The organism is Rhodococcus sp. LMD (assembly GCF_056108245.1).
The window spans coordinates 400,379-857,506 of the sequence record NZ_CM148557.1 but is presented as its reverse complement, the minus strand read 5'-3'; the positions used below and the strand labels follow the sequence as shown (position 1 = coordinate 857,506).

The 457,128-nt window shown below is 70.4% G+C and carries 430 protein-coding genes, 4 tRNA genes, 3 rRNA genes, 1 other RNA gene, 3 pseudogenes and 1 riboswitch (2 of these 442 only partly in view); of the genes and pseudogenes, 178 read left to right on the top strand and 263 right to left on the bottom strand.

Features of this window, described 5'->3' with window-relative positions; translation table 11 throughout:
* Positions 1–269 carry the start of an ABC transporter ATP-binding protein gene (locus ACWPQI_RS04000; RefSeq protein ID WP_040273961.1) on the bottom strand. Its footprint begins 1,567 nt before the window's first position, so 269 of the gene's 1,836 nt are visible here — the first part of the coding sequence; it begins with the start codon at positions 267–269; its stop codon lies off the left edge, out of view.
* A gap of 76 nt (positions 270–345) precedes the next feature.
* Here ACWPQI_RS04000 and ACWPQI_RS03995 point away from each other — a divergent pair, with 76 nt between their 5' ends.
* The 3 genes from ACWPQI_RS03995 (at position 346) to ACWPQI_RS03985 (ending at position 1,911) form a co-directional block, all read left to right on the top strand.
* Positions 346–783: a MarR family winged helix-turn-helix transcriptional regulator gene (locus ACWPQI_RS03995; protein ID WP_010593764.1), complete on the top strand. Its 438-nt coding sequence runs from the start codon at positions 346–348 to the stop codon at positions 781–783.
* A gap of 148 nt (positions 784–931) precedes the next feature.
* Positions 932–1,654: a 2OG-Fe(II) oxygenase gene (locus tag ACWPQI_RS03990; RefSeq protein WP_017680589.1), complete on the top strand. Its 723-nt coding sequence runs from the start codon at positions 932–934 to the stop codon at positions 1,652–1,654.
* Positions 1,651–1,911, top strand: coding sequence for an Ada metal-binding domain-containing protein (locus ACWPQI_RS03985; RefSeq protein ID WP_474738659.1), 261 nt, complete (start codon positions 1,651–1,653; stop codon positions 1,909–1,911). Before ACWPQI_RS03990 ends, ACWPQI_RS03985 begins: the two co-directional genes overlap by 4 nt.
* A gap of 58 nt (positions 1,912–1,969) precedes the next feature.
* On the opposite strand, the gene ACWPQI_RS03980 is transcribed toward ACWPQI_RS03985, so the two are convergent.
* Complete coding sequence (locus ACWPQI_RS03980; RefSeq protein WP_017680587.1) at positions 1,970–3,403, bottom strand: DUF1254 domain-containing protein; 1,434 nt, start codon at positions 3,401–3,403, stop codon at positions 1,970–1,972.
* 528 nt (positions 3,404–3,931) lie between these two features.
* Here ACWPQI_RS03980 and ACWPQI_RS03975 point away from each other — a divergent pair.
* A complete protein-coding gene (locus ACWPQI_RS03975; RefSeq protein ID WP_010593760.1) occupies positions 3,932–4,438 on the top strand; it encodes a MarR family winged helix-turn-helix transcriptional regulator in 507 nt (168 codons plus the stop codon).
* Between the two features lie 257 nt (positions 4,439–4,695).
* Positions 4,696–5,982, top strand: a complete 1,287-nt coding sequence (locus ACWPQI_RS03970; RefSeq protein WP_234575086.1) for an MFS transporter — start codon at positions 4,696–4,698, stop codon at positions 5,980–5,982.
* Between the two features lie 69 nt (positions 5,983–6,051).
* On the opposite strand, the gene ACWPQI_RS03965 is transcribed toward ACWPQI_RS03970, so the two are convergent.
* Positions 6,052–7,251: a serine hydrolase domain-containing protein gene (locus tag ACWPQI_RS03965; protein WP_342660503.1), complete on the bottom strand. Its 1,200-nt coding sequence runs from the start codon at positions 7,249–7,251 to the stop codon at positions 6,052–6,054.
* 324 nt (positions 7,252–7,575) lie between these two features.
* On the opposite strand from ACWPQI_RS03965, the gene ACWPQI_RS03960 reads away from it, so the two are divergent.
* A complete protein-coding gene (locus ACWPQI_RS03960) occupies positions 7,576–7,761 on the top strand; it encodes a hypothetical protein (RefSeq protein ID WP_010593757.1) in 186 nt (61 codons plus the stop codon).
* 17 nt (positions 7,762–7,778) lie between these two features.
* Here the strand turns inward: ACWPQI_RS03960 and ACWPQI_RS03955 are convergent, their stop codons facing one another.
* The 7 genes from ACWPQI_RS03955 to ACWPQI_RS03925 form a co-directional block, all read right to left on the bottom strand.
* Complete coding sequence (locus ACWPQI_RS03955; protein WP_124258911.1) at positions 7,779–8,216, bottom strand: HIT family protein; 438 nt, start codon at positions 8,214–8,216, stop codon at positions 7,779–7,781.
* Positions 8,213–8,791, bottom strand: coding sequence for a TetR/AcrR family transcriptional regulator (locus ACWPQI_RS03950; protein ID WP_010593755.1), 579 nt, complete (start codon positions 8,789–8,791; stop codon positions 8,213–8,215). The genes ACWPQI_RS03955 and ACWPQI_RS03950 overlap by 4 nt, the downstream gene beginning before the upstream one ends.
* Positions 8,792–8,903: 112 nt before the next feature.
* Positions 8,904–10,325, bottom strand: coding sequence for an adenylosuccinate lyase (gene purB / locus ACWPQI_RS03945; protein ID WP_040273944.1), 1,422 nt, complete (start codon positions 10,323–10,325; stop codon positions 8,904–8,906).
* A gap of 24 nt (positions 10,326–10,349) precedes the next feature.
* The gene (locus tag ACWPQI_RS03940; RefSeq protein WP_010593752.1) at positions 10,350–10,967 is read right to left on the bottom strand and encodes a TetR/AcrR family transcriptional regulator; all 618 of its coding nucleotides are present in this window, start codon (positions 10,965–10,967) and stop codon (positions 10,350–10,352) included.
* 84 nt (positions 10,968–11,051) lie between these two features.
* Entirely contained in the window at positions 11,052–12,230 is a 1,179-nt protein-coding gene (locus ACWPQI_RS03935; RefSeq protein ID WP_029539984.1) for a pyridoxal phosphate-dependent aminotransferase, read from the bottom strand.
* A 145-nt stretch (positions 12,231–12,375) separates the two neighbouring features.
* Positions 12,376–13,632, bottom strand: a complete 1,257-nt coding sequence (purD, locus tag ACWPQI_RS03930; protein WP_474738658.1) for a phosphoribosylamine--glycine ligase — start codon at positions 13,630–13,632, stop codon at positions 12,376–12,378.
* Between the two features lie 109 nt (positions 13,633–13,741).
* Positions 13,742–14,437 (bottom strand): nucleoside/nucleotide kinase family protein, encoded by a 696-nt coding sequence (locus ACWPQI_RS03925; RefSeq protein ID WP_474738657.1) that lies wholly within the window; start codon positions 14,435–14,437, stop codon positions 13,742–13,744.
* Between the two features lie 53 nt (positions 14,438–14,490).
* Between ACWPQI_RS03925 and ACWPQI_RS03920 the strand changes: the two genes are divergently transcribed.
* Positions 14,491–14,916 (top strand): HIT family protein, encoded by a 426-nt coding sequence (locus ACWPQI_RS03920; RefSeq protein WP_026137718.1) that lies wholly within the window; start codon positions 14,491–14,493, stop codon positions 14,914–14,916.
* On the opposite strand, the gene ACWPQI_RS03915 is transcribed toward ACWPQI_RS03920, so the two are convergent.
* Genes ACWPQI_RS03915 through ACWPQI_RS03905 form a run of 3 tightly spaced genes read right to left on the bottom strand, consistent with a single transcriptional unit; the run spans position 14,878 to position 18,175 of the window.
* Entirely contained in the window at positions 14,878–15,978 is a 1,101-nt protein-coding gene (locus tag ACWPQI_RS03915) for an alpha/beta fold hydrolase (protein ID WP_017680579.1), read from the bottom strand. The two genes, ACWPQI_RS03920 and ACWPQI_RS03915, sit on opposite strands and share 39 nt — an antisense overlap.
* Positions 15,979–16,031: 53 nt before the next feature.
* Positions 16,032–17,441, bottom strand: coding sequence for a sensor histidine kinase (locus tag ACWPQI_RS03910; protein WP_395705251.1), 1,410 nt, complete (start codon positions 17,439–17,441; stop codon positions 16,032–16,034).
* Positions 17,438–18,175 carry a response regulator transcription factor gene (locus tag ACWPQI_RS03905; RefSeq protein WP_172603572.1) on the bottom strand — a complete coding sequence of 246 codons (738 nt, stop codon included), beginning with the start codon at positions 18,173–18,175 and terminating at the stop codon, positions 17,438–17,440. The genes ACWPQI_RS03910 and ACWPQI_RS03905 overlap by 4 nt, the downstream gene beginning before the upstream one ends.
* A 128-nt stretch (positions 18,176–18,303) precedes the next feature.
* Here ACWPQI_RS03905 and ACWPQI_RS03900 point away from each other — a divergent pair, with 128 nt between their 5' ends.
* The 3 genes from ACWPQI_RS03900 (at position 18,304) to ACWPQI_RS03890 (ending at position 20,755) form a co-directional block, all read left to right on the top strand.
* Positions 18,304–19,488, top strand: a complete 1,185-nt coding sequence (locus ACWPQI_RS03900) for an Ig-like domain-containing protein (RefSeq protein WP_064066166.1) — start codon at positions 18,304–18,306, stop codon at positions 19,486–19,488.
* A gap of 138 nt (positions 19,489–19,626) precedes the next feature.
* Positions 19,627–19,836 (top strand): hypothetical protein, encoded by a 210-nt coding sequence (locus tag ACWPQI_RS03895; protein WP_017680576.1) that lies wholly within the window; start codon positions 19,627–19,629, stop codon positions 19,834–19,836.
* 64 nt (positions 19,837–19,900) lie between these two features.
* Entirely contained in the window at positions 19,901–20,755 is an 855-nt protein-coding gene (locus ACWPQI_RS03890) for a hypothetical protein (protein ID WP_010593742.1), read from the top strand.
* A 5-nt stretch (positions 20,756–20,760) separates the two neighbouring features.
* On the opposite strand, the gene ACWPQI_RS03885 is transcribed toward ACWPQI_RS03890, so the two are convergent.
* Entirely contained in the window at positions 20,761–21,543 is a 783-nt protein-coding gene (locus ACWPQI_RS03885) for a nuclear transport factor 2 family protein (RefSeq protein ID WP_017680575.1), read from the bottom strand.
* Positions 21,544–21,687: 144 nt separating this feature from the next.
* Between ACWPQI_RS03885 and ACWPQI_RS03880 the strand changes: the two genes are divergently transcribed.
* The 4 genes from ACWPQI_RS03880 (at position 21,688) to ACWPQI_RS03865 (ending at position 24,902) form a co-directional block, all read left to right on the top strand.
* Positions 21,688–22,152, top strand: a complete 465-nt coding sequence (locus tag ACWPQI_RS03880; RefSeq protein WP_010593740.1) for a hypothetical protein — start codon at positions 21,688–21,690, stop codon at positions 22,150–22,152.
* 130 nt (positions 22,153–22,282) lie between these two features.
* Entirely contained in the window at positions 22,283–23,629 is a 1,347-nt protein-coding gene (locus ACWPQI_RS03875) for a serine/threonine-protein kinase (protein WP_102031096.1), read from the top strand.
* A 444-nt stretch (positions 23,630–24,073) separates the two neighbouring features.
* The gene (locus tag ACWPQI_RS03870; RefSeq protein ID WP_010593738.1) at positions 24,074–24,595 is read left to right on the top strand and encodes a winged helix-turn-helix transcriptional regulator; all 522 of its coding nucleotides are present in this window, start codon (positions 24,074–24,076) and stop codon (positions 24,593–24,595) included.
* 73 nt (positions 24,596–24,668) lie between these two features.
* A complete protein-coding gene (locus ACWPQI_RS03865; protein WP_225222260.1) occupies positions 24,669–24,902 on the top strand; it encodes a hypothetical protein in 234 nt (77 codons plus the stop codon).
* 86 nt (positions 24,903–24,988) lie between these two features.
* On the opposite strand, the gene ACWPQI_RS03860 is transcribed toward ACWPQI_RS03865, so the two are convergent.
* Positions 24,989–25,063, bottom strand: a tRNA-Thr gene (locus tag ACWPQI_RS03860).
* A 129-nt stretch (positions 25,064–25,192) separates the two neighbouring features.
* Between ACWPQI_RS03860 and ACWPQI_RS03855 the strand changes: the two genes are divergently transcribed.
* On the top strand, positions 25,193–26,656 hold the full coding sequence (locus tag ACWPQI_RS03855; protein ID WP_010593736.1) for a threonine/serine exporter family protein: 1,464 nt from the start codon (positions 25,193–25,195) through the stop codon (positions 26,654–26,656).
* Between the two features lie 27 nt (positions 26,657–26,683).
* Here ACWPQI_RS03855 and ACWPQI_RS03850 read toward each other — a convergent pair whose 3' ends face one another.
* From ACWPQI_RS03850 to ACWPQI_RS03840, 3 genes are all read right to left on the bottom strand, one after another.
* Positions 26,684–26,923 (bottom strand): MbtH family protein, encoded by a 240-nt coding sequence (locus ACWPQI_RS03850; protein WP_003936798.1) that lies wholly within the window; start codon positions 26,921–26,923, stop codon positions 26,684–26,686.
* On the bottom strand, positions 26,920–28,311 hold the full coding sequence (locus tag ACWPQI_RS03845; protein WP_040273932.1) for a lysine N(6)-hydroxylase/L-ornithine N(5)-oxygenase family protein: 1,392 nt from the start codon (positions 28,309–28,311) through the stop codon (positions 26,920–26,922). The genes ACWPQI_RS03850 and ACWPQI_RS03845 overlap by 4 nt, the downstream gene beginning before the upstream one ends.
* A 143-nt stretch (positions 28,312–28,454) precedes the next feature.
* Positions 28,455–30,179 carry an AMP-binding protein gene (locus ACWPQI_RS03840; RefSeq protein ID WP_304433603.1) on the bottom strand — a complete coding sequence of 575 codons (1,725 nt, stop codon included), beginning with the start codon at positions 30,177–30,179 and terminating at the stop codon, positions 28,455–28,457.
* A gap of 115 nt (positions 30,180–30,294) precedes the next feature.
* On the opposite strand from ACWPQI_RS03840, the gene ACWPQI_RS03835 reads away from it, so the two are divergent.
* Positions 30,295–31,458: an RNA-guided endonuclease InsQ/TnpB family protein gene (locus tag ACWPQI_RS03835; protein ID WP_474738656.1), complete on the top strand. Its 1,164-nt coding sequence runs from the start codon at positions 30,295–30,297 to the stop codon at positions 31,456–31,458.
* Positions 31,459–31,657: 199 nt separating this feature from the next.
* Positions 31,658–32,674 carry an NADP-dependent oxidoreductase gene (locus tag ACWPQI_RS03830; protein ID WP_017682257.1) on the top strand — a complete coding sequence of 339 codons (1,017 nt, stop codon included), beginning with the start codon at positions 31,658–31,660 and terminating at the stop codon, positions 32,672–32,674.
* A 46-nt stretch (positions 32,675–32,720) separates the two neighbouring features.
* Here ACWPQI_RS03830 and ACWPQI_RS03825 read toward each other — a convergent pair whose 3' ends face one another.
* The 7 genes from ACWPQI_RS03825 to ACWPQI_RS03795 are packed head-to-tail and all read right to left on the bottom strand — an operon-like array spanning position 32,721 to position 38,666.
* Entirely contained in the window at positions 32,721–33,434 is a 714-nt protein-coding gene (locus tag ACWPQI_RS03825; protein WP_474738655.1) for a metallophosphoesterase family protein, read from the bottom strand.
* Positions 33,431–33,697 (bottom strand): BON domain-containing protein, encoded by a 267-nt coding sequence (locus ACWPQI_RS03820; RefSeq protein WP_474738654.1) that lies wholly within the window; start codon positions 33,695–33,697, stop codon positions 33,431–33,433. The genes ACWPQI_RS03825 and ACWPQI_RS03820 overlap by 4 nt, the downstream gene beginning before the upstream one ends.
* Positions 33,694–34,326, bottom strand: a complete 633-nt coding sequence (locus ACWPQI_RS03815) for a nucleotidyltransferase family protein (RefSeq protein ID WP_474738653.1) — start codon at positions 34,324–34,326, stop codon at positions 33,694–33,696. Before ACWPQI_RS03815 ends, ACWPQI_RS03820 begins: the two co-directional genes overlap by 4 nt.
* 28 nt (positions 34,327–34,354) lie before the next feature.
* Complete coding sequence (locus ACWPQI_RS03810) at positions 34,355–35,008, bottom strand: HAD family hydrolase (protein WP_289377497.1); 654 nt, start codon at positions 35,006–35,008, stop codon at positions 34,355–34,357.
* Entirely contained in the window at positions 35,005–35,856 is an 852-nt protein-coding gene (locus ACWPQI_RS03805) for an acyl-CoA thioesterase (RefSeq protein ID WP_474738652.1), read from the bottom strand. Before ACWPQI_RS03805 ends, ACWPQI_RS03810 begins: the two co-directional genes overlap by 4 nt.
* Positions 35,857–35,872: 16 nt before the next feature.
* Entirely contained in the window at positions 35,873–37,531 is a 1,659-nt protein-coding gene (locus tag ACWPQI_RS03800; RefSeq protein ID WP_474738651.1) for an AMP-binding protein, read from the bottom strand.
* Positions 37,532–37,568: 37 nt separating this feature from the next.
* Entirely contained in the window at positions 37,569–38,666 is a 1,098-nt protein-coding gene (locus tag ACWPQI_RS03795) for an acyl-CoA dehydrogenase family protein (protein WP_040273911.1), read from the bottom strand.
* 122 nt (positions 38,667–38,788) lie between these two features.
* On the opposite strand from ACWPQI_RS03795, the gene ACWPQI_RS03790 reads away from it, so the two are divergent.
* Positions 38,789–39,946 (top strand): RNA-guided endonuclease InsQ/TnpB family protein, encoded by a 1,158-nt coding sequence (locus tag ACWPQI_RS03790; RefSeq protein WP_474738650.1) that lies wholly within the window; start codon positions 38,789–38,791, stop codon positions 39,944–39,946.
* 34 nt (positions 39,947–39,980) lie between these two features.
* Here the strand turns inward: ACWPQI_RS03790 and ACWPQI_RS03785 are convergent, their stop codons facing one another.
* The 5 genes from ACWPQI_RS03785 to ACWPQI_RS03765 all read right to left on the bottom strand — a co-directional run bounded on the left by ACWPQI_RS03785 (position 39,981) and on the right by ACWPQI_RS03765 (position 45,271).
* A complete protein-coding gene (locus ACWPQI_RS03785; protein WP_474738649.1) occupies positions 39,981–41,174 on the bottom strand; it encodes an acyl-CoA dehydrogenase family protein in 1,194 nt (397 codons plus the stop codon).
* A gap of 32 nt (positions 41,175–41,206) precedes the next feature.
* Positions 41,207–42,241 carry a phosphotransferase family protein gene (locus ACWPQI_RS03780; RefSeq protein WP_102031101.1) on the bottom strand — a complete coding sequence of 345 codons (1,035 nt, stop codon included), beginning with the start codon at positions 42,239–42,241 and terminating at the stop codon, positions 41,207–41,209.
* Positions 42,228–43,067 (bottom strand): enoyl-CoA hydratase-related protein, encoded by an 840-nt coding sequence (locus ACWPQI_RS03775; RefSeq protein ID WP_474738648.1) that lies wholly within the window; start codon positions 43,065–43,067, stop codon positions 42,228–42,230. Before ACWPQI_RS03775 ends, ACWPQI_RS03780 begins: the two co-directional genes overlap by 14 nt.
* Before the next feature lie 132 nt (positions 43,068–43,199).
* Positions 43,200–44,462 carry a SpoIIE family protein phosphatase gene (locus ACWPQI_RS03770; RefSeq protein ID WP_010593717.1) on the bottom strand — a complete coding sequence of 421 codons (1,263 nt, stop codon included), beginning with the start codon at positions 44,460–44,462 and terminating at the stop codon, positions 43,200–43,202.
* A complete protein-coding gene (locus ACWPQI_RS03765; RefSeq protein ID WP_010593716.1) occupies positions 44,462–45,271 on the bottom strand; it encodes an alpha/beta fold hydrolase in 810 nt (269 codons plus the stop codon). The genes ACWPQI_RS03770 and ACWPQI_RS03765 overlap by 1 nt, the downstream gene beginning before the upstream one ends.
* A 153-nt stretch (positions 45,272–45,424) precedes the next feature.
* Here ACWPQI_RS03765 and ACWPQI_RS03760 point away from each other — a divergent pair, with 153 nt between their 5' ends.
* The gene (locus ACWPQI_RS03760) at positions 45,425–46,456 is read left to right on the top strand and encodes a phosphotransferase family protein (protein WP_010593715.1); all 1,032 of its coding nucleotides are present in this window, start codon (positions 45,425–45,427) and stop codon (positions 46,454–46,456) included.
* Here ACWPQI_RS03760 and ACWPQI_RS03755 read toward each other — a convergent pair.
* Positions 46,453–47,235: an IclR family transcriptional regulator gene (locus ACWPQI_RS03755; RefSeq protein ID WP_026138139.1), complete on the bottom strand. Its 783-nt coding sequence runs from the start codon at positions 47,233–47,235 to the stop codon at positions 46,453–46,455. The genes ACWPQI_RS03760 and ACWPQI_RS03755 overlap by 4 nt on opposite strands.
* A gap of 200 nt (positions 47,236–47,435) precedes the next feature.
* Here ACWPQI_RS03755 and ACWPQI_RS03750 point away from each other — a divergent pair, with 200 nt between their 5' ends.
* The 3 genes from ACWPQI_RS03750 to ACWPQI_RS03740 are packed head-to-tail and all read left to right on the top strand — an operon-like array spanning position 47,436 to position 50,101.
* Entirely contained in the window at positions 47,436–48,203 is a 768-nt protein-coding gene (locus ACWPQI_RS03750; protein WP_010593713.1) for a CoA transferase subunit A, read from the top strand.
* A complete protein-coding gene (locus ACWPQI_RS03745) occupies positions 48,200–48,862 on the top strand; it encodes a CoA transferase subunit B (RefSeq protein WP_003938908.1) in 663 nt (220 codons plus the stop codon). The genes ACWPQI_RS03750 and ACWPQI_RS03745 overlap by 4 nt, the downstream gene beginning before the upstream one ends.
* 48 nt (positions 48,863–48,910) lie before the next feature.
* On the top strand, positions 48,911–50,101 hold the full coding sequence (locus ACWPQI_RS03740; protein WP_308072392.1) for an acetyl-CoA C-acetyltransferase: 1,191 nt from the start codon (positions 48,911–48,913) through the stop codon (positions 50,099–50,101).
* A gap of 141 nt (positions 50,102–50,242) precedes the next feature.
* Here the strand turns inward: ACWPQI_RS03740 and ACWPQI_RS03735 are convergent, their stop codons facing one another.
* Complete coding sequence (locus ACWPQI_RS03735) at positions 50,243–51,124, bottom strand: LysR family transcriptional regulator (protein WP_474738647.1); 882 nt, start codon at positions 51,122–51,124, stop codon at positions 50,243–50,245.
* Positions 51,125–51,202: 78 nt separating this feature from the next.
* Here ACWPQI_RS03735 and ACWPQI_RS03730 point away from each other — a divergent pair, with 78 nt between their 5' ends.
* Positions 51,203–52,126 carry an EamA family transporter gene (locus ACWPQI_RS03730; RefSeq protein WP_029540034.1) on the top strand — a complete coding sequence of 308 codons (924 nt, stop codon included), beginning with the start codon at positions 51,203–51,205 and terminating at the stop codon, positions 52,124–52,126.
* Positions 52,123–52,773, top strand: a complete 651-nt coding sequence (locus ACWPQI_RS03725) for an NAD(P)-dependent oxidoreductase (protein WP_040273887.1) — start codon at positions 52,123–52,125, stop codon at positions 52,771–52,773. Before ACWPQI_RS03730 ends, ACWPQI_RS03725 begins: the two co-directional genes overlap by 4 nt.
* Positions 52,774–52,837: 64 nt before the next feature.
* On the opposite strand, the gene ACWPQI_RS03720 is transcribed toward ACWPQI_RS03725, so the two are convergent.
* From ACWPQI_RS03720 to ACWPQI_RS03710, 3 genes are all read right to left on the bottom strand, one after another.
* On the bottom strand, positions 52,838–53,638 hold the full coding sequence (locus ACWPQI_RS03720; RefSeq protein ID WP_010594430.1) for an alpha/beta fold hydrolase: 801 nt from the start codon (positions 53,636–53,638) through the stop codon (positions 52,838–52,840).
* 109 nt (positions 53,639–53,747) lie between these two features.
* A complete protein-coding gene (locus ACWPQI_RS03715) occupies positions 53,748–55,514 on the bottom strand; it encodes an ABC transporter ATP-binding protein (protein WP_474738646.1) in 1,767 nt (588 codons plus the stop codon).
* Positions 55,511–57,238: an ABC transporter transmembrane domain-containing protein gene (locus tag ACWPQI_RS03710; RefSeq protein ID WP_432374601.1), complete on the bottom strand. Its 1,728-nt coding sequence runs from the start codon at positions 57,236–57,238 to the stop codon at positions 55,511–55,513. The genes ACWPQI_RS03715 and ACWPQI_RS03710 overlap by 4 nt, the downstream gene beginning before the upstream one ends.
* A gap of 157 nt (positions 57,239–57,395) precedes the next feature.
* Between ACWPQI_RS03710 and ACWPQI_RS03705 the strand changes: the two genes are divergently transcribed.
* The 3 genes from ACWPQI_RS03705 to ACWPQI_RS03695 are packed head-to-tail and all read left to right on the top strand — an operon-like array spanning position 57,396 to position 59,629.
* Positions 57,396–57,569, top strand: a complete 174-nt coding sequence (locus ACWPQI_RS03705) for a hypothetical protein (protein WP_003939603.1) — start codon at positions 57,396–57,398, stop codon at positions 57,567–57,569.
* A 48-nt stretch (positions 57,570–57,617) separates the two neighbouring features.
* A complete protein-coding gene (locus tag ACWPQI_RS03700) occupies positions 57,618–59,108 on the top strand; it encodes an alpha,alpha-trehalose-phosphate synthase (UDP-forming) (RefSeq protein WP_017680996.1) in 1,491 nt (496 codons plus the stop codon).
* Complete coding sequence (locus ACWPQI_RS03695; protein ID WP_010594435.1) at positions 59,105–59,629, top strand: response regulator; 525 nt, start codon at positions 59,105–59,107, stop codon at positions 59,627–59,629. The genes ACWPQI_RS03700 and ACWPQI_RS03695 overlap by 4 nt, the downstream gene beginning before the upstream one ends.
* 4 nt (positions 59,630–59,633) lie before the next feature.
* Here the strand turns inward: ACWPQI_RS03695 and ACWPQI_RS03690 are convergent, their stop codons facing one another.
* The 12 genes from ACWPQI_RS03690 to ACWPQI_RS03635 all read right to left on the bottom strand — a co-directional run bounded on the left by ACWPQI_RS03690 (position 59,634) and on the right by ACWPQI_RS03635 (position 71,423).
* Positions 59,634–60,212 (bottom strand): twin-arginine translocation pathway signal, encoded by a 579-nt coding sequence (locus ACWPQI_RS03690; protein WP_474738645.1) that lies wholly within the window; start codon positions 60,210–60,212, stop codon positions 59,634–59,636.
* Complete coding sequence (locus ACWPQI_RS03685) at positions 60,209–60,742, bottom strand: hypothetical protein (protein ID WP_010594437.1); 534 nt, start codon at positions 60,740–60,742, stop codon at positions 60,209–60,211. Before ACWPQI_RS03685 ends, ACWPQI_RS03690 begins: the two co-directional genes overlap by 4 nt.
* On the bottom strand, positions 60,742–62,157 hold the full coding sequence (locus ACWPQI_RS03680) for an MCE family protein (protein ID WP_302069517.1): 1,416 nt from the start codon (positions 62,155–62,157) through the stop codon (positions 60,742–60,744). The genes ACWPQI_RS03685 and ACWPQI_RS03680 overlap by 1 nt, the downstream gene beginning before the upstream one ends.
* The gene (locus ACWPQI_RS03675) at positions 62,154–63,389 is read right to left on the bottom strand and encodes an MCE family protein (protein ID WP_017680995.1); all 1,236 of its coding nucleotides are present in this window, start codon (positions 63,387–63,389) and stop codon (positions 62,154–62,156) included. The genes ACWPQI_RS03680 and ACWPQI_RS03675 overlap by 4 nt, the downstream gene beginning before the upstream one ends.
* Positions 63,386–64,714, bottom strand: a complete 1,329-nt coding sequence (locus ACWPQI_RS03670) for an MCE family protein (protein WP_010594440.1) — start codon at positions 64,712–64,714, stop codon at positions 63,386–63,388. The genes ACWPQI_RS03675 and ACWPQI_RS03670 overlap by 4 nt, the downstream gene beginning before the upstream one ends.
* Entirely contained in the window at positions 64,711–65,769 is a 1,059-nt protein-coding gene (locus ACWPQI_RS03665) for an MCE family protein (RefSeq protein WP_010594441.1), read from the bottom strand. The genes ACWPQI_RS03670 and ACWPQI_RS03665 overlap by 4 nt, the downstream gene beginning before the upstream one ends.
* Positions 65,766–66,785, bottom strand: coding sequence for an MCE family protein (locus ACWPQI_RS03660; RefSeq protein WP_010594442.1), 1,020 nt, complete (start codon positions 66,783–66,785; stop codon positions 65,766–65,768). The genes ACWPQI_RS03665 and ACWPQI_RS03660 overlap by 4 nt, the downstream gene beginning before the upstream one ends.
* A 57-nt stretch (positions 66,786–66,842) precedes the next feature.
* Complete coding sequence (locus ACWPQI_RS03655) at positions 66,843–68,021, bottom strand: MCE family protein (RefSeq protein ID WP_010594443.1); 1,179 nt, start codon at positions 68,019–68,021, stop codon at positions 66,843–66,845.
* 4 nt (positions 68,022–68,025) lie between these two features.
* Positions 68,026–68,874: an MlaE family ABC transporter permease gene (locus tag ACWPQI_RS03650; protein ID WP_010594444.1), complete on the bottom strand. Its 849-nt coding sequence runs from the start codon at positions 68,872–68,874 to the stop codon at positions 68,026–68,028.
* 20 nt (positions 68,875–68,894) lie between these two features.
* Complete coding sequence (locus tag ACWPQI_RS03645) at positions 68,895–69,659, bottom strand: MlaE family ABC transporter permease (RefSeq protein WP_010594445.1); 765 nt, start codon at positions 69,657–69,659, stop codon at positions 68,895–68,897.
* A 460-nt stretch (positions 69,660–70,119) separates the two neighbouring features.
* Positions 70,120–71,118, bottom strand: a complete 999-nt coding sequence (locus tag ACWPQI_RS03640; RefSeq protein ID WP_474738644.1) for a 3-oxoacyl-ACP reductase — start codon at positions 71,116–71,118, stop codon at positions 70,120–70,122.
* Positions 71,119–71,237: 119 nt separating this feature from the next.
* Positions 71,238–71,423: a ferredoxin gene (locus ACWPQI_RS03635; RefSeq protein WP_010594447.1), complete on the bottom strand. Its 186-nt coding sequence runs from the start codon at positions 71,421–71,423 to the stop codon at positions 71,238–71,240.
* A gap of 179 nt (positions 71,424–71,602) precedes the next feature.
* On the opposite strand from ACWPQI_RS03635, the gene ACWPQI_RS03630 reads away from it, so the two are divergent.
* From ACWPQI_RS03630 to ACWPQI_RS03605, 6 genes are all read left to right on the top strand, one after another.
* Entirely contained in the window at positions 71,603–72,781 is a 1,179-nt protein-coding gene (locus tag ACWPQI_RS03630) for an acyl-CoA dehydrogenase family protein (protein ID WP_017680991.1), read from the top strand.
* A gap of 23 nt (positions 72,782–72,804) precedes the next feature.
* Positions 72,805–73,920 carry an acyl-CoA dehydrogenase family protein gene (locus ACWPQI_RS03625; protein ID WP_017680990.1) on the top strand — a complete coding sequence of 372 codons (1,116 nt, stop codon included), beginning with the start codon at positions 72,805–72,807 and terminating at the stop codon, positions 73,918–73,920.
* A gap of 59 nt (positions 73,921–73,979) precedes the next feature.
* Positions 73,980–75,602, top strand: coding sequence for a long-chain-fatty-acid--CoA ligase (locus ACWPQI_RS03620; RefSeq protein ID WP_029540037.1), 1,623 nt, complete (start codon positions 73,980–73,982; stop codon positions 75,600–75,602).
* A gap of 69 nt (positions 75,603–75,671) precedes the next feature.
* The gene (locus ACWPQI_RS03615; RefSeq protein ID WP_228287186.1) at positions 75,672–76,391 is read left to right on the top strand and encodes a helix-turn-helix transcriptional regulator; all 720 of its coding nucleotides are present in this window, start codon (positions 75,672–75,674) and stop codon (positions 76,389–76,391) included.
* Complete coding sequence (locus ACWPQI_RS03610; protein WP_010594452.1) at positions 76,331–77,479, top strand: hypothetical protein; 1,149 nt, start codon at positions 76,331–76,333, stop codon at positions 77,477–77,479. The genes ACWPQI_RS03615 and ACWPQI_RS03610 overlap by 61 nt, the downstream gene beginning before the upstream one ends.
* Positions 77,476–80,043, top strand: coding sequence for a multicopper oxidase domain-containing protein (locus ACWPQI_RS03605; protein ID WP_010594453.1), 2,568 nt, complete (start codon positions 77,476–77,478; stop codon positions 80,041–80,043). Before ACWPQI_RS03610 ends, ACWPQI_RS03605 begins: the two co-directional genes overlap by 4 nt.
* A 7-nt stretch (positions 80,044–80,050) precedes the next feature.
* On the opposite strand, the gene ACWPQI_RS03600 is transcribed toward ACWPQI_RS03605, so the two are convergent.
* From ACWPQI_RS03600 to ACWPQI_RS03590, 3 genes are read right to left on the bottom strand one after another with little or no spacing between them, the layout of a single operon-like run.
* The gene (locus ACWPQI_RS03600) at positions 80,051–81,244 is read right to left on the bottom strand and encodes a cytochrome P450 (protein WP_228287187.1); all 1,194 of its coding nucleotides are present in this window, start codon (positions 81,242–81,244) and stop codon (positions 80,051–80,053) included.
* Positions 81,245–81,254: 10 nt separating this feature from the next.
* On the bottom strand, positions 81,255–82,367 hold the full coding sequence (locus tag ACWPQI_RS03595; RefSeq protein ID WP_010594455.1) for an NAD(P)H-dependent flavin oxidoreductase: 1,113 nt from the start codon (positions 82,365–82,367) through the stop codon (positions 81,255–81,257).
* A gap of 11 nt (positions 82,368–82,378) precedes the next feature.
* Positions 82,379–84,034, bottom strand: coding sequence for an acyl-CoA synthetase (locus tag ACWPQI_RS03590; protein WP_010594456.1), 1,656 nt, complete (start codon positions 84,032–84,034; stop codon positions 82,379–82,381).
* 77 nt (positions 84,035–84,111) lie between these two features.
* Between ACWPQI_RS03590 and ACWPQI_RS03585 the strand changes: the two genes are divergently transcribed.
* Complete coding sequence (locus tag ACWPQI_RS03585) at positions 84,112–84,945, top strand: crotonase/enoyl-CoA hydratase family protein (RefSeq protein WP_040273874.1); 834 nt, start codon at positions 84,112–84,114, stop codon at positions 84,943–84,945.
* A gap of 161 nt (positions 84,946–85,106) precedes the next feature.
* Here the strand turns inward: ACWPQI_RS03585 and ACWPQI_RS03580 are convergent, their stop codons facing one another.
* A complete protein-coding gene (locus ACWPQI_RS03580; RefSeq protein WP_017680983.1) occupies positions 85,107–86,144 on the bottom strand; it encodes an LLM class F420-dependent oxidoreductase in 1,038 nt (345 codons plus the stop codon).
* A 90-nt stretch (positions 86,145–86,234) separates the two neighbouring features.
* On the opposite strand from ACWPQI_RS03580, the gene ACWPQI_RS03575 reads away from it, so the two are divergent.
* The 6 genes from ACWPQI_RS03575 to ACWPQI_RS03550 are packed head-to-tail and all read left to right on the top strand — an operon-like array spanning position 86,235 to position 91,390.
* Entirely contained in the window at positions 86,235–87,212 is a 978-nt protein-coding gene (locus ACWPQI_RS03575) for a Zn-ribbon domain-containing OB-fold protein (RefSeq protein WP_017680982.1), read from the top strand.
* Between the two features lie 16 nt (positions 87,213–87,228).
* Positions 87,229–88,290 carry a thiolase domain-containing protein gene (locus ACWPQI_RS03570; RefSeq protein ID WP_010594461.1) on the top strand — a complete coding sequence of 354 codons (1,062 nt, stop codon included), beginning with the start codon at positions 87,229–87,231 and terminating at the stop codon, positions 88,288–88,290.
* Positions 88,290–89,465, top strand: a complete 1,176-nt coding sequence (locus ACWPQI_RS03565; protein ID WP_048773347.1) for a thiolase domain-containing protein — start codon at positions 88,290–88,292, stop codon at positions 89,463–89,465. Before ACWPQI_RS03570 ends, ACWPQI_RS03565 begins: the two co-directional genes overlap by 1 nt.
* A 12-nt stretch (positions 89,466–89,477) precedes the next feature.
* A complete protein-coding gene (locus ACWPQI_RS03560) occupies positions 89,478–90,356 on the top strand; it encodes a TIGR03619 family F420-dependent LLM class oxidoreductase (protein ID WP_026137822.1) in 879 nt (292 codons plus the stop codon).
* Positions 90,353–90,781: a nuclear transport factor 2 family protein gene (locus ACWPQI_RS03555; protein WP_010594464.1), complete on the top strand. Its 429-nt coding sequence runs from the start codon at positions 90,353–90,355 to the stop codon at positions 90,779–90,781. Before ACWPQI_RS03560 ends, ACWPQI_RS03555 begins: the two co-directional genes overlap by 4 nt.
* A gap of 9 nt (positions 90,782–90,790) precedes the next feature.
* A complete protein-coding gene (locus ACWPQI_RS03550) occupies positions 90,791–91,390 on the top strand; it encodes a nucleotidyltransferase family protein (protein WP_010594465.1) in 600 nt (199 codons plus the stop codon).
* Here ACWPQI_RS03550 and ACWPQI_RS03545 read toward each other — a convergent pair.
* The 3 genes from ACWPQI_RS03545 to ACWPQI_RS03535 all read right to left on the bottom strand — a co-directional run bounded on the left by ACWPQI_RS03545 (position 91,371) and on the right by ACWPQI_RS03535 (position 96,120).
* Positions 91,371–92,807, bottom strand: a complete 1,437-nt coding sequence (locus ACWPQI_RS03545) for an MFS transporter (protein WP_234420161.1) — start codon at positions 92,805–92,807, stop codon at positions 91,371–91,373. The two genes, ACWPQI_RS03550 and ACWPQI_RS03545, sit on opposite strands and share 20 nt — an antisense overlap.
* 97 nt (positions 92,808–92,904) lie before the next feature.
* On the bottom strand, positions 92,905–94,440 hold the full coding sequence (locus tag ACWPQI_RS03540; protein WP_017680977.1) for an FAD-binding protein: 1,536 nt from the start codon (positions 94,438–94,440) through the stop codon (positions 92,905–92,907).
* Positions 94,441–94,866: 426 nt separating this feature from the next.
* Entirely contained in the window at positions 94,867–96,120 is a 1,254-nt protein-coding gene (locus tag ACWPQI_RS03535; protein WP_010594468.1) for a cytochrome P450, read from the bottom strand.
* A 182-nt stretch (positions 96,121–96,302) separates the two neighbouring features.
* On the opposite strand from ACWPQI_RS03535, the gene ACWPQI_RS03530 reads away from it, so the two are divergent.
* The 3 genes from ACWPQI_RS03530 (at position 96,303) to ACWPQI_RS03520 (ending at position 98,680) form a co-directional block, all read left to right on the top strand.
* The gene (locus ACWPQI_RS03530) at positions 96,303–97,466 is read left to right on the top strand and encodes a steroid 3-ketoacyl-CoA thiolase (protein ID WP_010594469.1); all 1,164 of its coding nucleotides are present in this window, start codon (positions 96,303–96,305) and stop codon (positions 97,464–97,466) included.
* A gap of 1 nt (position 97,467) precedes the next feature.
* Positions 97,468–97,941 (top strand): nitroreductase family deazaflavin-dependent oxidoreductase, encoded by a 474-nt coding sequence (locus ACWPQI_RS03525; protein ID WP_010594470.1) that lies wholly within the window; start codon positions 97,468–97,470, stop codon positions 97,939–97,941.
* Positions 97,942–98,020: 79 nt separating this feature from the next.
* Positions 98,021–98,680 (top strand): GNAT family N-acetyltransferase, encoded by a 660-nt coding sequence (locus ACWPQI_RS03520; RefSeq protein ID WP_010594471.1) that lies wholly within the window; start codon positions 98,021–98,023, stop codon positions 98,678–98,680.
* A 58-nt stretch (positions 98,681–98,738) separates the two neighbouring features.
* On the opposite strand, the gene ACWPQI_RS03515 is transcribed toward ACWPQI_RS03520, so the two are convergent.
* Positions 98,739–99,653 (bottom strand): SDR family oxidoreductase, encoded by a 915-nt coding sequence (locus ACWPQI_RS03515; protein WP_474738643.1) that lies wholly within the window; start codon positions 99,651–99,653, stop codon positions 98,739–98,741.
* 149 nt (positions 99,654–99,802) lie between these two features.
* On the opposite strand from ACWPQI_RS03515, the gene echA20 reads away from it, so the two are divergent.
* The 4 genes from echA20 to ACWPQI_RS03495 are packed head-to-tail and all read left to right on the top strand — an operon-like array spanning position 99,803 to position 103,335.
* A complete protein-coding gene (gene echA20, locus ACWPQI_RS03510; RefSeq protein ID WP_010594473.1) occupies positions 99,803–100,564 on the top strand; it encodes a (7aS)-7a-methyl-1,5-dioxo-2,3,5,6,7,7a-hexahydro-1H-indene-carboxyl-CoA hydrolase in 762 nt (253 codons plus the stop codon).
* A 19-nt stretch (positions 100,565–100,583) separates the two neighbouring features.
* Positions 100,584–101,465, top strand: coding sequence for a cholesterol ring-cleaving hydrolase subunit IpdA (gene ipdA, locus ACWPQI_RS03505; protein WP_199915384.1), 882 nt, complete (start codon positions 100,584–100,586; stop codon positions 101,463–101,465).
* Positions 101,462–102,238 (top strand): cholesterol ring-cleaving hydrolase subunit IpdB, encoded by a 777-nt coding sequence (ipdB, locus tag ACWPQI_RS03500; protein WP_010594476.1) that lies wholly within the window; start codon positions 101,462–101,464, stop codon positions 102,236–102,238. The genes ipdA and ipdB overlap by 4 nt, the downstream gene beginning before the upstream one ends.
* Positions 102,235–103,335, top strand: coding sequence for an NAD(P)H-dependent flavin oxidoreductase (locus ACWPQI_RS03495; protein WP_268965774.1), 1,101 nt, complete (start codon positions 102,235–102,237; stop codon positions 103,333–103,335). Before ipdB ends, ACWPQI_RS03495 begins: the two co-directional genes overlap by 4 nt.
* On the opposite strand, the gene ACWPQI_RS03490 is transcribed toward ACWPQI_RS03495, so the two are convergent.
* Positions 103,296–103,997, bottom strand: a complete 702-nt coding sequence (locus ACWPQI_RS03490) for a Rossmann-fold NAD(P)-binding domain-containing protein (protein WP_234420160.1) — start codon at positions 103,995–103,997, stop codon at positions 103,296–103,298. The two genes, ACWPQI_RS03495 and ACWPQI_RS03490, sit on opposite strands and share 40 nt — an antisense overlap.
* Here ACWPQI_RS03490 and ACWPQI_RS03485 point away from each other — a divergent pair.
* Positions 103,962–104,585 (top strand): annotated as a pseudogene (locus ACWPQI_RS03485) (helix-turn-helix transcriptional regulator); the annotation flags it as partial. The gene ACWPQI_RS03490 and the pseudogene ACWPQI_RS03485 overlap by 36 nt on opposite strands.
* 19 nt (positions 104,586–104,604) lie before the next feature.
* Here the strand turns inward: ACWPQI_RS03485 and ACWPQI_RS03480 are convergent.
* A complete protein-coding gene (locus ACWPQI_RS03480) occupies positions 104,605–104,874 on the bottom strand; it encodes a DUF2277 domain-containing protein (protein ID WP_003935852.1) in 270 nt (89 codons plus the stop codon).
* Between the two features lie 23 nt (positions 104,875–104,897).
* Positions 104,898–105,482, bottom strand: a complete 585-nt coding sequence (locus ACWPQI_RS03475; protein ID WP_017680971.1) for a TetR/AcrR family transcriptional regulator — start codon at positions 105,480–105,482, stop codon at positions 104,898–104,900.
* Positions 105,483–105,570: 88 nt separating this feature from the next.
* Here ACWPQI_RS03475 and ACWPQI_RS03470 point away from each other — a divergent pair, with 88 nt between their 5' ends.
* Both ACWPQI_RS03470 and ACWPQI_RS03465 read left to right on the top strand, forming a co-directional pair.
* A complete protein-coding gene (locus ACWPQI_RS03470) occupies positions 105,571–106,968 on the top strand; it encodes a cytochrome P450 (protein WP_026137821.1) in 1,398 nt (465 codons plus the stop codon).
* 125 nt (positions 106,969–107,093) lie between these two features.
* The gene (locus tag ACWPQI_RS03465; RefSeq protein ID WP_017680969.1) at positions 107,094–107,441 is read left to right on the top strand and encodes a hypothetical protein; all 348 of its coding nucleotides are present in this window, start codon (positions 107,094–107,096) and stop codon (positions 107,439–107,441) included.
* Positions 107,442–107,508: 67 nt separating this feature from the next.
* Here ACWPQI_RS03465 and ACWPQI_RS03460 read toward each other — a convergent pair whose 3' ends face one another.
* From ACWPQI_RS03460 to ACWPQI_RS03445, 4 genes are all read right to left on the bottom strand, one after another.
* Positions 107,509–108,657 (bottom strand): acetyl-CoA C-acetyltransferase, encoded by a 1,149-nt coding sequence (locus ACWPQI_RS03460; RefSeq protein WP_237211379.1) that lies wholly within the window; start codon positions 108,655–108,657, stop codon positions 107,509–107,511.
* Positions 108,658–108,691: 34 nt separating this feature from the next.
* The gene (locus tag ACWPQI_RS03455) at positions 108,692–109,294 is read right to left on the bottom strand and encodes a TetR/AcrR family transcriptional regulator (protein WP_010594484.1); all 603 of its coding nucleotides are present in this window, start codon (positions 109,292–109,294) and stop codon (positions 108,692–108,694) included.
* 66 nt (positions 109,295–109,360) lie between these two features.
* Positions 109,361–110,161, bottom strand: a complete 801-nt coding sequence (locus ACWPQI_RS03450; RefSeq protein ID WP_010594485.1) for an SDR family oxidoreductase — start codon at positions 110,159–110,161, stop codon at positions 109,361–109,363.
* A complete protein-coding gene (locus tag ACWPQI_RS03445) occupies positions 110,158–111,381 on the bottom strand; it encodes an acyl-CoA dehydrogenase family protein (RefSeq protein WP_474738642.1) in 1,224 nt (407 codons plus the stop codon). Before ACWPQI_RS03445 ends, ACWPQI_RS03450 begins: the two co-directional genes overlap by 4 nt.
* Positions 111,382–111,425: 44 nt before the next feature.
* Here ACWPQI_RS03445 and ACWPQI_RS03440 point away from each other — a divergent pair, with 44 nt between their 5' ends.
* The 10 genes from ACWPQI_RS03440 (at position 111,426) to ACWPQI_RS03395 (ending at position 121,989) form a co-directional block, all read left to right on the top strand.
* On the top strand, positions 111,426–112,973 hold the full coding sequence (locus ACWPQI_RS03440) for a FadD3 family acyl-CoA ligase (protein ID WP_026137818.1): 1,548 nt from the start codon (positions 111,426–111,428) through the stop codon (positions 112,971–112,973).
* On the top strand, positions 112,970–113,857 hold the full coding sequence (locus tag ACWPQI_RS03435) for an enoyl-CoA hydratase (protein WP_010594488.1): 888 nt from the start codon (positions 112,970–112,972) through the stop codon (positions 113,855–113,857). The genes ACWPQI_RS03440 and ACWPQI_RS03435 overlap by 4 nt, the downstream gene beginning before the upstream one ends.
* On the top strand, positions 113,857–115,017 hold the full coding sequence (locus ACWPQI_RS03430; protein WP_010594489.1) for an acyl-CoA dehydrogenase family protein: 1,161 nt from the start codon (positions 113,857–113,859) through the stop codon (positions 115,015–115,017). The genes ACWPQI_RS03435 and ACWPQI_RS03430 overlap by 1 nt, the downstream gene beginning before the upstream one ends.
* On the top strand, positions 115,014–115,982 hold the full coding sequence (locus ACWPQI_RS03425; RefSeq protein ID WP_048773357.1) for an acyl-CoA dehydrogenase family protein: 969 nt from the start codon (positions 115,014–115,016) through the stop codon (positions 115,980–115,982). The genes ACWPQI_RS03430 and ACWPQI_RS03425 overlap by 4 nt, the downstream gene beginning before the upstream one ends.
* Positions 115,979–117,028: an acyl-CoA dehydrogenase family protein gene (locus tag ACWPQI_RS03420; protein WP_040273849.1), complete on the top strand. Its 1,050-nt coding sequence runs from the start codon at positions 115,979–115,981 to the stop codon at positions 117,026–117,028. The genes ACWPQI_RS03425 and ACWPQI_RS03420 overlap by 4 nt, the downstream gene beginning before the upstream one ends.
* A gap of 293 nt (positions 117,029–117,321) precedes the next feature.
* Positions 117,322–118,752: a DUF1254 domain-containing protein gene (locus ACWPQI_RS03415; RefSeq protein WP_225222882.1), complete on the top strand. Its 1,431-nt coding sequence runs from the start codon at positions 117,322–117,324 to the stop codon at positions 118,750–118,752.
* A 210-nt stretch (positions 118,753–118,962) separates the two neighbouring features.
* Positions 118,963–119,838 (top strand): aldo/keto reductase, encoded by an 876-nt coding sequence (locus ACWPQI_RS03410; RefSeq protein ID WP_010594493.1) that lies wholly within the window; start codon positions 118,963–118,965, stop codon positions 119,836–119,838.
* A 201-nt stretch (positions 119,839–120,039) separates the two neighbouring features.
* Positions 120,040–120,756 carry an acetoacetate decarboxylase family protein gene (locus tag ACWPQI_RS03405; protein WP_010594494.1) on the top strand — a complete coding sequence of 239 codons (717 nt, stop codon included), beginning with the start codon at positions 120,040–120,042 and terminating at the stop codon, positions 120,754–120,756.
* Positions 120,757–120,832: 76 nt separating this feature from the next.
* Positions 120,833–121,492: a PRC-barrel domain-containing protein gene (locus tag ACWPQI_RS03400; RefSeq protein ID WP_010594495.1), complete on the top strand. Its 660-nt coding sequence runs from the start codon at positions 120,833–120,835 to the stop codon at positions 121,490–121,492.
* Positions 121,489–121,989, top strand: a complete 501-nt coding sequence (locus ACWPQI_RS03395) for a DUF4190 domain-containing protein (RefSeq protein WP_010594496.1) — start codon at positions 121,489–121,491, stop codon at positions 121,987–121,989. Before ACWPQI_RS03400 ends, ACWPQI_RS03395 begins: the two co-directional genes overlap by 4 nt.
* Before the next feature lie 27 nt (positions 121,990–122,016).
* Here ACWPQI_RS03395 and hsaB read toward each other — a convergent pair whose 3' ends face one another.
* From hsaB to hsaA, 4 genes are read right to left on the bottom strand one after another with little or no spacing between them, the layout of a single operon-like run.
* A complete protein-coding gene (gene hsaB, locus ACWPQI_RS03390) occupies positions 122,017–122,592 on the bottom strand; it encodes a 3-hydroxy-9,10-secoandrosta-1,3,5(10)-triene-9,17-dione monooxygenase reductase subunit (RefSeq protein WP_010594497.1) in 576 nt (191 codons plus the stop codon).
* Positions 122,589–123,491 carry an iron-dependent extradiol dioxygenase HsaC gene (gene hsaC, locus ACWPQI_RS03385; RefSeq protein WP_010594498.1) on the bottom strand — a complete coding sequence of 301 codons (903 nt, stop codon included), beginning with the start codon at positions 123,489–123,491 and terminating at the stop codon, positions 122,589–122,591. Before hsaC ends, hsaB begins: the two co-directional genes overlap by 4 nt.
* A 1-nt stretch (position 123,492) precedes the next feature.
* Positions 123,493–124,377, bottom strand: coding sequence for a 4,5:9,10-diseco-3-hydroxy-5,9,17-trioxoandrosta-1(10),2-diene-4-oate hydrolase (gene hsaD, locus ACWPQI_RS03380; RefSeq protein WP_010594499.1), 885 nt, complete (start codon positions 124,375–124,377; stop codon positions 123,493–123,495).
* 11 nt (positions 124,378–124,388) lie between these two features.
* Positions 124,389–125,564 carry a 3-hydroxy-9,10-secoandrosta-1,3,5(10)-triene-9,17-dione monooxygenase oxygenase subunit gene (hsaA, locus tag ACWPQI_RS03375; RefSeq protein ID WP_010594500.1) on the bottom strand — a complete coding sequence of 392 codons (1,176 nt, stop codon included), beginning with the start codon at positions 125,562–125,564 and terminating at the stop codon, positions 124,389–124,391.
* 190 nt (positions 125,565–125,754) lie between these two features.
* On the opposite strand from hsaA, the gene ACWPQI_RS03370 reads away from it, so the two are divergent.
* The 4 genes from ACWPQI_RS03370 to ACWPQI_RS03355 all read left to right on the top strand — a co-directional run bounded on the left by ACWPQI_RS03370 (position 125,755) and on the right by ACWPQI_RS03355 (position 128,800).
* The gene (locus tag ACWPQI_RS03370; protein WP_040273845.1) at positions 125,755–126,897 is read left to right on the top strand and encodes a 3-ketosteroid-9-alpha-monooxygenase, oxygenase component; all 1,143 of its coding nucleotides are present in this window, start codon (positions 125,755–125,757) and stop codon (positions 126,895–126,897) included.
* Between the two features lie 2 nt (positions 126,898–126,899).
* The gene (locus ACWPQI_RS03365; protein WP_010594502.1) at positions 126,900–127,238 is read left to right on the top strand and encodes a hypothetical protein; all 339 of its coding nucleotides are present in this window, start codon (positions 126,900–126,902) and stop codon (positions 127,236–127,238) included.
* A 28-nt stretch (positions 127,239–127,266) separates the two neighbouring features.
* Complete coding sequence (locus ACWPQI_RS03360) at positions 127,267–127,470, top strand: zinc-ribbon domain-containing protein (protein WP_010594503.1); 204 nt, start codon at positions 127,267–127,269, stop codon at positions 127,468–127,470.
* Between the two features lie 685 nt (positions 127,471–128,155).
* On the top strand, positions 128,156–128,800 hold the full coding sequence (locus ACWPQI_RS03355) for a dihydrofolate reductase family protein (RefSeq protein WP_010594504.1): 645 nt from the start codon (positions 128,156–128,158) through the stop codon (positions 128,798–128,800).
* 138 nt (positions 128,801–128,938) lie between these two features.
* Here ACWPQI_RS03355 and ACWPQI_RS03350 read toward each other — a convergent pair whose 3' ends face one another.
* Both ACWPQI_RS03350 and ACWPQI_RS03345 read right to left on the bottom strand, forming a co-directional pair.
* The gene (locus ACWPQI_RS03350) at positions 128,939–130,447 is read right to left on the bottom strand and encodes a protein adenylyltransferase SelO (protein WP_017680961.1); all 1,509 of its coding nucleotides are present in this window, start codon (positions 130,445–130,447) and stop codon (positions 128,939–128,941) included.
* 276 nt (positions 130,448–130,723) lie between these two features.
* A complete protein-coding gene (locus ACWPQI_RS03345) occupies positions 130,724–131,119 on the bottom strand; it encodes a DUF6223 family protein (RefSeq protein WP_017680960.1) in 396 nt (131 codons plus the stop codon).
* A 219-nt stretch (positions 131,120–131,338) separates the two neighbouring features.
* On the opposite strand from ACWPQI_RS03345, the gene ACWPQI_RS03340 reads away from it, so the two are divergent.
* The gene (locus tag ACWPQI_RS03340; RefSeq protein WP_010594507.1) at positions 131,339–132,580 is read left to right on the top strand and encodes a sensor histidine kinase; all 1,242 of its coding nucleotides are present in this window, start codon (positions 131,339–131,341) and stop codon (positions 132,578–132,580) included.
* Positions 132,577–133,263, top strand: a complete 687-nt coding sequence (locus ACWPQI_RS03335) for a response regulator transcription factor (RefSeq protein ID WP_010594508.1) — start codon at positions 132,577–132,579, stop codon at positions 133,261–133,263. Before ACWPQI_RS03340 ends, ACWPQI_RS03335 begins: the two co-directional genes overlap by 4 nt.
* 136 nt (positions 133,264–133,399) lie before the next feature.
* Here ACWPQI_RS03335 and dmpG read toward each other — a convergent pair whose 3' ends face one another.
* The 3 genes from dmpG to ACWPQI_RS03320 are packed head-to-tail and all read right to left on the bottom strand — an operon-like array spanning position 133,400 to position 136,208.
* A complete protein-coding gene (dmpG, locus tag ACWPQI_RS03330; RefSeq protein ID WP_043823572.1) occupies positions 133,400–134,458 on the bottom strand; it encodes a 4-hydroxy-2-oxovalerate aldolase in 1,059 nt (352 codons plus the stop codon).
* A 5-nt stretch (positions 134,459–134,463) separates the two neighbouring features.
* Positions 134,464–135,393, bottom strand: a complete 930-nt coding sequence (locus ACWPQI_RS03325) for an acetaldehyde dehydrogenase (acetylating) (protein WP_010594510.1) — start codon at positions 135,391–135,393, stop codon at positions 134,464–134,466.
* Between the two features lie 29 nt (positions 135,394–135,422).
* Positions 135,423–136,208 carry a 2-keto-4-pentenoate hydratase gene (locus tag ACWPQI_RS03320; protein ID WP_026138161.1) on the bottom strand — a complete coding sequence of 262 codons (786 nt, stop codon included), beginning with the start codon at positions 136,206–136,208 and terminating at the stop codon, positions 135,423–135,425.
* A gap of 130 nt (positions 136,209–136,338) precedes the next feature.
* On the opposite strand from ACWPQI_RS03320, the gene kstD reads away from it, so the two are divergent.
* From kstD to ACWPQI_RS03305, 3 genes are all read left to right on the top strand, one after another.
* Complete coding sequence (kstD, locus tag ACWPQI_RS03315; RefSeq protein ID WP_059174920.1) at positions 136,339–138,051, top strand: 3-oxosteroid 1-dehydrogenase; 1,713 nt, start codon at positions 136,339–136,341, stop codon at positions 138,049–138,051.
* Between the two features lie 50 nt (positions 138,052–138,101).
* Complete coding sequence (locus ACWPQI_RS03310) at positions 138,102–138,962, top strand: MaoC/PaaZ C-terminal domain-containing protein (RefSeq protein ID WP_010594513.1); 861 nt, start codon at positions 138,102–138,104, stop codon at positions 138,960–138,962.
* Positions 138,963–139,081: 119 nt separating this feature from the next.
* Positions 139,082–140,827, top strand: coding sequence for a cholesterol oxidase substrate-binding domain-containing protein (locus ACWPQI_RS03305; protein ID WP_040273814.1), 1,746 nt, complete (start codon positions 139,082–139,084; stop codon positions 140,825–140,827).
* Between the two features lie 33 nt (positions 140,828–140,860).
* Here ACWPQI_RS03305 and ACWPQI_RS03300 read toward each other — a convergent pair whose 3' ends face one another.
* Together ACWPQI_RS03300 and zapE are read right to left on the bottom strand one after the other, a co-directional pair.
* On the bottom strand, positions 140,861–143,434 hold the full coding sequence (locus tag ACWPQI_RS03300) for a non-ribosomal peptide synthetase (protein WP_040273811.1): 2,574 nt from the start codon (positions 143,432–143,434) through the stop codon (positions 140,861–140,863).
* Between the two features lie 9 nt (positions 143,435–143,443).
* A complete protein-coding gene (zapE, locus tag ACWPQI_RS03295) occupies positions 143,444–144,412 on the bottom strand; it encodes a cell division protein ZapE (protein WP_017680920.1) in 969 nt (322 codons plus the stop codon).
* Positions 144,413–144,458: 46 nt separating this feature from the next.
* On the opposite strand from zapE, the gene ACWPQI_RS03290 reads away from it, so the two are divergent.
* The gene (locus tag ACWPQI_RS03290) at positions 144,459–145,094 is read left to right on the top strand and encodes a TetR/AcrR family transcriptional regulator (protein WP_017680921.1); all 636 of its coding nucleotides are present in this window, start codon (positions 144,459–144,461) and stop codon (positions 145,092–145,094) included.
* 66 nt (positions 145,095–145,160) lie between these two features.
* On the opposite strand, the gene ACWPQI_RS03285 is transcribed toward ACWPQI_RS03290, so the two are convergent.
* Positions 145,161–146,063: a LysR family transcriptional regulator gene (locus tag ACWPQI_RS03285; protein WP_474738641.1), complete on the bottom strand. Its 903-nt coding sequence runs from the start codon at positions 146,061–146,063 to the stop codon at positions 145,161–145,163.
* Between the two features lie 73 nt (positions 146,064–146,136).
* Between ACWPQI_RS03285 and ACWPQI_RS03280 the strand changes: the two genes are divergently transcribed.
* Both ACWPQI_RS03280 and ligD read left to right on the top strand, forming a co-directional pair.
* Positions 146,137–147,189: a DMT family transporter gene (locus ACWPQI_RS03280; protein WP_225222883.1), complete on the top strand. Its 1,053-nt coding sequence runs from the start codon at positions 146,137–146,139 to the stop codon at positions 147,187–147,189.
* A 71-nt stretch (positions 147,190–147,260) separates the two neighbouring features.
* Positions 147,261–148,238: a non-homologous end-joining DNA ligase gene (gene ligD, locus ACWPQI_RS03275; protein ID WP_040273806.1), complete on the top strand. Its 978-nt coding sequence runs from the start codon at positions 147,261–147,263 to the stop codon at positions 148,236–148,238.
* A 59-nt stretch (positions 148,239–148,297) separates the two neighbouring features.
* Here ligD and ACWPQI_RS03270 read toward each other — a convergent pair whose 3' ends face one another.
* The gene (locus ACWPQI_RS03270) at positions 148,298–148,801 is read right to left on the bottom strand and encodes a COG4315 family predicted lipoprotein (protein WP_017680923.1); all 504 of its coding nucleotides are present in this window, start codon (positions 148,799–148,801) and stop codon (positions 148,298–148,300) included.
* The gene (locus ACWPQI_RS03265; protein ID WP_010594522.1) at positions 148,798–149,544 is read right to left on the bottom strand and encodes a flavodoxin family protein; all 747 of its coding nucleotides are present in this window, start codon (positions 149,542–149,544) and stop codon (positions 148,798–148,800) included. The genes ACWPQI_RS03270 and ACWPQI_RS03265 overlap by 4 nt, the downstream gene beginning before the upstream one ends.
* A 136-nt stretch (positions 149,545–149,680) precedes the next feature.
* Between ACWPQI_RS03265 and ACWPQI_RS03260 the strand changes: the two genes are divergently transcribed.
* The gene (locus tag ACWPQI_RS03260) at positions 149,681–150,622 is read left to right on the top strand and encodes an ADP-ribosylglycohydrolase family protein (protein WP_010594523.1); all 942 of its coding nucleotides are present in this window, start codon (positions 149,681–149,683) and stop codon (positions 150,620–150,622) included.
* Positions 150,623–150,825: 203 nt separating this feature from the next.
* Here the strand turns inward: ACWPQI_RS03260 and ACWPQI_RS03255 are convergent, their stop codons facing one another.
* Positions 150,826–151,101 (bottom strand): hypothetical protein, encoded by a 276-nt coding sequence (locus ACWPQI_RS03255; protein ID WP_010594524.1) that lies wholly within the window; start codon positions 151,099–151,101, stop codon positions 150,826–150,828.
* A 193-nt stretch (positions 151,102–151,294) separates the two neighbouring features.
* Here ACWPQI_RS03255 and ACWPQI_RS03250 point away from each other — a divergent pair, with 193 nt between their 5' ends.
* Positions 151,295–151,510: a hypothetical protein gene (locus ACWPQI_RS03250; RefSeq protein ID WP_040273804.1), complete on the top strand. Its 216-nt coding sequence runs from the start codon at positions 151,295–151,297 to the stop codon at positions 151,508–151,510.
* Between the two features lie 167 nt (positions 151,511–151,677).
* Here the strand turns inward: ACWPQI_RS03250 and ACWPQI_RS03245 are convergent, their stop codons facing one another.
* From ACWPQI_RS03245 to ACWPQI_RS03230, 4 genes are all read right to left on the bottom strand, one after another.
* Positions 151,678–152,274, bottom strand: a complete 597-nt coding sequence (locus ACWPQI_RS03245) for a DUF3618 domain-containing protein (RefSeq protein ID WP_040273802.1) — start codon at positions 152,272–152,274, stop codon at positions 151,678–151,680.
* A complete protein-coding gene (locus ACWPQI_RS03240; RefSeq protein WP_026137810.1) occupies positions 152,271–152,690 on the bottom strand; it encodes a phage holin family protein in 420 nt (139 codons plus the stop codon). The genes ACWPQI_RS03245 and ACWPQI_RS03240 overlap by 4 nt, the downstream gene beginning before the upstream one ends.
* The gene (locus tag ACWPQI_RS03235; RefSeq protein WP_040273799.1) at positions 152,687–153,589 is read right to left on the bottom strand and encodes an ATP synthase subunit B family protein; all 903 of its coding nucleotides are present in this window, start codon (positions 153,587–153,589) and stop codon (positions 152,687–152,689) included. The genes ACWPQI_RS03240 and ACWPQI_RS03235 overlap by 4 nt, the downstream gene beginning before the upstream one ends.
* Positions 153,590–153,831: 242 nt before the next feature.
* Positions 153,832–155,265, bottom strand: coding sequence for a glycoside hydrolase family 140 protein (locus ACWPQI_RS03230; RefSeq protein ID WP_017680929.1), 1,434 nt, complete (start codon positions 155,263–155,265; stop codon positions 153,832–153,834).
* 304 nt (positions 155,266–155,569) lie between these two features.
* On the opposite strand from ACWPQI_RS03230, the gene ACWPQI_RS03225 reads away from it, so the two are divergent.
* From ACWPQI_RS03225 to ACWPQI_RS03200, 6 genes are all read left to right on the top strand, one after another.
* Positions 155,570–155,806, top strand: coding sequence for a hypothetical protein (locus ACWPQI_RS03225; RefSeq protein ID WP_010594530.1), 237 nt, complete (start codon positions 155,570–155,572; stop codon positions 155,804–155,806).
* Between the two features lie 99 nt (positions 155,807–155,905).
* The gene (locus tag ACWPQI_RS03220; protein ID WP_474738640.1) at positions 155,906–157,471 is read left to right on the top strand and encodes an FAD-dependent oxidoreductase; all 1,566 of its coding nucleotides are present in this window, start codon (positions 155,906–155,908) and stop codon (positions 157,469–157,471) included.
* A complete protein-coding gene (locus ACWPQI_RS03215) occupies positions 157,468–158,505 on the top strand; it encodes a DUF5914 domain-containing protein (protein WP_048773376.1) in 1,038 nt (345 codons plus the stop codon). The genes ACWPQI_RS03220 and ACWPQI_RS03215 overlap by 4 nt, the downstream gene beginning before the upstream one ends.
* Positions 158,506–158,603: 98 nt before the next feature.
* Entirely contained in the window at positions 158,604–159,677 is a 1,074-nt protein-coding gene (locus tag ACWPQI_RS03210) for a patatin-like phospholipase family protein (RefSeq protein ID WP_450152050.1), read from the top strand.
* A 105-nt stretch (positions 159,678–159,782) separates the two neighbouring features.
* On the top strand, positions 159,783–160,130 hold the full coding sequence (locus ACWPQI_RS03205) for a hypothetical protein (RefSeq protein WP_172603504.1): 348 nt from the start codon (positions 159,783–159,785) through the stop codon (positions 160,128–160,130).
* Between the two features lie 213 nt (positions 160,131–160,343).
* Positions 160,344–160,736: a TIGR02611 family protein gene (locus ACWPQI_RS03200; protein ID WP_301916157.1), complete on the top strand. Its 393-nt coding sequence runs from the start codon at positions 160,344–160,346 to the stop codon at positions 160,734–160,736.
* A 15-nt stretch (positions 160,737–160,751) separates the two neighbouring features.
* On the opposite strand, the gene otsB (ACWPQI_RS03195) is transcribed toward ACWPQI_RS03200, so the two are convergent.
* From otsB (ACWPQI_RS03195) to ACWPQI_RS03145, 11 genes are all read right to left on the bottom strand, one after another.
* Complete coding sequence (gene otsB / locus ACWPQI_RS03195; RefSeq protein WP_010594537.1) at positions 160,752–164,711, bottom strand: trehalose-phosphatase; 3,960 nt, start codon at positions 164,709–164,711, stop codon at positions 160,752–160,754.
* A 145-nt stretch (positions 164,712–164,856) separates the two neighbouring features.
* Positions 164,857–165,660 (bottom strand): ABC transporter permease, encoded by an 804-nt coding sequence (locus ACWPQI_RS03190; RefSeq protein WP_010594538.1) that lies wholly within the window; start codon positions 165,658–165,660, stop codon positions 164,857–164,859.
* On the bottom strand, positions 165,657–166,640 hold the full coding sequence (locus ACWPQI_RS03185) for a daunorubicin resistance protein DrrA family ABC transporter ATP-binding protein (RefSeq protein ID WP_040273788.1): 984 nt from the start codon (positions 166,638–166,640) through the stop codon (positions 165,657–165,659). Before ACWPQI_RS03185 ends, ACWPQI_RS03190 begins: the two co-directional genes overlap by 4 nt.
* A 77-nt stretch (positions 166,641–166,717) precedes the next feature.
* Complete coding sequence (locus tag ACWPQI_RS03180; protein WP_040273785.1) at positions 166,718–167,536, bottom strand: SDR family oxidoreductase; 819 nt, start codon at positions 167,534–167,536, stop codon at positions 166,718–166,720.
* Between the two features lie 58 nt (positions 167,537–167,594).
* The gene (locus tag ACWPQI_RS03175; protein ID WP_003935934.1) at positions 167,595–168,311 is read right to left on the bottom strand and encodes a TetR/AcrR family transcriptional regulator; all 717 of its coding nucleotides are present in this window, start codon (positions 168,309–168,311) and stop codon (positions 167,595–167,597) included.
* An 81-nt stretch (positions 168,312–168,392) separates the two neighbouring features.
* Positions 168,393–169,565, bottom strand: a complete 1,173-nt coding sequence (locus ACWPQI_RS03170) for a lipid-transfer protein (protein WP_203011400.1) — start codon at positions 169,563–169,565, stop codon at positions 168,393–168,395.
* Positions 169,562–169,963 (bottom strand): MaoC family dehydratase, encoded by a 402-nt coding sequence (locus tag ACWPQI_RS03165; RefSeq protein ID WP_010594545.1) that lies wholly within the window; start codon positions 169,961–169,963, stop codon positions 169,562–169,564. The genes ACWPQI_RS03170 and ACWPQI_RS03165 overlap by 4 nt, the downstream gene beginning before the upstream one ends.
* Positions 169,960–170,997, bottom strand: a complete 1,038-nt coding sequence (locus ACWPQI_RS03160) for a bifunctional MaoC family dehydratase N-terminal/OB-fold nucleic acid binding domain-containing protein (protein ID WP_010594546.1) — start codon at positions 170,995–170,997, stop codon at positions 169,960–169,962. The genes ACWPQI_RS03165 and ACWPQI_RS03160 overlap by 4 nt, the downstream gene beginning before the upstream one ends.
* 14 nt (positions 170,998–171,011) lie before the next feature.
* Positions 171,012–172,163 carry an acyl-CoA dehydrogenase family protein gene (locus ACWPQI_RS03155; protein ID WP_474738639.1) on the bottom strand — a complete coding sequence of 384 codons (1,152 nt, stop codon included), beginning with the start codon at positions 172,161–172,163 and terminating at the stop codon, positions 171,012–171,014.
* Positions 172,148–173,206, bottom strand: a complete 1,059-nt coding sequence (locus ACWPQI_RS03150; protein WP_017680938.1) for an acyl-CoA dehydrogenase family protein — start codon at positions 173,204–173,206, stop codon at positions 172,148–172,150. Before ACWPQI_RS03150 ends, ACWPQI_RS03155 begins: the two co-directional genes overlap by 16 nt.
* Before the next feature lie 65 nt (positions 173,207–173,271).
* On the bottom strand, positions 173,272–175,416 hold the full coding sequence (locus tag ACWPQI_RS03145; protein WP_474738638.1) for an acyl-CoA dehydrogenase: 2,145 nt from the start codon (positions 175,414–175,416) through the stop codon (positions 173,272–173,274).
* Between the two features lie 92 nt (positions 175,417–175,508).
* On the opposite strand from ACWPQI_RS03145, the gene kstR reads away from it, so the two are divergent.
* Both kstR and otsB (ACWPQI_RS03135) read left to right on the top strand, forming a co-directional pair.
* On the top strand, positions 175,509–176,171 hold the full coding sequence (kstR, locus tag ACWPQI_RS03140) for a cholesterol catabolism transcriptional regulator KstR (protein ID WP_140188262.1): 663 nt from the start codon (positions 175,509–175,511) through the stop codon (positions 176,169–176,171).
* Positions 176,172–176,265: 94 nt separating this feature from the next.
* On the top strand, positions 176,266–178,860 hold the full coding sequence (gene otsB, locus ACWPQI_RS03135) for a trehalose-phosphatase (protein WP_010594550.1): 2,595 nt from the start codon (positions 176,266–176,268) through the stop codon (positions 178,858–178,860).
* Here the strand turns inward: otsB (ACWPQI_RS03135) and ACWPQI_RS03130 are convergent.
* Positions 178,848–179,957 (bottom strand): LacI family DNA-binding transcriptional regulator, encoded by a 1,110-nt coding sequence (locus ACWPQI_RS03130; RefSeq protein ID WP_010594551.1) that lies wholly within the window; start codon positions 179,955–179,957, stop codon positions 178,848–178,850. The genes otsB (ACWPQI_RS03135) and ACWPQI_RS03130 overlap by 13 nt on opposite strands.
* Before the next feature lie 155 nt (positions 179,958–180,112).
* Between ACWPQI_RS03130 and ACWPQI_RS03125 the strand changes: the two genes are divergently transcribed.
* The 4 genes from ACWPQI_RS03125 (at position 180,113) to ACWPQI_RS03110 (ending at position 186,745) form a co-directional block, all read left to right on the top strand.
* Positions 180,113–181,204 carry a metal ABC transporter solute-binding protein, Zn/Mn family gene (locus ACWPQI_RS03125; RefSeq protein ID WP_474738637.1) on the top strand — a complete coding sequence of 364 codons (1,092 nt, stop codon included), beginning with the start codon at positions 180,113–180,115 and terminating at the stop codon, positions 181,202–181,204.
* A 135-nt stretch (positions 181,205–181,339) separates the two neighbouring features.
* Positions 181,340–182,152, top strand: coding sequence for a metal ABC transporter ATP-binding protein (locus ACWPQI_RS03120; RefSeq protein ID WP_238424159.1), 813 nt, complete (start codon positions 181,340–181,342; stop codon positions 182,150–182,152).
* Positions 182,149–183,063 carry a metal ABC transporter permease gene (locus tag ACWPQI_RS03115; protein ID WP_010594554.1) on the top strand — a complete coding sequence of 305 codons (915 nt, stop codon included), beginning with the start codon at positions 182,149–182,151 and terminating at the stop codon, positions 183,061–183,063. The genes ACWPQI_RS03120 and ACWPQI_RS03115 overlap by 4 nt, the downstream gene beginning before the upstream one ends.
* Positions 183,064–183,109: 46 nt before the next feature.
* The gene (locus tag ACWPQI_RS03110; protein ID WP_096824251.1) at positions 183,110–186,745 is read left to right on the top strand and encodes a hydantoinase B/oxoprolinase family protein; all 3,636 of its coding nucleotides are present in this window, start codon (positions 183,110–183,112) and stop codon (positions 186,743–186,745) included.
* Here the strand turns inward: ACWPQI_RS03110 and ACWPQI_RS03105 are convergent.
* The 20 genes from ACWPQI_RS03105 to ACWPQI_RS03010 form a co-directional block, all read right to left on the bottom strand.
* Complete coding sequence (locus ACWPQI_RS03105) at positions 186,733–187,998, bottom strand: MFS transporter (RefSeq protein ID WP_017680943.1); 1,266 nt, start codon at positions 187,996–187,998, stop codon at positions 186,733–186,735. The two genes, ACWPQI_RS03110 and ACWPQI_RS03105, sit on opposite strands and share 13 nt — an antisense overlap.
* A 167-nt stretch (positions 187,999–188,165) precedes the next feature.
* Positions 188,166–189,578, bottom strand: a complete 1,413-nt coding sequence (locus ACWPQI_RS03100; protein ID WP_082061330.1) for a DHA2 family efflux MFS transporter permease subunit — start codon at positions 189,576–189,578, stop codon at positions 188,166–188,168.
* A gap of 49 nt (positions 189,579–189,627) precedes the next feature.
* The gene (locus ACWPQI_RS03095; RefSeq protein ID WP_010594558.1) at positions 189,628–191,154 is read right to left on the bottom strand and encodes a flavin-containing monooxygenase; all 1,527 of its coding nucleotides are present in this window, start codon (positions 191,152–191,154) and stop codon (positions 189,628–189,630) included.
* Positions 191,151–191,996 carry an SDR family NAD(P)-dependent oxidoreductase gene (locus ACWPQI_RS03090; protein ID WP_017680946.1) on the bottom strand — a complete coding sequence of 282 codons (846 nt, stop codon included), beginning with the start codon at positions 191,994–191,996 and terminating at the stop codon, positions 191,151–191,153. Before ACWPQI_RS03090 ends, ACWPQI_RS03095 begins: the two co-directional genes overlap by 4 nt.
* Positions 191,993–193,345: a cytochrome P450 gene (locus tag ACWPQI_RS03085; RefSeq protein WP_051059587.1), complete on the bottom strand. Its 1,353-nt coding sequence runs from the start codon at positions 193,343–193,345 to the stop codon at positions 191,993–191,995. The genes ACWPQI_RS03090 and ACWPQI_RS03085 overlap by 4 nt, the downstream gene beginning before the upstream one ends.
* On the bottom strand, positions 193,342–194,685 hold the full coding sequence (locus ACWPQI_RS03080; RefSeq protein WP_010594561.1) for a cation:proton antiporter: 1,344 nt from the start codon (positions 194,683–194,685) through the stop codon (positions 193,342–193,344). Before ACWPQI_RS03080 ends, ACWPQI_RS03085 begins: the two co-directional genes overlap by 4 nt.
* Positions 194,686–194,694: 9 nt before the next feature.
* A complete protein-coding gene (locus tag ACWPQI_RS03075) occupies positions 194,695–196,485 on the bottom strand; it encodes an NAD(P)/FAD-dependent oxidoreductase (protein ID WP_010594562.1) in 1,791 nt (596 codons plus the stop codon).
* Positions 196,486–196,489: 4 nt separating this feature from the next.
* Complete coding sequence (locus ACWPQI_RS03070; RefSeq protein WP_140188261.1) at positions 196,490–197,410, bottom strand: alpha/beta fold hydrolase; 921 nt, start codon at positions 197,408–197,410, stop codon at positions 196,490–196,492.
* Positions 197,400–198,305: an alpha/beta fold hydrolase gene (locus tag ACWPQI_RS03065; protein ID WP_474738636.1), complete on the bottom strand. Its 906-nt coding sequence runs from the start codon at positions 198,303–198,305 to the stop codon at positions 197,400–197,402. The genes ACWPQI_RS03070 and ACWPQI_RS03065 overlap by 11 nt, the downstream gene beginning before the upstream one ends.
* Position 198,306: 1 nt before the next feature.
* Positions 198,307–199,722, bottom strand: coding sequence for an NAD(P)/FAD-dependent oxidoreductase (locus ACWPQI_RS03060; protein ID WP_474738635.1), 1,416 nt, complete (start codon positions 199,720–199,722; stop codon positions 198,307–198,309).
* Positions 199,719–201,119 (bottom strand): NAD(P)/FAD-dependent oxidoreductase, encoded by a 1,401-nt coding sequence (locus ACWPQI_RS03055; RefSeq protein WP_010594566.1) that lies wholly within the window; start codon positions 201,117–201,119, stop codon positions 199,719–199,721. Before ACWPQI_RS03055 ends, ACWPQI_RS03060 begins: the two co-directional genes overlap by 4 nt.
* Before the next feature lie 11 nt (positions 201,120–201,130).
* Positions 201,131–202,156: a bifunctional lysylphosphatidylglycerol flippase/synthetase MprF gene (locus ACWPQI_RS03050; RefSeq protein ID WP_082061329.1), complete on the bottom strand. Its 1,026-nt coding sequence runs from the start codon at positions 202,154–202,156 to the stop codon at positions 201,131–201,133.
* Positions 202,153–202,611: a type II toxin-antitoxin system RatA family toxin gene (locus ACWPQI_RS03045; protein WP_010594568.1), complete on the bottom strand. Its 459-nt coding sequence runs from the start codon at positions 202,609–202,611 to the stop codon at positions 202,153–202,155. The genes ACWPQI_RS03050 and ACWPQI_RS03045 overlap by 4 nt, the downstream gene beginning before the upstream one ends.
* A gap of 23 nt (positions 202,612–202,634) precedes the next feature.
* A complete protein-coding gene (locus ACWPQI_RS03040) occupies positions 202,635–203,876 on the bottom strand; it encodes an aspartate aminotransferase family protein (protein WP_040273763.1) in 1,242 nt (413 codons plus the stop codon).
* Positions 203,873–204,913 carry an SDR family oxidoreductase gene (locus ACWPQI_RS03035; protein ID WP_230831691.1) on the bottom strand — a complete coding sequence of 347 codons (1,041 nt, stop codon included), beginning with the start codon at positions 204,911–204,913 and terminating at the stop codon, positions 203,873–203,875. Before ACWPQI_RS03035 ends, ACWPQI_RS03040 begins: the two co-directional genes overlap by 4 nt.
* A gap of 10 nt (positions 204,914–204,923) precedes the next feature.
* Positions 204,924–206,054, bottom strand: a complete 1,131-nt coding sequence (locus tag ACWPQI_RS03030) for an acyl-CoA dehydrogenase family protein (protein ID WP_040273761.1) — start codon at positions 206,052–206,054, stop codon at positions 204,924–204,926.
* The gene (locus ACWPQI_RS03025; protein WP_010594572.1) at positions 206,035–206,538 is read right to left on the bottom strand and encodes a hypothetical protein; all 504 of its coding nucleotides are present in this window, start codon (positions 206,536–206,538) and stop codon (positions 206,035–206,037) included. Before ACWPQI_RS03025 ends, ACWPQI_RS03030 begins: the two co-directional genes overlap by 20 nt.
* Positions 206,526–208,772 (bottom strand): MMPL family transporter, encoded by a 2,247-nt coding sequence (locus ACWPQI_RS03020; protein WP_210062557.1) that lies wholly within the window; start codon positions 208,770–208,772, stop codon positions 206,526–206,528. The genes ACWPQI_RS03025 and ACWPQI_RS03020 overlap by 13 nt, the downstream gene beginning before the upstream one ends.
* A 397-nt stretch (positions 208,773–209,169) precedes the next feature.
* Complete coding sequence (locus ACWPQI_RS03015) at positions 209,170–209,832, bottom strand: TetR/AcrR family transcriptional regulator (RefSeq protein ID WP_474738634.1); 663 nt, start codon at positions 209,830–209,832, stop codon at positions 209,170–209,172.
* A gap of 59 nt (positions 209,833–209,891) precedes the next feature.
* Positions 209,892–210,572: an SGNH/GDSL hydrolase family protein gene (locus ACWPQI_RS03010; protein WP_234420158.1), complete on the bottom strand. Its 681-nt coding sequence runs from the start codon at positions 210,570–210,572 to the stop codon at positions 209,892–209,894.
* 185 nt (positions 210,573–210,757) lie between these two features.
* Between ACWPQI_RS03010 and ACWPQI_RS03005 the strand changes: the two genes are divergently transcribed.
* Positions 210,758–211,627 (top strand): 5-oxoprolinase subunit C family protein, encoded by an 870-nt coding sequence (locus ACWPQI_RS03005; RefSeq protein ID WP_026137814.1) that lies wholly within the window; start codon positions 210,758–210,760, stop codon positions 211,625–211,627.
* A gap of 12 nt (positions 211,628–211,639) precedes the next feature.
* Here ACWPQI_RS03005 and ACWPQI_RS03000 read toward each other — a convergent pair whose 3' ends face one another.
* From ACWPQI_RS03000 to carD, 6 genes are all read right to left on the bottom strand, one after another.
* A complete protein-coding gene (locus ACWPQI_RS03000; protein WP_040273753.1) occupies positions 211,640–212,110 on the bottom strand; it encodes a hypothetical protein in 471 nt (156 codons plus the stop codon).
* Positions 212,111–212,227: 117 nt separating this feature from the next.
* The gene (gene rlmB, locus ACWPQI_RS02995; protein WP_010594578.1) at positions 212,228–213,190 is read right to left on the bottom strand and encodes a 23S rRNA (guanosine(2251)-2'-O)-methyltransferase RlmB; all 963 of its coding nucleotides are present in this window, start codon (positions 213,188–213,190) and stop codon (positions 212,228–212,230) included.
* Complete coding sequence (cysS, locus tag ACWPQI_RS02990) at positions 213,190–214,584, bottom strand: cysteine--tRNA ligase (protein WP_304433673.1); 1,395 nt, start codon at positions 214,582–214,584, stop codon at positions 213,190–213,192. The genes rlmB and cysS overlap by 1 nt, the downstream gene beginning before the upstream one ends.
* Before the next feature lie 11 nt (positions 214,585–214,595).
* Entirely contained in the window at positions 214,596–215,072 is a 477-nt protein-coding gene (gene ispF / locus ACWPQI_RS02985; RefSeq protein WP_010594581.1) for a 2-C-methyl-D-erythritol 2,4-cyclodiphosphate synthase, read from the bottom strand.
* On the bottom strand, positions 215,073–215,765 hold the full coding sequence (ispD, locus tag ACWPQI_RS02980) for a 2-C-methyl-D-erythritol 4-phosphate cytidylyltransferase (RefSeq protein WP_064066305.1): 693 nt from the start codon (positions 215,763–215,765) through the stop codon (positions 215,073–215,075).
* A gap of 27 nt (positions 215,766–215,792) precedes the next feature.
* Positions 215,793–216,281, bottom strand: a complete 489-nt coding sequence (gene carD / locus ACWPQI_RS02975) for an RNA polymerase-binding transcription factor CarD (RefSeq protein WP_003935974.1) — start codon at positions 216,279–216,281, stop codon at positions 215,793–215,795.
* A 287-nt stretch (positions 216,282–216,568) separates the two neighbouring features.
* Between carD and ACWPQI_RS02970 the strand changes: the two genes are divergently transcribed.
* The 3 genes from ACWPQI_RS02970 to dinB all read left to right on the top strand — a co-directional run bounded on the left by ACWPQI_RS02970 (position 216,569) and on the right by dinB (position 219,985).
* Entirely contained in the window at positions 216,569–217,207 is a 639-nt protein-coding gene (locus ACWPQI_RS02970) for a copper chaperone PCu(A)C domain-containing protein (protein ID WP_010594583.1), read from the top strand.
* Between the two features lie 92 nt (positions 217,208–217,299).
* On the top strand, positions 217,300–218,712 hold the full coding sequence (radA, locus tag ACWPQI_RS02965) for a DNA repair protein RadA (protein ID WP_010594584.1): 1,413 nt from the start codon (positions 217,300–217,302) through the stop codon (positions 218,710–218,712).
* Positions 218,713–218,737: 25 nt separating this feature from the next.
* Positions 218,738–219,985: a DNA polymerase IV gene (gene dinB, locus ACWPQI_RS02960; RefSeq protein WP_010594585.1), complete on the top strand. Its 1,248-nt coding sequence runs from the start codon at positions 218,738–218,740 to the stop codon at positions 219,983–219,985.
* Positions 219,986–220,039: 54 nt separating this feature from the next.
* Here dinB and ACWPQI_RS02955 read toward each other — a convergent pair whose 3' ends face one another.
* Positions 220,040–220,600: a PaaI family thioesterase gene (locus ACWPQI_RS02955; RefSeq protein WP_010594586.1), complete on the bottom strand. Its 561-nt coding sequence runs from the start codon at positions 220,598–220,600 to the stop codon at positions 220,040–220,042.
* A gap of 97 nt (positions 220,601–220,697) precedes the next feature.
* Here ACWPQI_RS02955 and disA point away from each other — a divergent pair, with 97 nt between their 5' ends.
* Entirely contained in the window at positions 220,698–221,783 is a 1,086-nt protein-coding gene (gene disA / locus ACWPQI_RS02950) for a DNA integrity scanning diadenylate cyclase DisA (RefSeq protein ID WP_010594587.1), read from the top strand.
* A 35-nt stretch (positions 221,784–221,818) separates the two neighbouring features.
* Here the strand turns inward: disA and ACWPQI_RS02945 are convergent, their stop codons facing one another.
* Positions 221,819–222,577, bottom strand: a complete 759-nt coding sequence (locus ACWPQI_RS02945; protein ID WP_474738633.1) for a hypothetical protein — start codon at positions 222,575–222,577, stop codon at positions 221,819–221,821.
* A gap of 58 nt (positions 222,578–222,635) precedes the next feature.
* Positions 222,636–223,262, bottom strand: a complete 627-nt coding sequence (locus ACWPQI_RS02940; RefSeq protein WP_010594589.1) for a carbonic anhydrase — start codon at positions 223,260–223,262, stop codon at positions 222,636–222,638.
* Positions 223,263–223,357: 95 nt separating this feature from the next.
* On the opposite strand from ACWPQI_RS02940, the gene ACWPQI_RS02935 reads away from it, so the two are divergent.
* A complete protein-coding gene (locus ACWPQI_RS02935; protein WP_474738632.1) occupies positions 223,358–224,233 on the top strand; it encodes an HhH-GPD family protein in 876 nt (291 codons plus the stop codon).
* 7 nt (positions 224,234–224,240) lie between these two features.
* On the opposite strand, the gene ACWPQI_RS02930 is transcribed toward ACWPQI_RS02935, so the two are convergent.
* A complete protein-coding gene (locus tag ACWPQI_RS02930; RefSeq protein ID WP_474738631.1) occupies positions 224,241–224,984 on the bottom strand; it encodes an alpha/beta fold hydrolase in 744 nt (247 codons plus the stop codon).
* Positions 224,985–225,016: 32 nt separating this feature from the next.
* Here ACWPQI_RS02930 and ACWPQI_RS02925 point away from each other — a divergent pair, with 32 nt between their 5' ends.
* A complete protein-coding gene (locus ACWPQI_RS02925; RefSeq protein WP_010594592.1) occupies positions 225,017–225,343 on the top strand; it encodes an antibiotic biosynthesis monooxygenase family protein in 327 nt (108 codons plus the stop codon).
* 10 nt (positions 225,344–225,353) lie between these two features.
* Complete coding sequence (locus ACWPQI_RS02920; protein ID WP_474738630.1) at positions 225,354–225,857, top strand: DUF1990 family protein; 504 nt, start codon at positions 225,354–225,356, stop codon at positions 225,855–225,857.
* Between the two features lie 63 nt (positions 225,858–225,920).
* Here the strand turns inward: ACWPQI_RS02920 and ACWPQI_RS02915 are convergent, their stop codons facing one another.
* Positions 225,921–226,361, bottom strand: a complete 441-nt coding sequence (locus tag ACWPQI_RS02915; protein WP_010594594.1) for an OsmC family protein — start codon at positions 226,359–226,361, stop codon at positions 225,921–225,923.
* 221 nt (positions 226,362–226,582) lie between these two features.
* Between ACWPQI_RS02915 and ACWPQI_RS02910 the strand changes: the two genes are divergently transcribed.
* Together ACWPQI_RS02910 and ACWPQI_RS02905 are read left to right on the top strand one after the other, a co-directional pair.
* Positions 226,583–227,200, top strand: a complete 618-nt coding sequence (locus ACWPQI_RS02910; RefSeq protein WP_010594595.1) for a hypothetical protein — start codon at positions 226,583–226,585, stop codon at positions 227,198–227,200.
* Positions 227,201–227,247: 47 nt separating this feature from the next.
* Positions 227,248–230,094 carry an ATP-binding protein gene (locus tag ACWPQI_RS02905; RefSeq protein ID WP_017681649.1) on the top strand — a complete coding sequence of 949 codons (2,847 nt, stop codon included), beginning with the start codon at positions 227,248–227,250 and terminating at the stop codon, positions 230,092–230,094.
* 19 nt (positions 230,095–230,113) lie between these two features.
* Here ACWPQI_RS02905 and ACWPQI_RS02900 read toward each other — a convergent pair whose 3' ends face one another.
* Entirely contained in the window at positions 230,114–231,310 is a 1,197-nt protein-coding gene (locus ACWPQI_RS02900; RefSeq protein WP_040273744.1) for an acyl-CoA dehydrogenase family protein, read from the bottom strand.
* Between the two features lie 106 nt (positions 231,311–231,416).
* Between ACWPQI_RS02900 and ACWPQI_RS02895 the strand changes: the two genes are divergently transcribed.
* Positions 231,417–232,205, top strand: a complete 789-nt coding sequence (locus ACWPQI_RS02895) for a PIG-L deacetylase family protein (protein WP_010594599.1) — start codon at positions 231,417–231,419, stop codon at positions 232,203–232,205.
* 9 nt (positions 232,206–232,214) lie between these two features.
* Here ACWPQI_RS02895 and ACWPQI_RS02890 read toward each other — a convergent pair whose 3' ends face one another.
* On the bottom strand, positions 232,215–233,162 hold the full coding sequence (locus ACWPQI_RS02890; RefSeq protein ID WP_010594600.1) for a helix-turn-helix transcriptional regulator: 948 nt from the start codon (positions 233,160–233,162) through the stop codon (positions 232,215–232,217).
* A 94-nt stretch (positions 233,163–233,256) separates the two neighbouring features.
* Between ACWPQI_RS02890 and ACWPQI_RS02885 the strand changes: the two genes are divergently transcribed.
* Complete coding sequence (locus tag ACWPQI_RS02885) at positions 233,257–233,850, top strand: TIGR03086 family metal-binding protein (protein WP_010594601.1); 594 nt, start codon at positions 233,257–233,259, stop codon at positions 233,848–233,850.
* 70 nt (positions 233,851–233,920) lie between these two features.
* Here the strand turns inward: ACWPQI_RS02885 and ACWPQI_RS02880 are convergent, their stop codons facing one another.
* The 16 genes from ACWPQI_RS02880 to ftsH form a co-directional block, all read right to left on the bottom strand.
* Positions 233,921–236,446: an ATP-dependent Clp protease ATP-binding subunit gene (locus tag ACWPQI_RS02880; protein WP_010594602.1), complete on the bottom strand. Its 2,526-nt coding sequence runs from the start codon at positions 236,444–236,446 to the stop codon at positions 233,921–233,923.
* A gap of 256 nt (positions 236,447–236,702) precedes the next feature.
* Positions 236,703–238,133, bottom strand: a complete 1,431-nt coding sequence (locus ACWPQI_RS02875; RefSeq protein ID WP_026137980.1) for a phospholipase D-like domain-containing protein — start codon at positions 238,131–238,133, stop codon at positions 236,703–236,705.
* Between the two features lie 394 nt (positions 238,134–238,527).
* Complete coding sequence (locus ACWPQI_RS02870; protein WP_010594605.1) at positions 238,528–238,878, bottom strand: histone-like nucleoid-structuring protein Lsr2; 351 nt, start codon at positions 238,876–238,878, stop codon at positions 238,528–238,530.
* 102 nt (positions 238,879–238,980) lie between these two features.
* Positions 238,981–240,489: a lysine--tRNA ligase gene (lysS, locus tag ACWPQI_RS02865; RefSeq protein ID WP_010594606.1), complete on the bottom strand. Its 1,509-nt coding sequence runs from the start codon at positions 240,487–240,489 to the stop codon at positions 238,981–238,983.
* 76 nt (positions 240,490–240,565) lie between these two features.
* A complete protein-coding gene (locus ACWPQI_RS02860) occupies positions 240,566–241,009 on the bottom strand; it encodes a rhodanese-like domain-containing protein (protein WP_010594607.1) in 444 nt (147 codons plus the stop codon).
* 87 nt (positions 241,010–241,096) lie between these two features.
* Positions 241,097–241,939, bottom strand: a complete 843-nt coding sequence (locus ACWPQI_RS02855) for a type III pantothenate kinase (RefSeq protein WP_010594608.1) — start codon at positions 241,937–241,939, stop codon at positions 241,097–241,099.
* Positions 241,940–241,941: 2 nt separating this feature from the next.
* Positions 241,942–242,379 (bottom strand): aspartate 1-decarboxylase, encoded by a 438-nt coding sequence (gene panD / locus ACWPQI_RS02850; RefSeq protein WP_003935999.1) that lies wholly within the window; start codon positions 242,377–242,379, stop codon positions 241,942–241,944.
* Between the two features lie 31 nt (positions 242,380–242,410).
* Positions 242,411–243,352 (bottom strand): pantoate--beta-alanine ligase, encoded by a 942-nt coding sequence (gene panC / locus ACWPQI_RS02845; protein ID WP_048773418.1) that lies wholly within the window; start codon positions 243,350–243,352, stop codon positions 242,411–242,413.
* Positions 243,345–244,280, bottom strand: coding sequence for a Rossmann-like and DUF2520 domain-containing protein (locus tag ACWPQI_RS02840; protein WP_017681653.1), 936 nt, complete (start codon positions 244,278–244,280; stop codon positions 243,345–243,347). Before ACWPQI_RS02840 ends, panC begins: the two co-directional genes overlap by 8 nt.
* Before the next feature lie 128 nt (positions 244,281–244,408).
* Complete coding sequence (locus ACWPQI_RS02835; protein WP_474738629.1) at positions 244,409–245,290, bottom strand: DUF6779 domain-containing protein; 882 nt, start codon at positions 245,288–245,290, stop codon at positions 244,409–244,411.
* A 130-nt stretch (positions 245,291–245,420) separates the two neighbouring features.
* Positions 245,421–245,885, bottom strand: a complete 465-nt coding sequence (locus tag ACWPQI_RS02830; RefSeq protein ID WP_017681654.1) for a DUF3180 domain-containing protein — start codon at positions 245,883–245,885, stop codon at positions 245,421–245,423.
* Positions 245,885–246,409, bottom strand: coding sequence for a 2-amino-4-hydroxy-6-hydroxymethyldihydropteridine diphosphokinase (folK, locus tag ACWPQI_RS02825; protein ID WP_010594614.1), 525 nt, complete (start codon positions 246,407–246,409; stop codon positions 245,885–245,887). The genes ACWPQI_RS02830 and folK overlap by 1 nt, the downstream gene beginning before the upstream one ends.
* A complete protein-coding gene (gene folB / locus ACWPQI_RS02820) occupies positions 246,406–246,774 on the bottom strand; it encodes a dihydroneopterin aldolase (protein ID WP_010594615.1) in 369 nt (122 codons plus the stop codon). Before folB ends, folK begins: the two co-directional genes overlap by 4 nt.
* On the bottom strand, positions 246,771–247,622 hold the full coding sequence (gene folP / locus ACWPQI_RS02815) for a dihydropteroate synthase (protein ID WP_085997952.1): 852 nt from the start codon (positions 247,620–247,622) through the stop codon (positions 246,771–246,773). Before folP ends, folB begins: the two co-directional genes overlap by 4 nt.
* A gap of 2 nt (positions 247,623–247,624) precedes the next feature.
* Entirely contained in the window at positions 247,625–248,242 is a 618-nt protein-coding gene (gene folE / locus ACWPQI_RS02810) for a GTP cyclohydrolase I FolE (protein ID WP_371851040.1), read from the bottom strand.
* Positions 248,243–248,310: 68 nt separating this feature from the next.
* A complete protein-coding gene (gene ftsH, locus ACWPQI_RS02805) occupies positions 248,311–250,644 on the bottom strand; it encodes an ATP-dependent zinc metalloprotease FtsH (RefSeq protein ID WP_048773420.1) in 2,334 nt (777 codons plus the stop codon).
* 227 nt (positions 250,645–250,871) lie between these two features.
* Here ftsH and ACWPQI_RS02800 point away from each other — a divergent pair, with 227 nt between their 5' ends.
* Positions 250,872–253,064 (top strand): protein kinase domain-containing protein, encoded by a 2,193-nt coding sequence (locus tag ACWPQI_RS02800; RefSeq protein WP_048773421.1) that lies wholly within the window; start codon positions 250,872–250,874, stop codon positions 253,062–253,064.
* Here the strand turns inward: ACWPQI_RS02800 and hpt are convergent.
* Genes hpt through dacB form a run of 4 tightly spaced genes read right to left on the bottom strand, consistent with a single transcriptional unit; the run spans position 253,052 to position 257,065 of the window.
* Positions 253,052–253,606, bottom strand: a complete 555-nt coding sequence (gene hpt / locus ACWPQI_RS02795; protein ID WP_003938265.1) for a hypoxanthine phosphoribosyltransferase — start codon at positions 253,604–253,606, stop codon at positions 253,052–253,054. The two genes, ACWPQI_RS02800 and hpt, sit on opposite strands and share 13 nt — an antisense overlap.
* Positions 253,607–253,626: 20 nt before the next feature.
* Positions 253,627–254,625, bottom strand: coding sequence for a tRNA lysidine(34) synthetase TilS (tilS, locus tag ACWPQI_RS02790; RefSeq protein ID WP_040273712.1), 999 nt, complete (start codon positions 254,623–254,625; stop codon positions 253,627–253,629).
* Between the two features lie 2 nt (positions 254,626–254,627).
* Positions 254,628–255,668 (bottom strand): zinc-dependent metalloprotease, encoded by a 1,041-nt coding sequence (locus ACWPQI_RS02785; protein ID WP_010594621.1) that lies wholly within the window; start codon positions 255,666–255,668, stop codon positions 254,628–254,630.
* Positions 255,659–257,065, bottom strand: coding sequence for a D-alanyl-D-alanine carboxypeptidase/D-alanyl-D-alanine endopeptidase (dacB, locus tag ACWPQI_RS02780; RefSeq protein ID WP_010594622.1), 1,407 nt, complete (start codon positions 257,063–257,065; stop codon positions 255,659–255,661). The genes ACWPQI_RS02785 and dacB overlap by 10 nt, the downstream gene beginning before the upstream one ends.
* Positions 257,066–257,235: 170 nt before the next feature.
* On the opposite strand from dacB, the gene ACWPQI_RS02775 reads away from it, so the two are divergent.
* Positions 257,236–257,727 carry an inorganic diphosphatase gene (locus tag ACWPQI_RS02775; RefSeq protein ID WP_003938269.1) on the top strand — a complete coding sequence of 164 codons (492 nt, stop codon included), beginning with the start codon at positions 257,236–257,238 and terminating at the stop codon, positions 257,725–257,727.
* Positions 257,728–257,781: 54 nt separating this feature from the next.
* Here ACWPQI_RS02775 and ACWPQI_RS02770 read toward each other — a convergent pair whose 3' ends face one another.
* Complete coding sequence (locus tag ACWPQI_RS02770; protein WP_010594623.1) at positions 257,782–258,885, bottom strand: SRPBCC family protein; 1,104 nt, start codon at positions 258,883–258,885, stop codon at positions 257,782–257,784.
* Between the two features lie 11 nt (positions 258,886–258,896).
* Positions 258,897–259,727: a crotonase/enoyl-CoA hydratase family protein gene (locus ACWPQI_RS02765; protein WP_010594624.1), complete on the bottom strand. Its 831-nt coding sequence runs from the start codon at positions 259,725–259,727 to the stop codon at positions 258,897–258,899.
* A gap of 147 nt (positions 259,728–259,874) precedes the next feature.
* On the opposite strand from ACWPQI_RS02765, the gene ACWPQI_RS02760 reads away from it, so the two are divergent.
* Both ACWPQI_RS02760 and ACWPQI_RS02755 read left to right on the top strand, forming a co-directional pair.
* A complete protein-coding gene (locus tag ACWPQI_RS02760; protein ID WP_017681663.1) occupies positions 259,875–260,396 on the top strand; it encodes a 2-oxo-4-hydroxy-4-carboxy-5-ureidoimidazoline decarboxylase in 522 nt (173 codons plus the stop codon).
* A gap of 64 nt (positions 260,397–260,460) precedes the next feature.
* A complete protein-coding gene (locus ACWPQI_RS02755; RefSeq protein WP_026137982.1) occupies positions 260,461–260,934 on the top strand; it encodes a YbaK/EbsC family protein in 474 nt (157 codons plus the stop codon).
* A 55-nt stretch (positions 260,935–260,989) separates the two neighbouring features.
* Here ACWPQI_RS02755 and ACWPQI_RS02750 read toward each other — a convergent pair whose 3' ends face one another.
* Complete coding sequence (locus ACWPQI_RS02750) at positions 260,990–262,309, bottom strand: aminotransferase class V-fold PLP-dependent enzyme (protein WP_017681665.1); 1,320 nt, start codon at positions 262,307–262,309, stop codon at positions 260,990–260,992.
* A 66-nt stretch (positions 262,310–262,375) separates the two neighbouring features.
* Positions 262,376–262,491: riboswitch (SAM riboswitch) on the bottom strand.
* A gap of 246 nt (positions 262,492–262,737) precedes the next feature.
* Here ACWPQI_RS02750 and ACWPQI_RS02745 point away from each other — a divergent pair.
* Both ACWPQI_RS02745 and ACWPQI_RS02740 read left to right on the top strand, forming a co-directional pair.
* The gene (locus ACWPQI_RS02745) at positions 262,738–266,652 is read left to right on the top strand and encodes a Pls/PosA family non-ribosomal peptide synthetase (protein WP_172603617.1); all 3,915 of its coding nucleotides are present in this window, start codon (positions 262,738–262,740) and stop codon (positions 266,650–266,652) included.
* On the top strand, positions 266,595–268,010 hold the full coding sequence (locus ACWPQI_RS02740) for a M1 family metallopeptidase (protein ID WP_010594629.1): 1,416 nt from the start codon (positions 266,595–266,597) through the stop codon (positions 268,008–268,010). Before ACWPQI_RS02745 ends, ACWPQI_RS02740 begins: the two co-directional genes overlap by 58 nt.
* Positions 268,011–268,014: 4 nt before the next feature.
* On the opposite strand, the gene ACWPQI_RS02735 is transcribed toward ACWPQI_RS02740, so the two are convergent.
* The gene (locus ACWPQI_RS02735; RefSeq protein ID WP_228287212.1) at positions 268,015–269,196 is read right to left on the bottom strand and encodes an MFS transporter; all 1,182 of its coding nucleotides are present in this window, start codon (positions 269,194–269,196) and stop codon (positions 268,015–268,017) included.
* An 83-nt stretch (positions 269,197–269,279) separates the two neighbouring features.
* Positions 269,280–269,921: a GntR family transcriptional regulator gene (locus tag ACWPQI_RS02730; RefSeq protein ID WP_474738628.1), complete on the bottom strand. Its 642-nt coding sequence runs from the start codon at positions 269,919–269,921 to the stop codon at positions 269,280–269,282.
* 146 nt (positions 269,922–270,067) lie between these two features.
* Between ACWPQI_RS02730 and ACWPQI_RS02725 the strand changes: the two genes are divergently transcribed.
* On the top strand, positions 270,068–270,496 hold the full coding sequence (locus tag ACWPQI_RS02725) for a hypothetical protein (RefSeq protein ID WP_225223343.1): 429 nt from the start codon (positions 270,068–270,070) through the stop codon (positions 270,494–270,496).
* A gap of 101 nt (positions 270,497–270,597) precedes the next feature.
* On the opposite strand, the gene rrf is transcribed toward ACWPQI_RS02725, so the two are convergent.
* From rrf to ACWPQI_RS02695, 6 genes are all read right to left on the bottom strand, one after another.
* A 5S ribosomal RNA gene (rrf, locus tag ACWPQI_RS02720) occupies positions 270,598–270,714 on the bottom strand.
* A 105-nt stretch (positions 270,715–270,819) separates the two neighbouring features.
* Positions 270,820–273,952: ribosomal RNA gene (locus ACWPQI_RS02715) — 23S ribosomal RNA — on the bottom strand.
* A gap of 304 nt (positions 273,953–274,256) precedes the next feature.
* A 16S ribosomal RNA gene (locus tag ACWPQI_RS02710) occupies positions 274,257–275,779 on the bottom strand.
* The 16S, 23S and 5S rRNA genes sit together here, the layout of an rRNA operon.
* A 495-nt stretch (positions 275,780–276,274) precedes the next feature.
* Positions 276,275–276,472 carry a hypothetical protein gene (locus tag ACWPQI_RS02705; RefSeq protein ID WP_017681228.1) on the bottom strand — a complete coding sequence of 66 codons (198 nt, stop codon included), beginning with the start codon at positions 276,470–276,472 and terminating at the stop codon, positions 276,275–276,277.
* A gap of 288 nt (positions 276,473–276,760) precedes the next feature.
* Positions 276,761–276,833, bottom strand: a tRNA-Thr gene (locus tag ACWPQI_RS02700).
* A 65-nt stretch (positions 276,834–276,898) separates the two neighbouring features.
* Positions 276,899–278,086, bottom strand: a complete 1,188-nt coding sequence (locus ACWPQI_RS02695; RefSeq protein ID WP_010595037.1) for a DNA polymerase III subunit delta' — start codon at positions 278,084–278,086, stop codon at positions 276,899–276,901.
* Positions 278,087–278,180: 94 nt separating this feature from the next.
* Here ACWPQI_RS02695 and ACWPQI_RS02690 point away from each other — a divergent pair, with 94 nt between their 5' ends.
* Positions 278,181–278,567 carry a VOC family protein gene (locus ACWPQI_RS02690; protein ID WP_010595036.1) on the top strand — a complete coding sequence of 129 codons (387 nt, stop codon included), beginning with the start codon at positions 278,181–278,183 and terminating at the stop codon, positions 278,565–278,567.
* Between the two features lie 4 nt (positions 278,568–278,571).
* Here ACWPQI_RS02690 and ACWPQI_RS02685 read toward each other — a convergent pair whose 3' ends face one another.
* From ACWPQI_RS02685 to ACWPQI_RS02670, 4 genes are all read right to left on the bottom strand, one after another.
* Entirely contained in the window at positions 278,572–279,246 is a 675-nt protein-coding gene (locus ACWPQI_RS02685; RefSeq protein WP_010595035.1) for a helix-turn-helix domain-containing protein, read from the bottom strand.
* Between the two features lie 31 nt (positions 279,247–279,277).
* Positions 279,278–282,208 (bottom strand): type I DNA topoisomerase, encoded by a 2,931-nt coding sequence (gene topA, locus ACWPQI_RS02680; protein ID WP_010595034.1) that lies wholly within the window; start codon positions 282,206–282,208, stop codon positions 279,278–279,280.
* Between the two features lie 134 nt (positions 282,209–282,342).
* Positions 282,343–282,930, bottom strand: a complete 588-nt coding sequence (locus ACWPQI_RS02675) for a hypothetical protein (RefSeq protein WP_040273695.1) — start codon at positions 282,928–282,930, stop codon at positions 282,343–282,345.
* 129 nt (positions 282,931–283,059) lie between these two features.
* Positions 283,060–283,263 carry a cold-shock protein gene (locus ACWPQI_RS02670; RefSeq protein WP_003935252.1) on the bottom strand — a complete coding sequence of 68 codons (204 nt, stop codon included), beginning with the start codon at positions 283,261–283,263 and terminating at the stop codon, positions 283,060–283,062.
* Positions 283,264–283,655: 392 nt separating this feature from the next.
* Here ACWPQI_RS02670 and ACWPQI_RS02665 point away from each other — a divergent pair, with 392 nt between their 5' ends.
* Positions 283,656–286,001, top strand: coding sequence for a DEAD/DEAH box helicase (locus tag ACWPQI_RS02665; protein ID WP_010595031.1), 2,346 nt, complete (start codon positions 283,656–283,658; stop codon positions 285,999–286,001).
* Between the two features lie 7 nt (positions 286,002–286,008).
* On the opposite strand, the gene ACWPQI_RS02660 is transcribed toward ACWPQI_RS02665, so the two are convergent.
* Genes ACWPQI_RS02660 through ssd form a run of 7 tightly spaced genes read right to left on the bottom strand, consistent with a single transcriptional unit; the run spans position 286,009 to position 290,563 of the window.
* A complete protein-coding gene (locus tag ACWPQI_RS02660; protein ID WP_010595030.1) occupies positions 286,009–286,353 on the bottom strand; it encodes an Rv3654c family TadE-like protein in 345 nt (114 codons plus the stop codon).
* Positions 286,350–286,664 (bottom strand): TadE family type IV pilus minor pilin, encoded by a 315-nt coding sequence (locus ACWPQI_RS02655; RefSeq protein WP_017681224.1) that lies wholly within the window; start codon positions 286,662–286,664, stop codon positions 286,350–286,352. Before ACWPQI_RS02655 ends, ACWPQI_RS02660 begins: the two co-directional genes overlap by 4 nt.
* A 17-nt stretch (positions 286,665–286,681) precedes the next feature.
* A complete protein-coding gene (locus ACWPQI_RS02650; RefSeq protein ID WP_026137874.1) occupies positions 286,682–286,885 on the bottom strand; it encodes a DUF4244 domain-containing protein in 204 nt (67 codons plus the stop codon).
* 42 nt (positions 286,886–286,927) lie between these two features.
* The gene (locus tag ACWPQI_RS02645) at positions 286,928–287,560 is read right to left on the bottom strand and encodes a type II secretion system F family protein (RefSeq protein ID WP_010595027.1); all 633 of its coding nucleotides are present in this window, start codon (positions 287,558–287,560) and stop codon (positions 286,928–286,930) included.
* Positions 287,524–288,324, bottom strand: a complete 801-nt coding sequence (locus tag ACWPQI_RS02640) for a secretion protein F (protein ID WP_474738627.1) — start codon at positions 288,322–288,324, stop codon at positions 287,524–287,526. Before ACWPQI_RS02640 ends, ACWPQI_RS02645 begins: the two co-directional genes overlap by 37 nt.
* Entirely contained in the window at positions 288,321–289,493 is a 1,173-nt protein-coding gene (locus tag ACWPQI_RS02635; RefSeq protein ID WP_010595025.1) for a TadA family conjugal transfer-associated ATPase, read from the bottom strand. Before ACWPQI_RS02635 ends, ACWPQI_RS02640 begins: the two co-directional genes overlap by 4 nt.
* The gene (ssd, locus tag ACWPQI_RS02630) at positions 289,490–290,563 is read right to left on the bottom strand and encodes a septum site-determining protein Ssd (protein ID WP_017681222.1); all 1,074 of its coding nucleotides are present in this window, start codon (positions 290,561–290,563) and stop codon (positions 289,490–289,492) included. The genes ACWPQI_RS02635 and ssd overlap by 4 nt, the downstream gene beginning before the upstream one ends.
* 345 nt (positions 290,564–290,908) lie before the next feature.
* Between ssd and ACWPQI_RS02625 the strand changes: the two genes are divergently transcribed.
* On the top strand, positions 290,909–291,751 hold the full coding sequence (locus ACWPQI_RS02625) for an HAD-IB family hydrolase (RefSeq protein WP_010595022.1): 843 nt from the start codon (positions 290,909–290,911) through the stop codon (positions 291,749–291,751).
* A gap of 427 nt (positions 291,752–292,178) precedes the next feature.
* Here ACWPQI_RS02625 and ACWPQI_RS02620 read toward each other — a convergent pair whose 3' ends face one another.
* The gene (locus ACWPQI_RS02620; protein ID WP_010595021.1) at positions 292,179–292,931 is read right to left on the bottom strand and encodes a Fic family protein; all 753 of its coding nucleotides are present in this window, start codon (positions 292,929–292,931) and stop codon (positions 292,179–292,181) included.
* Between the two features lie 203 nt (positions 292,932–293,134).
* Here ACWPQI_RS02620 and acs point away from each other — a divergent pair, with 203 nt between their 5' ends.
* Positions 293,135–295,072: an acetate--CoA ligase gene (acs, locus tag ACWPQI_RS02615; protein WP_461875198.1), complete on the top strand. Its 1,938-nt coding sequence runs from the start codon at positions 293,135–293,137 to the stop codon at positions 295,070–295,072.
* A gap of 70 nt (positions 295,073–295,142) precedes the next feature.
* Here acs and ACWPQI_RS02610 read toward each other — a convergent pair whose 3' ends face one another.
* Positions 295,143–296,516: an MFS transporter gene (locus ACWPQI_RS02610; protein ID WP_064066532.1), complete on the bottom strand. Its 1,374-nt coding sequence runs from the start codon at positions 296,514–296,516 to the stop codon at positions 295,143–295,145.
* 195 nt (positions 296,517–296,711) lie between these two features.
* On the opposite strand from ACWPQI_RS02610, the gene nhaA reads away from it, so the two are divergent.
* Genes nhaA through ACWPQI_RS02595 form a run of 3 tightly spaced genes read left to right on the top strand, consistent with a single transcriptional unit; the run spans position 296,712 to position 299,379 of the window.
* Positions 296,712–297,929 carry a Na+/H+ antiporter NhaA gene (gene nhaA / locus ACWPQI_RS02605; RefSeq protein WP_010595018.1) on the top strand — a complete coding sequence of 406 codons (1,218 nt, stop codon included), beginning with the start codon at positions 296,712–296,714 and terminating at the stop codon, positions 297,927–297,929.
* Positions 297,926–298,426 carry a phage holin family protein gene (locus tag ACWPQI_RS02600; protein ID WP_003935267.1) on the top strand — a complete coding sequence of 167 codons (501 nt, stop codon included), beginning with the start codon at positions 297,926–297,928 and terminating at the stop codon, positions 298,424–298,426. Before nhaA ends, ACWPQI_RS02600 begins: the two co-directional genes overlap by 4 nt.
* A 20-nt stretch (positions 298,427–298,446) precedes the next feature.
* Complete coding sequence (locus ACWPQI_RS02595) at positions 298,447–299,379, top strand: alpha/beta fold hydrolase (protein WP_026137873.1); 933 nt, start codon at positions 298,447–298,449, stop codon at positions 299,377–299,379.
* A gap of 12 nt (positions 299,380–299,391) precedes the next feature.
* Here ACWPQI_RS02595 and ACWPQI_RS02590 read toward each other — a convergent pair whose 3' ends face one another.
* The 4 genes from ACWPQI_RS02590 to nth are packed head-to-tail and all read right to left on the bottom strand — an operon-like array spanning position 299,392 to position 302,729.
* Positions 299,392–300,582 (bottom strand): MarP family serine protease, encoded by a 1,191-nt coding sequence (locus ACWPQI_RS02590; protein WP_124258494.1) that lies wholly within the window; start codon positions 300,580–300,582, stop codon positions 299,392–299,394.
* Positions 300,579–301,277 carry an NUDIX hydrolase gene (locus tag ACWPQI_RS02585; RefSeq protein WP_017681220.1) on the bottom strand — a complete coding sequence of 233 codons (699 nt, stop codon included), beginning with the start codon at positions 301,275–301,277 and terminating at the stop codon, positions 300,579–300,581. Before ACWPQI_RS02585 ends, ACWPQI_RS02590 begins: the two co-directional genes overlap by 4 nt.
* The gene (locus ACWPQI_RS02580; RefSeq protein ID WP_010595014.1) at positions 301,274–301,897 is read right to left on the bottom strand and encodes a TlpA family protein disulfide reductase; all 624 of its coding nucleotides are present in this window, start codon (positions 301,895–301,897) and stop codon (positions 301,274–301,276) included. The genes ACWPQI_RS02585 and ACWPQI_RS02580 overlap by 4 nt, the downstream gene beginning before the upstream one ends.
* A 37-nt stretch (positions 301,898–301,934) precedes the next feature.
* Positions 301,935–302,729 carry an endonuclease III gene (gene nth / locus ACWPQI_RS02575; RefSeq protein WP_026137872.1) on the bottom strand — a complete coding sequence of 265 codons (795 nt, stop codon included), beginning with the start codon at positions 302,727–302,729 and terminating at the stop codon, positions 301,935–301,937.
* A gap of 72 nt (positions 302,730–302,801) precedes the next feature.
* Here nth and ACWPQI_RS02570 point away from each other — a divergent pair, with 72 nt between their 5' ends.
* Together ACWPQI_RS02570 and ACWPQI_RS02565 are read left to right on the top strand one after the other, a co-directional pair.
* A complete protein-coding gene (locus ACWPQI_RS02570; protein ID WP_026137871.1) occupies positions 302,802–303,071 on the top strand; it encodes a hypothetical protein in 270 nt (89 codons plus the stop codon).
* A gap of 213 nt (positions 303,072–303,284) precedes the next feature.
* Positions 303,285–303,959: a Crp/Fnr family transcriptional regulator gene (locus tag ACWPQI_RS02565; RefSeq protein ID WP_003935274.1), complete on the top strand. Its 675-nt coding sequence runs from the start codon at positions 303,285–303,287 to the stop codon at positions 303,957–303,959.
* A gap of 65 nt (positions 303,960–304,024) precedes the next feature.
* Here the strand turns inward: ACWPQI_RS02565 and ACWPQI_RS02560 are convergent, their stop codons facing one another.
* From ACWPQI_RS02560 to ACWPQI_RS02550, 3 genes are read right to left on the bottom strand one after another with little or no spacing between them, the layout of a single operon-like run.
* A complete protein-coding gene (locus ACWPQI_RS02560) occupies positions 304,025–304,813 on the bottom strand; it encodes an MBL fold metallo-hydrolase (protein WP_010595011.1) in 789 nt (262 codons plus the stop codon).
* A gap of 59 nt (positions 304,814–304,872) precedes the next feature.
* On the bottom strand, positions 304,873–305,352 hold the full coding sequence (locus ACWPQI_RS02555) for a RidA family protein (protein WP_017681218.1): 480 nt from the start codon (positions 305,350–305,352) through the stop codon (positions 304,873–304,875).
* A 5-nt stretch (positions 305,353–305,357) separates the two neighbouring features.
* Positions 305,358–305,522 (bottom strand): DUF4177 domain-containing protein, encoded by a 165-nt coding sequence (locus ACWPQI_RS02550; RefSeq protein WP_006945567.1) that lies wholly within the window; start codon positions 305,520–305,522, stop codon positions 305,358–305,360.
* Positions 305,523–305,564: 42 nt separating this feature from the next.
* Between ACWPQI_RS02550 and bagA the strand changes: the two genes are divergently transcribed.
* On the top strand, positions 305,565–306,578 hold the full coding sequence (gene bagA, locus ACWPQI_RS02545; RefSeq protein ID WP_010595009.1) for an ATPase BagA: 1,014 nt from the start codon (positions 305,565–305,567) through the stop codon (positions 306,576–306,578).
* A complete protein-coding gene (bagB, locus tag ACWPQI_RS02540) occupies positions 306,575–307,714 on the top strand; it encodes an ATPase BagB (protein ID WP_010595008.1) in 1,140 nt (379 codons plus the stop codon). Before bagA ends, bagB begins: the two co-directional genes overlap by 4 nt.
* 55 nt (positions 307,715–307,769) lie before the next feature.
* Here the strand turns inward: bagB and ACWPQI_RS02535 are convergent, their stop codons facing one another.
* On the bottom strand, positions 307,770–308,093 hold the full coding sequence (locus ACWPQI_RS02535; RefSeq protein WP_026137870.1) for a WhiB family transcriptional regulator: 324 nt from the start codon (positions 308,091–308,093) through the stop codon (positions 307,770–307,772).
* A gap of 301 nt (positions 308,094–308,394) precedes the next feature.
* On the opposite strand from ACWPQI_RS02535, the gene ACWPQI_RS02530 reads away from it, so the two are divergent.
* Positions 308,395–310,746 (top strand): penicillin-binding protein, encoded by a 2,352-nt coding sequence (locus ACWPQI_RS02530; protein WP_010595006.1) that lies wholly within the window; start codon positions 308,395–308,397, stop codon positions 310,744–310,746.
* 55 nt (positions 310,747–310,801) lie between these two features.
* On the opposite strand, the gene ACWPQI_RS02525 is transcribed toward ACWPQI_RS02530, so the two are convergent.
* The gene (locus ACWPQI_RS02525; RefSeq protein WP_010595005.1) at positions 310,802–311,278 is read right to left on the bottom strand and encodes a GatB/YqeY domain-containing protein; all 477 of its coding nucleotides are present in this window, start codon (positions 311,276–311,278) and stop codon (positions 310,802–310,804) included.
* 65 nt (positions 311,279–311,343) lie between these two features.
* Here ACWPQI_RS02525 and ACWPQI_RS02520 point away from each other — a divergent pair, with 65 nt between their 5' ends.
* From ACWPQI_RS02520 to ACWPQI_RS02510, 3 genes are all read left to right on the top strand, one after another.
* The gene (locus ACWPQI_RS02520) at positions 311,344–312,297 is read left to right on the top strand and encodes a metallophosphoesterase (RefSeq protein ID WP_017681216.1); all 954 of its coding nucleotides are present in this window, start codon (positions 311,344–311,346) and stop codon (positions 312,295–312,297) included.
* Between the two features lie 54 nt (positions 312,298–312,351).
* Positions 312,352–312,425, top strand: a tRNA-Pro gene (locus ACWPQI_RS02515).
* Between the two features lie 195 nt (positions 312,426–312,620).
* Positions 312,621–313,109: a DUF5994 family protein gene (locus tag ACWPQI_RS02510; RefSeq protein WP_010595003.1), complete on the top strand. Its 489-nt coding sequence runs from the start codon at positions 312,621–312,623 to the stop codon at positions 313,107–313,109.
* Here ACWPQI_RS02510 and ACWPQI_RS02505 read toward each other — a convergent pair.
* The gene (locus ACWPQI_RS02505) at positions 313,084–313,839 is read right to left on the bottom strand and encodes a TetR/AcrR family transcriptional regulator C-terminal domain-containing protein (RefSeq protein ID WP_017681215.1); all 756 of its coding nucleotides are present in this window, start codon (positions 313,837–313,839) and stop codon (positions 313,084–313,086) included. The genes ACWPQI_RS02510 and ACWPQI_RS02505 overlap by 26 nt on opposite strands.
* Positions 313,840–314,192: 353 nt before the next feature.
* Between ACWPQI_RS02505 and ACWPQI_RS02500 the strand changes: the two genes are divergently transcribed.
* Together ACWPQI_RS02500 and ACWPQI_RS02495 are read left to right on the top strand one after the other, a co-directional pair.
* Entirely contained in the window at positions 314,193–315,413 is a 1,221-nt protein-coding gene (locus tag ACWPQI_RS02500) for a fatty acid desaturase family protein (RefSeq protein ID WP_017681214.1), read from the top strand.
* 80 nt (positions 315,414–315,493) lie between these two features.
* The gene (locus ACWPQI_RS02495; protein ID WP_017681213.1) at positions 315,494–316,513 is read left to right on the top strand and encodes an ABC transporter substrate-binding protein; all 1,020 of its coding nucleotides are present in this window, start codon (positions 315,494–315,496) and stop codon (positions 316,511–316,513) included.
* A gap of 12 nt (positions 316,514–316,525) precedes the next feature.
* Here the strand turns inward: ACWPQI_RS02495 and ACWPQI_RS02490 are convergent, their stop codons facing one another.
* The 7 genes from ACWPQI_RS02490 to ACWPQI_RS02460 form a co-directional block, all read right to left on the bottom strand.
* Positions 316,526–317,272 (bottom strand): maleylpyruvate isomerase family mycothiol-dependent enzyme, encoded by a 747-nt coding sequence (locus ACWPQI_RS02490; protein ID WP_017681212.1) that lies wholly within the window; start codon positions 317,270–317,272, stop codon positions 316,526–316,528.
* Positions 317,273–317,321: 49 nt separating this feature from the next.
* Positions 317,322–318,767, bottom strand: a complete 1,446-nt coding sequence (locus tag ACWPQI_RS02485) for a family 43 glycosylhydrolase (RefSeq protein ID WP_010594998.1) — start codon at positions 318,765–318,767, stop codon at positions 317,322–317,324.
* A gap of 126 nt (positions 318,768–318,893) precedes the next feature.
* Positions 318,894–320,669 carry a cholesterol oxidase substrate-binding domain-containing protein gene (locus ACWPQI_RS02480; RefSeq protein ID WP_461875196.1) on the bottom strand — a complete coding sequence of 592 codons (1,776 nt, stop codon included), beginning with the start codon at positions 320,667–320,669 and terminating at the stop codon, positions 318,894–318,896.
* Between the two features lie 87 nt (positions 320,670–320,756).
* Positions 320,757–321,566 (bottom strand): metal-dependent hydrolase, encoded by an 810-nt coding sequence (locus ACWPQI_RS02475; RefSeq protein WP_010594996.1) that lies wholly within the window; start codon positions 321,564–321,566, stop codon positions 320,757–320,759.
* 143 nt (positions 321,567–321,709) lie between these two features.
* On the bottom strand, positions 321,710–322,183 hold the full coding sequence (locus ACWPQI_RS02470; protein WP_010594995.1) for a Dps family protein: 474 nt from the start codon (positions 322,181–322,183) through the stop codon (positions 321,710–321,712).
* Between the two features lie 295 nt (positions 322,184–322,478).
* Complete coding sequence (locus tag ACWPQI_RS02465; protein WP_017681209.1) at positions 322,479–323,939, bottom strand: catalase; 1,461 nt, start codon at positions 323,937–323,939, stop codon at positions 322,479–322,481.
* 76 nt (positions 323,940–324,015) lie between these two features.
* A complete protein-coding gene (locus tag ACWPQI_RS02460) occupies positions 324,016–324,447 on the bottom strand; it encodes a Fur family transcriptional regulator (protein ID WP_010594993.1) in 432 nt (143 codons plus the stop codon).
* Positions 324,448–324,582: 135 nt separating this feature from the next.
* On the opposite strand from ACWPQI_RS02460, the gene ACWPQI_RS02455 reads away from it, so the two are divergent.
* Both ACWPQI_RS02455 and ACWPQI_RS02450 read left to right on the top strand, forming a co-directional pair.
* A complete protein-coding gene (locus ACWPQI_RS02455; protein ID WP_017681208.1) occupies positions 324,583–325,383 on the top strand; it encodes a DUF5602 domain-containing protein in 801 nt (266 codons plus the stop codon).
* Positions 325,384–325,385: 2 nt separating this feature from the next.
* Positions 325,386–326,183 carry a DUF5602 domain-containing protein gene (locus ACWPQI_RS02450; RefSeq protein ID WP_017681207.1) on the top strand — a complete coding sequence of 266 codons (798 nt, stop codon included), beginning with the start codon at positions 325,386–325,388 and terminating at the stop codon, positions 326,181–326,183.
* Positions 326,184–326,198: 15 nt separating this feature from the next.
* On the opposite strand, the gene ACWPQI_RS02445 is transcribed toward ACWPQI_RS02450, so the two are convergent.
* Genes ACWPQI_RS02445 through ACWPQI_RS02430 form a run of 4 tightly spaced genes read right to left on the bottom strand, consistent with a single transcriptional unit; the run spans position 326,199 to position 330,610 of the window.
* Positions 326,199–326,825: an acetoacetate decarboxylase family protein gene (locus ACWPQI_RS02445; protein WP_017681206.1), complete on the bottom strand. Its 627-nt coding sequence runs from the start codon at positions 326,823–326,825 to the stop codon at positions 326,199–326,201.
* The gene (locus tag ACWPQI_RS02440) at positions 326,818–328,533 is read right to left on the bottom strand and encodes an FAD-dependent oxidoreductase (protein WP_040273640.1); all 1,716 of its coding nucleotides are present in this window, start codon (positions 328,531–328,533) and stop codon (positions 326,818–326,820) included. Before ACWPQI_RS02440 ends, ACWPQI_RS02445 begins: the two co-directional genes overlap by 8 nt.
* Complete coding sequence (locus ACWPQI_RS02435) at positions 328,530–330,035, bottom strand: flavin-containing monooxygenase (RefSeq protein WP_474738626.1); 1,506 nt, start codon at positions 330,033–330,035, stop codon at positions 328,530–328,532. Before ACWPQI_RS02435 ends, ACWPQI_RS02440 begins: the two co-directional genes overlap by 4 nt.
* Positions 330,032–330,610: a TetR/AcrR family transcriptional regulator gene (locus ACWPQI_RS02430; protein ID WP_017681203.1), complete on the bottom strand. Its 579-nt coding sequence runs from the start codon at positions 330,608–330,610 to the stop codon at positions 330,032–330,034. Before ACWPQI_RS02430 ends, ACWPQI_RS02435 begins: the two co-directional genes overlap by 4 nt.
* Before the next feature lie 189 nt (positions 330,611–330,799).
* On the opposite strand from ACWPQI_RS02430, the gene ACWPQI_RS02425 reads away from it, so the two are divergent.
* The 4 genes from ACWPQI_RS02425 to ACWPQI_RS02410 all read left to right on the top strand — a co-directional run bounded on the left by ACWPQI_RS02425 (position 330,800) and on the right by ACWPQI_RS02410 (position 335,966).
* The gene (locus ACWPQI_RS02425) at positions 330,800–331,966 is read left to right on the top strand and encodes an acyl-CoA dehydrogenase family protein (RefSeq protein ID WP_040273637.1); all 1,167 of its coding nucleotides are present in this window, start codon (positions 330,800–330,802) and stop codon (positions 331,964–331,966) included.
* 49 nt (positions 331,967–332,015) lie between these two features.
* Positions 332,016–333,539 carry an acyl-CoA synthetase gene (locus tag ACWPQI_RS02420; RefSeq protein WP_040273635.1) on the top strand — a complete coding sequence of 508 codons (1,524 nt, stop codon included), beginning with the start codon at positions 332,016–332,018 and terminating at the stop codon, positions 333,537–333,539.
* 25 nt (positions 333,540–333,564) lie between these two features.
* A complete protein-coding gene (locus ACWPQI_RS02415) occupies positions 333,565–334,905 on the top strand; it encodes an MFS transporter (RefSeq protein WP_026137869.1) in 1,341 nt (446 codons plus the stop codon).
* 215 nt (positions 334,906–335,120) lie between these two features.
* Positions 335,121–335,966, top strand: a complete 846-nt coding sequence (locus ACWPQI_RS02410; RefSeq protein WP_010594982.1) for a PhzF family phenazine biosynthesis protein — start codon at positions 335,121–335,123, stop codon at positions 335,964–335,966.
* A gap of 42 nt (positions 335,967–336,008) precedes the next feature.
* On the opposite strand, the gene ACWPQI_RS02405 is transcribed toward ACWPQI_RS02410, so the two are convergent.
* From ACWPQI_RS02405 to ACWPQI_RS02395, 3 genes are read right to left on the bottom strand one after another with little or no spacing between them, the layout of a single operon-like run.
* Positions 336,009–336,350 carry a DUF3703 domain-containing protein gene (locus ACWPQI_RS02405; protein WP_010594981.1) on the bottom strand — a complete coding sequence of 114 codons (342 nt, stop codon included), beginning with the start codon at positions 336,348–336,350 and terminating at the stop codon, positions 336,009–336,011.
* Complete coding sequence (locus ACWPQI_RS02400; protein ID WP_010594980.1) at positions 336,350–337,069, bottom strand: cation diffusion facilitator family transporter; 720 nt, start codon at positions 337,067–337,069, stop codon at positions 336,350–336,352. Before ACWPQI_RS02400 ends, ACWPQI_RS02405 begins: the two co-directional genes overlap by 1 nt.
* Complete coding sequence (locus tag ACWPQI_RS02395; RefSeq protein ID WP_010594979.1) at positions 337,069–337,398, bottom strand: ArsR/SmtB family transcription factor; 330 nt, start codon at positions 337,396–337,398, stop codon at positions 337,069–337,071. Before ACWPQI_RS02395 ends, ACWPQI_RS02400 begins: the two co-directional genes overlap by 1 nt.
* A gap of 129 nt (positions 337,399–337,527) precedes the next feature.
* On the opposite strand from ACWPQI_RS02395, the gene ACWPQI_RS02390 reads away from it, so the two are divergent.
* From ACWPQI_RS02390 to ACWPQI_RS02380, 3 genes are all read left to right on the top strand, one after another.
* A complete protein-coding gene (locus tag ACWPQI_RS02390) occupies positions 337,528–337,962 on the top strand; it encodes a hypothetical protein (RefSeq protein WP_017681197.1) in 435 nt (144 codons plus the stop codon).
* 247 nt (positions 337,963–338,209) lie between these two features.
* Complete coding sequence (gene otsB / locus ACWPQI_RS02385; RefSeq protein ID WP_010594977.1) at positions 338,210–339,022, top strand: trehalose-phosphatase; 813 nt, start codon at positions 338,210–338,212, stop codon at positions 339,020–339,022.
* A 36-nt stretch (positions 339,023–339,058) separates the two neighbouring features.
* Entirely contained in the window at positions 339,059–341,491 is a 2,433-nt protein-coding gene (locus ACWPQI_RS02380) for a glycoside hydrolase family 65 protein (RefSeq protein WP_474738625.1), read from the top strand.
* Positions 341,492–341,575: 84 nt separating this feature from the next.
* On the opposite strand, the gene ACWPQI_RS02375 is transcribed toward ACWPQI_RS02380, so the two are convergent.
* Entirely contained in the window at positions 341,576–342,085 is a 510-nt protein-coding gene (locus ACWPQI_RS02375) for an O-acetyl-ADP-ribose deacetylase (protein ID WP_010594975.1), read from the bottom strand.
* Positions 342,082–343,080 carry an ADP-ribosylglycohydrolase family protein gene (locus ACWPQI_RS02370; RefSeq protein WP_029540077.1) on the bottom strand — a complete coding sequence of 333 codons (999 nt, stop codon included), beginning with the start codon at positions 343,078–343,080 and terminating at the stop codon, positions 342,082–342,084. Before ACWPQI_RS02370 ends, ACWPQI_RS02375 begins: the two co-directional genes overlap by 4 nt.
* A gap of 67 nt (positions 343,081–343,147) precedes the next feature.
* On the opposite strand from ACWPQI_RS02370, the gene ACWPQI_RS02365 reads away from it, so the two are divergent.
* Complete coding sequence (locus tag ACWPQI_RS02365) at positions 343,148–343,828, top strand: NUDIX hydrolase (RefSeq protein ID WP_010594973.1); 681 nt, start codon at positions 343,148–343,150, stop codon at positions 343,826–343,828.
* A gap of 13 nt (positions 343,829–343,841) precedes the next feature.
* On the opposite strand, the gene ACWPQI_RS02360 is transcribed toward ACWPQI_RS02365, so the two are convergent.
* The 3 genes and pseudogenes from ACWPQI_RS02360 to ACWPQI_RS02350 form a co-directional block, all read right to left on the bottom strand.
* Entirely contained in the window at positions 343,842–344,249 is a 408-nt protein-coding gene (locus ACWPQI_RS02360; RefSeq protein ID WP_010594972.1) for a hypothetical protein, read from the bottom strand.
* Between the two features lie 91 nt (positions 344,250–344,340).
* Positions 344,341–344,889 carry a GNAT family N-acetyltransferase gene (locus ACWPQI_RS02355; RefSeq protein ID WP_225223147.1) on the bottom strand — a complete coding sequence of 183 codons (549 nt, stop codon included), beginning with the start codon at positions 344,887–344,889 and terminating at the stop codon, positions 344,341–344,343.
* 126 nt (positions 344,890–345,015) lie between these two features.
* Positions 345,016–346,257 (bottom strand): annotated as a pseudogene (locus tag ACWPQI_RS02350) (oxygenase MpaB family protein).
* Positions 346,258–346,373: 116 nt separating this feature from the next.
* Here ACWPQI_RS02350 and ACWPQI_RS02345 point away from each other — a divergent pair.
* Entirely contained in the window at positions 346,374–346,937 is a 564-nt protein-coding gene (locus ACWPQI_RS02345) for a TetR/AcrR family transcriptional regulator (protein ID WP_203011787.1), read from the top strand.
* Positions 346,938–346,976: 39 nt separating this feature from the next.
* Here ACWPQI_RS02345 and ACWPQI_RS02340 read toward each other — a convergent pair whose 3' ends face one another.
* Positions 346,977–347,342 (bottom strand): HNH endonuclease, encoded by a 366-nt coding sequence (locus ACWPQI_RS02340; RefSeq protein ID WP_010594968.1) that lies wholly within the window; start codon positions 347,340–347,342, stop codon positions 346,977–346,979.
* Positions 347,343–347,656: 314 nt separating this feature from the next.
* On the opposite strand from ACWPQI_RS02340, the gene ACWPQI_RS02335 reads away from it, so the two are divergent.
* Positions 347,657–349,258, top strand: coding sequence for an AMP-binding protein (locus ACWPQI_RS02335; protein ID WP_140188246.1), 1,602 nt, complete (start codon positions 347,657–347,659; stop codon positions 349,256–349,258).
* Positions 349,259–349,563: 305 nt separating this feature from the next.
* Here ACWPQI_RS02335 and ACWPQI_RS02330 read toward each other — a convergent pair whose 3' ends face one another.
* Positions 349,564–350,013, bottom strand: a complete 450-nt coding sequence (locus tag ACWPQI_RS02330) for a MarR family winged helix-turn-helix transcriptional regulator (protein ID WP_010594966.1) — start codon at positions 350,011–350,013, stop codon at positions 349,564–349,566.
* 115 nt (positions 350,014–350,128) lie between these two features.
* Here ACWPQI_RS02330 and couN point away from each other — a divergent pair, with 115 nt between their 5' ends.
* Genes couN through ACWPQI_RS02315 form a run of 3 tightly spaced genes read left to right on the top strand, consistent with a single transcriptional unit; the run spans position 350,129 to position 352,421 of the window.
* Entirely contained in the window at positions 350,129–351,040 is a 912-nt protein-coding gene (gene couN, locus ACWPQI_RS02325) for a 4-hydroxyphenyl-beta-hydroxyacyl-CoA dehydrogenase (RefSeq protein ID WP_010594965.1), read from the top strand.
* Complete coding sequence (couO, locus tag ACWPQI_RS02320) at positions 351,037–351,927, top strand: 4-hydroxyphenyl-beta-ketoacyl-CoA hydrolase (RefSeq protein WP_010594964.1); 891 nt, start codon at positions 351,037–351,039, stop codon at positions 351,925–351,927. The genes couN and couO overlap by 4 nt, the downstream gene beginning before the upstream one ends.
* 14 nt (positions 351,928–351,941) lie before the next feature.
* On the top strand, positions 351,942–352,421 hold the full coding sequence (locus ACWPQI_RS02315) for a MaoC family dehydratase (protein WP_010594963.1): 480 nt from the start codon (positions 351,942–351,944) through the stop codon (positions 352,419–352,421).
* 82 nt (positions 352,422–352,503) lie between these two features.
* Here ACWPQI_RS02315 and ACWPQI_RS02310 read toward each other — a convergent pair whose 3' ends face one another.
* Positions 352,504–353,061 carry a TetR/AcrR family transcriptional regulator gene (locus tag ACWPQI_RS02310; RefSeq protein ID WP_010594962.1) on the bottom strand — a complete coding sequence of 186 codons (558 nt, stop codon included), beginning with the start codon at positions 353,059–353,061 and terminating at the stop codon, positions 352,504–352,506.
* Positions 353,062–353,161: 100 nt separating this feature from the next.
* Between ACWPQI_RS02310 and ACWPQI_RS02305 the strand changes: the two genes are divergently transcribed.
* Positions 353,162–353,548, top strand: coding sequence for an SPW repeat domain-containing protein (locus tag ACWPQI_RS02305; RefSeq protein ID WP_010594961.1), 387 nt, complete (start codon positions 353,162–353,164; stop codon positions 353,546–353,548).
* Positions 353,549–353,613: 65 nt separating this feature from the next.
* Here the strand turns inward: ACWPQI_RS02305 and ACWPQI_RS02300 are convergent, their stop codons facing one another.
* From ACWPQI_RS02300 to ACWPQI_RS02290, 3 genes are all read right to left on the bottom strand, one after another.
* The gene (locus ACWPQI_RS02300) at positions 353,614–354,645 is read right to left on the bottom strand and encodes an aspartate-semialdehyde dehydrogenase (protein ID WP_010594960.1); all 1,032 of its coding nucleotides are present in this window, start codon (positions 354,643–354,645) and stop codon (positions 353,614–353,616) included.
* Between the two features lie 3 nt (positions 354,646–354,648).
* The gene (locus ACWPQI_RS02295) at positions 354,649–355,914 is read right to left on the bottom strand and encodes an aspartate kinase (RefSeq protein WP_003935350.1); all 1,266 of its coding nucleotides are present in this window, start codon (positions 355,912–355,914) and stop codon (positions 354,649–354,651) included.
* A gap of 267 nt (positions 355,915–356,181) precedes the next feature.
* Positions 356,182–357,399: a DUF4185 domain-containing protein gene (locus ACWPQI_RS02290; protein ID WP_010594959.1), complete on the bottom strand. Its 1,218-nt coding sequence runs from the start codon at positions 357,397–357,399 to the stop codon at positions 356,182–356,184.
* 366 nt (positions 357,400–357,765) lie between these two features.
* Between ACWPQI_RS02290 and leuA the strand changes: the two genes are divergently transcribed.
* From leuA to ACWPQI_RS02275, 3 genes are all read left to right on the top strand, one after another.
* Positions 357,766–359,574 (top strand): 2-isopropylmalate synthase, encoded by a 1,809-nt coding sequence (leuA, locus tag ACWPQI_RS02285; protein ID WP_010594958.1) that lies wholly within the window; start codon positions 357,766–357,768, stop codon positions 359,572–359,574.
* Positions 359,575–359,706: 132 nt separating this feature from the next.
* Positions 359,707–360,081 carry an SHOCT domain-containing protein gene (locus ACWPQI_RS02280; protein ID WP_010594957.1) on the top strand — a complete coding sequence of 125 codons (375 nt, stop codon included), beginning with the start codon at positions 359,707–359,709 and terminating at the stop codon, positions 360,079–360,081.
* 151 nt (positions 360,082–360,232) lie between these two features.
* Positions 360,233–361,015, top strand: coding sequence for a crotonase/enoyl-CoA hydratase family protein (locus tag ACWPQI_RS02275; protein WP_010594956.1), 783 nt, complete (start codon positions 360,233–360,235; stop codon positions 361,013–361,015).
* Here the strand turns inward: ACWPQI_RS02275 and ACWPQI_RS02270 are convergent.
* Together ACWPQI_RS02270 and ACWPQI_RS02265 are read right to left on the bottom strand one after the other, a co-directional pair.
* The gene (locus tag ACWPQI_RS02270) at positions 361,012–361,548 is read right to left on the bottom strand and encodes a DUF488 domain-containing protein (RefSeq protein ID WP_026138029.1); all 537 of its coding nucleotides are present in this window, start codon (positions 361,546–361,548) and stop codon (positions 361,012–361,014) included. The genes ACWPQI_RS02275 and ACWPQI_RS02270 overlap by 4 nt on opposite strands.
* A gap of 68 nt (positions 361,549–361,616) precedes the next feature.
* Positions 361,617–362,984 (bottom strand): potassium channel family protein, encoded by a 1,368-nt coding sequence (locus ACWPQI_RS02265; protein ID WP_048773682.1) that lies wholly within the window; start codon positions 362,982–362,984, stop codon positions 361,617–361,619.
* A 156-nt stretch (positions 362,985–363,140) separates the two neighbouring features.
* On the opposite strand from ACWPQI_RS02265, the gene ACWPQI_RS02260 reads away from it, so the two are divergent.
* Positions 363,141–364,394, top strand: a complete 1,254-nt coding sequence (locus tag ACWPQI_RS02260) for a Mur ligase family protein (protein WP_010594952.1) — start codon at positions 363,141–363,143, stop codon at positions 364,392–364,394.
* Complete coding sequence (locus ACWPQI_RS02255) at positions 364,387–365,094, top strand: type 1 glutamine amidotransferase (protein WP_010594951.1); 708 nt, start codon at positions 364,387–364,389, stop codon at positions 365,092–365,094. The genes ACWPQI_RS02260 and ACWPQI_RS02255 overlap by 8 nt, the downstream gene beginning before the upstream one ends.
* A gap of 180 nt (positions 365,095–365,274) precedes the next feature.
* On the opposite strand, the gene ACWPQI_RS02250 is transcribed toward ACWPQI_RS02255, so the two are convergent.
* Positions 365,275–366,000 carry an ANTAR domain-containing protein gene (locus ACWPQI_RS02250; protein WP_010594950.1) on the bottom strand — a complete coding sequence of 242 codons (726 nt, stop codon included), beginning with the start codon at positions 365,998–366,000 and terminating at the stop codon, positions 365,275–365,277.
* A 255-nt stretch (positions 366,001–366,255) separates the two neighbouring features.
* On the opposite strand from ACWPQI_RS02250, the gene ACWPQI_RS02245 reads away from it, so the two are divergent.
* Entirely contained in the window at positions 366,256–366,489 is a 234-nt protein-coding gene (locus ACWPQI_RS02245) for a hypothetical protein (protein ID WP_099528127.1), read from the top strand.
* A 209-nt stretch (positions 366,490–366,698) separates the two neighbouring features.
* Positions 366,699–366,839 (top strand): hypothetical protein, encoded by a 141-nt coding sequence (locus ACWPQI_RS02240; RefSeq protein WP_017681531.1) that lies wholly within the window; start codon positions 366,699–366,701, stop codon positions 366,837–366,839.
* Positions 366,840–367,084: 245 nt separating this feature from the next.
* Here ACWPQI_RS02240 and ACWPQI_RS02235 read toward each other — a convergent pair whose 3' ends face one another.
* The 12 genes from ACWPQI_RS02235 to ACWPQI_RS02180 form a co-directional block, all read right to left on the bottom strand.
* Positions 367,085–367,636 (bottom strand): hypothetical protein, encoded by a 552-nt coding sequence (locus ACWPQI_RS02235; RefSeq protein WP_010594949.1) that lies wholly within the window; start codon positions 367,634–367,636, stop codon positions 367,085–367,087.
* Positions 367,636–368,847 (bottom strand): MlaD family protein, encoded by a 1,212-nt coding sequence (locus ACWPQI_RS02230; protein ID WP_474738624.1) that lies wholly within the window; start codon positions 368,845–368,847, stop codon positions 367,636–367,638. Before ACWPQI_RS02230 ends, ACWPQI_RS02235 begins: the two co-directional genes overlap by 1 nt.
* Complete coding sequence (locus tag ACWPQI_RS02225) at positions 368,844–369,893, bottom strand: MCE family protein (protein WP_010594947.1); 1,050 nt, start codon at positions 369,891–369,893, stop codon at positions 368,844–368,846. The genes ACWPQI_RS02230 and ACWPQI_RS02225 overlap by 4 nt, the downstream gene beginning before the upstream one ends.
* Entirely contained in the window at positions 369,890–371,026 is a 1,137-nt protein-coding gene (locus ACWPQI_RS02220; protein ID WP_010594946.1) for an MCE family protein, read from the bottom strand. Before ACWPQI_RS02220 ends, ACWPQI_RS02225 begins: the two co-directional genes overlap by 4 nt.
* A complete protein-coding gene (locus ACWPQI_RS02215; RefSeq protein ID WP_200903469.1) occupies positions 371,017–372,054 on the bottom strand; it encodes an MCE family protein in 1,038 nt (345 codons plus the stop codon). Before ACWPQI_RS02215 ends, ACWPQI_RS02220 begins: the two co-directional genes overlap by 10 nt.
* The gene (locus ACWPQI_RS02210) at positions 372,051–373,073 is read right to left on the bottom strand and encodes an MCE family protein (protein WP_395705083.1); all 1,023 of its coding nucleotides are present in this window, start codon (positions 373,071–373,073) and stop codon (positions 372,051–372,053) included. The genes ACWPQI_RS02215 and ACWPQI_RS02210 overlap by 4 nt, the downstream gene beginning before the upstream one ends.
* Entirely contained in the window at positions 373,070–374,374 is a 1,305-nt protein-coding gene (locus ACWPQI_RS02205) for an MCE family protein (RefSeq protein ID WP_228287150.1), read from the bottom strand. The genes ACWPQI_RS02210 and ACWPQI_RS02205 overlap by 4 nt, the downstream gene beginning before the upstream one ends.
* Positions 374,371–375,231 (bottom strand): MlaE family ABC transporter permease, encoded by an 861-nt coding sequence (locus ACWPQI_RS02200; RefSeq protein ID WP_474738623.1) that lies wholly within the window; start codon positions 375,229–375,231, stop codon positions 374,371–374,373. The genes ACWPQI_RS02205 and ACWPQI_RS02200 overlap by 4 nt, the downstream gene beginning before the upstream one ends.
* On the bottom strand, positions 375,231–376,040 hold the full coding sequence (locus ACWPQI_RS02195; protein WP_029540076.1) for an MlaE family ABC transporter permease: 810 nt from the start codon (positions 376,038–376,040) through the stop codon (positions 375,231–375,233). Before ACWPQI_RS02195 ends, ACWPQI_RS02200 begins: the two co-directional genes overlap by 1 nt.
* A 58-nt stretch (positions 376,041–376,098) precedes the next feature.
* Complete coding sequence (fadD5, locus tag ACWPQI_RS02190) at positions 376,099–377,682, bottom strand: fatty-acid--CoA ligase FadD5 (protein WP_010594940.1); 1,584 nt, start codon at positions 377,680–377,682, stop codon at positions 376,099–376,101.
* Between the two features lie 274 nt (positions 377,683–377,956).
* Positions 377,957–378,736, bottom strand: coding sequence for an enoyl-CoA hydratase (locus ACWPQI_RS02185; RefSeq protein WP_010594939.1), 780 nt, complete (start codon positions 378,734–378,736; stop codon positions 377,957–377,959).
* Positions 378,733–379,716 (bottom strand): NAD(P)H-dependent flavin oxidoreductase, encoded by a 984-nt coding sequence (locus tag ACWPQI_RS02180; RefSeq protein WP_010594938.1) that lies wholly within the window; start codon positions 379,714–379,716, stop codon positions 378,733–378,735. Before ACWPQI_RS02180 ends, ACWPQI_RS02185 begins: the two co-directional genes overlap by 4 nt.
* Positions 379,717–379,965: 249 nt before the next feature.
* Here ACWPQI_RS02180 and ACWPQI_RS02175 point away from each other — a divergent pair, with 249 nt between their 5' ends.
* Entirely contained in the window at positions 379,966–381,243 is a 1,278-nt protein-coding gene (locus ACWPQI_RS02175) for a TetR/AcrR family transcriptional regulator (RefSeq protein ID WP_048773635.1), read from the top strand.
* Between the two features lie 95 nt (positions 381,244–381,338).
* Positions 381,339–381,815: a DUF4334 domain-containing protein gene (locus tag ACWPQI_RS02170; protein ID WP_064065586.1), complete on the top strand. Its 477-nt coding sequence runs from the start codon at positions 381,339–381,341 to the stop codon at positions 381,813–381,815.
* Positions 381,816–381,910: 95 nt separating this feature from the next.
* Here ACWPQI_RS02170 and ACWPQI_RS02165 read toward each other — a convergent pair whose 3' ends face one another.
* Both ACWPQI_RS02165 and ACWPQI_RS02160 read right to left on the bottom strand, forming a co-directional pair.
* Positions 381,911–382,579: a GntR family transcriptional regulator gene (locus ACWPQI_RS02165; protein ID WP_017681520.1), complete on the bottom strand. Its 669-nt coding sequence runs from the start codon at positions 382,577–382,579 to the stop codon at positions 381,911–381,913.
* Positions 382,580–382,582: 3 nt separating this feature from the next.
* A complete protein-coding gene (locus tag ACWPQI_RS02160) occupies positions 382,583–383,734 on the bottom strand; it encodes an acyl-CoA dehydrogenase family protein (RefSeq protein WP_010594933.1) in 1,152 nt (383 codons plus the stop codon).
* Positions 383,735–383,863: 129 nt separating this feature from the next.
* Here ACWPQI_RS02160 and ACWPQI_RS02155 point away from each other — a divergent pair, with 129 nt between their 5' ends.
* Positions 383,864–385,378: an aldehyde dehydrogenase family protein gene (locus ACWPQI_RS02155; protein WP_010594932.1), complete on the top strand. Its 1,515-nt coding sequence runs from the start codon at positions 383,864–383,866 to the stop codon at positions 385,376–385,378.
* Between the two features lie 5 nt (positions 385,379–385,383).
* Positions 385,384–386,358 carry an oxygenase MpaB family protein gene (locus ACWPQI_RS02150; RefSeq protein ID WP_043822944.1) on the top strand — a complete coding sequence of 325 codons (975 nt, stop codon included), beginning with the start codon at positions 385,384–385,386 and terminating at the stop codon, positions 386,356–386,358.
* Between the two features lie 58 nt (positions 386,359–386,416).
* Here ACWPQI_RS02150 and ACWPQI_RS02145 read toward each other — a convergent pair whose 3' ends face one another.
* The 4 genes from ACWPQI_RS02145 to ACWPQI_RS02130 form a co-directional block, all read right to left on the bottom strand.
* A complete protein-coding gene (locus ACWPQI_RS02145) occupies positions 386,417–387,916 on the bottom strand; it encodes an MFS transporter (protein ID WP_010594930.1) in 1,500 nt (499 codons plus the stop codon).
* 100 nt (positions 387,917–388,016) lie between these two features.
* Positions 388,017–388,514: a TetR/AcrR family transcriptional regulator gene (locus ACWPQI_RS02140; protein ID WP_225223163.1), complete on the bottom strand. Its 498-nt coding sequence runs from the start codon at positions 388,512–388,514 to the stop codon at positions 388,017–388,019.
* A gap of 56 nt (positions 388,515–388,570) precedes the next feature.
* The gene (gene recR / locus ACWPQI_RS02135) at positions 388,571–389,179 is read right to left on the bottom strand and encodes a recombination mediator RecR (RefSeq protein ID WP_010594928.1); all 609 of its coding nucleotides are present in this window, start codon (positions 389,177–389,179) and stop codon (positions 388,571–388,573) included.
* 9 nt (positions 389,180–389,188) lie between these two features.
* The gene (locus ACWPQI_RS02130; protein WP_010594927.1) at positions 389,189–389,512 is read right to left on the bottom strand and encodes a YbaB/EbfC family nucleoid-associated protein; all 324 of its coding nucleotides are present in this window, start codon (positions 389,510–389,512) and stop codon (positions 389,189–389,191) included.
* A 76-nt stretch (positions 389,513–389,588) separates the two neighbouring features.
* Between ACWPQI_RS02130 and ACWPQI_RS02125 the strand changes: the two genes are divergently transcribed.
* Positions 389,589–390,347: an Rv3717 family N-acetylmuramoyl-L-alanine amidase gene (locus ACWPQI_RS02125; protein ID WP_072786557.1), complete on the top strand. Its 759-nt coding sequence runs from the start codon at positions 389,589–389,591 to the stop codon at positions 390,345–390,347.
* Here ACWPQI_RS02125 and ACWPQI_RS02120 read toward each other — a convergent pair.
* Positions 390,344–390,778, bottom strand: a complete 435-nt coding sequence (locus ACWPQI_RS02120) for an SRPBCC family protein (RefSeq protein ID WP_010594925.1) — start codon at positions 390,776–390,778, stop codon at positions 390,344–390,346. The genes ACWPQI_RS02125 and ACWPQI_RS02120 overlap by 4 nt on opposite strands.
* 136 nt (positions 390,779–390,914) lie before the next feature.
* On the opposite strand from ACWPQI_RS02120, the gene ACWPQI_RS02115 reads away from it, so the two are divergent.
* Complete coding sequence (locus tag ACWPQI_RS02115; RefSeq protein WP_010594924.1) at positions 390,915–392,348, top strand: FAD-binding oxidoreductase; 1,434 nt, start codon at positions 390,915–390,917, stop codon at positions 392,346–392,348.
* Positions 392,345–393,646 (top strand): class I SAM-dependent methyltransferase, encoded by a 1,302-nt coding sequence (locus tag ACWPQI_RS02110; RefSeq protein ID WP_010594923.1) that lies wholly within the window; start codon positions 392,345–392,347, stop codon positions 393,644–393,646. Before ACWPQI_RS02115 ends, ACWPQI_RS02110 begins: the two co-directional genes overlap by 4 nt.
* Positions 393,647–393,684: 38 nt before the next feature.
* Here ACWPQI_RS02110 and ACWPQI_RS02105 read toward each other — a convergent pair whose 3' ends face one another.
* The 16 genes from ACWPQI_RS02105 to ACWPQI_RS02030 all read right to left on the bottom strand — a co-directional run bounded on the left by ACWPQI_RS02105 (position 393,685) and on the right by ACWPQI_RS02030 (position 411,178).
* Positions 393,685–394,719 carry a type IV toxin-antitoxin system AbiEi family antitoxin domain-containing protein gene (locus tag ACWPQI_RS02105; RefSeq protein WP_048773631.1) on the bottom strand — a complete coding sequence of 345 codons (1,035 nt, stop codon included), beginning with the start codon at positions 394,717–394,719 and terminating at the stop codon, positions 393,685–393,687.
* 121 nt (positions 394,720–394,840) lie between these two features.
* Positions 394,841–396,991: a 3-hydroxyacyl-CoA dehydrogenase NAD-binding domain-containing protein gene (locus ACWPQI_RS02100; RefSeq protein WP_026137955.1), complete on the bottom strand. Its 2,151-nt coding sequence runs from the start codon at positions 396,989–396,991 to the stop codon at positions 394,841–394,843.
* Between the two features lie 28 nt (positions 396,992–397,019).
* Positions 397,020–398,234 (bottom strand): acetyl-CoA C-acetyltransferase, encoded by a 1,215-nt coding sequence (locus tag ACWPQI_RS02095; RefSeq protein ID WP_010594920.1) that lies wholly within the window; start codon positions 398,232–398,234, stop codon positions 397,020–397,022.
* Between the two features lie 149 nt (positions 398,235–398,383).
* On the bottom strand, positions 398,384–399,046 hold the full coding sequence (locus ACWPQI_RS02090; RefSeq protein ID WP_082900260.1) for a response regulator transcription factor: 663 nt from the start codon (positions 399,044–399,046) through the stop codon (positions 398,384–398,386).
* The gene (locus tag ACWPQI_RS02085; protein WP_474738622.1) at positions 399,031–400,965 is read right to left on the bottom strand and encodes a sensor histidine kinase; all 1,935 of its coding nucleotides are present in this window, start codon (positions 400,963–400,965) and stop codon (positions 399,031–399,033) included. The genes ACWPQI_RS02090 and ACWPQI_RS02085 overlap by 16 nt, the downstream gene beginning before the upstream one ends.
* A 44-nt stretch (positions 400,966–401,009) precedes the next feature.
* The gene (locus ACWPQI_RS02080; protein ID WP_474738621.1) at positions 401,010–401,696 is read right to left on the bottom strand and encodes a hypothetical protein; all 687 of its coding nucleotides are present in this window, start codon (positions 401,694–401,696) and stop codon (positions 401,010–401,012) included.
* A 265-nt stretch (positions 401,697–401,961) separates the two neighbouring features.
* Positions 401,962–402,099, bottom strand: coding sequence for a hypothetical protein (locus tag ACWPQI_RS02075; RefSeq protein WP_017681507.1), 138 nt, complete (start codon positions 402,097–402,099; stop codon positions 401,962–401,964).
* Between the two features lie 110 nt (positions 402,100–402,209).
* A complete protein-coding gene (locus ACWPQI_RS02070) occupies positions 402,210–402,437 on the bottom strand; it encodes a helix-turn-helix domain-containing protein (RefSeq protein ID WP_029540072.1) in 228 nt (75 codons plus the stop codon).
* Positions 402,437–403,069 carry a hypothetical protein gene (locus ACWPQI_RS02065; RefSeq protein WP_225223152.1) on the bottom strand — a complete coding sequence of 211 codons (633 nt, stop codon included), beginning with the start codon at positions 403,067–403,069 and terminating at the stop codon, positions 402,437–402,439. The genes ACWPQI_RS02070 and ACWPQI_RS02065 overlap by 1 nt, the downstream gene beginning before the upstream one ends.
* A 70-nt stretch (positions 403,070–403,139) precedes the next feature.
* Positions 403,140–404,354 carry a M50 family metallopeptidase gene (locus ACWPQI_RS02060; protein ID WP_010594914.1) on the bottom strand — a complete coding sequence of 405 codons (1,215 nt, stop codon included), beginning with the start codon at positions 404,352–404,354 and terminating at the stop codon, positions 403,140–403,142.
* Positions 404,354–405,040 (bottom strand): cutinase family protein, encoded by a 687-nt coding sequence (locus tag ACWPQI_RS02055; RefSeq protein ID WP_010594913.1) that lies wholly within the window; start codon positions 405,038–405,040, stop codon positions 404,354–404,356. Before ACWPQI_RS02055 ends, ACWPQI_RS02060 begins: the two co-directional genes overlap by 1 nt.
* Positions 405,041–405,158: 118 nt before the next feature.
* Positions 405,159–405,530 (bottom strand): polysaccharide deacetylase family protein, encoded by a 372-nt coding sequence (locus ACWPQI_RS02050; protein ID WP_474738832.1) that lies wholly within the window; start codon positions 405,528–405,530, stop codon positions 405,159–405,161.
* 55 nt (positions 405,531–405,585) lie between these two features.
* Positions 405,586–406,038, bottom strand: coding sequence for a hypothetical protein (locus tag ACWPQI_RS02045; RefSeq protein WP_474738620.1), 453 nt, complete (start codon positions 406,036–406,038; stop codon positions 405,586–405,588).
* Positions 406,039–406,043: 5 nt separating this feature from the next.
* A complete protein-coding gene (locus ACWPQI_RS02040; RefSeq protein WP_010594910.1) occupies positions 406,044–407,990 on the bottom strand; it encodes a primary-amine oxidase in 1,947 nt (648 codons plus the stop codon).
* Positions 407,987–409,468 (bottom strand): APC family permease, encoded by a 1,482-nt coding sequence (locus ACWPQI_RS02035; protein WP_124258364.1) that lies wholly within the window; start codon positions 409,466–409,468, stop codon positions 407,987–407,989. Before ACWPQI_RS02035 ends, ACWPQI_RS02040 begins: the two co-directional genes overlap by 4 nt.
* Before the next feature lie 204 nt (positions 409,469–409,672).
* Entirely contained in the window at positions 409,673–411,178 is a 1,506-nt protein-coding gene (locus ACWPQI_RS02030) for an aldehyde dehydrogenase family protein (RefSeq protein WP_010594907.1), read from the bottom strand.
* Between the two features lie 446 nt (positions 411,179–411,624).
* On the opposite strand from ACWPQI_RS02030, the gene ACWPQI_RS02025 reads away from it, so the two are divergent.
* Positions 411,625–413,046 carry an APC family permease gene (locus ACWPQI_RS02025; RefSeq protein ID WP_474738619.1) on the top strand — a complete coding sequence of 474 codons (1,422 nt, stop codon included), beginning with the start codon at positions 411,625–411,627 and terminating at the stop codon, positions 413,044–413,046.
* On the top strand, positions 413,043–413,798 hold the full coding sequence (locus ACWPQI_RS02020; protein ID WP_099528216.1) for an IclR family transcriptional regulator: 756 nt from the start codon (positions 413,043–413,045) through the stop codon (positions 413,796–413,798). The genes ACWPQI_RS02025 and ACWPQI_RS02020 overlap by 4 nt, the downstream gene beginning before the upstream one ends.
* Positions 413,799–413,836: 38 nt before the next feature.
* Here the strand turns inward: ACWPQI_RS02020 and ACWPQI_RS02015 are convergent, their stop codons facing one another.
* The 3 genes from ACWPQI_RS02015 to ACWPQI_RS02005 form a co-directional block, all read right to left on the bottom strand.
* Positions 413,837–414,550 (bottom strand): response regulator transcription factor, encoded by a 714-nt coding sequence (locus ACWPQI_RS02015; RefSeq protein WP_010594903.1) that lies wholly within the window; start codon positions 414,548–414,550, stop codon positions 413,837–413,839.
* 92 nt (positions 414,551–414,642) lie between these two features.
* Positions 414,643–416,058, bottom strand: a complete 1,416-nt coding sequence (locus tag ACWPQI_RS02010; protein ID WP_210063203.1) for an amidase — start codon at positions 416,056–416,058, stop codon at positions 414,643–414,645.
* A gap of 156 nt (positions 416,059–416,214) precedes the next feature.
* Complete coding sequence (locus tag ACWPQI_RS02005; RefSeq protein WP_304434424.1) at positions 416,215–418,437, bottom strand: DNA polymerase III subunit gamma and tau; 2,223 nt, start codon at positions 418,435–418,437, stop codon at positions 416,215–416,217.
* Positions 418,438–418,511: 74 nt separating this feature from the next.
* Between ACWPQI_RS02005 and ACWPQI_RS02000 the strand changes: the two genes are divergently transcribed.
* Positions 418,512–419,306, top strand: coding sequence for an SDR family NAD(P)-dependent oxidoreductase (locus ACWPQI_RS02000; RefSeq protein WP_040273580.1), 795 nt, complete (start codon positions 418,512–418,514; stop codon positions 419,304–419,306).
* Positions 419,307–419,408: 102 nt separating this feature from the next.
* Here ACWPQI_RS02000 and ACWPQI_RS01995 read toward each other — a convergent pair.
* Positions 419,409–419,744, bottom strand: a pseudogene (locus ACWPQI_RS01995) (YciI family protein); the annotation flags it as partial.
* 151 nt (positions 419,745–419,895) lie between these two features.
* Positions 419,896–420,225: a hypothetical protein gene (locus tag ACWPQI_RS01990; RefSeq protein ID WP_474738618.1), complete on the bottom strand. Its 330-nt coding sequence runs from the start codon at positions 420,223–420,225 to the stop codon at positions 419,896–419,898.
* A gap of 306 nt (positions 420,226–420,531) precedes the next feature.
* Between ACWPQI_RS01990 and ACWPQI_RS01985 the strand changes: the two genes are divergently transcribed.
* The 4 genes from ACWPQI_RS01985 (at position 420,532) to ACWPQI_RS01970 (ending at position 422,940) form a co-directional block, all read left to right on the top strand.
* On the top strand, positions 420,532–421,653 hold the full coding sequence (locus ACWPQI_RS01985) for a beta-mannosidase (RefSeq protein ID WP_203011782.1): 1,122 nt from the start codon (positions 420,532–420,534) through the stop codon (positions 421,651–421,653).
* Positions 421,654–421,837: 184 nt separating this feature from the next.
* Complete coding sequence (locus ACWPQI_RS01980) at positions 421,838–422,113, top strand: DUF4193 family protein (RefSeq protein ID WP_474738617.1); 276 nt, start codon at positions 421,838–421,840, stop codon at positions 422,111–422,113.
* Positions 422,114–422,264: 151 nt separating this feature from the next.
* Entirely contained in the window at positions 422,265–422,543 is a 279-nt protein-coding gene (locus ACWPQI_RS01975; RefSeq protein ID WP_203011368.1) for a GlsB/YeaQ/YmgE family stress response membrane protein, read from the top strand.
* A gap of 217 nt (positions 422,544–422,760) precedes the next feature.
* Positions 422,761–422,940: a hypothetical protein gene (locus ACWPQI_RS01970; RefSeq protein ID WP_017682363.1), complete on the top strand. Its 180-nt coding sequence runs from the start codon at positions 422,761–422,763 to the stop codon at positions 422,938–422,940.
* Positions 422,941–422,980: 40 nt separating this feature from the next.
* Here the strand turns inward: ACWPQI_RS01970 and ACWPQI_RS01965 are convergent, their stop codons facing one another.
* From ACWPQI_RS01965 to ACWPQI_RS01955, 3 genes are all read right to left on the bottom strand, one after another.
* A complete protein-coding gene (locus tag ACWPQI_RS01965; protein ID WP_010594894.1) occupies positions 422,981–423,556 on the bottom strand; it encodes an HhH-GPD-type base excision DNA repair protein in 576 nt (191 codons plus the stop codon).
* A gap of 50 nt (positions 423,557–423,606) precedes the next feature.
* Positions 423,607–424,302 carry a ZIP family metal transporter gene (locus ACWPQI_RS01960; RefSeq protein WP_474738616.1) on the bottom strand — a complete coding sequence of 232 codons (696 nt, stop codon included), beginning with the start codon at positions 424,300–424,302 and terminating at the stop codon, positions 423,607–423,609.
* A gap of 188 nt (positions 424,303–424,490) precedes the next feature.
* Entirely contained in the window at positions 424,491–424,943 is a 453-nt protein-coding gene (locus tag ACWPQI_RS01955; RefSeq protein ID WP_017682366.1) for a DUF6098 family protein, read from the bottom strand.
* A 264-nt stretch (positions 424,944–425,207) separates the two neighbouring features.
* On the opposite strand from ACWPQI_RS01955, the gene ACWPQI_RS01950 reads away from it, so the two are divergent.
* Positions 425,208–425,375: a hypothetical protein gene (locus ACWPQI_RS01950; protein WP_157180003.1), complete on the top strand. Its 168-nt coding sequence runs from the start codon at positions 425,208–425,210 to the stop codon at positions 425,373–425,375.
* Between the two features lie 87 nt (positions 425,376–425,462).
* Positions 425,463–426,926: an alpha/beta fold hydrolase gene (locus tag ACWPQI_RS01945; protein WP_237211598.1), complete on the top strand. Its 1,464-nt coding sequence runs from the start codon at positions 425,463–425,465 to the stop codon at positions 426,924–426,926.
* A gap of 124 nt (positions 426,927–427,050) precedes the next feature.
* On the opposite strand, the gene ACWPQI_RS01940 is transcribed toward ACWPQI_RS01945, so the two are convergent.
* Both ACWPQI_RS01940 and ffs read right to left on the bottom strand, forming a co-directional pair.
* On the bottom strand, positions 427,051–428,340 hold the full coding sequence (locus ACWPQI_RS01940) for an aspartate aminotransferase type Ic (RefSeq protein WP_474738615.1): 1,290 nt from the start codon (positions 428,338–428,340) through the stop codon (positions 427,051–427,053).
* 49 nt (positions 428,341–428,389) lie between these two features.
* Positions 428,390–428,484: signal recognition particle sRNA small type (ffs, locus tag ACWPQI_RS01935), an RNA gene on the bottom strand.
* Between the two features lie 117 nt (positions 428,485–428,601).
* On the opposite strand from ffs, the gene ACWPQI_RS01930 reads away from it, so the two are divergent.
* Positions 428,602–428,689, top strand: a tRNA-Ser gene (locus tag ACWPQI_RS01930).
* Between the two features lie 140 nt (positions 428,690–428,829).
* On the opposite strand, the gene ACWPQI_RS01925 is transcribed toward ACWPQI_RS01930, so the two are convergent.
* Entirely contained in the window at positions 428,830–429,849 is a 1,020-nt protein-coding gene (locus ACWPQI_RS01925) for a GmrSD restriction endonuclease domain-containing protein (RefSeq protein WP_040273573.1), read from the bottom strand.
* Positions 429,850–429,983: 134 nt separating this feature from the next.
* Here ACWPQI_RS01925 and ACWPQI_RS01920 point away from each other — a divergent pair, with 134 nt between their 5' ends.
* Both ACWPQI_RS01920 and ACWPQI_RS01915 read left to right on the top strand, forming a co-directional pair.
* Positions 429,984–430,634 (top strand): YoaK family protein, encoded by a 651-nt coding sequence (locus ACWPQI_RS01920; RefSeq protein WP_010594887.1) that lies wholly within the window; start codon positions 429,984–429,986, stop codon positions 430,632–430,634.
* Between the two features lie 60 nt (positions 430,635–430,694).
* Complete coding sequence (locus ACWPQI_RS01915; protein ID WP_172603542.1) at positions 430,695–431,507, top strand: helix-turn-helix domain-containing protein; 813 nt, start codon at positions 430,695–430,697, stop codon at positions 431,505–431,507.
* 34 nt (positions 431,508–431,541) lie between these two features.
* Here the strand turns inward: ACWPQI_RS01915 and ACWPQI_RS01910 are convergent, their stop codons facing one another.
* Positions 431,542–432,699, bottom strand: coding sequence for an RNA-guided endonuclease InsQ/TnpB family protein (locus tag ACWPQI_RS01910; RefSeq protein ID WP_474738614.1), 1,158 nt, complete (start codon positions 432,697–432,699; stop codon positions 431,542–431,544).
* A 117-nt stretch (positions 432,700–432,816) separates the two neighbouring features.
* Here ACWPQI_RS01910 and ACWPQI_RS01905 point away from each other — a divergent pair, with 117 nt between their 5' ends.
* The 5 genes from ACWPQI_RS01905 (at position 432,817) to ACWPQI_RS01885 (ending at position 437,019) form a co-directional block, all read left to right on the top strand.
* Entirely contained in the window at positions 432,817–433,374 is a 558-nt protein-coding gene (locus ACWPQI_RS01905; RefSeq protein ID WP_268966103.1) for a TIGR03086 family metal-binding protein, read from the top strand.
* Between the two features lie 41 nt (positions 433,375–433,415).
* Positions 433,416–434,936, top strand: a complete 1,521-nt coding sequence (locus tag ACWPQI_RS01900) for a metallophosphoesterase (protein WP_017681589.1) — start codon at positions 433,416–433,418, stop codon at positions 434,934–434,936.
* Between the two features lie 296 nt (positions 434,937–435,232).
* A complete protein-coding gene (locus tag ACWPQI_RS01895; protein WP_010594882.1) occupies positions 435,233–435,637 on the top strand; it encodes a membrane protein in 405 nt (134 codons plus the stop codon).
* Between the two features lie 48 nt (positions 435,638–435,685).
* Complete coding sequence (locus ACWPQI_RS01890) at positions 435,686–436,336, top strand: superoxide dismutase family protein (protein WP_026137969.1); 651 nt, start codon at positions 435,686–435,688, stop codon at positions 436,334–436,336.
* 98 nt (positions 436,337–436,434) lie between these two features.
* A complete protein-coding gene (locus ACWPQI_RS01885; RefSeq protein ID WP_017681591.1) occupies positions 436,435–437,019 on the top strand; it encodes a TetR/AcrR family transcriptional regulator in 585 nt (194 codons plus the stop codon).
* A gap of 103 nt (positions 437,020–437,122) precedes the next feature.
* On the opposite strand, the gene ACWPQI_RS01880 is transcribed toward ACWPQI_RS01885, so the two are convergent.
* Positions 437,123–437,860, bottom strand: a complete 738-nt coding sequence (locus tag ACWPQI_RS01880; RefSeq protein ID WP_040273565.1) for a 3-hydroxybutyrate dehydrogenase — start codon at positions 437,858–437,860, stop codon at positions 437,123–437,125.
* Positions 437,857–439,242 carry an MFS transporter gene (locus ACWPQI_RS01875; RefSeq protein WP_010594878.1) on the bottom strand — a complete coding sequence of 462 codons (1,386 nt, stop codon included), beginning with the start codon at positions 439,240–439,242 and terminating at the stop codon, positions 437,857–437,859. Before ACWPQI_RS01875 ends, ACWPQI_RS01880 begins: the two co-directional genes overlap by 4 nt.
* A 123-nt stretch (positions 439,243–439,365) precedes the next feature.
* Here ACWPQI_RS01875 and ACWPQI_RS01870 point away from each other — a divergent pair, with 123 nt between their 5' ends.
* The 5 genes from ACWPQI_RS01870 to ACWPQI_RS01850 all read left to right on the top strand — a co-directional run bounded on the left by ACWPQI_RS01870 (position 439,366) and on the right by ACWPQI_RS01850 (position 444,235).
* Complete coding sequence (locus ACWPQI_RS01870; protein WP_010594877.1) at positions 439,366–440,268, top strand: LysR family transcriptional regulator; 903 nt, start codon at positions 439,366–439,368, stop codon at positions 440,266–440,268.
* 61 nt (positions 440,269–440,329) lie between these two features.
* Positions 440,330–441,253 (top strand): tRNA glutamyl-Q(34) synthetase GluQRS, encoded by a 924-nt coding sequence (gene gluQRS, locus ACWPQI_RS01865; RefSeq protein ID WP_040273559.1) that lies wholly within the window; start codon positions 440,330–440,332, stop codon positions 441,251–441,253.
* A 146-nt stretch (positions 441,254–441,399) separates the two neighbouring features.
* Positions 441,400–442,335 (top strand): DUF2189 domain-containing protein, encoded by a 936-nt coding sequence (locus tag ACWPQI_RS01860; RefSeq protein ID WP_099528215.1) that lies wholly within the window; start codon positions 441,400–441,402, stop codon positions 442,333–442,335.
* 49 nt (positions 442,336–442,384) lie between these two features.
* The gene (locus tag ACWPQI_RS01855; RefSeq protein WP_102031878.1) at positions 442,385–443,416 is read left to right on the top strand and encodes a V-type ATP synthase subunit I domain-containing protein; all 1,032 of its coding nucleotides are present in this window, start codon (positions 442,385–442,387) and stop codon (positions 443,414–443,416) included.
* Between the two features lie 93 nt (positions 443,417–443,509).
* Positions 443,510–444,235, top strand: coding sequence for a queuosine precursor transporter (locus tag ACWPQI_RS01850; protein WP_017681596.1), 726 nt, complete (start codon positions 443,510–443,512; stop codon positions 444,233–444,235).
* Positions 444,236–444,266: 31 nt separating this feature from the next.
* Here the strand turns inward: ACWPQI_RS01850 and tgt are convergent, their stop codons facing one another.
* The 3 genes from tgt to ACWPQI_RS01835 all read right to left on the bottom strand — a co-directional run bounded on the left by tgt (position 444,267) and on the right by ACWPQI_RS01835 (position 448,347).
* Entirely contained in the window at positions 444,267–445,532 is a 1,266-nt protein-coding gene (tgt, locus tag ACWPQI_RS01845; protein WP_119699331.1) for a tRNA guanosine(34) transglycosylase Tgt, read from the bottom strand.
* Positions 445,533–445,557: 25 nt separating this feature from the next.
* Positions 445,558–446,790 (bottom strand): MFS transporter, encoded by a 1,233-nt coding sequence (locus ACWPQI_RS01840; protein WP_048773599.1) that lies wholly within the window; start codon positions 446,788–446,790, stop codon positions 445,558–445,560.
* Between the two features lie 654 nt (positions 446,791–447,444).
* Entirely contained in the window at positions 447,445–448,347 is a 903-nt protein-coding gene (locus ACWPQI_RS01835; RefSeq protein WP_072786591.1) for an amidohydrolase family protein, read from the bottom strand.
* Positions 448,348–448,649: 302 nt separating this feature from the next.
* Between ACWPQI_RS01835 and ACWPQI_RS01830 the strand changes: the two genes are divergently transcribed.
* Positions 448,650–449,174 carry a DUF6448 family protein gene (locus ACWPQI_RS01830; RefSeq protein WP_230831719.1) on the top strand — a complete coding sequence of 175 codons (525 nt, stop codon included), beginning with the start codon at positions 448,650–448,652 and terminating at the stop codon, positions 449,172–449,174.
* Between the two features lie 254 nt (positions 449,175–449,428).
* Here ACWPQI_RS01830 and ACWPQI_RS01825 read toward each other — a convergent pair whose 3' ends face one another.
* Positions 449,429–452,152 (bottom strand): cation-translocating P-type ATPase, encoded by a 2,724-nt coding sequence (locus ACWPQI_RS01825; protein WP_017681601.1) that lies wholly within the window; start codon positions 452,150–452,152, stop codon positions 449,429–449,431.
* Between the two features lie 153 nt (positions 452,153–452,305).
* Here ACWPQI_RS01825 and ACWPQI_RS01820 point away from each other — a divergent pair, with 153 nt between their 5' ends.
* Entirely contained in the window at positions 452,306–452,722 is a 417-nt protein-coding gene (locus ACWPQI_RS01820) for a pyridoxamine 5'-phosphate oxidase family protein (RefSeq protein ID WP_017681602.1), read from the top strand.
* Positions 452,723–452,735: 13 nt separating this feature from the next.
* Here the strand turns inward: ACWPQI_RS01820 and ACWPQI_RS01815 are convergent, their stop codons facing one another.
* Positions 452,736–453,335 (bottom strand): LysE/ArgO family amino acid transporter, encoded by a 600-nt coding sequence (locus ACWPQI_RS01815; RefSeq protein ID WP_017681603.1) that lies wholly within the window; start codon positions 453,333–453,335, stop codon positions 452,736–452,738.
* Positions 453,336–453,407: 72 nt separating this feature from the next.
* On the opposite strand from ACWPQI_RS01815, the gene ACWPQI_RS01810 reads away from it, so the two are divergent.
* Positions 453,408–454,286: a LysR family transcriptional regulator ArgP gene (locus ACWPQI_RS01810; RefSeq protein ID WP_017681604.1), complete on the top strand. Its 879-nt coding sequence runs from the start codon at positions 453,408–453,410 to the stop codon at positions 454,284–454,286.
* Between the two features lie 70 nt (positions 454,287–454,356).
* Here the strand turns inward: ACWPQI_RS01810 and ACWPQI_RS01805 are convergent, their stop codons facing one another.
* On the bottom strand, positions 454,357–455,544 hold the full coding sequence (locus tag ACWPQI_RS01805; protein ID WP_048773670.1) for a PucR family transcriptional regulator: 1,188 nt from the start codon (positions 455,542–455,544) through the stop codon (positions 454,357–454,359).
* A gap of 185 nt (positions 455,545–455,729) precedes the next feature.
* Here ACWPQI_RS01805 and ACWPQI_RS01800 point away from each other — a divergent pair, with 185 nt between their 5' ends.
* Positions 455,730–457,128 carry the 5' portion of a flavin-containing monooxygenase gene (locus tag ACWPQI_RS01800; protein WP_048773595.1) on the top strand. 119 nt of this gene lie beyond the right edge of the window, so only the first 1,399 of its 1,518 coding nucleotides appear in the window; its start codon is at positions 455,730–455,732; its stop codon lies off the right edge, out of view.

The window sequence follows — 457,128 nt, the reverse complement described above, 5'->3', positions numbered from 1 at the left end:
GCCCCGACGGCGCCGAGCAGCAGCGGCACGTCCTGGTCGGGAATCGCGTGGTCGATGAGGGTGCGGACGAGGAACGGGTTGGCGAGCGTGATCACCGACGAGACCACGATGAGCCCGACGACGAGCGCAACCTGCCAGCGGTAGGGCGCGAAGAGCGCGCCGATGCGGCGCACGCTCACGGGGGATTCCTCGAGCTGGGCGCGGTCGCGCGGGTCGGGCTTGGCGTGCCGCATCGGTCCCGGCCCGCCGCCGGGCGGAGGCTGCATCATGCCCGTCACCTCCTTCGTGAGGTACGAAACGTACTTGTTGAGGTTGCCTCACTAAGAGGCAACCGTCAAGTGAGGTATGATCCGCATCATGTCCGACGTCCCCACCGACCCGGCGCTGCGCGACCTGCTGATGACCGCCACCCGCACGCTGCGCCGCCGCTGGCACGCCACCCTCGGTCCGTGGGAGCTGTCCCCGCACGAGCACCGCGCGCTGCACGTCGTCGGGCACTCCCCCGAGCCGCTGCGCCTCGGTGACGTCGCCAAGGCGCTGCGCATCGCGCCGCGCTCGGCCACCGAGGTGATCGACCGGCTCGAGACCCGCGGCCTGACCCGCCGCGTCGCCGACCCCGCCGACCGTCGCGCCGTGTGCGTCCACCTCACCGACGAGGGCCGCCGCATCGCCGCCGAACTCGATGCCGCGCGCGACGCCGAGGCCACCGAGTTCTTCGCCCGTCTCGACGGCCCCGAACGCACCGAACTCGCCCGCCTGCTCACCAAGCTCGCCGACGGGTGACTGCCGCGACGAGCGGGAGGTTGTCGCGGCAACGCGCGAGTGGCGTCGCCGGTTTCCTCCCGTTCGCCGCGAGAACCTCCCGGCCGGATCTCACGTTTCCCGCCCGACGAGCGTCTACGGGGTGGACTGCCCGGCCGGAGGAGGAACGATGACCAACCGGACCGACTCGCTCACCGCGCGGGTCGAGGCTCAGGACTGGCCGGCGCTCGTCGCCGAGCTCGACGCGACGGGGTGCGCGCAGACCGGGCCGCTGCTCACCGCGGACGAGTGCGCACGCGTCACCGCGATGTGGGACGACGAACGCCGCTTCCGCAGCACGATCGACATGGCGCGGTATCGCTTCGGCAAAGGCACCTACCGCTATTTCGGCAGTCCCGTACCCGAGGGCATCACCCGGTTGCGCGCGGCGTTCTACCACCGGCTGCTGCCCGTCGCACGGGACTGGGCACAGCGCCTCGGCGACCCCGCGCCGTGGCCCGACGAGTTCGGCGACTGGCTCGACGCCTGCCGCGCCGCGGGACAGACCGAGCCGACGCCCCTGCTGCTGCGCTACACCGCCGGCGACTGGAACGCCCTGCACCGCGACCTCTACGGCGACCTGGTGTTCCCGCTGCAGGTGGTGATCGGCCTCGACCGGCCCGGCCACGACCACCTCGGCGGCGAGTTCCTCCTCGTCGAGCAACGCGCCCGCGCGCAGTCCCGGGGCACCGCCACGGTGCTGCAGCAAGGTCACGCCCTGATCTTCACGACCCGCGACCGGCCCACCCGATCCACGCGCGGCTGGACCCGCTCCCCCGTCCGGCACGGGGTCAGCACCGTCCGCGCCGGCGTCCGCCACACCCTCGGCCTCGTCCTGCACGACGCACGGTGACCCACTACACGCTCGTCGGGAGCGACGGACGTCCCTACCTCAGCGCAGCCCCCGGCACACTGGGCGGCCACCGTCGCGGCCGGATCTACGGACGACTCGACTGCCGCGCGGCGCGGCGGGCGATCGCGCGCGGCGGCTATGTCCGGGACCGGGTCTTCTTTGCCGGCGAATCCGACGCCGTCGCAGCCGGCTACCGCCCGTGCACGGTGTGCCTGCCGGATCGCCACCGGACATGGAAGGCGGACCGAGCCGGATGAGCGGCAGTTCGCGTTCTGCGCCGCGTACCCGCCGAAGCGGTGCCCGTCGGCCCGGTCGCTACCCGACCGGTTCGATGTCCGGGAGCCTCCAGGTCTTGTCGAACCATGGCTCCAGAGGCCCGTAGAGCCGGAACATGGCGAACCAGCCCCTGCCGGGCAGGCTCTGTATCCAGTTGCAGTCCTCGGTGGGTCGTTCGGGCCCGAAGTGGACGTCGACCGAGCCGTCCTCGTTTACGGCCAGGTCCGCATCCTGGCTGGTCACCGACGGCCACTGCTGATCGGTCTGCAGCATCGACCGGGCCTGGGTGTCGTAGACCAGCACCGACCAGAAGTTGTTCACGGGCACGTGCGGGGGCACGTGCAACCGGTAGCTCCGGTCACCGTCGAACGGTGCGCCGGTGGCGTCGACGAATGCGAGGGCGTACTGCGACCCGGTCCCGACCGCCTTCTGATCGAAGGCCGGGCTGGTACTGCCGTACAAGAAGTCGAGTTGAGCGGCGGCGTCGAGCAGCAACGCCCCGTCCTCCGTGCACGAGTAGCCGCCGAGGAAGCCCGAGCGCCAGGCGCGGCCGGGGTAGTAGTACGCCTCCTGGTGGCGGAACCGGTAGGTCAGCGCGCGGGCGGTCGCGTCCCCGACCGTCGCCGCCTCGGTCAGGATCGCGCGCATCCGCTCGTCCGGGGCGAACGGCCTGCCCCGACGGATCCCGACCGAGGCGAACATGCCCAGGGTGAGCGGGTCGGCCGACTCCGGCGGTTCGGACTGCACCACCTCGTCGAGCATCTCCCAGAACCGGAAGTCGGCCGGGGCGACGGCGCACATCGGCTCGGCGGAGACGTTCACGAACCGCGTCGACGGGGGATCGTCCGCTTGGGAGAGCGGATGAATCCGGGTGTGCGCCTCGACCATCTCCACCGCCGGGCGCGGATCACCGTGTTCGTCCCGGAAACCCCGCCAGCCCACCCACAACCCGACGGTGCGTGACCGCACCACCCGGTCACCGTCCGGCACCTGCCCGGCGTAGCCCGGCGGCACGAACAGGTAGCGGCCGCCGCGGCCCTGGTCCGGTCCGGTGAGGCCCACGTCGACCACCCACCGGCACCAGGGATCGATTGCGGCGCCGTATACCTTCGGGGGGACCTCGACGACGACTGGCCCGTCGCGCAGGTCGAGCCAGGCGTAGTGGTACGAGGTGCTCGTGTTGTAGACAAGGCCGAGGAATCGCGGATGGACCAGGTCCGCCCACATCACCAGGGTGGCGTTCACCGGCCCCCACTGCACCAGCGCCTTACGCATCGCCGCCACGGCGACCGGGGCCAGCCCCAGCAGGTACGCCTGGACCGCCCGCTGGAAGTCCAGGTTGTCGAACAGCGTCCGGGTCGCCGCGTCGTCGGGGACCCCGTCGAAGAATCGCAACGTGCCCAACCGGGTCCGGACCTCGTCCGGCATCGCGATCCCGGGTGGAATCGGTGTGGTGTTCGCATGCGAGGTCATCGATTTCCTCCTGCCTTCACGGCCGAGACCGCAACTCGTCGCCGTCGGCGCTCTTCGATTCCTCCGGCCGGTAGCACTTCTCGAACTCGGGTGGTATCCAGTCTGGCGTGTCGTCTGCCCGGATGGAGGGGAGTTCCTCGAATCCCGGGTGCGCGGCACGGCGCTCCTGGGTTCCGGCGCCCGCCGTGCTGCGCCACTCCGCCTGTCCGAGTGGTCCGCGAACCAGTCGTTCTTCGCGAACCGGGCGTCGAGGATCACAACCGGACCGTCTCACGCGTCTCTCCGCGGAGGTCGAATTGCTCTGTGATGCAGTGCGATTCACGCATCGAGGCGACCGGAGCCCCGTTCGTTCGGTAATCGACGGTCCGACAGTCCTTTTCGGAGGCATTACCCATGGGGCGATGCCACCTCGCGGGGACTCCACACCGGCCGGAATCTCTCGTCGGCCTGCGATACCGGCGCCGGAGTCGCTGCGCGGCCCGTCCGGCGACCGTCGCCGGCAGGTTCCGGTTGGGTAGCATCGAGGCCATGAGCACGGAGGCCCGCCCCCACTCGACCGGGGCCGAAGCCGGGTCGTCGAGGGCGACGGCCGACCCCCTCGCCCTCGACCGTCAGGTCTGCTTCGCCCTGTCCGTCACCAACCGCGCGGTCCTTTCGGTGTACCGGCCGGTGCTCGAACCGCTCGGCCTGACCCACCCGCAGTACCTCGTGATGCTGGCGTTGTGGGGGGACGCGCCGATGTCGGTCAAGGGAATCGGCCGGGCCCTCCAACTGGACTCGCCCACCCTGTCCCCGCTTCTCAAACGACTGGAGTCGCTCGGTCTGATCACCCGCACCCGGAGCCCCCAGGACGAGCGTCAGCTCGTCGTCGACCTCACCGACGCGGGACGTGCACTGCGGAAACGGGCGGAGACGGTGCCCGAAACGGTGGTGCGCCGGCTCGGGGTGAGCCTCGCCGAGCTCGAGGAACTGCACGACGTGCTGACCCGCATCAATGCCGCCGCGCTGCGCGCCGGCGCCCTCGATCAACACTAGGCACGCGAGATCCGGGCCTTCCCCGGGGGTCGATCGGCAGATCCACACTCCCACCATGCGGGAACCCGCAGGAAAAACATTACGGAAGGGTAACAAACTACTTCTCACTGCACATCGAATGGATCGGACGGCCGCCCGTCGGGTACGCCGGAACGGTTGTCCGAACGAAGGGATGTGTCTTGAGACCCACCGGCGATACCGACGTGCACTCCGAGGTCCGACCCGGTCATCTGCGGCGCGCGATCAGCGCCTCGGCCATGGGCAACTTCACGGAGTGGTTCGACTACGGCGTATACGCCTACACCGCCACCTACATCGCCGACTCGTTCTTCCCCGGCGATCTGGAATCGGCCACGCTGCTCACCCTGGGTGTCTTCGCCGTGTCCTTCCTCGTACGTCCGCTCGGTGGGCTGGTGTGGGGTCCCCTCGGCGACCGGCTCGGACGCCGCCAGGTGCTTGCGCTGACGATCATCCTGATGGGCACGGCGACCGTCCTGCTCGGTGCCATTCCCTCGTACGCCTCCATCGGCTTCTGGGCACCGCTGCTGCTGGTGCTGCTGCGCATGATCCAGGGCTTCTCCACCGGCGGCGAGTACGGTGGTGCGGCGACCTTCATGGCCGAGTACTCCCCCGACCGTAAGCGCGGGTTCTTCGGCAGCTTCCTCGAGTTCGGCACTCTCGCCGGCTTCTCGTTCGGCGCGCTCATCGTGTTGTCCATCGATCTGCTCTCCACCGACGCGTTCATGAGCACGTGGGGCTGGCGCCTGCCGTTCTTCGTCGCCGGACCCCTCGCCCTCGTCGGGCTGTACCTGCGGTCGAAGCTCGAGGACACCCCGGTGTTCCGCGAACTCGAGGCCGACGGGGAGGTCGAGCAGGACACCGGCACGCAGTTCAGGAGTCTGCTCTCGCAGTACTGGAAGCCGATCGTGACGCTGATGGGTCTGGTCGTCGCGCTCAACGTCTGCAACTACACCCTGCTGAGCTACATGCCGACCTACCTCGAGAACCGCATCGGTCTGTCGAGCACCGCCTCGCTGTCCCTCGTCGTCATCGGGCAGCTCGCCATGATGGCGGTCATTCCGTTCGCGGGCTCGCTGTCCGACCGGATCGGCCGCAAGCCGATGTGGCTGATCTCGATGGGCGGGCTGCTGCTGCTCGCGATTCCGATGTACATGCTCATGACCGTGAGCTTCGCCTGGGCCATCGTCGCGTTCACGGTCCTGGGCCTGCTGTACGTGCTGCAGCTGTCGACCATCTCGGCGACCTTCCCGGCGATGTTCCCCACCCACGTGCGCTTCGCCGGCTTCGCGATCGCCTACAACGTCTCGACGTCGCTGTTCGGCGGGACCGCCCCGGCGGTGAACGAGTGGCTGGTGGAGCGGACCGGCAACGACCTCGTCCCCGCCTTCTACATGATGGGCGCGTGCGTCGTCGGTCTCGTCGCGTTGTACTTCGTGGCCGAGACGGCCGGCGCGTCCCTGCGCGGGCGTGGGATCCCCGGCGTCGACACCGAACCCCGCCCGACGGCGCTGTCGAAGGCCTGACTCCGAACCCCCTCTCCGGAGGGGTCTTTCGGTTGATGCGCCCGGCGCCCGGTAGGCGACCGCCCCGGATCAGGCCGACGTGACGGCGCCGGTCATCGCGGCACGTAAGGCGACGTCGCGCGGATCGTTCCGAGACTTGCCCATGCGGTTGCAGACGTAGCCGTAGCCGATCCCGGCATCCGGATCGGCGTAGCCGAAGGAACCGCCGGCACCGGGCGCGCCGAACGACCGGGGGCCGCCGAAAGACCAGTCGGGACTCGGGCGCATGAAACCGAGGGCGAACCGGATGTCCCCGAGCATGCACGCGTCGTGGAAACCGTCCCGGGGCGGCACCGGCGGGGCCGTCAGTTCGTGCAGCGTTTCCGGGCGCATGCCGAGTTCCGCACCGCCGGTGGCCAGGACACCGTAGGCGTGCGCCAGGGCGCGTGCCGTGCCCACGCCTCCGCCGGACGGCGCCTCCAGATCGCGCGCGTAGATCGTGTCCGGGTCCAGTGCCACGAGCGTTCCCGGGTTGGCGACCAGCGAGCGGTAGAACACCGACCGCTTGTTCAGGAACGCCGGAAACAGCCGCGGCGACAGCTCGGCGAGATTCCGGAGGGGGTTCCGCATCACCAGCGGGGCAAGTCGGGCGTCGGGAACGGAGGCCGGGAGGCGGATGTAGAACTCCAGCCCCAGCGGGGTCGCGATCTCGTCCTGGAAGACCTGCCCGAGCGTGCGGTGCTGCGGGTCGACCCGGCGAACGAGTTCACCCTGATAGAAGCCGAGGCTGATCGCGTGGTAGGCCTGCCGCTCCCCCGGCGCCCACTCCGGTCTCTGGCGGGCCATGATCGCGGCCAGCCGGTCCGGGTCGGCGATGACCCCGGCATCCACCGGCTCGTCGAAGCCGAACAGCCCGGCCTGGTGGGCCAGCAGTTGGCGGACGGTGATCCGTTCCTTGCCGTTCTGCGCGAACTCGGGCCAGTAGGTGCAGACCCGCTCGTCGAAATCGAGCCAGCCGCGGGAATGGGCCAGCGCGACGGTCACGGCGGTCATCCCCTTCGTGGCGGAGAACACCAGCGTCATGGTGTCCCGTTCCCACGGCGCGCCGATCGTCTTGTCCCGTACCCCGCCCCACAGATCGACCACCTTCTCCCCGCGGTAGTAGACGCAGCATGCGGCACCCAACTCCCTACGGTGGGAGAAGTTCTCGGCGAACGCCTGCCGCACGGCCGCGAAGTCGTCGCGCGCGTATCCGTGGATCCCCGGGTGCCGGGATATTCGAGCGGACACGGTCGTCTCCTCTCGCGTGGTGCGGCACACGCGGTACCGGCGATGCGGCACAGGGCCGCGCGGGTAGCCGATCGGGCGCGGCAGTCCGACGAGCGCTTCGTGCAGATCCCCGACGGTCGCGACGAACCTGTCCGACGACGACGTTCATGTCGTCCGGCTCGTCGACCGCCACGATCCGAACTGCACGACCGCCTCCTCGGACGCCTGCGACTCGCCGGGCCATCGCCCCCGGACAGTCTCCCGCACCCGGGAGATGCGGGCAATACAGTCGCGGCCCGCGGCGGGCACCCGTCCGTCGCATCCGAGATGAGGCAGGATGGTGCGGTGCCCGATTCCTCACCTTCTCCGGCCATCCTGCTGCGCGGGCGTTCGTCCGGCCGCGCAGTCCTCCTCGTCGGCTCGCTCGTCCTGGCCCTGGCCGCCGGCATCCGGTGGCTGCGGTCGAGCCAGGGCGTCAGCGCGTCGGCGTGGCGCGACGACGAAGTGGGTCCGGACGACCTGGCCGGCTGAGCCCGGACGACTCGGTCTCAGCCGGGGCTGCCCCCGGCGTCGGCCAGCGCTGCCCGCACGGTCTCGGCGGTGCCGTCGAGCACGGCGCGGTTCGGGGTGCGCGGCACGGCCCGCAGTCCGAAACCGTCGCCGCGACGGCGCGGAACGACGTGCAGGTGCACGTGGAACACTTCCTGGCCGGCGGCGACGCCGTCGGCCAGGAAGAGGTTGACCCCCTCGATGGGAAGCGAACTCGCGCGCAGCGCGGTCGCGATGCGCCGGCCCGCGTCGAACACCCGCGCGCCGTCCTGTGGGGCGAGGTGCGCGAGGCCGGATGCGTGGCGCTTGGGGATCACCAGCAGGTGCCCGGGTGTGAACGGACGAATGTCCATGAACGCCAGCACATCCGGCTCGTCCAACACGATGCTCGCCGGCGCGGCGCCGGCGACGATCGCGCAGAACACGCAGTCGCTCACGCACTCTCCTGAACGGGTGCCGGCCGCCGGACGCCTTCGAGGAGCTGCAGCAGCTGCGCCTGCACCTCCGGCCGTTCGCGGATGGGGTCGTCGCTGTGGGCGAGGTAGAGCATGGCCTCCTCGACGGCCGCGACGATCATGTGCGCCAGCGCCGACGACTGCGGTGCCGGTTCGCCGCTGCGCCGCGCGATTGCCCGCAGCGCGCGCTCGGTGATCATGATGGTGTTCTTGCGGTGCCCCTCCCGGACCTCCGCCCAGCCCAGCACCGCGGGGGCCTCGATGAGCAGCAGACGCCGGATCGCCGGGTCGTACACGACATCGAGCGAGGCGAGCACCGCGGCGGTGAACGATTCCCACGGATCGCTGCCCTCGATCGCCGCGAGCGTCTCCTCGGTCTCCACCTGCATCCGCTCCACGACCCCGCGGAACAGATCCCGCTTGTTCGCGAAGTGATGGTAGAGCGCCCCGCGGGTCACGCCCGCGACGGCGACGATCTCCTCGGTCGCCGCCGCGGCGTACCCGTCGCGGAGAAACACCTCCGTCGCGGCGTCGAGCAGCGCGGCTCGCGTCCGCACCGCATCCCGGATCCGTACGGCATTACCCGGCTTCCCGGCCAACATCTTCTCCCCTGCATTTCGGCTACCCCCATCTGACAACTCCCCCCGGCAGCCTTGTCCCGGACGATCCCTACAGGATCGGCGCCGGCGTGTACTTCGCGGCGTCCGGGTACTGCTCGACGAGGTCCTGCACCGCCGCGACAACGGTGGCGACCTGCGCCTGTGCGGCACCGACGAACGCCGACCGGTCGGCCAGCGCGGCGTCGAGGGCCGCTCGATCCAGTGGCAGCCGCTCGTCGGCGGCCAGCCGGTCCAGCAGGTCCGGCTCGCGGCCCTGCTCACGCATCGCCAGTGCCACGGCGACCGCATGCTCCTTGATGACCTCGTGCGCCGTCTCGCGGCCGACGCCCGCGCGCACCGCCGCCATGAGCACCTTCGTGGTCGCCAGGAACGGCAGGTAGCGGTTGAGTTCCTTCTCGATCACCGCCGGGTAGGCACCGAACTCGGCGAGGACGGTCAGGAAGGTCTCCATCAGTCCGTCGAGGGCGAAGAACGCGTCGGGCAGTGCGACGCGCCGCACGACCGAGCAGAACACGTCGCCCTCGTTCCACTGCGCGCCGGCGAGCTCGGCGGCCATCGACGCGTACCCGCGCAGCACCACCTGCAGGCCGTTGACCCGCTCGCAGGAACGGGTGTTCATCTTGTGCGGCATCGCGGACGAGCCGACCTGGCCCGGCTGGAAGCCCTCGGTGACGAGCTCGTGCCCGGCCATCAGGCGGATGGTGTGCGCGAACGACGACGGCCCGGCCGCGACCTGCACGAGCGCGGAGAGCACGTCGTGGTCCAGGGAGCGCGGATAGACCTGGCCGACGCTGGTGAGCACGTTCGCGAAGCCGAGGTGCTCGGCGACCTTCGCCTCGAGACGCGCGAGCTTGTCGGCGTCACCGCCGAGCAGGTCGAGCATGTCCTGCGCGGTGCCCATGGGTCCCTTGATGCCGCGCAGCGGATACCGGGCGATCAGCTCGCGCAACCGGGTGAGCGCGATGAGCAACTCGTCGGCGGCGGACGCGAACCGCTTGCCGAGAGTGGTGGCCTGCGCCGCGACGTTGTGCGACCGGCCCGCCATCACCAGCGTCGAGTACTCGGCGGCGCGCTCGGCCAGCCGCGCGGCGATCGCGACACCGTGGGCGTGGGCGTGCTCGAGCGAACGCAGGATCTGCAGCTGCTCGACGTTCTCGGTGAGGTCGCGGCTGGTCATGCCCTTGTGCACGTGTTCGTGGCCGGCGAGGGCGTTGAACTCCTCGATGCGGGCCTTCACGTCGTGGCGGGTGACGCGCTCCCGCGCCGCGATCGACTCGAGGTCGACCTGCTCGAGCACCCGCTCGTAATCGGCGAGCGCCTCCCGGGGGACGTCGATCCCGAGCTCCGCCTGCGCCCGCAGAACCGCCAGCCACAGCTGGCGCTCGAGCACGATCTTGTGCTCCGGCGACCACAGCGCGGTCAGGTCCGGGCTGGCGTAACGGGTGGCAAGGACGTTCGGGATGCGACTCACAGGACATCAGTTTACGGCGCCCCGTCACGCCTCCTGCTCGGCAGGCGGTGCCACTCCCTCCAGGACGCCGGGCAGGATGCACCGCGCGAGGGCCCGCGGATCGGGGTCGAGGTCGCCGAGCGCGCCGAGCACGGCACCGTCGACGACCGCGACGAGCCGCCGCAGCTGTGGTTCGTGCACCGACCGCCCGCACCGCTGCAGCAGGTCCGTGAGCAGCTGCTCGATCTGCGCGCGCAGCTCCTTCTGGACGTCGCGCAGCTCGGGGTGACGGGCGGTGGCGACGCACCGCTCGTAGCGGGCGATGAGGCGCTCGCGTTCGATCTCGCCGACCCCGCCGGGCCCGACGAGCAGGTCGACGATCAGGTCCGCGGTGGACTCGGGTCCGCGGTCGCTCGGCGGGACGCACTGCACGCGCGAGCGCATGACGTCGAGTTCACGCCGGCCGTTGTGCTGGACCGCGCTCGCGACGAGGTCGTCGAGGGAGTGGAAGTAGTACGTGGTGGAGGCGAGTGGAAGTCCGGCCCGGTGCGCGACGGCACGGTGCCGGACGGCATCGATTCCACCTTCGAGTATCAGGTCGGCCGCCGCCGCGACGAGCGCCTGGCGGCGCCGTTCGCCCTTGGGGGTGGCTGCGATCGACACCCTTGTCATGGTGCCAGTCCCGGTGGTCGCGCCTGACGGAAACGGCCCGAATACTCGCAGGTAGGACCAATCTGTCGGGTTTCGTCACGATCCGGGCAGCCAGGCGCGCAGCCGTTCCAGCGCCGCCTGCACGTCCGCGGTGGACCCGGCGAAGGACAGCCGGACGGTCCGATCGCCGTGCACGGTGTCGAAGTCGACGCCGGGCGCGAGCGCCACCCCGGTCTCGTGCAGCAGCCGGGCGCACCAGCGGGTGGAGTTCTCGCCGTCCGGGAGCAGGTGGCCGATGTCGGCGTAGACGTAGAAGGCACCGTCGGCGGGGGCGAGCTCGGTGACACCCAGCTCCGGCAGGCCCCGCAGCAGCAGCTCCCGGTTGGCCGCGTACCGCGTGACGTGCCCGTCGAGCTCGGCCCGGGCCTCCGCGCCGAACGCGGCGACGGCCGCGTACTGGGAGATCGCCGGCGGGCACACCGTCATGTTGGAGGCCAGGCGCTGCAGCGGCGGGCGCAGTCCCTCCGGCACGAGCATCCAGCCCAGCCGCCACCCGGTCATCGAGAAGTACTTGGACACCGAGCCGATCACCACGGCGTCGCGGGAGGTCTCCCACGCGCAGCTCGTGGCGGGCGCACCGTGCGTTCCGAACTCGATGCCGTGGTAGATCTCGTCGGAGATGAGCAGCGCGTCGTGGTCGTCGCACCAGCGGGCGAGTGCGGCCAGCTCGGCCGGCTCGATCATGGTGCCGGTCGGGTTGGCGGGGCTGGCGACGACGAGTCCGGCGATCGGCCCGTCGAGGGCCTCGAGCATCTCGACGGTCGGCTGGTAACGGGTGTGCGGTCCGCAGTCCAGCTCGACCACCCTGCAGCCGAGGGCGGCGAGGGTGTTGCGGTAGGCGGGGTAGCCGGGCCGGGCGACGACGACCGTGTCGCCGGCGTCGAAGGCAGCCAGGAACAGCAGCGTGAACGCCCCCGACGATCCGGTCGTGACGACCACGTCGTCGGCCCCGACGTCGACGCCGTAACGGTCGCGGTGGTAGCCGGCGATCGCCTCGCGCAGCGGCAGGATCCCGAACGTCTCGGTGTAGCCGAGCAGCTCGTCGTCGAGGACACGGTGGGTGGCGCGCAGCACCGGGGCGGGTGCCGGCGTGGACGGCTGACCCGCCGCCAGGCTCAGCACGTCGCCGTGGGTGCGCTGCCGCTCGGTGGCCGCCTTCCACACGTCCATGACGTGGAAGGTCTGGATCCGGGATCGTCGGGATTCGAAGCGCACGACCTCGACGTTAGCCGCTCGCGCTCGGCCGGATGTTTCCCGGTGCGCATGCACCGGCGGACCGTCGCGACGTCAGCTCCCTCGACGGACACCCGCGCGCCGACCGGAGCGCGCCCGTGTCCGGGCACCGCGCGGGTGCGTCCCCCTAGGACGGGATCGTGATGCGCCCTTCGACGGCGGCCAGTCCGATGTCCTTGCGGAAGTGCCCACCCGGCAGCTTGATGCCGGCGAGCGTGGCGTACGCCTCGTCGCGGGCGGCGGTGAGATCGGCGCCCGTGCCGACGACGCTGAGGACGCGTCCGCCGGCCGAGACGACCGCGCCGTCGGCGATCCTGGTGCCCGCGTGCAGCACCCCCTCCGCGTCGGCGCCGACGACCACGTCGCCGGTGCGGGGGCTGGCCGGGTAGTACTCGGCCGCCAGCACCACGGTGACGGCGGCGCCGTCGCGCCAGCGCAGCGGCGGCAGCTCGGCCAGGGTGCCGGTCGCGACCGCGTTCAGCACCTTGCCGAGCGGCGACTCGAGCAGCGCGAGCACGGCCTGGGTCTCGGGATCGCCGAAGCGGCAGTTGAATTCGACGACGGCCGGACCGTCCTTGCCGATGGCCAGGCCCGCGTAGAGCAGGCCCGAGAAGCCGCATCCGCGGCGGACCATCTCGGCGGCGACGGGCTTCACGACGTCCGCGGCGATCGTGTCGACCATGCCCTGCGGCAGCCACGGCAGCGGCGTGTAGGCGCCCATGCCGCCGGTGTTGGGGCCGGTGTCGCCGTCGCCGACGCGCTTGTGGTCCTGCGCCGGCAGCAGCGGCACGACGGTCTCGCCGTCGACGAGGCAGAACAGCGAGACCTCGGGGCCGTCGAGGAACGATTCGAGCAGCACGGGGTGCCCGTTCTCGAGGATTTCCGCGGCGTGGTCGCGGGCGGCGGCCCGGTCGGCGGTGACGACGACGCCCTTGCCGGCGGCGAGCCCGTCGTCCTTGACCACCCAGGTGGGGCCGAAGCGGTCGAGCTTCTCGTCGAGATCGGCGGGATTGTCGACGACCTCGCTGTGCGCGGTGCGGACCCCGGCGGTCTTCATGACGTCCTTGGCGAACGCCTTCGAGCCCTCGATGCGGGCGGCCGCCGCGGACGGACCGAAGCAGGCGATGCCCGCGGCGCGCACGGCGTCGGCGACGCCGAGGACCAGGGGCACCTCCGGGCCGATCACCACGAGGTCGACATTCTGCGCCTTCGCGAGCGCGACGACGTCCTCGGCGGACGCGGCGTCGACCGGGAGCTGCTCGGCGATCCGGCCGATGCCGGCGTTGCCGGGCGCCGCCAGCACGGCCGTCACGCCGGGATCGCGGGTCAGGGCCAGGACGAGGGCATGTTCACGGGCACCGGAACCGATAACGAGTACGCGCACGCAGGACAGGTTACGGGACCGGTCCGGGGCTCCGGACCGACGCATCGGTGCCCCATGGTCCGTGCGCGGGCGACGGGGTACCGGGACGGACGACCGGGACCGCCCGGCGCTACCGCGCCGCTCCGGCGTCCCCTCCGGTTCCCACGACCGGGCACCACACCAGGTCGGCACGGTCCCGGGTCCGTGCGACGGTGTGCGCGTTGGGCAGGTCGACCGTGCGGACCCATTCGGCGGCCTGGGCGACGGTCGATCCGGTGGCCCGGTGGCGCCGGGCCAGGCGGGTCTCGAGCTCGTCGTCGGGTGCGTCGAGGTAGACGACGAGGTCGAGGAGCGGGCGGATCCGCTCCCATCCGCCGTCTGCGAGGAGCAGGTAGTTGCCCTCGGTGACGACGACGCGGGTCTCGGGGGTGATCTCGTGGAACGCGGCGATCGGTTCGTGGAGGCGGCGCGAGTACTCGGGTGCGTGCACGGTCTCCGTGCGGTCGCCGCGGATCCGGCGCAGCAGGGCCGCGAATCCGTCGACGTCGAACGTCTCGGGCGCGCCCTTGCGGGATCGGGTGCCGCGGGCGTCGAGACGGTGGTTGGACAGGTGGAAGCCGTCCATCGGAGCGGCGGCGGCGGCAATGCCGGCGTCGCGCAGGAGGTCGACGAGCAGGTCGGCGGCGGTGCTCTTGCCGGCGCCGGGTGGGCCGCAGAGCCCGACCACGCGGCGCTCCCCCGCCGCGACGGTGCGCAGGTGCCGGTCGATCAGGTCGGCGACGAGCGCGCGCAGCGGTCCCGTGCGGGGTGGCTGCGGCGACGGCATGCGACGAGGATACGAGAGGCGCCGGCTGCGGGGGTCCGCCTATTCTCCCCGGTATGGCTTCCGTGTTCAGCATGATCATCGCCGGCGACCTGCCGGGCCGGTTCGTGTGGCAGGACGACGACGTCGTCGTCTTCCTGACCATCAACCCCGTGAACCAGGGCCACGTGCTCGTGGTGCCGCGGCAGGAGGTGGATCACTGGCAGAACGTCGACGACGACCTGTGGGACAAGGTCCACCACGTCGCCCGCATCATGGGCCGGGCGGTGTGCTCGGCGTTCGGCGCGCCGCGTGCGGGACTGCTCGTCGCCGGCCTCGAGGTGCCGCATCTGCATCTGCACGTCTTCCCGGCGTACGACCTCGGTGACTTCGACATCAGCAAGGCGGAGAAGGACCCGTCGCCGGAGTCGCTCGACGAGGCCCAGGCGAAGCTGAAGGCCGCGCTACGGGAACTCGGGCACGCGGACCACGTCCCCGCCTGACCTTCCGGTCCGCGGCGGCACCGGTGCGGGGTCGTCGAGGAACCCGGTGAAGTGCGCCCACGACGTGCCGCGGGCGGCGGGGCCGGCGAGCAGTCCCAGGTGGCTGCCGGGCACGACCTCGAACCGCACGTGGGGCGATCCGGGCAGTACCCGTCCGATCGCCTCGACGGCCGGGACGGGTGCGAGCACGTCGTCGCTGCCGGCGAGTGCGAGCACGGGCACGGTGACGTCGGCGAGGTCGATCGTCCGGTCCTCGAACCGGACCCGGCCCGTCGCGAGTTCGTTCGCGACCGTGAGACGCATCGCCATCTGATGGAACAGCCGGCCCGGGTAGCCGGGCATGTCCGCCTGGAACCGGTCGATCGCCTCCATCCGGGCGAGGGTGCCGGCGTCGGCGAGGTTGCGGGCGACGAACCACGGCCGGGTCAGTTCGCGCTCGAGGGCGGTGGCCCGGTAGCCGAGCTGCACCAGCGGGGCGGGCACGCCCCCGAGCAGGTGGGTCACGGCCGTGAGGGCGGGTTCGCCCACGAGGCGGCCGAGGTGCCGGGCCGGCCCGAGGAAGGGGATGCGCTCGTAGTCGATCGGCGTGCCGAACGCGGTGATCGAGCGAATCGGCAACCCGGGATGGGCGGCCGCGGTGAGCAGGCACAGGGTTCCGCCGAGGCTCCAGGCGGCCAGGTCGACGTCGCGGCCGCCGCACAGTTCGGCGACCCGCGCGATCGCCTCGGGCACGATGTCGTCGACCCAGTGTTCGAACCCGAGATGACGATCGGAGCGGTCCATGGTGCCGAAATCGAGGACGTGGACGTTGCGACCGGTGGCGACGAGGTGCTGCACGAGACTCTGCCCGGGGCGCAGGTCGTAGCAGCGCGCGGGCGCGGCGAGCGGCGGCACGAGCAGGACCGGGGCGCCCGCGTCGGACTCACCGTAGCGGCGCAGGGTACGGTGCGGTCCGTCGGCGACGACGGCCGACGCGGTGGCGTGCGGTGGTTCGATTCCGTCGCCGACGAACAGCGCCCACGCGTTGCGCACGGCGCGCTGCGCCGTCCCCGACAGTCCCACGACGTCTCCTTACTCGAAAGTCAGTTACGTCACCGTAGCCCAGGGCCGGACCGTCACTCCACCGGCATCCGCGGGATCAGCACCCGGAACGTCGACCCGGCGCCCGGCGCGGACTCCACCTCCACCCGGCCGCCGTGGGCCGCCACCAGCGCGGCGACGATCGACAACCCGAGACCGCTGCCGCCCGACGAACGGGCGCGCGAGACGTCGGCGCGATAGAAACGCTCGAAGACCCGGGCGCGGTCCGCCTCACTCAGGCCGGGGCCGGTGTCGACGACCTCGAGCACGGCGTCGGGTCCGGCCGTGCCGACCCGGACGGTGACGCGCGCGTCGGCCGGAGTGTGGGTGAGAGCGTTGGTGACGAGGTTGCCGAGCACCTGCCGCAGTCGCGCGTCGTCGCCGAGCACCTCCGGTATCCCGGGGCCGTCGAACACCTCGAGCTCGACGGTGCGCTCCGGCGCGACGGCCCGCGCATCGTGCACGGCGTCGGCGGCCAGGGCGAGCAGGTCCACCGGATTCTGCTCGAGCGGCCGCTGGGCGTCGAGGCGGGCCAGCACGAGCAAATCCTCCACCAGCAGGCCCATCCGCCGGGACTCGCTCTCGATGCGGTCCATCAGCAGTGCGGTGTCGCTGCTCGCGCCCTGCCGGTAGAGCTCGGCGAACCCGCGGATCGTGGTGAGCGGGGTGCGCAACTCGTGGCCGGCGTCGGCGACGAACCGTCGCATCTTCTCCTCGGATCTGCGGGCGGACTCCTCCGACGCCGCCGTCGCCGCGAAGGCCTCCTGGATCTGGCCGAGCATGCCGTTCAGCGCCACCGACAGCCCACCGACCTCGGTGCGCGGGTCCCGCTCGGGAACCCGCCGGTGCAGATCCCCGCCCGCGATCGCTGCCGCGGTGCGTTCGACCTCCTTCAGCGGCCGCAGACTGCGCCGCACCACGAAGTACCCGGCGACCCCGAGCACGAGCAGCACCGCGGCGCCGATGCCGACCTGCAGCACGACGAGCCGATCGACGGTGTCCTCGATCGAGACCAGGGTGACACCGACGGTGGTCACGAGGCCCGCGGCGCTACGGGTCGACACCACCCGCCAGCGCACGTCGGACCCGTCGGCGGAGCCCACGGTCTGCGGCTCCCACACCGGCTCGCCGGGCAGCGCCGGCGCGGTGGACTCGTCGTTGACGACGAACCGCTCCTGCCCGTCCGGGTCGACCACCCGCACATAGAACGGGCTCGGCGGGCGGTTCGAACTCGGAGCGTCCGGCGGCGGCAGCTCGCGGCCGGCCCCGGGCGGCTTGGCCCACGTCTGCGCCGCGGTGCGCAGGTCCTGGTCGGTCCGGGCGAGCAGCGAACCCTGCAACGCGGACGTCACCGCCACCCCGGACGCCAGCAGTCCCAGGCCCGACAACGCCACCAGCGCCGCGACCAGCGTCAACCGCAGCGGCAGCGGCCGTACGCGGCTCACGCGCGGGGTTCCCGCATGACGTACCCGACCCCGCGCAGGGTGTGGATCAACGGGGTGTCCCCGGTGTCGACCTTGCGCCGCAGATAGGAGACGTACGACTCCACGACGCCGACCTCGCCGCCGAAGTCGTAGCTCCACACGTGGTCGAGGATGCGCGGCTTGCTGAGCACCGTGCCCGCGTTGACCATGAAGTACCGCAGCAGGGTGAACTCGGTGGGTGAGAGCGACACCGGCCGGCCGGCCTTCCACACCTCGTGGGTGTCGTCGTCGAGTTCGATGTCGGCGAAGGTGATGCGGGCCGAGCGTTCGTCCGCGGCGACCTTGCCGGCCCGTCGCAGGATCACCCGGAGCCGTGCGATGACCTCCTCGAGGCTGAACGGCTTGGTGACGTAGTCGTCCGCGCCCAAGGTCAGGCCGGACACCTTGTCCGCCACGGCGTCCTTCGCCGTCAGGAACAACACCGGCGCGTCCGAGCCGTCGGCCCGGAGCCGGCGCAGCATCCCGAACCCGTCCATCCCGGGCATCATGACGTCGAGGATCACCGCGTCCGGCCGGAACGCCCGGGCCCGGTCGAGCCCCTCGGCGCCGTTGCTCGCCGTCTCGACCTCGAAGCCCTGGAATTTCAGGCTCACCGAGAGCAGTTCGGCGATGTTCGGTTCGTCGTCGACGATCAGAATCCGGGCTTCGGGGGTCTTGTCGGTCACGGCGCCGATTCTCCCGGAGTGCTCTGGCATGCCGCTGCGAGAACCCTGGGAACTTCCTGTACGGCCGGCCCTGCCGAATCCGGGCCGTCGGGGTGCGGCGATCGGGGATCATGGACGTGTCCGCACTGTGAGACGTATCCGCATCGTGAGGAGCCGCCGTGTCGCCGAAGTGGCTGCGCCGCGGGGCGGCGTCGGCCGCGGCCGTCGCCGTGTCCCTGCTCGTGGCCTGCCCGCCCGGGGCCGCCGAGGAGGTCGAGGTCTCGTTCGGTCTCGCGTGCCGGGTGCGGTCGGTGATCGACGTCGACGAATTGCTCGGATCGTCCGCGACGGTGGACGCGCCCGCCCGGGTCCGTCCGGGTGAACGGTTCAGCTACCGCATCCAGACGGCCCCCGTCGCGTATCCGGACTCGAGCCGCGGCGCTACCACCCGCAGCGTCTCCCGCCTGAAGAACGACTTCGCGATTCCCGCCAACGCGACGTTCGTCGACGCCGCGGTCGTGCCCGGGACCGCCTTCAACCTGGACAACGTGCCGCCCGGCGTGCTGCGGGTGAACGAGGACGGCGTCCCCGACCCGGCGGGCACGATCCTGCGCCTGTCCGGAAACAACGAGGTCATCGGCAACAGCCCCACGTCCGGCACCGAGGGCGAGGCCGGGATCCGGGCGCCCAAGACACAGTTGCAGCTCGACGGCACCCCCAGTCCCGTCGGCGACAGCTGGTTCCGGCTCCCCGCGGTGGAGGTGACCATGATCGCGGGCGACGCGGGCGTGATCACGCCGATGCTCCGCACCGCCGGCGACGCGGGCCTGGTCGACGACGACGCCAACTACAACACCTCGCTCACCCAGGCCACGTTCCTCGGCTCCACCCAGTGGGGACCGACACGCTGCTCACCGCGGGACACGATGACCGGCCCCCTCAACGCCGGCGCCGGTCCGCTCGCGGTCATCACGATCTCCGACGTCGCCGAGGTGCCCGCGACGGTCACCGTCGACGCCCCGGACGTGGTGGACGACGGGACGGTCGTCACCCTCACGGCGACGGTGTCGCCGGACGTCGAAGGCGGCACGGTGCTGTTCCGGGACGGCGGCACCGACCTGGGTCAGCCGGTGGCGGTCGTCGACGGCCGGGCCGCCGTCGAGCATCGCCTCTCGGGCGCCGGAAGCCACACGATCACCGCGGTCTACTCGGGCGCGCCCGGCGCGGCGGGCGCGACCTCCGAACCCGTCGCGGTGACGGTGCCCGGATCCGGGAACGCCCGCGGCTGGTGGATCGCCGCCGGGGTCGGGGCGATCGCCGGTGTGCTGGCCGTTGCCGTCCTCGCCCGCCGCCGGAGGCGCTGATCCGGCCCCGCCGGAGGCGGTGATCCGGCCCCGCCGGAGGCGCTGATCCGGCCGGACGCGCCCCCGCACGTCCACCACGTTGTCGGCGCGTGATGCTATTACGGGACGAAGACAGCCACCGCGAAGGAGGTCCCGCCCATGACGACGTGCCGGGCGTGCCGATCCGATCTCGACCACTGTCACGGCACCCTCGTCGTGCACGCGACGACCACCGTGGAATGCACCGATCCCGACTGCTTCGACACCTCCCGGGTGCGGCACGTGCTGGTGATCGACTGCTCCGAACTCGCTCGGGGCTGCGGCTGCACCGAGGTGTATGCCCGGGTGGGAACGCTCCGCGTCTCCTGAGGACCCCCGGCGGCGGCGGCTCGTCCCGCCGAGCCGCACTGTTGCGCCGGTTACAGTGACAGTCATGAGTCTGGCGTCCGCGCTCGCGTTCCCCGTCCGTCTCGGCTTCGCTGCGGCGGATTCGGCCCTCGGCGTGGCCGAAGGCGTCATCGGGACCGTCCGCCTGGCGGTCTCCCCCCAGACGTATGCGGGGCTGAACGCGGTCGGCGTCGCGAGCCCGCGGGGACCGCTCGGTTTGCTGCAACAGGTCTCCGTGCTTGCCGCCGACGACCGTCCGCTCGGCCAGGCGCTGCGTCCCGGCGGACCGCTGGATCGCCTCCTCGCGCCCGGCGGACCGGTTGACCGGCTCACCGCCCCGGGCGGCCCCCTCGACCGGCTCCTCGAACCCGGTGGCGCCCTCGACCGGGTGACGGCGCCCGGCGGTCCGCTCGAGAAGGTCCTCGCCGAGGACGGAGCCCTGGACCGCCTGCTGTCGAGCGGCGGCCTCCTCGATCGGCTCACCGCCCCCAGCGGCCCGCTCGAGCGTCTGCTCGCCGAGAGCGGGCCCGTCGAACGGCTCACCGCTCCCGGCGGAATCGTCGACGTCGCCCTCCAGCCCGGCGGCCTGGTCGAACGGGCCCTCGAGCAGGGCGGGGTGCTCGACACCCTGCTCGCCGAACAGGGCGCCCTCGAACGCCTGCTCGCCAAGGGCGGACCGCTCGACCAGATCGTGTCGCTGTCCGAGACGCTGGTGCAGCTGACCCCCACGATCCATCGGATGAGCACCAGCATCGACGTGCTGCAGGAGACCGCCGAACTGCTCCGCGAGGCGGTGGGCCCGCTGGGTGATCTCGCGGGCAAGCTGCCCGGCCGGTGGTTGCGCAGCAACTCGGGTGGCTCGGGCAACAGCGGCAGGCACGAACTGCGGGCACCGGACTGATCCGCTCACTCCTGCAGGTCCGTGACGGCCCGGAAGGTGCCGTCCATGTGGAACGGGGTGGACTCGTGCTCGTGTGCGATCCGCCACGACCCCTCGACGCGGCGTAGACCGAACGTGACGCGGAACCACAGGTCGAAGCGCGGCCCGCCGTGTTGTGTCGCTCCCAGCCGCGACAGTGCGTGGCAGAACGCGACGTCGCCGGCCGTCTCGACGCGCAGGTCCCGCACCTCACAGTCGAGAGGGCCGTCGAACCCCGCGAACCACGACGCCCAGACCTGCGGAGCGGGGGCGGACTTGCGCAGCGGCGGCGCCAGATCGAACACCGTCGCACCGGGGACGTAGCACGCGGCGAGCCGATCGACGTCCTTGGCGTTGCGGGCCGCGGTGTGTTCCTCGATCAGCGCACGAATCCGCTCCTCGTCCGGAGCCTCGTCCGTCTCGAGGACGGCGAGGATGTTGCCGGCCGGGTCCCGGAACCACGCGATCGGCGGGCCGACCCGACGGAAGATGCCCTTGTCGTCGACGTCGTCGTAGCGCTCGAACCGGACACCGCGAGCGGCGAGTTCGTCCACCACCTTCTCGAGGTCGCGAACGGGAAAGTCGAGGACGGTGTAGGTGGCCGGAGTGTGGTCCTCCTTCGGATAGATCAACGTGTCGCGTCCGCCGTCGAGGTGCAGGTGCAACATCCCGTGCTCCTCGGACACGGAGAGACCGAGGACGTCTCCGTAGAACTTCGCGGCCGCCGCCACGTCGTCGACAGCGAAACTGGAAAAGGAACGGTCCAACATGGTGCTGACTCCTCACTGCGAACGATGCCGTACCTGTTCCGACCGCCGAGCGGCGGTAAACTCATCGGCCGGGCGGTGACCTTCTTCCCCGGCACGGACCCCCGGGTCTAGCGTGAAAGACGGTTCCGACCGAGGGAGGTCGCCATGACACCCACTTCGACCCGACCGCGCTCCCCGGTCGCCGCCCGACGATTCGGGTATCTCGTCGCGGCCCTCCTCAACGCGGTGGTGCTGTACGCCGCGAACGTGTGGCCGGGCTGGGAGGCGGTGCCGTTCCTCACCGACGACACGCGGTCCGTCATCGGCTGGGTCAACGCCTCGATCCTGGTCAGCCTGGTCGCCAATCTCCTGTACCTGATGCGGGATCCCGTGTGGTTCAAGGCGCTGGGAGACGCGGTCACCACGACGGTTGCGCTGCTGGCGCTGCTGACGATCTGGCAGGTGTTCCCGTTCGACTTCGGCGACGCCTCGTTCGACTGGCCGCTCGTGGCGCGCATCGTCCTGGGGCTGGGAATCGTGGGCAGTGTCATCGGGATCGTCGCCGCCCTCGTCACCTTCGTCCGCAGCGTGGTGGGTCGCTCGTCGGCTCGAGGGACCCGGTCTCGCTGAACTGTGCCCGAGCCGGCCCTGGACGCCGGCTCGAAGGACCGCCTCGCCCCACCGAGCGAACGGACCGTGCTGGCGCCCCGCGCGACGGACCAGCGCGACGGGACCGGCCGAGGCTACTAGCGTTGGAACCATGCCCGTCCCCGAACTGCTCGCCGGCCGCTACGAGTTGCGCGGCGTGCTGGGCTGCGGCGGGATGGGTGAGATCAGAGACGGCTGGGACACCCGTCTCGGGCGACCCGTCGCGGTGAAAGTGCTTCGGGGCGAATTCGGACGCCTGCCCGACGTGCGCCGACGCTTCGAGGCCGAGGCACGCGCTGCGGCGTCCCTCGACGATCCGCACATCGTCGCGGTGCACGACAGCGGCGAGGACGCCGGAGTGCCCTACATCGTGATGGAGCGCCTGCCCGGCGGCACCCTCGCCGACGAGATCGCGCTCGGCCCGATGCCACAGGACCGGGTGCGGGCCATCCTGATCGACGTGGCAGCCGCGGTCGCCGCGGCGCACGACGCCGGGATCCTCCACCGCGACATCAAACCGGGCAACATCCTCTTCACCGAGGCCGGAGCGGTGAAGGTGACCGACTTCGGCATCGCCAAGAGCGCCGGCGAGGACTACACCCGCACCGGCGAACTCGTCGGCACCGTCGCCTACCTGAGCCCCGATCGGCTTGCCGGCACGCCGGCGAGCGTGCACGACGATCTGTACGCCCTCGGGGCCGTGGGGTACGAGGCACTGACCGGGCGCAAGCCCTACGACTACGACAACCTGCTGGCGCTGGCACGGGCGATCACGCAGGGACCGCCGCCCCCGCTGGCCGCAGCGCGACCGGACGTCGACCCCGGACTCGTGGCCGTGATCGAGCGGGCGATGGCACGCGATCCCGGACAACGCTTCACCAGTGCCCGGGACATGCTCGCCGCCCTGCAGGGCCGGCCTTTCGCCGCTCCGGTGAGCCCGGTGCCTCACGGGCCGACACGGGAGTTCACCGCCGCCGTGCCACTCGCGCCCGCCACGACTGCTGTGCGGTTCGACGCGACCCCCGAGCCCGACCCCGGTCGTCGCCGGATCCTGCTGGCACTCGGCGTGACGACCGCAGTAACGGTTGCCCTGCTCCTGCTTGCCTGGGGGCGGGGCGGTGATGCGCCGTCGGTCGCGGGGACGAGCAGCGTTCCCGTCAGCATCCCGATTCCGGTCGGCAACCCCAGTTCACCCGGCACCCCAGAGGCGAGCCCGACGCCCGTGTTCACCACCGTTCCCGCGCCGGCCCCGATCGTGCCGCCGGTAGTGCCGGAGTCCGGGAACGGAAGCAGTGAGGACGGTAACGAGGGGAACGGTAGCGGTGACGACGGCCGCGGCAACGAGGGCCGCGGTGACGGCAACGAAGGTGGCAACGAGGGCGGCGGCAACAACAGCGGCGGCAACGGCAACCGCGGCAACGGCAACAACAGCGGCGGCAACGGCAACAGCGGCAGGTGATGCGGGAGTCGGAACACGGGCCGGTGCGGAACGGAAGGGCTGATCGCGTTCGACCGCTGGACTGCACGAAACCCCTCGGGCGCTCCCACTTCGAGGTGGGAGCGCCCGAGGGGTGATGGATCAGAGCAGGATGCCGAGACCGGCGAGCAGAGTGAACAGCGTTGCAGCGAGGGAACCGAGAACCATTCCTACCTCCAAGGTGTCGTGTGACGATCCTTCGTCTCCGCAGGGGACGGAGACGAACGACGCTCCACGTCGCTGAGCGCGCGACGGGGGCATCATCAAGATCATCGAGCGGTACACGATAGGTGTTACCCCCAGTTCGACAAGCGCACTCTGTGATGTGCCTCACCACGGTTCGTCGGGTAGCCAGCCGACGGCCTTCGTGCCGGGAACCGACCGTCGGCCTGACTATGCCGCGGGCAAGTCACTTAGGATGGGTGCATGGATGCGGCACGGTTGGAGGGCTTTCTCGCCGATCGCGATGCCTGGCAGACCACCCAGTGCTCGATCGCGAAGGCGATGGACACGGTGGGAACCCGCTCGGCGATGCTGATCCTGCGCGAGGCCTACTACGGCACCCGGCGGTTCGACGACTTCACCCGCCGCGTCGGGGTCACCGAGGCTGTCGCGGCAGCCCGACTGCGCGAGATGACCGCCGAGGGCCTGTTCGAGCGTCGGCCGTACAAGGAACCCGGGCAGCGGACGCGGTACGAGTACGTCCTCACCGAGAAGGGCCGCGACCTGCTCCCCGTGGTACTCGCGCTGCAGCAGTGGGGTGACAAGTACCTCCAGGGCGAGCGCGGCGCTCCTCTCGGCCTGTCCGACGACACGACCGGTGATCCCGTGCGCGTCGAGGTCCGCAGCGCCGAACGCGAAGTCCCCCTCGAGGAACTGCGCGTGACGCCGAACTTCACCGCGGAACAGGCCCGGCGCGCGATGCGCAACGCCTCCGCAAACCGGTGATCCACCGCCGGGCGCTCTGCGAGAATCGGTCGACACGTTGTCACGAGCTCCGGGGGTGATCACCGTGACGGAGATGCCGGAATCCGGTGCCGGACCCGACCTGACCCGGGTGCCGACCGACGCCCTGCTCGCGGAGATCCGCCGCCGGATCGAGTCGTCGCCCGCCGTCTCCGCGGCAGCAGCGCCCGATCGAACCGAGGACGCCCCTCCCCCGAACACGCCGTTGCAGGTGTTCGAGGTCGCCGCGAACGAGAGCGACGAGACCGGGTTGCGCGCCTCACCGATCCACCCGGACAGCGAGACCTGAGCGCATCCGCGATCCGGGCAGCCGGACGCGAATGCAATTGTTGTCGCGTCCGACCGAGAACCGCGCGGATGCCCCCGCGCCGCTGGTGGAGCCCCCTGTCAGGATTGAACTGACGACCGCTCGCTTACAAGGCGAGTGCTCTACCACTGAGCTAAGGAGGCAGTCGAGCGCGCCAATCATACCGAGACACCGGGCCCGGCATGCCACCCCCCGGTTCGTTACGGTGGATTGGTGGCCGCGACGGCCGCAATCGACGACGACAGAGTTGGGAGCGCACAGCGGTGGGAACGATGGCAGCCGCCTTCGGAAAGCTTGTCCTCGACCGCCGGGCGACCCTGGACACCATCACCGAGGCGCCGGCGCCGCTGCAGCCGATCGACCTGACGGACGACGCGACGGTCGCCGAGGCACTCGACGTCGCCGTCCGCGTCGGCGAGGTGCTGCTGGCCGCGGGCACCGGCGCGATCGACACCTCCGAGCAGGTGCGTTTCGTCGCCGCGACGTACGGCCTGGCGCAGTGCGACGTCGACGTGACCTACAACTCGATCGTGCTCTCGGCGTACCGCGGGCCGACGATGCCGCCGGCGAGCACGATGCGCGTCGTGCAGTACCGGTCGATGGACTTCACGCGGCTCGCCGCGGTGGACCGGCTGACCCGGCGCATCCGGCGGGAGGCGATCTCCCCGGCGCAGGCCCGTGAGGATCTGCTGGCGATCACGACGGCGCCGCACCCGTATCACCGCTGGGTGGCGACGTTCGCGTGGGCGGCGATGGCCGCGTCGATCTCGGTGCTGCTCGGGGGTGGCGCGCTCGTGGCGGCGATGGCGTTCGCATCGACGGCGGTCATCGACCGGACGAACCGCATCCTCAACGGCATGGGTCTGCCGTTCTTCTTCCAGCACGTCGTCGGCGGCATCATCGCCGCGACGCCCGCGATCCTGTTGTTCAACCTGCGCGAACCGTTGGGTGTCGACGCCCCGCCGGGGCTGATCATCGCGGCCGGCGTGACGGTACTGCTCTCGGGCTTGTCGCTGGTCGGCTCGGTGCAGGACGCGATCACCGGAGCGCCGATCACCGCGTCGGCGCGGTTCTTCGAACTGGTGATGATGACGGGCGGGATCATCGCCGGCGTGGCGACGGCGCTGAAGGTGATGGAGGCGCTGGGCGCGGAGCTGCCGGTGATCAGCAACGATGCGCTACCCACGGCGACCGCCCTGCCGGTGAAGGTACTCGCCGGTGCGGCGTCGGCACTGTTCTATGCGCTGGCGTGCTACGCCGAACGGCGGGCGCTGACGGCCGCCGCGCTCGGCGGTGCGGTGGGCAGCCTCGTGTTCCTGATGTCGATGGAGTTCGCGGTGGGTCCGATCATCTCGTCGGCGACGGCCGCGACGGTGGTCGGTTTCGCCGGCGGCCTGATGGCGCGACGGGCGCTGACCCCACCGTTGGTGGTGGCGGTCGCCGGTATCACCCCGTTGCTGCCGGGCCTGTCGTTGTACCGGGGCCTGTATGCGGTGATCGGCAACGAACTGCTGCTCGGACTGACCGCGCTGTTCTCGGCGTTCGGCATCGGGTGCGCGCTGGCGGCGGGGGTGACGCTCGGCGAGTGGCTGGCCCGCACGGTCCGGCATCCGCGCAGCGTGCTGCGGGCGGGGTCGCTGCGCCGGCCGCAGTTGCGGCGCGTCCGGCTGGTCCGTCCGTACCGGGGGGCGAAACGCCACGAGAGTCACCCCGCGGGTGGCGCACCCGCGGCGTGACTCTCGTCTACGCGTTACCTCGGACGGTCAGGCGCCGGCGTTGCGGGCCTTCTCGTCGGCTTCCATGGCGTCACGCAGGCTCTTCGGCCGCATGTCGGTCCAGTTCTTCTCCACGTACTCGACGCACGCTGCACGCGACTCCTCCCCGAACACCACGCGCCACCCCTGCGGCACCTCGGAGAAAGTCGGCCACAGCGAGTACTGCTCCTCGTCGTTCATGAGGACGTAGAAGCGGCCGTCTTCGTCGTCAAAAGGATTCGTGCTCATCTCGCCTCACTTGTCGCATAGGTGTGCTGCTCCCGTACCCTAGCAAGCTCCGGGGCCCGGTCATGACCCGCTGGTAGTTTTCCGTCGCGCTGCTCGAGGACGGATCCGAGGATCTCCCCGGACCGGATCGCCACGTTCGACAGCAACGAGGCCGTCAGCCCGTGGGTCTTCTCGGTGCCGCCCTGAAGATAGATCCCCGCCCGGACGTCGCCCTCGGTGGGCAGGCGGTAGTCCCGGTCGACCGTGCGCAGCGGCGACGACTCGGGAGCGAGAGCGCCGAGCAGCGGGGGCAGCGGGGCGGCGTCGAATCCGGTGGCGAGGACCACGGCGTCGCACGTCAGGGTGTCGGTGAGTCCGTCGAGCGTGCTGCGCACGTCCACCTCGATTCCGGTGGCAGTCTCGGTGACCGCGGCGACCTCGGAGGCGCGCCGCATGAACAGCCGCCGCCGGCCGCCGACGCGCTCGCGGTACTCGGCCGCGTACAGCGCGGCGATGAGGTCGGGGTCGACGACGGAGTAGTTGGTGCTGCGGTGCAGGGCCAGCAGTCGCTCCCGCTCCGCTTCGGGTGCGGCGTGCAGTTCGTCGACGGTGGCCGGATCGAAGATGCGGTTGGCGTACGGGCTGTCGTCGGCGGGGCTGTAGCCGAAGCGGGCGAACACGTTGTGCACCTCGGCCTGCGGGTAGTGGCTGTGCAGGTACTGCACCACCTCGGCAGCGCTCTGGCCGGCACCGACGACGACGAACCGCTGGTGCACCGGCGCCGGCATCTCGGCCAGATGGAACAGGAACCGGTGGTTGTGGAAGCACCGCACGCTCTCGGTGGCCCACGGGGGGATGCGGGGCCGCAACCCCACCCCGACGACGATGTTGCGGGCGTGTACGACGGTGCCGTCGGCGGCGTGGACGGCGAGGCGGTCGGCGATGCCCGCCGGGTCGCGTACGGCCTCGACGGCGACGACCTCGGTGCCGTACCGCACGTCGGCGTCGACGCGGGCGGCCGCCCACTGCAGGTAGTCCTGGAACTCGTGTCGGGTGGGGAAGAACGTCTGGTGGTTGACGAAGTCGACGAGCCGGCCCCGGTCGTGCAGGTAGGCGAAGAAGGTGTAGGGGCTCGTGGGGTTGCGGAAGGTGACCAGGTCCTTCGGGAAGGCGATCTGCATGGTGGAGCCCTCGAGGAGCATTCCGGGATGCCAGGCGAACGCGGGCTGCCGGTCGAAGAACCGGGCCCGCACGGGGTCGTGCGGGGCTTCGGCATTGTGCTCTTCGACGGCGATCGCCAATGCGAGATTGGCGGGTCCGAATCCGATCCCGACGAGGTCGAGGAGTTCCGGTGGTTCGCCGTCCGGCGACGGCGAGTCACCGCTGTCGTTGCAGGAGCGGTCGGTCATGGTCGCTCTTCCGTGCTCGGGGGCCGCAGCCGCGGATGGATCGATCGCACAAGAAGATAGCTCAGGCTACCCTTGGTTTGGTTAGCCTACCAATCATTGCAGCCGGTTGGGGTGCGTCACCCGCCGGCCCGGAACCCCGCTCCCTAGTGACTCCCCTCCGCCCGCGCAAACAGATCGCCTTTGCGGATCTTGCCGGTGGCCGTCATGGGCATCGCCTCGACGAGTTCGACGATCGGCACCTTGTAACCCGCCATGTTCTCGCGCGCCCACGCCGTGAGTTCGCCGGCCGTGACGGTCGCGCCGGGGACCGGCTGGACGAACGCAAACGCGACCTGCCCTCGGTCCGGATCGGACCTGGGGACCACCGCGACCGTCGCGACCCCCGGGTGCATGCGCAGCAGCGCCTCGACCTCGGCGGGGAAGACGCTCATACCGTTGGTCTTGATCATCTCCTTGTTGCGGGCGAGATAGTGCAGCGCACCGCGCTCGTCGAACCGGCCGACGTCGCCGGTGCGCAGCCAGTCGCCCTGGAACGCGTCCGCGGTAGCCTCGGCGTTGCGGTAGTACCCGGTGGTCACCGAGGGGCTGCGCACGACGATCTGCCCGGTCTCACCGAGCGGCACCGGGGCACCCGCCTCGTCGACGATCAGGATGTCGGTGCCCGGCACGGGCAGGCCACAGAACACCGGCTCGCTCGCGAGGTCGAAGTCGCCGTCCTGGAAGCCGAGGGTGAAGGTGTCCGCGGTGTTCGTCTCGGTCATGCCGTAGCTCGCCTCCCGCAGGGTGTGGCCGGTCGCGTCGCGCCACCGCCGGCGGATCGCCGGGTCGAGCTTCAGCACGAACGACACCGCCATGGCGTTGTCGAGCGTGGCGGCACGATTCCCGTCGAAGCCGGGCGCGTCCATGAGTTCGACGTAGTTGTCGACGGTGCCGACCGCGCTGGTGACGCCGTGCCGCTCGACGAGAGCCAGCGCGGCGTCCGCGTCCCACCGGGTCATCAGCACGACGGAGCCGCCGTTGACGAGAGGATTGAGGATGCCGAAGACTTCGCCGGCGATCCAGAACATGGGCAGGTAGTTGAGCACCACGGTGGTCTCCCCCACCCGCCGGCCGCCGCCGACGGTGGCCGCGGCCGCGGTGTAGACCATGTGCCACTGGGTGTGCTCGCAGCCCTTCGGCATGCCGGTGGTGCCGCCGGTGTAGTTCAGCGCGGCGAGCGCGTCCGGGTCCGTCGCGACGGCGGGTGCGCGGGGACTGTCGAGAATGCTCGCCCAGTCGCCCGCGGCGGGATCGGTGACCGGGAACGGTGGCGGCACCTCCCCCGGCCTCGTACCGGTGAGCATGTCGCCGAGGGCAGTGACGGCGACGTGCCGCACCGGCGTGCGCGGCCGGACCGCCTCCACCAGCGGGAGCAGTTCGGGCTGCGTGAGCAGGATCGTGACGCCGGCGTCGGCGAGCTCGTGGGCGAGCTCGTGTTCGCGCAGCATCGGATTCACGGGTACGTGGACGGCGCCGATCTTGAGGATGCCGAGCATCGCGACGTGGAACTGCGGACAGTTGCCGAGGTGGACACCGATCCGGTCGCCGGCCCGGGCGCCGCGGGCGAGCAGCCAGCCGGCGAACCGGTCGGAGAGGTCGTCGTACTCGGCGTAACCGACCGTGCGACCGTAGAACTCGATCGCGGGGGCATGCGGGCGCACGTGCGCCCAGTGCCGCAGGTAGTCCACGAGCGCGCGCTCGTCGATCGGGTACTCCACCGTCCGCGGCACCTCCGGCGGCCAGTGCGCTTCCTGCACCCGCCGGATCCCGCCGAGTGCAGCCTCGAGGGCGTCGGAGTCGGTGGGGACCGTGTTGAGCTCGCGTGTCATCTGATGTGCGGCGCGGATACTGCCTCGTTCACGAGGGAGAGGAAGCGCCGTCCTCCTTTCGGGGGGAGTGGTGGGGTCGGGCGAACCTGTCGGTGGGGTCGGTCAGCGTGCCGGCATGGGGGTCGAGGTGGTGCGCTACAACTACCGGTTGCGGCCGGGCACCACCGCCGAACATGCCCTGATGCAGGAGTGGCATCGCTGCCGGTTCCTGTGGAACGAGGCGGTGCACCAACACAAGGCCGGTCGCAGGCCGACGTTCGGGAAGCTGGCCAAGCAGTTGACCGACGCCCGGGCACGCTCGTCGTGGTTGCGGGACGGCTCCCAGGTCGCCCAGCAGCAGATGCTGCGTACCTACGCGCAGGCGTTGGACGCGTCGTTCACGGTCGAGGGCCGGGGCCGGCCGCGGTTCAAGGCGCGGAGGAAGACCCGGCCCTCGCTCGAGTACACCCGCCGCGGGTTCCGGATCCGCCACGGCCGGTTGGTGCTGCCCAAAGGCGTGCGTGTGCCGGTGGTGTGGTCGCGGGCACTGCCGGCGGCGCCGTCGAGTGTGCGCATCACCCGCGATTGCCTGGGGCACTGGTACGCCTCGTTCGTGGTGACCCGCGAGGCCGAGCCGATCCCGGCCGCCGACCCGAACAGCGCGGTCGGGATCGACTGGGGCGTGGCCCGCACCGCGACGGCCACCGAGGAGCGGTTCGATCTGCCGCAGCACGGGCACCGGAGACGGTGTGCGGCGCAGGTGGCGAGAGCGCAGCGGACGATGGCGCGGCGCCGCCGGGGCACGGGGCACCCGCCCTCGAGGGGCTATCGCCGGGCCCGCACCCGGGCCGCGAAGGTGCAGAAGAAAGCGGCCCGGCGCAGCCGGCACGACGGCCGGATCTGGGCCCGGGCCGTGGTCGAGGCGCATCATCTGGTCGCGGTGGAGGATTTCCGACCCCGGTTCCTGTCGAGGTCGACGATGGCGCGCACGGCCGCCGATGCCGCGATCGCGACGGTGAAACGGGAGTTGCTCGAGCGGGGCAGGCGGGCCGGCCGGAAGGTGGTGTCGGTGCGGCCCGCGTACACGACCATGACGTGTTCGAGGTGTTTCGCGAGAGCCAAGCAACGCCTCGGACTCGGGGAACGTATCTTCCGGTGCTGGGCGTGCGGGCATACCGCGTGCCGGGACCGGAACGCTGCCAGAGTGATTCTGGCTGTGGCGGAGCGTGGCCACACCGGTGTCGACGACGTGAGTCAAGCGGATCACCTCCCTCCGGGTGGTGGTGCGGTTGCGGTCTGAGCCGGGAATCTCCTGCCTTCGGGAAGGAGAGGCGTTAAGTCGACCTTCCGTTCTCGGGGCATCCGGCGGCGACGGGGTGATCCCGGTCACCCACCGTGTATAGTTGAATCCGGCGTCGAATTCAACTGACCGGGACGACCGCCGCACATCCGAATCACCGCACCGCAGCAGGGCTTTTCTGCAACCGAAAGGAAGACGTATGGCGTCCGTGAACAGACAGGTCCGACTGGCACGACGACCGGTCGGCCGCCCCGACGACTCCACATGGGAGGTCACCAGCGCCCCGGTCCCGCAGCCGGCCGACGGCGAGTTCACCGTCCGCGTCGAGTACGTCTCCCTCGACCCCGCCATGCGCGGATGGCTGAACGACGTCCGGTCGTACGTCCCGCCGGTCGGGATCGGTGAGGTCATGCGCGCCCACGCCGTCGGGCGGGTACACGAATCCCGCCACGACGGCTACAAGGAAGGACAGCTCGTCTCCGGGCACTTCGGCGTGTGCGACTACGCCGTCTCCGACGGCAGCGGCGTCGTCGCGGTCGACGAGTCCCTCGCGCCGCCGCCGGTGTGGCTGGGCGCACTCGGATTCCCCGGCATGACGGCATATTTCGGGCTCGTCGACGTGGGGCGGATGAAGCCCGGCGACACCGTGCTCGTGTCGGGCGCCGCCGGGGCCGTCGGCAGCATCGCCGGGCAGATCGCGAAACTGAGCGGATGCCGCGTCATCGGCATCGCCGGCGGACCCGAGAAGTGCGCGTGGCTCACCGACGAGCTGGGATTCGACGCCGCCATCGACTACAAGGCCGGATCCGTGGGCCGGGCGCTGCACGCCGCCGCACCGGACGGGATCGACATCTACTTCGACAACGTCGGCGGGGAGACGCTCGACTCGGCGCTGGCCGTGCTGCGCAAGCACGCGCGAGTCGTGTTGTGCGGGGCCATCTCCGGCTACAACGCGACCGACCCGCAGCCGGGCCCGTCCCGCTACCTGTCCCTGCTCGTGAACCGGGCATCCATGACCGGGTTCATCGTCTTCGACTACCTCGACCGCTTCCCCGAGGGCATGGCTGCCGTGTCGGAATGGATCCGCCGCGGCGAACTGGTGACCCGTGAACAGGTCGAGACCGGCGGCGTCGAGGCATTCGGACGCACACTCAACATGCTGTTCGACGGTGCCAACACCGGCAAACTCGTCCTGAAGACCACGGCCGACTCCTGAGAACCCCGCGCCCGGCCGGGTCGCCCCGCGGCGCGGCCGGGCGCGATCAGTTCTCGAACCGATACACCGCGTACGCGGTGCGGATGACCGGCTGTGCGACGTTGCGGACCCGCACGCCGCCCGGGGTCGTGCCGCGCTCGCATCCCGCGTGGGCGTGCCCGTGCACGGCGAGATCGAGCTGGAACTCGTCGATCGGCTCGCCCAGCAGATACGACCCGAGGAACGGATAGATCTCGGCGGGCTCGCCGCGCAGGGTGTCGCTGATCGGCGAATAGTGCAGCAGCGCCACGCGGACGTCGGCACCGTCGAGCTCGGCGACGGCGCCACGGAACCTGTCGGCCAGTTCCATGGTGTGCCCGGCGAACTGCTTCATCTCCGGCTCACCGAACGCGCTCGCGCACTTGCCCGCGAAACCCCCGCCGAACCCCTTGGTTCCCGCCACGCCGAGCCGGGCCCCGTCGACGTCGAGGACGACCGACTCCCCCTCGAGCACGACGATGCCCCGGTCGCGCAGCAGCTCGGTGATCTCGTCCTGGGCGTCGCTGTGGTAGTCGTGGTTGCCGAGCACACCGACGACAGGCACCGGCAGATCGCCGAACTCGTCGGCGACGACACGCGCCTCGTCGGCGGTGCCGTGCCGAGTGAGATCACCGGCGAGCAGCAGTACATCGGCGTGCTCGTGCAGGTGTTCGAGAGCGGGCCGCAGATGCCCGCGGGCGTCCTCGGCCAGGTGTACGTCTCCGACGGCAGCAATCCTCATCGCAATTCCTCCACCGAAGTTCCGGGGTCACGCGAGTCGACCACGTGCACGTCGTTGCGGACGGTGACGCCCGGCAACTGTTCCTGCACCACCACGGTCAGCGCGTCACGGCGCGCGGCACTGGCGACCTCGCCGGTCAGGTAGACGTCGGTGCCGCGGATCGTGACGCGCACGCCCTGTTCGGCGGTGCGGGGGTCCTCGGCCAGGGCGCGGTGCAGGTGCGCCACCACGTATTGCGGGTGATCCGGGTGTTCGTGACTCATCGTCGGGCCTCCGAGTCGGGTTCGATGATGCCCAGGTCGGCGAGCAGGCCGAGGAAGGCGCGGGCGTACGGCGACGCGGCCGTCGCGGTGGCCACCTGCCCCCAGTCCACCTGCTCGCGCAGGGCACGGGCGATACGCAGCAACGGCGCGAAGTCGCAGCGGTGGGCGTCGAGCACATTGAGCTTGTCGCTCATCAGGTCGGTGCCGCTGATCACCGGCGCCGCGGTCGGGCCGATGCGCATCCACTGTGCGCGGGCGAGCATCGAATCGTCGACGTCCCGGTCGTTGGGCCGGAAGATCAGGTCCACGAGGTGATCACCCTCGTAGACCTTGCTCAGCCAGTTCTCGGGCGGGTCGACGGGACGCATACCGGCGGCGACGAGCGCCTCCCGCGCGGCGTCCACATCGTGCGGGCGGACGAACAGGTCCACGTCGTGGTCGGACGCCGGGCCACCACGGGCGTACACCGCGCAGCCGCCGCCGACGGCGAACCGCACCCCGGCCTCACCGAGGGTGTTCACCGCCTTCGTCAGCACCTGCAGCAGCAGCCTCTCCTTGACCGACTCGTCCGACGAGCCCGCAGCGTCGGACGACGCGGCATCGAGACCGTGAGGATGTGCGTTGGTCATGGGTGGCGGGTACCCGCGCGCCCGGGGCTCACACCTGGCCGGGCACCTGCCCCGTCACGAAGCCGAATCGCTCGGCGAGCTCGGAGCGGGTGCGGTCGGCGTCGGTGTGCAGCACACCGGCGATGCCGATCCGCGCCGCTCCGTCGAGGTTCTGCTGCAGGTCGTCGATCATGACGGCCTGTTCGGGGGCGACCCCCAGTCGCTCGCACGCGAGGGCGTAGATCCGGCGGGACGGCTTACGGATGCCGACCTCGGCGGAGATCACCACCTCGTCCGCGAGCGCCGTCAGCTCGAAACCCGCGTAGCAGTCCCGTCCGAAGGCGTTGGACACCAGCGCCACCGGCACGCCGGCGGCCCGCAGATCGTCGAGGAGGGCCACCGTCCGGTCGTCGCGCCGCAGCCCGGCCTGCATCCGGGCGGCGAGTCCTTCCGCGGTCACGACAGCTCCGTGGGCGCGGAGCCGTCCGGCGAAGCCCTGCTCGAACTCCTCCGCGTCGATGCGCCCCGACTCGTGGTCGGCGAGCAGCCGTCGCGAGTCGGGGTCGCCGCCGAGCAGCCGCAGCGGCAGTCCCGGATCGCCGAGTGCCGCGCCGAACTGCTCGAACGCGGCGAACACGCTCGTGGTGAGCACGCCACCGAAGTCGACGAGGACGGCCGAGCGCTCGGGCGCGGCGCGGTTCATCGATCCCGCCCTTCGGCGCGTCCGGCACCGACGGCCGCGGCGCGCTCGGTGTGGAACCGCACCATGCCCTCCTGCGCGACGGCGGCGACCAGTCGTCCGGTCGTGTCGAAGATCTGTCCCTGGATCAGGGCACGTCCCGACTCGGACGACGGCGACACCTGATCGAACAGCAGCCATTCGTCCACCCGGAACGGCCGCAGGAACCACACCGCGTGGTCGAGCGACGCCCCCTGGATCGGCCGTTCGGGATGCGGCAGGACGGCGATGTCGAGCAGCGCCATGTCGCTGCAGTAGGTCAGGGCACAGGCGTGCAGGACCGGGTCGTCGGGCAGCGGGGTGCGGTGCCGGATCCACAGCCGCCGGCGCGCCGGCGCGTCGGGTGTGGCCTCGTCCGCCGGGAGCCAGCGACGTTCCCAGTCGTCCCACTCCGGGAAGTCGTACCACGCGGCCCACGGGCGCCCGTTCTCCGTGACCTCCTCCGGTCCGGTCGTGGGCGGCATGGCCGCCTGGTGGGCGTGCCCGTCGTCACCGCGGTGGAACGAGGCGGTCAGGGTGAACACGGTCTCGCCGTCCTGGACCGCGGTGACGTAGCGGGTGCGGAAGCTGCCGCCGTCCCGCACGGCGTCCACGTGGTAGTCGGCGGGCTCGAGCGGCCGGCCGGGGCGCAGGAAGTGGCCGTGCACCGAGTGCACGCCGAACTCGTGCGGCACAGTCCGTGCCGACGCGGCGAGCGCCTGCGCCGCGACCTGACCGCCGAAGGTGCGCTCCATCTCGGTCGGCACCGGGGCGGCGCGGAACGTCGCCGGGGCGATCTCGCGCAGGCGCAGGATCTCGTCGATGCTCGGCACGTGTCTCCTCCTCGGGTCAGGACGATGCGACCCTGCGCATCTCGCGGCGCAGGATCTTCCCGCTGGTGGTCTTGGGCAGCTCGTCGAGGATCTCGACCGATCGGGGCGCCTTGTAGGTGGCCAGCCGCTCGCGGCACCAGGTCACCAGTTCGTCCGGGTCGACCTGCTGGTCCGGGCGCAGGCTCACGAACGCCGCGACCGACTCGCCGCGGTAGGAGTCGGGCACGCCGACGACCGCGGCCTCCCGGACCGCCGGATGCCGGTAGAGCACGTCCTCGACCTCGCGGGGCCAGACCTTGAACCCGGAGGCGTTGATCATGTCCTTCTTGCGGTCGACGACGTACACCCAGCCCTGTGCGTCCATGAAGCCGACGTCACCGGTCAGCAACCGTCCGCCCGGAATGGACTGGGCAGTGGCCTCGGGCAGATTCCAGTAGGCGGGGACGACCATCGGCCCCTCGACGGCGATCTCCCCGACCTCCCCCGGTCCGAGGTCCTTGCCGTCCTCGTCGACGATGCGCACCGTCGCGGTGGGCAGCGGCAGACCGATGGACAGTGTGCCCGAGTCCGGATCCACCGGCGCCTCGCGACCGGAGGGCACGACGACGCAGGGCGCGCTGGTCTCCGTCAGGCCGTAACCGTTGCGGATGTAGAGGCCGGTCCGCTCACGGAAGCGTTCGACGATGGCCGGCGGCAGCGGTGCGCCACCGGAATTGAGGGTCAGCAGCGACTCGAACGCGTCCGACGAGAACGACGGATGTGCCAGCAGCGCCATGAACGCGGTCGACGGGCCGACCATGAAAGCGGGCCGCTCCCGCTTCAGGACGTCGAGCACCACCCCGGCGTCGAAGCGGTAGGCCAGGACCAGCGGACCGGCCAGATCCACCGCCGTGAGCAGCTGCACCACCATTCCGGTGATGTGGAACAGCGGTGCGAGCGCGAAGATCGGCGAACCCGCCGGGATCTCGTCGTACAGGCGCAGCAGTACGCAGTTGACGGTGAGGTTCGCGTGGGTGTTGGTGGCACCCTTGGGCAGTCCGCTCGTCCCGGACGTGTAGGAGACGAGCGCGATGTCGTCGGGGACCAGGCCGGGGTCGGGGACGGGGCGGCCAGCCCACTCGCGGGCGACCTCGAGCAGATCGGGGACACCCGAGGTCCGGCGGCGCTCGACGCCGGCGAAGAGCCGCTCGTCGTTCGAGGTCTGCAGGTCCAGCTCGCTCGCCGTCAACGCGATCGTCACGCCCGCCCCGGCGGACCGCTCCGCCACCCGGTCCGCCCACGCCTGTTCACCGCACACGACGGCGACGACGCCTGCGTCGGTGAGGATGTGGTCGAGCTCGTCCTTGTACATCGGGTTCAGCGGCACCACCGCGCCGCCGGCTTTCCACGCACCGAACAGCGCGAGGACGAACTGCGGCACGTTCTGCAGGTACACGGCGAGCCGGTCACCCGAGCGGAAGCCCTGCGCGAGCAGGTACGCCGCCACCCCGTCGGTGAGCTCGTCGACCTCCCGATACGTCAGCGTCGCACCGAGATACGTGATCGCCGGCCCGTCCGGCGCCGTCGCGACGGCGTCCGCGAACACCTCGAGGGTGGTCCGTCGCGGGACGGGTCCGACCTCGGCCACGCGGGGATCGTACTGCGCCATCCAGGGCCTGTCGTCGTACCAGCTCATCGTCGCGACACCCGTCCTTTCGTGTGGTTGCAGCGGTTCATGCGACCGGCAGGTCGACGAGCTCGGCCAGCCGGGCGCGGTGCCGGGACGGGACGCCGAGCGCGAGCTGATCGGCCTTGGCTCGCTTGAGGTAGAGATGTGCCGGGTACTCCCAGGTCATCCCGATGCCGCCGTGCAACTGGATGCACTCCTCGGCGGCGTGCACCGCGACGTCGCTGCAGTACGCCTGGGCGACGGCGGTCGCGATCGCGGTGTCGCCGTCGCCGCGCGCGTACGCGTCGGCCGCGTACCGGGCGGCGGACTGCGCCGCGCCCACCTCGAGCCACAGGTCGGCGAGCCGGTGCTTGATCGCCTGGTACGAGCCGACGGCGCGACCGAACTGGCGGCGCTCCTTGACGTAGGCGACGGTCGTCTCGAGGCACCACTGGGCCACCCCGAGCTGCTCGGAGGCGAGCAGCACCGCCCCGCACCGCAGCGCCTCGGTCACGGCCGCTGCCGCGTCGCCGCCGTCGATGCGGGTGGAGGCGGCCCCGGCGAACTCGACGTCGGCGATCGGCCGGGTCATGTCCAGCGATAGCACGGGGGTCACCGTGACGGCGGGCGCATCCGACCGGACGGTGTGCAGTTCGAGGCCGTCGGGCCCCGCGACGGGGACGACGAGCACGTCGGCCTCGTGTGCTCCGGCAACGCTGGTGACCCGGCCGGTCAGGCCGTCGCCGGTGCGACGCACCCCGGTGATCGCGGCGTCCGGCCCCACCGACAGCGGGACCGCGAGGGCGCCGGTGACGGCACCGGCCGCGAGGTCCGGCACCGTCCCGGTGTCGCCGGCGCGCAGTAATGCGACGGTGGCGAGCACCGCGCTCGACAGGTACGGCACCGGCGCGACGGCCCGGCCGATCTCCTCCATGACGACCGCGGCCTCGCGGGTGCCCGCGCCGGCGCCGCCCAGTGATTCGGGCACCAGCAGCCCCGCCAGCCCGAGTTCGACGGCCACGGTCTTCCACACGCCCGAGAAGTCGGCGGGCGCGGCGTCGTACGCGGTCACCACGACGGACGCAGGACAACGCTCGGCGAGCATGCGACGGACGCTGTCGCGCAGGGCGTCCTCGGTGTCGGAGTACAGCAGGTCGGTCATCTGGTGTTCGGCGCGGATACTGCCTCGTTGACGAGGGAGCGCAAGCGCCGTCCTCCTTTCTCGGTGGCGGGCTGGGGTGGTGTCGGGCACACGTGTCGGTGGGTGCGGCTACCGTGCCGGGCATGGGGGGCGAGGTGGTGCGCTACAACTACCGGCTGCGGCCGGGCCGCGCCGCCGAACGTGCCCTGCTCGACGAGTGGCATCGGTGCCGGTTCCTGTGGAACGAAGCGGTTCACCAACAGAAATCCGGTGCGAAACCCACCTTCGGGAAGCTGAGTGCACTGCTCACCGCGGCCCGCAGAGATTCGCCGTGGCTGCGGGCCGGATCCCAGGTGGCCCAACAGCAGACGCTGCGGACCTACGCCCGCGCCCTGGACGACTCGTTCCGGATCACCGGGCGGGGCCGGCCGCGGCGCAAGGCCCGCAAGAAGACGCTGCCGACGCTCGAGTACACCCGCCGCGGCTTCACCCTCCGCGAGGGCCGGTTGGTACTCGCCAAGGGGGTCAGTGTCCCGGTGGTGTGGTCGCGGGAGTTGCCGTCCGAGCCGTCGAGTGTGCGCATCACCCGGGATCCGCTGGGGCACTGGTACGCCTCGTTCGTCGTCACCCGCGATGCCGAACCGGTGCCCGCGGCCCCCGAGGGTTCGGCGATCGGTGTCGACTGGGGTGTGCGCCGGACCGCGACCACCACCGACGAACGGTTCGACCTGCCGCACCGGCAGCACCGCTCCCGCTGCGCGGCGGAGCTGGCCAAGGTGCAACGCACGATAACGCGCCGGCGACCGGGCAGGGGACGCCCGGCGTCGAACGGCTATCGGCGGGCCAAGAAAAGTGCGGCGAAGATCCAGCAGAAGGCCGCGGCGCGGACCCGGCACGAGGCGCGGGTGTGGGCGCGGCGGGTGGTCGCCCAGCATGCGGTGATCGCGGTGGAGGATTTCCGGCCGCGGTTCCTGGCCAAGTCCACGATGGCGCGCAAGGCCGCGGACGCGGCGATCGCCGCGACCAAGCGAGAACTCGTCGAGCGGGGCAGGCGGGCCGGCCGGAAGGTGGTGCTGGTGCGGCCCGCGTACACGAGCATGACGTGTTCGGGGTGTTTCGCGAGAGCCAAGCAGCCCCTCGGACTCGCGGAACGGATCTTCCGGTGCCCGGCGTGCGGCTACAGCGCATGCCGGGACCGGAACGCTGCCGGAGTGGTTCTGGCTGTGGCGGAGCGCGGCCACACCGGTGTCGACGACGTCAGACAAGCGGATCACCTCCTCGGTGGTGCGGTTGCGGTCTGAGCCGGGAATCTCCCGCCTTCAGGCAGGAGAGGCGTTAACGTGCCAGGTCCTTCCACGGAATGTCCTTGTCCACACGGTGTTCCGGCGGCAGTCCGAGCACCCGCTCGGCGACGACGTTGCGCAGGATCTCCGACGTGCCGCCCTCGATGGAGTTGCCTTTGGCGCGCAGGTACCGGTATCCGGGTTCGCGGCCGGTGAAGTCCACCGATTCGGGCCGGCGCAGGGTCCAGTCGTCGTAGCGCAGGCCCTGCTCGCCGTGCAGTTCCACCTCGAAGCCCGAGATCGTCTGGGCGAGGCGGGCGAATGCGAGTTTCATACCGGAGCCCTCCGGGCCGGGCTGGCCCGCGGCGAGCTGCTGGCGCAGGCGTTCGCCGGTCAGCCGGGTCACCTCGGCCTCGACCCACAGCCGCATCAGCTCGTCGTGCCGCGCCGGGTCGCGCACCTCGGGGCGCTCGCGCCAGGCCTCGGTGACCTTGCCGATCATGCCGCCCTCGCGGGGCGCGCCGGAGCCGATCGCGACGCGTTCGTTGTTGAGAGTGGTGGTGGCGACGCGCCAGCCCTGCCCTTCGTCGCCGAGCCGGTCGGCGTCGGGTACCCGCACTCCGGTGAGGAACACCTCGTTGAACTCGGCCTCACCGGTGATCTGCCGCAGCGGCCGCACGTCGACGCCGGGATCGCTCATGTCGAGCAGGAAGTACGTCAGCCCTGCGTGTTTGGGCACGGTCGGGTCGGTGCGGGCCACCAGGATCGCCATCTGCGCGTTCTGCGCGCCCGAGGTCCACACCTTCTGGCCGTCGACGATCCAGTCGTTGCCGTCGCGGACGGCGCGGGTCGCGACGGCGGCCAGGTCGGAGCCGGCGCCGGGCTCGCTGAACAGCTGGCAGTAGATGTGCTGTCCGGTGTAGAGGGGGCGCAGGAACCGGCTCTTCTGTTCCTCGGTGCCGAAGGCGGCGATGGTGGGGGCGGCCATGCCCAGGCCGATGCCGTTGCGGCCGGCGGCGGGCCGGGGCGCGCCGGCGGCGGCCAGTTCGGCCTCGACCTGCGCCTGGTGGGTCTGCGGCAGGCCGAGCCCGCCGTGGCCCGGCGGGAAGTGCACCCAGGCGAGGCCGGCGTCGAATCGTGCGCCGAGGAAGTCCTCGGGCCGGGTTGTGCTCGGATCATGTTCGGACAGAAGCGTCTTCACACGCGCGGAGAGGTCGCGTGCGGTCGTCTGCTCGTCGGGGGACATCGTCGTCTCCTGCGTGTCGAGGGGTCGGGGCGTCAGATGCCGGCGTCGTCGGCGATCTCGCGGGCCTTGTGAACCAGGGCGTCGATGCGTTCGATCGTGGGAGTGCCGGCCGCGGCCTTGTTCTGCGGTTCGTCGAGCGCGCGGCGCATCACGCCTTCCGCGATCACCGCCACCTTCCACAACCCGAGCGCGTGCCAGAACTGCAGTGCCGCCGGGTCGCGGCCCGTCTCGTCCAGGTAGACGGCGGCGAGTTCGGCGCGGCTGGGGAAACCCTCGAGGGTGGAGGCGGGAAAGTCGCCGCCGGTGTCCTCCCCGGGCTCGGGCCAGTAGGCGAACAGCGACCCGACGTCGGCGAGCGGGTCGCCGACGGTGGACAGCTCCCAGTCCAGCGCCGCGACGACGTCACCGCCGTCGTACGAGGTGATGACGTTGCGCAAATGGAAATCGCCGTGCACCAGGGTGGTTTCGTGCTGCGGAGGCACCGCGGCCAGGAGCCGGCGGGTCAGGTCGTCGAGTTCGGGCAGCTCGCGGGTCTTCGACTTCTCCCACTGGCCGGCCCAGCGGTGCAGCTGCCGCTGGGCATAGGGCTTGGGCCGGGCCAGGGCGGCGAGGCCCGTGCTGTCGAGGTCCACGGCGTGGATGCGGCCGAGCGTCCGCGCGAGCGACAGCCCGATGCGGCGGCGGCGCTCCGGCGTCAGGGACTCGGCGACGGACATCCGGTCCACCACCTGTCCGTCGACGTACTCCATGAGCACCATCGGCACGTCGCTGATCGCCGGATCGTCGGTGAGCCCGAACACCGTCGGTGTCGGCACGTCGGTGGACTCGAGCGCCGAGAGGATGCGGGCCTCGCGCGCGACGTCGTGCGCGGACGCCAGCAGGTGCCCGAGCGGTGGTCGCCGCAGCACCCACCGGCGCCCGTCGCCGTCCTGCACGAGGTAGGTCAGGTTCGACTGGCCGAGGCCGATGCGATCGAAGGTCAGCGGTGCGGTGTGCTCGATGCCGAGCTCGCCCAGCCAGCGCAGGATCGCGTCCGGGTCGATGCCGACGGTTTCACGCAGTGGCATGGGCGCTCCCGGGCAGGGCGGCGAACTCGGGGGCGCGCCGCTCGAGGTGGCTGGCGACGCCCTCGGCGACGTCGGGGCCGCGGAAGGCCTCGACCATCAGGCGGTCCGCGGCGGCCACGGCGTCGGGGTAGGACCGGTCGGCGTCGGCGCGCAGCTGCGTCTTGATCATCGCCATCGATCGCGGTGAGCAGTGGACGGCGAGGTCGGTCGCGTAGGCGACGGCGGCGTCGACGACGTCGCCGGTGGTGACGAGGTGATCGAGCAGGCCGATCCGGTGGGCCTCGCCGGCGTCGATCATGCGGCTCGACAGCAGCAGGTCCGCGGCGCGGCCGTGGCCGACGACGCGGGGCAGCAGCCAGGTGACGCCGTATTCGGCGATGAGTCCGCGGCGCGCGAACGCGGTGGTGAAGCGGGTGGTCGCGTCGCCGAAGCGGACGTCGCAGTAGAGGGCCTCGACCAGGCCGAGTCCCGCGACGGGGCCGCGGATCGCGGCGACGATCGGCTTGCGGACGCGCAGCGGGAAGTCGCGCGGGCGCGGGCGCACCAGGTCGTCGTCCGTGGCGTCGGCGACGTGGCGCAGGTCGTCGAGGTCGGCACCGGAGCAGAATCCGCGGCCGGCGCCGGTGACGACGACGGCCCGGACCTGCGGGTCGTCGTCCGCCTGCTCGAGCAGGTCGAAGTAGCGGTCCTCGAGGGCGTTGCTCCAGGCGTTGAGCTTGACCGGCCGGTTGAGGGTGAGCAGGACGACCGGTCCGCGCCGCTCGGCGAGGACCAGGTCGTCGGTGGTGGCCACGCCGCGGGTCGTCGCGGCGGGTGCGTCGGTCATCCGGTGCTCCTTCACAGCAGGGAGTCACATAACTTGACGTCAGATTCAAGTTGCTGAGCGCTTGCATAGTGTGCGCCGGGGGCGGTGTGATGTCAATCGCTTCCGGCAGCCCCGTGTGACCGGGAACCCGGGTCAGGACCCGACGCTGCGGCGCGGCGCGTGGACGGCGAGGACGGCCGTGTCGTCCTCCACCCCGGTGCCGAGGGTGTCGAGGAGGTCGCGGACGGCGGCGACGGCCTCCGCGGCGGTGACCGGACCCAGCCTCCGGGCGAAGTCGAGCAGAGCCTGCTCGCCGAAGCGCTCGTCGGCGCCCGGAGCGGTGCGGGCCTCGGTGAGACCGTCGGTGTAGAGCACCAGGGTGTCCCCGGGATCCAGCCGGACGACGGCGCTGGCGATGTGGGCCCGCGGCAGCAACCCGATGAGCTGACCACCCGGAATGGGCACGTAGTCGGCGCTGCCGTCGGCGCGCAGCAACAGAGCCGGCGGGTGCCCACCCGACGCCAGGGTGACGCGGAAGCTACCCGGCGACGCGTCGGGGGTGAGCATCCCGAACACGACGGTGCAGAACCGCGGATCGTGCATGCGGTACCGATCGACGAGGACGGTGTTCAGGTCGGCCAGGACCGCCGCCGGGCCGGAGGCGTAGACGGCCGCGGCACGCACGGTGTAGCGCGCGACGGAGGTCATCACCGCCGCGGCCGCCCCCTTGCCGCACACGTCGCCGAGGAACAGGCCCCAGGTGCCGGCACCGAGCGGGAACAGGTCGTAGAAGTCGCCGCCGACCTCGTCCGGAGAGGCGATGTGGTAGTGCGCGGCGACATCGAGACCGGGCACCTCGGGCAGGTCGGGTGGCAGCAACGTCGCCTGGAGGGTGCGGGTCAGCCGCTGCAGGCGTCGTCGTTCGTCCTCGGCCTCCCGGCGAGCGCGCAGCAGTTCGGTCTCGTACGCCCGGCGCTCCCGGGCGTCGAAGACGGTGGTGCGGATCAGCAGGGGCTGCCCGCCGCTGTCGTACCGGACCACCGACGTGACCAGGACGGGCAGGCGGGTGCCGTCGGCCGCCCTCAATTCCAGTGCGATGCCGCTGATTTCCCCCTGCATGCGCAGCAGCGGGGCGAAGTGGGTCTCGTGGTAGAGGCGGCCACCGACCGTGAGCAGGTCGGAGAAGTACCGCCGGCCCACCACGTCGTCGCGCCGGAGTCCCAGCCACTGCAGCAGAGTCGCGTTGATCTTCGCGATCCGCCCGTCCGGCAGGGTGGACAGGTAGCCGCAGGGCGCGTTCTCGTACAGGCTCTCGGCGCTGTCCTCGGCCAGCGCGGCGCGCATCTCGCGATCCTCGCCCGCCGTCGCCCCGGCGCCCGGGTTCCGGCCGTCGTCCGTCTCCCGGGCCGGGATCATCAGCCCACCGAACCAGCGAAGGCGGCGATCGTGGCCACGGTCTCGTCCGGGGCACTGAGCTGCGGGCAGTGCCCCGTGGCGTCCAACGTCACCAACTGGCTTCCCGGAATCTGCGCGTGGACGAACGCACCCACCTCCGGCGGGGCGATCGCGTCGCGGGAGCACTGGGCCACCACGGTCGGAACACTCACGTTCGCCAGGTCCGCCCGGTTGTCGGAGAGGAAGGTCACGCGGGCGAAGACCCGGGCGATGGCCGGATCGGTGCGGCAGAAGGCGGCGGTCAGTTCCTCGCCGAGTTCGGGACGTTCCGGATTGCCCATGATGGCGGGCGCCATCGCACCCGACCAGCCCAGGTAGTTCGCCTCCAGCGACTCGAGCAGCTCGTCGATGTCGGCGACGCTGAACCCGCCCCGATATCCGGTGGACGGATCGTCGACGAAGCACGGCGACGGGGCGAGCAGCACCAGCCCGGCGAACGCGCCGGGGTCGCGCGCGGCGGCGAGCACCCCCATCATCGCGCTCACCGAATGCCCGACGAAGACGACCGGTCCGAGATCCAGCGTCCGGCACACCGCCAGCACGTCGTCGGCGTAGCCGTCGAGATCCGAGTACCGCTCCGCGCTCCACGCCGACAGATCCGATCGGCCCGCCCCCACGTGGTCGAACAGCACCACGGTGAAGTCGCGTTCCAAGGCCGGCACCACCAGTCGCCACAGGTTCTGGTCGCAACCGAACCCGTGGGCCAGCACCACGACGGGCGCGCCGGCCCGGCCGGTGACGCGTACGTGGTTTCTGGTGAGGACATTCACGGGCCTCATACTCGCACGGTCGCCGAGATCCCATCCCCGTGGACGGCGTTCCGGAACTTTCGGCCCGCCCGGCACGGCACGCACCGATCGGTGCGCGGGGCGGGTAGGCATGAAGGATCCGCACACACGACTTCCCACCGAGAGCAGAGCGCGATGGCCCAGTCGAATGCCGCGAGCGAGCCGATCGGGATCGACGCCGCGCGCGTCACCGCGTGGTTCGTCGAGAACCTCCCGGCGGTCGCACCGCCGCTGCACTTCGAACTGATCACCGGAGGCCGGTCCAATCTGACCTACCGGGTCCGTGACGACGCGGGGACGCGGTGGGTCCTGCGCCGGCCGCCGACCGGGACGCTGCTCTCCTCCGCCCACGACGTCGTGCGGGAGTGGCGCATCCTCGACCTGCTCGCCGGCGGCCCGGTGCCGGTACCGCCGGTACTGGGCTACTGCACCGACCACGCGGTGACGGGCGCGGACTTCTACGTCATGACGCATGTCGACGGCATCGTCCTCGACGATGCCGAGACGGTCGCCGCGCTCCCCCGGCAGCACCGGCGGGCCGCCTCCTACAGCATCGTGGACACCCTCGCGAAGATCCACGCGGTGGACACCACGACCGGACCGCCGGCGCAGATGCGCAGACCCGGCAGCTACCTCGAGCGCCAGTTGCGGCGCTGGAGCCGTCAGCTCGCCGACGGCGGTGTCGGTCCCGGTCCCGTGTGGGACGTCCACGACCTCCTGGCCCGGAACCTGCCCGCCGAACGGTGGACCGGGTTGGTGCACGGCGACTTCCGGCCGGGCAACCTGCTGATCGGGCCCGACGGTGAGGTCCGGGCGGTTCTCGACTGGGAACTGTGGACCGTCGGCGACGTCATGGCCGACCTCGGGTGGCTCACCGCCACCTGGGCCTCGGCCGACGTGATCGGCTGGGCACCCGATCCCGCCGAGGGTTTCCTCGACGTCGACACGGTCGCCGCGCGGTATGCCGACACGACCGGGCGCGATCTCGACGACCTGCGCTACCACCAGGCCTTCGCGCTGTGGAAGCTCGCCGCCATTGCGGAGGGTGTGGCGGCGAGGTTCCGCGCCGGGACGATGGGCGGTCAGGACATAGACGTCGACGCCCTCGCCCGGCGGCCGGCGCAGCTGGCCGAGATGGCCCGCGAGGCCCTCGCCGGACGGTCCTAGCCCGTTCGCCGGGGGCGGTGGCGCAGCAACTGGGTGAGCCGGTGCGCCTGCCGAAGCAGCAGTTCCCCGAGTTCGGGGCGGCGATCCTCGCGGAAACGGCTCTCGACCCCGGTGATACTCAGCGCCCAGGCCGGTGCGTCCCGATGGTCGAAGACGGCAGCCCCCATCCCCCAGCTTCCCTCCACGAGCAGGGCGGGATTGGTGGAGTAGCCGGCCAGGCGCGTCGCGGCGATCCGTTCCTCCACCGCGTGCCGGGTGTGGTCCGGTCCCCACCCCGCGGTCAGGTCGGTGCGGGACAGGTACTCGTCGATGTCGCGGTCCGAGAGATGGGACAGGATGACCAGGCCCGCGGACGCGACCCCGAGCGGCAGCCGGATGCCGACGTGCAGGACGTGGGAGCGCAGCGGAAAGCTGCCCTCCTCACTGGCGAGGCACACGGTCTCGTCCCCGCGCCGGGCGGACAGGAAGGCGCTCTCACCGGTCTCCCGCGCGAGGTCGCGCAGGACGTCGCGGGCGAGGTCGGTGATGTCGTACCGGCCGGCCGCCAGCGAACCGAGGAGGTAGAGCTCGGGTCCCAGCGACCATCGGCCGGTCTTCGGGTCGCGGTCGACGAGTCCCTCGTCGGCGAGCGAGGTCAGCAGGCGGTGCACCGTCGGCCGTGCGAGGCTCGTCGCCCGCGCGAGGTCGGACGTCGACGATCCGACCGGTTCGTGCCCGGCGATCGCCCGCAGGAGTGCTCCGACCCGCGCGATCACCTGAGGTCTCTGCTCGTCCGTCATGCCCCCAGGATACGTCCACTCAGTGAACGCCAGCCGTAACGACGTTCCGATGGGCGAGCAATCTCGAAAGGGCCGCTGACAAGGTCTTGAAATCTGGGTACCTGGCGTTTGTAGTGGTAAGCGATCGATGTGAGCTCGTCCATTGAGTGAACACATCCTGCACCGGGTCCGGACGGACCGAATTCTCGAGAGGGGTCTTGATGGGAACGAAAGTGTTCGGTACGCCCGCGGCGGCCGTCGCGGACGTGTCCGACGGCGCGACGATCGCCGTCGGCGGGTTCGGGTTGTGCGGCATCCCCGACGCCCTGATCCGCGCGCTGGTCGAGTCCGGCGTCGGCGACCTGGAGGTGTTCTCCAACAACTGCGGCGTCGACGACCACGGCCTGGGCCTGCTGCTCAACGGGCGCCAGATCCGCCGGGTGACCGCCTCCTACGTCGGCGAGAACAAGGAGTTCGCCCGTCAGTACCTCGCCGGTGAGCTCGAGGTCGAGCTCACCCCGCAGGGCACCCTCGCCGAGCGGCTGCGGGCCGGCGGCGCCGGCATCCCCGCCTTCTTCACCCCCGCGGGCGTCGGCACCCCCGTCGCGGACGGCGGACTGCCGTGGCGGTACAACGTCGACGGCTCGGTGGCCGTGGCGTCCCCGCCGAAGGAGACCCGGGCCTTCGGCGACAAGCGGTACGTGATGGAGCAGGGCATCACCGCCGACTTCGCACTGGTGCACGCGGTCAAGGGCGACACCGCGGGCAACCTGATCTTCGACAAGACGGCGATGAACTTCAATCCGCTGGCCGCGATGGCCGGCAAGGTCACCGTCGCGCAGGTCGAGGAACTCGTCGAGCCCGGCGAACTCGATCCCGCCCAGGTGCACCTGCCGGGAATCTTCGTGCAGCGCATCGTCGAAACCGGCCCGCAGGTCAAGCGGATCGAGAAGCGGACAGTTCAGGCCACGGAAGGGGCGGCACGATGACCGGCACCAAGGGATGGACCCGAGATCAGATGGCGGCCCGCGCGGCCGAGGAGATGATCGACGGCGAGTACGTCAATCTCGGCATCGGACTGCCGACGCTCATCCCCGGCCATCTCCCGCCGGACGTGCACGTGACGCTGCACTCGGAGAACGGCATCCTCGGTACCGGCCCCTACCCCACCGAGGAGAACGTCGACCCGGACCTGATCAACGCGGGCAAGGAGACGGTGACCGTCAATCCCGGTGCGGCCTTCTTCGATTCGGCGCTGTCGTTCGGGATGATCCGCGGTGGGCACATCGACACCGCCGTGCTCGGCGGCATGCAGGTCTCCCGCACGGGCGACCTGGCCAACTGGATGGTCCCCGGCAAGATGGTCAAGGGCATGGGCGGCGCCATGGACCTGGTGCACGGTGCCAGCCGCGTCATCGTGGTCATGGAACACACCGACCGCGAGGGCAATTCGAAGATCGTCGACACCTGCTCGCTGCCCCTGACCGGTCAGGGTGTCGTCGACCGGATCATCACCGATCTCGCGGTGATCGACGTCGTGGGTGACGGGACCCTCGCGCTGCGCGAACTCGCTCCCGGCGTCACCGTCGACGAGGTCCTCGCGGCCACCGCGGCGCCGCTCGAGGTCCGCATCGACGAGCTCGTCTGAGAACGTAGTCGAATACCACTGCTCGCCAACAGGATCGGAGAAGCCATCGTGACCAGTTCTGTCATCGTTGCCGGAGCCCGGACCCCGATGGGGCGTCTGCAGGGCGCCCTGAAGGACTTCTCCGGCTCGGACCTCGGCGGGGTCGCCATCGCCGGGGCCCTGGCCAAGGCCGGGGTCGCCCCCGAGCAGGTCGAGTACGTGATCATGGGGCAGGTGCTCACCGCCGGGGCCGGGCAGATCCCGGCCCGCCAGGCCGCCGTCGCCGCCGGCATCCCGATGGACATCCCCGCCCTGACCGTGAACAAGGTGTGCCTGTCCGGCATCGACGCGATCGCGCTGGCCGACCAGCTCATCCGCGCCGGCGAGTTCGACGTCGTCGTCGCCGGCGGCCAGGAGTCGATGAGCCGGGCCCCGCACCTGCTCGCCGACTCCCGCGCCGGGTTCAAGTACGGCGATGTGACCCTGCGCGACCACCTGGCCTTCGACGGGCTGCACGACATCTTCACCGACCAGGCCATGGGTGCCCTGACCGAGGCCGCCAACACCGGCGCGGCGGCCGTCTCCCGCGCCGAGCAGGACGCGTTCGCCGCCGCCAGCCACCAGCGGGCGGCCCGCGCGCACAAGGACGGGCTGTTCGACGACGAGATCGTGCCGGTGTCGATCCCGCAGCGCAAGGGCGACCCGGTCGTGGTCACCGCCGACGAGGGCATCCGCCCGGACACCACCGCCGAGTCCCTGGCCAAGCTGCGGCCGGCGTTCGCCCCCGACGGCACCGTCACCGCCGGCTCGGCCTCGCAGATCTCCGACGGCGCGGCCGCGGTGGTGGTGATGTCCAAGGCCAAGGCCGAGCAGCTCGGCCTGTCCTGGCTCGCCGAGATCGGCGCGCACGGGGTGGTCGCCGGTCCGGACTCGACGCTGCAGTCCCAGCCGGCGCGGGCGATCGCGAAGGCCTGCGCGCGGGAGGGCCTCGAGCCGGCCGAGCTGGACCTGGTGGAGATCAACGAGGCGTTCGCCGCGGTGGGGATCGCCTCGGCCCGTGAGCTCGGGATCGACCCGGCCAGGGTGAACGTCAACGGCGGGGCGATCGCGCTGGGGCACCCGCTGGGGATGTCCGGGGCCCGGATCGTGCTGCACCTGGCCCTCGAGCTGGCCCGCCGCGGCGGCGGGGTCGGGGCCGCGGCCCTGTGCGGCGGCGGCGGCCAGGGCGACGCCCTCATCGTCCGCGTCCCCAAGGCGTAGGACCCGCGACCTCGAAGATCCGTCGAGGACCGTCACGTTCGGGCGGAGGCGACACGATCGCCTCCGCCCGAACGCGTGCGGGTGCCTGCGACCGTGCCGGTGACGGCAGCACCCCACGGCCGGCTCGACAGACCATCGACGTCACCGCGGCGATGCCCGGGGCTGCAGTATGTCCAGGAAGGCCACCGCGGCAGGCGCGGGATTGAAGTCGCTCCAGGCGAGATACTCCACTCGGGTCGGCCCGTCGCCGACGGGCACCGTGACCAGGTTCGGGGTCGACGGGACGAACGCGGGTGGCAGGAGCGCGACGGCGAGGTTCTGCTTCACGAGGTCGAGGATCAGGTCGGTCGACATCGATTCGAAGGTCACCTCCCGCCGCAGGTCGGCGGCGTCGAAGGCGAGGTCGCTCTGCGCACGCCCCTGGGTCCCGGCCGGGAAGTCCGCGAAGGTCTCCCCGGCAAGATCACGCAAGCGCAGCCGGCGCCGCCCCGCCAGCCCATGATCGGCCGCGAGCACAGCGACGAGGCGTTCGCGTGCCAGCTCGACGGACCGGACACGGTCGGGAGTGGTCGCGTCAGGCAGGCCCAGCACGGCGACGTCGACCCGACCCGCGCGGAGTGCGCTCACGAGTTCGTCGCTGCCGCCGTGCCGTAGTGCGATGCGCACCGCCGGGTGCGCGCGGTGGAACCGGCCCAAGGCAGCGGGAATGTCGACGGCGGTCACGGTGGGGATGACACCGACCGTCAGCGTGCCCCGCACCTGGCCGACCGTAGCGGTCGCGTCGGCAGCGGCACGCTCGGCAGCTTCCAGGCTCGCCCGCGCGGCGGGCAGGAACGCCGCCCCGGCGTCGGTGAGCTCGACGCGGCGGCTGGTCCGGGCGAACAGTGCCACGCCCAGCTCCTGTTCGAGCGCCTTGATCTGGTGACTGAGCACCGACTGGACGACGAAGCACTGCTCGGCCGCTCGGGTGAAGTTCCGCTTCTCGGCCACGGCGAGCACATACCGCAGTTGCTGCAGTTCCATTCACCTATCGTGCACATCGATTGCTGATATGAAAACCATGTCTTGGACTCATCGGTACAACGACGCGACAGTGATGTGGTGACTACCACGACAACTCCTCTGCCGGCGCCCCCGGGGCGGGTGACGAACCGCACGGCACTCACTGCGGTGACCGCCGTGGCCCCTGCGGTGTGGGGCACGACCTATGTCGTCACCACAGAACTGCTGGCCCCGGGCCACCCCCTGTTCGCGGCGCTCGTGCGGGCGCTGCCCGCAGGCGTGCTCGCCCTCCTGCTCTCCCGGACGCTGCCCCGCGGGGCCTGGTGGTGGAAAACCGCGGTGCTGGGCGCCTTGAACATCGGCCTGTTCTTCCCGCTGCTGTTCCTCGCCGCGGAACGGCTGCCCGGCGGGGTCGCCGCCACCCTCGGCGCGACCCAGCCGATCATCGTCGCTCTTCTCGCCGTCGTCCTTCTGCCCGAACGCCTTTCGCTCCGGCGTCTGGTCTGGGGTGTCGTCGGCGTGCTCGGCGTGGGCCTGGTCGTGCTCGGCCCCGCAGCGGCCTTCGATCCCGTCGGCATCGTCGCCGGGCTCGCCGGTGCCGCGGTGATGGGGACCGGCGTCGTTCTCACCGCACGCTGGGGCCGGCCCGAGGGAGTCGGCGCGATCAGCTTCGCAGGGTGGCAGCTCACCGTCGGCGGCCTGATCCTGTCGGTCCCGGCACTGCTGATCGAAGGGGTTCCCAGCCGAATCGACGCCCCCGCCGTCGCGGGCTACCTCTGGCTCGGCCTCCTCGGTGGGCTGCTGGCCTACACCCTCTGGTTCAACGGCCTGCGCACCCTGCCGGTCACCGCGACGGCGCTGCTCGGGTTGCTCTCCCCCCTCGTGGCCGCCGCCCTCGGTGTCCTCGTGGCGGGGGAAACCCTCAGCGCACCGCAGCTTGTCGGTTTCGTGCTCGCCCTCGCGGCGCTCGGCGCCGGGCAGACCGCGCCTCGCGCCCGTACGCGGAAAGGACTTTCGTCGTGAACGTCACCGTCATCGGGGCCACCGGCATGGTCGGCTCGCGCCTCGTAGCCGAAGCCGCCACGCGCGGACACCGCGTCGCCGCCGTCGCCCGGCATCCGGGCACCCACCCGGATCCGGCCGTCACCCCACTCGCCGTCGATGCCGGCGTGCCCGGACGACTCGATGCCGCACTCGCGGGCGCGCACGCGGCGATCCTCGCCGTCCGTGCCGCTCCCGGCCAGGAACAGACGATCGCACCGCTGACCACGGCGGTCCTGGACGCTACGGGTCGCTCCGGTATCCGCCTGCTCGTCATCGGCGGAGCCGGCCCCCTGCGCTCACCGCGGAGGGACGGCCTGGCGGTCCTCGACGATCCCGACTACGTGCCGGTCGAATGGCGAGCGGTCGCCGAGGCCAGCACCGCCCAGCTCCGCACCTGTCTCCGGCACACGAACCCGCGCTGGACATACCTGAGCCCGCCCGCGATCGTCGAATCCGGAACGCGCACGGGCACGTACCGGCGCGGAGCCACCACCCTGCTCACCGAACCCGACGGCACCTCACGCATCACCGCCGAGGATCTCGCCGTGGCCGCCCTCGACGAGATCGAGCGCCCCGGTACCGACCGGCACTTCACGGTGGCACGCACTCCCCCGTGTCGTGGATAGCGTGGAGCGGGTAGCGAAAGCCGGTGGAACCGAGCAGGAGCGGGCGGCTCGCCCCGGGCGGCGATCAGCTCGCCAGGAACTCCAGCAGCACCTTGTTCACGGCCTCCGGCTGCTCGAGGTAGCCGTAGTGCCCGGCGTCCGGGATCTCCTGGTAGCTCGCGCCGGGAATGGCGTCGGCCACCTCCCGCGACAGGTACGCCGGAATCATCCGGTCGTCGGCGAAACCGACGGCCAGGCACGGCACCCGCACCGCCCGGTAGGCGGCGCGACGGTCGAACTCACGGTCCATTCCCAGCTGCGCCCGCACGCCGGGCGACGTCTTGCCGCCGGTGAACTCGAACACGTCGAGCCAGTCCCGCGCGGTGTGCGGGTCGGCCAGCGACGCCGGCGACAGGTTCATCACGGCCGTGACCGCCGCCCGGTACTTCGCGGGCAGTTCGACGCCGCTGTCGTACAGCTGACGCTCGCCCTCGGTGAGGGTGACCTGGAACTGGTCCATGCGGGCGTGCCCGGCCAGGAACACCGCCTTGCGCACCAGGTCCGGGCGGGCCAGCGACAGCTCCTGCGCGACGCGCGCCCCCATGGAGGTGCCCACGACGTACGCGGGACCGCCGAGCAGCTCGATCAGGCCGGCGGTGTCGGCCACCAGGTCGTCGATGGTCATGCCGCCGAGGCTCTCCCCCGACGGCGCGATGCCGCGGTTGTCGAAGGTGGCGACGCGGTAGCCGGCCTGGACCAGCGCGGGAACCTGGTGCAGGTCCCAGACCCGGCCGGGGCTGCCCGTCCCCATGATCAGCACGACGAGGTCGCCGGTCCCCTTGACCTGGTAGTTCAGCGGGATGCCGTTGATTGTCGCGATGGGCATGAAAACCTTCCTGAGGTGGGTGGCGCGGGTGCGGCCGCACGGCAGCACGGGCACAACGGACCGATCCACACTACCCTGCACCGCAGGTCGCGACCCTGGCAGCACATCCTCAGGCGCCGCCCTGCCACGCGCGCCACAGCCGCGCGTAGCGGCCTCCGGCGGCGACGAGCGCCGCGTGCGGCCCCTCCTCGACGACCCGGCCCGCCTCGAGCACGACGACCCGGTCCGCGGCCGCGGCCTGCGTCAGCCGATGCGCCACGACCAGCGCGGTGCGTCCTCGCGTCACGACCGCCGCGGCGGCTTCGAGGGCCCGCGCGCCCGCGCTGCCGGCCTCCGCCGTCGCCTCGTCGAGCACCACCACCTGCGGATCGGCGATCAGCACCCGCGCCAGCGCGAGCTGCTGGGCTTGGGCCGCGGTCACGGGATGGCCGCCCTCACCGACGACCGTGTACACGCCGTCGTCGAGGGCGCGGACCCACTCGCCCGCGCCGACGGCGTCGAGCGCGGCCGCGACCTCGTCCACGGTGGCGTCGGGCCTGGCCAGGCGCACGTCGTCGAGCAGGGGGCCGCCGAACACGTGCACCTCCTGGCTGACGACGACGACGTAGCGGCGCAGCCGGGCACCGAGTTCGCCGAGCGCCCGGCCACCGAGACGGACCTCCCCCGAGGTGGGCGTGACGACCCCGGCGGCGGCAGCGGCGACCGTCGACTTCCCGGCGCCGGTCGAGCCGACCAACGCCACCGTCTCCCCCGGCGCGACCTTCAGGTCCACGCCGTGCAGGACCTCGGGGCCGTGCCCGTACCGGTGCCGCACCCCGGTCAGCTCCAGCGCCGGCGGACCGCAGCGCGGCTCGTCGGGCGGACCGTCGTCCGGGGTCGGCGCCGCCGGGAGGTCGGCGACGCCCACGAGCCGGGCCAGGCTCGCGCCCGCCGACTGGACGTCGTCGAAGGTGAACAGCAGCAGCCCGAGGGGCGAGAACAGGCGGTGGAACAGCAGTGCCGCCGCGGTGGCCTCGCCGACGGTCACCGCGTCCGCCCGGATCAGGACGAACCCGGCGACGAGAAGCGCCGCGAGACCGACGAATTCGGCCCGGTTGGCCCGGCCCGCGAATCGGGTGAACAGGCCGAACACGCCGACGGTGAGGTCGCGCGCGCGGGCCGAGGCGGCATCGATGCCGGACAGGTGGGTCGTGTCGAGGCCGTAGGCACGGACCGTGCGCACCCCGTGCATGCTGCTGACGAGTGCCTGCGACCGTGCGCCCATCGCGACCCGCTCCGCGGCGTACAGCGGAGCCGAGCGGGGCAGGTACCAGCGCAGGGCGAGCGCGTACATCGGCAGCGCGACGAGGCCGGCGAGACCGAGCCGCCAGTCGATTCCGACCATCGCCGCGACGCTGACCACCACCAGCATCAGTGCCGCCACCAGCTGCGGCACCACCGAGCCGAGTGCCTTCGCCAGCACCGCGACGTCGTCGCCGACGCGGGAGAGGACGTCGCCGTGCCCGGCGCGTTCGACGGTCTCGGTGGGCAGGGTCAGCACCCGCGCCAGCACCGTCTCGCGCAGCCGGGCCAGCACCGTCTCGCCGAGACGCGCAACCAGGTGCAGGCCGGCCCCCTCGAGCACGCCGCCGACGACCGCCGCCGCCGCGATCAGCGCGACGACCCATCCGAGGATGGACATCGGGGCCTGCTCGCGCACCCGGTCGACGAGGACACCGAGGACGCGCACCGGCACCACCGCGGCGATCGCCGCCCCGACGGACACCGTCACCGTCAGCGCGACCCGCCCCGGCGCGTCGCGCAGCTGCGCTCCCAGCCAGCGCCACGACCGTCCCGCAGAGGCGATCGGCAGCAGCTCGGACTCGTTGCTCGTCATCGCAGCACCGCCGCTCGGTAGGTGGGGTCGGTGGCGGACAGTTCGGCGTGGGTGCCGGACGCGACGATCTCGCCGTCGTCGACCACCACCACGCGGTCGGCGGCGGCGAGCAGCGCGGGGCTCGAGGTGATGACGACGGTCGTGTGCTCGTCGCCGTCGTGCCGCAGGCGCGCGATCCCCTCCGCGACGGCCTGCTCGGTAACCGCATCGACCGCGGTGGTCGGCTCGTGCAGCACGAGCACGGGAGCGCGCCGCGCCAGCGCCCGGGCCAGCGCCACGCGCTGCCGCTGTCCGCCGGACAGGCTGCTGCCGCGGTCGACGATCCGCTGGTCGAGGCCGTCGGGGTGGGTGTCGGCGAGCTGGCCGGCGGCGGACGCGCCGAGCACCTCCGAGGGGATGCCGTCGGAGGGTCGGCTCATGCCGGCGGCGATGTTGTCGGCGAGCGTTCCCGCGAACAGGTCGCTGTGGTGGGGTTCCGCGAGAACGGTCCGGCGTCCGGCGACGGGGTCGAGCGCATCGAGCGGCACTCCCCCGACGGTCAGCTCGCCGCGGACGTCCTCCGGCGGCACCTGGCCGGACAGCACGTCGGCGAGCGCCTCCGCGTCCTGCGACCGGTGGGCGAGGACACCGAGCAGTTCCCCCGGCGCGACGGTCAGGTCGATCCTGCGCAGCGACCGGTAGCCGAGCCCGCGCAGCTCGAGGCTGCCGTCCGCCGGGGTCCCGGTTCCGGCGGGCAGCAGCGACGGCGCGTGCAGCACGAGCGAGAGCCGGTCGGCGGAGGCGCGGGAGGCGGCCCACGACGACGGCAGGGCGGCGAGCGTCCCGAGCGGTTCGACGACGAACTGGGCCAGGCCCACGACGGTGATGAGTTCGCCGACCGAGATGCGGCCCGACAGCGCGGCCCAGCCCGCGACGCCCGCGACCGCGACGGACAGCAGCGCGCTCACCGCCGACGAGGTGCCGGTGTAGACGCCGAGGGCGCGGGTCGCGCGCAGTGTCGAGGCGAGCGCGTCCGCGCTGGCGTCCCGGTACCGGTGGGCGGCGGCCGGTTCGGCACCGATGCCGCGCAGCGGCCGCAGTCCCGTGACGAGGTCCGTCGCCAGACCCGATGCCCGCGCCACCGCCTCCTGCTGTGCGGTCATCCGCCGGGTCAGCAGCGGGGTGGCACGGTCGAGCGCGACGAGGATCGCGGGTGTGCCCAGCAGTACCAGCAGACCGAGCGGGACGTCGACGAGCAGCAGCGCGATCGCGGCCCCGACCACCGCGGTGACGGCCGCGGCGGTGGCGGGCACCACGTGCAGGATCTGCGCGGCCCGCCCGGCGTCGGTGGTCGCCACCGCCAGGAGTTCCCCGGTGCGCAGGGAGGTGCGCACCCCGCGCGGATCGAGGATCCGGCGGGCCACGGCGACCCGCAGCCGGTGCGACTCCGCCTCGATCGCCGCGACGAGCCGGCGCGCACCGAGACGCCACGAGTAGGTGAGCACGACGAACAACGCGGCGAGGCCCGCGAGGGCGACGACCAGCATCGACACGTCGCCGTCGGTGACCGGCCCGTCGATGATCACCCCGATCGCGACGGGCACGAGGGTCTCCATCACCTGGTGCAGCGAGACCAGCGGGGTGCCGACTGCCAGCGCGATCCGCTGGTTCACGATGGTGCGCCGCAACAGCCCCGGACCTGGCTTCTTCCCGTCGCCGGCCCCGCGGTCGTCGTCACCGCTCATGCGTTCCACCACACGAAACTCTCCGTTCCACGTCACCACCCCGAGAAGTGAGTCAACCCTAACTTGCAGCGCGGGTGGCGTCGGAAGCGCCGGTTCTCATAGAGTCGCACTACGAATGACCTGCTCGAACGGAGCAGCAAGCCCGGGAGGAACAACCATGGCCGCGGACGCCACCACCGAGAACGACATTCCGGACGAGGAACTCGAACCCGTCGCGGACGAGACCGCCCGCCAGGCGCAGCGTGTCGTCGCTGCCTACGCGGAGGATGCGGACGAGTGCCGCATGCTGCTGTCCATGCTCGGCATCGGGCCGAACCCGAAGATGGACTGACCGGACACCGCCGGACAGGGACAGTCGGACAAGGACAGGGAGCGCCACGTGGTTGCAGCTGAGGAGTCGACGCAGGCGGGTGGTTCGGACTTCGTCGTCGTCGCGAACCGCCTGCCCGTCGACCTCGAGCGTCTTGCGGACGGCTCGACCCGGTGGAAGCGCAGCCCGGGTGGCCTCGTCACCGCGCTCGAGCCGATCCTGCGCAGCAACCGCGGAGCGTGGGTCGGCTGGGCCGGTGTCGCCGACGCCGAACTCGACCCGATCGTCCAGGACGACCTCGAGCTGTATCCGGTCCCGCTGAGCGCGCAGGAGATCGCCGACTACTACGAGGGCTTCTCCAACGCGACACTGTGGCCGCTGTACCACGACGTGATCGTCCGGCCGGAGTACCGGCGCGAGTGGTGGAACACCTACGTCGAGGTCAACCGCCGGTTCGCGGAGGAGACCGCGAAGGCCGCGGCCGAGGGCGCGACGGTGTGGGTGCAGGACTACCAGCTGCAGCTGGTGCCGAAGATGCTGCGGATGCTGCGCCCGGACCTGACCATCGGCTTCTTCCTGCACATTCCGTTCCCGCCGGTGGAACTGTTCATGCAGATGCCGTGGCGGACCGAGATCGTCGAGGGTCTGCTCGGCGCCGACCTGATCGGCTTCCACCTGCCCGGCGGTGCCCAGAACTTCCTGTACCTGGCGCGCCGGCTGGCCGGCCATCAGACCTCCCGCGGCACCGTGGGCGTGCGCTCGAAGCTCGGGGTGGTGCAGGTCGGGTTCCGGGCGGTGCGCGTCGGGGCGTTCCCCATCTCGATCGACTCCGGGCAGCTCGACGAGCAGGCCCGCCGCAAGTCGATCCGCGACCGCGCCAAGCAGATCCGCAAGGAACTCGGCAATCCGAGGCACATCATGCTCGGCGTCGACCGGCTCGACTACACCAAGGGCATCGACGTCCGCCTCGACGCGCTGCTCGAGCTGATCGCCGAGGGGCGCGTGGATCCGGCCGACACGGTGATGGTGCAGCTCGCCACCCCGAGCCGGGAACGCGTCGAGTCGTACGTGCAGATGCGCGGCGCCATCGAGCAGACGGTCAGCCGGATCAACGGCGAGTACGCCGAGGTGGGCCGGCCCGTGGTGCACTACATCCACCGGCCCATTCCACGGGACGAGCTGATCGCGTTCTTCGTCGCGGCCGACGTCATGCTGGTGACGCCGCTGCGTGACGGCATGAACCTCGTCGCCAAGGAGTACGTGGCGTGTCGCAGCGACCTCGGCGGCGCCCTCGTGCTGAGCGAATTCACCGGGGCCGCAGCAGAACTGCGCCAGGCCTTCCTGTGCAATCCGCACGACCTCGAGGACGTCAAGGACAAGATGGAAGCGGCGCTGACCCAGCCGCGCGAGGACGGCCGGCGGCACATGCGGGCACTGCGCCGGCAGGTCCTCGCCCACGACGTGGACCGGTGGGCCCGGTCCTTCCTCGACGCCCTCGCCCATCAGGGCGCGGCAGGTCCGGCGCTGATCGCGCCGGCGGAGGTCGGCGAGCCCGAGTGACGAGCACACCCGACCGCGAGGACTACGGTTCCCGGCCCTCGCCCGAGCGCATCGGGGCTGCGGCGGCCGGCGTCCCCGCGCCGCGCACGACCACCGGTTCCCTCGACGTGCTCCTCGTCGAGGACGACGCCGGGGACGAACTGATCATTCGGGAGTCGTTCGAGGCCAACGAGATCGGCAGCACACTGCACGTGGTGCGGGACGGCGCGGAGGCCCTCGACTTCCTGTACCGGCGCGGGATGCACGCCGACGCCGCGCGGCCGGCGCTGGTGCTGCTCGATCTGAACCTGCCGAAGTACGACGGGTGGCAGGTGCTCGAGGCGGTCAAGGCCGATCCCGACCTGGCGTCCATCCCGGTCGTCGTGCTGACGACGTCCACCGCCGAGGAGGACGTCGTGCGCAGTTACCGGCTGCGGGCCAATGCCTACGTCTCCAAATCGGTGGACTTCGACCGGTTCGTCGCCACCGTGCGGCAGATCGACCGGTTCTTCGTGCACATGGTGCGCCTGCCCGGTCGCTGATCCCTCACACCGGCGTCAGGCGGCTCACCAGCCACCGGCCGTCGTGCTTCTCGAGTTCGACGCGCACACGGCTGCCGCTGCTGACCGCTTCGGGATTGACGGAACTGGTGGTGATCTGGTTGAGGAACAGCAGGGTCACCGCCCGGTCGGCCTCGGCCGACACGACCGACGACGCCTGCACGCTCACCTGAACGGTGATCGACTTCTCCTTCGCGCCGGGCGCGATGACGTTCGTCATCAGGCTGGTGTACTCGTCCCGGAAGTCGCCGGTGAGCCCGTCGGAGGCCGCGGCGACCTGCTCGTCGACCCTGGCGTGGTCGTACGCGAGCATCGCGACGGCCTGCTCCTCGGCCGCCTGCAGGGCCTCGGTCCGAGCCGCCTCGGCACCGTCGCGCTCGACCTTGTCGTACACGCCGAACCCGACGAGGCCGGCGAGCACGATCGCCGCGGCGGTGAGGGCCGCGAGCAGCACTCTCCGCCGACCGCCCGCGGAGCCGGGCGGTGCCGTCGCGTCCTCCGCGGCGCCCACGCGCGTGGTGTCGTCGGTCTGCGTCACGGCGTCGTCCTTCGAATTCTCGGTCACGGTACGAAGTCCACCTTCGACGCGAGCAGGCGGCCGTCCTCGTCGCAGATCGTCACCCGCAGCCGGAAGTCGCGCGGTTCGGGTTCGGTCTGTTCCGCGTTGGACACCATCGACCGGGCGGCCACGAGCGAGGTCATGCAGGCGCCGTCCTCGGCTTGGATGCCGGCCTCGATCACCTCGCCGGTGGTGTCGACGTTCGCCTTGGTCACCACGTCGACGAAAGGCCCCTCGCGGCCTTCGAATTCGGCCTTGAAGTCGCCGGTCGCCCCGTCGAGCAGGCGCTGCACGTCCGCGGCCGCGCTCTGCGGGTGGATGGTGGTCAGGTTCAGCACGGTCTGCCGCGCGGCCTGCAGGTACGCCGCCCGCCGGGCGTCGTGGTCGCGGTCGGCTCTCGCGTCGAGCCACAGCCATACCCCGGCGCCCGCCAGGGCGAGGACGATCACGGCCGCGAGCGCGGGCAGCAGCCGGCCCGTCCGGGCGGGTGCGGTCTCCGGGGTCGTCGTGGTGGCGGAGGTCTGTTCGTCCGCCATCAGCCTTGCTGCGCCTTCATGTACGTCTCCAAACTGGTCTCGGGGCCGGTGTCGACGTTGCGATACACCGTACCGTCGGGACCGATGTACGTCCCCGTCGCCGGGTCGATGCCCCGCGCCGTGACCCCGGCGGGTGCAGCCGGGTTCGTCCCGGTCGCGTGCGATGCGGGGACCGGCACGTCGCCTTCCGACTGCACGGGTGTCGGCGCGCCCCGCCACGGGTTGTCGAGGTACTCGGGCTGATACCCGTTGCGGCACGCCTCCGGCGTGGGCCCGCGCCGGCCCGGGAACTCCATGCACGGCAGGTTCCGCGCACCGCGCACGGCGTTCGGATCCGACTGCGGGAGCTTGCAGTACACCTCGCCGGGGGTGTCCACCATGGTGGTGTCCGCGGGGCTGCGCCACTGCTCGGGTGGCAGGAAGCCGGACAGGCACGGCGGCGGATCGTGCAGCTGCAGGTGGAAGTCGACGACCGCGCCGTCCTCGGCCGGTCCGCTGCCGGCGGCGGTGATCAGGGCGGTGGTCATCGGCGGGTACAGCACCAGGATCTGTTCGATGCCGGCGTTGTAGATCACGCCCACCTCCCCGACGCTGACCATGTTGGCCAGCAGGAGCGGCAGCGTCGGCCGCAGGTCCTGCAGCAGCTGTTCGGCCTCGGCCGCGGCGCCCGGCCCCTTCGCGAGCACCGCCCGCAGGTCGGTGTCGGCGGCCCGCAGCCCGTCGGTGAACGTCAGCATGTCCCGGGTCCAGGACCGGATCGCGTCGCTGGTGACGACCTGGGTGTCGAGCAGCGGACCGAGTTGATCGAGCAGTGCCTTGGTCTGCTCGCTGCCCGCGCTCGCCTCCTGCACGAACAGACGGGTCGAATCGATCAGCCGCTGCAGGTCCGGTCCCGAACCGTTGAACGCGTCGAACGACTCGTCGACGACAGTGCGCAGCCGCGTGTCGCTGATGCTGGCGAGCAGGACGTCGGCCTGGTCGAGCAGCGCGCCCACCTCCTGCGGCACCGACGTGCGGTCGGCGGGGATCACGTCGCCGTCCGCCAGGTACTTCCCACTCGAACCGTTCTGCGGCGGAACGAAGTCCACGTACTGCTCGCCGACGGCGGACACGCTGCGCACCGCCGCGTCGACGTCGGCGGGGATCGCGCGGTCGCTGTCGATCGACAGGACGGCCTCCACGCCGGTGGGCGAGAGCTGCACCTTGTCGACCACCCCGACCGTGTTGCCGCGGTAGGTGACGTTCGCGTGCGGGTAGAGCCCGCCGGTGGAGGACAGCTCCACGATCACCGTGTACCGGCCGACTCCGAACAGCTGCGGGAGCTTGACGTACTGCAGCGACATCACCAGCAGCCCGACCACCGTGAGCACCGCGAAGATCACGAGCTGGATCCGGACGAACTTCGACAGCATCATGGCGCCGGCACCCCCAGCGGGGGCAGCCCCGGAATGGTGATCTCCCCCAGGCCGGGCACCGACAGGGTCGCGGCCGGGCCCGGTGCGGGTTGTGCGGCCGGCTGCTCGAGCGGGGCCTGGAACGGGTCCGCGGACTGGGCCGCCAGCCCGGCGTCCTGCCCGAGGATGCCTTCCGGTCCGGCGAGACGCCCGGCGAGCGGGGTGCCGGTGAGGAAGTTCAGGTCCAGCCGTTCGAGGGTGAGGTCGATGGTCATGGCGAGGTTCGCGTAGTCGCCCCGGATGACCTGGTCGATGCCGGCCTGCGGGAACGGATAGGTCAGCAGCACGCCGAGCACCTCGGTCAGGGCGTTGCCGGAGTCGGCGAGCGCCCGCAGCGTCGGAGCGAGCGCCTGCAGGTTGGTGTGCAGGTCCTCGCCGCTGTTCTCGACGAGCCGGCTGGCCACGGTGCTCATCTCGCCGAGCGAGGTGAGCGCGATGGTCAGGTCCTGGCGCTGGTCGGCGAGCACGGTCAGCGCGGCCGGCATCTCGTCGAGCGCCCGGACGAGGGTGGCGTTCTGCGCGTCGACCGTCCACGCGAGCCGGTCGATGCCCTCCATCGCGGCGATGATGTCGCCCCGCTGCCGGTCGAGGGTGCCGACGAGTTCGTCGAGCCGCGGCAGCAGGTTCCGGATCGAGTCCTCCCGTCCGTACAGCGCCGCGTTCAGCTCGGTGGTGATGTCGTTGATCTGTGCGAGTCCACCGCCGTTGAGGACCACCGACAGCGACGACAGCGTCTGCTCGGTGGTCGGGTACACCCCGGCCCGCTCGAGCGGAATGAGGTCGCCGTCCTCGAGCCGGCCCTGCGGCGGCTCGTCCGTAGGCGACGCCAGTTCGAGATGCTGCGAGCCGAGCAGGCTGGTCTGCCCGATCCTCGCCGTCGCGTTCGCCGGGAGTGCCACCTCACCGTCGAGGGCGACGGTCACGAGGGCGTGCCAGTCCTCGACCTCGATCCTGGTGACGCTGCCGACCTGGACGTCGTCGACCCGCACCGGCGAATTCTGGGTCAGGGTGGTCACGTTCGGCATCTGGATCCGCACCTGGTAGGCGTCCTCGCCGTGCCCGGCGGTGCCGGGGAGGGGAAGGGAGTTCAGCCCCTCCCACTCGCATCCGGTCGAGGTCAGCGCCGCCGCGACCAGCATCGCGGCGACGGCACCGCGCCGCGTCGGGCGGGAGTGCCGGATTCGGGTGCTCATCGTCCTCCTCCCGGCTGCAGCAGCGCACCGAGGTCGGGGGGAACCGTCACGGTGGGCAGGCCGGGCAGCGGCCCGGCCGGCGGCACGGCGTCCGCGGGTGCGGTGCCCCGCCCCGCGGCCGCGGCTTCCGCCTCGAGACCCGGCTCGGTGTACTGGATCTGGTCGGGGAACGCCTCCACCGCGGCGATGGGGTTGGTCATGACCGGCAGGTAGTTCATCGCCAGCGACTGGAGCACCGGTCCGAGCTGCTGGCGGCACAGTTCCGCGCTGCGGTCGGAGGTGGCGTTCGCGGCCGCGGCCACGGACCCGCACATGAACTCGACGGGATTGGCGAGGTTGCTGATCGCCAGCGCACCGGTGAGCGAGCCCTGTGCGGGCTTGTAGATGTCGTAGAAGTTCGACAGCGCCGTCGGTCCGGAGTGCAGGACCCGTTCGATCTCGGGTCGCTTGCGGGCGAGGACTTCGGTGGCGTCGGCGAGGCGCTGCACCGACTCGGTCAGCGCGGCCCGGTGGTCCTGCACGAACCGCTGCACGTCACCGACCGCGAGGTCGAGGTCCGCGAGCGAGGTGCCGAGCTGATCCGAGCTCTCGGCGAGGACGTCCGAGACCGACGCGAGCCGGCCGCCGAGCTGCACGATCTGCTCGTTGCTGGTCGAGAGCACCGCCACGAACGCCTGCAGGTTCCGGACGGTGCCGAACAGGTCGGTGCGCCCCTCCGACAGGGTGTGCATCGTGTCGGACAGTTCGCGCAGGGTGGCGCGGATGGTCAGGCCGTTGCCGTCGAGGTTCTCGGCGGCCGTGTCGATGAAACGCCCGAGCGAGCCCTGCGGATCGAGACCCTGAGGGCCGAGGGCTTCCGACAGACGCATCAGTTCCGTCTTGATCTGGTCCCATTCCACCGGCGAGGCGGTGCGCTCGAGCGGGATCGTCGCGTCGTCGGCGAGCTGCGGGCCCCCCGAGTACACCGGGGTCAGCTGGACGAAGCGCGCGGACACGAGGCTCTGCGCGATGATCACCGCCTTGGCGTCGGCCGGGATGTCGACGGAGTCGTCGACCTGCATCTGCACGCGCACCAGGTCGTCGCCCGGCTCGATGCGGGTGATCCTGCCGACGCTCACGCCCAGCACCCGCACGTCGTCGCCCTCGTACAGGCCGCTCGTGGAGACGAATTCGGCGTTGATCGTGCGCTTGCCCCAGCCGGGCAGCACCACGGCGAACGCGACGAGGGCCAGGGCCACCACTGCGACACCGGCGATCACCGGCAGCAGCAGGCGGCGGCGCTTCCCGGGCCGGTCCTCCGGGGCTTGGAGGGTATCGGTGCTCATTCGCCATCCTTCGTGATCGACGGCGGGTCCTTCGGGATGATGTCCTGCAGGTCCTGCTCCAGCAGTTCGGGGGCGACCATGCTGTCGACCAGTGCCTTCCACCACGGCGCGGGCAGGACGTTCGACACGTACGCGTTGAAGAACGGGCCGCTCGCGACGGACTCGCCGAGCGCGCTGATGTACGGGCCGAGCCCGTCGAGGGCGCCGGCGATGTTCTCCTTGTTCGCCTGCAGGTTGGCGGTCACCGCGTTGAGCTTGTCCAGGGTGGGACCCATCTGCGCCTGGTTCTCCTGCACCAGGGCGGAGAGCTGCCTCGAGACCGCGGAGATGTTCGCGATCAGCTCGGTGATCGCGTCGCGCCGCAGGCTCAGCTCCCCGAAGAGGGCGTTGGCGTCCACCACGAGCGCGTTGATCCGGTCGCTGCGTTCGGCGAGGATGCCGGTCACCGATTCGGCGCGGGCCAGCAGATCCTCGAGCGACTCGTCGCGTGCGTTGACGGACTGGGACAGCCTGGTCATGCCCTCGAGCGCCCCCCGCAGCTCGGGCGGGGTGTCCTGCAGCGAATCCGACAGCGCATCGAGCGAGTCGTCGATCTGCTCGGTGTCGAGCTCGGACACCGTGGTCGTGAGGTCGCCGAGGGCGTCGGTGAGCGAGTACGGCGAGTCGGTGCGCGTCGACGGGATCGGCTCGCGCGGGTCGAGCGTCCCCGAACCGTACGGTTGCACGGCGAGCGACTTGCGGCCGAGCACGGTATTCGTCTTGATGTCGGCTCCGGTGTCCTCGCCGAGCGCGATGCCGTCGCGGACGGTGAAGGCGACGAGCACCTGCCGGTCGTCGAGGCGGACGTCGGTGACCTCGCCGACGTCGACGCCGGCGAGGGTGACGGTGTCGCCGGGTACGAGACCGCCGGCGTCGACGAAGTACGCCGAGTAGGTCAGGCCCCCGGAGAGGAACTGCAGCTGGTCGTACTGCAGGCCCGCGAGCACCGTCGCGGCGGCGACGGACAGGCCGACGATGCCGACCTGCACGGGATTGCGTTCACGGATCGGACTCATTCGATCTTCGCGCACCTTCCGGTCGTCTGCTCGGCCGACGTGAAACGGATGGTGGTCCCGTCCGGTCCCGAGAATTTGAACGTGTTGGCACACAGGAAGAATTGGAAGAAGTTGCCGTACACCCCCACCCGGATGAGCTTCTTGTAGTCGTTCGGCAGCCGCTCGAGCGTCCGGTTGATGTCGTCGCGCCCGAGGTCGAGCTGGGTCATGGTGCGGTTGGTCTCGGCGATCACCGACTGCAGGTCCGGCCGGTTGTTCTGCAGCAGCGACGCGAGATCGCCGGTGCCGGCCGCGATCCGCGGGATGGCGGTGCCGATCGGGTCGCGGTCCTGCGCGAGCCCGCTCACCAGGGTCTGCAACCGGTCGACGGTCTCGGTGAACTGCTGGTCGTTCTCGTCGATGGTGGCGAGGACCGCGTTGAGATTGTCGATGACGTCGCCGATCAGCCGGTCCCGGTCGGCGAGGGAGTTCGTGAAGGAGTTCGTGTTGCCCAGCAGCGACACCAGGGTGCCGCCCTGGCCCTGGAAGACCTGGAGCAGCGCGCCGGACAGGTCGTTGACCTGCTGCGGGTCGAGGCCCTGCAGCAGCGGCTTGAATCCGCCGAGCAGCAGGTCGAGGTCGAGCGCGGGTTCCGTCTGCGACACCGGGATCGTGCCGCCGGCCGGCAGCGTCTCCCCGGTCCCCGGTCCCTCGAGCAGTTCGAGATAGCGGTCGCCCACGAGGTTCTCGTACCGCACCGTGGCCTTGGTGCTCGCCAGCAGCGTGTGCTCGGCGTCGACGTCGAACGACACCTCGGCCTGGTTGTCGCGCCCGACGTCGACGCTGTCGACCGATCCGACGGGCACCCCGGCGATACGGACCTTGTCACCGGCCTGCAGTCCGGACACGTCGGTGAACGTCGCGTGATAGGTCTGCGTGCCGGTGAACCGCACCTGGCTGAACACGATCGCCAGCACCGCGAAGATCAGCACCATCACGACGGTGAACGCGAGGAACTTGACCGTGGTGGCCCTCACCGGATCACCCCGCCTTCCCGCGCCGCCCGGTCCGTCCGCATCTGCGCCTGCGGCATCTCACTCGCCTCCCGGGATCATGTCGCCGAACAGGAAACCGAAGATCGTCGGGTACCGCACCCACGTCTCGGTGTTCGGGTGGAACGGCACGGGATGGGTGTCGGCGACGACGAAGGGCGCGTGGCCGTCGCGCTTGGGATCGAAGTCGGGCAGCCCGTGGCAGTTCGGCCCGCCCGAAGCTCCCACCACCGGCAGGTCCTGCTCGTGGTCGTACATGGTGGCGCCGCCCAGGAAGTTCGTGCTCAGCATCAGCGCCGGGTACTTGCCGGTGCCGGCCATGGGTTCGAACGCGATGCGCGCGTCGTTGAGCCCGACGAGGAAGCACGGCAGCTCGGGCGAGTACTCCGCGAGCAGCGTCGTGGTCTCCGTCAGCAGATCCAGCGCCGAGGTCAGTTGGGCCTCGTTCTCGCCGAGGACGTCGCGCCCGGTGTTCGCCAGACCGGTGACGTTCATCAGCATCAGGTCCAGGTTGGCCTGCTCGTCGACCACGGTGTTGCCGATCGAGGTGGCGTTGTCGAGCAGGTTCATCACGTCGGGGGCGACGTCGGCGTACAGGTTGGTGACGTCGGCCGCCACGGCGAGGTCGTACTGCAGTTGCGGCAGCGAGGGATTCATCGTCGCGAGGTAGTCCTCGGCCTCGACGAGGGTGGCGCCGAGGGTGTCGCCCCGACCGTCCAGGGCCTCGGAGATCGCCCCGAGCGTGGCGTTGAGCTTCTCCGGCTGGATCTGCGCGAGCACGTCGGACAGGTGCTGGAAGACGGTGTTGAACTCGACGGTGACGTTCTCGGCCGCGATGATCGCGCCCTCCTGGAGCGGAACCGGCGACGGGTCGTCCGGCACGAGCAGGTTGACGAACTTCGCCCCGAACACGGTGGTGGACTCGATGGCCACCCGCACGTTGGACGGCACCAGGTGCAGCTGACCGGGATCCATCGCGAGCTGCAGCAGCGCACCGTCGGGAGTGTGCTCGACGGACCGGACCCGGCCCACCTCGACACCGCGCAGCTTGACCTTCGCGTCGGGTTCCATCACCAGGCCGGACCGTGCGGAGGTGACCGTGACCGGGGTGGTGGCGGTGAAGGCACCGGCGAACATCAGCAGCGCCAGCACGACGGCGACGGTGAGGCCGCCGACGAGCCCGAGGGCCGCGAGTTTCTTCTTCCAGGAGGGTGTGTCCATGCGCCTATCCCGACAGGTTGAAGTTGCCGGTCGCCCCGTACACCGCGAGCGAGATGAGCAGGGTCACGGTCACCACCGCGATCAGGGAGGCGCGCACCGCGTTGCCGACGGCGACGCCGACGCCGACCGGGCCGCCACCGGCATTGAATCCGTAGTAGGTGTGGATCAGCATGACGGCTATCGCCATGACGATGGCCTGCACGAACGACCACAGGATGTCGGTGGGGATCAGGAACGTGTCGAAGTAGTGGTCGTACACGCCCGCGGACTGGCCGTAGAGCACGACGGTGGCGAAGCGGCTGGCGACGAACGAGGCGATCACGGCCAGCGAGTACAGCGGGACGATCGCGATCATGCCCGCCATCACGCGGGTGCTCACGAGATACGGGATCGACGGGATCGCCATGACTTCGAGCGCGTCGATCTCCTCCGAAACCCGCATGGCGCCGAGCTGGGCGGTCGAGCCGGCGCCGATGGTGGCGGCCAGGCCGATGCCCGCGATGGTGGGCGCCGCGATGCGGACGTTGATGAAGGCGGCGAAGAAGCCCGTGAGGGCCTCGACGCCGATGTTGCCGAGGGAGCTGAAGCCCTGCACGGCAATGATCCCGCCGGTGAACAGGGTCAGGAAGCCGACGATGACGACCGTTCCGCCGATCACGGCGAGCGCCCCGGTGCCCATGCTGATCTCGGCGATCAGCCGGACCGTCTCCTTCGGGTAGTGCATCAGCGCACGCGGGGCGTAGCCGAGCGCCTTGCCGAAGAAGAGCGCCTGGTCACCGAGCCGGTCCACGGAGTCGGAGGCCCGGGCGATGCGGCGCCGCGCGCGGGGGAAGCGCCAGGAGATCACTGCCATCTACATCACCGCCGTGCCGGTCACCCGCCCGTCAGCTTGATGCCGACGGCGGTGACGAGAAGGTTGACCACGAACAATGCCATGAAGGCGAACACGACCGTCTGGTTGACGGCATCGCCCACGCTCTTGGCGCCGCCCTTGACGTTGAGGCCCAGGTAGGCGGCGACGAGGCCGGCGATCATGCCGAACAGTCCGGCCTTGATCTGGGAGATCATCAGTTCGCCGAAGCCGGTGAGCAGGGTGATGCCGTTGACGAAGGCGCCGGGGTTCACGTCCTGGAGGAAGACGGAGAACGCGAAGCCGCCGAGGATGCCGATGGAGCACACCAGCCCGTTGAGCAGCAGCGCGACGACGGTGGACGCGAGGACCCGGGGCACGACGAGACGGTGGATCGGGTTGATGCCGAGCACGCGCATCGCGTCGATCTCCTCTCGGATGGTGCGGGCGGCGAGATCCGCGCAGATGGCGGTGGCGCCGGCACCGGCGACGATGAGCACGGTGACCATGGGGCCGACCTGGGTGACGGCACCGAGCGCGGCGCCGGCGCCGCTGAGGTCCGCGGCTCCGATCTCGCGCAGCAGGATGTTGAGGGTGAAGCTGACCAGGACAGTGAACGGCACCGCGACGAGGACCGTCGGCACGAGGGACACCCGTGCGACGAACCAGGCCTGGTCGACGAACTCGCGTCGCTGGAAGGGCCGGGAGAACACGGCCCGGGCGGTCTCACCGGTCATCGCGAAGAATCCGCCCACCGCGCGGAGCGGGACCTCGAGGAGGTCTACCACCGTCTCCTCCTCCGTTGGTTCGCTCGCCGGCCACGGCCGACGAGAGGTCAGCTTGTGACCCGCGTCATACTAACTAGAACGTGTTCATGTGTCAAAGACCGTCGCGACACGCCGCCGCCCGCGCGGCGGGAACCGTGCCGCACCGGCCGCGGCGCGACAGCCACGACGAACCCGGAATCGGGCTTCGAACTGGGAAGATGCCCACCCGGACCGCGGGATCCCCCACCCGTCCACAGCGCCCGGTCGCACGGGGTCGCGGCACCGAACCGGCGCGTCCCGCCGGATGTCGAGGGAGAGAAATTAGAACAGGTATCACCAGAGTTCACACGCCCGCGGTCGCGGCCGCGCACCCGGCGCGGCACGCCGGGCAGAGCCCGACACTAACCGGATCGGCCCGGGACGGCGCGATATTACCGAAGGGCGACCTTGCATGTCACTTCGGGTATCACCTAGCGGTGTTTCAGAGAGCGAGGGCCTGCGCGGCCGAGAAGGTGCGCGCAGGATCCCGGTCGTCGAAGTAGCTTCCGACGCGGTCGGCGAGGGTTTCCGGGGTCCAGCGGACGTCCGCGTCGAACCGCTGCTCGACGACGGGCGCGGCCATCAGCGCGACCATCGGGCCGTAGACGACGAAGACCTGGCCGTTGATCCGGTCCGCCGCGGGAGATGCCAGGTAGGTGACCAGCGCCGAGACGTGCTCGGGTGCCAGCGGATCCACCTCCCCCTCGGGCGCGGCACCGAAGACACCCTCCGTCATCGCGGTGCGCGCCCGTGGGCAGATGGCATTGGCCCGCACCCCGTACCGGGACAGGCCCCGCGCGGCGGAGAGGGTGAGGGCGGTGATCCCGGCCTTGGCCGCGCCGTAGTTGGCCTGCCCCTCGGGACCGAGCAGGCCGGCCTCGGAGGACGTGTTGACGATCCGGCCGTAGACGGGCCCGCCGGCCTTCTTGGACTCGCCACGCCAGTACGCCGCCGCGTTGCGGCACAGCAGGAAATGGCCGCGCAGATGGACGGCGATCACCGCGTCCCAGTCCTCGTCGGACATGTTGAACAGCATGCGATCCCGCACGATGCCGGCATTGTTGACGACGATGTCGAGACGACCGAATCGGTCCCGGGCCGTCGCGAGCAGGGCGTCGGCCGTGGTGCGTTCGGCGACGCTGCCGGCCACGAAGGCCGCGTCGGCGCCGAGGTCGCGGATCTCGGCGAGGGTGTCCTCGACGGCGTCCGACGCCGCGAGATCGTTGACGACCACCGCGGCACCGGCCCGGGCCAGCGCGACGGCCTCGGCGCGTCCGAGTCCGGCGCCGGCTCCGGTGACGACGGCGACCCGCCCCTCGAGACTCACACCGCCCTCGAGACTCACACCGCCCTCGAGACTCACACCGCCCTCGAGGCTCACGCCCCCGTCGTCCGCCGCCCCGTTTCCCGCGGGGCCGAGACCGTTGCCGCTTGCACTCATCGACGCGTTCTCCCTAGCGATACCGGGCGGCCGCCCGGGCCGCCGCGCTCCTGGTCGCCGCGGATTCCGGCGACCACCAGAAATGTAGAACGTGTTCTCGTTTCTGACAAGTGAACTCGTCAGGCCTCGCTCAGTGCCGCGCGGGGGCACTGCGCGATCGCCGTGCGCACGTCCTCCTCCTGCTCCGGCGCGATGGGGTGCGTGACGATCAGCTCGTCGTCGTCGTTCAGATCGAAGACCTCGGGCGCAATCCCCACGCACACGCCGTTCGCCTCACAACGATCGAAGTCGACCTTGACCTCCATGAACAGACCTCGCTTCTCGCTCGCACAACCGATCCGGCGCCGGTCGCGCGGGCTGGCGCGACGGCTCGAAATCCAGGCTAGAACGCGTTTCAGTTCTGTGCAATGATTCGGGAACATCGCCGAGCCGGTCCCGGTCCTCGGCCGTCGAACAGCTGCCTACCCGACGAACGGAGCGGTTCGTGGACATCGCGTACACCCCGCAGCAAGAGGAACTCCGCGCGCAGTTGCGCGCCTATTTCGCCGACCTGATGACGCCCGAACGACGGGAGGCGCTCGCCGCGACGACGGGCGAGTACGGTGCCGGCAACGTGTACCGGGAGGTCGTCCAGCAGATGGGCAAGGACGGCTGGCTCACTCTCGGCTGGCCGGAGGAGTACGGCGGCCAGAACCGTTCGGCCATGGATCAGCTCATCTTCACCGACGAGGCGGCCATCGCCGGCGCTCCCGTTCCGTTCCTCACCATCAATTCGGTCGCGCCGACGATCATGCACTTCGGCACACCCGAGCAGAAGGAGTTCTTCCTCCCGAAGATCTCCGCCGGCGAGCTGCACTTCTCCATCGGCTACTCCGAACCCGAGGCCGGCACGGATCTCGCGTCGCTGCGCACCACCGCCGTCCGCGACGGCGACGAGTGGGTGATCAACGGCCAGAAGATGTGGACGAGCCTGATCGCCTACGCCGACTACGTGTGGCTCGCATGCCGCACCGACCCGGCCGCGCGCAAGCACAAGGGCATCAGCGTCCTCATCGTGCCCACCACGGCCGAGGGGTTCTCCTACACCCCCGTGCACACCATGGCCGGCCCCGACACCAGCGCCACCTACTACCAGGACGTGCGCGTCCCGGCCTCCGCGCTCGTCGGCGAGGAGAACGGCGGCTGGGCGCTGATCACCAACCAGCTCAACCACGAACGCGTCGCACTCACGTCCGCGGGCCCGATCCTCACCGCGCTGCAGGAAGTGCGCGAGTGGGCGCAGCACACCCGCCTGCCCGACGGCCGCCGCGTCCTCGATCAGGAATGGGTGCGGATCAACCTGGCCCGCGTCCACGCCCAGGCCGAGTACCTGAAACTGATGAACTGGGAGATCGCCTCCGGCGCCGCGCCGCTCGGGCCCGCCCCGGCGTCGGCGAACAAGGTGTTCGGCACCGAGTTCGCGACCGAGGCGTACCGGTTGCTGATGGAGATCCTCGGACCGTCGGCCACCCTGCGGCAGAACTCGCCGGGCGTGCTGCTGCGGGGCCGGCTCGAACGGATGCATCGCAGTTCCCTGATCCTCACCTTCGGCGGCGGCACCAACGAGGTCCAGCGAGACATCATCGCGATGACCGCCCTCGGCCAGCCGCCCGCCAAGCGCTGACACTCCACCGGAAGGACAAGGCCGTGGATTTCACCCTCACCGAGGCACAGCAGGACCTCGCCGGGCTCACCCGCCGCATCGTCACCGAGATCGCCACCAACGACCACCTGCGCCGGCTCGACGCCGCCGAGGACCGCATCGACCACACCCTGTGGGACGCGCTCGCCTCGTCGGGCATCCTCGGCGCGGCACTGCCCGAATCCGTCGGCGGCGACGGCTTCGGGCCGCTCGAACAGACGAGCATCCTCGCCGAACTCGGCCGCGGTGTCGCCGCCGTCCCCTACCTGTCCTCGATCGTCGTGTCCGCCGCCGCCGTCGCCGAGTTCGGCAACGACACGCAGCGTCGCGACTGGGGCGAACCCGCCGCCACCGGCGAGCAGATCCTCACCGCCGCCCTCGAGGAGGAACTGAACGACGACCCCACGTCGCCGACCACGACGGCACGTCGCACCGACGGCGGCTGGATCGTCGACGGCACCAAGATCCTCGTCGACGCGGCACCGGCCGCGGACCTGTTCCTCGTGCCGGCGGCGACCTCGGACGGCGTCACCGTGCTCCTCGTGCGCCCCGCCGATCCCGGCGTGAGCGTGACCCGTCAGTACGACACCGGACGAGGCTGCCTCGGGACGCTGACCCTGACCGCCGCCGCCGTCCCCGACGATCGTGTGCTGGGCACCGACGGCCGCGCGATCACGGCGTGGCTGCGCGACCGCGGACTCCTCGGCTCGGCCGCATACCAGTACGGGGTGCTCGACCGGGCGCTCGAGCTCACCGCGGAGTACGCGCGCGAACGTGTGCAGTTCGATCGGCCGATCGGCAGCTTCCAGGCGGTGGCCCAGCGACTCGCCGACGCCTACATCGACGTCAAGGGTGCCCGGCTCACCCTGTGGCAGGCAGCCTTCCGCGCCGACGCCGGGCTGCCCGATACCGGGGAACTGCGCACGGCCGCGTTCTGGGCGGCCGACGCCGGGCACCGCGTCGCGCACACGCTCGTCCACGTCCACGGCGGAGTGGGTCTGGACGAGGACCATCCCGTGCACCGCTACTTCCTGGCCGCCAAGCACCACGAATTCCACCTCGGCTCGGCCACCGCACAGCTCCGGGCCCTGGGCGTGTCCCTCGCGGAAACGCCCGCGTGACAGTCCCGATCAGCGGAACCGGCACCTCGGCCGGCACGCACAGACGCCAGGATGCCCCCATGACCGACGCACTCACGGTGACCGCGCTCCTCGAGCGGCTCGCCACCGTCGACGATCGTGGCCTGCAGTTCGAGAATACGTCGCTGACGTGGCGCGAGCACGTGCAGGCCGGCCGGGATCGGGCCGCCCTGCTGCACGAACTGCTCGACCCGCGCAGGCCCCGGCACTTCGGGATCCTCATGGACAACGTGCCGGAGTTCTCGCTGCTGCTCGGCGCCGCGGCACTGTCCGGGTCGGTGGTGGTCGGGCTGAACACCACTCGCCGCGGGCAGGCCCTGGCCCGCGACATCGCGCTCGCGGACTGCCAGGTGGTGTTCACCGAGACCGCGAACGCCCGACTGCTCGACGGGCTCGATCTCGGCGGGGTGCGGGTGATCGACGTCGACTCCGCCGAGTGGGCCGCGCTGCTCGCCCCGTATGCCGGTGCCACCGTCGAACCGGTCCCGGCCAGCCCGACCGACCTGTTCATGCTGATCTTCACCTCCGGCACCAGCGGCGACCCGAAGGCCGTGTGCTGCACCCACGAGAAGATCACCGGCCCCGGCGTGATGCTCGCGGAGCGGTTCGGTCTCGGTGCCGACGACGTCGTGTACGTGTCGATGCCGATGTTCCACTCCAACGCGATGATGGCCGGCTGGGCGGTGGCGCTCGCGGCGGGGTCCGGGATCGCCCTGCGACGCAGGTTCTCCGCCTCCGGGTTCCTGCCGGACGTGCGCCGCTTCGGGGTAACCTACGCCAACTACGTGGGAAAGCCGTTGTCCTACATCGTCGCCACCCCGGAGGAACCCGGCGAGGCGGACAACCCCCTGCGCATCATGTACGGCAACGAGGGCACGGCCCCCGCGATCGCCGCGTTCCGGCGACGGTTCGGCGCGACGGTCGTCGACGGGTTCGGCTCCACCGAGGGCGGCATCTCGATCTCCGCGGCGCCCGACGCCCCGCCCGGAGCGCTGGGCCGACTGCCCGACGGCGTGCAGATCTTCGACCCGGACACCGGATCTCCCTGCCCTGTCGCCGAGTTCGACGCCGACGGCCGTGTCCTCAACGCCGACGTCGCGACCGGCGAACTCGTCAACGTCACCGGGTCCGGTCTGTTCGCAGGCTATTACAAGAATCCGGGGGCCGATGCCGAACGGATGCGCGACGGCCGCTACCACAGCGGCGATCTCGGTTACGTCGACGCCGAGGGCTTCGTCTACTTCGCCGGTCGCAGTTCCGGGTGGATGCGCGTCGACGGCGAGAACATCGCGGCCGCACCGATCGAGCGCATCCTGCTCCGCTATCCGGGCTTCGCCCAGGTCGCGGTCTACGCGGTCCCGGATGCGGACGTGGGCGATCGGGTGATGGCCGCCGTCATCCCCACCGCGACCGACGAGTTCGATCCGGTCGCGTTCGCGGACTTCCTCGACGCGCAGCCCGACCTCGGCCCCAAACAGCTGCCGACGCTGATCCGGGTGTGCTCCGACTTCCCGCGCACGGCCACCTTCAAGGTGCTCACCCGCACGCTCAGCGCCGAACGGTGGAACTGCACCGACCCGGTGTGGATGCGGTCGCGCGGTGACCGCGAATTCACCCTCCTGACACCCGACCTCGCCAGCGGTGCGCCCTTTGGGCGGTCCTGACCGCCCAAAGGACACACCGATCCGCGGCCGGGCTGGCCGTTCCCGGCCCCATTTACTACAGTTAATTCCGTGGAAAATAGTGATCCGGTTCTCGGGCCGGCACCTCCGGCAACGGCGGAGCCGCCGCCGCTGTCGGCCCAGCGCGCGACCGTCCTCGGCGACGTGCGCACCCATGCTCCCGTGCGCGTCGGCGACGTCGCCGGACGTCTCACCCTGCACACCAACACGGTGCGCGAGCATCTCGAAGCCCTCGTGGAACTCGGCCTGCTCGTCCACGACAGCGTCGGCCCGCAACCGGCGCGGGGACGCGGCCGGCCCGCGCGGTGGTACCGGCCCGCACCCGCCGCCGACCCCTCCGTCTCCGCGCGCGACTACGCCGGACTCGCCACCGCCCTCGCCGGGCACCTCGCCCGCACCAGCGCCACTCCCGAGTCCGACGCCCGCGCGGCCGGTACCGACTGGGGCCGCGACCTCGTGCGCGAGTACCGCGCCTCCGGCGACCCCGACCGGACGGTGCTGACCCTGCTCGCCCACCTCGGCTTCGACCCGGTCGACGACGGGCCGCTCCGCGGCGTCGCGCTCCGCCGGTGCCCGCTGCTCGCCGCCGCCCGCCGTTTCCCCACGGTGGTGTGCCAGGTCCACCTCGGTATCGTCGAGGGCGTCCTCGCCGAACTCGGCGCTCCCACCGGGCCGGGCCTGGACCTGCTGCCCTTCGCCGAACCCGGCGCGTGCCGGCTCTTCCTGCCTACGCCCGCCGCACCGCCACGGCCCTCGGGGCGGCAGCCGTGAACGAGCGTCCCGTTCCGACACGCGCGCTGCTGCTCTTCCCGGGCGGGGTGGCCCTCCTCGCCGGTCTCGACGCCGCACTGCTGCTGCTCGGTGTGCCCGCTCCGGTCGACAGCGACCGGCTCCCCGAGGTCCACGGCGTCGTGCTGGTGCTCGGCTTCGTCGGCACGGTGGTCGCCCTCGAGCGCGCTGTCGCACTCGGACGCCGCTGGGGGTATTCCGCGCCGATCTGCCTGGGCGCAGGCGGTCTGCTGCTCGTCGCCCCCGCCCCCCGAGGTCTCGCCGACGGCCTCCTCGTGGCCGGCAGCGCCCTGCTCGTCGCGGTGTACGTGCCGTTGTGGCGGCGCACCGAGGACGTCGCGGTGGTCGTGCAGGCGGCCGGCGCGGTCCTCGCGACGGGCGGTGCACTGCTGTGGCTCGGCGGCGTGTCCGTCCCCGACCTGCTGCCGTGGTTCGTCGGCTTCCTCGTGCTCACGATCGCGGGGGAACGCCTCGAGCTCGCGCGGGTGGCGATGGTCGGCACCGGCGCGGAGCAGCTCCTGGTGGCGAGCGCGGGGGCCGTCGTGGCCGGCGTGCTCGCCACCCTGTTGTGGCCGTCCGCCGGGTATCCCCTCCTGGGCGCCGCGCTGCTGGCCCTCGTCGCCTGGCTGGCCCGGTTCGACGTGGCCCGCCGCACGGTCCGCGCGGCCGGACAGGCCCGGTTCACGGCCGTGTGCCTGCTCGCCGGGTACGGGTGGCTGGCCGCGGCGGGACTGACGTGGTTGCTCGTCGGCCCGGTCCGGACGGGCGGCGGGTACGACGCGGTCGTGCATGCGGTGATGCTCGGCTTCGTGCTGTCGATGATCCTCGCGCACGCCCCGATCGTTCTCCCGGCCGTGGTGCGACGGCCCCTGCCGTACCGCCCCGCCATGTACGGGCCCGCAGTGCTGCTGCATGGGTCCCTGCTGCTACGCCTGGCGGTCGGGGACGTCCGCGGCGTCGGATGGGCCGTCACCGTCGGCGGGGTCCTGAACATCGTCGCGGTGCTCGCCTTTCTCGCGGTGGCCGCGTACTCGGCGCTGCGACCGGCGCGGACGGAGGCGCCGGCATGAGCCGCGGCGGATGGCACCTGCGGGCGGGGACGATCGTGTTCGCGTGGTTCGTCGCGCTCGTCGTCGTCGCGCTCGCTCACCGGTTCGTGCCGATGTCCGGGTGGCTGCTGGTGCATCTGCTCGGACTCGGGGCGGCGAGCAACGCCGTCCTCGTCTGGAGCCGGCACTTCGCGGACGCCCTGCTGCGCCGCCCGCCGGCGACGAGTCGTCGACCCGAAGCGCTGCGGCTGGTGGTGTTCAACGCCGGCGCGGTCGCAGTCGTCGCGGGCATGCTCGGCCGCTGGTGGCCCCTGGTGCTCGCCGGCAGCGTCACGGTGGCGGTGATCGCCGCGATACACGCCGTGATCCTCGTCCGGCACCTGCGGGCCGCGCTGCCGTCACGCTTCGGCGAGACCGTCCGCTTCTACATCGTGGCCGCCGCCCTGCTGCCGCTGGGGGCAGGTCTCGGCGCCGCGATGGCGAACGACGCGCTGCCGGGGACGCTGCACGAGCGGTTCGTCGTCGCGCACGCCGGAGTCAACCTGTTCGGGTGGATGGGACTGACCGTGCTCGGCACGCTGGTCACCCTGTGGCCGACGATGCTGCGCACCCGGGTGGCGCAGCGGGTGGAGACGGCGGCGCGGCACGGTCTGCCCGTTCTCGCCGCCGGGCTCGGCGCCGGAGTGGCCGGGGCGATCATGGGGAGCACTGGGCTCGCAGCGGCGGGCGCGCTCACCTACCTCGCCGCAGCGGTGTACGTGCTCGAACCGCACCTCGCGGAGATCCGTCGCCGCACACCCGCCGATTTCGCGACGATGTCCGTCCTCGCGGGGGTGACCTGGTTCCTCGTGAGCGCCGCCTACGTGGCGGTCGCGCTGGCCACCGCACCCGGCTGGACGGCCGCCGCCGGCCGTATCGGCACGGCCACCGGGATCCTGCTCGCCGGCTTCCTCGTCCAGGTGCTGCTCGGGGCCCTGACGTACCTGCTCCCGGTGGTCATCGGCGGGCGGGCGGCCGTGCAGGCCGCGACGGCGGAACTCGAACGCGGCGCGGCGTGGCGTGTCGCGGTGGCCAACGGGGGCCTGGTGCTGTGCGTGCTCCCGGCGCCGAGCCTGGTGCGCGTCCTGGCGTCGATGCTGGTTCTCGTCGCCCTCGCCGCGTTTCTTCCGCTCGCGGTACGCGCGGTGGTGGCCGGCCGCCGGGCCAAGGGCACGCCGTCGCGGCTCGGCAGGCCCGAACCGATCCCCGCCCGGCGGCGTCTCGGTGTGGCCGCCGCGGGCCTGGGTGTCGTCGTGGTGGCCGCCGCCGCGGGCGTGGCGGCGGATCCCGCGGCGGCGGGCATCTCCACCGTGCGCGCGGAGGCGGTCGAGGTCACGGGCGTCACCACGGAAGCTCAGGTCCGCATCGAAGGGATGCGGTTCGTGCCCGACGTGATCGACGTTCCCGCCGGAAACCGCCTCGTCGTCACCCTCACCAATTCCGGTACGGATCGGCACGACCTCGTCCTTGCCGACGGAACCCGAACCGAGCGCCTCGCTCCCGGCGACTCCGCCACTCTCGACGCCGGCGTGATCGGCAGCGACGTCGACGGGTGGTGCTCGGTCGCCGGCCACCGGCAGATGGGCATGACGCTACGGATCCGCGCGACCGGCGCGCCGGCCCCGGACGCGCACGCCGATCATGCCGCGGCGACAGCCGGCACATCGCTCGCCGCCACCGACGTCGCTCGCAGCCTCGGTGCCGAACCGGGACCGGACTTCGTCCCGCACGACCCGGCGCTGCCCGCGCCGATGCCGGAGCACCGCATCACCCTGACCGTGACCGAATCCGAGCGTCCCGTCGCCCCCGGAATCACCCAGCGACTGTGGACGTTCGGCGGCACCGCACCCGGTCCCACCCTGCACGGCAAGGTCGGCGACGTCTTCGAGATCACGCTGGTCAACGACGGGACGATCGGGCATTCGATCGACTTCCACGCCGGGTCGCTCGCCCCCGACGGGCCGATGCGCACCATCGACCCCGGACAGTCCCTGGTCTACCGGTTCACCGCGACGCGTGCCGGCATCTGGATGTACCACTGCGCCACGATGCCGATGTCCGTGCACATCGCGAACGGGATGTTCGGCGCCGTCGTCATCGATCCGCCGGACCTCCCGCCGGTGGACCGCGAGTACGTGCTGGTGCAGTCGGAGTTGTATCTCGGTCCGGCGGCGGGTGAGGCGGACGCGGCCAAGATCGCAGCGGAGGCACCGGATCTGGTGGTGTTCAACGGCTACGCCGGACAATACGACCACGTGCCGCTGCCCGCCCGTGTCGGCGAGCGGGTGCGGATCTGGGTACTCGCGGCCGGACCCGACCGGGGCACCGCGTTCCATGTCGTCGGCGGGCAGTTCGACACGGTCTGGACCGAGGGCGACTATCGCCTGCGCCCGGGCGTCTCCGGTGCGCAGACGCTCGGCTTGTCGCCGTCCCAGGGCGGGTTCGTCGAGCTGACCTTCCCCGAGGAGGGCCGCTATCCCTTCGTCTCGCACGTGATGGTCGACGCCGAGCGGGGCGCGCACGGGGTTGTCGAGGTGCAGCCCTGAAACGCGGCTACCCGAGCGACGCGGGCAGGCTCACCCAGCCGCGGGTGAACGACGACTGCAGGCGTACCCCCGCACCCGGGTCGACCGACACGTGCGGATACCGGGACAGCAATTCCTCGAGGGCGACCCGGGACTGCAACTTCGCCAGGTGCGAGCCGATGCAGAAGTGGGGACCGCTGGAGAAACCCAGGTGCCGCGGAATGGAGCGGGTGATGTCGAACTGCTCGGCGGTGTCCCCGAATTCGCGTTCGTCCCGATTGGCCGCGCCGTAGAGCATCATCACCTTCTCCCCCGCGGGAATCGTCACCCCGTGCAGTTCGACGTCGCGCGTGGTGGTCCGCGCCAGTCCCTGCACCGATCCCTCCAGCCGCAGCGTCTCCATCAGCGCGCCCGGGATCCGGGCGGGGTCGTCGACGAGCAGGGCGCGCTGGCGGTGGTCGGTGTCGAGCAGCATCACCGCGTGCGAGATCAGGTTCCCGGTGGTGTCGTTGCCCCCGGCGACCATGACGAAGCAGAAGCCGAGGATCTCCCAGTCGGTGAGCAGTTCGCCGTCGGACTCGACTTCGGTCAACGCGCTGATCAGGTCGTCGCCGGGTGCGCGACGGCGCTCGGTGATCAACCCGGCGAAGTACTCGAACATCTCGGCGACGGCAGCGGGGGCGCTCATGGCGTTCAGGTCGAACCCGGAGTCCTGCAGCGCCGTGAGGGCAGCGACCCACGGATCGAAGCGCGGCCGGTCGGCTGCCGGCACCCCGAGCAGCTCGGCCAGCACGAATGTGGGTATCGGCGAGGAGAACTCGCGGTGCAGATCCACCTCACGCCAGCCCGCGAAGGAATCCAGCAGCACTCGGACGAATCCGCGCACCGCGTCCTCGAGAGCCGCGACGCGCCGGGGAGTGAAGCCCTTCGCGACGAGTCCACGCAGTTGTCCGTGCCGCGGCGGGTCGAGCATGACGATCGTCGGCGCGAGACCCAGTTTTCCGATCTCGTCGGGTACGAACGTCAATCCCTGTGCAGAGGAGTAGGTGCCGGTGTCGCGCACCGCGTTCCACACGTCCTCGAAGCGGGACAGCGCCCAGAACGGCGGGATGCCGTTCCGGGCGCTGACGTGGCGATGCACCGGATCCTCGTCCCGCAGCATCCGGTAGGCCGGGTAGGGGTCGGCCAGGAACTGCGGGTCGAAGGGATCGTAGACGGTCACCACCGGTCCGTCACCGGGCCGCGTTCAGCCGGTCGACGGCCTGCTCGTACCCCGCGACGAGCTCGGCCATGATCTCCGCGACCGGCCGGATCTCGTTCATCCGGCCGACGATCTGCCCTACGGGCATCGCGACGACCTCGGGATCGTCCGCGGCGGCGATCCGCTGGTGGGCTTCGCTCACGAGCAGGTTCTGTAACGGCATCGGCAGTGGTGACGGCGCCTCGGGCTTCGACCACGCCTCGGTCCACTTCGTCTTGAGCAGGCGGGCGGGCTTGCCCGAGTAGATCCGCGAGCGCACGGTGTCGGACGACGACGCGCCGAGCAGCGCTCGCTGGACCGACGACGGGCCGGCCGCGGCGGCGCCGAGCTTGTATTCGGAGGTGGTGAGCCAGTAGGAGCCCATCCACACTCCGGACGCGCCGAGCGCGAGCGCGGCGGCGATCTGCCGACCCGACCCCACTCCGCCGGCGGCAAGTACCGTCGCCGAATCGCCGAGGGCGTCGACGATTTCGGGCCAGAGCACCATCGAGGCCACCTCACCGGTGTGCCCGCCCGCCTCGTATCCCTGGGCGATGACGATGTCGACGCCGTTCTCGACGTGCCGCCGGGCATGCTCGACCGCCCCGGCGAGCGCCGCGACGGGCACCCCCTTCTCGTGGGCGAGGTCGATCACGTCCTTCGGCGGGGAGCCGAGTGCGTTGGCGATGAGGGCCGGACGGTGCCCGAGCGCGACGTCGACGTGGGAGCGGGCGACCGAATGCAGCCATCCGAGGACACCGGCTGCGTGTTCGGCGGACTCGTCGAGCGGCGGCACGCCGAGTTCGGCGAGGGTGCGCTCGACGAAGGCACGGTGCTCGGCGGGGATGAGCTTGTCGAGGTCGACGGCGGACCCCTCGGTGGGGACCTTCGCGGGCATCACGATGTCGACGCCGTAGGGCTTGCCGTCGGTGTTCTCGTCCATCCAGGTGAGGACGTCGTCGAGTTCGGCCGGGTCGTTGAACCGGACGCAGCCGAGGACGCCGAGACCACCGGCCCGGCTGATCGCGGCGGCGACGTGCTCGGACGGGGTGAACCCGAAGATCGGGTACTGGATTCCGAATTTCCTGCTGAGATCGGTGTGCATCCCGGTCCCTTCTAGCTCGCCGCAGCGGAGCCGTTGGTGTGGTGGTCGTCCGCTGGGCGCTGCTCGGTCTGCTCCTTGGCCCACCGGTAGTCGGGCTTGCCGGCCGGTGAGCGCTTGATGGCGTCGACGTACCAGACACTGCGCGGGATCTTGTAGCTGGCGATCTGCGTCCGGGCCACCTCGACGAGGTCGGCCAGCGCCGGCCGGGTGCCGGCCCGGGGGGCGATCACGGCGGACACGCGCTGTCCCCAGCGCTCGTCCGGCACGCCGACGACGAGGACGTCGAACACGTCCGGGTGGGCCTTCAGGGCGCCCTCCACCTCCTCGGGGAACACCTTCTCGCCGCCGGTGTTGATGCAGACCGAGCCGCGGCCGAGCATGGTGACGGTGCCGTCGGCCTCGACCCGCGCGTGGTCCCCCGGGATGGAGTAGCGGACACCGTGGTACTCGCGGAAGGTCGCCTTGGTCTTGACCTCGTCCTTGTAGTAGCCGATCGGGATGTGGCCCTTGCGGGCGAGCACGCCCACCTGACCGGATCCGGGCTCGATCGGGTTCCCCTCGTCGTCGATCACGGCGGTGGAGGCGTCGATCTTGACGGTCGGGCCGCCCGCGTGGGTCTGTCCCTTGGCGACGATGCCGAGTCCGCCGAAGCCGGTCTCGGACGAGCCGATCGAGTCGGTGACGACCGTGTTGGGCATCAGGTCCAGGAAGCGCTCCTTCAGCGCCGGGGAGAACAGGGCCGCGCTCGACGCCATCGCGAACAGCGACGACAGGTCGTACTTCTCCCCCGTCCCGGGACGGCCGCTCTCGAGGGCGTCGAGCATCGGGCGGCCCATCGCGTCGCCGGTGATGAAGATGACGTTGACCTTGTGTTCCTCGATGACCCGCCACACCTCGTGGCCGTCGAACTCGGGATGCATGATGACCTTGCCGCCGCTGAACAGCGACTGCAGCACCGCCCACTGGGCACCGCCGTGGATGAGCGGCGGGATCGGGAAGCGCACCAGCGGCGCACCCGAGGCACCGGTCTTGGCGAGTTCCCATTCGTCGGCGACGTATTCGCCCGTCATGAAGTTGATGCCGCCGCCGAGCACGCGCCACACGTCCTCCTGACGCCACATCACGCCCTTGGGGCTGCCGGTGGTGCCTCCGGTGTAGAGGATGTAGAGGTCGTCGGCGCTGCGTTCGCCGAAGTCGCGCTCGGGTGAGCCCTGGGCCAGGGCGGACTCGTAGTCGACGCCGTCGTAGCCCGAGTAGTCGAGATCGGTGCCGTCGTCGACCACGACGACGGTACGGATCTGCGGACAGTGCGGCAGGACGGCGGCGACCTTGTCCGAATAGCGACGCTCGTGGACGAGCGCGACCATGTCCGAGTTGTCGAAGATGTACTGCAACTCGTTCTCGACGTACCGGTAGTTGACGTTCACCATCACGGCACGGATCTTGAACACCGCGACCATCGCCTCGATGGCTTCGATGGTGTTGCGGGAGTAGATCCCCACCTTGTCACCGGGCTTCACACCCTGTTCCTGCAGATAGTGGGCGAGCCGATTGGCGCGCTCCTCCAGCTGCGCGTAGGTGACCTCACGTCCGTCCGACGCGAGCGCGACGCGGTCGGGAACAAGGTCGATTGCGTGCTCTACGAGGTCTGCGATGTTAAGGGCCACGACACAAAAGTAGAACGTGTTACCGTTTCTGACAAGACCCGAATGAGATCCAGTTCACAACACCGCAGGAGTCCTCAGTGTCCACCACCGCATCGGAAGTTTCCGGCATTTCGGCAGCCGCTCCGCACTGCCTCGTCGAGCAGCGCGGTCCGGTCCTGATCGTCACCATGAACCGGCCCGAGGCGCGCAACGCCCTCTCCGGCGAGATGATGGCGATCATGGCCGAGGCGTGGGACCGCGTCGACAACGATCCGGAGATCCGGGTGGCCGTCCTGACCGGCGCGGGCGGCGCCTTCTGCGCGGGCGCCGACCTCAAGGCGATGAACCGGTCCGCCCCGGGCGACAAGTTCGAGCAGGGCGACGGCGGAGGATGGGACCTGTCGAGGCTGCCCGCGCTGCTCAAGGGCCGCCGCCTCACCAAACCGCTCATCGCCGCGGTGGAGGGGCCGGCCATCGCCGGCGGCACCGAGATCCTCCAGGGCACCGACATCAGGGTGGCCGGCGATAGTGCGAAATTCGGTGTGTCCGAAGCAAAATGGGGCCTGTTCCCACTCGGTGGCTCGGCGGTGCGGCTCGTGCGTCAGATCCCCTACACGATCGCCGCCGACATCCTGCTCACCGGCCGGCACATCACGGCCCCCGAGGCGAAGGAGATCGGCCTGATCGGCCACGTCGTCCCCGACGGTCAGGCACTCGACAAGGCCCTCGAGATCGCCGGCACCATCGCCGCCAACGGCCCGCTCGCCGTCCGGGCCATCCTGAAGACCATCCGCGACACCGAGGGCCTGCACGAGGAGGAGGCCTTCGAGATCGACGCGAAGCTCGGCGCCGAGGTCTTCAAGAGCGCCGACGCCAAGGAGGGCCCCCGCGCCTTCGCCGAGAAGCGGGCCCCGAAGTTCACCGGCGCCTGAGGGGCCTCTGCCCGCCCCCGCCGACCGCCCCCGCCGACCGCCCCCGCTGACCGCCCCCGCCGGCCGCCCCCGCCGACCGAATGTCACATCGCGTCGATCACATCGAACCGGTGTGACATTCGGTCACGCGGCAGCAGTGGGTGCGCGCCGGGGCGGCGGGATCAGCCCAGGACGACGTCCGCCAGGGAACGCACGTGCTCGGCGTCGTGGCAGCTCACCAGCAGCATCGTCACGCCCGCGTCGGACCAGCGCTTCACTCCGGCGCGGACCTCGTCGCGGTCGCCGACGATCATCGTCTCGGTGACCATCTCGTCGGGGATCGCGGCGGCGGCCTCGTCCTTGCGACCGGCGCGGAACAACCTGGTCACCTCGTCGACGACGTCGCCGTAGCCCATCCGCCGGTACACCTGGGCGTGGAAGTTCAGTTCGGGAGTGCCCATGCCTCCGACGTACAGGGCCGTGACGGGCTTGAGGCCCGCGACGGTCCCCGCCCGGTCGTCGGTGACGACGACCTGGCAGGTCGCGGCGATCTCGAAGTCGGCGCGGGTGCGCCGGGCGCCCGGACGGGAGAAGCCCTCGTCGAGCCACTCGTCGTACATCGGGGCCAGGCGCGGCGAGTAGTAGATGGCCAGCCATCCGTCGGCGATCTCGGCGGTCAACGCGACGTTCTTCGGTCCCTCGGCGCCGATCCAGATGGGGATGTCCGCGCGCAGCGGGTGCGTGATGGGCTTGAGCGGCTTGCCGAGTCCGGTGGCGCCGGGACCGTCGTACGGCAGCGGGTAGTGCGGCCCCGGGTTGGTCACCGGCTCGCGGCGGTCGAGCACCCGGCGCACGACCGAGACGTATTCGCGGGTGCGAGCGAGCGGTTTGGCGAACGGCTCGCCGTACCATCCCTCGACGACCTGCGGGCCCGATACGCCGAGGCCCAGGATGTGCCGGCCGCCGCTGAGGTGGTCGAGGGTGAGGGCGTGCATGGCGCAGTTGGTGGGGGTGCGGGCGGAGATCTGCACGACGGACGTGCCGAGCCGCACCCGCTGCGTGCCCGAGCCCCACCAGGCGAGCGGTGTGAACGCATCCGAGCCCCACGACTCGGCGGCGAAGACCGCGTCGAAGCCCTCCGCTTCGGCGGCAGCGACGAGTTCTCCGGCGTTCGCGGGCGGCTGCGCCCCCCAGTAGCCGAGCTGCAGACCCAGTTTCATTGCACACCATTCCTTTCGGGGTGGGCCGAAGGCACCGCTGCTCGGACAGTACCCTTGCCACCGTCTCTAGAACCTGTTCTACTCGAAGTTGTGAGCCTGGGAAAGAGCGCGACCGCGGAGAAACCGCTGAGCGCACCACTGAACCTGAAGTTCGACTACACCCGATCCACGGGGCCGACCGTCGGCGCGTTCGTCACCGGTCTGCGCGACGGACGAATCCTCGGCGCCCGCGGTTCGGACGGACGAGTCCTCGTGCCGCCCCCGGAGTTCGACGCGGTCACCCACGAACCGCTCACCGACTTCGTCGAGGTCGGGCAGAGCGGCACGGTTCGCAGCTGGACCTGGAATCCGGATCCGTTGCCGGGCCAGCCGTTCGACCGTCCCTTCGCGTGGGCGCTGATCCAGTTGGACGGGGCCGACACGACGCTGCTGCACGCGGTCGACGTCCCCGACCCGGCGGACATGCGCACCGGGATGCGGGTGCGCGTGCGCTGGGCCGACGACCGCGTCGGCCACATCCGCGACATCGCCGGGTTCGAGCCCGGCGAGGCCGGCACCGTGACGGTGCGGCCGGAGGACTCCGGCGAACCGGTGACGATGATGATCACCCCGCTGGACCTGCACTACACGCACAGCGCGTCGTCCGAGGAGTCCTACTACCTGCGCGGGCTGGCCGAGGGCCGACTGATCGGCGGGCGCACCGGTCCCGGCGGCAAGGTCTACATCCCGCCGCGCGGCGCGAACCCCACCGACGGCATCCCCACCCGCGAGCAGGTCGAGGTGTCCGACAAGGGCATCGTGACCACGTTCTGCATCGTCAACGTGCCGTTTCTCGGGCAGCAGATCACGCCGCCCTACGTCGCGGCGTACGTGCTGCTCGACGGTGCCGACATCCCGTTCCTGCACCTGATCCTCGAGTGCGACGCCTCCGAGGTGCGCATGGGCATGCGGGTGGAGGCGAAGTGGCGCCCGCGCGAGGAGTGGGACTACACGCTGCGCAACATCGAGTACTTCCGGCCGACCGGCGAGCCGGACGCCGCCTACGAGACCTTCGAACACCACCTGTAAGGGAGCCGCGCCCACCATGACAGACATCGCAGTCGTCGGCTTCGCGCAGGCACCTCACGTGCGCGAGACCACCGGCACCACCAACGGCGTCGAGATGCTCGTCCCGTGCTTCCGGGAGCTCTACGACAAGCTGGGTATCACCAAGTCCGACATCGGTTTCTGGTGTTCGGGCTCGTCGGACTACCTGGCCGGCCGGGCGTTCTCGTTCATCTCCGCCGTGGACGCGCTCGGCGCGGTGCCACCGATCAACGAATCCCACGTCGAGATGGACGCCGCCTGGGCGCTGTACGAGGCGTGGGTCAAGCTGCTCACCGGGGAGGTCGACACCGCGCTCGTGTACGGCTTCGGCAAGTCCTCGGCGGGCACGCTGCGCCAGGTCCTCGGCGTGCAACTCGACCCGTACCTCGTCGCACCGCTCGGCCTCGACTCCGTCTCGCTCGCCGGGCTGCAGGCCCGGTTCGGACTCGACGCCGGCAAGTGGACGGAGGAGGACATGGCGCAGGTCGCCGTCCGCGCACGGGCCGCCGCCAAGGACAATCCGAATGCCCAGATCAGCGGCGACGTCACGGTCGAGGAACTGCTCGACCGGCCCTACGTCGCCGACCCGTTGCGGAGGCACGACTGCGCCCCGGTCACCGACGGCGCCGCCGCCGTCGTGCTCGCCACCGGCGACCGGGCCCGCGAGCTGTGCGAGAACCCCGCCTGGATCACCGGCATCGAGCACCGCATCGACACCCCGAACTTCGGCTCGCGGGACCTGACGCAGGCACCGTCCGCCGCCGCGGCCGCCGCGGCGGTGACCGGCGGGGACACCGCCTTCGACGTCGCCGAGCTGCACGCCCCGTTCACGCATCAGGAGCTGATCCTGCGCGAGGCGCTCGGCCTCTCGGGCGCGACGGCGGTCAACCCGACCGGGGGTCCGCTCACCGGCAACCCCATGTTCTCCGGTGGACTCGAACGCATCGGCTGCGCCGCGCAGGCGATCATGGACGGCCGCGCCGGACGTGCGCTCGCACACGCGACGAGTGGGGCTGTGCTGCAACAGAATCTGGTAGCAGTTCTGGAGGGACGCAACTGATGGGCAAGCAACTCGCCGCTGTCCTCGGCACGGGACAGACCCACTACGTCGCCAAACGGCACGACGTGTCGATGTCCGGTCTCGTCCGCGAGGCGATCGACCGGGCGCTCGCGGACGCGGACGTGGGCTGGGACGACATCGACGCCGTCGTCATCGGCAAGGCCCCGGACCTGTTCGAGGGCGTGATGATGCCCGAGCTGGGCATGGTCGACGCGATCGGCGCCACCGGCAAGCCCATGCTGCGGGTCCACACCGCCGGGTCGGTCGGCGGGTCCACCGCCAACGTCGCCGCCAGCCTCGTCCAGGCCGGCGTGCACCGACGGGTGCTGGCCGTGGCGTGGGAGAAGCAGTCCGAATCGAACGCCATGTGGGCGTTGTCCACCCCGGTGCCGTTCACCATGCCGGTCGGGGCGGGCGCCGGTGGCTACTTCGCCCCCCACGTGCGCTCCTACATCCGGCGCTCGGGCGCCCCCGAGCACATCGGCGCGATGGTGGCCGTCAAGGACCGCCTCAACGGCGCGAAGAACCCCTACGCGCACCTCAAGCAGCCGGACATCACGCTCGAGTCGGTGCAGGCGTCGCAGATGCTGTGGGACCCCATCCGCTACGACGAGACCTGCCCCTCCTCGGACGGCGCGTGCGCCGTGGTGATCGGCGACGAGGACTCGGCCGCGGCAGTCGAGGCGCAGGGCCGGGGCGTCGCGTGGATCCACGCCACCGCGATGCGAACCGAGCCGACCACGTACGCGGGACGCGACCAGGTCAACCCCGAGGCGGGCCGGATGGCCGCGGCGGCGCTGTGGGAGGCCGCGGGGATCACCGACCCGCTCACCGAGATCGACTGCGCCGAGATCTACGTCCCCTTCTCGTGGTTCGAACCGATGTGGCTCGAGAACCTCGGCTTCACCCCGGAACGTTCCGGCTGGAAGCTCACCGAGTCCGGGGAAACGGCCCTCGGTGGTCAGCTGCCGGTCAACATGTCCGGCGGGGTGCTCTCGTCCAACCCGATCGGCGCGTCCGGAATGATCCGATTCGCCGAGGCGGCGATGCAGGTGATGCACCGCGCCGGGGAACATCAGGTCGACGGTGCGCGCAAGGCGCTCGGGCATGCGTACGGTGGTGGCTCGCAGTACTTCTCGATGTGGGTGGTCGGCTCGGACCGACCGGAACGATAGGCACGGACCGTGGTGGACTTCACCGTCGGCGTCGCGATGACGCCGCTCGATCAACTCGCCGACCTGGCCCGCACTGCCGAAGAGTGCGGGTTCGCCTCGATCGCGCTGCCCGACTCCCTGTTCTACATGGAGAAGCAGAGCGTCGACTACCCGTACACTCCCGACGGGTCGCGGATGTGGACCGAGGACACCCCGTGGGTGGATCCGTTGATCGCCGCGGCCGCGATGGGGGCGGTCACGTCGACGCTCCGGTTCTACACCCAGGTCCTCAAGCTCGGCTCCCGCAACCCCGTGCTGCTGGCCCGCCAGGTCGGGTCGGTCGCCAACCTGACCGGGAACCGCTTCGGCTTCGGCGTGGGAATCGGCTGGGCCCCGGAGGAATTCGAGTGGTGCGGCGTCCCGTACGCGCGGCGCGGCAAGCGGGTCGACGAGATGATCGAGGTCATCAGGCTCATCCTCGGCGGCGGCATGGTCGAACACCACGGCGAGTTCTTCGACTTCGACCGCCTGCAGATGAGCCCTGCCCCCAGCGCACCGGTGCCGTTCTACATCGGCGGCCACACCGACGTCGCGCTGCGCCGCGCGGCCCGGATCGGCGACGGCTGGACCTCGGCGATGATCCGCTTCGACGACCTCGTCGACGTGGTCGCGCGACTGCGCGAACTGCGCGCCGAATACGGCCGCGCCGACGAGCCGTTCGAGATCCAGGCCGTGTGCGTCGACCGGTTCGGCAGCGCGGGGTACGCCGAACTCGAGGACGCCGGGGTCACCGACATCATCGTGGTGCCGTGGATCTTCGACGGGCACGGCTTCGACAGTCCCCTCGAGGCGAAGCAGGAGTCCCTGCACAGATTCGCCGACAGGTACATCCATCGACGGGAGCAGGCATGAGCGACGAACATCCGGCGCGGGTGGCCGCGCGGGCGTCCCAGGCCGCGGCCAGCGGGAAGCGCAAGGACGAGTGGCTGGCACTGTTCGCCGAGAACGGGGTCGTCGAGGACCCGGTCGGTCCGTCCGGGTTCGACCCGGAGGGCACGGGGCACCACGGGCGCGAGGCGATCTCGCGCTTCTACGACATGACCATCGCGAACACCGACCGGCTCGAGTTCCTCGTCGACGACGTGCTGGTGTGCGGCGACGAGTGCGTCAACATCGGCACCATCCGCACCACCCTCGGCGGCAACGTGATCGACGCCGAGGGCGTGTTCGTCTACCGCGTGGACGACGACGGCCGGATCGCGTCGCTGCGCGCCTTCTGGGAAGTCGAGCGGGCCATGAAGACGGTTCGCCCCGCAGCCGGGGCGGCGCGCGGCTAGAGTCCGGCCATGACCGTCGGCGGGATCGTCCTCGCGGCGGGGGGCGGCACGCGACTGGGCGGGCGCGCGAAAGCACTGCTCCCCCACCGCGGCCACCCGCTGCTGCACACCGTGGTGGCCGCGCTCACCGCCGGGGGCTGCGACGAGATCACGGTGGTCGCCGGCGCCTACGCCGACGACGTCGTCGCCGCGTGCCCGCCCGGCATCCGAACCGTCGTCAATCCGCGCTGGGCCGAGGGGATGTCGACGTCGCTGCGGGCCGGGATGGACGCCACGACGGGCCACGAGGTGATCGCCCTGACCGTCGTCGACTTTCCCGGCATCACCGCCGGACTCGTCCGAACCGTGCTGGCCGCGCACCGCCCCGGCACGATCACCGTGCCGATGTTCGGCGACCGCCCCGGCCATCCTGTGGTGTTCGACCGGCGTGATGCCGAGGCGGCGGCCCGGGAGGCCGTCGGCGACGAGGGTGCCCGGCGATTCCTCGCCGGCCACCGCGACCGGGTGCGGCGGCTGGACTGCACGGGTCTCGCCGATCCGGGAGACGTCGACGTGCCCGGCGATCTGGCGCTGCTGGACCGGCGGGACGTCACGCGCGGCGATACCTGATCGCCGAGCCCAGGACGATCGTCACGGCGCAGGACAGCACCAGCATCGTGCAGACGGCCCCGAGTGCGGCCACCGTCGGCGTGGCCGTCCCCGGCACCACCAGGGACGCGAGCAGGAGCGACGCCACCGAGGTGCCCACGGCCGACGCGGCGGTGCGCAGCACGGTCTGGCTGCCGGCCATCTCGCTCGTGTTGTGTTCCGGGACGGACTCGACGAGCAGGTTCGGCAGCGCGGTGTACGCGAACGCCGTCGCCACCGAGACGGCCACCACCAGCAGCGTCATCCCGAGCACCGAGGCCCGGAAGAAGAAGAATCCGGCGCACGCCACGAGGAACACCACGCTGCCGAGCAGCAGCGACGACCGTGCCCCCACCGCGGCGGCGATCCGGCCCGCGACGGGCGTGAACGCCATGCCGATCATCGCGCCGACGAACGACAGCGTTCCGGCGTAGGTGGGTGTGAGTCCGAGGCCGAACGGCGCGGAGGTGGGGCTCTGCATGATGATCGGGATGATCATCGTCCCGACCCCGATCGGTCCGACGCCGAGGGCCACCCCGGCGAGCATCGTCAGCGCGACGTTGCGTTCGGCGAGCAGGCGCAGGTTCACGATCGGGGACGGCCGGCCGAGCTCCCACCACACCCACCAGGCGAAGATCGCCGTACCGACGACGATCGGCGCGAGGACGCGGCCGTCGCTCCAGCCCCAGGCGCGGCTCTGGGTCAACCCGAACAGGACGGCGGCCACGGCCGTCGCCAGGCCGGCCGCGCCCACCACGTCGATCGGCTGCCGGTGGTGGTGGCGGCGTCGCCACGGCAGCACGGCCTCGACCAGGAAGATGCAGGCGACGGCGTACGCCGCGGCGACGACGAAGATGTACCGCCAGTCCCCGAGATCGATGAGAATGCCGGCGACGAGCAGGGAGGCGGCCCCGGCCGCGACGGCGGATCCGGAGATCAGTGCGACGGCCATCGGGACGCGTTCCGCGGGCAGGTGCTCACGGGCGAGCCCGATGCACAGCGGCAGGATCGCGCCCGCCACCCCCTGGATCGCCCGGCCGGCGATGATGGCCTCGAGGGTCCCGAACGCCATGCTGACGATCGAGCCGGTGGCGGCGCAGGCCAGCACGAACATCAGCACCCGTTCGCGACCGTACATGTCGCCGAGCCGGCCGCACACTGCCGCCGAGGCCGCCGCCACCAGCAGAAACGCCGTCACGGTCCATCCGACCGCGGAGGCGTCCGCCTCGAAGACCCGGGCGAACGTCGGCAGCGCCGCGTACATCATCGACGTCTCGAATGCGCTGATGACTTCGACGGCGATGAGAATGGCCACCACCGCCCACACGGGTCGGGTCCGCTCGTAGCGGCGTTCGGCACGGGTCGAGGGTGCCCGTTCGGGTGCCAACGATGTACTCATGAATACTCCTACGGTTCGTCGGTGTGAACCGTACGGACGGAGTACGCCGAGTGTGACGCAGGACCCACTGAGCGGGACCGGGCGGCCGGCGTCGTCCTTACGCGCCGGCCATGTGCCGGACCGCCAGGTGGGCGAACAACGCGCTGGTGCCGATCGGGTTGCCGCCGCCGGGGTAGACGGTGCCGCTCGGGGCGGCCATCGTGTTGCCCGCCGCGTACAGCCCGGGGATGGGCGTCCCGGCGCCGTCGAGCACGCGGCCGACGGTGTCGGTGCGCAGGCCGCCCTTGGTGCCGAGGTCCGAGATGCCGAACTGCGCGGCGTGGAACGGGCCCTTCTCGATCGGGACCAGCGCCGAACCGCCGCCGGTGAACGCCACGTCGTAGGGCTCGTCCCCGCGGCCGAAGTCCTCGTCGACGCCGCCGGCGGCGAGGCGGTTGAACCGTGCGACGGTCGCCTCGAGCGCCTCGGCCGACACCCCGATCTGCCCGGCGAGTTCGGCGAGCGTGTCGGCGGTCTTCCACAGTCCCGCCGCCTCGTACTTCTCGGTCTCCACGAGCGGAACGTTCGTCGCCGCGATCGGCGGCACCACCCCGCTCCGGTCGTCGTAGATCATCCAGAACGGCAGCGTCATCTCGCCCTTGTCCATGCGGGCGATGATGTCGCGGCCGAGCCGGTCGTAGGGCGCGTACTCGTTGGTGAAGCGATTGCCGTCCTGGTCGACGAAGATGCCGCCGGTGAAGCACAGCGCGAAGGCCGAGCGCCCGTCGGGGTGGGTCAGCCCCGGCGACCACCACGCCTCGCTCATCAGGTCGACGTCGGCACCGATCGCGATGGCCGCCTGGTGGGCCTTGCCGAGGTTGGACCACGGCCCCATCGAATCGCGGGCCGCGCCGGGGACGCCGTACCGTGCGCGCATCTCGTCGTTGTGGTCGAATCCGCCGGCGGCGAGCACGACGCCCTTGCGGGCCCGCACCGCGCGCCGCTGCTCGCCGTGGGAGACGATCGCGCCGACCACGGCGCCGTCCTCGACGACGAGTTCCTCGAGCGGCGTGTTCCGGTGCAGCTGCACGTTCGGGTACTTGCGCATGGCGACCAGGAACCGGCCGATGAGGGCACGCCCACCGATCAGCTTGTCCGGCAACGGATCCCCGTTGCGCTCGCGACCCAGCGGCCCGCGGACGGATTCGTTGAGTTCCGGGTCGTCGGCGACGGACCGCGGGGTCGGTGCGATGTGACGGCCCTTCGCGCTGGCCTTGGGAGCCTTGCCGAAGTAGTCCGGCCACGGGTAGGCCGTGAACTCGATGTCCTCGTCGGCCTCGAGGTAGTCGATCAGGGGTGCGCCGCCACGGACGTAGGCGTCCTGCAGGTCGCGGGGGGTGCGGTCGCCGACGACGGCATGGTAGTAGGTCAGGGCGTCGTCGATGGTGTCGTCGTCGCCGGCACGTCGCAGCACGGCGTTGGTGGGGAACCAGACCCCACCGCCGCCGGAGTAGGCGGTGGTGCCGCCGAAGTACTCGGAGGCCTCGACCAGGACGACCGACAGTCCCTCACGGGCGGCGGTGTACGCGCCGCAGCAGCCTCCCGCCCCCGATCCCACGACGAGGACGTCGCATTCCTCTGCCCAATCCACCATGCTCGAAGCCTTTCGCCGATTCCGTTCCGGGAGCACGTGACACTATTTCCGCAACCGCGGCGCACGGGAGAGGACGTCTCACTGGGCGGAACAACAGGCCCGGGCCCTGCCGCACGCGAGATCTCCCCCGTTCGGTCCGCACGGCCGGACCCGGCACGGCGACGTCGCACAGGCCGATCCCGGTCAGCAGGACCGGAGGCTACCGGCCCTCGGCGGCCGAAATACTGTGGCCGAGCACCCCGCCCTCACCCCCAATTTCGGCGGGGTGCACCCACGTCGCCGGCTTCTGCGGTACTCCCCACCTCTGTCCGACATCCCTCCGCGCGCCGATCCGGGAACGGCGACCGGATCCGCAGGACGCCGGGGCCAGCGGTCGGCACGGCGGCGCCGTAGGAGCCCCGATCGCCCCGGCGCCGTGGCATCGGGTCAGTGCTCGACGGGGCAGCCGCCCTCCGTCCTGTAGTCCACCCGGAACTCCTTGATGCCGTTGAGCCAGCCGGACCGCAACCGGCGCGGATCGGCGACCTTGGTGATGTCGGGCATGTAGTCGGCGATCGCGTTGAACACGAGGTCGATCTCCATCCGCGCCAGGTTGGCGCCGAGGCAGTAGTGCGCGCCGGTTCCGCCGAACGCGAGGTGCGGGTTGGGATCTCGCAGGATGTCGAATGTCCGGGGGTTCTCGAACACCTCCTCGTCGTTGTTCGCCGACGCGTACAGCATCACGACGCGGTCGCCCTTGCGAATCGTCTGCCCGCCGAGTTCGGTGTCCTCGAGCGCGGTGCGCTGGAACGACGTGACCGGCGTGGCCCAGCGGATGATCTCGTCGGCCGCGGTCTTCGGGCGGTCCCGCTTGAAGATCTCCCACTGCTCCGGGTTGTCGAGGAACGCCGCCATGCCGTGCGTGATCGCGTTGCGGGTGGTCTCGTTGCCGGCGACGGCGAGCACGATGAAGAAGAAGCCGAACTCCTCGGGTGAGAGCTCGTCCCCGTCGATGTCCGCCTCGATCAGCGTGGTGACGATGTCGTCCGCCGGGCACTCCTTGCGCGCGGCGGCCATCTGGTACGCGTAGCCGAGAACCTCCATCGACGCGGCCGCGGGGTCGGCGGTGTTGTCCGGATCGTCGTAGCCGGTCATCTGATTCGACCACTCGAAGATCTTGTCCCGGTCCTCCTGCGGGACGCCGATCAGTTCGGCGATGGCCTGCAGGGGCAGCTCGGCGGCGACCTGGGTGACGAAATCGCCCCGGCCGGCCTGGCAGGCTTCCTCGACGATCTTCTTCGCGCGGGCGTTCAGCTCGTCCCGGAGGCCGTTGATGGCGCGCGGGGTGAACCCGCGGGCGACGAGTTTGCGCAGCTTGGTGTGCTCGGGAGCGTCCTTGTTGAGCAGGACGTGCCGCTGCAGTTCGATGGCCTCGCGCGGGATGTCGTCGTTGAACCGCGGGATGGCGGTGTTCTCCCAGTTGGAGAACACGTCGCTGCGGCGGGAGACCTCACGGACCTCCTCGTGCCGGGACACGACCCAGAATCCCTCGTCGTGGAACCCGCCGACGTCCGGGGATTTCTTGTTCCACCAGACGGGGGCCGTCCTACGCAGCTCGGCGAACTCCTCGAACGGCATCCGCTCGGCGTAGAGATCCGGATCGGTGAAGTCGATGTCTTCGGGGATGTTGGGCTGCGCCACTGAATTCTCTCCTACCCTGACGAGTGCACCGGGTCGCGATGTGGAACACGTTCTAAAAGCATTCAAGCACAGGGCGGCCCGCAGGCCAAGGAATCGCCAAGTCCCGATCATTCGGACCACACCTTGTCCGCCACGACAACCTGTTCTACTTTGCGAGGACAAGGATCAGAAAGGAGCCCACCGTGGGCACACCAGTCATCGTCGAGGCGGCACGCACCCCGATCGGCAAGCGCGGCGGCTGGCTCGCCGGCCTGCACGCTGCCGAGATCCTCGGGGCCGCGCAGAGCGGACTGATCGAGCGTGCGGGCCTCGATCCCGCCCTCGTCGAGCAGGTGATCGGCGGGTGCGTCACACAGGCCGGCGCGCAGTCCAACAACATCACCCGCACCGCCTGGCTGCACGCCGGACTGCCGTGGCAGGTCGGCGCCACCACGATCGACTGCCAGTGCGGGTCGGCCCAGCAGGCCAACCACCTGATCGCCGGGCTCATCGCCACCGGCGCCATCGACGTCGGCATCGCCTGCGGTATCGAGGCGATGTCCCAGGTGCCGCTCGGCGCGAACGTCGGCGAACTCGCCGGCCCGCGCCGCCCCGAGTCGTGGAACATCGACATGCCCAACCAGTTCGAGGCGGCCGAGCGCATCGCTCGCCGGCGCGGCATCACCCGCGAGGACGTCGACGCCCTCGGCGTCCGGTCGCAGGCGCTGGCCGAGCAGGCCTGGGACGAGGGCCGATTCGACCGCGAGGTGCTGCCCGTCGTCGCACCCGTCGTCGACAAGGCGGGCGCGCTCACCGGCGAGAAGCAGACCGTCGCCCGCGACCAGGGCCTGCGCGAGACGACCGCGGAGTCGCTCGCGAAGCTGAAGCCGGTCCTCGACGGCGGCATCCACACGGCCGGCACCTCGTCGCAGATCTCCGACGGCGCGGCCGCGGTGCTGCTCATGGATTCCGACCGCGCCGCGGCGCTCGGCCTGAAGCCGCGGGCTCGGATCGTCTCGCAGGCCCTCGTCGGCGCCGAGCCCGAGTTCCATCTCGACGGACCGGTGCAGGCGACGAGCCGCGTCCTCGACAAGTCCGGGATGGCGATCGGCGACCTGGACCTGTTCGAGGTCAACGAGGCGTTCGCGTCGGTGCTGCTGTCGTGGGCGCGGGTGCACGAGCCCGACATGGACAAGGTCAACGTGAACGGTGGCGCGATCGCGCTCGGCCACCCCGTCGGCTCCACCGGCTCGCGGCTGATCACCACCGCCCTGCACGAGCTCGAGCGGCGCGACGGCTCGACCGCGCTGATCACCATGTGCGCCGGCGGCGCGCTGGCCACCGGCACGATCATCGAGCGGATCTGACATGAGCGCAGCCGCCGCGCCGAAGGGCCTCGACTCGAAGTGGACGGTGCCGGTCATCAAGTGGATGTCGCGCGCCAACGTGGCGGCCTACAAGGCCACCGGGGGCCGGATCGGTGGAAAGTGGCGGGTGGGCAGCGCCTTCCCGTGGGGCATCCCCGTCTGCCTGCTCACCACCACGGGCCGCAAGACCGGGCAGCCACGGACCGTCCCCCTGCTGTTCCTCGAGGACGGCGAGCGGGTGGTGCTCGTCGCATCCCAGGGCGGCCTGCCTCAGCACCCGCTGTGGTTCCGCAACATCCGCGCCGATCCGCGGGTGACCGTGCAGGTGCGCTCGCGGGTGCGGCAGATGACGGCGCGGGTGGCGACGCCCGAGGAGCGGTCGCACTACTGGCCGCGGCTGGTGGCGATGTACGCGGATTTCGACAATTATCAGTCCTGGACGGATCGGGTCATCCCGGTGGTGGTGTGCGAGTGATCTTCGCGGGAGCCGGCACGGCCGGGCACGAACCAGTGGGGTGCCCGGTCGAGCTGCTCTCGAGAAGGGATGTCACCCGATGACAACCGCCAACCACGACCGCGTACTCGACAAGCGGGAGATCGCCGCCGCACTGCTGCGCGCGCTCGAACGCCGGCACGAGGTCCTCGATGCCATCGTCGAGAGCGACGACCGGGCCGAGGCGGTCACGACCGTCGCGCGGCTGCTCGACACGAACGAGTCGTGCGCCGAAGCGGTGCTCAACCTTCCGTTCCGGCGGCTGACCAAGGCGGAGCGGAAGAAGATCCGGGAGGAACTCGACGACCTCGACGCGGTGCTGAAGTGGACGCCCGCCGAACGTCCGTACGCCACCGGTGCCCACTTCCGGCTGCGTCAGTTCAGCAACAGCGATCGGGACCGCGAGCTGTTCCGCGCGCGGTGCGAGGAGCAGCTCGGCGACGCCGGCGAGGAGCGGGTCGAGCAGGAACGCGCCGCCGGCCTGTCGCGCATCGACGACGAGTCCGCGGTGTGGCTGGTCGCCGAGGACCTGTCCGGCACCGACCCCAAGCCGGTCGGTTTCGCGTTCGGTGAGCTCCAGGGCCACGAGGTCGACGTCGCGATCTGGGTCCACCCGGAGCTGCGCAAGCAGGGCTACGGCACCGCGACCCTCAAGCACGCCCGCACCGAGCTGGCCGCGTACTTCCCCGGCACCACCATCATCGTCCGTTCGCCCGCATAGTCGCCCCCACCCGTGCGCGCTTTCGGTAGCGGGCGCTACCGAAAGCGCGCACGGCCGGTCAGGCCCCGTAGACCGGGGTCGGGGGCTCGCTGCGCGCGATCAGCTTCTCCACCACCGGGCCGAGTTCCTTCGGATCCCAGCGCTCGCCCTTGTCGATCGCCTCGCCGTGCCGCCAGCCGTCGGCGACGGAGACCTTGCCGCCCTCCACCTCGAACACCCGGCCCGTGACCTCCTTGGACTCGGCGCTGCCGAGCCACACCACCAGCGGTGAGACGTTCTCCGGGGCCATCGCGTCGAACCCCTCCTCGGGGGCGGCCATCGACTCGGCCATCGTCCCGCCCGCGCCCACGGTCATGCGGGTCCGCGCGGCCGGCGCGATCGCGTTGACGGTGACGCCGTAGCGCGCGAACTCCGCGGCCGCCTGGATCGTGAGGGTGGCGATCCCCGCCTTCGCGGCGGCGTAGTTGCCCTGGCCGATGCTGCCCATCAGGCCGGCACCCGAGCTGGTGTTGACGATGCGGGCGTCGACCGGGTTGCCGGCCTTCGCCTCCCCGCGCCAGTACGCCATCGCGTGCCGCATCGGAGCGAAGTGGCCCTTCAGATGCACCCGGATCACCGCATCCCATTCCTCCTCGCTCATGTTGGCGAGCATGCGATCCCGCAGGAATCCGGCGTTGTTGACCAGGACGTCGAGCCGCCCGAAGGTGTCCAGGGCCGTCTGCACCAGGTTCTGCGCGCCGGCCCAGTCGGCGACGTCGTCACCGTTGACGACGGCCTCGCCGCCGGCCGCCCGGATCTCCGCGACGACCTGCTCCGCGGGGCTCTCCCCCGTCGCGGAACCGTCCGCGCCGGCCCCGATGTCGTTGACCACGACCTTCGCCCCCTCGGCGGCGAACGCCAGCGCGTGGGCCCGTCCGATACCGCGCCCCGCGCCGGTGACGATCACGACGCGCCCGTTGACCAGTCCACTCACTTGTCTTCTCCTCGAATAGATGTCGTTGTCGCGGAATTCGGGCGACACGCTCGCCCCGCCTCCACGATTCCGCTCCCTGGGGTCTTCGCCCCGCATGTGCTAACTTACCAAGCAATCGCTTGGTTCGGTACAGACGTTAGGAACCTGCCATGGGCATCACCTCGACCACCGACGGCGCGGGCATCACCACGGTCACCGTCGACTACCCGCCTGTGAACGCCATCCCCTCCCAGGGGTGGTTCGAACTGGCCGACGCGGTCCTCGCCGCAGGCAAGGATCCGGCCACGCACGTGGTGATCCTGCGCGCGGAGGGCCGCGGCTTCAATGCCGGCGTCGACATCAAGGAGATGCAGGCCACCGACGGGCACGACGCCCTCATCGCCGCCAACCGCGGCTGCGCCGCCGCCTTCGCCGCCGTCTACGACTGCGCCGTGCCCGTCGTGGTCGCCGTGAACGGCTTCTGCGTCGGCGGCGGAATAGGTCTCGTCGGCAACGCCGACGTCATCGTCGCCTCCGACGACGCCGTCTTCGGCCTGCCCGAGGTGGACCGCGGCGCGCTCGGCGCCGCCACCCACCTCGCCCGGCTCGTGCCGCAGCACATGATGCGCACCCTCTACTACACGGCGCAGAACGTCACGGCCCAGCAGCTCGAGCACTTCGGTTCCGTCTACAAGGTGGTCCCGCGCGCCGAACTCGACGCCACGGCCCGCGAGATCGCCGGGAAGATCGCGGCGAAGGACACCCGCGTCATCCGCTGCGCCAAGGAAGCCATCAACGGCATCGACCCGGTGGACGTGAAGGACAGCTACCGCTTCGAGCAGGGCTTCACCTTCGAACTCAACCTCGCGGGCGTCGCGGACGAGCACCGGGACGAGTTCGTCGCCACCGGCAAACCGCGCGCCAACCACTGACCAGGAGACATGAAACACCATGCGTGACAAGAGGATGTCGCTCGACGACGTGGTCGGCGAGCTGCGCAGCGGCATGACGATCGGCATCGGCGGCTGGGGGTCGCGGCGCAAGCCGATGGCGCTCGTCCGCGCGATCCTGCGCTCGGATCTGACGGACCTGACGGTCGTGACCTACGGGGGCCCGGACCTGGGCCTGCTGTGCTCGGCCGGGAAGGTGAAGAAGGCGTACTACGGGTTCGTCTCCCTCGACTCGGCCCCGTTCTACGACCCGTGGTTCGCCAAGGCCCGCACGAACGGGGAGATCGTCGCGCGGGAGATGGACGAGGGCATGGTCAAGTGCGGCCTCGAGGCGGCCGCCGCGCGGCTGCCGTTCCTGCCGATCCGCGCCGGCCTGGGCTCGGCCGTCGTCGACTTCTGGGAAGGCGAGCTGCAGACCGTCACCTCGCCGTACCCCGGCGAGTCGGGCGAGGCCGAGACGCTGATCGCGATGCCGGCGCTGAATCTCGATGCGGCCCTGGTGCATCTGAACATCGGCGATGCGCACGGCAACGCCGCCTACACCGGCGTCGACCCCTACTTCGACGACCTGTACTGCCTGGCCGCCGAGAAGCGGTTCGTCTCGGTCGAACGCATCGTCGAGACCGAGGAGCTCGTCAAATCCGTTCCGCTGCAGTCCCTCGTCCTCAACCGCATGATGGTCGACGGGGTCGTCGAGGCACCGAACGGCGCCCACTTCACCCTTGCCGGCGACAGTTACGGCCGCGACGAGAAGTTCCAGCGCCACTACGCCGAATCGGCGAAGGACCCGCAGACGTGGCAGGGGTTCGTCGACCGGTTCCTCTCCGGCAGCGAGGACGACTACCAGGCCGCAGTGCAGGCCTTCAGCGAGGAGCAGGCATGACCGAGACGACCACCCCGGCGACCTCCGGCACGGTGACCCGCGCCGAGTACTGCGCCATCGCATGCGCCGAGATCTTCGCCGGCGCCGGCGAGATCATGGCCAGCCCGATGGCGACCCTGCCGCTCATCGGCGCCCGCCTCGCCCGGCTGACCACCGAACCGGACCTGCTCATCACCGACGGCGAGGCCCTGATCCTCGCCGACACCCCCGCCGTCGGCGCGAAGGGCCCGATCGAAGGCTGGATGCCGTTCCGCAAGGTGTTCGACGTCGTCGCCTCCGGCCGACGCCACGTCGTGATGGGCGCCAACCAGATCGACCGGCACGGCAACCAGAACCTGTCGGCGTTCGGGCCGCTGCAGCACCCCACCCGGCAGATGTTCGGCGTGCGCGGCGCCCCCGGCAACACCATCAACCACGCGACGAGCTACTGGGTCGGCAAGCACAACACACGCGTGTTCTGCGACAAGGTCGACATCGTCTCGGGTGTCGGCTACGACAAGGTCGATCCGGCCAACCCGGCGTTCCGGTTCCTGCACCTGCACCGGGTCGTCACCAACCTCGGCTCGTTCGACTTCGGCGGTCCCGGCCACACGTTCCGGGCGCTGACCCTGCACCCCGGGGTCACCGCCGAGCAGGTCGCCGAGAACACCTCCTTCGAGGTGGCGGGCCTCGACGAGGCCGGCCTCACCCGGGAGCCCACCGCCGAGGAACTGCGCCTGATCCGTGAGGTCCTCGATCCGCGCGGGCTGCGAGACCGGGAGGTCGCGGTATGAGTCCGCGCCTGACGACGGCCCTGACCGACCTGGTCGGCATCGAGCATCCGATCGTCCAGACCGGCATGGGCTGGGTGTCCGGCCCCCGGCTGACCGCCGCCACCGCCAACGCGGGTGGCCTCGGCATCCTGGCGTCGGCGACGATGACGTACGAGGAACTCGAGGTCGCCGTCGCGAAGACGAAGGCGGCGACGGACAAGCCCTTCGGCGTGAACATCCGGGCCGATGCGTCCGACGCCGCCCAGCGCATCGACCTGCTCATCCGCGAGAACGTCAAGGTCGCGTCCTTCGCGCTCGCGCCCAGGAAGGAACTGATCGCCGAGCTCAAGGATCACGGCGTCGTGGTGATCCCGTCCATCGGCGCCGCGAAGCACGCGGTGAAGGTGGCCTCGTGGGGCGCCGACGCGGTGATCGTGCAGGGCGGCGAAGGCGGCGGGCACACCGGACCGGTGGCCACCACGCTGCTGCTGCCGAGCGTGCTCGACGCCGTCGACATCCCGGTCGTCGCGGCCGGCGGGTTCTTCGACGGCCGGGGCCTGGCAGCGGCGCTCGCCTACGGGGCGGCCGGCGTCGCCATGGGCACCCGGTTCCTGCTCACCAGCGACAGCGCCGTGCCCGACTCGGTGAAGCAGGAGTACCTGGGCCGGGGCCTGCAGGACACGACGGTCTCGGTCAAGGTCGACGGCATGCCGCACCGCGTGCTCAACACCGAGCTCGTGGACAGCCTCGAACGCGGCAGCTACGCGAAGGGCCTCGCCGCCGCCGCCAGGAACGCGGCCAAGTTCAAGGCCATGACCGGGATGAAGTGGTCGACGCTCGTCAAGGACGGCATCGCGATGAAGCGGGCGAGCGACCGCACGTGGCAGCAGATCATCATGGCGGCCAACACCCCCATGCTGCTCAAGGCCGGGCTCGTCGAGGGCAACACCGAGGCCGGTGTGCTCGCCTCCGGGCAGGTCGTCGGCATGCTCGACGACCTGCCCAGCTGCCAGGAGCTGATCGACCGCATCGTCACCGAGGCCGTCGAGCGGATCGACGCGCTGGCCGCGCTGCGTGGTCAGGCCCAGGCGCCGCGCGCCGCCGCGCCGCGCGCGTAGGTCTCGAACGAGATCGGTGGCCGGCCCGTCACCTCGGCGACGACGTCGTTCGGGGTGACGTCGCCGGTCGCCCGCAGCGCCTCGAAGGCCTCGATCTCGGCAAGCACCTGCGCCCGGTCCAGACCGAAACCGGTCATGGTCTCGAGGTAGGCGTCGGGCTCGCCGCGGTAACGCACCGGCCGCCCCGACTCGCGGGCGACGATCGCCGTCGCCTCCCCGAACGACAACGCGTCGGGTCCGCTCAGCTCGTACGTGCGACCCGCATGACCGGGCTCGGTCGGAGCCACCACCGCGACGGCGGCGATGTCCTCGGCGTCGTTGAACGCCTGCCGGACGTCGCCGAGCGGCACCACGACGTCGCCGGCGAGCACAGCGTCGCGCAGGAAGCCCTCGTCGAAGTTCTGATCGAACCAGTCCGCCCGGACCACTGTCGACTCCACTCCCGCCGAGGTGACCGCGCGTTCGGCGGCCAGCAGCCGCGTGTCGTTCATCGTGTCGATCGCCTTGCTGGACAGCAACACGAGCCGTGAGACTCCTTCTGCCACCGCCAGTTCCACGAACTCGTCGGCGATCGGCACGCCGTCGGGCGCCATGACGAACACCGCGCCGGACCCCGCGACGACGGGTACGCCCCGTGGGTCTCGGGCCTGGCCTACTTCCATCTCGGCCGTGTCGACGACGCCGTCGGCGCGGCGGAACGGGCCCTGCGGATCCAGCGTGAGTTCAAGGACAAGATCTGCACGGCCCTGTCGATCGAACTCCTCGCGTGGTCCGCGGAAGCGGCCGGTCGCACCGAGCGGTCTGCCGCGCTCCTCGGTGCCGCCGAGGCGGTGTGGCAGCGACTCGGCACGTCCGTCGCCGCCTTCGGTCCCCACATCACGAACGACTCCGCGCACTGGAAGAAGCGGGTCCGGCAGACTCTCGGACCGAAGCGGTACGCCCGCCTGTCGACACCGCCGGCACGACTGACGATCGAGCAGACAGTCGACACGGCCCTCGGAACGCCTGCGGAGGAGTCGGTCACCACGGCGCCCGGCGCCTCGCCGTTGACGCGCAGGGAAGCGGAGGTGGCCGAACTCGTCGCCCGCGGCCTCAGCAACCGGGAAATCGCGGATCAGCTCGTGATCTCGCACCGGACGGTCGACGGGCACGTCGAGCACATCCTGGGCAAACTCGGGGTCGGATCCCGCACGCAGGTGGTTGCCTGGGTCCACGCCCGTGCCGCGGGAACGGCACCGGCGTCCGGCTGAGGCCCGTCGAGGACGTGGTTCAGCCGCGCGCTGCGATCCGCGCCTGCACCTCCGGCCGGCGCAGCGGCGGCACCGTCGGCGGCGGCTGGCGGCGCGGCGGGAGCCGGTCGAGCAGCCGCATGGTGACGGCCGTGACCTCGGCGACGGCCTCCTCGAACGGTTCGCGGGTGGCGTCGGACAGCTTGTGGACGCCGCTGACCTTGCGCACGTACTGACGGGCGGCGGCCTCGATCTCCTCGTCGGTCGCTGCCGGCTCGAGCCCGCGCAGTTCCGTGATGTTCCGGCACATGGACCGAGGGTAACGCCGGACCGTCAGCCGAGGCGACCGCCGAGCATGCCCCGCAGTGCGTTCAGGCACAGCTCCCGTAGCTGTTCGCCGGTGACGGCGGGGTGATCGTGCCAGTCGACGCAGACGCTGCGGACGAGGGCGATCCAGCCCTGCACGGCCACCGCGACGAGTTCGCGTTCGTCGTCGGGCGGGGCGAGGGCGTCGAGGATGCGCTCCTGCTGCACGCCGAGTTCGGCGTCGACGATCGCGCGGATGCCGGCGTCGGCGGAGTCCGCGGCCCGGTTGACCGCCGCGACGCCCTGCCGGTGCGAGGCGACGTAGTCGAGGTAGGCGTCGAGGCCCGCGGTGATCCGCTCGGCGACGGTGAGCCGCGGATCCGGTTCGGTGACGGCGAGCAGCCGGTCCGATTCGCGTTGGACGACCGCCGCCATGAAGTCTCGCTTGGTCGGAAAGTAGTGGTACATCAGGCCACGTGAAACCCCCGCGAGCTCGGCGACCTCCTCGATCCACACGTCGTCGTAGGCACGCTCGGCGAACAGACGCGCGCCGATGTCGAGCAGCTGCGCGCGGCGCTGCTCGGGATCGAGACGTCGGCGGGGTTGGGCCACGAATCCAATCTAGTTCTTGACAGACGTCCGTCCCGGCGTAGCGTGGCTACTGTACACGGATTCAATAGCTGGGGGTCGGAGCATGGTCATGGCCACGTCGCGGGTGTTCGACACCGAAATTCCACGCCCGCCGAAACGCCTGCCCCTCGCCGGCGACGTCCTGGGCATGTCGCTGAAGACCCCGGTGCAGAACTCGATGGCCACCCACAAGGCCCTCGGCCCGGTGTTCGAGCGGACGGCGTTCGGCCGTCGCTTCGTGTTCGTCTGCTCCGGCGAACTCACCGCCGAGCTGTCCGACGAGAAGCGCTTCGCCAAGCACCTCGCCCCGGGGGTCGAGGCCCTGCGGGCGATCGGCGGCGACGGGCTGTTCACCGCCTACAACGAGGAACCGAACTGGCGTCGCGCTCACGAACTGCTCATGCCGGCGTTCACGCAGCAGGCGATGCGCCGGTACCACGCCACGATGCTCGACGTCACCGCTCAGCTCGTCGCGCACTGGGACCGCCGGGCACGCAGCGGCGGCGACGTCGACGTCGCCGCGGACATGACGAAGCTGACCCTGGAGACCATCGGCCGCACCGGGTTCAGCTACTCGTTCGAGCCGTTCGACCGCGAAGAGCGGCACCCGTTCGTCGAGGCGATGGTCGGCGGCCTGTCGTTCTCGCAGCGCAGCATGCTGCGCACCGTTCCCGTCGTCGGGCGCTTCCTCTTCCCCGCCGCCAAGCGGCAGTACGACCTCGACCGGGCGCACATGCACGACGTCGTCGACGCAGTGATCCGCAGCAGGAGCGATGCGCCCGGCCCCGCCCCCGACGACCTGCTCGAGCTGATGCTGCGGGCGGCCCGCGAGGACGATCCCCACAGGCTCGACCCCGTCAACATCCGCAACCAGGTGCTCACCTTCCTCGTCGCCGGACACGAAACCACCTCGGGCGCGTTGTCGTTCGCCCTGTACTACCTGATGCGCGACCCACGGGCCTACGCGCGGGCACGGGCGGAGGTCGAGGAGGTCTGGGGCGACGGCGAGCCCGCCTTCGAACAGATCGCCAAGCTGCGCTACGTCCGCCGGGTGCTCGACGAGGCGCTGCGGCTGTGGCCGACCGCACCCGCGTACGCGCGGGAAGCGAAGGCGGACACCACCCTGGGTGGCCGGTACCGGATGCGCGCCGGCGACTGGGTGCTCGTGCTGCTGCCCGCGGTGCACCGGGACCGCGCGGTGTGGGGCGACGACGCCGACGAGTTCGACCCCGACCGATTCCTGCCCGAACGGGTCCGGGCCCGCCCCGCGCACGTGTACAAGCCGTTCGGCACCGGAGAACGCGCCTGCATCGGACGGCAGTTCGCGCTGCACGAGGCAACACTCGTGCTGGGAACCCTGTTGCGCCGGTACGACCTGACGATGGATCCCGGCTACCGGCTGAAGGTCGCCGAACGTCTCACGCTCATGCCGGAGGGCCTGCACGCCCGGGTGTCCTTCAAGTCCTGAGCGGCCGCCCGCCCGTGTCGTACGCTGTGCCCGACGGGTGGGAGAGGCCCGCACGGGAGGGAGAAGCCATGCGATTCGGGTATGCAGGTGCGACGGCGGCGGTGTTGTCCACGATCGTTACGGCAGTGGTTGTTCCGGCCACGGCCCAGGCGACCGCCACCGCCGACGTCGTCGCGGGTCGCGAGCGGGTGAAGGTGACGGTGCACGGCGTGCCCGTCCACCCGGAGAGCTGCCGCGTCGATCCGGACGCGGACGGGAACACCCGCAGTCTGCCTCTCGAGCCGTCCGGGTCGATGGTCGCCCATCAGGTGGCGCCCGGGCCCCGGCGGGTGGTCGTCTGGTGCCCGGACGGCGGCGTCGTCCACCAGCAGATCGTCCACGTCCTGCCCGCCGATCCGCTCGCCGATCTCGCGGACCATGCGTTCCGCACCGCCGGCAGCAGCGACCGCGTCACCGACCCGACCCTGCGCTGACGCGCCGGTGCGTCCTTTGGGTTGCCCTGACCGCCCAAAGGACACACCGGCGGCGCAGCCGCCCCGGCTACACGCGCTCGATGATCGTCACGTTCGCAGTGCCGCCGCCCTCGCAGATCGTCAGCAGCCCGTACCGGCCCTCGCGCCGCTCGAGCTCGTTGAGCAGCGTCGCCATCAGCTTGGTGCCGGTGGCGCCGAGCGGGTGACCCAGCGCGATGGCGCCGCCGTTGACGTTGACCTTGGCCGGGTCTGCGCCGATCTCCTTGATCCAGGCCAGCACGACGGGGGCGAAGGCCTCGTTGATCTCGACCAGATCGATGTCGTCGATGCTCAGACCGGTCTTCGCCAGCGCGTGCTGCGTGGCCGGGATGGGCGCGCTGAGCATGAAGATCGGGTCGTCGCCGCGGGCGCTGAGGTGATGGATCCGTGCACGAGGCTTCAGGCCGTACGTGCGCACGGCCTCGTCGGAGGCGAGCAGCACCGCCGACGCACCGTCGGAGATCTGGCTGGCGACGGCGGCGGTGAGCCTGCCGCCCTCGACGAGCGTCGCGAGGGACGCCATCTTCTCGAGGCTCGTCTCGCGGGGCCCCTCGTCGACGGCGGCGTCGCCGAGCGGGACGATCTCGCCCTCGAAGCGGCCCTCGGCGATGGCCGCCTTGGCCCGCTCGTGGCTCTGCAGCGCCCAGCGCTCGAGGTCCTCACGACTGAGACCCCACTTGTCGGCGATCATCTCGGCACCGCGGAACTGCGAGACCTCCTGATCGCCGTAACGCTCGGTCCAGCCGGTCGAACCCCCGAACGGGGTGTCGAAGCCGTACTGCTGCCCGACGATCATCGCCGCCGAGATCGGGATCTGCGACATGTTCTGCACGCCGCCGGCGACGATGAGGTCGGCGGTGCCGGACAGGATGGCCTGCGCACCGAAGTGCAGGGCCTGCTGGCTCGACCCGCACTGCCGGTCGACGGTGACGCCGGGGACGTGCTGCGGGTAGCCGGCGGCGAGCCACGAGGTGCGGGCGATGTTGCCGGCCTGACCGCCGATGGCGTCGACGCAGCCGAAGACGACGTCGTCGACGTCGCTCGGGTCGATGCCGGTGCGGTCCACGATCGCCTTGATCACGTGCGCGCCCAGGTCGGCGGGGTGGACGGCGGACAGGCCGCCGTTCTTCTTGCCGATCGGGGTGCGTACCGCGTCGACGATGTATGCCTCGGTCATGAGGGACTCCTAGTCGGTTCCGGGAAAAGTCGGTTCAGGGATTGGCAAGTCCGTCGAGCACGATGGACAGGTACTGCTGGGCCACCTTGTCGGCGGTGAGGGTGCCACCGGGCCGGTACCAGCGCACGGCCACCCACACGGTGTCGCGCAGGAACCGGAAGACGAGTTCGACGTCGACGTCCGGCCGGAACGTGCCGTCGGCGATGCCGCGCTCGATCACCCCCACCCACAGGTCGCGGAATTCGGTGTTGCGATCGGAGATGTAGGAGAACCGCTCGTTCTCCACGAGCCGCTTGGCCTCGTCCTGGTAGATCGCGACCGCGGCGTGCGACTTGTCGATCGACTCGTACGACGCGGTGATGAGCGCCTCGAGGGTGGCACGCGAGTCCGAACCCGAGGCGACGATCTCGCGGTAGCGACCGAACAGGTCGTCGAGAAATCCCCGCAGGATCTCGTCGACCATCGACTCCTTGGAGTCGAAGTGGTGGTAGAGACTGCCCGACAGGATGCCTGCGGCGTCGGCGATGTCGCGCACGGTGGTGGCACGCACCCCGCGCGAGGCGAACAGTTCCGCGGCGATGTCGAGCAGCTCGGCCCGACGCCCGGACTTGGTGGCATCGTCTCTGGGAGGAGTCATGAAGGCATCCTTTCAGGGCTGCCGTGCGCGGTTTCGGTAGCGGCCGCTACCGGAACCGCGCACGGGTCAGGCCCGCTGCGACGAGATCGAGACGACCTCACCGGTCAGGTACGTGGTGTAGTCGCTGGCGAGCATGGCGATGGTCGCGGCGATCTCCCAGACCTCCGCGGCCCGCCCGTACGCCTCGTCGGCGGCGAGCCGGTCGAGCAGTTCCTCGCTGGTGACCTTCGCGAGGAAGGCGTGCCGCGCGATCGACGGCGCGACGGCGTTGATCCGGACCCCGTACTCGGCGGCCTCGATCGCCGAGCAGCGGGTCAGCGCCATCACGCCGGCCTTGGCGGCCGCGTAGTGCGCCTGCGAGTGCTGCGCGCGCCACCCGAGCACGGAGGCGTTGTTGACGAGGACGCCGCCGTGGTCGGCCGACCGGAAGTAGCGCAGCGCCGCGCGCGTCGCACGGAAGGTGCTGGTGAGGGTGATGTCGAGGACGCGGTCCCACTGCTCGTCGGTCATGTCGACGACGGGGGTCTCGCCGCCGAGGCCGGCGTTGTTGACCAGCACGTCGATGCGCCCGAGTCGCTCGGCGGCCCCGGTGATCAGCGCATCGACCTGCTCGGTCGAGGAGACGTCGCACACGACGGACTCCACCTGCTGCGACGGGAACTCGGCGGCGAGCTTGTCGACCGTCTCCCCGAGCCGGCGCTCGTGGAAGTCGGAGACGAGCACGTCGCCGCCCTCGAGCAGGGCGCGACGGGCGGTCGCGAACCCGATGCCCGTGCCGGCGGCGGCGGTGACGACGACCTTCTTGCCGCTCAGCAGGCCGTGGCCCGGGGTCTCGACGGGCGGGGTGGCGAGGGGGGAAGTGGTCACGGACGAGCCTCTCGGGGAAGGCCGAGCACGCGCTCGGCGATGATGTTGCGCTGGATCTCGTTGGATCCGCCGTAGATGGTGTCGGCGCGGGTGAACAGGAACAGCCGCTGCCATTCGGCGAGCTCGAGGTGCTCGGGGTCCGAGAGCACCGACGGGTTGCCGGCGTGGTCGTGGTCCGGTCCGGTGAGCGAGGCGGGCCCCTGCACGTCCATTGCCAGGGCGCCGAGGTCGCGATGCCAGTTGGCCCACAGCAGCTTCGCCACCGACGCCTGGCCGGGGTCGGCGTCGCCGAGGGTGCGCACGGCGTGGGCCCGCATGACGCGCAGACCGATCCGGGCGCGGGCGATCCGTTCGCGGATGTGCGGGTCGTCGGCCGCACCGGTCGCGACCGCGAGATCGGCGATGCTCTGCAGCTCCCGGGCGAAGCCGATCTGCTGGCCGAGGGTCGACACTCCCCGCTCGAAGGTGAGCAGGCCCATCGCGACCTTCCAGCCGTCGCCGGGAGCACCGACGACGAGGTCGGCGTCGGTGACGGCGTCGTCGAAGAAGACCTCGTTGAACTCGGAGGTGCCGGTGAGCTGCTGGATGGGCCGGACCGTCACGCCCGGCTGATCGAGCGGCACGAGCAGGAAGCTCAGGCCGTGGTGCCGGGTCGAGCCGGGTTCGGTGCGGCACACCACGAACGCCCACTGCGCGACGTGCGCGAGCGACGTCCACACCTTCTGGCCGTTGATCACCCACTTGCCGTCCTCGAGCCGGGCGGTGGTGGAGACGTTGGCCAGGTCGGAGCCCGCACCGGGCTCGGAGTAGCCCTGCGCCCACAGTGCGGTGACGTTGCGGATCCCGGGCAGGAAGCGGCGCTTCTGTTCCTCGGTGCCGAAGGCGACGAGGGTGGGGCCGAGCAGTTCCTCGCCGAGGTGGTTCACCCGCGCCGGTGCGTTCGCCTTGGCGTACTCCTCGTGGAAGATCACCTGCTGCTCGAGGGTCGCACCGCGGCCACCGTGCTCGGTGGGCCAGCCGATGCAGGTCCATCCGGCGGCGGCGAGGTGCCGGTCCCAGGCCAGACGTTCCTCGAAGAACTCGTGCTCGCTGCCCGGTCCGCCCTTGCCTCTGAGCGCGGCGAACTCGCCGGTCAGGTTCTCCTCCAGCCACCGGCGGACGGTCGCGGCGAATTCGGTGTCGGCCAAACCCGTGTCGTCCAGTCTCTCGCTCTCATGCACGTCTGTACGATAACCTACCAAGCACTTGCTAGGTAGGGAGCTCCGTGACTGCACAACCGAGAACCACACCGGCCGCCGTCGAACGCGCCGCATCGGTGTACGCCGACCGGACCGCGATCGTCGACGGCGACGTGCGACCGACGTTCGCACAACTTCGCGATCACGTCCGCGAATTCGCCGCCGCGCTCGTCGCCCACGGCGTCGGGCCCGGCGCACGCGTCGCGATCTGGTCGCCCAACACCCACCACTGGATCGTCGCTGCGCTCGGGATCCAGTGGGCCGGCGGCGTCGTCGTCCCCGTCAACACCCGCTACACCGGGGCCGAGGCGCACGACATCCTCGACCGCATCCGTGCCGAGGCCCTCGTCGTCGCCGGCGACTTCCTCGGCACGGACAGGTACGCCGCCCTGCGCGCCGCCGCGCCCGGCCTGCACGTGCCCACCGTGGTGCGGGTCCCGCTGGGTGGGACCGACGCACCGGCCGACGGCGTCGTGGACTGGGACGACTTCCTCGCCGCGGCGACGGCGGACGCGCGCACCGAGGCCGACGCCCGGGCGCGGGCCGTCTCCCCCGACGACGTCAGCGACATCCTGTTCACCTCGGGCACGACCGGGCGCAGCAAGGGCGTGCTCAGCGCCCACCGGCAGCTGATCGGGGTCGCGCAGGCGTGGGCCGAGTGCGCCGAGCTCACGCCGGACGACAACTACCTGATCATCAATCCGTTCTTCCACAGCTTCGGCTACAAGGCCGGGTTCGTCGCCGCGCTGCTCGCGGGCGCGACCGCCGTGCCGATGGCGGTGTTCGACGTCGAGAAGGTCATGGCCACCGTCGCCGACCGGCGGATCAGCGTGCTGCCGGGCGCACCGACGATCTACCAGAGCATCCTCGACCACCCCCGCCGCGACGAGTTCGACATGTCGTCCCTGCGGATCGCGGTCACCGGGGCCGCACCCGTGCCCGTCGCGCTCGTCGAGCGCATGCAGAACGAACTGAGCTTCGACGCCGTGCTCACCGCGTACGGCCAGACCGAGGCCGTGGTCGCGACGATGTGCCGCACCGACGACGATCCCGTCACCGTCTCCACCTCCTCCGGCCGCGCCGCCGCCGGCTTCGAGGTCCGCATCGGCGACAAGGGCGAGATCCTGCTGCGCGGCCCGAACGTGATGCTCGGTTACCTCGACGACCCGGAGGCCACCGCCGAGACGATCGACGCCGACGGCTGGCTGCACACCGGCGACGTCGGCACCCTCGACGAACGCGGCTACCTCGACATCACCGACCGGCTCAAGGACATGTACATCAGCGGGGGGTTCAACGTCTATCCCGCCGAGATCGAGGCGGCGTTGATGCGCCTGCCCGGCGTCCACGAGGTCGCGGTCGTCGGCGTGCCCGACGAGCGCATGGGCGAGGTCGGCCGCGCGCACGTCGTCGCCCTCGAGGGCAGCGGCCTCACCGAGGAGTCGGTGATCGCGTTCTGCAAGGAGAAGCTGGCCAACTTCAAGGTGCCGCGCTCGGTTCGCTTCACCGGGCACCTGCCCCGTAACCCGTCCGGCAAGGTTCTGAAAAACATTCTGCGTGAGGAGAAGTCATGACCGTCCCCTACGAGCCCGATGTCGTCACCTACGAGGTGCGCGACGGCATCGCGATCGTCACCCTCAACCGGCCGGACTACCGCAACGCGCAGAACTCCGTGATGACCTACGCGCTCGACGCCGCCTTCGAACGCGCCGTCGAGGACGACGAGGTCAAGGTGATCGTGCTCGCCGGCAACGGCAAGCACTTCTCCGCCGGGCACGACCTGGGCACCCCCGGTCGTGACCACCACGTCCACTACGACAACAAGGCCGTCATGTGGTGGGACCACGTCGACAAGCCCGGCGGCGACCAGCGGTACGCCCGCGAGATGGAGGTGTACCTGGGCATGTGCCGCCGCTGGCGGGAGATCCCCAAGCCGACGGTGGCGATGGTGCAGGGCGCATGCATCGCCGGCGGCCTCATGCTCGCGTGGGTGTGCGACCTGATCGTCGCCTCGGAGGACGCGTTCTTCTCGGATCCGGTGGTGCGGATGGGCATTCCCGGCGTGGAGTACTTCGCCCACCCCTGGGTCCTGGGCACGCGCTTCGCCAAGGAGATCCTCTACACCGGTGACCGCTTCGGTGCCCAGCGCGCCTACGAGGTCGGCATGGTCAATCGTGTCGTGCCACGCGAGAAGCTCGAGGAGGAGACCCTCGCCCTGGCCGGACGGATCGCGGAGATGCCGCGGTTCGGGCTGGCCCTGACCAAGCGCGCCGTCAACCAGTGCGAGGACCAGATGGGCATGCGCAACGGCATGGACTCGGTGTTCGGCCTGCACCACTTCGCGCACGCCCACAACGCCGAGGTCGGCACCGACTCCCTCGGCGGCATGAACGCGAAATCGATGGCCGCGAGCGCACGCCCGGTGAGCGGCTCTGCCGCGCAGGAAGGAACGAAGTAGTGGATCTGCAACTCGACGACGCGACCCTCGCCTTCCGCGACGAGGTCCGCGCCTTCCTCACCGAGAACGTCCCGTCGAGCCCGCTGAAGTCCATGGACACGGCCGAGGGCTTCGAGGAACACCGCGAGTGGGAACGCACCCTCGCCGAGGCCCGTCTGTCGGTCGTCTCGTGGCCCGAAGAACTCGGCGGGCGCAACGCCACGCTGCAGCAGTGGGTGGTGTTCGAGGAGGAGTACTACCGCGCCGGAGCGCCGGGCCGGGTCAGCCAGAACGGTATCTTCCTGCTCGCTCCCACGCTGTTCGAGCACGCCCACCCCGACCAGCTCGCGCGCATCATGCCGCGCATGGCCCGCGCCGACGACATCTGGGCCCAGGCCTGGTCCGAGCCGGAGTCCGGCAGCGACCTCGCGTCGCTGCGCTCGACCGCCCGGCGGGTCGACGGCGGGTGGCTGCTCAACGGTCAGAAGACGTGGAGCTCGCGGGCGTCCTTCGCGGACATGGGCTTCGGCCTGTTCCGTTCCGACCCGGATGCGCAGCGGCACAAGGGCATCACCTACTTCATGTTCGATCTGCGTGCCGAGGGCGTCACCGTCCGGCCCATCGACCAGCTCGACGGCGAACCCGGCTTCGCGGAGATCTTCCTCGAAGACGTGTTCGTCCCGGACGATCCCGCCGACCCCGGCGAGTCCGGCGTGATCGGCGGCGTGAACGAGGGATGGCGCGTCGCGATGAGCACCGCCTCGAACGAACGCGGACTGTCGCTGCGCTCCCCCGGACGGTTCCTCGCCACCGCCGACCGCCTGCTGGCGCTGTACGCGGCGTCGGACCGGCACGGGGACGCGGCCCTGCGCAACCGCGTCGCCGACGCGTGGATCGGGGCGCGCGCATACGAGTTGTCCACCTGGGCCACCGTCACCCGGCTGCAGGACGGCGGCCAGCTCGGCGCCGAGTCGTCCATCAACAAGGTGTTCTGGTCGGACTGGGACATCGCCGCCCACGAGACCGCGCTGGACCTGCAGGGCCCGGCCGCGGAGATCGCCGACGGCTGGACCGACGGCTACCTGTTCTCGCTGTCGGGGCCGATCTACGCGGGCACCAACGAAATCCAGAAGAACGTCATCGCCGAGCGGCTGCTCGGCCTTCCGAAGGGCGACCGATGAGATTCGCGCTCGACTCCTCCCACGAGGACTTCGCGTCCAGCATCGACGCGCTGCTCGCCAAGTCCGATCTGCCTGCGGTCGTCCGGTCGTGGGCCGCCGGTGACACCGGCCCCGGCCTGAAGGTGTGGCAACGGCTCGCCGAGGTCGGCGTCGGCGCGCTGCTCGTCGACGAGGACCACGACGGTCTCGGGGCCGACGCCGTCGACCTCGTCGTCGCCATGGAACAGCTCGGTCGCCACGCGGTGCCCGGCCCGATCGTGGAGACCGTGGCCGTCGCGCCGATCCTGCTGGCCGCCGTCGCTCCGGACCGGCTGCCCGCACTCGCCTCCGGTGAGCTCGCGACGGTCGCCGCGGCACCGCACGTGCCGTACGCGGTCGACGCCGACGTCGCCGACCTCGTGCTGCACGTCGACGGCGGCACGGTCTCGACGGGCACCGCCGGCGACGTTCGGCAGTCCGTCGACCCGGCCCGTCGTCTGCATGCCGTCGCCGCGGCGGACGCATTGGGCGACACGGACTTCGGCGCGGCGTTCGACTACGGAGCCCTGGCCACCGCGGCGCAGCTGCAGGGGCTCGGACGCACCCTCCTCGACACCACGGTCGAGTACGCGCAGCAGCGCAAGCAGTTCGGTCGCGCCATCGGCTCGTTCCAGGCCGTCAAGCACCACCTCGCCGAGGTCGCCGTCGGCCTCGAGATGGCGCGCCCGCTGCTGCTCGGTGCGGCCCTCGCGGTGCGCGACGGCGCAGCGACCGCCTCCCGCGACGTCTCGGCCGCGAAAGTCGCCTGCGGCGACGCGGCCTACCGGGCGGCACGGACGGCACTGCAGGTGCACGGCGCCATCGGCTACACCCTCGAACACGATCTGTCGCTGGCGTTGACCCGGGTGCGGGCCCTCGTCACCGCGTGGGGCACCGCGGACGTGCACCGGGCGCGGGTAGTCGACGCACTGGAGGACGCATCGTGACCTTCGAGACCGAGGATCGCGCCGCGCTGCGCGAGTCGGTGCGCAGCCTGCTCGCCCGGCACTCCGATTCCGCGGCGGTGCGCAAGGCCATCACCCTCCCGGACGGCTACGACGCCGACCTGTGGCAGAAGCTGGTCGAACAGATCGGGGTCGCAGCCCTCGCCGTGCCCGAGGAATACGACGGTGTCGGCGCCTCCCTCGCCGAGACCCACGTCGTGCTCGAGGAACTCGGCCGCACGCTCACCCCGTCGCCGATGCTCGGCTCGGCGGTGCTCGCGGCCCAGGCTCTGCTGCTCTCCGGCGACACCGACGCATGCACCCGCCTGTTGCCGGGCATCGCCGCCGGGGAGATCGCCGCGGTGTGCTGGGCTTCCGAAGCCGGCTGGTCCACACCCGGTGTCGTCCTCGAGGGCGGCCGGCTCGACGGCACCGCCCACTACGTGCTCGGCGGGGACGTCGCGACGACCTTGCTGGTGCTCGCGGCCGACGGGGACGACGTCGCGCTCGTCGAGGTGGATCCGGACGCCGACGGTGTCGTGCGACGCCGGGTGCCGACGATGGATCCGACCCGCACCCTCGCCGAGGTGCGCTTCGAGGGGGTGACGGCCCGGCGGCTCGCGGCGTCCGCCGCTCTCGAGGAGCGCCTGCGGACCGTCGCGCTGATCGCGCTGTCGGCCGAGCAGGTCGGCGCGGCCCGGGCCGCGCTGGATCTGACGGTGGAGTACTCGAAGAACCGCAGGCAGTTCGGCCGGGTCATCGGGTCGTTCCAGGCGCTCAAGCACCGCATGGCCGACATGTACGCACTGGTGGAGACCGCACGCTCGATGTCGTACGCGGCCGCGCTGTCGCAGGACACGCAGGACGCGTACGCGGCGAAGGTTTACTGCTCGGAGGCCTTCGAACAGGTGGCCGCGGAAGCGATCCAGTTGCACGGGGGCATCGCGATCACCTGGGAACACGACGCGCAGCTGTACTTCAAACGCGCGCACGGGGCGGCCCAGCTGTTCGGGCAACCGCGGGAGTTCCTGACCGCGATCGCGCGTTGAGCGCGGGCGGCACCCGCATCCGGGTGCCGCCACCGTTGCCGGCGGCGGCACCGTCCGTACACCGTCTGCCCGGTCCGTAGCAGCGGGACATGCACATCGTCCGCTCGGTTCGGTACCCACGCCTCCCCGCCCCGGGCCCGGGCAAGCAACCTTGCCGGATCGAGTGCGGTGCCCTTATCTTCAGAGAGGACGCAGCAGCTGCCAACTGCCCGGCCTGTTCCTCGGGTGACCCTCGACAGACGTCGCGCACCATGGCGTCCCGCTCCCGAGCGCCGGCCGGGGAAGGAGGGGTCATGCCGGCTCGGTCTTCCGGCGGGAGCTCTGACGAGGCCCGCCGCGCGGTGGGGATCCCCGATGTCGTCGAGACGGACCTGGGGACATTCCGATTCGACGACGGTGTCCCGGACCTGGACACGATGGCGTTGTGCTGGGATCGCCTCGACCTGCTGCGCGGCGTCGACGTGTTCCTGAACGCGGTTCCCGGCGCGTCGCTCGCGGCCGCACGTGCCGCGTTCCCGTCGCTGGGAATCCACACGTCGCGGGACATGGCCGTGTGCGCGCGCATGGATTCGGTGCCCTACCTCCTGACAGCCAACACCGAGACGACCTATGGGTTCACCTTGCTCGACCTGCGGGCCGACGGGCCGACGGTGGTCGAGTGCCCGCCGATGTCACTCGACGTGGTCGACGACTTCTGGTTCCGGTACGTGGCCGACCTGGGCAATGCCGGGCCCGACAGGGGGCAGGGCGGGAAGTACCTGTTCCTGCCGCCGGGCTACGAGGGCGAGGTCCCCGAGGGCTACTTCACCTTCCGCTCGCGCACGTTCACCAACTTCCTGTTCGCCCGCAACCTCGGCGGGCTCGATGTCATCGAGCAGACCCGTATCTATCCGCTCGACCAGGCCGGTGACCCGCCGGAGATGCGGTTCGTGAAAGCAGACGGCGTGCCGTACAACACCGTCCACTCGAACGACTTCTCGTTCTACGAAGAGGTCGACCAGATCGTCCAGGAAGAACCGGTCGACGCACTCGATCCCGAGCTTGCCGGTCAGCTGGCGGCGATCGGCATCGTCAAGGGCCGGCCGTTCGCTCCCGATCAGCGGATGCGCGCAATCCTGTCTCAGGCGGCGCCGATCGGTGCGGCGATTGCGCGCACTCTCGCGTACCGGCCACGTGACCCGCAGTCCTACATCTACGGCCGGGACGTGTCGTCGTGGAAGACGGCCTTCGTGGGCGGAAGCTCCGAGTTCCTGCACGACGGTGTTCGTCTCCTGGATGCCCGTACGCTGTTCCACTACGTCGCCACCGTCGTCACGCCGGCGATGGCGACGCCGACGGTGGGAGTGGGCTCGCAGTACGCCTACACCGCCGAGGACTCCGAGGGACAGTGGCTGGACGGGGGCCGCACCTACCGGGTGCACCTGCCCGCAGGCATTCCCGCCAAGGACTTCTGGTCGCTGTGCGTCTACGACTGCCAGTCCCGCTCCCTGCTGCAGACCGACAACCCGTACCCGTCACTCAACAGCAACACCGGGACGGTCGCAGCCGACGAAGACTGCTCCGTGGACGTCTACTTCGGACCCGCATCACCGGCGGGCCGGGAGTCGAACTGGATCCAGACGGTCCCGGACAAGTCCTGGTTCCTGCTCCTGCGCCTCTACGGACCACTCCAGGCATGGTTCGATCGGACCTGGCGACCCAGTGAGATCGAACCCCTCGCCTGACCGAGACGCGGGGGGCGGTCTCGGCGCAGGAAGACTGCTCGCGTGATCGCACCTCCTGGCCCCGCTGGAGCGGCGATCGGACTTCGAGCGTGCTCGTCCGGTGGCGTTTCCCGACGGGGCACCGAACCACGATTCCGCAGTATCCCGCTGGGCGAGTGAGCGACGGACTCGAGCGCGGCAGGACACCTTCGGACTCGTTAGCCTGGGACGATGAGCACTCCCGTCATCACGCTGAATTCCGGTACCACCATCCCGCAGCTCGGCCTGGGAGTCTGGCAGGCCACCGACGAGCAGACCGAACACGCCGTGCGCTACGCCCTCGACGAGGCGGGCTACCGGCACATCGACACCGCCGCCGCGTACGGCAACGAGGAGGGTGTCGGACGCGGGATCGCGTCGGCGTCCGTCCCGCGGGAGGACGTCTTTCTCACCACGAAGTTGTGGAACTCCGACCAGGGCTACGATCGGGCGTCGAAGGCGTTCGACGAGAGTCTGCGCCGCCTCGGCACCGACTACGTCGACCTGTACCTGATCCACTGGCCGCTGCAGGACGACGACCGGCTGCTGCGCACGTGGGACGCGCTCGAGAAGATCGCCGAGTCCGGACGGGCCAAGGCGATCGGCGTGTGCAACTTCGAGCCGCACCACCTGCAGCTGCTCGTCCATCGCGGCGGCATGCTGCCCGCCGTCGACCAGGTGGAGCTGCACCCGCACCTTCCCCAGCAGGAGATCCGCGCCTTCGCGGCCGACCACGGGATCGCCGTCGAATCGTGGAGCCCGCTGGGCGGTACCAGCAACTCGGGCTGGGGCCGCGAGTCCAAGCCGAACACGCTCCTGGTGGATCCGATCATCACTCGCATCGCGGACCGGCACAGCAAGTCGGCTGCCCAGGTGCTGATTCGCTGGCACCTGCAGAACGGGTTGATCGTCATTCCGAAGTCCGTCCACGACGAGCGGATCACGCAGAACATCGACGTGTTCGACTTCGAGCTCGACGACCTCGATCTGAGCGAGATCGCGACCCTCGACGACGGCACGCGTGTCGGCATGCACCCGGACGAGATGAACCTCGGCGCACCGAGCTGACGGACCCACCCTGCACGGGCGGCCGCGCCCATCCGGCGCGGCTGCCCGCTCTGCTGCCCGCTCTTCGGACGCATTCGCCGACCACTCTTGCGCTCCCAGCACGGACCACGAATAGTAGAACACGTTCTCATCCGCAACCCGGCCGGCCACCGCCGGGTGCGCGATCGGTCCGCGCAGAAGGGGCAGGGCGTGACGACACACATGATCTCGGGCACCGCGATCGAGATGCCGGTGCGAGTCCGGACCGCGACGGCATTCACGGCGATGTACTCGGTGCCCGCCGCGCCGGCTCAGGCGCTGATCGACCACTCTGGACTCGAACTGCTGCACCCCCGCCCGGGTCGCGGAGTCTGCATCCTGGTGTTCGTGGACTACGTCGACGGTGATCTCGGACCCTACAACGAGTTCGGCGTGTGCTTCCTCGTTCGCGACCACCGCCGGCGCGGCGGCACCGCGCTGCGGGATCTGCGGGAACTCGTCCGCGGCGGCGCGGGTGCCCTCATCCACCGGCTCCCGGTGGACGGCGAGTTCACCCTGGCGGCGGGACGCGGGATCTGGGGATTCCCCAAGACTCTCGCCGACTTCGACGCCGACCACACCGGCGACGTCAAGCGCGCGTCGGTGCGCAGCGACGGGCAGCTGATCGCGGAACTGTCGGTCCGGCCGGGTTTCGCGGTTCCCGGCCGGGGCGCGGCCGCCTCCGTCACGGCCTACTCGCATCTGGGCGGCGTCACCCGGCGCACCGGATGGGCGATGCATCCCGCCGGCGTGCGCAGCCGCATCGGCGGCGCCGACCTGCGGCTGGGCACCCACCCCATCGCCGGTGAACTGCGCACCCTGGGTCTGCCCCGGCGCGCGCTGCTCACGTCGTCGATCTCCCGTCTGCAGATGACGTTCGGAGACGCCGAACCGATCTGACCCGACCGCCGGGTTTCGGCGCGCGCCGCAGTGGGCACCCACCGAGTCGAAGACACAATCGATCGGTGAGGTCACCATGATCAACAACAGCGACATCGATGCGCTCGTCGGCGCCACCGTCCACGGTCCCGGCGGCGACAAGCTCGGCAAGGTCGGCGAGGTCTATCTCGACAACCGGACCGGCAACCCTGCGTGGATCACCGTCGTCACCGGCCTGTTCGGCACCCGTCGGCACTTCGTGCCGATCGACGTCGCCGAGTTGGACGGTAAGGACGTCCGTCTGCCGTTCGACAAGGACACGGTGACCGGCGCCCCGAACATCGACGAGGACGGCCGTCTCACCCCCGAGGAGGAGACGCAGCTCTATCGGTACTACGACAGGGCGGATACCGATACCGACACCGGACGCGCGCCGGATAGCGACCGGACACCCGACACCGGTCGCGACACCGGCCGGACACCCGACACCGACCGACTGCGCGACGCCGATCGGACACCGTCCACCGGTGCGCCGGGTGTCGCGACCTCGGCGCCGCCGTCGGCACCGTCGCACGGCGGCGGCACCGGCGGGACACCGCAGCAGGGCACGCCACAGCACGGCACGCCACAGCAGCACGGCACGCCCTCGCCCGGTCCGCGGCTCCACAAGCGGGTCGTGACCACCGAGTACTACGTCGACGAGGGCGCCCCCGGCCAGCATCCCGGCCAGCATCCCGACCAGGAGGACCGACGATGATCGAACGCGAACCCGCCGGGGCCAGCGCCGCCGGCAGAGACCCGATTCCCAACCGCGACCGCGTTTCCGACCGCGACCGTGTAGTGGCGGACGACCGCGTCACCACCACCACCGCCGCCCCCTTCGAGGAGCGGGTGACGACGAAGCCCGCCAAGACGAGCGTCGCTGCCGCACTCGCACTCGCGGTCGGCACGGCCGCACTCGTGTGCGTGCTCTCGCTCGTCCTGTCGCCGGTGGGCCTCGTGCTGTCCATCATCGGCATCGTGCTCGGTATCGTCGGCCTACGCGCCGCCCGGCGCCTCGGCGTGACCGGACGGGGCGTTGCCATCGCGGGCATCGTCCTGAGCGTCGTCTCGCTCGTGCTGTCCATCGCGTACGTCGCGGGCGTCGTCACGGTGCTCAACAACGACCGCATGGTCGAGCAGCTCGAGCAGCAGCTCGATCGGGCCCGCGACCAGCTGCCCGACAGCATCGAGGTGCCGCAACCCGGCCAGTGACGGACCGATGCCTGCCGGAGCCGGCCCCTAGAGCCAGGTGTCCTCGGAGGTGCTCGTGAGAAACGCCTCGAGGTCGTCCCGCCAGGGGGCCGGCACCGTCTTGTCCGGCTCGATCCCGGTGTACTGGCCTCGATAGAACAGCAGCGGCCGTTCCTTCTCGTCCCGCACCTCGCTCAGCGACGACACCCGGCCGAACACCACCCAGTGGTCGCCCCCGTCGTGCACGGTCTCCACCGTGCAGTCGATGTGGGCGAGGGAGCCGGCGAGGATGGGCGAGCCGAGCGGCGACGGACGCCACTCGACACCGGCGAACTTGTCCGGCTCGCGGGATCCGAACCGCGCGCATGTGTCCCGCTGTTCCTCCGCGAGCACGTTGACGCAGAAGCGCCCGGAGCGTTCGATGGCGGTCCACGACCGCGACATTTTCGTCGGGCAGAACAGCACCAGGGGCGGGTCCAGCGACAGCGCCGCGAACGACTGGCAGGCGAATCCCACCGGCTCGCCGGCGTCGACTGTGGTGATGATCGTGACACCCGTACAGAACTGGCCGAGCACGGTGCGGAAGGTGCGAGGGTCGATCGTGACGTCGCCGGGTCCGGTCATGGCTGCAAGCCTACGCTGAAGTCGTGGCCCCACAGGCTGACGGCTGTGGACTCGCGGGCGATCCACTCCCGGTCCTCGACCTGCCTTCCCTCGCAGCCGAACTCGACGTCGAAACCGCCGGGGGTCTTCATGTAGAACGAGAGCATCAGATCGTTGACGTGCCGGCCCAGCGTCGCCGACATCTTGACCTTGCGGCGCAGGGCCCGGTCCAGGCACAGCCCGACGTCGTCGGAATTCTCCACCTCGATCATCAGGTGCACGATGCCACTCGGCGTGGGCATCGGAAGGAACGCCAGGCTGTGGTGCCGGGGATTGCATCCGAAGAAGCGGAGCCAGGCCGGTTTCCCGTCGGCCGGGCGGCCCACCATCTGCGGCGGCATGCGCATCGAGTCCCGCAACCGGAAGCCGAGGACGTCGCGGTAGAAGTGCAGCGCCTCCTCGTCGTCGCGGGTGGACAGGACGACGTGCCCGAGTCCCTGCTCTCCGGTGACGAACCGGTGCCCGTACGGACTCACGACGCGGCGGTGCTCGAGCGCGACCCCGTGGAACGCCTCGAGAGTATTGCCGGACGGGTCCTGGAACACGATGAGTTCGTCGACCCGGCGGTCGGCGAGTTGCTCGGCCGTGCCCTCCTTGAACGGCACTTCGGCGGCCGCGAGGTTGTCACGCACCTCCTGCAGCTCGGCGGCGTTCGCGGTCTCCCAGCCGGAGACGAGCAGCCGGTCGCTCTCGTGCGGCTCGATGACCAGCCGGGCCGGGAAATCGTCCATCCGGAGGTAGAGCGCCGCGGGATCGACGCCCTTGCCCTCGACCATGCCGAGCACCTTCAGACCGTATTCCCGCCAGGCGTCCATGTCGGTGGCGCCGATGCGCAGGTAGGCGAGGGATCGGATACCCATGTCAGTTGCTCCTGTCCGTCAGGAAGTCCGTTGTCAGGCGGTTGAACTCGTCGAACTTCTCGAGCTGAGCCCAGTGTCCGCAGCCACCGAAGACGTGCAGTTGCGCCCGCGGGATCATCTTGAGCGCGACGAGCGCGCCGTCGAGCGGGTTGACCCGGTCCTCGCGCCCCCAGATCAGCAGCACCCGCTGCCGGAGCTTGTAGGCGTCGCGCCAGAGCATGCCGAGCTCGAAGTCCGGACCGGAGAACGACTTCCCCATCGCGCGTGCGGCAGCGAGGGATTCCGAGGTGCTCGCGGCGGCGAACCGTTCGTCGACCAGCTCGTCGGTGATCAGCGACTGGTCGTAGACCATCACCCGGAGGAACGCCTCGAGCTTCTCCCGGGTGGGGCCCTCCGGCGGCGCCGCGAACCGGCCGAGGTTCTTCACGCCCTCGGTGGGGTCGGGGGCGAAGAGGTTGACGCTCAATCCGCCCGGCCCCATGAGCACGAGCCGTCCGGCGCGGTCCGGGAAGTCCAGCGCGAATCGCACTGCGGCGCCGCCGCCGAGCGAGTTGCCGAGCAGGTGCACGCGCCCCTCGAGCCCGAGGTGGTCGAGCAGGTCCTTCAGCGCGGTGGCGCTGTGCACGAAGTACTGCGGGTGTTCGGTGGGCTTGTCGGACCTGCCGTAGCCGGGCTGGTCGACACACAGGACGTGGAAATGCTCGGCCAGCACGGGGATGTTGCGGGCGAAGTTGGACCAGCCGGAGGCGCCCGGCCCGCCGCCGTGCAGCAGGACGATCGTGGTGTCGTTGCCGACCCCCGCCTCGTGGTAGTGCAACCGCAGGTCGTCCCGCACCTGCGCGAACCGGGACGTGGACTCGTAGGTGATCTCTTCCGTCGCAGTCAATTCGATATCCCCTACACCATCGTGTCGGTGATCGGCAGGCCGAACTCGCCGGCGCCGAACATCACGTAGGCGCGTTCGGCGTCGTTGGCGGCGTGGACCCGCCCGGCGTGGGCGTCGCGCCAGAACCGCTGGATCGGCGTGCCGTTGGCGAGGGCGGTGGCGCCGGAGTTCTCGAACAGCAGGTCGATGGAGGCGATGGCGCGGCCCGTCGCCCGGACCTGGTCGCGACGGGCACGCAACCGCAGGTCCATCGGGACCTCCTCGCCGGCGACGAGGTGCGCGTACTCCTCGGCGACGTTGCCCGACAGCTGACGCCACGCGGCGTCGATGTCGCTGGACGCCTCCGCGATCCGGACCTTGGAGAACGGATCGTCCTTGGCCTTCTCCCCCGCGTACGCGGCACGAACCCGCTTACCCTGATGGTCGACGTGGGCCCGGTACGCGCCGAAGGCCATGCCGACGATCGGCGTCGAGATCGTCGTGGGATGGATGGTGCCCCAAGGCATCTTGTAGACGGGTGCGGTGTTGCGCTCGAGCCCCGGCGCGGTGAGCTCGCTCATGGCGCGGAAGCTGAGGAAGCGGTGCCGCGGCACGAACACGTCCTGCACCACCACGGTGTTCGATCCGGTACCCCGGAGCCCGACGACGTTCCAGACGTCGTCGATCGCGTAGTCCGCGCGCGGGATCAGGAAGCTGCCGAAGTCGACGGGGCGGCCGTCCTTGATCACCGGGCCGCCCACGACGACCCAGGTGGCGTGGTCGCACCCGGAGGACCAGGCCCACGCACCGTTGACCTTGTATCCGCCGTCGACGACCTCGCCGGCGCCCATGGGGGCGTAGGACGAGGAGATGCGGACATCGGTGTCCTCGCCCCACACGTCTTCCTGGGCCTGCTGCGCGAACAGCGCCAGATGCCAGTTGTGGACACCGATGATGCCGGAGACCCAGCCGGTGGAGCCGCACGCGGCGGCGATGTTGCGGACCGCCGTGTAGAAGGTGACCGGATCGGCTTCGTACCCGCCCCACTGGCTCGGTTGGAGCAGTCGGAAGAAGCCGGTCTCCTGCAGCGCCTTGATCGAGTCGTCGGGGATGCGGCGAAGGTCTTCGGTCTCCTGTGCACGTTCCCGCAGGGCGGGCAGCAGCGCGTCGATCCGCTGCAGCACCTCGTGGCTCTCGTGGTCGCCCACTGGACGCTCCCGTCTGTTCCGGAATTGATCGCTTGATTCGAGACTAGAACACGTTCCCATTTGTGTCGAGACCGGAACCGCGTCCCAGGTCGACGGGCTTTCCGTGGGACGAAAGTCCTCGAACGCTTCCGGTACGCGCCAAAATTCTATAACGTGTTCTACCAAGCATCCGAAGGAAAGTGAGGGGACGATGGCACAGGTTCGCGAGATCGACGTCGGAGAGGTCCGCACGCGGTTCGCGCGGGGGTGGCACTGCCTCGGGCTGGCCCGGACGTTCAAGGACGGCAAGCCGCACGCAGTCGAGGCCTTCGGAACCAAACTCGTGGTCTGGGCCGACAGCGCGGGCGACCTGAAGATCCTCGACGCCTACTGCCGCCACATGGGCGGCGACCTGTCCCAGGGCGAGGTCAAGGGCGACTCCGTCGCCTGCCCCTTCCACGACTGGCGATGGGGAGGAAACGGCAAGTGCACCGACATCCCCTACGCCCGCCGTGTGCCACCGCTCGCCCGCACCCGCGCCTGGCTCGCGATGGAGAAGAACGGTCAGCTCTTCGTCTGGAACGACCCCGAAGGCAACAACCCGCCGCCGGAGGTCACGATCCCGGACATCGAGCAGTACGGGTCGGACGAATGGACCGACTGGACCTGGAACTCGATCCTCATCGAGGGCGCCAACTGCCGGGAGATCATCGACAACGTCGTGGACATGGCGCACTTCTACTACATCCACTACGCCTTCCCGACGTACTTCAAGAACGTCTTCGAGGGGCACGTCGCCGCGCAGTACCTCAACACCCGGGGCCGTCCCGACAAGGGCATGTCCACCCAGTACGGCATGGAGTCGCTGCTGAAGTCGTTCGCCGCGTACTACGGCCCGTCCTACATGATCAATCCGCTGACCAACAGCTACGGCGGCTACGAGGTCGAGTCGGTGCTGATCAACTGCCACTACCCCGTCACACACGACTCGTTCGTGCTGCAGTACGGCATCATCGTCAAGAAGCCGACGGGCATGCCCGAGGAGGCGTCGAACAAGCTGGCCGCGAAGCTGACCGAAGGCATCGGCGAGGGCTTCCTGCAGGACGTCGAGATCTGGAAGAACAAGACCAAGATCGAGAATCCGTTGCTGTGCGAGGAGGACGGCCCGGTCTACCAGCTGCGACGCTGGTACGAGCAGTTCTACGTCGACGTCGCCGACGTCACCGAGAAGATGACGCAGCGCTTCGAGTACGAGGTCGACACCACCAAGGCCAACGAGGCATGGCAGGCGGAGGTCGCCGAGAACCTCGCGCGGCAGAAGGCCGACCAGGGCAAGCAGGAAGCGGAGGTCTGACGATGGATCCCTCGACCCGGGCGCGCAGCTGGGCGAAGGCCCCGGACTTCGCCGGCCAGCCCGCCCGGGTCGAAGCGGTCCGCGCCCAGACCGCCATCGACAAGATCAACTATCTCGATTCGGGCCTGCACGAGGTGCAGTGCCGCGAGTGCGGCACCTGTGTCCTGGTGCGCAAGAACAGCTTCGACCACACGACCGTGCAATGGCGCGAGGACCCCGCGGCGGTGTGCCCGAATTTCCGGGGCTCCGAGGTCCCGGGCGCCCTGCGCGACGGCTGCCCGCAGCTGCGCGCCAGCATCGAGCAGGCCGTACTCGACGGCCGGATCACGATTCCGGACTGACAGCGCCACGCCGCACTATGCTGGCGTCGTGTTCCTCCTCTTCGGCTTCAGCACCAAGCGGCAACATCTCGGCTCCGGGCAGACCCGAACGTGCCCGAACTGCCACAACACCACACAGTGGGCACGGATCCGCGAATTCAACCAGTTCACGTTGTTCTTCGTCCCGGTCGCGCGATGGAAGCGCCGGCAGCTGGAGCAATGTGGCATCTGCGGCACCGCCGTCGAAGTCTGAGCGCCTTCATTCCGGGCGACCGTCACCGCCGGAGCGTCGGCGCACTCAGCCGATACCCGGATCGACGAGCGGAATCGAGCACCGGAGCTGTTCCGACAACTGCAACGCTGTGTGCTGCCAGACAAAAACAGTTGAGCAACATAGCTTTTCGTGTGCAGGTGAGACATTCCGTCACGGACGCCGCCTACCGGGCGTGCAACTGTTCCACAACTCCGCCCCCTCGACCGCCGGACCGGCCACCAGCGCGTCGGCGAGAATCCGGCCTCGGTCGCGCCGAGAGCGTGATCGTCGAATTTCCTCGTAGCGTCCTCGGCATCGCTCTTGCTTGTTGCGGCACCTCTTTCGACGAATCAGCCAGATCGTCCACCATTTCAGAACGCGACACCGTCATCGTCTTCCGCGAGTGCCGCAATACCGCTCGCATCGCACGAAACTCGGTACCGCACGAGCGGCCGTTCTCCGGTACGACCTGCGCGATCGATCGAGGCGAGGGAGAGATGTGCACCGCCCCTCGAGCCCGGACTGCCGGGCACCGCACGGACGCCACCGCAGGACCGGCCGGGACCGATGCACCGCGAGGTCGGTCGAAGAGCATGAAGTCAGATGCCGTCACAGCGATGAGTCCGCCGCCTCCCACGGGTCTACCTTTGCGACGGAGACACACCACTTCACCGGGAGCCGAGCCATGGGCCTGATCGACATCGAACTGTTCACCACCCTCGACCTCGTCGGACAGGCACCCGGCGGCCCCGACGAAGACCCGGAAGGATTCCCGTTCGGCGGGTGGCAGGCGCCCCTGCTCGACGAGGTCACCGGCGCGCAGATCGGGGCCGCCTACGACGGCACCGACGCCCTGCTGCTCGGCCGCCGGACCTACGACATCTTCGCCGCCTACTGGCCGCACCAGCACAGCGGCGAGGACCACGACATCGCCACACTGTTCAACAGCGTCCCGAAGTACGTGGCCTCCCGCGGCCGGCCCGACCTCTCCTGGTCCGGATCCACACAGCTCGGCCCCGATCTGGCCGGTGCGGTGCGCGAGATCCGGGACCGGCACGAGCACATCAAGGTCGTCGGGAGCCTGGACCTGGTCCAGACCCTGCTGCGCGAGAAACTCTTCGACCGGCTCGACCTGTGGGTGCACCCGATCGTGCTCGGCGTCGGGAAGAAGGTGTTCGACGCCGGCGCGGTGCCCACCAACCTCACTCTCCTCGCACCGCCGGTAGCCGGCCCGACGGGCACCGTGTACCTGCGCTACGCGCTCGCCGACGGCATACCCGGCACCGGGGACATGAGCGCCCCCGACCGCGGCGCCGGGAGGGACGGCTGAACCCGCCCCACCTGGGTCCGTGTGCTCGGCGGTGCCTCCGCCGGGTCTGCCGCCGTCGTTCCCCTCGGCGCATCACCGACGACGTAGCCCCCCCCCCGGGGACGAACACAGTCGTACCCGGCGGCGTGCACTCGGGCGTCAGGTGCCGCAGAAGGTTCGGAAGGTTGCGCTGAACGACGGCGGGGCAGGGGTGGTGTAGTCGGACCATTCGTCGCGACGATCGAACGGATGCGTGACGACGTCGAGCAGCTTCTCGAACGGGGCGAACTCTCCGTCGGTCGCGGCCCGCAACGCGGCATCGAGCTGATGATTGCGCGGGATGTACAGCGGGTTCACCCGGTCCATCGCGTCCGCGGTCGCCACCGCCTCGCGCCCCTGTGCGGTCAGTGCGCCGCGCCAGCGCTGCACCCAGGGCCCCATACGCTCGCGGGGAATCAGGGCATGCAACGGCGTCGAATGTCCCCGCAGTTCTTCCGCGAGCGCACGGAAGCTGCCCGTCCAGTCGGCGCCGTGCCCGGCCATCAGCCTCAGCAGGTCGTCGACGAGCGCACGGTCGAGGAGTGTGCCCGCCGCCCCGAGTTTGGCCGCCATCCCGGCCGCGTAGTGGCCCTCGTACCGCTCCTCGAAGGTGTCGAGGACTGCCGATACCGCGCCGATCGCGTTCTCCGGCGTCGTGTCGATCAGCGGCAGCAGTGTTTCCGCGAAGCGCGCCAGATTCCATTTCAGGACAGCCGGCTGGTTGCCGAACGCGTAGCGGCCGCTGTGATCGATCGAACTGAACACCGCCGCGGGGTCGAACGCATCGAGGAAGGCGCACGGACCGTAGTCGATGGTCTGTCCCGAAATGGTCGTGTTGTCGGTGTTCATCACCCCGTGCACGAAGCCGGTGAGCGTCCACTGCGCCACCAGTGCTGCCTGTGCCTCGACCACCGCCTCGAAGAATGCCAGGTAGCGACTGCCCTCCCCCGTGGCCGGCAGCTCGGCCACCTCCGGGTAGTGGCGGGCGATCGCGTAGTCGGCCAGCCGCTGCAGGACTCCCTCCTGTCGGGCCGCGAATTCGAAGGTCCCGACCCGCAGGTGACTGGCCGCGACCCGGGCGAGCACCGCACCGGGCTGTGCGCCGTCCCGGCGTACGCGGCGGCCCGTCGCGACCACCGACAGCGCGCGCGTCGTGGGAATACCGAGAGCGTGTATGGCCTCGCTGACCAGGTACTCGCGCAGCATCGGGCCGAGGACCGCGTAGCCGTCACCGCCCCGAGAGAACGGCGTGGGCCCCGAGCCCTTCAGGTGCAGATCCACCCGCCGACCGTCACTGCCCACCACTTCGCCGAGCAGCAACGCCCGGCCGTCCCCGAGCAGCGGCGCGTACCCACCGAACTGATGGCCCGCATACGCCATCGCCACCGGCGTGGCCCCGGCCGGCGCCGTCGATCCGGACAACACCCCGACCCCGGCCTCGCTCCGCAGCACCTCCACGTCCCATCCCAGCGACACCGCGAGCCGCTCGTTGAGCGCCAGCAACTTCGGGTCGGGAACATGAACACCCTGCCACGGCACGGCCAGAGCACCCAGCTCGTCGGCAAAAGTGCTTTCGAAGCCGGCCACCGCCGAGTTCGTGCTCACCGTGGACTCCGGGAATGCAGCCATCAGTCGAGGGTAACCACACCCAACCCTGTCCCGCCGCTCACGACCGGGAACACACCCGGCCGCCCGGTGCCCGACGTCGCCGGACCACGAGGCCCCACCGCACTCGCCTGCAAGGGCTCGTCACCCCGCGGGGGCGGCGCCGGTCGGCATGGCCCACCGCGTGAGCAGCGGGCCTGCGAGCCGAGGGGTGCGCCGCGAGCGCAGACGGGGGGCTGCCGGTCGGGGGCGGCGCCGGGTCACTGCGCAGCACCCCGCGCCGGCGGACCGGTCGGGCGCTCACGACGCGGGCGCGGGACCGGAGCCATGTCCGGAGCGGCGACGAGCGCGAGCCAGAGCGAGCCCGCCGAGGACCGTGCCGGTCAGTCCCAGCGCCACGGCGACGACGGCGCCGGCGAGCCCGTTGCCGGTGCCGAGGCCCCCGGCGGCGTTGACCCCGTGTACTCCACCGGCGATCACGCTGAGCGGCCCCAGCACCACGGCCACGATCGTCCGGGCTGGTCCGGTGCCGGGCCGGCGGGATCGGGCCAGGGCCAGCCCCCCGGCGACGGCGCTGATCAACCCCAGTACGGCTGCCGCTGTGGGCACGGCTCGTCCGACGCCGAGTTCGTAGCCGGCAGCGAGAACGACGACCTGTGTCGTCGCCGGTGCGGCAAGCAAGTCGAGGACAGGCATTGCGGATCCTTTCGGTCGAACGACGGCTACCGGAGGCCTCCGTCGCTGAGCGGACGCACTCGATCGTCGTGTCTCGGCAAACGCGGTGTCCTCGGGCGGCGGGCGGCAGCGGATACGGAGTTCGACGTAGGTCGCTCACCCGCAACCACGCTCCTCGACGTAGGCGGTTGCGCAGTTCGGGGGAGTTGTCATCCCGGCCCGGAGCCATATGATCGCGCCATGCAGGAGCGCGTCACGTTGTTCCGCCCGCCCGCCTGGGCGCAGGATGTGCTCCTGGCGGTGTTCATCACGGTGATGCAGGTCCAGGGCACGGTCGTCCGCAACGGCGGGGAACCGGAGGCCGTGCTGCGCCCGCTGTCCGACCTCGGGAATCTCGGCTACCTCCTCTTGGTCACCGGCGGCGCGGTCCTGGTCTGGCGCCGCCGCCGTCCCGTCGCAGTGTTCGTCGTGACCGCGCTCGCGAGCATGGTGTACTACGCGCTCGATTTCCCGGACGGTCCCACATGGCTGGGCCTGTTCGTGGCCCTCTACACCCTCACCGCCCGCGGCGACGGACGTCGCTCGCTGGTGGTGGCCGGGGTCGGCATTGCAGCACTGTCCGCGGTGTGGCTGCTCGCCGCGGCCGACATCGAGCCCCCCGCCGCGGTCGGCTGGGTGTACTTCCGGATCGGCGCCGCGGGCATGAGTGCCGCCCTCGGGGAGAGCGTCCGCTCGAGGAGAGTCATTGCGGAGGAAGCGCTCGAGCGCGCCGAACTGGCAGAACGCTCTCGTGAGGACGAAGCACGCGCCCGGGTCGACGAGGAACGGCTCAGGATCGCACGCGAGGTCCACGACACCGTCGCGCACGCCATCGCCGTCATCAACGTGCAATCCGGGGTCACCGCGCACGTGCTGGACAAGCGACCCGAACAAGCACGCCGGACGCTCGAGGCCATCGAGCAGACCAGTTCCCGGGCACTGCAGGAGATGCGGGCCATCCTCGGAGTCCTTCGCGACGACCGCGACGACCGCCTCCCGCCGCCGGGCCTCGCGCAGGTCGGCGAACTCACCGCCAGGGCGCGCGACGCCGGGCTCGACGTCGAGTTGGAGACGATCTCACCCCCGCCGCCCGTACCCGGCGCGGTCGGCAGCGCCGTGTACCGGATCCTGCAGGAGTCGATCACCAATGTGATTCGCCACGTCGGCCCGACCCGGGTCGCGGTCGTACTCGACTACGGCCCCGACGCCGTGGAAGTCCGCGTGACGAACGACGGCCCGCGCATCGGTGGGGACACCGAGGAAGCAGCCGACCGTGCCGACGGTGGGTTCGCCGGCACGGGCACACGCGGACACGGGATCGTGGGAATGCGCGAGCGTTGCCAGCTCCTGGGCGGAGACTTCGACGCCGGTCCGCTCCCGGGCGGTGGCTTCGCCGTCACCGCCCGGCTGCCCTTGGCCCCGACCGGAACGGTGAACGCATGAACCCGGGCGCCTCCGGCCCCGACGCCCCCATCAAGGTCCTGCTCGTAGACGACGAGCATCTCGTGCGGTCCGGTTTCAGGATCCTGCTCGAGGTCGAGGACGGCATCACGGTGGTCGGGGAAGCCGCAACCGGCGCCGAGGCCGTGGAGCAGGCCCGCGCCGTGCGCCCGGACGTCGTCCTCATGGATATCCGGATGCCGAAGATGGACGGCATCGAGGCCACCCGGCAGATCACCACCACCCCCGGGCTCCAGCACGTACGCATCCTCATCCTGACCACCTACGACACCGACGCCTACGTCTTCGAAGGCTTGCAGGCCGGCGCCAGCGGCTTCCTGCTCAAGGACGCCGGCCCCGCCGAGCTCCTGCACGGTATCCGCGTGATCGCCGCCGGAGAGGCTCTGCTCGCACCGCGCATCACGCGCCGACTCATCGCCCAGTTCACCGCACAGCGCACCGCCGACAAGGCCGCCGATCGTCGGCTCGAGGTTCTCACCGACCGGGAACGTGAGGTCCTGACGCTCGTAGGTATGGGCATGAGCAACAAGGAGATCGGCGCCGAACTCTGCCTCAGCCCGGCCACCGCCCGTACCCACGTCAGCCATGCCATGGTGAAACTCGGGGCTCGCGACCGCGCGCAACTGGTCGTCATCGCCTACCGAACAGGACTCGTGAAGCCGTGAGCGATCCCCCGCCTGTGAGCGCAGCGACGCGCCCCCGGGGGGCCGAATGTCACATCGCGTCGATCGGATCGACGCGATGTGACATTCGGTCGGGCAGGCGGGCGGGGGGTCGGTCGGGGGTCGGGCAGGCGGTCGGTCAGGCGGACTGCTGCTCGCGCTGGAGTTCGAGGGCGATGTCGATCAACTGGTCCTCCTGGCCACCGATGAGCTTGCGCTTGCCCGCCCGCACCAGCAGTTCCGCGGCGGAGACCCCGTACCGCTCGGCCTGGCGCTCGGCGTGGCGCAGGAAGCTCGAGTACACCCCGGCGTAGCCCATCATCAGGGCCTGACGGTCGAGGAGGCATTCGGCGGGCATCACCGGGCGCACGACGTCCTCCGCGGCGTCGGCGATCGCGAAGAAGTCGATGCCGGTCTTGATCCCCACCTTGTCGCACACCCCGACGAACGCCTCGACCGGGGTGTTGCCGGCACCCGCGCCGAACCGGCGGGCCGACCCGTCGATCTGCCTGGCACCCGCGCGGACCGCGGCGATCGAATTCGCCACGCCCAGGCCGAGATTCTCATGTCCGTGGAATCCGACCTGTGCGTCGGAGCCGAGTTCGGCGACGAGCGCCTCGACGCGCTCGGTGACCTGTTCGAGGACGAGCGCGCCGGCCGAGTCCACGACGTACACGCACTGGCAGCCGGCGTCGGCCATGATGCGGGCCTGCTCGGCGAGCTTCTCCGGGGTGACGGTGTGCGCCATCATCAGGAAGCCCACGGTCTCGAGTCCGCGCTCGCGGGCGAGCCCGAAGTGCTGGACGGACACGTCGGCCTCGGTGCAGTGCGTGGCGATGCGGCAGATCGAGGCGCCGTTGTCCTGCGCCTCGACGATGTCCTCCTTGATGCCGACGCCGGGGAGCATGAGGAACGCGATCTTCGCGTGCTGGGCGGTGTCGACGGCGATCTTGATCAGTTCCTGCTCGGGCACCTTCGAGAACCCGTAGTTGAACGACGAGCCCCCGAGACCGTCGCCGTGGGTGACCTCGATGACGGGGACGCCCGAGAGGTCGAGGGCGGCGACGACGGCACGCACCTCCTCCCGGTCGAACTGGTGACGCTTGTGGTGGGAGCCGTCGCGCAGCGACGTGTCGGTCACGCGGATGTCCCACGACGGTTCGAAGAAGATGTCGTCGCGGCGGTCGGTAGCGGTCATCGGATTCACGCCTTCACGGAGGTGTTCGAGGGGAGGGCGTCCGCCGAGAGGAGTGCGCGGGCGATCTCCTCGCCCACCTTGGTGGCGGCCGCGGTCATGATGTCGAGGTTGCCGGCGTACGGCGGCAGGAAGTCGCCGGCGCCCTCGACCTCGACGAAGGTGGTGACGGTGGCGTGCCCGCCGGACACGACGGTCGGATCGTCGAACTGCGGTTCGTTGAGCAGACGGTAGCCGGGCACGTACTGCTGCACGTCGGCGACGACGCGGTGGATGGATTCGGCGATCGCGTCCCGGTCGGCGTCCTCGGGGATGGCACAGAAGATGGTGTCGCGCATGATCATCGGCGGGTCCGCCGGATTGAGGACGATGATCGCCTTGCCTCTGCGGGCACCGCCGATGGTCTCGATGCCCCGGCTGGTGGTCTTGGTGAACTCGTCGATGTTGGCGCGGGTGCCCGGACCGGCGGATACCGACGCCACCGACGCCACGATCTCGGCGTAGGGCACGTCCACCACGCGGGAGACGGCGTGCACGATCGGGATGGTGGCCTGGCCGCCGCAGGTGATCATGTTGACGTTGGGCACGTCCAGGTGCGCACCGAGGTTCGCGGGCGGCACGACGGCCGGTCCGACGGCCGCGGGGGTGAGATCGATCGCCCGGATGCCGGCCGCCTCGTACCTCGGTGCGGCCTCCCGGTGCACGTATGCGGACGTCGCCTCGAACACCAGGTCCGGCTTCTCCGGCTGCGCGAGCAACCAGTCGATCCCCTCGGCCGACGTCTCCAGGCCGAGCGTGCGGGCGCGGGCGAGTCCCTCGCTCGCGGGGTCGATACCGATCATCCAGCGAGGCTCGAGCACATCCGAGCGTTGCAGCTTGTAGAGCAGGTCGGTGCTGATGTTGCCCGACCCGACGATTGCGACACGTGCCTTGGCCATGGTTTCTCCTTGCAGTCGGGACCGGGTGGTCACGAGAACGTGAGCGAGACGGAGCCCAGTCCCGCGAACTCGGCGTGGAACTCGTCGCCGGGGCGCGCATCGATCGCCCGCGTGCACGAACCGGGCAGGACGATGTCGCCCGCCTTCAGCCGCACCCCGAAACTGTCGACCTTGCGGGCGAGCCACGCGACCGCGGTGACGGGATTGCCGAGCACCGCGTCGCTGCGTCCCTCGGCGATCCGCTCGCCGTTGCGGGTGAGCACCGCGTCGATGCCCTTGATGTCGATATCGGACGGCGCGACCCGCTGCGTGCCGAGCACCCAGCCGGCAGACGAGGCATTGTCGGCGATGGTGTCCGCGAGGCCGATCTTCCAGTCCTTGATCCGGCTGTCGATCAGTTCGATGGACGGCGCGAACGCGACGGTGGCATCGAGGACGTCGTTCTCGGCGCAGTCCGCCCCGGGCAGGTCCTTGCCGAGCACGAAGGCCACCTCGACCTCCACCCGCGGAAAGCAGTATCGCGAGGTGTCGACGGGCCGGTCCTCGAAGACCTGCATGTCGTCGAGCAGATGACCGTAGTCGGGCTCGTCCACACCCATCATCTGCTGCATGGCCAGGGACGACAGCCCCACCTTGTGGCCGACCACGCGAGCACCGGCCGCGAGGCGACGCCGGATGTTGATCAGCTGGATCTCGTAGGCGTCGACGACGTCGATGTCGGGGTGCCGGGCCACGAGCGGGTCGACGGGGGTACGGTCGCGCTCGGCGGCCTCGAGCTCGTCCGCCAGCCGGGTGCGCAGTTGCGTCGGCAGCATTGCGGTTCCTTCCTGTTCACCGGCGACCGGCATGTTCTGCAACCTGTTTCCGTTCGACGCGTGGTGTGCGGGTGATCTTCCTGGCAGAAGGGATGGACTCACCGCGCCATCATTCTATAACGTGTTCTACATGATCAAGCAGGAATACGACATCGTCGTCGTCGGCAGCGGCGCCGGCGGAATGACCGCCGCGCTGACCGCCGCGCACCGGGGCGCGAGCGTCGTCCTGGTCGAGAAGGCACCGCACTACGGCGGTTCGAGTGCGCGCTCGGGCGGCGGGGTGTGGATTCCGAACAACGAGGTCCTCGGGGCGGCCGGCGTCACCGACACCCCGGAGGCGGCCCGCACCTACCTGCACAGCATCATCGGCGACGTGGTGCCCGCCGACAAGATCGACACCTACATCGACCGCGGGCCCGAGATGCTGTCCTTCGTCCTGGAGCACAGCGCCCTGGAACTGCAGTGGGTGCCGGGCTACTCCGACTACTACCCCGAGGCCCCCGGCGGCCGGCTCGGCGGGCGGTCCGTCGAACCGAAGCCGTTCGACGGCAAGCGACTCGGCGACGACCTCGCCCTGCTCGAACCCGACTATGTCAAGGGCCCACCCAACTTCGTCATCACCCAGGCCGACTACAAGTGGCTCAACCTGCTCATGCGCAATCCCCGCGGGCCGGTCCGCGCCGCGAAGGTCGGCGTGCGGTACCTGTGGGCGCGGGCCCGCAGAAGGCACCTGCTGGTCCGCGGCCAGGCACTCATGGCCGGACTCCGCATGGGTCTGCGTGACGCCGGAGTACCGCTGCTGCTGAACACCGCTTTGACGGACCTCGTCGTCGAGGACGGGGTGGTGCGCGGTGTGCGGGTCGAGTCGGACGGACAGCAGCGCACCGTCCGGGCCCGCCGCGGCGTCGTGATCGCCTCCGGCGGTTTCGAACACAACGAGCAGATGCGCACGCAGTACCAGCGCGCGCCGATCGGCACCGAGTGGACCGTCGGCGCGAAGGCCAACACCGGGGACGGCATCCGCGCGGGCCAGTCCCTCGGCGCCGCCGTCGATTTCATGGACGACGCCTGGTGGGGCCCGTCCTTCCCGCTCACCGGCGGCCCGTGGTTCGCCCTGTCCGAGCGCAGCCTGCCGGGCTCGATGATGGTCAACGCGGCGGGCCGGCGCTTCGTCAACGAATCCGCCCCGTACGTCGAAGCGGTGCACGCCATGTACGGCGGTCGGCACGGCCGGGGCGACGGGCCCGGCGAGAACATCCCGTGCTGGATGATCCTCGACCAGCGCTACCGCAACCGCTACACCTTCGCCGGCATCACGCCCCGCAGCCCCTTCCCCAAGCGCTGGCTGAAGGCGGGTGTCGTCGTCCGCGCCGGCTCGATCGCCGAGCTCGCCGGGAAGATCGGGGTTCCGGCCGCCGCCCTCACCGCGACGGTGGAACGCTTCAACGGTTTCGCCCGGGCGGGCCGGGACGAGGACTTCGGGCGCGGGGAATCGGGCTACGACCACTACTACGGCGACCCGCGCAACAAGCCCAACCCGAGTCTCGGCGTCATCGACAAAGCCCCCTTCTACGCGATCAAGGTGGTGCCCGGCGATCTAGGCACCAAGGGTGGCCTGCGCACCGACGCCGACGCCCGGGTCCTGCGCGAGGACGGGACCGTGATCGAGGGCCTCTACGCGGCCGGCAATGCCAGCGGTCCCGTCATGGGCCACACGTACGCCGGACCGGGCGCCACGATCGGCCCGGCCATGACCTTCGCCTATCTCGCGGTCCTCGATGCACTCGCCCGGCCGGAGCAGCCGGCGGTGCCGCCGGTCTCCGAGACCGTCGAACAGCACTGACCCGCACCCGGCCGCGCCGATCTCCGTCCGCCGAACAGAAAGGCTCATTCGTGCCCATCGATCCCGCCGTCGCGCTCGGCGCCGAACTGCCCGTCCAGGAATTCACCTGGAGCAGCAGCGACGTCCAGCTCTATCACCTCGGCCTCGGCGCCGGAGCCCGTCCCACCGACCTCGGTGAGCTCCGCTACCTGCGCGACGGCGACCCGCAGGTCCTGCCCACCTTCGCCACCGTCGCGGCGACGTTCCACGCGACCGAGCCGCCGAAGGTGTCGTTCCCGGGTGTCGAGATCGACCTGGCGAAGGTGGTGCACGGCAGCCAGGAGGTGACGGTGCACGCTCCCCTGCCGCCGGAAGGCAAGGGCCGCACCGTGACCCGGATCGCCGAGGTGTGGGACAAGGGCAAGGCCGCGGTCATCGTCCAGGAGTCGACGACCACGGATCCGGCCGGTAGTCCGCTGTGGACGGCCCGTTCGTCCATCTTCGCCCGCGGCGAGGGCGGCTTCGGCGGCGAACGCGGACCGTCCGAGTCCGTCGAACTTCCCGGCCGGGCACCCGATTTCGAGGTGGACGTCGCGACGCTGCCGCAGCAGGCCCTGCTGTACCGGCTGTGCGGCGACCGCAACCCGCTGCACTCGGATCCGGAGTTCGCGACAGCCGCCGGATTTCCCGCCCCGATCCTGCACGGGCTGTGCACCTACGGGATCGTCTGCAAGACGATCACGGATGCGGCCCTCGCCGGGGATGCCGTGGCCGTACGGGGATTCAAGGCTCGATTCGCCGGCGTCGTCTTTCCCGGCGAGACACTGAGGGTGCGCGCCTGGCGGACCGGCGACCGCGTGCTCGCGACAGCCGCGGTGGTCGAGCGTGACCTCGCCCCCGCCCTCACCGACGTCGTCCTCACCCTCGCCTGACCCCGTCCTCCCCCAGCACCGCCCTCCCCCAGCACCGCCCTCCCCCAGCACCGCCCTCTCCCAGCACCGCCCTCCCCCAGCACCGTCCCGGCACGGGGCGGTGAGAAAGCAGCGCATCCATGACGATTCGCACCGAACCCCTGCGCCTGTCCCGTCGCGGTTTCCTCGCGGCCGGCGCGGGTGCCCTCGCGGCCACCGCGCTCGGCGGCTGGACCCCCGTCCACGCCGTGCCGGCCGGCTCGTCCGGCGCCACGCTGCCCACCCCGGCCGCCTTCCCCGACGGCATCGCCCTGTACCAGCAGGCCTACCAGAACTGGTCCAAGGAGATCATGCTGGACGCCATCTGGACCTGCGCCCCGCGCAGTCCCGAGGACGTCGTCCGCCTCGCGAACTGGGCCCACGCCCACGGGTACACCATCCGGCCACGCGGCGCGATGCACGGGTGGACGCCGCTGACCATCGTCAACGGCGCACCGATCGACAAGGTGATCCTGGCGGACACGATGGTGCACCTGAACGCAGTGTCGGTGAACCCCGGATCGGCACCCGCCACCGTCACCGCCGGTGCGGGCGCGACGCTCGACGCGATCACCACGGCGCTGCAGGCGAACGGACTCGGCTGGGCCAACCTTCCCGCGCCCGGCGTACTGTCCGTCGCCGGTTCCCTGGCCGTCAACGCCCACGGCGCCGCGTTACCCGCCGACGGCGAAGCGCAGGTGCCGGGGAACACGTTCGGCTCGCTGAGCAACCTCGTCACGGAACTGACCGTGGTGGCGTGGAACGGGAGCGAGTACGCGCTGCGCACCGTCACGCGCGCGGACGCCGACAGCACCGCACTGCTCACGCACCTGGGTCGCACGTTCGTCACCTCGGTCACCCTGCAGGCCGGGCCGAACACGCGGATGCGGTGCCAGAGCTACACCGACATCGACTGGCGCGAACTCTTCGCCCCCGCCGGCGCCGCCGGACGCACCTTCGAGAGCTTCGTGCGCGCTTCCGGGCGTGCGGAGGCGATCTGGTACCCCTTCACCGACAAGCCGTGGATGAAGGTGTGGTCCCTCGCCCCCGAACGGCCGGCCACGTCCCGCGAGGTGTTCGGCCCCTACAACTACCCGTTCTCGGACAACGTCCCCGAGCCGGTCACCGATCTGCTCGGGCAGATGACCGCCGGGAATCCGGCCGTCGCCCCGGCCTTCGGCCAGGTCTACTACAACACCACCGTCGCGGGCCTCGCCGCCACGAACTCGAGCGACATCTGGGGCTGGTCGAAGGATCTGCAGTTCTACATCAAGGCCACCACCCTGCGGCTCACGGAGGGCGGCGGCGCGGTCCTCACCAACCGCGCCAACATCGCGAACGTGATCCACGACTTCACGCAGTGGTTCCATCAGCGCATCGAGCACTACCGGGCACTGGGGCAGTACCCGCTCAACGGCCCCGTCGAGATCCGATGCTGCGGACTCGACCAGCCCGACGACGTGCAGGTCCCGTCCGCCGGGCCGCCGACCATCTCCGCGACCCGCCCGCGACCCGATCACCCCGAATGGGACACCGCGATCTGGCTCAACGTGCTCGGGGTGCCCGGTACACCCGGGATGTTCGCGTTCTACCGCGAGATGGAGCAGTGGATGCGCGGACACTACGACAACGGCGGCGCCACGTTCCGTCCCGAATGGTCCAAGGGCTGGGCGTTCGGTCCCGAGCTGCCCTACACGGACCAGCGGATCGTCGAGCAGGTCCTGCCCGACACCTACCGCGAGGGCGTGCCCGCGGACGAGAACTGGGACTCGGCGCGAGCGGTGTACAACCGCCTCGACCCGCACCGGATCTTCAGCAACAGCTTCATCGACCGGCTGCTGCCCTGACGAGAGGTCGGCCCGTATCCGCACCCCCCGGTGCTACTTGCGCGCGTCCTCACGCGCGCGAGTAGCACCGGACCGCGCGAGCATCGCGCCGACGGGACCCCTGCCCAAGCGGCCCCACAGCTGTCCCAGCCGCACCCACAGCTGCCAGTACGCCACACCCACGACGAGTGACGCCGCGAACGCGAGCCACGGGTCGATGTCCCGCAGTTGCGGATAGACCGTGAAGTGGGTCAGGTAGATGTACAGCGACGACGCGGCGAGCACCTCGGCCGGCCGCACCAGCAGCACCGGCCACCACATCCGCGGCACCCAGATCAACAGGAGCAGCCCACCGATCACGAGCGCGGTGCGCTCGGGTTCGGCGTGGAAGAACCCCGGTACGGTCGCGATCGCCACGGCGGAGACCACCAGCCGTTGCCACCCCGCGTCGGCCCGGGCTGCCGCCCAGCCCAGCGGAAAGAGCCAGAACACCACGTACGAGGCGAGGATCTGACTGGTCGGCATGTCCGGCCCGAGCACCTCGTACCGGGTCAGCAGCCCCAGGCCCACCAGTCCGAGCGGGAACGCGAACGGGAATCGTCGCTCGTGCCGGTCGAACCACGGAACGGCGAGCAGCAGAGCCACCGCGACCAGCGCGTACACCAGTGCCTCGACGAACCAGTACCGCCACTCCCTCGTCCAGGCGGGCGGTCCGAACACCCCGTTGAGCAGCAGCACACTCGACCAGCGGTACTCGCCGGTGATCACGTGTACCGCGCCGATCCACACGGCGGCGGGTGCGGCGACCCGCGCGACACTGAGCAGGGTGGTGCGCAGCCGTTCGGCGCGAGGCTTGGGCAGCTGGAACCGCGCGTAGTTGTAGCCCGCGGCGGCGAGCAGCACATGCGCTCCCCCCACGAGGGCGAACAGGTGCAGGTGCGAGCCGACGATGAACACGATCGCCACGGCACGGATGAGCACGTTGGTCTCGACGGTCCGCCAGCCTCGCGGTGTCCGGCGCGACGACGGGCTCAGCTCGCGCAGCGGCGTCGTCGGCCAGTCCGCGGGCAGGTGCCCGAGCAGCCGCTCGAGCCGCACCGACATGCGCACGTACGACAGCGAGTCGCCCCCGAGGCCGACGAACGTGCTGTCGTCGGTGACGTCGTCGCGGCTGAGTACGTCCGCGTAGAGCTCCCGCAGTTGCCGGAGGTCGGCGGCCCGAGATTCGGGGGCCGGCCGCGGCGGCACCGGGGTAGCGCCCAGAGCGGCGACAGCGCGGTAGTCCGGTTTGCCGTTCGGTGTGCGGGGCAGCTCGGCCACGACGCACACCCGCACCGCGGACTCGGGCAGTCCGCTCGCGCGCGCCGCGACCGCCCGTACGTGCGCGGCGTCGGCGGACTCGACGGCGACGATCAGTTCGTCGTCGCCGCCGGCGCAGCACGCGGCGAGTTCGTGGCGCGTGAGGACGGATTCGATGCGTTGCAGATCGATGCGAAGACCGAACAGCTTCGCGAAGCGCGATCGACGGCCGACGATCCGGTACAGCCCGGCGTCGGTGCGGACGGCGAGATCACCGGTGCGCAGTTCGTCGACGGTGCGCCCCAGAGCCAGATCGGACGGGTCCGTGGCATAGCCGAGCATGACGTTGGGCCCGGTGTAGACGAGTTCGCCGGCACCGTCGCCGGCCTCGGGCACGGGGTCGATGCGGAAGGCGCCGCCGGGGACGGGGACGCCGATCGTGTCGGGGTGCTCCGCGGCGAGATGCGGGGGCAGGTAGGCCATGCGGGCGGTGGCCTCGGTCTGCCCGTACATCACGAAGAACCGCCACCCGCGGCGATGGCCGAGGCCGACGTAGCGGCGGACGCGGTCGGGGTCGAGGCGACCGCCGGCCTGGGTGACGTAGCGCAGGTGCGGCAGGGCCATGTCCGCGAAACCGACACGGTCGAGCAGGTCGAAGGTGTACGGCACGCCGGCGAGTGCACTGATCCGGTGCCGGTGCACGAGGTCCCAGAATCCGGGGTCGGTGACGGACCGGTCGGTGAGCACGACGCCGGCGCCCCGCAACAGGTGGCTGTGCAGCACCGACAGCCCGTAGCAGTAGTGCATCGGCAGCGTGGTGATCGCGCGGTCGGTGTCGCGGATGTCGAGGTAGTCGGCGATGGCCTCGGCGTTGGCCTGCACGTTGCGGTGCGACAGGCGGACGAGCTTGGGCGAGCCGGTCGAGCCGGAGGTGCTCAACAGCAGCGCCAGGTCGGGGTGCAGGTCGTGGCCGGTGCCCTCGGCGAGTTCCTCCAGGCGGCCGCCGTCGACGACGACGTCGGGCCGGTACGCCTCGATCGTCGCGGCGAGGGCGTCGGGCCGGTCGCCGGGCACGAGCAGGACGGGATGGCCGGCGGACAGCGCCGCCAGGTAGGCGACGATCGCGTCGACGGTGTTGGCTCCGACGACGAGCACGAGCCGGCGGGTGGTGCCGAGTCGGTCGGCGATGCCGGCGACCCGCTCGGCCAGGTCGCGATAGGTGATCTCGGCGCCGTCGCAGACGAGTGCGGTCCGTTCGCCGTGCTCGGCGAGGCGTCGGACGAACGGAACCGTCGGACAGTCGACGAGCTCGGTGGAACGTGGTGACACCGCGGCAGTCTATAAGGTTTGGCTGTCCTGAATCCAGGCTCGGGCGGGTTCGCGGAGCAGGGCGAGGCGGCTGAGCAGCCGGTCGACGTCGGGTTCGGCGGGGACGGACGTCGCGAAGTCGGCGCGCGCGACGGTGGCGCACACGGTGAGCCGGGCGCCGGCGTCGCACAGCACATCGACGACGTTGCCGAAGCGGCGCAGGGCGTCCGGGTCGACCTCGCGCAACGGCGGGACGCCGGTGACGATCCACTCGCGGTGGTCGCGAAGGACTGCGAGGTAGTCGGCGGGCGCGGTGGGCGCGCAGCACAGGTCGGCGAAGTCGAACCAGACGACGCCGCCGCGCACGGCGAGCGCAGGCAGAGCCCGGCCCGACGGCCGCAGCGTTCGCCGCTCTCCCGGTTCCGGCAGGTCGAGGACGCCGGGCGAGAGGAACTCGCCCGACCCGAACCCGCCGTCCGGTGCGGGCGCGGCCGTGCGGCGACGGTCGATCGGCCCCCCGACCTCGACCACCTCCATCCGGCGTTCGAGCAGGACGATGGTGGGTTCGAACAGGTGGTGGAACAGGGGGTTGGGCAGCAACCCCGACGGCGGATAGTTGGAGGTGGCGACGAGCGCGACGCCCCGTCCGAGGAGGGTGCGCACGGCACGCGCGACGAGCATGCCGTCGCCGATGTCGTGGACGTGGAACTCGTCGAAGCACAGCACGCGGGCGTCGCCGACCGCGGCATCGACGGCGTCGTCGATCGAGCCGAGTCGATGCGCATGCGCATGCAGGGCGGTGAAGAAGCCGTGGAAGTGGTGCCGTCGCGCGGGCACGGGCACCGTCTCGAGAAACCGGTCCATCAGCCACGTCTTGCCCCGGCCGACCGGCCCCCACAGGTAGACGCCCGACGGGGAGGCCCGCCGGGCAGCGAGATCGCCACCGAGCCGATGCAGCGCCTCCGCGCCGGCGCGCTGGTGCGGATCGTCCACCGTCATCCTCCTCTGCACGTGCCGGGGACTCTACATGTGTAGAGTTCCGGGCATGGCCCGCAGTCCCGATCGCCGCGCCCTGATCGCCGAGACCACCCTCGACCTGATCGCCCGTGACGGACTGCGCGCCCTGACCCACCGGGCGGTGGACCGCGCCCTCGACCTTCCCGACGGTTCGTGCTCGTACTACTTCCGCACCCGCAGCGGTCTGATCGATGCGGCCGTGCGCCGTCTCACCGAACGCTCCCGTGCCGAGTTCGCACACTCCGGCCTCACCCGGCCACCGGCCCCGATCGACGTCGACGCCGCCGCGCGAGCGGTCGCGACGGTGCTCGACCACAACCTGAGCCACCGCCGCCGGGATCTGCTCGTGCGGTATGCCCTGGCCACCGATCCGACCATCGCCGCCGAACAGCGCGCCGCCCTGGCGACCTCTCTGTTCTCCCGCGAGGCCGCGCGCGGCCTCGCGCTCGCCTGCGAAGCCGAGGACGCCGACGGCGCAGCCGCCGATCTCGTGAGCCTGGCCGAGGGACTGACCGCGGACCGGCTGCTCGGCGCCCGGTCGCTGGACGGTGTCACCGCCGGCACGGAGGAGAGCGTCGCGCTACTGGCCCGGCCGATCGCGGTGTTCCTCCGGGGCCTGCGCCCCGAGCGGGACGTCGGCACCTGCGGAGGCACGCGCACGTAATCGATTGCGGCAGGCGAGAACCGGAGGTGGACGCACCGGGATCGCGGAGGCGGTCCACTGGCACACTCAGGTACCGATCCCGGCAAACGACTCGCTGAGCGCCGCGATACCGGCGCGCACCGCGGGCCGGTCGTTGTCCCGGCGCCGGAGGGCGTAGATTTCCCGCTCCAACGTCGGCCGTACCGGCACGATCGCGATCGTCTCCGGCACCCACACCCGAGCCAGGCGCGGCACCAGTGCGGCGGCGAGGCCGTGCGCGACGAACTCGAGCTGGGCAGCGAACTCCGGCACCTCGTAACGGACCCGGGGCTCGACGCCCCGCTTGCGCAGCGTCTGGACCAGCCAGGTGTGGAAGACGGCACCCTTCGTCCAGGTCGTCCACGGCATCTGCGCGATCTCGTCGAGATCGACGTAGTCCCGGTGCGCCAGAGGATGATCGATCGGAAGCGCAACGTCGGCGGAATCACGGTGCACGAGCGTGCATACCGCCGCTTCGGGGAGCTGGAACGGCATCGTGACCCAGCTGTCGACGACGGCCAGATCCAACTCACGCCGAACAACCGCAGGGACGAGTTCCTCGGTCTCATCGACGACGAAACCGATCCGGAGTCCGGCGTGGCGGCGCTGCAGGGCGGCGATCGCCGCCGGAGCGACGACCCGGCTCGCCGACGCGAACGACCCGATCTGCAGGTCTCCGACCACGTCGCGCTCGAGGGACACGACCTCCGATTCTGCTTGCGCCAGAAGGGATATCACCTCTCGCCCACGGCGCGCCAGCAGGCGGCCCGCATCGGTGAGCTGCACTCCGCGACCGGACGGCACCAGCAGCGCCACACCGACCTCGCGCTCGAACTTGTGCAACTGCTGCGATACCCCCGACGGGGTCACATGCAGGGCCTGCGCCGCCGCACTGATCGAACCGTACTCGGCGACCGCACACAGGGCCCGGAGGCGCTCGACGCTCAACACGGTAGTAACTCTACCGATTCATCGGCACGAATATTTACTTGTGCTCACGGGTCGGCCCCTCGAGAATTCGAGCATGACCTCCGGACCGCGCCTGCCGCCTGTGCTCGTCGCCCGCCCCCGCTTCACCGTCACCCCCGTGGATCCGCGGGTGACGGTGCTGGCAGGTGCCGCGGCGACGTCGCTGACGGCCGGCCTGATCAAGCTCTCCGGGGTGTCGCCGGCGACATCGACCCTCTTCCGGTGCGCATTCGCTCTTCCCGTACTGGGCCTTCTTGCCCTGCACGAGATTCGGCGACACGGAGGCATTTCACGCCGCGTGCTCGCCACCCAGGCGCTCGGCGGCGCGATGCTGGGCATCGACTTCGCGCTGTGGGCACGATCGATCGAGATGATCGGTGCCGGAATCGCCACGGTCGTCGTCAACGTCCAGGTCGTCGTCGTCCCGCTGCTGGCGTGGCTGGTCTTCCGCGAACGGGTTCCGGTGCGCTTCGTCCTGGCGGTTCCCTTCCTGTTCGCCGGTGTCGCGCTCGCCGGTGGAGCCCTGTTCGGCGGCGGCGAGACCGATCGGTCGATGTGGGGAACACTGCTGGCACTGGCCGCAGGCCTCGCGTACGGCACCTACCTCTTCGTCGCCGGTCGGGCGGGTTCGGAACGAAGAGCCTCCTCGCAGGTGTTCGTGTCGACTCTCGTCGCCGGCGTCGTCGGCACTTCCGTCGGCTCGCTGTGGGGCCCGGTCGACCTCACCCCCGGTTGGCCCGCCCTCGGATGGCTGGCGATGCTGGCGCTGAGCGGCCAGGTGCTCGGCTGGGTCCTGATCGGAATCGGCCTCCCCCGGCTCCCGTCCGAGGTCGGCGCGACGCTGTTGCTCGCTCAGCCCGTGCTGGCGATGGGGGTGGCGATCGCCCTCGTGCACGAGCGCCCCACTCTCGTCCAGTCGATCGGATGCGCGGTCGTGGTCGCCGCCGTCTGGTTCGTCAGCCGCGCACCGGCGACCCCCGAGCGGCACGACCGGCAGGCGCCACCCCCACAGATCGATCCCATCTCGTTATCCACCCGCCCCCGCGCCGTGTGCCCACCCGCCGACCTGGGGGCACGCCGCGGCGCACAGCAGAGTACATCGGTGTAATTCTCTGTGGCCCAGCGCAATTCTGCACTCGAGGGCTGCACATCGCGCTGCCGCACCGGATAATCCCTACCATGCCCCCAGCCCGCGCCTCCGTCCCGGCGCCGATGCTCGCCACCGCCGGCCGCCCGCCGATCGGCACCGGATGGGCGGTGGAGATGAAGTGGGACGGCGCACGCACGGTGGCGATGTGCGACGGCGAGCGGTGCCGGCTCCACAGCCGCAACGGCAGGGACGTCTCCGGGATCTACCCGGAGCTGACGATCGCGCTGTCGGCGCTGGCTCGCGGCCGTCCGACGGTCGTCGACGGCGAAATCGTCGCGCCCGACCCGCGGACCGGGGCGCCGTCGTTCCCCCGGCTGCAGAGCCGCATCCACGTGGCGAAACCGACGGCCGCGCTGATCAGGACCACACCCGTGGAGTTCTACGCGTTCGACCTGCTCGCGCTCGACGGCGCACCGACGACCGGGCTGCCGTACCTCGAACGCCGTCGCCGGCTGGTCGACCTGTCGATGTCCGGTCCTCTGGTCCGCACCCCACCGCACTGGATCGGCACCGATACGAAGATCCTGCTCGACCTCGCCCGCGACCACGGTCTCGAAGGCATCGTCTGCAAGCGGACCGACTCGACCTATCAGCCGGGACGCCGGTCCCCGGCATGGATCAAGACGGCGCTGCGCAGGAACACCGAGGCCGTCGTCGCCGGGTGGTTGCCGGGCACCGGTCCGCACCGCGCCACCTTCGGGTCCCTGGTCCTCGGCGCCCACGACGACGACGGTCGTCTCGTCCACATCGGCAACCTCGGCACGGGCTTCACCACCGCGGGGCGACGGGCCCTGTGGGAGCGGCTCGACGAACTCGAGCGGCCCACCTATCCGTTCGACGTCACGCCGCCGGCCCCCGTCGTCCGGGCCGCCCGGTGGGCCGAACCCGTACTGGTCGGCGACGTCGAGTACCGGGAGTTCACGGGCGACAGTCTCCGGCACCCCAGCTGGAAGGGGTTGCGACCGGACAAGGAGCCGGACGAGATCCTCGTTCCGCCGCTGCCGTAGCGCCGCGGGATCTCCCGGACGCGTCGTCCACCGTCACGGCGGCCGGTGGTGACCTCGGGTCACGGGAGTGGGACGCCGACCTCGTCGACCGCCAGCCACAGCCCGCCGAACTCCTCCACCCGGTGGCACAGCACCTGCCCGGGTTCCTCGTCGGCATAGAAGTACAGCGGATGCCCGGCGTACGTGACCTGGGTGGTCCCGTCGGAGCGCGCCGTGGTCCCCAGCAGTGCCTGGTCGGCGTCGCCGGCCGCGACGGGGGCGCCGACGGTGAGGACCGGCGGCCACGCCACGGCGCAGTCCCCGTAGCAGTCGGGAACCGTGCCCACCTCCCGGTCGAAGATGTAGATCGCCTGGTCCGTCCGGTCGAAGAGCATCTCACCGAGGGGACCGTTCGCCGTGGTGACCACCGTCGACTCTCCGGCCGCGGTCACCGCGGGGCCCGACGCCGGGGCGGCATCGTCGGTGCTGTCGTCCGTCGCCGCACAGGCGGTGGCGACGAGCATCGCGAGCGGGAGGATCGCGCACCGCGCGGCAGGGGCACGCCCGCCGAGTCGCGCCGTCACCGGTGCTCGGGATTCTCGAACGAAGGATGACAACCGGCATCCCACAGGGAGCGTTGATTGCCCCCGACTGGAAAACCGCCGGCCCGCACGAGCAGCGCGGCGGTGTGCATGAGGTTGTAGGTCATGAAGGCGGTGTTGCGGTTGGTGAAGTCGTTCTCCGGACCGCCCGACCCCGGATCGAGGTATGACGGGCCCGGACCGGCCTCCCCGATCCAGCCGGCGTCGGCCTGCGGCGGGATCACGTATCCGAGGTGCTGCAGGCTGTAGAGGATGTTCATCGCGCAGTGCTTGACGCCGTCCTCGTTGCCGGTGATCAGGCAACCGCCGGCGCGACCGTAGTACGCGTACTGGCCGTGCTCGTTGAGCAGCGACGAACAGCCGTAGAGACGTTCGACGACCTTCTTGGTGACCGACGAGTTGTCACCCAGCCAGATGGGGCCGGCGACGACGAGGATGTGCGCGGCGAGGATGCGCTCGAACAACTGCGGCCATTCGTCGCTCGGCCACCCGTGCTCCGTCATGTCGGGGTACACGCCCGTCGCGATGTCGTGGTCGACGGCCCGGATCTGGTCCACCCTGACGCCTTCCCGTTCCATCAGCGCCACACTGCGATCGATCAGCCCCTGCGTATTGCTGGTCTCGGGCGACCGTTTGAGTGTGCAGTTGACGAACATGGCGCGCAGCCCCTCGAACCGGCGCGATCCGTCCGTGCCCTGCAACCCCTCGAAAGCCGGTTCGGTCATGGGTCCTCCCACACGAGATCCGCACGCCCACGATAGACCGCGACGACTGCCCACGGAAGCGGTTCCGCGTCCGTCCTGCTGCCGGCGACCTCCGGTAACGTGCGGAACATCTGGCCCAGGGAAGGGACCGGCACCGGTGACGGACGAACTCGACGCAGCCTCCTACCGCGACCGGATCGCGGCCGCACTGACCACGTACGCCTGCGGAGACGCGTTCGGCGTCCCCTGGGAGGGCGCGGACTCCGCGGACATCGATCTCGGGACGGCGGCAACCCTGCCCGTCCGGCCGGGCCGGCCCCGGGGCGCGACGTCCGACGACACGGCGCTCACCCTCCTCGTGGCCGAGGTGCTGACGACGACCTCGAACGAGGACCCGGGCTCGAGGTTCCTGCGTCTGCTCAGCGAGCGCGCCGAGACCGTCCCGGGCCTGGGGCCCTCCACACTGGCCGCGATCCGGGCCTTCCGCGAATCGGGCCGGCGTCCCGAGACCGGTGGCGACACGAACGGCGCTGCGATGCGGGCTCTTCCGGCCGGTTGGGCGGTTCCGGTCGACGAACCGGATCGCCGGCGCGCACTCAGCCTGGGTCTGTCCCGGGTGACGCATCCGTCACCGGACGCGCAGTGCGCGGCAGCGGTGATCTCGGCGTGCGCCTCGTGGTCGCTGGAAGGCGCGGACGCGCAGCGGTTGCTCGAGGTGGCCCGCGACGAGGCGCGCATCGCGACCGGGGAATTCGGTGGTGGCCGTCGTCTGGGGGACCTCCTCGCCGCGGTCGCGACGGACCGCTGGAGCGCCGCCCCGTCGGGCGTTTCGCTCGAACCGTACGACACCGTCGCCGCCGTGCTGCACTGCATCGTCACGGCGCGGTCGCCGATCGACGCCATGCGCGCCGCCGTCGCGCTCGGCGGGGACACCGACACGGTCGCCGCCCTCGCAGGCGGTCTGCTCGGTGCCGGATTCCCGTCCGCGGAGGCAGCGCTCACGCAGATCCCCTGGTCGTCCGCGGTGCTGCTGCCGGACGCGGCCGTCGTCACCGGATTCGCGACCGGTCTTGCCGCGGCGCGAGCCGCCGGCCGGTAGACCGCCGGTCACAGGACGCGGTCTCGGTGCGGCGCCGCCGGCCGGGAGGCGAAGGCGCCGCGGCGTTCGTGCCGGTGTCGTCCATGACGGTCGACGGGAACGGGTGTGGCGTCTTCACGGGAGAGCGTGGAACTCGAGCTGGGCTGCCGGTGCGGAACCGTCGGAGCAGTTGCCGGGGTGCGCGTCGAGACGGGTATCGAACGTCAGGCCGCCTGTGCGACCTCCGCGCTCGTCACCGGGATCGACTGCTGCGATTCCGCCTGCGCGACGGCCGCCGAGGGCGCACCGCAATGCCCGGTCGCCCGGCACACCAGGTGTGTGGCCGCGCAGAAGATCCCACCGAGTACTGCCCACAGCAGCGAACCGAACATCCACAGCCCCACCACCGCCACGGCCAGAATCAGTATGCCGTCCAGCACGAAAGCCATCGTGGGATGTGCAACCAGCGGTTCGTCGTTGCCCTGCCGTTCCGACTCCATACGCCCGTCTCCTTTCCTGCCGACTCCGTATCCGATACCCCGCTCGGGCGGAATCCACACCCCGGGTGCACGAACCCGGGAGGCGCCGCAACGAACGCGATACGCGTTCGACTGGCGACATCGTTTTGTGATGCGATACAAATCAGTGCATAATGTGAGAGCGATCACATTGTGGTACGGCAGGGGGTACATCGTGATCCATACCTTCGAGGGTCGGCACAGGTTACCGACCGATAACGACGAGGCCGACGAGTCCCGCTCGCGTCTGCGGCACACGTCCGGCACGGCGGGCGTCGCCTGCGCGGTAGCGGCAGCCATGACGGTCGCCGTCACCGGTTCGGTGCTGCTCGGACTCGCGATCGCGGTATCCGTTCTGGTGGCCGTGGCCGTCGCCGCCGTCATGATCTGACGTCGCGGGGCCGGCCTCGGGGAGCGCCGAGGACTCGGCACGGCGATCCGGATCGTGTTCTTCCGCGACGACTTCTTCCGCGACGACTTCTTCCGCGACGACGACGCGCCGGCCTGCATGGCGAACGTCCCGCCCTCCGGCCGAGGGCGGGACGTTTCGGGCTCAGCTCAGCGCCGGTCGCGGACGGTGTGTGCGGCGTCGCGTGCGTCGCCCTGCACCGTGCGCGCGGCGCCGGCACCTTCCTCGGCGACGGTCGTCGCGGCATCCCGAGCCGTGTCGGCGACCGCGTGCGCCGCCTCCTGCGCGGGCTGCGCGAGCCGCTGAGCGGTGTCCTTGGCAGCGTCGGTAGCTTCCTGCAATGCCGGCTCCGCGGTCTCCTTCAGCGCGACGGCGGCCTGCTGCTCGGACCGGCTGGCGGGCACCAGCGCGGCCGCCACGAGGCCGGCGCCGAACGCGATCAGCCCGACCGCCAAGGGATTGCCCTGCGCCTGCTGCTGCGCGGTGGCGGGCACGCCGCGTGCCGCGTCGGTCGCCGACGACACGGCCGAACGGCCGGTGTCCGACAACTGCGACGTCGCGTCCTGCGCCGTGCCCATGACCCTGTCCCGCATCCGGGACAGCGAGCCGCCGATCCCGCCGACCTTGCGCCGGGCGATCGTCGAGGGCCGCGCCCGATCGGCGAGCGTGTCGACGTCGGCGCTGAGACTGCGTCGCGTACGGTCTATTTCGGCGCGGATCCGATCCGGGTCGTCGGTGTTCGTCATCGCTTCTCCTGGGGATGAGGGGCAAGTGCTCCGGGCACCTGGGAAAGGGTTTCGGTGGTGCGGGGAAGTCCTTTGGCGCGAGCCAGCTCCGAGCGTCCCAGCACGGCCAGCAGCGTCGCGACGACCGCCCACACGACGGTCACGACGAGGGCCGACCAGCCGCGGCCGATCGCATTGCCCAGCGCCCACCATGCGGCGATGGACAGGAACAGCAGCACGAAGTGCGCCGCCACCGCGGCGCCGGCCAGCATGCCGGCGCCCTTGCGGGCACGGGTCGCGGTCTGGGTGGCCTCGGCCTTCGCCAGTGCCAGTTCCTGGCGCATCAGGGTGGACAGGTCACCGCTGACATCGGCGAGCAACTCGCCCAGCGAGCGCTGGTCGCCGGCTCGATTGTGGTCTGCGGGAGGAAGAGTCACGGCCGCACCTCCCCACCGGGATGCGGCGGTGCATATCCGCCGGGCGGCGGGGTGCCCGTCCCCGGCGCCGAGTAGCCGCCGGGCATCGGAGCCCCCGTCGCGGGTCCCGCAGGATACGTTCCGGGCGCCGACGTGCCGGGTCCCTGCGCCGGGTACGCGTATCCGGCGGGCCCGCCGGCGCCGGGATCGGCGGCGGTGAACCCGGGGTGCGCGACCCCTGGGGACTGCGCCGTCGGCGAATGAGGCGCGGGAGAAGCCGGGTCGGAGGAATGTGTTGTCGCGGAACCCGATCCGGAGTCCGCGTCCTTCAGTCCGCGACCGAGCCGGCCGAGGACGAATCCCGCTCCCGCAGCGAGGGCGATGAAGGCCCCCGGTCGACGCCGGGCGAAACCGCTGACCTCGTGCAGGACTCCACCCGGCTCCCGCTGTTCGAGCCAGGAGGCGACGGTGTCGGCTCGGTCGGCCGCCTGGCGGACGAGGTCACCGGCCATGCCGGGCTGCTCCGAGTCGCGCGCCATCGAACCGAACTGCGCTCCGAGCGTGCGCAACCCCTCGGCAACCTTCTTCTGCTGTCGAGCGGCCTGGTCGGTCAGTTCGTCCCGGGTGCGCCGCAGCACGTCCTGGGCCTGCGCAGTCGCTTCGTTCTTCACGCGGGCAGCCTGATCGCCGGCCGTTCCGGCCACCTCCCGGCCTGCGTCCGCGGCTCGCCCGGCGACCCGGCCGGCCTGTTCCTGCGCGACCTGCGCCGACGACGCATCGTCCGGTTCGCCGCGTGCCGTCCGATACTCGTCGAGACGGTGCCGGGGCTCCGGTATCGGACCGTCCGGGGAGGTGAAGGGTTGCTCGGTGAGCGGGTCGGTGCTCCGTCCGCCCGGGTCCGGGTATCCGCTGTACGTCATCAGTGTTGTCCTTCCGAGGGGATCGGGAATACGGCCGGCACTTCTGCACGGTCCTGCCTGTGCCGGGCCGTCCCGCCGTGTCACCGGCGGTCGCCGATGGTCGTCGATCTCCACCAGCCGTACGCCCCCCGCTTACCCGGGTCCGGGAGAGGCAAACGTGCCGCATATCCGGCATTACCGACGGTTCCGGCAGTTCCGGCAGTTCCGGCGGTCGGCCGGAACCCGCCACCCCGTAGCCCGCATCAGCCGGTGACCACCAGCAGCCAATCCTCCGCGCCACCGACGTTCGTTCCCGGCGTGGACACGTTTCCGTCCCGGTCCACCTGCGCCGGCAACGCGGGCGCTGCGGCATCGGCGGGATCGATCCAGGCGTAGCTCGCTCCCTGCGGGATCAGGGAGAGCGCGAGCCGGATCGTCCGCTCCGTCGGCACATAGACGACGGCGAGGGCGCCGTCCGGCGTGCGTGCGGCGGTGACGTAGTCGTTGTCCAGGACGTCCACCGTCTCGTCGTCCGTCGCGCGGGTCCCGCGCCCGTCGAGGACGAACGGGTCGTCGACGTCCGGCACCAACTGCCACCACGCCCACGACGCCCACAGGTCACGGAGAGCTCGGAGTTGCGTGACGGCGGGGGTATCGAGACGCGCTTCCCAGCCGTCCCGGAACTCCCAGTCGTCGGAGCCGCGGAACTCCCCCGGGGAGCCGGATGTCAACGCCCACAGCGCTTGGCGGCGAAGCGTCTCGTCGGTCGTCGGCGCAGTCTCGGGCTGGTTGTTCTCGCCCTCGTAGTTGCCCTCCGCGAACACGGCAGGACGCGGATCCCGGACGCCTGCCGGTCGCTCGTACCCGTCCAGCACGGCCTTGTAGGTCGGCAGGTAGGTGTAGACGAAGTTCCAGTCCACCAGTGGCTCCCAGAACGGGTTGTCCGTGGAGAGCGATTTCTGGGGGCCGAGCTGTATCGAGAACGGCCTGTCCGAGCCGGCCGCCCTGATCCCGTCGAGCACGGCGCGCAGTACCCGGTCCGATTCGGCCCCGGCGGCAGCGTCGTCCGTGTCGGGCGAATAGTCACCGCCGGTCAGCCAGACGATGTTCGGGAACCGGGCGTATCGCTGGGCGATCATCCGGCCGTAGACCGCAGCCTGTTCGGGAGTGGCCGATGCGAACACGCCCGAGAGGTTCCACCCGTCGATCGGATACAGGAACAACGTGTTTCCGTACCGGCACGCGATTCGGGCGTACTCGTCGACGCGCTCCCAGTACGGCTCGTTCCATGCGGTGATGTCGCCGCCGACGAACGGTTCGATGCCGTCGAAAGTGGCTCCGTTCTCGTTCGGCCCGCCGTTGTCGGGGTCGGCGATCACGGAGACGAGGGCCGCGTCGAACCCGTGCGCTGCTCGATTCGCGAAGTACAGCTCGGCCTGCTCGGGCGACCAGTCCGCCATGCCGGACCACGGCGAGTCCCCGCGGATCAGAATCGGGTCACCGTGCTGATCCTCGAAGTAGCGGCCGTTGCGACCGACGGAGGAGACGTAGCGATGGCCGGCGCTCTCGGCGACGTCGCACGCGGCGGCCGCCGGGACGGTCGCCGGCGGCGACGAAGGAACCCGCGGCCCGCCGCGGTCCGTGCAACCGGCGACGCAGAGCAGGACCAGAAGGGACAGGGCGGAGTGTCTGTTCACGGTTCTCCCACCCGGCTGCGCGCTCGACGGAGTGCGCGTCCGACGAGGCTTCAGCCGTTCCACCGGCCCCGGGGCCGTACGGGTTCGGCTCCGGATGCGCTCAGCCGAGTCTATGCCGTCGCGACCCGGCCGGCCTGAGCCTTCCGTGCCGGACACCGGCCCGATCGGTCCTGAGCGGTCCCCGTGCCGTGAGCCGAGCGCCCGTTCCGCCTCGAACGCCACCCGGTCCGGCTTACCGTGAGCGTGCGGCGGCATGTTCGCGCCCGGGCGATCACCGGCCGCACACACACGGAGAGGGAGCACGTTGAACGATCTCCTCCGGCAGGTCGCCGAACTGCGCACGGATCTGCGGGCCCTGGACCGGCGGGTGCGCTCCCTCGCCGATGCGTTCGACATGGTGGAGCCGGCGGCGGACGACGACACCGGCGAGGCCAACCTGCGGGAGGTCATCGACAGCCTCAGCGACGCCCATCTGGATCTGAGCACAGCGGACAAGCATCTCGAAGCTGTCGCGTCCCACGCGGCACGCCTGCGCGGCTGAGCTCGTCGGCCGTCGCGGCGGACATCACCGCGGTAGGCTCGGGCTCGCCACTGTTCGACCACGACGGCCGGTCCCACCGGCGCCGCAGGAGGCAGTTACATGAACGGTGCCGTCGGCAGCGACCCGCGGATCGCCCACCACCCCGCCTCCAGGGGTGCGCCCGACACCGGGCATCTGCCGCAGCGGCCCCGCGTGGTGGTCGTCGGCGCCGGCATCGCAGGACTGACCGCCGCCACCGCGCTCGCCGAGCGCGGCGTGGAAGTCGAGGTGCTCGAACGCGAGGCGTACCTGGGCGGACGGGTCGGCGGCTGGCGTGAACGTCTCGACGACGGCACCGGACTCGCCATGAACCGCGGGTTCCACGCCTTCTTCCGGCAGTACTACAACCTGCGCCGGTTGTTGCGACGGACCGACCCCGATCTGCAGCGGCTGACGGCGGTCGACGACTATCCGCTCGTCGACGGCGCGGGCCGGCGCGACACCTTTCGCGGAATTCCCAACACCCCACCGTGGAACGCACTGGTGTTCGCGCTGCGCAGTCCCACGTTCCGGCTGCAGGATCTGGTGCGCATCGACGTGCGGGCCGCGGCCCCGCTCGCGACCGTGTCCGTGCCGGAGATCTACGACCGGCTCGACGACGTCGACGCCCAGACCTTCCTGCAGCGCATCCGTTTTCCGGAGGCGGCCAATCACCTCGCGTTCGAGGTGTTCTCGCGCAGCTTCTTCGCGCCCCCGGCCGGGATGTCGGCCGCCGAGCTGGCCACGATGTTCCACATCTACTTCCTCGGCTCCGCGGAGGGCCTGCTGTTCGACGTCGCCACCGGCAACTTCGACACCGCCCTGTGGGGACCGCTCGGCCGGTATCTCGAGGGCCACGGCGCGCGCATCCGGACCGCCACCGCGGTGACCGGCATCGAACCCGGCGGCACCCGGACCTTCCGCATCCACGACGACACCGGCGGCAGCACCGACGCCGACGGCCTCGTCCTCGCACTCGACGTGGCCGGATTGCGCGCCCTCGTCGACGCCTCGCCCGATCTCGGTGATTCCGGGTGGCGCTCGCGGGTGCAGCACCTGCGGTCCGCTCCCCCGTTCCTGGTGCAGCGGCTCTGGCTGGATCGCCCAGTCGCCACGGACCGCCCGGCATTCCTCGGCACCGGCGGCCTGCGCCCGCTCGACAACATCAGCGTGCTCGACCGCTACGAGGAGGAGGCCCGCGGCTGGGCCGCTCGCACGGGCGGTTCGGTCGTGGAACTGCACGCGTACGCCGCCACCGGCGACGGAGTCGGCGAATCGCGTTCGCCCGGGGATGTGCAGGCGCAGGTGCTCGCGCGCCTGCACGCGATCTACCCCGAGACCGCCGCCGCCCGCGTCGTCGAGGAACGCACGCTGTGGCGCCAGGACTGCCCCCTGTTCGGGGTGGGCGATTTCGCGCACCGGCCCACCGTCCGCACCCCGCACGAGCGGCTGATGCTCGCCGGCGACGGCATCCGCATCGACCTGCCGGTGGCCCTCATGGAACGCGCGGCCACCACGGGGTGGGAGGCCGCCAATGCCCTTCTCGCCCAATGGGGCATTGCCGGCCACGACCTGTACACGGTTCCCACCCGGGGCCGCTCGACGGTCCTGCGCCGGCTCGCCGCCCTGGAAAGGCGCCCCGCATGAGCGTGCTCGATCCGCTGTACCGTCGCTGGCCCGCCACCTGGCCCGTCCAGCCCATGGATCCGGACCGCTGGGCCGCACAGGCGCCCACCTACCGGGGTGCCCGCCCCGAGCTGATCAACGCCGTCCTCGACCGCTCGCAGCGCCGCCCCTCCGGCAACTGGTACGTCGTGGCCGCCAGCCGGGACATCGGTGCGGAGCGTCCCTTCGGCGTCACCGTCGCCGATGTCGAACTCGTCGCCTGGCGCGACGGCGAGCAGGTGATCGTCGGCCCCGGCGCGTGCCCCCACCTCGGCGCGCCGATGTCGCTGGCAGCGGTGGACTGCGGTGCGCTGGTCTGCCGTTGGCACGGTCTACGCATCGACGCCGCAGGCGCGTACGGCTGGAAACCCTTCCCGAGTCACGACGACGGGGTGCTCGTATGGGTCCGGCTCGACCACGTCGGCGGGGAGACACCGACGGAACTGCCCGTCGTCCCCGAGCGTCCGACCGCCGACTCCCGCATCGCAGCCGTCGCCACCCTCGTCGGGGTGTGCGAACCCACCGACATCGTCGCCAACCGCCTCGACCCGTGGCACGGCGCCTGGTTCCATCCGTACTCGTTCGCCCGCCTCGAGGTGGTCGAGGCACCCTCCACCCACGGCAGCCCGGGCGACGAGGACCGGTTCGTCGTCGACGTCACCTTCCGGGTCGCCGGCCGGATGGGGGTTCCGGTCCGCGCGGAATTCACCAGCCCCGAACCGCGCACCGTCGTCATGCGCATCGTCTCGGGCGAAGGCGTCGGGAGCGTGGTCGAGACCCACGCGACCCCGCGTGGCACCGGCCCGGACGGCCGTCCCCGGACGGCGATCGTCGAGGCCGTCGTCGCCGACTCCCCCCGCCCGGGGTTCGGCATGGCCACCCGGCGCGCGGCCGCCGCCCTCCGCCCCCTCATGCAGCGCACGGCCACCCGGCTGTGGCGCGACGACCTGGACTACGCCGAGCGTCGCTATCAGCTCCGTGCCGCGACCTCACCGGGCCCCGTGCCCGGACGCTGACTGCGCCGCCTCCCCGTCCCGCCGCCGCACCGTAGGTCGCCTCGGATTCGGGTCCGAGGACCCTGGTCCGCGCCGCGGCTCGCGCGCACAGTCGAGACATGCTCGACACCGTCCTCGACATCTTCCGGGTGCGCCAGTACTTCGACGTTCTCGCCCGCGGTCGGGACGTGGTCGACGGCGTGCGCACCGACACCGGATTCCTCCTCGACGGCGCGCGGGCGGCCCTGCAGCGGCCGTCGGGCCTATGGGACCGGGAACTGCATCCGTTTCCCGCGTTCGAGCCCTTCCGGGTCCGTGTCCGGGAGGGCGATCGGATCGCGCTGGCCGCGACCGGGGGCAGCGGAGCGCTCGCATCGCTGGTCGGGGTGGCCCGCGCACTGGAGGAGGGCGGGATCCGGCCGTCGGTCGTCTCGCTGTGCTCCGGTTCCGCGCTGTTCGGCTTCCCGATCGCAGCGGGCGTCCCCGCCGACGAGGCCGCAGCATTCACCCTCGCACTCGACCCCGCGGACTACATCGACGTCGACTGGCGACGCCTGCTCACCGTCGCACCGACCGTGGGCCGCGGCTTCGCCGGCATCCTGCGTGGCGACGCGCTCGAGGCCACGTACCGGCGCCTGCTCGGCGACATGACGCTCGCCGCGCTGCCCGTACCCGCCTACGCGCCGATCTGGAACATCGAGCAGAACCGCCTCGAGTACCTCGGGCCGCGAACGTATCCCGACCTGTCGGTGGCCCGGGCCGTGCACATGGCGGTCGCGCTGCCGCTGTTCGTCGCCCCCGTCGCACTCGGTGGGTTCCACTGGTGCGACGGCGGGATCGTCGACATCTTCCCCGTCCACCCGCTGCTCGACCTCGAGCAGCCGTGCGAGGTCACTCTCGCCGTGAACGGCTTCTACCCGCCCGGCTTCGAAGGCGAGGACGCCACCGGCTGGGCCGAACGCCGCGCGAGCATCCTCTACATCGCCGCTCAGGTCCGCACGTCCCAGCAGGTCGAGCTGGCACGGGAGAACCTGGCGCGGCTGCGCGCGGCCTCGCGCGTCTCGATGATCGAGCCGGTGCCGTACGCGAAGGTGCGGGGCGTCGGTTTCTACCGGCAGTTCCTCGGCACCCGGGACTGGCCGGAGTTCATGCGCGCCGGACGCGCCGCCGCCCGCCGTGTCCTGACGGCATGACTCGTCGGCAGCCGAAGTTGTCGGACCCCTGCGGCACTGTGTACAGCGTGCCCGTACGGGTACCACTCGACCGAACGGCTCGGGAGATTCCACGGGAGGTTCGACATGGTGAACGTAACGATGTTCCGTCGGGTGATCGCGCCGACCGCGGTGGCGTTCCCCTCCTCCGCGCTCGCGGACGCCCTGGTCGCTGCGGCGGCCGACGTGCCGCTGCACGGATCGGTGGCCCGCACGGTGGCGAGCAGCGTGGACGACGCGGCGCGGGCGCTGACCGCCGACGAGGGCGGGTTGTTCCCGTCGCAGGCGGCCGCCCTCGTCTACGAGTGCTTCGTCGGGGCGATACACGGGCTCGACACGATCGACACCGCGGTGGCGCTCGGCGCCGTCTTCACCGCCTACCTGGACCGGCTCACCGCCGCCGGTCCCGTTCCGACGGACGTCGCGGCAGCCTGACCGGCCGGCGGACCGGCCCGCGACGTGCAGGTCCGCGTTCCCGGGCCCCGCCGTGACCGCCGGTCACCGGTAGACTGAAGGTCGACCCTGCCGTGCACGGCAACCTGGTATGACGAGAAGCAGGCTCGGTAGATCGTGAGTGAAGGACGGAGTGGGCACGCGGTTTCGCCCGGCCGGGCCGAGGCCCGGACCCCGGTATCCCCGTGGCGCCGGCTGAAGCAGCGATGGCTCCGCTGGCGGCGGCGCATCGAGCGGCGTCCCTCCCTGAACCTGACGTACCGCATCACCGTCGGGACTTTCGGAACACTGGTGTTCCTGGCCGGCATCGTGGCCATCCCCTATCCGGGCCCGGGCTGGCTCATCGTCTTCGCCGGCCTGGGGATCCTGGCCTCGGAGTTCGCCTGGGCGCACCGTCTGCTGCACTTCGCGCGGGGCCGCTACGACCGCTTCATGCACTGGTTCGGACAACAGTCGCTGGTGGTACGGGGTGCGGGAGCGCTCACGACCGGCGCGATCGTGGTCATGACCCTGTGGCTGCTCGGCACCCTCAGTCTGGCCGGCGGCTGGGTCGGGGTCGACTACTCGTGGCTCGAAAGCCCGCTCTGAGCTTCTCCCGGATCGTCACAGCATCCGCACCGTGTCGCCCGGATGCAGGCGTTCGACCCGGCCCCGGCACTCGATCTCGATCGGCCGCTGGATGCCCGCGCCCGCACTGACCTCGACCTGACGGCCGGAGATCCGCACCTGCAGGTGGTGTCCCCGGTAGAAGATCGGGAAGGCGAGCACACCGAGTTCCTCCGGCCACTGCGGGCCGAAGACCAGGCGGTCACCGCGGGCTTCGAGACCGGAGAAGCAACGCTGCAGCAGGTCGACGCTGCCGGCCATGGCCGCGAGATGGATCCCCTCCGACGTGGTGCCGCCCTGGATGTCGGCGATGTCGGACGCCAGCACGCGGTCGAAGAATTCCATCGCCTGACCGCGGTGTGCCCGGGCCAGTACCCACGAGTGGACGACCGCGCTCAGCGTCGACCCGTGCGACGTCCGTGCCATGTAGTAGTCGATCGTCCGCGGGATGGTCTCACCAGTCAGCTCGTAGCCGAGCCTCTCGAACAACTCCCGCAGTTCGTCCGCCGACAGCAGGTAGAACAGCATGAGCACGTCGGCCTGCTTCGACGCGCGGTAGCGGTTGACGTCGTCGCCCTCGGCCTCGAGAAGCCGGTCCAGGCGCTGGACGTCGCCGTGCCGGCGCCGGTATCCCTCCCAGTCGAGTTCGGCGAGGTCCCCGTAGCCTTCGAACTGGCTGATGACCTGATCGTGGAAGGGCACGAACATACGCCGGCTGACATCCTCCCAGCGCGCGGTCTCGCGCGCGGTCAGACCGAGGGTGTCGACCAGTTCGGTGCGCATCCGCAGCGGGATGATCTCCAGCGCGTCGAGGGCGCGCAGGATCACCCAGACCGCCATGACGTTGGTGTAGGCGTTGTTGTCGATACCGTCGAACGGCGCGTCCGGATAACCGGAATGGAACTCGTCGGGGCCGATGACGCCCCGGATGACGTACCGGTCGCGGGCGTGGTCGTAGGTGGCGATGTCGGCGAAGAACCGGGCGATCTCCACCAGCATCTCGGCACCGTAATCCGCGAGGAACCCGAGGTCCCCGGTCACCTGGTAGTACTGCCACACGTTGTGCGCGACCGCGACCCCGATGTGATGCTGGCGCCAGCTCGCGTCGGGATTCCACCGTCCCGACTTCGGATTGAGGTGAACCTGCTGGCTCTCCTCACGGCCGTCGCTGCCGGACTGCCACGGGAACATCGCGCCGGTGTGACCGGCCTCCCGCGCCGCGCGGCGCGCCTCGTCCAGCCGGCGGTACCGATAGCGCAGAAGGGAGCGGGTCAGTCCCGGCAACCGCAGGTTCAGCACCGGCAGCACGAACAGCTCGTCCCAGAAGATGTGCCCGCGGTACGCCTCCCCGTGCAGCCCCCGCGCCGGAACGCCGACGTCGAGCTCCGCGGTGTTCGGCGACAGCGTCTGCAGCATCTGCAGCAGGTGCAACCGCACGATGCGCAGACCTTCGCCGTCGCCCCCGAGGTAGATGTCCACCCGGTCCCACAGGTGCACCCAGGCGAGAACATGTCCTTCGAGCGTTTCCTCGAAGCGTCCCGTGCGGGCCAACCAGCGGGCCGCTTCCTCCGACGGCTCGGACACCGCCAGGTCACGCCCGGTGAACAGGGTCGCCATCTTCTCCAGGGTCACGGGCTGGTGGGCCGCCACGTCGAGCGCGATGATGTGTCCGACCCGTCCTCCCGAATCGAGCAGGGTGTACTCGGCGGGGACGCGTTCGCCGTCGCGCCACAGCGTGCTGCGGGCAGCCACGGCGACGGGAATCCGGGACTGGTTGGTCAGGACCGTCATACACACCGAGTCCTCGGACAGCCGGGCGGTGTGCAGCAGCCGCAGATGGTTGCCGTCGAGGTGCCGGTAGCGTTCGACGAGCGTGTTGCGGACCGAGCCGTCGACTTCCGACCGGATCTCGAGCCGCCCCGTCCAGTCCTCCGGGACGATCGTCGTCTCGAGGCCGCACACGTGCGGCTGGTGCATCGCGACGAACCGTCGCTGCACGACCGTCGTGCTGCGGCCCGCAGCGTCGCGGAAACGCAACCGCCGGGTGAGCACGGCCCGGCGCAGATCGAGGTACTGGCAGTACTCCCGCACGTCGACGGCGTCGATGTCGAACCACTCACCGCCGTCGATGCGGAAGGTGACCGGCAGCCAGTTCGGCAGGTTCACCATGCTCTCGTTGTCGATGGTGCGACCCGCCACCTCGTCCGTCAGGCGGTTGAAGATCCCGGCGGCGTACGTGCCGGGGTAGTGCACGGTGCCGGCGTGGGATTCGGGGGCGCAGCCACGGGTGGCGAAGTACCCGTTGCCGACGGTGCACACGGCCTCGCGCAGTTTCTCGGCCGGCGGATCGTAACCCTCGAAGTACAGCGTCCAGGCGTCGTGGCGCGGACCGACCTCCTGGTTCCCGCCCCACAGTTCGGCGAGCTGCTGCAGCAGTCGGCGGACCTGCTCGGGACCGTCCAACGAGAACTGCGCTGCCGACCGGCGGTCACCGTCCTCGTTGTGGCACACCACGATTCCGAGCCCGGTGCCGGCAAGCGCGTCGAACGCGTCCTCGTCGGAGATGTCGTCCCCGATGTAGACCGGCATCGGGTCGTCCTCGTCGCGCACGTGCTCGAGCACCCATTCGAGGGCGCGGCCCTTGTCCCAGTCGACATCGGGGCGGAGCTCGACGACCTTGCGACCGGTCGTGACCCGGAGGTGGTCCTCGGCAGCGGCGATCTCGCGCACATCGGCGACGAGTCCGTCGGCGCGGTCCGGGGGGACGTTGCGGTAGTGCACGGCCACGGTGAACCGCTTGTGCTCGATCACGACGCCCGGCACGTCGTCGAGCCGTTCCTGCAGGGCGGCGGCGGCCCGCTCGAGGCAGGGCACGGCGGCCAGGGCCGCGTCGTTCTGCCGGTGCTGCCCGTCGGGGCCGACCAGCTCGAAGCCGTGGCTTCCGACGTACCACAGTCCCGGGAGACCGACGCGGGTCTGCACATCGGCGAGGTCCCGCCCGGAGACGACGGCGACGGTGCACTCGCTCGCCAGCGTGGACAGCACCGCCGACGCGCCGTCGAGAAGCGTGGCGGCTGCGGGATCGTTCACGATCTCGGAGAGCGTGCCGTCGAAGTCGAGAAAGACCGCGGGCCGGCGTTTGCCGAGCAGTGCGGTCAGCTGCTGGAACGAGGCCAGGCCGTCCGGAATCTGGGACATCCGGCGGTCGCCGGTGCGCACCGCCAGCTCGGCGAGGTCCTCGACCACCACGTCGGCGCCGCGGCGCTGCAGTTCCTCGCGATGGTGGACGCGGTCCACGCCGACGACGAGCCCGAATCCACCGCGTCGGCCCGCGGCGACGCCCGCCTCCGCGTCCTCGACGACGACGGACCGGGCCGGGCGGACCCCGAGCCGGTGGGCGGCCTCGAGCATGGCTGCGGGGTCGGGCTTGCCGGGCAGCCCGAGTTCGTCGGAGACCACGCCGTCGACTCGGACGCCGAACAGATCCGCGAGCCCGGCGGATTCGAGCACGAGCGTGCAGTTGCGGCTCGAGGTGACGACCGCGGTGTCGAGTCCGGCCTTCTGCACCCGGCGCACGAGCTCGACGCTCGACTCGAACACCGGGACCCCGTCGCGATGGATGCGCTCCCGGAACATCTCGTCCTTGCGGGCACCGAGACCGCACACGGTCTCCATGTCCGGGCCGTCGTCGGGATTCCCCCACGGCAACGTGATCCCGCGCGAGGCCAGGAAGTCCGCGACGCCGTCGACACGCGGCTTGCCGTCGACGAACTTGCGGTAGTCCTCGTCGGTGAACTCGCGGTGGTTCTCACCGTCGTGGTCGGGGCGCTGCGAGAGATACCGGTCGAACAGTTCCGCCCATGCCGCGGCGTGGACCGCTGCGGTGTCGGTGACCACTCCGTCGAGGTCGAAGATCACCGCGTCGTGACGGCGAGGGTCGATCACCGGCCCGCTCATCGCTCTCTCCCGGTCGATTCGTCCATGTCGGCCTGCTTCCCTGTCCTGGCTCGGCAGGCCCACTATCCCACGCCGACCGGCCTCGCTCCGGCTCCTTGGGACATCCGGCGTCGACCGGGGACCTGCGCCTCCGGTCCAAGGTCCCTCAGCGGCTGACGGCCTTCTGGTAGCGACGGATCGCGAAGGGCACGAAGACGATCAGCATGGCGGCCGTCCACAGCAGCGACGCGAGGATCGGGTTCTGCAACGGCCACGCATCCGAGACGGGCATCGTCGGATTGGTGTTGCCGAACAGCTCCCGCACCGCCTGCGTCAGCGCCGAGACCGGGTTCCATTCCGCGATCGTCTGCAGCACCGGTGGCAGCGAGGAGATGTCGACGAAGGTGTTGGCGACGAACGACAGCGGAAAGATCACCATGAAACTCGCGTTGTTGAACACCTCCGGCGTGCGGATCCACATCCCCACCACCGCCATCACCCAGGACAGCGCGTAGGCGAACAACAGCAGCAGCGCGTATCCGGCGAGGGCCTCCCCGAACGACGAGTGGATCCGCCACCCGACGAGCAGACCCGTCAGCGACATGACCACCAGGCTGAGCACGTTGATGAGGACGTCGGTGGAGGTGCGGCCCACCAGCACCGCCGACGGCGCCATGGGCAACGAGCGGAACCGGTCGATGATGCCCTTCTGCAGGTCCTCGACCATGCCCAGACCGGTCCAGGTCGCCCCGAAGATCACCGTCTGGGTGAAGATGCCGGCGATGAGGAACTCGCGGTAGGACATCCCCGGAACCTGGATCGCGCTGCCGAACACGTACGCGAACAGCAGCACGAACATGATCGGCGAGAGCATCGTGAAGACGATGAGATCGGGCACCCGCTTGATCTTGATGACGTTGCGCTTGGCGATGGTGACGCCGTCCGACACCATCATCTGAGCCGTGTTCATCCCACCGCCTCCTCGATCTTCTCGTCCGCCTCGTGCCCCGTGAGGGCGAGGAACACGTCGTCCAGTGTCGGTTTGCGCAGCGCCACATCGGTGACGCGGATGCCGGCCGCGGACAGGCGGCCGAGCGCCGTGGCCAGCGCATCGGCGCCGCTGCCCGTCGAGCCGGGGTCGCTGAGCGGCACGGTGACGCGCCCGGAGCCCGCGTCGGCCTGGATCTCGCCGACCGCGAGGTCGTCGAGCTCGCGGCGCACGGCCGGGATCGTGGCGGCGTCCGCGACCCCCAGCTCGATGCGTTCCCCGCCGACGAGGCGCTTGAGTTCGTCGGCGGTACCGCGGGCGATCACGACCCCCCGGTCGATGACCGCGATCCGGTCCGCGAGCCGCTCCGCCTCCTCCATGTACTGGGTGGTGAGCAGCAGCGTCGTCCCTCGCGCGACGAGCTGGTCGATGACCTCCCACAGCTGCAGCCGGGCCCGCGGGTCCAGACCGGTGGTGGGTTCGTCCAGGAACAGCACGGGTGGTTGCGCCACGAGCGCACCGGCGAGGTCGAGCCGGCGCCGCATGCCGCCGGAGTAGCCCTTGACCGGCCGGTCCCCCGCCTCGACCAGGTCGAACTGTTCGAGCAACTCACGTGCCCGCTCGCGGCTGCGTTTGATGCCCAGATGATAGAGGCGGCCGACCATTTCGAGATTCTCGAAGCCGGTGAGGTATTCGTCGACCGCGGCGTACTGGCCCGAGGCGCCGATGCGCGCACGCAGAGCGCGTGCATCGGCGACGACGTCGAGTCCCGCTACGGTGGCCCGGCCCTCGTCCGGCACGAGCAGGGTGGTGAGCACCCGCACCGTGGTCGTCTTGCCGGCGCCGTTGGGCCCGAGCAGCGCCGTCACCGTCCCTTCCGGGACTCGCAGATCGATTCCGTCGAGGGCCGTGACCGGTCCGTACCTCTTGATCAACCCCTCGGCGACTATGGCGTCGGCCATGAGTCCTCCCCGTCGTCGGATGTGCGCCCCAGTGTGCTACAGACCTCCGACAGGTTTCGAGCGGTTTTCCCGGCTCGTCAGATACCGGCCAGCAACCGTTCCTGATAGCGCCGCATTCCGGCGAGCCAACGGTCGTAGTCGGCTCCCTTCATCCGGTACATGTCGAGGACCTCGGGGTGCGGGAGGATCAGGAACTGCTCGGCCTCGACGCCCGCGAGCACCACCTCCGCGACGTCGGCCGGTTCGAGGACCGCGCCCGCGGACGTGACGGCCCGTGTGGCCGCCGCGCCCAGGCCGCCGCCGGCGGTCTCGCCCTCGTGCAGCAACTGGGTGTTCACTCCCATGGGGCACACGCAACTGACGCGGATTCCCTTGCCGCCGTAAGTGACCGACAACCACTCGGCGAATCCGACCGCGGCGTGCTTGGTGGCCGAGTAGGTCGCCGATCCGATCTGGGTGAGCAACCCTGCGGCGGAAGCCGTGCTCACGAAGTAGCCCTCCCCTCGCTCGAGCCACCGCGGCACCATCAGTTGCGCGGCGCGCACGTGCGCGCGCAGGTTCACATCGAGTGCGCGGTCCCAGGCGGCTTCGTCGGCGTCGAGTCCCGCCCCGCCCCCGATCCCGGCATTGGCGAAGTACAGCGCCACGGGACCGAGGTCGGTCTCGGCGCGGTCGACGATCGCACGGATACGGTCGGGATCGGAAACGTCGGCACCGACGCCCACGGCCAGACCGGCGCCCTCCGGATCGAGTTCGCGAGCCACCCGGCACGCGGCGTCGCCGTCGAGGTCGGCGACGAGCACCCGTGCGCCCGCGGCTACGAGCCGGGCCGCGAGTGCCGCGCCGATTCCGTTCCCGGCTCCGGTGACAACGGCAACCTTGTCTTCGACGTGCACGGGGCTTTCCTCTCGTCGCGGGATGGTCCCCCCTGTTTAGTTGAATCAGACTTCAAGTTCAAGTGGTTGCGGCGGCTCGCTCCGGAATCCGCAGGGCGTTCGCCCACAGCCGCGTCAGAGTGGACACCAGCACATCGAAATCCACGCCGTCGCCGTCGCCCAGTGCGAGCGTCGAGTAGGCGAGGCGGCTGACCATGCCCGACAGGGCACGCGAGGCGAGCATCGGATCGATCTCCGGATCGGCGATGCCCCGCTTCTGCAGGTCCGCGATGCTGCGCGCATTACGGCGGATGAAGGTCTCACCGCGCCGGCGCCGCAGCTCGCGGAACCGCGGATCGATGCTGGCGACCTGCTCGAGCAGCACCATGAGACGGGCGTTACGACGGTACGCCTCGAGGTACGCCCGGTTGCTGGCCTCGAGCACCGCGTACGGATCGTCGGTCCCGGCGACCCGGCCCATCCCCGGGTGCAACATGTCCTCCTGGGCCTCCTGGAGGACGGCTGCGAACACCTCCTCCTTGTTGTTGAAGTAGGTGTAGAAGGATCCCGTCGAGCACTTGGCCTCACGCGTGATGTCGGTGAGCTTGCTGTCGAGGAACCCGGACCGTTCGAAGACGACCCGCGCCGCTGCGATCAGCTCGGCACGGCGGCGCGCCCCGCGCTGGGTGACCGGCGGGTCGTGCAGCAGGTCCGCCGGCGCCATGGACGGTGCCGGGCCGTCCCAGTCGGCGTCGCGGCCCGCGTCGCCGCGGCCTGAGTGTGAGGCGGAATTCATGTCCTACTTATACCGTCCCGCTCGATTCCCGGCCGTGATGTCCCGCCGGATCCCTCCGGGTCCGGGCCGGCGTCGCCGCCCTCAGCCCCGCGTCAGCACCAGTCCCGACGTCGGCACCCCGGTGCCTGCGGTGACCAGCACGTTCTCCACGTCGGGAACCTGATTGACGGAGGTGCCGCGAACCTGACGCACCCCCTCGGCGATGCCGTTCATCCCGTGGATGTAGGCCTCACCGAGCTGGCCGCCGTGGGTGTTGAGCGGCAGCCGCCCGCCGAGCTCGATCGCGCCGTCGGCGACGAAGTCCTTCGCCTCACCGGGTGCGCAGAAGCCGAGTTCCTCGAGCTGCATGAGCACGTACGGGGTGAAGTGGTCGTAGAGCACGGCCGTCTGCACGTCCTGCGGGCCGAGACCGGACTGCTCCCACAGCTGGCGGCCGACGATGCCCATCTCGGGCAGCCCCGTCAGCCCGTCCCGGTAGTAGCTGGCCATGATGTACTGGTCCGGTCCGCTGCCCTGCGCGGCGGCCGCCACCACGGCGGGCGGCTGCGGCAGGTCCCGGGCCCGGTCGGTGGTGGTGACGACGAGCGCGACACCCCCGTCGGATTCCTGGCAGCAGTCGAGCAGGTGCAGCGGTTCCGCGATCCACCGCGAATTCTGGTGGTCGTCGAGGGTGATCGGCTTGCCGTGGAAGAAGGCGTGCGGATTCGTCGCGGCGTGCCTGCGCGCGGCGACGGCGACCTTCCCGAAGTCCGCGCTGGTGGCGCCGGTGACGTGCATGTAGCGTCGGGCGGCCATCGCCACGAACGACGCCGGGGTACCCAGACCGTGCGGATAGGAGAAGGCGTAGTCGGTGCCCGAGGAATTGACCTGTGTGGACAGCGCGGTGTTGACCTGGCCGTACCGCGCACCGGAGCGTTCGTTGAATGCCCGGTACACCACCACGACCTCCGCGACCCCCGTGGCGACGGCCATTGCCGCCTGCTGCACGGTGGCACAGGCCGCGCCGCCGCCGTAGTGGACCCGCGAGAAGAACTTCAGGCTCGGGATACCCACCGCACGGGCGACGGCGATCTCGGTGTTGGTGTCCATCGTGAAGGAGGTCAGGCCGTCGACGTCCGCAGGGCGCAGTCCGGCGTCGGCCAGCGCCGCCCGCACCGCCTCCGCGGCCAGGCGCAGTTCACTGCGGCCGGAGTCCTTGGAGAAGTCGGTGGCGCCGATGCCGACGACGGCGGCGCGACGGGACAATTCGCTCATGCGGTGCCTCCGATCACGAGGACGGCCTTCGCGGTGATGTGATCGCCCAGACCGTTCCTCCCGACGACGTCGACGGTGATGCGACCGTCGTCCTCGACGGCGGCGACGGTTCCGGTCAGCGTGAGCGAGTCGTACGCGTACCAGGGCACCCCCAGCCGCAACGAGATCGACTTCAGCACCGCGCGCGGGCCCGCCCAGTCGGTGATGTACCGCTGCACCAGTCCGGTGTCGGTGAGGATGTTGACGAAGATGTCCTTCGAGCCGCGCTCCTGTGCCTTGTCGCGGTCGTGGTGCACATCCTGGAAGTCCCTGGTGGCCAGCGCAGTCGAGACGACGAATGTCGGGTCGGCCCGGATCGTCAACGGCGGCAGGGCTTGTCCGGCCGTTGCCACGTTCATGCGCGCTCCTCGCTCGGCTGCCAGGCGTACAGGGTCCAGGGGTCACCGCCGGTGTCGTCGTCGCCCGGGAAATCGAGAAAGATTGCCTCGACGGGCATCCCGACGCGCACGTCGCCGGGGTCCACCCCGCGCAGCTCCCCGAGCATCCGGACGCCCTCGGCGAGTTCGACGAGGGCGACGACGAACGGCACCGTCCGGCCCGGCACCTTCGGCGCGTGGTGCACCACGTAGCTGAAGACGGTGCCCCGGCCGGACGCGACGACGTAGTCCGTCGTCTCGTCCTTGTCGAGCCACAGGGCCGGCACCGGGGGATGCTGCAGCGTGCCGTCGGGGCGCCGCTGGATCCGCAGTTCGTGCGCGGCGACACCGTCCCAGAAGAACCGGGTGTCCTGCGACGCGGACGGCCGCAGCATGCGGGTGGGGTCGAGATCCTCCGGAACCGTGAGGGCCGAATGTGACATCGGTTCGATCGAATCGACGGGATGTGACATTCGGTCGGTAGCGCGGGAAGGTGGCGCGAACTTCAGGATGCGGAAGAGCATCTCGGCGACCACCTCGTCGCCGACCTTCCACACGCTGCGGGTGGTGAAGAACCAGCCCTCGCCGAGGCCGGTCTTCTTCGGTCCGGCGAGGTCCTCGAGGGTGGACTCGATGGTCACCTCCTCGCCGTGGCGCAGATAGCGGTGGTAGAGCTGATCGCAGTTCGTGGCGACGACCGACGTGTAGCCCGCCTCGTCGAGGATCTCCGTCATCCGGCGGAGCGGATCGTCCTCCTCGCGCTTGGCGCCGAGGCCTCGCATGGTCCACACCTGTGCCATCGCCGGCGGCGCGACGGGGCCGGCGTGGCCGGCCGCGATCGCGGCGGCGTCGTCGGTGTAGATCGGGTTCTCGTCGCCGATCGCCTCGAGCCAGTTGCGGATCAGCGGCAGGTTCACCGGGTCACGGCCCGCCCGCGGCTTGGACGGCCCGTCGGCGCGGACGCGCTCGGCGGCCGCGCGGATCTCGTCGTGGGGACCCGGCACGCCGGTGCTCATCGACACGTCCTCCTTCACCGCGGAACCCTGGGCATGGCCAGGCCCGCCGTCGCGATCAGCTCGCGCATCACCTCGTTGACACCGCCGCCGAAGGTGATCACCAGGTTCCGCTTGACCTGCATGTCGAGCCAGCGCAGCAGGTCCGCGGTCGCCGGGTCGCCCGGGTCCCCGAACCGGCCGACAATCTCCTCCGCGAGCCGGCCCGCGCGCTGGATGTGTTCGGTGGCGAACACCTTGGTGGCCGACGCGTCCGCGATGTCCACGGCCTCGGATTCGCTGGCGGCGACCTGCCAGTTGAGCAGTTCGTTGAGCCGGAACGTCGCATGGATCTCGCCGAGCGCGCGCCGCACGTCGGGCTCGCCGAGCAGGCCCCGGGAACGGGCCCAGGCGGACAACCGATCGTAGAGCCCGCCCACGCGACCGGCGGGGCCGAGCATGACGCGTTCGTGGTTGAGCTGGGTGGTGATCAGCCGCCAGCCCTTGTCCTCCTCGCCGACGAGCATCTCGACCGGGACGCGCACGTCGCTGTAGTAGGTGGCGTTGACGTGATGCGCGCCGTCGCAGGTGATGATGGGCGTCCAGCCGAAGCCGGGATCCTTGGTGTCCACGATGAGGATCGAGATGCCGCGATGCCGCGAGTCGGCGCTGCCGGTGCGTACCGCGAGCCAGATGTAGTCGGCGTCGTGGCCGCCGGTGGTGAAGATCTTCTGCCCGTTCACCACATAGTGGTCGCCGTCGCGCACGGCGGTGGTGCGCAGCGCCGCGAGGTCGGTTCCGGCGTCGGGCTCGGAATAGCCGATCGCGAAGTGCACCTCCCCCGCAAGGATGGCGGGCAGGAACTTCCGCTTCTGTTCCTCGGTCCCGTAGACCTGCAGGGTCGGCCCGACGGTCTGCAGGGTGACGCTGGGCAGCGGCACGTCGGCGCGCACGGCCTCGTTGACGAAGATCTGCTGCTCGACCTCACCGAAGCCGCGGCCGCCGAATTCGACGGGCCAGCCGACCCCGAGCCAGCCGTCCTTGCCCATCCGGCGCACGACCTCCCGATAGGTGGGTCCGTGGCGCTCGGTGCGCATGATCGCGGCTTCCTCGGGCGAGATCAGATCTGCGAAGTACCGTCGCAGTTCCGCCTGCAGCGCGCGCTGCTCGTCGGTCAGGTCGATGAACACCGGGCCCCCACGAGGTCTAGTCGGTACGAGGCGCCGCCGAGCAGGCGCGCCAGGTCCTTTGCGGTCGAGGAATAGCGGTGCAGCGGGTAGGTCTCGTCCACGCCGAGACCGCCGTGCAAGTGGTGCAGCACGCCCATCGCGGGCGGCAGCTCCGCGGCGATCCAGTACGCGGCGACGTCGAGGTCGTCGTCCGCGGCGGTGCTGCGGGCGTCCTGCGCGACGCGCCAGGCCGCGGCGAGTGCCGCGACGTGCAGGGTGCGGGAGGTGACGTAGACGTCGGCGATCTGCTGGGCCACCGCCTGGAACGTGGCGAGCGGCCTGCCGAACTGATGGCGGGTGCTCACGTGCTGTGCGGTGAGTTGCGTTGCCCCCGAGAGCAGTCCGTCCGCGTAGGCACCGACCGCGGCGAGCGCCAGACGGTACAGGGCGGCGACGTCGGCGGCCGGCTCGGCGCCGTCGCCGAGGCGCAGGCCCGGCGCGGAGTCGAGCCGCACGGAGAACTCGGGAGCACGGGCCGACGACGGGCTCTCGATGAGGGTGACGCCCGGCGCCGTGGGCTCGACGGCGATCACACCGGCGGCGGTGGGCACCAGGATCCGTCGCGCCGTCGCCGCGTAGGGGACGCCGACGAAGTGCCCGGTGACGGCGTGGCGTTCCCCGTCGGGTACCGCCGTGGCGGTAGGCGACGCCGGGAAGGCCCGGCCGGCCTCGGCGAGAGCGGCGGTGAGGACGGCGCCGTCACCGACGTCCGCGAGCAGCTCGTCCTGCTGCGCCGCGGTGGCGAGGGTCCGGACGGGCAGCACGCCGAAGCCCAGGGTGGCCAGGGCCGGCACGGGTGCGGCGCCGCGTCCGATCTCGGTGAGCAGAGCGGCGACCTCGGCGACACCGAGATCGTCACCGCCGAGCCGCGCGGGCAGGGCGAGAGAGAGCAGGTCGGCGTCGGCGAGGGCACGCCACAGTTCGTCCGGGCCCAGGCCGCGGGCCAGCAGGCCCACCGCGACCTCGGCCACGGCCTCCTGCGTGTCGTCACGAGCGAAGTCCACGGATCCACCTTCGATTAGAACGTGTTCTAGTTGTATCACCTCGGCGCGGCACGTGGAAGTACCGCTCAGCCGCGCGGCAGACCCAGCAGGCGCTCCGCTGCGAGGGTGAGCAGGATCTGCTCGGTGCCGCCGGCGATCGTCAGGCAACGCGTGTTGAGGAACTCGCGCGTCAGCGGCCCCTCGACCCAGCCGGCCTCGCCGGCGAGATCCATCGCGAGCTCCGCGGTGTCCTGACGCTGCCGCACGCCGATCAGCTTGCGCACGCTCGATGCCGGACCGGGATCCTGACCGTCGAGCTGCGCCAGGGTGGTCCGCAGCTCGAGCAGCGAGCCGGCCGTGGCCTCGGCGACGAGCCCGCCGATCCGGTCCTCGGCCACCGGGTCGCCGGGCGCCACCAGGTCCAGCAGTTGCTCGACCGCCTTCCCGAGCGAGGACCCGCCGCTCATCGCGACCCGTTCGTTGGCGAGCGTGGTGCGGGCGAGCCGCCACCCGCCGCCGAGCGGACCGACGACGCACTCGTCGGGGACGAACACGCCGTCGAGGAACACCTCGTTGAAGAGCGCGTCGCCGGTGATCTCCCGGAGCGGCGAGACGGTGATGCCCGCGGACTTCATGTCGACGAGGAAGTAGGTGATGCCCTTGTGCTTCGGGGCGTCACGATCGGTGCGGGCCAGGCAGATCGCCCAGTCCGCCTCCTGCGCGAGCGACGTCCACACCTTCTGCCCCTGCAGGCGCCAGCCGCCGTCGACCCGTTCCGCGGTGGTGCGCAGCGACGACAGATCGGATCCTGCGCCCGGTTCGGAGAACAGCTGGCACCAGACGATCTCCCCGCGCAGTGTCGGTGCGGCGAAACGTTCGATCTGCCCGGCGGTGCCGTGCTCGAGGATGGTCGGCACGGCCCACCACCCGATGACCAGATCGGGCCGCTCCACCCCGGCGGACGCGAGTTCCTCCTCGATGAGGATCTGCTGCGCGGCGTGTGCGCCCCGTCCGTACGGCGGCGGCCAGTGCGGGGCCAGGAACCCGGCCTCGGCGAGCGCGGCCCGCTGCTGCGGTCCGGGCCGGTCGAGGTGCTGTGCGATCTCGGCGCGGATACGCGCGCGTTCGTCGTCGAATGCGCTCAGATCGACGGTGAGGTGCCGACGCGCGCCGGAGCGGGCGAGGCCGGCGACCCGGGCCCGCCAGGCCGCGGAGCCGCCGAGCAGCTGGCGGGTGGCGACGGCGCGGCGCAGGTACAGGTGCGCGTCGTGCTCCCACGTGAAGCCGATGCCGCCGAGCACCTGGATGACATCCTTGGCGTTCTGCACGGCGGCGTCGAGAGCCACGGCAGCGGCGACGGCCGCGGCCAGTGGCAGTTCGTGCGGCGCCGCATCGGCCGCCACGGCGGCGTCCCAGGCCGTCGCCCGGATCTTCTCGGTGCGGCACAGCATCTCGGCACACAGGTGTTTGACCGCCTGGAAGGAGCCGATGGGCCTACCGAACTGTTCGCGGATCTTGGCGTACTCCACGGCCGTGGTCAGTGCCCAGCCGGCGACACCGGCCAGTTCGACCGCGGCGAGGGTGGCGGCGAGGTCGCGGACCAGACCTGCCGGAACGGAGACGACGCGGTCGGTCGGGACTGCGACGCGGGTGAGCCGCACTCGCGTGAGGGCCCGGGACTTGTCGAGGGTGTCGAGCGGTTCGAGGCTCAGCCCGGGGGTGTCCGCCTCGAGCAGCGCCCAGCATTCGGCTCCGTCGCCGGCGCCGATACGGGCGAGGACCGCGACCCCGGGCTCGCCGCCGATCGCCGTTCCCGCATCGCCGTCGAGGTCGTACCCGCCCTCCCGCGCGGTCGCGGTGAGTGCGCCGTCCAGCGCGACCGCGGTGGGCAGGGCGCCCTCGGCGAGCAGCTCCGCCCACTTGGCGCCGTCCGAACCGGCGGCACGCCCGAAGACGAGGGCGGCCAGCGCGGTGGGCAGCACCGGCCCGGTCGCGAGGTGGTACGCAGCCTGTTCGAGCATCGTCGCCAGGTCGACGACGGTGGCGTCGGCGCCGCCCGCGGCCTCGGGCACGGCGACGGCGAAGATCCCGAGTTCGGCGAGGGACGCCCACCCCGGCTGCCACATTCCGGCCGGGTGGTCACGTAGGTTCTGGATCGGCGGCGTGGCGCGCGCCCAGGCCTGCACAGAGGCCTGGGCGGCCACCTGTTCGTCGGTGGTGGCGATGCTCACAGCGGGTTTCCGCCTTTCGGGAATGACACAATGCCTAGAACGTGTTCTAATATGACAGCCGGTTCAGAGTCAAGGCAGAGGAAGACATCTCGATGACGACATCGTCCCGCTCGCGTTCCACCGGCAGCGGAACTCTCACCGCCCTCACCGAGGACGACCTCAGTTCCAACGCCCAGAAGGAACGCCGCAAGCGGATACTCGACGCCACCCTGGCGCTCGCGTCCAAGGGCGGGTACGAGGCCGTGCAGATGCGCTCCGTCGCCGAGAAGGCCGACGTGGCAGTCGGCACCCTGTACCGGTACTTCCCGTCGAAGGTGCATCTGCTCGTCTCCGCCCTCGGTCGCGAGTTCGCACGCATCGAAGGCAAGGGCAAGATCCCGCCCGGTCACACCCCGCTCGAGCGGATGCAGCTGATCCTGAACCTGATCACCAAGGCCATGCAGCGCGACCCGCTGCTCACCGAAGCCATGACCCGGGCGTTCATGTTCGCCGACGCCTCCGCCGCCGCCGAGGTCGATCAGGTCGGCCTGCTCATGGACCGGCTGTTCGCCCGCGCGATGAACGAGGGCGAGCCCACCGAAGAGGAGCTCGCGATCGCCCGGGTGATCAGCGACGTGTGGTTGTCGAACCTCGTGGCGTGGCTGACGCGGCGTTCGTCCGCGACGGACGTCGCGCGGCGGCTGGAGCTGACCGTCGAGCTGCTGCTCGGCGACGGCTCGCACCGGCCGGCCTCGATTCCGGTCCAGGAAGGCTGACCTGCGCCGCGAGTCGCGCAACTGTAACGGGAAACACGTCCCGAACCGGACATGGGAGACGACGCCGGCGGCCCGATCACCTACCTTTGAGTGAGTGAGCGCCCAAGACCTCCCGATCGACCTGCGCCGCGCCCTCGTCGCGCTGGCGCGGACCCCGCGACTCCTCGTGGCCTCCGACTACGACGGAACCGTCGCGCCGATCGTCTCGGATCCGGACAAGGCGTTCCCGAACGCCGAGTCGGTCCGCGCTCTGCGCGCGCTCGCCGGTCTGCCGTCCACGGCCGCCGCCGTGATCTCCGGCCGGGCCCTGAAGGATCTCGCCGCCCTGTCCCGCCTGCCCGCCGAGGTGCAGCTCGTCGGTAGCCACGGCTCCGAGTTCGACATCGGCTTCGTGCACGCCATCGACAGCGATGCCCGGCAGCTGCTGCGCGACATCGTCGCCGAGCTCGAAGTGATCGCCGCCCGCTACGAGGGTGTGCACGTCGAGTCGAAGCCGGCGAGTGCTGCGCTGCACGTGCGCAACGCCGACCCGGGGGATGCCGAGCAGGCACTGTCGCTGGTCCGCGGCGATCTCGCCCGGCACCCGGGGGTGCAGGTCACCGAGGGCAAGGCCGTGATCGAGCTGGCGGTCGTGCCCACCGACAAGGGCCACGCGCTGGACATCATCCGCCATCAGGAGTCGGCGAGCGCCGCGGTCTTCTTCGGCGACGACGTGACGGACGAGAAGGCCTTCGCGTCCCTCCACGGCCCGGACGTGGGGGTCAAGGTCGGCGACGGCGAGACCGCCGCGCAATACCGGATCGGCACGGTCGAGGATGTCGCGGCCGCGCTGGCGTTCCTGCTCGAGCAGCGCCGCACATGGCTCTCGGGGGCGGCGGCCTGCCCGATCGAGCGGCTGACGATGCTCGCGAGCCCGCGTGCGAAGGCCCTGCTGACCCCGGACGGCACGGTGACGTGGCTGTGCCATCCCGAGCCGGACTCCGCCGCCGTGTTCGCGCACCTGCTCGGCGGCGAACCCGCCGGGCACTTCACCATCGGGCCGAGCCGTGAGGCCCTGCCCCTGAGCCAGCGCTACATCGACGGCACCATGACCGTGGTGACCCGCTGGGCGAGCCTCGCGGTGATCGACTACCTTCCGCACGACGTCGAGCCGGGCCGCACCGACCTGACCCGCGTCATCACCGGCAAGGCCCGGGCGGTGGTGACGTTCGCCCCGCGCCCCGAGTTCGGCCAGGGCCAGGTCGGGCTCGAGCCCGTGGCGGACGGCCTGCGGGTACTGGGCTTCAACGAGCCGTACGTGCTGCGCTCCCCCGGCGTCGAGTGGAACATCACCACCGACGGCGCCCATCAGACCGCGCACGCCGTCGTCGACCCGTCGGACGGCGACATCATCCTCGAATTCCGTTGCGGCACAGACGACATCGGTCCACACCCCGTCGCGGAGGTGCAGCGGCGCGCATCCGCGGAGGAGTACTGGTGGAAGTGGGCGGCGGGCCTGGACCTGCCGCCGCTCAAGCGGGACCTGATGAAGCGGTCGGCACTGACCCTGCGCGGCCTCGTGCACGCGCCGACGGGCTCCATCATGGCGGCCGCGACCACGTCGCTGCCCGAGGAGATCGGCGGCGTCCGCAACTGGGACTACCGCTACTGCTGGCTGCGCGATGCCGCGCTGACCGCGCATGCCCTGGTGAGCGTGGGGTCGCTCGCCGAGGCGGACGCCTACCTGGACTGGGTGCACCGTGTGCTCGACACCGTTCCGGGCCCCGAGCGCCTGCACCCGCTGTACACGCTGGCGGGTGGTGCCCTGCCGCCCGAGGCAGTCATCGACACGCTGCCCGGCTACGCGGGCTCCCGGCCCGTGCGGGTCGGCAACGCCGCGAGCCAGCAGGTCCAGCTCGACGTGTTCGGTCCGATCGTGGACCTGATCTCGGCGCTGGCACACCGCCGGGAGGAACGCGGCGTCCCGCACGACCGGGCCCTCACCGACCGGGACTGGGAACTGGTGTGCGCCATGGTCACCGCCGTGGAGTGCCGCTGGTTCGAGCCCGACCACGGCATCTGGGAGATCCGCGACAACCCGCGCCACCACGTCTACTCGAAGGTCATGGGCTGGCTGACCGTGGACCGCGCGCTGACACTGGCCGAGAATTTCGGGCGCACCGCCGGCGACGGCTGGGCCGGCCTGCGCGCGGAGATCGCGGAGGAGGTGCTGGAGAAGGGCTGGAACGAGGACGTCTGCTCCTACACCGCGGCCTACGACGGCACCGACCTCGACGCGGCGACGCTGTTCATCGGCCTGTCCGGGCTCATCGACCCCGAGGACCCGCGATTCCACGCGACGGTCGTCGCCACGGAGGCGGAACTGCGCAGCGGGTCGACGGTGTACCGCTACCTGCACGACGACGGCCTTCCCGGCACCGAGGGCGGCTTCCACCTGTGCGCGGCGTGGCTGGTGGAGGCATACCTCCTCGTGGGTGCCCGTCCGCAGGCGGAGGCGCTGTTCGCGCAGCTCGTCGACGCGGCAGGCCCCACGGGCCTGCTCAGCGAGGAGTACGACCCCGTGGCCGAGCGGTCACTCGGCAACCACCCCCAGGCGTACAGCCACCTCGGGCTGCTGCGGTGCGCGCAGCTGCTGGCGGCACCGGCGGAGGCGGACCGGACGCTGTCGGCCGTCGATCACTCGGCGTAGATCGACGTCTCGTCGTGCACGCCGGTGGTCTGGCCGATGAGCAGTTCCGTCGGGAGCGTCTCCACCGTCGCGACCCCGGAGTGTGACGGTGCGGCCATGAGCAGGGCGCCGGTGCGCCTGCCCTTCTCCTCCTGAGGCTGGCGCACGGTGGTCACGCCCTCGCGCAGGGCTTCGCCGATCCCGTCGAAGCCGGTGATCGACAACTGTCCGGGCACCTCGAGACCGGCGCTGCGCGCCCACGCCAGCGCGCCGAGCGCGAGAACGTCGGTGGTGCACATCAGGGCGGTGATCGTCGGGTCCGCCGCCAGCGCCTGCGCGGCACCGGAGGCGCCGTCCTCCGCGGTGTGCGCATAGCGTTCGACGACGGTGAGGCTCGCGGGGTCGAGCCCGGCCGCCCGCAGGGCTTCCTGCACGCCGATGATCCGCTCGTGCTGGACGTGGAAGCGGTCGGACTCGAAGCGGGCGGGATCGACGACGCCGTCGCGGCGGTCACGGCCGAGACGCATGCACAGCACCCCGATCCGGTGGTGGCCGAGACCGATGAGGTGCTCGGCGAGCCCACGCATCGCGCCGCGGTCGTCGATGCCGACCAGCGGCGCGCTCGCGATGCCGCGGGGTTGGTCGCACACCACCAGGGGCAGGTTCCGCTCGAGGACGGCCGCGAGATACGGGTCGTCGGACGGCACCGAGTAGACGACGAAGCCGTCGACCGCGGCGCCGTGCACGACCTGGGCCGCCTCCTCCTCGTCGCGGCCCGGCCCGGCGGGGATGAGCAGCAGTCCCTCGCCGGCAGCCTCGCAGGACTCGGACAGGCCGGACAGGAAACTCATCGCGGCCGGATCCCGGAACGAGTAGCTCAGCGCTTCGGTGAGCAGCACGCCCACCGCCCCGGCCCGGCGGGTACGCAGCGAACGGGCCATCGGGTCCGGGCCGGCGTAGCCCCGGCGCTTGGCGACCTCGAGGATCTGCTCGCGAAGCTCGGCGGACAGCTGGTCCGGCCGGTTGTAGGCGTTGGAGACGGTGGTGCGGGAGATCTTCAGCTCGGCAGCGATCGACGCCAGGGTGGCCTGGGGACGCGGCTGACGAGACCTGGGCATGAACGGACGGTATCGGGTCGGCGCCGCGGCGACGAATCGGGCCGGATGGGCGCGGACCCGGACATCCGCTAAAGTGGAACGGTAACGGTTTCCAATAAGGTGGAACCGCGCCCCTCCCGGCCGTCCGGCCGAACGTGATCACAGGAGATGGAACAGTGCGACTGCCCCGCCGAATGCGCGCCGCCACCGCGACCGTGGGCTTGACCTGCGCCGCCGCGCTCACCCTCGCCGCGTGCGGCAGCGACTCGGGCGGCAGCGACTCGGGCGGCAGCGACTCCGGCGAGATCCGCATCGTCGCCTCCACCAACGTGTGGGGCTCGGTCGCGCAGGCCGTCGCCGGGGACCGCGCCCAGGTGCAGTCGCTGATCACCGAGCCGTCCGCCGACCCGCACTCGTACGAGGCCAGCCCCGCCGACGCGGCCGCGATCAGCGACGCGTCCCTCGTCGTCTACAACGGCGGCGGCTACGACCAGTTCGTCGACGACATCCTCGACTCGACCGGAGCCGGCGCCGCCACGGTCGACGCCATGGCCCTGTTCGAGTCCGGCACCGGCAGCGACCTCGACGACGGTCACGACCACTCGGCGGGCAGCCACTCGGCGGGCAGCGCACCGGAAGACGGGACCCACGAGGGCGAGACCCATGCGACCGAGGAACGCGAGGCCGAGTCCCATGCCGCCGAGGAAGGCGACGCCCACGCCGGTCACGACCACAGCGGCATCAACGAGCACGTCTGGTACGACCTGGCCGCCGCCGACGCCGTCGCCCATGCCGTCGCCGACCGCCTCGCCGAGCTCGATCCGGCCGGGGCCGACACCTACCGCGCCAACGCCGACGCGTTCCACTCGCAGCTGCACGAGGTCACCGACGTGACCGCCGCGATCGCCGCCGCACACGCGAACACCCCCGTCGCGCAGACCGAATCCATCGGCTACTACCTCGTCACGTCCGCGAAGCTCGAGGACCGCACCCCCGCCGACTTCACGAACGCGATCGAGAACGGCACCGACCCGTCGCCCGCCGCGATCGCCGCGACCCGCCAGCTGCTCCTCGACAAGCAGGTCGACGTCCTGGTCCACAACCCCCAGACCGAGGACAAGGTCAGCCGCGACATGCGGGCGACCGCGGAGTCCGCGGGCATCCCCGTCGTCGAAGTCACGGAGACCCTGCCCGAGGGTGTGGACTACATTCAGTGGCAGAAGCAGACGGCCGAGGCGCTCGCCGCCGCCCTCGACGCCGCCCGCTGACCCTTCGAGCAGGGCAAGGACATCACTTCCGTGACCACACCGGCCGACGTCACCCCGGGCGGCACCGCCGCGGCACCGGGCGCGCCTGCGACGACCCCCGGACACAGCGCCGCCGTCGAACTCCGCGGCGCGTGCATGGCCTTCGGCGACCGCGTCCTGTGGCGGGATCTCGACCTCACCGTCGAGCCCGGCGAGTTCGTCGCAGTGCTCGGCCCCAACGGCGCGGGCAAGTCCACGCTGCTGAAGGTCCTGCTCGGTCAGCTCCCCCTCAGCGGCGGCACCGCCACGATCGCCGGCGTGCCCGCGCGCACGGGCAACTCGCACGTCGGCTACGTGCCGCAACAGAAGTCGCTCGACGAAGGTGTGCCGCTGCGCGGACGCGACCTCGTCGGACTCGGCGTCGACGGCCACCGTTGGGGCACCGGCCTGCGCTACTGGAAGACCCGCCGGGGCGCCGTCGACGCCGCGATCCGGCAGGTCGGCGCCGAGGCCTACGCGAACGCCCCGATCGGCTCCCTCTCCGGTGGCGAACAGCAGCGGCTGCGCATCGCGCAGGCACTCGTCGGCGACCCCCGGGTCATGCTCTGCGACGAACCGCTGCTCAGCCTGGACCTGGCCAACCAGCACCTCGTGTCGTCCCTCATCGACCGTCGCCGCCGCGAACACGGCACCGCCGTACTGTTCGTCACCCACGAGATCAACCCGATTCTGCCGCTGGTCGACCGCGTGCTGTATCTCGTCGACGGGCAGTTCCGCATCGGCACCCCGGCCGAGATCATGACCTCCGAGGTGCTCTCCGCGCTGTACCGGACCGACGTCGAAGTCCTCGAGATCCGCGGCCGTCTCGTCGTCGTCGGCACCGGCGACGCCATCGACGCGCTCGGCAGCGCCGGCGGACTGCGCCCCGGGGAGGGCGTCCACCACGACCATCACGAGGATCAGCATTGAGCAGCAAGTTCACCGACGCGATGGGCCGGATGTTCGACGTGCAGGCCACCGTCGACCTGCTCCAGTACGACTTCGTGCAGCAGGCGCTGCTCGCCGGCGCGATCCTCGGCCTGCTCGCCGGCGTGATCGGCCCCCTGGTGATCAGCCGGCAGATGGCGTTCTCCGTGCACGGCACCTCCGAACTCTCCCTCACCGGTGCCGCCGCGGCCCTGATCGTCGGCGTCTCCGTCGGGCTCGGTGCCGTGGCGGGTGCTGTGGTGGCGGCCGTCCTCTTCGGCGTCCTCGGCACCCGAGCCCGCGAACGCGACTCTGTCATCGGTGTCGTCATGGCGTTCGGGCTCGGGCTGGCCGTGCTGCTGCTGTGGGCCTACGACGGCCGCACCGGCGCCGCGTTCTCCCTCCTCACCGGCCAGATCGTCGCGCCGGGCGGCACCGGCATCGCGTTGCTCGCCGCGTGCGCCGTCGGCGTCATCGGCACCATGCTGGTCATCTACCGGCCGCTGCTGTTCGCCAGCACCGACCCCGAGGTCGCCGCGGCACGTGGAGTGCCGGTGCGGGCGCTGTCCATCGTCTTCGCCGTCCTGGTCGGAATCACCGCCGCCCTGGGCGTGCAGATCGTCGGGGCGCTGCTGGTGATGGCGCTGCTCATCACCCCGGCCGCCGCAGCCGCCCGCGTGGCGAGCGGCCCGCTGGCCGCGACGGTGCTGTCCGTGCTCTTCGCGGAGGTCTCCGCGGTCGGTGGCATCCTGCTCGCCCTCGCCCCCGGGGTTCCGGTCTCGGCGTTCATCACCGCCATCGCATTCGTCATCTACCTGGCGTGCCGCGGGATCGGCGCGGCCCGCACCCGACGCGGCATCGGACGCGGGGAGGTCGCGCCGGCCCCGGAGACGGCCGGCGCCGTCACCGCCTGAGTCCCGCGGTCCCGTCCGTCCCGTCCGCGGTGACTAACCTGCTGGCATGGCGACAGCGGAGCAGACGAGCGGACGAGACCGGGCACCCGGGCGCTGGGAGTTCTGGGTGGACCGCGGCGGCACCTTCACCGATGTGGTCGCCCGCCGGCCCGACGGCACCCTGGTGACCCACAAGCTGCTGTCGGAGAACCCGTCCCGATACCGGGACGCGGCCGTGGCCGGGATCCGGGAACTGCTCGGGGTACCGGCCGGCGACCCCGTCACCCCCGGCCTCGTCGAGCAGGTGCGCATGGGCACCACCGTCGCGACGAACGCGCTGCTCGAGCGCACGGGCGACCGGACCGTGCTGGTGATCACCTCAGGTTTCCGAGACGCGCTGCGCATCGGCTACCAGAACCGGCCGCGGATCTTCGACCGCAACATCGTGCTGCCCGAGCTGCTCTACGAGCGGGTGATCGAGGTCGACGAACGCATCCGAGCCGACGGCACGGTGCTGCGGGCCCCGGACCTGGACCGGCTCGAGCGCGATCTGAGGCAGGTGCGCGACGACGGGATCGACTCCGTCGCCGTGGTGTGCATGCACAGCCACCTGTACCCGCAGCACGAGCACGCCGTCGGCGACCTCGCCGAGCGCCTCGGCTTCGGCCAGATCTCCCTGTCCGCGGACGCGAGCCCGCTGATGAAGCTCGTGCCACGCGGCGACACCACCGTCGTCGACGCGTACCTGTCCCCCGTGCTCCGCCACTACGTCGATCGCGTGGCCGACCAGCTGCCGGGTGTCCGGCTGATGTTCATGCAGTCCAACGGCGGGCTCACCGAGGCGATGCACTTCCGCGGCAAGGACGCGATCCTCTCCGGGCCGGCGGGAGGCATCGTCGGCATGAGCCGGATGTCGGCCCTGGCCGGGTTCGACAAGGTGATCGGGTTCGACATGGGTGGCACGTCGACGGACGTGTCGCACTTCGCCGGCGAATACGAGCGCGTCTTCCACACCGTCGTCGCCGGGGTGCGGTTGCGGGCCCCCATGATGGACATCCACACCGTGGCCGCCGGCGGAGGATCGATTCTGCACTTCGACGGCAGCCGGTACCGGGTGGGGCCCGACTCCGCCGGCGCCGACCCGGGTCCGGCCTGCTACCGGGGCGGCGGCCCCCTCACCGTCACCGACGCCAACGTCATGCTCGGGCGCGTGCAGCCCGCCCACTTCCCGCACGTGTTCGGTCCCGGCGGCGACGAACCGCTGGACGAGCAGACGGTGCGGGCCCGGTTCACCGCGCTCGCGGCCGAGATCCGGGAGACGACCGGCGACGACCGCAGCCCCGAGGAGGTCGCCGCGGGCTTCCTGCAGATCGCGGTCGCGAACATGGCCAACGCCGTCAAGCGCATCTCGGTGCAGAAGGGCCACGACGTCACCGAGTACGCCTTGACGACCTTCGGCGGGGCCGGCGGACAGCACGCCTGCGCGGTCGCCGACGCGCTCGGCATCCGGACCGTCCTCGTGCCGCCGCTGGCCGGTGTCCTGTCCGCGCTGGGCATGGGTCTCGCGGACACCACCGCGATGCGCGAGCAGTCCGTCGTCGTCGAACTGGACGACGAGGCGATGCCCCGGCTGCGCGACGTCGCCGCCGAACTCGAGGCCGCGGCGCGCACGGAACTGCTCGACGAGGACGTGCCCACCGAGCGCATCGACGTGACCGTCCGGGCACACCTGCGCTACGACGGCACCGACACCTCCGTGCCCGTCGCGCTCGCCGACCCGGCGACGATGACCGCGGAGTTCGAAGCCGTGCACCGGCGCACCTACTCGTTCCTCATGGACCGGCCGCTGATCGTCGATGCCGTCGCGGTCGAGGCCGTCGGGGCCACGCGCCGGCCCGATCTGTCCGGGCTCGGTCGCGCCGACAGCGACGCGACCGGGTCCACCCGCCCGTCCCCCGACACCGTCCGGATGTTCGTCGACGGGTCGTGGCGCGAGGCACCGCTGTACCGTCGCGAGCACCTCGCCCCCGGCGACTCCGTGGCCGGCCCGGCCATCGTCGCGGAGGACAACTCGACCACCGTCGTCGAGGCCGGCTGGGAGGCGGCGATGTCGGAACAGGGTCATCTCGTGCTGGCCCGGGTGCGCGCCCACGACGGCGCGGAGGTGGGCACCCACGCCGATCCGGTCATGCTCGAGATCTTCAACAACCTGTTCATGTCGATCGCCGAGCAGATGGGCACGACTCTCGAGTCCACCGCGCAGTCCGTGAACATCAAGGAGCGTCTGGACTTCTCGTGCGCGCTGTTCGATCCGGACGGAAACCTGATCGCGAACGCGCCGCACATCCCCGTCCATCTCGGCTCGATGGGCACGAGCGTGCAGGAAGTGGTGCGCCGCCGGCACGGGTCGATGAAACCCGGGGACGTGTACGCGGTCAACGACCCGTATCACGGCGGTACCCACCTGCCGGACGTCACGGTGATCACGCCCGTGTTCGACGGGTCCGGCGAGCACATCCTCTTCTTCGTCGCCTCCCGCGGTCACCACGCCGAAATAGGCGGAACCACACCGGGTTCCATGCCCGCCGCCAGCCGCGACATCCGCGAGGAGGGCATCCTGTTCGACAACTGGCTGCTCGTCGAGAACGGAGCCTTCCGGGAGGCCGAGACCCGTGCGCTGCTCAGCGGCGGCCCGTACCCGTCCCGGAACCCCGACACCAACCTCGCGGACCTGCGCGCCCAGGTCGCGGCCAACGCGCGCGGCGTGGTCGAGGTGGGCCGGATGATCGACCACTTCGGTCTCGACGTCGTCGAGGCCTACATGCGGCACGTGCAGGACAACGCCGAGGAGGAAGTGCGCCGTGTCGTCGACCGTCTCCACGACGGCGAGTACCGCTACGAGATGGACTCCGGTGCGGTGATCGCGGTCCGGATCACCGTCGACCGGCAGGCACGCTCGGCGACGATCGACTTCACCGGCACGTCACCGCAACTCGCGTCGAACTTCAACGCGCCGGCCTCGGTCGCGCGGGCCGCGACGCTGTACGTCTTCCGCACGCTCGTCGCCGACGACATCCCCCTCAACGACGGTTGTCTGCGTCCGCTGCACATCGTCGTCCCCGACGGGTCGATGCTCGCCCCCGAATTCCCCGCCGCGGTCGTCGCCGGCAACGTCGAGACGTCGCAGGCCGTCACCGGCGCGCTCTACGCGGCGCTGCGGGTGCAGGCCGAGGGTGCCGGGACCATGAACAACGTCACCTTCGGCAACGAGCGGTACCAGTACTACGAGACGCTCGGCTCCGGGTCGGGTGCGGGCGAGGGCTTCGACGGGACGTCGGTGGTGCAGACACACATGACCAACTCGCGTCTGACCGATCCCGAGGTACTGGAGTGGCGCCTGCCGGTGTTGCTGGAGGCGTTCACGATTCGTCACGGCAGCGGTGGCGGCGGCCGGTGGCGCGGCGGCGACGGCGCCGTGCGACGGCTCCGGTTCCTCGAGCCGATGACCGTCAGCACGCTGTCCGGACACCGGCGCGTGCCGCCGTACGGGATGGCCGGTGGCGAGCCGGGCGCCCTGGGCGGCAACCGCATCGAACGCGCCGAAGGCACCGTCACCCGCATGGCCGGCTGCGACTCCGTCGAGGTCGGGGCCGGTGACGTGCTCGTGGTCGAGACCCCGGGCGGTGGCGGCTACGGACGATAGGACGAACGGGACTCCGGGACGGGATCGAGTTCCCGCAGGACGGGCAGCGCGAAGCACACCGCCGCGACACCGACCATCGGCAGGGCCAGCGCGAAGAACGTCGTGCGCACACCCGTCGCGTCGATCAGGGGCCCGGCGATCAGGATCCCGGCCGGGCCCGCCGCGTACGCGGTCGAGGTCATCACACCGACGACGCGGCCCCGCATGTGCTCCGGGCTGCGGGTCTGCATGGCCCAGTTCGCGATCGGCCCCACCGGACCGTACGCCAGGCCGATGAGGATGCCCAGCAGCACGAGGACCCCCAGCGGCGGCAGGAACGCCATGCCGATCGTCGCCGCACCCAGCACCGTGACCGCGACGAGCATCAGGGTGCGGCGCCGCAGACGCGACGCGAAGGCGCCGTAAGCCAGGGCACCCACCAGACCACCGACACTCAGCGACATCATCACCCAGCCGAGCCGGGCCGGCGCGTCCATCCCGGTGAAGTAGGTCGGAAGCAGCACCGACTCGATCGGCAGGAACAACGCCACGACGATCATGTCGACCAGTGCGAGCGTGCGCAGCAACCGGTCTCGCCACACGAACCGCAGCCCCTCGAGGGTGCCGGCCCACAGCGAAGCCGGGCGGGTGGACCGGTCGGGCCGGCCGGCGTGCTCGAGCCGGAGGAAGGCGACGGTGACGAGGGAGAGCACGAAGCACGCCGACGTCACCCACAGGGTGTTCTCGGGGCCGACGGCGGCGATGAGGACGCCGCCGACACCCGGGCCGATCAGGTAGGCGAGGTTGTAGTTCGCCTCGTAGAGGCTGTTGGCGCGGTCCAGTGACCACCCTGCGGCGCGGGTCGCCGCCGGCAGCATCGATTCGCGCGCCGAGATGCCCGCCGGGTCGAAGACGGCGCCGAGGGCCGCGAGCGCGGCCAGCAGGGGCACCGAGAGTCCGACGGTCGCGGCGAGGACCGGGATGGCCGCGACCGACAGCGCCGAGAGCGCATCGGAGACCAGGGCGGTGCGCCGGCGCCCGAACCGGTCGACGACGGTCCCGGTGAGCAGGCTCGCCAGCAGCAGCGGCACGGTGGCTGCACCCGCGACGATCGCCGCGTCGGTGGCCCGGCCGGTCTGTTCGAGCACCAGCCACGGCAGTGCGACGACCACGATGCCGTTGCCGGTGGCGGACAGCAGGGTGGCGACGCCGAGCAGGGTCAGGGGCGCGAAGCGGCGGGTGGTCAGGTCGAGGGCGGTCACGTCGATCGGCATTCACTCGGAGGCGGGGGTGCCGCGACGCTAGCAGGAGCCCGGGGATCGGCACGAGCGATTTTCGGGCGGGGGCGCCGTCCCGAACCGAGCCGCGACGGGAGCCGCGGCATCGAGGATCCGATGTCGCGGCGCACGACGCGACCGGCGGGTCCGCCGCCGGGCTGCCGCTACCGGAGCGCCTCGGCGGACGCTCGGCGCGACCTCATCCCCATCGCGGTGGCGGCACTCGCGAGCGCGACCACTGCGATCGCCCACCATGCGTACGTGAACACCGCCAGCGTCTCGGCGTCGGCGGAACCGAACTCGCCGAGAATGGCGACCAGCATGGACACGCCCAGCACGTACCCCATCTGACGGCTGGTGTTGACCACCGCACTGCCCGTGGACACTCGTGCGGGCGGCAGATCGACCGTGGCCTTGGCCAGGAGGTTGGGCAGCGAGAAGCCGACGCCCACACCGACGAGGAGCCAGCCCGGCAGCACCTGCGTGGCGTAGTTCACCTCCTCGGTGGCGCTGACGGCCAGCATGATCACCCCCACGCCGACGAGCACGTTGCCGATCGCCACGAGGGTGGACGGTGCGAGACGATTCGACAGGCGCTGGCTCACCGCCGCGAAGATCGGCACCATCAGCGGGCTGGGTGCCACCGCCAGACCCGTGACCAGGGCGCTGTAGTGCGCACCCGTCTGCAGGCGGAGGATCACGCTCAGCAGTACCGCGCCGAAGGCCGTGCAGAACAGCAGGGCGGTGACGTTCGACCAGAAGAAGGACCGCACCCGCAGCAGCGCGGGATCCACGACCGGCGCCGGGTGCCGTCGCATCCGGACGGCCACTGCGGCGAGCCCGACGACGGCGACCGCGAAGGCAGTCAGGGTGCCGGTTCCCGACCAGCCCCACTCCTGCCCCTTCACCAGCGCGAGGGCGAGCGAGCCCAGGGCCACCGCGAGCACCGCCGCGCCGAGGACGTCGGGAATCCGCGTCACGGTGGCGTCCTTCGTCTCGGGCAGCAGCACGACGGCCCCCACCACCGCCGCGATGCCGACCGGCACGTTGATCAGGAACACCCACTGCCAGGACACCTTCACGAGCGCCCCGCCGATCACCGGCCCGACCGCCGCGGCCAGGGAGGTCGACGTGGCCCAGATCTTCACCGCAGTGGCGCGCCGCTCGGGCGGCAGTGCCGTCAGCAGCAGACCCAGGCTCGTGGGAGTCAGGGCCGCCGCCCCGACCGCCTGCAGGACCCGGAATCCGACGAGCCACCAGAGCGTCGGACCGAGCGCGCACGCCAGACTCGCGACCGTGAACACCACGAGCCCGACGACGAACCCCGCTCTGCGACCGTAGCGGTCGGCCAGCCGGCCGGCCGGAATGAGCAGGGCCGCATACACAATGGTGTACGCATTCAGGACCCAGCTCAGGTCCGCCAGGGACGATCCGGGATACCCCTCCCCGATCGCGGCGAAGGCGACGCTGACGACGAACACGTCGAGCATCGCCATGAACGCCGCCGAGCACAGTACGAGCAACATGAGATTGGACCGGTCCCGAACCGGGGCGTCACCCGTCTGCTCGCCGACCATCGTCCGACTTGATTCGACCATGGCCCGACTCTAAACGGCTGACTATGGTCTACACAAGTCTGGTCCGGCCGGACGACGAAACATTCTGTCCCGGACAGTCTTCGCGTCGACGAGATGCTCCCGTGGACCCGAACGGCACGAGTGACCCCCGCAGCGACGTGCGCCGAAGGGTGAGAGCGTCGCGCACATAGTTCCTGGCCCGCCAGGGATCTCGATCTCCGTGACGCGGAAACCGATCGACCGACCGGCAGATGTACCCCGACGACAGGTCCAGGAAGGGACGCGCCGCCAGCGTCTCCTCCCGGCGCGGCACCACCGGCACCTGCCCGTTGCGGTCGATATGGCTCAGCACCCTGCACATCACGCGTGCGTTGAGATCCGCGCGCAACGTCCACGACGCATTCGCATATCCGATCCCCGCCGCGAAATTCGGCACCCCGGTCACCATCGTGCCCTGCCAGAGGAACTCGTCGGACATCGTCACCGGCCGGCCGTCCACGACGAAGTCGATGCCGCCGAACACCTGCATCTGCAATCCGGTTGCGGTGACGACGATATCGGCTTCGAGGACACGCCCCGACCGCAGACGAATCCCCGCGGGGACGAACCGGTCGACGTGGTCGGTCACCATCGTGACCGTGCCGTGCCGGATCGCGGTGAACAAATCCTCGTCCACGACGGCACACAGCCGCTGATCCCACGGCGCATAGGTGGGGGTGAAGTGCTCGGCGACGGTGTCCCGATCCCGCAGGGAGCGGGTGACCAGACGGGTCAGCAGCGACCGTGCGGCCCGCGGATACCGTCGACAGAACCAGTACAGCGAGCCGGTGAAGGCGATGTTCTTCGCACGCACCAACCGATGGGCTGCGAGCGGCGGCAGCACCGCCCGCGCCCAGTCCGCAGCGATGTCCCGGCGCGGCAGCGGGAACACCCACGTCGGTGAGCGCTGCAGCATCGTCACGTGCTCGGCGCGCTCCGCCATCGACGGCGCCAAGGTGATGGCCGTGGCTCCGCTCCCGATGATCACGACGCGTCGGCCCGTGTAGTCCAGTTCCCCGGGCCAGAACTGCGGATGGACCACCGTTCCGGTGAACGACTCGATGCCCTCGAAATCGGGGGTGTACGCGCGTTCGTAGTCGTAGTACCCGGCACAGGCGTAGAGGAACGCACACGTCACGGTGCGGCGGGCCGTCTCGTCCGGGCCGACCCGCTGTTCGACGGTGAGACTCCACCGCGAGCGGGCCGAATCCCACGACGCCTCGACGACACGGCTGTTGTACCGGATCCTGCCGGCGATGCCGCCCTCCGCCGCGGCCTCCTCGAGATAGTCCAGAATCGCCTGCCGGCCGGCGATCGCGTCCGCGCCGCGCCACGGCTTGAACGGGTAACTCAGGGTGAACATGTCGGAGTCGGATCGGACCCCCGGATAGGTGAACAGACTCCAGGTGCCACCGAGGCACGCGCGTGCCTCGAAGATCGCGAACGTCTTGTCCGGAAGTTCCCGCCCGAGACGACAGGCGGCGCCGATACCGGACAGCCCGGCCCCCACGATGACGACATCGAAGTGCTCGGTCATTTCCGGTTCCGATCCGCTGCGACGGTGAACGGATTGGTCACGGCCAGTACCCGCTGATACCCCGCTCCGGTCACCCGCTGAAACATGTCGAGCCCCTTCGCCTCCCAGCCGATCACCACGCGCGCCCTGCGACGTCGCACCCCGGCGACGATGGCCCGGGCCGCCATCTCCGGTGAATGGAACGCCAGCCGCCGATCGAAGATCTCCGCGACCGACGCCGCGTCGATCCCCCGAGCCGTCGTCGCGTTGCGTGCCACCGCAGTCCTGATCCCACCCGGATGCACGCACGTGACCCGGACCGGAAGCCGTTCGGCGATCATCTCCTGGCGCAGCGCTTCGGTGAACCCTCGGACGGCGAACTTCGCCGAGTTGTACGCGCTCTGCCCGCCCAGCGAGAGCAAGCCGAAAAGGCTCGAGATGTTGACGACGTGACCGTCGCCCGACGCGACGAGGTGCGGCAGGAACGCCTTCGTCCCGTGTACGACGCCCCAGTAGTCCACCGCCAGGACGCGTTCCATGTCGGCGAAGTCCGACTCCAGGACACTGCCGAAGTAGGCGATGCCCGCGTTGTTGTACACCTGGTGCACGATGCCGAACTCCGCCACCACCTCCTCGGCGTACCGCGAGACGGCGTCTCGATCGGACACGTCGAGAAGTGCCGTCGACACGTAGGCACCGTGGGATTCGCATCGGCGCGCAGTCTCGGCCAGAGTGCTGCCGTCGATGTCGGAGAGAGCGAGTCGCGCACCCCGACCGGCCAGGTTCTCCGCGAGTGCGCGGCCGATTCCGGACCCGGCACCGGTGACCACACAGGTCTTTCCCGTGAACACGGTCGGGCTCACGGCGTCACCGCCTTCGTGGTGCGTCGCCGGGCCACTACGCGAGCTCCCCGCGACGGAACGGTCGTGATGTTGCGTGCCTTCTGCTTCTCCGGACGCCGGCCGGGCGGGCTGAGATCGTAGGCGCGCAACACCTCCCGCAGGACGACCGTCATCTCCATGGCCGCGAACGCGGCACCCGGACACCGGCGTGCACCGCCGCCGAACGGAATCCAGGTGTTCGCCGCGGGCTGGACGCCCAGGAACCGCTCCGGCCGGAACTCGCCCGGTGATTCGTGATGCTCGGGGTCGGCGTGAACGATGCCGATCGCGGGGAGCACGGTGATGCCCGCGGGCAACCGGTATCCGCCCAGTTCCACGGGTGCGGTGAGCTGGCGGGCCACATCCTGGATCACCGGCTTGAGGCGCAGCGCCTCCTTGGCCACCGCGCCGAGATACTCGTCGTCCCCCGCGTCCGCCGCCTTCTGCGCGTCTGCCAGTACGCCGGGGTTGCGGACCAGTTCGTGGAAGGCCCATGCCAGCCCCGTGGCCGTGGTGTCGTGACCGGCCAGGAGAATGGAGATGAGCTGATCCCGCAGTTCTGCATCGCCGAGCCCACCGTCTGCGTCGTCCACCGCGGCCTGCACCAGCCGGGAGAGCACGTCGGTTCGGTCGTGCAGGTCGCCCGCGACCCGACGTTCGGAGATCTCGGCGTAGACGATCTCGTCGAATCTGCGCTGATGCTTCCAGTGCGTGCTCCAGGGCCGGATCCGCGCAAGCTTCGGGCTGTGCAGTCCCATCAACGTGATCGGGTCGATCTCCGTGATGTGCCGGATCGCGGGTCGCAACTCGGCGAGGCGGTCGGGCGCGGTGACACCCAGCACGACGGTGAGGATGACCTCCAGCATGAGGTCCTGCAGCCGCTCCAATGTGGCGAAGGGGCGGCCCACGGGCCAGTGCGCGACCTCGTGCCGGACCAGCGTGGTCACGTCGTCGCGGTAGCCCTGCAGCGCCCGAGCACTGAACGCGGGCGTGAGCAGCCGCCGGACCCGCTTGTGCCGGTCCTCGTCGGTGACCAGCACGGCGTGCTCGCCCATGACCGGGCGCATGATGGCATTGCCCTCGCCGGCATGGTAGATCTCGGGGCTGCCGGCGAAGACCGTCCGGATGTCCTCCTGCCGTCCGAGCACCACCATGGGCCGGTACGGCGCGGTGGGCTCGATCAGGAAGGTGTCGCCGTAGCGCCGCGTGAGCACGGGATAGATGCGATGCCGCGCCAGCGTGAACAGCAGGGTCTGGACCACGGCGGGCAACCTCGGGCCGGGCGGCAGCGATGTCGGGGGATGCGAGGTTTCGGATCGGGACAGGGTCATCGTGGTTCCTCGAGTGAGACGGTGCCGGCCCCGGACCGGGACTCGGCGGGTCGCGCGCCGGGTTCCTCCGCGGCAGCGCGGTCGGAGCGGCCGACGGCGCGGCGCAGGATGGGCGGGGCCATGACGGACGTGACGACGGCGACCAGGACCAGGGCCGTGTACGCCTCGGTGCCGAGCACTCCCAGGCTCAGGCCGACGGTGGCGATGATCACCTCCACCACACCGCGTGCGTTCATCCCGGCCCCCAGGGCGATACATTCCGCGCGGTCGAGACCGCTGAGCCTGCCGCCGACGAACGCACCGGCAAACTTCCCGGCGACGGCCACGACGAGGAGCCCGGTCGTCGCCAGCAGGACACCGGGCCGGAGCAGACCGGACAGGTCCATCCGGAGCCCCGCGGTGGCGAAGAACAGCGGGGCGAGGACCGACATGACAACCGCATGCAGGGGTGCGAGGACCGGCGCGCGCACGCCGCCGGAGCCGATGAGGACGCCGGCGACGAACGCGCCCAGGATCGGCTCCAGTCCCATGGCGTGCGTGGCCGCCGCACCGCCGAGGACGAGGATCACCGTCGTACTCACCATCGCAGTCGAATCGCGTGACGCCTCGGCGTGGCGCACCGCGCGGCGCACGAGCATCCTGCCGATCGTCGCGGCGAAGAGCACGACACCGGCGAGACATCCGACCGGCTCCAGCACGTCCGATACCCCCAGTGCCCCGGCCGTCACCAACGCGGACACCAGCGAGAGCAGGAACCAGGCGATGACGTCGTCGATCACCGCTGCGGACAGGACGAGCTGCCCGATCCTGCGGTCGGTCAGCCCGAGTTCCATGAGCACCTTGGCGATGACCGGGACTGCGGTCACGCAGATCGCCACCCCGACGAACATCGCGAAGATGGCCGGGCTCGTGCCCTCCGGGCGCATGGGGGGCGGCGCGATCGCACCGATGCCGACACCGAGTGCGAGGGGGATCAGCAGGCCGGCAAGGCTGATCTTGGCTGCCGGGCCGGCCAGTCGTCGCAGACGCCCGACGTCCACGTGCATTCCCGCCAGACCGACGAGCAGCAGTACGCCGAACTGGCCGACGGCGTCGAGAAGGTGGACCTGCCCGCCCTCCGCAGGGAACAGCCACCCCCACACGCCGGGAGCAACGTGCGCCAGGACGGACGGACCGAGCAGCACTCCGGCCAGCAATTCCCCGGCAAGCGCGGGCAGGCCGAGCCTGACCGCCAGGCCGCCGAGGACCCGCGCACCCAGCAACAGCACGGTGACCTGCACCAGGAACACCAGCAACCAGTGCGCCGGCAGCGGCGCGGTGAGGTCGAGTGCCAATGTCATCGGAGTCGCCTAGTCGAGTCCGCCGACCCGACGCCAGTCCCGGTTGCGATACGACACCATGTCGCGGGCCACCTGCATGCTCAGCCCGCTGCCGTGGCGCAGCTCCGACAGATACAACTTGCCCGCTTCCTTCGCCACTCCGGCGAATCCGTTGGTGAAGTAGGTTCCGCGGATGTGGGGCGGACTGGCGTACTTGCCCCACAACAGAAGCCGGGTCATGTCCCACAGCGTGAACTCACCCGTGGGCAGACGATTGTCCGGGTCGAGCGCTCGCCAACCGGTCCAGCGCGCGGACGGAACCAGCTCGCTCTCCTTCAGCGCGACGTGGATGCGATGGCCGGCCTCGGTCGCGTCGATCTCCTTGTCGCGGTATGCCTGCATCGCCGCGCACGCCGCATCGAACATCGCAGCGAACCGCGGATTGTCGACGGCCTGCAGCCCGCGGTAGGGCGGTTGCTCCAACCGGTCGAACACCGCCTTGTCCCTGGTCTTCTCGTACTCCATGACGGTCTGCATCTGCGCGTTGGCGCCGTACATGGTGGCCAGGCACCACACCCGGTGCCATGCATTCCACAGGTCGAAGTGGTCCCAGGAGGTGTACGAGAAGCTGACGAGATCGTCGTAGTACCGGAACGACCGCTTCGTCCAGGTCTGGACGTACTCGAACCGCTCCACCGAGAAGTCGTCCTCCCGGACGGCGGAGATCAGACGGTGACCGAGTGCGTTGAGGATCATCATGGTGACCGCGAGACCGCTGGAGAACAGCGGATCGATGAAGTCGGAGGCATGCGGGAGCAGGACCCAGCGATCGCCGACGATCCGCTTCGATGCGAACTGGCTCCGGTTCGAGGACGTGTACGGCCGCACCGCCCTGGCCGCCCGCATCTGCCGCTGGATCGTGGGAAAGCGATCGACGTGCGCCCAGAACTCCTCCTCCGGCGTCTCGCCGTCTCGTTTCGGGTACACGTCGATATCGAGATTGATTCCGACACTGCACAGTTGACTGGTGGTGCCCACGTGGTTGTCGAAGGGGATCACCCACGCCCAGCCGCCCTCGAACAGGTGGTGCAGCGTTCCCTGGGAGAACGGGCTCGGCATCAGGTGCTGCTTGCGCGGCGGGGCCACGCGGTCGAACGGTTCGACACCCACGAAGTGGTTGAAGATCGTGCGGGACCGGGTCCGGTACGGCGGGTCGATGCGCAGATCGAGCTGCTCGCCCAGCAGACTGCGCATGCCTCCCGCGTCCACCACGAAGCCGGCCCGGAAGTCACCGCTCGACGCGGTCCGGATGGTCGCCCCGTCGGAGTCGAAGTCGACCGCGGTGACCGGTGTGTAGGTCAGACCCGTCGCACCGTACGACAGCGCGACCTGGAACATGTAGGCGTCGACGTCCTGCCGGAAGAAGTGCGAATCCGGGCCGATGGGCGGGCTCCACGTCGGATGCTGTGTGCATTCCTCGGCCGCGAACGGCTCTCCTTCGCGGTGGTACGCGAATCCGAAATTGCGTTTCACACCGGATGCGGCACTGACCTTCCGGCGAAGTGTGTTGTGCCCGGCCAGGTATCCCAGCTCCGGGACGTCGTAGCGACGCGCCAGCACCCGCAGCCCGACGATCGTCTCCGGCACGGTCGATTCCCCGATCGCGAAGCGTGGGTGTCCGCCGGCTTCGATCATCACGACCCGGACGCCGTTGCGGGCGAGGATCGCCGCGAGCGCGGTTCCGCCGATGCCGCCACCGATGATGGCGACGTCGAAGGTGCGGGTGTCGTCGGCCACCTCGGGTCTACTGATTTCCAGCATCGTCTCAGCTCTCCTGGTTCGTCGAGATTGCGGCAGCCGGCACCGAGCTGGTGCGCTGCACGAAGTCCGCGAGCAGCTGTGCCACTTCGAACGGTTTGTCCTCGGGAAGCAGCGAACACGAGTCGGCGATCCACTCGAGTCCGGCATCCGCGAAATCCCCGGCGAGACGCTCGGCGTGTTCGGGTGGGAACACGCGATCCTCCCGGGACCACACGACCAGCACCGGCCCCGGGAAGTCGCCGAACGACTCTGCGGCCGCGAGGACAGCGCTCGGTTCCAGGCTGCGGAGCATACGGCGGAGGTCTGCGTAGACGGCGTCGCTCTCGAGGCCCGGGAGGACCCACGAGTCGGAGGTGGCCGGTTCGACCGGTCGACGCGCGAGCCAGCCGTAGGACATCGGGAGCCGCCGCAGGGCCCGGATGCGCAACGGGCCGAGGATCAGTTCACGCGCCGCCGGCGCGTAGGCGATGGCCTTCATGATCGCCCGGTACCGCCGCGGTGGGCAGTTGTCGTACGCACCGCCGGCCGTCAGGACCAGCCGTCGGACGAGGTCCGGCCGCGTCGTGGCAACCAGTTGAGCGACGGGGGTGCCGCCGTCGTTGCCGACCAGCGTCACCTCACGCAGATCGAGTGCTTCGAGCGCCTCCGTCACGATCGCCGCCAATCCGGCGAAGGACAGATCCGCGTCGGGCATCGGGACGGAATGGGCGCCGAAGGGAAGGTCCAGCGCGATGCAGCGGAAGCGCCCGGACAGAGCGGCAACCACCTTGCGCCAGACGTTCGCATTCGTGAGTGGACCGTGGAGGAGAACGATCGGTTCACCGGCACCGGCCTCGAAGTAGGCGAGCCGGCCGGTGGACAGTGTGAGCTCGCGCCGTGTGCCGAGACTGCGATGGCGCCACCATGCGCGACGATCATCGGTCATGTGGGACTCTCGTTTCGGTCGTGGTGATGAAGTGGGAGACGAGTGCGGCCACCCGCTCGGGTCGGTCCTCGGGTGCGAGGGTGTAGGCGTCCTGGATCCACTCCAGCCGTGCATCCGGAAAGTCCCTCGTGAGCCGGTGCGCATTGACAGGCGGACAGAATCGGTCCTCCCGGGACCACGCGACGAGGACGGGACCGTCGAACCTGTCGAAGTGCCGCGCTGCTTCCAGTGTGTGCCGCGACTGCAGACCGGTCACCACTCGCGCCAGGTCCCGACGCACTCCGCGATCCCGGATCGCCGGCAGCACATACGAATCCGAGATGTGGGGCGGAAGTGCTCGTCGGGTGAGCCAGCCCTGGGCGATCGGCAGACGCCGCAAGGACCGCACCGTCATCGGCGCCAGAATCGGGAGCAGGCCTCCCGGCACCGACGCCGCGAGCTTGAAGAAGCCGAATGCCGCGGGCGGACAGTCTCCGTACGCATCACTGGAGGTGAGGACCAGGCGTCCGACGAGATCGGGACGTTGTGCGACGACGAGCTGCGCGACCGCGCCGCCCGTGTCGTTCGCCAGCACGGTTGCGCCACTGAGCCCGAGCGTCTCGATCGAGTCGACGACCAGTCGCGCCAGCCCGGGGAGTGACAGGTCGACGTGGGGCACGCCGGCGTCGTGCGATCCGAACGGCAGGTCGAGCGTCACGCACCGGAACTGCGTCGACAGCGGGGGCACGACCCGGCGCCACAGGTTCGCGTTGACCATCGCGCCGTGGACGAGGACGATCGGTTCGCCGTCTCCGCGTTCGAAGTAGCGTACCGCCCCCGACCCGATACGCACGTCGCCGCGTTCGCCGAGATCGGGATGCCGCCAGCCGGGCTGGAATCGATTGTGCACCGTCACGTCACCTCGCCTGCTTCCGGCCGAACTGCCGGTACAGCGATGCCCGCGCATCGTCGACGACGGAGACCACCGAGTTGTGCGGCCGACTCGCGGCACGGACCATGGACACCGCCGCGGGCAGACCCATCAGCCTGCGTGGGTTGTACTCGTGCCTCAGCATGAGCGTGAGATTGTCCCTGCGCCGCCGGGACGCACTGATGTATCGGAACAGTTCGATGTCCACCGAATTGGTCGGAAGACCCAGTCCGATCGACCGGGAGAAGTAGTACATCGGACGCGCTTCGGCGTCGCGTTCCTTCCACCACCGTCGGGTAGCGCGGTCGATGGTGCGCGGGCTCCCCCATTCCGGCAGCACCGTGCGGGTGAACATCCGCACCTGCCGCAGGGCATCGGAGATCCCCTGGCCGGTGATGACGTCCTTGAAGTGCCCGGAGTCGCCGATCAGCACCCAGCCCGGTCCCGCCGCCTCCCGGAAGTAGCCGTCCATCCGACGTACCTGGCGGACGTCACCGACCTGTTCCGCGGCGGCCATGAGACCGCGCAACGTGGGGATGATGCGCTGCGCGTTCTCCTCGAACACCTCCCTGTTCCGGTAGTCGCGGGGGTCGTCGCGGGGCGGCTGGGCGACCACCAGGGTCAGGCCGTCGTCGCACGGGACCATGAAGTAGATGTCGCGGCCGTCACGAACCAGCTGGAACTCGGGCGGCACCGGCAGATTCCGGTAGTACCGCCAGACGGCATCACGATCGTTGGTGGTGACCGCGTACTTGGCGGAACCCACGAGCTTGGCAACCGTCGAGTTCCTGCCGTCCGCACCCACGACCAGCGGTGCCAGGATCCGGATCTCGCTGCCGTCGGCTCTCGTCGCCAGCACCCCCCGCACCCGTCCGTTGTTCTCCTTCAGCAGCCGTCGCACCGTCACGCCGGTGCGCACCGGCACCCCGACGGCTTCGACCCTGCGGCGCAGGAGCTCGTCGAGGCCCGACCGTCGCACACACATCCGCGGCCACTGCGGGTGATGCACGGACATGTCCACTCCGTCCATGACCGTTCGAGTGGAATGCAGTGGTGGAGCACCGAACTCGTGCAACTCACGCAGCACACCCAGCTCGTCCCACAGCCGCAGGTCCTGCAGGTAGTGGGTGGAGAGCACATCCGTTTCCCGCTCACCACGATCGAGCAGCGCCACGCGCTTTCCCGCCTCCGCGAAGCGGACGGCGAGTGCACACCCCGCGATCCGGGCGCCGACGATCACGATGTCGGCGGTCTCGATGCACGGTTCACCGGTCGAGCTCGAGCTGCTCGCCCCCTCGCAGGTTCCCGCACCGCTCGGCGGCACGGGATCCTGCGTCCCGGCACCGGGCGGGATGTCGTCCGTCGGCGGCGCCAGGACGGCCGAATCGATCTTCGCGCTCATGAGAAGACTCCTTCCTCGGCCGGAGCGACGCGTCCGGGCACGTCCTCCCGGGACTTCGGCGATCCGGTCCGCAGGTCGTGCCGATCGGCGAGGTCGAGCATCCGCAGGTATGCCCTCGTGCCGGCCTCGAGCGCGGGCTTCGGCAGTGTCAGGCCCCGCAGGCGGGTCCACGGCAGGGTGCTGTCGGCCGCGCTGCCGCCCACCGTCCGCCCGAAGCGCCAGGCGGAATCCACGGCGAGCGACAGACCGTGACCACACCAGGCGCCCGCGTAGAGGACACCGGGCCGTCCGGGCACCGGAGCGACGACCGGCAGCCGGTCCTCGGTGCTCCCGGCCAGCGCAGTCCATCTCGCCACCACCGGCACATCCTTCAGAATCGGGAATCTCTCACCGATCTCGCGACGAAGTCTCTGCTGTACCGCATCCGCGGTGCGGGCGTCGGGGACGGGATCGCCGGTCGGTACGACGACCGGTCCCCCGCCGAACACCAGCCGGTGGTCGGCGGTCATTCGGTAGTAGTTGAAATAGTTTCGCTGGTCGATGATTCCGCCACGACCGTTCCAGCCGAGGGCGGCGCGCTGTTCGAAGCTCAGCGGGTCGGTGGCCAGTACGTGAGCTCGGATCGTCACCACCGAGTTCGGGAAGGGATTGAGCTTCTGCGCGTACCCGTCCACGGCCAACAGGACACGGTCCGCGGTGATGTCGGCCGACGCGGTGTAGAGCTTGGTCGCACCCCCTCGTGCCGGCTGCATGTCGACGACACGACTGTGCTCGTGGATCTCGACACCGCGGCGGCGTAGTGCGTCGGCCAGACCGAGCAGCAGGCGGTACGGATCCACGAGCAGCACGTTCTCGTACGAGAATCCGGCCACGTATCCCGGTCCCGCCCGTTCGACGAGGTCCTGCGGCCCGAGCCACTCGACGCCGTAGCCGAGTTGTTCGAGGTGCATCAGGTGGGCCGCCATCCGCTCGCGCTGACGAGGCGTGAGCGCCGCGAGCGTGTGCGGTTCCTCTCGCGCATCACAGTCGATCTGCTCGGTCCGGATGAGCTCGCGCAGCAGGTTCACCCCGTGCTGGGAGGCGCCGAAGGCGGCGCGCGCCGTGGTGTCGCCGTACTTCCTCCTCAGCGACGCGAGCGGAATCTTCAGACCGGGACCGACGATGCCGGTGCTGGCGCCCGTCGCCCCCGATCCGATCCGGCCGGCCTCCAGGACGGTGATGTTCAGTTCGGGCCGTTCCCTGGCCGCGTAGTAGGCCGCGGTGAGTCCGGCGAGTCCGGCGCCGACGACCACGAGGTCGGCCCCGGCCGACCCGCGAAGTCGTGGTGCATCGGGGACGTAATCCGCCAGTTGCTTCCAGATCGGTGCCGTGTCCAGGCACCGGGTCGCATCGACCATTGTTCCTCCTTTCAGAGCGAATTCGTCGCCCGGGCGAGACTCCAGAGGTCTCGCAGGCGAACACGACCGGGAAATGCGATGTACTCCGGCGTCACCAGGGTGGGACGCCATTTGAGCTTGAAGGCCAGCTGACTCGCGGCCGGATAGACGGCCGAACCGTGCTTCGCGATCAGTCCTGTTGCGGTGCTCAGCATGCGGGACGCACCCGGAAGAGCAGCGTCCGGGTCGATGCCGACGAACGGTGTGAGCCCCAGGTGCAGCCAGGGCGCATCGTCCTCGCGCAGCACCTGTGCCGCCTCGGCGAAGATGTGCTCGACAACGCCGGGTGGCGCGTCCGGGGATCGCCGCGTCAAGTCGTAGAGCCAGCCGGCCTTCTCGCCGAAGACGGGCGAGTAGGAGATGTACGCGACGATCCGGCCGGCGGCTTCGGCGACGAAGAGCCGGCGTTGCTCCTGGACCTCGCCGCCGCGCTCCCCGACCATCAGCCTGAGTCCCTTGACGTGACGCCCCTTGTTCCGCAACCACGCGGCATCGAGCCGGTCCAGTCGGGTGGCGAACGCGGGGTCGGTCAGCTGCTCCGGCGTCGCCTCGCGCACGGTCACCCCCTCACGACGCGAACGGGTGATCATGTTGCGGGTCTTGACGAACTTCCGGCCGCGCAGGCTGAATGCGGAGAGGTCGATGCTGTACGAGGATCCGAACTGATTGACCACCCATCCGTTCGCGGCTGCGCGCTCGGCATCGGACCGCTCCAGTTGCACGGCCACGACCCGTTTCCCGGCGCGCTTCGCCGCTTCGGCGAAGGCATGGTCGACGGCGGATCGATCGTGCTCGGGGGTGACGGCACCGGTGAACTGGATCCAGTAACGTCGGCCGACCGGCCGGTAGGCGACGAACCCGGTGCGACCCGGCACCGTGAAGTACCGGTTGCCCTCGTTGAGTGCGAGGAACGCGGACGAACTCCGGGCGTAGTCCCGCAGCACGGCGAGCGCATCTCGCCGCGCGAGGTGCTGCGCGGCGTCCTGGGTGGTGGTCACGCGTCGACCGCCAGCGCCGGCTGTCGTATCTCGCCGAACAACCCGGACAGGATGAGGGCGATGTTCTCGCGCAGCGCACCCTCGGCGACCGGGTCGAGAATGTCGGCCAGTGACGGAATGCCCAGGTCGAACCGGGCGTCGAAGACCACCGACGCGCCGTCTTCCGTCCGGCCGATGCGCCAGGTTCCGTCGAACACCTCGAAGTCCCCTTCGAGTTGCGTGAACGCGATCGTTCCGGCGTCGCGGTCGAGCACATCGTGCTCGGTCCAGCGCAGCAGCCCCTTGCGGAACTTGACGGTCCAGCTGGACCGGACTTCGCCGGCGTCCCCGGGGGCCACCTCGACCGCGACCACAGCCTCGGTCAATCGGGGGTAGCTCTCGAAGTCGCCGATCCGGTCGAAGGCGGCGCTCGGGTCGATTCCGGGGAGGACGAACGACATGGTGACACTGCGCATGGGGGTTCTCCTTGCTGTAGGGCTCAGGCGAAAAAGGCAGCGGACAGCGCGTCGGTGAACGCGGTCAGGAAGAAGTCCAGTTCACCGTCGGAAAGGACGGCCGGCGGGGTGAGACGTAGCACTGTCGGCGAATTCAGGGAGTGGTTGACCAGAACCCCGCGATCGACGAGGTTCAGGTACAGGTCTCCGACCGATCGAGGATCGTCGAACTCGATGCCGATCAGCAGTCCGCGGCCGCGGACCTCGATGCGGTGCGCCGAGGAGTGAGCCGCCACGGCGTTCCCGACGGCGTGGACGAGGCGCCGGCCCAGATCCGCCGCCTTGCCGACGATGTCGTCGTCGCGCATGACCCGGATCGTCGCCGCGGCTGCCGCACACGCGATCGGCGAGGCCGCGAAGGTCGAGGAATGCAGGTACGGGTCCTTGGCGAACGGTTGATACGTCTCTGCTGTGGCGACCATCGCGGAGATCGGGACGACACCGCCCGAGAGTCCCTTACCGACGAGCATGATGTCCGGAACGATCCGAGCGTCGTCGATACCCCACCACGTGCCCAAGCGCCCCAGACCGGTCTGGATCTCGTCGACGATCAACAGCGCGTCGTGCTGTCGGCACAGATCGGCCGCGGCGGCGAGATAGCCGGGAGGGGGCACGATCACCCCTCCCTCACCCTGTACCGGCTCGACGATGAGGACGCCCCGGCCCGCGACCCGGGCGAGCACGGCGTCGAGTTCGGCGGCGTCCCCGTACCGCACGGCGGTCACCCCCGGCAGCAGCGGCTCGAACGGCCTCTGGAAGACCGGGCGGGCGGTGACACTCAGTGCCCCCAGGGTCTTGCCGTGGAAGCCGTTGACGGTCGTGACGATCTCGGTCTTGCCATGTGCCCGCGCCAGCTTCAACGCCGCCTCGGTGGCCTCGGCGCCCGAGTTGACGAAGTGCACGAGGTCCAGGCCCGCAGGCGTGACGGCGGACAGTGCCGCCGCCGCGTGCACGCCCGCGGGTTCGAAGAAGACGCGCGTCGACATCGGGTGCGTGTCGATCTGCCGGTGCACCGCTGCCGTCACCTCCGGATGCCGGTGCCCGAGCAGATACACCCCGTGGCCGCCGAAGTTCAGGAAGCGCCGACCGTCCGCGACGACGACCCAGGCGCCCTCCGACGCGATCTCCTCCATGCCCCCGAGCAGACGGCCCAGAGCGGCCCGCCCGCTGCCCTGGTGAGCACGGCAGAGGTCCTCGATCCCGGTCCGGACGCCCGAGGCGGTCACGCCGCCCGCCCGTCGTCGTCGCCGGCCACGAGCCCCTTCACCTGCGCCCAGTAGCGCATCGACAGGTAGGCCGTCTTCCGGAGCTCCTCCGTGGTGACCTGCGCGGCGAAGCCCAGTTCCGGCAGCGAGTTCGGCAACGGGTCGGCGCTCTGGAAGAGCCAGGCGAACTCGAGCAGATCGCGGAACTTCGCCTGGAGTGGGGCCGGAAGCGAATCCTCCAGCAGCGGAAGGATCAGGCGGTCCACGGCTTCGGTCGGGATGAGACGCGGTTCCCGCGTCGACAGACCCAGGTCACCCGCCAGGCCCATGCACAGGTCCATGATCTGCCGTGCACACAATGCCTGGTCGCCGGCTGTGAGCCAGTACTCGCCGGAGGTGACCTCCTGACGTACGAGCCGGCCGATGACGGCCGCAACCAGGTCCTGCGGTACGAAGTCGATGAGAGCGTTCGCCGGCATCGGGATCATCGGTGCGGAGCCCCGCACGATCGCTCCCAGCACGGCGTGCAGACCCTGGAACGCCGCCATCCGCCCGTCCGCCGAATCACCGATGACGATCGACGGCCGCACGATCACACTCGGCACGGCATGCGACCGGACGAGCGCCTCGGCTTCGATCTTGGACTGCACATAGGCCGCGGCTCCCGGCGAATGTCCCTGTGCCGAAGGTGGATCCGCGACGAAGGCGGTACTGAAGAAGTACAGCGGCGCCGATGCCTGCGTCGCCAGCTCCAGCAATGCCGTCGGGCCACCGAGATTGACCTCACGAATCCGTCGCGGGTCCTCCCGCCAACTGGTTGCCGCCGCCGCGTGCACGATCACATCCACCCGGCGGGACAGCACGGCGTAGTCGCCGGCGGACAGGCCGAGCCGCGGTTCGGCGAAGGACCCGGCGAACTCGCTGACCCGGACGTCGTCGACCGGGTTGCGGTTGCGCATGCAGACCACGTCGAAGTCGTGCGACAGTTCGTCGATCAGTGCCCGTCCGACGACGCCGGAGCCGCCGGTCAACAACAGTGTCTTTCTACGCCACGTCATTCTTCGCTCCTCATGCGATCTCGAGGGGGCTGCCCGCGAAATAGCGCGTCAGCGGTCCCGCCATTCGCGTGCGCGACGGCGGGTGGAAGCCGAGGCCGTTGACGGCCGCGGCGAGGTATCCGACGTCGTCCGACGTCATGAAATTCATGCCACCGAGCAGTTCGACCGCTCGGGGTACCACCGACGCGATCGTGTCCTGTACCGCGTACCGCACCAACAGGGTGTCGGCCAGGAGCCCCGCGTCCGTCTGCGCGTGCGGGACCTGCCGGGCGATGTTCTCGATCGCCGCGTGCGCGCTCTCGGTGCGCGAGACGAGCTGCATCCGCTCGACGTCGGCGGATCGTTCCACCGACAGCACACGCTCGACCAGTGCGCTGGCCGCACCCAGGTACGAGGCGGCCATGAGCAGCTCGAACCACACGAAACCCGCGGTCTGGACGGCGTCGAGCCGCCCGTCCTCGGTCACCTCCGTGAGTACCACCAGATCCGCAGGCACCAGGACGTCGTCGATCGTCACCTGATCGCTCTCGGCGCCGGCGAGAGCGAAGCTGGACCAGAACGGAGCGACCGTCACACCCGGGTCGTCGGCGGGAATGAGGGCGACGGCCAGCCGGTCCCCGCGACCGTCCGGGGAGGGCAGCCGGAGACTGGCCGTGAGCAGGTCCATGGACCGCGCCAGACTGCACGGTCGTTTCGTCCCGCTGACCCGGACCCCGTCGGCCGTCACGGTGGCGTCCATGGTCGGGGTGAGGATGTGGCCGTCGGGGCGGCCCTCCGCGAATCCGGACGCGACGAGCATGTTCTTCGCGGAGATCGCTTCGAGGACGAGCCACTCCTTCCCCCCGGTCTCGGCGAGCAGCACGAGGCTGGACACGGAGAAGTGGTGCATGGTGCTCGCCACGGCCAGGGACGGCGACCGCGAGCCCAGTGCCCGCTGGATCCTGACGGCATCGAGAGCATTCGCGCCCTTGCCCTTGTATTCGACCGGAATCACGAGTCCGGCTCCGCCGGCATCACGCAGCAGCGGGATACCGAGGGCCGCACTGCCCTCGAGGTCCGCGAGCGGGACATCGGCCAGCGCGTCGTCGAGTCCCGGCAGGAACTGCTCGAGTACGGCACGTTCACGCGCGAGGAAGCGCACGTCGAAACCCCCTGTGGTTCGTGGAATCGTCGGAGCGGACACCGACGCGGTGGTAGGCACGGTCGAAGGCATCGAACTCCGGATGCTTCACCGGTTCGAACGAGATTCCGAACGGCTTCATGGTGTTTCCGAACAGAGCTCGGTCTCCGCACAGATGGATCGGCAGTGCGAGAAGCGCCCATTCCGGACCGAAGATCAGCGACCATGCCGCCGCAATCGCGGCTGCCGTGAGGAAGCTGTGCATCACGTTGTAGGCGACATAGTAGCCCTTCGCAACCGCGTGATCCGCGCTGCGCCGGTACGCGATCGCGCCCGGAATGTAGCCGATGATGTCGATGATCAGAAAGAGCGCGACGAACGCCACCCAGTCGATCTCGTCGAGATGGGCGACGGCCAGCACCACGACGACCACCAGTGCGAGAAACCACTCGGCCCGCGCGACCGCATGCGTGGCCTCGGTTTCGAATCTGTTCAGGTTGTCCACAGCGACTGCTCTTTTCGTAGTTCTGGGATCGGGACCGCTTCCCCTTCGCGGAATCCGCGTCTGGCGTGCCATCGGGCCAGCGGCGCGGGCGCCCACCAGTTGTACCGGCCCGTCAGTGCCATGACGGCCGGGACGAGGAACGTGCGCACCACGAACGCGTCCACCAGCACGCAGATGGTCAGTCCGAGGCCGAGTCCGCGCATGAACGAAACCTCCCCGGCGGTGATCGCCAGGAAGACCACCGTCATGACGACCGCGGCGGCCGTGACGATGCGACCTGTCCGCGCCAGGCCGGCACACACCGACCTCTGGTTGTTCCCGGTCGCCAGCCATTCCTCGCGGATGCGCGACAACACGAAGACCTCGTAGTCCATCGAGAGCGCATAGGCGATGGCAGCGAGCAGGGGTGGAACGAACGCCGTGACGTGTCCGGTCGCGGTGGTACCCAGACCCCCGAGGTTGCCGTCCTGGAAGATCCACACCATGGCGCCGAATCCGGCTGTGAGCGAGAGGGCGTTGGTGACCAGCGCTTTGACCGGAAGCACCACGCTGCCGGTCATCAGGAACATGAGCACGAACGTCGCGAGAGCGATCAGCGCGACTGCGACGGGCACGCGGTCGGTGATGCCGTGCACGTTGTCGAGGTCACGCTGCGCGAGGCCGCCGAAGAGTGTGGGTGCCGGCGACCGGACCTCGCGCAACCGTTCGAGCTGCTCTTTGCCCTCCTGTGAGTACGGGTCCTTCGTGGTCGAGACCGTGACGTATGCGCTGTCACCGGAGATTGCCGAATCGACTCGGAGTGGGCTGATCTGCATGCCCTTCGCATACACCCCGCCGGGGCTGCTGACCGACAGGACACCGTCGATTGTCGAGAGTTCCCTCGCGTAGTCCGCGACCTGCGGCACGGTCGTCACTGCACCGGTCAGAACGATCGGGGTCGAGCCGGCGAAGTCCTGGGCGAAATCGGCTCGCAGAATGTCGCCCGTCTGCCGCGAAGTCGTCGACTCCGGCAGCGCCCGGTCGTCGGGATACGCCAACTGCACACCCTGGAACGGCCACGCGAGGGTCAGCAGCGCGATCGTGAGCGTCACCAGGACGACGACCGGTCGTCGCATCACCGCCGCCGACGTGCGGTACCAGAACGAATCCTCGACGGCGCGGATCGGCACGGCTTCGCGACGGAACCAGCGTCGCAGCGGCTTTCGCACATCGAGTGCGTCGATGCGATCTCCTGCGAGAACGATCAGCGCCGGCGCGACGCACAGCGCACCCGCCATCGCGAATCCGACACTCGCAAGTCCGGCATATGCCAGGGAGCGAAGCAGATACGGTTCGAAGATCAGCAACGTCGCCAGGGTCACCGCCATGGTCAGCGCCGAATAGAACACGGTCCGGCCGGCCGTCAGCATGGTGCGTACCAGCGCCGCGTGTGCGTCGGTCCCCGCATCCCGTTCCTCACGGAATCGGTTGACGATGAACAGCGTGTAGTCGACCGCGAGAGCCAAGCACAGGCCCGTCGCCAGGTTCACCGCGAACACCGAGACGTCGGTGACGGCGTACAGCGCCCAGAGGCAGGCACCGGTGCCGACGACAGCGATAGCCGCGACGAGCAGCGGGAGCAGCGCCGCGACGAGACTGCCGAACACCCAGACCAGCGCGATGAAGGTCAGCGGTACCGCAATGATCTCGAGCCGGATCAGATCACTTCGGGACTGTTGTGTGCCTTCGTAGTACGTGATGGCCTGACCACCGGCGGTGACGGTCACACCGTCGCGGGTTCCGACGAGGGACGCCGCGATCTCGTGCGCCCTGATCGGTGCCTCCCGATCGTCGCCGGCGATTCGTGCGACGACCAGCCCGGTGTTCCGGTCCGCACTCAGCAGGGCCTGGTCGAGCGGGGAGGGTGCAGTCCAGTACGACGCAATCTGGCCCGCGTGTGGCGAATCTTGCAGTGCCGAAACAATCCTGGAGGATTCGCCGCGCGCTCGCACGCTGCCGGCTCCCGCAGGGTCGGTGACCGTGAACACCACCGGCAGTCCACCCGTTCGGAACGTTTGGTCCAGAATCTGTTCTGCCCGAGCTGATTCCGATGACGGAACATCGTATCCACCGGACGGCAGCCGGGTTGCGGCCGGCGCTGCATAGACACCTGCGACGACGAGGAACAGCATCGCCGCCCCGACCACGGTGCGAGGTAGACGCCATGCCACTTCGGCGAGTCTGCCAAGGATCATGCGCTGTGCCCATTCTGATCAATCACCGGCACGGCAACCTGGACGTCGGCGACCTCGTTGTACACCGACATCCAGATGTGTTGCCGTAACGGTGAATCCCCCCAATGACCTGCCACCGGGGTCCCCTACCCGGTGTGGCCGCTGTCTCGACAGCCATGCGCCGACGTCCCCATCGGCCGGTCGGACCGACGGCGGCGCCGTTGCCGATGATCATGCCCGAGGGCACCCCCGGCGTCAACCTGTCGGCGAACAACCTCGACGACGCTCGGACCGGTCACCCGGATTCCGACGAGTTGGACGTTCCTGTGCATATTGTTGCCCCACAACGAAGTCGGAGGTCCCCGACTCACGGGGCCCGTCATCGAATCGCGCCGGATCACACGCGTGAGACCGTGCCCTATCGGACGGTTCGCCCCGGCGGACGCAGCAGTCCTTCCACGATGCGTCGGACCTTGTCCCCCGCCGCTCCGTCTCCGAGGCGCATGGCGGTGTTCGCGGACCGCAGCACCGCGTCGATCTGGAATGCCGCGAGATCCGCATCGAGATCGGCGATTTCACCGTTCTCGACGGCGACGGCGAGCTCGCCGGAGAGCGCGTCGACCCACTCCTGCTGGTTGCGCGCGAGCGCGTCCCGAACCGGGCCGGGCCGGCTGTCGAACTCCGTCAGATTGGCGGCCTGGAAACAGCCGCCGGCGAACAGTGGCCGTTCCGCGTAGACGATCCAGCGTCCGATGAGCTCCCGGATCCGCGCCACCCCTCGGGGTTCGGACAGGGCAGGACGAACGACGAAATCGACGAACATCGACCGGGCATGATCGACGGTGGCGAGTTGCAGCGCCTCCTTGGTACGGAACAGACTCTGGATACCGGCCTTGCTGAGACCGGTGTCGGTGGCGAGGCGTCCGAAGCTCAGCCCCTCGAGACCGTCCAGCGACGCGAGGTCGACGGCCCGGTCCAGGACCGCGCGACGAGTGCGGGCACCCCGAAGAAGCCGCTTGTCGGTGGTGTCACCGACAAGCGGACTTGCCGTTCCCGACGACGGGGGTGTCGCGCTCGACATGCGGTGAATTTTACGTCACCCGATTCTCCAGCGATTTCGTGGCGGATCCAGTCCTGCCCCTAGGCCCGGTCGGCGCCCACCCGGGCCGCGAGCTGTTCGAGGACCAACGTCGCGAGGACGGCCTGCCCGGTGGTGGCGAAGTGAATCTTGTCCTCACTCAGCAGGTTCTCGCGGTCGTTGAGCGGGTGGTCCCACGAATCGGCGAGGACGGCGTCGAACTCGCGGGCGAGTTTCCGGGTGATGTCGTTGAGGCGGGCGACACGCTCGGTCCAGTCCGGGAAGGCCGGGATGACGAATGCGCGACCCAACGTCAGGACGCTGAGCTGGGCGCCGGTCCCCGCCGCCCAGGTGTACATCGTGCGCAGTCCGTCTTCGATCCGATCCCAGTCGGGATTGCGGCGCAGGAGATCGTTCGCACCGCTGTTGACGTGCAGCAGGTCGGGTTCGAAGGCGGCGATCCGCTCGGCCTGCTCCTCCAGCGCCTGCGCCGTGGTGGCACCGATGCGCGCCGTGTTGAGGTATCGGAGGTCGGGTTCGACCATTCGAAGAACCCGTTCGACCCGAGCGGGCCATCCGAGGTTGTCGTAGCCGGGCGTGGGATCGCCTGCGCCCACCGACAGGCTGTCGCCGAACACGGCGTACCGCTTCCACGGTGCACCCTCGAGCATCGCGGCGGCCGTGGCCGGTGGCAGGACGTGCGGATCGGTGTCCTCGGTGAGCGGCTTCGATACTGTCGTCATGCGGATGAGCATACGATCGACCGTATTACTTCGGCAAGATGTGGCGCGCCTCGCCGTCGCTCGGAGGGGCTGCGTGTCGCTCGCCGGCTGATCGCCGACCGCCGGTCCGGGACGGATATGTTCGGGGGCAGCGAGATCCCCCGGACGCGCCCTCCGCAGGCGGCGGGGCGAGGACAATTTCCCCCATGCAAGGGCTCGAAGTCGTCCACAGCGGAATGTTCACCACCGTCCAGGACCGCGGCCGGCCGGGACGCGAGGACCAGGGGCTGGGCGTATCGGGCGCCGCCGACCGAACGGCGCACGACGCTGCGAACCGCCTGGTCGGCAACGACCCGTCTGCGGCGACGCTCGAGATCACCGCCGGCGGTCTGACGGTGCGCAGCATCGGCGCGAACGTCGTTGCGGTGACGGGCGCCCGCGTGCCGGTCACCGTCGACGGCCACCCCGAGGCCGACTACTCGGTGCTCAGGCTGGACGACGGCGCCGTGCTGGCCCTCGGTAATCCGACGAGCGGAGTGCGCTCGTATCTGGCGGTACGCGGCGGAATCGACGTGCCCGAGACCCACGGCAGCCGATCCACCGACACCCTGACCGGGACCGGGCCCGACCGGCTCAGGGACGGCGACCGGATACCGGTCGGCACCCTGACGGGCGAGCTACCCGGCGAGGAACAGATCCCGCCACCGGCCCCGCCCGAGGACCCGGCACTGCTCCGCGTGCATCTGGGCCCGCACCCCGGAGAGTTCAGCGCCGGTTCGGTGCATGCGCTGCTGCACGAGACATGGGCCGTGACCCCGCAGCTGGACCGCATCGGCATCCGCTTGCAGGGACCCGGCAAGCTGCATCTCGCGCGTGGCGGAACCGATCGTCCGGAGCCGACCGCCCCGGGCTCGGTGCAGGTCCCCCCGGACGGCAACCCCATCCTGTTCCTGGCCGACCATCCCGTCGTCGGCGACCACCCGGTGATCGCCGTCGTCCTGCCCGCCGATCTTCCCGTCGCCGCGCAGCTCGGGCCGGGACATCGGGTGCGGTTCGTCGCCACCCTCACGCGATGACTGCGAAACAGCTCAGGACACCGCCACATCTCCCGGAGGCCGGACCACGGGACTCGGCCCAGCGACGACGCACTCCTGGACATGGTTGTCCCGCACGGTGATTCGTCGCAGCGTGCCGGCCGGTGTGCGGACGTCGACCGTGCCGGTGAGAACGTGATCGAACGTGAAGTTCCCGGACGGGACCGCCGCACGCGAGGCACGCCGCAGCCGCGCCCGGCGCGAGAGGAAGGTGTCGATCAGGTAGGCCAGCCACTCCGTGTAGAAGTAGAAGCACTCGCCGCCGTTCCACACCAGCGCGGCGCCGTCGGCGGTGGGTACCCACTGGCACCACGACAGCGGTCGCCCCCGGGTGGGCAGCCCGTCGGCCGGGGACCGGTGGGGGCCACTGGCCGGTCCGGCGAACGCGACGAGAAAGTCGATCTCGTGTCGGTTCAGCGGCGGATCGATTCCGATCCGTCCCGTGAATTCGGTTCGTTGTGCCATGTGTCCCCCGTCCGCTGTCGATCAGCTCTACCCGATTCGACGCGGCCGGAAGCGGAACGGTTCCCCGACCCCCGCCGCACGGCCGACGGAACGACACCGGCCGCACGGCCGACGGAACTACAGCATGCGGCGTTGACGCGCGATGTCCGCGAGCACGACACCGGCAGCGACGGACGCATTGAGCGACTCCACGTCACCGGCCATCGGGATCGACAGGATCGAGTCGCACGTCTCGCGGACCAGTCGGGACAGCCCCTTGCCTTCGGAGCCGACGACGATCACCACCGGGTCCGTACCGTCGAAATCGTCGAGGGTGGTATCGCCCCCCGCATCCAGACCGACGACCCGGACCCCACGGGACTGCCAGTCCTTGAGGGTGCGCGTCAGATTGGTCGCCCGGGCGACGGGGAGGCGGGCCGCGGCACCCGCGCTGGTTCGCCATGCCACCGCCGAGACGGCAGCGCTGCGACGCTGCGGGATCAGCACGCCGTGGCCGCCGAACGCTGCGACCGACCGGATCACCGCACCGAGGTTCCGCGGGTCGGTGATGTTGTCGAGAGCCACCAACAGCGGCCGCTCGTGGTTGTCGTGGGCGACGGCCAGCAGGTCGTCCGGATGGGCGTAGCGATACGGCGGAACCTGCAATCCGATGCCCTGGTGCATGCCGTTGGCGGTGAGCCGGTCGAGCTCGCCGCGCGGGACCTCCAGGATCGAGATGCCGGCGTCCCCGGCCCGCTGCACGGCCTCCTTGAGTCGCTCGTCCGCCTCGGCGCCCACGGCGACGTACAGTGCCGTCGCGGGAACGTCCGCGCGGAGGCACTCCACCACCGGGTTGCGGCCCAGCACCATCTCCGGGCCGTCCTCGCCCTTGCGGCCGGCCGTGCTGCGGCCGCGCTTGTCGGCGGTCTTCGCCGCAGCACGGGCGCGCCGCGCGGCGGGATGGTAGGGACGGTCCTCGGCCTTGGGGGTGGCACCGCGGCCCTCGAGGCCGCGGCGGCGCTGCCCACCGGACCCGACGACCTGTCCCTTCTTGGTGCCGCCCTTGCGGACCGCACCTCGTCGCTGAGAATTACCAGCCATCACTGCCCTGCTTTCAGGGACCACTCGGGTCCGTTGGGCGTATCGGTCACCTCGATGCCCGCCGCCGTCAATCGATCGCGCACCTCGTCGGCGAGCGCCCAGTTCTTCGCAGCCCGCGCCGCCTGCCGGCGTTCGAGTTCTGCGGACACCAGCACCTCGAGGGCCTCGAGGGCCGCCGAATCGCTGCCGGCCACCTCGGCCCAGTGCGGGTCGAGCGGGTCCACCCCGAGGATCCCGAGCATGGCGCGTACCTGTCCGGCGATGTGCACCGCGGTGTCCAGGTCGCCGGCGTCGAGCGCCTTGTTGCCCTCGCTGCGCCGACCGTGGATCTCGGCGAGCGCCTTCGGCACGCCGAGATCGTCGTCGAGGGCGGCGGCGAACTCCTCGGTCCACTTTCCCACCGGGATCTCGCCGGCCCGGTCCCGGGTCTTGAGGACGAACGACTCCAGTCCGCGGTACCCCGCCGCCGCCTCGTGCAGAGCCGCGTCGGAGTATTCGAGCATGGACCGGTAATGGGCACTGCCCAGGTAGTAGCGCAGCTCCTGCGGGCGCACCCGGGCGAGGACGTTCGGGATGGACAGCACGTTGCCGAGCGACTTGGACATCTTCTCGCCGCCCATCGTCACCCAGCCGTTGTGCAGCCAGTACCGCGCGAACCCGTCGCCGGCAGCCTTGGCCTGGGCGATCTCGTTCTCGTGGTGCGGGAAGACCAGGTCCATGCCGCCGCAGTGGATGTCGAAGGACTCCCCGAGGTAGTACTCGGCCATCGCGGAGCACTCGAGGTGCCAGCCCGGGCGGCCGCGACCCCAGGGTGTCGGCCACGACGGCTCGTCCGGCTTGGCCGCCTTCCACAGGGTGAAGTCACGTGGGTCCCGCTTGCCGCTCCCCGCGCTCTCCCCCTGGTGGACGTCGTCGATCCGGTGCCCCGACAACCGGCCGTACTCGGGGTAGCTGAGCACGTCGAAATACACGTTGCCGTCGGCCGCGTAGGCGTGGCCGGCGTCGATCAGGCGCTGCATCAGCTCGACCATCTGGGTGACGTGGCCCGTCGCGCGCGGCTCCACGGACGGCGGCAGCACCCCGAGCCGATCGTAGGCGTGCGCGAAGGCCCGCTCGTACGTCGTTTTCCACTCCCACCAGGGGCGGCCTGCCTCGGCGGCCTTGCGCAGAATCTTGTCGTCGATGTCTGTGACGTTTCTCACAAAGGCGACATCCAGGCCCTTCGCCATCAGCCAGCGCCGCAGCACGTCGAACGCGACGCCGCTGCGCACGTGGCCGATGTGGGGCTCGCCCTGGACCGTCGCGCCACAGAGGTACACCGAAGCCCGGCCGGGGACCAGCGGAACGAAATCCCGCACGGCCCGCGATTCGGTGTCGAACAAGCGCAAGGTCACGACCGGCAATCCTACCGGTCGTCGTCGCGCGGAAGGACGAGTGCCGTCGCGACGGCGGCGACGCCCTCGCCGCGCCCGGTCAGCCCGAGCCCGTCCGTCGTCGTCGCGGACACCGACACCGGCGCCCCGAGGACCTCGGACAGCACCTGCTGCGCCTCGTCGCGGCGGGGACCGATCTTCGGCCTGTTCCCGATCACCTGGACGGCCGCGTTCCCGATCGTGAAGCCCTGCAGGTCGAGCAGGCGCCGCACCTCGGCGAGCATCGACACCCCGCTCGCGCCGTGCATCTCCGGGCGGCCGGTACCGAAGACCGAACCGAGGTCGCCGAGACCGGCCGCGGAGAGCAGGGCGTCGCACAGCGCGTGCGCCGCGACGTCCCCGTCCGAATGCCCTGCGCACCCGTCGGCATCCTCGAACAGCAACCCGGCCAGCCGGCACGGCCGTCCGGGTTCGATCGGATGGACATCGGTACCGATCCCGACGCGCACTCAGCTCTCCTGTCCGACGGGGGTCCCGGCCGCGAGCACGGCGCGGGCCAGGACCAGATCGAGCGGTGTGGTGATCTTGAAGGCGAGCGGTTCGCCCGGAACGGTGTACACGCTCTCGCCGAGACGCTCGACGAGGCCCGCGTCGTCCGTGGCGTCGCCGGCGCCGGCGTTGGCTCGGCGCAACAGGTCGGCGGCGAATCCCTGCGGCGTCTGCACCGCGCGGAGAGCGGACCGGTCGGGGGTGCCGGTGACCCGGCCCGCGCCGTCGACGCTCTTGACGGTGTCTGCCACCGGCAGCACCGGGATCACCGCGCGGCGACCGCCGCGCAGTTCCGCCACGATCCGGGCGAACAGCTCCGGTGGGGTCAGGGCGCGTGCGGCGTCGTGCACCAGGACGTGGGCGGCGTCCTCCGCGGCCGCCAGTCCGGCGCGCACCGAATCGGTGCGTTCCGCGCCGCCCGCCACCACTTGCACCTGCGGCGGCGCCGTGGCTGCGACGGACGCCACCAGGTCCGGCGGCACCACCACGACGACCCGGTCGACCACCGCCGAGGTCAGCATGGCCTCGACGGCCCGGTCCAGCATCGTGCGCCCGTCGAGTTCGACGAACGCCTTGGGCAGGGATTCGCCCAGGCGGACACCACGGCCGGCCGCCGGAATGATTCCGACGACCGGCCCGTTGCGATCGTTCATCTGCAGTTCTGCGGTGCGCGTGGCCGCTCAGGAAGCGGCGGCGAGCACCTCGTCGAGCAGGCTGTCGGCCTTGACGTCGTCCGTGCCTTCCGCGAGGGCGAGTTCGCCCACGAGGATCTGCCGGGCCTTGGCCAGCATCCGCTTCTCACCTGCGGACAAGCCGCGGTCCTGCTCCCGCCGCCACAGGTCGCGCACGACCTCGGCGACCTTGTTCACGTCTCCGGAGGCCAACTTCTCGAGGTTGGCCTTGTACCGCCGCGACCAGTTGGTCGGCTCTTCGGTGTGCGGTGCGCGCAGCACCTGGAAAACCTTGTCGAGGCCTTCTTGCCCGACCACGTCGCGAACACCGACGTATTCCGCATTATCCGCAGGTACCCGAACCGTCAGGTCGCCCTGGGCGACTTTCAGAACGAGATATTCCTTCTGCTCACCCTTGATGGTGCGAGTTTCGATAGCTTCGATCAGCGCCGCACCGTGATGGGGGTATACGACGGTATCTCCGACCTTGAAAATCATGTGTCCCGTGCCCCTTTCGATTCTTCGAGTTTAACACGTGCTCACATCCGGCTCCCATCAACGGCGCAGGTCAGGGGCACAGAGGCGCGCGCGTAGGACTTGACAGCCAACCGGTTCCGTGTATCCCGTGATATTCGACACGTCGCCCGGGGCGGCCCCCGGCGGCCCCGCCGAGTCGGTCCGGGCAGGACGAAAGCCACGACTTCCGCCCCCGGCGCAGACTCGGCGCTCTTCGACTACTACTCTGCCTAGTGGATTGCGAGCCTTACTCGAGTGGAGGACAACCCGTGACTGCTCTCAAAGCGCCGACTCGCCGAGTCGCGACCGCTCTCGCCCTGGCCGCGGGTGCGGCGCTCACGCTGTCCGCCTGCGGCGCCGGCCAGATCAGCCAGACCGCCACCCAGGTGGCGGCGGTCAACGGCAACAGCGCCGAACTCGGGGACATCGCGCTGCGCAACGTGCACGTGATCTACCCGGACTCCGAGGAGTACAGCCTCGAACCCGGAGGCAAGGCCGCACTCGGCTTCACCGTGGTGAACCTGAGCGAGACCACTCCCGACGAGCTGACGCGTATCACGACCGACTTCGCGTCGTCGACCACCGGCGTGTCCGGTCTGCGCATCGAGCCGCAGGCGTCGATCTCGGCCGGCCTGACCGGCGAGACCCTCGCCGAGGACGCGACCGCCGAGGCCGCAACCGACGAGTCCCCGCGTCCCGCCGAGGCCGCGGAGTCCTCCGATACCCCGTCCGTCGCCCAGGTCGAGCTCACCGGCCTGAAGGAGGGCGTGCGCCCGGGCCTGACCATTCCGGTCACGTTCACCTTCGCCGAGGCCGGCGACGTCACCATGCAGGTCCCGGTCGACGCAGGCACGGACGTCGAGCGCAACGTTTCCGAGAAGTCGCCGGTCGAGGGCGACGGCCACTGACCGGCACCCCGACGCATCCCGGGGCCCGGCCCGAGCACTCCGCTCGGTCCGGGCCCCGTTCTCGTGTCGGCCCCCGGTCCTAGGCTGACGCGGTGGCAAAGACGAAGTCGATCTACCGGTGCACCGACTGCGGGCACACCGTCGCGAAGTGGGTGGGCCGCTGTCCCGACTGCGGGACGTGGGGTTCGATGGACGAGGCACCGGCGTTGCCCGCCGCGGTGGCGGCGCGGCCCGGCACCTCGCTCGCCCGCGCCGGGGCCGCCGCACTGCTCCCGACCACCCCCGCCACACCGCTGACCCTCGTCGACAGCAGGACCACCCACGCGAAGCCCACCGGCATCGAGGAACTCGACCGAGTGCTCGGCGGGGGCGTCGTTCCCGGCTCGGTGGTACTGCTCGCCGGGGAACCCGGCGTCGGTAAGTCCACACTTCTGCTCGAGGTGGTCCATCGCTGGGCGCAGCGCGGCAGCGACGACCGGGCCCTCTACGTCACCGGGGAGGAATCCGCGGGCCAGGTGCGCCTGCGCGCCGACCGCACCGGTTCGGTGCACGAACGCGTCTTCCTCGCCGCCGAGTCGGACCTGGCGACCGTCTTCGGTCACATCGAGCAGGTGAAACCGACCCTCCTCGTCGTCGACTCCGTGCAGACGATGCTCGCCGCCGACGTCGACGGCGTGTCCGGCGGCGTCACCCAGGTCCGGGCGGTGACCAGCGCGCTGACCTCGCTCGCGAAAGCCAGCGGTGTCCCGGTGCTGCTCATCGGGCACGTCACCAAGGACGGTGCGGTGGCGGGGCCGCGCTCGCTCGAGCACCTGGTCGACGTGGTTCTGCACTTCGAGGGCGACAAGCACTCCACCCTGCGCATGGTGCGGGGTGTGAAGAACCGCTTCGGCGCCGCCGACGAGGTGGGCTGTTTCGAACTGACCGAGGGCGGCATCGTGGGCGTCAGCGATCCGTCGGGACTGTTCCTGCACCACCGGACCGAGGAGGTGGCGGGGACCGCCGTGACCGTCACCATGGACGGTAAACGGCCCCTGCTCGGCGAACTGCAGGCCCTGGTCGTGCCGACGCAGAACCCTGCACCCCGGCGTGCCGTCAGCGGTCTGGATGCGGCACGGGTCGCGATGGTACTGGCCGTCCTCGAGCGGCGATGCCGGCTGCCGCTGGGCAAGTGCGACGTCTACGCCTCGACCGTCGGCGGCATGCGCATCACCGATCCGGCGGCGGACCTGGCGCTGGCCTTGGCGGTCGCGTCGGCTGCGCGCGAGCGCCCCCTGCCGCCGGGCACGGTGCTGCTCGGCGAGGTCGGCCTCGCCGGCGAGGTCCGCCGGGTCACCGGAGCCGGCCGCCGCATCGCAGAGGCGAGCCGGCTCGGTTTCGGCCGCGCGATCGTGCCGCACGAACTCGCGCAGCCGGGGCGGCGGACGTCGCGGCCCCCGGGCTCCGACGGCGGTCCGATCGAGGTCGGCAACGTCGGTCAGGCCCTGGCCGCGCTGGGACTGTAGTCCTGTCGGAGCCGGATGCGAACATGTGTTCGTGTCCGGTCTCGCGACCATCCTGCATGCCGACCTCGACTCGTTCTACGCCTCGGTCGAACAACGCGACGACCCGCGCCTGCGCGGCCGTCCCGTGATCGTGGGCGGGGGCGGCGTCGTTCTCGCCGCCAGCTACGAGGCGAAAGCCTTCGGCGTCGCGACGGCGATGTCCGGGCGCGGCGCCCGCGCCCTGTGCCCGGCGGCGATCGTCGTTCCTCCCCGCATGCACGCGTACACGCGGGCCAGCCGCGCCGTGTTCGCGGTGTTCGAGCAGACCACGCCACTCGTCGAGGCGCTCTCCATCGACGAAGCCTTCCTCGACGTCGCCGGCCTGTGGCGGATCGACGGCACCCCGGGGGACATCGCCGCCCGGCTGCGGCGCGACGTCGCCGAACAGGTCGGGTTGCCGATCACGGTGGGGGTGGCCCGGACCAAGTTCCTCGCCAAGGTCGCGAGCGGCGTCGCGAAGCCGGACGGGCTGCTGGTGGTGCCACCCGACCGGGAACTCGAGTTCCTGCGTCCGTTACCGGTCGAACGGCTGTGGGGCGTCGGCAGGGTGACCGCCGCGACGCTGCACGCGCACGGCCTCCACCGCGTGGCCGACCTCGCGCGGGAGAGCGAGGTCGAACTCGTCGCGCTGCTCGGCAGGTCGGTGGGACGCCATCTGCATGCGCTGGCGCACGGACACGATCCGCGGCCCGTCCGGCCCCACCGTCGGCGCCGGTCCGTGGGGGCGCAGCACGCCCTCGGCCGGCCCCGCAGCGCCGCCGGACACGATCCCGGGTTGGTCGACGCGACCCTGCGGATGCTGGTGGAACGGGTCACCGGCCGCATGCGTGCGGCCGGGCGTGCCGGCCGCACCGTGGTGCTGCGCCTGCGCTTCGCCGACTACTCCCGGGCGACGCGATCGCACACGCTGCGCGCACCCACGGCCCGCACGGACGTCGTCCTCGGCGCCGCGCGGGAACTGCTCGGCCTCGCGCAGCCACTGGTCTCGGACCGGGGGCTGACCCTGATCGGGGTGGCCGTGTCGAATCTCGACTCCGCGGGCACCGAACAGCTCGAGCTGCCGTTCGACGAACCGGCCCGCGACGGCGCGGCAGCCGGTCACCCGGCCCTCGACCGTCACGCACTGGACGCCGTGCTCGACGATGTGCACGGCCGGTTCGGCACTCGCGCGCTCACCTCGGCCTCGGTGCTCGGCCGGCGGCCGCACCCGGCCGTGCCCCTCCTCCCGGAGTGACCCGGTGTCAGACGGACCGGTGTCAGACGGACCCGGTGTCGGACGGACCCGGTGTCAGACGGACGAGGTGCCGTGCGGCGACACGGGGACCCCGTCGACGAAGTCCTTCGCCCTGTCGAAGTGCTGCGCACCGACGGTGAGGAACAGCCCGCGCGACGTCGCGACGACGACATCCGGATCGGCGAACGGTCCCTCGACGATGCGGGCCTCCGCGCTGGTGTAGACCTTGCGGCGCACGGTGCCGTCGATCCGCGCGCGCAGTTCCAGCACCGACCCGAGCGGGATGGGCGCGGCGAAGTCGATCTGCAGGTGGCCGGTGACGACGGGCCGGCGCAGCACCATGCACGCCATGCCCTGCGCCTCGTCGAACGCCGTCGTCAGGATCCCGCCGTGGATGAAACCGGGACCGCCCTGGTAGCGGTTCGCGACGTCGAGCATGCCGGTGACCTCGAGGCCCTCCCCGAAGGTGAACTGCATCGCCATTCCCGCGGGCTGGTCGTCCCCGCAGCCGAAGCACTTGCTCCAATGAGACGGAATCGGTGCGCCCGCCCCGGGATGGTCGTCGGGAAGCTCGGGAAGGGCGAGGTCGTCGGGCAGGGTCCAGGTACCGCTCATGGGGAAGTAATCTAGTCGGCGGTTCGGTCGGCTCCACCGGGCGGACCGACACGAAGTGACGTTCGCCGCACCGGCCGGACACGGGAAGGAACCATCGATGACCGATGTGGCACCGTCCGTGACGCTGCGCGAGACCATCGCCCGGCTGGCACCCGGCACCGCCCTGCGCGACGGTCTCGAGCGCATCCTGCGCGGCCGCACCGGAGGCCTCATCGTTCTCGGTTTCGACGACGAGGTGGCGGCGCTGTGCGACGGCGGCTTCGAGCTGGACGTGGAGTTCGCTCCCACCCGGCTGCGTGAGCTGTCGAAGATGGACGGCGCGGTCGTGGTGTCCACCGACGGCAGCCGGATCGTGCGGGCCAACGTGCAGCTGGTACCCGATCACCGGATCCCGACCGTCGAATCGGGAACGCGGCACCGCGCCGCGGAGCGCACCGCGATCCAGACCGGCTACCCGGTGGTGTCGGTGAGCCAGTCGATGAGCATCGTGACCGTCTACGTCGACAGTCAGCGGCACGTGATCAACGATTCGGCGACCATTCTCTCGCGCGCCAACCAGGCCGTCGCGACGCTCGAGCGCTACAAGTCGCGGCTGGACGAGGTCACCCGGCAGCTGTCGGTGGTGGAGATCGAGGACTTCGTGACGCTGCGCGATGCGCTCACCGTCGCGCAGCGGCTCGAGATGGTGCGGCGCGTCTCGGTGGAGATCGAACAGGAGGTGCTCCAACTGGGCACCGACGGCCGCCAGCTGGCGCTGCAGCTCGAGGAGCTGGTGGGCGACAACGACCTGGCCCGCCAGCTGATCGTGCGGGACTATCTGGCCGGTTCGGAGGCCCCGCAACTCGTCGCGGTCGAGCAGACCCTGGCCGCGCTGGATCGGCTCACCGACGTCGACCTGCTGGATCTGACGACGTTGGCGCGCGTGTTCGGGTATCCGGGCACGATCGAGGCCCTGGACACCGCGACGAGTCCGCGTGGCTATCGCGTGCTGCATCGCGTGCCGCGGCTGCAGTCCTCGCAGATCCATCGGCTGGTGAGCTCGTTCGGGAGCTTGCAGGGCCTGCTCGCGGCAACGGCGGCGGACCTGCAGTCCGTGGAGGGGATCGGCGGGCTGTGGGCGCGCTCCATCCGCGAAGGCCTGTCGCGTCTGGCGGAGTCGTCGATCAACGGCCCGTACGACTGATCCGCGGCTCGCAGCGGCGCCGGTCGGGCGACGGATCAGGCGATGTTGAACGGCTCGGGGGTGCTGCGCAGGCCGCCGAGCTGGCCGACCACCGTGTACGCGCCGGCCGGAACCCGCTCCCGTGGCGCCTGGCATCCGGGCTCGGAGGTCGTTCCGGACCACTTCACCGCGAAGGCGGCCTGGTCGCCCGGAGCCAGCTTGCGCACATCGGCGGTCGACTCGGGGAAGCAGTCGGTGTTCGACCACAAGCGCCGGCTGCCGTCGAGCGAGTACACCAGCACCTGCTGCAGACCCGCGCCGAGATCACGCTCGCACGCGGTCGTGCCGATGTTCGTGATGACGATCGTGAACTCGGGTTCCTCACCCACCTGGTAGTTGGGCCGGTCCGCGGTCACCCGCACGGCGAGCGCCTGGTCCGGGCACTGCCCGGCGGCGACGGCGGATGCGCTCGCCGCCGCGGAACTCGAGGACGCGGCGGATCCCGACGGCGTGCTCGACTGGGACGACCCCGACTGGGTGCCGCCGGAGGACCCGCCGGGCCCGGCCGCGGCGACACCGTCGGCCGTATCCTCGTCCGTCTCCTCCCCCGTGCTGCTGGTCGGGGTGCGGGTGGTGCTGGTCTCGGACGTCAGGACGCCGGCGGCCGCCGGATCCGGCTCCGGGTCGTCGCCCCCGCCGGTCAGGGACAGGACGAGCCACACGACGAGCGCGAGCACGACCACGCCGACACCCACGGCGAGCGCGCGTCGACGCCAGTAGATCTCGGGGGGCAGCGGCCCGTTCGGTTCAAGCACGTCTCCCACGGTATGTGCCACCGGCGAGGGGCCGCCGCACCGAAGTCGGCGTGTCGCGTCAGTCGACCGTCACACCGATGTCGCCGACGTGTCCCTGCAGCTGGACGTGTCCGTCGGAGAGCTTGTAGGTCACGCCCGCGATGGCGCACTGCCCGTTGGCGATGCGCTCGGCGATGATCTGGGACCGCTGACCGATCAGCTTCGCGGTCTCCACCACATGCCGGCCCTCGAGCTCGTCGACGGTGGACAGCCCGTCGTTGCGACCCATGAGGATCGACGGTGCGACCCGCTCGACGATGTCCCGGATGAACCCCGGAGGAATCCGACCCTCGTCGAGGGCGTCCAGGGTCGCCTTGACCGCGCCGCAGCTGTCGTGTCCGAGCACGATGATCAGCGGCACGTTCAGCACACCCACGGCGTACTCGATCGAACCGAGGACGGCGCTGTCGATCACGTGCCCCGCGGTGCGCACGACGAACATGTCACCGAGGCCCTGGTCGAAGATGATCTCGGCGGCCACCCGGGAGTCACCGCATCCGAAGAGCACGGCGATGGGGTGCTGTCCGTTGACCAGTTCGGCGCGACGGTCGATGCCCTGGCTGGGATGCAGCGGGGTACCACTGACGAAGCGCTGGTTACCCTCGGTCAGGGCCTTCCAGGCGGAGATGGGGTTGGAGTTCGGCATACGGACATTATCCACCCTGGCCTGTGACGCGCCCCGCACGGCCGGGTTACCGCGAGGTCACATCGGTCCGACATTCCGACAGGAGGACGTGAGAGATGCCGGTCGACACGACCGCCCTGCTGCGGTGGTACGCCGCCGAGGCGAGGGATCTGCCGTGGCGCGAGGACGGGGTGACCGGCTGGCAGATCCTGATGAGTGAGGTGATGCTGCAGCAGACCCCGGTGGTCCGGGTGGCCCCGATCTGGCTGGAGTGGGTGCAGCGCTGGCCGGTGCCGTCGGCGATGGCCGCGTCGAGCCGGGCCGACGTGCTGCGCGCGTGGGGCAAGCTCGGATATCCGCGACGGGCCCTGCGGCTGCACGAGTGCGCCGCCGTCCTGGCCGCCGAGCACGGCGACGAGGTGCCGGCGGACGTGGACGTGCTGCTGACCCTGCCCGGCATCGGCGCCTACACGGCGCGTGCCGTCGCCTGTTTCGCGTACGGCCGGCGGGTCCCGGTGGTGGACACGAACGTCCGCCGGGTCGTCGCACGCGCGGTGCACGGCGCGGCCGAGCCCGGCAATCCCTCGACGACGCGGGACCTGGCCGACGTCGAGGCGCTGCTGCCGCGCACCCGCGAGCGGGCGGCGACGTTCTCCGCAGCCCTGATGGAACTCGGCGCGACGATCTGCACGGCCCGCTCACCCGACTGCGCCCGGTGTCCGCTCCCGCGGTGCGAGTGGGTGGAGGCCGGCCGGCCCGCCCACGACGGCCCGCAGCGACGGGTGCAGAAGTTCACGGGCACCGACCGTCAGGTGCGGGGCAAGCTCATGGCGGTGTTGCGCGAGAGCGACGTCCCCGTCGAGCGGCCGGTGCTGGACCGGGTGTGGCTCGCGGATCCGGGGCAGCGCGACCGGGCGCTGCACTCGCTGCTAGTGGACGGCCTGGTCGAGCAGACCGACGACGGGCGTTTCGCGCTCGCCGGCGAAGGCTGAGCCGCGCTCACTCGTCGAGCGTGTCGAGGAATCGCTCGACCTCGGCGCGGTACTCGCCGGGGCGCTCGTCGTGCACCAGGTGCCCCGCGCCCGGGACCCGGACGTACCGGGACCGGGGGTGCTCGGCGGCCATCCGCCGCATCTGCCCTTCGGGCGTGATGGTGAACTCGCCCTCGACGAGCAGGGCCGGCACCGAGATCGACCGCCACTGGTCCCAGAAGTGCCGGGAGCCCCACTCCTCGGAGATGTCCCTGAAGGTGCCCACCTCCCCGTGCAGGTACCAGCCGTCGGCGCGATGCTCGAAGGAATCGAGGAAGTACCGCCCGGCGACGTCGCCGAAGTAGCCGACGACCGCGTCCTCGTCCGGAAACGGCTGCGACCACTGCGCGATCATCGCGGCCCAGTCCGCGGCGGTGCGGCCACGGAAGTCGGGGGCCATGTCCTCGACGACGAGGCCGGCCACCCGGTCGGGGTGCGCGGCGGCGAAGCACCACCCGTGCAGCGCGCCCATCGAGTGCCCGATCACCACCAGGGGTTCACCGATGTCGTCCACGTGCGCGGCGAGGTCGGCGACGAACGCCTCGGTGGTGAGCCGGTCCGGGGCGGGACGCCCGTGGCCGGCGGCATCGAAGGTGTGGACGCGACCGTGGCTGCGCAGCCACGGCACGTGCCGTCGCCAGGTGCGGGAGCTGCCCATCAGGCCGTGCAGCAGCAGGATCGGCCGCCCGGAACCACCTTCGTCGTGCAACACAACCGCCAAGGTAGCGGAGTACGCTCGCCGCCATGGCAGTGGTGAAGATCAACGCAATCGAGGTCCCCGAGGGCGCCGGCCCGGAACTGGAGACGCGCTTCGCGCATCGGGCGCACACCGTGGAGAACTCCCCCGGATTCCTCGGATTCCAGCTCCTGCGTCCGGTGCAGGGCGAGTCGCGCTACTTCGTGGTGACCCAGTGGGAGTCGGAGGAGGCGTTCGCGGCCTGGCGGGACGGCCCGGCCCGGCAGGCGCACGCCGGTGAGGCGAAGCGACCGGTCGCATCGGGTGCGTCGTTGCTCGAGTTCGAGGTCGTACTCGACGTCAAAGCCACCGGCGAGGACGCCGCCCGGGACTGAGCGTGCCGACGTGAACGCACAGCGCTCGTTCAACTACCCGCACGTCGGCGCGACCCGCGGCGAGACGCCGGCGGGGTTCCGGCACGCGCACCTGACCTCCCGCCTCGGCTCGGGCGACGTCGCGTTCCGCACCGCCATCCGGGCGCTCGAAAGCTGGAACATGCAGCGGCATGCGGGTTTTCGCGTCGATTCACACACCCCCGCCCCGCGGACGGGACTGGAGGTACGGCTGGATCCCCCTTTCGGTCCGGTGCGCTGGGAGGCGTGGTGCCGGGTGGTCTACGTCGTCGACGAGCCGAACCGTCGCGGCTTCGCCTACGGCACGCTCGAGGGACACCCCATCAGCGGGGAAGAGGCGTTCGTGGTCGAGCGACGACCCGACGGCGTGGTGTTCGGGCACATCACTGCCGTCTCCCGGCCCGGTCGCTGGTTCACCCGCCTCGGTGCACCGGTCCTGCCGCTCGCTCAGCGGTGGATGATGGGCCGTTACCTCGACGCGCTCACCGGCGGCTGAAACAGCGCGAGTGCGCACCTCCCGGCGGTCGTCGCCGCGGGACGTGCGCACTCGCCGGGTCGTTCAGGATTCGAGCGCTGCGTCGAGCGTGATGTCCACCCCGGTCAGGGCCTTGCTGACCGGGCACCCCTCCTTGGCTCCCTGCGCCGCCTTCGCGAACCCGTCGGCGTCGAGACCGTCGACCTCGCCGCGGACCGTCAGCTTTATGCCGGTGAGCCGGAATCCGCCGTTCGGGTCCGGGCCGAGCGAGACGTCGGCCGTGACGTCGAGGCTCTGCGGCGTGCCGCCGGCCTCGGCGATGAGCGCGGAGAGCTGCATCGCGTAGCACGACGAGTGCGCCGCGGCGATGAGTTCCTCCGGGCTGGTGGTGCCGTCGGCGTCGTCCGCCGCCCGCTTGGGGAACGAGACATCGAACGTGGCGCGGCCGGAGCTGGTGAGTTCGACCTGGCCTGCGCCGTCCTGCAGGCCACCGTTCCAGGCTGTGCGAGAGGTACGTGTGGGCATCGATCGGTCCCTTTCGTCGTAGCGTGTCCTCTCCGCCGAACCTACGCCACGTGGCGCGGCGCGGCGCTGCTTCCGCACGGCGGCGAGCCGCCCGGGCAACGGCGGCGAGCCGCCCCTGCAACGGCGGCGAGCGCCCCGACAACAGCGGCGAGGCGCCCCGGCACGCGCCGCACGAACCACAATCTGCACGACGCCGGGCCGCGCCCACTAGGTTCGCGGGTGTGTTCACCCGGCCGACGCTGCGCCGCGAATCGCGACTGTTCGTCGTCGGTTCCGCCCTGTTCGGGGCCGGTGCCGGCGGCGTGCTCGTCCTCCCCGCCGCCACCTCCAATCTGCTCTACTTCGTGGGCTCGTGGTTCTTCACCGCGGCGGCGACGGTGCAACTGCTGCTGACGCACCGCCCGCCGACGGTGACCCGCGTGGACCGGTACGACTGGTGGTCGGCCGCGGTGCAGTGGGTCGGCACGCTCGCATTCAACGTGAGCACGGGATTCGCGCTCGTCGCCGGTCTGACGGCGACCGAGGAGCGGAATCTGGTGTGGCGCCCCGACGCTGTCGGCTCGGTGTGCTTCCTCGTCAGCAGTGCCCTGGCGGTGGTGGCCACCACCGACACCGATGCGCTGTGGGATCCGCACGCCCGCAACTGGCGCAGCACCTGGCTGAACATGCTCGGTTCGCTCGCCTTCGGTGCCGCGGCCGTCGGCGCCCACGTCGACCCGGCGGGCGCAACGTTCGCGCCGAGGCTCGCCGACGTCGGCACGTTCGTCGGGGCGCTGTGCTTCCTCGTCGCGGCGCTGTCGATGCGTCCGGCCGACCCGCCGGGCCCGCATCGAACCTGACGTCCCGGGTCTCGGCAGGAGACCGGCGCGGGTGGTCCAATGGAAACGTGGCCACGGGTGGCGACCGGGTGCGGGTCGAGGTGCTCGGCCCGATCCGCGTGCTGGACGGGGATCGTCGGGACATCACTCCCGACGGGCTGCTGCAGCGGCGCCTGCTGGCCCTGCTGGTGCTTCGGCGGGGCCGGGTGGTGCCCGCGCACTCCGCCGTCGACGCCCTGTGGCCGTCCAGGCTGCCGGCGGATCCGGCCGCCGCCCTGCAGAACCACATGTTCCGGCTGCGTCGTGGCCTGCCCCACGGCCTGATCGAGTCCGTCGGTGAGGGCTATCGGCTCGATCCGGCCCGCGTGGAGGTCGACGCCGACCGCCTCGTCGCGGTCTCGACGGGGGGAACGACCGATGCAGCCGAGATCGAGGCCGTGCTCGCGCGCTGGCAGGGTCCCGCCTACCCGGAGCTCGACGACGTGGACGAGGCCCGCGTGGAGGCGACGCGGCTGGAGGAACTGCGGTTCCGGGCCCGCGAGGTGCGGGCCGAGGCGCGGCTCGCGCGGGGCGACACCGACGGCCTCGTTGCCGAACTGGCCGCACTGGCCGACGCGCAGCCGTCGAGGGAACGACCGCGTGGGCTTCTGATGACGGCGCTCGCGGCAACGGGACGCCGGGCCGAGGCGCTGCGCGTCTACGACGATTTCCGGCGGCTGATCGGCGACGAGCTGGGCATCGAGCCGTCGCCGGCACTGGCGGCCCACCACACGGAACTGCTCGCCGGTGCCACCGATCGGGTGTGGGCTCCGGTGGGCAGGCTGCCGGTTCCGGCGACGTCACTCGTCGGCCGGGACGCCCTCGCTGCGGAGGTGACCGGGCTGACGGAGTCGGGGCGACTGGTGACCCTGGTCGGCCCGGGTGGGGTGGGCAAGACCCGGCTGCTCCTCGAGACCGGGCACCGGCTCCGCGCCGCCCGCCCGGACCGTCCGGTGGTGCTGTGCGAGCTGGCCACCGCCGAGCCGGACTCCGCGGTCGATGTGGTCGCCGCCGCCCTGCGGATCGACGCCCGGCCCGGCACCGCACTCGCCGAGCGGGTGGCCGACGTGCTGGGCGAGACCGAGATCGTGCTGTTGCTCGACAACTGCGAGCACGTGCTCGAGCCGATCGCCGCCTTCGTCGAACGCCTGCTCGGCACATGTGCGCACGTGCGGGTCGTGGCGACGAGCCGGGAACGGCTCCGCGTCGTGGGCGAGCACGTCCGCAGGGTGCCGCCGCTGCCGTACGACGGCGAGGACGCCCCGGCCGTGCGGCTGTTCGAGGAGCGGGCGCGAGCCGTCGTCCCCGGCTTCGAGCCGGACGGGAGGGAACGTGCCTGCATCGCCGAGATCGTGCGACGCCTGGACGGGTTGCCGCTGGCGATCGAGCTGGCGGCGGCGTGCCTACACACCCACGAGGTCGCGGAGGTCGCGGCGGGCCTGGACCACCGCTTCGAGCTGCTGGCGTCGGGGTACCGCACGACCCCACGGCACGCGTCGCTGGCCGCGGCCGTGTCGTGGTCGTTCGGGCTGCTCCCGGAGGATCTGCGGCGGACCTTCGCGGACCTGTCGGTGTTCGCGGGCTCGTTCGACGCGGCCGACGCCGCGGCGGTCTGCGGCACGGATCCCGGGACGACCGTCGCGGCGTTGACGCACCTCGTGGAGCGTTCGCTGGTGATGCGGATGCCCGGTCGCCGGTACATGCTGCTCGAGACGTTGCGGGCGTTCGGCGCCGAACAGCTCGTCCGTGCGGGCCGAGCCGACACGGTCGCGGAGCGGCACGCCCGGCACCTCGTCGACTGGGTCGACCGTGCGGATTCCCGACTGCTGCAGCCGGGTGAGCCGGTCCTGTCGCAGATCGACGCCGCCGTACCGGAGTTGCGCAGTGCGCTCGGCTGGATGCTCGACCACGACGAGATCGCCCCGGCGGGCCGACTCGTCAACGCCCTGCTGGACTACGGAATCTTCCGGTTGCGACCGGACGTACTGAACTGGGCACGGATGGTGATCGCCGCCGACGCGGAGGGACGGAGCCCGTTCGCCGCGCGCGTGCAGGTGGTGGCCGCCTACGCGGCGTGGATGTCCGGCGACGTGACCGAGACCGGCCGGCTCAGTGCCGCTGCGCTGCGTGCGGTGGAGCGGGTGAAGACCGAGCCGGCGGCCGAAGCACTGACCGTCCGCGGGAGCTACGAGTTGTTCGAAGGTCACCTGGACGCGGCCGCCGCCTGGTACCGGCGGGCCGCCGCGGCAGCCGTGCACGACCCGGCGCAGCGCCTCATGGCACGTGCCAGCGAGCTGCTGCCGCTGGGCTATGCGGGCGCACCGGCCGCCGTCGGGCTGGCCGCGGCACTCCTCACCGAGATCGGCGATGCACGCACACCGCACGCGGCGTACGTCTGGCACTGCGCCGGGGAGGCGGACCTGGCGGTCGACGTCGAACGGGCCCGCGCCCGCTTCGCACGGGCACTGGAGATCGCGGAGCAGACGAACGCCTCGTTCGTCACCGGCCTCGCCGGTGCGTCGAAGGCGTCCATCGACGCCCGGATCGGTGACCCCGTGGCGGCCGCCGCCGAGTACCGGCGGCTGATCCCGCACTGGCGGCGGGCCGGGATGTGGTCGACGCAGTGGACGATGCTGCGCTCGATCGCCGGACTTCTCGAACGCCTGGGCCGCTACCGGGACGCCGCGGTGCTCGAGGGGGCCGTGCGTACGACAGCGGCCGGTCACCGCATCTTCGGTGCCGACGAGGTGGCTCTGGACGATCTCGGCGTGCGGTTGCGCACCGAGCTCGGCGACGACGAGTACGAGGCGGCGCGGCGGCGCGGGGCGCTGCTCGACGGCGAGGCCGCCGCCGAGCATGCGCTCCGCGCCCTGTGACCGCGGGGGACCCGGGACCTCACCATCGGGGCTGTTCGCCGAGGATGCCGAGCAACGACTTGCCGACGAGTTCGTGGGTGAGCGCGTCGTTCCCGGGGTGGAATCCCCCGCACCGCACGTCGCGGTAGAGGCGTTCGAGCTCGTTCCCGGTGAACATGCCGGCGCCGCCGGCCACGTCGAGGGCGATGTCGACGACCCGTTTGGCCGCCTCCACCGCTCGCCACTTCATCGCGTACACCTTGGGAACCCATTCGTCGCCGTGGTCCGCGCCGGCCACCCGGTCCGCGACGAACCGGTCGAGCGTCGCCGAGGCGGCGTCCAGCTCGAGATACATCTGTGCAACCTGATGCTGCACGAACGGGTTGTAGGCGTATGCGCCCCGCTCGATCGCCACCGAGGTCTTGCGGCGGGCGCTGCGGACAGCGAGTTCGAGGGCGCGGTCGGCGATCCCCAGATACACCGCCGCCATGAGCGCGAGCGGCCACATCGTCATCGCCACGAGAAACGGATCGCTGCCGTCGCCCGCGGGAACCACCCGCCCGATGCGGTCGTCGGGCACGAAGACGTCGTCGAGGACCGTGTCGTGGCTCTGCGTCGGCCGCATGCCGAGGGTGTCCCACGTCGGCACGACGTTCACCCCCGCGCTGCCTCGCTCGACGAACGCGTGCACGATGTGCGGCCCGCCGGCCGCGTCCGCGTCGACGGCATGCGCGCCGAGCCACCGCCACGCCGGACCGTTGGAGCCGAACTGTTTGCGGCCGGTCAGGCGGTAGCCGCCCGCCACGCGCTGCGCCCTGCACGTCGACAGGAGCACCGGGATGTCGTTGCCCGTCTCGGCGTGTCCGGCAGCGAACACGTCGCCGGCCGCCGCGGCCTCCGAGATCCAGCGGAGCGACGTGTCGCCCGTGCGTTCCAGTTCGGTCGCGATCCCGATCCAGTACGAGTGCATCGTCATCGCGAGCGCAGTGGCCGGTGCATAGCGCGCGAGGCGCCGCTGACTCGCGGCCAGCCGGGCCAGATCGAGACCCCATCCCCCGTAGCGGACGGGTACGGCGGCGGCGAGGTAGCCGGCCGCTCGCAGTTCCGCGAGGTCCTCGTCGAAGTAGGAGTTGGACCGGTCGAGTTCGCCGGCACGGGAGCGGAACCGCTCCAGCATCTCTGTCGGCAGCTCGGCCGCCCCGTTGCGGGTCGAGTTCATGGTGAGTGTGGTGTCCATGGCCACGACGATGCGCCGGTCTGCTCCCACCGCGCTCCCACCGGATCACACCGCCGTGAGAGCACGTGGGGGCGCCGTGGGAGTCCTCTCCCGCACCGTGACAGGCATGAACGCGACGACCTCCCGGCTCGGGACGATCCTGTCGATCTGGGCCCACCCCGACGACGAGACCTATCTCGCGGCGGGGATCATGGCCGCCGCCCGCGACGCCGGCCGGCGCGTCGTGTGCGCGTCGGCCAGCGCCGGCGAGCACGGAACCGCAGATCCTCGCTCGTGGCCGCCGGAACGCCTGGGCCGGGTCCGCCGCTGGGAGGCGGCCGCCGCCATGGCCGTGCTCGGCGTCGAGGAGCACCACGTCCTCGGCCTGCCGGACGGCGCCCTCACCGATCACGACGACGCCGGTCTCTCGTGGGCCGGCCGGCTCCTCGACGACCTCCGCCCCGACACGATCCTGACCTTCGGTGCCGACGGAATGACCTACCACCCGGATCACAACGCCGTGCACCGCTGGGTCACCCGCGCCTGGCGTGACCGCGGCGGCCGGTCCCGGTTGCTGTACGCCACGCCGACCGTGGAGCATCTCGACCGGTTCCGGGACCTCTACGAGGAATGGGGCATGTACATGAGCGACGAGCGCCCCACCGGCATCCCCGAAGAGCAGCTCGCGGTCCACGTCCGGCTGCAGGGACCCGAGCTCGACCGCAAACTCACCGCACTGCGGGCCATGGCCACCCAGACCGGCGACCTCGTCGCGCGGATCGATCCCGCGATCTACGCGGCCCAGATCGCGGAGGAGGCGTTCGTCGACGCTCTCCGCGTCCCCGACCACGACGAGGCAACAACAGGCACGGCGAGGACAGGCACGGCGAGGACAGGCACGGCGGCGGCGGTGTGAGAGGCAGGGCTACCGGTGCCGCTCGGCGAGGTGCTCCGCCGCCGACCGGACCTGTTCCCGGAGCTCGGGCGGTCCGAGCAGCTCGGCGTCGTCCCCCAGCTGCCACATCGCGGCCCCGGCGTGGCCGGCCCCACCGAACTCCACCTCGGTCTCCCACCACCCGTCGCCCGTGGGCCGCTGCGTGACGATGCGGATCGCGATCACCGCGAGGTCGTCCCGGCGCCGGTCCCGGATCTTCACCGCGGCGGTGACCGTGCCCAGGCCGGCCCGGAACTCGGCGCGGTGCCGGCGCCAGATCCGGGCGAGATCGACGTCGGGCGGGCGGTGCGCCGCGGTGTCGAGCAGTTGCACCCGTTCCATCCGGGAGAGGCGGTAGGTGCGTTCGGCGCCGCGATGCAGGGCTACGAGGTACCAGCGGCCCGCCGCGCTGACCAACCCGAGCGGATCGACGGTCCGCCACCGCGTCTCGGCGCCACGGGAACGGTAGTGGATGCGCAGACGACGATCGGTGAAGACGGCCTGCTGGACGACGCCGAGGTGCTCGTCCCGCCGGTGGTCGACCACCCACCCGGACGAGCTGACGACGATCCGCTCCCCGACGCGCGCCGCGGCGGTGCGCTGCGCCTCGGGCAGCGCGACGGTCACCTTCCGCATCGCCGAGGCGAACGCGGGCGCCATGCCGAGCGAGTCGGGCGTGGCCGAGGCGCTCGCCGCGAGCAGGGCGGTCGCCTCGTCGACGGTCAGACCGGTCAGGTCGGTGGTGAAGCCGGGCAGCAACGAGAACCCGCCGGCGCGTCCGCGTTCGGCGTAGACGGGGATGCCTGCCGTGGACAACGCCTCGACGTCGCGCAGCACGGTGCGCACCGAAACCTCGAGTTCCCGGGCGATTGCGGGCGCGGTCATCCGGCCGCGGTGCCGCAGCAGCAGGACGAGGGACAGCAACCGATCCGCGCGCATGCCGGCACTCTCGCAGAGATACCTGACAGGAGATGTCGTGTTTGGAAGGAAGCATCGTGTCCGCCGACATCGACACACCACCGGGAGGCCCGACATGAGCACCGTCACCGATCCCCGTCCCCTCTACCGTGACGCCCTGGCATGGGTGGACACGCTGTTCGCGCAAGTGCGCCCCGAGCAGATGACCGACCCGACTCCCTGCCCGCAGTTCGACGTGCGTGCCCTGCTCGGCCACCTCGTCGCGACCGTGGACAGGGGGCGGGTGATCGGCAGCGGCGGCGACCCGTTGAGCATCCCGGAATTCCTCACCGGTGTCCCCGACGACGCGTGGCGGGCCGAGCTCGAACGGGCGCAGGCCCACTACCGGAAGGTGTGGAGCGACGACGACGTGCTCGACCGGTCCGTCGTCGCGCCGTGGGGAACGGTACCCGGACGCGCCGCGGTGCTGAGCAACCTCAACGAGGCCCTCGTGCACGGATGGGACCTCTCCGCCGCCACCGGTCTGCAGACCGAGCCCGACGCGGCGCTCGTGGAGGCCGCGTTCGCCGTCGCGCGCCGCAGCATTCCCGCAGCCCGGCGCGGCGGACGGGTGCCCTTCGGCACGGTCGTCGAGTCCGCACCGGATGCGAGCCCCCTCGAACGGCTCGCGAACTGGTCCGGGCGGGAGACCGCCGCGTGGCGGCGCTGATCCGGACACACCGACGCCGACGGGCGGCACCCGCAGAGGGTGCCGCCCGTCGGCGTTCGTTACAGCAGGACTACTCGGCGTCCTTGGCCAGGGCCACCGCCGGGGTGTCGGGCACCGCAGCCGGCTTCTCGCTCGGGGTGAAGGTGAACTTCGCGTTCTCGCCGGCACCCTCGCCGTCCCAGCCTTCGACGTCGACCAGGACGATCTGGCCGGGGCCGATCTCGTTGAAGAGAATCTTCTCCGAGAGCTGGTCCTCGATCTCGCGCTGGATCGTGCGACGCAGCGGCCGGGCGCCGAGGACCGGGTCGAAGCCGCGCTTGGCGAGCAGCGACTTCGCCTTCTCGGTGAGCTCGATGCCCATGTCCTTGTTCTTCAGCTGCACCTCGACACGACCGATCATCAGGTCCACCATCTCGATGATCTGCTCCTGGGTGAGCTGGTGGAAGACGATGATGTCGTCGATGCGGTTGAGGAACTCGGGCCGGAAGTGCTTCTTGAGCTCGTCGTTCACCTTGAGCTTCATCCGCTCGTAGTTCGACTCGGCGCCGGTGCCCTTGGTGAAGCCCAGGCCCACCGCCTTCGAGATGTCGGCGGTACCGAGGTTCGAGGTGAAGATCAGCACGGTGTTCTTGAAGTCGACCGTGCGTCCCTGGCCGTCGGTGAGGCGGCCGTCCTCGAGGACCTGCAGGAGGGTGTTGTAGATCTCCTGGTGGGCCTTCTCGATCTCGTCGAACAGAACCACGGAGAACGGCTTGCGGCGCACCTTCTCGGTGAGCTGGCCGCCCTCTTCGTAGCCGACGTAGCCCGGAGGGGCACCGAACAGGCGCGACGCGGTGAACCGGTCGTGGAACTCGCCCATGTCGATCTGGATGAGCGCGTCGTCCTCGCCGAACAGGAAGTTCGCGAGCGCCTTCGACAGCTCGGTCTTACCGACGCCGGACGGGCCGGCGAAGATGAACGAACCGGCGGGACGCTTCGGGTCCTTCAGGCCGGCGCGGGTACGCCGGATCGCCTTGGCGACGGCCTTGACGGCGTCCTCCTGGCCGATGATCCGCTTGTGCAGCTCGTCCTCCATGCGGAGCAGACGGGTGGTCTCCTCCTCGGTGAGCTTGAACACCGGGATGCCGGTCCAGTTGGCGAGAACCTCGGCGATCTGCTCCTCGTCGACCTCGGCGATGACGTCGAGATCACCGGCGCGCCACTGCTTCTCGCGCTCGGCACGCTGCGCGACGAGCTGCTTCTCCTTGTCGCGCAGGTTCGCGGCCTTCTCGAAGTCCTGCGCGTCGATCGCGGACTCCTTCTCCCGGCGCGCGTCGGCGATCTTGTCGTCGAACTCGCGCAGGTCCGGCGGCGCGGTCATCCGGCGGATGCGCATGCGCGCACCGGCCTCGTCGATGAGGTCGATCGCCTTGTCCGGCAGGAAGCGGTCGTTGATGTAGCGGTCCGCGAGGCTCGCCGCGGCGACCAGCGCCTTGTCGGTGATGGACACGCGGTGGTGCGCCTCGTACCGGTCGCGCAGACCCTTGAGGATCTCGATGGTGTGCTCGACCGTGGGCTCGCCGACCTGCACCGGCTGGAACCGGCGCTCGAGCGCGGCGTCCTTCTCGATGTACTTGCGGTACTCGTCGAGGGTGGTGGCACCGATGGTCTGCAGCTCGCCGCGCGCCAGCTTCGGCTTCAGGATCGACGCCGCGTCGATGGCGCCCTCGGCGGCACCCGCACCGACCAGCGTGTGCAGCTCGTCGATGAACAGGATGATGTCGCCGCGGCTGTTGATCTCCTTGAGGACCTTCTTCAGGCGTTCCTCGAAGTCACCGCGGTAACGGCTGCCCGCGACGAGCGAGCCGAGGTCGAGGGTGTAGAGCTGCTTGTCCTTGAGGGTCTCGGGGACCTCACCGTTGACGATGGCCTGCGCCAGGCCCTCGACGACGGCGGTCTTGCCGACGCCCGGCTCGCCGATGAGCACCGGGTTGTTCTTGGTGCGACGGCTCAGGACCTGCATCACGCGCTCGATTTCCTTCGCGCGTCCGATGACGGGGTCGAGCTTGCCTTCGAGCGCGGCCTGCGTGAGGTTGCGGCCGAACTGATCGAGCACCAGCGACGTCGACGGGGTGCCGGCCTCGCCACGGCTGGTGCCGGATTCCTGGGGCTCCTTGCCCTGGTATCCGGAGAGCAGCTGGATGACCTGCTGACGGACCCGGTTCAGGTCGGCGCCGAGCTTGACGAGCACCTGCGCCGCGACGCCCTCACCCTCGCGGATGAGGCCGAGCAGGATGTGCTCGGTACCGATGTAGTTGTGTCCGAGCTGCAGCGCCTCACGCAGGCTGAGCTCGAGCACCTTCTTGGCACGGGGCGTGAACGGGATGTGACCCGAGGGGGCCTGCTGTCCCTGGCCGATGATCTCCTCGACCTGGCTGCGGACGCCTTCGAGGGAGATCCCCAAAGATTCGAGCGACTTGGCCGCTACGCCCTCGCCTTCGTGAATGAGGCCCAGGAGAATGTGCTCCGTGCCGATGTAGTTGTGGTTGAGCATCCTGGCCTCTTCCTGAGCCAGGACGACGACGCGCCGCGCGCGATCGGTGAACCTTTCGAACATCGCACTCCCTCACACTCTCCGGCCGACAGGTCCGGTACGCGGATCGTTCCGGACCCGGCTGCCGCGTTTCGCTCCGGCACTCGAGTCGTCGAGTGGAACCAGGTTCCACGACCCCACTCGACACTCTAGTTGCCGCCGTTTCGAGGCGCTGCCCCTCCACCCGATCGGCACCGGCGGCAACTCCGGCTACGAGGGGTAACGCCGCACGTCGACCCGGCGTTCCCACCTCCGTGTACGCCAGCAGCGAACACGCTGCTCAGCGGGGCATCAACCGGCGAATGCGCTGTCCGACGCGCTGCGGGGCGCGTTCGGGGTCGACGAGTTCGTTCTCCGCGAGGGGGCTGTCCTCGTCGGCGACGGTGCCGGGCTCGAACCGCTCGAGCGTCCGGCCCGGTCCGCGCAGCCGTTCCACCGCGGCGACGAGCGAGCCTTCGGACCGGACGGCGGAGGCGACGTCCTGCGGGGACACCCCCAGGTGCTCGGACAGCAGACGCTCCCGCATCTCGACGACCGCACGGCTGATGTGGTCGCCCTCGTGATCCGCCTCGACGAAGAGATCGCACTCGGTGTCGAAGCCCAGGGACCGGTTGTTCAGGTTCGACGAGCCGATGCGCAGCAGCACGTCGTCCATGACGACGACCTTCGCGTGCACGTAGATCGGCGCTCCGCCCGCGGTGACCGGGTAGTAGGCGGCGAACCGCCCGTGGACGTCGGCGTTCCACAGCATGTGCAGCAGCTTGCGACGGGCACCGTCCATCGCCTTCTGCTCGAGCCATCCCTCGGCGTTGCGCGGCAGGACCAGCACGATCTGCGGGCCGTCCGGTTCGTGCAGCCGCTTCGCGAGGGCTTCGGCGAGGGTCCGGGACGCCAGGTACTGGCTCTCCATGTAGAGCGTGCGACGGGCGCCGGCGATCACCGCCAGGTAGAGGGCTTCGATCTCCCGGACCTCGGCGCGGTCGCGGAGTTCGGGCAGGGTGCGGGCGACGGCGACGTCGACATCGCGCAGCGCCGGGCGCAACCCCTCGGGCCAGATGGTGTGATCGGCCTCGACCGGCTCGAGGTCCTCCCCGGTCGCAGCCTTCCACCGGGCACGGGCCTGCTCGCCGATCGCGCGGGCGGCCGCGCCGTCCACCGCGGTGGTGACGTCGTGCCACGGTCCGTACCGGCGACCGTTCGGCTCCCGCCGGTAACGGCTGCGGTCGGGATGTTCGCTGGTGTCCCACCGGTCCACGGTCATGTCGATGCCACCGCAGAACGCGACGACGTCGTCGATCACGATGATCTTCTGATGATGCGCCGCTCCCACGGGGTGGGCACCGTCGATCTCGAGCCGGAGCCGGGGGTCGCTCAGCCAGTTCAGCACGAAGACAGGTGTCATCCCGCGTCCGATGGCGGCGAATGCGCCGATGTTCCACTTCAGCAGCATCACCTCGAGATCCGGCTGCCGACGTGGCAACCACTTGAGGAAGGCACCCAGCCGGTTCGGTCCCTCGAGGGTCTTGCGATCGGGTTCGAATTTGATCCTCGTGTCGAAGTCCCACCCGATCAGGAGGATCCGTCTGCGGGCCTGCAGCATCGCCGACTTGGCGTACCGGAAATAGTCTGCGGCGTCGACGATGCAGGCGAGACGATCGGCCCGATCGACCCGCCAGCACGTCTCGCCCGGGGCGGCAATCCGCTCTGCCATGGCCGACACGCTACCCGGGAATCTCGCCCGCCCGCCGCGAGAGACGAAAGGCCGGGCAGTTGTGACGATTGTCTCCGCTTCGCGACAGCGCACCGTTCCGAGCGACCGATCCGCTTTCCGGACGAATAGGGAACGAAATCTGCGCGCCACGACGACGAGGCGATATCCGGGACTGTTGTCGCGGATATCGCCTCGTCGGCCGGAAGACGGCACCTGTGCTCGGTGTGCCTTTGCGGCTTTGCCGCCGGTGTGCCTTTGCGGCTTTGCCGCCGGTGTGCCTTTGCGGCTTTGCCGCCGGTGTGCCTTTGCGGCTTTGCCGCCGGTGTGCCTTTGCGGCTTTGCCGCCGGTGTGCCTTTGCGGCTTACCGCCGGTGCGCCTTGTCGAGCCGTGCTGTCAGTGTGCCTTGTTGTAGGCCTCGATGATTTCGGCGGAGATGCGTCCCCGGGCGGAGACGGGCATGTCGTTGTTACGGGCCCATTCCCGGATTTCCGCGGTTCGTTCCGAACCACCACGCGCGGACTTGCGCGCTGCGGGCGCGGTGGGCACGACCTTCGCGCGCTTGCGGCCACCGACCTTGCGGGCATGGGTGACCCAGAACTCCAATTCTTCCCGGAGCTTGGCCGCGTTTTCCTCGGACAGATCGATCTCGTAGGTGACTCCGTCGAGCCCGAATTCCACGGATTCGTCCGCCGCCGTCTCCCCGTCCACATCGTCGATCAGGGTAACGGTGACTTTCTTTGCCATGTGCTGCAAATCCTCTCGAATGAAGAAGCGCGGCCCCCCGCGGTACGAGACAACAATACCCGGGAATCAATTCATGGCAATACGGAAATCGAATGCGACCAATTACCTCGCCGGACGAACAATTGGGAACAGGATTGTTTCCCGGATTCCGAGGCCCGTCAGCGCCATCAGCAATCGATCGATTCCCATGCCGGTCCCGGTCGTCGGAGGCATTCCCTGTTCCATCGCCGCGAGGAAATCCTCGTCGAGGACCATCGCCTCGTCGTCACCAGCCGAGGCCAGCCGCGCCTGGTCGACGAATCGCTCGCGCTGGATCACGGGGTCGACGAGTTCCGAGTAGCCGGTGGCCAGTTCGAAGCCGCGTACGTACAGGTCCCATTTCTCGGTCACACCGTTCTTGCTGCGGTGCTGCCGGGTGAGCGGCGAGGTCTCGACGGGGTAGTCCCGCACGAACGTCGGCTCGTGCAACTGGTCGCCGCACTGGTGCTCCCACAACTCCTCGACGAGTTTCCCGTGGCCCCAGCCCTTGCCCTCCGGAACCTCGAGACCCACCCGATCGGCGAGCGCATGCAGCTCCTCGAGGGACGTCTCGGGCGTGACCTCGGTGCCGATGGCCGCGGACAGTGACGGGTACATCTCCATCACTTTCCATTCGCCGCCGAGGTCGTACTCGGTGCCGTCGGCGAGGGTGACGACGTGGGTGCCGAACACCGCCATCGCCACCTCCTGGATGAGCTCGCGAATCATCGTCGCCGAATCGTCGTACGTGCCGTACGCCTCGTAGGTCTCGAGCATGGCGAATTCGGGCGAGTGCGTGGAGTCCGCACCCTCGTTGCGAAAGTTGCGGTTGATCTCGAAGACCTTCTCGATGCCACCCACCACGCAGCGCTTGAGGAACAGTTCCGGCGCGATGCGCAGGTACAGATCCATGTCGAGCGCGTTCGAATGGGTGACGAACGGACGCGCCGTCGCACCACCGTGCAGGGTCTGCAGCATCGGGGTCTCGACCTCGAGGAAGCCGCGCCGCTCGAGGGCATTGCGCAGCTCGCGCACCACCGCGACACGCATGCGGGCGTTGGCGCGGGCCTCGGGACGCACGATCAGGTCGGCGTAGCGCTGCCGGACCCGGGTCTCCTCGTTCATCTCCTTGTGCGCGACCGGCAGCGGGCGCAGCGCCTTGGCGGCCATCTGCCACGAGTCCGCCATGACGCTGAGCTCGCCGCGACGAGAACTGATCACCTCGCCGTGCACGAACACGAAGTCACCGAGGTCCACCTCGTGCTTCCACGCCGCGAGGGATTCCTCGCCGACACCGTTCAGGCTGATCATCGCCTGCAACTGGGTGCCGTCGCCCTCCTGCAGCGTGGCGAAGCAGAGCTTGCCGGTGTTGCGGAAGAAGATGACCCGGCCGGCGACGCCGACCTCCTCACCGGTGACGGTGTCGGGCTCGAGGTCGGGGTACTTCTCGCGGATCTCCGCGAGGGTGTGAGTGCGCGGAACGACGACGGGATACGCGTCCTTGCCCTGCGCCAGGATCCGTTCGCGCTTCTCGCGGCGGATACGGATCTGCTCGGGGGTGTCGTCGGACTGCTGAACCGGTGCATCACTCACGGGTGACCAGACTATCGGACCGCGTCGGACGCCCGCGCAGGACCGACGCGCCCGGGGAGACCGGCGCCCCGACGGATCAGTGTGCGGTGACGCGCGCCACGTCGTCCTCGACGTGCGGGGCGGCGGCGATCGCACCGGTCGCCCCGGCCGCCGCCAGGGCCGCGTACCCGCCGACGAGACCGGTGACGCGGCGCAGGCCGAGGGCCTGCAGCCCCGCGACGACGGCATCGGTCTCCGCGCCGGAGGCCGAGACCACGACCCACTCGACGTCACGGTCGACGGCCACCGCCAGGCGCTCGTCGTCGGCGGGATGCAGACGCCGGGGCAACAGTTCCGCGGAGATGGCCAGGGCACCGGGCAGGGTGCCCTGAGCGGCGCGCTCGGCGTGGGAACGGATGTCGACGACCACCGCGCCGCGCGCGACGGTCGCGGCCAGTCCGGCCGGATAGATGCGCTCGGTGGTGAGCGGGAGGGGATGGGCGGGTGCGGCGACGAAGGATGCAGCAAGCGCAGTGCGCATGAGAGAGACTCCAGGAAGGTGTGAACGGTCGAGGCGGACGTCAGCCTCGACAACACTCCTGGGCGCTCATGCAGCGGATCACGGCGACTATTCTTGCACAGGATCGCGGTGGGCGGAACCCACTGCGGCGGATCGGGCGCCGCGCCGTGCGAGATTGCGCTCGTACACCAGGCGCAGCCCCTCCAGCGTCAGGTCCGGTTCGTGGTGCTCGAGCATCTCGGATTCCGGCATGATCAGCGGCGCACGGTCGCCGGTCCCGATGACCGCGACGTCGTCACCGTCGAAGCCGCGCTGCTCGGAACGCACCAGCCGCACCAGCCCGTCGACCATCCCGGCGAATCCGAAAACCGCACCGGACTGCATGCATTCGACGGTGTTCTTGCCGACCACGGCGCGCGGGCGCAGCAGCTCCACCTTGCGCAGCGCCGCGGACTGGGAGGCGAGCGCGTCCATCGACACCTCGATGCCGGGGGCGATGATGCCGCCGAGGAACTCCCCCTTTGCCGAGACCACGTCCACGCACGTGGACGTCCCGAAGTCCACCACGATGCACGGACCGTCGTAGAAGTGGTGTGCCGCAAGACTGTTGACGATGCGGTCGGCGCCGACCTCCTTGGGGTTGTCGACGAGCAGCGGCACCCCGGTGCGCACGCCCGGTTCGACGACCACGTGCGGCACGTGTTCCCAGTAGCGGGCCAACATCACCCGGATCTCGCGCAGCACCGACGGCACCGTGGACAGCGCGGTCACCCCGGTGATCTGATCGACGTAGCCGCCGAGCAGGCCACGGAAGATGAGCGCGAGCTCGTCGGCGGTCATCCGCGGATCGGTACGCATCCGCCAGTCCCGCAACAACTTCGCATGCGAGCCGCTGCCGGTGAACAGACCGAGGACGACGTTGGTGTTCCGGACGTCGACGGCGAGGAGCACTGTTACACCAACGAACCGGAGTCGAGCGTGGCGAGCATGCGCGGGGTGATCAGACCGGAACCCTCCGGCGCGTGCGCCGGATCGTTGCCGAGTTCGACCTGCCGGTTGTCCGCGTCGACGAACACCACGCGCGGGTTGTAGTCGCGGCATTCCTGCTCGTTCATCACGCCGTAGGCGATGAGGATGACGAGATCGCCGGGGCTCACGAGACGTGCTGCGGCACCGTTGATCCCGATGACGCCGGAGCCTCGCTCGCCCGCGATGACGTAGGTTTCGAGACGGTTGCCGTTGTCGATGTCGACGATCGCGACCTGCTCGCCCTCGAGCAGGTCGGCGGCGTCCATCAGGTCCTGGTCGACGGTCACCGAGCCCACGTAGTGCAGATCGGCGTGGGTCACCGTGGCGCGGTGGATCTTCGACTTCATCATCGTGCGGAACATGGTGTCTCCTCAGCTTTTCGTGCCGGTCGCGCTATCGGCGGGTGAGCAGGTCGTCGGGGGTGGACGCGTCGACCGGGCCGGTCTCGCGTTCGAGGAATCCGGTGCCGATTGCGACACCGACGTTGTCGATGAGCCGGGTGGTGCCGATCCGAGCGGCGATCAGCAGCCGGCCGTCGCCACGTTCCGGAGCGGGACCGAGATCCGCACCCCGCAGTTCGAGATAGTCCAGCTCCACCGCGGGCTCGGCGGCGAGCACCGCGCGTGCGGCGGTGAGCACGGCCTCCGGCCCGCCGGCGGCGGCGTGCGCCCCGGCGACCAGCGCCGCGGACAGCACGGTGGCGATCCGGCGCTGCTCCGGATCCAGGTAGCGGTTGCGCGACGACAGCGCGAGCCCGTCCTGCTCGCGCACCGTCGGCACACCCACGATGCGGACGTCGAAGTTCAGGTCCTGCACCATCTGCCGGACCAGGGCGAGCTGCTGGTAGTCCTTCTCGCCGAAGAACACGACGTTGGGCGCCGCGATCTGCAGCAGCTTCGCGACGACGGTGAGCATGCCCGCGAAGTGCGTCGGGCGGCTGCCACCCTCGAGCTCCGCTCCCAGGGGGCCCGGATGGATCATGGTCCGCCTGCCCTCGGGGTACATCGCGGCCGCCGTCGGTGCGAACGCCAGCTCGACACCGGCCTCGCGCAGCAGCGCGAGGTCCGCGTCGAGGGTGCGGGGGTAGGCGTCGAGGTCCTCACCGGCGCCGAACTGCAGCGGATTGACGAAGATCGACACCACCACCACGGCACCGGTGAGCTTCGCCTGCCGTACGAGTTCGAGGTGACCGGCGTGCAGGGCACCCATCGTCGGCACGAGCGCCACGGTGCGGCCGACGCCGCGCAGCGCCTTGGTGACCTTGGTCAGGCCGGCGGGATCGTGGTGCACGGTCAACTCGCCGCGCACGTAGCCGCCCTGTTGCGTTTCACTCACCGTGATCAGCCCCTTCGAGGATCTCCATCAGTTCCGGTTTCGCACCGGCGCGCTGCGCCGAACGCAGCGACATCGCCCGGTAGCCGGCGGCGATCCGAGGTTCGACCTCGTCGAGCACCCGCAGGTGCGTGGCCACGGCCTGCGCGTCGCCGCGAGCGACCGGACCGGTCAGCGCGGACGGTCCGCGGCGCAGCGCGTTGTCGAGCGCCGCCGCCAGCAGCGGCTGCAGCACCCGCTCCGCGACACCACCGGGCGCGTCGTCGACGAGTTGCTGGCCGAGCAGTTCGTCACCCTCGAGCGCCACCCGCAGCGCCTCCACCGCATCGACCACGAGGGTGACGAGGTGGTTGCTGCCGTGGGCGAGCGCGGCGTGGTACAGCGCGCGCCGCTCCTCGCGGACGCGCACGGGTTCGCCGCCGATCTCGAGCACGAGGGACTGGGCGATCGCGTAGCCGATGTCGTCGGCGGCCGTGATGCCGAAGCACGCCGACGCGAGCCGGACGGTGTCCTCGTCGTGGCCGGTGAACGTCATCGCCGGATGGATGGCGAGCGGCACGACGCCCTGGTCTGCCAGCGGAGCGAGAACACCGACGCCGTTCGCGCCGGACGTGTGGGCGACGATCGTGCCGCGCGATACGGAACCGGTGGCGGCGAGGCCGCGGACGAGGGCGTGGAGTTCCGAGTCCGGGACGGCGAGGAGCAGCAGGTCGCAGCGAGCGGCGACCTCGTCGACGGGGAGAATTTCGGTGTCCGGGAGCCGGGTGCGGGCGCGGTGCTTGGACTGTTCGGAAACGGCGGAACAGGCCACGACCAGGTGGCCGACGCGTTCGAGTGCCGCGCCGATCGCCGTGCCCACCCGCCCGGCGGAAACGATTCCGACCGTCAGTCGTGCAGGCGCAGGCTCGTTGGTGATCCCGAAGGAGGTCACGGGAGTCCTCTCGTTCGTTCCAGTCCCGCTCGGCGGGTACCAGACGTTCCGATCGACGATAGCGCGGTGCGAGCGACCACGGCCACGGCAGAGAACGTGATCTGCGCCTCACCCGCCGTGGCGGGTGCTCAGCGCTCGGCGGACAGGGCAGCGAGGATCTCCGCGACCGTGCGCCCCTGGCTGTGCGCGCCCTCGCCCGCGTCGTCCGCCCGCCGTCGCCGGGCGCGCCGGCCCGTGGGCTCGGCGTCGCCGTCCGCGTCCGAGGCCCCGTCCTCGGGTGGCTCCGGCTGTGTCCCGGCGTCCTCGGGCTGTTCCGGTCGTGTCCCGGCGTCCTCGGGTTCCTCCGGCTGTGTCCCGGCGGCCTCGGGTTCCTCCGGCTGTGTCCCGGCCTCGGTCCGGTCCTCGGGGCCGGTCCCGTCCTGTCGTCGCGGGTCCGGCGACGCGCCGGGAGCAGCCGTCGCTCCCGCCGGGCGGCGGGGCACAGCGGTCGTCGTGTCGCCGTCGGTGACCACCGTGGTCTCGGCGGTCACCGGCTCGTCGTCGGGCGACGCGAAGAACGGTCCCGCCGGGCGGGGCGCGGCGGTGACCCGGAAGTTCCCGCCGCCGAGCTCCTGCAGTTGTCCCCGGCCCGCCCACAACGCGGCGCGGTCCTCGGGCAGCCGGCCGTCGAAGAGCACCTCGAGGTTGCGTCGCAGCGCAGCGAGCTCGGCCCGCAGGGCCGCCATCTGGTCGGCGTCGATGCGCAGCTCCGAGCGGACCTTCTCCTCGACGGTCAGCTCGTACTCGCGGCGTGCCGCGATCTCCCGTTCGAGCTGCAGTTCGTACACGGTCTGCAGATCCCGGACCTTGGCGCGGTCCAGTGCCGACTCGCGTCGGTACTTCGTCATGGCGATCGCGCCGACGGTGGCAGCCCACAGCGCGACCACCAGCCCGACACGCAACAGCTGGACGCTGTCGCTGAAGACCAGGAACAGCGACGCGATCAGCGCCAGGGCGAGCAGTGCCGCCACGATCACAGAACTCGCGCTGCGCCGTGGCCGACGACCCTTCCTCGTTCGCACCGGAGTCCCCATGGGCTCCAGACTACTGGGCGTGGCCGCCGTGACCCGAAAGTCGAGCGCACCCGGACCGCCGCCGCCGTCAGGTCGCCGGCTCGTCGGGATCTTCCGGTGTCCGGCAACAATGTTCGAGCCACAGGGCGGCACCCGCGAGTGCCACACCGGCGAGCAGCCCGACGATCACACCGGCGCTGTCCTCGACCGCGGCCTGGAGCACCGGTCGCTGCGGCACCAGGTACAGCAGGAACCCCGCCCAGATGCCCGCGCTGGCCGCACCGACCAATGCCGATGCCTTCGCGAGCGCCACCGCACGAGCCGCCGTGATGGGATGCAACTGGTGCGGCCCGTCGCCGATCTCGTGCTTGCCGACGCGGGAACGGATCATGAAGGCCAGCACCACCTCGACGATCGCGACCGGATACAGCGACGCTCCCGCATAGACGGGGATCGGCGGCAGCGTGCCGTACAGGCCGCGCGCCAGCAGCCATGCCGCGACGGCGGCGAGCACCGCCAGCGCCAGCAGATCCCGGATACGCGTCGGCTTCATCACCGCGGCGGCTCCAGCCGGTACTCGGTGCGGCGCACACCTTCGCGTTCGTCGACGGCGAGAGCCGCGAGCCACTCCGTCAACGGCCGTCGCGTGCCGTCGACCACCAGCGTCGCCTGCGGTTCGACGTCCCACCACGGGACGAGCACGAAGGCGCGCAGGTGGGCGCGCGGATGCGGCAGGGTCAGCTCGGGATCGTCGCTGAGAACCTCGCGGCCGTCCGAGTCGTGGCAGGTGACCACGTCCACGTCGAGGCTGCGCGGACCCCACCGCTGTTCCCGGACCCGGTCGGCGGCAGCCTCGAGCTGCCGGCCCAGGTCGAGCCAGCCGCGGCAGTCCAGCGACGGGTCCTCGGCGACGACGACGGCGTTGAGGAAGTCCTGCTGCTCGACCCCGCCCCACGGCGCGGTCGAATACACCGGCGACACGGCCACGATCCGGTCGGCGAGGGCTTCGGTGACCGAGCGCAGGTGCGCGGTCCGGTCCCCGATGTTCGAGCCGATGGACAGCACCGCCCGGCTCACGAGCCGCTCCGGGTGCGCTCGACCACCACCGCCACGTCCGCGAAGGTCAGCGGGATCGGCGCCGACGGCTTGTGCAGGGTGACCTCGACCCGGGTGACCCGCGGGTCGGTGAGGACGTCGGCGGCGATCTCACCGGCAACGGTCTCGATGAGGTCGCGTGACGGGCCCGCGACGATCGCGGCGGCCCGCTCGGCGAGGATGCCGTAGTGCAGGGTGTCGTCGAGGGCGTCGCTCGCCGCAGCCGGTGCGAGATCGAGCCACGCGACGATGTCCACCAGGAAGTCCTGGCCGTCGCGCTTCTCGTGGTCGAACACCCCGTGGTGGCCGCGGACCCGCAGTCCGCGCAGTTCGATCCGGTCGCTCACGCCGATCCTCCCGCCGCACTGCCGCGCTGCCACGCCCCGACGACGGCGACAGCGTCCAGCGACGCCCGCACGTCGTGCACGCGCACTCCCCACGCCCCGTGCTCCGCCGCGAGCGCCGACACGACGGCCGTGGCCACCTCGCGGCCACCGGGTGGCCGGATCGTGCCGTCGGGGGCGGCGAGCAGGGAACCGAGGAAGCGTTTGCGCGACGCACCGATCAGCACCGGGTAGCCGAGTTCGGTGAGCTCGGGCAGGCGGCGCAGCAGTTCCCAGTTGTGGTCGGCGTCCTTCACGAAGCCGAGGCCGGGATCGAGGATGATGTTCGCCGGATCCACGCCGGCCGCGATCGCGGCGTCCACCTGCACCATCAGCTCCCCGCGCACTTCGCGGACCACGTCGTCGTAGTGGGTGGATCCGCCGGCGTGCACGAAGCCGCCGGCGGGTCGCCAGTGCATGAGGATCCACGGCACGCCGGCCGCGGCCACGACCGCGGCCATGCGAGAGTCGGCGCGTCCACCCGAGACGTCGTTGACGATGGTGACCCCGGCCTCGATCGCCGCCTCGGCCACGGAGGCACGCATGGTGTCGACACTGGTGGGAATGCCGGCGGCGCTCAACGCGGCGACGACCGGCGCGACCCGCGCGGCCTCGACCTCCGGGTCGACGCGAGCCGCTCCGGGACGGGTGGATTCCCCACCGACGTCGACGATGTCCACACCCAGGTCACGCAGTTCCAGGCCGTGCGCGATCGCCGCGTCGCGGTCGAGGTACCGGCCGCCGTCCGAGAACGAATCCCGCGTCACGTTCAGCACACCCATCACCACCGGGCGACCGGGGTTCGGCAGCATGCTCACCGGCGCAGGATCAGATCCAGGGCCTCGGCACGCGACGCCGAGTTGGTCTGCAGCAACCCCCGCACCGCCGAGGTCGTGGTGCTCGCCCCCGGCTTGCGGATGCCCCGCATGGCCATGCACAGATGCTCGGCCTCGACGACCACGATCACCCCGACCGGATCCAGCTTGCGCATCAGCGCATCCGCCACCTGACTGGTCAGCCGCTCCTGCACCTGCGGCCGCTTGGCGTACAGATCCACCACCCGCGCCAGCTTCGACAGGCCCGTCACCCGGCCGGTGGGACCGGGGATGTAGCCGACGTGCGCGACCCCGTGGAACGAGACCAGGTGGTGCTCGCACGTCGAGTACATCGGAATGTCGCGGACCAGGACGAGTTCCTGATGGCCCTCGTCGAAGGTCTTGTCCAGGACCGAGTCCGGATCGGTGTACAGACCGGCGAACATCTCCCGGTACGCCCGCGCGACCCGGGCCGGAGTGTCGAGCAGCCCTTCGCGCTCGGGGTCCTCCCCCACCGCGATCAGCAGTTCCCGCACGGCCGCCTCCGCGCGAGCCTGATCGAAGGCCCGGCCCGATTCCCGGCTGCGCAGGAGCTCGCCGTCACCGCCGATCGACACGGAATCCGCCTCGGAATCCAGGTGATTCACCGACACCAGACCGTACCTCCACTCTTCTCGACTCGGGTTCAGCGCGGACCGGTCGGCCCCTCCCACGGCTGTGTCGGCGGTGGCTCGGGAGCCACGTTCCGCTCGGCCTGTCGCTCGTCCTCGTCGGCCGGGCGCGCGGGCTGGGTCCATTGCGGATACCCAGGATAGGTGCTCTGCGGCCGCTCGGACTCGGCAGGCGGCCAACCGGGTGCCGACCAGCCCGCCGGGGCGCCGTAGTCGGGCCGGGTGGCGTGGCGGGGTCCGCCCGGGTACGGCGGCTGCCCGAAGCCCGGCAGCGGCTCCGACGCGGGCGCCGGCACCGGCGCCGGATGCCCGTTGGTCGGCGCCGCGGGCTGCGACTGCGGCAGCGGCTGCGGCTGCGGCTGCGGCTGCGGCTGGGCAGGCTTGGTGAAGGACGGGCGCACCGCTTCCGGCGGCCACGGCTCACCGCGTTCCTTCGCCCGCTCGGCCGGCGTCTTGATGGGGGGCTTGTCCGACGGCGTGCGTCCACCGAAGTCGTTGAACTCGGTGATCCGCGGCCGCTTCTCGACGGAGGCGAGGATCCGCTCGAGATCCTTGCGGGTGAGGGTCTCGTGTTCGAGCAGTTCCCCGGCGAGCACGTCCAGCACGTCGCGGTAGTCGTTGAGGATCGCCCAGGCTTCGGTGTGCGCGGCCTCGATGAGGTTGCGCACCTCCTCGTCGATCTCGCGGGCCACCTCGTGCGAGTAGTCGGACTGCACGCCCATCGAGCGGCCGAGGAACGGGTCGCCGTGTTCCTGCCCGTAGCGGACGGCGCCGAGGCGGGCACTCATGCCGTACTCGGTGACCATCGCACGGGCGATCTTGGTGGCCTGGTCGATGTCCGAGGAGGCACCCGTCGTCGGCTCGTGGAACACGAGTTCCTCGGCCGCGCGGCCACCCATGGCCATCACCAGGCGGGCGATCATCTCCGAGCGGGTCATCAGGCCCTTGTCGTCCTCGGGGACGGTCATCGCGTGACCGCCGGTGCGGCCGCGGGCGAGGATCGTCACCTTGTAGACCGGCTCGATGTCCGGCATCGCCCACGCGGCGAGCGTGTGCCCACCCTCGTGGTAGGCGGTGATCTTCTTCTCGTGCTCGCTGATGATGCGGCTCTTGCGGCGCGGGCCGCCGATCACCCGGTCCACCGACTCCTCGAGTGCGGCCTCGGTGATCACGGTGCCGTTCTCGCGCGCGGTGAGCAGCGCAGCCTCGTTCACGACGTTGGCCAGGTCCGCGCCGGACATGCCGACGGTGCGCTTGGCCAGTCCCTCGAGGTCGGCGTGCTGGTCGAGCGGCTTGCCCTTGGAATGCACCTGCAGGATCGCCCGGCGCCCGGCGAGGTCGGGGTTGGTGACCGGGATCTGCCGGTCGAACCGGCCCGGCCGCAGCAGGGCCGGATCCAGGATGTCGGGACGGTTGGTGGCGGCGATGAGGATGATGCCCTGCCGGTCCCCGAAGCCGTCCATTTCGACGAGCAGCTGGTTGAGCGTCTGCTCCCGTTCGTCGTGGCCGCCGCCGAGGCCGGCACCACGCTGACGGCCGACCGCGTCGATCTCGTCGACGAAGATGATGCAGGGGCTGTTCTGCTTGGCCTGCTCGAACAGGTCGCGCACGCGGGACGCACCGACGCCGACGAACATCTCCACGAAGTCCGAACCGGAGATGGTGAAGAACGGGACGCCGGCCTCACCGGCAACCGCGCGGGCGAGCAGGGTCTTGCCCGTGCCGGGAGGGCCGTACAGCAGGACGCCCTTCGGGATCTTCGCGCCGAGGGCCTGGTAGCGCGCCGGGTTCTGGAGGAAGTCCTTGATCTCGTACAGCTCTTCGACGGCCTCGTCCGCACCGGCGACGTCGGCGAACGTGGTCTTGGGCATGTCCTTGGTCAGCTGCTTGGCCTTGGACTTGCCGAAGCCCATCATCCCGCCGCGGCCACCGCCCTGCATGCGGCTCATCACGAAGAAGAACACCCCGAGCAGGATGATCATCGGGAGCACGAACAGCAGGATCGACGTCAGCCAGCTCTCCTGGGTGACGGTGGTGTCGAACTTCTCGAGGCCCGCGCCGGCGACTTTGTCGAAGATCTGCTCGGACGCCGACTCCGGGTACTTGGCGAGGATTTCGGTGTCGTCCCCGGTCGCCTCGTTGCCGCTCTTCAGCCACAGGCGTACCTGCTGCTCGCGGTCGTCGATCTGCGCCCGGCTGACGTTGTCCGCATCGAGCTGAGCAAGCGCGACAGACGTGTCCACCTTGGTGAAACCGCGGGTGTCGTCGCCGAAGTAGCTGAAGGCGTAGATGACCAACAGGATGCCGGCGACGATCGCCAGATTACGGAACACTGTCTTGCGGTTCATACAGGTTCGGCCCGGCCGGCCGGTCCTTTCGATAGTGCGGTCATCATCGTGGTCGTCCCGAGGAGTCCGGCGACGAACCGGACACCGCAAGGTTACCGCGTGTACGCGCAGCGTTGCCCTCGCGCGCCCGCACGGTTCGAGGGGTCAACGTCCGGGGCCACCCGGAGGTTCCCGCCGGTCGCGTCAGCCGCCTGCGGGCACGGGCCCCACCGTGGTTATCATTTCGCATGGCCATGCAGGAGCCGGAATCTGCAACCGAGGCCGACCCGACCCATTCCGCTGCGGCCGAGCCGACCCGCACGGTTGCGGCCGATCCCACCCGTACAGCCGAGGCGGAGCCGACCCGCACCGCCGAGGCCGACCCGACCCGCACCGCCGAGGCCGACCCGACCCGCACCGCCGAGGCCGACCCGACCCGCACCGCCGAGGCCGACCCGACCCGCACCGCCGAGGCCGACCCGACCCGCACGGCCGCCGTGGAGCTCACCCGTACGGCCGATGCGCCCACCGAACCAGCCCGTACCAGCGCGGTCGTCCCTCGCGGCGAAGCGACGACCGAGCCGTTCCCGGTCCGCGTCCCGACCGGTATCGACGACGTCGAAGCCGGGAACCGGATCGACGACTTCGACCTGCTCACCAACCTCGGCCGCGGCGCCTTCGGGCGGGTGTTCCTGGCCCGGCAGCACTCGATGCAGCGGCTCGTCGCCGTGAAGATCTCCCCCGACCGCGGTACCGAGGCCCAGACCCTCGCCCAGCTCGACCACGACTACATCGTCCGTGTCTTCGACCAGCGGATCCTGCCGGACCACGGCCTGCGGCTGCTGTACATGCAGTATCTGCCGGGTGGGACGCTGCTGCGGGTGCTGCACCGGGTGCGCACCACCCCACCCGAGCAGCGCAGCGGCCGGCTCCTGCTCGACGTCGTCGACGAGACCCTCGCCGAGAAGGGGGAGATCCGGCCCGCCGAGTCGACCGTGCGCAGCCGGCTCGAGAACCTGAGCTGGCCCGAGACCGTCGCGTGGCTCGGGCGCCGGCTCGCATCCGCACTGGACTACGCCGATCGGCGCGGAGTGCTGCACCGCGACGTGAAGCCCGCCAACGTTCTGCTCACGGCGGAGGGCGTGCCCAAGCTCGCCGACTTCAACATCAGTTTCGCCGAGTCCGTCGGTGGCACGTCGGCCGTGGCGTACCTCGGCGGGTCCCTGGCGTACATGTCGCCCGAGCAGCTCGAGGCGTGCCATCCCGGTCTGCCCGGCACCGCCGCGGACATGGACACCCGCAGCGACATCTACGCGCTCGGGGTCATGTTGTGGGAACTGCTCACGGGTGGCCGGCCCAACAGCGAGGACGACCTGGGCGCCGAAACCCTGCCCGCACTCGAGACGATGCTCGCGCGGCGACGCTCCGGACTGACCGCGGCCGCGCGCGAGCGGATCCCGGCCGACTGCCCCCAGACTCTGCTGCGGGTGCTCGCGAAGTGCCTCGAACCGGATCCGGCGGATCGGTGGGCGTCGGGTGCGGAGCTGGCACAGCAGTTCGACCTGTGCCTCGATCCGCGGGCCCGGGACCTCGTCGACCCGCCGCCGCACAGCTGGCGCGCCCGGCTCCGGCGCCCCGTGGTGCCGATCCTCACCGCCGCAATCGCGATCCCGAACGTGCTGGCCGCGCTCTACAACTACCAGCACAATGCGAACCTGATCGTCGACCGGCTCCCACCGGACACCCAGCGCGAATTCGAGCAGCTCGCGCTGATCATCAACGGGATCACCTTCCCGCTCGGCACGGTGATCATCGTGTATCTGTGCCGACGGTTGATCACCGTCCCGCGCGGTCTGCACCGCGGCCGCAGCTACGACGCAGTGGAACTCGCCCGGGCGCGGCACGACGCACTGCTGATCAGCGATCGCGTCGCCGCCGTGGTGATGACCCTGTGGACGGTCGCCGGCATCGCGTTCCCGGTGGCACTGCACTTCGTCGGCGGCAACATCGACGGCCCCTCCGCCGCGCACTTCCTCACGTCGATCCTGGTGTGCGGGGCGATCGCCGTCGCCTATCCGTTCTTCCTGGTCGCCTTCTACATGGTGCGATCGTTGTATCCGGCCTTCCTGCCGCACGGGGCGACCGACGCCACGGATGCCCGCGAACTCGAGGGCCTGCACCGCCGCAGTGTGCGCTACCTGGCGCTGGCGGCGGCCGTTCCGCTCGTCGGGGTGGCCGGCGTGACGTACCTCTCACCCGAGGAGATCCAGCAGGTCCTCGTCGCGGTGCGGGTACTGGCGGTGGGCAGCATCGCCGCGTTCGTGCTCGTGTACTGGTTGTTCCGCATCATGGAGGACGACCTGCGCGCCCTGCAGCGCGGCGTGGCCCCGACCCGGGCGACGCGCGAGCCGGTGAAGCCGGGCCCGGATCAGTCGGTGTAGACCTTCGGGTCGAGGGTGCCGATGTACGGCAGATCACGGTAGCGCTCGTCGTAGTCGAGGCCGTAGCCGACGACGAACTCGTCCGGGATGTCGAATCCCACGTCGGCGACGTGGACGTCGACCTTCACGGCCTCCGGTTTGCGCAGCAGCGTCACCACCTCGAGGGACGCCGGGTTCCGGGAGGAGAGGTTGCGCATGAGCCAGGACAGCGTGAGGCCGGAGTCGATGATGTCCTCGACGATCAGCACGTTCCGGCCGGCGATGTCCTTGTCGAGGTCCTTGAGGATGCGCACCACGCCGGACGACGAGGTGGACGACCCGTACGAGCTGACCGCCATGAATTCCATCTGGGTGGGGATCGGCAGCGCCCGCGCGAAGTCGGTCATGAAGAAGATCGCGCCCTTGAGCACGCCGATGAGCAGCAGATCACCCTCGGGTGCGCCCACCGGATAGCGCGCGGCGATGGTCTCGGCCAGCTCCTTCGTGCGCTGTTCGATCTGTTCCTCGGAGATCAGTACCGACGCGATGTCGTTCTCGTACACCGGGTTCATCCTGCCTTCCCTCAGTCGTCCGCACCCTGTCGCCGGCCGACGAACTCGACGATCAGCCTGCCACGCCGACGCGTGACGACCAACCTGACGCCGGGCTGCGGCCCGCCGCCCACGGCGACGCCGCCCTGGCCGCGCCACTGCCCGATCAGGTCGTCGACGGCTCGCAGCTTGCGGTCCGTCGGGGCGGAGGCCCCCGAGTCGAGCAGCCATCGTCGCAGGACCCGTCGTCGTACCGCGACGGGCGTGCCGGCGAGGACGTCCACCGCCAGCCCGGTCCCGACCCGGGCCTCCCCCAGCCGGCGCCCGGCCAGTTCCTCCAGCGCGTCCTCGTCCTCGCGCAGCTGCGCGGCCGTGCGCGCGAGGGCCGGTGCGACCCCACCGCCGAGCACGTCCTCGAGCAGCGGCAGCACCTCCTCACGCAGCCGCACCCTGGTGAAACGACGGTCGCTGTTGTGCGCGTCGTCGTAGGGCGTGTACCCCAGTTCCGCACAGGCCCGGCGGGTGACGTCGCGACGCACGCCGAGCAGGGGGCGCCCCCACGGCTCGTCGAACTCGCACATGCCGCGCAGGGAGCGGGCCCCGGAACCGCGGCCCAGCCCCAGCAGCACCGTCTCGGCCTGATCGTCGAGCGTGTGCCCGAGCAGCACCGGCAATCCCGCCCGGGCCTCGTCGAGCGCCCGGTAGCGGGCCGCACGCGCGGCCGCCTCGGGACCGCCGGGGCCGGTCACCGCGACGCGGACGACCTGTACCGACACGCATCCGGCCGACCGGGCGAATGCCGCGGCGCGGGCGGCGACGTCGCCGGAGCCGGGCTGCAGGCCGTGGTCGACGACGACGGCGTGCACCGAATCCGCCTCGGCGACGGCGGCGACGGTCAGAGCCGACGAGTCGGCGCCGCCGGACAGGCCGACCGCGACGGACCGGCCGTGGGTCGCGACCCAGCGACGGACGGCCAGACGCACCTCGTGGACGGCAGGGGTCTCGGGCAGGAGCGGTCGATCGGACGACACCGTCAGGCCAGTACCCGTGCGATCCACGCGTCGGGGTCGTCGATCTCGGCGAGGGTCGGCATCGCGTCGGGTCCGCTCCAGACGGTGTTGAACCGGGCCATGCCCACCCGTTCGACGACGGTGTCGACGAACTTCTTGCCCTGCACGTACTGGGCCATCTTGGCGTCCATCCCGAGCAGTGCACGGACGATGCGGTGGACGGGGTTCACGGCGCGCCGGCGACGGTTGTCGAACGCGCGCCGGATCTGCGCGACGGCGGGCACCACGGAGGGTCCGACCGCGTCCATCACGTGGTCGGCGTGGCCCTCGAGCACGGTACCCAGGGCCAGCATGCGGTCGAGGGCGGTGCGCTGGGGTTCGGACTGCACCGCTCGGACGAGACCGAGCACACCGCGCTCGGCCATGGGCTTCTCCTCCCCCGGCCGGCGATCGCGCAGGACCCCGGTGATCCGGCCGGCGAGATCGGTGAACGACTCGTCCACGGTCCGGCCCAGCTCCGCCGCCGCCTCGCGCATCAGGTCCGCCATCCACGGGGCCTCGGCGAACTGCACGCGGTGGGTGACCTCGTGCAGGCACACCCACATCCGGAAGTCGGCGGTGGGCACCCGCAGCGCCCGCTCGACGGCGACGACGTTCGGGGCCACGAGCAGCAGCGACCGCGAGAACGGGTCGTACTGACCGAGCACGGCGGTGGACAGGTACGCGAGCATCGCGCCGGCCTGCATGCCGGCGGGCTTGCCGACCCACCGGCCCTCGGTGGGCCCGGAACCGGTGAGGTCCGCCATCGACCTGGCGGCGGCGTGCACCCATTCGGACCGGTCGACCACCGCGGCCGGCGGCACGTCTCGCCCGTCGCCGAGGCCGGTCAGCTCCCGCACCGGTGGCTCGGCGCGGTCGGCGGCCGAGGCCAGCTCGGCGACGACGGTCTCGGCGGTGTACCGCGACATCGCCGGGCCCGGCCGGGTCAGGCGCGCTCCGACCCCGGCCGCGAACTTCCAGTCGATCGCGTCACCCAGCGTCCGGTCCCGGTCGGTCATCGGCATCCGCATCCTCGGAGGGTCGCCGCCACCGCGTCGAGGGCAGGTCGGCTCTCGCCCGGCGAACGGTCGTTGGACAACAGGGCGAACGTCAGCACCCGGCCGTCGGTGTCGACGACGAATCCGGTCAGACCGCTCGCCTGCGACAGGGTGCCCGTCTTCGCGCGAACCCAACCCGCCCCGTCGCGGTTGGTCGAGGCGTAGCGCTCCGAGAGGGTGCCGGTGGCGCCCGCGACCGGCAGGTAGTCCAGCATCGGGCGCAGCGACGCCTGTTCGGTTCCGGCGGCGGCGGCCATCACCGCGTCGAGGAGCCGAGCGGGAATCCGGTTGTCGACGGACAGGCCGCTCACGTCGTGGAGGGTGAGCCCGGTCAGGTCGAATCCGGCCTCGCGCAGGGCCGCGGCGACGCTGTCGACCGCGCCGCGGAAGGACGGCTCGACACCCTCGGCCGCGGCGATCTCGCGGCCGACGGCCTCGGCCAGGACATTGTCGGAGTAACCCATCATCTGCCCCAGCCGATCGCGCAGCGGCGCCGACTGCACAGCGGCCAGCGGAGCCGCTCCGGGCCGGACTGTCCCGGTGGCGACCCGGGCGGGGTCCGCGCCGAGCGCGGCGGCGAGGGCCCGGCCGGCATCGAGGGCGGGGGTGGGGGTGCGCGGCGACTCGTCCTCGAGGGGGTTCAGCCGGCCGCCGTCGAGCATCACCGGTTCGATCGGCGCCACGGAGCCGCCGGCGATGTCGGCGGGGAACCATCCGGTGGCCAGGGCGTCACCGGCGTAGGCACCGGTGTCGACGAGCACCGTGTCGACGACGACGCCGCTGCGCTGGATCTGCTGCACGAGGTCGGCGATGCGCGGGGCGCCGGCGTAGAAGCCGGGCTCGCCGGGGGGCTGGGCGGTGAGGGTGGGATCGCCACCGGCGACGAGCACGATCTCCCCCGGCCGGCTGCCCTCGACGACCTTGGTGGTGACCCGGTGTTCGGCGGGCAGGGCGAGCAGCGCTGCGGCGGCGGTGAGAACCTTCGTCGTCGACGCCGGGATCATCGGCCGGGCCGGGTCCTTCGACCACAGCACGGTGCCCGTGGCGGCGTCGGTGATCGAACCGGTGAAGTTGCCCAGCCCCGCGTTCCCCAGCGCCGGCGCGAGCGTGGCGGCCAGGGCGGGGCCGGTGGGGGCGAGGGCGTCGGCCGGTACCGGGGCCACCTGCGGGGTCGCGGTGACGGGCGCCGGTGCCGGCGCTATCGCGGCGGCGGCCTCGCCGCTGCGGAAGTCGGAGAGCGCGAAGGCCCCTCCCACGAGCAGCGCGACGGTCCCCGCTGCCCAGATGGTGAACAGGATCCGGAGGTTCCGGCGGCGCCGTCCCGCCAGTGTGCCCAGCTTCTTCTTGCCCTGCCCCGCCAACACGCCTCCGCTGTGTCGAATCCCGCGGCGTTCGCCCCGGCGAATCCCGCGCCCTGGTGACCGCCCCGGTGGTCCGGCACCTGCGCCACCAGCGTAGCGCCGACCCGTTATCCTCTGTGCGGACCATCACCGCAGATACGGCAGTCGTATCGATCTACAAGTGAGGACACGGCGTGGAGTTCGAGGTCACCATCGAGATCCCCAAGGGGCAGCGCAACAAGTACGAGGTCGATCACGAAACCGGCCGCGTGAAGCTGGACCGCTACCTCTACACCTCGTTCGGCTACCCCGCCGACTACGGCTACATCGAGAACACCCTCGGCGAGGACGGGGACCCGCTGGACTGCATGGTGCTGCTGCCCGAGTCCGTGTTCCCCGGCGTCATCGTCGAGGCCCGTCCGGTGGGCATGTTCAAGATGGTCGACGAGGCCGGCGGCGACGACAAGGTCCTCGCCGTGCCCGCGGGCGATCCGCGCTGGGACCACGTCAAGGACATCAGCGACGTCTCGCAGTTCGAACTGGACGCGATCAAGCACTTCTTCGTCCACTACAAGGACCTGGAGCCGGGCAAGCACGTCGAGGCCGCGGACTGGGTCGGCCGCGCCGAGGCCGAGGCCGAGGTCTCCGCGTCGATCGAGCGCCTGAAGGCGAACGGCGGGCACTGACCCCACGCGCCGTTCGGGCTCCGCGGCCGCCGGCTGCGGAGCCCGAACGCGTTCTCAGCCGCTGCGCTCGATCGCGTCCCGGATGTCGGCGAGCCGATCGAGCAGGCGCGGCCGGAGCCGGGCGTCCACCCGCGCCGACCACGGCCGCAGCAGGCGCCGCGACCGCAGGACGACGTGCTGTCGCAGGAGACATCCCTGCGGGGTGGACTCGATCCGGTAGTCGACGTGGCCGGTGAACCAGGCGCTGCGGAAGTCCATCGCGAGCAGGTCCGGGTCCTCGATCGCGGTCACGACGCTGTCGACGGGCATCCACCAGCCGGGCGCGAGCCGCACCCGCTCGTGCCACCGGGTGCCCTCGGTGGTCGGACCGGACGGGGACTTGCCCGTCCGGACGCCGCTGCGCGCCGGTGCGCCCACGTGGTCCTGCACGTCGGCGAGCAGCGCGAACACCATCCCGGCGGGTCGGCGCACCGGAATCCGAAGCCGGAAATCCATTGGGGTTACTGGACTTTCGTCGACCGGCGGCGGACCGCCCCGTCGGCGCCGCGCGTGTTGCTCCGCTCGGTCCCGGATCCCCAGCAGCATTCGCCGGGACATCACGAAGTCGCCCACGTCCATGAGGACGGCCCAACCGACCGCGAACGGCGACGGGGGAATCCGGAATCGCACGCGATGCACCAGTCGGCTGCGTCCGGGCCCGTCCGGACGCAACGTCAGCGCGACGGTGACCGAACCCCCGTCGTGCGAGTGGGCATACACGAGGGAACGTCCGGGATCGATCGACTCCACCCGGAAGGCGGCCGGGGAACCCGCGACCAGCCGGACCCGGTCACCGACCTCGAGCCGCTGCAGTTCGGGCCGGATCTCGCGGGCGCTCGGCTTCCCGCCGTTGTCGACGAGGTCGTAGCTGTACCAACCGGCACGGTCCCCGGCGCCCATCTGGACCAGCCACGGCCACACGTCCTCCGCCTCGGCCACGATCGACACCGCTCGGGTCGCCGACAAGTGAGGCCGGGGCACGATCTCGTCCCCCGGCATCCGTCCGGCCACCTCGGTCCTCGTCGCACCCCAGTGCAACTGCCAGGGCCGGTAGACCGTCAGATACACCAGCGGGACGGCCGGCAGCAGCCGGCCGCCCCACGTCAGGACCGGGCGCACCCGTCCATCCTCTACCGGCCCCGGAACTCCGGGGGCCGCTTCTCGAAGACCGCCGCGACGGCCTCGGTCAGATCCTCCGACGGCAGGAACGCGGAGTTCCAGGCCGCGACGTAGCGCAGGCTGTCGTCGACGCGCGGCGAGCGGCTGTGGTCGAGAACGGCCTTGATGCCGTGCACCACCAGCGGCGGATTCGCCGCGATCTCGGCGGCGGTGGCCTGTGCGGCGGTCAGGACGGCATCCGCGTCCTCGAAGACGTCGTTGACCAGACCGATCTTCTCCGCGCGTGCCGCGTCGATGTCCTTGCCGGTGAGGGCCAGCTCGCGCAGGTGCCCGTCGCCGATGATCAGCGGCAGGCGCGCGAGACTGCCCACGTCGGCGACCATCCCGACCTTGACCTCGCGGACGCTGAACTTCGCGTCGGCGCTGGCGTACCGGATGTCGGCCGCGGAGATCAGATCGACGCCGCCGCCGATGCACCAGCCCTGCACGGCCGCGACGACGGGCTTGCGGCAGTCCGCGACCGCGGTGATCGCCGCCTGCATCCGCTTGACCATCTCGTGGAACTCGGTGCGCGGGGCGGCCAGCGCCTTGTCCGCGAGGACCTTGCCCAGGTCGCCGCTCATGGCGGGCAGGTCGAGACCGAAGGAGAAGTGCTTGCCGGCGCCGGCGAGCACGACGGCACGCACGTCCGGATCCGCGTCGAGCTCGCCGAACAACAGCGGCAGCTCGGTCCAGAAGTCGGGGCCCATGGCGTTGCCTTTGCCCGGACCGACGAGGGTGACGAGCGCGACGTGGTCCGCGACGTCGACCGTGAACGCTTTCCAGCGAGATTCCTGAGTCATTACTCGAGAGTAATATGCGGGCGCCGATCCGCTGGCACGGACCACTCGTTACAGCCTGGAAAATTCCGCGCTCCGCCTCTGGTGGCCGACACGCCGCGGACGGATCCTGAGGGCACGAACGGTCCGGCTCGTAGAGGAGGGACTGTCATGTTGATGCACCAGGGCATCGGTCTGGGCGCCTTCAACGCCCTGTCCCGGCGGGGCGCCACCCACGCGCTGTACGAGTGCTGCGCGTCGCTCACCTGGGCCCAGGAGGTAGCGGCGGGACGTCCCTATGCGAGCTATCCGGAACTGTTCGCCCGCGCCGACGCCGCCCTGTTCTCCGCGAGCGACGCGGAGATCGCGGCGGCCCTCGACTGTCACCCGGTGGTGGGCCGTCGGCGCGGCAGCACCGCCTCGCGGCTCGAACAGTGCTCGCTGTGGGACGAGGACGAGGCCTTGACGACCGCGATCACCGCTGCCGCCGCCGCGTACGAGGAGCGCTTCGGCTACCGCTACCTGTGGTGCCCGCAGGGCCGCGGACTGCGGGATCTGCTGACCGACCTCCGCCACCGGCTCGCACACGACCCCGAGGCGGAACGCAAGGTGTGCACGGAGGAACTCGCCAAGATCACCCGCACCCGGCTCGAGCGCATGCTCGGACCCGAGGACGGCTTTCCGCTGTACTGACCCCGGCCGCGGCCGGACCTGCCGATCGGAGCCACGGACGGCGGCAGCCTCCTAGGCTGGAACCATGTCCGGGACACTGCATCCGAATGCCGCTCGAGTGGCCGACACGCTCATCGCGCGCGGGCACCACGGGTTGATCACGACCCAACCGGAGTCGGTGCACACCGCCGAGCAGGCGGCGGCCGCGCTCGGGGTCGACGTGGGCGCGATCGTCAAGTCGCTGGTGTTCCTGCTCGACGACGAACCGGTACTGCTGCTGGTCTCGGGTGCCCATCGGGTGAATCCGGAACGAACCGGCAAGCGTCTCGGCGGTGTGCTCGTCGCGGCGCCCCCGGACGTCGTCACCGAGGTCACGGGTCAGCCCGTCGGCGGGGTGGCGCCGCTCGGGCATCCGACGAACCTGACCACGTACGTCGACACCGCCCTGGCCGCCTTCCCCCAGCTCTGGGCCTCCGGCGGGCATCCACGCACGCTGTTCCGCACGACGTTCCGCGAACTGATGCGCATCACGGCAGCCGTCGACGTCGAGGTCGACTAGCCCTGCCGACCCGGACGACGGGCCCGGCCGGTGCGACGGCCCGCCGGGGAACCGGTCAGCTGCACTGCGCCGCGCCGGCGGTGGACTCCGCCAGGCCCGGACGGGTCTCGGGCGACGGCCCCCACAGTCCGTCGGTCTTCGCGTAGGTCCAGCCGGGACCGGCATCGACGAGCGTGCGCAGCGCGTCGAGCAGACGATCCACGTCGGCGGAGGAACTGCCGAGACCGAGAGAGGCACGAACCGCGCCGCCGGGCAGCCCGACCCGGGCGAGCAGCGGGTGCGCGCAGAACCGGCCGTCGCGCACCCCGATTCCGTGCTCGGCGGACAGATACGACGCCACCTCGCCGGGCTCGAAGCCGGCGACCGTGAAGGTGACGATGCCCACGGAGTCCGGGGAGTCGCTCCACAGCCGCAGGATCTCGACACCGTCGACACCGCGCAACCCGTCGAGCAGGCGCCGGCACAACGCCTCCTCGTGCGCGGTGACGGCATCGGCGTCGAAACCGGCGAGCGCGTCGCACGCCGCGGCGAGGGCCGCGACGCCGAGCACGTTGGGCGTGCCCGCCTCGTGTCGCGCCGGGGCGCAAGCCCATTCGGTGTGGCCGAGACTCACGTCGCGGACCGCACCACCCCCTGCGAGGTGCGGTTCCGCGACGTCGAGCCAGTCCCGGCGCCCCACCAGAGCACCGGCACCGAACGGAGCGTAGAGCTTGTGCCCCGAGAACGCGAGGTAGTCGACGCCGAGCGCGGCGAGGTCGATCCGCCGGTGCGGAACCAATTGTGCTCCGTCGACGAGGATCCGGGCACCGCAGGCATGCGCGACGTCGGCGAGTTCGGCGATCGGGAGGACCTCGCCGGTGACGTTGGAGGCGCCGGTGACGGCGAGCAGCGCGGCGGGCCGGCTGCACAGTTCCGCGACGAGCCGGCGGACCGTCTCGGCGACGGTGTCCGCAGCCTCGACAACGCGAGCGTTCTTCCAGGGCAACAGGTTTGCGTGGTGCTCGACGTCGAGCACCACCACGTCGCCGGGCACGGCTCCGGCCAGGAGATTGAGCGAGTCGGTGGTGTTGCGGGTGAACACGACCACCTGATCGTCTGCGGCACAGACGAATCGAGCCACCGACTCCCGGGCCTGCTCGTAGCTGGTGGTGGAGATCCTCGAGGCGTAACCGGCACCGCGATGCACGCTGGCGTAGTACGGCAGGAGTTCGGCGATCCGCTCGGTCACCGCTTCGAGGGCCGGCGCGCTCGCCGCGTAGTCGAAGTTGGCGTAGGTGCAGGTACCGCCCTGCACTAGGGGCACCTGGAGATCACATCCGGTGACCCGGGCGAACGGGGCGATACAGGTGTCGGCGGTCAGTACAGCGGCAGTCATGACGTTCCCTCGTCGTTCAGGGATTCGCCGGTGGTCGCCTCGTCGCCCGAGTACGATCACGGTCCGAATCCGCGCTTGCCGTGTCCGGTGTGGAAACACGGCCAGGTCGTCACCCGGAGCACCCCACCGCGGAGGAGGGTTGCCGACCAGCTAGCCGGGGCTTGTCGCTGGTTCTCGTGACCTGCGGAAGAGGATGGCAAAAGCGCGCGCGGATGTCAAACCGGGACCGCACCGTCGGTCGTCCGGAACGCGAATCCCCAGGGAGAGGCGGTTTCTCACGCCGAGCCGGACATCGGGCCGGGATTCCGGCGTTGCGGGACGCGGAAGAATCCACCGCGCGAGTGGGCACCGACACACCCGATGTTCACCCTCCGTCCACCTGACCGTGAGATAACCGGACGAACGCACCACCAGGCCGAGAGAAGGACATGCGATTGCCTGCCCAGCCCACGACGGATTCGGATCGGTCGTATCGCATCCCCGAGGAGTTCCTCCGCTCCTCCCATGCCCCGGCCCCGCGCACTCTCGTCGACATCCTGCGTGCCACCGCCGACACCCACCCTGACGCTCCGGCCGTCGACGACGGATCCGTCACCCTCAGCTACGCCGAACTCGTCGAGGAGGTCGTCGCCTGCTCCTACCGGCTCGCCGACGCGGGAGTCGGTGGCGGGGACCGCGTCGGCGTGCGCATGCCGTCCGGCTCCGCGGACCTGTACGTGACGATCCTGGGCATTCTCGCGGCCGGCGCGGCCTACGTGCCGGTGGACGCGGACGACCCCGACGAACGCGCCGAGCTCGTGTTCGGGGAAGCGCAGGTCACCGCCGTCGTCACCGCCGACGGCATCGGTCCGGGCACCGCGCCGCCGTCGCCGAAGCCGCAGCTGCGCGGTCCGCGCCTCGACGACGCCGCCTGGATCATCTTCACCTCCGGCTCCACCGGCACCCCCAAGGGTGTCGCCGTCAGCCATCTCAGCGCCGCCGCCTTCGTCGACGCCGAGGCCCGGCTGTTCCTGCGCGAGAACCCGATCGGCCCCGGCGACCGCGTGCTGGCCGGTCTGTCGGTCGCATTCGACGCGTCCTGCGAGGAGATGTGGCTCGCCTGGCGGCACGGCGCGTGCCTCGTCCCCGCGCCCCGCTCCCTCGTGCGGTCCGGGATGGACCTCGGACCGTGGCTGGTCTCCCGCGACATCAGCGTCGTCTCCACCGTTCCGACCCTCGCGGCGATGTGGCCGGCCGAGGCGCTCGAAGCGGTGCGGCTGTTGATCTTCGGCGGGGAGGCCTGCCCACCGGATCTCGCCGAGCGGCTGGCTGTGCCCGGACGCGAGGTGTGGAACACGTACGGACCCACCGAGGCCACCGTGGTCGCGTGTGCGGCGACGATGGACGGCACCGGCCCGGTCCGCATCGGCCTGCCGCTCGACGGCTGGGATCTCGCCGTGGTGGACGGCGAGGGCCGCCCCGTCCCGGAGGGCGGCACCGGCGAACTCGTCATCGGCGGTGTCGGCCTGGCCCGCTATCTGGACCCGGCCAAGGACGCCGAGAAGTACGCCCCCATGCCCACCCTCGGCTGGGACCGCGCCTACCGCAGCGGCGACCTGGTCACCCTCGACCGCGCGGGGCTGCTGTTCCAGGGACGCGCCGACGATCAGGTCAAGATCGGCGGCCGCCGCATCGAACTCGGCGAAGTCGACAACGCTCTGCAGAACCTGCCCGGCGTCGCCGGCGGCGCGGCCGCCGTGCGCAAGACGGCGGCCGGGCACTCGATCCTCGTCGGCTACATCGCCAGCACCGATCCCGAGTTCGACCTCGCCTCCGCGCGCGACCTCCTCGGCGAGCAGCTGCCCGCAGCCCTGGTCCCGAGACTGGCGCTGGTCGACGAACTGCCCACCCGAACCTCCGGCAAGGTGGACCGCAACGCGCTTCCGTGGCCGCTGCCCGGCGCCGAGGCCGCCGCCGCCGAGGCTCTCGGCCTCGACCCGACCGCCGAATGGGTCGCCGGGCTGTGGGTGTCGATTCTCGGCACCCCGATCGAGAGCGTCGACGACGACTTCTTCGAACTCGGCGGCGGCTCCCTCGCCGCGGCCCAGCTGGTGACGGCCCTGCGCGAACGCTATCCCGCGATGACCGTCGCCGAACTGTACGACCATCCGCGACTCGGTTCGCTCGCCGAGTACCTCGACGACCTCGCGCCGTCCGCGGTGATCGCCCCGCGGCAGGTGGCCCCCGTTCCGCGCCGCGCGCAGCTGCTGCAACTGGCCGTCACGGTGCCACTCACCACTCTCACGGGGCTGCAGTGGGTGACCTGGCTCGCGATCGCGAACAACGTCTTCTCGCTGTTCGTCGACGTGCCGTGGCTCGCTCCGGTGTCGTGGTGGTGGGTGACGGTCGGCATCCTGCTGTTCCTGACCCCGCTCGGCCGCATGTCCGTCGCCGTCGCCGGGACGCGGCTGCTGCTGCGCAACCTGCAAGCCGGCACCTATCGGAGAGGCGGCAGCGAACACCTCCGGCTGTGGACGGCGCTGCGGCTGTCGGAGGCCAGCGGTGCGGTGAACCTGTCCGGGGCGCCGTGGATGCTGTACTACGCCCGCGCCCTGGGCGCGAAGGTCGGAAAGGGCGTCGACCTGCACAGTCTGCCGCCGGTCACCGGCATGCTCGAGCTCGGTGACGGCTGTTCCATCGAACCCGAGGTCGACCTGTCCGGACACTGGGTCGACGGCGACGAGGTCCACATCGGCAGCATCCGGGTCGGAGCCGGCGCGACCGTCGGCGCCCGCTCGACTCTGGCCCCGGGCGCCCGAATCGGTAAGAACGCCGAGGTCGCGGCCGGCTCTGCCGTGTTCGGCCGCGTCAAGGCCGGCCAGCACTGGGCCGGCTCCCCCGCCCGGAAGGTCGGCAAGGCCCTGCATCCGTGGCCGGCCGAACCGCCGCGGCGTGCCTCGTGGTGGGTGCCGATCTTCGGCCTCACCTCGATGGTGCTGGCCTCGCTGCCGATCGTCTCGATCGGCGCCGGGCTCACACTCGTCGGATGGTGGATCCGCGACGCCGCCGACCTGACCGACGCGTTGCTCCGCAGCGCGGCGATCCTGCCGGTGGCGGCACTGTGGACCCTGTTCGTGTTCGCCGCGCTCACGGTGCTGTCGGTGCGTGCCCTGGCCGTCGGTATGACGGAGGGACATCATCCCGTCCGCAGCCGCGTCGGCTGGCAGGTATGGGCGACCGAGCGACTGATGGACAGCTCACGCACGTTCCTGTTCCCGCTCTACGCCTCGATGCTCACGCCGGGCTGGCTGCGACTGCTCGGCGCCGACATCGGCAAGGACGTCGAGGCCTCCACGGTGCTGATGGTGCCCAAGTTCACCCGGGTCGCCGACGGCGCCTTCCTTGCGGACGACACCATGGTCGCCAGCTACGAGCTCGGTGGCGGCTGGCTGTACATCTCCCGGGCCAAGGTGGGCAAGCGCGCATTCCTGGGCAATTCCGGTATGGCCGCCCCCGGGCGACGAGTCCCCAAGTACGGACTCGTCGCGGTGCTCTCGGCCGCGCCGTCGAAGGCCAAGTCGGGTTCCTCGTGGCTCGGCAGCCCACCGGTGCGGCTGCGTCGCGCCGCGAACGAAAGCGATTCGAGCCGCACGTTCGCGCCCCCGCGGCGGCTGCGCGTGGCCCGTGGCTTCGTCGAGACCTTCCGCCTGCTGCCGATGATCGTCACGTTCGGTATCGGCCTCGGCGTGCTGTTCGCCCTGCAGTCGCTGGCGACCTCGGTGGGGTACGCGCCGGCCGCAGCACTGAGCGGACTGGTGCTCATCCTCGCCGGCGCCGTGGCCGGCGTCGTGTCCGTCGCCGCCAAATGGGTGGCCGTCGGACGCATCGGCCGGGAGGAGCACCCGCTGTGGAGCTGGTTCGTGTGGCGCAACGAGGTGGCCGACACCTTCGTCGAAACGGTCGCGGCACCGTGGTTCGCCCGGCCCGCCACCGGGACGGCCGTGATGAACCTGTGGCTGCGTGGCCTGGGCGCGAAGATCGGCCGCGGGGTGTGGTGCGAGAGCTACTGGCTGCCCGAGGCCGACCTGGTGACTCTCGGTGACGGCGCGACGGTGGAACGCGGGTGTGTCGTGCAAACGCACCTGTTCCATGATCGGATCATGTCCATGGACACCGTCACGCTCGGCGCCGGCGCCACCCTCGGCCCCCAGTGCGTCGCACTGCCCGCCGCCGGAATCGGGGCCGGCGCCACCGTCGGCCCGGCCTCGCTGGTGATGCGCGGCGACGTCGTTCCGGATTCGACCAGATGGCAGGGCAATCCGATCGCGCCGTGGTCGCACCCGAGCGATTGGTCCCCGCTGTGAAGCCGGGGAACGACCCGAAGAAGACCCGCGAGAACGGCAGGACCTCGAAACCGGACGCGCCGATCGATCCGTACCTGCCCCGCAGCGGCAACCGTGGGTACCGCGTGTCGAGGTACGAACTCGATCTGAACTACCGGGTCGTGGCCAACCGGCTCACCGGCACGGCCACCGTCGTCGCCACCACCACCGACGAGCGTGGCAAGTTCGCGCTCGACCTCGCGCCGACGATGCGGGTGACGAAGCTGTCGGTCAACGGGTCCCGGCCCGCCAAGTACGCCCAGCGTGACGGCAAACTCGTCGTCACCCCCGCCCGGAAGATCCCCGTGGGCGGCGTGCTGACGATCGTCGTCCACTATCACGGCACACCGAAACCGATCCGCAGTCCCTGGGGCGAAGTCGGCTGGGAGGAACTCGAGGAGGGGGCGCTGGTCGCGAGCCAGCCCAACGGCGCCTCGTCGTGGTTCCCCTGCGACGACCATCCCGGCGCGAAGGCGAGCTACCGGATCACGGTCACTGCCGACTCCCCCTTCCAGGTGATCGCGAACGGCACCCTGGTACGCAAGACGACGAGGGCCAGCCAGACCACCTGGGTGTACGAGCAGCCCGAACCGATGGCGACCTACCTGGCCACGGTGCAGATCGGGAACTACGAGACCCGCAGGTTGTCCGAGACACCGGTGCCGCTCGTCGCGGTGCATCCGCCGCGCCTGCGGGCGAACTTCGACCGGGACTTCGGCCGGCAACCACAGATGATGGAGATCTTCTGCCGGCTCTTCGGGCCGTACCCGTTCCCGCACTACAGCGTCGTCGTCACCGAGGACGAACTCGAGATCCCGATCGAGGCGCAGACCCTGTCGATCTTCGGCGCGAACCACTGCGACGGCACCCGGAGCGAAGAGCGGCTCGTCGCACACGAACTCGCGCACCAGTGGTTCGGCAACAGCCTCACCCTGTCACGGTGGCGCGACATCTGGCTGAACGAGGGCTTCGCCTGCTACGCGGAGTGGCTGTGGTCGGAGAACTCCGACGGGCCGTCGGCGCAGACGATCGCCGAGGACGCGCACCGCGGGCTCGGTCGCAAACCTCAGGACCTACTCCTCGGTGACCCCGGGCCGGACCTGATGTTCGACGACCGCGTCTACAAGCGGGGTGCCCTGACGCTGCACGCACTGCGCCTGCGCCTCGGCGACGAGAAGTTCTTCGCGCTGATTCGGCAGTGGACCGCGGAATACCGGCACGCGACCGTCACCACAGATCAGTTCACCGACTTGGCGGCCCGATTCGCGGACGCGCCGCTGCGTCCACTGTGGGACGCGTGGCTCGCCGAGAAGGCACTGCCGCCGATGCCCGAGGCGTGAGAGGTCAGGCCGGTACTCGTTCCGGCAGGTGTGCCTGCCATTTCACCAGGACGAGCACCAGGCACGCGGCCGCCGCGACCGCGCCCACGACGAACATGGCCGGGTAGGTCAGGACCGGGTATGTCTGGGACAGGTACACCATGACGGCCGGCACCGCGAACCCCAGATAGCTCAGCGAATAGAACACCGCGGTGAGCCCGGCGAGGTCGTCGGGGCGGGCGATACGCTGCACTTCCTGCAGGCCCGACACCAGCGCCATGCCGTAGCCGCAGCCCAGGACGACCGCCGCCAGCAGAGCGAGCGGCACGGTCAGGGCGGCGGCCGCGACCGCCGCCGTGACCATCCCCACCACGAGCAACGTCAGTGCCACCGCCACCGCACGGGCATTGCGGGGGGTGTCGATCCGGCGGCCCAGCGACTGGATCGCGAAACCGGCACCGAGGGCGACGACGCACAGCAGCGCCGAGAACGCGATCGGGGCGTCGCCGCTGTGGCCGGTCATCAGCGCCGGGAGGATCGCGTACGCCGAACTGGCGGCGCCGAACACCCAGGGAGCAACGGGGGCGATCACGAACAGGAAGCGGGCGTGCCCGGCCGCCGGGATCTTCAGGTCTTCGCGCAGCGCGGTCCGCTCCGCTTCCGGCTGCGCCGGCCGGGTCTCCGGCGTCCGCAGCAGTGCCACACCTGCGCCGATACTCAGCCCGATATGCACGAGGTAGGACAGGGCACTGGGCATCGGCGCCCACTGCGCGAGGGCACCCGCGATGCCGGCCCCGACGCCGAAGCCGGCGGTCAGGCTCATCGCGGCCCGTCGTGCCCCGGCGCCGGGCGTCGCGCGCGGATCCCAGCGCGGGTCGGACAGTTCCTTCAGCCAGCTGCCACCGACCGCCATGCCGAGTCCGAGCGCGATCCCGCAGAGGATACGACCGAGGATGAGCAGCGCCGCGGAGTCCGATCCGAGGGCGAGCACCGCGGAACCGACGAGGGCGACGAACGGTGCGGGCACCATGACAGGCCGACGACCGAGCCGGTCGGAGAGCGGACCGCCGACGAGCAGGGCCGGCACGATGCCCAGGACATACGCGAAGAGGAACAGGTCGACGACGACCGGCGCGAAACCGTGTTCGAGCCGGTACATCACCAGCAGCGGGGTGAACTCGTTGCCGCCCCAGGCGACAGCGAACATCGCGGCGGCCACGAGCAGCCACGTCCTGCGAGGAACGGCATCCGTACCGGTGGGCAGACGGCCCGGTTCGGTGGCAGTTGCGGTCACAATCGTCCCCCTCCGAGTCCGTGCACCTCACGCATGTGCACGTCGAGCGCCGCGTCGAATGCGTCGGCGTCCCCGGCGGCGACGAGATCCACCAGATGCGTGTGGTCGGCGATGATCTTCTGCAGCTGCGCCGGATCCCGGGCGACCGAACGGGCCGTCATCCGTCGCTGGCGCTCCCGCAGGCCGGCATAGAAGGTGTCGAGAAGCGGATTGCCGCCCGCGGCCACGATGCTGCGGTGGAAGTCGGCGTCGGCACCGCTGAAGGCACCGACGTCACCACGCTCGGCAAGCTCGCGCTGCGTGTCCAGACTTGCGCGCAGGGTGCGTTCGAGTCGCTCTCGCGCCGGCGGAACAGAGGCGACGGCGCGTACCGCGTGGGTCTCGAGCAGCCGTCGCGCATCGACGACGTGCTCGGCCTCCCCGTCCGCCACAGGAACGACCAATGCGCCGCGCTTGGGGTACAGACGCATCCAGCCCTCGGCCTCGAGACGAAGGAAGGCCTCGCGCACCGGGGTACGGCTGCACGACATCCGGGCCGCGATCTCCCCTTCGCTGATCAGATCGCCGCCGGGAAACTCGCCCGACAGGATCAGTTCCTTGACCTCGCGATAGACCGACTCGGCCGCTGAATACGACATAGACACAAGATGTATTTATACCGGATGCCGTCGGAGTGGCGCCAGCGGCCCTGTCCCGTGCGAAAGGCCGCCCAGGTGAACGACTGCCTGCGGCGCTGGGAGCAGCCATACTCGAAGACGCCGGGAAGAGGAGAGGCGGGAGGAGGATGACGAGGCAGGGACAGGCCCGGAGTGACCGTCTGCACGCGGCTGCGATGGGAAGCGTCGCCACCGGCGTCGCGGCGTACTGGCTCGACTACTTCACCGCCGGACACGTCCGGTCGTCCGACGACCCCGCCTACATCGCGTTCGAGAACGCCTTCCCGGCCGCCGACGGGCTGATGGCCGCGAGTTTCGCAGTGAGCGCCTGGCACCTGACGAGGGGGCGGGCAGTCGCCGTCCCGCTGGGGATCGCGGCCGGCGGCGCGATGACATTCCTCGGTGCGATGGACACGCTGTGGAATCTCGAGCACGGCAACTACCGGCGAATGACTACCGAAATGGCCGTCGAGACGGGCATCAACGTCGTCTCGCTCGTGTTCGGACCGTGGACTGTCGCCCGGCTGTGGCGGCGGCGCGAGGCGCTCGCCGGCTGAGCGGACGGTCGCACGGTGACCGCGGGCTCCGTCGGGACCATCGGCGGACCCGGAAATGCCGGAAGCCCCCCGACGAGGTCGGGGGGCTTCCGGTAACGGGTGTTCGGCGGTGTCCTACTCTCCCACACCCTGTCGGGTGCAGTACCATCGGCGCAGACAGGCTTAGCTTCCGGGTTCGGAATGGGACCGGGCGTTTCCCTGTCGCTATGGCCGCCGTAACTCTGCGAAACGTCACGCATCAGAGTTCTCGAATACCCTTGTCGGGCTTCGGTATCTGATGTGTGTGCTGTTTCAGATACCGCACAGTGGACGCGTAGCTTCTTCGTGGTAAGTCCTCGGCCTATTAGTACCGGTCACCTGCATGCGTTGCCGCACTTCCAGTTCCGGCCTATCAACCCGGTGGTCTGCCGGGGGCCTTACCCCCTCGAGGGGGTGAGAAACCTCATCTTGGAACAGGCTTCCCGCTTAGATGCTTTCAGCGGTTATCCCTTCCGAACGTAGCCAACCAGCCGTGCCCCTGGCGGGACAACTGGCACACCAGAGGTTCGTCCGTCCCGGTCCTCTCGTACTAGGGACAGCCTTCCTCAAGTTTCTAACGCGCGCGGCGGATAGAGACCGAACTGTCTCACGACGTTCTAAACCCAGCTCGCGTGCCGCTTTAATGGGCGAACAGCCCAACCCTTGGGACCTACTCCAGCCCCAGGATGCGACGAGCCGACATCGAGGTGCCAAACCATCCCGTCGATATGGACTCTTGGGGAAGATCAGCCTGTTATCCCCGGGGTACCTTTTATCCGTTGAGCGACACCGCTTCCACATGCCGGTGCCGGATCACTAGTCCCGACTTTCGTCCCTGCTCGACCTGTCGGTCTCACAGTCAAGCTCCCTTGTGCACTTGCACTCGACACCTGATTGCCAACCAGGCTGAGGGAACCTTTGGGCGCCTCCGTTACATTTTGGGAGGCAACCGCCCCAGTTAAACTACCCACCAGGCACTGTCCCTGAACCCGATCAGGGTCCGAGGTTAGAGGTCCAATACGATCAGAGTGGTATTTCAACAACGACTCCACGGTAACTGGCGTCACCGCTTCACAGTCTCCCACCTATCCTACACAAACCGAACCGAACACCAATACCAAGCTGTAGTGAAGGTCCCGGGGTCTTTTCGTCCTGCCGCGCGTAACGAGCATCTTTACTCGTAATGCAATTTCGCCGAGTCTGTGGTTGAGACAGCAGAGAAGTCGTTACGCCATTCGTGCAGGTCGGAACTTACCCGACAAGGAATTTCGCTACCTTAGGATGGTTATAGTTACCACCGCCGTTTACTGGGGCTTAAATTCTCAGCTTCGCGGATCGCTCCGCTGACCGGTCCTCTTAACCTTCCAGCACCGGGCAGGCGTCAGTCCGTATACCTCGTCTTACGACTTCGCACGGACCTGTGTTTTTAGTAAACAGTCGCTTCTCTCTGGTCTCTGCGACCACCCCCAGCTCCGACCGCGAAGGTCTTCACCAGGGCTGGTCCCCCTTCTCCCGAAGTTACGGGGGCATTTTGCCGAGTTCCTTAACCACAGTTCTCTCGATCGCCTCGGTATTCTCTACCTGACCACCTGTGTCGGTTTGGGGTACGGGCCGTGTGAAAGCTCGCTAGAGGCTTTTCTCGGCAGCATAGGATCATGGAATTCGCCTCATTCGGCTACGCATCACCTCTCAGGCTCGTGCGACACGGATTTGCCTATGTCACGCCCTACAGGCTTACACCGGTACAACCACTGACCGGCCCCACTACCTTCCTGCGTCACCCCATCGCTTGGCTACTACCACCGAAGGTCCCGTGCAGCAGGATCCCGTCTCCCGAAGGAGATCGATCACCCTTTGGACGGTTAGTACCGATGATTCACCAGGGGCGCGTTCACACGGGTACGGGAATATCAACCCGTTGTCCATCGACTACGCCTGTCGGCCTCGCCTTAGGTCCCGACTCACCCTGGGCGGATTAACCTGGCCCAGGAACCCTTGGTCATTCGGCGGACGAGTTTCTCACTCGTCTTTCGCTACTCATGCCTGCATTCTCACTCGCGCCGCCTCCACACCTGGATCACTCCGGCGCTTCCCCGGCGGCACGACGCTCCCCTACCCACCCACACCACTGCACCCGTCTCCGCAGAAACGAGTGGGTGTTGTGTGAGTGCCGCGGCTTCGGCGGTGTACTTGAGCCCCGCTACATTGTCGGCGCAGAACCACTTGACCAGTGAGCTATTACGCACTCTTTCAAGGGTGGCTGCTTCTAAGCCAACCTCCTGGTTGTCTCAGCGATCCCACATCCTTTTCCACTTAGTACACGCTTAGGGGCCTTAGCCGGCGATCTGGGCTGTTTCCCTCTCGACTACGAAGCTTATCCCCCGCAGTCTCACTGCCGCGCTCTCACTCACCGGCATTCGGAGTTTGGCTGATTTCGGTAAGCTTGTGGGCCCCCTAGACCATCCAGTAGCTCTACCTCCGGTGAGAAACACGCGACGCTGCACCTAAATGCATTTCGGGGAGAACCAGCTATCACGGAGTTTGATTGGCCTTTCACCCCTACCCACAGCTCATCCCCTCAGTTTTCAACCTAAGTGGGTTCGGGCCTCCACGACGTCTTACCGTCGCTTCACCCTGGCCATGGGTAGATCACTCCGCTTCGGGTCTAGAACATGCCACTGATACGCCCTGTTCGGACTCGCTTTCGCTACGACTACCCCACACGGGTTAACCTCGCGACATGCCACTAACTCGCAGGCTCATTCTTCAAAAGGCACGCCGTCACCCCCAGCAGACCAAACTGCTCGAAGGCTCCGACGGATTGTAAGCGCACGGTTTCAGGTACTATTTCACTCCCCTCCCGGGGTACTTTTCACCTTTCCCTCACGGTACTAGTCCGCTATCGGTCACCAGGGAGTATTCAGGCTTATCGGGTGGTCCCGACAGATTCACAGCAGATTTCACGGGCCCGCTGCTACTCGGGCACCCTCCACGAGAGCCGGCATGTTTTCGTCTACGGGATTCTCACCCTCTACGACGGGCCGTTCCAGACCACTTCGACTAACACACCGGTTTCTTACTCTCGCCCACCATGACAGTGATGGGAAGAAGGGCCCCACGACCCCACGAGTGCAACGCCTGCCAGCTCTCACACACCCGCGGTTTAGCCTCTTCCGCTTTCGCTCGCCACTACTCACGGAATCACATGTTGTTTTCTCTTCCTGTGGGTACTGAGATGTTTCACTTCCCCACGTTCCCTCCACACGCCCTATATATTCAGGCGCGGGTAACACGACATCACTCGTGCTGGGTTTCCCCATTCGGAAATCCTCGGATCACAGCTCGGTTGACAGCTCCCCGAGGCATATCGCAGCCTCCCACGTCCTTCATCGGCTCCTGGTGCCAAGGCATCCACCGTACGCTCATAAACACTTACAACAAAGATGCTCGCGTCCACTGTGCAGTTCTCAAACAACACACAACACCCACTACTCACCCCACCGACCGGCAGAAGCTTTGACAGGCATCGTCGCTGATCGAACACTCGCGTGTTCTCTCAGGACCCAACAGTGCACCGATATAACTCTCTTCCCGCCGGCACTCGGACCGGCGGTGACGAAGAAAATACCTGTCAGCGTTCCACCCATGAGCACCACCGGATTACGTGTGAATCCGAAATGGCTCTGCCTGCATGCGTTTACCGTCCCCGACTGCTCGGGGTGCACGAGGAGTTGCTCCTTAGAAAGGAGGTGATCCAGCCGCACCTTCCGGTACGGCTACCTTGTTACGACTTCGTCCCAATCGCCGATCCCACCTTCGACGGCTCCCTCCCACGAGGGGTTAGGCCACCGGCTTCGGGTGTTACCGACTTTCATGACGTGACGGGCGGTGTGTACAAGGCCCGGGAACGTATTCACCGCAGCGTTGCTGATCTGCGATTACTAGCGACTCCGACTTCACGGGGTCGAGTTGCAGACCCCGATCCGAACTGAGACCGGCTTTAAGGGATTCGCTCCACCTCGCGGTATCGCAGCCCTCTGTACCGGCCATTGTAGCATGTGTGAAGCCCTGGACATAAGGGGCATGATGACTTGACGTCGTCCCCACCTTCCTCCGAGTTGACCCCGGCAGTCTCCTGCGAGTCCCCACCATTACGTGCTGGCAACACAGGACAAGGGTTGCGCTCGTTGCGGGACTTAACCCAACATCTCACGACACGAGCTGACGACAGCCATGCACCACCTGTACACCGACCACAAGGGAAACCCCATCTCTGGGGCGGTCCGGTGTATGTCAAACCCAGGTAAGGTTCTTCGCGTTGCATCGAATTAATCCACATGCTCCGCCGCTTGTGCGGGCCCCCGTCAATTCCTTTGAGTTTTAGCCTTGCGGCCGTACTCCCCAGGCGGGGCGCTTAATGCGTTAGCTACGGCACGGATCCCGTGGAAGGAAACCCACACCTAGCGCCCACCGTTTACGGCGTGGACTACCAGGGTATCTAATCCTGTTCGCTACCCACGCTTTCGCTCCTCAGCGTCAGTTACTGCCCAGAGACCCGCCTTCGCCACCGGTGTTCCTCCTGATATCTGCGCATTTCACCGCTACACCAGGAATTCCAGTCTCCCCTGCAGTACTCAAGTCTGCCCGTATCGCCTGCAAGCCCGCAGTTGAGCTGCGGGTTTTCACAGACGACGCGACAAACCGCCTACGAGCTCTTTACGCCCAGTAATTCCGGACAACGCTCGCACCCTACGTATTACCGCGGCTGCTGGCACGTAGTTGGCCGGTGCTTCTTCTGTACCTACCGTCACTTGCGCTTCGTCGGTACTGAAAGAGGTTTACAACCCGAAGGCCGTCATCCCTCACGCGGCGTCGCTGCATCAGGCTTGCGCCCATTGTGCAATATTCCCCACTGCTGCCTCCCGTAGGAGTCTGGGCCGTGTCTCAGTCCCAGTGTGGCCGGTCGCCCTCTCAGGCCGGCTACCCGTCGTCGCCTTGGTGGGCCGTTACCCCACCAACAAGCTGATAGGCCGCGGGCCCATCCTGCACCGGAAAACCTTTCCACCCCGGAACATGCATCCCGAGGTCCTATCCGGTATTAGACCCAGTTTCCCAGGCTTATCCCGAAGTGCAGGGCAGATCACCCACGTGTTACTCACCCGTTCGCCACTAATCCACCCAGCAAGCTGGGCTTCATCGTTCGACTTGCATGTGTTAAGCACGCCGCCAGCGTTCGTCCTGAGCCAGGATCAAACTCTCCGTTGAAGACTCTCAATCAAACCCCGAAGGGCCGATCAGCCATAAGCGTAGAGCCGAATCACTAGCAAAAAACTCAAACTAGCAAAAACACTGACCACCACAGACGGAAGAATGCGGCAGCCAGCAACAACCACCCCACAAAAGTGAAGTGGCCGCACCAAAATAATTTGGCACTGACATTCATCGGCACACTGTTGAGTTCTCAAAGAACACGCACACACCATCACCCCGCGAACCAACGTCCGCGGCGCTCCGGGGCAACCGTTCCAGCCTACCCACACCACCCGCCGGGAACAAACCCGACGCACTCGGTGGGATCGGCAACGGCCCAGAACCCTACCAGAAGATTCCGAACCGAACAATCAGGCGCCTGCGTCCAACCTCGTTGTCCCGAGCCCCTGCGGGCCGGGTCGGTGTCCGTGTCGCTCTGACCTGGAATAAGTTACGTGAACATTGCGCGAGTTACCAAATCGCCTGGTCAAGCCGCTTTTCTGGACGACATCAGGGCACCCAGTACTTCGCGGCCAGCTCTTCCACAACGGGGTCCCCCTCGGCGGCCTGGTCCAGCAGTGCCAGGTCGAGGCCGATGTCGATGAGCCGGGGGTTGTCCCCTTCTGCGTCCCCGAGGGGGCGCCCGCCGTCTTCTCCGCGCTGGCGCAGAATCTTCGCTCGCACCCGCTCCTTCAACGACTCACTCATAAGTCGAGTGTACTGAGCCGACGACGCCCGAGCGGGGTGCCGAGCAGCGGCGATCGGACTAGTGGTCGTCGTCGCGCCGGCGGAACACGCGCACCGCAGTGGGGATGAGAACGACCAGGGCGCCGATGATCAGAACGATCGAGAAGATCTCCAGGAGCACACCCGCCATCATGCGGCACGGAACGCGGCGGCGGGCGCCTTTGCCCGGGGCGAGCGGACCGGAGAGTGTACGTGCGTACGACGAAGGCCCTCCGTCCGCGTTCGGGATGGAGGGCCTTCGTCGTGCGGAGCTGCCTGCGAGAATCGAACTCGCGACCTTTTCATTACGAGTGAAATGCTCTACCGACTGAGCTAAGGCAGCGTGCCTGACGGCGCGCACGAGTCTAGCGCCTACCCCCCTGCCCAATGCAAACCGCCCGTCGGTGCCTACCGGAAGGCCGAGCTCAACCGGGCCGCCATCGCGGCCACCGCGAAGCGGGGCTTGACGTTCTGCGCGAGGACCTCGCGGCATTCGAGAATCGCCTCGATGCAGGTCAGCAACGCCTCCGGCCGGGCACGCGAAGCCAGGTCGGCGGCACGCTCGGCCATGTCGGGATGGTTGGCGGTGCTGGAAGCGCCCAGGGAACGTGCCAGCGCGTCGCGGTAGAGACCGGCCAGATCGATGAGGGCGCGATCCATGATGTCGCGCTCGGTCCGGGTGCGTCGGGACTTCTGGGTGCGTTCGAGGTCCTTGAGGACGCCCGCCGAGCCCCGGAGCGCCCCGGCAGCGCCCTTGCCGGTGCCTCCGGCGCCGAGAGCGGTCCGAAGTTCCTCGGTCTCCCGTTCGTCGCGCGTGGCGCTGATCTCCTTGGCTTCCGCCTCCGCACGCTGCACCAGCTCGTCCGCAGCGGTGTACGTGGTGGCAGGGCGGAGGACGGCCGCGGCCAGATCCAGCGCACGTCGACGGCTGGTGCGAGCGGACTCGTCGGTGGCCAGACGCCGGGCCCGCCCGACGTGGCCGCCGCTGATCGATGCCGCCCAGTTCGCGGTCTCGGGGTCGAGTCCGTCGCGTTCGCGCAGCACCCGGGCGATGGCGTCCGGGTTGGGCGTGACGAGCGCGACGTGCCGGCATCGCGAGCGCAGGGTCACGGAGATGTCCTGCGGATCCACGGACGGTGCGCACAGGAGGAACACCGTGCGTTCCGGCGGTTCCTCGACGACCTTGAGCAGTGCGTTCGCGGCGCCCTCGGTGAGACGGTCCGCATCCTCGATCACCACTACCTGCCACTGCCCGGTGCTCGGACGACGCGACGCGGTCCGGACGATGTCGCGCATCGCCTTGACACTGATCGTGAGCCCCTCGGGAACGACCCGACGGACGTCGCCGTGAGTGCCGGCCATGGTGGTGCTGCACGCGTGGCAGCGACCGCAACCCGGGACGTCCGGGTCGGTGCACTGCAGGGCGGCGGCGAAGCAGAGCGCCGCAATCGACCGACCGGAACCGGGAGGGCCGGTGAACAGCCACGAGTGCGTCATCCGGGAACCGGCTCCGCCGCCGCGCGCCGCGGTGGCTGCGGCGATCAGTTCGGTCTCCACGTCGCGCTGGCCGACGAGACGTTCGAAGACACCGGGCATGGCCTCAGCGTAGCGACCGGTTCCGACGCCGCCGAGGCGTCGGCCGTCCGAAACCTTCAAGACGGCGACGGCGCAGCGACCTAGCGTCACCGGTATGACCGCACAACTCGCCCTGGTCGGGCTCGTCGTCGCCGACATGACCCGTTCCTTCGACTGCTATCGACGCCTCGGACTGGACCTGCCCGCCGGTACCGACGAACCGCACTTCGAAACGACACTTCCAGGTGGGCTCCGCCTGGCATGGGACACAGTCGAGTCGGTCCGGTCCTTCCACCCGGACTTCCGGCCGGGAACGGGTGGCCCCGCGCTCGCCTTCGACTGCGGTTCACCGGCAGGCGTGGATTCGACGTACCGCGACTTGCTGGAGGCGGGATGCACGAGTGCGCTCGAACCGTGGGACGCGTTCTGGAAGCAGCGGTACGCGAGCGTCCACGATCCCGACGGGCACAGCATCGAGCTGTTCGCGGCCCTGCCCGGGTGACCGCTCAGCCGAGGAGCGCACCGAGCGTGGTGCCGGAGAGGGCGCGGACCTCCCGCGCGAGATGGGCCTGGTCGCTGAAGCCGCACTCGGCCGCGACGTCGGCGAACGGTCGGCCGGCGCGGGCGAGACCGACCGCGCGGCGGAACCGCAGCACGCGTGCCAGCGTCTTCGGTCCGTAGCCGTACGCGCGCAGTGCGTGCCGGTGCAGCCGGCGCGCACTCCAGCCCGTCGACGCCGCCAGCTCGGCGACGGACGCTCCGGCCCCGAGCTGCGCCGCGATGCTCGTCTCGACGCTGCGGTCGACGCCGTCCAGACGGCGCCGGGTCTCGCGCAGGAGCGCACCGACCGGGTCGGACTCCGCGTCCGAGACCAGGCGACGAACGTGTGCGCCGGGCCGGATGTGGTCCAGCGGTACGCGTGCGTCACGGAGGTCGGCTGCATCCACGCCGAGCACCGCCGGCCCTACGCCGGGACCGAAACGCACGGCGGTCAGGTCACGCCGGGCACCCAGGTCGGAGAACTGGGCTCGGGTGTCCGGTCCGGCGACGAGGAGGCCGTCCTCGTGCCAGATCAGGTCCGTGCAGCCGTCGGGCAGCACGGACGTTCCCGCCGAATCCGCGGTCCTCGTCGCGGTCCACACGAGCACACCGGGTATGCCGGACGCCGCTTCGCGGTACACACGGCGAGGATAGGACGCCGTACCCGGAAGGTCACTCCTTCTGCGCGGCGGTCTTCTTCGCAGTCGTCTTCTTCGCAGTCGTCTTCTTGGCGACGGTCTTCTTGGCCGCCGTCTTCTTCGCGGGAGCCTTCTTCGCAGCGGTCTTCTTGGCGGTCTTCTTCGCCGGACCACGGGCACGTCGATCCGCGAGCAGCTCGGAGGCACGCTCGTCGGTGATGGTGTCGACCTCGTCGCCCTTGCGGAGGCTGGCGTTGGTCTCGCCGTCCGTGACGTACGGGCCGAAGCGGCCGTCCTTGATCACCATCGGCTTGTCGCTGACCGGGTCGGTGCCCAGTTCCCGCAGCGGCGGCGTGGCGGCGGCCTGCCGACCGCGTCGTTTCGGCTCGGAGTAGATCTTCAGCGCCTCCTCGAGGGTGACCGTGAACATCTGCTCCTCGTTCGCCAGCGACCGCGAGTCGGTGCCCTTCTTCAGGTACGGCCCGTAGCGACCGTTCTGGGCGGTGATCTCCTCACCCGTCGCAGGATCGACCCCGACGACCCGCGGCAACGACAGCAGTCGCAGTGCGTCCTCGAGCGTCACCGTCGACAGTTCCATCGATTTGAGCAGCGACGCCGTCCGCGGCTTGGGACCGGCCGCCTTCTTGGTGGCCTTCTTCGCCGGTGCCTTCTTCGCAGCCTTCTTCGCCACGGTGGTGGTGCCGCCCGCCGAGGGCGCCGCCTCGACCGGGATCGGCGTGATGTCGGGTTCGGGCTCCGGCTCCGGCTCACGCAGCAACTCGGTCACATACGGACCGAAGCGGCCCTCCCGCGCGACGATCTCGTTGCCGGTGGCCGGGTCGACGCCGAGGACCCGGCCCTCCTGCGGGGTCGAGAACAGCTTCTCCGCGTACTCGAGCGTCAGCTCGTCCGGCGGCAGGTCGTCGGGCAGGTTCGCACGCTGGGAGATCGGTTCCCCGTCGGGAGCGTCGGGATCGGCAACCATCCGCTCGAGGTACGGGCCGAACCGGCCCACGCGCACGTGGATCTCCCGGCCCTCGGCGTCGTCGAACAGCCGGATGGAGTTGATCTCGCGGGCGTCGATGTCTTCGAGGTTCTCGCCCACCATCTTCTTCAGGCCACCCTCGCGCGCCACCGAGTTCTCGGCTCCGTGGGCGCCACCGAAGTAGAAGCTCGACAGCCAGTCCGTGCGCTGCTCGTGACCACCCGCGATCTCGTCGAGGTCGTCCTCCATGGCGGCGGTGAAGCCGTAGTCGACGAGGCGTCCGAAATGCGCCTCGAGCAGCCCGATGACCGCGAACGCCACCCACGACGGGACCAGGGCGCTGCCCCGCTTGTAGACGTAGCCGCGGTCGAGGATGGTCTTGATGATCGACGCGTACGTCGACGGCCGGCCGATGCCGAGGTCCTCGAGAGCCTTGATCAGGCTGGCCTCGGTGTAGCGAGCCGGCGGGTTGGTCGAGTGACCGTCCGGGTCGAGCTTCGTCGCGGTGACGCGCTGTCCCTCGGACAGGTTCGGCAGCCGGGATTCGGCGTCGTCGGACTGGCCGCCGGCCTCTTCGTCGACGCTCTCGACGTACGCCCTCAGGAAGCCGGGGAAGGTGATGGTGCGACCGGACGACGAGAACGTGCATTCCTCACCGCTCGCGGCGGTGCCGGTGATGCGCAGTGTCAGGGTCGTGCCCCGCGCGTCGGCCATCTGGGAGGCGACGGTGCGCTGCCAGATGAGTTCGTAGAGGCGGTACTCGTCGGTGTCGAGACGCGAGTGCAGTTCGCCGGGCGTGGCGAACACGTCACCGGCCGGACGGATCGCCTCGTGGGCCTCCTGCGCGTTCTTGACCTTGCGGGTGAACTGCCGCGGGGTGGCGTGCACGTACTCCGCGCCGTACAACTCGGTGGCCTGGGCCCGGGCGGCGGCGATCGCGCTCTCGGACAGGGTCGTCGAGTCGGTACGCATGTACGTGATGTAGCCGTTCTCGTACAGGCGCTGGGCGATGCGCATCGTGCGCTCGGACGAGAACCGCAGCTTGCGGCCCGCCTCCTGCTGCAGCGTCGACGTCATGAACGGTGCGTACGGCTTGCGGGTGTACGGCTTGCTCTCGACCGACGTCACCGTCAGGTCCACGCCGTGCAGAGCGTCGGCGAGTCGTCGCGCGTACGCCTCGTCGAGCACGACGACGCCGGTGGACTTGAGCCGGCCGTCGGCGCCGAAATCGCGGCCGGCGGCGACGCGGGCGCCGTCGACACCGACGAGCCGTGCCCCGAACGATCGGGGGCTCGCGTCGGCGCCGGCGTCGAGGGTGGCGGCGATGTCCCAGTACGTCGCGGACCGGAAGGCCATGCGCTCACGTTCGCGCTGGACGATGACCCGGGTGGCGACGGACTGCACGCGGCCCGCCGACAGCCGCGGCATGACCTTCTTCCACAGCACCGGGCTGACCTCGTAGCCGTAGAGGCGGTCGAGGATCCGGCGGGTCTCCTGCGCGTCGACCAGGTTGTTGTCGAGGTCGCGGGTGTGTTCCGCGGCGGCCCGGATGGCCGGCTCGGTGATCTCGTGGAAGACCATCCGGCGGACCGGGACCTTCGGCTTGAGCGTCTCGAGCAGGTGCCAGGCGATGGCCTCGCCCTCCCGGTCGGGGTCGGTCGCGAGGTACAGCTCGTCCGCGTCCTTCAGCAGCCCCTTCAGCTCGGTGACCTTGGACTTCTTCTCAGGACTGACGACGTACAGCGGCTCGAAACCGTGGTCGACGTTCACACCGAGGCGGGCCCACGACTCGCCCTTGTACTTGGCCGGCACATCGGCGGCCCCGCGTGGCAGGTCGCGGATGTGTCCGACGGACGCCTCGACGACGTAGTCACGGCCCAGGTAGGGCGCGATCTTCTTCGCCTTGGTCGGGGACTCGACGATGACGAGCCGACGCGTGCCCGACGAGCCGTTCGACGTGCTGTTGTCCCGTGCTGCCACAGCGCTGCCGCACCTTCCCTGTTCGCTGACATGTCCCGCTTCTTGAAGACATGTATACCGACCCGTTCCCCGGACGCGGCCATACACAGGGTCGCACACCTGCAACGGAAGGCCCGTCACGCGTGATGCGGCCCCTACTGCACGCGCGGCCAGATCTGCCGCGCGCGGGCGTCGTCCGGGGGTGCCCCGATGTTCTCGACGAGACGCGTCAATCGCCGTCGCCCGGACACCCGCAGGCCCGGTCCGGCGCCGCGGGCGCCGATCAGCGTCGGCGCGATCCCGGCACGCATCAGCGACTGGGCCAGCACCGCGTGGGTGTCCGGGGCGTGCGGATCCAGCCCCAGGACGTAGCGTTCGCCCTCGACCTCGACGCGACCGGCCGCGAGCACCCACGCCCGCAGGGCTCGCGAGCCCGGCACCCATCCCGCCGGCACCGCCTTCACCGCGCCCCGCGTCCATTCGGCCGCGACCGGGACGAGTTCCGGCAGGGCTGCGGTGCGCACCAGCGGATGTCCCTCGTCCGTGCGGGTGACCTCCGGGGACAGCGCGGCCTGCGTCATGAGCTCCGCGATCGCGTCCGCCCGCCACGGCTCGTCCACGACCACGGAGATCCGCGCGCCGTCACCGGAGACCACCGCGTGTCCGTGCGCGGCCAGCAGACCACCGAGGTCGGCCGGGTCCGGCGGCATCACCTCGGCCCCGAAGAACGACAGTTGACTCACTCCCCCGTCCTTCCTTCGCTGCCTCCCGCAGAAACAGATCGTCCCCCATCACCGAGGGTGACGGGGGACGATCGAGGCTTCGGTCCTTGCGGACCGAGTCACGTCAGGCTCCGGCAGGAGCGTCGACGATCAGAGCGCGCGAACGCCGGTGGCCTGCGGGCCCTTGGTGCCCTGGCCGACCTCGAACTCCACGCGCTGGTTCTCCTCCAGGGTGCGGAAGCCGCTGCCCTGGATCTCCGAGTAGTGGACGAAAACGTCGGCGGAGCCGTCCTCGGGAGCGATGAAGCCGAAGCCCTTCTCCGCGTTGAACCACTTCACAGTGCCCTGTGCCATGCTTTTCCTTCTCTTTCTAACACCGGATGCGGCGGTTCGCGGGCGAGCGAGCCGCCGGGCCGGTTCCGACCGCTGTACTTCTTGATCCCCCCACAGGAAGAGCAAAGCACCGCGCTCGCAACCATCGATCCTGCGAGCCGTGCACTTTCTCAAGTCACCGAACACAGAAGCTGCGACCGATGTCAGTGAACCACGTTCGGGGCGCCGACAACAGTAGGAGGGCGCACAATTCGCCCGAAAATTTGATCTTGTACATACCGACGGTACGATTACTCGTCGGTACGGTTACGTCGATGTTAACCCGCGCGCGGGTCGCACACCGACCGAACGCCGGGAACGACGGCCGACTACGCTGGTTTCCCATCCCGACCGCATCCTCCGGAGTACCCAGTGTGACCAGCTCGCCGCACCGCCGTCCCGTCGGCGACGGGCCGACGAGCTTCGGCCACGAACTGCTCGAACGAGTTCTCGAGGGCACCCCGGCCTCGGAGCACCCCCTCACCCACAGCGCGGAGCTGCCCGCCCGCGAGGTCCGGCACACCGACTGGCCGGACTGGGCGTCCGACGCCGTCGTCCGGGCCCTGCGCGCGACGGGTGTGCCCCGGCCGTGGAGCCACCAGAGGGCGGCCGCCGACGTCGCCGCCGGCGGGGAGCACGTCGTCGTCTCCACCGGCACCGCGTCGGGCAAGTCCCTCGCCTACCAGTTGCCCGTGCTCACCGCACTCGTCGAGGACCCGCACGCCACCGCGCTGTACCTCTCCCCCACGAAGGCGCTCTGTGCAGACCAGTTGCGCGCCGTCACCGACGTGACCGCCGCCGAGCCCGAACTCGGTCGGGTGCACGCGTGTGCCTACGACGGTGACACCTCCACCGAACTGCGGCAGTGGGCGCGCAGCCACTCGCGGTGGATCTTCACCAACCCCGACATGCTGCACATGTCGATGCTGCCCGGGCACGCCCGCTGGTCCCGGTTCTTCCGCCGACTGCGCTACGTCGTGGTCGACGAGTGCCACTCCTACCGCGGCGTCTTCGGCTCCAACGTGGCCCTGGTGCTGCGCCGGCTGCGACGGATCGCCGCACGCTACGGTGCCCGACCGGTCTTCGTCCTCGCCTCCGCGACGACCGCCGACCCCGGCGCCGCGGCGTCCCGGCTCGTCGGCGCGCCCTGCCGGGAGGTGACCGAGGACGGCTCCCCGCACGGCCCGCGCACCGTCGCGCTGTGGGAACCGCCACTGCTCGAGCAGGTGACCGGCGAGAACGGCGCCCCGGTGCGCCGCGCCGCCGGAACCGAGGCCGCGCGCATCCTCGCCGACCTCGTCGTCGAAGGTGCCCGCACCCTCGCCTTCGTACGGTCCCGGCGCGGCGCCGAGTTCACCGCGCTCGGCGCACAGCGGCTGCTCGCCGAGGCCGCCCCCGAACTCGTCGATCGTGTCGCCGCGTACCGCGCCGGCTACCTCGCCGAGGAGCGGCGCGAGCTCGAGGCTGCTCTGGCGGACGGCCGTCTGCTCGGTGCCGCCAGCACCAACGCCCTGGAACTCGGTATGGACATCGCCGGCCTCGACGCCGTCGTCGTCGCCGGATTCCCGGGCACCGTCGCGTCGTTCTGGCAGCAGGCCGGCCGGGCCGGCCGCCGCGGCGCGGGATCGCTGGTCGTGCTCGTCGCCCGCGACGATCCACTCGACACCTACCTCGTGCACCATCCGGCGGCGCTGCTCGACAAGCCCGTCGAGGCGACGGTCACCGACCCCACCAACCCGTACGTGCTCGGCCCGCAACTGCTGTGCGCTGCGCTCGAGCTGCCCCTCAGCGACGCCGAGGTCGAGGAGTTCGGCGCGGCCGACGTCCTCGCTGCCCTGGCCGCCCAGGGCGCGATCCGGCGGCGCCCGCACGGCTGGTTCGTCACCCCCGACACCCGTCCGCACTCCGACATCGACATCCGCGGCGGCATCGGCACCCAGATCGCCATCGTCGAATCCGACACCGGACGGATGCTCGGCACCGTCGACGGCGGCCGGGCACCGGCGACCGTGCATCCGGGCGCGGTGTACCTGCACCGCGGCGAGTCGTTCGTCGTCGACGAGTTGCACCTCGACGACGGGATCGCGCTCGTGCACGCCGAGGAGCCCGAATGGTCCACCTCCGCGCGGGAGATCACCGACATCGTCGTGACCGCCGTGACGGAGCAGCGCTCGCTCGGTCCGGTGACTGTGGGCCTCGTCGAGGTGGAAGTGACCCATCAGGTGGTCTCCTACCTGCGGCGACTGCCGTCCGGCGAGGTTCTCGACAGCACCGAACTCGATATGCCGTCCCAGTGCCTGCCGACGCGCGCAGTGATGTACACCGTCACCCCCGAACTGCTCGACCGGTGCGGAATCGGACCGGAACGGGTACCCGGCGCGCTGCACGCCGCCGAGCATGCCGCGATCGGGCTGCTGCCGTTGGTGGCGACGTGCGACCGCTGGGACATCGGCGGGGTGTCCACGGCGGTGCACCCGGACACCGGGCTGCCCACCGTCTTCGTCTACGACGGGCATCCCGGCGGCGCGGGCTTCGCCGACCGCGGTTACGCGCGCATCGCCGAATGGCTCGGGGCGACCCGCGCGGCCGTGACGGCCTGCGAGTGCGCCGCCGGCTGCCCGTCGTGCGTGTACTCCCCCAAATGCGGCAACGGCAACGACCCGCTCGACAAGGCCGGGGCGGTCGCTCTGCTCGGCGCGGTGCTCGACGCCCTCTCCTGACCGGCGCTCACTCGACCGGCCCCGCCCGCGCGATCGCGCGGGCCTGCCGCCCACCCGGCAGCGCCACCGCGGCCTCGACCTCGACGACCGCGTCCCAGCCGTCGACGGTGCACGAACGCACCTGCACCCGCATCCGCGCCGCGATCCGGTTCGCTTCCGAGCAGGCGGTGCCCGATCCGCGGTCGAGTGCACCGGCCACCGCGAGGGCCGCCAGGTCGGCCGCCCCCTGCGCCCGATGCCGCGTCGCGACCCCCGCGCCGATCTGCACGAGCAGTCCGGTGACCGCGATCAGCGCGGCCGCAACGAAACACGCCACCACGCTCGCGCTACCCCGATCGTCCCGGAACGTCACTGCGCCACTTCCGGTTCGAACGCAGCCACGGCCTCCGCGGTGAGCGTCACCGCCGGCAGCAGCGGACCGTCCGCTGTCACCGTCGCCACGACGAGGTCGCCGTCGGGGCGCACGGAGATCCGTGCGCCCTCCGGGGCGATCCGCGCCGCCACCTCCACCGCCCGCGTCCCGTCGCCACGGGCCGCGAGCCGGGCGGCTTCCCGTGCGGCGTCCTGGCATCGGAGCTGACTCGAAATACACAGCACCGCACCGAGACACAGCACGAGGACGCTCACCAGAGCGGTGAGGGCGATCGCCGCCTCGACGGTCACCCCACCGTCGTCCCCGCTCACACCGCCGTGTTCAGTGCGCGCTCGACAATGCCGGTGAGCGCAGTGACGATGTTGTCGCCGGTGACGACCGTGTAGAGCACGGCCCCGAACGCCGCCGCCGCGATCGTACCGATCGCGTACTCCGCGGTGGACATCCCGTCCTCCGCCGCGACGGCACCGCTCAGCCGTTGCACGACCGTACGAATTACGTTGCCTACCATGGTTCCTCCCCTCCTCCGGCGCGGACCGTCCGCGCCGACGTCTCACAACAGCCCCTCACCGAGCACGCGTCCCGCGAGCCCGATCACGACGGGCACGATGCCCAGGCACACGAACGCCGGCAGGAAGCACAGTCCGAGTGGGCCGCTGACCAGAACCCCGGCACGCTCGACGGCTGCAGCCGCCCGGTCCTCCGCTCGTTCGCGCTGCCGCTCCGCCACCTCGGCGACGATGCCCGACAGCGGGGCACCGGATCGTGCCGATCGCCGCGCGGCGCGGGCGAAGGCCTCCAGCGCCTCCGTCTCGTCGTCGGATCCGTCGGCCGTCGCCTCCCCGAGACCGCTCCACGCCTCCGACGGCGCGGCCCCGAGCTCGAGACGGTCGGCGCCCCGCCGCAGGGCCAGGGCGAGCGCGGGCGGTGCCGAGTCGGCCACCGCCCGTGCCGCGGTCGCCGTCGGAAGGCCGGCGCGCAGGCAGGCGGCCATCAGGTCGAATGCGGCCGGCACGGCGTGCGGGTCGTCCGGGGCGCCGCCGGTTCCGGTGGCTTCCCCGGAGGCCGCGGCCCCGGCAGTCCGGCACCGTCGCGTCCGCAGGTCCGGCAGGATCACGAGCGCCGCGGCCAGGCAGACCAGCGCTACGGTCACGATGCCACCCCCCTCGCGATCCGGTCGGTCCACAGCAGTCCGGCGCACCCCAGTGCGGTGCCCACCACCAGCAACACCCCGCCGAGACCGTCGCCGAGCAGCACCGACACCGGCGACGCCCCCATCATCTGCCCGAGCGCCACACCGAGCGCCGGCAGAGCCGCGAGCACCGCCGCCGTCGCGCGGGCCCCCGCCAGTCCCGCTTCGGTACGGGAGCGCAGGCGCATACGACCGGACAGATCCGCCCGTGCGGCCGCGAGGAGTTGCGCCAGCGCCAGCCCGTACCGGTCGGACACCTCCCAGGCCCCGGCGACCCGATCGAGCGACGCGGCGATCCCCGACGGGTCCGTCGCGCGGGCTACCGCGCGCAGGCCGTCGGCTGCGCTTCCGCCGAGCCGGGCCCGCGCCGCCGCGACATGGAAGGCATCGGCGGTGGGCCCGGTCGTCTCCCGTGCCGCCGTCGCACACGCCTCGGCCGGATGGGTGCCCACCTCCAGCTCGGCGACGACGGTTTCGAGACCGGCGAGCAGGGCCCGCTGTTCGGCGTCACGGGCGCGGTCCCGTCGGCGTCGCCGCACCCGGCGCACGGTGGTGCCGGCGACGACCGCCGCCGCGACGGCGGGTGCGACGCCGAGCAGCAACACCGGGAGGACGCACAGCACTGCCGTCACCTCCTGCGGCGGTCGCCACGGCCGTCCGGCGACGACTGTCGTGCGCAGCGACCGCAGTCGCGGCGCGGCGACCGTCGCCGGCGCGACCAGCAGGGCCGCGGCCAGGCACAGGGCGGTCGCGGTCACGGCGCCTCCCGTCGCCGGAAGAGCTGTTCGAGCCGGTCCATGCCGGCCTGCGTGCCGCGCTCGTGGGTCCACGCGGGTGCGACGACGACACCCGAGACCTCGTCGCGCTGCACGACACCGATCTCCGTCAGCCGACGGGTTCCGTCGGGGGTGCGGTGCACGTGCAGGACTACCTGCACCGCTGCGACGAGCTGACTGTGCAGGGCGGCGCGGTCCAGACCGCCGAGCGCGGCGAGGGCTTCGAGCCGCGCCGGCACCTCGTCCGGAGAATTGGCGTGCACGGTGCCTGCACCCCCGTCGTGACCGGTGTTCAGCGCGGTGAGCAGATCGACGACCTCGGCGCCGCGCACCTCGCCGACGACGATGCGGTCGGGCCGCATTCGCAGCGCCTGCCGGACGAGATCGCGCACCGCGACCTCCCCGACGCCCTCGACGTTGGCGGCTCGCGCGACGAGCCGCACGACGTGGGGATGGGCGGGCGCCAGTTCCGCCGCGTCCTCGACGCACACGATCCGCTCACCCGGATCCACGGTGCCGAGCAGCGCCGCGAGCAGGGTGGTCTTGCCCGCACCCGTGCCCCCGACGACGAGGAAGGCGAGCCGGGCGGCGACGATCCGGCGCAACAACACGTAGGCGTGCGGGTCGACGGCGCCGCGATCGCGCAGCGCGTCGAGTCCCTGGGTGGCGGGCCGCAGCACCCGCAGCGACAGACACGTGCCACCCTGTGCGACGGGCGCGAGGACGGCATGCAGGCGGACACCGAAATCGCCGTGCCCGGGCAGCCGGCCGTCGACCCACGGTTGGGCGTCGTCGAGCCGCCGCCCGGCGAACAGCGCGAGGCGCTGGGCCAGTCGCCGCACCGACGCCTCGTCGGGAAAGGCGACGGAGGTGAGCCGCAGCCCGCCGCCGCGGTCGACCCAGACGCGGTCGGGGGCGGTGACGAGTACGTCGGTGACGCCGGGTTCGGCAAGCAGCGCTTCGAGCGGGCCGGCGCCGGACAGCTCGGTCTGCAGATGCCGCAGTGCCGTGAGCAGATCGAAATCGCCGAGAACCCCGCCGGATTCGGCACGCAGCGCAGCGGCGACACGGTCCGGCGTGGGCTCGCCGGCCTCCGTCGCGAGACGTTCACGGACCCGGTCGAGCAGCTCGGCAGTGAGGACGGCGCTCATGCTGCCCACCGCGATCCCGGCTCGGGACCGGCCAGCACGTCGAGGACCGACTCGGCGGCGTGGACCAGGGGCGAACGACGTCCGAGCCGCAGTCCACCGCGTTCGAGTGCCGCGGCGAGGCCGGGCTGCGCGCGCATCGTGGCGATCAGCGGCAGCCCCACCACCTCGGCGACGTCCCGGCCACGCAGTCCGCCGGGGGCCGGGCCGCGCACGACGATGCCCTGGTTCGTGTTCTGGTCGGCGACCCAGCCGGCGACCCGCCCCGCGGCGAGGGCGGCACGCACACGGGCGGGGACGACCAGCACGGCCAGGTCGGCGGCCGCCACCATCGCCTCGGCGGCCGGCCCGCGGCTGCGCGGCACGTCGCACACCACCAGGTCGCCCGAGCGGCGGACGGTGTCGAGCACCGCGGTGACGGCGGCGGGGGCCGGCTCGGACGTGGACTCGCGATCTGCGGAGAGCACGCCGAGTCCCGGAAGCCATTCGGGCACCGCGTCCCGCAGCGACCGGGCGGAGAGCCGGCCGCGATCGACGGCCAGGCCGGACCAGCGGACACCCGGCCGCTCCTCGATTCCCGTGAGGACGTCCAACCCTCCGCCCAGGGGATCACCGTCGACGAGAAGTGCTCCCGCACTGTGCCGGAAGGCGGCGACGGTCCATGCCAGGGCGGCCGCGAACGTGGAGGCGCCGGCGCCGCCGCAGCCGCCGAGTACGGCGACGACGTGCCCACCCCCGGTGTCGGGTTCGGCGGCGGTGCCGAGCACCGTGAGCAGTTCGACTTCGTCGTCGGGCAGGCCGACGACGTGTTCGGCCCCGACGGCGGTGGCGGCCTGCCAGTCGGGGAGGTCGGCCCCGCCGGCAGTGACCAGGACGATGCCGCCTCGACGGGGAAGCTGCTGCGCGCAGAGCAGGGCTGCGGTTCGGTCGACCACGACGAGTCCCGCGTCGAGCCAGGTTCTGCGCGGCGGTGGCATCGCCGCCGCGCCGACGGTGCGGTCGGTGGCGGCCGCCACGCGGTGCAGGCTCGCCGTCAGGGCGGGATCGTCGACGAGGGCCAGGACGTCGTTCATGGCGCCCAGCTTGCGCGCCGAACGAGGGTGCCGGAAGCGGAGACGGGGCGAATCGGCGAATCTGTGGATGAATGCGCCGCCTGTGGATGAACACGCCGGGCTTCGAAAGGTCCCTGAACAGAGGACGACCCTCGCCAGGGGGGGAGGAGGCGAGGGTCGTCATGTTCAGCCCCGGGGGGGTCGGGCTGAACACCCCCTGGACTATGTCCAGGTGAGGTCGATACTACGCCGGGACCCGATATTTGCAAGTTCAACCGTCGCGTGTTCCACGCAGGTGGAGGCGCCCGACGACGGGCCGGATCACGGGACGTACCGGGAAGATGCAGCCACACCTATTGTGGTGCCGTGACCGACGCGACCGTGGACCCGACCCCGTCCGGCCGAATCGCCGCCTTCTTCGATCTCGACAAGACCGTCATCGCGAAGTCCAGCGCGCTCGCCTTCAGCAAGCCGTTCTTCGCCCAGGGGCTCCTCAACCGGCGGGCGGTGCTCAAGAGCAGCTACGCCCAGTTCCTGTTCATGCTGTCCGGCGCCGACCACGATCAGGTGGAGCGCATGCGTGCCCACATCGCGGCGATGTGTACCGGCTGGGATGTCGAGCAGATCAAGGCGATCGTCGCCGAGACACTGCACGACATCGTGGACCCGCTGGTCTTCGCCGAGGCGGCCGATCTCATCGCGGACCACCGGCTCCGGGGACACGACGTGATCATCGTGTCCGCGTCCGGGGAGGAGGTGGTCACCCCCATCGCGACGGCGCTCGGGGCGACGCACAGCACCGCGAGCCGGATGCGGATCGAGGACGGCCGCTACGCCGGGGAGCTGGAGTTCTACTGCTACGGGGAGGCCAAGGCGGAGGCAATCCAGGCGCTGGCGCTGCAGTACGGGTACGATCTCGCACGCTGCTACGCGTACTCGGACTCGTCGACGGACATCCCGATGTTGCGGGCCGTGGGTCATCCGCGGGCGGTGAACCCGGATCGGGTACTGCGCCGCGAAGCAGTCGAAAATGATTGGCCCATACTCACTTTCATCCGTCCCGTCCCGCTCCTGCACCGATTCACCACGACGTCGCCGGCCGTGGTCGCCGCGACGGCCGCGATCACCGCGGGCGCGGCGGCCGCGGGCGCCGCGGCGTACCTGGCGTTGCGCCGGAGGCACCGGCGCGGGTTCACGCCCCGGGGGTGACGGTCCCGAAAATGGGACTTGCCCCCCTGTGAGACCGGGAGTAGAAAGGAGTTACGGAAGGACGGAAGGCCAAGAGCGAATCGGAAGAGAAGGTTCGATCTCCCGACCGGACTTCCCAGCACGGACACCGAGCACCCACGCGGAGCCGATGCCACTATAAGGGCAAAAGCGTTGTGGGCTTGCGAGATTCGGGTCTTCGACGGCGAGCACCCCGCACCCGTTGCGAGGACGAACCAGCGATATCCGAACCCTCGCCGAGGCCAGTGACACACAACCCATGCAGCACGCTTGGTAACTCGGCAGTCCGTGCTGGCGGGCGACGCCACCGAAGTCATTCGGCGACGTCGCCCGCTTACATGTGACGACATGGCCCGAAAACGATGTCGGGCAGCCTGATTCACTGCTCTAACCAGCCGCACCGCTCGGACTAGCCGCCGGCGAAGGCGTCCGCGATCGATGTCGCCTCCCGCGCGCCCGCTTCCAGCCCGCCGCAGCAGAAGACGACCCAGCCGCCGACGCCGACCGCGGTGCCCGACTCGAAACCCGCGAGCCCGTCGCGGTAGGCCTGGGCGCGACGCATCCAGCTCACCTCGGGCACGCCCAGATTGTGCACGTCCAGCCCACTCGCGACCGACACGAGGCGCGACGCCGACCGGGCGATCACGCCGTCGGCCACTCCGAAGGGACGCAGCACCGCCAGCTCGCCGTGCACCACCGCGGCCAGCACCGGGGCGGGTGCCCGGGTACCACCGGTCACCAACTGCGCGAGGGCGTCGAGCCGCTCCCCCACGCCCGGCTCCGGGCGGGGCCGGCCCAGCACCTCCGGATCGTCGACGAGGTCGGCCGCCGCGAGCAGATGCAGACGTGCGAGGGTCTGCAAGGGCGCGCGCTGCCAGGTGGACACCATGACGGCCAGGCCGTCGCCGTCGAGCGCCTGCGCCACTCGCAGTGCGCCCGTCAGAATCGGCTCACCCGCCTCCCCCGGCGTGGGCAGCTCCATGGATCCACCGTCGAGCGCGGCCGAGGCCCGGGCGGCCCGGACCGACGCCTCGGCGGCGGTGTTCGGCCAGCCGCGCCGGTTGGTCTTGTGCCGGTGCACCTCGGCGAGGGCGTCGCGCGCGCGGTCCGCGGCATCGCGCACTCCGGGCAGGTCGAGCAGGGGCTGCAAGGGGTCGGTCACGGCATCCGACGGTACCGGCCGGTGCCGACTGCCCGGGCGCCGGTTCCGCTGGACGCGGAGGCCGACCGCCCGTCGCGCGGGACCGACCGATCGTCGAAAGTGAGCAGGTTGCAGCCGTATGCAACGGTGCGATGTCGGTCACAGGTGACTACCCTCACAGGTGCCCGAACTGTTTGGACCGACCGGAAAGAGGCCCCGCAACCATGACGAGCGCAGCGCAGGACCACGAACAGCAGGTGTACCCACCGAGCCCCGAGTTCGTCGCCACCGCCAACGCCGGTCCCGAGTTGCAGGCCGCCGCGGACGCCGACCGGCTCGGGTTCTGGGCGACGCAGGCGCAGCGGCTGGACTGGGCCACGCCGTGGAGCGAGGTGCTGGACTGGTCCGACGCGCCGGTGGCCAAGTGGTTCGTCGGCGGGCAACTCAACGTCGCCTACAACTGCGTCGACCGGCACGTGCTCGCCGGCAACGGCGACCGGGTCGCCATCCACTTCGAGGGCGAGCCCGGCGATTCGCGGGCGCTGACCTACAACGACCTGCTCGCCGAGGTGTCCAAGGCGGCGAACACCTTCACCGACCTGGGCCTGGTCGCCGGCGACCGGGTGGCGATCTACATGCCGATGATCCCCGAGGCGATCGTGACGATGCTCGCCTGCGCGCGCCTGGGCCTGACCCACTCGGTGGTCTTCGGCGGGTTCTCCTCGCACGCGCTGCGCTCGCGCATCGACGACGCCCGCGCCAAGCTGGTGGTCACCGTCGACGGACAGTGGCGCCGTGGCCAGGCCGCTCCGCTCAAGCCGGCCGCCGACGAGGCCCTCGCCGAGGCCGCGTCGGTGCAGCACGTGCTGGTGGTCAAGCGCACCGGCATCGACGTCGACTGGACCGACGGGCGCGACCTGTGGTGGCACGAGACGGTGGACAAGGCCTCCGCCGAGCACGAGGCCCAGCCGTTCGACGCCGAACATCCCCTGTTCATCCTCTACACCTCGGGCACCACCGGTAAGCCCAAGGGCATCGTCCACACCTCTGGTGGCTACCTGACGCAGGCCTCGTACACCCACCACTACGTGTTCGACCACAAGCCGGGCCGCGACGTGTACTGGTGCACCGCCGACATCGGCTGGGTCACCGGGCACAGCTACATCGTGTACGGCCCGCTGTCCAACGGCGCGACCCAGGTGGTCTACGAGGGCACCCCGAACTCGCCGAACGAGCACCGGCACTTCGAGATCATCGAAAAGTACGGGGTGAGCATCTACTACACCGCCCCCACCCTGATCCGCACCTTCATGAAGTGGGGCCGGCAGATCCCCGACGCGCACGACCTGTCCTCGATCCGGTTGCTGGGTTCGGTGGGTGAGCCGATCAACCCGGAGGCGTGGCGCTGGTTCCGGGAGGTCATCGGCTCGGGCAAGGCCCCCATCGTGGACACCTGGTGGCAGACCGAGACCGGCGCGATCATGATCTCCCCGCTGCCGGGCATCACCGCCACCAAGCCGGGCTCGGCGATGGCGCCGCTGCCGGGCATCTCCGCCAAGATCGTCGACGACAACGCGGCCCCGCTCGGGGCCGGCGGCAACGGCTACCTGGTGCTCGATCAGCCGTGGCCGTCGATGTTGCGCGGCATCTGGGGCGACATGGACCGGTACAAGGACACCTACTGGTCCCGGTACGCCGAGGAGGGCTGGTACTTCGCCGGTGACGGCGCCCGCTACGACGAGGACGGCGCCCTGTGGGTCCTCGGCCGCGTCGACGACGTCATGAACGTCTCCGGGCACCGCATCTCGACCTCCGAGGTCGAGTCCGCACTCGTCGGGCACCCGGCCGTCGCCGAGGCCGCCGTCGTCGGTGCCGCCGACGAGACCACCGGCCAGGGCATCGTCGCGTTCGTCATCCTGCGCGAGGGCGTGGAGAACACCGGCGATGCGCTGATCGCGGAACTGCGCAACCAGGTCTCCACCGAGATCTCCCCGATCGCCAAGCCCCGGCAGATCTCCATCGTGCCGGAACTGCCCAAGACCCGTTCCGGCAAGATCATGCGCCGCCTGCTGCGCGACGTCGCCGAGGGCCGCGAACTCGGCGACACCTCCACCCTCGTGGACCCGAAGGTCTTCGAAGCCATCCGTTCCCAGAGCAAGTAGGCAGCGAAGCTGCCGGTGTGCCCTTTGGGCGGCCCCAACAGCCCAAAGGGCACACCGGCCGCGGAGCGGCCTACACCTCGTCCAGCCGGCGATCCTTGGTCTCGTGCATCACGAGCAGCGCGACGAAGGTGAGTGCGGCCGCGGCCAGGAGATACACACCCACCCAGCCGACCCCGTAGGTCGTGGCGAGCCACGTCGCGATGAACGGGGCGACGGCGGCGCCGAGGATGCTCGACACGTTGTAGGCGATGCCCGACCCGGTGTAGCGCACGTTGGTGGGGAACAGCTCGGGCAGCACGGCGCTCATGGGACCGAAGGTGAAGCCCATCAGGATCATGCCGACGACGAGGAACAGCAGCATGCGCGGTTCGCCCATGCCCTCCGGGTCGAGCAGGATCCCGAAGGTCAGGCCGAACGCCATGATGATCCCGGTGACGACGAGCAGGGTGATGCGGCGACCGTAACGGTCGGCGAGCCGGCCGGACACCGGAATGGCGGCCGCGAAGAACAGCACCGCGACCAGCTGCAGCACCAGGAAGTCCGAGTACTGGAACCCGGCGCCGGTGCCGCCTTGCGCGGGGGTCTTCCCGGTGCCGTGGCTGAGCACCCAGGTCGTCATGATGTAGAAGAGGGTGTACGTCGCGAGCATCACGAATGTGCCGATGATCAGCTGACGCCAGCTGGTCCGGAAGACCTCGGCCAGCGGGGTCTTGACCTTCTTGCCCTCGGCGACGGCGCGGGCGAACACCGGCGTCTCCTCCAGCTTGAGCCGCACGTAGAGGCCGATGATCACCATCACCGCGCTGAGCAGGAACGGGATCCGCCAGCCCCACGTCAGGAACGCGCTGTCCAGGTCGGGCTCGGCGTTGTTGTGGTTCAGGAACAGGGTGATGATCAGGAACAGGCCGTTGGCCAGGAAGAATCCGATCGGCGCGCCCAGCTGTGGCCACATGGCGGCCCACGCCCGCTTGCCCTTCTCGGCGGTTTCGGTGGCCAGCAGTGCCGCGCCGCTCCATTCGCCCCCGAGGCCGAGGCCCTGACAGAAGCGCATGAGTGCGAGCAGCGCCGGGGCCAGCAGACCCACCTGGTGGTACGTGGGCAGGATTCCGATGAGGAAGGTCGCGACGCCCATGGTCAGCAGCGAACCGACGAGGGTGGCTTTGCGGCCGATGCGATCGCCGAAGTGACCGAACAGGATCGAGCCGACCGGACGGGCGACGAACGCGAGACCGAACGTCGCGAGCGAGGCGAGCAGAGCGGTGGTGCCGTTGCCCTTCGGGAAGAACAGGTGCGGGAACACCGAGACGGCGGCGGTCGCATAGATGTAGAAGTCGTAGAACTCGATCGAGGTGCCGACGGTGCTCGCGACGATGATGCGGCTGCGCGGTACTCCCGCGACCAGCGATCCGTCTCGGCCGGCGGTGTTGTCGAGGGAAGTGCTCACGAAACCAGCTCCAGAGATTCACATGATGGGAAACGATCCCAGCTTCTAGGAAAGTGAACACCTCCTTTCCGGAACGAATCAAATCGGACATCCGCCGACCGGACGGACGGGGATACGATTCGTCGCTGGGTGCGCTGGGAATCCTGGTCGGCGGCAGCCCCATCGCCCCGCGGATTCGTCGATCGAAAGGCCTTCGTGAATCAGCCACTGCGCTCGGAACTCACTCGGTATCTACGCACCGAGACCGTCGGTGGCGCGATCCTCCTCGTCGCCGCCGCCGTCGCCGTCCTGTGGGTCAACTCCCCGCTCGGACCCGCCTACGAGAGGCTGCGCGACTTCACCGTCGGGCCGGAGGCGCTGCACCTGCATCTCACCGTAGGCACCTGGGCACAGGACGGCCTGCTCGCCGTGTTCTTCTTCGTCGCCGGACTCGAACTCAAACGCGAACTCGTGATCGGTGAACTTGCAGACCGCAAGAAGGCCCTGCTGCCGGTCATCGCGGCCTGCGGCGGCGTGCTGCTGCCGGCACTCATCGCCGCCACCGTCGGGTGGGGCACGCCGGGCATGGACCGCGGCTGGGCGATCCCCGTCGCCACCGACATCGCCTTCGCCCTCGGAGTTCTCGCCCTCACCGGTTCCCGCATCCCCACCGGCGCGCGTGTCTTCCTGCTCAGCCTCGCCGTCGTCGACGATCTCATCGGCATCGCACTGATTGCCGTCCTGTTCACCACGTCCATCGCGGCGCTGTGGCTGCTCGGGACCGTCGCGTGCGCCGCCGCCTACTGGTACGCCCAGCACCGGCGGATCACGACCCCGTGGCTGTACGTCCCGCTCGCGCTGCTCACCTGGTACGGCATGCACGAGGCCGGCATCCACGCCACCATCGCGGGCGTCGTGCTGGGTCTGCTCACCCGCGTCCGCGCCGACCCGGGTGAGCGGCGGGCACCGGCCGAGCGGCTCGCCCACGACCTCCAACCCTGGTCCGCCGGCCTGTGTGTGCCTCTGTTCGCGCTGTTCGCCTCCGGCGTTCCCATCGACGGCGAGGTCCTCGCCGATGTGTTCACCAGTCCGGTGGGCCTGTCCGTTCTGCTGGGCCTGCTGATCGGCAAGACGGTCGGTATCTTCGGCGCATCCTGGCTCGCGATCCGGACAGGCGTGGCCACCAGGCCCGCCGGCCTGGCATGGCCGGACCTGCTGGCCCTCGCCGTACTCGGCGGCATCGGATTCACCGTGAGCCTGCTCATCGCCGACCTCTCGCTCGCCGGAATCGACGGCGGGGCGCCCGCGGAGATCGCGAAGGCGTCGGTCCTCGTCACGTCACTGATCGCCTCGCTGCTGGGATCGACGCTACTGTTACGGCGTGGGCGAGCCCACCGTAGGCAATACGAATCAACTGGAGGGGTCGACAAGTGAGCGTGACGAACGGGAACCGGAAGCAGGGTGACGGGGTACCGACGAGCATCTCGTCCATTCCGCTGACCGAGGTGCGCGCCCGCACTCCTCAGGAAGCGAGCATCGGGGACCTGGTCCGCGACGCCACAGCACAGGTCTCGACGCTGTTCCGCGCCGAGGTCGAACTCGCCAAGGCCGAGGTCACCGGCGAGGTGAAGAAGGGCCTGCAGGGCAGTCTGTTCTTCATCCTGGCCTTCGCGGTCCTGGTGTTCAGTTCGTTCTTCTTCTTCTTCTTCCTCGCCGAACTGATCGACATCTGGACGCCCCGCTGGCTGGCGTTCCTGATCGTCTTCCTCATCATGGTCGTGGTCACGGCGATCTTCGCCCTGATCGGGTACCTGCGGGTGCGCAAACTGCGCGCCCCGGAGAAGACCATCGACTCGCTCAGGCAGGCTCGTACCGTCCTGCCGCAGCAACACGACGCGGAGCCGGCAGCGGGCCCCCGGCACGCGCGCTGATCCTCCACGTGCAGGGCACCGTGTCCCTCCCCGACCCGTCCACGGTCCGGTTCCCCGGGCCGTGGACGCACCGCGACATCCACGCCAACGGCATCCGTCTGCACGCCGTCGAAGCCGGCCCGTCCGGCCCCGACGCACCGCTGGCGCTGTTCCTGCACGGGTTCGCCGACCTGTGGTGGTCGTGGCGGCACCAGCTCACCGCCTTCGCGGACGCCGGCTACCGCGCCGTCGCCGTCGATCTGCGCGGCTACGGCGACTCCGACAAGCCCCCGCGCGGCTACGACGGCTGGACCCTCTCGGGCGACGTCGCAGGACTCATCCGCGCCCTGGGCTGCTCGGAGGCGACGCTGGTCGGGCACGCCGACGGCGGGCTGGTGTGCTGGGCGACGGCCGTGCTGCACCCGCGGCTCGTCCGGGCGATCGCCCTCGTGGACTCGCCGCATCCGATCTCACTGCGGGACGCGACGCTGCACGACCGGGCGCAGCGGGCGGCGCTGCTGCCCACGTTCCTCGCCTACCAGGTGCCGTGGCGGCCCGAACGCAAGCTCGTGCGCGACGACGGCTGGGAGATCGAACGACTGCTGCGGGCCCGCGCGGGCGCACGGTGGCAGCAGTCGGACGAATTCCGGGAGGTCGCCGAGCGGATGCGCTCGGCCATCCGCATTCCCGGCACCGCACACTGCACGCTCGAGTACCAGCGCTGGGCCTTCCGCAGCCAGTGGCGGCCGGACGGGCGACGGTTCATGGCGGCGATGGACAAGACGCTGACGCTGCCGGTCCTGCAACTGCACGGCGCGCGGGACCCGTACGTCGTGCCGGCGACCGTGCGCCGGTGCGTCCGTCACGCTCCCGGCCGGAAGTTGCTCATGATCGACGACGCCGGGCACTACGCCCATCAGGAGCGTGCCGACGACGTGACCGCCGCGCTGCTCGACTTCGCCGCCGGGCTCTAGGAGCCCCGGGATTCAGGCGATGCAGGTCCCCGTCGCCACCGCTGCGAACGAATCGTCGGCCAGTGCCAGCTGACTGCTGACCTCCGCCGCGGTCAGCACGAATCCGGTATCGCTGTTGTCCACGGCCGCCCCGAACACGACACCCAGGACCCGGCCCTGCTCGTCGACGAGCGGACCGCCGGAGTTGCCCTGCCGGATGGACCCGCGGACGGTGTACACCTCTCGCTCGACGGTGCCCGAGCGGTAGATGTCCGGTCCCTGCAGGTCGAGCGTCTCCCGGATGCGCGCGGCACTCGCCGTGTAGGGGCCGCCGCCGGGATAGCCCAGGACGAGGGCGTCCTGCCCCGAGTCGGCCGGGGCCGGGGCGAATTCGAGCGGTGCCACGTCGAGTCCCGGCACCGAGAGGATCGCGACGTCGACCGCGGGATCGAACAGCACGACCTCGGCGTCGAGCGCCCCGCCCAGCGTCTGCACCGACACTGCCGACGTGCCGGCGACGACGTGGGCGTTGGTCATGACGCGTTCGGGCGCGACGACGAACCCTGAGCCCTCGAGCGCGCGCTGGCAGGTCGGCGCGATGCCGTTGATGCGCAGCACACTCGGGTGCAGGTCGAGCGCGACGGGACTGGCGAGCACACTCGGGTCCGGTGGCTCCACCTCGGCGACCGGGGTGCGTCCGAACGGGCCGATGACGTCCGGCAGGCCCGAGGTGTCGAGCAGCGCAGAGAACTCCTTCGGGATCCCGCGCAACCAGTCCGGGGCCAGCACGTCGACCGTGCTCAGCACCCGGGACCCGCGCACGGCCGCGGAGATCTCCGGCTGGGACGAGGCGGTGAGCGGAATGGCGAGCAGCCATGCCGCCACCAGCACCGCCACGGCCTGCAGGCCGGCCCCGACCACGCTGTCGACGCCCCGCGCGACGGGGCTGTGCATGTTGCTCCGGGCCGCCCGGCCGAGCACCATGCCCGCGACCTCGCCGATGATGACGAGGACGACGATGAGCGCGATCCCGGCGAGGATCCGCATCCGTCCCTCCTCGACGTGCACGAGCACGTGCGGGGCGATGAGGATGCCGGCGACCGCGCCGAGCACCACGCCGAGGAACGCCAGCGCGGACGCCACCGCGCCCTGCCGCAGGCCGGACGACGCGGCCACGAGCACGACCAGCAGGATGAGCAGATCGATCCATCCGGACGGCGTCACGGTTCGACCACCCCTGTCTCGAGCTCGGCGAGCGTGACGTCGAAGTCACGGATGTCGCTGTGGTCCCACTCGATCTCCCAGCCCGACACCGCGAACAGGCCTGCCAGGATCCCCGCGGTGAATCCCCACACGAGCATGTCCTCCACCAGGAACGCCGGTCCCTGGTAGCCGCGCTCGTGCCGGATCTGGAAGCGATTGTCCGGGTCGAGCAGGTCGTGCAGGGACACCCGGACCACCCGGACCGCCTCGCGGGGGTCGACCACCCCGATGGGAGTGGGCTTCTCCCAGAAGGCCACCACCGGGGTGACGTCGAACCCGGACGGCGGGATGAAGATCTCCGGCAGCACCGTCAGCGGGCGGACACCCGCGGGGTCGAGGCCTGTCTCCTCCTGCGCCTCGCGCAGCGCGGTCGCGACCGGGCCGTCGTCCTCCGGGTCGGCGGCACCACCGGGGAACGCGACCTGTCCGCTGTGCTGACGCATCGTCGGCGCCCGCTGGGTGAGCAGGACGTCCGCGTCGGCGGGCAGTCCGCCCCGGGCCAGGGGATCGGGTTCGGGCGAGCCGCCGAACAGTACGAGCACGGCCGCGGGACGAACGGGAACCCCGCTCGGAGCCCGGCGGTCGAGCACGGGGTTGACCCGGTGCGGATCGCTCGGCAGGACGGTGGACACGTGGCGCAGCCAGTACGGCGTCATACCTTCACTCCCAGGTGGTACTCCACGGCGGCGGCGACCTCGTCGGCGCTGCGGAACGGCTGGGGCAGCACCTTGGCGACCGAACCGTCGGGCCGCAGCAGCACCGTCACCGGCAGCACCGGCGGCGACTGCACCGCGGCCTGCGCCCGCGCGGACCCGTCCTGCACCCCCGGCAGCTGCACGGCGTACTCCGCGAGCCGGGACAGGGCGTTGGCCTCGTTGGGATCGGTGTGGACGGTGACGACCGTGACCGCATCCCCGGCACGCTGCGCGTACTCCTGCAGGTAGGGCAGTTCTTCGGCGCACGGCCCGCACCACCACGCCCACAGGTTCACCAGGGCGGGCCGTCCCGCGAGCGCGGCCGCCAGGTCGACGCTGCTGCCGTCGCCGAGACACTCGAACCGCAGCCCCGCAAGCGGCCCCGCTCCGTTCCCGGCCGGGGCCGGGCAGGCCTCGAGCGCCGCCGCGGCACGCAGCGGCGCGAGGGCCTCGGGGGTGTCCTGGGCCCGGCGGTCCACCGGCGCCGCGGCCGGCCGGGCACCGTCGACGGGCGGTGCCGGATCGTCGGTGTCGCGGGGCCAGATCGCGACGATCAGCGCCACCACGACGACGAGTGCCACCAGGCTCCAGCGGCCTGCGCGGGTCAGTTGCACCGGGTCACCGTCCGGCCAGTTCGAGCAGGTGCTCGGTCTCCGGTCCCTTCACCAGCGCGGCGGCGGTCACGGGGTCGGTCGGTCCGATGCCGTAGGACGGGCAGTCCTTGGCCAGTACGCAGATGCCGCAGGCGGGTTTGCGGGCGTGGCACACGCGCCGGCCGTGGAAGATCACCCGATGCGAGAGCAGGGTCCATTCCTTGCGTTCGACGAGCGCACCGACGGCGTGTTCGATCTTGACCGGGTCGGTTTCCCCGGTCCACTTCCAGCGGTGCACGAGGCGCTGGAAGTGGGTGTCGACGGTGATGCCGGGAACGCCGAACGCGTTGCCGAGGACGACGTTGGCGGTCTTGCGCCCGAATCCGGGAAGTGTGACGAGATCCTCGAGCCGGCGTGGCACCTCGCCGTCGAACCGCTCGAGCAGGGCCTGGCCGAGCCCGATCAGGGAGTTGGCCTTGTTGCGGTAGAAGCCGGTGGACCGGATGTACTCCTCGAGCTCGGCGCGGTCGGCCTCGGCGTAGGCGCGGGCATCCGGGTAGCGGGCGAACAGTGCCGGGGTCACCTGGTTGACCCGCACATCCGTGCACTGGGCGGACAGGATCGTGGCGACCGCCAGCTCGAGTGGCGTGGTGAAGTCGAGTTCGCAGTACACGTGGGGAAACGCCTCGGCGAGCCGCCGGTTCATGCGACGCGCCCGGCGCACGAGGGCGAGCCGACTCTCGGGTGGGCGCTCGCCTCCGGACGCGCGTCGTCGGCGCACGTCGGGACTCTCGGACGGGGTCGCATGCACCTGCTCCACTGTACGTACCCGGCCCGTCGCGGATTCGGCGCTGTGTCGCATCTGAGACCTTTCTTGTGTTTACTTCCCGGTATGCAAGCTCTTGCTGTCGTGCTCTTCCCCGTCCTGCTCATGCTGTTCGCATTGGCGATGGAGCGGGTCGAGTCCCGGCTGAGCCGTCTGTCCGTTCGCCAGCAGGAGGTCGAGGAGTTCCTCGACAAGGCGAGCCACGACGACGTCGCCACCCTGGCCAGGGAGGGATTCCCCCACGCTCTCGCCCGGTTCCACCGCCGCCGGCGGCGGGTCCTCGTCATGGAGTTCGACGACGCGGAGTCCGACATAGGGGAGCGCCGCGCGAGCTGATGCCGCGCGAGCTGATTCCGGGACGCATCGGTAGAATGCGTGGGCGCTGCCGCGGGAACGGCACGACGGTTGTCGTGGTGTCAATCACTCGTGCCGAGGGCGCGCACAGTAGACTTCGATTCCGTACGCGTTGCAGGTGGCCTGTCCGGGCGCCCGTGGACGTCGTGCGGACCCGGCAGCATGACGACGAGAATTACCCTCAAAGGAGCGCACGTGGACGACGTCCTGGCCAGAGCAGGCATCTTCCAAGGAGTCGAACCCTCGGCGGTTGCGGCGCTGGTCAAAGAGCTTCAGCCGGTCGATTTCCCCCGCGGACATGTCATCTTCAACGAGGGTGAGCCGGGCGACCGCCTGTACATCATCGTCTCCGGCAAGGTGAAGCTCGGCCGCCGTTCCCCGGATGGGCGCGAGAACCTGCTGACCATCATGGGTCCGTCCGACATGTTCGGTGAGCTGTCGATCTTCGACCCGGGCCCGCGCACCTCCACCGCGACGACCGTGACCGAGGTCCGCGCCGTGAGCATGGACCGCGACGCGCTCAAGGCCTGGATCGATCAGCGCCCGGAGATCGCCGAGCAGCTGCTGCGCGTGCTCGCGCGCCGCCTGCGCCGCACCAACAACAACCTGGCCGACCTGATCTTCACCGACGTGCCCGGTCGCGTCGCGAAGGCTCTGCTGCAGCTCGCGCAGCGGTTCGGCACCCAGGAGGCGGGCGCGCTGCGCGTCACGCACGACCTGACCCAGGAGGAGATCGCACAGCTCGTCGGCGCCTCCCGCGAAACCGTGAACAAGGCGCTCGCCGACTTCGCCCACCGCGGCTGGCTGCGGCTCGAGGGCAAGAGCGTGCTCATCTCCGACTCGGAGCGCCTCGCCCGCCGCGCGCGGTAGGCCCACCCTTCCGAACGACCCGAGGCCGGTGCATCGTCGATGCACCGGCCTCGGGTCGTCCCAGGTCAGGCGAAACTGCGCAGGTACTCGAGCTGGACGTTGACCGACTTCTCCGCGACCGGCCACAGCGACGGGTCCACATCGGCGTACACGTGCTCGACGACGGATCGCGGCGTGGCGTCGTCCCCGAGCACTCGCAACGCGGCCCGCACCTGGTCGAGCCGCTCCTCCCGATGGGCGAGATAGCCGCGGGCGACGGTCTCCAGGTCGGGCAGGTCCGGTCCGTGACCGGGCAGAACGGTGTAGCCGCCGCCCAGGTCGATCAGCCGGCGGAGCGACCCGAGGTAGTCCCCGAGGTCGCCGTCGGAGTCGTCGAGAACGGTGGTGCCCCGGCCGAGGATGGTGTCGGCGGTGAGCACGCTGCGGTCGTCCTCGACGACGAAGGACAACGAGTCCGCGGTGTGGCCCGGCGTTGCGAGCACCCGGATCCGCAGCCCGGCCGCCTCGATCGTCTCGCCGTCGGCCAGGCCCGCTCCCCCGCCGTGCCGGTGCCGGGCATCCACGGCCCGTACCGGGGTGCCGGTGAGTTCGGCGAACCGGCCGGCGCCGTCGGTGTGGTCGCCGTGCCGATGGCTGACCAGCGTCAAGGCCACGGGAACGCGCGCGACGCGGGCGAGGTGCGCCTCGTCGAGCGGGCCCGGATCGACCACGACGCATTCGTCGCTGCCGGGGGCCCGCAGGATCCAGGTGTTGGTGCCGTCGAGCGTCATCATCGACGGGTTCTCGGCCAGCACCACCGCGGCGTTGGCGGTGACCTGCCGCAACTGTGCGTACGCGGGGTGAACCAGCGTCACGATCCGGCCTCCTCCATGTGGGGTGCGTCCCACTCTAGATCCGGTCCACCCCGCATCCGTCAGCGCACCTCGGCGACGATCTCGACCTCGACGGGTGCGCCGAGCGGCAGCTCGGCCACGCCGACGGCGGACCGGGCGTGCACGCCCGCCTCCCCGAACACCTCGCCGAGGAGTTCGGATGCGCCGTTGATCACACCCGGCTGACCGGTGAAACCCTCCGCCGATGCGACGAAGCCCACGACCTTGACGATGCGGACGAGGTTGTCGATGCCGACGAGGTCGTCCACCGCGGCCAGCGCATTGAGCGCGGCGATGCGCGCCGCGGCCTTCGCGTCCTCGGCCGCGACCTCGGCGCCCACCTTTCCGGCGAGGCCCAGCGCGCCGTCGACGAACGGCAGCTGGCCGGAGGTGTAGACGTGGTCACCGGTGCGGACGGCGGGAACGTACGCGGCGACGGGCGCCGCCACCGGCGGCAGGCTCAGGCCCAGTTCGGCGAGCCGTGCCGTCCAGCTCTGCCCGGCGGAATCCCCTGTTGCCACGCCCGTCAGCCCTTCGGGCGCTTGAGGTACGCGACGTGCTGCTCACCGGTGGGTCCCGGAAGCACCGAGACGAGTTCCCAGCCGTCGGCCCCCCACGTGTCCAGGATCTGCTTCGTGGCATGGGTCAGCAGGGGCACCGTCGCGTACTCCCACGTTGTCAATTCGCTCATGTCTCGACCCTATATGCGCACCGGACTTATAGGCTCGACGTCGTGGCATCAACGACTGCTGAACACGACGTCTGGCCGGCGAAGGCCGCGCAGGCGCGGCTGCACTTCGTCTCGGGCAAGGGTGGCACCGGTAAGTCGACCGTCGCGGGGGCGCTGGCCCTCGCGCTGGCGGCCGGGGGCCGCAAGGTGCTCCTGGTGGAGGTGGAGGGACGGCAGGGCATCGCCCAGCTGTTCGACGTGCCGCCGCTGCCGCCGGTCGAAACCAAGATCGCCACGACGGACAGCGGCGGCGCCGTGTACGCCCTGGCCATCGACATCGAGACGGCCTTCCTCGAGTACCTGGACATGTTCTACAACCTCGGGTTCGCGGGGCGGGCGATGCGCCGGATCGGTGCCATCGAGTTCGCGACCACGCTGGCGCCGGGTCTGCGGGACGTGATCCTGACCGGCAAGATCAAGGAGACCGTGGTGCGCACCGACCGCACCGGCGAACCCGTGTACGACGTGGTCGTGGTGGACTCCCCGCCCACGGGCCGCATCGGTAGCTTCCTCGACGTGACCAAGGCGATGGCCGACCTCGCGAAGTCGGGTCCGATCCGCTCCCAGAGCGAGGGGGTCGTGCGGCTGCTGCACTCCGACGAGACCATGGTCCACCTGGTCACGCTGCTCGAGGCGCTCCCGGTGCAGGAAACCTCCGACGCGGTGAGCGAGCTGCTCGCGGCGGACCTGCGGCTGGGTACCGTGATCGTCAACCGGACCGCACCCGACTTCCTGCCCGAGGAGATGGTGGACGAGGCGGCGGCCGGCCGGATCGATGCGGCCGCGGTACGCGAGGGACTCGACCGGGCGGGGGTCGCGCTCGACGAAGCGAACTTCGCGGGTCTGCTGACCGAGACGATCGAGCATGCATCCACCCTGCAGGCGCAGCAGGTCAGCGCCGCCCAACTCGACGAGGTGAACGTGGCACGAATGCATCTGCCCGCGCTGGCGGACGGCGTGGATCTCGGCGGGCTGTACGAGCTCGCGGAGCAGCTCGGCGAACAGGGTGTGCGGTGACCGCGCCGCGGGCGCACCATGCGCCGCCGCTCGACGTCCGGTCCATCCTCGCCGACCCCTCGTCGCGCATCATCGTGTGCACCGGCGCGGGCGGGGTCGGCAAGACCACGACCGCTGCGGCGCTGGCGCTGCGGGCCGCAGAGCAGGGCCGCAACGTCGTGGTGCTGACGATCGATCCGGCCCGGCGGCTGGCTCAGGCGCTGGGTGTGCAGGCCCTCGACAACAGTCCGCAGCTCGTGCAGCTGGGGCCGGGCGCGAAGGGCGAGCTGCACGCGATGATGCTGAACATGCGCCGCACCTTCGACGACATGGTGCTCGAGCACTCGACACCGGAAAAGGCGCAGCAGATCCTCGACAACCCGTTCTATCAGACCGTGGCCTCGTCGTTCTCCGGCACTCAGGAGTACATGGCGATGGAGAAGCTCGGGCAGCTCGCGGCGAGCGACGCCTGGGATCTGATCGTGGTCGACACCCCGCCGTCGCGCAATGCGCTGGACTTCCTCGATGCACCGCAGCGGCTCGGCGCGTTCCTGGACGGCCGGATGATCCGCATGTTCACCGCGCCGGGGCGGGGGCTGGGACGGTTGGTGACGGGCGCCATGGGCCTGGCCCTGAAAGCGGTCTCGACGATCGTCGGTAGCCAGATGCTTTCGGACGCATCCGCTTTCGTGCAGTCCCTGGATTCGATGTTCGGCGGGTTCCGGGAGCGGGCGAACCGCACCTACCAGTTGCTGCAGCAGCCGGGCACCCACTTCATGGTGGTCGCGGCGGCCGAACCGGACGCGCTGCGGGAAGCATCGTTCTTCGTCGAGCGGTTGTCCGAGGACCGCATGCCGCTCGCGGGGCTGATCCTCAACCGCACGCATCCGACACTGTCCTCGCTACCGGCCGACCACGCCCTGACTGCGGCGGATCTGCTCGAGGAGCAGGGCCGGAAGGAGAACGCGCCGGCCGAGGCCGTGCTGCGGGTCCACGCGCACCGGGCGGTGACGGCGAAGCGGGAGCTGCGGCTGCTGGCTCGATTCACGAGTGCGCATCCGCGGGTGCCGGTCGTCGGCGTACCGTCGCTGCCCTTCGAGGTCTCGGATCTCGAGGCACTGCGCGCCGTGGCCGATCAGATGACCCGCGAGGCATGACCTCGCGGGTTCCCACTGATCGGTCGGACGGCTGATCGGTCGGACGGCCGATCGGTCAGACGGCGTTCTGGTGCTGACGCTGAGCCTCGAAGAAGTCGGCCCAGGAGTCGACTTCGGGATGCTGCTTGAGCAGCGCCCGGCGCTGACGTTCGGTCATCCCGCCCCAGACGCCGAATTCGACGCGGTTGTCGAGGGCGTCGGCGCCGCACTGGAGCATCACCGGGCAGTGCCGGCAGATGACTGCGGCCTTGCGCTGGGCGGCGCCACGGACGAACAACTGATCGGGGTCCACTTCACGGCATCGGGCTTTCGATACCCATGCGATGCGTGCTTCTGCTTGGTCTACGTCGAGCCGGGCCATCGGGGTGGTCATGTGCATTCAGTTGCCCCTTACTCTCCGAACGCCGTGTCACGGGGTCCTGGAAGGCACGCAGTATCGACGGCCTAGCACGACCGTTCTGCGCCACATTCCTATTCAGGTGTTATCTGCATCACACTGAGGACTCAATCTAGGTAAAGAGTTCCCCGTGCGCAAGGTGGAGAAACACTTTTCTGGTACGCCCGTGCATCACTGCACGTCGGAGGGTTTTCGCCAGCGCAACGCGGACACGGGAACGCGTGCGGCGGGGTCCGTGCTCCGCCGCGGCACGTACTGTGTAGGCGTGTCGATCGGAAAAACGGTGGCGAAGCTCGCAGGATGCACGGCACTGGGCGGAGTCCTGCTGGCCGGTGTGATGTTCCCGGCGGCCGGAGGGTTCGGCTACGTCTCGAACCGCGCCGCGGACACGGTGGACAACAGTTCCGCCGAACTCGTCGAGGGGGTGGTGCCCGCGGTCACCACCATGACCGACGCCGCGGGCACACCCATCGCCTGGCTCTACGACCAGCGCCGGTTCGAGGTGCCGAGCGACCAGATCTCCAACGAGATGAAGCTCGCCATCGTCTCCATCGAGGACAAGCGCTTCGCCGAACACCAGGGTGTCGACTGGCAGGGCACCATCCGCGCCTTCCTCACCAACACCACCAGCGGGCAGGTCGAGCAGGGCGCGTCCACGATCGACCAGCAGTACGTGAAGAACTACCTGCTGCACGTGGTCGCCAAGACCGACGCCGAACGCCGCGCCGCGATCGAGACGACGCCCGCGCGCAAGATCCGGGAGATCCGGATGGCGCTGACGCTCGACGACGAGCTGACCAAGGACGAGATCCTCACCCGCTACCTGAACCTCGTGCCGTTCGGGAACGGATCCTTCGGCGTGCAGGACGCCGCGCAGACGTACTTCGGCATCGACGCGAAGGACCTGAACGTCACCCAGTCCGCGATGCTCGCCGGCATGGTGCAGTCCAGTTCCGCGCTGAACCCGTACACCAATCCGGACGGCGTGCTGGCGCGGCGCAACGTCGTGCTCGACACGATGATCCAGAACATCCCCGAGCGCGCCGCCGAGATCCGTGCCGCGAAGGAGCAGCCGCTCGGCGTCCTGCCCGAGCCGAAGACCCTGCCGCGCGGGTGCATCGCCGCGGGCGACCGGGGGTTCTTCTGCGAGTACGCGCTGCAGTACCTGGCCGAAGCCGGGTTGTCCCGCGAACAGATCGACAAGGGCGGATATCTCATCCGCACCACGCTCGACCCCGAGATCCAGAACTCGGTCAAGTCGTCGCTGGACAAGTTCACGAGCCCGACCGTCGAGGACGTCGCCACGGTGATGAACGTGATCCGGCCCGGGGAGGATTCGCATCGTGTCCTCGCGATGGGGTCGAGCCGCGTGTACGGTCTCGACGGCGAGGCCAACCAGACGGTGCAGCCGCAGCCGTACTCGCTGACCGGTCACGGCGCCGGCTCGGTGTTCAAGATCTTCACGGTGGCCGCGGCGATGGAGAAGGGCCTCGGCACGAGTGCCGTGCTGGACGTGCCGGCCCGCTACAACGCCCGCGGTCTCGGTGACGGCGGCGCCCCCGGGTGCCCGCCAGCCACCTACTGCGTCGAGAACGCCGCGCCGTACCCGCCGAAGCTGTCGGTGACGGACGCGCTGGCGCAGTCCCCCAACACCGCCTTCGTCAAGCTGATCGAGGCCACCGGGGTGGACTCCGTCGTCGACATGTCGGTGCGGCTCGGTCTGCGCTCCTACGCCCAGCCCAATTCCTCCGGTTTCGGCGAGCAGAGCATGTCCGAGATGCAGAAGGCGCAGCACCTCGGTTCGTTCACCCTGGGACCCACCTGGGTCAACCCGCTGGAGCTGTCCAACGTCGCGGCGACGCTCGCCTCCCACGGCAAGTGGTGCCCGCCCACGCCGATCGACGCGGTGTTCGACCGCGAGGGCAAGCCCGTGCCGATCACCCAGCAGGCCTGCGAACAGGTCGTCGAACCGGGCCTGGCCGACACGCTCGCGAACGCCCTGGGCAAGGACACGTCGGGTGGCGGCACGGCGGCCGGCGCGGCCGGCTCGGTGGGCTGGAACCTGCCGGTGTCGGCCAAGACGGGAACCACCGAGTCGCACATGTCCTCGGCCTTCCTCGGTTTCACCAACAATCTCGCCGGATCCGTCTACACGTACGGTGACTCGCCTACGCCGGGGCAGATCTGTTCCGGGCCGGTGCGCCCCTGCTACGACGGCAACCTCTTCGGCGGCACCGAGCCCGCACGCACGTGGTTCGATGCGCTGCTGCCGGTCGCGAACAAGTTCGGCCCCACCGAGCTGCCCCCCGTGGATCAGAAGTACGTGCGCGGCGCCGGCAACGCGCAGGTCCCCAACGTCGTGGGCCTGAACCGGCAGCAGGCCAGCCAGCGCCTGATCGACGCCGGGTTCCAGGTGACGGAGACGACCGTCAAGGCGGAAGGCCGCAGTGGCACCGTCGCCTCGGTCTCGCCGTCCGGTTCCGCCGTCCCCGGCTCGACGGTGACGATCTTCGTCAGCGACGGGTCGGTGCGCGCCGCGCCGCCGAGCCCGAGTGCGACACCGGCCCGGCCGAGCGAGAGCCGGGTACCGGACACGACGGTGCCGGCCGCGCCGGCACCCATCCCGGGACGATGACCGGCGCCGCCCGGTCGCGCGACGACCGGGCGGCGCCGTCGTCTACCGGTGCCGTCTACAGGCGCGACTTGACGGCGGCGGACAGGCGCTTGCCGTCGGTCTTCCCGGCGGCGATCGCGGTCGCCGCCTTCATGACCTGACCCATCTGCCGGGGCCCCGGCCGCTCCCCGATCTCCTCGGCGACCTGGGCGAGGGCGGTGTCCACCACGTCGGCCAGTTCGGCGTCGGTGAGCGGGGTCGGCAGGTACCCGTCGATGATGCGGGCCTCGGCGTGCTCTTTCGCCGCCAGTTCCCCGCGGCCGTTCTCGGTGTACACCTCGGCAGCTTCGCCGCGCTTCTTCGCTTCGCGCGCGAGCACCTTCACGACTTCCTCGTCGGTGAGATCGCGTGCCTGCTTGCCGGCGACTTCTTCGGTCTGGACGGCGGCGAGCAACATGCGCAGCGTGTTGGTGCGCAGCGCATCCTTGTCCTTCATCGCGGACGTGAGGTCGGCGCGGAGCGTGGCTTTGAGCGAGGACGTGGTCTCGGACATGCCTCGACGCTACGCGGTGCCCTGCGAACCCGTGCACGGACGAGCCCCGGCGGTACGCTGGAGACGTGCCAGACGTTCCTACTCTCCGACGTGCCGCGATCGGCGCGGCCGGTGCCGCTGTCCTCGGCCTCGGCTACGCGACGCTCGTCGAGCGCAACGCCTTCGCTCTGCGGGAGGTGACGCTGCCGGTGCTCGCGCCGGACGCCTCGACGCTGCGAGTGCTGCACCTGAGCGACATCCACATGACGCCCGGGCAGCGGCTCAAGCAGAACTGGCTTCGCGAGCTCGACCGCCTCGAACCCGACCTGGTGATCAACACCGGTGACAATCTCGCGCATCCGAAGGCGGTCCCCGCCGTCGTGCAGGCGCTCGGCGGTCTGCTCGCCCGGCCGGGGCTGTTCGTCTTCGGCAGCAACGACTACTTCGGGCCGCGGGTGAAGAACCCGCTGAAGTACTTCGACCGCGACCACGAGCGCGTGCACGGCGCGCCACTGCCCTGGAGTGATCTGCGCGCCGCGTTCAGCGAGCGCGGCTGGCTCGACGTCACGCACGTGCGACGCGAGCTCGAGATCGCCGGGGTGCGCATCAGCGCAGCCGGTGTCGACGACCCGCACATCGACCGGGACCGGTACGACACCGTCGCCGGTCCCGCGAATCCGGCGGCGGATCTGCGGCTGGGGCTGACCCACTCGCCCGAACCGCGGGTGCTGGACCGGTTCGCGGACGACGGGTACGACCTGGTGATGGCGGGTCATACCCACGGTGGTCAACTGTGCCTGCCGCTGGTCGGCGCGCTGGTGACCAACTGCGGGCTGGACCGGTCGCGGGTCAAGGGCCCGTCGCGCTGGGGGTCGCACATGCGGTTGCACGTCTCGGCGGGCATCGGCACGTCACCGACGGCACCCGCCCGGTTCTGGTGCCGTCCCGAGGCGACGCTGCTGACGCTGGTTCCGGCACCGCGGGAGCAGGCTCGAAGCACCGCGGACGCGGGTACCCGGAGTACGTTTTCGCCGCGCTGACCAGGCGATTTAACCGTCAACCCCATCGTGCTGTAAGCTGACCGAGGTTCGAAACGGGGTGTGGCGCAGCTTGGTAGCGCGCTTCGTTCGGGACGAAGAGGTCGTGGGTTCGAATCCCGCCACCCCGACTCGCGAAGAACCTGATCGGGGCCTCTTCTCCGCACGGAGAAGAGGCCCCGATCTCGTTCTCAGTTTCTCGGCACGGCACGTCCGCCGTGATCGTGACGTACGGTGAGCAGACCGGCACGTTCCCGTCTCGAGCATCCGGCTCGACGCCTCCCGGTGACAAGCCGGCCTCCCCGAGGCCACCCAAGGAGCGTCTCATGACGCACAACCACGCCATCACCCACGTCGCCGACGATCGCTCCGTGCCGCCCGATCGCTCCGTGCCGCCCGAGCGCACCGCGCCGTCGCACCGCCCGCCTGCCCGATTTCCCACACCGGCCCACACGCCGCGCTTCCTGCTCCGGCCGAACTCCGCACCACCGTCCTCGATCGACGGCTCCTGGTTCCCGTGGACCACGAACCTCACCGACGAGCTGGACGACCTGATCTCCGCGCTCGTCCTGCGCCTCGGACCCGTGGCCCGGGTCTGCTTCGACTGGAACGCCCTGCAGATCTCGCGAAAACGAATCGACGAGTTCACCCTCGACTCGGGCGGCACCGCCCTGCGCGAACCGGCACCCGGACAACCACCGCACACGATGTACTTCCTCGGGTGCAACGGCACCCAACTCGTGCTGGTGCTCCTGTCCCCCGACACCGAACCGGACCACGCCTACGGCATCATGCGCACGTTGGCGGATTCGTAGGATCGGCCGGCGGTGCCGGCTCGTCCGGATACCGGCCGCCCCCGGAGTCCAGTGTGGCCGTCAGGCCCGAAAAGAAGACGTCGAGGCCGCGCTCGAACTCGGCGGCACCGTCGTAGGAGGCCAGAATCGGCGCGAGACTACGTAGGATGGGGAACTCGCCGATCGGTAGCCGATGCAGCCCCAGGCGGAGCAGGTCGTCGGACTCCTCCGGCCGCTCGACGAGTTCCTGCAACTCGTCGAGGACGTGACCGTGAAGGAACCCGAACAAGGCCCGGTAGACATGCAGGGCGTCGGCCGCAGTGAAGCCGGCCCGGGTGAGCAGGGTCAGGATACCTTCGAGGGGACGCAGAGTTCCGAGCGGACGCAGCGCGAGGGGCGTGGCCAAGGGGCGGGTGACCAGCAACGGAACCACGTGCGGGTGGTCGAGAGCCAGTCGACGGAAATCCCTTGCCACCGTTCGTAGTTGATCTTCCCAGTCACCGCCCTGGGGGTCGACGGACAGTTGCCCGAGGACGATCTCGGCGACTCCGTCGAGGAGGGCGGCCTTGTTCGGCGCGTGGCGGTACAGGATCATCGGATCCCGGCCGAGTGCCTTGCCGAGGCGGCGCATGGAGAGCCCCTCGACGCCGTCGCGATCGATGATCGCGAGCGCGGACGTGAGGATCGCTTCCCGGGTCCGAATGTTCCCGCCCCAGGGTCCGACCGGGCGGCCCGCGGGAGTCTTCGGCATCACGGACTCCTTCCCGTCCGTGTCCACTGTAGCCCTGTGCTGTAGGTCTACAGCGTTGACACCCTCGATGACGCGGTGTTGACTGGTCCTACATCCCAGGCCTCGGGAGGCCGCCGTGATCGACCTTGTGCGACCGAACGTCCTGCTCGTCGTGACCGCCGGAACGGGCGGGGCGCCCCGCGGATCCCGTCGCGAATCGACCGACACGCACCGGCGTCGTGGCCGCCCCGCTACCGAGAACGTGACTCGACGACGTGCGCCGCGGTGGGCCACCGCACCGACCGTTGATCCGCTCCCGCAGCGGGGTCCGAATCCTACCTCGCCCGTTGCGAACTCGATGCGGAAAGGACACCATGGCGATCTCCGACATCAAGGAATATGCGCACCTCACCGCGGATGATGTCGAGGCGCTGAGCACCGAACTGAACGAGATCCGCCGAGATGTCGCCGAGTCGCTCGGGGCGGCGGACGCCGCCTACATCCGGCGCACGATCGCGTTCCAGCGTGCACTGGATGTCGCTGCACGGCTGCTGATCTGCACCAGCAGGGCTCGGGCCGGGTGGGTTCTCGGAGTGGCAGCCCTCGCTGTCGCCAAGAGCGTGGAGAACATGGAGATCGGTCACAACGTCTCGCACGGGCAGTGGGACTGGATGAACGACCCGGAAATCCACTCCACGACGTGGGAGTGGGACATGGCCGGGCTCTCCTCGCAGTGGCGGTACTCCCACAACTACCGCCACCACGTTTTCAACAACGTCGTCGGAGTGGACGACGACCTCGGCTTCGGCGTCATCCGGATCACCCGCGACCAGCCTTGGCAGCCCGGCAATCTGGCGCAACCGCTGCGAAACCTGCTGTTGGCAATCACCTTCGAGTGGGGGATCGCACTGCACGGTCTGCATTCCGCGAACGAGCACGCCGGCAGCGAGGCCGAGAAGACCGCCCACCGGCGAGCACTGACGGGAAAGCTTGTCCGCCAATCGCTGAAGGACTACCTGGTCTTCCCCGCGCTCAGCGGTCGTCGCTGGCGGCGTACCCTGACGGCCGATCTGGTCGCGAATCTGCTCCGGAACCTGTGGTCGTACGTGGTGATCTTCTGCGGGCACTTTCCCGACGGCGCCGAGAAGTTCACCCTCGTCGAGCTCGAGCACGAGACGAGGGCGGAATGGTATCTCCGGCAGATGCTCGGAAGTGCCAATTTCCGCGCCGGCGCGGTGATGGCTTTCCTGAGCGGCAACCTCTGCTACCAGATCGAGCATCATCTGTTCCCGGACCTTCCCAGCAACCGCTACGCAGAGATCTCCATGAAGGTCCGGGCGCTGTGCGACAAGTACGATCTGCCGTACACGACGGGTCCGCTTGTGCGGCAGTATCTTCTGACTCTGCGTACGATCCACAAGCTCGCGCTGCCCGATCGATTCCTGCGGGCGACCTCCGATGACGCCCCGGAAACCGCCTCCGAACTGAAGTTCCGCTCCCCGGCTACCGCGCCGGTCGTTCCGCCGGCGGCCCTTCGGCCCGGCCGTCGGGCAGTTCTGCGGACCTTGCACCTCGACCGGCGCAACCGCCGGTGAGCGATGAACCCTGCCCGGCATTGGGGTGACCATCCGGGGCGGGGCCACGGAAGAGCAGGCCGTGAGGATAGCCTCCCCTCATGAACAAGCTCAGACACCTCGGCCGCCTCACCGCCGCGGCCCTGCTCGTCACCTTCACGGTCGCGGCCTGCGGCGGCGCCGCCGAGTCGACCCGCGACACCGGCGCCGGCAACGCCGACGTCGCCACCGGTGGCCGGCTGTTCGCCACCGCCGACGAGGAGACGGCGAAGCTCGGCAGCGACGCGGCGCCCGGACAGTTCCCCCGGGTCGTCACCCACGCTCTCGGCGAGACGGAGATCGCGGTCAAGCCGCAGCGCGTCGTCGTGCTCGACGGCGGCGAGCTCGATGCCGTCCTCTCCCTCGGCCTCACTCCCGTGGGCATCGCGAGTCCCGAGGGCGCTGCGGAGCAGCCGTCGTACCTCGCGGACCGGCTCGCCGGCGTCGCCGACGTGGGCACGATCAACAACCTCGATCTCGAGGCCATCGGCACGCTGCGGCCGGATCTGATCGTCGGCAGCAAGCTCCGCGCGGACAAGATGTACCCGCAGCTGTCCGCCATCGCCCCGACCGTGTTCTCGATCCGGCCCGGTTTCCCGTGGAAGGAGAATTTCCTGCTCGTCGCGGACGCGCTGGGCGAGGAGGAGAAGGCCGAGTCGGTCCTCAATGCCTATCAGACCCGCGCCGACGAGGTGGGGGACTCGATCCAGGGCGATCCGAGCATCTCGCTCGTGCGGTTCATGTCCGGCAAGATCCGCCTGTACGGGAACCTCTCGTTCATCGGCGTCATCCTGCAGGACGTCGGGCTGCGCCGTCCGCCGGTCCAGGACATCGAGGAACTTGCGGCCGAGGTCAGCCCGGAAACGATCACGGAGGCGGACGGCGACCGGATCTTCTACTCGAGCTACGGCAGAGAAACCGACGAGGCGGCCGTCGTCGGCGGCCCGCTGTGGTCGAGCCTCACAGCCGTGCAGCAGGGGCGCGCCGTCGCGGTGAGCGACGAGACGTGGTTCCTCGCACTCGGCCCGACCGGCGCAATGCTCGTTCTCGACGACCTCGAGCGATTGCTCGCACGGCAGTAACCGACATCGGCGTCAGATCGTCACCTCGTCGCGCCAACGGGTCAGCAACGCGGCGTCACCGAACACCTCGAACCGGTCGAGGGACGCCCGGTTCCACAGGAGGAGCAACAGATCCGACGCCGGCCCGCAGACTGCGACGTCCCCCTCGGCGTGGGTGTGGACGACGGAAGGTTCGTCGGCATCGAAGGTGATCGACCATTCGCCCTCGCCCGCGGCGAGGGCGGGGTCGGTCGCATGCAGGTGCATCGTCTTCCCAGACCAGGACGGCGACCCGGCACTCCCCGTCCCGGCAAGGGCACGGAACGGGAGCAGCACCCCGAAGAGTTCGTCGATGCCCTCGACGGCCAGTGCGGTGTCGACGGGCGTGGTGCCCTCGCCCGTGGCGAGCTCGGCGTCGGTCCGGTGCAGCGCAGTTTCGACCGCCATGCGACGGACCCAGAACGACGCCGGCTGCGGTCCGGCGAAGGTCTGCTCGTCGGCGTGCGGGTCGGCCGACTGCACGGCCTCCGTCAACTCCTCGAGTCCGTCCCGCACCCACGGGAGGACGGCGGCCCCGGCCGGAGCGGGTGGGATCTCGGTGCGGCGGCCGGTCCGCAGCCAGGCTGCCGCGTTCCGGTGCACGCGGCCGACGTGCCCGAGAAGCCGCTCGACGGACCAGCGCGGGCAGGTCGGGACCGGCCGGTCGAGCCGGCCTTCGCCGACGGCGAGCAGCCGCTCGGTGTCCGCGCGCAACAGCTTCGGATAGGACGCTCGATCCACGCCTCGATTATGCGTCCCGGGCACCTGCTTCCTGCCGGAGCGCCCCCTGTCAGCGCGCCGTCTCGCGCACGCGCAGCGTCATCACGTCGACGGGCTCCCCGACGTCCGAGAGCCCGTCGGACTTGCGGGCGGTGACGGCACCGAACTCGACGATCTCCCCGCCGTGGGTGCCGGCGAACGCGTACAGACCATACGTGCCGTTCGCCGCACCGTCGCTCACCGTGAACGCGATCCGCTCCTCGAGGGTTTCCCCCGCGGCCAGATCGACGTCGATCGGGTCCAGGACCGGCTCGCCTTCCTCGCCGTTCGGGCGGACCGCCCCGGCCCACACCTGCCCCGTGTAGGGCGCGTCGTCGGGTGCTTCGACGAGCAGGGTGGCCTCGACCACCCCGCCGGACGCGGGCAGCGTCGTGGACGTGTCCGCGGTGAGGGAGACGCGCACGGGCAGATCCGTTCGGGGAACGGCGGGACGGGTCGACGACGGGGATCCGTCGCCGATCTCCGGCCAGCCGTTGGCCCACACGATCCGGTCGATCATGCCCTCCCGTCGCTGCGCGCCGCTGGGCAGCTGGAGATCGTCGCGGGGAATCGCGTGGTAGACGATCCAGTCGTCGCCGGCGTCGTCGGTCACCACCGTGTTGTGCCCGGGCCCTGCCCACGGGTCGCTGCCGGCCAGGATGAGCGCGCCGCCACCGCCGTCGAGATCGTCGCCCTTGCGGTCGACGTACGGGCCGGTCAACGACTCGGACCGGCCGACGAGGACCCGGTAGGCGGTGTCGGCGCCGTTGCAGCAGTGGCCGGAGGAGAGGAACAGGTAGTAGTAGCCGTCGCGATGTTCGACGTGTGGTCCCTCGAAGCGTTCGTCCGCGACCCGGACCGGTTCGCCGGCAGGCGCGGTTCCCTCCGCATTCAGCGGGATGGCGTAGACGCCTTTGAAATTCCCGACGAACATCGTCTTCGTCGTGCCGTCGTCCCATACGAACGGATCGATCGTGCCCTGGACTCCGACGTCCTCGGCGCAGAACACGGGACGACCCAGGTCGGTCCACGGGCCGGCCGGTCCGGGTGCGGTGGCGAGACCGATGCACGGATTCGCCCCGTCCGGGAGCGCGTAGTAGAGGCTGTAGCCGGAGTCCGACTCGATCACGTGGGGAGCCCACACGTAGTTGTCCGGCGGGTGCCAGGTGGGAATCTCGGAGAACACGTCGTCGACGTACTTCCAGTCCGTGAGGTCGAAGGACGTGAAGACGGACATCCCGCGCAGGCCCCGGCCGTCGCCCCAGTCGTCACCCGTCGTGTACATGTAGTACGCCCCGTCGGATGCCCGCACGATGCTGGGGTCGGCCGCCACCGGCTCGACGATCGGGTTCGCCGCGGCCGACGGCGCCGGGGCGATCAGACAGGCGAGCAGCGCTGCGGCGGCGGCCCCCCGACGGACGTGGCGCCGCGCCGAGTGCGTGCCTCCCGCGTTCTTCCCCGTCTCGAACTTCCGCACGTCGCTCCCACCGTCGCACCCACATGGAACGGGGCAAATGTATACGGATGTGACTGATGTGAGAGTTGTGAACGACGGAAGCGGCGGGATCGAAACCGAACCGTGCCCTCGGACCGGTCCCGCGCCTCACACCGGCGGCAGCAACCGATCGAGGAATCCGTTGGTGAACACCCGATGCGGGTCGTGCCGGTCGAACGACGCGCGCGCCGCGTCCCAGCCCTCGTCGGCGGACAGTCCGGTGCGGTACATCGCCGGGACGACCTCACCGAGAAACCTCGGATCCCGGTATCCGCCCGCCGCGTCGAACGCCCAGCCCTTCGACCACTCCGACCGGAAGGTCGCGTAGTCACCGGAGTAGTGGTCGGCCATCCACTGCTCCATCTCCTGGAAGAAGGCGGACTGTCCCGCGGTGCCGGGAACGGAGACGACGTTCATCCAGATGGCCGTGTCCCACTCGGGCCGGTCGGGACGGGGACGGACGGCCGACAGGTTCGGCGGGCCCGCCGACTCGACGAGCACCTCCGACTGATCGTCCACGGTGCACAGGCGCACCTCGAACGGCATGTTGACCGGATACTGCCCGAGCGAGGCGTAGTGGGTCATCCGTTCGTGCAACCACGTGGTGAACTCGTGGATGACGCGGGCGATGTTCGCCCGCCGCGTGAGGACCACCCCGCCGCCGGCGACGACGCGCAGCGTGGTGGCCCGCAGATAGAACAACAGGTCCTTCGACCAGCCCCACAGGTCGGCGGTGCCGGTGGCGGCGAGACCGGCGGCGACGGCCCCGAACTGGGCGGCGCCGAAGGCCGGGGTGGCGGCCTGCATCCCGCTCGCCACCTGACCGAGAGGCGTGGTGACCTCCTCGGGGATGCTGTCGGAGAAGAAGTAGTTGTACGGCCCGTGCACCTCGCGCGCGGTCGGCGGCTTCTCGGGGCACACCGACCAGATCTTCAACCACGGCGTCTGCGTGAAGGGGAACCAGATCGCCTCCACTCGGCCGGACTCCTCGACGAACCGCTCGAAGGTGCGGCCCGGAGCGCCGGGCGGGGCGAACAGTTCCTGCCACGGCACGTCGGTGAAGCTCTGGCAGCGCAGCCGGTAGTTGGCCCCGGCCTGCAGGGTCACCGAGGTGACGAAGCTGCGGCCCAGGTGGGCGAGCAGGGGCGTGGTCTCGGGTTCGGACCGACGGAACTCGCGCAGTTCGTAGGCGCCGGCGGCGCCGTTCCACACGACGGCGGTGAGGGCGACGACGAGGTTCGACAGGGAGCCGAACGACTGGCCGGGGATCGCCCGCTCCCCCGCGGCCGGATAGGTGGCGCCGTGCGCGCCGATCGACAGCGCTCCGGCGATGGTGATGTCGCCGATGGCCGGCGCATTGGCCCACCCGAGGCCGTGCTGCTCCAGCGCGGTGAGGATCGATTCGATGCTCGCGCCCGCGCCGGCGGTGACGGTGGCGGGCGTTCCTGCGGGATCGACGGTGACGGCGTTCAGGTGCGCCATCGTGTCGATCAGCACGATCTTCTCGACGCTCTCGCCGGGCACGACGGTCAGCGGGCTCCAGCTGTGCATGGTGCCCCGCGGGCGGACGCGGTAGCCGTGGGCGCGGGCCCAGTCGGCGATGCGCACGACGTCGTGCGCATCGCGTGCGGTCGCGGTCCACACCGCGTCGAAGCGGATCGTCCGGGCCCAGTTCTCGAAGCGCTGCTGGGCCAGCGGGATATCCGCGGGGAATGCCGGGGGCGCCGGAATGGTGGCGCGCGGATCACCGACCGGGACTGCGCCGGCGGGTTTCCAGGCGAGACCGGTCAATCCCACGGCACCGGCGGCGCCGAGAAAGCCTCGTCGGCTGAGGGTCGTGGTGGAGACGGGGTCGCCGTCCGTCCGGGCATCGCGGGCTTTCACCGGGCTGGGCTCCGATCTGGCGGGAGGCAGAAACAGAGCAAAAATAGAACAAGTTCTCTTTCGATGCCAGTGGTTCCGAAATCCGCGTCAGCTGCCGGCGCGCGACACCCCGACGGCTTCGCGCAGGAGTTCCGGCGCGCCGTCGATCGACCACACCGCTATCGCGACCGCGGCGATCGTCAGCGCCGGGCCGAGGATCGCCAGCTCGAACGCGCCGCCGGCGCGGATGGCGAGGAACCCGGGCATCCGGATCTCCCACCAGCGTTCGCCGCGCCAGGGCACGAACGGCGCGAGAAACGGGATGCCCTCCTTGGTGACGGCGTCGCCCAGGCAGTGCGTCGCGCATCCGAGCGCTACCGCCACCCCGAGGCCCACCGAACCCACCTCGCCGGGGAACCAGTTCCACATGAGCACCGACAACACCGCCGAGGTCGCGGTCACCACGAGCCACCCGTTGCGCTTGGCCCAGCCGTCCGCGAGCCCGCGCAGCGCCAGGCCGAGCGTGACGAACAGGACGGCGACGACCGCGACCCGGTCGAACCGGGCGACGAGCATGGACACCCCCGCCCCCAGCAGGGCCGCGAACAGGGCCGTGTGCGTCAGCGTGCGATGGCCACCCCGGCGGCTACGGTCACGACGGCCCTTGGTGAGCGTGTAGTAGCCGAGCGAGAGGTTGTCGATGCCGCGCGCCGCCACCTGACTGACCGGCCCGAAGGACCGCGCCACCGTCGACTGCGGGGTGTCGAGATCCGGCAGCAGGGCTGAGCCGGCGCAGACCGCGGCGAACGCGAAGGTCTCCGCCGTGGAGCCGGGTCCACCCCACTCCGGGGGCAGCACGTCGGCGACGAGGAGGCCGACCAGCGCCCCGGACACCGCGTGGGTAGGACCCATGACCATCGCTGCAGGCACCTTTCGATCGGAGAACGGACCGGTGCCAACGTAGCAATCACATCCGACACTTCAGTAACACAGGTGTTCGATCGCCCGGAACACACGAAGGGCCACCCGCGGGAACGGGTGGCCCTGAGGGAGGTACCGGCTCAGGCGAGCTGGGCCTGCCACATCCAATGCGTCTGCTCGAGACCGGCGGTCTGGGCGATGAGCAGGTCCTGCGTGACCGGGTCCGCCTCGTCCGTCGCCGCGATGCGCTCGCGCAGGCGGCCGATGACGGCCGAGAGGTTGTCGGTGATCGACGCGACGACCTGCTCGTCCTTGGTCCAACCCGCACCGAACCCCTTGGTGCCCGAGTCCTGGGCGACGGTCGTGGCCCGTCCGTCCGGGCTGACGCCGATCGCCGTGAGCCGCTCCGCCACCTCGTCGGTGTAGGTCCGGGCGGCCGTGACGATCTCGTCCAGGGCGAGGTGCAGACTGCGGAACTGGGGGCCGACGACGTTCCAGTGCGCCTGCTTGGCGATCAAGCTCAGGTCGATCATGTCGACCAGGGTGTCCTGCAGAGCATCCCCCGCGATCTTCTGCTGGTCCGGATTCAGCGTGCTGGTGATGGGTCCGGTCATGATCCGAGCTCCTATCGGTGTCGATGTGCCTCCCGGCGGCGACGGACGTCGCGCCGGTCGTACTTCGGACATACTGCCCTGTTTCAACGCCCGAGGCGGTGGCCTGGTTCCCTGCGGCCGCAGGCAACGAAGTGGACACGGGACTCCCTGTTCTCGGAGTGTCCGTGGCGGCCGTGCCCCCGCGGGCGGATGATGGAGGAAGAATCCGCACCGAGGGAGGACAAAGAGATGCAGACGGTCGTCGTGTGGATACTGGCCACCCTCCTCTACTGGTGGGGCTTGCTCTGACGCGCGGTCAGGCCCGGCCCGACCGGACACCCTCCTCGATCTTCTTTCCGAGGTCGGTGTCGACATTCGACCAGTATTCGAAGATCCGGCCGTACAACGCCTCCGAGGTTCCGCCGAGGATGTGTCCGACGATGTTGCCCACCAGCCGCTCCCGAGCGGCGTCGTCGAGCACCTCGCGCACGAGCGTGCCGGCCTGACCGAAGTCGTCGTCCTCGGCATGCCGGACGTAGCCGGCCCGTACCGCCTCGGTGCCGAACTCCCACAGACCTTCGTCGCCGGCGAGCTGCGGGTCGGCGTGCGGGCCGCCGAAGCTGTTCGGCGCATACACCGGGGTGCCCGGGTCGTTGAACGAGTACCGCATGGCGCCGTCCTGCGAGTACGAGTTCACCTCGTTCTTCGGCGCGTTGACCGGCAGCTGCGCGTGGTTCGCTCCGATGCGGTAGCGGTGCGCGTCGGCGTAGGAGAACACCCGGCCGAGCAGCATCTTGTCCGGCGACAGTCCGATGCCCGGCACGATGTTCGACGGCGCGAACGCGGCCTGCTCGATCTCGGCGAAGAAGTTGCGCGGGTTGCGGTTCAGCGTCCAGGTGCCGACCTCGATCAGCGGGTAGTCACGCTGGGACCACACCTTGGTCAGGTCGAACGGGTTGAAGCGATACCCCTCCGCCTCGGCCAGGGGCATGATCTGCACCTTCAGCGTCCAGCTGGGGAACTCGCCCCGCTCGATCGCGTCGTGGAGATCGGCGCGATGGTAGTCCGGGTCGGTACCGGCGAGCCGGTCGGCCTCGGCCTGGGTGAGGAATTCGATGCCCTGGTTCGTCTTGAAGTGGTACTTGACCCAGAACCGCTCCCCTTCGGCGTTGACCCACTGGTAGGTATGGGAGCCGAAACCGTCCATGTAGCGCCAGGTTCGGGGGATGCCCCGGTCACCCATCAGCCACGTCACCTGGTGCGCGGTCTCGGGACGCAACGTCCAGAAGTCCCACTGCATGGTGTGGTCGCGCAGTCCCGAACCGGGCAGCCGCTTCTGGGAGTGGATGAAGTCGGGGAACTTGATCGGGTCCTTGACGAAGAACACCGGGGTGTTGTTGCCGACGAGGTCGTAGTTGCCGTCCTCGGTGTAGAACTTCACCGCGAATCCGCGCGGGTCACGCCACGTGTCGGGACTGCCCTGCTCCCCGGCCACCGTCGAGAACCGCACGAGGGATTCGGTTCTCGTGCCGGGCTGGAACAGCTTCGCCGCGGTGTACGCACTGACGTCGTTCGTGACGACGAGTTCGCCGAACGCGCCGCCGCCCTTGGCGTGCACGACGCGCTCCGGGACCCGTTCCCGGTTGAACTGGGCGAGCTTCTCGATCAGGTAGTGGTCGTGCAGCAGGATGGGGCCCTGCGTTCCGGCGGTGAGCGATTCGTCGTCGCTCGCGACGGGGATACCGACGCCGGTCGTGGTGGGGCGGGGATTCGTCATGGTGATCCTCCTGAGGAAGGGTGCCCGCCACACCACCGCGGGATGCGGTGGTGGCGGAGGGAAAAGCGTTGCTGAACTAGGATTCTCGACAATCGGGGCACAGACCCCAGAACGTCACTTCGGCCTCGTCGACGGCGAATCCGTGATCGTCCGAGGGCACGAGGCACGGGACCGCTCCGACGACGCAGTCGATATCGGTCACCGCGCCGCAGTTGCGGCACACCAGGTGGTGGTGGTTGTCGCCGATCCTGGTCTCGTACCGGGCGGGTGAGCCGGCGGGTTCGATGCGGCGCAGTAGCCCGGCCCCGACACACGCCTTGAGCACGTCGTACACCGCCTGCGTGGAGACGGAGCCGAGTTCGCTCCGCACCGCGACCGCGATCTCGTCCGCATCGGAATGCGGGTGCGCGGCAACCGCGCCGAGCACGGCAACGCGCGGAGCAGTCACCCGCAGACCCGCGGCGCGCAGTTGCGCCGGGATGTCGACAGGCTCGTCCGTTCGGTGCATGACCCCAGTATGCCCCTTTTCTGGAATAGGTCAAGAAAATGGGCGAGATCGGTGCGAGCACGATCCTCCGATTCCACACAACGGACCCCTCGGTGCGGTCTACCCTGCTTCTCAGCCCACCGGAAGAGGTCCGCCATGCGCACCATCCCGATTTCTCGCGCCTCCGGGATCGCGATCGCGGCCGGCACCGCGCTCACCCTGCTGCTCGGCTGCTCCAGCGGTTCCGACTCGGAGTCGGAGCCCTACTCCTACGGGCCCACCGTCGATGTCGGCGACGGCACTGCACGGACCTATGTCGAGTCGGGCGACGACGGCACACCCCAGGCGATCGGGCTGCGCTTCTCGGCGACGGCACTCGACGGGCTCGCCGACGCCCTCGAGGTGCACACGCTCGAGTTCCCGGCCGAGGCGGACGAGACGGCCTTCGACCACCTGACCCTGGACTGGAACCCGCACGGGCACGAACCGGTGGGATTGTTCGACCAGCCCCACTTCGACATCCACTTCTATATGATCCCCGCCGAGAAGGTCGACGAGATCGACCCGGCCGCACCGGGATACGCCGAGTCGGCGGCCAACATGCCCGAACCACGGTACATGCCTGCGGACTACGTTCCCGCCGGCCCGCCGGAGGTGGCACTCGTCCCGCAGATGGGGATGCACTGGGTCGACGGCACCCTGCCGATCGCACCCGGACAGTACGACTTCACCCAGATCCTCATCGAGGGATCCTGGGACGGCGAATGGACATTCGTCGAACCGATGATGACCCGTGAGTGGCTGCTCACCCGGCCCACCGTCGACGAGCCGGTGAAGCAGCCGGAGGCCTATCAGCAGAGTGCGTACTACCCCACCACCTACTCGGTGAGCTTCGACGACCGGGAGCAGGAATACGTCGTCGAACTCGGTGGACTCACCATGCGAGAGGAGTCGTGACAGTGGTGCATCTTCGCACGTTCGCGGTGCTCGGAGTCGTCGGTGCGACGGCGACGGCGACAGCACTCGTCCTCGGCTCGGCGGCCGGAGCCCAGAGTTCCACGGCCCTCGACGGCCCGCCGCACCCGGTCGGCAACGGATCGGCCCACACGTACGTCACCGTCGGCCCCGACGGCACTCCCACCGCGATCGGCGTCCGCCTCGACGCGGCCGCACTCGACGGCCTCACGAGCGGTCTGCTGCCCACCACCGAGGCCTACGTCCTCGACGTGCCCGCCGGGGCGCCGGACACCGTCGTCGACCACGTCACGCTGGACTGGAACTCGCACGGCCACAATCCGGAGCACGGGTTCGACCAGCCGCACTTCGACGTGCACTTCTACCTCGTGGACACCGCGACGGTGGAATCGATCCACCCGTTCGTCCCCGGTTATCTCGAACGGGCCGCGAAGCTGCCAGACCCGAAGTATCTGCCGGAAGGCTACGCACCGTCGGACCCCCAGCCGATTCTCGGCACCGTCGCCAAAATGGGACTGCACTGGCTCGACACCACCGAGCCGCACGGGCACTTCACGGAAACGGTCCTGCAGGGTTCGTGGGACGGCCGGCACATCTTCATCGAGCCGATGATGACCAGGGACTGGCTCGCCTCCCGGCCCGACCTGCACGAGGACCTGCGCCAGCCGAGCGCGTACCAGCAGTCCGGCTACTACCCCACCACCTACTCCGTGACGTGGGACGACGCGGCCGGGCAGTACGTCGTCGAGCTCGGCGGGCTCACGATGCGCGAGGCGTCGTGAGCCCGGTGCCGCCCGTCAGCGCACCGTCCGGGCCGGCCCGATGCTCATCCGGCCCGAGGTGATCACGATGCCGTGGTGTGCCCCCGGCAGCAACCACTGCCCGAGCGTCGGGCCCTGCGCCTCGACGCGGACCCGCGCGTAGCGGAACCGCCCCCGCAGCCGCGCCGTGGCCCGGGCCTGACTGCCGTCCGGTTCGGGCTGGGCGAATGCCAGTCCGCCGACGATCGGCAGTTCGGGACCACGCGGGGACGCGTCGGTGTCCACCTTCCACGTGTGGCCCGTGGCCGAGAACCGGCCGGTGACGTCGCCGTCGAACGAGGCGAGCACCTTCGGCAGGTGCCAGTGCTCGCGGCCGCCGTGCACGGACGCCTCGGAGTCCACGGCGATGAACGGCACCGCCATCGCCGGGATCAGGCCCGGGCGCAGGACGGGACTGGCGAGCACCTCACGGTAGGGACCGACGGGCGAGTCGAGATAGTCCACCACCATCGCGAGGGTGAACGGCAGGGTCCGGCCACCGGGGCCGAACTGCGCCGCCCCCGGCGCACTGCGATGCCACCACAGGGCGGCGCGCGCCTGCGCCGACCACGGGGGTGGCGCGGATGTCGGCCAGTCGGTGCGTTCGTCGGTGCTCTCAGGCACGCTCCACAACACGGGCGGCCTCCTCTCGTCGGACTGGATGGATCGGCAGGCGCAGCGCCCCGGGTGCGGAGTCCGGAACGCTGGGGCGCACCGGCTGCACGGCGGTGACCGGCACGTACCCGGAGCCGGGCGCCGGACGCGGGTCGGCCTCGCCCTTGTTGGGCCACAACGCCATCGCCCGCTCGGCCTGCGCCGTGATGGTGAGCGACGGGTTCACGCCCAGATTGGCACTGACGACGGATCCGTCCACGACATGCAGACCGTCGTGACCGTAGACGCGCAGGTAGGGGTCGACGACACCGGACTCGGGCGAATCCCCGATCACGCAGCCGCCGAGGAAGTGCGCGGTCATGGGAATGTCGACCAGGTCCGCGATCGATCCGCCCGCGTCGCCGTCGATCCTGTCGGCGACCCGCCGGATCGCCTCGTGACCCACCGGGATCCACTCCGGCGGCGGCGCACCCGGTCCGCGGCGGCTCGTGAGCCGGCGCCCGAAGAACCCGCGCTTGCTCGTCAGTTCGAGCGAGTTGTCGTCGGTCTGCATGACCAGCGCGATCACGGTCCGCTCGGACCAGCGCCGCACCGACAGGCTGCGCAGGAACGCCGCCGGATTACGGGCCGCCACGGCGAAGAACTTCGCCAGCCGCGGTGTCCGGCCGCCACCGTCGACCAGCAGGGCCTGGAGGAGTCCGATAGCGTTGCTGCCCTTGCCGTATCGCACCGGTTCGATGTGGGTGTGGTCGTCCGGGTGGAAGGAGGCGGTGATCGCGATACCCCGGGAGTAGTCCACGCTGCGGTCCTGCGCCGTCGCGGCGAGCACCGCTTCGGAATTGGTGCGCACCACCGTGCCCAGCCGCGGCGACAACCGCGGCAGCGCACCGGTCTCGCGCATCGCGAGCAGCAGCCGCGACGTGCCGTAGGTGCCGGCGGCGAGCACCACCTGGTCGGCGGTGTACACGTCGTGGCGCTTGCGGATCCGGTTCGTGCTGCGGGTGCGGACCTCGTATCCGCCGCCGGCGCGCGGGCGGATCCCGGTGACGGTGGTGAGCGGGTGGATCGTCGCACCGGCCTGCTCCGCGAGGTACAGGTAGTTCTTCACCAGGGTGTTCTTCGCCCCCACCCGGCAACCGGTCATGCAGCCGCCGCACTCGGTGCAGCCGGTCCGGTCCGGGCCGGCGCCGCCGAAGAACGGGTCCGGGACCGTCTGCCCCGGCTCGCCGAAGAACACCCCGACCGGCGTGGTGGTGAACGTCTCCCCCACCCCCATCTCCTCGGCCACCGAACGCATCACGTCGTCCGCGGGGGTCGTCAGCGGATTCGGGCGCACCCCGAGCATCCGCGCCGCCTGCTCGTAGTACGGTCCGAGCTCGGCCTGCCAGTCGGTGATGTGCCCCCACTGCGGGTCCTGGAAGAAACGGGCGGGCGGCCGGTAGAGGGTGTTGGCATAGTTGAGCGATCCGCCGCCGACGCCTGCGCCCGCCATGACCAGGACGTCGGGCAGCAGATGGATGCGCTGCACGCCGTAGCAGCCCAGCGCCGGCGCCCACAGGTACTTGCGCAGCCGCCAGCTGGTCTTCGGGAGTTCGTCGTCGGCGAACCGCCGGCCGGCCTCGAGGATGCCGACGCGGTAGCCCTTCTCGGTCGCGCGCAGCGCGGCGACACTGCCGCCGAAGCCGGAGCCGACGACCAGTACGTCGTAATGGGTCATGCCGCAATCCTTTCGGCCGCGGGGCGGGCGAGGTAGTTCTCGGGGTCGAACTGCCGGGTCCGGGCGCGGTACCGCCAGGTGAACGTAGGCCACATCACCGAGTTACGGCCCTTGCGGTCGAGGTACCAGCTGTCGCAGCCGCCCGCGTTCCACACCGTGCCCGCGAGGGCTGGATCGAGTTCGGCGTTGTAGGTGCGCTGCGCGCCCGCGGTCACCTCGACGGCGGACAGACCCCGGGACCTCATGGCGCGCAATGCATCCGCGATGTAGGCGGCCTGCGACTCGAGCATGTACACGATCGAGCTGTGACCGAGGTTGGTGTTCGGCCCGTACATCAGGAAGAGGTTGGGGAAACCGTGGACCGCGATGCCCAGATAGGCGCTGGGGCTGCCGTTCCAGGTCTCGGCGAGGGTGCGGCCGTCGCTGCCTCGGATGTGCTGGGCCACCGGTGGTTCGGTGACGGTGAAGCCGGTACCGAAGATGACGGTGTCGACCTCGTACTCGTTGCCGGCTTCGTCGACGACCCCGTTCTCGGTGAGGGCGGTCAGCCCGGACGCCACGACGGTGACGTCGGGCCGGGTGATCGCCGGGAACCAGTCGTTGGACAGCAGGATCCGTTTGCACATGATCCGGAACTTCGGGGTGAGCTTCGCCCGCAGCTCCGGATCGGCGACCTGCCTGTCGAGCACCGACAGCGCCCGGCGCTCGAACAGCGGCACGAGCCACCGGCGTGCGAACGGGCGTGTCATCCCGACGACGTACGTCTCCTTCTGCCCGTAGACGGCCGCGCGAACGACCTTCTGTGCGAGCGGGAAACGCCGGTAGAGGGCCCGCACCGGACGCGCGATGGTGTGGTCGTGCTTGGGCATGACCCACGAGGCGGTGCGCTGGAACAGTGTCAGGTGCCCGACGGTGTCGACGATGGCGGGGACGAACTGGATCGCGGAGGCGCCGGTGCCGATCACGGCGACGCGCTTGCCGGTCAGGTCGTAGTCGTGGTCCCACTGCGCCGAATGGAACATCTTGCCGCGGAACGATTCCAGTCCCGGCACCTTCGGCAGGGTGGGGGTGGACAACGCGCCGGTCGCCGAGACGAGCACCTCGGCGGTGAGGTCACCACGCGACGTCGACACCATCCAGCGGGCGCTTTCGTCGTCCCATTGCGCGTCACGCAGTTCGCACCCGAACATCGTCCGGTCGGTGACGCCCTGCTCCTTCGCGACCCGGCGCAGGTAGGCGTAGATCTCCTCCTGGGTACCGTGAGCCTTCGACCAGTCCGGTTCGGGCGCGAAGGAGAACGAGTACAACGCGCTCGGCACGTCGCAGGCCGCACCCGGGTAGGTGTTCACGCGCCAGGTGCCGCCGACGTCGTCGCCTCGTTCGATCACGAGGACGTCGGCGCGCGGATCCTCGCGCAGGAGGGCGGCGGCCATGCCGATGCCCCCGAAGCCCGCCCCGACGACGAGCGTGTGTACGTGCGGCGGGAGGGTCTCGATGCTCACTTCATCACCAGTTCCTTCCAGACCGGGAGCAGCCGCTCCCGGATCTCACGATCCGATTCGGGGGTACGCATCAGGGCGGCGACGGCAAGTCCGCGAGCGAGTTCGATGCTCAGGTCGATCTCGTCGGGCCCCATCCGGTCACCCATGATCTCCAGGCAGCCGACCCGCAGCGCATCGGAGACCTTGCGCTCGAGGGGGATCACCGCCTCGTGCAGGGCGGGATCGGTCCGCGCGGCCACCCACAGCTCGAGCGCGGCATGGAACAGCGGCCCGCGGAACGCGTCGGTGAGGACGTCGAGGCCCCGCTCGGGGTCCGGGCTCGCCTCGAGAATCTCCGTCAGGCGCTTGTCCACGAGGTGTTCGACCGCGGCGACGACGAGTGATTCCTTGGTCGGGAAGTGATGCAGTTGCGCGCCCCGGGACACCCCGGCCCGCTTGGCGATCACCTGCGTGGTGGTGCGTGCGTAGCCGAGCTCGACGAGCGAGTCGACGGCCGCGTCGAGGAGTTTCGCCCGGGTCACGGCGGTGCGCTCGGCCTGCGTGCGCCCGGTGCCCGTGGATGTGGTTCGAGTCACAGAACGGACGGTAACAGTCAATGAACAAACAGTCCAGACTGCTTGCAAATAACCGGCGGGCCGGCGTCACTCCAGCTGGCGGGCGTAGCCACCCAAAAGCAACTGGAATTCAACCGTTGACCATTTCAATCGTTATTGGTCTACTGTGATCTGCGCGACAAACGTCGCAGAAGGAGGACCGCCGTCTCCATGAGTGCCGTGTCGCTCGACCGCACCGTCTACGAATCCGACCACGACGCGTTCCGCGAAACCGCGCGACGCTTCGCCGAGCGCGAGGTCGCACCGCACCTCGAGGAGTGGGCCGCCACGGGCCGCGTCGATCGTGAGCTGTACCGGCAGGCCGGCAAGCTCGGCCTGCTCGGGGTCGCCGTGCCGGAACGGTTCGGCGGCGGCGGCATCGACGACTTCCGGTTCGGGGCCGTGCTCATCGAGGAACTCGCCCGCGCCGGCGCCCAGGCCGTCACCATGGGGCTGTCGGGATTCAACGACCTGGTCGCGCCGTACTTCACGGCCCTCGGCACCGACGAGCAGAACCACCGCTGGCTCGCCCCGATGGTCGCCGGCGAGACGATCGGCGCGATCGCGATGACCGAGCCCGGCACCGGCAGCGACCTCGCCGCCGTCACCACCACGGCGATCCCCGACGGCGACCACTTCGTCCTGAACGGCAGCAAGATCTTCATCTCCAACGGCATCCTCGCCGACACGATCATCGTCGTCGCAAAGACCGATCCCGCCGCCGGGAAGAACGGGGTGAGCCTGCTCGTCGTCGAGGACGGCATGCCCGGCTTCACGAAGAACGGCCCGCTCGACAAGGTGGGCCTGTCCGCCCAGGACACCGCCGAGCTGGTGTTCGACGACGTCCGAGTGCCCCGGACCCACCTCCTCGGCGAGGAGAACAAGGGCTTCGGCTACCTACGGCACAACCTGCCGCAGGAGCGGCTGAGCATCGCGGTGACGTCCATGGCCCTGATGACCCGAACGTTCGAGACGGCGTTGCGCCACGCCACCGACCGCAGGGCGTTCGGGCAGCGCATCGCCGACTTCCAGGCCAACCGCTTCTACCTCGCCGAACTGGCCACCGAGATCGAGGTCGCCCAGGTGTTCGTGGACCGCTGCATCCTCGACGCTGCCCACGGACGCCTCGACGAGGTGACGGCGGCGATGGCGAAGTGGTGGGTCACCGAGCTGCATCTGAAGGTCGTGCACCGTGCCGTGCAACTGCACGGCGGCTACGGCTTCATGAAGGAGTACGACGTCGCCCGCGACTATCTGGACTCCCGGGCCGGGACGCTCTACGGCGGCACCACGGAAATCATGAAGGAGATCGTCGGCCGCAGGCTCACCCGGCCGTAGCCGCTTCGATCCAGAACATCCTGAAATTCCCAGGCATCGAGGAGATCCCGTGCTCAACCAAGGTACCGGTACGTGGCCGCGCCGACGCGCCCGGCAGGCCCCCGACGCGGTCGCGCTCGCCTTCCGCGGCACCGGCGTCACCTACCGCGAACTCGACGAGCGGGTCACCCGGCTCGCCCACGCCCTGCGCGCCCAGGGTGTCGGCCCCGGGGACCGCGTCGCGCTGCTGTCGGCGAACCACCCCGCCTATCTCGAAGTGCTGTTCGCCGCCGGTCTGCTCGGGGCGGTGTTCGTGCCGCTCAACGCCCGGCTGACCACCCCCGAGGTGGAGTACTGCCTGGCCGACTCCGGCAGCATCGTCCTGGTCCATTCCGCCGCCCTCACGGACGTCGCCGACGCCGCCGCGACCGCGGCCGGCACCACCCGGCGCGTGGTCCTCGACGGTGCGCCCGACGACCGGGCCGTCGGCTACGAGGAGATCGTCGCGGCCGCTCCCACCGACCGCCTCGACCTCCCGGTCACGCACGAGGACCCGTGCTTCATCATGTACACCTCCGGCACGACGGGCCGGCCCAAGGGTGTCGTCCTCACCCACGGGAACGTGGTGTTCGCGGTGATGAACCCGATCGTCGACCTCGACTTCCTGTCCGACGAGGTGGCTCTCGTCGCCGCACCCCTGTTCCACACCGCCGCATTGAACTTCGTCGCCCTGCCCACCCTGCTCAAGGGCGGCACCGTGCTCATCGAGGAAGGCTTCGAGCCGGGCCGCATCCTCCACCTGATCGAAACCGAAAGGGTCACCTACTCGTTCGGGGTGCCCACGATGCTCGACGCGATGAGCGCCCACCCGAACTGGGACCGCACCGACCTGAGTTCGATCCGGCGCTGGATCGTGGCGGCCGCACCGGTTCCGCCGCGGACCCTGCAGACCTACACCGCCCGCGGCGTCCGCCTCTGCCAGGGATACGGGCTGACCGAGACCGGTCCGGGCGCGCTGATCCTCACCCCCAAGGACGCCGAGCGCAAGCTCGGCACCGCGGGCGCGCCGCACTTCTTCACCGACGTGCGTGTCGTCGACCCCGACGGCACCGAGGCCGCCCCCGGAGAACGCGGCGAGATCCAGATCTCCGGCCCGAACGTGATGCAGCGCTACTGGAATCGACCCGACGCCACCGCCGACGCGTTCACCGGCGACGGCTGGTTCCGCTCCGGCGACGTGGGGGTTCCCGACGAGGACGGCTTCGTCACGATCGTCGACCGGCTCAAGGACATGATCATCTCGGGGGGCGAGAACATCTACCCCGCCGAGGTGGAGGCCGCCATCCTCGACCTGCCCGGCGTGCTCGGCTGCGCCGTCTTCGGTGTGCCCGACGAGAAATGGGGCGAGGTCGGCCGGGCCGCGGTCACCCTCGCCGACGGCGTCACCCTCACCGAGGAAGAGCTGTTCGCCTTCCTCGGCGAGCGTCTCGCCAAGTACAAGATCCCCACATCGCTCCTCGTTCTCGACGAGATCCCCCGCAACGCCACCGGAAAGGTCCGCAAGGACACGTTGCGCGAGCAGTACGCCCACTGACCCGACCGCCACTGCAGGAGCCCCCATGACTGTCACCGCATCCGCGGACATCACTGCGGCCCAGAGGAAGAAGGAAGTTCGACGCGTCGTGCTGTCGAGCTACCTGGGCAGCACGATCGAGTTCTACGACTTTCTGCTCTACGCGACCGCGGCAGCGATCGTCTTCGCCCCCGTGTTCTTCTCGGACCTGTCCCCGCTCGCCGGGACCATCGCGTCGATGGGCACGTTCGCCGCGGGCTACCTCGCCCGCCCCTTCGGGGGCATCGTCTTCGGGCACTTCGGCGACCGGTACGGCCGCAAGTCGATGCTGCTGATCTCGATGACGGTCATGGGCGTGGCCTCGTTCCTCATCGGCCTCGTCCCACCGGCGTCGGCGATCGGATCCTGGGCCGCGATCATTCTCGTGCTGCTGCGCGTGTGCCAGGGCATCGCCGTCGGCGGCGAGTGGGGCGGGGCGGCACTCATGTCCCTCGAGCACGTCGGCGGGCGGGGACGCGGCTTCGCCGCGGCGTTCACCAACGCCGGCGCACCCACCGGTTCGCTGCTCGGCACCCTCGCCCTGGCACTGGTGGCGCTGCTGCCCGAGGACGACTTCCTGTCGTGGGGCTGGCGCATCCCGTTCCTGCTGTCCGCGGTGATGCTGGCCGTCGGCCTGTTCGTCCGGGCCCGGGTTTCCGAGAGCCCGCTGTTCCGGGAGGCGATGGCCAAGCAGGTCGAGGTCGATGCCGCCGCCGTGGACCGGCCCACCCCGCCGATCCTGAGCATCCTGCGCCGGCCGCGAAATCTGCTGCTCGTCGCCCTGGGCTGCATGGCCAGCTTCGGGATCCAGACCATGTTCACCACCTTCGCCATCGGGTACGCATCCCACTCCGGGGTGACCCGATCGCAGGCGCTGATGGCGTTCGCCGTCTGCCAGTTCGTCGCGATCTTCACCCTGCTCGGATTCGCCCGCCTCTCCGACCGCGTGGGCCGGCGCCCGGTGATGCTCTTCGGCCTCGGCGCGTTCGTCGTGCTGATCGTGCCGATCCTGGCGCTGCTCTCGTCCGGCAACGTCGCGCTGGTGACGCTCGGGTTCGTGCTCGGCTTCGGCGTCTGCCAGTCCGCGACGTACGGTCCGATGGCCGCTTACATCGCCGAGCAGTTCGGCACCGCGGCCCGGTACACCGGCGCCTCGCTCGGCTACCAGGGCGCGACACTGCTCGGCGCGGGCTTCACGCCGGTGATCCTCGCGTCGCTGCAGGCGGCCGCCGGCGGCGGCACCGGACTGGTCGCGGCGTTCATGATCGGTCTGGCAGTCCTGAGCGCGGTGTTCATCCTCCTGGCGAAGGAGAGCAAGGACCGCGATCTGAGCACCTACGAGCACTGATACGCGAACCCCGAGGGCGCGCAGGGAAATCCCTGCGCGCCCTCGGGGTTTCCGACTCCGGTCAGCGCCGCACCGGCCGGTGCTCCGGATACGCCCGCGCCGAGGTCTCCACCGCCGTGGGGAACGGCTCGAACGCCGCCTCGAGCGGCCGGATATTCGGGTGCGTACCGCCGGCTCCGCGACCACAATGGGACGGCAACGACGAAGGAGACGAAATGGTGCAGCCACGGTCCCGGGAGTTTGCGCAGGTAGACGTGTTCGCCGCCGAACCGTATCGGGGAAACCCCGTCGCGGTGGTTCTCGACGGCGCCGGCCTCCCGGACGAGGCGATGGCGCAGTTCGCGGCGTGGACGAACCTGTCCGAGACCACGTTCGTCCTTCCCCCGACGACCGCCGGGGCCGACTACCGGCTCCGCATCTTCACTCCGGCCGCGGAGATCCCGTTCGCCGGTCACCCCACCCTCGGCTCGGCGCAGGCGTGGCTCGAGGCCGGCGGGGTGCCGAACAGCCCGGGTCTGCTCGTCCAAGAGTGCGGAGCCGGACTCGTCGCACTGCGCCGCGGCGACGAGTCCCTGGCATTCCGGGCTCCCGAACCGGTCCGTCGCGGCGACCTCGACGACGAGCACCTGGCCCGGATCGCGCGGGGGCTCGGGATCGACCGTGCGCGAATCGTGGCGCACAACTGGGTCGACAACGGACCCGGCTGGGCCGCGGTCCTGCTCGGGTCCGCGCAGGAGGTGCTCGACCTCGAACCCGACGACCAGCACATGCGCGATCTCATCCTCGGCGTCGTCGGTCCCTACCCGCCGGGATCGCCGCTGCAGTTCGAGGTGCGCGCCTTCGCGGCGCCCGTGGGCGTCAGGGAAGACCCGGTGACGGGCAGCCTCAACGCCGGCCTGGCCCAGTGGCTGATCGGTGCCGGCCTCGCGCCGGCCGACTACCGGGCGAGTCAGGGCACTCGCGTCGGCCGCCGCGGCATCGTGACCGTGCATTCGTCCGGCGACGAGGTGTGGATCGGAGGACGCAGCACGACGTGCATCCGGGGCGCCGTGCACCTGTAGGGCACCGGTCTCGGGACGGGGTCTCCCGTCGTCTCCGTGCGACTACGCCGACAGCGCTCGGGCCAGATCGTCGGGGACCGGCATCGGCGTGGTCAGTCCGGCGGCGACCCGTCCGATGTTGCCTTCGGGATACCGGCCGGTCATCGAACCGGGGGCAGCCACGAGGATCCGCACGACCTGCCCGAAAGCCTCGCGGCGGTCACGGCAGCGCAGGGCCAGGGCGAGCATCGCGGCGTGGTTGCAGGTGTGCAGCCACGGGTCCGGCTGCGAGAGGATGTGTGCGCGTTCGAGATGGCGCCACCGCTGTTGCGGGTCGACGGCGGTTCTCGACGCCGTCATCTCCTGTCGGTAGAGGGCTCGGGCAGTGGCACCGATACGAGGCATCATCGATCCTTCGGTTCAGGAGGGGTTCGGCAACAATCGCATTCGGATCCGCAGCAGCATTCCGGCGCGTCATCGGTCACCACTGCGGGTACTGGACAGCAGGTTCGGCCCCTCCAGGCTTCGAGTCCTTCCCGCACCGCGAAGACCGCAATGACGAGTGCCGCGACCGGATCGGCCCACGACAGACCGAATGCGCTGTTGAGTACCAGCCCGATCAGCAGCACGGCCGAGAGGTACGTGCACAGCAGCGTCTGCTTCGAATCGGCCACGGCGGAGGCGGATCCGAGTTCGCGCCCGGTACGCCGCTGAGCCCAGGACAACACGGGCATGATCACCAGGCTCGCCGCGGCCAGCGCGATCCCGACCGGCGAGTGCCGGGCTTCGCCGATCCCGAGCAGCGATCGGATCGAGTCGACGCCGACATACAGGGCGAGCCCGAAGAACGAGAACGCGATGATCCGCAGCGTGGCCTTCTCGCGGGCTTCCGGATCTCGGCCGGCGAACTGCCAGGCCACCGCGGCGGCGGAGGACACCTCGATCAGCGAATCGAGCCCGAACCCGATCAGCGCCGTCGACGACGCCCGCGCGCCCTCGGTCAATGCGACGCTCGCTTCGACGATGTTGTACGCGATCGTCGCGGTCACCAGCAGCCGGATCCGTTTCGTGAGCACGGCCCTGCGCGGCGCCGACGGCGCGGGGGCGTGTGGCCGCGCGGACATCAGCAGCAGTCCTCGGCCGCGGCGGCGGGACAACACGAGGGGTCCACCGTCAGGACCAGGTCGAGCAGGTCGTCGAGTGCGTGCCCGATCCGGCGATCGGCGAGTTCGTAACGATTGCGCCGGCCTTCGGGCACCGCGACGACGAGACCGCACCCACGCAGGCACGCCAGGTGGTTCGAGAGGATCTGCCGGCTGACGCCGATCGCCTCGGCCAGTTCCGAGGGATAACCCGGGCCACGCCGCAGGGTCAGCAGAATCCGTGTCCGGGTCGGATCCGAGAGGGCATGACCGAACCGGGACAGCGCGTCGTGATGCTCCACCGTCTCCACGACCTCGAATGTACATCGAATCCTGTATTCAGGAAATGATGTATCGAATCGCCGTCCGCGAGGCAGTACCGGCCGGCGCGCCGCCGCTAGACTCGGCGGCCACATGCCGACCGCAGCCGAGGACGGGTGATGGACACTCTCGCGCGTTACGTCGAACTGTTCGTGCCGATGCTCTGGCTCGGAATGGTGCTCGCGATCTCCTTCCTGGAGGCGCCTTTGAAGTTCCGGGCGCCGGGGATCACCATCCCGCTCGGACTCGGCATCGGGCGCCTGGTGTTCCGGGCCCTGAACACGGTCGAGGTCGTTCTCGCCGTCGCGCTGATCGTCGCGTGCCTGATCCTCTCGCCGGGCACGACGGGCTGGGTGCTGCTGCTGGTGACCGTGGCCGTGCTGGCGGTGCAGGTGGCGGTGGTCCGGCCGCCGTTGACACGCCGGTCGAACCGCGTCCTCGCCGGCGAGGACGTGCCCCGCTCGAACGCGCACTACGCGTACGTGGCACTCGAGATCGCCAAGGTCGCCTTGTTGATCGCGCTCGCGATCGTGCTCGCCGGCGCCATCGTCTGATCCCGGCGGACGATCGCGCCCCACGGGGCCGTCACGTCGTATGCCCGCCTTGCCTCCGGCACGGCCCTACAGTAGGAATCGAGGAGCTCATCGCCGTCGACGCTGCCGGCGTCACGGAGCCGAACACGAGGGGGCGTACCGATGCCTGTGACAGCCACTGTTCACCGGCCGGTGCGCGCGGCGAGTCTGCGGTCGCGTCGCCCTCGTCCCACCGAGGCGCCGCGAGGGCGCAGGAGGTAATCCCACAATGGCGGACACTTCGGTTCGCGACCTGCCCCCCGCGCTCGGGAACGAGGACCTGGCGCGGCTGCTGGACGGACGCCGGCCGGCGGTGTTCCTCGACTACGACGGAGTACTCACCCCGATCGTGTCGCGACCCGAGGACGCTGTGATCTCGGACGGTATGCGTACCGTCGTCCGAGATCTCGCAGCACGGTGCCCGGTCTGCGTCGTGACCGGCCGGGACCGGGCGGTGGTGCAGCAGCTGATGGGCGTCGACGACCTCGTGGTGGCCGGCAGCCACGGCTTCGACATCTGGACTCCGCAGCGCGGCTCCGTCTCCGACGACCGCGTGGCCCGGTTCGCGGACCTCGTCGCCGCGGTGACCGAGCGGCTCCGCGCCGAGATCGGGACGATCCCGGGTGCGCTGGTGGAGCCGAAACGCGCGTCGGTCGCAGTGCACTACCGGCTCGTCGACCCCGCGGACCGGAATCGGATCGAGGCGGTCGTGCAGACCCTGCTCACCGAGCATCACGGCGAACTGAAGGTCACCCCGGGAAAGATGGTGTACGAGCTCGCGCCCGCCATCGACTGGGACAAGGGCCGGGCCGTGCTGTACCTCGTGGACGTTCTCGGTCTCGACTCGGCCGACACGGTACCGGTGTACCTGGGCGACGACATCACCGACGAGGACGCCTTCCGGGCGTTGCGCGGGCGGGGGATCGGCATCCTCGTGGGCCGGCCGGACGATCCGGAGATGGCGGGCCGGACCACGGCCGCCGAATTCGCACTCGCCTCCGTCGACGAGGTGGAGCGCTTCTTGACCACACTGGCGCGGTGATCGGGGGCCACGCCCAGGGACATCCAGGGGGACGTCGTGCAGGACCCGAAGTTCGAACTCGACTACGACCGGTTCGACAGCGCGTCGGAGGGACTGCGAGAGGCGCTGACCTCCACCGGCAACGGCTACTTCTGCACGCGCGGCACCGCCGAGTGGGAGGACATGAGTCCCATCCACTACCCCGGCACGTACGTGCACGGGATCTACAACCGCGAGACCACCATCATGGGCGGCCGCCCGGTGCTGAACGAGGATCTGGTCAACGTCTCGAACTGGCTGGTCCTCAAGCTTCGCATCGAAGGCGGGGACGCCGTACGGCTCGACGACGTCGACGTGCTGTCCTACCGGCACACCTACGACATCCGGCTCGCCACGGTGAAGCGCGAGGTGCGATTCCGGGACCGGTTCGGGCGGGAGACCACCCTGCGGAGCCGTCGCTTCGTGAGCATGGCCCAGAGCCATCAGGCCGGGATCGAATGGACGCTGGTCCCGGAGAACTGGTCCGGGACGGTGGAGGTGGTCTCGGCACTGGACGGCCGCGTCACGAACCAGATCGTCGCCCGCTACCGGCAGCTCGAGGGCCGCCATCTGGATCCGGTATCCCCGCGTACCTTCGGCAACGAGACCATCGCGCTGCGCGTGCAGACCCGCCAGTCCGACATCTACATCGCCGAGGCCGCCCGTACCCGGGTCTTCCGCGGGGAGGGCTACGACGGCGGACCGCTCGAGGTCGACCGCTCGCTGTACCAGATGGAGGACTACATCCAGCAGGTGCTCTCCTTCGACGTCGAGCAGGGCCGGCCGACGCGCGTGGAGAAGATGGTGTCGCTGTTCACCTCCCGGGACAATGCGATCACCGAGGCGCTGGCCGCGTCCGGCCGGCACGTGCTGCGGTACCCGGACTTCGCCCCCGCGTATGCCGAGCACGAAGCGGCATGGGACGAACTGTGGGACATCTGCGACGTCCGGCTGCCCAGCGAACCGCGTGCCGACCTCCTGCTGCGGCTCCATGTCGCGCACGTGCTGCAGGTCTGTTCCCGGCACACGGCGCGGCACGACGTCGGCGTGCCGGCACGTGGACTCAACGGAGAGGCGTACCGGGGGCACGTGTTCTGGGACGAGATGTACATCCAGCCCTTCCTGAACCTGCGGATGCCGGAGGTGACCCGGAGCCTGCTGCTCTACCGGTACAGCCGGCTGTCCGAAGCCCAGGCCGCGGCCGAGGAGGCCGGGTACCGCGGCGCGATGTTCCCCTGGCAGAGCGGCAGCGACGGCACCGAGGAGACCCAGGCAGTCCATCTCAATCCCCTTTCCGGGCAGTGGGATCCAGACCTCAGCCGGAATCAGCGGCACGTCAACGCGGCGATCTTCTACAACGTGTGGCGCTTCCTGCAGGCGACCGACGACACGGAGTTCCTGGCCGACTACGGCGCCGAGCTCATGCTCGAGATCGCCCGGTTCTGGGCGTCGGTGGCCCACTACAACTCCGAGCGCGAACGCTACGAGATCCACGGTGTGATGGGGCCGGACGAGTTCCATGAACGCCACCCCGGCGCGGCCGAGGCCGGTTTGCGCAACAACGCCTACACCAATGTCATGGTGGCCTGGATCATGGCGACGGTTCCGGCGGTGCTCGGCTCGCTCTCGTCCAGCCGGCGCGGCGCCCTGCTCGCCCAGCTCGCGGTCACCGACGAGGAGCTGCGCACATGGGACGACATGAGCCGGCGGATGTTCGTGCCCTTCCACGAGGGCGTCGTCAGCCAGTTCGAGGGTTACGACGAACTCGAGGAACTCGACTGGGAGCACTACCGCGCCGCATATCCCAACATCCAGCGGCTCGATCGCATCCTCCGGGCGGAGGGCGAGGATCCGAACCGGTTCAAGATGGCCAAGCAGGCCGACACGGTGATGTTGTTCTTCCTGCTCGACGACGACGAACTGCACACGACGTTCGAGCGGCTGGGCTATCCGTACGACCGGGAGCTGGCCCGGCGCACCATCGAGTACTACGACCAGCGGACCTCACACGGGTCGACGCTCAGCCACGTCACCTTCGCCGGAGTGCTCGCCGACATCCATCCGCCCAGCTCGTGGGAACGCTTCATGCTGGCACTCGAGAGCGACGTCAGCGACATCCAAGGTGGAACCACCAAGGAGGGCATCCACATGGGCGTCATGTCCGGCACGCTCGACCTGCTGCAGAGCAGCTTCGTCGGCGCCCGGGTCTACGACGGTGTGCTGCTGTTCCGGCCCCGCCTCGTGGACCGGCTCGACGGCGTGTCCTTCTCGATCCGGTTCCGGGGCACCCCGCTACGGGTACGCATCGTGGGTGGCGAACTGACCGTGCTGGCCCAGTCCGAGGGGTTCCACGGACCCGTCCGGGTGGGTCTCGACGGTCAGGTCTGCGAACTCGGCGCCGGGGAGAGTTGTGTGTTCACCCTGCCCACCCAGGAACCGTCGATGCCCTGAGCACCGCCCAACCGTTGTGGCCGAATGTCACATGCGGTCGATCCAACCGACCGAATGTGACATTCGGTCACCGGCGCCGGCGTCCTACGGCAACGAGCGGCGCATCAGTTCGGCGACGCTCCGGTCGTACGCGACGAGCGTGACGATCTCGACGGCGGTGCGGGCGGAGGTCAGCGCGGTGACCGCCTGCCGGATCGCGTCCTCCCTCGGCCAGCCGTAGGCACCGGCGGAGATGAGCGGGAACGCGACGGTGCGGGCGCCGAGGGTGTCGGCGACGGCGAGACTGCGGGTGTAGGCCGACCGCAGCAGGTGCGAGCGGTCCTCGTGGGGCGAGTAGAGCGGTCCGACGGTGTGGATCACCCAGCGCGCCGGGAGTTTTCCGGCAGTGGTGGCCACCGCCGCACCGACGTCCAGACCGTTGGGCAGGGTCGTCGCGCGCAGGGCCTTGCAGGCGGCGAGGATCTCCGGACCGCCGGCGTGGTGGATGGCGCCGTCGACGCCGCCGCCGCCGAGGAGGGAGGACTTGGCGGCGTTGACGATCGCGTCGACGCGCTGGGCGGTGATGTCGCCGTGGACGACGTCGATGAGGGTCACGACTGCTCCTGGAACGTGGTGGGACGAGCGGGGACGGCGACGGGACGACCGTATCCCTTGCGGGCGGCCGCCGTGGCCAGGCGGGTCAGGTCGTGCGCGGTGTACCCGGGCCAGCCGTGCAGGATGCGCCGCCAACGATCCGGGACCGCCGAGGCGCCCCAGCGAGCGCCGAGCAGTCCGCCCGCGATGGCGGCGGTCGTGTCGGTGTCACCGCCGGCGCGGACCGCGGCCTCGAGGGCACGCTGCAGGTGCCCGGCGTCGGAATCGTCGGTCGTGCTGATCGCCCACCACGCGGTCTGCAGCGCGTGGACGGTCCATCCGTTGTTCGCGAAGTCGTCGGGCGAGCCGCGCTCGGCCCGATCGAGCAACGGGCCCCAGTACTCGGCGACGTCGGCGGGGCAGACCTGCAGGTATCCGCGGACACCGTCGAAGGTGCCGTGCAGGACGGCGTGGCGGATCGCGTACGTCCACAGCCGGCAGGCCTGGACCACCCGGGGGTCGTCGTGGGTCAGCCGGGCCACCTCCCCCGCGGCGACGAGCGCGACGTCCGTCCCGCCCGCGCCGAGACAGGACAATGCGACGGGGGCGGTGCGCATGAGAGCGCCGTTGCCGCCCTTGCGGCCGGGAAGGGCGCGGGCGCGGGCCTGCATCGCGGCGCCGCCGGCGGGACGATGCGAGAGCACCGCGCGGGTCTGGTTGCCGATGTCCTTCGGGTCCGAGTCGAACCAGCGCACGAACTGCGCGGCCAACGCGTCGAGACCGGCGGCGCTGCCGAGGTCGACGCCCGTGGCCGCGACCTCGGCGACGGCGACGGTCATCGCGGTGTCGTCGGTCCACTCCCCCGGTTCCCACCCGAACACGCCGCCGCCGACCATGCCGATCTCAGCGTCCGCCGCGGGGTGAGTGAATTCGTAGCCGGCGCCGAGGGCGTCCCCGGCCGCCGTCGCCACCAGCACCCCCACCGCTCGGTCGCACTGTCGTGTCGTCAATGCCATCGCTCGTCCCACCCTTCGATCAAATCTGCGCTATCAGCTTAGATCATGTCCGAGCTAAGCTGCAAGAGTGAACGAGTGGAGGGACGAGACCGGCCGGACGCTGGGCGACTATCCGCACCCGTCGGCGGCGGTGGACGTCGCCGTGCTGACCTACTGCGACGGCGAACTCCGGGTGCTGGCCGTCGAGCACGGCCACGGCCCCCTGGCCCTGCCCGGCACGTTCCTCCGCGAACGCGAACGGCTCGCCGACGCCGCCCGGCGCGTGCTGCGCGACAAGACGAACCTCGCCGGCATCCGATTCCACCAGATCGGCGCGTTCGACGCCCCCGACCGGGATCCGCGCGGATGGGTGATCTCGATCGCCCATGCCGCGGCGGTCCCCCACGAGGATCTCCCGCCCCGCGCCCTCCTCGTGGTGGTGCGTGACGGAAAGGCCGACCAGCCGCTGGCTTTCGATCATGCCGAGATGGTGGCGGCGGCCGTGGCGGATCTGCGGGCGCGCTACGCACAGCGTGTCGATCCGGACGGGCTGCTCGGCGACGAGTTCACCGTCCTCGAGCTGCGGCGGCTGTACGAGGTGGTGTTCGGTCTTCCACTGCAGAAGGACTCGTTCCGCCGCCACGTCGTCGACGCTCTCGACAGCACCGGGCGCATGTCGAGTCCGGGTACCGGCCGGCCGGCGGAACTGTTCCGCCGCAAGGACGGCGCCCGGTTGCCGGCTCAGGCGGCGGTGTTGTTCACCGGCTGAGGCGGCCGCGGGGTCACAGGATCGGATAGACGAAGTGCCCGGGCCCGCCGCCCGGCAGACTCGAACCGGTGACGTTCGGCAGGTTGGCCGGCAGCCGGATCAGCTTGTGCGGCTGCCCGTTCTGATCGGCCTGCCAACAGTCGGTGGTCACGCCGTGGAAGCCGACGCAGACGATCCGGGTGCCGGTGCCGAACGGTGACGTGAGCCGATTCCGGTTCACCAGCGGATTCCAGTAGTCCAGGTCCGCAGGAGTCAGGAAGTCCTTGGTCTCGTACGGCATCATCGGTGTCGGATAGGACGGAATCTCGGGCCACTGGTCCTGCGCCGACGCCGGGCCGGATGCGCCGAAGACTGCGGCGGCCGCCAGCAGCAGCGTCGCTCCCGCTCGCCGGGCACGGCGGCCGATACGGTTGCTCGTCATCTCGCCTCCTCGCGGTACTCGTCCCGACCATCGAAGCACGTGGTGCCCGCCGGCAGCGGGCACCACGCGGAGACGGAAGATTCGGAACCGGTCAGCCGAGCCGCTTGTGGTACACGACGACGTCGCACGGAACGGCGAGCAGCGGAACCAGTTCGGGGTACATGACCTCGGGGTCCTCCGTCCGCACCGGCACGTATCCCATTCGCGGATACCACTGCGACAGGAACACCTTCGACGGGTGCTCGAAGTCTTTGGGCTGGATGATCTCGAGCTGCATGATCTCGTTCCCGAGCCGCGCCGCGTGGGATTCGGCGAACCGCACCAGGGCACGGCCGATGCCTGCACCCCGCACCTCCGGGTCGGCAGCGAGCATCCCGAACTCGGCGGTGCGGGCATCGAGTTGCACCACCTTCACGCAGCCCACGATCCGGTCGCCGAGCGAGGCGACGAAGAGCTGACCGGCACCGGCAAGTTCGGCGATCTCGGTCGCCGAGGTCCGGGTGGCCCCCTCCGGCCACATGCCGTCCTCGGCAACGGCATAGACGGCATTGACGAGGTCGGCGACCACCTTGGCGGTGTCGTCACTGCCGTCGGCCGGGCGCACCAGCGGCCCGATACTCAGTTCCCCAGAGTCCGTCAACGTCTTTCACCCAATTTTCTCGACGACCGCGGCCCGCAACCGCGGAGGGACCGGCGGTCCGGCTTGCCGGAACAAGCCTAGCCGACCGCGACGACGCGACCGTTCCGGCTTCCGAGGGGCGGACGCTCAGCCGGGCAGCGCGCCGACGGCCGGCCTCGACGCCCCGAACTTCGAGGCGAGTTCGCGCCGGGCGGCCCGGTCGCCGGGCCGCTCGAGGAACCGCCTGCCGGTGCGTGTGCGGGCCACCACCGTGGAGGCGACGACGTTCTTGACCAGCACCGGAGGAACGGCCCAGGCCGAGGTGACGGGCAGATCCAGCTCCCGCAGGCTCTGCGTGCCGAGGAAGTACCGAAGCATACTCAGCAGGCGCTGCCGCTCGTACCGGCCGCGCACGTCCCCGAACCTGCCGTGGTCGAGGGTCCGCTGGCCCTCCACGAGGGCCCCGGACAACGCGGCACCCGCGGGCGTGACGTCGTTCTGCACCAGCAGCACGTGGTAGTTGAACACGTGCTGCTCGCGTTCGGTGTCGAACAGCCAGTCCTCGTCGATTCCCATGAGCCATCCGACGTACTTCTACAGGTGCATCACCGCCCGGGACTCCTCACGGGTGACGAAGTACCCCAGTGCCCGCATGCCGAGCAACAGCGTGCCGTTGAACAACCCGAGAGTTGCCGCCTGGTCGGTCTGGTTGATCGGCAGACCCCAGCGCTCGACGTCCCATCGGCCGTTGGTCTCGAACTGGTGGTTGATCAGCGCATGCATCGCGCGCACGTGCACGGTGAGCTTGAATCCCTCACCGTTCCTGCGCATCCCGCCCGGCTCGCCGACCGCGGTTCCCCATTTCTGCGTTTCGCCGAGGCGCCGCATTGCGGTCGAGCCGGTCAGGCCCCCGGTCTCGACGAGCAGATCCGGCGGCCCGCCGAACCGATAGCCACCGATGAGCGACAACTGGAGCAGCACGTCGATGCGGCTGCGGCCCATCCTGCGAAAGGCCCGGGCGCCCTTCTCCAGCAGGTCGAAGTCCACCCACTCCGGGACGTCGTCGACCACGGCGAAGAACCGTCGCAGCGCCTCCGGGGCCTCCGGCACCGCGTCGATGCCGTGCTCGAGCGCCCGATGGAACTGCGCCATGCTCACCCGTTCGGCGTCCGTCCGGGGGCGGCGCATCGCGCGCACCAGATCGGCGCCCACCTCGTCCCGGGCGAACATCCGGCGGCCGATCCGATCGAGCAGTTCCTCGTCGACGGCGCCGATCCGCGCGTAGGCGCGCAGTGGGCGTCCGATGCGCTGGTTCCTGGGCCGGATGCCCGCGTACCGGCGCGGGTAACGGGCCGCCTGCGCGTCCTGTCGAATCTCGTGTGCCACCATGAGCCGATGCTGACACGAGCAAATACTCGCGTTCAATTCGCGTCCGGGGGGCGCCGATGAGGCCGGCGGAGCAGAGCCGGCTGCGCCGGGTGCCACGGCAACGCCGCTCCCAGGCGATGGTCGAGCGCATCGTGACCGCCGGCCGGGAGGTCCTGTTCACCCACGGATACGAGGGCGCCTCCACCAACCGGATCGCCGCCGCCGCCGGTATCAGCCCCGGCTCGCTGTACCAGTACTTCCCCGGCAAGGACGCCATCGTGGCCGAAGTCGTCGACCGGTGGACCGAGGAGGTTCAGGCTCGCATTTCGCACGTGTTCACCGATGCGCTCGACGCCCCCACCTGGACCGAATCGGTGCGGACCAACATGCGCGTACTCCTCGAGGCACTCGGCGAGAACCCCCGGCTGCTGCGCGTGCTCGTCGAGCAACTCCCCCGCACGCCGGACAGCCGGCTGGTCGCGTTCGAGCACCGCATCGACGCGCTGCTGGCCATGTGGCTGCGCTTCAATCCCGGCCGGCGCCGGATCGAGCATCCCGACGCCATCGCGTGGATGCTCGTCCGCACCGTCGAGAACGTCGCGGTCGGTTACGTGCTCGATCAGCCACCGATCGAGCCGGAGGTGGTCGCGGACCAGCTGACGGCCATGATCACCGCCTATCTCAAGGAGATTCTGGACTGAGCGCCGCCCGTATCCTTCCCGACGATCTGTCCGCACGCCTCAGCAGTTGCTCCGGCAGCGTCGCAGCTGGCCGGCCAGGTATCGCCGGGCGCGGCGATGCCCACCCGCGCTGGCGAGTTCGAGGTCCAGCGCGTTCAGGAGCGTCGCGAGCAGGCTCGCCTGCGGGGCCCAGCCGCGCCGGTTCCGGCACTCGGCGAGCCACTCGACCGGACCCCGGTGACCGCGGTCGGCGTTGCACCGCCGGCACGCGGCGGCCTCGTTGGCCGCGATGCTGGGACCGCCCTTGACTCGTGGCACGAGATGTTCGGTGGTCGGCGGAATCAACGGTCCGAACCGTCGGCCACACCACAGGCAGCAATCGTCCTGTCGTTCGACGGCGAGCGTGAGTCTGGCGGCGCGGTCCACCTGTCGATCGTGACCGAGTCGCTCCCCGAGCGCCAGTGCCCCCGCGGACCACGATGCAGGGCGAGCGTTGTCGTCCCGTTCGCTCAGGGATCACAGGCGCTTGCAGAAGTGGCGCCGGGACACCCCGTGGCGGAGATCACTTTCATCCGGCAGACATTCGCGTTCTCCGCACCGTACCATCTTGCGCGGGTGGGGTTCCGGGGGGATACGACATTCGAGGCGTCCGAACGAGCATTCGGGAACTGGACGGTTTCACGAGCAGTCTCCCCCGTGCATCACGTCGTTGTGCAAGTTCGGTTCCATCAAGGGGGGTCATGCATTCTCGCCACACCGTCGTCACGTCCGGACATGCACTGCTGGACGGGCTGGCCACTTCATGCGTCGAGCGCCCCGATCGGATCGCGGTGACCGATCTGCGCTCGTCATCGCAGCACTCTTTTTCCGACATCCAGCACGCGGCCGAGTCCGCACGGACACACCTGCACCAGCTGGGCGTACGGCCAGGCGACAACGTGGTGGTGACGCTGCCGCTGAGCGTCGAGCTGATCGCATACTGCTACGGCGCATTCCTGGTAGGAGCAGTCCCCGCGTTCCTCGACCCCAACCAGCCCCCCGACACGCTGGCCGCGTGCCTTGCCGACCTCGATGCGCCGGTGTGGGTCTCCGAACTGCCCTGCCCCGGAGCGGATCTCTACGACGGCATCGTCTGCACCCCGACGAGCACCGGCTTCGACAGCGCTCGTCTCGGTACGGTTCTGCCCGACCCGAGTCGGAGCGAAATGCAGTGGGACATCGCCGATACCGTGCTGCTGCTCTACACCAGCGGAACCACGGGCATCCCCAAGGGCGTGCCGTGGACCTCGCGCGAGCTCGCCTCGCAGATGCGCTACTACCGCAGCGACGAGATCTCCTCCGAGTTCTGCCTGTTTCCACACCTGGCTCTGGTGGCCGTGGCCATGGGCCGACGCGTGGTGTTGCCGGACCTGGCCACCGTCCAACCCGCTCGCCTCGACGTCGCCGCGTTCTACCGGCAGCTGGCCGTCTCCGGCAGCGACTACCTGTTCGCTTCGCCACTGGTGTGGCATCGCCTGATCACCCATATGGATCAGCATCACCTGCCCGCCCCGGCGTTGCGACGGGTGGCCACCGCGGGGTCGGCCATCGGCGCCCGGCTGGTCGAACGCATGCAGGACAGGCTCGCCCCGGCCGAGGTCGTGGTGCCGTATGCGAGCACCGAAGTGTTGATGCCGATCACCCTGATCGGCGCCGACGAGCACGTGTACCGTTCGAAGCTCGGAACCTGGACCGGCATGGGCACCCCGCTCGGGCGGCCGTCCGCGGACATGGACGTCGCTGTCGTCGAACCGCAGTTCGAGGGGCCGCACTTCGACGTAGCGCTCGACGGCCTCCCTGCCGACAGGACCGGCGAGATCGTCGTTTCCGGCGCTCGGGTGAGCACCACCTACTTCCACCGCGACGACGCCGTGCGCACCGCCAAACTGCGCGATACGCGAACCGGTGAGATATGGCACCGCACAGGCGATTTCGGCTACATCGACTCCTCGGGTCTGGTGTGGTACCTGTGCCGCAGAAAGGACGTCGTCGACTCCCCACACGGCCCGATCCATCCCGATGCGCTCGAACAGATGTGGAACATGGTCACCGGGTTCCTGCTCAGCGCAGTGGTGTATCTCGAGGATCTCGACCGCCTGTTCTACGTCTTTCCCCACGACGAGGATCCTCGCGCCGTCGACCTCGGCACCATGGCAATCCTCGCCCAGCGGCTGCACTTGCCACGGCCCACCCCGGTGCACCTGTCCACCGCGCTACCGACCGACCCGCGGCACAACAGCAAGATCGACCGCGGGCGACTGCGCCGCGTCGTCGAGCACCTCGTCGCGACGGAGGGCCTGTGACCACTACTTCGACTCCGTCGCTGCGTTCGACACCGCCGGCCTGAACGGTCCGGTTCGCGGCTGTGCCGTCGGCACCGGTTTCGGCACCTCCGACTGCTCGAGGCCGGCTACCCGCTGTTCCGACGGCAGCGTGGACGTGCTCGACCGATTTCGGCTCGACTGCGCCGAGGCCGGTCTGCCCTACGCCACCGCACCCGGCCCTCACCTCAGCCAGCTCGTCAGGCTGCCGATACCCTGCCGACCCTCGATGGGTCGACAACTCCACACCCCGGACGCCCCGACCGCGCCCGTGGACGAGCGCGCGGTCAGCGGGCGGCGTTCACCGACTCGGGAAAAACCATGCGGCCGAGCACAGTGCGCATTTCGGCGAGAAGAGCCGGGTCCACGCCGGCGAAGTGCCGGTCCGACACCTCCTCGCTGAGCCGGCGCGCTTCGTCGCACAGCTTTCGTCCCTCGTCGGTGGCGACGACGAGTTTGTTGCGCCGGTCGCCCGGGTCGGCGGTGCGGGCGACCAGATTCCGGTTCTCGAGTTCGTCGACGATCGCGACGATCTGGCTGGGGTCGAGTCCCATGTCCGCGGCGATGCGGCGCTGCGCCACACCGGAGGGTTCGTCGCACGCGAGGGAGAGCACCGTGTAGGGGCGCACCCGCAGCCCGAGTGGGGCGAGAGCCTCGTTCACCGATCGCACCACCATCGCACTGGCACGCGTCAGCAGAAATCCCAGGTCGTCCTCGAGGACGCGTCGACGTTCCATTCCGAGAGCCTTTCGTCGCGACCCTCAGGATAACAGTTCCTCAATCGTTGACATTCTCAATAGTAGATGTTCCTATGTGATTGGGAGTTCATCAGCTCGAGCAACGGAGGATCTCGTGGACCTCAGCAACAAAGTCGCCGTCGTCACCGGTAGCGGGCAGGGCCTCGGCCTCGCCTACGCCGCCGAGCTGGCACGTCACGGCGCCGCGGTCGTGATCAACGACGTCGACCGGGGCACCGCCGATGCCGCCGTCGCGACGATCACCGCCGCGGGCGGACGCGCCGTCGCCGTCGTCGCCCCCGTCGGTCCCACCGAGACGGCTCGAAAACTCGTCGCCGCCGCGGTCGAGCACTTCGGCCGCCTCGACGTGATGGTGACCAATGCGGGCATCCTGCGTGACAAGGTGCTGTGGAAGATGACCGACGACGACTTCGACGCCGTGATCGACGTGCACTTGCGCGGCACCTTCACGTGCGTGCGCGAGGCCGTACTGCGCTTCCGTGAGCAGGGCGAGGGCGGGCGCATCATCGCCATCGGATCCCCGGCCGGGCAGCGCGGCAACTTCGGGCAGACCAACTACTCCGGCGCCAAGGCCGCGGTGGTCGGGATGGTCCGCACCTGGGCGATGGAACTGCAGCGCGCCGGGATCACCGCCAACGCGGTGTGCCCCGTCGCCGTCACCGCGATGACCGAGACCGTGCCGATCTTCGCGCCCTACATCGAGCAGATGAAGCAGACCGGCGAGCTGCCCGCGGTGATCCGCCGCGAGGTCGGCATGGGCACCCCGCAGGACGTCGCCGGCCTGATCGCCTTCCTCGCCTCCGACGACGCCGCCGACATCACCGGGCAGGCGTTCTCCGTCGGCGGCGACCGCCTGGCGCTGTGGTCGCATCCGCAGCTGACCGCCACCGCCTTCCACGACGGCGGCTTCTCCGCCGACGACGTGGCCGCGCAGTGGCCCATCGTGTTCGCCGACCGCGTCGAGTCCGTCGGCGAGGAATTCCCCGAGGAGGTGCTCGCCAAGTGAGCCGCTACGAATACGGGATCGACTTCGAGGCGATCGAGGCGATCGACATCCACACCCACGTCGAGATCGACGGCTGCGGACACCGCTCCATGGACGACGAACTGATGGCCGCCTCGGAGAAGTACTTCAAGTCCGGCGAGGAACGCACCCCCACCATCGACTCCATCGCCGAGCACTACCGGCAGCGGAACATGGCCGCCGTCGTGTTCACCGTCGATGCCCGGTCCGCCACCGGCCACGCCCCCAACTCGGTCGAGGAGATCGCCGAGCTCGCCACCACCCACAACGACGTGCTCATCCCCTTCGGCTCCGTCGATCCGTTGCAGGGCAAGGCCGCTGTGAAACGGGCGCGCCGCCTGGTCGACGAGTACGGCGTCAAGGGCTTCAAGTTCCACCCCAGCATGCAGGGCTTCGAGCCGAACGACCGGCAGTTCTACCCCCTCTACGAGGCCCTCATCGAGGCCGGCGTGCCCGCCCTGTTCCACACCGGCCAGACCGGCATCGGCGCCGGACTGCCCGGCGGGCACGGCATCAAGCTGCGCTACTCCGACCCCATGCTGCTCGACGACGTCGCCGCCGACTTCCCCGACCTGACCATCGTCATGGCCCATCCCGCGGTACCGTGGGTCGACGCGCAGATCTCCATCGCCACCCACAAGGCCAACGTCTACATCGACCTCTCCGGCTGGTCCCCCAAGTACTTCCCGCCGCAACTGGTCAAGGCCGCGAACACGATGCTGCGCCACAAGGTGCTGTTCGGCTCCGACTTCCCCGTCATCCAAGTGGATCGATGGCGCAACGATTTCGCCACTCTCGACATCAAACCCGACATCGCACCGATGATCTTCAAGCAGAACGCACTGCGCGTTCTCGGCATCAAGCGCTGAGCACAGGAGGCCCCATGACCGTCCCCGCCACCTCCATCACCCACGTCGCCACCTTGGCCGACCTCGAGGCACTCGTCGGGCAACCGCTCGGCGTCAGCTCGTGGATGGCGATCGAGCAGGACCGGATCCAGACCTTCGCCGACGCCACCGACGATCATCAGTGGATCCACCTCGACGTCGAGCGGGCGAAGAAGGAGAGCCCGTTCGGCGGTCCCATCGCCCACGGTTACCTGACGCTCTCCCTGATCATCCCGATGTGGAGCGAGGTCCTGAAGGTCGACAGTGTCACCATGGCCGTCAACTACGGCCTGAACAAGGTCCGCTTCACCAGTCCCGTGCCCGCCGGCGGCAAGGTCCGCCTCGACGCGACGCTGAAGTCGTTCGAGAAGCTGCCGAAGGGCGGCGTCCAGATCACCATCGACGGCCTGATCGAACTCGAGGGCAGCGAGCGGCCCGCCGTCGTCGTCGAGGCGGTCTACCGCATGTTCGAGTAGCGGCCGCCGCCTACAGTCGAGCGAATGTACCCTTCTGTCGATCTACGAAGCTGAAGGGTACATTCGCTCGTTTCGGGACGGCTTACGGTTGCACGAACGCGGGCAACAGTGTCAGCGCGACCCGTTCGTTCCAGTCGGCGTCGATGTCACCGCTCCGGGCCCGTTCCGCGCAGTAGGCGCCGACGATGCAGTCCAGGAACGTTTCGACGTCGAGGTCGGCTCGCACGATTCCCCGCGAGATGTGGTGTCGCACGACCTCTGTCAAGGTACTGCGGTGGCGCACGAGCACCGAGCGGATGAGACCGGTGAACGCGGGATCCGCATCGGTCACCAGCGCAGCGAGGCCGCCGAAGCCGACGCCCCCGTCGACCGAACGCAGGGACTGCTCGGCCAGCCACATCAGTACTTCGTGCGCCGTGGCGTCCGGATCGGGCGGCGAGGGCTGCGCAATCGGCTCCATCACCGCGGTGAGCATCTCGTCCCTGTCGCGGTAGCGACGATAGATGGTGGTGCGGGCCATGCCCGTGTGTGCGGCCACGGCCTCGATCGTCACCGCCTTGGGTCCCTTGCGACGAAGCAGTTCGAGCACGGCGTCGGCGATGCGTTCCTCCGGCGTGGCAGTCCCCTCACCTTGCCGCATGCGCCACTCCTGTCCGCTGTCTCGACTTACGACGATCCTACAACAGCGCTACACTTGATGTAGCTACGCAACATGTAGCGATTCGAAGAGAGGTGCGCACATGAAGATCTCGAACTCGTCGGCCGGAGCGATCGCCCTGATCCTGGGCATCGTCACCATGACCGCATCGGTATGGTTCGACACCACCCCCGTCGGCTCCGGTGTCACTCTCGGACTGGGTGCCATCGCCGCGATCTACGCCCTGTGGTCGCTGATCGCCCGCGACCCCACCAAGGATCACTGGTCCCTGTCCGTCGTCGGCTTGATCCTGTTCATCTCGCCCTGGATCGGACAGTTCGCCGGCGACGGAGCAGCCTGGACCGCGTGGATCGCGGGCGCGCTGATCATGCTCGTCGGCGGCACCGCGTATCTCGCCGACGAGTCTGCCGGCGTCACGGCGTCGACCCGGGAAGAGGAACGACGCGCCTATGCGTCCACGGCCCACTGAGAACGCCGAAGGGGAGGTTGCCGGCGACGTGTCGCGGCAACCTCCCCTTCGAGGGTCCGAAGAACCTACACCAGCAGCTCGGCGATCTGAATTGTGTTGAGGGCAGCGCCCTTCCGCAGGTTGTCCCCCGAGACGAACAGCGCGAGACCGCGGCCCTCCGGCACACCCGGATCCTGCCGGACCCGGCCCACCAGCGACGGATCCTGGCCGGCGGCCTGCAGCGGCGTCGGAACATCCACGAGGCGCACGCCGGGGGCGTTCGCGAGCAGTTCCTTCGCGCGCTCCACCGACAGCGGGCGTTCGAACTCGGCGTTGATCGACAGCGAGTGGCCGGTGATCACCGGCACGCGCACGCAGGTACCCGAGACCAGCAGATCCGGGAGTCCGAGGATCTTGCGGGACTCGTTGCGCAGCTTCTGGTCCTCGTCGGTCTCGCCGCTGCCGTCGTCGACGAGCGAACCCGCGAGCGGCAGGACGTTGAACGCAATCGGCGCGACGTACTTGTCCGGAGCCGGGAAGTCGACGGCGCTGCCGTCGTGCACGAGCTTCTCGGCGTCGCCGATGACGGCGCGGGCCTGGCCGAGCAGCTCCTCGACGCCCGCGATGCCGCTGCCGGAGACCGCCTGGTAGCTCGAGACGATCAGTCGCTGCAGGCCGGCTTCGTCGTGCAGCACTTTCAGGACCGGCATCGCGGCCATGGTGGTGCAGTTCGGGTTGGCGATGATGCCCTTCGGCGGGTTCTTCGCCTCCTGCGGGTTCACCTCGCTCACGACGAGCGGCACCTCGGGGTCCTTGCGCCAGGCCGAGGAGTTGTCGACCACGACCGCCCCGGCGGCGGCGAACCGCGGCGCCTGGGCACGCGAGAGCGTCGCACCGGCCGAGAACAGGGCGATGTCGATGCCCTTCAGATCCTCGTCGGAGGTCGCCGCGGCGTCCTCCACGACGATCTCCTCCCCGCGGAACGGCAGCTTCTTGCCGGCCGAGCGGGCCGAGGCGAAGAAGCGCACCTTGTCGGCGGGAAAGTTGCGCTCCTCGAGCAGGGTGCGCATGACGATGCCGACCTGGCCGGTGGCACCTACGACTGCGATGGTGGTCATGATCTACCGTCCCGTTCCGGCGTGGACGACGGCTTCCTCGTCGCCGCCGAGTTCGAAGGCGGCGTGCAGGGCGCGCACCGCGTCGTCGAGTTCGGTGTCGTCGACGAGCACCGAGATGCGGATCTCCGAGGTGGAGATGAGATCGATGTTGATGCCCGCGTCCGCGAGGGCCTCGCAGAACTTCGCCGTGACGCCCGGATGGCTCTTCATTCCGGCACCGACGAGCGAGACCTTGCCGATGTGGTCGTCGAACAGCACCTGGGTGAAGCCGATCTCCTCCTGCTGCTTGCTCAGCAACTCCACGGCACGTGGGCCGTCGCTCTTCGGCAGGGTGAAGGTGATGTCGGTCTTGCCGGTCTCCACCTTGGAGATGTTCTGCAACACCATGTCGATGTTGATCTCGGCCTCGGCGACGGCGCGGAACACCTTCGCGGCGTAGCCGGGAGTGTCGGGCAGGCCGACGACGGTGACCTTGGCCTCGCCGCGATCGTGCGCGACGCCGGTGATCAGAGCCTCTTCCACGGGGATGTCCTCCATCGATCCGGACACGATGGTGCCGGGCTTGGTGGTGTACGACGAACGAACGTGCACGGGCACGTTGTAGCGGCGGGCGTACTCGACGCAGCGCAGCATGAGCACCTTCGCGCCGCAGGCCGCGAGCTCGAGCATCTCCTCGAACGAGACCTTCTCGAGCCGCTGCGCGTCCTTGACGATGCGCGGGTCGGCAGTGAAGACGCCGTCGACGTCGGTGTAGATCTCGCAGACATCGGCGTCGAGCGCCGCGGCCAGGGCCACGGCGGTGGTGTCGGACCCGCCGCGGCCGAGGGTGGTGATGTCCTTGCTGTCCTGGCTCACGCCCTGGAAACCGGCGACGAGGACGATGCTGCCCTCGTCGAGCGCGGTCCGGACGCGGCCGGGGGTGACGTCGATGATCTTCGCGTTGCCGTGGCTGCCCGTCGTGATCACGCCGGCCTGGGAGCCGGTGAACGAGCGTGCCTCGGCGCCGAGCGAGTGGATCGCCATCGCGACCAGGGCGTTGGAGATGCGCTCACCGGAGGTGAGGAGCATGTCCATCTCACGCGCCGGCGGGGCGGGGCACACCTGCTGAGCGAGGTCGAGCAGCTCGTCGGTGGTGTCGCCCATCGCCGACACGACCACGACGACGTCGTTGCCCGCCTTCTTGGTCTCGACTATCCGTTCAGCGACGCGCCGGATCCGTTCGGCCGTCGCGACCGAGGATCCTCCGTACTTCTGGACGACGAGTGCCACGCTGGCGAACCTCCGGGGTCTTGGGTGCAAGTCCAGGGGACCAGCTTACCGATGCGGCCCGAAGGGATGCGGCCCGACCTGCCCCGACCCGCCCCGCCCATCCGGCGGCAACCTCGGCAGCAGACCGTAATCGCCGGGCCCGAACGCGATCTCGGACGGCAACGGCAGCGGCGGGCGGGAGCGCCGGCGGACGCTGCGGGTCCGCGCGGCGGGACGCGGGTCCGCGCGGCGGGATGCGGCCGACAACGGCCGCTCGGGACGAGCGGCTCAGCCCGCGACGGTCGTGCGCAGCAGCATGACGTTGTAGTCGCTCCAGCGGGACGCGACGAAGTAGAGGTCGTTGCCGCTGGACCACGGGTGGATGTACGGCGCGTACAGGCCGCTGATCTGGGCACTGGTGACGAGCACGCGCGGCGCGCTCCACGGGCCCTCCGGCCGCGCGCTCGTGCGCATCTCGATCCGGCCGCCTTCCTCGTTGCCGTAGAGGAGGACGAAGGTGCTGCCGGTCCAGTGCACCGACATCTCGCCGACCGGGCCGTCGACGACGGGCACTGCCGCATCGATTCCGCCGAGCACCCAGCCGGTGCCGGTCCAGAACTCGTAGGCGCCGAGGTCTCGGATCTGCGCCTCGGGCACGCGGGAGACGTAGGCCGGTCCGAAGCGGCCGTTGGGCGTGCCGAAGTCGTAGACGTAGCCCTCGTGCTTGACGTACGCGTGCTGCTGGAACCCGGCGTTGCCGACGGCCAGCTGCTGGACGCCGGGCACCTCCACCGGTGTGTTGATCCGCGCGGTGGCCGGGTCGACGGTCCACGTCTCACCGTTGTCGGTCGAGTACGCGAGGGCGGAGGCGTTGGTCCACCATTCCCCGGGCTCGCCCCAGGCGCGCACCGACATGAAGTTGATGTACTGGGTGCCGCCGACGGCGACAGCGGCGGTGGGCACGACGGTGGTCTCGACCCCGTCGATGCCGATGCTGCCGAGGATCTCCCGGGCGAAGTTCGGGTCGGAGGCGAGCACCGGTGCGCCGGAAGAGGGATCGCCGGGGCGGGGCTCGGGCACGGCGATGCCGTCCGACAGCTCGGTGTCCGCGCTGCGCATGAGGATGTTGCGGCGCCATTCGTCGCCCTCGACCGAGCAGTCGCCGAAGGTGTCGCCGAAGGCCATGAGCACCTGGCGGCCGGGTCCGGTTTCACCGTTGTCCCACATGATTCCCAGATCGGTACCCGAGACGGAGAACCGGGTGTCGGTCCGGTTCGGGCTGCGCGGCCCGGTGACCCAGGCGACGGTGCGGGTGGGACCGGAGGTGATCGTCGGGAGCGGTCCCTGTGGTGTCCCGGCACCGGGGTTGCTGCTGCCGAAGCCGCTGCTTCCGGGTCCGGAATTCCCGCAGGGTTCGGCGTGGGCGGTGGCGGCGAACGGCACCGCGCAGCCGAGCGCCAGCAGCAGCGCGGAGGTGAACGTCGTCGCCGACCGGACCGCGCTCATGAACTCTCCTCCCGTCCGGGTGACCGGATCGCGTCTTCCGCAGGACTTCTGTGACAGGTGATTCTCATGTGACGAATGAGGTCAACGTATTGGACCGGCACGGACCGCGGCGGGGCCCTTCGTATCGATCGGGTCACGTTCGCGCGGGCCCGGCTGTTCGGGATCGGTTTCGAGATCGTTTATGGAATCCCTCACCTCCGGGTGGGCTCCGGCGGGGCCGGCGAGTACACTGCCTGGCATGCAGCGCGCGCTTCTCCTCGGCCGCCGCGGCGGGATCTGACCAGACCGGCTTCCCGTCGCGGGGTGTTGTCGCGCCGGTCGTATCCTCATCCGGACTCACCGGTCCCCATTTTTTGGAGCTACGTCATGTCACCCGCCGACGCATTCACCTCCGGCTCGCGCACGATCACGCCGCCGAGCAAGCCCGCCCCCGCCGATCAGCCGGCGTGGAACAAGCAGAAGAACTCTTCGATGCCGACCTACCGGTACCGGCCGTTCGCCGAGGAGGTCGAGCCGATCACGCTGCCCGACCGCACCTGGCCGGACAAGATCATCGACCGGGCGCCCGCCTGGTGCGCGGTGGACCTGCGTGACGGCAACCAGGCGCTCATCGACCCCATGAGCCCCGCCCGCAAGCGGCGCATGTTCGACCTGCTGGTACGCATGGGCTACAAGGAGATCGAGGTCGGCTTCCCGTCGGCGAGCCAGACCGACTTCGACTTCGTCCGAGAGATCATCGAGGACAACGCGATTCCCGACGACGTCACCATCCAGGTGCTGACGCAGGCCCGCCCCGAGCTGATCAAGCGCACCTTCGAGGCGTGCGCCGGGGCCCACTCGGCCATCGTCCACTTCTACAACTCGACGTCGATCCTGCAGCGTCGCGTGGTGTTCCGGGCGGACAAGGACACGGTCAAGAAGATCGCCACCGACGCGGCCGAGCTGGTGCTCGAGGAGGCGAAGAACCACCCCGACACGAACTGGCGGTGGGAGTACTCCCCCGAGTCGTACACCGGCACGGAACTGTCGTATGCCAAGGAGGTGTGCGACGCGGTCGTCGACACCCTGGGCGCGACCCCCGAGAACCCGGTGATCATCAACCTGCCGGCCACGGTCGAGATGGCCACGCCGAACGTGTACGCCGACTCGATCGAGTGGATGCACCGCAACCTGGCCAAGCGCGACTCGATCATCCTGTCGCTGCATCCGCACAACGACCGCGGCACCGGTGTCGCGGCGGCCGAACTGGGCTACCAGGCCGGCGCCGACCGCATCGAGGGCTGCCTGTTCGGCAACGGCGAGCGCACCGGCAACGTGTGCCTGGTGACCCTGGGCCTGAACATGTTCAGCCGGGGCGTGGATCCGCAGATCGACTTCTCCGACATCGACGAGATCCGCCGCACCGTCGAGTACTGCAACCAGCTGCCCGTGCCCGAGCGGCACCCCTACGGCGGTGACCTGGTCTACACCGCCTTCTCCGGCAGCCACCAGGACGCCATCAACAAGGGCATGGACATGATGAAGGCCGACGCCGATGCCGCGGGCACCGACGTCGACGACCTGACCTGGGCGGTGCCGTATCTGCCCATCGACCCGAAGGACGTGGGCCGCAGCTACGAGGCCGTGATCCGGGTCAACTCGCAGTCCGGCAAGGGCGGCGTGGCGTACATCATGAAGCACGACCACGGCCTGAACCTGCCGCGACGGCTGCAGATCGAGTTCTCGCAGGCGGTACAGCGCGTCACCGACGGTGAGGGCGGCGAGGTCAGCCCCAAGGAGATGTGGGACATCTTCCACGAGGAGTACCTGGCTCCGACCACTCCGCTCGAGCGGATGCGGCAGAAGGTCACGGCGGCCGAGACCGACGACGGCACCGACACCGTCACCGCGGTCGTGAAGTACCACGGCAAGGAACAGGAGATCACCGGGTCCGGCAACGGTCCGCTCGCGGCCTTCGTCGACGCCCTGGAATCCCTGGGCTACCAGGTGGCCGTCCGCGGCTACGCCGAGCATGCCATGTCGGCCGGCGACGACGCCCTCGCCGCCGCGTACGTCGAAGCGGACGTGACCCGGCCCGACGGCGTCACGACCCTGGTCTGGGGCGCCGGCATCGCACCGTCCATCACGACGGCCTCGCTGCGCGCGGTGGTGTCGGCGGTGAACCGGGCGCACTGAGCCCTCCGGGTCCCGCGAACGCCGGTCGATTCGGCAGGAATTCGGACGAATGCGGCGGTACTCTTCCCCGGGGAGTGCCGCCGCATTCCGCGTTTTCCCACCTCGCGCGTGCCCCACGAAAGGGAGCGTCACATGGATTTCTGGGACATCATCTGGTTCATCATCATCAGCTTCGCGTTCATCGCGTACCTGATGGTGCTCTTCTCGATCATCGGCGACCTGTTCCGCAACCACCAGCAGTCCGGCTGGATCAAGGCGATCTGGATCGTCTTCCTGATCTTCCTGCCGTTCCTCACCGCCCTGATCTACCTGATCGTCAACGGCAAGGGCATGGCCGAGCGGTCCGCACGGGAATACGCCCAGGTCAAGCAGGCCCAGGACAGCTACATCCGCGAGGTCGCCGGCAAGTCCCCCGCCGAGCACATCGCCGACGCCAAGGCGCTGCTCGACGCGGGCACCATCACCGAAGCCGAGTACCAGGCTCTCAAGGCCAAGGCGCTGTCCTGACCATCTGCTGCCTGCCGGAACGAGAACGTTAACGCCTCTCCTTCCTGAAGGCAGGAGATTCCCGGCTCAGACCGCAACCGCACCACCACCCGGAGGGAGGACGGCGCTTCCTCTCCCTCGTGAACGAGGGAGTATCCGCGCCGCACATCAGATGACACCGGATCCGGTGCTGGTCGACCGCGACGGCCCGGTCACGACGATCGGGATCAACCGTCCGGGGGTCCGCAACGCCGTCGATCGGGCGACGGCCGAGGCGCTGGCCGCCGCCTTCCGCGCCTTCGACGCCGACGACGGCGCGGCGGTCGCCGTGCTGCACGGCACCGGCGGCACCTTCTGCGCCGGCGCCGACCTGAAGGCGATCAGCGAGGGACACCCGAACCGGGTCGCCCCGGACGGGGACGGGCCGATGGGCGTGTCGCGGATGCGGCTGTCCAAGCCCGTCGTCGCCGCGATCTCGGGGCACGCCGTCGCCGGCGGGCTCGAACTGGCCCTGTGGGCCGATCTGCGCGTCGCCGAGGAGGGGGCGGTCCTGGGCGTGTTCTGCCGCCGCTGGGGCGTGCCGCTGATCGACGGCGGCACGGTGCGGCTGCCGCGGCTCATCGGCGAGAGCCGCGCGATGGATCTCGTCCTGACCGGCCGTCCCGTCGACGCCGGCGAGGCGCTGAGCATCGGGCTGGTCAACCGGCTCGTTCCCGCCGGTCAGGCACTCACCGCGGCCCGCGCCCTCGCCGCCGAGATCGCCGCCTTCCCGCAGACCTGTCTGCGCCGGGACCGCCTCTCGCTGCTCGAGCAGCACGGGCTCGACGAGGACCAGGCGTTGCTCAACGAGTTCCGGCACGGCGCGGTCTCCCTGGCGCACGACACGCTCGAGGGCGCGTCCCGGTTCGCCGGCGGTGCCGGGCGGCACGGCAGTTTCGGTGAGCCCGGCACCTAGCCGTCCACATCCCCGCCGTCCCACACCACGTGCCCGTCCGCCCGCATGCGGGCACCCGGCGCCGCCTCGTGCGCCAGTAGACGGCCGTCGTGCATGAGGTGCTCGACGTCGTGGCCGAACCGCAGCACGACGACGTCGGCGACGAGGCGGCGGTGGCATCGCCACCACACGCTCTCGCTGCACATCATCGCGGTCCGGCGCCGCGCGGACTCCTCGAGCAGCCCGTCGAGCGCGTCGGCGAACTCCTCGGTGCGGGTGTGGGCGGCGTAGGCGGCGAACTGCTCGACCCGCCACCACGAGTCCTCGGGCGTCGTCCCGGCGGGGAGCCGTCGCCGGCCGCCGAGTCGCCGCTCGAGCCGGTAGCCGATGCCGGCATCGGCCAGCCATTGCGTCATCGCGTCGCTCGACAGGTCCGGGTTGCGCCGGCTGCCCGGGAAACGCCGGACGTCGACCAGCGACTCGACGCCGGCGGAATGCAGCAGCTCGGCCAGTTGCGTCCGGTCGAGCCGTCCGTGCCCCACGGAGAGCAGCATCGCGACGATTCCTCCCTCGGGTCGGGTTCCCTCCGGCATACCTGCCCCTCCGGCATACCCACCGGCGGCTACCGCATGCCCGCGCCCGCGACCGGCGCGTGCCGGCAACCCCCCGGCGACGCGATCGGCAGTTCCTCGAACCGGCCGTCCGGAAGGCGCAGGTGCACATGCACCGCACCGGCGACCACCCCCAGCGGCTCGCGACCGAGCAGACGCGCGAGCACGTACGTCGCGCTCAGGCTCGTCACGTCGCGGATCACGCCCAGCGGCAGCAGCGAGCCCGTCTCGGCGAGCACCTCGCGTTCCCCGGCGCGCAAGACCAGCCGCAGGCCCGGTGCGATGCCCTGGACGGCGAGCGAGACCGCGACGTTGTCCCGGTCGTCGGACCCCACCGCGGCGAGCGCGACCGCCCGATGGACCCCGACCCGCTCGAGCAGCCGGCGGTCGCCGCCGTCGCCGACCACGGCGGGGATATTCAGGTCGCGCACCAGTCGCAGGTTGCGCGCATTCGTGTCCCGCTCGACACCCACCACCGGGATGCCGAGGTCCCGCAGCTCCCGGCACAGCCGCAGACCCACCTGCCCGAGGCCCACGACGATCACGTGCCCGGAGCGGGGCAGCGATCGCGGGCCGAGCAGCGCGGTCAGGCGCGGACCCAGCAGCCGGTCCACCACCCCGGCGGTGAACATGGCAGTGAACACGATCGTCGCCAGCATCGCGGTGGACGCGATCGCGGCGTATGCCTCGTTGCCGTGCGGGTCGGCCGCCGGTCCGACCGTGGTGACCACGCGGACCGCCTCGTGGAACGCGTCGATCGTTCCCTTGCCCTCCCCGAAGGTCAGCCAGGCCCAGTCGCCGAACAGCACCGCAGCCAGCCCGAGCAGCCCGGCGAGCAGGATGCGGGTGCCGGTCTCGTGGGTGCGCAGCACCGCGGTGAGTTGCCCGGCCCACCGCTGCCACGCCATGCGGCGCGGCACCGCGACGGGCACCTCGTCGAGCACGTCACCGGCCGCGCGGATGCCGCGCGGTCCGCGGGTGGAGGTCACCGCCAGCAGGTCGGGTGCCACGCACGGCCCGGCCAGGGACGCCACGGCCAGGTCCGCCGGCGACGTCACGTCGCACTGCGGCAGGAACCGGGCGAGCTGATCGCCGATCGTGCGGTCGAAGATCGTCGCGACCATCGGGGCGTCCGGCTGCAGGTGCGCCGCGGCGAGCGCGTACCGCAGCGCCACCACGTCGTCCTGCAGGAGCACCGCGATCCCGGCGACCGGCGGCCGGTCCAGTAGGGCCCGCAGCTCGTCGTCGTCGGGCCGGGGCGCATGCCGCACGGTGCAGCCCAGGACGACGAGCGAGGCGCAGACCCGGCGCGCGACCGTGGTGTCGCCCACCACGACGTACGTCCCGGTGTTCCCGCTGGTTGTGTCCGCATCCGCCACGGCGACCACCTCCCCGCCCCAGGGGACCACGCCACCTGCGCGGATGCATCCGGCACCGCGGATGCTGTGAGCGATTCGCCCCGGCGCAGCGGCGTGTGACGGCGCGGACACGGCGGCGCTGCGGCGACGCCGGCGCCGCTGTGGAAAACTCGCGACGTGGGTACAAGCACTCGAATCACCGGGCGCGGGCGGCTGGCGCTGCGCGCGGCGAAGGCCGCCTCGTGGGCCTCGCAGAAGGCCGGGCGCGGCAAGGGCTCGATGATCGGCGGTCTCGTCGCGCTGAAGATCGATCCGCGGCTGATGGAGCAGCTCGGGCGCGGACGACGCACCGTCCTGGTGACCGGCACCAACGGCAAGTCCACCACCACCCGGATGACGGCGGCGGCGCTGGAGACGATGGACTCCGTCGCCACCCAGGCCGACGGGGCGAACATGGACGCCGGCATCGTCGCCGCGCTGGTCGCCAATCAGGAGGCGCCGCTCGCGGCGATCGAGGTCGACGAGTTGCACACCCCGCACGTCGCCGACGCCCTCGACCCCGAAGCGATCGTGCTGCTCAATCTGAGCCGCGACCAGCTGGACCGGGTGGGCGAGATCAACATGATCGAACGCAAGCTGCGGGCCGGTCTCGAACGGCACCCGGACGCGGTGGTCGTCGCGAACTGCGACGACGTGCTCGTCACCTCCGTCGCCTACGACCATCCGAACGTGGTGTGGGTGGCGGCGGGCGCCGGCTGGTCGGGCGACTCGGTCAGCTGCCCCCGCACCGGCGAGCCGATCCTGTGGGAGGACGGGCACTGGCGCAGCACGGGATCGGATTTCGCACGGCCCGAACCGGATTGGTGGGTCGACGACGACAATCTCTACGGCCCGGACGGGCTGGTGCTGCCGATGACGCTGACCCTGCCGGGGCGCGCCAACCGCGGCAACGCCGCGCAGGCGGTGGCCGCGGCGGTCGCCCTCGGCGCGGATCCGGCCGCGGCCGTCGCCGCCGCGGGTGTCGTCGAGGAGGTCGCCGGCCGGTACAAGACCGTGCAGGTGGGTCCGCATTCGGTGCACATGCTGCTGGCGAAGAATCCGGCCGGATGGCAGGAAGCCCTGTCGATGATCGACCCGACGGTCGACGGTCTGGTCATCGCGGTCAACGGGCAGGTGCCCGACGGGGAGGACCTGTCGTGGCTGTGGGACGTGCGGTTCGAGCACTTCGAGGGCGTGCAGGTGGTGGCCTCCGGCGAACGCGGTACCGACCTGGCCGTGCGGCTGACCTACGCCGGGGTCGAGCACACGCTGGTGGCGGATCCGGTCCGGGCCATCGCGTCGTGCCCGCCCGGACGGGTCGAGGTCCTGGCCAACTACACCGCGTTCCGGGATCTGAACACCGCCCTGGCGAAGGGAGCCGCGCATGTCTGAGTCCACCGTGCGGATCGGGCTCGTGCTGCCCGACGTGATGGGCACCTACGGCGACGGCGGCAATGCGCTGGTCCTGCGGCAGCGCCTGCGGATGCGCGGCCACGATGCCGAGGTCGTGTCGATCAACCTGACCGACCCGGTGCCCGACTCCCTGGATCTCTACACCCTCGGCGGGGCCGAGGACTCGGCGCAACGCCTCGCCACGCGACACCTGCAGCGACATCCGGGACTGCAACGGGCGGCCGGACGGGGGGCTCCGGTCCTGGCGATCTGCGCGGCGATCCAGGTGCTCGGCAACTGGTACCAGACGTCGGCGGGCGAGCGCGTCGACGGCGTCGGCCTGCTCGACGTGACCACCGCTCCGCAGCAGACCCGTGCCATCGGCGAGGTCGTGACCACTCCCCTCGTCGAGGGGCTGCACCTGCCGTTGACCGGCTTCGAGAACCACCGCGGCGGAACGACTCTGGGGCCGGAGGCTCGTGCCCTGGGCCGGGTCACCCGGGGTGTCGGCAACGGCGTGGGCGACGGCGTCGAGGGCGCCGTGCAGGGTTCGGTGATCGGCACCTACATGCACGGACCGGTCCTGGCCCGCAACCCCGAACTGGCGGATCTGCTGCTGGCACGCGCGCTCGGCGTGGACTCGCTGCCGCCGCTGGATCTGCCGGAGGTCGAGCAGTTGCGGCGTGAGCGGCTGGCCTGACCCGCCGTCCGTGAACACCCCGCGTCCGCGAACACCCCGGACAGGGGTTCGGCCCGGGAAATCGCTTTCGCGTTCACCGGGCCGGATCTCTGCTTCACGAGCCTCTGTCGTCCTCGGACGTCTGCTCGATTCGCACTACCGATGTTATCTGCATCACACCCCGAATGCAAGGGCGGGAACTCAACGGCGTCCCTTCATCTCGCGCGTCTCGCGGCGATGCTGGTCGACGACGGTGCGGGCCAGTTCCGCCACCTTGACGTTGACCTGCTGCGACGTCCGGCGGAGCAGCTCGAACGCCTGATCGTCGGAGATCTTGTTCAGTGCCATGAGAAGACCGACCGCCTTGCCGATCTCCCGGTTGCTCTCGATGCCGTTGCGCAGTGAGGCAATGTCCTCGCCCCGGGACGTGGCGGCGACGGCAACGGCCGCGAAGGCGGCCAGGACGCTGGCGTGGGTGGCGGCCGCGAGGTCGAAGGCCCCCGCCGTATCGGAGAACAGGTTCAGCGACCCGACCTTGCGGTCGTCGACTCGCAGGCGGAACCCCATCGCTCCACGCACGGGCGTCTGCGTCACGATGCCGGGAGCCAGATGCGGCCACTGCTCGGAGACGTTCAGGTCCGGCTCGATCTGAGCGGCGTCCTCCTCGATCGCGTCCAGGCACGGTCCCTCGCCGGTCGCGCGCTCGAGGTCGTCGACGTGCCGCGCGACGTCGTCGGAGGCACCGACGGTGACGTACGCCTTACCTTCCCGCAGCATGAGACTGGCATGGTCGCAGCCGGGCACCAGCATCGTGGCGGCCACGCAGATCGCCGTGTACGTCTCCGCAGGGCCCGCGCCGCGGTAGACGATCTCGGCGAGTGCGGTGAACACCGTCGCCGGATCGGCCGTGGACTGACCGTTCTGCATGTGCGCTCCTCGACCTCGTCGCCGCGCTTTCGACGCGGGGCTCGGATCGCCATTCAACCAGACACGCCGGAACGGCCGGCGCGTCGCGGGGAGCGCGGAGCCGCCTCCTACGTGCGGATCGCGGGCGATCGCGCGGACCCCTGAGCACAGTTGGACATCCGCTCGAGTAGCGCACGCCGCTGTGATGGGGTACAACACATCGGCATTGGTTTTGTGAACCAAGTCACGAATTGCTTGCAGGGGGATAAACCGAATATGACAGGCACGGCAACGCGCCACCACACCTCACGCTACGAGGACGTCCGGAGCGCCCCGATGGTGCTCGTGTCCCACACCGGCTCGTCGACGCCGGGGTGGCGCGCCGCTCTCGGGCACACGCTCGGCGCCGCCGTCTCCGTCGGCGCCGCAGCCCTCATGGTCACCGGCCTGACCGCGGTCGGTGCGACCACCACCGTCACGGGTCTCGTGTCCTTCCTCCGGACGAACTGACCGTCCCGGTCGACCGAGCCCCGATCATCCCGACATCACAGACAGGAACACCACCACACATGCACACCTCCGCTGTCGCCGCGCCCCGTCGCTCCATGAGCACCGAGGAGATCAAGGCCCGCATCGAGGCCATGTTCGCGGACCGCGACCAGCAGGAGCGCCCGACGGCCGACTGACGATCGGGCCGCACGTCGAGAGGAGAAACCGATATGAACGCGAACGTGGTCGAGCTACTGCTGCTGCTCGGTGCCGCACTGGGCGGCACCGCAGCCCTCGAGGCCTACCTGGTGCGATCGGATTCCGCGCATCCGCACGTGTCCGACGACCTGGTCCGCCCGCCCAGGTACTGACGCGAGACCGCCCGTCCGGAAGACTCCCTTCCGGACGGGTCTTCTCATCCCCGGACGGCCCGGCCCGCGAAGCACGACGCGGGCCCGGTGCCACGGTCCGGGCAGGATCGGCAACATCCCAGTAGGCACCCGCTTCCACCCGGGCGATCGTGGCGTCCGCGTTGAGCGCGGCCTGCGTGAGCCTCCGGCCCGATGCTCCGTCGCCGGACCCGGTCAGGTCCGCCACGTCGCCACCTCGCAGATCGTCACTTCGCGTCCGCTCCCTGCAGCAGCCACCGGTCGTCCACCCGGTCGAGGGTGATCAGGAACCGTGTCGCGTCGACCCGCCCGTCCGGCACCGCGACGTTCTTCACGTCCTGGTCGAGGAACACGAGCACCGTCGCGCGATCCGCGTCGAGTGTCTCGACCGCGGCGTGCGACACGGTCGCGACGGAGACGCCCTGCCCGTTCTCCACGAGCCCGCGCAGGTCTCCCGCCACCGCGCGGTACTTGTCCGCGAACTCGGGGGTGGAGACGTCGGTGACCGCGGCGAGCGCATCGTCGAAGTGCCGGTAGTCGTAGGTGCCGAGCGCGATCGCGTACTCCCGCGCCCGTTCGAGCGCACCGGCCCGTAGGTCCTCGGCCTGCTCGGCCTGCCACCACCGGAAGCCGCAGAAGCCGGCGGCCGCGGTGAGCAGCACGATCAGGACGAGCAGCAGCCGTCGCCGCGGCCGGGAGCCCGGGGGCGCCGGCTCCGGCAGCGCGGGCGTGGCGGTGTCGTCGACGGCGGATTCGGTGGTGGATTCGGTGGTCGGCATCAGTTTCCCAGTCCTTCCAACAGCTTCTGCCAGTACTGCAGTACCTCGACGCCGGTGGGGACGAGCAGCGGATCCTCCGCCATGTCCGGTCCGGTCACCATTGCGGGGGTGGTCTGGTGTTGCAGGCCGAGGTCGTCGGGTCGTGGCGCGACGCGGGCGCCGCGCTGGGCGAGATCCTCGCCCGGCGGGCAGTACAGGGACAGGTTCGGGGTGCGGGGGCTCTCGTCGCCGACAGTGCGGCGCTGCGTGTCGTAGTAGCAGACCGGCCCCTGCGTGGCGACGAGCGAGAAGTCGCCACGGTCGCCTTCGACCACCGAGGTCAGGTCGCCGAGCGCCGCGGGGATCGAGTCGAGGCCGGCTGCCAGGGCCGGGGTGCGCGGGGCGAGCACGTCGCCCACGGTCACCAGGTTCGTCAGCAGCAGCCCGTAGTCGTCACGGGTGTCGGCGAACAACCGCTCCGTCTTCGCGAGGGTCTCCGGCGACCGGTCCAGCAGGTACACGAGCGCGTCCCGGCTACCGGCGAGTTGGTCGGAGACGTCCCGCACGGCCCGCATCGCGCCCGGGAAGGTGCCGGAGTTCTCGGCGAGCGTGTTCACCAGGTCGACCCCCTGCTCCAGCAGTGCCGCGAGGGTCGGCGCCCGTTCCGACGCCATCGTCGAGAGTGCATCGGCGTTCTCGAGCAGGGCCTGCAGGTCGGGCCCCGTACCCGCGAGTGCGGTGCCCCAGGTCTCGCCGAGCGTCGCGACCGATCCGGGATCGATGCTCTCGACGAGTGCGCTCATCCGGACGAGTATCTGGTCGAGCCGCAGTCCCTGCGCGTCCGCCGGCACCTCGAGGGTGTCGCCGTCGGTGAGATAGGGACCCTCGGCGGTCTGCGGTTCGATGTCGAGGGTGATGATGCCGATCGCGGTGGCCGTCGCGACGCGGCCCGTGCTGCCCACGGGGATCCGGGTGTCCGGATCCAGCGTGAGCACCGCCGTCGACCCGCGACCGCCGTCGTCGATCGTCACCGAGTCGATCTCCCCCACCGCGACCCCACGGTAGGTCACCGTCGTCCCGGGACCGATACCGCGCGCGTCGACCAGGTGCGCTCGCACCTCGAGGCCACCGCCGAAGCTCTGCGGGCCGAGGACGTAGCGGACACCGAACGCGGTGGCCAGCAGACCGAGCACGACGAACAGCGAAACCTGCACCAGCACCGGCCGTTTCATCGGAGTCCTCCCTGGAGCAGGTCCGGCAGCCCCGACGGGACGGTGACCGGCGGCGAGGCGGCGGGCATCGGGACGCCGCCCGTGAGCAGCATGTCGATCGCTCCCGGCACGTCGAACGCGCCGTCGAACAGCAGATAGTCGCCGTGCACGGACCGGTTGAACCCGTCGACGAAGGCATCCATGTTGGTCAGCGCAGAGCCGACCGTCCGGTTGAAGTCCCGGATTCCGGCGAGGATCTCGGCGATGTCGTCGACGGATCCGCCCATCCGGCCGGAGTCGGCCATGATCGCGTCCAGCGACGTCAGCATCGTGGACGTGCTCGACACCAGGGACCGTAGGTCCGCTTCCTGCGCCGCGAGCAGGTCGACGATCTCCGCGCTGCTCGCGATGCCGTCGTCGATCAGCTGCTGTTGCTGCGCCAGCCGGGCCGTGACGTCGTCGGCGGCGCGCAGCGTCCGGGCGAGGTGATCGCCGTTGCCGGCCGCGAGCGCCATCGTCCGGTCCATCCGTTCGAGTAGGGTGCGGATCTTGTCGCCGCGACCGCCGAACGCGGTCGTGAGCTCGGTGGTGATCGTGCGGAGTTCGTCGAGGCCGCTGCCGCTGACGATCTGTCCCAGCATCGCGAACGTGGCCTCGAGCTCGGGGCCCCGCTCCGTCCGCTCGATGACGTCCCCGTCGGCGAGCGGCTCCGGTGACGGCTGCCCGGGCAGGTCGATCTGGACGAACGGGCTGCCGAGCGCGGACGGCAGCCGCACCGACGCGGCGACGTTCGCGGGCAGTTCGGCCCACTCGCTCATGCTCAGTTCGAGGAAGGCACGGCGGCCGTCCGTGGAGATCGACCGCACGCGGCCCACCACGGCCTGCCCGACGCGCACCTCGGTGCCGGGATCGACGCGGTCCGCCCCGTCGAACACCGCTGTCACCTGGTAGGTTTCGCCCTCGCCGCTGCGCCCGATCGGCAGCTGCTGCAGGCCCACGCCGCACCCCGTGGCCGCGACCGCCGCCGCGGCCAGGACGGCGGCGAGCCCGGCCGTGCGCCGGTTCATCGGCCGCCTCCCAGGGCCCGGTCCAGCGACTGGGGCACGAGATCCCGGAAGGGATCGGACAGGTCGATCGGGACGGTGATCGGGTTGGTGAATCCCGCTCCGGTGCACAACGGCAGCTGTTCCCGCTCGCACAGCTCCCTCGCCCGCGGGAACTGACCGATCCGGGTGGAGATGTTCAGCCGGATGCGGGCGGTGGTGTTCTCACCGATGGTGTTGTCGATGTTCTGCATCGTCAGCGGCAGCACGTCCAGCAGCTCCGCGAGATCGGCACGGTGCTCGGCGAACAGCCCGGTGAGCACCTGCGCGTCGGCGACGACGGCGTCGATGTCCTGCCCGCGGGCACCGAGCAGGGTGTCGAGCCGGTCCAGGATCGTCGTCAGCCGGCCGATCGGCCCGGCGACGTCGAGGTTCTGCCGTTGCAGCTCGGCGCCCAGGTCGGACAACCCGGTGGCCAGTTCGGACAGCGAGCCCTGACGGGCGTTCACGGCCTCGACCGCGATCCCGAGGTCGTCGACGAGCGCCCCGATGTCCTCGGATCGGGCGCCGACGACGGAACTCGCGGCACCCACCGCACGCAGCGCCCGGTTGATCTCGGGTCCGAGCCCCGCGGTGGCACCGGCGGCCAGGTCGAGGGTCGCCCCCAGCGCGCCGGCGTCCGGCCCGAGCGCCGCCGCGATGGTGTCGACGCTCTCGAGCAGTTCGTCCCAGTTGATCGGTGCGTGGCTGCGTTCGGGCGGGATGACGTCACCGTCCTCGAACCGGGCCCCGCCCGCATAGGCCGGGCTCAGTTCGACGAACCGGTCGCTGATGATCGACGGACTCATCACGAAGGCCGAGACGTCGGCGGGCAGGACGATGTCGTCGGGGATCCGCATCGTCACGGTCACGACGGTGCCGGCCGGCTCGACCGATTCGACCGTGCCGACGGGCAGCCCCAGGACGGCGACCTTGCTGCCGGGATAGACACCGCTCACGGACGCGAATTCGGCGGTCACGGTCCGGGCACGATCGGTGCCGACGAAGACGTACCAGGCCGCCGCCGCGCACACCACCGCGACGACGCCGATCGCGAGCCCGCGGAGCGCCCAGGTTGTCCGGGTGGTCACTGCCGTCCGGGTGGTGGTCACCGGCATCCCTCCATCACGCCGAGCGCGCACAGCAGGTTGTCGGGGATGGGGCCGGCGGGGGCGTGCACGTCGACCCAGTTGCCGTTGCCCGACGCGTCGGCGGCGGCACGCAGCGCCGGCGGCAGACGGGTCATCAGCACATCGATGTTCTCGGCGTTGCGGTTCAGCGTGTCGGTCACCGAACGCAGGTTGACCAGCAATGCGTCGATCTCCGCGGAGTTGTCCTCGAGGAAGGCGGCGGTGCGCTCGGTCAGCAGGCGCAGGTCCGCCACGAGCTGCCCGAGCGCGTCCCTGCGGGCGGCGAGCACCGACACGACGGTGGTCGCGTTCTGCACCAGCGCCGCGACGTCCTCGCTCTGCCCGGCGACGATCGCGGAGAGCGAGCGCGACGCCTCGAGCAGTGAGTGTATGCGGGCGTCGTTGCGCGACAGCATCTCTGCTGCGGCGGTGGCGCCGGCGAGGGCGTCGGCGAGCTGGGCCGAGTCGGACGGGACGGTGTCGGCGAGCGTCCGCATCATCGCTTCGAGTCCGGGCACGTCGAGATCGCGGGCCACCTGCCCGGCGTCCGCCGCGATCTGGTCGAGGCTGTACGGAACGGAGGTGCGTGCCAGCGGGATCCGGCCCTCGGGGAGTTCCCCGGCCCCGGCCGGAGTCACCGACAGGTAGAGCTTGCCGAGGATCGTCTTCAGCTTCACCTCGGCCGCAGTGCGATCGCCGAGCGGTTGGCCGCCGTCCACCCGGAACGTCACGACGACCCGGTCCGTTCCCAGCCGCAGGTCCTCGACCCGCCCGGCGGGCACCCCGGCCACGTAGACCGGGTCGTCGGGTTGCAGCCCCGCCGCGTTCGCCAGTTCCGCCGTGTACTCGTCGGTGCGGAGGAGGTAGGTGACCCGCGGTGCGGCGAGGGCGACGGCCATCACCGCCGCGACGAGGACGATGCCGACGGCCCCCACCACGAGCGGGTCGGCGGTCCGATCGTGCCGGCCCGCGAGCATCGCGAGTGCGGCGTCGCGGATCCGTCGCACGGCGCTCATCGGCACACCTCCGAGTAGGCCGGGCCGAAGAGGTTGACCTCGGCGTCGTGGCTCTTCACGGTGAAGTTGCACATGTAGAGGTTCAGCCAGCCGCCGTAGTCGCCGATGCGGTTGATGTTGCCGGCCAGCTCCGGAAGGCCGCTCATCACCTGATCGAACTGTCCGGTCCGGGGGATCCACGCGTCGGTCATCGCCCGCAGGTCGGTCACCGTGCTCGCGAGCGGGGCCGTCGCGCCGGCGACGAGTGCGGCGGCGGCACGGACGGAGGTGGAGCCGCGCTCGACGAGCACAGCGAGCTGATCGCCGTCCCCGGCCAGGGCGTCGCTGACGACGGCCAGTCCCGAGATCAGGCGACCGACGTCCGTACTGCGCCGGTCCGCGACGGCGACGAGCGTCTCGAGGTTGACGGCGAGGCTGTCGAAGATCTGCTCGTGCTCGACGAGGTCGCTGCTCACCGACGCGATGTGCAGCAGCAGCGAATCCAGTGTGCTGCCCTCCCCCTGGAACGCCTCGACGACGGCGGTGGCGAGCGTGTTCACCTGGGCGGGATCGATCGCCTCGAACAGCGGCTCGAACCCGTTGACGAGCGCGGTCAGGTCGACCGGCGGCGACGTCTGCCCGACCGGGATCGTGCCACCGTCGGGCAGTACGGTGCCGGTTCCGTCCTCGGGCAGCGTCAGCGCGACGTACCGGACGCCGATCATGTCGCCGTAGTGCACGTCGGCAGTGACGTCCGTGGTGAGCTCGAACTCCGATTCCACCTCGAAATCGACTACTGCTCTTGATGTTCCGTCGTCCTGCGGCGCGAGTGTCACGTCGGACACGCGCCCCACCCGCACACCGGCGAGCGTGACGTCGCTGCCGGGGCCGAGCCCCTCGACGTCCGTGAACTCCGCGGAGTATGCGCGGGTGGACCCGGCGATCGTCCTGTCGAGGGTGTTGCCGACGACGACCGCCGCCAGTACTCCCACGGCGCAGAACGCCGTGAGGCGCACTCCCGGTCCGAGCAGCGAGTTCACGAGACTTCCACCTCCGTGCCACGGACGAGCGGCGCGAGCAGGATCGACGCGGCGGTGGACGGATTCGTCCCCGTGGCCGCGGGATCGGACGGGTCGGCACCACCTGCGATCTGCTCCAGGTATCCCAGCGGCTCCCGCTCCGCGGCGGCCGAGAGGACGGGCTGCCGGTCGATCGGGCTCGTCCGGACGGGATCGTCGCAGTTCGCGCCGTCCATGCCGGGATACCGGGGGCAGTCGGCGGCGGTGTACGGCATCGGATCCGAGAAGTCCGCGACGGCGGTGATGTCGAACCGCCCGGTCGCGAAGACCCGTGCGCCGGCGTCGCCGAAGGTCGTGAGATGCCGCAGGGTGTCGTCGAGCCCGACGGTGTCGGCCGCGAACGTCTCGAGCACCGGCGCACCGTCGCGGACGACGGCGATCATCCGCTCGGTGTTCTGCGCGATCAGGGTGGAACCGTCGGCGGCCAGGGCGGCTCCGCCGCGCAGCAGGCGTGCCACACCGTCGCGGCGTTCGAGGGCGATCTCCGAGAGCTCCGCCGCGTTCTGCAGGGTCGCGACCATGTCGTCGGTGGCCGCGGCCATCGACTCGGTCACCGCGGCGAGTTGCGGTGCGGAGGCCAGTCCCTCGTCGATCAGCGGGCCGAGCTGCTCGGTGAGCGCGACGCTGCGGTCGAGGGTGCGGCCGAGGGATTCGCCCCGTCCCGCCAGGGCCTGGCTCATCGCGTCGAGGGTGACGGCGAGCAGGTCCGGCCGCAGTTCCCGCAGGAGATCGGTGGTGGTGTAGTACAGGTTCGCCAGCTGCACCGCCTCGGCGGAGGTGTCCACCGGGATCTGTGTGCCGGCCCGCAGGCGGGGCCCGGTTGCAGGGTCCGCGGCCGGGACGAGTTCGAGGAAGACGTCGCCGAACAGGGTGCGCGGCACGATGCGGAGCTGCACCGAGGCGGGAATGTTTCGGAGCGCGCGGGCGTCGAGTCGCATCGTGATCCGTGAACTGGCGAGGCCCGCCTCGAGGTGCACGAGCCGGCCGACGTGCACGCCCCGGTACTGCACCCCGGCGGCACCGTGGATCACTCCCGCGCCCGCCGGGACCACCGCGGTGACTTCCGGCTCGCGCGAGAGTCCCCCCGACCCCGAGGCGACGAGCAGGGCCCCCGCGACGGCGACGACCACGACGGCGACGACCCCGACGAGAGCCGCTCCCGCCCTGCCGGTTCCGTCTCGGCGCCGGCGACGGCTCTCGCGCCGCGGTGGGGGCGGCGCCGTGACGGCAGGACCCGGCGCCGTCGCCTGCTGGGTCGTCACGACAGCCCCATCCCCGGCACGGTCGGCACGAGCCCCCACAACGCGAACGTCAGGACCACGTCGGTGACACCGATGGCCAGGATGCTGGTGCGCAACGCGCGCCCGGCCGCGCGACCGACCCCCTCCGGTCCGCCGGTGGCGTGGTATCCGTAGGAGCAGTGCACGAGTGCCACGATCATCGCGAACACCACGGCCTTGGTCAGCGAGTACCACAGGTCGGACGGGCCGAGCGCGAGGTGGAAGTAGTAGTCGTAGGTGCCCGCGGACTTGCCCTGGAAGGTGACGACGACGAGCCGGGTGGCGACGTACGCCGACAGCAGGCCGACCATGTAGATCGGGACCACGCAGACGGCGGACGCGATCAGCCGTGTGCTGGCGAGGAAGGGCACCGACCGCACGGCCATCGCGTCCAGCGCGTCGATCTCGTCGGAGATCCGCATGGCGCCGAGCTGGGCGGTGAAGCCGGTGCCGACCTTCGCCGCCAGCGCGACGGACGCGACGACCGGGGCGAGTTCACGGGTGTTGGCGATCGCGGACAGCATTCCCGACAGCGACGTCATGCCGATCAGCTCGAGGCCGCGCTGGGTCTCGACGCCGACCATCATCGCGGCGACCGCGGACATCGCGAAGACGATGCCGATGGTGCCGCCCCCGGCGAGCAGCGAGGCATAGCCGAAGCCGACCTCCCCCACGTGGTACGTCACGTGCTTGTGGTACCGGCGCAGCGCTGTGGGAATGCCTGCGACCGTGTGTATCCCGAACAGCACGTGGCGGCCGACGGTGGCGAACCCGTCGACGACGCCGGTCACCGACCGGTGGACGCCGCGGACCCGGGTGACGGTGGAATGGGACAGCATCAGTAGGTCCCCACGGCCGGCACCATCACGGTGTACATCTGGGACAGCACGGTATTGACGACGAACACCATCACGAAGGCGAGCACGACGGCCTCGTTGACGGCGTCGGCCACGCCGCTCGGGCCGCCCTTGGCGTGCAGGCCCTTGAACGCGGCGATGAGGGCGGAGGTGATCCCGAAGAACGCCGACTTCACCATCGCCATCACGAAATCCGACAGCCGGCCGTACTCGGTCAGCGTGCGCAGGAAGCCACCGCCCGGGGCGTCGTCGACGTAGATCTCGTACAGATAGCAGCCGCCGACACCCACGAGCGTGACGAGCGCGCAGAGCATCACCGACACGAGGATCGAGGCGAGCAGCCGCGGCACGACGAGCCGCTCGACCACGTTCAGCCCCATCACCTCCATCGCCTCGATCTCCTCGCGGATGGTGCGGGAACCCAGGTCGGCGCAGATCGCGGAGCCGCCGACGCCGGCGAGCATGAGTGCGCACACCAGCGCCGCGGCCTGACCCACCACGACGAACGCGACGATCGCGCCGGAGTACCCGCCGGCGCCGAGCCGGCCGGCGAGGGAGCCGACGGAGACCGCGATGAGCACGCCGACGGGCAGCATCAACAGCAGCGCCGGGCCGCTGCACACCTTCGCGACGAACAGCGCCTGTGTGATCGTCTCGCGGAGCGAGAGTCGACGGCCGGCGACGACGCGCACGGTGGTGGCGAGGGTCTCCACGGAGAACCCGACCAACGCACCGACCTGGATCGCCAGGTCGTGCACCGGCCCCCTCGCCTCGGGCAGCTCGAACGTCACTCCCATACCCCCGTACGCGTCATCGCGGCCTCCCGTCCCCCGACGGCTCCTCGGCGTCTCAGCCCTGGACGACCGCCGACAGGCCGCCGCGCAGCTGGTGCTTGACGACCTTGCCGCTGGCGTTGCGCGGCAGGGCCTCGACGATCACGACGTCCTTCGGATGCTTGTAGCGGGCGAGCCGCTCGTCGAAGAACGGCTGCAGCTCGTCCAGGGGAAGATCGTCGTGGCCGGGCCGCAACGCGATCACCGCGACCGGCACCTCGCCCCACTTCGGATCCGGACGTCCGATCACGGCGGCCTCGAGGATCTTCGGATGCGAGAACAGCACGTTCTCGACCTCGGCGCAGTAGATGTTCTCGCCGCCGGAGATGATCATGTCCTTCTTGCGGTCGACGACGTAGACGAAGCCCTCGTCGTCGACGCGCACGAGGTCGCCGGAGTGGAACCAGCCGCCGTGGAACGCATCTGCCGTCGCGGCCGGGTTGTTCCAGTACTCGCTCATCATGGTGGGTCCGCGGTAGACGATCTCGCCGACCTCACCGGGGGCCACGTCGTTCATCTCGTCGTCGACGACCCGCGCCTGGACGGTGGGGATGACCCGGCCGACGGAGCCGAGCTTGCGCAGCGCGTCCTCGCCGTCGAGCACGCAGGTGATGGGTGACATCTCGGTCTGGCCGAACACCGCGACGTTCGACGCGTCGGGGAACGTCTCGGCCATCGCGCGCAGGATCGTGTCGGACGACGGCGCAGCGCCCCAGGAGATGTTGCGCAGGGCCAGCTTCCGCGGGTTCGCCTGCTGTGCCGCGCACACCGCCTGCCACTGCACCGGCACCAGGAACAGGTTGGTGACCTGCTCGGCCTCGAGGACGTCGAGCAGCTCGTTCGGGTCGAACGCCCCCACCGGATGGATCACGGTGGCGACGCCCAGCATCAGGTTGGGTGCCATCGCACCGAGAGCCGCGATGTGGAACATCGGCGAGGCGCAGAACCCGACGCCGGACTCGTCGAACAGGTGGAACGCACGGATGCACGTGAGGGCCTGCGCGGACATGTTGCTGTGAGAGAGCACCGCGCCCTTGGGCCGTCCCGTGGTCCCGGAGGTGTACATGATCAAGGCCGGGGTGTCGTCCGGAACGTCGACCGCCGGGTGCGGCTCGCCGGTCTCGGCGACCAGGTCCTCGTAGGCGAGGCTGTCGCCGTCCGGGGCCCCGCCGACGGTGACGGACAGGCCGAGCCCGTCGCTCTCCGCGCGGACCGCGGCGGCCAGCGGAGCGAGGGGTGCCTCGACCACGATCGCCGAGGCCCCGCTGTCGTTCGACAGGTACGCCACCTCGGGCGCGGTGAGACGGAAGTTGACCGGCACGGCGATCGCGCCGAGAGCGTTCGCGGCCAGCACGGTTTCGAGGTATTCGGGGCGGTTGAGCATGAGCACGACGACCCGGTCACCGAAGCCGACGCCGCGCCGCGCGAGGGCACCGGCGAGCCGCTCGACCCGGTCGTGCAGCTCCGCCCACGTGATCGACCGGCCCTGGAACCGCAGCGCGGTGCGGTTCGGGATCATCAGGGCGTGCCGCTCGAGGTGGTTGTTCCAGTTGTTGCGACGCAGGCGCTGGGTCTCGGCGAGGGTGGAGGCGGTGGCCATGAGGATTCCTCTCGGGGCGTGGCGGAGGTGCCGACGGGACGCGATCCGGGTTCTCGATGTGAGGCACATTACAGGCAGCGCCCCTGTTCGGCCAGCATTTTGTTAATGGTGATTCTCAGGGAGACAACCGGTTGAGGAGGGCGCGGGCGCCCGCAGCACGGAGCGCGTCTCGCATCGAATGATATTGTCGCCCAACGTCTTAACAGGGCAGTCCGACCGGGACGCAGCCGGGCGGCGACCGGGGTTCCCGCGCCGGTAAGTGCACGGCCTGTCGTCAGGGGAAACGCGGGGCTCGCTTCTCGAGCATGGCCATGGCCGCCTCGGCGAAGTCCGCCGAGGCGAGCAGCTCGGTCTGGCCGCTCTTCTCCCGGGCCAGCGCGTCGTCGAGCAGGCCGAGCGTGGTGGCATGAAGTGCCCGCTTGGTCAGTTCGAAAGCGCGCCGTGGTTTCGTCGCCGTCCGAGCCGCCACGTCCGCGACATGCGCGGCGAACTGCGCGTCGGGCAGGGTGCGCGCGACGAGGCCGAACCGGTCGGCATCCGCGGCCGACACCCGCTCGCCGAGCAGCGCCATCTCCGCGGCCCGCGCACGCCCGACCGCCGCCGGGACGAGCAGGCTCGCTCCGCCGTCGGGCATCAGCCCCATGTTCACGAACGACAGCAGGAAATAGGCGCTCTCGGCGGCATAGGTGAGGTCCGCCGCAACAGCCATCGACACGCCCACGCCCGCGGCGGGGCCGTTGACGGCGGCGATCACCGGCACCGGAACCGTCGCGATGGATCGGATCACCGCGTTCGCGACGTCCATGACCTCGGTCGGATCGGCCGGGTTCGTCGCTGCCGCAGCGAGATCGGCGCCGGTGCAGAACGCCGTTCCCGCACCGGTGAGGACGACGGTGCGGACCCGGGGATCGGGGCCGGCCTCGTCCAGCGCGGCGCCGAGCGCCCGCATGGTCGGCAGGTCCACGGCGTTCATCCGCTTCGGCCGGTCGATGGTCAGCCGCAGGATGCCGTCGGCGAGTTCCGAGCGCAGCCCCTCCCCGGTCGGTGTGCTCACGCCCCGACCCCCTGTGCCACGAATCCGCGGAGCCGGTCCTCGATGATCGACTCCGCCTCGGACACCATGCGCTCGACGAGTTCGGCCACGGTCGGGATGTCGTCGATCAGGCCCTGGCTCTGTCCGGCCGTCCAGATGCCCGCCTCGAGATCGCCGTCCTCGAACACCTTCCTGCCCCGGGCGCCGGCGACGAGGTGCGCGATGTCGCTGAACTCCGCTCCGCGCGATTCGATCTCGACGACCTCCGCGCTGACCGAATTCGCCGCCACGCGGGCGGTGTTGTGCAGGGTGCGGAAGATGAGCCGGGTGTCGCGTTCGGTGTTGGCGACGATCTGTTCCTTGACCGCATGCGCGACGGGCGACTCGACGGTGCACATGAACCGGGTCCCCATGTTGACCCCGTCCGCCCCGAGGGCTAGCGCGGCGACGAGGCCGCGGGCGTCCGCGATGCCACCCGAGGCGATCACCGGGATCTGCAGCTGCCGGCTGGCGACGGGAATCAGGACGAGTCCGGGCACGTCGTCCTCGCCGGGATGACCGGCGCACTCGAATCCGTCGATGCTGACGGCGTCCACTCCGACGCGTTCGGCCTTGAGCGCGTGCCGCACGCTCGTGCACTTGTGGACGACCTTGACGCCGGCGTCCTTCAGGTGGGGCAGGTGGTCGACGGGGTTGGACCCGGCGGTCTCGACGATCTTGATACCCGACTCGACGATGGCCTGCCGGTACTCGGCGTACGGCGGCGGGTTGATCGACGGCAGGATCGTGAGATTGACACCGAAGGGCTTGTCGGTGAGCTCGCGGGTCCGGGCGATCTCCTTCACGAGGTCCTCGGGCGTCGGCTGGGTGAGCGCGGTCAGGAAGCCCAGAGCGCCGGATTCGGCCACGGCGGCGACGAGTTCGGCGCGGCCGACCCACATCATCCCACCCTGGACGATGGGGTGCTCGACCCCGAATGCCTCGGTGAATCGGGTTCTCACTGGACCTCCTCGGATCCTGGACCTGCGCCGCGACGCGCATCGGACGGACACGTCCGGCGCAGCGGCCGGACACCGTGGTGACATCGGGAATGCTCGTTAACTTTCGCGGTGCGCAACCGCGTTTGTCAAGGGTTCTCCGCTGGCCTTTCCGTGGGGCGTGGCCCTCCGATTCGCCGACGCGGATATGGTGTTGGCCGCTAACGTGTGCGATAGGCTGCCGGCATCACGCCCGGCATGAATGGAGGTACGGTGGCGGAGCAGACCCGGGCCGGTTCGCGGGCGACGCGGACACGGTCGACCGCCCGCACGGCGACCGAGGGAGCACCGGCTCCGCGACGACGGCCGAAGAACCGCAAGGCACAGATCGCGGCGGTCGCCGCCGAGGCGTTCAGCGAACGCGGGTACCACGGTGTCGGGATCGACGAGATCGCTGCCGCGGTCGGCATTTCCGGCCCCGCCCTCTATCGGCACTTTCCCAACAAGTACGCGTTGTTCCGCGACGCCGCCCTGAGCCTGGGCACGACGCTCGGGACGGCGGTCGCCGAAGCGGACGCCGCGAGCCCCTCGAGCGCCGACCCCGGCGAACGCCTCGACGGCCTGCTGCTCGCCGCGATCCGCACCACCGTCGAATGCCGCCGCACCGCCGGGCTCTACCGATGGGAGAGCCGCTATCTCACCGCGCCGGACCGCGACGCGGTCCGGCGAGAGATCTGGGGGGTCAACCGCCGGATCGGGGCCGCGCTGGCGGCCCTGCGACCCGGGCTCCCGGAACCGGACAACGTCATCCTCAGCGCGGCCATGCTCAGCGTCGTCGGCAGCATCACCGCACACCGCGCCCCGCTGGCCAACCGCCGGATCGAGCGGCTGCTGCTCGAGGCCTGCCGGTCGGTCGCGCGTGTCCGTCCGGCGACGACCGACCGGTCACACGACGAGCCGGCCCGTGTCCCGGGCCTCGCCGTCGCCAACAAGCGCGAGGTGCTGCTGCACGAAGCGATCCTGCTCTTCTATGCCCGCGGGTACCACGACGTGAGCATCGAGGAGATCGGCGCGGCGGCCGGCATCAACGCCTCCGGCGTCTACCGGCACTTCGCGAGCAAGGCCGACCTGCTCGCCGCGGCCTTCCACCGGGCCGCGGACCGGCTCGCCGTCGCCGTGAACGGCACGCTGGCCGACTCCACAACCCCGGCCGAGGCACTGTGCTCCCTGACCCGCGTGTACGTCCAGTTGTCGTTCGCCCGCAGCGAGCTGATGGTCGTGTACTTCACCGAGATCGGAAACCTGCCCGATGCACACCGCACCGACCTGCGCAACATCCAGCGGCTCAACGTCGAGGAGTGGGCCCGCCTGCTCGGCGAGGTACGTCCGGCCCTGTCCGCCGTCGAGTGCCGATTCCTGGTGCACGCCGCGCTCAACCTCGTGCTCGACGTCGGACGTCTGTTGCACTTCGACGCCACCCCCGCCAACGAGACCCGCGTGCAACAGCTCATGCTGGCGACCCTTCTCGGCGACCCGGCGGCGGACGCGTGACGCGCACGGCACTCGCCGCGGTGGTGCGGGAGTACGGCGCGGACCCGCAGCGATGCCGTCGAGGCAGTACTCACCTTCGACCGTCAGGAGTGACCATGACCGTGGCCGACGAGCTGGCCGCACTGCGCCGCCGCACCGACACGATCTCGCCGCGCGAACTCGACGACCTGTGGGCGCGCCTCGAGCCCGCCCGCATCGACGATCTCGTCGGATACCGCTGGCGCGGATTCAGTTTCGACACCGGCCACCGCACCCACACGGTGCTGGGCAAGGCCCGGTGGTACGGCAAGCAGTTCGCCGCCGCCCACGACGTGCAGCCGCTGATGTGCCGGGACGCGAGCGGTGAGCTCTACTCCGACGTCGAAACCGGGCGCGGCGAGGCGTCACTGTGGGAGGTCCGGTTCCGCGGCGAGGTCACCGCCACCATGGTCTACGACGGTATGCCGGTGTTCGACCACTTCAAGAAGGCCGACGACGACACGCTCGTCGGCGTCATGAACGGCAAGGGCGGGCTCGTGTTCGACGCGGGCGAGCACTACTGGTTCGGTCTCGAACGCGACATCGCGCTGTAATCCCCTGCACCGCAAGCCTTCCGCCGGACACCCCCACGCTCCACAGGACCGAATGTGACATCCGGTCGATGCGATCGACCGGATGTCACATTCGGTCACTCGGGGCGCCGGTCCAGGTGCTCGAGCAGCCGGCGGACCGCATCGTCGAACTGCCCCGCGGTCTGCGCGATCACCTCGTCGCGGTCCCCCCTGCGGAACGCGTCGATCAAGCGGGCGTGCGAGTCGACGGCCGACCGGCCCCACTCCGGGTCCGCGGTGTAGAGCCGGTACGGGGTGTAGCGGGCCGCGCTGTAGAGGAACCAGGCGAGCTTCGGGCTGTCCGCGATCCGGTTGACCTCGCGATGGAATTCGAACTCCGCAGCGGCGATCCGGTCGGCGTCCGACGACGAGACCGCGCACCGTAGCGCATCGTTCAGCGCGGTGAGCCGATCGAGGTCCGCAGCGTCCGCGACCCGCAGCACGCGCACCGCCAGTTCCACCGCGATCTGTTTCTGCAGCCAGAAGATGTCGGCGACGTCACCCCGCCCGAGCGGCGAGACGACGTAACCGCGGTTGGGCACCGACTCCACGAGACCTTCCCCCCGCAGGGTCAGCAGCGCTTCCCGGACCGGGGTGACGCTGACCCCGAGTTCGGCTGCGGTCTCGTCGAGCCGCACGAAGTCGCCGGAGCGCAGCGCGCCGGAGATGATGAGGCCCCGCAGGTGGATCGCGACCTCCTCCGAAAGCTGAGGCCGTCGCCGCAGGGAACGGGCCGGTGCCGCCATCGTCTACAGTCCGTAGCTCTTGCCGATGATGTCGCGCTGGATCTCGTTGGTGCCGCCGAAGATCGTCGACACGATCGTCCGGCGGACATGGTGCTCCATGTCGAACTCGGTGGCGTACCCGTATCCGCCCATCATCTGCATGCCTTCGAGGGCCGTCTTCTTCGCGACCTCGGTGGCCTTGAGCTTGACCATGGACGCCTCGCGCGGAAACAACGTGCCCGGGTTGTCGTCGACGAGCCGCGCGACGCGGTACACGAGCAGGCGCGTGGCCTCGATCTCGGTGGCCAGGTCGGCGACGCGATGACGGATGGCCTGGAACGTGCCGACCGGCCGGCCGAACTGCTTGCGTTCGGTGACGAACTGCAGGGCGTCGTCGAAGGCGCGCTGCGCGGTGCCGAGCATCATCGCGGCCAGGATGAGCCGCTCGGTGTTCAGCCCGGCCATCAGCTGGGTCCAGCCGTTGCCGACCTCGCCGACGACGGCGTCCGCCGGCAGATGCACGTCGGTGAGGTAGAGGTCGTTGACCTCCTTGCCGCCCATGGTCTCGATGCCGCTGATCTTCAGCCCCGCGGTGCCGGCCGGCAGGTGGAACATCGTCAGGCCCTGATGCTTGGCGCCGCTGCGGTCGGTGCGGGCAACGAGCAGAATGTTGTCGGCGAAGTGCGCGTTGGAGCACCAGGTCTTCTGGCCGTTGATCAGCCAGCCGTCGTCGACCTTCTCGGCGCGGCAGGTCAGGGCGCCGACGTCGGATCCCGCCTCGGGTTCGGACATGGAGATGGACTGGGATCGACCCTCGACGATGCCGCCGAGCACGGTCTCCTTCTGCGCCCGGGTGCCGAACTTCTCGTAGGCGGCGCCCGTGATGAGGGTGGGGCCGATGCCCCCGATGGGTGCCATGCCCCGTGTGCTCTGCTCGAGCAGGATGCACAGGTCGACCGTGCTGCCGGCGGAGCCGCCGAACTCCTCGGGCACCGTCACGCCGAGCCAGCCGAGCTCGGCCATCTTCCGGTAGAGCTCCTGGTTGTGGCTGTGCTTGCCGTGGTCGGTGAGGGCGTCTCGCTGTTCGCGGGTGCCGACCTCCCGTCGGCAGAAATCGGCGACGGCTGCGGCGAAGTCCTGCTGCTCGGGAGTGAATTCCGTCAGGTTCGTGTGCATGGGATCGGCCTCCTGGCCTGGACAATTAGTGGGGGGTTGTCGACACCGGGCGCGCCGCCTAGTGTGATATCCACGACAGTGAATCACATCAAATATATTTGATGTGGCCCAGCGAAGGAAGCGTCGCCCATGACCCAGGAACTCACGCCCGCCGATACCCAGTCCCCGGCCCCTCCGGGGGATACCTTCGCGAGTCTCGACCCGCGCAACGGATCCGTCCTTGCCGAGTATCCGATCGCCGGTGCCGCCGACGTCGCCGCCGCCGTCGACCGCGCGCGTTCGGCGGCCCGATGGTGGGCCGACCAGGGCTTCCGGGGCCGCCGCGACTGGCTGCTCGAGTTCAAGCAGGCCGTCGCCGCCGACGCCGAGCCCCTCGCGGCCCTCGTCTCCGCCGAGACCGGCAAGCCCCGCGGTGACGCCTTCCTCGAGGTGATGCTCGCGATCGAGCACCTCGACTGGGCCGCCCGCAACGCCAGGAAGGTGCTGCGCCCGCGCACGGTGCCGTCCGGTCTCGCCAGCGCCAACCAGCGGGCCACCCTCGAGTACCAGCCGCTCGGCGTGATCGGCGTCATCGGACCGTGGAACTACCCGGTCTACACCCCGATGGGCTCGATCTCCTACGCCCTCGCCGCCGGCAACGCCGTGGTGTTCAAGCCGTCCGAGCTGACCCCCGGCGTGGGTAAGTGGCTCGAGGAGAAGTGGAACGGGCTCGCCCCGACGCAGCCGGTGTTCCAGGTGATCACCGGCCTCGGCGAGACCGGGGCGGCACTCGCCCGCTCCGGCGTCGACAAGGTCGCCTTCACCGGCTCCGGCGCCACCGCCCGCAAGGTCATGGCCGTGTGCGCCGAGACCCTCACCCCGCTCGTCGCCGAGTGCGGGGGCAAGGACGCGATGATCGTCGCGGAGGACGCCGACCTCGACAAGGCCGTGGAGATGGCCGCGTTCGGAGCGTTCGGGAACGCGGGCCAGACCTGCGCCGGCGTCGAACGCATCTACGTCGTCGAGCCGGTCTACCGGCAGTTCCTCGACAAGCTCACCGCGACCATGGAGCGGGTGCGCCCCGGCGGCAGCGACGACGCGAGCTACGGTCCGATGACCCTGCCCCGGCAGATCGACATCGTGCGCGGCCAGATCGACGACGCGCTCGAGCACGGCGCCCGCGCCGTCGTCGGCGGCCGCGAGTCCGTGCACGACCGTTACGTCGACCCGGTGATCCTCACCGACGTCCCGGAGCGGTCCTCGGCGGTGTGCGAGGAGACGTTCGGCCCGACGGTGGTGGTCAACAAGGTGCGCGATCTCGACGAGGCCGTCGAGCGCGCCAACGCCACCGACTACGGTCTCGGCGCGTCGGTGTTCACCAAGGACCGCGCGCGTGGACGGAAGATCGCCGACCGGCTGCGCACCGGCATGGTGTCGGTGAACTCGGTGCTCGGTTTCGCGGGCATCCCGTCGCTGCCGTTCGGTGGCATCGGCGAATCCGGATTCGGCCGCATCCACGGCGCCGACGGCCTGCGCGAATTCAGCCGCCCCAAGTCGGTGACCGTCGAGAGGTTCCGGGCCCCGCTGAACCTGCTCACCCTCGAACGCACCGCGCGGGACATGAAGATCGCCGCGTGGATGCTCCGCACCCGGCACGGGCGGTGACGCGGATGACGTCGACCTCCCCCGACCGCACCCGGGAACGCACGCGCGGGGCGTCCGTCGTCGCCCGCCCCGACGCCCGGACCGAGAAGGCCGCCACCTTCCCCGCGCCGAACCAGGACCCGCACGCCGGATTCGGGCGATTCGGCTGGCTGAAGGTGATCGAGGGCCTGGACCCGGTCACCCACCATCAGGACATCCTGCGGATCACCGCCGGGTACGAGTTCCCTTGGGACTACCAGCGGTCGCTCGAGTTCGCGCTGTTCCGTACCTACTGTGTGCCGAGCATCTCCGCGCTGCTGGCCCGCACCGGCGAGTTCGAGCACCGCCCGCAGAAGCGCTACGACGACACCGCGATCCTGATGTCCGAACTCGTCGAGCACGGGTACGACTCCGACCGGGGTCGCGAGTCGCTGCGCAACGTCAACCGGATGCACGGCAGGTATTCGATCGACAACGACGACATGCTCTACGTCCTCTCGACGTTCGTCTACGACCCGATCGACTGGATCGACCGCTACGGCTGGCGGCGGCTGCACCCGCACGAGCGTCTCGCCTCGTTCCACTTCTACCGGCAGGTCGGAATCCGGATGGGGATCAAGAACATTCCGGAGTCGTACCAGGACTTCCAGCGGTTCAAGCTGGACTACGAGGACGAGCACTTCACCTACAGCGACGACAACCACCGCATCGGCACCTACACCCTGCGGCTGTTCCAGTCGTGGTACCCGAAGGTGCTCGCACCCGCCGTCGCCACGGCCGTGTACTCGCTCATCGACGAGCGGATGGCGGCGGCATTCGGGTTCCCGCAGGGGTCCCCGCGGGTCCGGGCCGTCGCGGAGGCCGCGCTGCGGGCCCGTTCGGCGGTGGTACGCCGGCTGCCGAAACGACGGACCTCGATGGCCGCGAGCAATCCGAGCAACCGCACCTATCCGGGGTACCCGGAGGGCTACCGCCCGCGGGACCTCGGCGTGGAGTACTAGACCCGGGGAGGGAGGAGGCCGGTTCGCCGCCGGCACGCGGGCGGCGGACCGGCGTTACTCATACGGAAGGCACCTCGGAGGTGACGTGCTCGACGGGCCGCCGGTTCGCCGCCGGCAGCGCGAGCGCGGCCACGAACACCACCACCGCGCAGGCAGCGCACGCCAGGTAGGCGATCGAGAAGCCCGCCGCGGCGATGCCGCCGCTCACCAGATGCGCCGCAAGGACGGTCGCGACCACGGCGCTGCACACCGTGCTGCCCGTGGTGCGCAGCAGCACGTTGACGCCGTTCGCCGCGGCGGTCTGCTCGAGCGGGACCGCACCCATGATCAGCACCGGCAGTGTGCAGTACACGAGTGTGGTGCCGATGGCGGCGACACCGAGCGCCACCACCACCGACCACAGCGGCTTGTCGGGCACCGCATGCAGCGAGTAGCCGCCCAGCAGGAACAACGCGCCGGCCAGCATGGGGACCTTCGTGCCCCACCGGTCGGACAACCGCGCCGCGACGAGGGCGAACGACATCATCGCGAAGCTCGCCGGCAGCTGGCACAGGGCCGCGAGCAGGATCGGCAGCCCGTACCCGGCGCCGTGGTCGGGGTCGGCCTGCAGCAACTGCGTGGTGATGAGGGTGTTGCCGTAGAACGCGAACCCCACCAGCAGGGCGGCCAGGTGCGGCATCAGGACCGTGCGCCGCGCCGAGGCCCGCAGATCGACGAGCGGATTGCGGTTGCGCAGCTGCTGGAATCCCCACAGTCCGAACAGCACGACGGCGGCGGCGAACATCGACAGCACGGCGGGGCTGGTCCAGCCCCAGGTGCTGCCCTGGGTGAGGGGGACGAGCAGGCTCACCAGCGCGGCGCTCAGGCCGACCGCGCCGACGCCGTCGAACCGGCCGCCGGTGCGGGTGCGGGACTCGCGGATGAACACCGCGGCCGCGGTCGCCACCGCCGCGCCGATCGCGGTGGTGACCCAGAACAGCACGTGCCAATCCGCGAACTGGACGATGGCGGCGGCGAACGGGATGCCCAGCGCGGTGCCCAGGCCGAGGGTGGAGCTGAGCAGGGCGACGGCGCGTCCGACGCGGTCCCTGGGCAGTTCCTCCCGCAGGATCGACATGCCGATCGGAATGACCGCCGCGCCCGCGCCCTGCAGACCGCGGGCGGTGATGAGGACCGCGATGTTCGAGCTGATCGCGCACAGCAGCGATCCGACGGTCATCAGGACGAGCGCGACGAGCAGCATGCGCTTCTTGCCGACCATGTCGGCGAGCCGGCCGAAGATCGGGGTCATCACGGCCCCGACCAGCAGGGTGGCGGTCACCAGCCACGACACGGCCGTGGTGCCGGCGCCGGTCAGCGCCGGCATGCTCGGCAGCAGCGGCACCATGACCGTCTGCATGATCGCCTGGAAGATCGCCCCGACCGCGAGGATCGGGAAGACGAAACGCGACGGCCGGGGCGCGACCGCCGTCGCCGCCCCGCGGGCGGGCGGCCCGGCGAGCGACCGGTCCGGCCGGGATCCGCGCAGCCGGAGGGGGTGGGTGGACACGTACGCCATCGGCCCTCCTCCGCGCGGGGTGAATAATTGTTTACCAGGCTAAGTGAATAGCCGTTTACCCCGCAACAGAGGTGACCCGCATCTCACTCCGGGCCGTCGGTCACTCCGCCCCGTCGAGCAGCTCCTGCACCAGCGGCGCGTACCGCGCCACCACGTCCGGCACCGAACCGGTGGCGCGCTCCGCGAGCATGCGCCGCCGCATGATCGCCAGACCCATCACCATCGACATCGCCAGCTCCGCCCGCAACCGTGCATCCGGGCCGGGCAGGCGTGCCGCGAGCGCGTCGATCATCTGCTTCGAATAGTTCTCCCGGAGCTTGCTGTTGCTCTCCTCGCTCGCCCCGCTCATGAACAGGATGTTCATCGAGAGCGGCTTGTACGGTTCGAGCGGCCGCGCCAGCATCGACACCATCCGCTCCCCCAGCTGTTCGAGGGGACCGTCGAACAACACGTCCGCCGCGCTCTGGAAGTCGACCAGCGCGTCGAACAACTGCTCCTTGGAACCGAAGTACTTGATGATCAGCGCCGGGCTGACGCCGGCGTCCTCGGCGATGTCCTTGAGGGTGATCTCGCGGTACGGACGCGTCGCGAACGCCATGCCGGCCGCGTCGAGGATCCGGCGGCGCGTCTGCTCCCCGGTGCGTCTCGGGGCGGTCACAGTGTGCGTCGGCCCGAGAGCGCCCGCCCGAGGGTCAGCTCGTCGGCGAACTCGAGGTCGCCCCCCATGGGCAGACCGGACGCCAGCCGCGTCACGGTCAGGCCGGGGAAGTCCCGCAGCATCCGCACGAGGTACGTCGCCGTGGCCTCGCCCTCCGTGTTGGGGTCCGTCGCGATGATCACCTCGGTGACGTCGACGCCGTCCTCCTGATTGCCGATGCGGGTGAGCAGCTCACGGATCCGCAACTGGTCCGGACCGATGCCGCTGAGCGGATCGAGGGCGCCGCCGAGCACGTGGTAGCGCCCACGGAACTCGCGGGTGCGCTCGATGGCCTGCACGTCCTTCGGCTCCTCGACCACACAGATCTGGGTCCGGTCCCGGCGCGGATCGGAACAGATCCGGCACCGCTCCTGATCCGCCACCGTGCCGCACACCTCGCAGAACCGGACGCCGTCGCGCACCTGCTGCAGGGCCGCCTGCAGCCGGTCGAGCTCCGGCGGCTCGACCGACAACAGGTGGAACGCGATGCGCTGGGCGCTCTTCGGACCGATGCCCGGCAGCTTGCCGAGCTCGTCGATCAGGTCCTGGACCGGTCCCTCGTACACGTGACTCCTCTAGAAGCCGGGCAGACCGGGAATGCCGCCGCCGAGCCCACCGGCCAGGGGGCCGAGCTTCTCGGAGGCGATCTCCTGCGCCTTCGCCGACGCGTCGGCGATCGCGCCGATCACCAGGTCCTGCAGCGTCTCCACGTCCTCGGGGTCGACGACCTCGGGGTCGATCCGAAGGCCGACGACCTCACCGGTCCCCTTCACCGTCGCCGTCACCAGGCCGCCACCGGCCTGGCCGGTCACCTCCGCCTGCGCCATCTCCGCCTGGGCGGCCATCAGCTGCTGCTGCATCTGCTGCGCCTGCGCCAGGAGCTGCTGCATGTCGGGCATTCCACCGGGTTCCACAGGCATGTCCTTTCGCGGGATTTCGCAACTCAGGGTAGTCCGTCCCCGGTACCGTGACGGAATGCGCGTGCGTGGACTGTCCCGCCGGATCACCGTCGCCGCCACCTGCGTGCTGGCCCTGTCCCTGCCGGGAGTCCCCGCGACCGCGACCCCGGACCTGCCGCTGACCGGCCGCACCGTCTTCCTCGACCCCGGCCACAACGGCACCAACGACGCGAGCATCACCGCCCAGGTGCCCACCGGCCGCGGCGGCACCAAGAACTGCCAGACCACCGGCACCAGCACCGACTCGGGCTACGCGGAACACACCTTCAACTGGGACGTCGCGATGCTCGTGCGCGCCGAACTCGAGGAGCTCGGCGCGCACGTGCTGCTCAGCCGCCCCGACGACGCGTCCGTCGCGGCCTGCGTGGACCGGCGCGCGGAAGAGGCCAACGCCTCCGGCGCGGACGTCGTGGTCAGCCTGCACGCCGACGGCGGCCCCGCCGACGGGCGCGGCTTCCACGTCAACTACTCGGCGCCCCCGCTCGACGAGGTGCAGGCCGGCCCGTCCGTCGCCCTCGCCGTCGCCGTGCGCGACGCCCTCGTCGACGCCGGACTGACCCCGTCCACCTACCTCGGCACCGACGGCCTGCTCGGTCGCGACGACCTGGCCGGACTCAATCTGGCCCGACGGCCGTCGGTGCTGGTCGAGCTCGGCAACATGCGCAACGCGACGGACGCCGCGACGATGACCGATCCCGACGGGCGGCAGCGTTACGCCACCGCCGTCGTCGCCGGGATCGTCGCGTTCGCCGGCGACCCCGCCGACGCCCTCTAGTCCAGTTCGCGCTTCAGGTTCGCCAGCACCTGCTCCTGGATCTTGCGCAGCCCGAGCGGCGCGAAGGTCTTCTCGAAGAAGCCGCCGATGCCGCCCGCACCCTTCCACTCGGTCAACGTCACCACGGTCGAACCGGTGCCGTTGGGCACCACGCTCCACGTGGTCACCAGGGACGAGTTCGCGTCCCGCTCGGTGATCGTGCTGCCCGAGACCGCCACTCGCGCCTCGACGTCGCGAGCCCGCTTCTTCGTCGCCTGCAGGATCCAGTGCACGACCGTGCCGTCGCCGCGACCACCCGAGAGCACCCGGTAGTCGCGGTACTGCTCCGGGAGGATGCGCGGACGCACCGACTCGTAGTCCGCGAGGGCCTCGAGCACCCGCTCCGGCGCCGCGGCGAGCTGAATCGAACTGCTGGCGCTTACCTGTCCCACTGTTCCTCCTGTTGCCCGTGGGCCGCTCGGAGCGCGGCCGTCACCGGTTCCCATCCTGCCTGCTGCATCGTCGCGCCCGGGCGGGCCCGCGGGGCTATTGTGAAGGTCGCCACCGTGCGTCGCCCCAGGGAGTCGTATGCAGAAGCCGAAGTCAGTCGTAGTCCCGAGCGGAGAATCCGCACATCGGGCGGGTGTCGAGCGCCTGTTGCGTTCCTACCGCGCCATCCCTGCCGACGCCCCCGTGCGCCTGGCGAAGAAGACCTCCAACCTCTTCCGGGCCCGGGCCCGGGTGAACGCGCCCGGCCTCGACGTGTCCGGCCTCGGCGGCGTCGTCTCCGTCGACCCCGTCGCGCGCACCGCCGACGTCGCCGGCATGTGCACCTACGAGGACCTGGTCGACGCGACCCTGCCCCACGGCCTCGCACCCCTGGTGGTGCCGCAGCTGAAGACGATCACGCTCGGCGGCGCGGTCACCGGGCTCGGCATCGAGTCGACCTCCTTCCGCAACGGCCTGCCGCACGAGTCGGTCCTCGAGATGGACATCCTCACCGGCGCGGGCGAGATCGTCACCGCCACCCCCGACGGTGAGCACGCCGACCTGTTCCACGGTTTCCCCAACTCCTACGGCACCCTCGGCTACGCCACGCGCCTGCGCATCGAACTCGAACCGGTGAAACCGTACGTGGCGCTGCGGCATCTGCGGTTCGACTCGCTCGACGAGATGCAGTCGGCCCTCGACCGCATCGCCACCGAGCGGGTGCACGCCGGGGTGCCGGTCGACTACCTCGACGGGGTGATGTTCTCCGCCGCGGAGTCCTACCTGACCCTCGGGACGCAGACCGACGCCCCCGGCCCGGTCAGCGACTACACCGGCGAAAACATCTACTACCGCTCGATCCAGCACGCATCCGTCAACCATCCGCGGACCGACCGCCTCACCGTCCGGGACTACCTGTGGCGGTGGGACACCGACTGGTTCTGGTGCTCGCGCGCCTTCGGCGCCCAGGACCCCCGGATCCGGCGGCTGTGGCCGAAGCGCCTGCTCCGCAGCAGCTTCTACTGGAAGCTGATCGCCCTCGACCACCGCTACGGCGTCGCCGACCGTATCGAGCGGCGCAAGGGCAACCTGCCGCGCGAACGCGTCGTGCAGGACATCGAGGTGCCGATCGAACGGACCGCCGAGTTCCTGCGCTGGTTCCTCGACGAGATTCCGATCGAGCCGGTCTGGCTGTGCCCCTTGCGGTTACGGGAGGGCGGCCCGGTGGCGCGCGACGCCCAGCGGCCGTGGCCCCTGTACCCGCTCGAACCGAAACGCACCTATGTCAACGTCGGCTTCTGGTCGTCGGTCCCGGCCGTTGCCGGCGAGATCGAGGGCGCCGCGAACCGTCGCATCGAACACAAGGTCGCCGAGCTCGACGGCCACAAATCGCTGTACTCCGACTCGTACTACACGCGCGCGGAGTTCGAAGAGCTCTACTACGGCGGCGGGGACTATCCCGCCCTGAAGAAGCGTTACGACCCCGAATCCCGTTTGCTTGACCTCTTCTCGAAGGCGGTGCACAACAGATGACCACGTTGCGAGAACCAGGCATTCCCGACGGCCGGCTCACGCTCGCCCAGATTCTCGAGACCGTGACCGGCGGCGAGCTGCCGGTGCGGTTCACCGCGTACGACGGCTCCAGCGCCGGCCCGGCGGACGCCCCGTACGGCCTGCGGTTGACCTCCACGCGCGGCACGACCTATCTGGCGACGGCACCCGGCGACCTCGGCATGGCCCGCGCCTACGTCTCGGGTGACCTCGAAGCCGAAGGCGTCCATCCCGGCAACCCGTACGAGCTCCTGAAGGCCCTGGGCGACTTGCACTTCCAGCGTCCACCGGCACTGACGCTCGCGCAGATCGCCCGCTCGCTGGGGTTGGAGACGCTCAAGCCCATCGCGCCGCCCCCGCAGGAGCACCTGCCGCGCTGGCGCCGGTTCGCGGAGGGGCTCCGGCATTCGCGCAGCCGTGACGCCGAGGTGATCCACCATCACTACGACGTCTCCAACGCGTTCTACGAGCACGTCCTGGGCCCGTCCATGACGTACACGTGCGCGCTGTTCGACTCCGAGGCGCAGAGTCTCGAGGACGCACAGGAGAACAAGTACCGCCTCGTCTTCGAGAAGCTGCGGCTGCAGCCCGGGGACCGTCTCCTCGACATCGGCTGCGGCTGGGGCGGGATGGTGCGGTACGCGGCACGGCGCGGCGTCAAGGCACTCGGCGTCACCCTGTCGCGGGAGCAGGCGGAGTGGGCGCAGAAGGCCATCGCCGACGAGGGACTCACCGACCTCGCCGAGGTCCGCTTCTCCGACTACCGCGACGTGCCGGAGACGGGCTTCGACGCGATCTCCTCGATCGGGCTGACCGAGCACATCGGCGTGCAGAACTACCCCACGTACTTCCGGCGGTTGCACGACAAGCTGCGCGAGGGCGGCTTGCTGCTCAATCACTGCATCACCCGTCCGGTCAACCGCGGCCCCGTCAAGGCCGGGGGCTTCATCGACCGGTACGTCTTCCCCGACGGGGAACTCACCGGCTCGGGGCGCATCATCACCGAGATCCAGGACATCGGCCTCGAGGTGCTGCACGAGGAGAACCTGCGCCAGCACTACGCGCTGACCCTGAAGGGCTGGTGCGAGAACCTCGTCGCCAACTGGGACGCGTGCGTCGCCGAGGTCGGCGAGGGCACCGCCCGCGTGTGGGGCCTGTACATGGCCGGTTCCCGCCTCGGCTTCGAACGCAACGTCGTGCAACTGCACCACGTCCTGGCCGTCAAGCTCGGCCCGGATCAGGAGCCGAACGTCCCGCTGCGCCCGTGGTGGGTCGCATAGGCCGCTCCGCGGCCCGTGCGCGGTTCTGGTAGTACCCACTACCAGAACCGCGCACGGCACGAGCAGGGGTTCGGCTCGTCCCGGACCCAGCCCAACCGGGTCAGCACCGTCTCCACCTCGCGCGCGACGTCGCACGGCGACGACGCCACCTCCCGGTATCCGAAGACCAGCCGCGATCGTCCGGCCAGCTCAGCGGCGTTGTCCCGACGCCGGTCGCGGAAGGCGACTTCGCGCATCGAATGCACCCACCTGCCGTCCAACCGCACCGTGAGCGGGCATCCGGCGCCGTCGTACGTGCAGTCCTCGTACAGGGTCCTGCCGTCCACGACGACCGGGCTCTGCCGGTCCGCCACGGGCAGTGCATGCGCACGCTCGACATCGATCGCGTAGTGGTACTCCAGGACGGACTGCACCCCCTCCGCCAGCAGTGTCACGGCCTCGTCGAGCGCGGTCCGATACCGGTACGGCGGCCGCTCCTCAAGTCGCCGTCGCACGGTGTGCAGCCGGATCCCGGCGTTCGTGACCGTGGAGATCAGCGACAGGTACGCCTCCCGCGGCGACGGCTGCGCGGTGGCCAGATCCAGTGCGGTGTCGACCTTGGTCGTGCGCGGCAGGTACCGATCGACGCCGATGTGGGCGTGCGCCCGGGACCGGTGCACGATCACCCCCGGATGAAGAACGGCGTCCGGCTTCGACACCGGGAGCGTCGCTTTCCGTCCGGGTGCCCGCATCGTCGCTCGCTGGGGTAGGGCCGACCTGCCCACGGGAACGGTGATGTGCACCGGTGCGGTGTCGTCGACCGGGAGCATGCCCCACAGCTCCGCCGCAGTGCGATGGCTCAGCATCGCCGCTCCACCCCCGTAGAGCAGCGCCGCCTCGAGCACCATGGTCCGTGTCAGCGGCCCGCTGCTGACGGCGTAGACGCCCTGCAGGACGCGCTGCCACCGCCCGGTGTCGAGCAGATGCCGCACTGTTCCCCGCCCTACCCCCAGGTCGGTCAGCTCGGTCTGGGTCACCAGGCCGGCTCGATCGTCGAACAGCTTCTGCACGTCGCTCTTCTCGAAGTCCCCCATGCGGTCGATGATGGCGGACCCCGCGACGAACGAGGGCCCCCGACCGTGGCCGGGAGCCCTCACCTGTGGAGAACTCGTGCGCGGTTTTGGTAGCGATGGCTACCAAAACCGCGCACGGGGGTCAGCGCAGGGACGCCGGGGGGGTGAAGCGCTCGCCGTACTTGGCGGCGAGTTCCTCGGCGCGCTTGACGAAGCCCTCCTTACCGCCGGGGTAGCCGGCGATGTACTGGGCGACGCCACCGGTCCAGGCCGGGAAGCCGATGCCGAGGATCGAGCCGATGTTGGCGTCGGCGGTGGTGCGCAGCACGCCCTCGTCGAAGCACTTCTGCGTCTCGATGGCCTCGATGAACAGCATCCGCTCGATCAGGTCCTGGATCGGGATGTCCGTGGGGGCACTGTCGAACTTCTCCCGCAGGCCCGGCCAGATGCGGCTGCGCTTGCCGTCGACGTACTCGTAGAAGCCGCCGCCGCCCGCACGGCCCGGACGGCCCTCGTCGACGAGGAAGTCGACGACGGTGGACGAATCGTCCTGCGGCACCTTCAGTCCCGACGCCTCGGTCGCCGCCTCGGTCTCCTTGCGGATCTTCTGCATCAGCGTCAGGTTCAGCTCGTCCGACAGCTGCAGCGGCGGCGCCGGGTAGCCGGCCTGCGAACCGGCCTGCTCGATCGTCGCCGGCTCGATGCCCTCGCCGACCATGCGGATCGCCTCGTTGACGAACGTGCCGATGACGCGCGAGGTGAAGAAGCCCCGCGAGTCGTTGACGACGATGGGGGTCTTGCGGATCTGCTGGGCGAGATCGAACGCCTTGGCCAGCGTCGCGTCGGAGGTCTTCTCCCCGGCGATGATCTCGAGCAGCGGCATCTTGTCGACCGGCGAGAAGAAGTGCAGGCCGATGAAGTCCTCCTGCCGCATCACGCCCTCCGCGAGACCGGTGATCGGCAGCGTCGAGGTGTTCGAACCGAGCACCGCGTCCGGCGCGACGACGTCCTGGATCTCCTGGAACACCTTGTGCTTGAGTTCGGTGTTCTCGAACACCGCCTCGATGACGAGGTCCGCACCCGCCAGATCGGCGACGTCCGCGCTGGGAGTGATGCGGGCAAGCAGCGCCGCGGACTTCTCCTCCGTCGTCTTGCCGCGCGAGAGCGCCTTGGCCTCGAGGCCCTCCGAGTACGCCTTACCCTTCTGCGCCGACTCGATCGAGACGTCCTTGAGGATCACGTCCATGCCGGCCTTGGCGCACACGTAGGCGATGCCCGCGCCCATCATGCCGGCGCCCAGCACGGCGACCTTCCGGAAGGTGGTCTTCGGGAACGGCGTGCCGTCGGCCTGGTTCGGCCGTGACGCACCGGAATTGATGGCCTGCATGTCGAAGAAGAACGCCTGGATCATGTTCTTGGCGACCTGGCCGGTGACGAGCTCGGTGAAGTACCGGCCCTCGATCTTCGACGCATTGTCGATGTCGACCTGCGAGCCCTCCACGGCGGCGGCCATGATGGCCCGCGGCGCCGGCATCGGGGCACCCTTGAGCTGCTTGCGCAGGTTCGCCGGGAACGCCGGCAGGTTCGCCGCGAACGCCGGCGACGCCGGGGTACCACCGGGGATCTTGAAGCCCTTCTTGTCCCAGGGCTGCACGCCGCCCTCGGGGTTGGCCTTGATCCACGCCTTGGCGGCGGGGACGAGTTCGTCGATGCCGCCGACGATCTCGTCGATCAGGCCGATCTCCTTCGCCTTGGCCGGGTTGTAGCGCTGCCCCTGCAGCAGCACCTGCATCAGCGCGGTCTGCAGACCCAGCATCCGCACGGTGCGGGTGACGCCGCCACCGCCGGGCAGCAGGCCCAGCGTGGCCTCGGGCAGGCCGATCTGGACGCCCTTGACGTCGGCCGCGATGCGGTGGTGGGTGGCGAGCGCGATCTCGAGGCCGCCGCCGAGGGCCGCGCCGTTGATCGCGGCGACGACGGGCTTGCCGAGGGTCTCGAGCCGGCGCAGGTCCGCCTTGATCGCCTCGACCTCGTCGAAGATCCGCTGCGCGTCCTCCGGCCCGACCTTGATCATGTTCTTCAGGTCGCCGCCGGCGAAGAAGGTCTTCTTGGCGGAGGTGATCACGACACCGGTGATGTCGTCCTTCTCGGCGACGAGGCGGTCGACGGTGGCCTTCATCGACGCCTTGTACAGCTCGTTCATGGTGTTCGCGCCCTGGTTCGGGTCGTCGAGGGTCAGCACCACGATGCCGTCGGCGTCGCGCTCCCAGCCGATCATGTTGTTCTCAGTCACTGTGAATTCCCCAGTCCCTTCCGAAGTTTCAGACGCGCTCGATGATCGTGGCCACACCCATGCCGCCACCGATACAGAGGGTGACGAGGGCGCGGCGGGCACCGCGGCGCTCGAGCTCGTCGACCATCGTTCCCATGATCATGGCGCCGGTCGCGCCGAGCGGGTGCCCCATCGCGATGGCGCCGCCGTTGACGTTGAGCTTCTCGTCCGGGATCTTCAGGTCCTTCTGGAACTTGAGCACGACGGACGCGAACGCCTCGTTGATCTCGAACAGGTCGATGTCGTCCACGGTCAGGCCGGCGGCGGCGAGGACCTTGTGCGCGGCCGGGGTGGGACCGGTGAGCATGATCGTCGAGTCCGCACCCGAGGTGGCGGTGGCGACGATGCGCGCCCGCGGGGTCAGGCCCATGTCCTTGCCGGCCTGCTCGGAACCGACGAGCACCAGCGCGGCGCCGTCGACGATGCCGGAGCTGTTGCCGCCGTGGTGGACGTGGTCGATCTTCTCCACGAAGTGGAACTTCTGCAGCGCGACGGCGTCGAAGCCGCCCATCTCGCCGACCATCGCGAACGACGGCTGCAGTCCGGCCAGACCCGCGAGGGTGGTGTCGGGACGCATGTGCTCGTCGTGGTCGAGGACGGTCAGGCCGTTCTGGTCCTTGACCGGCACCACGGACTTGGCGAAGTAGCCGCCGGACCAGGCCGCCGCGGCGAGCTGCTGCGAGCGGAGCGCGTAGGCGTCGACGTCCTCGCGGCTGAAGCCCTCCATGGTGGCGATCAGGTCGGCGCTGACACCCTGCGGCACGAAGTAGGTGTCGTAGTTGGTGGCGGGGTCCAGCGCCCACGGGCCGCCGTCGGAGCCCATCGGCACCCGCGACATCGATTCGACGCCACCCGCGACGACGAGCTCGTCCCAGCCGGAGCGGACCTTCTGCGCGGCCATGTTCACAGCCTCGAGGCCGGAGGCGCAGAAGCGGTTGATCTGCACGCCGCCGACGGTGTCGGGCATGCGCGCCGCGGTCACCGCGGTGCGGGCGATGTCGGCGCCCTGGTCGCCCACCGGCCCGACGACGCCGAGGATCAGGTCCGAGATGCGGTTCTCGTCCAGGTCCGGGAACCGCACGCGCAGTTCGTCGATCAGGCCGGTGACCAGGGAGATCGGCTTGACCGAGTGCAGCGACCCGGTCTTCTTGCCGCGGCCGCGCGGAGTTCGGATGGCTTCGTAGATGAATGCCTCGGAGGTCACAGTGCGCAGGTTCCTTCCCGTGCTTTGCGGATGCGAGGGGCGCCAGCTCGTGACAGCCGTCACGCCCGACGTCGTCCACCCTAGGAGCCGGGACGCCGCGGACTGAAGGACCGAACCGAGCGGAGTCCGTGACCGAACCGAGCGGACGTTCACACCCCCAGGCCGGCCTCGCGGGCCTGCACGATCGCGGCCGACCGGTCGGCCGCGCCGAGCTTGCCGAGCACGTTCGACACGTGGTTGCGCACCGTCTTCGGGCTCAGCACCAGGCGGCGGGCGATGGTGGCGTTGTCGTGCCCGCGCGCCATCAGGTCCAGCACCTCGCGTTCCCGGTCGGTCAGTTCCGGGAAGACCGTGGGCGCGAGGGTGCGGGAGGCCGCCATCGCGCCGATCGCCTTGGCAGCGACGGCGGCGCCGACGATGACCTCGCCGTCCGCGACGGCCCGGATCGCCCGCTCCACGCCCGACGGGTCCGCACCCTTGACGAGATAGCCGCGCGCCCCGGCGCGCACCGACGCGACGAGCGAGTCCTCGTCCTCGTGCATGGTCACCACCAGCACCCGCAACTCGGGGAACCGTCCGAGCAGCAGCCGGGTCGCCTCGATGCCCGAGCCGTCCCCGAGTTCGAGGTCCATGAGCACGACGTCGACGTCCGCGGTGATCACCTCGAGCGCCTCGGCGACCGAACTTGCCTGCGCCACCACCTCGATGCCGTCGAGGGTGCCCAGCAGGGCGACGAGGCCGAGCCGGAACACGGGATGATCGTCGACGACGGCGACGGCGATCGCCGTGGGGGCGCTCACGACGGTCCCCACGGCAGGTGCGCCGTGACGACGGTGCCGTGCGGCTGCGCCCCCGTGATCGCGACGCTGCCGCCGACGTCCTCGGCGCGTTCGCGCATGCTGTGCGTCCCCACTCCCCGTCGCGCGTTCCGGTCCATCCCCCGGCCCGCGTCGCGCACCTCGAGGGTGAGCCGGTCCGCCGAGGCCCGCACGCGCACGCGGCATCCGTCGGCCCCGCTGTGCCGCCGCGCATTGGTGACCGCCTCGGCGGCGATGCCGTACGCCGCCGCGACGACCGGACCGCTGCGGCCCGAGGGCACGTCGGCGTCCACCTCGACGCGAAACCCACTGCGCGAGTGGACAGCCGACATCTCCTCGAGCGCGGCGGCGAGACCGAGCTCGTCGAGCGCGGGCGGGAGCAGCCCCCGGGAGAGCTCGCGCACCCCCTCGACCTGGTGGTCGAGTTCGCGCAGCAGGGAGTCGATCAGCGGAACGGCGTCGGCGGAGTCGGTGTCGACGAGGTTGCGGGCGCCCTGCAGCCCGAGCCGGATCCCGGCCAGCGACGGACAGAGCCCGTCGTGCAGTTCCCGGCGGATGGTGCGGCGTTCGGCGAGCCGGGCCTCGGTGAGCCGGGCACGGGCCGCGTCGAGCTCCTCCGAGGATCGCAGCACCACGAGACCGGCCTCGACCACGGAGGCGAGTTCGCCGAGTGCGCGGAGGCTGCGCGGCCCGAGGGTCTCGCCGGGTGGCGCCGTCACCGCGACCCGGCCGTCGCGCAGGACGACCTCCTCGGCGGGCCCGGTGGGGGTGCCCCAGCGGGCGAGCACCTCGTCGCCGCGGCGCACCGTCACGGACTCGAGTCGCAGCGCGACGCCGATGCCGGCGGCGAGATCCTCGAGCAGTTGCCGCGGCGTCTGTGCCCCGGCGAAGTGCCGGCCGAGCCGGCGCACCGCGCTCGCCGGATCGTCGCCCTCGCCGTAGACGAGGATGTGCACGCGCCGCGTCAGCCAGGCCCGGACCGGCTGCACCGCCAGCGCCACCGCGACCGCGGCGACGGCCTGGGCCACGACCGAGCCGTCCGTGGGCAGGATCAGGGCGACGGTGGCGGTCACGACGAGGTAGCCGGTGGCGAGTACCGCGACGAGGCTGCCGGCGACGGCTGCGCGGCTGACGGCGAGGTCGAGCCCCCACAGTCGTTGCCGCAGCACCACCACGAGGATCGCGATCGGGTAGAACGCCTGGGTGGTCAGGTGCAGCAGCGGGGTGAGCATCCACGGCAGGCCGGGCACCGCGAGCGGGATGTAGGACACGGCCATCAGTGCGGTGCCGAGCGCGAGCCAGCCCAGGCCGATGCGGTCGGACACCGGGCCGCGCCGCCACCGGTAGGTGACGTCCGCCGCGGCGAGCAGACCGACGGTGACGACGGGCAGCACGAGCCAGCCGACGGCGGTGCCGGTGAAGGTACGGGCCCAGAAGAACCAGCCGGTGACCGCGGCACCGGTGAGCACACCGAGGCGGGCGCGCCGGTCGAGCGGTGTGTCACGGACCAACCAGGGCACCACCAGGAACAGCGCCAGGGTGCCGGGGATCCACGTGGTGCTCTGCAGGGGCGCGAGGACCCCGGCGAACGGCAGTCCGGGCCGCACCTGCGCGAGCTTCGTCCACGCGTAGCTCAGGGCCGACAGCCCGACGCCGATCGAGGCGAGCGAGAGCAGCAGCGGCACCGGATGCACCCGGCGTGCGAGCACCACCCCGGCGACGGTGCCGTATACCGCGGCGCCGACGACGTCGACGAGGAAGAACAGCTGGTCCGAGTCGAGGTCCGGACGAGCGGCCGCGAAGACGGCGAGGGCGGCGACGGCGAGACCGCACGACAGCACGGCGACGACGGCGGCGGGCCCCGGTGCGCCACCGGTGCCCGCCGCCGTCTCGGATGCGTCCGCAACAGCCATGGTGCGGTGAGTATGCCCCGCGGCCGGTCCCGTCGCGCGGCAGCCTATCGGCGTGCCCTGTCGGAGACGGCGAATCCGACGCCGGCGACGAGCACCCACACCGGGCCGACGAAGCCGGCCATGTACTGCAGCGGGGAGATCCCGAGCAGCGCCGTCAGGCCGCCGAGCACCACGCTCGCCCAGCCCAGCCACTGCGGCGTCGCGCCGTGGCGCAGCGAGGCGGCGGCCACCGCCAGGCCGCTGACCCCCGCGCCCACCCACAGCCACGGGATCGTGCCGACCCAGTGCGAACCGACGACGGCGACCTCGGCGACCATCTGTCCCGGCTCGCTCAGCCCGAACAGCAATTCGGTGTCGAGGCCGGCGCCGAGCAGGCAGGCCGTCGCGGTGAGCAGCAGCCCGAACGCCGCGACGGCCGGCAGGAGGCTGTCGTCGGGCAGTGCGATCCGCAGGCGGCGCTGCAGGCCCGCGGCGAAGATCAGCAGCAGCACCGTCGACACCATCAGCGACAGGTGCATCACCAGCAGTTCGGTCCGCTCGCCCGTGAAGGCGTCGGCGATGGCGGACGCGTTGCCCGCCGTGGATTCGTCGTAGGCGGCGCCCATGCCCATGCTCGCCTGGATGGCGACCACCCCGGCGAGGCCGGCGACGGCCCCGGCCCAGGCCCAGGCGCTCGACGACGCGCGCCGTGCGCCCGTGCGGCTGTCCTCCGTCACGCTCGCTGTGCTCATCGGTGTCCCTCCCCTCGTCCCGGCGCGCTCTGCGCCTGACGCAGAGGGTGCTGCGCCCGGTGTCCCGGTCGCCAGGGACACCCGTCCCGTCCCGGTGGGAATTCTCCCGGCGCGGCGCCGGTGCAAGTTGCGCGCGTCGGACGCACGTGGCGCGCGTCAGGGCAAGTTGCGCGCGTCGGTGCGAGTTGCGCGCGTAAGTACGAGCGCAACAGGCACTTTCGCGCGCGGAACCCCAAAAGGAGGGGGTGGGGGGACCGGACGTGGTTCACACCAGGGCGGGGCCGATCACCAGCAGCGCGACGAGGGCGATCAGCGCCGAGCAACCGGCGATGGCCACACCACCGGCCGGCGACTCGACGTCACCGAACAGCGGTTCGTCCTCGTCCCAGCACCACCGCGGCATCACTCAATGGAAGCGGTTCGGGCGCGCATCCGCAACGGCCGGGAGACATTCGCCGCGAGGACCGGACAATGTGCGCCGCGCGTCCCGTACCGCAGGAGTTCTTCGGGCGGTCACCGCGGGGGTTGCACGGTCAGCAGGTCCCCGACGGTGCAGCCGAGGACGTGACAGATCGCGGTCAGTGTCGAGAACCGGATGGCGCGAGCGCGGTCGTTCTTCAGCACGGACAGGTTGGCGACGCTGACCCCGACGCGTTCGGACAGCGTCGCGAGGGTCATGCCGCGCTCGGCGAGCAGGTCGTCGAGCCGGCAGTGGACGGCGTGTTCTGACTCCGGCGGCATCACACGAGTCCTTCCTGGTCGCGTGCCATCCGGTTGCCCACCCGGATCGCGATCGCAACCGCAGAGAGCACCATCGCCCCGGCGTACACCAGCCAGAACTCGGCTCCGAGCCAACTGCCCTCGACGCCGGGGACGTGGGTGAGACCGAGATCGCGGATCGCCATGTTGGTGCCCGTGATCCGGGGGAACATCGGAACCAGGGCGATGGTCAGTGCCACCCAGCCGAGGTGGTAGGTGAGCCGGTAGGTGCCGTGGTCGAACATCCGGCCCTGCACGAACCGGCGCACGAGCAGGGCCAGCAGCCCCAGCACGGCCAGGTAGCTCAGCGTCTGCGCCGCGTCGCCCGTCCGCAGCAGCGCGACGGTCACCGGCGACAGCTCGGCGACCGGCAGCGAGGTGGTCACCGCGCCGTCGAGTGACGCCTGCACACCGGACGGCGTGGGGACGGGGGTGGCCGCCTCGCCGAGTTCCATGCGCGCGGTCACCGTCGCGGCCGAGAGCTGCCCGGACAGGGTGGCGACGTAGTCGGCGACGACCACCGCCGCGGTACCGGCGAACACGGCCATGCTCGCCCAGAGGTCGCGCCGGTCCTTCGCGGTGGGCCGGAGAACGGACACCGAAGACGTACTCATGACACCCTCCCATATCGATTATCGATAGCCTATCGATAATCGATATGGGAGGCAACGTGACGGGATCGGATCACGCCAGGCGGATCGGGGCGACGACGTCCGCGACGACGGTCAGCACCGTGAAGGCACCCCCGGCGACGACGAACGCGTAGGTCACCGGCAGCAACTTCCCGAAGTCGACCGGCCCCGCGTCGGACAGACCTCGCAGCCGGCGCACCCGGTTACGACACGCCTCGTAGACGGCGACGGCCGCGTGCCCGCCGTCGAGGGGCAGCAGCGGCAGCAGATTGACCAGGCCGACGAACAGGTTCAGCCCGACCATCAGCAACACGAACGATTCCCACATGCCCCGTTCCGCAGCCTGCCCGCCCAGGGACGCGGCGCCCACGACACTGACCGGGGTGTCCGCGTCGCGCTCGCCGCCCGTCACGGAGTGCCACAGCGACGCCACCTTCGACGGGGCGCTCGCCAGCGTCCGCGCCGACGCCACGACGAGGTCCCCGGTGAACGCGAACGCGGCCGGAACGGCGGCGACGAGGCCGTAGCGGACCGGACCGGCGACCGGTTGTGCGGAGAGGCCGATCGCCCCGACGGTCGTCGACCGCTCGACCCCGGACCGGGGGTCGACCACCCAGCGCTGCACCGGTTCGACAGCGACCGGCACCCGCAGTTCCCGTCCCTGCCGATCGATCACCAGTTCGACGACTCCCGAACTCTGCCACACCCTTTCGACGAGGTCACCGAACCGGGCGACGTCCCTTCCGTCCACGGCGAGGACGACGTCGCCGGGGCGTATCCCGGCCGACGCGGCCGGTCCCGGCCCGTCACACCCGACGAGTCCGTATCCGGGCGCCGGCCCCTGCGACGGCGGGACGCACCCGACGGACTCGACCACGATCCTCGGGTGCAGATCCGGCAGACCCCACCCGACCGCAAGCCCGAGGACGAGCACCACGGCAAGCAGGAAATTCATACAGACGCCACCGGACATCACGGCCACGCGCTTCCACGTCCGCTGCCGATACAACGCCCGGTCGTACTCGCCGGGGGCCAGTTCGTCGAGGGCGGTGGTGCCGGCGATCTCGCAGAACCCCCCGACCGGGAACAGGCCGAGGCCGTACTCGGTCTCCCCGCGGCGGAACGAGAAGACCGTCGGGCCGCGACCGACTGCGAAGCGGCGCACCTTCATTCCGAGACGCCGCGCCACCCACAGGTGACCGGCCTCGTGCAGGGCGACGGACACGGCGAGGGCGAGCGCGAACAGCGCGACGCCGAGGGCGAACATCAGGGGTGATACGTCGCGTGCTCGCGAATGTATCCGCTGACGTTGCCCTCCGGATCGCAGATCATGTCGCCCTCGAGGCACTCGGTGGTGACCGGGATGTGCCGCAGCTCGCCGGCCGGCTGCGGAAGGGTGATCCCGGGAACGAGCGGACCGGCGTACTGGGCGGGCCGGCCCTGTGCCGGATCGGCGATCAGGTGCACCCGGACGCGGTCCTGAAGGTCGGTGCCGTCGTCGTGCACGGGCGGCACCGCATCGATCTCCATCGCCACCCGGCGCACGACGATCGCACCCTGGGAGTAGCCGTACAGCTCGTAGCGCGTGCGCGGCCCGCAGGCGGCCTCGGTCCGGCCGATCTCCGCCCACAGGTTCTGCACGCCGATCTGCACCGACTGGTCCATGAACGTGTCCCAGCCGAACACCCCGGCCACCATGCCCGCCGGGTACCGCACGTGCCGCACCGCGAAGTCGGAACTGTCACGGTACTGATCGGTGTAGGAGTTGAGGGGGCTGTCGGGGTCGATCGAGTCCGGCGTTTCGGGACCCTTCGTGCCGTCGACGGCGAGCACCACGGTCGGCGCACAGTAGGCAGCCGGGGACGGGTCGGCATGGGCGATCGACACGGCACCGAACATCGAACCGATGGTCAGCGCGCCGACGATCGCCACCCGGACAGCGGAAAGGATCATCGAAACCGTCCTTCAGCCCATGGGATCCAACCCAACGATTCCCGACCGCGTTCATAAGTAAGCACAGCGATCGTAAGTCCGCAAATCGAAGACACGGGTGCGACGCACCGTGGTGGGCTCAGCGGACGACATCGACCGGATCCACGAAACTGTAACTCCGAGTACGCAGACCGTCGATGATCGCGGGCAGCGCATCGGCATCGAGAGTCGTGCCGTCGTCGGGGTTCGTGCCCACGTGCATCAGGACGAGCTGGCCGGGCACGGCTGCGGAGACGACCCGTTCGGTGACCGCCCCGACGTCGAGACCACCGCTGGTGCCTTTCCAGCCGAGCGAGTCCACCGTCCAGCACACCGGCACATACCCGGCATCGTTGACGACGCGGATGTCGACGTCGGTGCGAGCACCGAACGGAAACCGGAACAACGGCACGGCCGGGCGACCTGTCAGTGCCGTGATCGCGGCCTCGGCCGCTGCGAGGTCGGCCCTGATCTGCTCGTCGGTCAGATCCGGATAGGCAGGGTGGGTGTCGCTGTGGTTCCCCGCTCTACCCCGCGATCGCCGGGTCGAGCCCCCGGGTGCGGTGGAACACCACGCTCACGGCGAGGAGGATTTCCGCGGCCGCGACCGCCAGTGCGGCCGCCATGAGCGGAGGCATCGATGCGTCCGCTGCGCCACCGGCGACCACCGGCACAGCGTGCCCGTGGTGGCCGCCGCCCCCACCTCCGGGACTCATGGTGGTCAGGTGCAGCATGATCATCACGACGTTCATGACGGTGACCAGGATCCAGTCCCGCTGGTTTCCGCGCCGCCAGAGATGGCGCGCGCAGTAGAGGCACCCGGCGGTCATGACGAGCGTCAGGACCGCCGGCGCCGGGGAGGGTGCGTGCCCCCCGAGTGCGCCGACGTGCAGCACGGCGGACGCGACGGCCAGGGCGGCGGCCGCCCGGCCGCACCACGGGAACGTGGTGCGACGGGCGGCCGGATCGGTGGTGGACACGGCCGTCAGTCCGTGCAGCAGTGCTTCGACGGGCCGGCCGGGACGTCGAGCGCCGGATTGCGGTCGAAGAACCCGACCGGCTTCAGCGTGAATCCGGCATAGTCGACGGGCATCACGGGCCAGTCCTCCGGGCGCGGGAAATGGGTGAGCCCGAAGGTGTGCCACAGCACCAGGTCCTCGCCCTCGATGTTCCGGTTGCCGGCGACGAATGTCGGCAGTCCCCCCTGTCCCGGATGCTGGTTGACGAAGTCGCCGGCGGGATACCGCTGCGCCGGGTCGTACTGCGTGACCCACAGGTGCCTGGTGGCGAACGCGGCGCGGGCGGCGATGGAACTCGACGGGTCGGCCAGCAGCACGGGCTGGCCTTCCGGGTGCAGCGCGTAACCCACGTTCCGCCCGAGCCGGTTCTGCTTGGTCGGGTTGGTGATGTGCCAGACCCGGGCCTTGGTGTTGTCGGCCAGCCGCTGCCCCTCGGCCTCCGTGGTGAGGGTGGTCTTGCGGCAGCGGAACGCATTGCCCCAGGGGTTGTCCGGTCCCATCGGTTCGGGCACGGCGTCGACCTCCTCGACCGTGTTGACGTTGCCGTCGACCGCCATGTCCAGGCGCGCGGAGAAGAGGTGCTGGTGGAACGGTGCACCGAGGCCGGGCGCCATCTCGGTGGCGAACCCGTCCTCGCCGCGGTAGGCGGAGGTGAACACGATGCCGGTGGCCTTGGCCTCGAGCTCGATGGTGCCGTCCAGGTAGAGGTACCAGTAGAAGCCGTAGTCGTAGTTGCCGATCGTGAGGAAGAACGAGATCACGAGCCGGCGCGAGCGCCGGGTCTCGGTCATGCCGTTGAACATGTCCGTGTGCTTCCACAGGACGCCGTAGTCCTCCTCGTGGAGGCAGATCGCGTTCTTCATCACCCGGGGGTCGCCCTTCTCGTCGGCGATGGTGACGTCGAAGTACTGGATCTCACCGAGGCAGTCGCACCCGAGTTCCAGCGAGTTGGTGTAGCGGCCGAAGAGGTATTCCCCCTGGTCGAAGTAGTTCTGCCAGTATCGCACCGGCGACGGGTCGGCATAGGGCACGACCATCTCGGCGATGGAGGCACGGTAGATCACCGGTCGCTCCACGCCGTCGTCGGAGAACGACAGCTGGTGCAGGGTCAGGCCCTCGCGGACGTCGAACCCGAACCGGAACGTCCAGTCCGCCCAGGTGATCCGGTTGCCGTCGACCGAGAAGCTCGGCCCCTCGGGCTGCGTGATCTCGATCGGCTTGAGGTCGGTGCGGACCGGCGTCTCGTGCGGCGCGGCGTCCCATTCGCCGCGTTCGGCCGGCACGGGAAGGGTGATCTCGTCGACCACCTTCACCACCCGCTGCTCGGTGAGATCGACGTACGCGACCACACCGTCGATCGGATGCGCCCACGGCAGGTCGGCCTCGTCCTCCTGATGGAACGCGAGCACGCGGACGATCCGGTGCCCCACCTCGTCCTCGTGCCCGAACACCCCGGCCGACAGCGGAACCGCGCGCACCTTCTGCGGGTCGATGCCGCGCGCGGCCATCGCCGCGATCCAGTCGAAGCTGGAGAGCAGGAACGATTCGATGTCCTCGAACTCCTCGTCGAGGATCGGGACGTGCCCGTCGGTGGCGGCGTCGACGGCGACGGTGCCGAGGATCCTGCGTTCGGTGACGGACACGACGTGGTCGGATCCCGCACCGGTTGCGCGGTCGAGGAGCAGGACGCGGGCCCGGCGCTCGACGTGCTCCCCCGGCCGGAACGCCAGGACCGTCGACTTGGGGGGTTCCTCGAGTCCGACGTAGACGAACCGGACGTGCTCGGTCACCAGTCCCGCCGCCGACACCGTTTCCTTGACTGCGGTGATCTCGTCGGCGGTCAGCGGGCTGAGCGGATGGTCCGGTGCGGGTGTCGATGCCGCTTCGGTGAACGGCGTGGTGGCAGTGCTCATCGTGCGATCTCCTTGTCGATCAGGGGTTCGGTCGTGACGGCGGGCGCGAGGCCGCCGTGGGGATGGGTGTTTCGTGCAGCGTCGGGGCGGAGAGCGGCCACGGCCGCTCCGCCCGCGAACGTCCCGGCGAGAACAACGGCGATGACGGCGGCGAGGGTGCTCGATCCGCCGACGAGCAGCGGCAGGTTCGCGATCGTCATCGTGAGCAGGGCGCCCAGCCCGGCCAGGCCCAGCGCCGGCGCGATCAGCGTGGGCCAGGGCCGGGTGTCGGCCCGGGAACGCCGGAAGAAGACGAGGACGGCGATCGACGTCAGCGCCATGAGGGCGAGCACACCGACGGACGCGACCCCGGCGAACCAGGCGAAGACCTCGGTCACGGGATCGAGCCCGCCGACGGCGGAGGCCACGACGAGGACCAGCGCCGAGACCGTCTGCACGACCGAGGCCACGTAGGGCGACGCATGACGTTCGTGCGAGCGGCCGCATCGCGCCGGCAGTGCCGCGCTGTTGCCGAGCGAGAAGATGTAGCGGGAGAGCACGTTGTGGAAGGACAGCAGTGCCGCGAACAGGCTGGTGACGAGGAGCACCTGCACGACGTCACCGGCCGCCGCTCCCACGTAGCGGGTCGCGGTGTCGACGATCATGCCCTCGGGGTTCTCGGTGGCCAGGGCGACGGCGCCCTCGTCACCCCACGCGCTGACCAGCGCCCAGCTCGACAGCGCATAGAAGCCGCCGATGACCACCAGGGCGAGGTAGGTGGCCCGGGGAACCGTCCGGGCGGGATCACGCACCTCGTCGCGGAAGACCGCGGTCGCCTCGAAACCGATGTATCCGGCAACGGCGAAGATCAGGGCGATTCCCGGTGCGCCCGAGAAGAACTCGGACGGCCGCAGCGCAGCGGTGGACAGACCTTCCGCGCCGCCCCGGACGACCACCGCCGCATCGATCACCAGGACGATGCCGACCTCGCACAGCAACAGGACCCCGAGGACCTTGCCGGACAGGTCGATGTGGCGGTAGCCGAGCACCGCGACCGCCACCAGCACGATCAGAGCCCAGAGATACCAGGGCAACTCAGGGCCGCCGTGCGCGGTCACGAAGTCGTCGAGGGCCGCGCCGATGTATCCGTAGACGGCGCCCTGCACCGCCGTGTAGGACAACAGCGCCAGGAACGCCGAACCGAGACCGGCGTGCCGGCCGAGACCGTGGGTGACGAAGGTGTAGAACGCCCCCGCCCCGGGCACGTGCTTCGCCATGGCGGTGAAGCCGACGGCGAAGAAGAGCAGGACCACCGTGCAGACGACGTACGAGGCGGGGAACGCGGCCCCGTTTCCGGCGGAGATGCCGAGTGGGACCGTGCCGGCGATCACGGTCAGCGGGGCTGCGGCCGCGACCACCATGAAGACGACGGCGCCGGGACCGAGGCTGCCGGACAACCGGTGGGTGGGGGGTTCGTGTGCGCGAGCGTTGAGGGTCATCGGTGCTTCGACTTTCGGGAGAGGGGGTGTGCCGGCGGTTCGGTGCCGAGCGCCGGAAGAAGCGTGCGCCCGGCCGTTGTCGGTGCAGTCACCGCGGCGTCACGGTTCGTCGACGGCAAACGAGAACGCCTCGGTGCCGGGTTCTCGTTCGGCCGGCAGTACGGGCGGCGGTGCCCGTCCGGCGCCGGGCACCGCCCCGGCCGGTCAGAGTGCGATGTTGACCGACTTGGTCTGGGTGTACTCCGCCAGGGCTCCCTCACCGAGTTCCCGCCCCCAGCCCGACTGCTTGTAGCCCCCGAAGGGCAGTGCGGTGTCGAACGCGTTGTGGCAGTTGATCCAGACCGTGCCCGCCTTGATCTCGGCGGCGACCTCGTGCGCCCGGGAGACGTCCCGCGTCCAGACGCTCGCCGCGAGACCGTAGGGGGTGTCGTTGGCGGCGGCGCGAACCCCCTCCTCCCGGTTGAAGGGCACGGCGACGGCGACCGGGCCGAAGATCTCCTCCCGGTACACGCCGAAGTCGCTGCGCACGTCGACCAGCAGCGTCGGCTCGACGTAGAAGCCGCTGTCGCCGTGGCGCTTTCCTCCGGACAGGGCACGCGCTCCGTCCTCGAGTCCGGCGTCGATGTAGCCGGTGACCTTGCCGAGTTGTTCCGCCGAGATCAGCGGCCCGATGTCACTCGTCGGATCGAGTCCCGGACCGATCTTCTGCGACTTCGCGAATTCGGCTACGCCCTGCGTGAATTCGTCGAAGATTCGGTCCTCCACCAACAGCCGCGTACCGGCGGTGCACGCCTGCCCGTGGTTGAACAGGAAGCCACTCGCCACGCCCGGGATCGCGGCCTCGAGGTCGGCGTCCGAGAAGACGACCTGCGGGCTCTTGCCACCGAGTTCGAGCGAGACCTTCTTCAGGTTCCCGGCGGCGGCACTCACGATCTTCTTGCCGACCTCGGTCGAGCCGGTGAAGGCGACCTTGTCGACGTCGTCGTGGGCCGACAGGGCCGCACCCGCGTCCCCGAAGCCGGTGACCACGTTGACGACGCCGTCGGGCACCCCGGCCTCGGTGGCGACCTCGGCGAGCAGCAGCGCGGTGAGCGGGGTCTGCTCCGCGGGCTTGAGCACCAGAGTGTTCGCACACGCCAGCGCGGGGGCGAGCTTGAAGGCGGCCATCACCAGCGGGAAGTTCCACGGCACGATCTGGGCGCACACACCCACCGGCTCGCGGCTGGTGAACGCGTGGAAACGAGCACCCGGGGCCCACGGAACCGACACCGGGACGGTGCGTCCCTCGATCTTGGTCGCCCAGCCGGCGTAGTAGAAGAAGATCTCGGCCGCCCAGGTGACGTCGACCGCCTTCGCGACGACCACCGATTTGCCGTTGTCCAGGGACTCGAGCTGGGCGAACTGGTCCGCCCGGGCCAGGATGCCCTCGCCGATCCGCCACAGGACGCGCTGACGCTCGGCCGGGGTCAGGCGCCGCCACGGCCCCTCCTCGAACGCCCGGCGGGCGGCGGCCACGGCGCGGTCGACGTCCTCGGCGCTGCCGTGCGGCACCGTGGTCAGCACCTGCCCCGTCGCGGGATCGACCGTGTCGAACCGCCGGCCCGACGCCGACTCCACCCACCGGCCGCCGATCAGCATCTGCTTCGGCGACGAGAGGAACTCGGCCACCTCCGGAAGCAGAGCGGTGGCGGATTGCGCAACTGCAGTCATGATGTCTCCGACTCTGAGGAAAGATGAAAAAGACTCGGGCACAGTGGTTTCGACTCCGGTTCGCCGGCTTCCGACGCTGTGACCCGAACCCACGATAACCACACGATGTGGCGCGAGTCACCCCCGATTCCGGATGGAAATTGCGGGCTGTCCGATTCTCATTCGGCTGGGGCCCAGACCGTTTCCCGATTCTCGTTCGACTTCTCGTCGGCGCCCCAGGTGACGGTCGTGCGCGCACCGCCCGCCCCGCGCGAGCGCACGTCCGGCGGGCCCGGCATTCTCATTCGAGTGACCGAAAATTGATGTGCGATCGGTGCAGCGCGCTGCGTGCCTGCGCTACCGTGCACCCCACGGGATCGTCCGGCGGCCGACGCTCGACGTCCCCTGGCGAGTGTGGAAGCAGGTGCAAGGTGTCCGGTACACCACAGATCAGAGGGACTTCGCCGGTGGCGGGCCTCGAGCGCGGACGCCTGACGTTCGTCGAGGTACTGGCCCAGTCCGTCTCGGCCGTCGCCCCCTCGGCGGTGATGGTCACCCTGCCGGCTCTCGTCATCCCCGAAGCCGGGCGCGCCGCGATCCCGGTGTTCGTCACGGCGGCGGTCCTGATGGCGGCCGTCGGCTACTGCATCGGACAGTTCGCCGCCCGCATGGTCGCGGTCAGCGGCCTGTACAGCTACACGGTGAAGGGGCTCGGTCCCCGCGTCGGCTTCGCCGGGGGATGGTCGCTGCTGATCGGCTACGCGGCCGCCGCCATGGCCAGCACGGTGGGTGCGGCGAGCTATCTGGCGTCGTTGCTCGAACGGGTCGGGTTGTCCGCCGGAGCGCCGACGAGCGCGGTGCTCGCCGGAATCGTCGGGGTGGTCGCACTGCTGCTGATGGTGCGCGGCGTCCAGCTCTCCGCCCGGATCATGCTGGGGGTCGAGGCATTCGCCATCGTCGCCGCCTCGGCCGTCCTGGTGATCGCGTTCGTCGTGGCCGTCCGGGACGGCGCGTCCCCCTCGGCGCCGAGCGGGACCGGTTCGGATTCCGCGATCGGTTTCGCGCTGCTGCTGGCGATCACCTCGTTCGTCGGTTTCGAGAGCGCCGGAACGGTGGCCCGCGAGGCCCACAACCCGCTGATCAGCGTGCCGCGCGCGATCCGGTGGACGCCGATCGTGCTCGCGGCGCTCTACGTGTTCGCCGCAGCGATGCAGTCGCCCGAGTCCGCGAGGGAAGGTGTCGGCTCCCTGCGGATCGTGCTCACCCTCCCGGACACCGCCGGCAGTGGCTCGGCGGTGCTGGCGGTCGTGATGGAACTCGGGATCACCGCGTCGTGGTTCGCATGCGTCATGGGTTCCACCACCGCGCTGTCGCGCACGCTGTTCGCGATGGGCCGGGAGGGTATCGCCCCGGCGATCGTCGGCCGGGCCCACGCCCGGTTCCGCACGCCGCACGTCGCCCTGATCGTCGCGATGCCTGTCGTCGTGGTCGTGCCCGTGGTGTTTCTGATCGCGACGGGCTCGACCCGGGACGTCCTGATCGGGTTGCTGACCCTCTCGGCGCACGGGTACGTCCTCGCCTACATCCTCGTCTGTGTCGCTACGCCCGCATTCCTGCACCGGATCGGCGAGCTGACCCGTATGCCGCTGATCGTCGGCGCGCTCACCGCGGCCTGCCTGGTGGCGCTGATCATGTGGGCTGCCGCGTCGAGGCTCTACGTGGCGGGCGCGATGACCGCCGTGTACGCGGTCCTGATGCTCCTCGGGGGTGCGCTGCTCGCGGTGCGGGTGCGTCGGGACCCGGGCGTCGCGGATCGGATAGGCGTCTACGACGAGACCGTGGCCGACGATCTGCTCGGCCGGCACCGCCCGTGGCAGGTGCGGCGGTGAGCCCCGTCGACGGAACCCTGTCGGGGCGTCAGCCGAAGGCCGTGATCAGCGCCCTGCGCGTCCTCGAGGAGGTGGCCCGGGCGGGCCCCGGCGTCACCGCCAAGGACATCGCAGCGCACCTGTCCCTGCCGCCGGCGACGACCTATCGGCTCCTGAACCTGCTCGCCGGGGAGGGCTACGTCGTCCGGCTGCCCGATCTGTCCGGCTTCGCTCTGGGGCGCAAGATCGGCGTACTCGTCGACGCGGCCGTCGTCCCGACGGTCTGCACGGCCGCCCGCACCCTGCTGACCGAGCTTCGGCTGACCGTCCGCTTCGGCGTCCACCTGTACTACTACACCGACACGACGCTCCGCCTCGCCGACGCCGACCCCGAATATCCGCCCCGCACGGACGAGGCTGTCCTCACGCGGTATCTCCATGCGAGCGCCGTCGGCAAGCTCCTGCTCGCCGAGAAGAACGACCTCGACGCCGTCCTCCCCCGGTGGGACCTCCGCGCCCTCACCGGTCGCACGATCGTCGTGCGCAGCGACCTGCTCCGTCACCTCGCGGAGATCCGCGACCGGGGCTTCGCCACCCAGCTCGGCGAACTGCGCGACGACTGCGCGTGCCTCGCCGTCCCCGTCCGGTCCGCCGCCGGCACCCTGGTCGCGGGTCTGGTCCTGTCCGGCAGCATCGACCACCAGCATCTGCTGACGCGTCATCTCGAGTCGCTCCGCGAGCACGCGCGGCAACTCGCGCCCCTGCTCACCTGAGGGGGCGCGACGAGCCCGCCCCGGCTCGGAACGGACTGCTACGTGGACTGGGCCCACGCATCCCGGTTCGACACCAGGCCGAGCCGAACCGCCCGGACCACCGCGCCGACCCGGTTGGGGGCATTCAGTTTTCGCAGCAGGTGCTCCACATGAGTGTTGACCGTGCTGCGCGAGAGCTGCATCTGCTGCGCGATCTCACGGTTGGACAGGCCGGCGATCACGAGTTCGAGAACCTCGTGTTCCCGTGGCGTGAGGGCGACCGCTTCCTGCCGCGTCAGCGTGTCCACCGACCAGGCGGCGTACTCCCGGGCGTCGCTCAGCGTCGTCTTGACCCCGGTGGGCACCGAATCACGTGTCACACTGACGTGCAGCGCTCCCACTGCGACCCCGGTGGGCGACGTCAGGACGATAGAGGTGCCTTCGGAGAATCCGGCGGGAGCGAACACTTCGCGCACCGAGTAGGTCTCGCGATACGACGGGATGTCGCGCCAGGTCAGCACCGCGGAGGGCTCGGCCCGAACCGCCTGCATGCCCGGATCCCTGTCGACGAAGTCGGTGACCAGGTAGTCCAGGGTGCGGTCGTCGTATCCACGGCTGGCGACCACCGCATGCCGGCCGCCGGCGACGCGGGTCACGGCAGCCGCCGCGCACCCGAGCTGATCCGTCATGTACCGGGTGAGCCCGGTCATGCGATCGACGGCGTTCTCTCCCAGCAACACCGAGACCAGTCCACTGAACACGGGTACGACCATCGCTCGACGATAGTCGAATCCCGTGTCCAGCGGAGCCGAATCCTGTTATCGGACAGATACGTTCCGGTTCCCGCGGGCGCTCGCCCGCCCCGTCACAGTTCCGGGACCCGATCCGCCCAGGGGCGAGCGCGTTCGAAGTTCGCCGCTGCGCGCAGGACCGCGGCGTCGGCGTGCAGCCGTCCCGCGATCTGCAGGCCGACCGGACGTCCGTCCGAGGTGAATCCGGCAGGGACGGTGACGGCCGGGGTGCTCAGCATGTTGTACGGGTAGGTCATCAGCCAGCCGAGCAGTTGCGAGCGCAGCGGCGCCCCCGCCAGCCGGTCGGGAGCGAACTGCCCCAGCAGAGGGGCCGCTTCACACAAGGTGGGCGAGACCAGCAGGTCGTAGTTCTGCATGAACGCCGAGAACGTATCCCACATCCGGCCACGGAACAGGTCTGCTCGCCCGACGTCGACGCCCGTGAGACGCTCTCCCTCACGCATCAGTTCGACGAGATTGTCGTCCACCTGGCCCTGCCACTCGTCCCAGTCGAGCATGTCGTGTTCGGCCGCGAAGCCGGGAACCCAGATGCCGTGCCACATCGCTTCTTCCGGGTCTCCCCAGGCGGGGGTCGCCTCCTCGACCCGGGCTCCGAGGTCCTCGAACACCCGGACGGCCTCCGCGCAGATCGCCGCCACCTCCGGATCGACCGTCGCGAAGCCCAGGTCGGGGGACCAGGCGATGCGCCACCCGGCGATGTCCTTCCTCGTTTCGGCGACGTAGTCGGTGTCCGAGGCCGGCAGACTGAGCGGATCGGATTCGTCCGGGCCGGCAACGACACCGAGCATGAGGGCGTTGTCCTCGACCGTGCGGGTGATCGGACCGTGGTAGGCCCAGTGGTAGAAGCGACCGGCCAGGATGGTCTGCGGCACCCGTCCGGTCGAGGGCTTGAGGCCGACCACGCCGCACAGCGACGCGGGAATGCGGACCGATCCCGCTCCGTCGCTGCCTTCGGCCAGCGGGCCGAGGCCGGCCGCGACGGCGGCGGCAGCGCCGCCGCTGGAACCTCCCGCGCTGTATCCGCGCTTCCACGGGTTGTGGGTGGGGCCGAACAGGTGGTTGTCCGTGCCGCCGTAGTAGCCGCTCTCCGGCGTGTTGGTCTTGCCCAGGTAGAGACCGCCGGCGGCCTTCAGCCGCCGGACGATCACCGCGTCGTGGTCGGCGATGCTGTCCTTCATGGGCACCATGCCGAACGTCAGGGGCCGCCCCGCCACGGCCGTCAGGTCCTTGATCGTGAAGGGCACTCCGTGCAGGGGGCCGACGGATTCGCCGCCGCCGAGCTTCTCGTCCAGGGCGCGCGCGTCGGACAGGACCTGTTCGCGATCGAAGTCGACGATTGCGTTGATCGTCGGGTTGACGCTCTCCACACGCCCCACGAAGTGCTCCGCGACTTCGCTCGCGCTGATCTGTCCTCGGCGAACATCGTCCGCGAGTTCGGTTGCAGTGAGCCAGGAAAGATTGTCGGTCATGGTCGTCTCCGTGATTCGGTCCGGTCGAGGTGGCTCGACCATAGGAATCCGGCGATCCCGCCGACAATCGGTCAACTTACCGATCTTTCGGACCGGCCGGTGCGCCCTACCGTCCCGGACGCCGCGGCGTCGGTGCGGCGACGGACCGGGACACGATCATTCGCTGATCTTCTTCGCTCCCAGGATGTCCTGCAGCAACTCGATCGCCACGTCCTCCGGTTCGCGCCGCGTCGACGGGTCGACCGGGGTGGCGGCCTCGGCGAACATCTCCTCCTCGTCCTCGGCGGTGACGTCGGCGGGGCTGATCCGCGGAGGCTCGTAGCCGGGCTCGGGGCCGGGGTCGTCCGGGTAGTCCGGCGCCTCGGGCGGTGGGATGTCGTCGGCCTCGGGACGCGGCGGAGCGGGGGTGGCGGCCGGAGACGCCCCGCCCGGCTGCGGGGCGGGCTGGGCCTGCCGCGCCTGGCTGGGCCGGGAGAACCGCGGCTGACCGGAGGGGCGCGACGCCGACTGGGCCGCGGCCGGTTTCGCAGCGGTGGGGGGTGTCGCAGCGCCCTGGACGCAGGTCACCTCGAAGTCCACCCCGAACACCGCCCGCAGGGCGTCCGCGATCACCGCGGCGTTGCGCGGTTCGACGAGCCGTTTGACCAGCGGAGCGGAATCGTGGCCGAGGACGATGCGGCCCGCGTCCACGCTGCGGACCGTGGCACCGGACAGCATGACCTCGACGGTGCGGCTGCGCTCGCGGACCTTGCTGCGGACCTCGGACCACACCGCGCGGACGGCGGCGGCGTCGGGTCCGGCGGCCGCGGCGGGCGCCGGCGCGGGCTGCGGTCCGGGTTCCGGCTCGGTCGGTTCCGGTTCCCGCACGACGGGGCGAGGCGCAGGCTCCGGTTCCCGCACGGGCTCCCGTACGACGGGCCGTGGTGCCGGCTCCGGTTCACGTGCCGGCGCGGCGGCAACCGACGGTGTTTCCGACGGTGGCGCCGGGACCGGCTCGGCCGCGGGCTCGACGACGGGTGCGGGCTCGACGACGGGTGCGGGCTCGACGACGGGTGCGGGCTCGACGACGGGTGCGGCCGGTGCTGCCCGCCGCTGGGAGGGACGCTGGAACCTGGCGGCCGGCTCGTCGGGCGCGATCGGCGCGGGCGCGGCCGGGACCGGCGGGACGGCCCGCGGCGCGACGCTCGGCGGCGCAGTGCCCGGCGCAGCGGCGCCCGGCGGCGCTGCCGCGATCCCGCTTTCGAGACGCTCGAGACGTTGCAGGACAGCCGATTCCGAATCGGACGCGGCCGGCAGCAGCATCCGCGCGCACATCACCTCGAGAAGCAGGCGCGGCGCCGTGGCCCCGCGCATCTCGCCGAGGCCGGAGTGCACGATCTCCGCGTACCGGGTCAGGGTGGCGGGACCGATCCGGTCGGCTTCCTCCCGCATCCGCTCGAGCACGTCACCGGGCGCGTCGACGAGACCGCGCTCGGCGGCGTCGGGCACCGACCGCATCAGGATGAGGTCACGGAGCCGCTCGAGCAGGTCGACCGCGAACCGTCGTGGGTCGTGGCCGGCGTCCATCACCTTCTCGACGGTTCCGAACAGTCCCGCCCCGTCGCCGGCGGCGAGGGCGTCCACGGCCTCGTCGATGAGGGCGACGTCGGTGACCCCGAGCAGCGCGAGTGCCCGGCTGTAGGTCACGCCCTCCTCGCCTGCGCCGGCGAGGAGCTGGTCCATCACGGACAGCGAGTCGCGCGGCGAGCCCCCGCCCGCACGGATCACCAGCGGGTAGACGGCATCCTCGACCGGCACGTTCTCCTGCGTGCAGATCTTCTCGAGCAGCCCGCGCATGACCGGGGGCGGCAGCAAGCGGAACGGATAGTGGTGGGTGCGCGAGCGGATCGTCGGCAGCACCTTCTCCGGTTCGGTCGTGGCGAACACGAAGATCAGGTGCTCCGGTGGCTCCTCGACGATCTTGAGCAGGGCGTTGAAGCCCTGCGTGGTGACCATGTGGGCCTCGTCGACGATGAAGATGCGGTACCGCGACTCGGCCGGCGCGTAGAAGGCGCGGTCGCGCAGTTCGCGGGTGTCGTCGACGCCGCCGTGGCTCGCGGCGTCGAGTTCGATGACGTCGAGGTTGCCGCCACCGCCGGGACCGAGCGCCACGCAGGACCGGCACGTCCCGCACGGCGCCGACGTCGGACCCTCCGCGCAGTTCAGCGAGCGCGCCAGGATCCGGGCCGAGGAGGTCTTGCCGCAGCCGCGGGGGCCCGAGAACAGATACGCGTGATTGATGCGACCGGCGTCGAGGGCGATGCTCAGGGGCTCGGTGACGTGCTCCTGACCCACCACCTCGGCAAAGGTCGCCGGTCGGTACTTACGGTAGAGGGCCACGCGCCGAGACTACCGGCGCCGACCGACAGACCGGCCGCGTGGTTGCGACGAAGCGATGCGGGTATCCGACGGCCATGACCGGAACACGACCGTTGGCCCTGGTGACCGGAGCGTCGAGCGGAATCGGCCTGGAACTCGCCCGACTGTTCGCCCGGGACGGCTACGACCTCATCCTGGTGGCCCACTCCGATGCCCTCGACGACGCCACCCGCACACTCGCCGCCGCCGGCGCCGCCACGATTCCGGTGCGCGCCGACCTACGGACGGCGGCGGGCGTGGAGGAGGTGTGCGCCGCCGTGACCGCCACGGGCCGGCCGCTGGCCGCCGCGGCGCTCAACGCCGGCACCGGGCAGGGTGGCCTGTTCGTCGACACCGGCCTCGACGACCAGCTCGAGGTGGTGGACGTCAACGTGCGTTCGACCGTGCACCTGGCCAAGTACGTTCTCGACGGGATGACCGCGCGGGGCGCCGGCCGCGTACTGATCACCTCGTCGGTGGTCTCGGAGATGCCCGGGCCCTACCAGGTGGTCTACAACGCCTCCAAGTCGTTCCTGCAGTCGTTCTCCGAGGGACTGCACGAGGAACTGCGCGGGACGGGGGTCACCGTCACCGCGCTGATGCCGGGGGCGACCGACACCCCGTTCTTCCGCAAGGCCGAGATGGCGGACGCGCCGATCGCTCGCGGCCCGAAGGACGACCCGGCCAAGGTCGCCCGCAAGGGCTACGAGGCGATGCGCGGGGGCAAGCGGAAGGTGGTGGCCAGCTCGCCCATGTCCAAGACCATGGCGCTCACGGCGGCGGTGATGCCGGATTCGGTGAAGGCCTTCCTCCACCGATTCATGGCCAAGCCGGCGTCCGCGCCCCGGTAGGCCGTGCCGATCGAGCCGGTCTAGATCGGGGTCGCAGCGAGGCGGATCGCGGCACGGTAGGTGCGGGAGAGCATCGCGATGCCGCGCCACTCCCCGGGAGCCGGCGGGGTCGTACCCGAACGCGCGCACCTCCTGCGCGCACCGGCAGGCGATCGCGAACTTCGCGGCCCATTCCAGCGCGGCCTCCCGGGAGGGCAACTCCAGTACCGTGAAGCCGCCTGCGAGCTGCTCGGTCTGCGGGTACGTGCCGGCGGTCACTTTGCCGTCCCCTTCGACGAGGACCGGCAGAACGCTCTCGTCGATTCCACCGCCGAACACCCAGACGCCGGCGTCCTTCGCCTCCTCCACCACCGCGTGCGCCGCATCCGACACTGCCTGCATTTCCCCGTCGGGAACGACCATGGCGCCACTCGGGAACGAGATCAGGTACTTCGTCATCGCGTCGGCTCCTTCTTCCCCGGGCTCGGACCCGTCCTCGCCGATGCGGGCACGCTGCGCACGAGACTCGCTCGCCCGCCCCCGACGGGCGTCCGGCTCCCGCACCGCCGGCGCCGAGCACGCGATCGACTCGCCCCCGTCGTGGCAGGTGTCAGAGATGGGGCAGCGCCCAGCTGAGGAACACCACGCCCGCAAGGATTCCGAAGATGCCGGCGAGCATCCCGACGAGCGCATCGAGGGACTTCGCTTCGTCGGTGAACACGGCGGGCCGCCGGGTGGCGGCGATGCCGGTCCCGAGGGCGGTCGCACCGAGCAGAATGCCGAAGCCGAACGTCCAGAAGGTCACGATCGAGAGGGCGCCGAGCATCAGGGCCAGATCTGCGCCTTTGTCCTCGACTGTCTCACGCAGCCGCGACAGGGCGGGGAAGTCGAATCGGGAACGGTGTGGTCCGGAGCGGAAGGGAGTCTGCAGGACGGACATGGTCTTTCGAATCCTCGTCGGAGATGGCGGAACGGAATGCAGCACGCGAGGGCGGAGCCGTACGGAATCTTCTGCAGGACAAGAATTCCGAGATCCGCGACGGCGCGGTAACCGGCGCTCGGCGCGAGGGGACGGATACGGCACACGACATCTCGTATCGACCTCACCCCTCGGCCCGGCTGCTACGCAGCACAGATTAGCACTCGCCGACGCCGAGTGCTAACGCTGCCGACTCCGATCGCTCGTCTCACCGATCCGGCTCCGCGCCAGTACAGTTCCTTCATGCGCGCGGGGAGGACGGCGAAGGTGTGGGCGGCGGCCCTGGCGATCCTCGCCGTGGCGATGGGCACCACCGGTACCGCCACCGCCGATCCGGATCCGGGCGCGCGGGTCACCACCGACGGCACGGGGCTGCGACTCGACGGGCAGCCCTGGTGGCCGACCGGCTTCAACGCCTACCAGCTGGGCACGAACTGGGCGGTGAACTGGGGCTGCGGCGCCATGGTCGATCTGGACGCCTACTTCGGCGCCCTGCCGCCACATTCGCTCACCCGCTTCAACGCGTTCCAGGCTCTGGCCGTCGACCGGTTCACCGGCGAGCTCGATTTCGGCCCGCTCGATGCCGTGTTCGCCGCGGCCGAGGCCCACGGCCAACTCGTGATCCCGGTCCTCGCCGCCCAGGACGGCGCGTGCGAGGACGAGGTGTTCAAGGACCGGCAGTGGTATCTGGACGGATGGACGGAGCCGGTCGATCACGAGCGCGAAGTCCTGAGCTTCCGGGACTGGGTGACGACGGCGGTGACGCGATGGAAGGACTCCCCCGCTCTGGCCGCCTGGGAACTCGTCGGCGAACCCGAGACCAGCGTGTGCACCGATGCCGAGTGCTCGTGGTGGCTGCGGCGGTGCCCGCCGGACGCGGCGGCCGTCCTGCGCGGGTTCTTCGACGTCGCGGGGGCCCAGGTCCGCGCCCTCGATCCGCGCACCCTGATCACCGCGGGGTTCACCGGCGGCGGGCAGTGCGGCACCCAGGGCGACGAGTACGCGACGGTCGGCTCGTCGCCGTGGGTGGACGTCGTCCAGTACCACGACTACGGCGCCGACGCGGTCCCCCTTCCGGGCGACCAGTGGAACGGTCTGGCACGCCGCATCACCCAGGCCCGGCAGATCGGCAAACCACTCCTGGTGGCGGAGATCGGCGAGCTGGCGGGCCGGTGCGGCACCACGGCCGACCGCGCCGAGCACATCGCCACCAAGATCGCGGGACAGAAGGCGGCCGGCACCGCCGGGGCGCTCATCTGGGCGTTCGTGCCCGACCCCCGCCCGGACGCCTGCACGTACGACGTCGGCCCCGACGACGAATTGTGGGGCGTGATCGAACAGTTCGGAACCACCGGGGACTCCGCCGAGTCGACCCCGGCCACCGGCTGACCGGCCACCGCGCGACGGCACCCGCACGGCCGGGCGGGTCTTCCCGGCTCACGGTTTCCGGCGGACGTGGTTTGGCATCGCGCCGGCCCGGGTAAAGGAGGGCGATCACGGCCCGGCGTCGCCCCCACCGGCACCCGCCGGAAGGTGACACCGACAAGTAATCGCGGCCAGCACAGGAGGGGTCATGACACTCGACTACGACACCCGTAAAGAGCTCGACACGGACGAGCTGACCACCCCCACGCTCCCGGCGGTGAGCGAGACGGTGCAGCCGGACGACGGCGACATCGCCGAGTTCTTCGAACTCCCCGGCGCCGACCTGTCCGGCGAGGAGCTCACCGCCCCGGTCGTGCCGCGGCGCAGCGACGAGTTCGTCTGCGACAGCTGCTTCCTCGTCCATCACCACAGCCGGCTCGCACGGTCCGACGACGGCACGACGCGCTGCCGGGACTGCAGCTGACGGATCTCGATCGAAAGGGCGGAACGAGAACGGTTTTCCGCCGAGGTGTAGTTCTCGACCGTCCGGGGTAACAGTAGTCGTGACCACGCCGGCAGCGGCGGGTGAAGACCGGAGGGGACCGGAAGGGTCCCCGAACGAAGGGAAGTGGAGCGTGCTCGGACTCGGAATCATCGGGTGGATCATCATCGGCGGCCTCGCCGGCTGGATCGGCAGCAAGATCATGAAGACCGACGAGCAGCAGGGGATCCTGCTGAACATCGTCGTGGGTGTCATCGGCGGCCTGCTCGGTGGCTTCCTGCTCAAGCTCCTCGGCCGCGACGTCGAAGGCGGCGGACTGATCTTCAGCTTCCTCACCTGCCTCCTCGGTGCGGTGATCCTGCTGTTCGTGGTCAAGGCCGTCACCGGTCGCCGCCCGGTCACCCGCCGGTAGTCTCGCAGTTCAGTCACCACACACGCGGCGGCCTCCCGTCACCCCGTTCCGGGGCACGGGAGGCCGCCGCGCTGCGCGAGCCGGATCCTCGCCGGGCGTGTCGGGCGTCGCCCGCTGCGAAAAGGGGACCTTTCCGGCATGCTGACCGGGTGGATGGCGCGTGCGGTGAGCGTGGGGGTCATCCCGGAACCACCGGCGAGCGACGAGAGGGACACCGATGGACGACACCGCAGCAACGAAGGCGCGCTCTGCTTCCGGGAGCCGCACCCAGGAGACCCACGAGCTGTCCCAGGAGGACCTCGCCGCCGTCGTGGAGGCGCTGACCGGGCGTCCGGCCGACGTCCCGGAGCCCCCGCAGGCCCCGAAGCGACGCCGGTCGCCCCGGAAGAAGACCTGAGCCGCCGGCCGACGGACTCGCCGATCCGCGCCGTGCAGGCTCACTTCTTCCCGGCGGCTGCCTTCAACGCCTTCTTGAACTCCCGGACCTCCTGCAGGGTCTGTGCATCGACGACGTCGGCGATGGACCGCCGTGACCCGTCCTCGCCGTACTCCCCCGCAGCCTCCCGCCAGCCCTCGGGTCGCACCCCGATCTGCTTTCCCAGCAGGGCGAGGAAGATCCGGGCCTTCTGGTCGCCGTAGCCGGGCAGGGCCTTCAGGCGCTTCAGCACCTCCCTGCCGTCGGGGTCGCCACTCGTCCACAGGGCCGCCGCGTCACCGTCGTAGCGGTCCGCGATCTCGGCGCACAGCGCCTGGATCCGCTTGGCCATCGATCCGGGGAACCGGTGCACGGCCGGCGGCCCGGAGCAGATCGCGGCGAACTCGTCCGGATCGGCCTCGGCGATCCGGTGCACGTCCAGACCGCCGAGGCGGTCGGCGAGCTTCTTCGGTCCCGCGAACGCGGTCTCCATCGGCACCTGCTGATCGAGGAGCATCCCGATGAGCAGGGCGAGCGGGTCGGCGGCGAGCAACGCATCGGCGTCGGCATCACCTACGAGGTTCAAGGTCGGTGCCATGCTCACGATCCTCGCATCCACGGGAGTCCGGCGAGCGAACGGCGCGACGATCAGCCCTGGCCGCCCAACGCGAACGCCACCAGGAAGCCGAGGGCCGTGGAGATTCCGACCCACCAGCCACCCTCCCGATATGCCTCCGGCATCAGTGAGTCGGAGATGACCGCGATCGTCGCGCCGCCGGCGAAGGCCTGGACGAGTGAGATGCCGGCGGGGGGCAGCGAGTCGGCGTACGCCGTCGCGAGCACCACCACGAGCACCAGCAGTGTCGCCGTGATACCCCAGATGAGCACGGCTTTCCGCCGATCGAAGTTCGAGCGCATCGACGCGGCACCGGCCACGGCCTCCGGTACGTTGCCGACCGCGACGGCCACCAGCAGCACCAGTCCACCGCCGCCGGCGCCGGCGAGCGTCACCCCCAGGGCGGCGTTCTCCGGGATCCCGTCGAGCAACGCCCCCAGCATCAGTGCCCACCCCAGGGCAGCGGTGCCGAGCCTGCGCTCGATCAGCCGATCGGCGACGACGTACACCGAGGCCCCGAGCAACAGCGCACCGCCGGCGGACCACAGGCCCTGGTCCGCGAAGGCGGGCGCGAACAGTTCGGTGGACACCGCGGCGACCATGGCGCCTGCACCGAAGGCCATCAGCGCCGCGAGCAGAGGTCGGGGTAGGTCGTACCGGAGCCCGACGAGGGCACCGGCGAACAGGGGCACCGCAGTTCCCAGTCCGTACCAGAGGGCGGTCAGCACCGGATCACTCTACGACTGCAGCAACGAGAGATGTTGCATGCCAATACCGAACACTTCCGTCCGCGACGGCGGTCACCCAGGGCGCCGCAGCCGTCCCGGGGTCGACGTCCTCGACACCGGCGCGTAGCGACCTGCGCACCGGCGCCCGGTAGCGTCCTGTCGCGGCGGCAGAGCGAGCGGCCGCCGCCTCACCACGGGCCGGAACCCGGCTCCACCTCGAAACGCTCGCGGTAACGTCTTTCCGCCTCCCACAGCACCTTCGGGCTCAACCGGGCGTGCGGGCGGATGTCGATCACCAACGGCTCCTGGTCGAGGCCACGGCCGACCATCGTGCCCTCGAGCAACCACAGGAAACGCCCGTCGGTCTCGTCGCCGGCGGCGTACCGGTGGATCCGACGCGCAACCCAGTCCTCGACAGGACGCCGCCACCACGGTTCCGGGGCAACGGGAAGGACGGACCACCCCGGCAGGGTGAGGTTGGCCGCCCGATCGCGCGTGGGACCGTCCGCAGCGTCCGCCGCCGGCCCCCGGGAAAAACGCAGGTAAAGGAGCGGATTCCCGGCGACGAGCGCAGCGAGCTGGTCGAGACCGGTGATCACCTGCATGTCGTCGGGATCGGGATACATCTCCTCGCGCAGCATCGTCGACGCGTCTCGTCCGGCCGTCAGCTCGGGTCCGGCACCGGGCGAGGCGAGGACCGCCGTCGTCGGATCGGCTCACCGGTGCCCACGACGGCTCCCTTCGTCGACGGTTCCGGCGCGAGCGTCGCAGGACACCCGCTGACCCGCACGATACTCCCGAATCCTGGTCCGACCCACGCAACGCGATCCGCGGTGGATCGCACGAGCGGGCATGCGGGCGAGAAGCGCGCCGTCCGCGACGGCGTGCCGGAGTATCGTTCGGATATGCCACTCCACGGCGAAGAATCGGAGTACACGCGCGTTCTCGAAGACGTCCGGGACCTCGTCGCACACGCGATCGGTGCGGGAAATTCCGCGGAGAGCGTCCGGGAGTTCTGGCGCGAACAGATCGACCGGTACGTCGAGGACGCGGCGGCCTCGGACCGAATGTGACACGGGTTCGACCGTAGTGGTGCGGTGTTCGGCCGCGCGGCCGGCGCGCACTCGGAAGGGGGGCGGATGGTCCAGGCCGGTTCGGGCGTGAGGATCGCGCTCGTGCTCGTCACGGCGGCCGTGGCAGGCGCGGTCACCGCGGCGACGCTCCCCGTGGGGCCGGTCACGACGGTCCACGCGCTTGCGGTGATGACGTCCGGCCTGCTGCTCGGTGCGGTCGGCGGCTGGGCCGGGCGCTCGGCCTGGATGGTGGTTCCGCTCGTCCTCGCCTACGGCATTGCACTGGAGATCGTCCGGCTGGACGTGTCGGTACCGACGATCGACGACGTGCGGCTCGACTCGATCTACGGCGTGCTGGCGCTGACGGTGAGCCGAGGCCTGCACGCGATCCTGCTGGTGCTGCCGATGCTGGTCGGTGCCCGCCTCGGGGTCGCGCTCACCCGACGGCGCGCCGGGACCCCACCCGGACCCCGTCGAGGACTCGTGCTCACCTCGGTCCTCGGCGTGCTGACGCTCGTACTGGCAGCCCTGATCGTCCGGCCGGCCTCCACACCTGCCGTGCTCGGGCCCGACGGGCAGCCGGTGGGAGTGGCGGCTCTCGAGACCGTGTCGCTGGGCGGCGACGACCACGCGCTGATGATCCGCGCCGCGGATCCCGGGAGGCCTGTGCTGCTGTACCTGTCGGGCGGCCCCGGCCAGTCCGACATGGCGCTGGCACGCGCCCTGGCGGAGCCGTGGGTGGACGACGTCGTGTTCGCAACCTACGACCAGCGCGGCAACGGCAAATCCTACGGCGCGCTGTTCCCGACCGACGAGACCACCCTCGAGCGGGTCGTCGCCGATACCGTCGAGGTCGCCGAGTATCTCCGGGACCGCTTCGACGAGGACCGGATCTATCTCATGGGTGAGTCGTGGGGCACGATCCTCGGTGTCCGCACCGTGCAGCAGCGCCCCGACCTGTTCGCCGCGTACCTCGGCAGCGGACAGATGGTGAACGTCCGGGAGACGGACCGCCGGATCTACCGCGATCTGCAGGAGTACGCGACCCGGACCGGTGACACGGACCTCGCGGCGACCCTGCAGGAGATCGGGGAGCCGCCGTATGCGGACATCCCGTGGGCGAACGCGCAGATACTCGCTGCCTACGACCACCTCTACGATCCGTACGAGCCGGCGGCGGGGTATCGCGCGCGGGGCGAGGCGAGCGGCCTGGACGGCTTCGGGATTCTCGGCACCGAGTACTCGCTGATAGACAAGGCGAACGTGCTGCGGGGGCTGATCGACACCTTCACCGTGATGTATCCGCAGATCCAGGACATCGACTTCCGGCGGGATGCGACCCGGCTCGAGGTGCCGGTGTACATCCTCGACGGGGCGGCCGAACTCGACGGGCGCCGGGAACTGCTCCTGGAATGGTTCACCCTGCTCGACGCGCCGGAGAAGAGACTGATCACGTTCGACGACGCTGCCCATGCGGTCGCATTCGAGCAGGCCGACGCCGTGGAGCAGCTGCTTCGAGACGACGTGATCCCGAGAACGTCCGGCCGGTGACGACGGGCGGCCGGTTCTCCACCGGTTGTCCACGGCTTGTCCACAGAGTTGTCCACAGGTGGGGGATACGCTCGGCCCCGGCCGTCGTGTGACGACCGGGCCGAGGGACGGAACTGCTCGCCGGCTACTTCCCGAGGGCCTTCTCGGTCGCCGCGAGGAGCACACACGTCGCGACGCCGTCCATGGCGGTGGCGAGCTCGTCCAGCGACGGGAAGCTCGGAGCGAGCCGGATGTTCTTGTCGTCGGGGTCGTTCTTGTACGGGAACGCCGAGCCCGCCGCGGTCAGCGCGATCCCCGCGTTCTTCGCGAGGGAGATGACCCGCTTGGCGGTGCCCTCCACCACGTCGAGGCTGATGAAGTAGCCGCCCTTCGGCTCGGTCCAGGACGCCACCTTCGACGACCCGAGCCGGTCCTCGAGAATCGTCAGCACGAGCGCGAACTTCGGCGCGAGCAGTTCGCGGTGCTTGGCCATGTGTGCCCGCACCCCGTCGGCGTCACCGAAGAAGCGGAGGTGACGCAGCTGGTTCACCTTGTCCGGGCCGATGGTCTTGATACCGAGGAACTTCTCGTACCACGCCAGGTTCTCGGCCGAGCTGCCGAAGAAGCTGACGCCGGCGCCCGCAAAGGTGATCTTGGATGTCGAGGCGAGGACGAACACGCGGTTCGGATGACCGGCCTCGGCCGCCATGCCCAGGATGTCCAGGGCGGGAGCCGGTTCCTCGACCAGGGGATGCACGGCGTACGCGTTGTCCCAGAAGATCCGGAAGTCCGGGGCGGCCGTCGGCATCGACGCCAGTTCGCGGGCGACGCGCTCGGAGAACACGACACCGGTCGGATTCGAGTAGGTGGGGACCGCCCACATGCCCTTGATCTGCGGGTCCGAGCCGACGAGCGCGGCGACCTTCGCCATGTCCGGTCCGTCGTCGCGCATGGGCACCGGAATCATCTCGATCCCGTACGACTCGGTGATCGCGAAGTGCCGGTCGTAGCCGGGCGCGGGGCACAGGAACCGGACGACGGGCTCCTGGGACCACGGGCGCGGCGAATCCACCGTGCCGTGCAGCAGCGACGCCACGATCAGGTCGTGCATGATCTCGAGGCTTGCGTTGTTGCCGGCGATCAGGTTCTCGGTGGGGATGTTCAGGAGCTCCCCGAAGATGGCGCGCAGTTCGGGCAGTCCGCGCAGGCCGCCGTAGTTGCGGCAGTCGGTGCCGGACGCGTCGCGGTAGTCGTCGACCCCGGGCAGCGACAGCAACTCCGCGGAGAGGTCGAGCTGCTCGGGGGAGGGCTTGCCGCGAGTCAGGTCCAGCGTCAGCTTCTCGGCTTCGAGTCGCGCGTAGTTGTGGGACTGGCGCTCGTGCTCTGCGACGAGTTCCTCATGGCTCATCAACCCAATCTGGGTTTGGGTAGGCATGCGGAAGGACCTTTCACCGCGCCCAACGGCACGGGCATCGGCATCGGAAGCTAGGGGACCCCGCGCACCCGGCAGAGCCCGTTGACCCTTGCTGCCTTCCGGCCCTGGGGGAGTTCACAGGATGCGCGCCGCGCGGGATCCATCGGCCAGTGTAGACACACATCGCCCGCGACCGTGAATCGACCCCGTCGCACCCCTCCGAAACCTGCGGCGACCTCCCCGTTTGGCATCTACCAGGTCGTATTCGGTATGCTTCCCCACGGAGGATTCGCCTAGTGGCCTATGGCGCTCGCCTGGAACGCGGGTTGGGTTAACGCCCTCAGGGGTTCAAATCCCCTATCCTCCGCCACGGCAACGGCCCGTGACCAGTGGAAACACTGGTCACGGGCCGTTGTCGTTCGTCGGGCACGCAGTCGCGCGGTCGACAGTCATCCGCTGCCGCAATTGCGGGTGCGTACGACTGAACGAGGCGCGGCTGTCCACCACAGCTCACTCGCAGGCGACGCCGTCGCCGTCACCGTCCATGTTCTCGCTGTACCCGGGCTGACCGGCGTACAGCGGCGCCGCGCCGGCGGCCCGCGCCTCGGCGCAGTTGCGGTACACCACGGCCGGAGCCGGCTCCGGAGCCACCGACGGGACGGGTTCCGGGACCGGGGTCGTGGCAGGCGCGGGGACCGGGTTCGTGGCAGGCGCGGGTTCCGGGACCGGGGTCGTGGCAGGGGCGGCGGCACCGCACCCGGTGAGGACACGGACCATCGCGTCGTGCTCGGCCTGGGTCACCCACAACCCGTAGAGGGCCTTGACCTCGATCTGGCGCGCGACGTACGTGCACCGGTACGACCGGTTCGGGGGCAGCCAGGTCGCGGCGTCGCCGTCGCCCTTCTGCTGGTTGGCGGCACCGTCGACGGCCTGCAGGTTGCGGGGATCGTTGGCGAAGTTCGCGCGGGTCTGTTCGTCGAGCTGCTGGGCGCCCTTCTGCCACGCGTCGGACAGTGCGACGACATGATCGATCTGCACGTCGGCGGAGGTGTCCTGGCCGCGACGGAAGTCGATGGTCGTGCCCGTGTAGGCGTCGTGGAGGGTGCCGAAGAGGACGACGCAGTCCCGGGTGGCGGTCTTGTAGGTGATGTCGACCAGGTCGCGCCGCAGGATGTCGTTGCGGGTGTCGCACCCGTTGTGGCCGCCGTCGACGTCGACGTCGTCGCTCCACGCCGGTCCGAAGAGCTCACGGTCGTAGCCGGTCTTGGGTGCTCGGCCCTTGATCGGCAGGGTCGCGAGCGTGGCCAGCGCCGGCGTGGCGGACACGTCGGCAGGGACGGGGGTCGGCGGCGTCGCAGGGGCCGGTGCGGGGGTGGTCGTCGGGGTCGCGGCGACGGTGGGCGCGTGGGTCCGGGTGCCGATGTCGGTCGCCGTGGCGCATCCGGTCAGCAGCAGGGCCGCCGCAGCGAGTCCGGCGCTCCATCCCTGTGTGCGGTGATGCGGGGACTGGCGGGACGGTGAGGCGAACACGCTGGGTACTCCTGGGGGCGGGATGCGGCACGGCAGCACCCTCCGCGGGGGAACGAAAGGGTGTCTCCGGGAGGTCGCACCGGACATCCCTTTCGTTACCAGAGGTAACAGCACGGATTGATTACGATTCGTCCGTGGTCGGATACGGCAGACAACTCACGGCCCTCGCCGTCGCACTGTCGGGCCTCGCCGGGTTCGTCGACGCCCTCGGGTTCATCACCCTCGGCGGCGTGTTCGTGTCGTTCATGAGCGGGAACTCCACCCGGCTGAGCGTCGGCCTGGCCGAGGGCACCTGGGGTCCCGCCGCGCTCACCGCCGGGGTCATCGGCCTGTTCCTCGTCGGCGTCGTCCTCGGTGGGGTGGTCGCGCAACTGTCCGACCGCAGCCGTCGCGCCCGCAAGACCGCCGTGCTCGCCACGGTCTCCGCGCTCCTGCTGCTCGGGGCGCTCGCCCACACCGCGGGCTGGACGCCCGTCGCGGTGGTGGCGATGACCCTCGCCATGGGTGCGGAGAACTCGGTGTTCCAGCGCGACGGTGAGGTGAGCGTGGCCCTGACGTACATGACCGGGGCGCTCGTCAAGATCGGGCAGCGGCTCGCCGCCGCGATGTTCGGCGGACCCCGCTGGACCTGGCTGCCGTACCTGGGTCTGTGGCTGGGACTGGTGACCGGCGCCGTCGGCGGCGCCGCGGCGCATCGGATGCTCGGACTGCACGCCCTGTGGATCGCCACCGCGGCCGCCGTCGCGCTCACCCTCGCGGTGCGGCACCTGCCGTACCGGCCGTAGCGGAGTCCGGTTCCCCAGGCGGGCAGCGGTTGTCGGTGCCGGCGCCTACGCTCGTGGGCCATGAGGTGGTATGTGCCGAGCGCTCCCAGCGCGGACCTCGCCGAGCACGTGGTGTGCGTGTGGTCGGCGGTCTCCGACGGGCAGAGTCACCTCCTCGTGCCGGACGGATGCGTCGACGTCCTGTGGATCGCCGGCGTCGGCATCCGCGTGTGCGGCCCGGAAACGTCCGCGTGGTCGTTCACCCTGCCGCCCGGCATCGTCTCCGCCGGGGTGCGGTTCCGCCCCGGTCTCGCCTCGTTCGCCCTGCGCGCGTCGGCCGCGCAACTCCGCGATACCCGCGTCGGGTTGGACGACCTGATCGGCTCGGCAGGGGCCCGACCACTCGCCGACCGGCTCGACAACGCCCGGACCGCCCCCGAACGGCTCGAGGTGTTCCAATCCGCGGTGCGGCGCTGGCTCGCGCACGGCCTTGCCCCCGACCCGCTGATCGGGCATCTCCGGCAGGCGCTCTCCGGACACTCGTGGAGCGTCGGCGCGCTCGCCGAGACCGCCGCGCTCACCGAACGTCAGCTGCAGCGCCGCTGCAACGAGGCGTTCGGGTACGGCCCGGCCACGTTGCGATCGATCCTGCGCCTGCAGCGGTTCATGGCCCTGGCCGACGCCGCACCCGCGCGCGGCCTGGCCGAGCTCGCCGCGGCCGCCGGCTACAGCGACCAGTCCCACCTGAACCGGGAGACGCGCAGGATCTCCACCCTGACGCCCACCGCCCTGCTCGCCGGGGAGGCGCCGCGGTGGCACGGCCCGGGCTCGGCCCTCGATGTCCGAAGTATCCAATCCCTCGGCGACCGCGGGGCGGAAGAATCCGTGGCTTAGCGCCTCTCCTGCCTGAAGGCGGGAGATTCCCGGCTCAGACCGCAACCGCACCACCGAGGAGGTGATCCGCTTGTCTGACGTCGTCGACACCGGTGTGGCCGCGCTCCGCCACAGCCAGAACCACTCCGGCAGCGTTCCGGTCCCGGCATCCGCTGTAGCCGCACGCCGGGCACCGGAAGATCCGTTCCGCGAGTCCGAGGGGCTGCTTGGCTCTCGCGAAACACCCCGAACACGTCATGCTCGTGTACGCGGGCCGCACCAGCACCACCTTCCGGCCGGCCCGCCTGCCCCGCTCGACGAGTTCTCGCTTGGTCGCGGCGATCGCCGCGTCCGCGGCCTTGCGCGCCATCGTGGACTTGGCCAGGAACCGCGGCCGGAAATCCTCCCCCGCGATCACCGCATGCTGGGCGACCACCCGCCGCGCCCACACCCGCGCCTCGTGCCGGGTCCGCGCCGCGGCCTTCTGCTGGATCTTCGCCGCACTTTTCTTGGCCCGCCGATAGCCGTTCGACGCCGGGCGTCCCCTGCCCGGTCGCCGGCGCGTCATCGTGCGTTGCACCTTGGCCAGCTCCGCCGCGCAGCGGGAGCGGTGCTGCCGGTGCGGCAGGTCGAACCGTTCGTCGGTGGTGGTCGCGGTCCTGCTCACGCCCCAGTCGACACCGATCGCCGAACCCTCGGGGGCCGCGGGCACCGGTTCGGCATCGCGGGTGACGACGAACGAGGCGTACCAGTGCCCCAGCGGATCCCGGGTGATGCGCACACTCGACGGCTCGGACGGCAACTCCCGCGACCACACCACCGGGACACTGACCCCCTTGGCGAGCACCAACCGGCCCTCGCGGAGGGTGAAGCCGCGGCGGGTGTACTCGAGCGTCGGCAACGCCTTCTTGCGGGCCTTGCACCGCGGCCGGCCCCGCCCGGTGATCCGGAACGAGTCGTCCAGGGCGCGGGCGTAGGTCCGCAGCGTCTGCTGCTGGGCCACCTGGGATCCGGCCCGCAGCCACGACGACTGCTGCCGCGCCCGGGTGAGCAGTCTGCTCAGCTTCCCGAAGGTGGGTTTCGCACCGGTCTTCTGTTGGTGGACCGCCTCGTTCCACAGGAACCGGCAGCGATGCCACTCGTCGAGCAGGGCACGTTCGGCGAGGCGACCCGGCCGCAACCGGTAGTTGTAGCGCACCACCTCGCCCCCCATGCCCGGCACGGTAGCCGCACCCACCGACACGTGTGCCCGACACCACCCCGACACCGAGAAAGGAGGACGGCGCTTGTGCTCCCTCGTCTACGAGGCAGTATCCGCGCCGAACACCAGATGACCGAGACCCTCTCCCCCGCCCGTCACTACCGCGAACTCGCGGCGAAGTTCACCGCACGCGTCGAGGCCGTGCCCGCCGACCGATGGGACGCGCCGTCGCCCTGCGCGGGCTGGTCCGCCCGCGACGTGCTGCGGCACGTCGTCGACACGCAGCGGCAGATCGTCACCGTCGTCGGCCTGGAACTGCCCGCCGGCCCGTCGCCGGACACCGACCCGGCCGGAGCCTGGGCCGCCACCCGCGACGGCATGCAGGCGATCCTCGACGATCCGCGGCGCGCCGGCCTCGAGTACGACGGCCACTTCGGCCGCACCACCCTGACCGCGACCGTCGCGCGGTTCTACAACTTCGACCTCGTGGTGCACGCCTGGGACCTCGCCCGCGCCGCCGGCCTGGACGACACCGTCGACGACGAGGACCTCGACTTCGTGGAGGCGACGGCGCAGGCCCTGGGTGACTCGATCCGGATGGAGGGAGTCTGCGGACCGGCCGTCGAGGTGCCCGCGGACGCCGACCGGCAGACCCGGGTGCTCGCGCACCTGGGGCGTCGCGCCTGATCGGCGGTAACCTCGCGCCTGACCGGCGGTAGCCTCGGGGCATGCGCGCTCCGGGCTGGTGGCTTCCGGTGTCGCTGCTGGCCGTGGCCGCCCTCCTGTCCGGTCCCGCCGAGGTCACCCCGCCCGCGCCCGTCACGTCCGTCGGCATCCCGGCGACGGGACTGACCGCCGACGTCCCGGCGACGTCCGCGACGATGTACGCGGGGGTGACCGATTCCGCCGACCCGCCGCTCCCGCGCGCCGTCGGCGAGCGCGGCGCACCGGCGTCCGTCGGCGACGAGTTCGACGAGTATCCCTATGTCCGCTACGAACTCGAATTTCCCCCCGGAACCGAGTCGGTGACGCTCCGGTGGCAGGGCCGCAGCGTCAACCTCGACGACCTCGCCCTGCACGTGCGCACCGACGGTTCGTGGGGCGAGCCGCGGGCCGTCGCGCGGCCCGAGGTGCCCGGCGGACCGATCGTGCTCGAGGCGCGGGTCACCGACGTCGCCGGCCCCCTGGAGATCCTGGTGATCGACGCGCCCCGTCGCGACCGGAGCTTCCGCGACGCCGCACCGGACCAGGCGTTCGCCGACCCGGCGGACTACGACTTCGCGATCCAGCACCTCACCGACACCCAGTACCTCGCCCGCGACGACACCGCCGTCTTCCGGGACATGACCACGTGGACGGCGCAGCAGGCCCGTGCCCGGAAGATCGCCTACGCCGTGCACACCGGGGACCTGATCCAGTCGTGGATCCGGCCGGGCGCCCCGGACGCCCGCGCCCGCACGGAGTTCGAGGTCGCGTCGGAGGCGATGGGAATTCTCGAGGCGGCCGGCGTGCCCTACGGGGTCCTGCCCGGCAACCACGACAACCTGTGGAACGTCGCCGGCCGGCTCGTGCCGGGCGAGCACGAACGCAACCATGCGCTGTACAACGAGTACTTCGGGCCGCAGCGGTACCGCGACCGGCCGCAGTGGGGTGACTCGGTGACCGACGCCGACAATTCGGCGCACTACGACCTGTTCGAGATCGCCGGCACCCCCTTCCTCGTCCTCTACCTCGGCTACAACCCGCCGGAGCACGTGATGCACTGGGCCGAGGGGGTGCTGGCCGCCCATCCCGACCGCAACACGATCGTCGCCGCGCACTACTACCTCGACGAGGACGGCCGTCTCCGGATGAGTGGATTCGGCGACATCGGCGGCAGTTCCGGCCAGCAGATCTGGAACCGGCTCGTCGTGCCGCACGAGTCGGTGTTCATGGTGCTGTCCGGGCACGTCGACGGGCAGACGACGGTGACCGACCGCCCGATCCCCGGCAGTGACCGGCGCGTGGTCGAGATGCTCGCCGACTATCAGTACTTCCTCGTCGACGGCCGGCGCGCGACGGGATTCCAGCGGTTGCTGCAGTTCGATCTCGACGGCGGCACGGTCGCCGTCACCACCCACTCGCCCGCCCTCGACAGTTTCCGGGTGGAGGACCACGACCCGCGCCGCCGCTACACCCCCGAGGACGGCGATTTCGTGGTGGACGTGCAGTTGCGTGCCGGCGTGCCCCGCGCGGTGATACCCGGATGAGCACGGATCACCCTGCCGCCGAGGCAGATTCGGCGGTCGCCGCGCGGCTTCCGGGGCGGGCCTCCCCGAGCGCGTCGGCGGCGTCGCCCGCGGTGCGCTCCGCGGTTCGCAGCGGTCGCGTCACCGTGGGCGGCCGGCGGGCGGACGCTGCCGAAGAGGAGCCGCCGGCCGTACCCGGCCGCGGGGTGCTCCCGCCGGCCGAGCCGACCGGTGTGCTGCACCCGGACGGCGCGGGGAGTTCCCGCCGTCGGGGGAATGCGGGATAATCAGCAGCATCCGATCCTCCGGAGGTTCCCGTGCGACTGAGCAACGTTCCGCTCCGGCTGGCCACCGGCGCCTTCATCCTCAATTCCGGGCTGGGCAAGCGCGATCTCCCGCCCGAGGCCGCGGCCGGGCTGCAGGACATGGCGAGCAAGGCGCTCCCCCGGCTCGGGAAGATGCGGCCGGAGACGTTCGGCCAGACCCTGTCGACCGCCGAGATCGGCGTCGGCGCCCTGCTGCTGGCCCCCTTCGTCTCCCCCGTGGTGGCCGGTTCCGCACTGACAGCGTTCAGTTCGGGCCTGCTCGCGATGTACTGGAAGATGCCCGGCATGCACGAGGGCGGATCCTTCCGCCCGACCCAGCAGGGCACGCCGATCGCCAAGGACGTCTGGCTCCTCGGGGCGGGCCTGTCCCTGATCATCGGCGGGATGTCCAGGTAAGGGTCCCGTCGCGGGTTCGGCACGACGCACCGTGGGTACCGCCGACACATGAACACACGACGCACAACCCTTATCGCAGGCGTGTCCCTGACCGCACTCGTCGTCGCGGGGTGCGGCGGCGATGATTCCTCGACGGAGAACCAGGCCACCGTCGAGGCGCCCCCCACCTCGGAGACGACGACCACCGGCATGCCCACGGCACTGCCCGGCACGGACGGAGTGGCCTTCGAGCTGCCCGGCGCAGGCGGTGGCGACGACAACGCATTCACCTACGACGAGGCCGCCGTCCCAGTCGGTTCGACGGTGACCGTCGAATCCGAGGAGGAGGGTGGACGCACGACGGTCACGCTCGAGGCGAGCGGGCTGGCACCCACCCGTGACTTCGGCGTGCACGTCCACACGCAGCCGTGCGGGCCGCAGCCGTCGGACGCCGGTCCGCACTATCAGAACGACGTGGACCCGGCGGCCAACCCGCAATCCCCGTCGACGGATCCCGCCTTCGCCAATCCCGGGAACGAGGTCTGGCTCGACATCACCACCGACGGCAACGGCAACGCTCAGGCGTCGACGACGGTCGACTGGGAGTTCCGCGACGACGAGGCGAATTCGGTGGTGCTCCACGCCGAGCGCACCAAGACCGGCCCCGGGGAGGCCGGCATGGCCGGTGCTCGTCTGGCCTGCGTCGACGAGGACTTCTGACCGGGGTCCGACCGCGGAAGGTGGACCGGACACATCGGGCAGGTGTCGTGCGGTGCCCCATACCGGCGTATGGAGATACCTGCAGGTACGGTGCATCCATGCGCGCGCGTCCCTATGCCACCACCAGCCCCACGCGTCTCGCCGCTGCCCTGCTCGAGGTCGCGGCACGGATCGGGCTCGACGGCGCCAGCGTGCGTGAGGTGGCCAGCCATGCGGGTGTATCGATCGGCGCCGTACAGCACCACTTCCCCACCAAGGACGAGATGCTCGCCTACTCGTTCCGATCGCTCGCCGAGCGGGTGCTGACGCGGTTGAGCACCGTCGACCCGGACATCGATCCGGCGCGCACCCTGTTCGCGGCGCTGAGCCAGTTGCTGCCGCTCGACGAGCAGCGCACCGCCGAGGCACACGTGATGGCGGCGTTCACCGTGCGCGCCGCGACGTCGCCCTCGCTGAGCACGATCCGGCACACCACGTTGTTCACGATGCGCACCGCGGTGTCCGCCGTCCTGATCCGGATGGGCACCGCGGAGGCCGAGACCCGGGCCGCACTGCTGCTGGCCGCGGTCAACGGCCTGGCGCTCGACGCGATCGCCAGTCCGGAACTGTATCCGCCGGAGTACCTGACCCACGCGCTGCACACCCAGATCCAGCTGTCGCTCGACGGCGCCGACGCCCGCTGACTGCTTCCAGAATGCTTGTGGCCGAATGTCACACGCGGTCGATCTGATCGACGCGATGTGACATTCGGCCACACACCCACGCACCACGCACCCCGGGGGTGGGTCAGCGCGCGGTCCAGCCGCCGTCCATCGTGTAGGACGCGCCGGTGACCATGCCGGCGTCGTCCGACGCCAGCCACGCGACGAGGGAGGCCACCTCCTCGGGTTTGACGAGCCGCTTGATCGCGGGTTCGGTGAGCAGCACGTCGGCGAGCACCCGCTCCTCGTCGATGCCGTGCACCCGGGCCTGATCGCCGATCTGCTTCTCCACCAGCGGGGTTCGCACATAGCCGGGGTTGACGCAGTTGCTGGTGACGCCGTGCGGACCGCCCTCGACGGCCGTGACCTTCGACAGCCCCTCGAGGCCGTGCTTGGCGGTGACGTACGCGGACTTGAAGGCCGACGCCCGCAGGCCGTGCACCGACGACACGTTGACGATGCGCCCGAAACCGCGCTCGTACATGTGCGGAAGGACCGCCTTCACGAGCAGGAACGGCGCTTCCACCATGAGCGTCTGGATGCGGCGGAAATCGGTGAGCGCGAATTCCTCGATCGGCCGGACGACCTGGATGCCGGCGTTGTTGACGAGGATGTCCACCTCGAGCCGGAGCCCGTCGAGCTGGTCGGTGTCGAGCAGGTCCACCCCCCACGCCCGTCCCCCGATGTCGTGGGCGAGGGTCTTGGCGGCCACCTCGTCGACGTCGGCGACGGTGACGTGCACGCCGCGGGCGGCGAGTTCCCGGGCACAGGCAGCGCCGATGCCGCTCGCTCCGCCGGTGACCAGTGCGGTGCGGGCACTCATGCGGGCACCGCCGTCTTCTCGGCGTCGACGGCCCGCACGTCCGCGGCGTCGACGTCGCGCAGGCTGATCCCCTTGGTCTCCCGGGCGGCGACGACGGCGATGATCGTCACCACCGACGCCACGGCCAGGTAGACCGCGATGGGGACGGCGCTGCCGTAGCGGCTGAGCAGGGCGGTCGCGATGATCGGTGCGAGCGAGCCGGCGACGATGGAGGTCACCTGGTAGCCGAGCGAGACACCCGCGTAGCGCATCCGGGTCGGGAACATCTCGGCCATGATCGCGGGCTGACCGGCGTACATGAACGCGTGGAACACCAGGCCGATGACGATGGCGGACATCACCAGGGCGTTGTGGCCGCTGTCCATCATGGGGAAGGCGAAGAAGCCCCAGGTGCCGGCGGTGACGGCCCCGACCATGTACACCGGGCGGCGGCCGAAGGTGTCGGACAGGCGCCCGACGACGGGGATGATCGCGAAGTGCACGGCGTGCGCGGCGAGCATCCACCACAGGATGGTGGCGGTGTCCGCGCCGACGACCACCTTGAGGTACGTGATCGAGAAGGTGACGACGAGGTAGTACATGACGTTCTCGGCGAAACGCAGGCCCATGGCGGTGAACACACCGCGCGGGTAGCGCTTGACGACCTCGACGACGCTGTACGAGCTGGACTTCAGCTGCTCGGCCTCACGCTGAGCCTCGAGGAAGATCGGTGCGTCGGTGACCTTGGTGCGGATGTAGTAGCCGACCAGGACGATGACCGCCGACAGCCAGAACGCGATGCGCCAGCCCCACGAGAGGAACGCCGCGTCGGACAGCGTCGTGGTCAGGACCAGCAGCACGACGGTGGCGACGAGGTTGCCCATCGGGACGCCGGCCTGCGGCCACGAGGCCCAGAAGCCGCGGGAACGGTCCGGGCTGTGCTCGGCGACGAGCAGCACCGCGCCGCCCCACTCGCCACCCACGGCGAAGCCCTGCACGAAGCGCAGCGTGACGAGCAGCGCGGGCGCCCAGTAGCCGATGGCGCCGAAGGTGGGCAGGCAGCCCATGAGGAAGGTGGCGACGCCGACGAGCACGAGACTGGTCTGCAGCAGCTTCTTGCGGCCGAACTTGTCACCGAAGTGCCCGAACACGACGCCGCCGAGGGGCCGTGCGACGAAACCGACGGCGTATGTGACGAACGCCGCGATGATCGCGTCGAGTTCGTTGCCGTTGTCGGGGAAGAAGACCTTGGAGAACACCAGGGTGGCGGCGGTGCCGTAGAGGAAGAATTCGTACCACTCGACGACGGTGCCGGCCATCGAGGCGCCGACGACCTTGCGCAGACCCGAGGTGGGGGTCTCGTCCGGTGCGCGGCCGCCGGGCCGCGACTGTTCGACACTCATGGGTTCGTCCTCCTCGATCCGACTGTGACGGGCAACACTTCTGAAGGCATGTGCCGAGTATCGATGCGCAGATCTGCATGCACAATGACGCGATCCGCAGAGCAGATCTGCAAGAATGCACATATGAGCGCGCCGTCGGCCGATGACCTGCTGGTTCTGCTGGCCGTCGGCCGCACCGGTCGGTTCACGACCGCCGCCGAGGACCTCGGCGTCAACCACACCACCATCGCCCGTCGCATCGCGGCGCTCGAGAAGAGCCTCGGCGGGCGCGTGCTGGCCCGCGCGTCGGGCGGGTGGGAACTCACCGAGCTCGGCCGCTCGGCACTCGCCGCGGCCGAGCGGATCGAGGCCGCCGTGTCCGGACTGGCCGGTCCCGGCGGGGACCGCGGCCTCGAGGGTGTCGTGCGGGTCTCGGCCACCGACGGTTTCAGCGCCTACATCGCGGCGCCGGCCGGCGCGCTGGTGCGGCGACGGCACCCGGGCGTCGCGGTGGAGATCGTCGCGGCCACCCGTCGCGCGTCGCAGCAGCGGTCCGGGCTCGACCTCGAGGTGGTGGTGGGACGCCCCCAGGTGCATCGGGCCGAGGCGCACCGGCTGGCCGACTACACCCTCGGCCTGTACGCGGCGCGGGCCTACGTCGACGAGCACGGCGCTCCCACGACGGTGCGCGAACTGGGCCGTCACCCGCTGGTGTACTTCATCGACTCGATGCTGCAGGTCGACGACCTGGACCTGGCCCGTCGCATCGCCCCGGACATGCACGAGTCGGTGAGTTCGACCAACGTGTTCGTCCACGTCGAGGCCACCCGCGCCGCGGCCGGGGTCGGGTTGCTGCCGTGCTTCATGGCCGACCGGCACGCCGACCTGGTGCGGATCCTGCCCGCGGAGGTGGAGGCGCGGCTGAACTACTGGATGGTGGCGCGGTCGGAGACGCTGCGCCGGCCGGAGGTCGCCGCCGTCGTCGCCGCGATCCGCGAGACCGTGCACGCCCAGCGTTCCGTCCTGCTCGGCCGCCCCGCCGCGTGACCCGCCACCCGGCCGCCGCACACGTGACCGAATGTGACATCGCAGTCGATAGTCTGACCAGATGTCACATTCGGCCGGGGACGCGCGGGCAGGGGCCGGCCGGTTCGCCCCGAGCCCGTCGGGCGACCTGCATCTCGGGAACCTGCGCACGGCGGTCCTCGCGTGGCTGTTCGCCCGGAGCACCGGGCGCCGGTTTCTGCTCCGCGTCGAGGATCTCGACCGGGTCCGGCCGGGCGCGCAGGAACGTCAACTCGCCGACCTCGCCGCACTGGGCCTCGACTGGGACGACGAGGTCGTCCACCAGTCGCGGCGGCTGCCGCTCTACGACGCCGCGATCGCCCGCCTCACCCGCGCGGGTCTGACCTACGAGTGCTTCTGCACCAGACGCGAGATCCAGCACGCGGCGTCCGCGCCGCACGCCCCGCAGGGCGCCTACCCGGGCACGTGCCGCACGCTCACCGAACCCGAGCGGGCAGCGAAACGGGCATCCGGCCGGCCGGGCGCGATCCGCCTGCGGTCCGGCGCCTCGACCTTCACCGTGCACGACGTGGTGCACGGCGACTTCACGGGTGTGGTCGACGACCTGGTGCTGCGCCGCGGCGACGGCATTCCCGCCTACAACCTGGCCGTCGTCGTCGACGACGCGGCCCAGGGCATCGACCAGGTGGTCCGCGGCGACGACCTGCTGACCTCCGCTCCCCGGCAGGCCTACCTCGCGGCGCTGCTCGGGCTTCCCGTGCCCACGTACGCGCACGTGCCGCTGGCGCTCAACGTGCACGGCAAGCGCCTCGCCAAACGCGACGGCGCGGTGACGCTCACCGACCAGGCGGCGCTGGGCCATACCGCAGCCGACGTGCTGGGCCGGATCGCGGTCTCGCTCGACCTGGCGGACAAGGACGAACCCGTCACATTGGGACTGCTGCTCGAGCGATGGGATCCGGCCCGGCTCCCGCGGGAGCCGTGGGTGTACGACGGCGGCTGGTGACACCCTCCGCGCGCCCGGCACCGGTCCGTTTCGTGCCGCTCGTCCGGCTCGCGGAAGTTCCGGTGATCGTGCAATTCGGACGCGTCGGACGTAGTGTGCGCAGTCGACAACGCGATTGGCTCCACCCTCCCCTCGAGAAGGATCCGATGACGACCGGCGGTTACGACCCCAGCAAAGAGCCCTACAACCAGGGCGGCGAACCCGACCCACAGCAGGGCGGCTACCCGCCCCCTCCCGGCAGCTATCCCCCGCCCGGGAACTACCCGCCCCCGCAGGGCAACTACCCGCCTGCCGGCGGTTACCCACCTCCGCAGGGCAACTACCCACCTCCGCAGGGCAACTACCCACCCCCCGGGGGCTACCCGCCCCCGCCGGGGAACTACCCGCCGCAGGGCGGCTACCCGCCCCCGCCGGGCAACTACCCGCCGGGCAGTAGCCAGTACGGCGGATTCGGCGCCCCCACGCAGCTCAACGTCGGTGAGGCCATCGGCTACGGCTGGAAGAAGTTCAGCCAGAACGCGGGCGTCTGGATCGCCTTCGTCGTCGCGGCGGCGCTGATCCAGTTCGTGATCAACGTGATCTTCGGCGGCTTCGACACGAACGAACTGTCGGCGCTCAGCATCATCGGCGCGATCGTCAGCGTGTTCGTCAGCATCCTGATCCAGGCCGCCTACGTGCGCGGCGCGCTGCACGAAACCGACGGCAACCGCCCGTCGTTCGGGTCCTTCTTCCAGTTCGAGAACATCGGCGCCGTGGTGGTCGCGAGCCTGCTCGTCTCGCTCATGACCGTGGTGGGCTTCATCCTGCTGATCATCCCCGGCTTCATCGTCATCTTCCTGACCTGGTGGACGCTGCAGTTCGTCATCGACCGGAACGAGCAGCCGGTGGACGCGATCAAGTCCAGCTTCCGGGCCATCTCGTCCAATGTGGGGCCGCTGCTGCTGCTGGCGCTCGCTCTGGTGGGCATCAACATCCTCGGTGCGATCCCGTGCGGGCTGGGTCTGCTCGTCACCATCCCGCTCACGATCATCGCTTCCACCTACGCCTACCGGGTGACCACCGGACGCGGCGTCGCACCCTGACGGGTACGGCGTTCCACGAAGCGGCACGTCACGAATCACGAGGACCACGATGACCAGCGGGGGCTACGAACCCACTTCCGATCCGCAGGATCCGAACAAGCACCCGGGCGCACAGCCGTACGGCCCACCGCCCGGGTACGGCCCGCCCCAGGGTTACCCACCGGGCTACGGCACGCCACCGCCCGGCTACGGTCCGCCGCAGGGCCCGCCACCCCAGTACGGCGCTCCCCAGTACGGCGCTCCCCAGTACGGCGCTCCCCAGTACGGCGGCCCCCAGTACGGCGGGGCACCGCAGCAGCCCGGTGACCCGTACGGCGGGGCACCGTACGGGTCACCGCCGGCGGGAGGCCCCGCCGGGTACGGACCGCCCCCCGGCTACGGAGCTCCGGGCTACCCGCCCGGCTTCGGTTCCTCGCGCCCGCAGATCGACATCGGCGCCGCCCTGAGCTACGGGTGGCGCAAGTTCAGTGAGAATGTCGGCGGCTGGCTGAGCCTCGCCGGGGTGATCGTCGTGGCCGCCCTGGTGTTCGGCGCCCTGATGTTCGGGGTCGTGATGGCCTCGACCACGACGGACCGCTACGGCTACAGCACCGGCATGTCGGGCGTCGGGATCGCCGTGATGATCGTGCTGATCGTCGCGTTCGTCATCGGCATGCTCGTCGTCCAGGCGGCCGGGGTGCGCGGGGCCCTGTACGAGCTGGACGGTCACAAGCCGGCGCTCAAGGACTTCTTCCGCGTCGGCAGCCTCGGTCCCATCCTGCTCGTGTCCCTGCTCATCGCGCTGGGAACACTGCTCGGTTCGCTCGTCATCGTCGGTGGCATCGTCGTCGCCTTCCTGACCGTGTGGGCGCTGCACTTCGTCATCGACCAGCGGCAGGACGCGGTCACGGCGATCAAGTCGAGCGCGTCCGCGGCCGCGGCCAACGTCGGGCAGCTGATCCTGCTGTGGCTGGTGCTGTCCGCGATCAACTTCGTCGGCGCGCTGCTGTGCTACGTGGGCCTGCTGGTCACCGTGCCCGTCACCACCATCGCCTACGCGTACGCCTACCGCGTCGCCACGGGTGGGCGCGTAGCCCCCTGACAGCAGGTCGCGGGCCCCGATCCGCCGGGCCGGGGTCCGCGTCCTGTTCGTCCGTTCTTCGCCTTCCGCCCGCCCGAGTGCTTGGATGGCCGGGTGACAGAGCACGTGCAGACCCAGCAATCCGACCACACGCACTTCGCCCGCGTGGTCCGCAGCCACTACCCCGGACTGGTGGCCCTGTTCACGGCGGTGCTCATCATCTCCAACGTCGCCGCCGGCAAGGGCGTGGCGTTCTTCGGCGACGCCGAATGGGCGCTCGGCCCGCTACAGGTCCTGCCGATCATCACCGACGGTGCGTTCTTCCTGTTTCCGCTCGCCTACATCGTCGGCGACGTCCTGAGCGAGGTCTACGGCTTCGCCGCGACCCGACGCGCCGTGTACTACGGTTTCGGCGCGGTGGCGCTGGCCGCGCTGTGCTTCTGGATCGCCCAACAGCTGCCGCCCGCCGACTTCTACGAGAACCAGCCCGCGTTCGAGGCCGTCCTCGGGGTGGTGCCGCGACTGCTGCTGGCCGGTCTCGCCGGTTACCTCGTCGGGCAGCTGCTCAACTCCTACGTGCTGGTGCGCATCAAGGAGATCACCAAGGAGAAGCACCTGTGGGCTCGGCTGATCGGCTCCACCGTCGTCGGCGAGTTCGCCGACACGCTCATCTTCTGCGCGATCGCCGCCGGCGTCATCGGCATCACCACGTGGGCGGACTTCGTCAACTACGTGGTGGTCGGGTTCCTGTGGAAGACGCTCGTCGAGATCGTCGTCATGCCGGTCACCTACGCGGTCATCGCGTACGTGAAGCGGCGGGAGCCGACCTACGCCGAGTGACGGCAGCCGACGCGGACCGCCGGGTCCTCGCTCACCGCCGCGCGTAGAACCGGCTCAGGGTCTCGGCCTTGTGCTCCTCGAAGTTTCCGCCGTCGACGGCGGCGCGGATGTCGTCGACGAGCCGCACCGTGAACCGCTCGTTGTGGATGGTGCACAACGTGGACGCCAGCATCTCCTTGGCCTTGAACAGGTGATGGATGTACGCGCGCGTGTAGTGGCGGCAGGTGTAGCAGTCGCAGTCCTCGTCGATGGGGGTGAAGTCGCGGCGGAACCGGCTGGTGTTGATGTTGAACCGGCCGTCCGGGTGGTAGATGGCCGCGTTGCGCGCCACCCGGGACGGGTTCACGCAGTCGAACGTGTCGACGCCGTGCTCGATCGCGACGAACATGTCGTCGGGTTCGCTGATGCCGAGCAGGTGCCGCGGCTTGTGCTCGGGCAGTTCCTCGGTGCACCACCGGACGATGGTGCCGAGGTTCTGCTTCTCGAGGGCGCCGCCGATGCCGTAGCCGTCGAAGCCGCGGCCCGACTCGCCGACGACCGATTCGAGACCGCGGCACGCCTGCCGGCGCAGGTCCTCGTACTGCGCACCCTGCACCACCCCGAACAGCGCCTGGTACGGACGGTGGGCGCGTTGCGCCGTGAGCTTCTCGTGCTCGGCGATGCACCGCACCGCCCACGCCTGGGTCCGCTCGACGGACCGCTCCTGGTAGCCGCGGGTGTTCATCAGGGTGGTCAGCTCGTCGAACGCGAAGATGATGTCGGCGCCGAGCTGATGCTGGATGCGCATCGACGCCTCGGGCGTGAACCGGTGCCGGGAGCCGTCGAGGTGGGACTTGAAGGTGACGCCGTCGTCGTCGACGTGCGCGAGCCGCTCCTTGCCTTCGGCGATGACGTCGTCGGACCGCACGCCCACGGCGTCCATCGCCAGGACCTTCTTGAAGCCGACCCCGAGGGACATCACCTGGAATCCGCCGCTGTCGGTGAAGGTGGGCCCGTCCCAGTTCATGAACTTCCCGAGCCCACCGGCCTCGTCGACGATGTCCGATCCGGGCTGCAGATACAGGTGGTAGGCGTTGGCGAGCAGCGCCTGCGCCCCGAGTTCCTTCATCGCCTCGGGCAGGACCGCCTTGACCGTCGCCTTGGTACCCACACCGACGAACGCCGGGGTGTGGATGTTACCGTGCGGGGTGTGGATCGTGCCGGTGCGTCCGAGTCCGTTGTCGAGCCGGGTACCGACGGTGAAGAACGGGTCGGGCGGGGTGGGCACGGCGGAAGCGGTGGTGCTGGGGTCGGTCACGTCGGTATCCAATCACGAGGTCCGGTCACGGCGCCGACGGCAGTCGCACGGCGAGGGCGAGGACGGCGACCCCGCCGAGCGCGAGCACCGCACCCACGGCGGCCGGCGCGGTGTAGCCGAAACCCGCGGCGATCACCGCGCCCCCGATCCAGGCGCCGAACGCGTTCGCGAGGTTGAACGCCGCGTGGTTGAGCGACGCGGCCAGAGTCTGGGCGTCCTCCGCGACGTCCATGAGCCGGATCTGCAGGCCCGGCCCGACCGCGGCGCAACCCGCGCCGAGGAGGAACACCATCGCCAGGGCCGTGTACGGGTTGTGCGCGGCCGCGACGAACACGGCCAGCAGCACCGCCAGCGTCGTCATGGTCGTGAAGATGCCCGGCACCAGGGCCCGGTCGGCGACGCGGCCGCCGACCACGTTGCCGAGCACCATGCCGAGCCCGAAGAGCATCAGCGCGACCGGGACCAGCGCCTTCGACACTCCGGCGACGTCGGTCAGGGTGGTGCTGATGTAGGTGTAGACGGCGAACACGCCGCCGAAGCCGATCATCGCGACCGCGAGCGTCATCCACACCTGCCCGCGCCGCAGCGCGCCGAGTTCGGTCCTCACGCTGGTGGTGCGGATCGCCAGGGCGGGCACCCACGCGGCGATCGCGGCGACGGTGACCGTGCCGATCACCGCCACCAGTGCGAACGCGGAGCGCCAGCCCAGCGCCATGCCGAGCCACGACGCGACCGGCACGCCCACGACGTTCGCCACCGACAGGCCCATCATCACCAGCGCCACCGCCCGGGCGCGCTGCCCGCGGCCGGCCAGATGCGCGGCGACGAGGGCGGCGACCCCGAAGTACGCGCCGTGCGGCAGCCCGGCGACGAACCGGGAGGCGAGGAGCAGTCCGTAACTCGGCGCGAGCACCGTCGCCGCGTTGCCGACGGTGAAGGCGATCATGAGCGCGATCAGCAGCGCCTTGCGCGGCAACCGGGCGGTGAGCGCCGCGATCAACGGCGCACCGACGACGACACCGGCGGCGTACGCCGACACGACGTGCCCGGCGGTGGGTTCGGAGACCCCGAGGCCGGTCGCGATGTCGGGCAGCAGGCCCATCGCGACGAACTCGGTGGTCCCGATGCCGAATCCGCCGAGGGCGAGCGCCCACATCGCCCGGGCCCGCCGAGGCCGGGCGTCCGGTGTCGGGGCGGCCGCGGGGGCGGCCACCGGTGCTGCGGAGGCAGGTGGGCATGCGGATGCCGTCGTCGTCATGAGCGGGAACCTTCGAATAGTGCGGGATGCGCTGGATCGTGTCGGCGTGCGAAACCAGCCGAGTCTCCATTCTCGTGCACACGCCGACCCGACCTCGAATCGCGAGGACGTGAGTTCGGCCACCCCGGCACGAGCCGCGCCGGCGAGGGAGCGGTCCACGACCTGCCGCGCCCGAGACGACGTCCGCAGACCGCGCCGCGGTCCGGCCGCCGCACCCGCAGCGGCGATAGCCAGTCCCCTTCTGCGGCAGTTGTTTTCGGAGACCACCACGACCGGCACAGGCGACGGGGTTCACCGGTCCGCGCCGGCCGTGCGGATGCACGCGGCCGGAGCGCCCCGCCGGCGATCCGGTACCGGTTCACCGGGCGCGCACGTGCGAATGCCGACGGCCGGAGAATTCGTGTCGCTCGTCACCCCGCGGACGCGATCGGCACCGGAGCCGCACGCCGTACCGCACGAATCTTCTAGCGCGACAACGCTACTTCGACCCCGCCGAGACTCCCGGAGTGCAGCCGCCGGTCTCCGTCAGCAGACCCGGCGCCACCGCGACGGCGCCCGCGTCGTCGCGGTGGTCGTGCTCCGCCCGGCAGCCACGAACGCAGCCACGCTTCGTGGTGGTCGTCCACGACCGGGCGCGGCGACAGATCGTCCGTGTCAACGGATCTGCGCAGGCACCATCGCGAAGAAGCGCGCCGGGTTGTCCGTCCGCAGGCGCATGCCGGCGGCACCGCCGAGCACCAGGGGCCGCGCGTAGGGCCGCTCGGAGCCGAGCAGCACCCGGTCCTCACCCAGACGCGCGGTCACCGCCGCGACGACCTCCCGCCCGTACGACGACGTCTCCACATAGACCCCGGCCCCGGGGATGCCGCCGGGACCGCCGCGCATCGCCATCCGATCGGCATGCAGCGGGGCCAGGCCGGCGAGCATCGCGAACAGGACCCGCAGCGCCGGGAACCGGCGCGACCCGAACTCGTGCCAGGCGAACCAGGCGGCGTGCATCTGGGTCACGTACGACACCATCGCCGGCCACCACGGCGGAGCGCCGGGCGCGGCGGCCGGACCGGGATGCACGAACAGCGGCTTGTGTGCCCGCTCGAGTTCCGCCAGCAGCGGCGCGCACCGGTCGAAGCCCGCCGAGTCGGCCAGGGCCGTCGCCGGCAGCTGCAGACCCACGCAGCCGGCCGCGAGGACCTCACGCAGTGTCTCCGGGTCGGGTTCGGCGAGACCGGCTGCGGCCCACACACCGAACCGGTCTGGCAGGCTCAACGCCCCCTCGTGATACGCGTCGAGCAGCGGCCGGGACTCCTCGGCGGGCAGCTCCTCGATCCCGAGCGGGCTCGACAGCGACACCAGCGCCAGATCGATCCCGTCCCGGACCGCGAGGGCCGTCCGCGCGGCGACCGAATGATCTGCGGGGTCGACCCGGTACGGCGGCTCGCCCGGCAGGTGCAGCACCCAGCCGTCGAGCCGGGGCGGCGCACTGCGCGCCCGGAGGGCGTCGACGAAGGACGCCGGCCACACATGTTGATGCACGTCGACGCGGGGACGTCGCCTCATGCGTCCACGTTCGCCGCCGCGCGCCCCCGTGTCAACCGTCGTTCGCATCCCGGCGATGAACCCGGCCGCCGGACGGCGCGAGGCCCGGTGGCCACCCCCCGCGGCCCGGACCCGCCACGCCGTACGTACTGTATGTACGGTGTCGGCCCGGACCTTGCCCGGCGCGATCGACCCGCACGCCTCCGCCCGGACCCCGCCGAGGCGCTCGCGGCCCCTGCTGGACGTGCACCCCTTCGACGCGGACACCCCACGGCACTAGCCTGGGACCGAGCGTGTTCGCCGATCGTCGGAAGGAGCACTCCGTGCCTCCGCATTGCGATTCCATGGACGGCCCCGTCGTCAAGGCCGCCGAGGCGGCGCTGGGCGACGACAACGTCGAGCTGATCCTGCCGTTCGTTCCCCTCGAAGCCGAGGACGAGGTGCGCACGGCGTTCGAACGGGCGACAGCCGCGCGCGCGGAGGGTCCGATCGCCCACGAGGTGGCCGATCTCTACTTCTTCGACACCGTGGTCCGGCTGCACCGCGCGGGCGAGGGTGCCTCGTTCACCGGCGTGAAGCCTGCGGGCGGCGACGTCGGCCCTGTGATCCCGCTGGCCGAGCGCGCGATCGAGACCGGCTCGATCGAGAAGCTCTACGCCTTCCTGTCCGCCGAGTTGCACCGGCAGCTGCAAGCGCGCCTGGAACGGATCGTCGCCCTGGCCGACGCCGTGACCACCGCGGAGCGGCGGGAGTACACCGAGGCGATGCTCGGCTTCCAGGTGTACAGCCATCATCTCTACAAGAGCATGCACAGGGATCCGCACGAGGGCGGGCACCCGCACGGCTGATCCGGGCGCCGCCCCTCGGCCTCGCGTGACGCCCTCACATCGACATGTGTGATGCCGTCACATCGACATGTGTGACGCCGTCACATCGACATGTGTGACGCCGTCACATCGGCATCATGTGATGCATCGGCATTCCTGGCATCAGCATGTGGTGCATGTGCATCATCAGCATGTGCATCATCTGCATCAAGCCCATGTCCATCGTTCCCACCTCCGCGTTCTGCGGTGCTCGTCGGAGGGCGACACCACTTCCACTATGCGCCCGACCGGGCGTGCGCGTCACCACGCCGGCGCCGCAGGCTCCGCCCGGTGGCCTTGACGAGTTCGTCCACCCACAGCACCGAAGATCCGACGCCGACGGCGAGCGCCCATTGCTGCGAGGTGAGCGCGGTGGTGTCGAAGAAGCCCTGCAGGAAGGCCGTCTGGACCACGCAGACCTGCAGGACGACCACCACGACGAGCGCGATCCAGATGCTGTGGTTGGTGAGGGTCTGCAGAGAGAACACCGAGCCGAGCTCCGAACGGACGTTGAGCAGGTTGAACACCTGGAAGAAGACGAACGTGGTGAACGCGAGGGTGGTGGCGAACAGCGGATCGCCGGCGCTCTCGGGGAACCACTGCGGCGCGTAGTGCAGCACTGCGACGGTTCCGGCGGTCATGACGATGCCCAGCCCCAGGATGCGACGGAGCCGGTCGCGGCTGAGCAGACGCTCGTGTGCCGGCCGCGGCGGCCGGGACATGGTGCCCGGCTCGGTGGGGTCGACGCCGAGGGCGAGGGCCGGCGGACCGTCCATGATGATGTTGACCCACAGGATCTGCAGGGCGGTGAACGGTGCGCCCCCGGCCAGTCCGAGCGCCCCGGAGACGAGGAAGATCAGCACGAACCCCCACGCCGTGGTCAGCTGGAACTTCACGAACTTGACGATGTTGGCGTAGATGCCGCGGCCTTCCTCGACCGCGGCGACGATGGTCGCGAAGTTGTCGTCCGTGAGGATCATGTCGGCCGCGCTCTTGGACACGTCGGTGCCGGTGATCCCCATGGCGACACCGATGTCGGCCTGCTCGAGGGCCGGCGCGTCGTTGACGCCGTCGCCGGTCATGGCGACGACCTCGCCGTTCGCCTGCAGCGCCTTGACGACCCGGATCTTGTGCTCCGGGGCGACGCGAGCCAGCACCCCGAAATCTGCTGCCCGGGAGCGTAACTCGTCGTCGTTCAGGGCATCGAGATCGGCGCCGGTGGCCGCGGCACCACCGATGCCCAGCCGGCCGGCGATCGCCGACGCGGTCACGAGGTGGTCGCCGGTGATCATGTGCACCTCGATGCCGGCGGCATGGGCCACCTCGATGGCCCGCTCGGCCTCCGTCCGCGGCGGATCGACGATGCCGACCACGGCATAGAGGGTCAGGTCGGACACCGCACGCTGCAGTGCCTCCGCGTCGCCCCGCGGCACCGCGTGCAGGTCCCGGCCGGCGATCATCAGGGTGCGCAACCCCTCGGCGGCGAGCGACTGCACCGCCGAGCGGAGGCGCTCGCGGCGACGGTCGTCGAGCGGGACGGGGCCGTCCCCGTCGAGCATCGCGGTGGCCCGGTCGAGCAGTGCGCCGGGAGCGCCCTTGGCGAAGCACCGGTACCCGCCGTCGGGCAGGGCGTGGAAGGTCGCCATGTACTTGTAGGCGGAGTCGAACGGCACCTCCGCCAGCCGCGGCACCGCGAGCCGCGCCCCCTCGACGTCGATGCCGCCCTTCTCGGCGAGCACCACCAGCGCGCCCTCGGTGGGATCACCGACGAGCACCCCGTCGCGGACGACGGCGTCGTTGCACAGGGCCATCCCGAGCAGCGGCGCGGTCAGGTCCGGGGGCGGCAGCCCGTCGCCGACGAGGATCTTGCCGTCGGTTTCGTATCCGGTTCCGGTGACGCGGAAGCTGCGGCCGCGGGCCAGCAGCCGCTGCACCGTCATCTCGTTGAGGGTGAGGGTGCCGGTCTTGTCGGTGGCGATGTGGGTGGTGCTGCCCAGGGTCTCGACGGCGGCGAGCCGTTTGACGATGGCGCCGCGGGCGGCGAGCCGCGACGCCCCCATCGCGAGGGTGAACGCGACGACCGCGGTCAGCCCCTCGGGGATGGTGGCGACGGCGAGCGAGACGGCGGTGATCAGCAGGTCGGACCACGACTGTCCGCGCAGCAGGCCGAGCACGAACACGACGGCGACGACGGTGAGCGCGACGATGGTGAGGGTCTTGGCGAGCTGGTCGATGCGGCGCTGCAACGGGGTCTTCTCCACCCCCGCGGTACCGAGCAGGGTGGCGATCGCGCCGATCTCGGTCTGCATCCCGGTGGCCGTGACCACCATCGCGCCCCGCCCGCGGGTGATCTCGGTGTTCATGAAGAGCATGTCGGCGCGGTCGCCCAGCGGGGCCTGCTCGTCGTCGACGGGTTCGACGGTCTTGTCGACGGGATGGGACTCACCGGTGAGCGCGGACTCGGCGACCTGCAACCGTGCCGCCGTGACGACCCGGCCGTCGGCGGGCACGGAGTCGCCGGCCTCGAGGAGCACGACGTCGCCGGGCACCAGTTCGGTGCGCGGCAGGTGCTGTTCGCGGCCGTCGCGGCGGACCCGCGCGGTGTCGACGGCCATCTGCCGCAGCGCCTGCAGGCTGTTCTCGGCCCGTCGCTCCTGCACGTAGTTCAGGACCGTGTTGAGGGTGATGACGGCGAGGATGACCACGGGGGTCTCCCATTCGCGTGAGACCACGGCGCTCACCACGGCGGCGGCGACGAGGACGAGGGTCATCCGGTCGGCGAGCAGGGCGAGCACCTTGCGCCAGCCGGGCACGGCTGCCGCCTCGACGAGGGCGTTGGGCCCGTGCTCGAGCCGGCGCTCCTCGACCTCACCGGTGGACAGTCCCACCGCGGGGTCGACGTCGAGGGCCGCCGCGACGGCGTCGGCGTCGCGGGTGTGCCACGTGGTGGCCAGGGTCATCTCGCACGCTCCTCGGTGAGGTCGGGCGGCTCCCACGCTATCGATGTGACGGATGCCGCGCGATTCGACACACGATCCGCCTGTGCCGCGCCCGGATCCGTGATGTGCTGGAGGCGGTGATATCGAGGCGCACGCCGCCGGATCGGAGGAGCCATGAGTGAGCCGAACATCGACGATCCTGTCGTCGTCCTGAGCGACGAGGAGAGCTGGGAGTTGCTCGGCACCGAGCGGATCGGCCGGCTCGTGGTGGTCTCGGACGGACGGCCCGACGTCTTCCCGATCAACTTCGCGGTGCGTGACAGGAAGCTGTACTTCCGGACGGCCGAGGGCAGCAAGCTGGTCGAGCTGACGTTGAACGCCGAGGTGGCCTTCGAAGCCGACCACGTGGAGCAGGACCGGGCCTGGAGCGTGGTGCTGCACGGTCGAGCTCGAAACCTGGTTCGTTACAACGAGATCCAGGAGGCCGAGGAACTGGGGCTGCAAGCCTGGGTGCCCACTCCGAAGTACAACTTCGTCGAGGTCACCGCGAGCGAGATCAGCGGCCGCCGGTTCGCGCTGGTCAAGGATTGACGCGAGCCCGGCGTCAGCCCGCCACCATGCCGACGCCGAGGCCGACCATGAGCACGGCGATGCCGCCGTCGAGCACGCGCCACGAGGCGGGTCTCGCGAACACTCCGCGCAGCAACCGGGCCCCGTAACCGAGCCCGAGGAACCACACGACGCTGGCCAGCACCGCGCCGGCGCCGAACCACCAGCGTCCCGGATCCCCGTGGTGGTTGGCGACGGAGCCGAGCATCAGCACGGTGTCGAGGTAGACGTGCGGGTTGAGCCAGGTCAGCGCCAGGCAGGTGGCCAGCGCTGCGCCGACGGTGACGGGACCGCCCGCCGCGGCGGTCAGGGCCGCCGGGCGCAGCGCCCGCCGCGCGGCGAGCAGTCCGTAGCCCACGAGGAACGCCGCGCCGGCCCAGCGGATCACCCCGAGCGCGCCGGGAACCCGGTCGAGCACCGTGGCGATGCCGGCGATGCCGGCGGCGACGAGGACCGCGTCGGACAGGGCGCAGACCGCGATCACCGGCAGCACGTGCCGCCGCGCGATCGCCAGGCGCAGCACGAACGCGTTCTGCGCACCGATCGCGACGATGAGCGACAGGCCGGTGAGGAATCCGACGACGACGAGGTGCATGCCACCCACGCTAGGAATCCGACTCGATGAAGAACAGTTGATTTTTCTTCAGTACCATTAGAGTTTCTTCACGTGGATCTGGACTTCGCGCAGCTACGGACCTTCGCCGCGGTGCTGGACGAGGGCACCTTCGACGGCGCGGCCGCGGCGCTGCGCCTCACCCCGTCCGCGGTGAGCCAGCGGATCAAGGCCCTCGAGCAGCACGTCGGCCGGGTCCTGGTGCGGCGCACCCGGCCGGTGTCCGCGACGGCCGCGGGCGAGGCCGTGATGCGACTGGCCCGGCAGGTGGCGCGGCTCGAGGAGGACACCGCCGAGGCGCTCGGACTCACGGCCGAGCGGGACTACGTGTCGGTTCCCCTCGTCGTCAACGCGGACTCGATGTCGACGTGGATGCTGCGCGCCCTGGCCCGTATGCCCGAGCGTCATCGCGCCCTGTTCGAAGTGCACCGGGAGGACGAGTACCACGCCCCCGCGCGGCTGCGGGACGGCACCGCGATGGCCGCCGTGACGTCGGTGCCCGAGCCGGTGCAGGGGTGCGTCTCCGAAAGGCTCGGCGCCATGCGGTATCACGCGATGGCGAGCGTCGACTTCGCGGATCGCTGGTTTCCCGGCGGACCGGACGCCGAGGCGCTCGGGCACGCCCCGATGCTCAGCTTCGACCGCAAGGACGACCTGCAGGACCGGTTCCTGCGCCGCCGCACCCGGCACCGCCTCGATCCGCCCCGGCACTACGTGCCCGGCGCCGCCGAGTTCGTCGAGGCGGCGCGGCTCGGCCTGGGCTGGGGCATGCTGCCGGAACCGATGCTCACCCACACCGACGGACTCGTGTTCCTCGCCGCGGACGAGCCGTTCGACGTGCCGCTGTACTGGCAGCGCTGGCGACTCGAGTCGCCGGTGCTCGACGCACTCACCGACGTCGTCCGGCGGACCGCCGGGGAGGTACTGCGCTGACAATGGCATGGACGCTGGACCCGCCGGGCGTCGAGACCGGCACCGGACCACCGAGTGCGGGCGTCGTCCCTCAATCACGGGCCAGGAGTCGTGGCCCGAGATGGTGAGCCAGCTCCAACGCGAGCTCGACGGGAAGCCGGCGCGCGCCGGGGCGGTGTCCGAGCAGTTCGGTTGCCCGGGTGACACGCTGGAGGACGGTGTTGCGGTGGGTGTGCAGGCGTGCGGCGGTGCGAGGGGCGTTTTCGGCTTCCTCGAGGAACACCCGCAATGTCTGGCGGAGACGCGCCGCACCGGGCGTGTCCGCAGCGAGCGGACCCAGCGTCGTGGCGACGAATTCGGCCGCCCGATCCAGGTCTCGAGCGGCCAACGTGGTGACTTCGAACTCGCGGTAGAGCGCGACGCGGTCGCCGCCGCGTTGCCCGCTGAGCAGGCGGTGCATGGTCAGTGCCGCGTCATGTGATCGACGGAAGCCGTCGATGCCCACTCGGGCGGGACCGACGACCACCCGAATGTTCGGCTGCGCCTTGGTTATTGCTTCGCGCAGCGCGTCGAGTGCAGGTTCGGATCCGGTGCCCAGCCACGCCCACAGCGTCGAGGTGCCCGCGGGCAGGGTGAGGGGTGTGCGGGCGCCGGCGGCCTGGGCCAGCAGCGTCGCGGCGGACTCCAGTGCCCCCTGCGTGCCGCCCGCCGGTTCGGCCCACAGGACGAGTGCGGTGTGGTGGCGAGCGAGCTGATATCCGAGGCGTTCACTGGCTCGGCGGGGGTCGATCGGGGCGCCGTCGAGGATCAGATGCACGGTCTCGGCGCGGCGGGCCAGCGCGCCGCCGAGCACCTCCTCGCGTTCCCGCTGGGCGTCGGCGATGACACGGCTCACCACGTGGTCGACGTAGTCGAACATCAGCTGCGAGGTGACCTCCAACAACTCCACGAACTGCGGCCCCGGTGGGACCATCCGTCCGGCATGAGCCAGAAACCGCTGCCAGGCGACGTTCTGGCCCCGGCGGTAGGCCTGGTAGATCACCTCGAGGTCGATGCCGCGACGCACGACGGTGCGGACGACGTCGAGGGCTTCGGGTGGCACGTCGATCGGCGCGCCCCCGACCTCACGCCGGGCGAGGGTGGTCAGCAGGCGCGCGGCGTTGGCGCGATTGCTTGCCGACATCTCCGCGGCGATCGCCGCGTCTGCGCCCAGCATCGGGGCCACCGCCACCTCGGCGGCGTCCATCTCGGCGACGAGCTGATCGATTTCGCGCAGCATCAGTTCGGCGACGTCACCGACGAGGGAAACAACTTCGGGCGCCACTGCCGCACGGAGCACGGTACAAGTGTGCCACAGCACATATCGGTGCGGAAAGAGTGTGCCGGTAGACATGTCAGCGCGTGCTGTTGCGGTTCTACTGTGAATGCCGTCACACACCAGCACACCGCTCGAGGAGACCGACCATGAGCACCCCGACGACCACCGAGCAGAGCGGTCACCACACGGAAGACACGCATTTCGACGTCTTGATCGTCGGCGCCGGCATTTCCGGCATCGGCGCGGCGTATCACCTCCGGACACGCCGTCCCGGTACGACGTTCGCAGTCCTGGAAGGCCGGGATTCGATCGGCGGCACGTGGAGCCTGTTCCGCTATCCGGGCATCCGCTCGGATTCGGATATGCCTAGCTTCGGCTACGAATTCAAACCGTGGACGCATCGGAAGTCGATCGCGGACGGGCACATCATCATGGATTACCTGCGGCAGACCGTCACCGAGAACCGTCTCGACGAGCACATTCGTTTCGGCTACCGGGTCAGCGCCGCAGAGTTCTCCTCGGCGGACGGACGCTGGACCGTCACCGCGCAGCAGGCAGGCAGTGCCGAACCCGTGCACTTCACCGCGCGATTCCTGTTCCTGGGCACCGGCTACTACGACTACGAGGAAGGCTTCACGCCTCGAATCGAGGGCGCGGAGGAGTTCGCGGGCCGACTGATCCACCCGCAGCACTGGCCCGAGGATCTCGACTACGCCGGCAAGCGCGTGGTGGTCGTCGGCTCCGGCGCCACCGCCGTGACGCTGATCCCGTCGATGGCCGGCAAGGCCGGTCACGTCACGATGCTGCAGCGCTCCCCGAGCTACGTGTTCTCGATCCCGGCCGAGGACGCGATCGCGAACACCCTGAACAAAGTGGTCGGTCCCGCCCGCGCCCACCGGATCATCCGGCGCAAGAACATCATGCTCAACCGCGGGATCTACAAGGCCTGCCGGCTCGCGCCCAAGCTCATGCGCACGCTGTTGATCGCCAACGTGCGCCGGCAGCTACCCGCGAGCTTCGACGTGGACACCCATTTCACCCCGCGCTACAACCCGTGGGACCAGCGCCTGTGCATGGTACCCGACGGGGATCTGTTCAAGGCGATATCCGCCGGGCAGGCCTCGGTGGTGACCGACCGGATCGAACGGTTCACCAAGGAAGGGATTCTGCTGGAATCGGGTCAGGAGTTGGCCGCCGACATCGTCGTCACGGCGACCGGACTCAACATGACACCGTTCGGAAAGATCGCACTGGGCGTGGACGGGCGGCCTGTGAACCTGCCCGACACGACGGTCTTCAAGGCGATGATGTTGTCGGGTGTCCCGAATTTCGTGTTCGCACTGGGATACACGAACATCTCCTGGACACTCAAAGTCGACTTGGTGTGCGAGCACTTCTGCCGACTGCTCGACTACATGGAGAGCCACGGCTACGGCACCGTCGAACCAGTGCTCGACGATCCGCACATGGACCGTGTCCCCGTGGTCGACATGAGCTCGGGATATGTCCAGCGGGCCATCGCGAGGTTCCCGCGCGGCGGCACCA

Coding starts and splice junctions, on each gene's coding strand:
- ACWPQI_RS03995 (WP_010593764.1), top strand. CDS start 346: ATGATCCGCATCATGTCCGACGTCCCCACCGACCCGGCGCTGCGCGAC.
- ACWPQI_RS03990 (WP_017680589.1), top strand. CDS start 932: ATGACCAACCGGACCGACTCGCTCACCGCGCGGGTCGAGGCTCAGGAC.
- ACWPQI_RS03980 (WP_017680587.1), bottom strand. CDS start 3,403: ATGACCTCGCATGCGAACACCACACCGATTCCACCCGGGATCGCGATG.
- ACWPQI_RS03975 (WP_010593760.1), top strand. CDS start 3,932: ATGAGCACGGAGGCCCGCCCCCACTCGACCGGGGCCGAAGCCGGGTCG.
- ACWPQI_RS03970 (WP_234575086.1), top strand. CDS start 4,696: ATGGGCAACTTCACGGAGTGGTTCGACTACGGCGTATACGCCTACACC.
- ACWPQI_RS03925 (WP_474738657.1), bottom strand. CDS start 14,437: ATGCCGTCGCCGCAGCCACCCCGCACGGGACCGCTGCGCGCGCTCGTC.
- ACWPQI_RS03920 (WP_026137718.1), top strand. CDS start 14,491: ATGGCTTCCGTGTTCAGCATGATCATCGCCGGCGACCTGCCGGGCCGG.
- ACWPQI_RS03905 (WP_172603572.1), bottom strand. CDS start 18,175: ATGCCAGAGCACTCCGGGAGAATCGGCGCCGTGACCGACAAGACCCCC.
- ACWPQI_RS03895 (WP_017680576.1), top strand. CDS start 19,627: ATGACGACGTGCCGGGCGTGCCGATCCGATCTCGACCACTGTCACGGC.
- ACWPQI_RS03890 (WP_010593742.1), top strand. CDS start 19,901: ATGAGTCTGGCGTCCGCGCTCGCGTTCCCCGTCCGTCTCGGCTTCGCT.
- ACWPQI_RS03885 (WP_017680575.1), bottom strand. CDS start 21,543: ATGTTGGACCGTTCCTTTTCCAGTTTCGCTGTCGACGACGTGGCGGCG.
- ACWPQI_RS03880 (WP_010593740.1), top strand. CDS start 21,688: ATGACACCCACTTCGACCCGACCGCGCTCCCCGGTCGCCGCCCGACGA.
- ACWPQI_RS03875 (WP_102031096.1), top strand. CDS start 22,283: ATGCCCGTCCCCGAACTGCTCGCCGGCCGCTACGAGTTGCGCGGCGTG.
- ACWPQI_RS03870 (WP_010593738.1), top strand. CDS start 24,074: ATGGATGCGGCACGGTTGGAGGGCTTTCTCGCCGATCGCGATGCCTGG.
- ACWPQI_RS03865 (WP_225222260.1), top strand. CDS start 24,669: ATGCCGGAATCCGGTGCCGGACCCGACCTGACCCGGGTGCCGACCGAC.
- ACWPQI_RS03855 (WP_010593736.1), top strand. CDS start 25,193: ATGGCAGCCGCCTTCGGAAAGCTTGTCCTCGACCGCCGGGCGACCCTG.
- ACWPQI_RS03850 (WP_003936798.1), bottom strand. CDS start 26,923: ATGAGCACGAATCCTTTTGACGACGAAGACGGCCGCTTCTACGTCCTC.
- ACWPQI_RS03845 (WP_040273932.1), bottom strand. CDS start 28,311: ATGACCGACCGCTCCTGCAACGACAGCGGTGACTCGCCGTCGCCGGAC.
- ACWPQI_RS03840 (WP_304433603.1), bottom strand. CDS start 30,179: ATGACACGCGAGCTCAACACGGTCCCCACCGACTCCGACGCCCTCGAG.
- ACWPQI_RS03835 (WP_474738656.1), top strand. CDS start 30,295: ATGGGGGTCGAGGTGGTGCGCTACAACTACCGGTTGCGGCCGGGCACC.
- ACWPQI_RS03830 (WP_017682257.1), top strand. CDS start 31,658: ATGGCGTCCGTGAACAGACAGGTCCGACTGGCACGACGACCGGTCGGC.
- ACWPQI_RS03825 (WP_474738655.1), bottom strand. CDS start 33,434: ATGAGGATTGCTGCCGTCGGAGACGTACACCTGGCCGAGGACGCCCGC.
- ACWPQI_RS03820 (WP_474738654.1), bottom strand. CDS start 33,697: ATGAGTCACGAACACCCGGATCACCCGCAATACGTGGTGGCGCACCTG.
- ACWPQI_RS03815 (WP_474738653.1), bottom strand. CDS start 34,326: ATGACCAACGCACATCCTCACGGTCTCGATGCCGCGTCGTCCGACGCT.
- ACWPQI_RS03810 (WP_289377497.1), bottom strand. CDS start 35,008: ATGAACCGCGCCGCGCCCGAGCGCTCGGCCGTCCTCGTCGACTTCGGT.
- ACWPQI_RS03800 (WP_474738651.1), bottom strand. CDS start 37,531: ATGAGCTGGTACGACGACAGGCCCTGGATGGCGCAGTACGATCCCCGC.
- ACWPQI_RS03795 (WP_040273911.1), bottom strand. CDS start 38,666: ATGACCGACCTGCTGTACTCCGACACCGAGGACGCCCTGCGCGACAGC.
- ACWPQI_RS03790 (WP_474738650.1), top strand. CDS start 38,789: ATGGGGGGCGAGGTGGTGCGCTACAACTACCGGCTGCGGCCGGGCCGC.
- ACWPQI_RS03785 (WP_474738649.1), bottom strand. CDS start 41,174: ATGTCCCCCGACGAGCAGACGACCGCACGCGACCTCTCCGCGCGTGTG.
- ACWPQI_RS03780 (WP_102031101.1), bottom strand. CDS start 42,241: ATGCCACTGCGTGAAACCGTCGGCATCGACCCGGACGCGATCCTGCGC.
- ACWPQI_RS03775 (WP_474738648.1), bottom strand. CDS start 43,067: ATGACCGACGCACCCGCCGCGACGACCCGCGGCGTGGCCACCACCGAC.
- ACWPQI_RS03770 (WP_010593717.1), bottom strand. CDS start 44,462: ATGATCCCGGCCCGGGAGACGGACGACGGCCGGAACCCGGGCGCCGGG.
- ACWPQI_RS03760 (WP_010593715.1), top strand. CDS start 45,425: ATGGCCCAGTCGAATGCCGCGAGCGAGCCGATCGGGATCGACGCCGCG.
- ACWPQI_RS03755 (WP_026138139.1), bottom strand. CDS start 47,235: ATGACGGACGAGCAGAGACCTCAGGTGATCGCGCGGGTCGGAGCACTC.
- ACWPQI_RS03750 (WP_010593713.1), top strand. CDS start 47,436: ATGGGAACGAAAGTGTTCGGTACGCCCGCGGCGGCCGTCGCGGACGTG.
- ACWPQI_RS03745 (WP_003938908.1), top strand. CDS start 48,200: ATGACCGGCACCAAGGGATGGACCCGAGATCAGATGGCGGCCCGCGCG.
- ACWPQI_RS03735 (WP_474738647.1), bottom strand. CDS start 51,124: ATGGAACTGCAGCAACTGCGGTATGTGCTCGCCGTGGCCGAGAAGCGG.
- ACWPQI_RS03720 (WP_010594430.1), bottom strand. CDS start 53,638: ATGCCCATCGCGACAATCAACGGCATCCCGCTGAACTACCAGGTCAAG.
- ACWPQI_RS03715 (WP_474738646.1), bottom strand. CDS start 55,514: ATGACGAGCAACGAGTCCGAGCTGCTGCCGATCGCCTCTGCGGGACGG.
- ACWPQI_RS03710 (WP_432374601.1), bottom strand. CDS start 57,238: ATGAGCGGTGACGACGACCGCGGGGCCGGCGACGGGAAGAAGCCAGGT.
- ACWPQI_RS03705 (WP_003939603.1), top strand. CDS start 57,396: ATGGCCGCGGACGCCACCACCGAGAACGACATTCCGGACGAGGAACTC.
- ACWPQI_RS03685 (WP_010594437.1), bottom strand. CDS start 60,742: ATGGCGGACGAACAGACCTCCGCCACCACGACGACCCCGGAGACCGCA.
- ACWPQI_RS03680 (WP_302069517.1), bottom strand. CDS start 62,157: ATGATGCTGTCGAAGTTCGTCCGGATCCAGCTCGTGATCTTCGCGGTG.
- ACWPQI_RS03675 (WP_017680995.1), bottom strand. CDS start 63,389: ATGAGCACCCGAATCCGGCACTCCCGCCCGACGCGGCGCGGTGCCGTC.
- ACWPQI_RS03670 (WP_010594440.1), bottom strand. CDS start 64,714: ATGAGCACCGATACCCTCCAAGCCCCGGAGGACCGGCCCGGGAAGCGC.
- ACWPQI_RS03665 (WP_010594441.1), bottom strand. CDS start 65,769: ATGAGTCCGATCCGTGAACGCAATCCCGTGCAGGTCGGCATCGTCGGC.
- ACWPQI_RS03655 (WP_010594443.1), bottom strand. CDS start 68,021: ATGGACACACCCTCCTGGAAGAAGAAACTCGCGGCCCTCGGGCTCGTC.
- ACWPQI_RS03650 (WP_010594444.1), bottom strand. CDS start 68,874: ATGGCAGTGATCTCCTGGCGCTTCCCCCGCGCGCGGCGCCGCATCGCC.
- ACWPQI_RS03640 (WP_474738644.1), bottom strand. CDS start 71,118: ATGAGTGCAAGCGGCAACGGTCTCGGCCCCGCGGGAAACGGGGCGGCG.
- ACWPQI_RS03635 (WP_010594447.1), bottom strand. CDS start 71,423: ATGGAGGTCAAGGTCGACTTCGATCGTTGTGAGGCGAACGGCGTGTGC.
- ACWPQI_RS03620 (WP_029540037.1), top strand. CDS start 73,980: ATGACCGACGCACTCACGGTGACCGCGCTCCTCGAGCGGCTCGCCACC.
- ACWPQI_RS03605 (WP_010594453.1), top strand. CDS start 77,476: ATGAGCCGCGGCGGATGGCACCTGCGGGCGGGGACGATCGTGTTCGCG.
- ACWPQI_RS03595 (WP_010594455.1), bottom strand. CDS start 82,367: ATGCACACCGATCTCAGCAGGAAATTCGGAATCCAGTACCCGATCTTC.
- ACWPQI_RS03580 (WP_017680983.1), bottom strand. CDS start 86,144: ATGAAACTGGGTCTGCAGCTCGGCTACTGGGGGGCGCAGCCGCCCGCG.
- ACWPQI_RS03570 (WP_010594461.1), top strand. CDS start 87,229: ATGACAGACATCGCAGTCGTCGGCTTCGCGCAGGCACCTCACGTGCGC.
- ACWPQI_RS03565 (WP_048773347.1), top strand. CDS start 88,290: ATGGGCAAGCAACTCGCCGCTGTCCTCGGCACGGGACAGACCCACTAC.
- ACWPQI_RS03555 (WP_010594464.1), top strand. CDS start 90,353: ATGAGCGACGAACATCCGGCGCGGGTGGCCGCGCGGGCGTCCCAGGCC.
- ACWPQI_RS03550 (WP_010594465.1), top strand. CDS start 90,791: ATGACCGTCGGCGGGATCGTCCTCGCGGCGGGGGGCGGCACGCGACTG.
- ACWPQI_RS03545 (WP_234420161.1), bottom strand. CDS start 92,807: ATGAGTACATCGTTGGCACCCGAACGGGCACCCTCGACCCGTGCCGAA.
- ACWPQI_RS03540 (WP_017680977.1), bottom strand. CDS start 94,440: ATGGTGGATTGGGCAGAGGAATGCGACGTCCTCGTCGTGGGATCGGGG.
- ACWPQI_RS03525 (WP_010594470.1), top strand. CDS start 97,468: ATGAGCGCAGCCGCCGCGCCGAAGGGCCTCGACTCGAAGTGGACGGTG.
- ACWPQI_RS03520 (WP_010594471.1), top strand. CDS start 98,021: ATGACAACCGCCAACCACGACCGCGTACTCGACAAGCGGGAGATCGCC.
- echA20 (WP_010594473.1), top strand. CDS start 99,803: ATGGGCATCACCTCGACCACCGACGGCGCGGGCATCACCACGGTCACC.
- ipdA (WP_199915384.1), top strand. CDS start 100,584: ATGCGTGACAAGAGGATGTCGCTCGACGACGTGGTCGGCGAGCTGCGC.
- ipdB (WP_010594476.1), top strand. CDS start 101,462: ATGACCGAGACGACCACCCCGGCGACCTCCGGCACGGTGACCCGCGCC.
- ACWPQI_RS03495 (WP_268965774.1), top strand. CDS start 102,235: ATGAGTCCGCGCCTGACGACGGCCCTGACCGACCTGGTCGGCATCGAG.
- ACWPQI_RS03490 (WP_234420160.1), bottom strand. CDS start 103,997: ATGGAAGTAGGCCAGGCCCGAGACCCACGGGGCGTACCCGTCGTCGCG.
- ACWPQI_RS03480 (WP_003935852.1), bottom strand. CDS start 104,874: ATGTGCCGGAACATCACGGAACTGCGCGGGCTCGAGCCGGCAGCGACC.
- ACWPQI_RS03470 (WP_026137821.1), top strand. CDS start 105,571: ATGGCCACGTCGCGGGTGTTCGACACCGAAATTCCACGCCCGCCGAAA.
- ACWPQI_RS03460 (WP_237211379.1), bottom strand. CDS start 108,657: ATGACCGAGGCATACATCGTCGACGCGGTACGCACCCCGATCGGCAAG.
- ACWPQI_RS03455 (WP_010594484.1), bottom strand. CDS start 109,294: ATGACTCCTCCCAGAGACGATGCCACCAAGTCCGGGCGTCGGGCCGAG.
- ACWPQI_RS03435 (WP_010594488.1), top strand. CDS start 112,970: ATGACCGTCCCCTACGAGCCCGATGTCGTCACCTACGAGGTGCGCGAC.
- ACWPQI_RS03425 (WP_048773357.1), top strand. CDS start 115,014: ATGAGATTCGCGCTCGACTCCTCCCACGAGGACTTCGCGTCCAGCATC.
- ACWPQI_RS03415 (WP_225222882.1), top strand. CDS start 117,322: ATGCCGGCTCGGTCTTCCGGCGGGAGCTCTGACGAGGCCCGCCGCGCG.
- ACWPQI_RS03410 (WP_010594493.1), top strand. CDS start 118,963: ATGAGCACTCCCGTCATCACGCTGAATTCCGGTACCACCATCCCGCAG.
- ACWPQI_RS03405 (WP_010594494.1), top strand. CDS start 120,040: ATGATCTCGGGCACCGCGATCGAGATGCCGGTGCGAGTCCGGACCGCG.
- ACWPQI_RS03400 (WP_010594495.1), top strand. CDS start 120,833: ATGATCAACAACAGCGACATCGATGCGCTCGTCGGCGCCACCGTCCAC.
- ACWPQI_RS03395 (WP_010594496.1), top strand. CDS start 121,489: ATGATCGAACGCGAACCCGCCGGGGCCAGCGCCGCCGGCAGAGACCCG.
- hsaB (WP_010594497.1), bottom strand. CDS start 122,592: ATGACCGGACCCGGCGACGTCACGATCGACCCTCGCACCTTCCGCACC.
- hsaC (WP_010594498.1), bottom strand. CDS start 123,491: ATGGGTATCCGATCCCTCGCCTACCTGCGCATCGGCGCCACCGACATG.
- ACWPQI_RS03370 (WP_040273845.1), top strand. CDS start 125,755: ATGGCACAGGTTCGCGAGATCGACGTCGGAGAGGTCCGCACGCGGTTC.
- ACWPQI_RS03365 (WP_010594502.1), top strand. CDS start 126,900: ATGGATCCCTCGACCCGGGCGCGCAGCTGGGCGAAGGCCCCGGACTTC.
- ACWPQI_RS03355 (WP_010594504.1), top strand. CDS start 128,156: ATGGGCCTGATCGACATCGAACTGTTCACCACCCTCGACCTCGTCGGA.
- ACWPQI_RS03350 (WP_017680961.1), bottom strand. CDS start 130,447: ATGGCTGCATTCCCGGAGTCCACGGTGAGCACGAACTCGGCGGTGGCC.
- ACWPQI_RS03345 (WP_017680960.1), bottom strand. CDS start 131,119: ATGCCTGTCCTCGACTTGCTTGCCGCACCGGCGACGACACAGGTCGTC.
- ACWPQI_RS03340 (WP_010594507.1), top strand. CDS start 131,339: ATGCAGGAGCGCGTCACGTTGTTCCGCCCGCCCGCCTGGGCGCAGGAT.
- ACWPQI_RS03335 (WP_010594508.1), top strand. CDS start 132,577: ATGAACCCGGGCGCCTCCGGCCCCGACGCCCCCATCAAGGTCCTGCTC.
- dmpG (WP_043823572.1), bottom strand. CDS start 134,458: ATGACCGCTACCGACCGCCGCGACGACATCTTCTTCGAACCGTCGTGG.
- ACWPQI_RS03325 (WP_010594510.1), bottom strand. CDS start 135,393: ATGGCCAAGGCACGTGTCGCAATCGTCGGGTCGGGCAACATCAGCACC.
- ACWPQI_RS03320 (WP_026138161.1), bottom strand. CDS start 136,208: ATGCTGCCGACGCAACTGCGCACCCGGCTGGCGGACGAGCTCGAGGCC.
- kstD (WP_059174920.1), top strand. CDS start 136,339: ATGATCAAGCAGGAATACGACATCGTCGTCGTCGGCAGCGGCGCCGGC.
- ACWPQI_RS03305 (WP_040273814.1), top strand. CDS start 139,082: ATGACGATTCGCACCGAACCCCTGCGCCTGTCCCGTCGCGGTTTCCTC.
- zapE (WP_017680920.1), bottom strand. CDS start 144,412: ATGACGGTGGACGATCCGCACCAGCGCGCCGGCGCGGAGGCGCTGCAT.
- ACWPQI_RS03290 (WP_017680921.1), top strand. CDS start 144,459: ATGGCCCGCAGTCCCGATCGCCGCGCCCTGATCGCCGAGACCACCCTC.
- ACWPQI_RS03280 (WP_225222883.1), top strand. CDS start 146,137: ATGACCTCCGGACCGCGCCTGCCGCCTGTGCTCGTCGCCCGCCCCCGC.
- ligD (WP_040273806.1), top strand. CDS start 147,261: ATGCCCCCAGCCCGCGCCTCCGTCCCGGCGCCGATGCTCGCCACCGCC.
- ACWPQI_RS03265 (WP_010594522.1), bottom strand. CDS start 149,544: ATGACCGAACCGGCTTTCGAGGGGTTGCAGGGCACGGACGGATCGCGC.
- ACWPQI_RS03255 (WP_010594524.1), bottom strand. CDS start 151,101: ATGGAGTCGGAACGGCAGGGCAACGACGAACCGCTGGTTGCACATCCC.
- ACWPQI_RS03245 (WP_040273802.1), bottom strand. CDS start 152,274: ATGACGAACACCGACGACCCGGATCGGATCCGCGCCGAAATAGACCGT.
- ACWPQI_RS03235 (WP_040273799.1), bottom strand. CDS start 153,589: ATGACGTACAGCGGATACCCGGACCCGGGCGGACGGAGCACCGACCCG.
- ACWPQI_RS03220 (WP_474738640.1), top strand. CDS start 155,906: ATGAACGGTGCCGTCGGCAGCGACCCGCGGATCGCCCACCACCCCGCC.
- ACWPQI_RS03215 (WP_048773376.1), top strand. CDS start 157,468: ATGAGCGTGCTCGATCCGCTGTACCGTCGCTGGCCCGCCACCTGGCCC.
- ACWPQI_RS03210 (WP_450152050.1), top strand. CDS start 158,604: ATGCTCGACACCGTCCTCGACATCTTCCGGGTGCGCCAGTACTTCGAC.
- ACWPQI_RS03205 (WP_172603504.1), top strand. CDS start 159,783: ATGGTGAACGTAACGATGTTCCGTCGGGTGATCGCGCCGACCGCGGTG.
- otsB (WP_010594537.1), bottom strand. CDS start 164,711: ATGAGCGGGCCGGTGATCGACCCTCGCCGTCACGACGCGGTGATCTTC.
- ACWPQI_RS03190 (WP_010594538.1), bottom strand. CDS start 165,660: ATGAACACGGCTCAGATGATGGTGTCGGACGGCGTCACCATCGCCAAG.
- ACWPQI_RS03185 (WP_040273788.1), bottom strand. CDS start 166,640: ATGGCCGACGCCATAGTCGCCGAGGGGTTGATCAAGAGGTACGGACCG.
- ACWPQI_RS03175 (WP_003935934.1), bottom strand. CDS start 168,311: ATGAATTCCGCCTCACACTCAGGCCGCGGCGACGCGGGCCGCGACGCC.
- ACWPQI_RS03170 (WP_203011400.1), bottom strand. CDS start 169,565: ATGAGCGAATTGTCCCGTCGCGCCGCCGTCGTCGGCATCGGCGCCACC.
- ACWPQI_RS03165 (WP_010594545.1), bottom strand. CDS start 169,963: ATGAACGTGGCAACGGCCGGACAAGCCCTGCCGCCGTTGACGATCCGG.
- ACWPQI_RS03160 (WP_010594546.1), bottom strand. CDS start 170,997: ATGAGCACCGGCGTGCCGGGTCCCCACGACGAGATCCGCGCGGCCGCC.
- kstR (WP_140188262.1), top strand. CDS start 175,509: ATGACGACATCGTCCCGCTCGCGTTCCACCGGCAGCGGAACTCTCACC.
- ACWPQI_RS03130 (WP_010594551.1), bottom strand. CDS start 179,957: ATGCCCAGGTCTCGTCAGCCGCGTCCCCAGGCCACCCTGGCGTCGATC.
- ACWPQI_RS03120 (WP_238424159.1), top strand. CDS start 181,340: ATGGCCTTCGGCGACCGCGTCCTGTGGCGGGATCTCGACCTCACCGTC.
- ACWPQI_RS03110 (WP_096824251.1), top strand. CDS start 183,110: ATGGCGACAGCGGAGCAGACGAGCGGACGAGACCGGGCACCCGGGCGC.
- ACWPQI_RS03105 (WP_017680943.1), bottom strand. CDS start 187,998: ATGCCGATCGACGTGACCGCCCTCGACCTGACCACCCGCCGCTTCGCG.
- ACWPQI_RS03100 (WP_082061330.1), bottom strand. CDS start 189,578: ATGGTCGGCGAGCAGACGGGTGACGCCCCGGTTCGGGACCGGTCCAAT.
- ACWPQI_RS03095 (WP_010594558.1), bottom strand. CDS start 191,154: ATGACCGAGCACTTCGATGTCGTCATCGTGGGGGCCGGGCTGTCCGGT.
- ACWPQI_RS03085 (WP_051059587.1), bottom strand. CDS start 193,345: ATGACCCTGTCCCGATCCGAAACCTCGCATCCCCCGACATCGCTGCCG.
- ACWPQI_RS03080 (WP_010594561.1), bottom strand. CDS start 194,685: ATGACATTGGCACTCGACCTCACCGCGCCGCTGCCGGCGCACTGGTTG.
- ACWPQI_RS03075 (WP_010594562.1), bottom strand. CDS start 196,485: ATGCTGGAAATCAGTAGACCCGAGGTGGCCGACGACACCCGCACCTTC.
- ACWPQI_RS03070 (WP_140188261.1), bottom strand. CDS start 197,410: ATGACCGATGATCGTCGCGCATGGTGGCGCCATCGCAGTCTCGGCACA.
- ACWPQI_RS03060 (WP_474738635.1), bottom strand. CDS start 199,722: ATGAGCGCGAAGATCGATTCGGCCGTCCTGGCGCCGCCGACGGACGAC.
- ACWPQI_RS03055 (WP_010594566.1), bottom strand. CDS start 201,119: ATGGTCGATGCGACCCGGTGCCTGGACACGGCACCGATCTGGAAGCAA.
- ACWPQI_RS03045 (WP_010594568.1), bottom strand. CDS start 202,611: ATGCGCAGTGTCACCATGTCGTTCGTCCTCCCCGGAATCGACCCGAGC.
- ACWPQI_RS03035 (WP_230831691.1), bottom strand. CDS start 204,913: ATGACGTGGCGTAGAAAGACACTGTTGTTGACCGGCGGCTCCGGCGTC.
- ACWPQI_RS03020 (WP_210062557.1), bottom strand. CDS start 208,772: ATGATCCTTGGCAGACTCGCCGAAGTGGCATGGCGTCTACCTCGCACC.
- ACWPQI_RS03015 (WP_474738634.1), bottom strand. CDS start 209,832: ATGTCGAGCGCGACACCCCCGTCGTCGGGAACGGCAAGTCCGCTTGTC.
- ACWPQI_RS03010 (WP_234420158.1), bottom strand. CDS start 210,572: ATGACGACAGTATCGAAGCCGCTCACCGAGGACACCGATCCGCACGTC.
- ACWPQI_RS03005 (WP_026137814.1), top strand. CDS start 210,758: ATGCAAGGGCTCGAAGTCGTCCACAGCGGAATGTTCACCACCGTCCAG.
- ACWPQI_RS03000 (WP_040273753.1), bottom strand. CDS start 212,110: ATGGCACAACGAACCGAATTCACGGGACGGATCGGAATCGATCCGCCG.
- rlmB (WP_010594578.1), bottom strand. CDS start 213,190: ATGGCTGGTAATTCTCAGCGACGAGGTGCGGTCCGCAAGGGCGGCACC.
- ispD (WP_064066305.1), bottom strand. CDS start 215,765: ATGAACGATCGCAACGGGCCGGTCGTCGGAATCATTCCGGCGGCCGGC.
- carD (WP_003935974.1), bottom strand. CDS start 216,281: ATGATTTTCAAGGTCGGAGATACCGTCGTATACCCCCATCACGGTGCG.
- ACWPQI_RS02955 (WP_010594586.1), bottom strand. CDS start 220,600: ATGAGCGGTACCTGGACCCTGCCCGACGACCTCGCCCTTCCCGAGCTT.
- disA (WP_010594587.1), top strand. CDS start 220,698: ATGACCGATGTGGCACCGTCCGTGACGCTGCGCGAGACCATCGCCCGG.
- ACWPQI_RS02940 (WP_010594589.1), bottom strand. CDS start 223,262: ATGCCGAACTCCAACCCCATCTCCGCCTGGAAGGCCCTGACCGAGGGT.
- ACWPQI_RS02935 (WP_474738632.1), top strand. CDS start 223,358: ATGCCGGTCGACACGACCGCCCTGCTGCGGTGGTACGCCGCCGAGGCG.
- ACWPQI_RS02925 (WP_010594592.1), top strand. CDS start 225,017: ATGGCAGTGGTGAAGATCAACGCAATCGAGGTCCCCGAGGGCGCCGGC.
- ACWPQI_RS02915 (WP_010594594.1), bottom strand. CDS start 226,361: ATGCCCACACGTACCTCTCGCACAGCCTGGAACGGTGGCCTGCAGGAC.
- ACWPQI_RS02900 (WP_040273744.1), bottom strand. CDS start 231,310: ATGGACACCACACTCACCATGAACTCGACCCGCAACGGGGCGGCCGAG.
- ACWPQI_RS02895 (WP_010594599.1), top strand. CDS start 231,417: ATGAACGCGACGACCTCCCGGCTCGGGACGATCCTGTCGATCTGGGCC.
- ACWPQI_RS02890 (WP_010594600.1), bottom strand. CDS start 233,162: ATGCGCGCGGATCGGTTGCTGTCCCTCGTCCTGCTGCTGCGGCACCGC.
- ACWPQI_RS02885 (WP_010594601.1), top strand. CDS start 233,257: ATGAGCACCGTCACCGATCCCCGTCCCCTCTACCGTGACGCCCTGGCA.
- ACWPQI_RS02880 (WP_010594602.1), bottom strand. CDS start 236,446: ATGTTCGAAAGGTTCACCGATCGCGCGCGGCGCGTCGTCGTCCTGGCT.
- ACWPQI_RS02875 (WP_026137980.1), bottom strand. CDS start 238,133: ATGGCAGAGCGGATTGCCGCCCCGGGCGAGACGTGCTGGCGGGTCGAT.
- ACWPQI_RS02870 (WP_010594605.1), bottom strand. CDS start 238,878: ATGGCAAAGAAAGTCACCGTTACCCTGATCGACGATGTGGACGGGGAG.
- ACWPQI_RS02860 (WP_010594607.1), bottom strand. CDS start 241,009: ATGCGCACTGCGCTTGCTGCATCCTTCGTCGCCGCACCCGCCCATCCC.
- panD (WP_003935999.1), bottom strand. CDS start 242,379: ATGTTCCGCACGATGATGAAGTCGAAGATCCACCGCGCCACGGTGACC.
- ACWPQI_RS02830 (WP_017681654.1), bottom strand. CDS start 245,885: ATGAAGCCGACGCGTATCCGGGATCTGCTGGCGCTGGCGGTGCTCGCC.
- folP (WP_085997952.1), bottom strand. CDS start 247,622: ATGCTGCCGAACCCCGGTCGCCCGGTGGTGATGGGTGTGCTGAACGTG.
- ftsH (WP_048773420.1), bottom strand. CDS start 250,644: ATGAACCGCAAGACAGTGTTCCGTAATCTGGCGATCGTCGCCGGCATC.
- ACWPQI_RS02800 (WP_048773421.1), top strand. CDS start 250,872: ATGGCCATGCAGGAGCCGGAATCTGCAACCGAGGCCGACCCGACCCAT.
- ACWPQI_RS02785 (WP_010594621.1), bottom strand. CDS start 255,668: ATGCCGATGACCGACCGGGACCGGACGCTGGGTGACGCGATCGACTGG.
- ACWPQI_RS02765 (WP_010594624.1), bottom strand. CDS start 259,727: ATGACTCAGGAATCTCGCTGGAAAGCGTTCACGGTCGACGTCGCGGAC.
- ACWPQI_RS02760 (WP_017681663.1), top strand. CDS start 259,875: ATGTTGATGCACCAGGGCATCGGTCTGGGCGCCTTCAACGCCCTGTCC.
- ACWPQI_RS02755 (WP_026137982.1), top strand. CDS start 260,461: ATGTCCGGGACACTGCATCCGAATGCCGCTCGAGTGGCCGACACGCTC.
- ACWPQI_RS02750 (WP_017681665.1), bottom strand. CDS start 262,309: ATGACTGCCGCTGTACTGACCGCCGACACCTGTATCGCCCCGTTCGCC.
- ACWPQI_RS02745 (WP_172603617.1), top strand. CDS start 262,738: ATGCGATTGCCTGCCCAGCCCACGACGGATTCGGATCGGTCGTATCGC.
- ACWPQI_RS02740 (WP_010594629.1), top strand. CDS start 266,595: ATGGCAGGGCAATCCGATCGCGCCGTGGTCGCACCCGAGCGATTGGTC.
- ACWPQI_RS02735 (WP_228287212.1), bottom strand. CDS start 269,196: ATGTTCGCTGTCGCCTGGGGCGGCAACGAGTTCACCCCGCTGCTGGTG.
- ACWPQI_RS02730 (WP_474738628.1), bottom strand. CDS start 269,921: ATGTCGTATTCAGCGGCCGAGTCGGTCTATCGCGAGGTCAAGGAACTG.
- ACWPQI_RS02725 (WP_225223343.1), top strand. CDS start 270,068: ATGACGAGGCAGGGACAGGCCCGGAGTGACCGTCTGCACGCGGCTGCG.
- ACWPQI_RS02705 (WP_017681228.1), bottom strand. CDS start 276,472: ATGAGTGAGTCGTTGAAGGAGCGGGTGCGAGCGAAGATTCTGCGCCAG.
- ACWPQI_RS02695 (WP_010595037.1), bottom strand. CDS start 278,086: ATGCCCGGTGTCTTCGAACGTCTCGTCGGCCAGCGCGACGTGGAGACC.
- ACWPQI_RS02690 (WP_010595036.1), top strand. CDS start 278,181: ATGACCGCACAACTCGCCCTGGTCGGGCTCGTCGTCGCCGACATGACC.
- ACWPQI_RS02670 (WP_003935252.1), bottom strand. CDS start 283,263: ATGGCACAGGGCACTGTGAAGTGGTTCAACGCGGAGAAGGGCTTCGGC.
- ACWPQI_RS02650 (WP_026137874.1), bottom strand. CDS start 286,885: ATGGTAGGCAACGTAATTCGTACGGTCGTGCAACGGCTGAGCGGTGCC.
- ACWPQI_RS02635 (WP_010595025.1), bottom strand. CDS start 289,493: ATGAGCGCCGTCCTCACTGCCGAGCTGCTCGACCGGGTCCGTGAACGT.
- ssd (WP_017681222.1), bottom strand. CDS start 290,563: ATGAACGACGTCCTGGCCCTCGTCGACGATCCCGCCCTGACGGCGAGC.
- acs (WP_461875198.1), top strand. CDS start 293,135: ATGACGAGCGCAGCGCAGGACCACGAACAGCAGGTGTACCCACCGAGC.
- ACWPQI_RS02585 (WP_017681220.1), bottom strand. CDS start 301,277: ATGACGCCGTACTGGCTGCGCCACGTGTCCACCGTCCTGCCGAGCGAT.
- ACWPQI_RS02570 (WP_026137871.1), top strand. CDS start 302,802: ATGCAAGCTCTTGCTGTCGTGCTCTTCCCCGTCCTGCTCATGCTGTTC.
- ACWPQI_RS02550 (WP_006945567.1), bottom strand. CDS start 305,522: ATGAGCGAATTGACAACGTGGGAGTACGCGACGGTGCCCCTGCTGACC.
- ACWPQI_RS02535 (WP_026137870.1), bottom strand. CDS start 308,093: ATGCACATGACCACCCCGATGGCCCGGCTCGACGTAGACCAAGCAGAA.
- ACWPQI_RS02525 (WP_010595005.1), bottom strand. CDS start 311,278: ATGTCCGAGACCACGTCCTCGCTCAAAGCCACGCTCCGCGCCGACCTC.
- ACWPQI_RS02510 (WP_010595003.1), top strand. CDS start 312,621: ATGACGCACAACCACGCCATCACCCACGTCGCCGACGATCGCTCCGTG.
- ACWPQI_RS02505 (WP_017681215.1), bottom strand. CDS start 313,839: ATGCCGAAGACTCCCGCGGGCCGCCCGGTCGGACCCTGGGGCGGGAAC.
- ACWPQI_RS02500 (WP_017681214.1), top strand. CDS start 314,193: ATGGCGATCTCCGACATCAAGGAATATGCGCACCTCACCGCGGATGAT.
- ACWPQI_RS02495 (WP_017681213.1), top strand. CDS start 315,494: ATGAACAAGCTCAGACACCTCGGCCGCCTCACCGCCGCGGCCCTGCTC.
- ACWPQI_RS02475 (WP_010594996.1), bottom strand. CDS start 321,566: ATGGTCATGGGTCCTACCCACGCGGTGTCCGGGGCGCTGGTCGGCCTC.
- ACWPQI_RS02470 (WP_010594995.1), bottom strand. CDS start 322,183: ATGACCGGACCCATCACCAGCACGCTGAATCCGGACCAGCAGAAGATC.
- ACWPQI_RS02465 (WP_017681209.1), bottom strand. CDS start 323,939: ATGACGAATCCCCGCCCCACCACGACCGGCGTCGGTATCCCCGTCGCG.
- ACWPQI_RS02460 (WP_010594993.1), bottom strand. CDS start 324,447: ATGCACCGAACGGACGAGCCTGTCGACATCCCGGCGCAACTGCGCGCC.
- ACWPQI_RS02455 (WP_017681208.1), top strand. CDS start 324,583: ATGCGCACCATCCCGATTTCTCGCGCCTCCGGGATCGCGATCGCGGCC.
- ACWPQI_RS02440 (WP_040273640.1), bottom strand. CDS start 328,533: ATGACCCATTACGACGTACTGGTCGTCGGCTCCGGCTTCGGCGGCAGT.
- ACWPQI_RS02425 (WP_040273637.1), top strand. CDS start 330,800: ATGAGTGCCGTGTCGCTCGACCGCACCGTCTACGAATCCGACCACGAC.
- ACWPQI_RS02415 (WP_026137869.1), top strand. CDS start 333,565: ATGACTGTCACCGCATCCGCGGACATCACTGCGGCCCAGAGGAAGAAG.
- ACWPQI_RS02410 (WP_010594982.1), top strand. CDS start 335,121: ATGGTGCAGCCACGGTCCCGGGAGTTTGCGCAGGTAGACGTGTTCGCC.
- ACWPQI_RS02405 (WP_010594981.1), bottom strand. CDS start 336,350: ATGCCTCGTATCGGTGCCACTGCCCGAGCCCTCTACCGACAGGAGATG.
- ACWPQI_RS02400 (WP_010594980.1), bottom strand. CDS start 337,069: ATGTCCGCGCGGCCACACGCCCCCGCGCCGTCGGCGCCGCGCAGGGCC.
- ACWPQI_RS02390 (WP_017681197.1), top strand. CDS start 337,528: ATGGACACTCTCGCGCGTTACGTCGAACTGTTCGTGCCGATGCTCTGG.
- otsB (WP_010594977.1), top strand. CDS start 338,210: ATGGCGGACACTTCGGTTCGCGACCTGCCCCCCGCGCTCGGGAACGAG.
- ACWPQI_RS02370 (WP_029540077.1), bottom strand. CDS start 343,080: ATGGCATTGACGACACGACAGTGCGACCGAGCGGTGGGGGTGCTGGTG.
- ACWPQI_RS02360 (WP_010594972.1), bottom strand. CDS start 344,249: ATGACGAGCAACCGTATCGGCCGCCGTGCCCGGCGAGCGGGAGCGACG.
- ACWPQI_RS02345 (WP_203011787.1), top strand. CDS start 346,374: ATGGTCGAGCGCATCGTGACCGCCGGCCGGGAGGTCCTGTTCACCCAC.
- ACWPQI_RS02335 (WP_140188246.1), top strand. CDS start 347,657: ATGCATTCTCGCCACACCGTCGTCACGTCCGGACATGCACTGCTGGAC.
- ACWPQI_RS02330 (WP_010594966.1), bottom strand. CDS start 350,013: ATGGAACGTCGACGCGTCCTCGAGGACGACCTGGGATTTCTGCTGACG.
- ACWPQI_RS02315 (WP_010594963.1), top strand. CDS start 351,942: ATGACCGTCCCCGCCACCTCCATCACCCACGTCGCCACCTTGGCCGAC.
- ACWPQI_RS02310 (WP_010594962.1), bottom strand. CDS start 353,061: ATGCGGCAAGGTGAGGGGACTGCCACGCCGGAGGAACGCATCGCCGAC.
- ACWPQI_RS02305 (WP_010594961.1), top strand. CDS start 353,162: ATGAAGATCTCGAACTCGTCGGCCGGAGCGATCGCCCTGATCCTGGGC.
- ACWPQI_RS02300 (WP_010594960.1), bottom strand. CDS start 354,645: ATGACCACCATCGCAGTCGTAGGTGCCACCGGCCAGGTCGGCATCGTC.
- ACWPQI_RS02290 (WP_010594959.1), bottom strand. CDS start 357,399: ATGAGCGCGGTCCGGTCGGCGACGACGTTCACCTCCGCGCTGCTGCTG.
- leuA (WP_010594958.1), top strand. CDS start 357,766: ATGTCACCCGCCGACGCATTCACCTCCGGCTCGCGCACGATCACGCCG.
- ACWPQI_RS02280 (WP_010594957.1), top strand. CDS start 359,707: ATGGATTTCTGGGACATCATCTGGTTCATCATCATCAGCTTCGCGTTC.
- ACWPQI_RS02275 (WP_010594956.1), top strand. CDS start 360,233: ATGACACCGGATCCGGTGCTGGTCGACCGCGACGGCCCGGTCACGACG.
- ACWPQI_RS02270 (WP_026138029.1), bottom strand. CDS start 361,548: ATGCTGCTCTCCGTGGGGCACGGACGGCTCGACCGGACGCAACTGGCC.
- ACWPQI_RS02255 (WP_010594951.1), top strand. CDS start 364,387: ATGTCTGAGTCCACCGTGCGGATCGGGCTCGTGCTGCCCGACGTGATG.
- ACWPQI_RS02250 (WP_010594950.1), bottom strand. CDS start 366,000: ATGCAGAACGGTCAGTCCACGGCCGATCCGGCGACGGTGTTCACCGCA.
- ACWPQI_RS02245 (WP_099528127.1), top strand. CDS start 366,256: ATGACAGGCACGGCAACGCGCCACCACACCTCACGCTACGAGGACGTC.
- ACWPQI_RS02240 (WP_017681531.1), top strand. CDS start 366,699: ATGAACGCGAACGTGGTCGAGCTACTGCTGCTGCTCGGTGCCGCACTG.
- ACWPQI_RS02235 (WP_010594949.1), bottom strand. CDS start 367,636: ATGCCGACCACCGAATCCACCACCGAATCCGCCGTCGACGACACCGCC.
- ACWPQI_RS02230 (WP_474738624.1), bottom strand. CDS start 368,847: ATGAAACGGCCGGTGCTGGTGCAGGTTTCGCTGTTCGTCGTGCTCGGT.
- ACWPQI_RS02225 (WP_010594947.1), bottom strand. CDS start 369,893: ATGAACCGGCGCACGGCCGGGCTCGCCGCCGTCCTGGCCGCGGCGGCG.
- ACWPQI_RS02220 (WP_010594946.1), bottom strand. CDS start 371,026: ATGCCGGTGACCACCACCCGGACGGCAGTGACCACCCGGACAACCTGG.
- ACWPQI_RS02215 (WP_200903469.1), bottom strand. CDS start 372,054: ATGAGCGCCGTGCGACGGATCCGCGACGCCGCACTCGCGATGCTCGCG.
- ACWPQI_RS02200 (WP_474738623.1), bottom strand. CDS start 375,231: ATGCTGTCCCATTCCACCGTCACCCGGGTCCGCGGCGTCCACCGGTCG.
- fadD5 (WP_010594940.1), bottom strand. CDS start 377,682: ATGGCCACCGCCTCCACCCTCGCCGAGACCCAGCGCCTGCGTCGCAAC.
- ACWPQI_RS02170 (WP_064065586.1), top strand. CDS start 381,339: ATGACCGTGGCCGACGAGCTGGCCGCACTGCGCCGCCGCACCGACACG.
- ACWPQI_RS02165 (WP_017681520.1), bottom strand. CDS start 382,579: ATGGCGGCACCGGCCCGTTCCCTGCGGCGACGGCCTCAGCTTTCGGAG.
- ACWPQI_RS02160 (WP_010594933.1), bottom strand. CDS start 383,734: ATGCACACGAACCTGACGGAATTCACTCCCGAGCAGCAGGACTTCGCC.
- ACWPQI_RS02155 (WP_010594932.1), top strand. CDS start 383,864: ATGACCCAGGAACTCACGCCCGCCGATACCCAGTCCCCGGCCCCTCCG.
- ACWPQI_RS02150 (WP_043822944.1), top strand. CDS start 385,384: ATGACGTCGACCTCCCCCGACCGCACCCGGGAACGCACGCGCGGGGCG.
- ACWPQI_RS02145 (WP_010594930.1), bottom strand. CDS start 387,916: ATGGCGTACGTGTCCACCCACCCCCTCCGGCTGCGCGGATCCCGGCCG.
- ACWPQI_RS02140 (WP_225223163.1), bottom strand. CDS start 388,514: ATGGCGTTCGCGACGCGTCCGTACCGCGAGATCACCCTCAAGGACATC.
- ACWPQI_RS02130 (WP_010594927.1), bottom strand. CDS start 389,512: ATGCCCGACATGCAGCAGCTCCTGGCGCAGGCGCAGCAGATGCAGCAG.
- ACWPQI_RS02125 (WP_072786557.1), top strand. CDS start 389,589: ATGCGCGTGCGTGGACTGTCCCGCCGGATCACCGTCGCCGCCACCTGC.
- ACWPQI_RS02115 (WP_010594924.1), top strand. CDS start 390,915: ATGCAGAAGCCGAAGTCAGTCGTAGTCCCGAGCGGAGAATCCGCACAT.
- ACWPQI_RS02110 (WP_010594923.1), top strand. CDS start 392,345: ATGACCACGTTGCGAGAACCAGGCATTCCCGACGGCCGGCTCACGCTC.
- ACWPQI_RS02105 (WP_048773631.1), bottom strand. CDS start 394,719: ATGGGGGACTTCGAGAAGAGCGACGTGCAGAAGCTGTTCGACGATCGA.
- ACWPQI_RS02085 (WP_474738622.1), bottom strand. CDS start 400,965: ATGGCTGTTGCGGACGCATCCGAGACGGCGGCGGGCACCGGTGGCGCA.
- ACWPQI_RS02080 (WP_474738621.1), bottom strand. CDS start 401,696: ATGAGCACAGCGAGCGTGACGGAGGACAGCCGCACGGGCGCACGGCGC.
- ACWPQI_RS02075 (WP_017681507.1), bottom strand. CDS start 402,099: ATGCCGCGGTGGTGCTGGGACGAGGACGAACCGCTGTTCGGTGACGTC.
- ACWPQI_RS02070 (WP_029540072.1), bottom strand. CDS start 402,437: ATGCCGCCGGAGTCAGAACACGCCGTCCACTGCCGGCTCGACGACCTG.
- ACWPQI_RS02065 (WP_225223152.1), bottom strand. CDS start 403,069: ATGAGTACGTCTTCGGTGTCCGTTCTCCGGCCCACCGCGAAGGACCGG.
- ACWPQI_RS02060 (WP_010594914.1), bottom strand. CDS start 404,354: ATGTTCGCCCTCGGCGTCGCGCTGTTCGCGCTCGCCCTCGCCGTGTCC.
- ACWPQI_RS02055 (WP_010594913.1), bottom strand. CDS start 405,040: ATGATCCTTTCCGCTGTCCGGGTGGCGATCGTCGGCGCGCTGACCATC.
- ACWPQI_RS02040 (WP_010594910.1), bottom strand. CDS start 407,990: ATGAGCACTGCCACCACGCCGTTCACCGAAGCGGCATCGACACCCGCA.
- ACWPQI_RS02035 (WP_124258364.1), bottom strand. CDS start 409,468: ATGACCCTCAACGCTCGCGCACACGAACCCCCCACCCACCGGTTGTCC.
- ACWPQI_RS02030 (WP_010594907.1), bottom strand. CDS start 411,178: ATGACTGCAGTTGCGCAATCCGCCACCGCTCTGCTTCCGGAGGTGGCC.
- ACWPQI_RS02015 (WP_010594903.1), bottom strand. CDS start 414,550: ATGGTCGTACCCGTGTTCAGTGGACTGGTCTCGGTGTTGCTGGGAGAG.
- ACWPQI_RS02010 (WP_210063203.1), bottom strand. CDS start 416,058: ATGACCGACAATCTTTCCTGGCTCACTGCAACCGAACTCGCGGACGAT.
- ACWPQI_RS02000 (WP_040273580.1), top strand. CDS start 418,512: ATGACCGGAACACGACCGTTGGCCCTGGTGACCGGAGCGTCGAGCGGA.
- ACWPQI_RS01990 (WP_474738618.1), bottom strand. CDS start 420,225: ATGTCCGTCCTGCAGACTCCCTTCCGCTCCGGACCACACCGTTCCCGA.
- ACWPQI_RS01980 (WP_474738617.1), top strand. CDS start 421,838: ATGACACTCGACTACGACACCCGTAAAGAGCTCGACACGGACGAGCTG.
- ACWPQI_RS01970 (WP_017682363.1), top strand. CDS start 422,761: ATGGACGACACCGCAGCAACGAAGGCGCGCTCTGCTTCCGGGAGCCGC.
- ACWPQI_RS01965 (WP_010594894.1), bottom strand. CDS start 423,556: ATGGCACCGACCTTGAACCTCGTAGGTGATGCCGACGCCGATGCGTTG.
- ACWPQI_RS01955 (WP_017682366.1), bottom strand. CDS start 424,943: ATGCTGCGCGAGGAGATGTATCCCGATCCCGACGACATGCAGGTGATC.
- ACWPQI_RS01950 (WP_157180003.1), top strand. CDS start 425,208: ATGCCACTCCACGGCGAAGAATCGGAGTACACGCGCGTTCTCGAAGAC.
- ACWPQI_RS01940 (WP_474738615.1), bottom strand. CDS start 428,340: ATGCCTACCCAAACCCAGATTGGGTTGATGAGCCATGAGGAACTCGTC.
- ACWPQI_RS01915 (WP_172603542.1), top strand. CDS start 430,695: ATGAGGTGGTATGTGCCGAGCGCTCCCAGCGCGGACCTCGCCGAGCAC.
- ACWPQI_RS01910 (WP_474738614.1), bottom strand. CDS start 432,699: ATGGGGGGCGAGGTGGTGCGCTACAACTACCGGTTGCGGCCGGGTCGC.
- ACWPQI_RS01905 (WP_268966103.1), top strand. CDS start 432,817: ATGACCGAGACCCTCTCCCCCGCCCGTCACTACCGCGAACTCGCGGCG.
- ACWPQI_RS01900 (WP_017681589.1), top strand. CDS start 433,416: ATGCGCGCTCCGGGCTGGTGGCTTCCGGTGTCGCTGCTGGCCGTGGCC.
- ACWPQI_RS01890 (WP_026137969.1), top strand. CDS start 435,686: ATGAACACACGACGCACAACCCTTATCGCAGGCGTGTCCCTGACCGCA.
- ACWPQI_RS01885 (WP_017681591.1), top strand. CDS start 436,435: ATGCGCGCGCGTCCCTATGCCACCACCAGCCCCACGCGTCTCGCCGCT.
- ACWPQI_RS01880 (WP_040273565.1), bottom strand. CDS start 437,860: ATGAGTGCCCGCACCGCACTGGTCACCGGCGGAGCGAGCGGCATCGGC.
- ACWPQI_RS01875 (WP_010594878.1), bottom strand. CDS start 439,242: ATGAGTGTCGAACAGTCGCGGCCCGGCGGCCGCGCACCGGACGAGACC.
- ACWPQI_RS01870 (WP_010594877.1), top strand. CDS start 439,366: ATGAGCGCGCCGTCGGCCGATGACCTGCTGGTTCTGCTGGCCGTCGGC.
- gluQRS (WP_040273559.1), top strand. CDS start 440,330: ATGTCACATTCGGCCGGGGACGCGCGGGCAGGGGCCGGCCGGTTCGCC.
- ACWPQI_RS01860 (WP_099528215.1), top strand. CDS start 441,400: ATGACGACCGGCGGTTACGACCCCAGCAAAGAGCCCTACAACCAGGGC.
- ACWPQI_RS01855 (WP_102031878.1), top strand. CDS start 442,385: ATGACCAGCGGGGGCTACGAACCCACTTCCGATCCGCAGGATCCGAAC.
- ACWPQI_RS01840 (WP_048773599.1), bottom strand. CDS start 446,790: ATGACGACGACGGCATCCGCATGCCCACCTGCCTCCGCAGCACCGGTG.
- ACWPQI_RS01835 (WP_072786591.1), bottom strand. CDS start 448,347: ATGAGGCGACGTCCCCGCGTCGACGTGCATCAACATGTGTGGCCGGCG.
- ACWPQI_RS01825 (WP_017681601.1), bottom strand. CDS start 452,152: ATGACCCTGGCCACCACGTGGCACACCCGCGACGCCGACGCCGTCGCG.
- ACWPQI_RS01820 (WP_017681602.1), top strand. CDS start 452,306: ATGAGTGAGCCGAACATCGACGATCCTGTCGTCGTCCTGAGCGACGAG.
- ACWPQI_RS01815 (WP_017681603.1), bottom strand. CDS start 453,335: ATGCACCTCGTCGTCGTCGGATTCCTCACCGGCCTGTCGCTCATCGTC.
- ACWPQI_RS01805 (WP_048773670.1), bottom strand. CDS start 455,544: ATGCTGCGCGAAATCGATCAGCTCGTCGCCGAGATGGACGCCGCCGAG.